Source organism: Dyella kyungheensis (genome assembly GCF_016905005.1).
Lineage (GTDB): Bacteria > Pseudomonadota > Gammaproteobacteria > Xanthomonadales > Rhodanobacteraceae > Dyella > Dyella kyungheensis.
In genome coordinates, this window is sequence record NZ_JADIKC010000003.1 from 342,846 (window position 1) to 801,873 (window position 459,028).

Consider the following 459,028-nt stretch of genomic DNA (forward strand, 5'->3'; position numbering starts at 1 on the left):
CATGCTTCAGTCCTCGTTTGGGGAGAGTTGGATCTGTCGGGTGAGTCGCTTCAGTTCATCGCGCAGCGATTGCATCTGCTCGAACGGCAGCTGCATGCACTGGGCGAGACATTCGGGAATGCCGCTGGCCTTGTCGCGAAGGGCGAGGCCGGCGTCGGTAAGGCGGATGTCCACTTCGCGTTCGTCCTGCTGGCGGCGCTGACGGGTGATCAGGCCAGCGCTCTGCAGGCGCTTGAGCAGCGGGGTGAGCGTTCCGGAATCGAGTTGCAGGCGTTGGCCCAGTTCCCGCACGGTGAGCCCGTCCTGTTCCCACAGCACCAGCATCACCAGGTATTGCGGATAGGTCAGGCCCAGCGGTTCCAGCAGCGGCCGGTACAGCCCGGTTACCGAGCGGGACGCGGCATACAGTGCGAAGCACAGTTGCTGGTCGAGCAGGAGCTGGTCGGGGGTGGGTTGCCGTTTCATGAGATATATCCTAATTGCAAAATTAAATTGTGTACAATTTAATTTTCTGATCGCAGCGATAGGCGGCGCCTAAGACGGGTATCCGTGCAGGCTCTGGAGCGCCGGGGATGCCCCCGCCAGTTAATCGAGCAGGCGCTTGCCGAACTCGAAATGATCGCGCCAGTACGGGCCGTCGATATCGTCCAGCCGCACCGTGCCGCCGCTGTTCGGGGCATGCACGAACCGACCTTTGCCCACGTACACGCCGACGTGGCTGATGCCGCCCGATCCGCCGAAGAAGACCAGGTCGCCGCTGATCAGGTCGGTCATGGCGCGCACGCGCGAGCCGCTCATCTGGGACATTTCACGCGAGCTGTGGGGCAGGGCCAGGCCGGCCGCGTTGCGATAGATGTAGTCGACCAGCCCGCTGCAATCGAAGCCGCCATCCGGCGTATTGCCACCCCAGCGGTAAGGCGTGCCGACCAGCGCAATGGCCCGGAACAGCACGTCGTTGGCCGTGCCGGTGGCTCCGGCGGGAGCACGCGCCGGCAAGTTGGCCAGCGACGAGCGGGAATCCTTGTAGGTGGGCTCGGGGCGCCGGCTGTTGCTGGCGCAGGCCGCCAGCAGAAGCACGCTACCCACCAGCAGCGTGCGGCACGCACAGATCGCTAGCCGGCGATCGGTAGCCTCGGCGAACGTCAGGCGCATCTCGTATCCCTTTTGCTTGAGACGAGCCTGAGGTTATCAAATCAATAAGTTGGAAGAAAGTTCTAAGTGAGTGCTGGAAGTAAGCTCTGCATCGCTCAGGAGTCCGGCTTGCCCACCGTGACGCGACGCTCGCTGAGCTTGCGCCCTTCCCGGTCGCGGCTGGTGAATTTGTATTCGCCGGGCCACAGGTACAGCGAATTCATGATGTTGTCGACCAGCAGCACGTAACGGTCCGCGGGCACGGCGTCATCGCTCTCATTGGCGAAACGCGCCTCCACCACGCAAGGGAACTGGCGTTGGCACAGGTCACTGGAAATCACCCGCGTCTGCCGGGCGCCGCCCAGTTCCAGCCAGTGCGGGCGGCGCTGGTGGCCGGACGGCGGGAGGATCACGTCGATATCGTGGCGATCCGGATCGGACGCCCACACGCTGCCGTTCTGGCGGCTGATCAGCACCGACGGCCGCTCAACCGGGAAGGCGGCAATCAACTGGTTGTACATATCGGTTTTCGGCATCGGCCCGATATCGCGCCAACGCGTCTGATCGATCGACAGCGGGTCGAAGCCGGTCAATTCTTTCAATTGCATCGCCATCGGCTTGATGGTCTTGCCCAGATTGCCCACGGCCTTGTCGATGTGCGCGTATCCCGCATGCACGAACAAGCGCGCCTTGGGATCGTTCTTGAACACTTGCCGGTAGAGCATCTGCGCCTGGCCCGCCTCGCGATCGGCCAGGGCGTCCGCATCCGATTCATAGGCCACCACCTTGAAACCCAGCCGGATCGCTTCGCGGATGATCTGCCCATACAGCGGTTCATGCAGGTACTCGCTGCCGCTGGTCACGATGGGGTAGCCGCGCGACATCAGCTCCGTGTCGTTGTTGACCAGCGCTTCCGCGGCGAAATAGGTGAAGCCTTCGGCGCGCAGTTTCGGCAACAGGCTCAGGGTCAGTTCGCGCGTATGGGCGTCGTGGTGCGCTTCGTTGATCATCACGATGCGCCGGCCCGAGGCCAGTTTGGCGATCTCGGTGGCGGCGTCGGCGGGTGTCCAGTCGATCGGCGCAGGCAAGGTCACCGGTGTCTGCACGCGGTTGTCGAAGGGAAAGTTGTTGATGGCCTCGTCGTACAGGCCCAGCTCGCATTCCACAGTCGCCAGCAACTGCTGGTCGATCAGGCGATCTTCCCGGGTGAGCTGCAACATCACTTCGTGAAGGTACATGTAGCGCGCGAGGTCGTTCTTGATATGCGCGGTTTCCGCGAACAGATCGCGATTGACCGCCGTCGCGGACGAGGCCGTGGCCGGGCGCTCCGGGGTGGGCACCGTTTTTGCCGGCGCGGGAGCGGGCGGTGTGCGAGGTGCCTGCTGGGCCGGCGTGCCTGGCGCGCAAACCGCCAGCAGGGCGGCGAACACCGTCGCCAAACGCCATGGGGCCAACATCCTGCTGGACTGCTCTGACGTTCCCATCGCACTCATCCCTCGAGGTTAGGAGCGGGTCATGGCAACGCTACAATAGCCGGATGGATGCTTCACGCAGTGATGTGCTGATTCTCGGCGGCGGCGTCATCGGCCTGGCCTGTGCCTACTATCTGCTGAAGTCCGGAGCTACCGTGCGCATTTTGGAGCAGGGTACCCCGGGCTGCGGCAGTTCGCACGGCAATTGTGGAACGATCACCCCAAGCCATGCGGCGCCCCTGGCGATGCCGGGCATGCTCGGGGTGGCGTTGCGCTCGATGCTGCGGGCGGACGCGCCGCTGTACCTCAATCCGCGCCTCGACGGCCCGCGCCTGCGCTGGCTGCTGGGCTTTGCCCGGCGCTGCAACTGGCGCGACTTCGAGCGCGCGGCGCAGGCGCGTTCGGCGATCCTGCAGCGTTCGCGCGGACTGCTGGCGAGCCTGGTGCGCGATGAGCGGTTCGACTGCGAATTCGGCGAAGAAGGCGAGCTTTACGTCTACCGCGATCCACGGACACTCCAGGCCGACGAGCGCCATCACGCGCAGGTGCTCGATCGTCTTGGCGTGGCGGTGGAACGCCTGCGCGGCGACGAGGTGGAAGCGCGCGAGCCCGCCCTGAAACCTGGCGTGGCCGGTGGGCTGTTCCATCCGGGCGATGCGCGCCTGCGGCCCGACCGCTTTGCCGCCGAACTCGCCCAGCGCGTGCTGGCTATGGGGGGAGCGATCGAATCGGGCGCCCGTATCGACCGTTTCGGCCTGCAGGGCGATCGCATCGACCATGTGCGGACCACGCGCGGCGTGTTCAGCGGCGAGCGCATCGTGATGGCATTGGGTGCGTGGTCGCCGCTGGTGGCACAGTCGCTGGGCCTGCGTTTGCCCATGCAGCCGGGCAAGGGCTACTCGATCACCTATTCGCGTCCCTCGCTGGCGCCGCGCCATGCGCTGGTGTTGCGCGAAGCGGCGGTATGCGTGACCACCTGGGAAAGCGGTTTCCGGCTGGGCAGCACGATGGAGTTCTCCGGTTATGCCGAAGGCCTCAATCGCACCCGTCTCGATGCGCTGCGTCGCGGCGCAGCGCAGGGGCTGCATGTGCCCGAGGGTCCGGAGCTCAGGGAAGAGTGGTGGGGCTGGCGGCCGATGAGCGTGGACGAGGTGCCGATCATCGGCCCGAGTTCACGCTGGTCCAATCTCACGCTGGCCACGGCGCACGGCATGCTGGGCGTGAGCATGTCGGCGGCCACGGGCGAACTGGTGGCGTCGATGCTGCGTGGCGATGCGCCGTCCATCGATCCCACTCCCTATGCGCCGACGCGTTTCGGTGTGTGATCTTGACGCGGCCTGCTCGCAGGCTCGCTTAAGTTGAATGCAGCAACCTGGAGAGCGGCATGGCGGAAACGTTCGATCTGATCGTGTTGGGCGGCGGTTCGGGGGGATTGGCAACCGCATTCCGCGCCGCACGTCATGGCGCCCGCGTGGCCCTGCTCGAACCGGGTGCGCTGGGCGGTACCTGCGTCAATGTGGGTTGCGTGCCCAAGAAGGCGCTGTGGTTCGCCGGCCAACTGGCGCAGGAGCAACAGCTCGCGGTCGACTATGGTTTTGCGTCCGCGCCCGGCGCGCTCGACTGGGAACATTTCCGCCAGCTGCGCCAGCATTACATCGACGGCATCCGGCACCGATATGCGATGGGCCTGGAGGAAAGCGGCATCCAGGTGTACCCCGAAACGGGACGGTTCGTGTCCGCCAACACGATAGCCACTTCCTGCGGCGAAGAATTGCGCGCTCCGCAGATCGTGATCGCCACCGGCGGTCGACCGCGCCGCCTGGACATACCCGGCTTCGATCTGGGCATGGTGTCCGATGACATCTTCGCGTTGCGCACCTTGCCCAAGCGCATCGCGGTGATCGGCGCCGGCTATATCGCGATCGAATTCGCCGGACTGCTCAACGCGCTGGGCAGCGAGGTGACGCTGCACGTGCGCCATCGCATGCTCACCAGCTTCGATGCGGAACTGGTCGATGCGCTGGAGCAGCACATGTGCGACGCCGGCATCCGCATCACCAACCAGGTGAAAGTGACGGGCCTGCACCGCGATGGCGAAAATCTCATGATCGACGACGACGTCAATGGTCCCTGCGGTCCGTATGACGCCGTGTTGTGGGCGATTGGCCGCGAGCCCAACAGCGACCGGCTGGATCTCGATGCCGCCGGCGTCAATGTGGACGAAGACGGCCATATCGTCACCGACGCCTGGCAGGCCACCAACGTCGAAGGCATCTTCGCGGTCGGCGACGTCACCGAACGCCCCGAACTCACGCCGGTCGCGGTGGCGGCGGGCAGGCGGCTGGCCGACCGGCTGTTCGGCGGCAAACCCGACAGCCGGCTCGACTACGACAATATTCCCAGCGTCGTCTTCGCCGAACCGCCGCTGGCGATCGTCGGCCTCACCGAAGCGCAGGCGCGCGAATTCCATGGCGACCGGGTGCACGTCCACCGCGCGAAATTCACGCCGATGAAATGGGCCGTGGCCGGACGAAAACATCCCACCCTGATGAAGGTCGTCACCGAAGGCGACGACGAACGCGTGGTGGGCATCCACGTGCTCGGCACGGGCGCGGACGAAATGCTGCAGGGCTTTGCGGTCGCGCTGAAAATGGGTCTGCGCAAGCGGGATCTGGAAGACACCATTGCGATCCATCCGAGTTCGGCCGAAGAGCTCGTGTTGATCAACTGAGCGGGCCAACGTCGGCCTTCCCCGCGCCACGGTAAACTTCACGCATGACTGCCACTTACACGCTTTATCGCGGCACTGCGCCGCTGCTCATCAGCCTGCCGCACGACGGCAGCGATATTCCCGATGACATCGCCGCGCGCATGCGGCCCGACGCGCAGCGTTCGGTCGATACCGACTGGCATGTGGGGCGGCTCTACGAACCGCTGGCCAAGGCGCTGGGTGCGAGCGTGCTTCGCCCCGTGGCCTCGCGTTACGTGGTCGACCTCAATCGTCCCGCCGACGGCCATGCGCTGTATCCGGGCAAGCGCGAAACCGGCCTCGTCTCCACCATCGGCTTCAATGGCGAGCCGCTTTACCTCGACGGAGCTGAACCGACGGCGGAAGAAATACAACGTCGGGTAAATGCGTACTGGCGTCCGTACCACGACGCCTTATCGCAAGAACTTGACCGGCTGCGCGCCGAACACGGTCGCGTGGTGCTGTGGGACGGGCATTCCATCCGCAGCCGCGTGCCGATGTTGTTCGAGGGTCAGCTGCCCGACTTCAACCTGGGCACGGCCGAGGGCGCCAGCTGCTCGGCGGCCCTGCAGCAAAAGCTCAAGGACGTGCTGGAAACCCAGTCGCGCTATAGCTTCGTGGTCAATGGCCGCTTCAAGGGCGGCTACATCACGCGGCATTACGGCCAGCCCGCTACGGGCGTCCAGGCCGTGCAACTGGAGCTGTCGCAGATCAATTACATGGACGAAGACAGTTTCGCGTATGCGGAGGAGAGCGCCGCGCAGGTCCAGGAAATCATCGCGCGACTGCTGGCGCAATGCGTGGCGTAAGCGCAAAAAAATGCGACCGTTGTTAGGGTCTTGCATTGTCAAGACGCGAAGCGCGGAAATCGCGGATTCCTGCAGGAAAATGCCAGTTCCGGGCAGCTGGCAAACGTGCGATGTTTTAGCGGTCGCGTTGCCGGCTAACGGCCAGGCAGGCGGCACGAATATAGGCATTTCACGTCGAGGCTCATCATCATGCGCAAGTTCGCGATCGCTTCCCTGCTCGTAGCGGGTATGGCTTTCACCGGTTCCCTCCTGGCTCAGGACGCAGCCCCGCAGCCTGCGCCTGCTGCACCCGCTGCCGCCAAACCTGCGTCGGCCACGCCGGCTCCGGCGGCCAGCTCGTCGCACAAGCACAAGAAGAACAAAGACAACAACGGCCAGCCCAAGCCCAAGGGCAGCAAGTCCGCCAAGCGTACGGCCAAGTCGACGCTGCCGCAGACTGAAGCCAGTCACTAAGCGTTTCTTGAGAAAAAGCCCCGGCAGTCGCTGCCGGGGCTTTTTTTTGTACGCGTTGCGATCTTGTCCGTTTGCCCATCGTCTCCTCACCGTCATTCCGGCGCAGGCCGGAATCCAGTGCCTTCGGTCTCCGGTTTTCGTGAGGTCTACAAGCGGAACATGGTCCGAGGTCGCGACAATCCAACGTGTTCGCTACTGGATTCCGGCCTGCGCCGGAATGACGGCAAATGAGACGGCCGGCGAAGCAAGATTTTCAGCAGGCTTCTAGGCCTTTGGTGCGGCGATGCACTTCAGTTCGATGGCGATCGGCGTGGGCAAAGCGGTAATGCCCAGCGTTGTGCGGCAGGCGTCGACGCCGGCGAAATATTCCGCGTAAAGCTTGTTGTACGCCGAGAAATCGCGCGCCATGTCGGTGAGAAATACCGTCACGTCCACCAGGTCTTCCCAACGTGCACCGCTCGCTTCGAGCACGGCGCGCACGTTGGCGAACACCTGCCGGCATTGTGCCTCGATGTCGTAGCTCAGCAGCGTGCCGTGATCGTCGTACATGTTGCCGGGAATCGCGTTGTTGCCCGGCATGCGTGGCCCGACACCGGACAGGAACAGCAGCTCGCCCACGCGCCGCGCATGCGGATACGCGCCCACCGGCGCCGGTGCCTGCTCGGTGCGGACGACGTCGCTCATCGATTGAACTCGGGAATCGTGCCCAGGCGCTGCATGGCGTGCTCGTAGGCGGGCTTCAGACCTTCGCGCGAACTCACGTGCATGCCCAGGTCGTTCACGTGTCCGTCGAACAGGCTGTAGCACCACGCGTGCACGGAGAGCTTCTGGCCGCGCTCCCAGGCGTCCATCACCATGGTGGTGTGGCAGACGTTGACCACCTGTTCCATTGCATTGAGTTCGCATAGGCGGGCATTGCGAAGATTCATCAGGTCGATCGAGGTGAGCAGCTGCTTGTGCTTTTGCGCGACGTCGCCGACATGGCGCAGCCAGTTGTCGACCAGGCCTAGGCGTCGATCATCGAGCACTGCCTGCACGCCGCCGCAACCGTAGTGTCCCACCACCAGGATGTGCTCGACCTTGAGCACGTCGACCGCGAACTGGATGGTGCTCAGGCAGTTGAGGTCGGTGTGCGACACCACGTTGGCGACATTGCGCTGCACGAAGATGTCGCCCGGCGGCAGATCCACGATCTGGGTGGCCGGCACGCGCGAATCGGAGCAGCCGATCCACAGATACTTCGGCGCCTGCTGCTGGGCAAGACGCTCAAAGAAGCGCGGGTCCTGTTCGACCATGGCAGCGGACCACTGGCGGTTGCTGTCGAGCAGATTCTGCAGGGGACTTTTCACGATGGCGTTCTCACTTCAATAGCGAATGCAGATGTTCTTGGCCTCGGTGAAGAAGCGCAGCGCTTCCGTACCGCCCTCGCGTCCGAGGCCTGATTGTTTGCTGCCGCCGAACGGCGTGCGCAGGTCGCGCAGCAGCCAGCAGTTGGTCCACACGATGCCGAAATCCAGTTGCGCGCCGAAACGGTGCGCGCGCGACAGGTCGCGCGTCCACACCGAGGCGGCGAGGCCGTAGCCGGTGCCGTTGGCGATGGCCAGCGCTTCGGCTTCGTCGTCGAACGGTATCAGCGTGACCACCGGTCCGAAAATTTCCTGCTGGTTGGTGGCGGCGTCGTTGCCCAGTCCTTCGATCACCGTGGGTGCGATGAACCAGCCGTCGGCGCAACGGCCTTCCACCTTCACCGACTCGCCGCCGCAGAGGATGCGGCCGCCTTCGTCGCGCGCGGTGGCGATGCAGCCCATCACCTTGTCGAAGTGTTCGCGCGAAACCAGGGCGCCGAGATCGCTGCCGCGTTCGTTCGGGTCGCCCACGCGCAACGCTTGCACGCGGGTGAGATAACGCTCGCGGAAGCTGTCGTAGATGGATCGCTGGACCAGCAGGCGCGAACCGCACAGGCAGATCTCGCCCTGGTTGGCGAAGCCCGAACGCACGATGGTGTCGAGATTGGCGTCGCTCAGGTCAGCGTCTTCGAACACTACGGCGGGGTTCTTGCCGCCCAGTTCCAGCGACACCTTCTTGAACTGCGGCGCGGCAACGGCGGCGATCTGTGCGCCGGTGCGCGTGCTGCCGGTGAAGGACACGGCCTTGACCACCGTGTGCTCCACGATGGCCTGTCCCACGCTGGGGCCACGCCCCTGCACGATGTTGAACACGCCCGGCGGGAAGCCTGCCTCGATGCTCAGTTCGCCGAGCAGCGCCGCCGTGCAGGGCGTGATCTCCGAAGGCTTGGCCACCACCGTATTGCCCGCGGCCAGCGCCGGCGCGATTTTCCAGGTGAACAGGTACAGCGGCAGGTTCCACGGACTGATGCAACCGACCACGCCGAGCGGCTGGCGCAGCGTGTAGTTGATGGCGCCGGTTTCCATCGCGTGCGACTCGCTGCTCCAGCCCATGATGGCGGACGCGAAGAAACGCAGGTTGGAGACGGCACGGGGAATATCGAGGCTGCGCGCCTGGCTCAGCGGTTTGCCGCTGTCACGCGATTCCAGCGCCACGAACTCGTCCATGCGCGCTTCGACCAGGTTGGCCAGGCGGTGCAACAGGTTGGCTCGCTGCTCGGCTGGCGTGGCGGCCCAGCTTGCGGCGGCGCGGTGCGCGGCGGCGACGGCATCGGCAACGTCATCGGCAGTGGAGTCGGGACAGTGTGCGAAGACCTGGCCCGTGGCCGGCTCGAACACGTCCAGCCAGCGATCAAGACGCGGCGCCTGAAGGCGGCCGTCGATCAGGTTGGCGAGGCGCAAGGTAGGCATCTGCGCAAGCTTAAGGCCTGGGGCCGCCAATTGCACCGGACGCGGGCGTATGCGTGAGTGTCTCGGGGGCGTGGTCTTTCTGTAGGAGCCAACCTTGGAATCAGCTCAACGAACGAGTGCGCCCGCCATCCACCGCGATGCTGACCCCGTTGACGTACGCGGCAGCCGGCGTGCAGAGGAAGGCAATCACGGCAGCGACCTCGGCCGCGTCGCCGAAACGGCGCGCGGGCACGGTGGCGAGCATGCCCTTGGCGATCTCGTCCGCGCTGCGGCCGCTGCTCTCCTGGGCGGCCAGCAGGCTGTCCAGCCGTGCGGTGCGCGTGTAGCCGGGCAACACGTTGTTGACGGTGATGCCGTCGGCCGCCAGTTCGCCGGAAAGCGTCTTGGCCCAGCTGGCCACTGCCCCGCGCACGGTGTTGGATACGCCCAGGCCGGCGATGGGTTCCTTCACCGAGGTGGAAATGACGTTGACGATGCGGCCATAACTGCTGGCGCGCATGCCCGGCAGCAGCGCCTGCACCATTACCTGTCCGGCCAGCAGGTGCTGGCGGAACGCCGTTTCGAACGCTTCCTCGGTCGCCGTGTGGGCGGGGCCGCCCGGCGGTCCGCCGGTGTTGTTGATCAGGATTTCCAGCGGATGGTCCGCCACGATATCCGCCAGCGCCTCGCGCAGGCGGTCGGTCTGCAGCATGTCCACCGCAAACCAGCGATGTTGCTGGCCATGCTTGCGCGGGAGCGCATCCGCCACGGTCTTCAGTACATCGGCCGAGCGGGAGAGCAGGGTGACGCTGGCGCCCAGTTCGGCCAGCTCGATGGCGCTGGCGCGCCCGATGCCCTGCGACGCGCCGCATACCAACGCGTGACGTCCGCTCAAATCCAGCTGCATGACACGCTCCTCGAATGGCGTTGGAACTAGCGGGCGGTGTACTGCACAGCGAGCGCGCCGAACCAGCACAACCAGGCCGCCCACAGACTGTAGCGCCAAGTCAGGCGCCAGCGCGTGACGGCTTTGTCTTCCAGCGCAGGGAGCACCGGCGAACGCAGGGCCAGCTGCAGGCGAATCCAGGTGCGGATCGCGTTGGTCGGCTTGCCGTCGGCCTCGGCGATGATCTTCCACTCGTTCGGATGCCGGCGGCGCAGCAGCGAAGCAATGCGGTACTGCGAGCCGAAATGCAGCAGGAAGCAGGCCACGCCGGCGAGAAGAAGCGAAAGGTAGATTTGCAGCATGCCGTGCCTGTAGTGGGTAACGACCCCGGCGCGAACTCAGCCCTTGGCTGAAGTGTTCGCCGCCGGCGTGGTGTCGTTGTTGCTGGAATTCGTGGGGGTGGGCGTGGGCGTGGCCTTGGTCGCGTCGGACTTGCCGGCATCGTTGCCCAGGCCCGGCAGCGGAATCGCTTCGCGCAGCGTGCTCAACACGCCATTGCCCTGTTCGGGCTTGGCGCAGATGGCGTTGTTCACGGCGTCCTGATAGGTCTTGTCCATCATGCCGATCCACACCGTGCCGTCCGGGCCGTGCGGCACCTTGAACGAACCGGCCGCCGCCATCTTCACCGGGGCCTCGGCCGAGAACGCGGCCGGCGACTGTTCCCAGTAGGTGCTGCTGGACTGCTGCTTGGCCGAGCTGTACAGCACCAGATAGCGCGCGCGCTTGTCGGTGATGTCCACGCTGCCGAACGCGCCGGTGGTGGCATCGGTCCAGCCCATGTGTTCGCACAGGCTCACGTCCTTGCTGGCGATCGGCTGGAAGGCGTCATCCAGCACCACCACCGTGGGCGCGAACAGGTAGCTGGCGCGCAACCAGCGCCCGTTCAATTCCGATTTCACCGCCACGCGATACGGCACCTGCGATTCGCGCGGCAGGCTGAAGCTGAGGAAGTAACTGCGGTCGCCGTTGAGATTGACCACCATGCTGCCGGGGCCCAGGGCGAATTTCTTCGGCTGCCAGGGCAGGGCATCCTGGTAGGAGAAGTCCGCAAAGGTGGTGCAGCAGGGCGTGGCCTGCTGCAAAGCGTCCTTCGCCTGCTTGAGGCCGGCATCGGAGGTCTCCGGCGCGCGAAAATTGGGCGGCACCAGATCTTTCACGCTGTGGCAGCCGCTCACCAGCACGGTGAGCGCGAGCAGGGCAGTGGCAGTGATCAGTCGAGAGCGCATGAGGGAACCGTCGATCAGAATTCGGCCGTCCCCGCCGCACGCGGGAAGGGGATGGCATCGCGGATGTTGGAAAGGCCGCACACGTACACCAGCAGGCGTTCGAAGCCCAGGCCGAAGCCCGCGTGCGGCACGGTGCCGTAACGGCGCAGGTCACGGTACCAGCCGTACGTGGCGGGATCGAGACCGAATTGCTGCATGCGGCGGTCGAGATAGTCCAGGCGCTCTTCGCGCTGCGCACCGCCGATGATCTCGCCGATGCCCGGGGCGAGCACGTCCATTGCGGCGACGGTCTTGCCGTCGTCGTTGAGGCGCATGTAGAACGCCTTGATCTGCTCGGGGTAGTTCATCACCACCACCGGGCGGCCGACGTGCTTCTCGGCGAGATAGCGCTCGTGCTCGGTCTGCAGGTCGATGCCCCAGGCGACCGGGAATTCGAACTTCTGCCCGGACTTCTTCAGGATCTCGACCGCCTCGGTGTAATCGATGCGCTCGAACGGTTCGGCAATAAAGGCTTCCAGACGGCTGATCGCATCGGGCTGCACGCGCTCGGCGAAGAACGCCATGTCGTCCTGACGCTCGTCCAGCACGGCCTTGAAGATCGCCTTGAGGAAACCTTCGGCGCAGTCGGCGTTGGCGTTGAGGTCGGCGAAGGCGATTTCCGGTTCCACCATCCAGAACTCGGCCAGGTGGCGCGGCGTGTTGGAGTTCTCGGCGCGGAAGGTCGGGCCGAAGGTGTAGACCTTGCTCATCGCCAGGCAGTAAGCCTCGACGTTGAGCTGGCCGGACACAGTCAGGAAGGCTTCGCGGCCGAAGAAATCCTTGCGGAAATCGATCTTGCCATCCGGCGTGCGCGGCAGGTTGGCCAGGTCCAGGGTGGACAGACGGAACATGTCGCCGGCGCCTTCCGCATCGGAGGTGGTGATGATCGGCGTATTGATCCAGAAGAAGCCCTGCTCGGTGAGCCAGCGGTGGATCGCCGTCATCATCGTGTGGCGCACGCGGGTCACGGCGCCGAACAGATTGGTGCGCGGGCGCAGGTGGGCCACTTCGCGCAGGAATTCCATCGAGTGCTGCTTGGGCTGGATCGGATAGGTTTCCGGATCGTCGACGAAACCGGTGACGATGACGTCCGTCGCCTGGATCTCGAAGCTCTGGCCCTTGCCCTGCGAAGCGACCAGGGTGCCAGTGACGATCACACCCGCGCCGGCGGTGAGGTGCTTCACCTCGCTCTCGTAGTTGGACACCTCGCTGGTGACCACGGCCTGGATGGGGTCGAAGCAGGAGCCATCGCTCACATTGACGAACGACAGGCCCGCCTTGGAATCGCGCCGGGTGCGGACCCAGCCGCGCACGGTCACGGTGCTGCCGGCAACGATGCTGCCGGAAAGAGCCTGCTTCACGCTCGATAGAATCGGGCTAACCGCCGTCATTGGATTGAAACTCCTGCTGAGTGCCGCATATCGGCACGTAAGACGAACCCTGTATCATAAACGACGGGTCGTTCAGGTTCGACCCTTAACGTCTGATTTCGGACAATCTCTCCTTCCGGTAGTTGCAGCGCCCATGACCATCACCATCACGCCCGCCGCCAGCGAACGCATGCGCTCCTTCCTTGCCGGCACGCCCAGTGCCGCCGGGGTGCGCTTTGGCGTGAAGAAGACCGGCTGCTCCGGTTTCGGCTACGTGGTCGACCTGGCCCAGGTGGTGGGCGAGGGCGATGAGACGGTGGAAGTGGACGGCGTGAAACTGATCGTCGACGGCAAGAGCATGCCGCTGATCGACGGCACCGTGATCGACTTCCAGCGCCAGGGCCTCAACGCCAGCTTCGTCTTCCACAACCCCAACGCCACCGGCGAATGCGGTTGTGGCGAGAGTTTCACCGTCGGCTGAGACGCCTCGCGCGCAGGCAAGTCGTCATCTGCTTGCCCCAAATCCCTGAAATCCCTTACACTTCCGCTTCTGTCCAAGCCGTCAAGGCATGGATGGAACCTTGCCTCACCGCATAGTGCGGGAGGCTGCCAGGCCTGAAAGGGCCGCATCCACAAGGAGTTACCACACGATGTCCCTGCGACATTACGAAGTCGTGTTTCTGGTCCACCCTGACCAGAGCGAGCAGGTTCCGGCGATGATCGAGCGCTACAAGGCGCTGATCGAGACCGACGGCGGCAAGATCCACCGCCTGGAAGACTGGGGCCGCCGCCAGCTGGCGTATCCCATCGTGAACCTGGCCAAGGCTCACTACGTCATGCTCAACATCGAAGTGAGCCAGAACGCGCTGAACGAGCTCGAGTCGGGCTTCCGCTTCAACGACGCCGTGCTGCGCCACCTGGTGGTTCGCCGTGACGAAGCCGATACCGAGCAGTCCTTCATCCTGAAGTCCAAGGAAAAGGATGATGCCAAGTCCTCGCGTCGCCGCGATGACGACAGCGACGGTGATGAGCGTCCGGCACGCCGTGACCGTGAAGACCGCGACAACGATCGCGACAGCGACGACTGATCAGGAGCCAAGACATGTCTAAGTTCTTCCGCCGCCGCAAGTTCTGCCGCTTCACGGCCGAAAAAGTCAAAGAGATCGATTACAAGGATCTCAACACCCTGCGCCAGTACGTGACCGAGAACGGCAAGATCGTTCCGTCGCGCATCACCGGCACCAAGGCTCGCTACCAGCGTCAGCTGGCGACCGCGATCAAGCGCGCTCGCTTCCTGGCTCTGCTGCCGTACACGGATAACCACGACGTCTAAGTCGTGCTCCAGCTTCCTCTCCCCTCCGGGGAGAGGGAGCAAAATGAACCCCTTCGGACAACCGTCCAGGCTGCGCCGGGCCACACCGGTGCTAACGAAAAGGAACCATCATGGAACTGATTCTTCTCGAAAAAGTCCGCAACCTCGGCAACCTTGGCGACAAGGTCAGCGTGAAGCCGGGTTATGGCCGTAACTACCTGCTGCCGCAGGGCAAGGCCGTGCCGGTCAACGCCGCCAACCTCGAAGCTTTCGAGAAGCGCCGCGCCGAGTACGAAGCCAAGGCTGCCTCGCAGCTGTCCGGCGCCGAAGGCCGCAAGGCCAAGCTGGAAGGCGTCACGGTGACCATCGCCGCCAACGCCAGTCCGGAAGGCAAGCTGTACGGCTCGGTCGGTCCGCGCGAAATCTCCGAGGCCCTCGCGGCCGCCGGTCATGAAGTGCACAAGGGCGAAGTGATCCAGGGCGAAGGCCCGATCCGTCACACCGGCGAATTCGACGTGGTGATCGCGCTGCACGCCGACGTGCAGACCCAGATCAAGGTGATCGTGGTCGGCGAAAAGTAAGCCGCTTCGATCCCTTTGGGATGAAACAAACGGGCGCCGCTGGCGCCCGTTTGTTTTGGTGAAGGGTTAATAGTGAAGAGTAAAAGGAGAGAGCCACGCGCCGACGCTCCCGCTCTCTCTTCACTTTTACCATTCACCCTTTGCCGCTCTGCCATCCATCCACAGAAAATCCCGACTTATCCACAGATTTCCACAGGTTAACGTCTCGTCGCCTGAGATGGCGCCGCGTATGCTCTGTAGCCAACGTCCGCCGCCGGCAATGCAGCCTTTCGCTGCGAGGAATCGCGATGTCCTTCGTTTCCGATCGTTCCGACCGCCCTGAGCGCCGCGGTCGTTCCGAGCGCAAACCCCTGTCCAACATCGACGCGCTGCGCGTACCGCCGAATTCGATCGACGCGGAACAAGCGGTGCTGGGCGGCCTCATGCTGTCGCCCGATTCGCTGGACAAGGTGGCCGACCGCCTCGCCGAGCAGGATTTCTACCGCAAGGACCACCGCCTGATCTGGCGCGCCATCACCGAGCTGGCGGGCAAGGGCATGCCGTGCGACGCGGTGACCTTGGGCGACTGGTTCGAGGCCAACGGCCTGGCCGACATGGTCGGTGGCGCTGCCTACCTGATCGAACTGGCCAATACCACGCCGAGCGCCGCGAACATTGCCGCCTATGCGGAGATCGTGCGCGAGAAGTCGGTACTGCGCCAGCTGATCGACGCCGGCACCGGCATCACCGAGGACGGCTACCAGCCCGATGGCATGGGCGTGCAGGAAGTGCTGGAGCGCGCCGAGCAGGCGGTCTTCAAGATCGCCGAGTCCGGTGCGCGCGGCAAGAAGGACACCGTGTCGATGCGCGAGGCGGTGAAGGACGCGTTCCGCATCCTCTCCGAGCGCTTCGAGAACAAGGGCCAGCTCACCGGTATCTCCACCGGCTTCTCCGACCTGGACGAACTCACCTCGGGCCTGCAACCGTCCGACCTGATCATCGTCGCGGCGCGCCCTTCGATGGGCAAGACGGCGTTCTCGGTGAATATCGCCGAAGCAGCGGCGATGCGCGGCAAGAAGGCGGTGGCCATTTTCTCGATGGAAATGTCCGCCTCGCAGTTGGCCTTCCGTATGATTTCCTCGGTCGGCCGCATCCACGCGCAGCATCTGCGCAACGGCGACCTCGCCGAGGAAGACTGGCCGCGCGTCACCAATGCCATCGCCTTGCTGTCCGAGGCGAAGATCTTCATCGATGACACGCCCGGTCTGTCGCCGGTCGAACTGCGTTCGCGTTCGCGCCGCCTGCATCGCGAGCATGGCGGCCTGGGCCTGATCGTGATCGACTACCTGCAGCTGATGCAGGTGCCCGGCATGAAGGAAAACCGCGCGACCGAAATCTCGGAAATCTCGCGCTCGCTCAAGGGTCTCGCCAAGGAACTCAACTGCCCGGTAATTGCCCTGTCGCAGTTGAACCGCTCGCTGGAACAGCGCGCCGACAAGCGTCCGATGATGTCCGACCTGCGCGAATCGGGCGCTATCGAACAGGACGCGGACGTGATCATGTTCATTTACCGCGACGAGTACTACAACAAGGAATCGCCGGACAAAGGCCTGGCCGAAATCATCATCGGCAAGCAGCGTAACGGTCCGACGGATACGGTGAAGCTCACCTTCCTCGGTCACTACACCAAGTTCGAGAACTACGCGCCCGATTCCTTCGTCGGCGCATTCGAGTAACCCTGCACCCAACGCGTACAGGTGCCGTTTCGTTACAGGAACGGCACCTGTACCGCCGTGTCCCTATGCGCGGAGTGCACACGAATCCCGTACGGGATTCACATCATCCAGCGCAACCTCGTTACCGGTTTTCCCGAACGAGGCACAACACATGTCGCTCATTCTTCTACTCATCGTCGTGTTGCTTCTGCTCGGCGCGCTGCCGTCCTGGCCGTATAGCCGCAGCTGGGGTTATGGCCCCAGCGGTGGACTGGGCCTGGTGCTGATCATCCTGATCGTCTTGCTGGTACTGGGTGTTATCTGAGGACGATGCCATGAAACGAACCATCATTCCCGCGTCGCTGATCGTCGTATGCCTGGCCCTGGCCGGTTGCGGCAGTACGACTCGCGTGGTGCAGAACACCGACACCTGCGGCAAGCAGATGACCGACCTGCAGGACGCGCTGGCTTCCGGTGCGATGAGTCAGCACGAATACGACAAGGCGCGTCGCGTGGCCATCGAACGTTGCAATTCGCGCGATACGCACTGAGTTGGGTAGGGCTATCGGTGAGGGTAGCCATTGCCCGGGGAATGCCACGGGAGCGCCCCGGGAGCGCCGGGCTGGAAGGTTAGGTTGGGCGCGTCGGGCCGGATGGCCGCGGCCAAGGCTGGTAAGCTTCCAGCCCTGTCCGAGGCCAACCGGCCCATCTTTTCCACCTTCCTCACCGCGCCTACGCCGGGCGCCAGGCCCGCATGAGCCGCACCACCGTTGCCACCATCCATCTGGGCGCCCTGCGCCACAACCTGGCCCGCATCAAGCAGCTGGCTGCGCCTGCCAAGGTCATGGCGGTGGTCAAGGCCGACGCCTACGGACATGGGCTGGAACGCGTGGCTCGTGCACTTGACGGCGAGGCGGATGCATTTGCGGTGGCCGCCCTGGGCGATGGATTGCGTTTGCGCGCGGCTGGCCATCGGCAGCGCATCGTGGTGTTGTCCGGTCCGGATCGCGCCAGCGACATCGCCGAGATGCAGCGGCTGAATCTCGATGCCGCCATCCATCATGAAGAACAACTGCACTGGTTGAAGGAAGCGTCGCCATCGCGCGGTTCGTTGCGCGTCTGGCTGAAGGTGGACAGCGGCATGCATCGCCTGGGCTTTGCGCCGGAAAGCGTCGCGTTCGTCCACGGACAACTGGCCGCGATGCCCGGTATCGATCCGGAGATCGGACTGCTCACCCACTTCGCCGAATCCGAAGTGTTCGACGGTAGCGAAACGCCCGCGCAGATCCTCCGTTTCAACGAGGCGACACACTCGTTGCAGGGGCCGCGCTCGTTGTCGAACTCGGCGGCGCTGCTGGGCTGGACCGAAGCCCGCGGCGACTGGGTGCGTACGGGCGGCTTGCTGTATGGCCTGTCCGTCGTCGACGGCAAGACCGGCGCCGATTTCGGCTTCCGTCCGGCGATGACGCTGAGCACGCGATTGATCGCCGTCAATCGCATCGGCAAGGGTGAGCGCATCGGTTACAACGGTACCTGGACCTGCCCCGAAGACATGCCTGTCGGTGTGGCTGCCGTGGGCTACGGCGATGGCTATCCGCGCAGCGCGGTGGCCGGCACCCCGGTGCGGGTGGGCGATCGTCAGGTGCCGCTGATTGGCCGCGTGTCGATGGATCTGATCACGCTCGATCTTCGCGACGCACCCCAGGCGAAAGTGGGCGACCGCGTCACGCTGTGGGGACCGGAGTTGCCGGTGGAACGCATCGCCGCCCAGGCGGGCACGATCTCCTACGACCTGACCTGCGGCATGACCAAGCGCGTGCTGTTCGTGGAAGACGAAGACTGAGCGAGCCGAACGCGCTCAACCCACCACGGCTGAATGTCTCGCGGTATGCGATGCCGGCCCGCTAAGCTGGGCCATTCGCTCGCGCACCCGATCAGGAACCCAAGCATGGCCAAAGCCAAGACCGCCTATGTCTGCACCGACTGCGGCGCGGAGCATTCCAAGTGGCAGGGCCAATGCGTGGACTGCGGTGTGTGGAACACGCTGAGCGAAATCGTGGTGCAGCCCGCCGTGAAATCCGCCGGTGCGGCACGCAGCACCACCGGCTACGCAGGCGCCGCGGCCGGTTCGCCCAAGGTGACGCCGCTGACCGCCGTGGCAACCGATGCGGAGACCCGCACGCTCACCGGCATCGGCGAACTGGACCGCGTGCTGGGCGGCGGTCTGGTGGACGGTTCGGTGGTGCTGATCGGCGGCGATCCGGGCATCGGCAAATCGACCCTGCTGCTGCAGATGCTGGGAACGCTGGGCGCGCGGATTCCCAGCGTGTATGTGACAGGCGAGGAATCGCTGGGCCAGGTGGCCTCGCGCGCGCAGCGACTGGATCTGCCGCTGGCGCCGCTGCATGCGCTGGCGGAAACCTGCATCGAACGCATCATCGAACAGGCGCTGAGCACCCGCCCGCGCGTGCTGGTGATCGACTCCATCCAGACCATCTGGACGGAATTGCTTACCGCGGCGCCGGGCTCGGTCAGCCAGGTGCGCGAATCGGCGGCCAAGCTCACGCGCTTCGCCAAGGAAACCGGCACCTCGGTGTTCCTGGTCGGTCATGTGACGAAAGAAGGCGGCATTGCCGGCCCGCGCGTGCTCGAACACATGGTGGATGCGGTGCTTTATTTCGAAGGCGAATCGGGCAGCCGCTTCCGTGTGCTGCGCGCCTTCAAGAATCGCTTCGGCGCGGTGAACGAGCTGGGCGTGTTCGCGATGTCGGAGAAGGGCCTGCGCGAAGTGCCCAATCCTTCGGCGATTTTCCTCTCGGCCCATAGCGGCCCGACCTCGGGCAGTGCAGTGATGGTGACGCGCGAAGGCACGCGGCCCTTGCTGGTGGAAGTGCAGGCGCTGGTGGATCAGTCCTCGCTGGGCAATCCGCGCCGCGTTGCCTTGGGCCTGGAGCAGAATCGCCTCGCCATGCTCCTGGCCGTGCTGCATCGACATGGCGGCGTGGCCGCGTACGACCAGGACGTGTTCGTCAACGTGGTCGGCGGCATTCGCGTGCAGGAGACCGCAGCCGATTTGCCGGTGCTGCTGGCCGTGCTCTCGTCGCTGCGTGATCGTCCGTTGCCGGAGAAGACTGTCGCGTTTGGCGAGGTGGGTTTGTCGGGCGAGATCCGGCCGGTGCCCAATGGTGATGAGCGCTTGAAAGAGGCGGCGCATCACGGGTTTCAGAAGGCGATTGTGCCGAAGGCGAATGCGCCGAAGAAGTCGAAAGTCGGCGACATGGAAATTGTCGCAGTGGAACGCTTGTCGGAAGCGATCGACGCCTGCCGCTGAACCCGCCAGCCGCAGCGCGTTTTTTTGTGGGAGCGCATCCTGTGCGCGACAGCCCCGCTTGGGTGCACGGCTTCGTAGGTTTGTCGCGCACAGGGTGCGCTCCCACAGTAGATCTGTCGCCTTATACGGGCGGCAGCGCCGCAAAATCCGGATGCAGTTCGGCGCGCGCTGAAAACGCCGCCAATTGCGGATAAGCCTTCGCATCGATCACATCGGCCGCCACCAATTGGGTAAAGCCCCAGGCGACGGCGATGGTTACATCGGCCTGGCTCGGCGAGCTTCCAAAAATCCAGCCATCGACTCCACGCAGTTCGCGTTCGAGCAAATCATGGGCCGCATGCAACTGGCCTTTGACGCGTTTCATCCAGCCTTCGTCGCGCTTGTCCGCATCGCGTTTGTCTTCGTAGACGATCTGCACGGCTTTTTCGCTGGCTGCGAGGGCGATGCCGGTGAGTCGAAGTGCGCGTTGTCGGTCCGCTGCATCCGTGGGCATCAGTGCCGCGCGATCACTTTGCGCCTGGGCCCACTCGATGATCAGTCCGGACTCGGTGAGCATGCCGCCATCGTCCAGCACCAGCGTGGGCGCCTTCACCAGCGGGTTGATGCGCTGGAACTCATCGAAATGCCGGAACACCGACATCGAGCGATGCGTGAAAGGGATGCCCAGCAGTCGCAGTGAAATCGCGGTTCGACGCACGTAGGGTGAATCGAGCATGCCGATCAGTTCCACGAGAACCTCCGTCAGGAATGGAAGACGACGGTCTTGCCGCCGTTGAGCAGCACGCGATCGTCGAGGTAGAGGCGCAGGGTGCGCGCAAGTACGCGGCGTTCGATGTCGCGGCCGATGCGGATCAGGTCTTCCGGCGTATCGGCATGGGTGACGCGCTCGATGTCCTGCTCGATGATCGGACCTTCGTCCAGCTCGGCCGTGACGAAATGCGCGGTGGCGCCAATCAGCTTGACGCCGCGGCGGTAGGCCTGGTGATAGGGGCGCGCGCCCTTGAAGCCCGGCAGAAACGAGTGGTGGATGTTGATGCAGCGACCGGCCAGTTTGCGCGTCAGCTCGCTGGAGAGGATCTGCATGTAGCGCGCGAGCACCACCAGGTCCGTGCCGGATTGTTCGATCAGTGCGTCCAGCACGCCTTCCTGCTCGGCCCGGCTGTTCTTGTCGACGGGCAGGTAGTGGAAGGGAACGCCATCCAGGTCGAGATGGCGATAGGTTTCGCGCGGATGGTTGGCGATGACGCCCGCGATATCCATCGGCAGCTCGCCAATGCGCCAGCGGTAGAGGATGTCCGCGAGGCAGTGATCGAACTTCGACACGAGCAGCATCACGCGCCGGCGCTGCGCCCGGTTGCGCAGAGTCCACTGCATGGCCAGCGACTTGGCGAAACCCTCCAGGCCCTGCTCGAGCGCCGCGAAGTCGCGCTCGGCATCTTCGAACACCAGGCGCATGAAGAAGCGGCCGGTTTCGGCATCGCCAAACTGCTGCGCCTCGATGATGTTGCCGCCCTGTGCGGCAAGGTGGTTCGATACCGCCGCCACGATGCCAGCACGGTCGGGACAGGAAAGTGTCAGGACGAACTGGCCGGGAATGATCATGGCATGCGCTTCATGGCGTGCGATGGAGGATGAGTTCGAGCACCGCCTTGGTGCCGAAGAAGGCAAGCAGCAATACGCCCATGCCCACCAGGGTGAGATTGACGGCGCTGCGGCCCCGCCAGCCATGCCGCCAGCGGCCGATGAGCAGGGTGCCGAACACCAGCCACGCGATGATCGACAGCACCGTCTTGTGGATCAGGTGCTGGCCGAACAGGTTGTCCACGAACAGGATACCGGTGAGCAGGGTGAGCGTGAGCAGCAGGAAACCGGCGCCGATCAGCCGGAACATCAGCGTTTCCGTCAGCGTCAGCGGCGGTAGCGCGCGCATCCAGGAGCCCACCTGGCGATGGCGTAGCGCGCGCTCCTGCACCGCGAGCAGGATGGCCAGGGCAGCGGCGATCGAGAGCACGCTGAAGGCCAGCAGCGCCACGGTGACGTGCAGCTTGATCTGCCACTCCAGCGGTAGCGGCGCCGTGGCGGGCGCCGCGAACGTGTCCAGCGCAAGCAGCAGCGCGGTCAGCGGAAACACGATGACGCCCAGTCCCGCCACCGGTCGCCAGATGTTCACCACCAGCGTCAGCGCGGAAACCACGCAGGCCATCAAGGACAGCGCGGAGAAGAAATGCAGGTCCAGCGAGCCGCGATGCGCACTCAGCAGGGTGCCCGCATGAATCAACACGGCAGCGCCCGCCAGCACCAGCGCGGAACGGTTCAGCGGCTGCCCGCCACCGAGCAGCGGGCGGGCCAGAGCCGTCGCGGCGACGAGGTAAAGCACGACGGCGAGCAGGGCAAAGAGGACGATGGCAGCCATAGCGGGCGAGTGTGGCATGGGCGGCTCAATGGGGGGAAGACGGGGTTTGTGGGGGCGTGAAGCCGGCCGCTGGGCGGCCTGTGAAGCCGCTCGCTGCGCTAGCTGTAAATGGTCAATGGAAAGAGCTGGGGAGATGACCGTCGGCTTCGGCGCTGTTCACTATTCACCACTAACAGCGAGCGCCGCGAGCGGCTTCACAGGCCGCCCAGCGGCCGGCGTTACGATCCAGCAGCGACCGCCTTCACCAGCTATAATCGCCGTCTTTCCGCCTACCGGCCTGATCCATGTTCGAGTCCCTCAGCCAACGCCTCTCCGCCACCGTCAACCGCCTGCGCGGCCGTGGTCGCCTGACGGAGGAAAACATCCGCGAATCGCTGCGTGAGGTGCGCATTGCCCTGCTGGAGGCCGACGTGGCCCTGCCGGTGGTGCAGGCGTTGATCGAGCGCGTGAAGGTGCGTGCGGTCGGCCAGGAAGTGATGAAGAGCCTGTCGCCGGGCCAGGCGCTGGTGAAGGTGGTCAGCGACGAGCTGACCGCGTTGATGGGCACCGCCAACACCGAGCTCAATCTTGCCCAGCAGCCGCCGGCCGTGGTGCTGATGGCAGGCCTGCAGGGTGCCGGTAAGACCACCACGGTGGCCAAGCTCGCGCGTTTCCTCACCGAGCGTAAAAAGAAGAAGGTGATGGTGGTGAGCTGTGACGTCTATCGTCCGGCCGCCATCGAGCAGTTGCGCACGCTGGCCGAGCAGGTCGGCGTGAAGTTCTTCCCGTCCGAGGCGGGCCAGAACCCGGTCGACATCGCCAAGGCCGCGATTGCCGCGGCGCGCCGCGAAGTGGTTGACGTGCTGCTGGTCGATACCGCCGGCCGCCTGCACGTGGACGAGGCGATGATGGCCGAGATCAAGGCGCTCCACGCCGCGATCACCCCCGTCGAAACGCTGTTCGTGGTCGACTCCATGACCGGCCAGGACGCAGCCACCACCGCCAAGGCCTTTGCCGAGGCGCTGCCGCTCACCGGCGTGGTGCTCACCAAGACCGACGGCGATGCCCGTGGCGGCGCCGCGCTGTCGGTACGCTATATCACCGGCCGCCCGATCAAGTTCCTCGGCGCCGGCGAGAAGACCGATGCGCTGGAACCGTTCCATCCGGACCGCGTCGCGCAGCGCATCCTCGGCATGGGCGACGTGCTGTCGCTGGTCGAGGAAGTGGAGCGCAAGGTCGACCAGGAGAAGGCGCAGAAGCTCGCCGAGAAGGTCATCAAGGGCAAGCGCTTCGATCTCAACGACATGCGCGACCAGCTCGAGCAGATGTCCAACATGGGCGGCCTGGCCGGCCTGATGGACAAGCTGCCGGGCGTGTCGGGCCTGCCCGATAGCGTCAAATCCAAGGTCAACGACGGTGAGATCAAGCGCATGGTCGCGATCATCCAGTCGATGACCAAGAAAGAACGCCGTCATCCGGATCTGTTGAACGGTTCGCGCCGTGCCCGCGTGGCGCGCGGCTCGGGCACGCAGCCGGCTGACGTGAACCGTCTGCTCAAGCAGTACATGCAGATGGAAAAAATGATGTCCAAGCTATCCAAGGGCGGCAGCAAGGGTCTGCTGCGCCAGATGCGCGGCGCCATGAAGGGGATGGGCGGCATGGGTGGCGGTTTGCCCCCGATGCGCTGAGACTAGGCGGTCCGGTCGATCCATCTGGCCGGATTTGCCTGTCAGCTCTTCCTTTTTCCCCAAATTTCATTAAAATGTCGCGTTCACCGCGCACCGCTGAGTGCGTGCTGCCGGCATCCCGGCAACTCTGGAGCTTTTACTTATGGTCAAGATTCGTCTTTCGCGCGGCGGCGCCAAGGGCCGTCCGTTCTACCACATCGTTGTCACCGATCAGCGCAACAAGCGCGACGGTCGCAGCATTGAGAACGTCGGTTTCTACAACCCCGTTGCTTCGGGCAAGGACAAGCGCCTTGAGCTGAACGTTGCCCGCGTGCAGGAGTGGGTGGGCAAGGGTGCGCAGCTGACCGACAAGGTCGCCGCCCTGGTCAAGGAAGCCGGCAAGCAGCAGGCTGCCTGAGTATGACGGCAGCCGGTCGGCGCGTCCTGGTGGGACGCATCGTCGGGCTGTACGGCGTGCAGGGCTGGCTCAAGATCGAATCCTGGACTGAGCCCCGCACGAAGATCTTCACGTACCAACCTTGGCTGCTGAGTTCGGCGCCGGGTGCGGAAAAGGAGATCGCAGGAATCAAAGGTCGTCCGCAGGGCAAAGGGCTGGTCGCCCAATTCCCTGGAGTCGACGACCGGGATACGGCAGCAGCGTTGGTGGGGCAGGACATTTACGTCTCCCGCGAGCTGTTGCCGCCTCCTGGCAAGGATGAGTACTACTGGGTCGATCTCGAAGGTCTCGAGGTCGTCACCACGGAAGGCGTGGCACTGGGGCGAGTGAGTCATCTCTTCGCAACCGGCGCCAACGACGTCGTGGTGGTGAAGGACGGTACGCGCGAGCGGCTGGTGCCTTTCATCCAGGGATCTTATGTGCGTTCGGTGGACTTGTCCGACGGGCGCATGGTGGTGGACTGGGATCCTGAATTCTGAGCGCGCCACGCGCTGCATCAAGGGTTGAGGATCATGCGCATCGATGTCGTCACGTTGTTTCCCGACTTCATGCGTCAGTGTGCTGCCGTTGGCGTGGTGGGGCGGGCCCAGCAGCGTGAGCTGCTGCAGGTGGAAACCTGGAACCCGCGCGACTTCGCCACCGACAATTACCGCACCGTGGACGGCCGCACCTGTGGCGGCGGACCCGGCATGGTGATGCTGATTCAGCCTTTGCGCGATGCCTTGAAGGCCGTGCGCGAGGCCGCACCGGAACCGGTGCATGTGATCTACCTCAGCCCGCAAGGCGCGAGGTTGACGCAGGGTCGGGTGGAAGCGCTGGCCAAGATGCCGCGCATCGCCTTGCTCTGCGGGCGTTACGAAGGTGTGGACGAGCGTCTGCTGGCGCACGAGGTCGACGAAGAGCTTTCTATCGGCGATTATGTGCTGTCCGGCGGTGAGCTTGGCGCCGCGGTGATCATCGATGCCGTGGGCCGCTTGCAGGACGGTGCGTTGAATGACGCGCAGTCGGCGCAGCAGGATTCGTTTTCGGACGGACTGCTGGATTGCCCGCACTATGCAAAGCCGGTGCATGACGCACTGGGAGACGTGCCGGACGTATTGCTCTCCGGCGACCACGCGGCCATACGTCGCTGGCGCCTGAAGCAATCGCTGGGACGGACCTGGTTGCGGCGTCCCGATCTTTTGGCGCAGCGCGCGCTGGATGCACAATCCCGAGCGCTGTTGGACGAATTCCGCCGCGAGCATGCTCAGCAGACGCGGCACGACGATACGGCCCATTAAGGGCGCAGAAATTAGACAGGTGTTGCCATGAACAAGATCATCGAACAGTTCGAAGCCGAGCAGATCACCCGCCAGCTGCCGGAATTCGGCCCTGGTGACACCGTGGTGGTCAACGTGAAGGTGAAGGAAGGCAACCGCGAGCGCGTTCAGGCGTTCGAGGGTGTGGTCATCGCCAAGCGCAGCCGCGGCCTGCATTCGGCCTTCACCGTGCGCAAGATCTCGCACGGCACCGGCGTGGAGCGCGTGTTCCAGGCGCACAGCCCGGCCATCGACTCGCTGGAAGTGAAGCGCAAGGGCAAGGTGCGTGGCGCCAAGCTTTACTACCTGCGCAACCTGGAAGGCAAGGCTGCCCGCATCAAGGAAGACGTGGCTGCTGTCTCCGCCGCCAAGGCCGCAAAGAAGAAGGCTGCCGCCGAGTAATTCCGGCGCCTCTTTCGAATCGACGAAACCCCGCGGAGCGATCCGCGGGGTTTTTGTTTGTGTGACCGGCTAGCGCCGCGGCCGCCGGCCTCTCACGATGTGCGTCGCAATGACCGCGGGCAGTGTCAATCCGATCATCCAGTGCATCAGCGCCACCTTGTCGTGCCAGGCGTCGTCGACCAGGTAATAGATCAGATAGCCGCTGAGTATCTGCACCAGCAGCATGCCGACACCGGCGCCACCGGACCAGCGCTGACGCAGGGTCTGCCAGCCGCCCACGATATGTGCGCTCCAGGTCATGCCGAACGCCCATAAGGTAGCGAAGGCGAAGGCGCCATGCACGCGCAGCCACCAGATCTCCAGCGGGTGCGGTTGGGGACCAAACGAGCCTTGTTGCTGCAGGCCGTAGTGGAAAAGCAGCCAGCCCGCGCCGCTCAACCATAGACCGAGCCCGACTCCGTAGCAGAAGCGTCGGCGGCGTGCGGACAATCGCAGCGGGCTGCGCGATGGGACGGCGTTCATGCGCTGGCCTGCAGCGGATGCCAGCCGCCAAGCTCGTCGTGGCGATAGGCGACCGCACCGTAGTGGGCCAACAGCGGCAGTGCAGCCGAACCCGAGGCCAGCACGACCTTGGTCAAGGCATCGGCATGCAGGCCTTCCGTTGCAAGCACGCTGACGCTGCAGGAGGAGGACAAGGGCATGCGCTGTTGCCCGTGCCAATGGGCGATGGCGGCGAGTCCGTTGCGGCGGCGCACATCGCCCCGATGACTGCTGGTCGCCACCGCGCCTTCACCGATTTCCACCACGGCTGCCGTGTCCGGCGACCCGGCGCCCGCCCGTAGCACGATGCGGTGTGGCCCGGGCCCTATCGTCACCAGATCGCCGCCGGCATCCACGCGGCCTTCCCATACGCCGTGTAGACGCAGCACTCTCGCGGCGCTATCGGCGGCGAAGCCTTTGGCGATGCCGCCAAGGTCGATCCATAGCGGCTTCAGGAAACGAACCCCATCGTCTTCCACCTGCACGTCGCGATAGCTTGCCGTCGGGTCGGCCGGCGGCGAGCCCGCCGGCGGTGGCAACAGGCCCGCCGCCACCCAGCGTCCAGCCAGCGTCACATCGAAGACACCGTCGCATGCATGCGACAGCATCTGGGCGGCTTGAATCACCGCCATTGTGCGCCGGTCGATGGGCACTGCTCGACGATGAGCCGAGCGGTTCAGACGCGCCACGTCGCTATCGGCGGCCCGAAAGCTCATCAGGTGGTGGATCGTGGCCACCTCGTTGAATGCCTCGGAGACGGCTGCCTGCACGTCGCAACCGGGCCACCAGCGATCCACGCGAATCGCCACGCGGGTACCCAGCCAGGGCTGGGCGCGCTCAAGCGGACCGGGGGCGAAGGACGATGGCATCGGTGGCGAGCAGGCGCTTCACGCCTTCGGTGATGTGTTTGCACGACAGCGTGGCGGCCGAGATGTTCTGGATGTCCTGATCGAGCTTCAGCGGGGCGCCGTCGTGTTTGCCGGTGAACTGCGCCCGCCACGCGGCCAGACGGATTTCGCTGCCATAGCTTTCGTTGTACTGCAGGATTTCGACATCCGTGACGGCGCCGGCGGCATCCAGTCCCAACGCGAAGGTGATGAACTCATGCCGCCCGAGCACTTCGTCGACGATGAAGCGCTCGCCATCGGCGCCACGCCATAGCTGCAGGCGGGTCGACAGGGGTTTGATCCCGGATGCCTGCGTGATCGCACGCACCTGCTCGGGTGTGAGCAGCACTTCCTCGTGGGTGAATTTCCGTCCCGGAAACATCAGTTCGCGCGCCTGGTCGGCAGTGAGATAAGTGGTGGCATGCAGGGACGGCGCCACCGAGATCAGTGCCGTGGCGGGCAACAAAAGGAAACGGTGATCCATGCGTGTATGCCTACTCGAAGGAATAGCCGACTTTGAGGCGCAGCCCATCCCACTGCGTGTGCTCGTCGCCGAACAGCATGCCGCTGTGCATCTGGTCGGCCTGCTGGCGGGTGTAGGTGGTCGCATGCACTTGGCGCAGGGCGCTCAGTGTGAAGAACCAGCGCTTGCCGCCGTAGTGCAGGTTGGGGCCGAGAAAGAACGCGCTGTGGTTCTGATGGCTGTGCGCCAGCGAATAACCGTCGAACTCGTTGTGGTTGCGCAGTTCCAGTCCGGCCGACCAATGGGATGCGAAACGGTAGCTGGCGCCAAGGTCGATCTCCGCATAAGTCGCCTTGTGCCTGCTGCTGTCGGGCATGTCGTCGGGCATGCCTGGATCGACCAGGTTGCTGCCGCGTTCCTTCTCCGCTTCGACCATCAGGTTTGCCGCCAGCACAAGGCGATCGTCCAGCAGGTTCTTCTGCACGATGGTGCGGAATTCCAGGCCTCGTTCGCGCGAGCCGAATGCCGGCTCGAGGTAGAACGCCAGTCCGATCGGATGCTTGAACGGGCTGAGCACGCGCCACACCAGTTCCGCCGAGACGCCATCGAATCGCGCGCCGCGATAGCTTTGGCCGGCGTCGTGGTTCCACGGCACGTCCAGGCCCTCGGTCACGTGGCGCACGCTGTTGCCGCGCGCCCACAGGTAGCTGTAGTTGAGATAGCCGCCCAATTGCAGGTTGTCGGTGATGCCGTATTCGTACTCGGTGCGCAGCTTGAAATCGTCGAAGCGGCTATAGGCCTGGCCGCGGCGATCGGTGATCCACTGCTCCCATTCGCTCTTGCCCTTGGGCAGCAGGTCGGTGGTGTAGATGTAGCCGAACACGGCTTCACCGGCGGTACCGGCTGGCGCGTGCGCCAGCGACACGGCCACGCAGACGGCGAGGACTCCCGTGCGAAGGGGAGTGCGGTACAGGCGCATGGGGACATCCTTGTCAACGAGAGTGATTCTTATTCGAATCATTTTCCCGCAGGCTTGGAGCGGTCAATGCGATGGAGTGGCTTTCAGATTTTGGCTACAACGAATGAGGTGGCCGCCTGGCGCAGGCAGCGTGGCGCGTGGCGATTCCGACAGCACGCGGTCAGTTAGGACGGATGGTTTCTCGGTGGGAGCGCACCCTGTGCGCGACAGCCACGCGTGAGCGTGCCGCTCCGTCAGGTTGTCGCGCACAGGGTGCGCTCCCACAGTGGGCTCGGCTCGGCTCGGCTCGGCTCGGCGGCCTGGCTCAGCCAAGTCGCTGCGGTTCCTGCAGGAAGTTGCCCTGCACGAAGTCCACGCCGCAGGCGAACAGCAGCGATGTGCTGGCGGCGTCTTCCACCCATTCGGCGATGGTGTGCTTCTTCAGTTCGCGCGCCTGGCGGCAGATGTCGGCCACCTTCTTCTGGCTCTCCTGCTGTTGCGGCAGGTCGGCCATGTAGCTGCGGTCGATCTTGAGGTAGTCCGCATTGATGTGGTTGAGCAACTGGAACGAGTTGAGGCCCGAGCCGAACTGTTCGAGCGCAAACTGGCCGCCGATCTTCTGCCACGCCTGGATGAATTCCTGCGCGGGACGCAGCGCAGTCACCACCTTGCTCTCGGTCATTTCCAGCACGAGCTGGCCGTGCTTGAGCGCGGCCTGCTTGAGGCGTTCGTCCAGCCAGGGCAGCAGCTCCTTGTCTTCCAGCGAGCCGGAGGTGAGCTTGACGAAGAAGGTGGTGGGCGAACCCATGCGGTCGCGGCCACGCAGGTGTTCGATCGCCTGGTTCAACACCCAGCGGTCGATCGCCGGGGTGAGGTTGTGCTTTTCGGCGATCGGCATGAAGAAGCCCGGCAGCACTTCGCCTTGCGGGCCGTTGAGGCGCAGCAGGATTTCGGAGAACTCGCCTTCGGCATCCTGCAGGCTGATGGTCTGCTGGTGATACAGCACGAATTCGTTCTGCAGCAGCGCCTGGTTGATCACGCCCAGCCAGTAGCGCTCGCGTTCCTCGTCGGCCTTTTCGCGGGCGGCGGGATCGTGCAGGTCGCTGCGGTTGCCGCCCTGGCTCTGCGCGTTGCGCAGGGCCTGGCTGGCCTGGTTGAGCAGCAGTTCGGTATTGGCGTTGCGCTCGCCCAGCATGCTGCCGCCGATGCTGGAGGTGATGGTGAGCGAGCGCGAGCCCAGGTCGAAGATGCCGCCGGCAATGGCCTGCTGCAGGCCGGCGATCCACTGTTTGATGCCTTCGTCGTTGCGCGTGTGCAGCAACACGCCCACGGTGTGCTCGGCCAGCAGGCCGGCAGTGTCCTGGGCGGTGAGCTGGCTCTCGACGCGGGCGGCGAAGGCCGCCAGCAATTCGTCGGCCTTGGCCAGGCCCACGCCGGCCACGATGGTCTGCCAGTTGTCCGGCTCGATCAGCAGCAGCGATTGGCCCTTGGTGCCCTGGGTGGCCGCGGCCACCGCTTCGTCGATGCATTCGAGCATGCGTGCACGGTTGAACAGTCCGGTCACCGGGTCGCGCTGCAGCTGCTCGATGACATTGGCGTCCACCATCTGGCGGCGGAACACCACCTGCAGGCAGGACTCGCCTTCGAAGGTGGCGTGGGCGAATTCCACGCTGGCCTTGAACGTGCTGGCATCGGCGCGGCGCGCCTGCAGCTCGATGGCGCCACTGGGCTTCTCGCCCTTGGAGAGGCCCTTGAGCGTGTTCTTGAATTCGTCGGCGTCGTTAGCGCCGATCATGTCCAGCACGGGCAGGCCGAGCAGGTCGTCGAATTCGGTATAGCCGAAGGTGTCCAGGTAGGCCTGGTTGGCGCGTACGTGCATGCCTTCGTGCACATAGGCGATGGCGTCGGTGGACGAATCGAGCAGCGCATCGCAGCGGCGCTCCGATTCGCGCAACGCGGCTTCCAGCCGGCGCAGCTGGCGGCGTGCGTTGAGCGCGTCGAACTCGCGCTGGATCACCGCCATCAATTGCTTGGGCTGCGGCCGCAACGCCACGCTGCGGGCGCCGTTGACGAACAACTCGGTGATGGCGGCGTTGTCCACCTGGCTCACCAGCGCGATCAGCGACAGGTCGCGACCGTGCGCATCGAGCATGCGCGCCACTTCGCGCAGTTCGAGCGTGCCCACGGAAGGGTCGAACAGGACGATGTCCGGTCCCAGTTCGTCGAGTGCGGCGGTGATTTGCTCGGTGCTGGTGGCGCGCGCCGGTCGAACGGCGATACCGCTGTTGCGCAGCAGGCTGATGATCTGTTCCGCGTCTTCGACAGACTTCTCGATGAAAAGGATCTTTATGACCTGGTCGGTTTTCATGGGCTCGTCGAGCTATCCGTTGTTCGCCGCTGCTGGTGGTACCTGCCGTGACAGCAGGGCGCATGCCATCCGAGGTTGTAACGGATTCTTCCGATCACTGCCAGCGGAATTGTTCCGATAGTGACGCGGCCCACAACTGTGCCGCCCATCTGTTACAGCGGACGCTTCGACGCTTCGCCACCCACTTCGCGGACCAGCTTGGGAACGAGGTAGCCCGGCAGGCGTTGACGGATGGCCTCGACCAGGGCGAGCGCCTCGGCATCGTCCACCTCGAAATGTGCCGCCCCCTGCACGCGGTCCAGCTGGTGCAGGTAATAGGGCAGTACGTCCGCCGCGAACAGCCGTTCGGAGAGCTGGGTCAGCGTATCGGCGTCGTCGTTGATCCCGCGCAGCAGCACCGACTGGTTGAGCACGGTGGCACCGGCCTCGCGCAGGCGGGCGCAGGCGGCATCCACGGATGCATCGAATTCGTTGGCATGGTTGGCGTGCAATACCACCACCTTCTGCAGCGGCAGCTCGCCCAGCCAGCGTCCGAAGGCTTCGTCGACGCGCTCGGGCAGCACCACCGGCAGGCGCGTGTGGATGCGCAGGCGGGTCACATGGGAAATCTCGGCCAGGCCGCGGCTGAGCTCTTCCAGCTTGGCCGTGGCCAGCGACAGCGGGTCGCCGCCGGAGAGGATCAACTCGCTGATCGAACTGTCCTGGCGCACGTGCTCCAGCGCCTTGCGCCACTGGCCCGCGGCGGCCATCTCGTCGCCGTAGGGGAAATGGCGGCGGAAACAGTAGCGGCAGTTGATGGCGCAGCTGCCGCTGGCAATCAGCAGGGCGCGGCCCTGGTATTTGTGCAGCACGCCCTGGGCGGAACGGGCGGCCATATCGCCCACCGCATCCACGCCATAGCCCGGCACCTGGTCCAGCTCGGCCAGCTGGGGCAGCACCTGCAGCAGCAGGGGGTCGAGCGGGTCGCCCTGGCGCATGCGGGCCACGAAACCGCGCGGCACCCGCACGCTGAAGCCGGCGTCGTCGGCCGGCAACCGGCTGGCCAGCTGTTCCAGCCCCAGCAGGGCTAGCAATTCATGCGGGTCGGTGACGGCCTCGCGCCACAGCGTGCGCCAGTCGGCTGCAGGCGGAGATAGGCGGGCGGCGTGGCTTGCGGTTATCATAATAGGTCTTGAATCGGGCTCAGCGCCCGGGAAACCACCTATTCTAGCTGCCTGTCGGCGGCGTCACATCTGGAGCGCAGCATGGCCACCGCCGGTCTCAACGACGTCAAGAAGGGAATGAAGATCCTTCACAACAATGACCCCTGGGTCATTACCGACGCCGATTTCATCAAGCCCGGCAAGGGTCAGGCGTTCACCCGCATCTTCATCCGCAACCTGAAGAACGGCCGCACCAGCGAATCGACCATGAAGTCCAGCGACAGCTTCGAAGTCGCCGACGTCGTCGATACCGACATGCAGTACCTGTATTCCGACGGCGAGTACTGGCACTTCATGCACCAGGAAAGCTTCGAGCAGCACCAGGCCAGCAAGGCGGGCATGGGCGATGCGGTGAAGTGGCTGAAGGGCGAGGAAGAGTGCGTGGTGACGCTGTTCAACGGCGAAATCATCTCCGTGCAGGCGCCGAACTTCGTTGAACTGAAGATCACCGAGACCGACCCGGGCCTGCGTGGCGATACCTCGGGCGGCGGCGGCAAGCCGGCGACCCTGGAAACCGGCGCCGTGGTTCGCGTGCCGCTGTTCGTCACCACCGACGAAGTGATCAAGGTCGACACCCGCACGGGCGAATACGTCAGCCGCGTCGGCAAGTGACGAACTGGCCCGCGCGCTTGCGCGCGGCTTTGCCAATGCGTCATCCCTGCGAAAGCAGGGATCCAGTGAAGTACGTCGTGCGAAGCACACTTTATTCGCTTTCGCACGAACCAACGCAAAGTCACTGGATTCCGGCTTTCGCCGGAATGACGATCAAAAGAACGTCATTCCCGCGTGTAACCATGGGGCGGCCACCGCAAGGTGATCCGCCCCATGTCGTATCCAACATTGAAGAAGTGAGCCAACGGATGAGCCAGACCGCCCCGCAAACCGTCGACCTGTTGATCGAAGCGCGCTGGGTCGTGCCGGTGGAACCGCATGCCGTCGTGCTCGAACACCACGCCGTGGCCGTCGACCAGGGCGCCATCGTGGCGCTGCTGCCTATCGCCGAGGCCCGCGCCGCCTATGCGCCGCGCGAGCGCGTGGAGCTGGGCGAGCACGTGCTCATTCCGGGGCTGGTCAACACGCACACGCACAACCCGATGACGCTGTTGCGCGGCCTCGCCGACGATCTGCCGCTGATGGTGTGGCTGCAGAAGCACATCTGGCCGGTCGAAGGCCAGGTGATCGGACCGGAGTTCGTGCGCGACGGCGTCGAACTGGCGGTGGCCGAGATGATCCGCGGCGGCACCACCTGCGCCAACGAGAACTATTTTTTCCCCGACGTGATCGGCGCCACCTATCGCCGCATGGGTTTCCGCGCGGTAGTCGGCTTGCCGGTGATCGACTTTCCCACGGCCTGGGCGAAGACGCAGGACGAATACTTCGAGCGCGCCATCGAAGTGCACGACAGTTTCCTCGGCGACGCGCTGGTAAGCACCTCGTTTGCACCGCATGCGCCGTACACCGTGTCCGACGAGAGCTTCGAGCGCATCCGCGTGCTGGCCGACCAGCTCGACATCCAGGTGCACCTGCACACGCACGAAACCGCACATGAAGTGGAAGAGGAGAAGGCCAAGAGCGGCCTGCGCCCGTTCCAGCGCCTGCAGAAGCTCGGCCTGGTCAACGACCGCCTGATCGCGGTGCACATGACCCAGCTCACCGATGCGGAAATCGAAGCCTGCGCCGAAGCGGGCGTGTCGGTGGTGCATTGTCCCGAATCCAACCTCAAGCTCGCCTCGGGCTTCTGCCCGGCGGAGAAGCTGCGCCAGGCCGGCGTGAATGTGGCCATTGGCACGGATGGCTGCGCGTCCAACAACGATCTGGACATGTTCGGCGAGATGCGCACGGCCGCGTTCCTGGCCAAGGCCGTGGCCAACGATGCAGCGGCCTTCGATGCGGCCTATACGTTGCGTGCGGCCACGCTCAACGGTGCTCGCGCGATGGGGCTGGAAGATCGCATCGGTTCCATCGAAGTGGGCAAGCAGGCCGATCTGGCCGCGGTTCGCTTGTCCGATCTGGAAACGCAGCCGCTGTTCCATATCGCCTCGCAGCTGGCCTATGCCGCCGGCCGCCACCAGGTCACCGATGTGTGGATCAACGGCGTGCGCAAGCTGGCCGCGCGCATCCTTACCGACATCGATACCGATGCCGTGCTGGCGAAAACGCATGCCTGGCGCGAACGCATCGCTGCCATCGATGCGGGTTGAGGGGATCGCCGTGAAACGCTATCTCGTGTTGGCCATGCGTCGCCCCGATTTCGATCCAGCCGTCGTGCAGCCGCATCTGGATTTCCTCGAAGGCTTGCGTGGCGGAGGCCGGCTGGAGCTGTCCGGCGGCTTCAGCGATCGCTCCGGCGGGGCGTACCTGATGCGCGCCGCCGACATGGACGAAGCGCTTTCCATCGTCCATCAGGACCCGGCCTACACCAGTGGCGGTTGGGACATCACCGTCCACGAATGGAACGCGCACTAAACTTCGCACCCAGTCTTCAAGGATCTGCCGATGCAAGCCGCAACCAATGTCAGTCCCGAGGAAATCGCCCGCTTCGGCAAGCTCGCCGCGCGCTGGTGGGATCCGGATGGCGAATCGCGCCCGCTGCACGATCTCAATCCCGTGCGTGCGGCCTATGTCGCTGATCGGCTGAACCTGCGAAGCGCTCGCGTCGCCGACGTCGGCTGCGGCGGCGGCCTGCTCAGCGAGGCGCTGGCGAAAGCGGGCGCGCGCGTCACCGGCATCGACCTGGGCGAGAAGGTGATCGAGATCGCGCGCCTGCACATGCACGAGTCGCGGCTGGAAACGCCGAACCTGGAGATCGACTACCGCGTGCAGTCGTCGGCGGATCTCGCTGCTGCCGAACCGGAGAGTTTCGACGCCGTGTGCTGCATGGAGCTGATTGAACACGTACCCGATCCGGCCGCGCTGGTGGGCGATCTGGTACGCATGCTCAAGCCGGGCGGCGTGCTGGTGATGTCCACGCTCAATCGCACGCCGGCCGCGTTCGGCGCCGCCATTCTCGGCGCCGAATACCTCATGCGCATGCTGCCGCGTGGCACCCATCACTACGCGCAATTCCTCAAGCCTTCGGAACTGGGGCGTTTGATGCGCCACGCCGGGCTGGAAGTCGATGATGTTTCCGGACTGGGCTACAACCCGATCAGCCGCAAGGCCTGGTTGAGCCGCTTCACCGCCGTCAATTACCTGATCAGCGCACGAAAGCCCGCATGAAGCCATTCCCCGAAAACATCCAGGGCGTGCTGTTCGATCTCGACGGCACCTTGCTCGACAGCGCCCCCGATCTGTACGCCGCACTGAAGGCGCAATGCGAAGAGATGCAGGTGGCTGCGCCGCCGTATGAGATGGTGCGAGAAGTCGTCTCGCGCGGTTCGCGGGCGATCCTGCGCTGTGCATTTGCCGATGCCGACGACGCGGCGTTGCTGGCCCTGATGCCGCGCTATCTGGAGCTCTACCAGGCGATGATGGCCGAGCACACGCGTCCGTTCGATGGCGTCGACGAGTTGCTGGCCTCGCTGGAATCGCAGGGCATTGTCTGGGGCGTGGTCACCAACAAGCCGGGCTTTCTCACCGACGACCTGCTGGTGCGTATCGGCTGGGCGCCGCGCGCGGCAGCGATCGTGTCCGGCGATACGTTGCCGGTGAAGAAACCCGATCCCGCGCCGGTATTGCTGGCCTGCGAGCGTGCCGGTCTCGATCCGTCGCGCTGCGTCTTCGTGGGCGACGATCGCCGCGATGTGCTGGCGGGCGCTGCGGCCGGCCTGTACACCGTGGCCGTGCGCTGGGGTTATCTCGACGGCGGCGATCCGAGCGAATGGAACGCCGACCTGGTGGTCGATCATCCGTCCGATCTCACCGTTCGCGTGAAGGTCACCGCATGAGCGGCACTGCGCTGCAGAGCTATATCGACAAGTGGCTGGCCGTGCAGCCGCAGCAGCGCATTGCCCTGGCCTTCGTGGATCCGAACCGGTACCCCGGTCATATCGCGCTGGCGGCGTTCGAGCAGGAACTGCTTGCCGCGGCCTATGGCATTCGCGAACCGCAAGTGGCGGCCACCAAGCTCAACTGGTGGGCCGAGGAACTGTCCGGTGCGGCGGCGAGCGGCGGCCGTCATCCGTTGACGCAGGTGCTGTTCGACAGCGACCGCGCGCATGAGATCGCCGCCGAGCGCTGGGTCGCTCCGGTGCTGGCTGCGATGGGCCAATTGGAAGAGGGCACGGCCGCGGATTTCCCCGCCCAGATTGCGGCCGGCTCGTTGTTGCACGGTGCCGTGGCCGATCTGGAAACGGCGTGGTGGTTCGGCGACAAGGCCGACAGCACGCGTGCCAGCCGGGTGGCCACGCTCTCGCATCTGCTGTATTCGCTGCTGCGTCTCGAAGAAGACGTCGATCGCGACCGCCTGGCCTTGCCGATGTCGCGGCTGGCCAAGTTCGGCCTCAGCCGCAGCGAATTGCGCCAAGCGACCGAGGTGCGCAACGACGCCATCCGCGCACAGTTGGACGATCTGCACCACGCCTGGCGCGAGGCCGAGCGCCTGCCGGGACCGTTGAGTGCCTTCCGCGGGCTGGAATCGCGCCAGGGACGTGCGCTGGTGGCCAAGGCGCGCAAGGCCGCCGATCCACTGGATGTATTGCGAAAAGGGCAGGGCAGGCAGGGCCTGGGCGTGACCTGGCAGGCCTGGCAGGCCGCGCGTGCCTGGCAGCGCCAGATCGGTTGAAAATAGCCGTCGGGACGCAGCGTTTCCCGCGCGCCACTATTGCGAGGCGCCGTTGGTGCCCCAAAATCGAGGTCTTCAAGGCGGCCAGACCGCCCGTCGGACCCTAGGATTGACCATGTACACCGAGGAAAACACCGCTCGCCTGCTGCCCGACGTGGCAGTCCACGCCCAGCCGCACCTCGTCGGCGAGCTGGATTGGGTGGGCATGGACGGTATCGAAGTGCCGGTACGTTTCGATGCCGGCGACGGCGACGTGCAGCGCGCCAGTGCGCGCGTCGGCGCCTTCGTCAACCTGCGCCGCCCGGACAAGCGCGGCATCCACATGTCGCGGCTCTACCTGCAGGTCGAAGAAGCGCTGAGCACGAAGACGCTGGGCACCGACACGCTGCGCGATCTGCTGCGCGGCTTCCTGGAGTCGCACAAGGACCTGTCCGACCGCGCCTGCCTCAGCATCCGCTTTGAGCATCTGGTGCGCCGTCCTGCCTTGCGCAGCGCGAACAGCGGCTGGCGCTCGTATCCGGTGACCATCGAAGCGAGCATGATCGGCGACGAATTCCTGCTCGAGTTCGGCACCGAGATCGTCTATTCGTCGACCTGTCCCGCGTCGGCGGCGCTGTCGCGCCAGCTGATCCAGGATCAGTTCGCCAAGGACTTCGATGCCGGCAAGCCGGTCGATCACGCCGCCGTGCTGTCCTGGCTGGGCAGCGAGAAGGGCATCGTCGCCACGCCGCATGCGCAGCGTAGCGTGGCGCGTTTGCGCGTACGTCCGGCGGAAGATGCGGCGTTCAATCTGATCGACCTGATCGACGTCACCGAGCACGCGCTGGGCACGCCGGTGCAGACCGCGGTGAAGCGCGAAGACGAGCAAGCTTTCGCGCTCGCCAATGGCGGCAACCTGATGTTCTGCGAGGATGCGGCGCGCAGGATTCAGAAGGCCTTGGATGTCGACAAGGCGATCAGCGATTTCCACATCCGCGTGGAGCACCAGGAAAGCCTGCATCCCCACGATGCCGTGGCGTATGCCAGCAAGGGTGTCGAAGGCGGCTACGCCGGCAAGGGTTGCGCCTGAGTGTTTTGACGGCGGCCTGATAGCATGGCGGGAGCCCGTCGCAGGGCTTCCCCCATGGAGATTCGCATGTCGTTCCGTCTTCCGTTGCTGGCCGCCGCCGTGTTCGCGCTGTCGGCCTGCTCGATGTTTTCGCACCACCGCCACAAGGAAGACGCGCCCGTCGCGACCGCTGCGCCGGTGCACCAGGCCCTGATGAAGACTCTGATCGGCGACGTGCGCTACGAGCTGCCGCAAGCGGTTCCGGCCGATGCGGTGTTGATCGTCACCCTGGCCGATGTGAGCCGCCAGGACGCGCCCGCCCGCACCGTGGCGGAAGAACGCATCCAGCCGGTGGGCGCATCGCCGGTCGATTTCATGCTGAGCTACGACCCCGCCGAACTGAAGGACGGCGTGGATTTCGCCATTGGCGTGCGCCTGCAACAGGGCGACAAGCTGCTCGCCATCAACGACACGCGTACCAGCGTGCTCGGTCGCTCCGGCGAGAACGGTCCCGTGAGCATCACGCTGAAGGCCGTGCCGTAACCCTAGCTCGTCATTCCGGCGCACGCCGGAATGACGATGAGGGAAAGGGACAGTCGAGCAGATTACCGACTGAAGCCCAATCGCTGCCCGCGCACGCTCTGATCCACGCTGCTGCCATCCCACACGCGCTGGCCGTTCACAAACGTGGCCACGATCGAGCTGTTGAAGGTGTAGCCCTCGAACGGCGTCCAGCCGCACTTGGACAACACTTCTTCGCGGGTCACCGTGTGCGGCTTGTTCGGATCGACCAGCACCAGGTCGGCGGCATAGCCTTCGCGCAGGTAGCCGCGCTCCTTCACGTCGAACAGCGTAGCCGGCGCGTGCGTCACCGCTTCGACCACGCGCTCCAGCGTCAGCTTGCCTTCGAACACGCGCTGCAAGACGGCCTGCAGCGCGTACTGCACCAACGGCAGGCCGCTCGGCGCCTTGTCGTACAGCTGGCCTTTTTCTTCCAGCAGATGCGGTGCGTGGTCGGTGGCCAGCACGTCCAGGCGGCCTTCGCCCAGCGCCTTGATGATGGCTTCGCGATCGGCCGAGGTCTTGATGGCCGGGTTGCACTTGATCAGGAAGCCGAGGCGTTCGTAGTCGCGATCGTCGAAGTGCAGGAAATGCACGCAGGTTTCCGCGGTGATGCGCTTGCCCTTGAGCGGGCCCGGTTCGAACAGCGCCAGCTCGTCGGCGGTGGAGATGTGCAGCACGTGCAGGCGGCTGTTGTGGCGGCGGGCCAGCTCGATGGCCAGGCGGGTGGACTTGATGCAGGCCTCGCGCGAGCGGATCAGCGGGTGTTCCCAGGCCGGGATGGCGTCGCCGTACTTCTCGTGCGCCTTGGCCAGGTTGGCGTCGATCATCGGCGTGTCTTCGCAATGCGTGATGATCGGCGTGGGCGCGTACTTGAAGATGCCGTCCAGCACCTCGGGGTTGTCCACCAGCATGTTGCCGGTGGAGGCGCCCATGAACACCTTGATGCCTGGCGCGGCGAGCGGGTCGAGGCGCTTGATCGCTTCCAGGTTGTCGTTGCTGGCGCCCATGTAGAAGGCGTAGTTCACCGCCGAGTTCTGGGCACCCAGCGCGTATTTGGCTTCCAGCGTCTCGCGGTCGAGCGCGGGCGGCTTGGTATTGGGCATTTCCATGAAGCTGGTGATGCCGCCGGCGGCGCAGGCACGCGATTCGTGGGCGATGTCGGCTTTCTGGGTCAGGCCGGGCTCACGGAAGTGCACCTGGTCGTCGATCATGCCGGGGAACAGCCACAGGCCGCTGGCGTCGATCACTTTTTCGCCGGGGCGCGCGTCAAGATCGCCGGCGATGGCTTCGATGCGGCCTTGTTTTACGCGTACGTCCGCGTGGAAACGGCGGCCTTCGTTGACCAGTTCGGCATGCTTGATCAGCCATTCAGTGGACATGGGGTTCTTCTCCTGGAGTACGGCAACGACGGAAAGTGAAATGCGCCGGAACGGGATCTTCACCGCCCTCGCACATTGGCTGACAGCGCAATAGACGCCAGCCGGTGAGTGCGCCACCCTTGATCGGACCGAAGCGCACAACCGCAATCCGTGCATAATCGGAACAGCTGGGATGGAAGCGGCAGCGCTGACCCAGCAGGGGGCTTAGCCAGCGCTTGTAGAAGCCAAGCATGAAAAGTATCAGTCGGGTCACGACGGTTTGACGCTGCCGAAACAGCTTGCGGCTTGTAGTGTCGCAAGTATTCCAGAAGCACGGTTGCCGGTGTAAGCCGCATGGGCTATAACACCCGGCCGCCAAGGCTAAAATGGTGAAGGGAAATGGCGAAAACGACGCGTAGTGCGACAGCCACCAAGCCGCAGAAAGGAAAGCCTGCTGGTAAGGTGAAAGACGCCAAGGCCGGCAAGAAGGTTGCCGCCGGGCGGACTGCGACACCGGCCAAGGCCGCTGCCGCCAAGAAACCGGCTGCAAAGAAGGCGCCCGCGAAGAAGGTCGTCGCCGCCAGCAAGCCTGCCGCCAAGAAGGTTGTCGCCAAGGCTCCGGCCAAGGCCGTCGCCAAGAAGCCAGCTCCCAAGCCACAAGCCAAGAAGACGACACCGGTGAAGAAGCCGGCGGTGGTCGCCAAGAAAACCGAAAAACCGGCCGCCAAGAAGGTCGCGGCGCCCGCCAAGACGCCGCCCAAGGCAGTCGCCAAGCCGGTGAAGCCGGCCCCCGCGCCCGCCAAGCCGGTGGCCAAGGCAGCACCCGCCAAGGCTGCGCCGCCGGCCAAACCGGCAGCGAGCGCCGCCGCCAAGCAGCCAGCGGTTGCCAAGCAGGCGCCGCCGGTGGCGGCACCCAGCAAGCCGGCCACGTCGCCCTTCACGGGCAAGGTGGCCAGCGCGACCGCTCGCCATACCCCTATCAAAACTCAGAAAGCCCAGCAGTCCTCGATGAATAAAACCGCAACTCTCGACAATGGCATCACCCGCGAAGACGGTCGCTATGCGCTGCCTTCCACGACTCTGATCGACCTGCCCAAGGGTTATCGCCCCTCGAACAACGACAACGAGGAGTACATGAGCCCCAAGCACCTCGCGTACTTCCGCAACAAGTTGCGTGAATGGCGCGAACAGCTGGTGGAAGAGTCGCGTCAGACGATGGAGAACCTGCGTGACGAAGTGCGCGACGTGGGCGACGAAGCCGAGCGCGCCACCCGCGAGACCGAGAACTCGCTGGAACTGCGTACGCGCGACCGCTACCGCAAGCTGATCTCCAAGATCGACAAGGCACTGCGTCGCATCGAAGAGGGTCGTTACGGCTACTGCGAGGAAACCGACGAGGAAATCGGCCTGGAGCGTCTCGACGCCCGCCCGATCGCGACCTTGTCGCTGGATGCGCAGGAACGCCGCGAGCATCTGCAGAAGCAGATGGGCGATTAAGCCCTGGCTTGTGCCGGATAAAGCAAAGCCCCGCCTTGTGCGGGGCTTTGTGCTTTACGGCGGCCTGGTCAGGCCTTCAGGGCCGCCGCGGCGTACGCCTTGATCTTTGCCAGCATTGCGGCGAGACCGTTGGAGCGCGTGGGCGAAAGGTGTTTGGCCAGTCCGATGGCCTCGATGTAGCGGGGTTCGGTGGCGACGATGTCGCGGGCCGAGCGGTCGGAATACACGCGCAGCACCAGCGCGATCAGGCCGGACACGATGGCCGAATCGCTGGTGGCCTGGAAATGCAGGTTGTCCGCATCGCCGCTGGGCACCAGCCAGACCATGGATTGGCAGCCGTGCACGCGGTATTCCTCGATCTTCAGCTCCTCCGGGAATGCCGGAAGCTGCTTGCCGAGGTCGATCAGGTATTGGTAGCGCTCGGTCCAGTCACTGAAGAAGGCAAATTCTTCGACGATCTCTTGTTGCGCCTGGGCGGCGCTGGAGGGGGCGGTGGCATTCATGGACGGGATTATCGCGCGTTTGCGCGGTCCATTGGCCCGTCGTCCCGGCGCAGGCCAGGGGCCGCTCTTTATTTGGTTGCTGCATTGACGTCGCAGTACACCCCACTTCTCCCTCTCCCTTGCGAGGAGAGGGCCGGGGCGAGGGGCGGGTGCTCGCGGGAAGGTGCTTCGAAGCGGATTTGGGCGCGAAGTCCAACCTCACCCCTTCACCACGCTCCAGCGCGTGCCCTGCGCGCCATCCTCAATCGCCACACCCATCGCCGTGAGCTCTTCGCGAATCGCGTCCGCGCGCTTGAAATCCTTCGCGGCGCGGGCGTTGCGGCGTTCTTCCAGCAGGGCTTCGACGCGTTCCGCATCGACCTCGGCAGCGCCGCCGGCCTGCTTGAACCAGGCTTCCGGATCTTGCTGCAGAAGGCCGAGCACGGCGCCTGCGCCCAGCAGTGCGGCTTTGGCTGCGCGGCGTTCCTCTTCGCTGCCGGCCTGCCGTGCGGCATCGGCGAGCTGCGACAGCTCGGCCAGCGCCTGCGGCGTATTGAGATCGTCGCTCAGGGCAGCTTCCACGGTGGGCGGAACGGGCAGCGAGGTGAGGTCCACGTCGACGTCGACCAGGTCGCGCAGCACGCGGTACCAGCCGTCCAGGGTGCTGATGGCCTGGGTGACGGCGCCGTCGGACCAGTCCAGCGGCTGGCGGTAATGGCCGCGCAGCAGCAGCAAGCGCAAGGCTTCGGGCGGATGTTCCTTCAGCAGCTCGTGCACCAGCATCACGTTGCCCAGCGACTTGGACATCTTGCGGCCGCTGAAGGTGAGCATGCCGTTGTGCATCCAGTAGCGCGCGAACGGCTTGCCGCCATGCGCGCAGGTGGATTGGGCGATCTCGTTCTCGTGATGCGGGAACTGCAGGTCCACGCCGCCTGCATGGATGTCGATGGTCTCGCCCAGATGGGCCTCGCTCATGGCCGAGCATTCGATGTGCCAGCCGGGGCGACCGCGGCCCCAGGGGCTGTCCCAGCCGGGCAGTTCGGGCGTGGACGGCTTCCACAGCACGAAGTCGCCCGGATGCTTCTTGTACGGCGCCACTTCGACCCGGGCACCCGCGATCAGTTCTTCCGGATCGCGGCCGGACAGCTCGCCATACGCGGCGAACGAATCCACTTCGAACAGCACGTGGCCTTCGGCGGCATAGGCATGGCCGTTGGCGATCAGTCGCTCGATCATCGCAATGATCTGCGGAATATGGGCCGTGGCGTAGGGCTCCACGTCGGGCGGGGCGATGCCCAGCGCGGCCATGTCCTCGCCGTACGCCTGGGCGTAGCGGGTGGTGATGCTTTCGATGCCCACGCCCAGCTGCTGGGCGGCGGTGTTGATCTTGTCGTCGACGTCGGTGATGTTGCGGGCGTAGACCACGTTCGGATAGTGACGGCGCAACAGCTTCACGAACACGTCGAAGACCACCGGCCCGCGCGCATTGCCGATATGCACGTAGTTGTAGACGGTCGGTCCGCACAGGTAGATGGTGACCCGCTGGGGATCGAGCGGGGTGAACGCTTCTACGCGGCGCGTCAGGCTGTTATGGAGCGAAATCGGCATCGGTCAGGGGGTCCGGACGGTGGGAGCAGGCGCCAGGCGGGCGCAAGCCGGTCGCGCATCTTAACAAGCCGCCATCCGCTCCGCAGGGCGTCCGGGACCGGTCTGGCCGGTTGGCGGCCAGAAGCCTGCCAGATGGATGAATAACGGCTGCCGTTCAAGCGACTTTAGGCAAAGTTCTAAGCGTCGATTCAGTGTGAATTTGTTGCAATGGATGCTATCTGGGGCAGAGATGCGCCGGACTTGTCCCTGCGGAGGTCGTAATGACCAAGTGGTTGTTCGCTGCGCTGGTGCTGTCTGTGATGACCACCGGCGTGTTTGCGCAGGATGCGCGCTACCAAAATCAGAACGACGACAACACCCATTATGGATGGGCGGATGTGCTGCGCGTCGATCCCGTGTATGGCGTGGCACGTACCGAAGTGCCGCGCCAGGAATGCTACGACCAACAGGTGGTGCGCCAGGCGCCCAGCCAGGGCTCGGCGGCCGGCACCATCCTGGGGGCCGTGGTGGGCGGCGTGCTGGGCAGCACCGTGGGTCACGGCAATGGCCGCACCGCGGCCACGGTGGCCGGCGCGGTCGCCGGCGGCGCGGTGGGCAACAGCGCCACCCAGTCGGGCAGCGGCGAATATGAAACCACCGAAACGCATTGCCGCCAGGTGGCGGCGGTGAGCGAGCAGCGCCGCATCATGGGTTACGACGTGGAATACCGTTATCGGGGCGAGGTGTACCTGTCGCGCCTCAACTACGATCCCGGCGAACGCTTGCGCGTGCGGGTGAGTGTTTCTCCCGCCGACTGAGATTGCAGCAGATCGCCGCCTTCGGGCGGCGATCTGCTATCCAGGCCATTGTTTGGATCGTTCCTTGTTGCATGGCAGCGAAAATCCCGTCATGATTGACTTTCAACCTCCCGGAACTTCCATGTCCGCAGCCGTCTATACCGCCAATGTCCTCACTAGCGCCCGCATGGCCGCTGGGATGACGTCGCGTGCTCGCCGACCGCTGTGCCGCTTTCTGGCCGGGTAGGCTGTCGCACGCGTTTCACGTGTATCGACGATAAAACCCGGCTAGCAGCCGGGTTTTTTTGTTTCTGGATTCCGACGATTCGACAAGGGCAACTTCCATCATGACGCTTCGCCACTTTCTGACCACCCAGGATTACAGCCGCGCCGAGATCGACGCGCTGCTCGAGCAGGCCGCCGCTTTCAAGCGCTCCCCGCGCGGACAGCAGCTGGCTGGCAAGTCGGTGGCGCTGATGTTCTTCAACCCCTCGATGCGCACGCGCACCAGCTTCGAGCTGGGCGCCTTCCATATGGGCGGCCACGCCATCGTGCTGGCGCCGGGCAAGGACGCGTGGCCGATCGAGTTCGAGGTGGGCACGGTGATGGACGGCGATACCGAAGAGCACATCGCCGAAGTGGCGCGCGTGCTGTCGCGCTACGTCGACCTGATCGCCGTGCGCGCCTTCCCGAAGTTCCAGGACTGGCAGGTGGATCGCCAGGACAACGTGATCAAGGCCTTCGCCAAGTACGCCACGGTGCCAGTGATCAATATGGAAACCATCACCCATCCCTGCCAGGAGCTGGCGCACGCGATGGCGCTGAAGGAACACCTGGGCAACCTGCAGAACAAGAAGTACGTACTGACCTGGACTTACCATCCCAAGCCGCTCAACACGGCCGTGGCGAACTCCGCGCTGCTGATCGCCACCAAGATGGGCATGGACGTGACCCTGTTGTGCCCGACGCCCGACTATGTGCTGGACGAGCGCTACATGGAGTTTGGCTACCAGAACGCGAAGGAGAACGGCGGTTCGCTCAAGGTGAGCCACGACATCGAGGACGCCTATCGCGGCGCCGACGTGGTCTACGCCAAGAGCTGGGGCGCGCTGCCGTTCTTCGGTCGCTGGGATCAGGAAAAGCCCACTCGCGAGGCTAACAGGCACTTCATCGTGGACGAAGCGAAGATGGCGCTGACCAACAACGGCCTGTTCAGCCATTGCCTGCCGCTTCGCCGCAACGTGAAGGCCACCGACGCGGTGATGGATTCGGCCGCCTGCATCGCCATCGACGAAGCCGAGAACCGCCTGCATGTGCAGAAGGCGGTGATGGCGTCGCTGATCGGCCAGCGCTGATCATGTACCAGCCTGCGCACTTCATGGAAACGGACAGCGAAAAGCTGCACGCGCTGATGCGTGCGTATCCGTTCGCCACCGTGGTGGTGCAGGGCGCGGGAGGGCTGGCTGCCAATCATCTCCCCATCGAACTGGTAGACGGAAAGCTTCACGGCCATGTTGCGCGCGGTAATGAACTGTCGCGCATGGACGGCGCCGAGGTGCTGGTGATCTTTCGCGGTCCGGATGGCTATATCAGTCCCAACTGGTATCCGAGCAAGCAGGAAACGCATCGCGAGGTGCCCACCTGGAACTACGCCGTGGTGCATGTGCACGGCCGCCTGCGTGTGATCGACGACGCTACTTGGCTGCGCCAGTTGCTGGAGCGTCTCACGGATCGCCATGAAGCCGGTCTTCCGGTGCCCTGGCATGTCTCCGATGCGCCGGAAGATCACATCGAGAAGATGCTGCGCGCCATCTCCGGGCTGGAAATTTCCATCGATCGCATCGAAGGCAAGTTCAAGTTGAACCAGAACCATCCTGCCGCGAATCGCGCGGGTGTCGTCGCCGGCCTGGGGAAGCGCGCCGGTCGTGGCGATGCGGAGCTGGCCGATCTCATGTCGAAACAGGAAGAGGGCAGCTCATGAGCCATACGCATCAGCATCACTACAAGGTCGACGTGACCTGGACGGGGAATCAGGGCACCGGCACCAAGACCTATCAGGGTTATGGACGGGGTCACGAGATCCGCATCGAGGGTAAGCCGACCATTGAAGGCTCTTCCGATCCGATGTTTCGCGGCGATGCCAGCAGGTACAACCCGGAAGACATGCTGGTCACGGCGCTGTCCACCTGCCACATGCTGTCGTACCTGCATCAGGCGGTGCTGGCCGGCGTGGTCGTCACCGCCTATACGGACAGCGCCGAAGGCAGCATGGAAACCGATACGCATGGCGGCCACTTCACCGAAGTGGTGCTGCATCCGGTGGTGACCATCACCGCAGACAGCGATCCGGCCAAGGCCGAGGCGGCGCACGACGCGGCGCACCATGGCTGTTTCATTGCCAATTCCGTGAACTTTCCGGTGCGTGTCGAACCGCGCATCGTGGTTGAATCCAAGTAACTATTTATCCGTTTAGCCTTCCATTCCAGGATCCGCAAGTCATGAGCAAAGACATCGTTCTCGCCTTCTCCGGTGGCCTCGACACCAGCTTCTGCGTGCCTTATCTGAAGGAGCGCGGCTGGGCTGTGCATACCGTGTTCGCCGATACCGGCGGCGTGGACGCCGAGGAGCGCGCCTATATCGAACAGCGCGCGAAGGAACTGGGCGTGGCGAGCCATGTCACCGTCGACGGCGGTCCGGCGATCTGGAACGGTTTCGTCAAGCCGTTCGTGCAGGCGGGCGAGGCCTACCAAGGCCAGTATCCGCTGCTGGTGTCCGACCGTTATCTGATCGTGGACGCGGCCATTGCGCGCGCAAAGGAACTGGGTACCAAGGCGATTGCGCACGGTTGCACCGGCATGGGCAATGACCAGGTCCGCTTTGATCTGGCTGTGAAGGCACTGGGCGATTACCAGATCGTGGCGCCGATCCGCGAGATCCAGAAGGAACACACGCAGACGCGTGCCTACGAGCAGGCTTACCTGGAAGAGCGTGGCTTCGACGTGCGCGCCAAGCAGAAGAGCTACACCATCAACGAGAACCTGCTGGGCGTGACGCTGTCCGGCGGCGAGATCGACCATTGGAAGACGCCGGGCGAAGGCGCCCGCGGCTGGTGCAAGCCGCGCGCCGAATGGCCGTCCGAAAAGCTGACCGTCACGCTTGGCTTCGAGAAGGGCGAGGCGGTATCGCTCAATGGCGCGAAGCTGCCAGGCGACAAGCTGCTGGCCAAGCTCAACGAACTGTTCGCGCCGTACGGTGTGGGCCGCGGCATGTATACCGGCGACACCACCATCGGCCTCAAGGGTCGCATCGTGTACGAAGCGCCGGGCCTGATTTCGCTGCTCGCCGCGCACCGCGCGCTGGAAGAGGCGGTGCTGACCAAGCAGCAGAACCGCTTCAAGCCCGAGGTGGCGCGCAAGTGGGTGGAAGTGGTGTACGAGGGGTTCTTCCACGATCCGATCAAGACCGATCTGGAAGCGTTCCTGGCGTCCAGCCAGAGCCAGGTCAATGGCGAGGTGGTGCTGGAAACCTCCGGCGCGCAGGTGACGGCGGTGGAAGTGCGCTCGCCGCACATCCTCAACGCCAAGGGCGCGACCTATGCGCAGTCGGCGGACTGGGGCGTGGAGGAAGCCGAGGGCTTCATCAAGCTGTTCGGCATGAGCAGCACGCTGTGGGCTGAAATCAACCGCAGCTGATCGTGCGACACGTTGCCCCGGCATGCGCCGGGGCGACGGTTTCGTCGTGACATTCCAGACACCACCAGACGGATCGCATGAGCGCACTACTGGACGACACCCTTCGACATCTTCGCGCGCTGATCGGCTACGACACGCGCAATCCGCCGCGCGAGATCGGTACGGGCGGCATTTTCGACTATCTGCGGGACAACCTGCCGGGCTTCGACGTTTCGGTGACCGACTACGGCGCGGGCGCTGTCACCCTGTACGCCGTGCGCGGCAAGCCGAAGGTGCTGTTCAACGTGCACCTCGATACCGTGCCCGATTCGCCACATTGGACGGCGAGCCCGCATGAGCTGCGTGTGACCGAAGACCGGGCGATCGGTCTGGGTGCTTGCGACATCAAGGGTGCTGCCGCTGCGCTCGTTGCCGTGGCGAACGTCACCAGCGGCGATATGGCCTTGCTGTTGTCCACCGACGAAGAAGCGAACGATCCGCGTTGCATCGCCGGCTTCCTCAAGGACAAGCCAGCCTACGACGCCATCATCGTGGCCGAGCCGACCAAGGGCGAAGCCGTGCTGGCGCATCGCGGCATCCATTCGGTGCAGATGCGCTTCAAGGGCAGTGCCGGCCATGCCTCGGGTGAGCAGAAGCCCAGCGACAGCGCGGTACACCAGGCGGTGCGCTGGGGCGCTGCGGCGCTCGATTACGTGGAAAAGCAGGTGCATGAGCGCTTCGGTGGCCTCACCGGATTGCGCTTCAACATCGGTCGGGTCGATGGCGGCATCAAGGCGAACATGATCGCGCCATCCGCCGATGTGCGTTTCGGCTTCCGTCCGTTGCCGACCATGGCGCCCGAGCAGCTGCTGCACACCTTCCGCACGCTGGTGGAACCGCAGCCGGTGGAATTCGAGGAACTGTTCCGTGGCGACTCACTGCCGGCGGGCGACACGGCCACGGCTGAAGCGCGTCGCCTGGCAGCGCGCGATCTGGCCGATGAGTTGAACATCCCGATCGGCAACGCCGTGGACTTCTGGACCGAGGCGGCGCTGTTCTCTGCCGCGGGCTACATCAGCTTTGTCTACGGTCCTGGCGATATCGCGCAGGCGCATACCGCCGACGAGTGGGTCGCGCTCGATCAATTGCAGCATTACGCCGAAACCATCTACCGCATCATCGATAAGAGCTAAGACCTAGTGGAAGCCCACAAGCACACCCGGAAAACCATCGTCCGCCTGCTTTCGAGCATGGGTAGCGCGAAGGAGATCCAGCAGTACCTCAAGCGTTTTTCGCAATTGGACGCCAAGCGCTTCGCCGTGGTGAAGGTCGGTGGCGCGGTGCTGCGCGACGATCTACCTGCGCTTACCTCGTCGCTCACCTTCCTGCAGCAGGTGGGCCTGACGCCGATCGTGCTGCATGGGGCCGGTCCGCAATTGGACGAAGAGCTGTCGGCCGCGGGCATCGAGAAGCACACCGTGAACGGCCTGCGCGTCACGACGCCCAGGGCGTTGTCGATCGTGCGCAAGGTGTTCCAGGAGCAGAACCTGCGCCTGGTGGAAGCGCTGCAGACCATGGATACGCGCGCCACCTCGGTGTCGTCGGGCGTGTTCACGGCCAGCTATATCGATCGCGATACCTACGGCCTGGTCGGCAAGGTCAGCCATATCAACCTGGCACCGATCGAGGCGAGCCTGCGTGCCGGCTCCATCCCGGTGATCGCGAGTCTCGGCGAAACGGAGGAGGGCCAGATCCTCAACGTCAACGCCGACTTCGCTGCCAATGAACTGGTGCGCGTGCTGCAGCCGTACAAGATCGTGTTTCTCACCGGCACGGGAGGGCTGCTGGACGATCAGGGCAACATCATCGACTCGATCAACCTCAGCACCGAGTTCGACCACCTGATGGCGCAGCCGTGGATCAACGGCGGGATGCGCCTGAAGATCGAGCAGATCGCTGATCTGCTGAACGATCTGCCGCTGACCTCGTCGGTGTCCATCACCAAGCCGTCCGAGCTGGCCAAGGAGCTGTTCACGCACAAGGGCTCGGGCACGCTGGTGCGTCGCGGCGAAAAGGTGAAGCGCTTCGATTCGTGGGAGGGCATCGATCTTGCGCGCATGCGCGAGCTGATCGAATCGAGCTTCGGCCGCACGCTGGTGCCCGACTATTTCGAGCGCACGCGGCCGTTCCGCGTCTACGTGAGCGAGAATTATCGCACCGCGATGATCCTCACCATGGAAGAAGGCCTGCCGTACCTGGACAAGTTCGCCGTGCTCGACGATGCACAGGGCGAAGGCCTGGGCCGCGCCGTGTGGCAGGTGATGCGCGATGAGAATCCGCAGCTGTTCTGGCGTTCGCGCCACGGCAACGCGGTGAATCATTTCTATTACGCCGAATCGGATGGTTGCCTCAAGCAGCCGCGCTGGAAAGTGTTCTGGTACGGCCTGGAAGATTTCGACACGATCGCCCGCTGCGTGGCGCATTGCGCGCAGCGCCTGCCGACCCTGGTGGACTGACCTATGAGCACGCCTCAACATCGCATTGGCATCGTGGGCGCACGCGGCCATACCGGCGCCGAACTGATCCGCCTGGTGGCGGCCCATCCGTCGCTCGAGCTGGCGTTCGTGTCCTCGCGCGAGCTGGACGGCCAGCGCGTGGCTGATCACGTCGAGGGCTTCAAGGGCGATCTGCGCTACGCCAATCTCGACCCCGAGGCCGTGGCGGCGCAGGGCGCCGACGTGGTGGTGCTGGCGCTGCCAAACGGCAAGGCCGAGCCTTATGTCGAGGCCATCGACAAGGCCAGGCCCGACACCTTGATTCTCGACCTCTCGGCCGACTATCGCCTCAACGAGAAGTGGTACTACGGCCTGCCGGAGCTGACCCGCCAACGGTGGCGCGGCGAGAAGCGCATCAGCAACCCGGGCTGCTATGCCACGGCCATCCAGCTGTCCGTCGCGCCGCTGAAGGATCTGCTGGCAGCACCGCCGGTGAGTTTCGGTGTATCCGGCTACTCCGGCGCGGGCACCACGCCGTCGGACAAGAACAATCCGGACAAGCTGCGCGACAACCTGATGCCGTATTCGCTCACCGGCCATATGCACGAGAAGGAGGCGAGCCGCCATCTCAACGTGCCGGTGGAATTCATGCCGCACGTGGCACCGCATTTCCGCGGCCTTACCGTCACAACCAATCTTTACCTGGCGCGCCCGATGAAGCGCGAGGAGATCGTCCAGCGTTTCAACGCCGCGTACGAAGGCGAGAAACTGGTGCATGTGGTGGACGAGGCCCCGTGGGTCAGCCAGATCGCCAACAAGCACCACGTGGATATCGGCGGTTTCGCGGTGTCCAACGACGGCAAGCGCGTGGTGGTGGTGGCGACGTTGGACAACCTGTTGAAGGGGGCCGCGACGCAGGCCATGCAGAACATCAACCGCGCGATCGGCGTGGACGAATACACGGCGATTCCGGTTTAAAGGCGAACCTCACATGACCCAGCCCCTCTGGCAGAAATCCAATATCAAGATAGACGCCCGCATCATGGCGTTCCTGGCCGGCGACGATGTGTTGCTGGATCGCGAGTTCTTCTTGCACGACATCACCGCCAGCAAGGCGCACGTGGAAGGACTGGCCAATATCGGCGTGGTCAGCGCCGACGAGGCCGATGCGCTCAAGCGCGAACTCGACGCGCTGGCCGACGATTTCCGCAGTGGCCGTTTCGTGCTGGACGACCGTTACGAAGACGGGCATTCGGCCATCGAGGCACGCCTGACGGAGCGGCTGGGCGACGCGGGCCGCCGCGTACACACGGGTCGCAGCCGCAACGACCAGATCCTGGTGGCCACACGCCTGTGGCTGAAGGAGCAGCTGGCCGCGCTGGAGCAGCACTGCCGCGCCATCGCCCAGGTATGCCTCGATCGTGCGTCGCAGCCCGCGGTGCCACTACCCGGCTATACGCATCTCCAGCGCGCCGTGGTGTCCTCGACCGGCATGTGGTTCGCCGGTTTTGCCGAAGGCTTCATCGACAACGCCCTGCGCGCGCAGCAAACCGCGTTGTTGATCGACGCCAACCCGCTGGGCACGGCAGCGGGCTACGGCGTGAATCTCAAGCTGGATCGTGAGCACACCACGCAGGCGCTGGGTTTTGCCCGCATGCAGGTGTCGCCGATCTATGCCCAGCTCTCGCGCGGCAAGTTCGAAATGGCCGTGCTGGAAGCGATTGCGGGTGCGCTGCTGGATGTCCGCCGCATGGCGTGGGATCTGTCGCTGTTCACCACGGCGGAATTCAACTTCGTGAAGCTGCCGTCGGAATACACCACCGGCAGCTCGATCATGCCGAACAAGCGCAACCCGGACGTGGTCGAGCTGCTGCGCGCCAGCTACGCCAGCGTGGCAGCCGCACGCACCGAGATCGAGCAGTTGCTGTCGCTGCCGTCGGGCTATCAGCGCGACCTGCAGTTCTCCAAGGGTTCGCTGTTCCATGGCTGCCGTCATGGCCTGGCCGCGCTGGAGCTGGTGCCCGACCTGCTGGCGCGGATGGAATGGAACGAGCCGGCCATGCGGGCGGCCATCGAGCCGGCGATGTACGCCACCGACGTGGCCATCGAGCAGGCGGCGGCCGGCGTGCCGTTCCGCGATGCGTACCGCGCGGCGGCAGACGCCGCGGCATCGGCGGGCGAGGGGCGCACTCCCGAGGGCAGTCTGGCAGCGCGCGTCTCGCCGGGTTCGGGCAACGATCTTCGCCTGGATGTATTGCGCGACCGACTCGGCCGTCTGGACGGCTGATCGAATGAGCCATCACTGCGGAGGCGACGCCCGTCCATGACCGAAGCGCAGCGCTCGTACGTGATTCCCGTGCAGGCGCTGCCTTCCTGGCGACGTGCGGTGCTGAAGGTCGGCAGCAATCTGCTGGCGGCCGACGGCGGCGGCCTGACACCGCGGTATGCGACGGCGTTGGCCGAGTTTATCCAGGCCAGTCACGCGGCCGGTCGGGAAGTCGTGCTGGTATCGTCCGGTGCGGTGGCCGCGGGGCGTGCGCAGTTGCGCGCCCATGCGCCCGCCAGTGGCGATCTTGCCGCGCGACAGGCACTGGCTGCGTTGGGTCAGGCGCCGATGATCGCGCTATGGCAGTCGCTGAGTCCTCGCCCCGTGGCGCAGGTGCTGCTGACTCACGACGACCTGCGCCATCGCCGCCGTTACCTCAACGCGCGCGCCACGTTGCGCGAGCTGCTGAGCCTGGGCGTGTTGCCGGTGGTGAACGAGAACGACACCGTGGCGGTCGACGAGTTGAAGCTTGGCGACAACGACAATCTTGCCGCCATCGTGGCCGCCCTGGTCGACGCGGATCTGCTGCTGATCGCTTCCGACATCGATGCCCTCTATACCGCCGATCCGCGCCGCGATCCGAACGCCATTCCGCTGGACCGGGTGGAATCGTTGACCGCCGAGGTGCTGGCCATGGCGGGCGGTAGCGGCAGCGAGGTGGGCACCGGCGGCATGCGCACCAAGCTGGAAGCGGCATCCAAGGCCGCTGCAGCGGGCATTCCCACCGCATTGTTCAGTGGCAGGGACAGCAGCACCGTCGTTGCCCTCGGGCAAGGCCAGCTGCGCGGCACCTTCTTCGCGGCCGGCCGTACGCGCATGCAGGCGCGCAAGTATTGGCTGCGTCACGCTCCGGCAGCAGCGGGACATATCCGGGTGGATGACGGGGCGGTGCGCGCGCTGGCTGGCGGCAAGGCCTCGTTGCTGCCCGGCGGCGTACTGGATGCGAGTGGCGAATTCCATCGGGGCGACCTGGTGGAGATCGTCGAGGCATCGGGCCGTCCCGTGGCGCGCGGACTCACCCAGTACGGCGCCGGCGAAGTGAAGCGGTTGGCCGGACGTCATAGCCGCGACATCGACGCGGTGCTGGGTTACAGCTACGGCGCAGAGATCGTGCATCGCGACGATCTCGCCAGCATGGCGGGCTTCGAGACCGCCGGAGATATCGAGACATGAGCGAGATCCGCACCTTGGCGCTGGCCTGCCGCGATGCGGGGCCGTTGCTGGCCGCGCTCGATACGCCGTCCAAGCGCGCGCTGCTCCATGGCATGGCCGACGCTTTGCACCATCGCGTTCGCGAGGTACTCGCCGCGAATGAACGGGATATGCAGGAAGCCAGGAACAAGGGCCTGCAGGGTGCCATGCTGGATCGCCTGCGGCTGGATGAGGCGCGCATCGCCGGCATTGCCCAGGCAGTGCGCGAGGTGGCGGCGCTGCCCGATCCCGTGGGCATGGTCACGCGGCGCGAGACGCTGGCCAATGGCATCGTGGTGGAGCGTGTGCGGATCCCGCTTGGCGTCGTGGCGATGATCTACGAGGCACGCCCCAACGTGACGGCCGACGCCGCGGCGCTATGCCTGATGGCGGGCAATGCGGTGATGTTGCGCGGCGGCTCGGAGGCCATTCATTCCAACCGGGCGATTGCGGCTGCGCTGCATGAGGCACTGCGCGCGCACGGGCTGCCCGAGGCGGCCGTCACCCTGGTCGAGGATCTGCGCCGCGAGACCATGCTGGCCTTGCTGCAATTGAGCGACATCATCGACCTGGCCATTCCGCGTGGTGGCGAAGGGTTGATCCGGTTCGTGACCGAACACGCGCGCGTGCCGGTGATCAAGCACTACAAGGGCGTGTGTCACCTGTACGTGGATCGTTCTGCCGATCTGGCCGTGGCGCTGAATCTGCTGGTCGATGGCAAGACGTCCCGCCCGGGCGTATGCAATGCGTTGGAAACGCTGCTGGTGCACCGCGATGTCGCATCGGTTTTCCTGCCGCGTGCCGCCGCAGCGTTGATCGAGCGTGGTGTGGTGCTGTGTGGCGACGAGGCAACACGGGCGCTGGTGCCTGAGGCTCGCCTCGCTACGGAAGACGATTACGCCGCCGAGTTCCTGGACCTGGTCATCGCCATCAGCGTGGTCGATAGCGTCGAACAAGCCATTGCGCATATCCGTCGCTATGGCTCGGATCACACCGAAGTGATTGCCACCAACGATCACTCGGCAGCGCAGCGATTCGTGCAGTCGTTGCGGTCGGCGGTGGTGATGGTCAATGCGTCCTCGCGATTTTCCGATGGTGGGCAGCTGGGATTGGGCGCGGAGATCGGTATTTCCACCACCCGCCTGCATGCGTACGGGCCGATGGGAGCGGAGTCGCTCACCATCGAGCGATTCGTGGTGCGGGGGGAAGGCCAGGTGCGCCACCCCGAGAGTCGCTTTACCTGATTACTCTGTGGGAGCACACCCTGTGCGCGACAGGGAGACCGAAAGCGTTTCGGTTCCCCAGTCGCGCACAGGGTGCGCTCCCACAGGGATGTCGGTTTACTTGGGGGGTGGGATGGGCTGATGGTCGTAGCTCATCACGCGCGTCATCTGCCAATGGCCGTTCTGGTAACGCCAGACATGGAAGAACTTGCCCGTGCCTTCGCACTTGCCAGTATCGATCTGGCAGAACTTGTGCGTGCCGATCTCGATGGCGCCGTAATCCTTGATCGGATACACCTCGATGCTGCCCACCAGTTCGCGGCGCACCTTGTGGCAGATGTTGCGGCGCGTGGCGTCCACCACGGCATCGCGTGAAGTCATCAGCCCGCCCTTGTCGTGATAGAACTCGACGTCGGTACTGAAGTATTCGCCAAAGGTCTTCAGGTCGCAGTGGTTGTAGGCGTCGAATACCTTGGTATCCAGCGATGCAATCGTGCGCGCCAGTTCATCGCCGGTGGGGATGGCGGCCGGTGTCTCGGCATGTGCCAGGCAGGTGGCGAACGGGAGGGCAATCAGAAAGCCCAGTCGGACGAGCGTTGCATTGCGCATGGCCATTCCTTGTCGTGGATGGATCCATGATGGGGCATTCGCGACGGCGACGCACTCGTTCGCGGACGAAGGGCCGCCGATGATGCTCAACGCGAGCGTGGCCGCTGCGACATCACCGCCTTGAGTTGCTCCAGGAACATGCCGACCGGTGCTTCCAGGCGCGGCGGCAGGGGGCGATGAACGAGCCAGGCGATCATGTCGAGCTGGAAGTCGGTCACCGTGACGAGCTTGAGCTGATTGCGAAAGCGGCTGGCGGCCAGCAAGTCGGGCGTGATGATGCCGACACCGGCTCCGCGGGCGACCAGAGACAGCTGGAGATCCGCCCCGAACGCTTCCACGCCCACGTTGCAGGGCAGCCCGCGTTCTTCCAGCGCACGCCGCAGCGTGGAGCGCATGCCGCAACCGTTCTGGCTGAGCACCCACGGAAACTCCGCCAGGTCCTTGAGCGTGGCGCGTGCACGCAGGCCCAGCGAAGGTGCGGCCACGATGCGCAACGGTTGGCGGTCGAACGCGTGTGCCGTCATGTGGGCCGGAGGCGGCGAGTGTTCGGACAGCACCACCGCCGCCGCATCCAGCAAGCCTGTTTCGACCTGTTCCAGCAGTCCTGGCGACCAGGTTGACTGGATGCGCAGCGCGAGACCCGGATAGCGCGAGCGCAGCTGGTCGATGGGCGTGGTCAGTCCGCGCTCGGCCAGGAACGGCGGCATGCCCAGGCGCAATTCACCGCTGGGCTCGGCGTCGTTGCGGGCCAGTGCCAGCAGGTCGGCTTCGGCGTGCAGCAGGTCGCGGCCCTTCTGGTAGATCTCGCGTCCCGTGGCGGTGGGGCGCAGCGGCTTCGATTGGCGGTCGAGCAATTCGACGCCCAGCAGCGCTTCCAGGCTTTGCACGCGACGCGTCACGCCGGGCTGGGTGAGGTGCAGCTGCGCGGCGGCCTGCACGATGGAACCCGTGTCCACCACGGCAATGAAAGCCCTGACATCCCGCGTATTCATGATACGGATCTTCCGGTCTGATATGCGAATTACGCATGAAAACTATGATGATTATTCACTTTCATCATGATGCCGGGATATTTAGCATCGCAGGCCTATCGATTGGCAAGGCCCCCTACCCATGCAATATCCCTCCCGTTCGCGCATCGAGGCCGTGGCCCATGAGGTGCAGGCGGAACTCACCACGCCGCTGACACTGCTGTTTGCCTTCGCGGTGGGCGTGATCATCATCAACCTCACCGCGGCGCAGCCGCTGGCCGGACCGGTGGCGCGCGCGATGCACTTGCCGTCGTCGTTGACCGGCCTGGTGGCGATGCTGCCCCAGCTGGGCTACGCCGTGGGCATGCTCTTCCTGGTGCCATTGGCCGACCTGTTCGAGAACCGGCGCCTCACCACCATCACCTTGCTCGCCTGTGCGCTGGCGCTATGCGCGGCGTCGGTGGCCCAGCAGGCGTGGTGGCTGTTGCTCGCCGTCTGCCTGGCCGGGGCGACCTCGTGCGCGATCCAGATCCTGGTGCCGCTGGCGGCGGCCATGGCGAAGCCGGAGCATCGCGGCAGCGCCGTGGGCAATGTGATGAGCGGCGTGATGCTCGGCATCCTGCTGTCGCGTCCGTTCGCCAGCCTGGTCGAAGGTGCCTGGGGATGGCGCGTCTGCTACGGGCTGCTCGGCGCACTCGATGCGCTGCTCGCCATCACCTTGTGGTTTGCGCTGCCGCGCCGGCAGCCGCCGGTGCACACGTCGTATCGCGGATTGATCGCTTCGTTGTGGACGCTATGGCGCGACGAACCCGTGTTGCGTCGCTACGCCATCTCTGCGGCCATTGTGATGTCCGCCTTCAGCGCCTTCTGGACCGGCATCGCCTTGCGCCTGGTGCAGGCGCCGTTTTCGCTGGATAGCCGCAGCCTGGCCTGGTTTGCGCTCGCGGGCGTGGCCGGTACCGTGGTGGCACCGCTGGCGGGCAGGGCAGGCGATCGCGGTTACAGCGCCGTGGGCATGCCCATCGCACACGTGGTGACGACTCTGGGCTTCGTGCTGGCAGGCGTGGCGGGTGCAGGCTGGCTCGGCATGGATATCGCGCGGCACTCGACGGCGGCGCTGGGTTTGCTGGTGGTGGCCGCCATCGTGATCGATGCCGGTGCCATCGGCGATCAGACGCTGGGTCGGCGCGCGATCAACATGCTCGATCCCGCTGCGCGCAGCCGGCTCAATGGCCTGTTCGTGGGCGTGTTCTTCATCGGCGGTGGTGCCGGCGCCGTGGCGGCCGGCAGTGCGTGGGCCGCAGCGGGATGGACGGGCGTATGCGCGGTTGGCCTGGCGCTTTGCGGGCTGGCTTTTGTGGTGGATGCGATGGCGCGGCGCGGGTTGAGCCGCGCCGGCTGATCACCCGCGTTGCGCCCAGCGTCGCGTGGCTTCCACGAAGGCCACGCAATCGGCGTAGCGGTTGTACAGCGGCGTGGGCGAGATGCGAATGACGTCGGGCTCGCGCCAGTCGCCGATGATGCCGCGTTCCACCAGGTCGTCGAACAGCGCGCGCCCGCGCTCGCGACCACCGAGCACGCGGATGGACAGCTGCGAACCGCGGCGCGCAGGATCGCCCGGCGTCACCACTTCCAGCACATCGCCCAGTTGCGATTGTACCAGCCATTCCAGATAGCCGGTCAGGCGCAGCGATTTCTCGCGCAGCTTCGCCATGCCGGCGCGACGGAAGATCTCCAGCGACACACGCAACGGTGCGAGCGCGAGGATCGGCGGATTGCTGAGCTGCCAGCCATCGGCGCCATAAGTGGGCACGAACTGCGGCCCCATCTGGAAGCGGCTGGTCTTGTCGTGGCCCCACCAGCCGGCAAAACGCGGCAGGGTGGTGCGTGCGTGCCGCTCATGCACGAAGGCGCCGCCGACCGCACCGGGACCGCTGTTGAGATATTTGTAGCTGCACCAGATGGCGAAGTCCGCGCCGATGTCGTGCAACTGCAGCGGAAGATTGCCCACCGCATGCGCCAGGTCGAAACCCACCATGCAGCCATGGCGGCTGGCCAGACGCGTTATGGCGGCCAGGTCGAACGCCTGGCCCGTGCGGTATTGCACGCCGGGCAGCATCACCAGCGCGATGCGCGAACCGTGCTCGGCCAGCACGCGTTCGATCGCTTCCATCGAGATCGCGCCGTTCGCTTCGTCGCCCTTCAGCTCGATCAGTGCCGTCGCCGGATCGTAACCATGGAAGCGCACCTGCGATTCCACCGCGTAGCGGTCGGTGGGAAACGAGCCTGCTTCGATCAGGATCGCGTGCCGTTCCGGCGTGGGGCGGTAGAAGCTCACCATCATCAGGTGCAGGTTCACGCCCAGCGTATTCATCGCCACCACTTCGGACGGCTGCGCGCCCACCACGGTGGCCAGATCGTCGCGCACGAACTCGTGGTAATCCATCCACGGCAGATCGCCGCGGAAATGGCCTTCCACTGCCTGGTCCGCCCACGAGTCGAGTTCCGCACTCAAGGCAGGCCGTACGGCCCGCGGCTGCAGGCCCAGCGAATTGCCGCAGAAGTAATGGACGTCGCGACCCTCGTGCCTGGGGATCAGGAATTCATCGCGAAAGCCGCGCAGCGGATCGGCGGCATCCTGGGACTGCGCCCAGGCGAGGGTGGCTTCGAACGGAGCGGACATCGGGGATCTCTTGCGGAAGCGCCGTGCCCGCAGCGGGGCACGACGTGGAGGGCGATTATTTCATGCGTGCGGCAATGGCGTCGCAACCCTTGTCGAACGAGGTGCGCCAGGCGGCGCCCGCCGAACTCTGCGTAGGACGCACGCAGCGCAACTGGATGGCGTGGCCGTCCTTGAACCAGTAGCGCTCGCTGTAGCTGTATGGCGTGCCGTTTTCCTGCGCCGTGTAGACGAAGTTGTCGGCTACGCCACCGCTGGCGGCCTGGTAAGCGGTGAGTGCCTTGGCCTTGCTCATGGCGCCGGTCACGTATTGCTGGAACTCGCCGGCATTGGCCACCTGCTTCACCGTGACGCTGATGCGGGCGAGGCTGCTGTTGCCGTTGGGCGAGGGGTCGGGAACCTGGAACACGCGTGCTTCCGGGTCGCCCTGCGTTTCCATGATGCCAATCCACTGGTCGGGCGTGCTGAAGGTGACGCTGCCACCGGCCATGCTGACGTCGGCGGCGTGTGCGGTACCGATCAGCGCGAGCGCGCCGGCGATCACCACGTTGCGGAAGAAGCTCATGCCTGCTCCTGTGAGAGGGCGTTGGGTTGGAATCGATGCAGCGGCAGCCCCAGCCATTCCAGGGCGGTGCCGTGGAAGAGCCGCGCGCGGGCCACGTCGTCGAGTCCGAGTGACTCGATGCCGCTGCCAGGATGCTGTTCCCCCAGCGGGAAAGGATAGTCGGTCCCCAGCATCACGCGCTCGACCCCGGTCACATCCAGGAGATAGCGCAGGGCCGCCGGGTCGTGCACGCAGGAGTCGAAATACAGGCGTTGCAGGTATTCGCGCGGGTTGCGCGGGTTGTCGGTGGCGACCAGGTCCGGGCGCATGCGGAAGCCGTGCTCGATGCGGCCGATGGTCCAGGGGAAACTGCCGCCGCCGTGGGCCAGCATCACGCGCAGCTTGGGCAGGCGCTCCAGCACGCCGCCGAACACCAGGCAGCAGGCGGCGCGCGATTGCTCGGCCGGCATGCCCACCAGCCAGGGCAGCCAATACTTGGGCATGCTGGGCGTGCCCATCATGTCCCAGGGATGCACCATCACCGCGGCGCCCAGGTCGGCGGCGGCCTCGAAGAACGGGAACAGCTCAGGCGCGTCGAGGTTCCAGTCGTTGCAGTGCGAGCCCACCTGCACGCCTTGCAGGCCCAGTTCGTCGATGCAGCGTTCGAGTTCGCGGATGGCCAGGTCGGGCGACTGCAGCGGCACCGTGCCGATGCCGGCGTAGTGGCGCGGGTAGTCGTTGCAGATGCGCGCCGTCTCGTCGTTCAGATGACGATGCAGTTCCAGCGCCTGGTAACCCGGTGCCCAGTACGAGAACAGCACCGGTACGGTGGATACCACCTGCACACTGACGTCGAAGCGCGCGTAGTCGTCGATGCGCTGTTGCGCATCGAACGCCGAATCCCACACCTCCCTGAAGAACTTGCCGTCCTTGTAGATGCGATGGCGCCCGTCGTTGTGGATCATCACGGGAAACCGCTCGTCGCCGAACTTGGCGGCGAGGTTCGGCCAGTCGCGCGGGAGGATATGGGCGTGCGTGTCGATTTTGAGCATGCGCCGAGTGTATGTCAGGGGCGGGGTGCCGTCTCGGCGCGGTGCAGCGTAAAGCCCCCAGGCTCAGCTGGAGCGAGATTCCGCTAGGCCCGGCGCATGGCCGGCGGGTGAACCGCAGCCGCGCTGGACGTGCATCCGGTAACGTTTTACCGGCATCATGGCGGGTGCAACGGCGTCCGATTGCCATGGGAGGCAACATGAAGTTCCTGGTCATGATCTACAACGACGACAGCCTGCTCGAGGCGCTGCCCGAGGGTGAGTTCGACACCATGATGCACGGCTGCTTCGTCCATGCCGACGAATTGCGCGCCGAAGGGCATCTGCTCGATTCCATGCAGCTCGAAGCGCCGGCGCAGGGCAAGTCGCTGCGCATGCGCGACAACCAGATGAGCGTAATGGATGGCCCCTTCGCTGAAGCCAAGGAATACCTCGGCGGCTTCAACCTGATCGAAGCGGCCGACATGGACGAGGCCGTGCGCATCGCCGCGGAATTCCCCTGGGCCCGCACCGGCCGCATCGAAGTGCGCCCCGTGCGCGACATCGACGCGGTGCGTCGCCGCGTCGGGGCATAGCATCACTGCGGGAACCTTGTGGGACCGCACTTGTGCGCGACTGCAGGGCCGCATCGTCCGCGCTCCGTTGGTTTGTCGCGCACAAGTGCGCTCCCACAAGGGGCGTGATCGTGTATTGGCTGCGGCCAGCGCGAGGTCTCTGTAGGAGCGCACCCTGTGCGCGACCGCGGAGCCGCGCCGCTACCTCTTCGTTGGATCGTCGCGCACAGGGTGCGCTCCCACGGAGGTGAGTGTTACGCCGTCGCCGTGGACTTTGTATGGCTGCGCCCCGTGATATGCGCCAGCGTGTTGACGTTGTCCACCAGGCGGTCGCTGATCCGCGTGAGCAGTTCGGCGGCTTGACGGTCCTCGGCCATGTTGAGCAGCGTCCCCAGGCTGCGTTGCAGGCCGCGCAAGTCCGGTAGCGGGTCGGGTGCGCGTTGCGCGCGCAACGCGGCGGCGATTTCGTGCAGGGCGGTGGCGCTGTGATCGACGAATGCGCACATTTCCGCCGTCTCCGGCAGGTTGTGATGGTCGTCGATGAGGGCTTCCAAAGTCATTGCCGTGCGCGCCAGGCGATTGCCGTTGGCGAACAGCGCATTGGCCAGTTCCAGCAGCACGGCCGGCGTGGCTGGTTCGGCGCGCATGCGATCGAGCGAGGCCTGTGCGTTGCTGCGCGCCGTGCGGGCAGCAGTGCGCGCTTCGCGCCGCCCGTCGCGGCGTTCCGGGTTGGCCAGCGCGCCGAGATAACCGGCATACGCATCGAGCATGTCCGACAACGCGGCGCGTGCCCGCGCGCGTTCCCAGCTTGGCCACAACACATAGGCGATCAGCGCCATGCCGCTGCCCAGCGCGGTGTTGATCACGCGATCGAGCACCGCGTCGCTGGAATTCACTCCTTCGAACGACAGCAGGATCACCACCGTGCCGGTCAGCGCCGCCACGGCGATGCCGTAGTGCGCGGTGGCAAGGTAACGGAAGCCCATGCACAGCACCGCCATCAGCGCGAGATGGGCCCACGCATCGTGCGGCGTGAAGTGCAGCAGGGCGGTGGTGAGCACCAGGCCGAGGATGGTGCCGACCACGCGCAGCAGGCCGAAGTTGAAGGTGGCGGCGAAATCCGGACGCAGCACGATGGCCGCGGTCATCGGCAGCCAGTAGCCGTGGGGCAAGCCGAGCTCGCGCGATACCCACAGGGTGGCGGTCAGCGTGACGGCCGAGCGCACGGCGTGGCGGAAGGTCACCGAATGCGGCGTGAGGTTGGCGCGCAAGGTGGCGCGCGCCGAATTGCTGCGCAGGGCGGTCGGCAGCGGGGTTTCAGCGGCCGCGGCGCGCAATTCGCCACGGCTGCCGGCCCAGTTCGCATTGCGTACCGCTGCTGCCAGCTGACCCGACAACGCATGGATATGCGTGGCCAGACCATCGGCATTGCCGCCATCGCTGAGCAGTGCGTTCTCGCTCGCCTGCAGCGTCTGCAAGGCATGTTCCGCCTGCTGCGGCGACTCGGCGGCTTCCAGTGCGTCGGCGATGGCGGCCAGCACGCGCGCCGCATCGCCGCGGAACATCGCGTGGATGGTGGGGTTGGCGCGCAACTCCGCCATCGCGGTGAGTTCGAGGCGGATGCGCTCGGCCAGTTCCAGCAGCACGCCGAACGCTTCCATCGCGCGGCCGCGCGCGTGGTGCCGTCCCAGCAGCGTGTGTTGCAGCGTGGTCATGGCATCGGTGAGCGCAGGCACGTCGGCGTCGTCGTGTTCCTGCTGGCGCGCCAGCGTCGACAGGCCGCGATACACCGCCGCCAGCGCATGCCGTTCGGGACGATAGCGTTGCAGCGGCCATGCGGCCACCGAGAACAGCGTCAGCAGCAGTCCGCCGGCGAAGATCAGCGCGGAGGCGCCCAGCGCTTCGTGCAGCGGGCGTGGCGTGGCCGCGGTCACCACCAGCAGGATCATGCTGGTCATGCCCACGCGGGCCATGTCGGGGCCGAACACCACCAACATGCCGCCGAAGAAGCCGAACGCCGCCGTGGCGAACAGGATGGGAATCAACTGGTCGCCGATCAGGAAGCCGATCAACGAGGCCAGGCCAGCAGCCAGCGAGGCCAGCAGCAGGCGCGCCATGCGCTGGCGATACGGCCCCGGCTGATCGGAAAACATGGTGTCCAGCGCACCCGCGCCGATACCCAGGCCGATGCCCGGATGACCGGTGGCGATGCCGATGCCCAGCGGCAGGATCACCGCGGCGGTGTTGCGCAAGACGACGCGCACGGGCACGTCGGGCCGCTTGGCGGTAAGCAGGCTGTCGACGACTGTGGCGCGCAGCGAATAACCCGTCGAGGACATGACGCGGCGAAGCTCCTTGGCAATACGGTGATTCTGCCTCAGCCAGCCTGAAGCGGACGCGACGGCATGACGGTCAGCCGGCAGGTGTGCCTGCGTTTCCTCCCGTGGCACCCAGCTGCCGCGACAACGCGAACAGGATACGCAGGTCCTGATCATCCAGCGTATCGCCGTCCATGCCGCGGAAGTGGTGATGGAACGAGCGCACGGTGGAGGCGCGGTCATCCAGCGGATAACCGATCAGGCCCAGCGCCGACCACGGATCGAAGCCCGGCGGCGGATCGACCAGTGCCACGCGCGGCCACAGCCCGAAGCCGGCCTGCGCCAGTTGTTGCCATGGGAAGCGCGGGCCGGGATCATCCTTGCGTCCCGGCGCAAGGTCTTCGTGCCCGATGATCTGCGTGCGGGGAATGCGCAGACGATCGGTAAGGTCGGCCAGCAGGCGCAGCAGGCTGTCGATCTGCACCTGGGTGAAGGGCGAGTCGCCATCGTTGTCCAGTTCGATGCCGATCGAGGCGGAGTTCACATCGGTAATCGTGCCCCAGTGCCCCGCACCTGCGTGCCACGCACGTTGGCTGTCGGCGACGAGCTGGTAGATGCGGCCGTCGTTGCCGACCAGGTAATGCGAACTCACCGGGCCGCCGCTGTTGGCCGTGCGCAACGTGTGCAGCGCCTGTTCGGCGGAATGCTCGTTGGTGAAATGAATCACGATCAGCACCGGGCGGCGCGCATCGAAGTTGGGCGACGGCTCCCACTGCGCGAGGGGGTTGCGCACCGGCGCCGGCGCACAGGCGCTGAGCGCAAGGGCCAGCAGCATCGGCATCAGCAGATGGCGGGTGCGGAAGAAACGAGCATGCGGGGCGTGGGGACGCAACACGGCATTCATTCCTGGGCGGGAAGATGCGAACGTGCCGCAGCGGCGCCACCGCGTCAAGCCGGACAAAAAAACGCCGGGTTTCCCCGGCGCTTTTCTTCGATCAGAGCTGCAGTGGCGATCAGGCGCGGCCGGCGAACTCGCCGGTCAGCGTGTTCACCCACACCTTTTCGTCGTTGGTGATGTATTCCGGCACCTGGATCTCGATGCCGGTGTTGAGCTTGGCCGGCTTGGTGCGCTTGGTGGCGCTGGCGCCCTTCATTTCCGGCGCGGTGTCGACCACGGTCAGCGTGACGCTGGTGGGAACCTGCAGGCCCACTGGCGCATCGTCGATCAGCTGCACGTAGTAGCCCTCGACGCCTTCCACGATGTAGCCGGCATTGTCGCCCACCAGGTCGGACGACAGCAGGTACTGGGTGAAGTCCTCGTTGTCCATGAACACGAAGGTCTCGCCGTCCATGTACGAGAAGTTCGCCTCGCGGCGCACCAGCTCCATTTCCTTGAGATCGTCATCGGCGCGCAGGCTCAGGTCGAACTTGCGGCCGCCGGGGATCGAATACATGGTGAAGCGGAAGGTGACGTTGCCGCCACGCGCGGTCGGCGAGCTGCGCTCAATGTCGCGCACCTGATAAACGGTGCCGTCGTGTTCGACTACGTTGCCTTTCTTGACGTCGGAAGCTTTCATGGGTGTATGACCGGATGGTTGGGTTCTAGACCGTCATTCCGGCGTAGGCCGGAATCCAGTAACGGTATCGCGTGATTATCGCGAAACTTTGATGGGCTCACAGGTGGTCGCCACGCGACAACCGGGTACCACGCAACTGGATTCCGGCCTGCGCCGGAATGACGAGTTGAGAGGTTACTTCGGCTGCAACCGCACCGCGCCATCGAGGCGGATCGTCTCGCCATTGATGTAACGGTTGCCGAGGATGAAGGCCACGGTGCTGGCGAATTCGTCCGGCTTGCCCAGGCGCGACGGGAACGGGATCGAGGCCGACAGCGATTCCTGCACCTGCGGCGGCATGCCGTCGACCATCGGCGTCCAGAAGATGCCCGGGGCAATGGTGGCCACGCGGATGCCGAAGCGCGACAGTTCGCGCGCCATCGGCAGCGTCATGCCGACCACGCCGCCCTTGGAGGCCGAGTACGCGGCCTGGCCGATCTGGCCTTCGAACGCAGCCACCGATGCGGTGTTGATGATCACGCCGCGTTCGCCGTCTTCGCCGGTGTCGTTGTTCTGCATCAGCGAGGCGCCGGCCTTGGCGACGTTGAAGCTGCCCACCAGGTTCACCATCACCGTGGTGGCGAAGGTGTTGAGCGGCATCGGGCCATCCTTGCCGAGCATGCGGCCCGCGCCCAGGATGCCGGCGCAATTCACCACCACGTTCAAGCCGCCCATCGCTTCGCGCGCGGCGGCAACGTTGGCGGACACGCCTTCCTCCGAGGTGACGTCGGTACGGAAGAAATGGCCCTTCAGCGCCTTGGCCGCTTCCTGGCCTTTTTCCTCGTTGACGTCGAACAGTGCCACCGTGCCGCCGTTGGCCACCAGATGCTGGGCCACCGCGTGGCCGAGACCGGAGGCGCCGCCGGTGATGATCGCCTTGACCTGATTGAGCTGCATGGAACGTCCTCGGTAATGCCAAAAAGGGAATGGTAGCCGAGGAGGGGGCCGTGCCGCCCGTGACCCTGTGGGAGCGCACTTGTGCGCGACAGTCCCGAAGCGAGGTACACCGGATCTCCGCGGTCGCGCACAAGTGCGCTCCCACAAGTGTCGGGCCTGCTCAGGAATTGGCGCGCTGCAGCAACGCTGCCCAGCCAGCAGTCTCGCGCAGTTCGGCGAACGGGATAACGCGCTGCGGCGGGTTTTCCGGCTGCTGCAACTCCAGCTGCCACACGCCCACATCCCACCAGGCATCGAGCTTGTAACCCGAGCTGCGCCACACGCCGGCCGGCGTGAAGCCCATCGTCTCGTGCATGGTCACGCTGCTCTGGCCGGGCAGGGTGATCACGCCCACGGCCTGGTTGATGCCCTGCAGACGCATCGCGTCGAGCAGCGTGCCGTAGAGCTTGCGGGCAATGCCGCGACGGCGGGCCTCGGCGTGCACGTAGATGGACGTCTCCGCGATCCAGTCGTAGGCGGCGCGTTCGCGGAAGCGGCTGGCGTAGGCATAGGCCAGCACGCGGCCCTGCTCTTCCCAGACGATCCACGGGTAATGGCGAAGGCGGGTGAGGATGCGCTCGCGCATGGCCTCCGCGCCGGGGAGTTCGGTCTCGAAGGTTTCCACCCCGCGGAGTACCGATGGCGTGTAGATGTCGTGGACGGCTGCCGCGTCATCGGCGTGGGCAATACGGATCATGCGGAGTCTTTCTCTTTGCGGGTGCGGCGTGGGTGGAATCGGTATTTACGGAACGGCGGTTAGCGTGGCGCTTTCAGCATGACTCGTACTTCCAGTTGCGCCGCTTGCCTTCGGCCAGCCACTCCAATGTGCTCGCGATGCGCTTCTGCCGCGTGGCGTCGGTCTTTGCTTCAACGATCCATTCGACGTAGTCGCGTTGCGCGCTGGGCGGAAAACCCTCGTACGTCTTGCGAGCGGCCGCGTGTTTCTTCATGGCCAGCAATGCAGCGAGATCGTCCGGCAGCGTTGGCGCGGGCTTGGGAGTTGCCTTGGCACGGGAAACGCGCACCTCGGATTCGTTCAACGCCTTGGCCTTGCGGATCAGCGCGATCAGCGTCTTCTTCGCCGGCAGGTCTTTCAGCGAAGTGAGCTTGCCGAACTGCCCCATGCCGTCCGCCCGATCGCTGCCCGTCACTTCCTTGTGCCGCCAGAAACCGAACGCGCAATGCTGCTTGAACGCGGCCATCTGGCACATCGGCGAACCGTTGTGGCTGAAGAACGGCATGCTCCATTTGATGCCTTCCTCCACCTCCGGGCAGGCCTCGTGCACCAGGTCGCGCAGGTGTTCGAGGATCGGTTGGGCGAACGGCGCCGCTTCGAGGATATAGGCGTCTACGCGATGATCATGGGCCATGACGTACTCCTACAGGTCGCGCAAATAGAACTGGTCGCAGCTGAAGTGTCCGGTGCCGCCCATTGGTGCGCAGATCGTGCGGAAGCCGTGGCGGCGATACAGCGCCTGGGCCGCATCCATGCCGGTGAGCGTTTCCAGGTAGCAGCGATGGAAGCCGTGTTCGCGGGCTGCATCGAGGCAGCGCAGCATCATCGCGCTGCCGGCACCGATGCCGCGCGCTTCGGGCAGGAAGTACATCTTGCGCAGCTCGCAGACGTCCGCTTCGCCGCCATCGAGCGGTGCGATGCCGCCGCCGCCGATCACCTTGCCGTCGCGTTCCACCACGAAGTACGCGCTGCGCGGGCGGGCATAGGCTTCGTGCATGGCGCCTACTTCGGTGTCGTGAATGGCGAAGCCCGGACCATCGGCGCCGAACTCCGGCATCACGGTGCGGATGATGTTGGCGACGGCGGCGTTGTCGCGCGCTTCGATGGGTCGGATCTGGAAGTCGGTCATGGCGTGGCTTGTGGTGTGCGGTAAACGGTGCCGTCCTTCATGACGAAGACGGGGTGCTGGAGATCGTCGATATGCGTGCTGGGATCGCCGGTGAAAGCGGCAAGATCGGCACGCAGGTTGGGAGCAATGCGTCCAAACTTGTCCTGCTGGCGCAGGATGCGCGCGGCGACATTGGTGGCGGCATGCAATGCCTGCGGCGGCGTCATGCCGTCGCGCACCATGTTGGCGGGTTCGCGCCAGTTGTCGCCATGGGTGAACACGCCCACGTCGCTGCCGTTGCCGATGGTGACGCCGAGTTTCAACGCGGTGCGAAACGCGCGCTCGGCTTCCTTCATGCGCGCCGTAGGTTCGCTTTGTCCTGGCACGTAATGCTCGAAATACTGCGCGGTGGCTTCCACCGCGGTGAGCGTGGGTTCGTACGCCGTGCCGTGTTGCTTGAGCAGGCGGAACGTCGCCTCGCTGGCGCCGTAGCCATGCTCGATGCTGTCCACGCCCGCTTCCACGGCCAGGCGTACGCCTTCGTCGCTGGAGGCGTGTGCAGCGACCGGACGACCCGAGAGATGCGCGGTATCCACGATGGCCTTCATCTCGGCCAGCGACAGCGTGGGCTGCGTGCTGCCATCGGCGCCCACGCGGTAGTCGGCGTAGAGCTTGATCCAGTCGGCGCCGTGGCCGGCCTGTTCGCGGGTGGCGCGGATGGCTTCGTCCACGCCGCTGATTTCCTGCGCGCCGCCGGGCAGGTCGAGGTCGGGGCGAAAGCCGCGCGGGCCAGGGCCGTAACTATCGGTTGCCACGATGGCACGCGTGGCCACGAACATGCGCGGACCTGGAATCATGCCTTCGTCGATGGCGCGCTTGATCGATACATCGGCAAAACCGGCACCTTCGGTACCCAGGTCGCGCAGCGTGGTGAAGCCCGCCATCAGCGTGGCGCGTGCATGGGCGGCGGCTTCGAGCGTGCGGTAGTCCTGCGGCTCCTTCAGCACCTGGTCGTTCCACAACGTCTCGTTGTACGGGTGCAGGAATAGGTGCGAGTGCAGGTCGATCAGTCCGGGCGTGAGCGTAGTGCCGGGCAGGGCGATGCGTTGGGCGTTGGCCGGCGCCTTCACGGTGTCCACCGGGCCTACGGCGGCGATGACGCCGTCATGCACCAGCACCGCCCAGCCCGTGTGCGCGGCATCGCCGTCGGCCGTCCATACGCGATCGGGTACCAGCAGCACATCGCCCTTGGGTGGCGCGGCGGTCGTTGCCATGGCACTGCCCATGGCCATGGCCGTCAGCAGGCCGATCCAACCGTAACGCTGTTTCCACCGCATTGCTCGCTCCCGCCATCGCTCCCGCCGATTCTAGCGAGGCTCGGCCCCGGGCCGCGAGACCGCGGTCAAGGGGCAGGGCGGGCCGTGCCGGCGAGTTGCTGGGCGCAGGCGCCTTCGGCGGTCGGCGCCGAGGTGACGCAGCTGGCGAAATCGTCGGGAAGGCGTGTCAACAACAACGTATCGCCCTGACGCATGGTGAACACCGTGATCGGCGGTTCGCAGCCGACGTGGCTGGTGCTGCACGAGCCCGGCAGCACGGTGAAGTGGCACAGGCCGCTCTGGCTGCGCAGGCAGCGGAACGTGGCCAACTCGCCGGAGATCTGGATCTTGCTGTAGATCAGGTCGATCCCGTGGGCCAGTTCGTGGGTGACGACGGTCCGCGTGGGTTCGAGGCCGGTGACGGATAACAGCAGGTGGAACAAAAGGATCAGCTTGTCCATGGTGACCTCTTGTGACGCTCGCAGGGGAGGGGTTCGACGCTTACATGTTCCGGAACAGCGTCATGAAGGGTTGGCTCACCACCAGCGTTTCGGGCCGTTGCTTGAGTCGCAGCGTGCCCTTGCCGGTATCGTCGCGAACGATCGAGGCCACCGCGCGCAGGTTGACGATAGTGGAACGGTGAATCTGCTTGAACACGTTCGGGTCGAGCATTGCCGCCAGTTCGCGGATCGGTTTGCGCAGCAGCGCTTCGCCGTCGGCCGTCATGGCGACGGTGTATTTGCTGTCGGCGCGGAAATAGGCGACGTCGTCCACCATGATCAGCCGCGTCTCGCGTCCGGTGCTGGCGGTGATCCAGGTCAGCGGTTCGCTGCGCGAGCCGGGCTGCAGCATCACTTCGCGCAGCAACTGGGACAATGCGGCGGCATCGGCGCCACGCGGCGTGGCACGCGTCAGCAGGCGCTGCATGGTGGCGGTGAGGCGCGCTTCGGTGATGGGCTTGAGCAGGTAATCGACCGCGCCCTTCTCGAACGCATCGATGGCGTACTGGTCGTAGGCGGTGGTGAACACCACCTGCGTCTCCGGGCTGGCCTCGGTGGCGGCCTCGGCGACTTCCAGGCCGCTGAGGCCCGGCATGCGGATATCGAGAAAGGCGATGTCGGGACGATGTTCGCCGATCGCTTCGAGTGCGCTCGCACCGTCGTCGCATTCGGCAACGACGTCCAGCTCCGGCCAGACCCGCGCCAGCAGATCGCGCAGCGCCGTGCGCAGCAGGGTTTCGTCTTCGGCGATGATGGCAGTGGTCACGACACGTTTTCCGTGGACTCGCTTCGTAGCGGAATGGTGATGGTGGCGGCGACGCCTTCCGGTGCATTGCTCACCACCGACAGCGAAGCCTCGGCGCCGTAGATCAGGCGCAGCCGTTCGCGCACGTTCTTCAGGCCGATGCCGGTGCCGCCGCTGGCGTCATTGAAGCCGCGGCCGTCGTCGGCCACCGTGATGGACACGGTGTCGCCGTCGCGGCGCGCGAGGATCCACACGGTGCCGCCGCCGGGCTTGGGTTCGAGGCCGTGCTTGATCGCATTCTCCACCAGCGTCTGCAGCATCATCGGCGGCATGGCGATGGCGCGCAATGCGTCGGGCACATCGATCTGCAGCGAGAGGCGCGGCCCCATGCGCAGGCGCATGATCTCCAGATAGGCGCGGGTACGTTCCAGCTCATCACCGAGCAGCGACAGCGCATCGTCGCGTTGCGGCAGCGAATGGCGCAGGTAATGGATCAGATGCCCGAGCATGTGATCGGCCTGCAGCGGATCGGTGCGCGTGAGGTACTGGGCGCTGGCCAGCGTGTTGTAGAGAAAGTGCGGCTCGACCTGCGCATGCAGCAGGTTCAGGCGTGCCACGGTGCGTTCCTTTTCGTTCTCCGTCTGGGCTGCGCGACGCTGTTCCTGCCGGCGCTTCTCGGCGATGCGGCGGGTCACGGCGCGCGTGATGGCCTCGGCGTTCTCCAGATTGGTACCGTCGTCGACGCGGAACCAGTCGGTCCAGGCGCCGGCTTCCGGCTCGCAGATCAAGGTGACGCTGCCCGAACCTTCGCGCGGCGTGACCGTGGCGAAGATCTGGTTGCGCACATGGCCGAACCACAGCGACGGATCGAGACGCTCGAACGGATTGGTTCCATAGGACTTGGGGCGCTGCACCTTGGCGCGGATCTGCAGGCTGTCGCGTGCGCTTTCCACGTCCTCGCTGCGCGGCAGTTCGCGGATGGCGGCATCGAGCAGGTCGAACGCTTCGCCGGCTTCCAGCGGAATCTCGATCTGCCGGCGCTGGCGGTTGCCCATGGTGCTGTCGTCGAGATGCCCGGCGATCAGGCGCACGCGGCGCAGATGGGTCACCGCACTGGTCACCACCATCATCAGGATGAGGAAGATGATCAGCGCGAAGGTCGGGCCGGTTTCCTTGTAGCGCAGCGGCGGGCTGTTGGCGATGAACAGGGCCATGAACAGCAGCATGAAGAACCAGAACACGATCAGGCGGACTACGAAGAACACGCTCTTCATCACGACGTCCTTGAATGGGATGCGTCGGAGAATACCTAGCCGCTTTGCCGCTGGCGCGCGGTTTTCGACGAAACCGGCCGTGGGGCGACGAAACGGCCCCGGCCGAGGACGAAAAGAGCGCGCGCCGGCCCCGTGCGGGCCCTTAGGCCGCGGTGAGCGCCCGGGTGACGCGGCTCGCCGTTTCCTTGTGCAACTGGCCGGCCAGCCAGGCGCCGGTGGCCACCAGCATGTCCAGCGCGATGCCGGTTTCCATGCCCAGGCCGTGCAGCATGTAGACCACGTCTTCGCTGGCCACGTTGCCGGTGGCGCCCTTGGCATACGGGCAGCCGCCGGTGCCGGACACCGCGCTGTCGACCACGCGCACGCCTTCTTCCAGGCAGGCGAGGATATTGGCCAGCGCCTGGCCGTAGGTATCGTGGAAGTGCACGGCGAGCGCCGCGATGGGCACTTCCTGCGCCACCGCCTTCAGCATGGCGCGCGCCTTGGCCGGCGTGCCGACGCCGATGGTGTCGCCCAGCGAGACCTCGTAGCAGCCCACCTCGTGCAGACGGCGCGCCACGCGCACCACGTCGCTGACCGGCACCTCACCCTGATACGGGCAGCCCAGCACGGTGGAGACATAGCCGCGCACCTTCACGCCGTCGGCCTTGGCGCGTTGCATCACCGGCAGGAAGCGTTCGATCGATTCGTCGATCGAGGCGTTGATGTTCTTGCGGTTGAACGCTTCGGATGCGGCCGTGAACACGGCGATCTCGCCGACGCCCACGGCGCGGGCGCGTTCGTAGCCTTGCTCGTTGGGCACCAGCACCGGATAGCTCACGCCGGGCACCTTGCGGATGCCCTGGAACACTTCGGCGGCATCGGCCAGTTGCGGTACCCATTTGGGGCTCACGAAGCTGGTCGCTTCGATGGTCTTCAGGCCGGTGCCGGAGAGGCGATCGATCAAGGCGATCTTCACGTCGGCGGGCAGCAGGGTTTTCTCGTTCTGCAGGCCGTCGCGTGCACCGACTTCGACAATGCGGACATGGTTCGTGCTCATGCCGATCAGCATAGCGCGTTGGCGCCCGGACGGCGCATCACTGCGGCAACCGCTCGGGATGGAACGACTGGATGAAGGGCAGGTACAGCGCCTGCGCCTGCGGCGTGGTCAGGCCGGTCACGGCACTGCCATGCTCGACGGCATGCAGCGTGACGACCTGGCGATCGTTGAACAGCGCCACCGCTTCGGCAGGCCCACGCTCGGTCTGCGCGCTGACGTAGATGACGAACGAAGCCGACGTGGAGGTGGGCACCAGCACGGGTGCATACGCTGGGCCGCCAAGGGTGCCCAGGGATTCGGCATTGGTCCGCATCGGATCGGCCATGCGGGTCAGCATCTCGATCGAAGAGCGCGTCACCGAGCGTTGCATGTCGCGCGTGCGGCGATTGAGGTCTTCCGCGCCTGCGGACGCACCGGTGTCGGCGGGACGGGTATCGGTGATGGAGATTTCGACCTGTTTGCCACCGTCCTGGCCGTAGACCGCGCGAAAGCTGGCAGGCGTGCAATCCCACAAGCGAAAGGGCAGGCCGGCCATGGTGTCCCTGGGAGGCATGGCCTGCGCGAGTGGATGGTCTGCGCACCTGGCCGTGGATGCGGCATCGTCACGGGCCTGTTGCGCGGCATCCGGCGGTGCATGTTCGACGCTCGCGGCCTCGTTGCCTTCGTGCTTGCCGCAGGCAGCCAGCAAGGGGAAGGCGACGAACGCGAGCAGGATCGCCGGTCGTCTTCCACGAAAATGCGTGAGCATGGATTCTCCCCGGACCCGGGCAGCGGCCCGGGTGACGGGGCAAGCGTCGGGATTGCGCTGTCGAGACGGCGTCAATCCAGGCTTTTCAGTCGGCGAAGCGCAACAGCACCGTGTCCGCTTCGACGAAATCGCCCTGGGCCGCATGGATGCTGGCGATGCTGCCGCCGCGTGGCGCCTTCAGGGCCAGCTCCATCTTCATCGCTTCCATCACCAGCAGTTCCTGGCCTTCCTCGACGGTGTCGCCAGCCTGCGCCTTCACCAGCACGATGCGGCCGGGCATGGGTGACACGATCTGGTTGCCGCCCGCGGCCTCTTTCGATGCCCAGGCAAATGCGGGCGCACGTTCGAAGGTATGGCGGAAGCCGTGTGCGTCGTGCACGGTCACTCGCGCCGCATCGATGCGCACCGGCATGCGCACCGCTTCGTCGTCGAATCGCGCGCTCAGTGCATCGTCACCGAGACGTGCACCGCTCACCTGGCACGATGCATCGCCATGGCGAAGCTGGTAGTTGCCGTCGTGGCCGTGCGCTTCCACTTCGTGGCGCTGGCCATGCAGCGACAGCGCCACGATGCGCTTGCCCGCATGGCCTACGCGCCACGCGTCGGCGCGCGCCCAGGGCGAATGCGGGTCGCTGGGGTTCGCGGTGACGTTGCTTTCGTCGTGCATCAGCGAGGCAACGGCAGCGGCAAACAGCACCTGCGTGTCGAGCGCGGCATCGCCCGCGAGAAATTCTTCGAGATGACGATCGAGGTAGCCGGTGTCGATACGGCCTTCGACCACCACCGGGTGGCGCGACAGGCGTTCAAGGAAGGCGATATTGGATTTCGGGCCGACGATCTCGCTGGCCAGCAGCGCATCGCGCAGTCGCTGCAGGGCCTGCGGGCGGTCCACGTCCCACACGATCAGCTTGGCGATCATCGGATCGTAGAAAATCGTCACCGTGTCGCCTTCGATCACGCCGCCATCGAGACGCACGTGGCGCGAAGGGGCGGGCAGGCGCAGCTTCACCAGCTTGCCGGAACCGGGCAGAAAATTCTGGTCCGGATCTTCCGCGTACAGGCGCACTTCGATGGCATGGCCATGTGCCTTGACCTGCTCCTGGGCGAGCGGCAGCGGTTGGCCGGCGGCGATGCGCAGCTGCCATTCGACCAGATCCAGTCCCAGCGTTTCCTCGGTGACCGGATGCTCCACCTGTAGTCGCGTGTTCATCTCCATGAAGAAGAACTCGCCGTCCTGGGCGACGATGAATTCCACCGTGCCCGCGCCGACATAGTTGACCGCCTTGGCGGCCGCGACCGCGGCGGCGCCCATGGCCGAACGGCGCGCGTCGTCGAGGAAGGGCGAGGGCGTTTCCTCCAGCACCTTCTGGTAGCGGCGTTGCGCGGAGCACTCGCGCTCGTTGAGGTGAATGATGTTGCCGTGTGTGTCGCCGAACACCTGGAATTCGATATGGCGCGGATGCTCGACATAGCGTTCGAGGATCACCCGCGTATCGCCGAACGAACTGGCCGCTTCGCGTTGCGCCGACGCCAATGCATCGGCGAACTCCGCTTCGCCGCGCACGATGCGCATGCCTTTGCCGCCACCGCCGGCGGCGGCCTTGATCATCAGCGGGAAACCGGTGCGGCGCGCCTGTTCGGCGAGCACTTCGGCGGCCTGGTCTTCGCCGTGATAGCCAGGCACCAGCGGCACCCGGTGTTGTTCCATCAGCGCCTTGGCGGCCGCCTTGGAACCCATCGCATCGATGCTTTCCGGACGCGGCCCAATGAAAACGATGCCCGCATCGGCGCAGGCGCGAGCGAACGCCGTGTTCTCGGAAAGAAAACCGTAGCCCGGATGAATCGCCTGCGCACCGCTCTTGCGCGCCACTTCGAGGATGGCGTCGCCACGCAGATATGACTCGGTGGGACGCGGGCCGCCGATCGGCCAGGCCTCGTCGGCCAGGCGCACGTGCTGGGCGTTGGCGTCGGCTTGCGAATACACCGCGATGGTGTGGATCCCCAGGCGCCGGCAGCTGCGAATGACACGGCAGGCGATCTCGCCACGGTTGGCAATGAGTACACGCTCGAACATGCGGCTTCCGGGGACGGTGCGAAGCTGCCAAAACTAGCAGATTGGCGCGTTGGAGCCGATGCGCGGCGCAGCATGGTCTCTCGGAAAGCCTGTAGGAGCGCACCCTGTGCGCGACGGCCCGGCGGAGAGGCGACCCTCAGCTCCGCGGTCGCGCACAGGGTGCGCTCCCACAGGTGGGCGAGGGCGCTATTCGCCGTCCCAGTAGCCCACCTGCATATCCGCGCGCGTCACCATCCGGAAGCCCCGCGGCGAACCATCGGCGGCTGGCGGGTAGTCGGCCAGGATGCCGATCTTGCCGGTATCGGGGTATTCGCAGATCTCGGGCGATTCCTTGGTGCTCACCGCGAGGTAACGCAGCTGGGTGGTGCCGGTATTGATGATCTGGTGCGCCTTCTCCGGGCCGCCAGGCGGGCAGGCGATCACGTCGCCTGCGCGGATCGGATAGCGTTCCTCGCCGATGCGCACTTCGCCGCTGCCTTCGATGATGAAGAACATCTCCTCGTTGACCCGATGGCAATGCAGCGGAAACGCACGCTTGCCCGGCGGCACGGCGGTGATGTTGTAGCCCAGCTTCTTCGCGCCGATCTGCGCGGAAAAGCGGCCCATGTGCGCCTCGAAACGATCGGCGGTTTCGCCGCTGGGACCCATGCCGGGCGGAAACGGTTGCAGTTCGACATCGGCAATATTGATGATCGGATGCGTCATGGCGTGATGTCCGTGGGTGGGCGGGTTATTCCGGCGAATGACAGACCGCTTCGATGTTGTGGCCATCCGGATCGAGCACGAAGGCGCCGTAGTAGTGCTCGTGGTAGTGCGGGCGAAGACCCGGTGCGCCGTTGTCGGTGGCACCGGCTTCGAGCGCGAGGCGATGAAACGCCCTCACGGCGTCGCGATCGGGCGCGGTGAACGCCACGTGCACACTGCCGGAGTGGGCGTTGTGCGAGGTGCCGATCCAGAACGTCGGGCGGCCATGCATGCCGAAGCCGCCGTGCGATCCGTCACCGGTCTGCTCCGCCGTCACTTCCATCACCAGTTCGCCGCCCAGCGGGGCAAGCACGCTGCGATAGAACTCGCGGCTGCGTTCGTAGCCGGACACCGCCAATCCAACGTGATCGATCATCGCCTTGCTCCCTCGTGAAGTCGTGCGCGGTCAGCTCGCCACCGACCAGGCTGCCGGACGCTTGGACAGGAACGCGCCCAAGCCTTCCTGGCCTTCTTCCGATACTCGCAGGCGGGCGATCAAGGCCGCGTTTTCGCGATCGATCGCCTCGGCGTGCGCCTCGTCGGCACCGGCCATGCGTAGTGCCAGCTGCTTGGCGTGTGCCTGCGCGATCGGGCCGGCCTTGGAAAGCAGGGCCAGCGCGGTCTCGACGGCATCGTCCAACTGTTCCGCCGGCACGCACTGGTGCAACAGGCCGATCTGCAGCGCGGTGGGCGCGTCGAACAACTCGCCGGTGACGAACAGGCGACGCGCCTGGCGCAGGCCGATCGCATGAATCACGTACGGCGATATCACCGCGGGCACCAGGCCGAGCTTGACCTCGGTGAGGCCGAAGCGGGCGGAGTCCACGCCGATGGCGATATCGCAGCACGCAACCAGTCCTACGCCGCCGCCATAAGCCGCGCCGTTGACGCGGGCGATGGTGGGCTTGGGCAGGTATTGCAGCGTGCGCATGAGCGTGGCGAGGCGCAGCGAATCGGCACGGTTCTCCGCTTCGCTGGCGCTGGCCATGCCACGCATCCAGTTCAGGTCGGCGCCCGCGGAAAAGCTGGCGCCTTCGCCGCTCAGCACCACGGCGCGCACGGCGTCGTCCTTGCCGGCGTCCTGCAGTGCCGCGGTCAGTTCCGCGATCAGGCCGTCATCGAAGGCGTTGTGCACCTGCGGACGATGAAGCGTGATGCGGCGAACGCTGCCGTGGTCGGCCATCTGGATGCTGCGGGTCATGGAAAGCTCCGGCTGGGGAGCGCCATCGTAAACCCAACCATCCCCGGCGGCTCGTGCGCCGGGGACAACCGCCTCAATCCTTGGCCGGCAGCACCAGGAATTCGGCCGCCTGGCGGGCGCATCCCTTCGATCGCTGGGCGCTTATCTCGCGCCACCAGGGTTCCACTGATTCGAACCTCGTGGGTTCGATCACTTCGCCCAGGCGCGGCATCACCAGGCCTTCGGGCACCCTTGCCAGCAGTACTTCCGCCGGCTCCGCCCAGGGATGCATGGCGAGATTGAAGGTGCCCCAGTGCACCGGCAAAAAGCGTCCGCTGCCCAGCTGCCGCCACGCGCTGATGGCGTTGTCCGGTCCCAGGTGCACGCTGCCCCAGGAAGGATGGAACGCGCCCACTTCGATCATCACCAGATCGAACGGCCCCAGCCGCTGGCCGATTTCGCTGAAGTGCGGCGACAGGCCGGTGTCGCCGCTGAAGAACACCGAGTGACGTTCGCCGCGCAACACGAACGACGACCACAAGGTGGCGTTGCGATCATGCAGGCTGCGCCCGGAAAAGTGATGCGACGGCGCGGCGGTGAGGGTGAGTCCGCGTGGCAGCGTGTGGCTTTCCCACCAGTCGAGTTCGACGATGCGCTCGGCGGGCACGCCCCATGCCTCCAGGTGCACGCCCACACCCAGCGAGGTGATGAAGGGCACCTGCAGCTTGGTGAGCTCGCGAATGCTCGGATAGTCCAGATGATCGTAGTGATCGTGCGAGATCAATACGGCATCCAGCGGCGGCAGCGCGGCGATATCCACCGGCACCGGCTGGAAGCGCTTCGGTCCCATGAACGAGAACGGCGAGGCGCGCTCGCCCCACACCGGATCGGTGAGCACGCGCACGCCGTCGATTTCCAGCAATACGGTGGAATGTCCCAGCCAGGTGGTGCGCAAGCCGGTATCGACCGGACGCGTCCAGGCGGCGCGCGGGTCGAGCGAGGGCAGCGGCCGCGAGGGCGTGCGTCCTTCGCCGCGGAAGATGAAATCGACCAGCGACGGTTTGTCGTCCACGGCCCGTCGCGTGCTCGCCGGATAGGTGTTGACGAAGCCTTCGCCCGCATATTGCGCGGACGCTTGCATGCGTTCGAGTCGTAACCCGTTCGCGTGGCGGGCGAATAAAGCCATGTGGACCTCGGTATCGATGGGGTTGGACATCGCAGGGTGTTGCGCGATGGCCTGCCTGATTGCTATCGGGGCAGTGATCGTCACTTCCAAGGCGGCCGTGGCGATGGCGGTTCAGCTCCATGTTCTTGCGGTAACCGGCAGGCAACGGCGGCGTTGAACCGCGCTGCAGTCCCCGGATGCCTCATGTACAATGCGAACCATTCTTATTTAAGTTGGTGACCAGTGCGCCTGTCCGACCTTCCGAAAGGGGCTACTGCCGTGGTGGACCGAGTGGATGATGCTCACGCTTCCGACCCGATCGCGCAGCGTTTGCGCGACCTGGGGTTCGTGGCAGGCGAGCCGGTTCGCGTGGTGGCGCAGGGCCCGCTGGGAGCGGATCCCTTGCTGATCCAGATCGGTTCCACGCGTTTCGCGTTGCGCCGCAAGGAGGCCGAGCGCGTGCGGGTCCAGTCGGAGAACGCTGGATGAGTGCAGGCACGCTGCGCATTGCCCTGGTCGGCAATCCCAACTGCGGCAAGACCGCATTGTTCAACCAGCTCACCGGCGGTCGCCAGAAAGTGGCGAACTATGCGGGCGTCACGGTGGAGCGCAAGGAAGGCCGCTTCACCGCCCCTTCCGGCCGCGTGCTGCAGTTGCTCGATCTGCCCGGCACGTACAGTTTCGACGCCACCAGTCCCGACGAGCAGATCACCCGCGACGTGCTGGAAGGCAACTATCCGGGCGAAGCCGTTCCCGATCTGATCGTGTGCGTGGCCGACGCCACCAACCTGCGCCTGCATCTGCGCTTCGTGCTGGAAGTGAAGCGGCTGGGTCGTCCCGTGGTGCTGGCGCTGAACATGATGGATGCCGCACGCCGTCGCGGCATCGTGATCGATGTGCCGGAACTCTCGCGCCGCCTCGGCCTTCCCGTGGTGGAAACCATCGCGGTGAAACGCGACGGCGTCACCGCGCTGATTGCACAGGTGGACGGCGAGATTCCCCAGGCTTCGCCCGCGCAGTCGGACGATGCCGAAAGCCGCGCCGATCTGCACGCCCAGGTACGCGAGCTGATGGCCGCTGCCGTGACGATGCCGCGTGCGACGGCGGAGATCGACGACGCACTCGATCGCTGGGCCCTGCATCCGGTGTTCGGGCTGGCGATTCTCGCGGTGGTGATGTTCCTGGTGTTCCAGGCGGTGTACGCGGCAGGCAAGCCGATGACCGACCTGATCGGCGACGGCTTCGGCTGGCTCGGCGAGCACGCCACCGCGTGGATGCCGGCCGGACCGCTGCAGAGCCTGCTGGTCGACGGCGTGTTCGGCGGCCTGGGCACGGTGATCGGCTTCCTGCCGGAAATCCTGGTGCTGTTCTTCTTCATCCTGGTCCTGGAAGAGTCGGGCTACCTGCCGCGCGCCGCCTTCCTACTCGATCGCCTGATGGTCTCGGTGGGGCTCACCGGGCGCTCGTTCATCCCGCTGCTTTCCAGTTTCGCCTGCGCCATCCCCGGCATCATGGGCACGCGCAGCATCACCGATCCGCGCGACCGGCTGTCGACCATCCTGGTGGCGCCGTTGATGACGTGCTCGGCGCGGCTGCCGGTGTATGCGTTGTTGATCGGCGCCTTCATTCCCACGCGTCGCGTCTTCGGCATCTTCAACATGCAGGGCCTGGTGCTGTTCGCGCTGTACGCGGCCGGCGTGCTGGGTGCGATGCTGGTCGGCTGGGTGATGAAGAAGATGCGCCGCGATCGCAGCGAGCACGCGCTGCTGATGGAGTTGCCGTCGTATCGCCTGCCCAAGCCGCGCGACGTGGCGCTGGGCCTGTGGGAACGCGGCACGATCTTCCTCAAGCGCCTGACCGGCATCATCCTCGGCCTGACGGTGCTGATGTGGTTTCTCTCCACCTTCCCGTCGCCGCCCGCAGGCGCCACCGGTCCGGCCATCGATTACAGCTTCGCCGGCTACATGGGGCGCGGCCTGCAATTCATCTTTGCGCCGCTGGGCTTCAACTGGCAGATCAGCGTGTCGCTGATTCCCGCCTTCGCCGCGCGCGAAACCGCCGTGGCGGCGCTCGCCACCGTCTATGCAGTGGGTGGTGAGGGTGCCGAGGGCGCTGGCCTGGCGCAGGCACTGGCGGCCAACTTCTCGCTGGCCAGCGCGCTGTCGCTGCTGGTGTGGTTCGCCTTTGCGCCGCAGTGCATGTCCACCCTGGCGGTGATCCGCCGCGAGACCAACTCGTGGCGCAACGTGGGCATCTCGTTCGGCTACATGTTCGTGGTGGCGTACATCGCTTCGTTTCTCACGTACCAGATCACGAGCTGGCTGACATGAGTACCGGCCTGCTGCTGCAGTACGTGATCATCGGCGTGATCGTGCTGGTCAGCGCCTGGATCACCCTGCGCAAGCTGGCGCCGAAACTGACCAGCCGTTGGCTGGCCTCGCTGGCCCTGCGGCTCGACCGCAAGCAAAGCGCCGCGTGGCAGCGTGCGCTGGCGCATCGCCTGCAGCCCAAGCAGGCCACCGGCAATTGCAGCGACGGTTGCGATACCTGCGGTGCCTGCGGCCCCAAACCGCCGGTTGCTGCGCGCGACGTGCAGCCGCTCGAATTCCGTCCGCGCAGCAAGTAGCGGCTTACTGCCGGTTCCCCGGCAGCTCCATCGGCGGATTGATCTTGTGCGTCGCCGGATCGTCCGGTTTGACCGGCGTGAGAATGCCGACCGTCACCGAGCCCGAGAGCAGATACGAGGCGAACTTCGGATCGTACGGATCATCGCTGGCGCGCAATTGTTCGTAGGCGATCACGCCATCCGTCTGATGCACGCCGGTGATTTCGCCTGCGGTAAAGGCTTCCATGCCACCCATGCCGACGTCGTAGCTGATCGGCGATTCGTGACTGTTCTTGCCGGTGGTGCCGCCCACGACGAGGTGCGTTGCCGCCGAACCCACGCGGGAACCAGTCGCCGAGATCAGCACTTCACGCCAGCGTGCTTTCGCACGCACCAGTGCGGTGGCGTCGCCGTAGGTCGGCAGCAATTCGCGCCAGATCACGTTCGCCTGCTCGAACTGTTCCGGGGTCATGTGTGCGTAGAGCAGTTGTTTGGCGTAGACGTACTGCGTTTCGTTGCGCTCGGCAGCCAGCGCGAACCAGGCCATGGCACGCGGCAGATCCACCGGTGAACCGTGGCCGTTGAGATACATCACGCCCAGGTTGTATTCCGCCGGTTTGTACGCCCACGATGCGGCCACTTTGTACATCGCGATGGCATGCTCGTAGTCGTGCTTCTGGTTGGCCAGCGCGCCCAGGTAGAAAAAGTATTCGCCCGGACGGCCATCGTCTTCCGGCCGGTTGAACGGATCGGTGCGGCTGGTGGGAACGTCGGGCGTGGCGTGGTAGCTCACCACCTTCGGCGGCGGCGCCTGCGTGTCGATGGGAATGGTGGGCAGCGTCGTGTCCGTGGCGTGCAGGGTGGGGCAAAGCCACAACCCGGCCAGCAATATCGCGGAGAACGGAGCCTGCATCAGGTGATTTCGCACAGTCATGGCGACACCTCGCGTGGTCTGCCGGGGTGGGCAGCAGCACGAAATTACTCCCAACCAGGGCGCCGTTCAATCGCAGGTTGCCGGCTGGCGCAGCGCAGGAATGCGTGCCGGCAACCTATGCAGGCGCTGGTCTTTTCAGCCTTGGGAGAGCTGTTCGTAGCGCGACAGGAGATGGCTGAAGACCGGCCAGAACGGCTGCGGCAAATGGCCGTCCAGACGATCCGCCAGGATGTTCAGATGGGTGTGCCAGCCGCCGCTGACGCCGGCGACGTCGGTGGGCTTGAGTTTGCAGTGGGTCACCGTGAGCCGCACCTGTTCGCCGGAGCGGGCCAGCTCGAAACTCACTTCCGAAGAATCCGGCTCGTCGCCCCAGCTGATCGCAAGCAGGGTCGGCGGCTGGCAGGCGAGGACGCGGTGATGGGTGGTCTTGCCGGCCGTGATCGAGGCGAATCGCGGCGGGGGCGCGACCGGCGTCTGCGACAGCTGGGCGTGATCGAAGCGCAGCTGGAATTCGCTGCCCACGCGTTGCTCCATCGCGCCGCTGCCCAGCCACTGCGCGCGCTTGTCCGAGTCGGTGAGATACGACCACACGCGCTCGATCGGGCCAGGCAGCAGGCGCTCGAAACGTGCGGTGTCCGCGGCGAGCAATTGGCGCGAGGGATCGCGCTGCAGACGTGTGTCGAGCTTCCCCAGGATGTCGCCCCAGCCTTCCTGCGTGGCGTCGGCCCATTCCGGCAATACGTCTTCGTGCAGCAGGCTCAGCTCGCACCCGTAACCCACGGGCACGATGTCGATGCTGACTTTGGTATAGGCCTCGGAATACTTGGGCACGGCAAAGGTGAAGACGAGCCGCCGCGGCCGGTCGATTTCCAGGTACTCGCCGACGTGCTCGACGTCCTCGCCATCGCGCCGGTCGGTGAAGCAGAAGCGACCGCCGACGCGGGCGTCGATGTCGACTTTCACCATCTCCCCGTTGGGCGCGGAATACAGCCAGCGGCCGGCGGTGGCGGGATCGAGCCAGGCGTCGAAGACGCGCTCGGGGCTGGCGTCGAAATGGCGGGAAATGCGCAGGGTACGTAGCGTGCTCATCGCGGCTTACCTTTGGGTGGGGCGCCGTCCTCGGCCTTGAGCAAGGCCTCCAGCGCATCGAGTTTGAGGTTCCAGAACTGCTCGTAGAAGCGCAGCCATTCGTCGGCGGCGGCGAGCGGTGCCGGTTCCAGGCGGCAGATATGGGTGCGGCCCTTGACCAGGCGGCGGACCAGGCCCGCGCGTTCGAGCACTTTCACATGCTTGGAGGCCGCGGCCAGCGACATCTCGAACGGTGCGGCCAGCTCGCCGATATTGCGGTCGCCGTCGGCCAGGCTGCGCAGCATGGCGCGGCGGGTGGCGTCGGTGAGGGCCTGGAAGACAGTGTCCAGCGAAGGTGTCAGATGATCAACCATAAGGTTGAATATCCTACTGCTTCGGGTGAATGTCAACCGTTTGGTTGAATGAGCGCTTAGTTGGGCTCAAAAGAGCCGAGGGGCGCTCGAGCGAGCGGGTGCAAGCGCAGTCGCCCGCGTTGGCACCACAGGTCTGCGCCCCAGGCGGCCAATGCCGGCAATGCCATCAAGGGCCCCCAGTGCAGCGATATCCAGAGGGCGATCAAGAACACGGCATCGGGCACCGACGACCAGCGCGACCGTTCCTGCTTGGGAGGCAACGGATTGCGCGCGCGAAACCGGCCATAGGCCAGCGACGCCGCCGACAAGAGCAGACATGTCGTCACGACATGGTTGCCACCGGCCCACCCTATGAAAAGCCCGAAGCCGCAAAACGCCGGCACGAACAGCAGGCGGAGCCACGGCCGCGGTCGCATCGGCTCCTCGGGTTGGCGTTGCCAGAACAACAGGGCCAGGAAGGCCAGGTAAGCGGCCCAAGTGGCGGTGATCGCCACTGCAGCGATGAGCAGGCTGGCGGAACCCGGCTCACCGTAGGGCTCTTGAAGAACGACGAACCACAGTGCGTCCAGTACGCCACCGAGCAGCAACAGGATCGCGCAGCGGATGGCCCCGATCAGCACGCGCGGACCGGATACCAGGTGGCGACTCGCTGCCGCAATGCAAAAGCGCACGAGCTTCGGATCGATCGTCAGCGGAAGTCGGGCCGGGTTGCCTTCGGACAGGCGCCACAGGAACAGGCCGAGCGCGGTGGGCAGGCCCGGCACCAGTGAGGCCAGCACGATCCACCAGCCGTGAAAGGGGCGCCGTACCCAGCGAAGGTAGCGCCCGGCTTTCTTCTCTTCGCCGAAGGGCTTCTTGGCGTCGCGTACGCGCACGGCGAGCCTGGGCGCATTCTCGGCGAGCATCAGCCAGCGAATTTCCAACTGGCCGGGCAGGTCTTGTAGGGAAACACCCTGGCTTGCAGCCAGTTCCGGCAGCCGGAAATAGTGAAACAGCGCCAAGGCAGAGCCCGCAGGCAACGGTGGGCGCTCGCGCACCACCAGTTCCAGCAGCTCCCGCGCGAGTGGTTCCCTTGCCCTCCAGGTCCGCAGCGACGGTTGCGCGTGGAGGGCCGCGGCGACGGGTTCAAAAGCATGGTTGCGCGCGAACGCGCAGAACCACCGAAAAACCGTTTCGGCATTCAGCGCCGCGGGGTCGGTGTTCCATGCAGCCACCGCAGGCTCGAAACGTGTTATCAGCGCATGGCACTCGTCGAGATTCTTGCGCAGCTGTTGAAGCTTGAAGGGATCCAGCCCGGACAAGGCGTGGTCGAGACCGAAGAATTGCAGCATCGCGTCGAAACCGTCGGCGTTGACCGGCGGTTGATCGCGGAACAGCATGCGAATCACCGCCTGTCCGGCCTCCTGCTGCACGCTCAGCGACCACAGCTCAGGCTGTTCGCGCAGCCAGCGGGACAGGTTGGCCGCATCAGCCTTCATGGCGAGATCGATACACGCGCTTGCAAAGCCCTCGGCGTCGAATGGTGCAGGCTTCTGCAAGGCCTCTGCTCGTGCATCGTCGAACTGCACGACATGCCATGCGGGGCCGGTGGCCGCGGCAGGCGGAAGCGATAGGTCTTCGTCGGCCAATGTGGGAGGCGACGTCTGCACGCCGTCAGTGGCAGTGGCGGTGCGTTGAACCTCCTGCCGGCAGCATGCCAGTGCCGCCTCGTATCGCTCCCGCAATTGCTGGAAGCCTTCGGGATCGATATCGGGGCGGGTGTCCTTGAGCCGCTTGGCATAGGCGCGTTTCAGCGCACGTTCGTCCGCCTCTTCAGGCAGGCCGAACCATGCCAGCGGCGTGGTCACGCCTGCGCTTCCAGCGTGTCGAGCGCCTCGCTCAATTGGCGGCGATGCTCGCGGATCAGGTGTTCATCCTGTGTGTCGAGCACATGGCGGAACCGGGCGATCCACTGCTGCAGCTGCGCGCGCGCGGCGATGTATTCCTCATAGAGCCGTTCGGCGCGCGCGAGCATGGCGATGTTTTCCTGCTTCTCGCGCGGATGGATCTTGATGCTTGCCAGCGCCTGCAAACGCGAACGGATTTCCGTCGGCGAGAGCAATCCCGGATTCTGTTCCAGGACCAGCTCGTGGCGCTCCTGGGTGGCAAGGATCGTCGCCTCGACCTGCAAGACGCCGTTGACGTCGTAGGTGAAGCGCAGGCTTACGGCATTCTCGTTCGCGCGTCGTTGCGGGGTGAGCGGCACCTGCAATTCACCCAGCTTGATGTTGTGGTCCGCCATGGGGTGTTCGCCCTGGTAGACCTCCAGCGTGAGCTTGGTCTGATTGTCGCGAAAGGGCTGGAACGTTTCCTCGCGGCTTACCGGCACCGTGCTGTTGCGGTGGATGATCGGCGCGAAGAAGCCGGCCTGCTCGCGTCCCTGTTCGTCGGGGTGCGACACTTTCGTGCCGAGCGTGTAGGGGCATACATCGGTGAGAATCACTTCTTCCAGTCGCTTGTCCCGCAACTTCAGGCCCGCCGATACGCATGCCCCCAGCGCGATCGCTTCGTCCGGGTTCACGTGCCGCAGCGGCAGACGCCCGAACATGCGCGAGACCAGTCGCGGTACCAGCGGCATGCGGCTCGCGCCGCCGACCAGCACGATTTCGTCCAGTTGGGCCGGCTGCAGGCGTGCGTCGCGCATGGCGCGTTCCAGCGGGGTGCGGATGCGATGCACCAGCGGTTCGGCCAGGCGCGCAAAGCGCTCCTCGTCGATCTGCCAGTTGAGCGTCCGTTCGCCGTGGCGCCACTCCACCGCCACGCTCGCATTGGCGCCGAGGTCGCGCTTGGCCTGTTCCAGGCGGCGGCGCAGTTGCCCGCGCTCCTGTGGCGTCAGCGCATCCATGGACAACTGGTGTTCGGCGCAGAAGGCGGTCTGCAGCACGTCGAGAAAATCCTCGCCGCCGAGGAAGTTGTCGCCGGCGCTCGCATGCACTTCCACCACGCCGTCGAACATTTCCAGCACCGACACGTCGAACGTGCCACCGCCGAGATCGAACACGAGGAAGCGCGAACCATCGCGGTTTTCCTGCAGGCCGTAGGCGAGGGCGGCGGCGGTGGGTTCGTTGATCAGGCGTTCGACGCGGATGCCGGCCAGTTCGCCGGCCGCGCGGGTGGCCTTGCGCTGCGCATCGGAGAAATAGGCCGGCACGCTGATCACGGCTTCGGTCACTTTCTCGCCGGTGGCCGCTTCGGCGTCGGCAATCAGCGAGCGCAGGATCAGCGCCGAGAGTTCCTCGGGCCGGAACGTGTGGGTGCCCAGACGCGTTTCGCGCGGCGTGCCCATCCAGCGCTTGAAAGTGGCGACGCTGCTGTCCGGATGGCTGACCATGCGATCGCGCGCGGCGCGGCCGACGATCACGTGGCCCTGGTCGTCCACGCTGACCACCGACGGGGTCAGGTAGTCGCCCAGCGCATTGGGAAACAGGTGCGGGCCTTGCTCTCCGTACGTGCCAATCAGCGAATGCGTGGTGCCCAAGTCGATGCCGACGATCATCCCTGCCAAACCCCCTGAAAATCTTGCCGGAGTGTACACGCGGAACCGGCGCGCCCGCCCTGTGCTTGCGCCAGCGCGGCTGAGACGATTCGCGGCTAGAATCCGCCCATTGCCCAGGAGCCACCCATGCAGCACACGCCCAATGCCGAGACGGCCGTGCCCGACGGCGACCTCTCCGACGTCACCATCTCGCCCACGCATGTCCACCATCCCGTTGGCCATAACGTGGCCGATACGCTGGATATCGCCGGACACGACGAAGTGGATCACGAGACCGCCTTGCGCGAGTCCTCGTTGCGCGTTCCGCGCTGAATCCTTCCAGGCTTGCCCTCGTTTCGCCTGTCCCGATGGCCAGGCGAACGGTGACGCTTACATGCGGAACACGCCGTAGCGCTGCGGTTCGATCGGCGCGTTGAGCGAGGCGGAGATCGCCAACCCCAGCACCCGGCGCGTATCGGCCGGATCGATGATGCCGTCGTCCCACAGGCGAGCGCTGGCGTAGTAGGGGTGACCCTGGCGTTCGTACTGGTCGCGGATGGGCGCCTTGAACGCCTCTTCCTCTTCCGCGCTCCACGTCTTGCCGCCGGCCTCGATGCCGTCGCGACGAACGGTGGCCAGCACCGAGGCGGCCTGCTCGCCGCCCATCACGCTGATGCGGGCATTCGGCCACATCCACAGGAAGCGTGCGCCGTACGCGCGGCCGCACATCGCATAGTTGCCGGCGCCGAAGCTGCCGCCGATCACCACGGTGAACTTGGGCACGTGCGAACAGGCCACGGCGGTGACCATCTTGGCGCCGTCCTTGGCGATGCCGGCGTTCTCGTACTTCTTGCCCACCATGAAGCCGGTGATGTTCTGCAGGAACACCAGCGGCACGTTGCGCTGGTTGCACAGCTCGATGAAGTGCGCGCCCTTGAGCGCGGACTCGGAAAACAGGATGCCGTTGTTGGCGATGATGCCCACCGGGTAGCCGTGGATATGCGCGAAGCCGCAGACCAGCGTCTTGCCGTAGCGCGCCTTGAATTCGTGGAACTCCGAGCCGTCGACGATGCGTGCGATCACTTCGCGGATGTCGAACGGGCGGCGATGGTCCTGCGGAATCACCCCGTAGAGTTCGTCGGCTGCATACAGCGGTTCGGACGGCGCGCGCAGCGCCAGCGGCATGTCCTTCTTGCGGTTGAGGCTGGCCACGATGTCGCGCGCGATGGACAGCGCGTGCGTGTCGTTCTCGGCATAGTGGTCCGCCACACCCGACACGGACGTATGGACGTCCGCACCGCCCAGCGCCTCGGCATCCACCACCTCGCCGGTCGCTGCCTTCACCAGCGGCGGGCCGCCCAGGAAGATGGTGCCCTGGTCGCGCACGATGATGGTCTCGTCGCTCATCGCCGGTACGTAGGCGCCGCCCGCGGTGCACGAGCCCATCACCACGGCGATCTGCGGAATGCCCAGGCCGGACATGCGCGCCTGGTTGTAGAAGATGCGGCCGAAGTGCTCCTTGTCGGGAAACACTTCATCCTGCAGCGGCAGGAAGGCGCCGCCGGAATCGACCAGGTAGACGCAGGGCAGGCGATTTTCCAGCGCCACTTCCTGCGCGCGCAGATGCTTCTTCACCGTCATCGGGAAATAGGTGCCGCCCTTGACGGTGGCATCGTTGGCGACCACCACCACCTCGATGCCGTTGACCCGGCCGATGCCGGTGATGATGCCGGCGGCGGGCGCCGCATCGTCGTACATGCCGTGCGCGGCCAGCGGCGACAGCTCGAGGAACGGCGAACCGGGGTCGAGCAGGGCGCGGATGCGTTCGCGCGGCAGCAGCTTGCCGCGGGCGGTGTGCTTCTCGCGGGCCTTCTCGCCACCGCCTTCGGCACCGCGGACCAGTTCGCGCTGCAGATCCTCCACCAGTCCCTTCAGTTGCGCGCTGCTGGCCTGGAAGTCCGGAGCGCGGGGATCGATCTGCGACGCGATGACACTCATGGGCTAAGGCTGCCGTTGGTGGGGAGTGTCGATGATAGCGGCCCAAGGCCAAGGGCTAAATCGGCGTCGCAGCATGGCCAGGCCTGCCAAATCGCAGGCACAAAAAAAACCGGCCGCCAGAGGTGGCCGCGGCTTTTCACAGGCACAAAAAAACCGGCCGCCAGAGGCGGCCGGTTTCCAGAAGTACACGAGTGTACTTAGTGACCAGCGGTCGAAGCAGCAGCCGGAGCAGCAGCGGTCGAAGCCGGGGTCGGCGCCGGCTGTTCGGCCGGAGCAGCAGCGGTCGAAGCCGGAGCAGCGGCCGGAGCCTGGTCTGCCGGAGCAGCAGCAGCCTTCTGAGCCTGGTCAGCAGCCTGCTGAGCCTGGTCAGCCGACTTCTGAGCGTCCTGCGCGGAATCCTGCGCGCCGTTGCTGCAAGCCGCCAGCAGCGCGACGAGCGCAGAGGCGAGAAGGGTACGCGTGAACTTCATGGTGAATCTCCTTTGCCGTGGAATGCCGTTTGGCGGGCGTATTAATAGCGCTTTCGTGGGAAATGCGCCACATCTTTGTCTTAAACAGCCAAAAATCGGTTAACCCCGCTTTCATCGGCGGTCTTGAGCTAGGGAATGTTCTGATCCATGCCGCCAGGGCGGCATGCGTCCAGAACGCCCCCGGCCGCCGCCGAAGGCGTCAGTCGATCAGCTCGACCGCCAAGGCCGTCGCTTCGCCACCGCCGATGCACAGCGAGGCCACGCCGCGCTTGAGGCCACGAGTCTTCAGCGCATTGATCAGCGTCACCACCACGCGCGCACCGCTGGCGCCGATCGGATGACCCAGCGCGCAGGCGCCGCCATTGACGTTGATCTTGTCGCGCGTGATGCCGAGTTCGTGCATGGCCGCCATGGGAACCACGGCGAAGGCTTCATTGACTTCGAACAGGTCGACGTCGCTCACCTTCCAACCGGCCTTCTCAAGCACCTTGTGCAACGCGCCCACCGGTGCCGTGGTGAACCACTCCGGCTCCTGCGAGTGGGTGGCATGCGCCACGATGCGGGCCAGCGGCTTGAGGCCGCGCGTCTTGGCATCGTCGGCCGACAGCAGCACTAGTGCAGCGGCGCCATCGGAAATGCTGGAGGAGCTGGCCGCCGTGATGGTGCCGTTTTCCTTGCGGAAGGCGGGCTTCAGCGACGCGATCTTGCTGGTATCGGAACGACCCGGCTGCTCGTCGGTGTCGACCGTGACATCACCCTTGCGGCTGGATACGGTGACCGGCACGATTTCGCCGGCAAACGCGCCGTTCGCCTGCGCAGCCTTGGCGCGATCGACCGATTCCTTCGAATAGGTGTCCTGCGCCTCGCGGGTGAAGTGGTACTTGTCCGCGCACAGTTCGCCGAACACGCCCATGGCCTTGCCATCGTACGGGTTGGTCAGGCCGTCCCACGCCATGTGGTCGACCAGCGTGCCGTCGCCATAGCGGATGCCCGAACGTGCATTGACCATGTGCGGGGCGTTGGTCATCGATTCCATGCCGCCGGCGACGATCACCGAGGCCGAGCCGGCCTTGATCAGGTCATGGCCCAGCATGATGGCCTTCATGCCCGAACCGCAGACCTTGTTGACCGTGGTGCAGCCCGCGGCCACCGGCAAGCCGGCGGCCAGCGATGCCTGGCGGGCGGGCGCCTGGCCGAGGTTGGCCGGCAGCACGCAGCCCATGATCACTTCGCTCACATCGGTGGCAGCCAGTCCGGACTGCTCCAGCGCGGCACGAATGGCGGTGGCACCCAGCGTGGGGGTGGGAACGCCGGTGAACTGGCCGAGGAAGGAGCCGATGGCAGTGCGCTTGGCACCGACGATGACAACGCTGACGTCCGACATGGAGATCTCCGCAAATACTTATGGGCGAGGCCCGGGTTAGCTTTTCAATTATCGCAGCCCCCCATCGGCCGGGGCAAACCGGGCGGAATTACGATGCTTACGGGGCTTTGGCGGCAATTAGTTGCGATTTCGTTGTGCAAAGATGGTGGCGCGCGGGAGAACTTCCAGGGGCGCGCATCACAACTTAGGGACGATCGTGAGCGAGGGCGGGGGCTTATGAGTATGGGGATGCAACCTTTGCAGCATCGGCGCGGTGCCGTGCTGGTATGGCTGGCTTTGGGTCTGAGCGCATGCGGTGGCGGCGGTGGCGGTGGCAACACCCGGCCGACGCAACCTCCGCCGCCATCGACGCCGCCACCGCCCTCGTCCTCCACGGTGCCGCAGCCGCCCATCGATGCCCAGCTCAATCTCACCAACACCTATGCCGCGCACACCGCCGGCTACACCGGTGCGGGCGTCACCATCGGCATCGTCGATACCGGCGTCACTTCCACTCATCCGGCGCTCACGGGCCGGGTGGTGAAGGAACTGACCTACGTCAATCCGTCCACCAACAATCTCAATGTCGACGACGTCAACGGCCACGGCACCTACGTGGCGGAAATCGCCGCAGGCAAGCCGTTCGGGAAGTTCGCGGGCGGCATCGCCACCGGCGCCAATATCGTGTCGGCGCGCATCATCAGCGACAGCGCGCCCGACGACAACGGCTCCGCGCCGCCGTCCCCGGTGACCGCGTCCGATGCGGTGCCGCTGGGACAGGTCAACGCGGATCTCATCGGCAACAACGTCAAGGTGATGAACAACTCCTGGGGCGGCATCAGCTGGAACAGCAGCGACACCGCCACCACCAAGGGTTTCCACGACGCCTATAGCCCCTTCATCAACGGCTGGGGCGGGCTGGTGGTGTTTGCCGCGGGCAACGATTCGCAGGCCAATCCCAGCACCATCGCCGCACTGCCCAGTCTTGCGCCCGATCTGCAGAAGGGCTGGCTGACCGTGGTGGCCACCAACAGCAACAACCCCAGCCAGTTGGAGAGTTATTCCAACCAGTGCGGCATCGCCATAAATTATTGCCTGGCGGCGCCCGGCGACGTGATCGTGAGCGGCAAGAGCGATACCAGCACCGCCAACGAAACGTACTGGATCGTCGAGGGCACCTCGCTCTCGGCGCCGCAGGTGTCCGGTGCAGCGGCGCTGGTGTGGCAGGCCTATCCGTATTTCAGCAACGATCTGGTGCGCCAGACGCTGCTGGGTACGGCCGACCCGCTGGGCGGTTCGCAGCCCAATCCCACCTTCGGCTATGGCGAACTGGATGTCGGCAAGGCGGTCAATGGACCGCAGCAATTCAACTGGGGCGACGTCACGGTCAGCTTCAGCGGCAGCTCCAACTGGAACAACCCCATTTCCGGCGCCGGCGGCCTGATCAAGCAGGGCACCGGCACGTTGACGCTGACCCAGCCGTCGAGCTTCACCGGCTTGACCCAGGTGCAGGGCGGCATGCTGGTGGCCAAGTCGCTGGCATCGAGCGTGAGCATCGGCGCGCAGGGCGTGTTGAGTGGTACGCCCGCGATCGGCGGCTCGGTGACCAACGCCGGCGTGCTGGCGGTGGGCAGTTCCGATGTCACCATCGGCGGCAATTACACGCAGCAAGGTGCGGGTCGACTCGCCGTGTCGCTGGGATCGGCATTGCGCGTCACCGGCACGGCGGCGCTCAACGGAGGCGACCTCTACGTCACCGGCATCAATCAGGGCTATACGGCCAATGCGCATACCGATGTGCTGACCGCCAATGCCGGACTCTCCGGCACGTTCTCCTCGCTCAACCCGGCCACCGGTGTGCTGCTGAGCGCGACGTTCGGTTACAGCAGTACCGAGGCCTGGTTGAACGTGAGCCAGGTGCAGGCCACGGCCGTGACCGGCATGACCTACACGCCGGCATCGTTCGGCGCGGCCCAGCGCATCGATGGTGCGTTCAACCAGATCAACACGCAGGTCGGTTCCGGCACGACGGTGACAGGCGGCCCGTTGCCTACCTCGTTCATCAACGGCGCGGCGAGCCTGCAGCAGACCGCCACGGTGAGCGCGTTGCAGCAGTCCCTGAGTTCGCTGTCGGGGCAGCTGCACGCCGCCAGCGCCGCCATGACGTTCGATGCGATGGACGCCGGCACGCGTGCGCTGTCCAAGCGCTTCGACCAACTGGGCGACGTCTACAGCACCGGCGGGTGGACGCAGACGCTCGGCAGCTACGGCAGCATGAACCGTAGCGGCTACGACAGCGTGGGCTACGACCTCAACGGCTGGATGGTGGGCCAGGATCGCCGCCTGGGCAGCAACGGCGTGCTTGGTTTCGCGGTCAGCCAGAGCCAGGACCTGGGACGCCTCGACGAATTCGCCGACCAAGGGCACAGCCGCTCGGTGGAAGGCATGCTCTACGGCGGCTTTGTGCAGAATCAGTGGTATGCGATGGGCCGCCTGGGCGTGGGCTCGTACCGCGAGGACATGCGCCGCCACCTGGAACTGGGCAGCGATATGGAAAGCGTGGCCAGCGATACCAACGGCAGCTACAACATCGCCTATGGCGAAAGCGGTTACCGCATGGAGTTCGGTGGCGTGAACGTCACGCCTTATCTGAACCTGCAGTACGCGAACATCCGTACCGATGGATTCGATGAACTGGGTGGCGCCGGTTTTGGATTGAAGGCCGACGGGCAGAACATCGAGCGCTGGCAGGGCGGCGCTGGCTTGCGTGCGGGACGCGACTGGTCGTTCTCGGGAGGCAGCCGCCTGAGCTTGCAGGCGCATCTGCTATGGCAACGCGCCTTCAGCATGCGCGGCGATGTGCTGGATGCCAGCTTCGCGGTACTCAACCAGTGGGCGCCGGTGGGCGGCATCGGCTTGTCGCGCTATGGCGGCGAGGCGGGCGTGAGCCTGGACTGGACGATTTCGCGCCGTTCGAGTCTGTCGTTTGGGATGGATCAGTACGTGGCTGAGCGGGAGCACGGGCAGATGGATACGTTGGCCTATCGGCTGTCGTTCTGAGTGTGCCTTTGCTAGCTCGTCATCCCGGCGTTTAAAGCCGAGGCTCGCTTCGCATGGGAGGTCCTGGCTCGTTACCCGGCGCGCGCTTTTCTGTGGGAGCGCACTTGTGCGCGACTGCGGAGCTGGGATGTATGGCTCGGTCGGCTTGTCGCGCACAAGTGCGTTCCCACAGGAGCCCGTCTGCTCCCATGCACGCCACTTCTCCCTCTCCCCGCCGGGGAGATGGTTGGGGTGAGGGGCCGATCTTGCGAACGGGTTAGAAGTGCGTGGTCGCTTCTTGGAAGGCGCGAGCCATCACGCCTTGCCGTGAAACAACTCACGCCCGATCAGCATGCGCCGGATTTCGTTCGTGCCGGCGCCGATCTCGTACAGCTTCGCATCGCGCAACAGACGGCCCGCGGGAAACTCATTGATATAGCCGTTGCCGCCCAGCGTCTGAATCGCTTCCAGCGCGACCTTCACCGCGTTCTGCGAAGCATTGAGCAGGCACGCGGCAGGGTCGATGCGGGACTTCACGTTGTTGTCGAACTGCTGCGCGACCATATAGGCGAAGCCGCGCGAGCTCTGCAGCGCGGTGTACATGTCGGCGATCTTCGCCTGCATCACGCCGAACGTGCCGATGGGGGCGTTGAACTGCTTGCGTTCGCGCACATAGGGCAGCGAGATGTCCAGCGCGGCCTGCATCAGGCCGATGGGGCCGCCCGACAGCACCAGGCGTTCGGTGTCGAGGCCGCTCATCAGCACGCGCACGCCTTCGTTGACCTCGCCGACGATGTTCTCCTCGGGGATCTCGCAATCCTCGAACACCAGTTCGCAGGTGTTGGAGCCGCGCATGCCGAGCTTGTCCAGCTTCTGCGCCGTGCTGAAACCCTTCATGCCTTTTTCGACGATGAAGGCGGTCATGCAGCGGCTGCCTGCAGGACGTGGCGCGGTGCGCATGTAGACCAGCAGTACGTCGGCATCCGGGCCGTTGGTGATCCACATCTTGGAGCCGTTGGCGACCCATACGTCGCCTTTCTTCTCCGCCTTGCAGGTCATCGAGCCGACCACGTCCGAACCGGCACCCGGCTCGCTCATCGCCAGCGCGCCGACGTATTCGCCCGAACACAGCTTGGGAATGTACTTGCGGCGCTGCGCTTCGTTGCCGTTGTGGAAGATGTTCTGCACGCACAGGTTGGAATGCGCGCCATAGGAAAGGCCGACCGAACCGGAGGCGCGCGAAATCTCCTCCATCGCCACCAGGTGCGCGAGGAAGCCCAGGCTGCTGCCGCCGTATTCCTCGGGGATGGTGATGCCGAGCAGGCCCATCTCGCCGAACTTGCGCCACAGGTCGGCCGGGAAAAGGTTTTCGCGGTCGATGTGGTCAGCGCGAGGAGCGATCTCTTTTTCGGCGAACGCGTGCACGCTGTCGCGCAACAGATCGATCTCTTCACCCAGTGGGAACGGACGCATGCCTTGAAACTCCACCATCACAGAAGGCCTCTATGGTACTGCGCGGGCCTTAACAAGCCGTTGCGCGACGCACAAGGCCTGCAGCAATCACGACGCGCTCAAGGAGTTCGCCAGCTCGGCCAGACGGTGGCGTTGGGCAAGGATCTGTGAAAGCTGGCCCAGTGCCAGTCGGGCGGTGTCGTCGTCGGCGCTGGCGGCGAAGGGTTCCAGCAGCGCGGTGTCCTCGGCGCTGGCCTGCGCGGCGAGGCCATGGGCAAGCGCATCGCCCAGTTGTGCCAGTGCCTCGATGGCCGTGGCGCCCGCACGCGTCACGGCGTCGCGTGCCTGCGGCGATTCGATGACCTTACGGTTGGCGCCGAGCGCAGAGAGTTGCCCCAACAACGCGTGGGCGGCCGAAAGAAAGCGCAACAGCGTTTCGCTGCCGCGCCGATGTTGCCCGGGCTCGCGCAGCATATTGGCGAGTACCGCACTCAGTGCCGCGTTGGCGTTGTGTGCGTTGCGACGAGCAATGCGATAGTCCAGGTCGTCGCGGCGGCCGCTGGCGTACTGGACGATGATGCGTTCCAGGTAACGCGCGTCGCTGCGCACGGTGTCGGCCAGCACGTCGTCGAAGCGACGCCCTTGCCAGTCGGGCAGCACGAAGCGCATGGCGAGCGCGGCAATGGCGGCACCGATCAAGGTGTCGAGCAGACGCGGCAACATCACGGCGTAACCGTTGCTCACCTGGTTGAAACACAGCACCACGAACAGCGTGATGGCCGCGGTGGCGATGCTGTAGCGCCGATGCCGTGCAGCGAAGAACACCACGCCCGCGCAGATCATCAGCGGCATCTGCCACGGACCGAACGGCAGCAGCTTGAGCGTGGCCCAGCCGAGCACGAGTCCGGCCACCGTGCCGGCCACGCGTTGCAGCAGGCGCAGGCGCGTGGCGCCATAACTCGGCTGGCAGACCAGCAGCGTGGTCAGCAGGATCCAGTAACCATGGCCCGGATGCATCGCGTGCACCACCGCATAGCCCACCAGCAGCGCACACGACAGGCGCAACGCATGGCGAAAGCGGAACGAACGCGGCGTCAGCTGGAGGCGGATGCGATCCCAGCCGTCGGCCAGCGACTGCGGGCCGGGGTCCTGCAGCTCGGCTTGGGCGCCACCGCGCCATTCGTGCGGTATCTGGCCCGCCAGTTGCTGCTGGATCGCCGCGATGTTCCGCACCAAGGCATCGACCGCACGCAGCAGCTCGACGGCTGGCGGATGGGGCTGCGCACGCAAGGCGTCGACGGCGTTAAGGAGGTCGGCCACGCTCGCCTCGCTGGCGGCATTCGGCGACGGCGTGCTGCGCATGCGCAGCGCATCGGCACGCTGGCGGCAGCTGCGCGCTTCCATGCGCAGGACATGTTCGCAGCGGAACAGCACGTCGCTGTGGAACAGCGCGTCGGCCAGTGCATCGTAGGGGTAGTGGGCCGAACTGATGCGTTCGTGGATATCCTGCGCGATGAGGTACAGCTGCAGTCGCGTGGCGGTGGCTCCGCGCGGGCGGCGGGCGCCGATCCGGTCGACCAGCACCAGCCGCGTGTCGTTGAGCGCTTCCACCACGCGTTCGTTCTGCATGGCCAGCGACCACTGCATGGCTTCGCGATCCATCCCGTGCACGGGCGTGAACATCGCCGCCTTGCCTTCCAGGTAATCGGCCAGCGCATCGAACAGCCGTGCCAGCGACAGGCGCACGGCTTGTTGCGGCGCCAGCACGCTCCATAGCAGCGAGAGCGCCCCATACCAGGCGGCGCCGGCCAGCAGCAGCGAGGGTTGATACCACCATGGGCCGGCGTGTGCCTGATCCGCGCCGATCATGCTGTAGACCGCGAGCAGCAGCGTGGCGCCGGCCACCGTCGCGTAGCGCTCGCTGGCCGCGCCGAGCATCACCAGCGCGAACGTGGACAGCGGCAGCCCGACGGCGAACAGCAGGGGATAGGGAAACAGCCATTGCACCGAGAACGCCGAGATGGCGAAACAGGCGAGCGTCAGCAGCAAGGTGGCGAGGCGGTTGCGCCAATGGTCTTCGGTCTCCGCCAGCGCGCAGGCAATCACGCCCAGCAGGGCCGAGACCACGGCATCGATATGGCCGGTGGCGAAGCACCATGCCACCACGCCCGTCAGCGCGAGAAAAACCCGTATGCATTCGGCATAACGGTCAGAGCCACGCAGGCGGCGCCATCGGTAGGCAAGGGAAGCAAGCATGGTCGAAGCATACGATGCTGCAGGCCTTTTCTGTGGGAGCGCACTTGTGCGCGACGGGTTTTCGCGAAGCCGTCGCGCACAAGTGCGCTCCCACAAGGGTGCGGTTGCCTGTGGGGCAACGAAAAACGCCGGCACAAGGCCGGCGTTTTCATCGAACGTGCTGCGAGTGCTTACTGACCGCGCATGCGACCGGCGAAGCGCGGGCCGTGGTGGCCCATGCTCGGCAGCTTGATCTTGCCGATCGCTTCGATGCGCTCTTCGGCCAGACGGTCGGCCGCCTTGTAGGTCGGCACGCCTTCGGTCTTGGAGATTTCGAAGATGCGGCCCAGGTTGTAGTAGATGGTGCGCATCATGCGCATCGCACGCTCGCGGTTGTAACCGTCGATTTCCAGCGACACGTTCATCACGCCGCCGGCGTTGACGGCATAGTCGGGCGCGTACAGCACGCCGCGACGCTGCAGTTCGTCGCCGATGGCGTCGGTGGCCAGCTGGTTGTTGGCCGCGCCGCAGATGATCTTGGCCTTGATGCGGTCGATCGTCTGCTCGTTGAGCGTGCCGCCCAGCGCGCAGGGCGAGTACACGTCGGCGTCGACGTCGTAGATCTCGTCCAGGCCCACGGCTTCGCAGCCCAGTTCATCGACGCAGCGCTGCACGGCATCCTTGTTGATGTCGGTGACGAACACCTTGGCGCCCTGTTCGCGCAGCAGCTTGATGAACTCGCTGCCCACGTGGCCGCAGCCCTGCACGGCGTAGCTGTACTTGCCCACGTCTTCGTTGCCGTGCCTGACCTGCAGCGCGGCCATCAGGCCCTGCAGCGTGCCGAACGCGGTGAACGGCGACGGGTCGCCCGAGCCGCCGTGCACCTGGTGCACGCCGGTCACGTATTCGGTTTCACGGAACACGTATTCCATGTCGTTGACGTCGATGCCGACGTCTTCGGCCGTGATGTAGCGGCCATGGAGCGAGTTGACGAACAGGCCGAACGCGCGGAACAGCGCCTCGGACTTGTCCTTGCTCGGATCGCCGATGATCACCGCCTTGCCACCGCCCAGGTTCAGGCCGGCCACGGCGTTCTTGTAGGTCATGCCGCGCGACAGGCGCAGCACGTCGTTCACCGCGTCCTGCTCGGTCTTGTACGGCCACATGCGCAGGCCGCCGAGCGCAGGGCCCAGCACCGTGTTGTGGATCGCGATGATGGCCTTCAGGCCAGCGTCCTTGTTGTGGCAGAAGACGACTTCTTCGTGACCCGTTTTGGCGATGGTTTCAAAAATCATTGGAACGGAAACTCCAAGTTGTGTGCCCGGGGACGGCACGCCGGAATGGAGGCGGGAACGGTCCAGCGCGGCCCCGCCAAGGCTGAAAACGCCTGAAACTCAAACGCCCCAGCAGGGCTGGGGCGATGAATCGAGTTCCCAATTCTAATACGCGGCGGGGGAACACTGGTGCCGCGGCGCATCAAAGCGTGGCCGTACGGCCTTGCGAGCCCACTGGCGACGCCGGCGAAACGGCGTCGCCACGGCGGTTGCGGCTTAGCCCTGCGCCCACACGCCGACACTCAGGTGCCAGCCGTCGCCGCGCTGCACGTAATGCGGGTGCACATAGTGGTAGCCCGGACGTGCCGGCTCCCAATGGCCGTGCATGGCGATGTACTTGCGGCCGTTCCAGTGCCAGTAGCCGCGGGCCCAGATGTAGCCGGGGCGGGGCGCGGGTTCTTCCTCCACCAGCACGGTCGGCGGCGCCTGCGGGGCAATCACTTCGACGTAGCCGGGCGCCGGCTGTTCCACCACCACGGGGCGGCGGCGGGGAGCGGGCTGCTCCACCACGCAGCCGGCGGCAAGCAAGGTGACGGCGGCGAGCGCGGCGAGACGAATCGAGCTGGACATCGACATGGATGAAGTGGCCTCTATGGAATGAAAGGAAGGTGCGGCGCGGGACAATGCCGCGCATCGCTGTGCGTTACCTTTCCTGCGGTTCGCAGTATTTTTCTTTGACAGCAAATACTTGCGAGCGGGAAAGGCGGGCGGCATGGCGCCGCCCGCTGAAAGCCCCCGGATCAGCGGCCCCAGTAACCGTCATGCATGCGCCAGCCGTCACGGGCGTGTTCCCAATGCGCCTGGTGATAGACGTAACCGGGACGGGAACGGACCCAGGTGCCACCGACCCACACGTGGCGGCCGCCATCCCAACGCCAGTAACCGGGCGCCCACACATAGCCGGCGCGCGGCGGCGGCACCACTTCGTAGCGCGGAGCCGGCGGGGCCACGCCGATGCCGACAGAGACCGCCACGCCCGCCGAAGCGGACGGTGCATAGCTCATGGCGCCTGCGCTGACGATGCCGAGGGCGGCGAGCAGGGCGAGTTTGCGGGTAACGCTCAGCATGGTGATCTCTCCTTGGTAAGGGCCGCACCCCGCGGCCTTGAAGCGGGGAACGGCGTATTTCCTTGCCCTGTTGACCGACCGGCGCCGGCTCGTTCAGGTTCGTGCGGGCTTGCGGCGACCATCCGTTCAGTTTTCTGGACGGGAAAAGAACGAACGGTCGTGCTATTTTCCATGCCATGAACGCAACGACCCTAGGCAAGCGCGCCGCCACGCGCGAACTCATCCTCGACCACGCCTACGAGATGGCGCGCCGCGACGGCCTGGAAGGCTTGTCGATCGGCTCGCTGGCGGCGGACGTGGGCATGTCCAAGAGCGGCTTGTTCGCGCACTTCGGTTCGCGCGAAGAGCTGCAGCTGGCCGTACTCGAAACCGGACAGCTGCGTTTCCTGCAGCACGTGAAATGGCCTGCGTTGAAACTGCCGCGTGGCCTTGCGCGTGTGCGCGCCATCGTGACGAACTGGGTCAAGTGGGCGCAGGAATACCAGAGCGGTTGCGTGCTGCTCACCGCGGCCGGCGAATACGACGGTCGCGAAGGCGTCCTGCGCAATGTGGTGATCAAGCAGCAGGCAGGCTGGCGGCAGGAGATGTGCCGCGCCATCGGTCACGCCATGGAGAACGGCGAACTGCGTGGCGACACCGACCCTGCGCAGCTCGCCTTTGAAATCTACGCCCTCATGCTGGGCCTGCATCACGATGCGGCCCTGTTCGGCTTCGACGAAGCGCGCCGGCATACGCTGGCGGGCTTCGCTCGCCTCATCGCCAGCTACAGCCCGCCATCCGAACGGAGTGCCGCGCCATGACCCGCCCGACCACAGCAGCAAAACATCATCGCGGGCCCGGCGCGTTCACGCTGGGCGTGGTGCGCGCCGGTTTCGCGCTGGGTAGCCGCATCGCACCCGCGCGCACGGTGAAGCGTGCCGTGCGCATCTTCGTCACACCCTTTGCGAGCAGCCGCGCGCGTGCGCAGGCCGCCCAGCCCGACCAGGAGATGCGGCGCGGCGAGCTTGAAGTGAGCGGCAAGCGCATCGCCACCTATGTATGGGGCGATCCCGCGCGCCAGCCTTATGTGTTGCTGGTGCACGGCTGGTCGAGCTTCGGCCTGCGTTATCTGCCCTGGATCAAGCCATTGCGCGAGATGGGCTACGCGCTGGTGACATTCGATCAGCCGGGCCATGGCCTCAGCGGCGGCCGTCATTGCACGCTGCCCGATTTCATCGAGACGGTGCGCGAAGTGGGCCGTTACTTCGGCAACGCCGCGCTCACCATTGCCCATTCGCTGGGCGGTACCGCGGCCACGTTGGCGCAGGGCGAAGCGTGGCGCTCGCAGAAGCTGATCCTGATCGCGCCCGCGGCCGATCCGGTGGCGGCCACGCAGCGCTTCTCGCAATTCGTGCGCCTGGGCCAGCATCTGAGCGGCCGCATGCACGACAAGCTGGAGGCCATGACGGGCATCAACATCCACGATCTGCAGGTCCATCGCCATCTGCCGTCGCTGGGCCAGCCCGGGCTGATCGTGCACGACATGGACGATCGCGACGTGCCATGGGCGGAGGGTGAACGCTATGCGCGTCACTGGCATGGCGCCCGGCTGTTCACCACCCAGGGCCTGGGGCATCACAAGGTGCTCGACGCGCCCGAGGTGATCGAGGCGTCGCTGGCGTTCCTGCGCGGCGAAGAAGTGGGCGAACGCGTGGTGTCGTCGCCGAACCTGCCGTTCGGGGTGGGTTGAGAGCGTCGCGGCCAAGGCCGCTCCCACATGGCCGCCAGCACGTTGTGGGAGCGGCCTTGGCCGCGACGGCCACCTCCACGATACCTGTGCGCACGGTCGTCGCCGCGGCCCCTCCCTCCGCGCCGCAACATGTTCCAAACGCAACCATCCATTAAAATGGTCGGTCCGACGCACCCGCAGTCCCGGAGTCCCCATGAGTTCCCCCGCCCAGCACGTTTCCGCCAGCGCCGCCCATGCGGAGACCCGCCCGTTGCGCTTCGTCACCGCCGCCAGCCTGTTCGATGGCCACGACGCCGCCATCAACATCATGCGACGCATCATCCAGGCGCAGGGCGCGGAGGTGATCCACCTGGGCCATAACCGCTCGGTGGAAGACGTGGTGCGCGCCGCGCTGCAGGAAGACGCCGATGCGATCGCGCTGTCGTCCTACCAGGGCGGGCACGTGGAGTACTTCAAGTACATGGTCGACATGCTGAAGGAACAGCATGCCTCGCACATCCGCGTGTTCGGTGGCGGTGGCGGCACCATTACGCCGGAAGAGATCCGCGAGCTGCAGGCATACGGCGTCGAGCGCATCTATCACCCGAACGACGGCATGAAGCTCGGCCTCACCGAGATGATCGAAGACGTGATGCTGCGCACGCGCGCCGCCGCGGTGAAGCGTGCAAAGGAAGAAGAAGCAAGCGTCGTCACGCCGATGGTCGACATCGGCAATGAGATCGCCGTGGGTCACGTGCTGTCGGCCATCGAAGAAGGCGAGCTGGCCGAGACCGAACTGGAACACCTGCGCAAGCAGTGGAAGATGGCCGGCAAGCAGACGCCGGTGCTCGGCGTCACCGGTACCGGCGGCGCGGGCAAGTCGTCGGTGGTGGACGAACTGCTGCTGCGCTTCCTGCATGCGTTCCCCGAGATGCGCATCGCCGTGCTCGCCGTCGATCCGACGCGCCGCCGCAGCGGTGGCGCCTTGCTGGGCGACCGCATCCGCATGAACTCCCTGCGCAGCCATCGCGTCTACATGCGCTCGATGGCCACGCGCCGCCAGCACGCCGCCACCAGCGCCGTGCTGCGCGACTGCATCGATTTCCTCAAGGCGCAGCCTTACGACCTCGTGATCGTCGAAACCGCAGGCATCGGCCAGAGCGATTCGGAGATCGTCGATCTGGTGGATTTCCCGACCTATGTGATGACCAGCGATTATGGCGCGGCGAGCCAGCTCGAGAAGATCGACATGCTCGATTTCGCCGAGCTCATCGTGCTCAACAAGTTCGACAAGCGCGGCGCGGAAGATGCGCTGCGCGACGTGCGCAAGCAGTGGAAGCGCAACCGCACCGCGTTCACGCTGACCGACGAACAGGTGCCGGTGTATCCGTCCATCGCCAGCCAGTTCAACGATCCGGGCGTGACCTGGATGTTCAGCAACCTGTGCCGCCTGATGCGCGAGAAGCTCAGCCTGCCGGCGGAGAAGTGGACGCCCAAGCTCGACACCACGCTGAAGGAGCCGCGCGCCACCGTGCTTATTCCGGGCAGCCGCGTGCGCTACCTCGCCGAGATTGCCGAGCAGGGCCGTGGGATCAACAAGGAAATCGAGCACGAGGCGGAATTCGCCAGCAAGGCGCAGCACTACTACGAATCGCTGAAGGAACTGGGCGATGCGCATCTGCCGCGCGAACTGGCCCGCTATGAATCCGAAGCGCTGCACGAAGAAGGCGCCGATCGTACGCTGCTGACCCTGCGCCAGCGCTACAACGCGGCGATCAAGGAACTCAGCCACGAAGCGATCCACCTGCTGCACGACTGGCCCAAGCGCTACAAGTCGGTGACCGACGAGGTCAACGAATACAAGGTGCGCGACAAGGTGATCCGCGTGGAGAACTACCGCGTGTCGCTGAGCCACCAGAAGATCCCCAAGGTATCGCCACCCAAGACCAAGGACTGGGGCGACCTGCTGCGCTTCCTGATGCGCGAGAACCTGCCTGGCCATTACCCGTATACCGGCGGTGTGTATCCGTATCGCCGCACGGGTGAGGATCCCACCCGCATGTTCGCGGGCGAGGGCACGCCCGAGCGCACCAATCGCCGTTTCCATTACCTGAGCCAGGGCGGTGCGGCCACGCGCCTGTCCACCGCGTTCGACTCGGTAACGCTGTACGGCGAAGATCCGGCGCCGCGTCCGGACATCTACGGCAAGATCGGCAACTCCGGCGTCAACATCGCCACGCTCGATGACATGAAGAAGCTGTATTCGGGCTTCGACCTCAGTGCGCCGAGCAGCTCCGTGTCGATGACCATCAACGGGCCGGCACCGATCATCCTCGCGATGTTCATGAACACCGCGATCGACCAGAACGTCGAGAAGTACCTGAAGGAAGATCCGGCGCGCTGGGCCGCGGCGGAGAAGAAGATCGCTTCGATGTTCCCGAACGGCCGCCCGCAGTATTCGGGCGAGCTGCCCAAGGGCAACGAAGGCCTGGGCCTCGGCCTGCTTGGCATTACCGGCGATCAGCTTGTGGATGCGGAGACGTACGCGCGCATCAAGGAAGACACCCTGCAGAACGTGCGCGGCACGGTGCAGGCGGACATCCTGAAAGAGGACCAGGCGCAGAACACCTGCATCTTCTCCACCGAATTCGCGCTGCGCATGATGGGCGACATCCAGCAGTATTTCGTCGACCACAAGGTGCGCAACTTCTATTCGGTGTCGATCTCCGGCTATCACATCGCCGAGGCTGGCGCGAACCCGATCAGCCAGCTGGCCTTCACGCTGAGCAACGGTTTCACCATCGTCGAGTACTACCTCGCGCGTGGCATGAGCATCGACGATTTCGCGCCGAACCTGTCGTTCTTCTTCTCCAACGGCATGGATCCGGAATACACCGTGATCGGCCGCGTAGCCCGCCGCATCTGGGCACGTGCGATGCGCGAGCGCTACGGCGCCAGCGCGCGCAGCCAGATGATGAAGTATCACATCCAGACCTCGGGCCGTTCGCTGCACGCGCAGGAAATCCAGTTCAACGACATCCGCACCACGCTGCAGGCGCTGTACGCGTTGTTCGACAACTGCAACAGTCTGCACACCAACGCGTACGACGAAGCCATCACTACGCCGACCGAGGAAAGCGTGCGTCGCGCGGTGGCGATCCAGATGATCATCAACAAGGAACTGGGCCTCAACTTCAACGAGAACCCGTGGCAGGGCAGCCACATCGTGGATGCGCTCACCGATATCGTCGAAGAGGCGGTGTACAAGGAGTTCGAGGCGATCAGCGAGCGCGGCGGCGTGCTCGGCGCGATGGACACCATGTACCAGCGCGGCAAGATCCAGGAAGAGTCGATGTACTACGAGCAGAAGAAGCACGACGGCAGCCTCCCGCTGATCGGCGTGAACACCTTCCTGCCGAAGGATCATGGCGGCGAGATCGCCACCGAGATCGAGCTGATCCGTTCCACCGAAGGCGAGAAGGGCCAGCAGATCGACAACGTGCTGGCCTTCGGCAAGGCGCGCAATGCGCTGGCGCCGGAGAGCCTGAAGGTGTTGCAGGAGACGGCGCGCGATCGCCGTAACGTGTTCGAGCAGTTGATCGAGGCGGTGAAGTACAACTCGCTCGGACAGATCAGTCACGCATTGTATGACGTGGGTGGCGAGTACCGGCGCAACATGTAAGCGGGGTCTGCCATGGCCGACGGTGATCTGTTTGGAAGTCCAGCCGGATCCAGCCTCGAGGGGCCGGAGCCGGGCTGCGCCTATTTCTTCGCTTTGCGGCCGAAGGGACGGGTGAGCGAACAGATCGGCCACCTGCGGGAAGCGGCCATCCAGACGCTCGGTGTGCCACAACCCGGCCGGGTCAGCGACGAGCGTCTGCACCTTTCGCTGTGCGCGCCGCGGCGCACGCCGCGCCTTCGCGCACCGTTCGAAACTTCCCTGATACGCGCGGGAGGCGAGGTGTTGGCTTCGGCCTTCCATCTCAGGCTCAAGGGCCTGTCCAGGTTCCATGGTTCCTTCGACAAGGCCTGTGTCGTGCTGCGGGTGGACGAAGAGGTGGCGCATCGGGCGCAGGCGCTCAACCGTGCACTGGCCAAGGCCCTCTTCAACCATGGGTTCAATTGGGATGGCAGTGCTTTTGCGCCCCATGTCACCTTGTTTTACACGGACGATGTCGAGCTGACGGCGGAAGACGGCGTAGCCATCGACTGGCATGTGGACGAGTTCGTGCTGATCCGGAGCTGGGTGGGGCTGCGTCGTCACGACACCTTGGCCAGTTGGCCCCTGCGAGTGTCGGACCGCCCATAATCGGGGCGCGGCCCATGCTAGCCTCCGCTATCCACTGCGCAGGCCTGGCCCCATGTTGACCGTCCACCACCTCAACAATTCCCGATCCCAGCGTGTGCTCTGGTTGCTGGAAGAGTTGGACGTGCCGTACGAGATCCGCAAATACGAGCGCGATCCCAAGACCATGCTGGCGCCGGCGGAATTGCGGGCCATCCATCCGTTGGGGAAGTCGCCGGTGATCGAGGACGACGGACAGATCCTGGCGGAGTCGGGCGCGATCATCGAATACCTGGTCGACCGCTACGACACCGGACGCCTGGCGCCGTTGCCGGACATGCCCGAGCGCCTGCGCTTCACCTACTGGCTGCACTATGCGGAGGGCTCGGCGATGCCGCCCTTGTTGCTCAAGCTGGTGGCGTCGCGCATTGCCACGGCACCCATGCCGTTCTTTGCCAAGCCCATCGCGCGGCAGATCGCCAATAAACTGCAATCGACCTTCGTCGACCCGCAGTTGGCGTTGCATCTGAATTACGTCAACAACGAACTGGCATTCACCGGCTGGTTCGTAGGCAGCGAATTCAGCGCGGCCGACATACAGATGAGTTTTCCGATGGAAGCGGCCATGGCTCGCAGCGGCTTGCAGGGCAAGCTTCCGCATATCGCTGCGTTCGTGAAGCGCGTGCAGCAGCGTCCCGCGTACAAGCGCGCGTTGGAGCGGGGCGGCCCCTATACGCTCGGTTGAGCGGCCACCGTGTGGGAGCGCACTTGTGCGCGACTGCAGCTTCCCGTTCGTGCTGCTTTGCTTGCCTGTCGCGCACAAGTGCGCTCCCACAGGGTTTGTCGCACGGCCATCGCCGGGAAATCAGGAAGGTTTGCAACCGGTGCCGCAGGTGCAAGGTCGCTGCCCGCTCACCCGACCTGCGGCTACCCGGCTGCAAGCCTTCCTGATCTCTTTCATGCGCACCGGCGCCATCGACGTGTCTCGCAAAGAGAACGTCGAACTCGCCGATTCGCTTACAACGTGAGTTCCTACCAGCGGCCGCGCCGGTTGTCGCGCGCTCTTGCGGGAACGAACAGGCGACGCTGGCCAAGGCATATCGTCAGGTAGAGCGACGAGAGCGCGAGGCCTCGCCACAGGGCTGCGTCGTCACCGGGTCGCCAGATCAACGTGGCGACGGAAAGTACGAACAGCAGCGCCGCCAGGATGATGCCAACCGTTCGCCATCCGATAACGAAAGAATGTTTCATGCCGGTCTCCATACCGCCATTTTCCGCAGTGGCCACGTAAAGAAGCGATATCGCGCGGCCGCATGCACCATATAAATCGCGTAAAAGATCACTGGAAGTATTTCGGCTCCGGGCATTCGTGCACGGCGCATCGCGGTGCTTCGACCTTGCCTGTCGGCTGCGATTTCTTGCGAATGGTGATGGCCCGATGGCGCTCAGAACCTGGCCTCCATGAGGTCATGGCGAACCTTCATAACGCCGGCTCGCCCGAGTTGTCATCGAATTGTCACAAACTGGCTAAGATGGCGCCTGGATCACGCCGACACGTGGGGAGAAACGTATGCGATGCAAGCTGGCCGTTGCCCTGGCCTTGGCGGTATGTGCTGCCGGCGCCCATGCCGATAGCGATAGTTTCAGCGACATTTTTACCAACGGCCATGTCGATGGCGAATTGCGCCTGTACGACTTCAACCGGATCTACGACACGCCTGCCACGCCGGATGCGCATGCGCTCTCGCTGGCTGCGTTGATCAACGCGCAGACGGGCGCTTTTCTTGGCGGGTTCAGCCTGGGCGGTTCGTTCGTGACGGCCAACGCGCTGGGCACCAAGGACGACAATCCGGCCAAGATCGACACCTCGCTGATGGGGCCCAACAGTTCGCTGGGTGCCTGGAGTCAGGCCTATCTGCAGTTCAAGCGCGACTGGTTTCTCTTTCGCGGCGGCTACCAGTACCTCAACACGCCATGGATGGGCGGCAACGATTCGCGCGTGATTCCTTCGTCGTACAACGCGGCGCTGGTGGACATCACGCCGGTGAAGGACTGGAACATCTATGCCATCCGCACCTTCAGCTGGAAGAGCCGCACTTCCAATGGCATGTACGACGACAACCTGTATTACCCGTCGAAGTACAACGGCGATTCGATGTACGGCAACAACGGTGCGCTGCCGCTCTCCGCGCCCGAAGCGAACGGAACCTGGGCAGCCGGCACGACCTACGTCAACGGCGGCCTTAAAGCCGAAGGCTGGTATTACGATTTCCTGCGCTTCGCGCGGATGGGTTACGTCAACGGCAGCTACACCTTCAACACGGATACGCCGTTCAATCCGTTCATCGCGGTGCAGGCATTGCGCGAGAACGACAGCGGCGGCGACAACATCCTGGTGCAGACGCAGGCGAAGCTGGTGGGTGTGGCCGGCAATCGCGTCAAGGCCGAAGCCTGGGGTGCGGATGTGGGCACGTCGATCTATGACGGGCGCATCGACTTTGCCTACAACAAGCTCGACGGCGAATCCGGTGCGGTGGGCGGTGGCAGTCTGATCTCGCCCTATACCGTGAACTACGCCACCGATCCGCTGTTCACTACCTCGATGATCCGCGGCCTGGTCGAGATCGGCCCGGGCCACGCGTGGAAGGCACGCGCGCAGTACAACTTCTTCGACAAGAAGCTGCAGCTGGTGGCGGCCTATGCGAAGTACACCTCGCTCGAGCGCGGCGACAGCCACGACGTGTACTTCGACATCATCTACAACCTGGACAGCGTGCTCAAAGGATTGCAATTGCGCGATCGCTGGGAGCGTTCGGTGGGCGGCGTCGCTAATCTCAATCCGGGCAACGAGCCGTTTACCTATAACCGCCTGATGATCTCGTACAAGTTCTAAACCAGCGGCGGTGGCGGCGCCTCGACGCCCGCCACCGCACCGTTCTCCCGCCGGACCGATCGTCGCGTCTTCACAAAGTCGCGATATCCAGGCACTTGACTATCGATTAACCAAGTGGTTAATTGACACTCATGGCACATACCCAAGACATGCTGTCGATCACCTTCGCGGCGCTGGCCGATCCCACGCGTCGCGCCATCCTGACTCGTCTGGCCCGGGGCGAAGCCACCGTCGGCGAGTTGGGCGAACCGTTCGACATTTCCGCGCCCGCGATTTCCAAGCACCTGCGCGTGCTGGAAGGCGCCGGCTTGATCGAACGGGAAGTGGATGCCCGCTGGCGTATTTGCCGTCTCCGCGCCGAACCCATGCATGATGCGCACGACTGGCTGGAAGCCTATCGCCGTCATTGGGAAGACAGCCTGGATCGACTGGTCGAGTTTGTCGAACAGACCCATCGCGCCGAAGCGAAGAAGCCTGGCAGCGGCGCCCCACGTGTACCGAGGAAAAAGCCATGACCACGCAAGCCGCCACATTCGAGTTGGAAATGACCCGCTTCATCCGCGCGCCGCGCGAGAAGGTGTTCGACGCCTTCACCAACGAGGCCGCACTTGCCGCCTGGCATTGTCCACGCGGCCTGCATGTCGGCGAGGTGGCGGTCGATGTGCGCGTGGGCGGCCACTACCGCGTCACCATGGTGACCAGGGACGGTACCGCGCATGGTTCAAGCGGCACTTATCAGGTGATCGAGCGGCCGTCGTTTCTCGCCTATACCTGGGCATGGGATGGCGAGGGCGATCTCGCTGCGCGCACCACGCTGATCGAGGTGACGCTGACCGAGAAGGACGGCGGCACGCAGATGCACATGCGTCATACGGGCTTCCCCGATGCCGCGATCCGCGACGATCACAACCAGGGCTGGACGTCCGTCTTCAATCGCCTGGTGGATTATCTCGATCCCGAAGGTTCGGCCGGCAACGTGGTGCTGGTGGGCAATCCGATCAGCCCCTATGTGCGCGCCGTGCGCATCGCCCTGGCCGAGAAGGGCGTTGCGTACGCGCTCAAGTCGGAGGCGCCGCATTCGCCCGCGGTGGATGCGATCCATCCGTTCGGCCGCATCCCGGCCATGTACGACGGCCCGCTGCAGTTCTATGAGACGCGCGCCATTCTTCGTTATATCGATGAGGCTTTCGACGGTCCCAGCCTGCTGCCGGCCAGCGGCGTCACTTCGCGTGCCAGGGCGGAGCAGTGGTACAGCGTGCTGGACGACTATGGCTACGACGCGATCGTCACGCGCTTCATCCTGCCGTACCTGTTTCCATCGGGCCCGGCGCCGGACCGCGCCGTCATCGATGCCGCCTTGCCCGATATCGATCGCATGCTGGCCACGCTGGATGCGGCCTATGGCAAGCACGACTTCCTCGTCGGCAATGCGCCCTGCTTGGCGGACTATCTCGCTGCGCCGTTGCTGTACTCGCTGGCGCAGATGCCCGAAGGTCCCGGATTGCTGGCGAAGTATCCCAACGTGCAGCGCGCGATGAAGGTGATGCAGGCGCGGCCCAGTTTCATTTCGGCGGAACCCGACCTGGAAGGCAAGGGCGATGCGTCCAACGTCACGCCACTGCGCAAGGCGAATGCCGCGTAAGCAGCGGGCGTCATGAAGAAGCCGGAGCAGGCAGCGCCGCTCCGGCTTCGCGCCACTCAATAAAGCGCCGTGCCCGCGTCATAGGCACTGACGAACGACTGCCAATCCAGCGTGACCTGCGCCGCATAGTTGAACGCAAACGTCGAGATTTCCGACTGCAGTCCACTGGTGCTGCTCACCGCGTCGGTGACCTGCTTGTCGATGCTATACGACACGATGGCGCTGTTGTAATCCTGGTCGGAGATGGCATGGGCGGAGGCCAGTGCTTGTCCCAGATAGGTGGCGGCGGTGTTGAGCTTGCCCGCGCTGCTCAACTGGGTGAAATCGAAGTCTTCCTCGAACGGCGACTTCTCGTGGAAGTAGAACGCCATGCCGTTGATGTTGGCGTAACCGATCAGCACGTCGGCATTGAGCGTTTGCGCTTTCGCCGTCAGCGCGACGCGTTGGGCCTCGTTGTTGCCGTAATCGGCGGCGGACAGCTGGCCGTTGTCGACCTCGGCCACCGCGCTGGCGAGTTCCTGCTTGAGCTCGAGGATCACGTCGTCGGAGGTGGACGAGGAGGCCCCTTCGATCAACACGTAATAGCGCAGCTTGCCCAGGCTGCCCACGCCGGAACCGAGCTTCTGGCGGATATCCTTCACCTGGTAGTAGCTGGCGGCGTAGCGCTTGGACGATGAAATGCTGCCGATGTAGCTGTTCATCGCGGCCGAGATGGCGCTGTACGTGCTGCTGTTCACCGGGACCAGCGTGTTCGCGATGGTCTGGAAGCTGCGCGTGCTGCCGCTCAGCTGGGTGTACTTGCTCAGCAGGCTGGAGCGCGAGTCGCCCTTCGAATCGCCGATGGTGTCTTGCACCACGCCCGACGTATTGCCGTTCTTCAGCTGGAAGCTCAGCTCGTCGCTGCTGCCCTTGAAGTCGCTCATCTCGCTCATGTACGCCGCCACCATGGTCTTGATGGCGGTGGTGATGTCGTTGTCGGCGATGCCGTTGGCGCGGCCGGCCAGCACCATGCTGGTGGCGAGGCGGCGCAGGTCCCACACGTACTGGCCGAGGTAGCCCTCGTCGAAGTCGTCAGCCGAGAACACGTTGTTGCCGCTGCTGTCCTGCCATGCGCCGAAATTGCCGATGTGCGCGTCGCCGCCGATCCAGGTGAAACCCGTCTGTGCGGTCGTATACGCCGAGGCGGGCAGGGTGGCCATGTCCTGGTAGAAGATGTGGTCGGTGCCGCGATAGAAGTCGAACGCGCTGGCCGCCATGGTCGACATCTTGGTGGCGAGATCCGCGCTGTCCGTGGCGGCCAGCGGATGGTTGTAGCCGTAGATCTGCGATACGACCCAGCTCGTGCGCGAGGTGGCGGCCTGGGCCGCGGACGCGAACAGCAGGCCGGCCGTGGCCAGCGCCATCAAAACTTTCTTCATGGGGTCACCCCTTCTGATGTGCGGACGCAGCGCGGACCACCCGCGCCGGACACATAGCCGGAGATTCAAACAATGCACGGTGACAGCGTCGTGACGAAGCTGGCCGGCAAAAGCTTGCGCGTGCGCGGTCTCAGGAGGCGACGCCGACCGCCTCGCTCGCCGCCACCGCCAACCCGGACACCACACCCAGCGACGGATCGCCGTGCACCAGCGGCACCTCGGGGAAACAGGCCTGCACGCGTGCCTTGACCTGCGGCGAACGCGAGGTGCCACCGGTGAGGAAGACGCTCTCCGGCAATGCTGCCAGATCGCCGCGTACGCCCGTGAGGGTGCGTTCCAGCAGCGCGAGGAAGGGTTCCATGGCCGTATCGAGATCCTCGCGCGTGGCGTTCACCGCCAGGCCCGGTTCGATGAAGTCCAGCGGCGCGCGATGGCTGGCTTCGCTGCTCAAGCTGATCTTGGTGCGTTCGGCCGTCTGATTGAGGCGAGTGGTAGCGCCCAACTCCTGCAGGGCGCGCAGGCGCGGACCGTAAGGCGCGGCAATCAGCCGATAGTTCTGTTTGCGGAACTCGCGTTGCTTGGGCAGGTTGTGCACGCTCGCTGCTTCCACGAACTGATGCTGCGGTATGCGCACGATGTCCTTGCCCATCAGCGGCATGAAATGGTGCAGGCTCACGCCCACGTCCAGATCCGTGCCGCCCTTGGGCAGGCCCCAGTTGCGCGCGATCAGCGGCGAGGCGATACCGCCGAGTTCCGCATGCGTGACGTCGGTGGTGCCGCCGCCGATATCCACGATCAGCGCGTGCTGCCGGTCGCTGAGACTCTTGTGATAGTGCATCGCGGCGGCAGCGGGTTCTTCCAGGAAGCTCACCTCGTCGAAGCCGGCCGCCGCGGCCGCTTCGCGCAGGATCTCGATGGCCTGTTCCGAGCCGGCCGCGCCCATCGAACTGCGAAATTCCACCGGACGGCCGATCACCGCGCCGCGCACGGGCTCGCCGAACTGGCGGCTGGCGGTCAAGCGGATGTGCTCGAGGATATGCGTGGCGATATGCACGATCACCTTGCGCACCTGCGGGTCCAGCCGGTAGCCGAACATCGACTTGGGCGACTCGATCAGATTGCCGCCGCCGCTTTCCAGATAGCCTTCCACCGCCTCTTCGCCGAACAACGCGTGCTGGAAGCTGGCGACCGATGCCGTGGCTGCGCGCGCCTGTTCTTCCATCCATTGCCGGCGTACCACGCGCAGGGCGTCGCGACGCAGTTCCTGGTCCGAACGCGACACCTCGCCACCGGCGGTCTGCCGGCGCAAGGCCAGGCGTGCGGAGCGCATGTGCGCTTCCATCTGCGCTTCCAGCTCGGGGGTGAGTTCGAAGTCGTTCGGGTCGGGCACCAGTTCGGGGAAATAGACGGCCGTGCGGAACTGCTCCGCCTCGCCGAAGCGGACGAGGGTGAGCTTGCCGCCGATGATGGCGGCGGCGGCCGAGTAGCTGGTGCCGAAGTCGATGCCGATGTGCATAACGAGCCGTGCGCGTATGGGCAATCGGCCATTATCTCAGGTCTTGCGTTGGCGCGCCTGGGGGCGTCTCAGGCGGGCCGAGCGGCGCAGGGCGCGCACGGTGCCGTTGCCCTCGAAAACGGCCGAAACGTCAGCGTCACGCAGGCGTAGCTAAGGTTGGTTAGGTTCTTCCTGGCACCGGCCCTTGGGAACCGCGTGAACGTTCCGTGGATACCGGCTTGTGTCGTCAGGTCGAAGCGTTTGCTTCGTTGCGCATGGCTACATCACAGGAGACGGCAGCTATGTCTCGTTCCGACGATGGAAAACCCCGCTCCGGCCAGCGGAATTGGTGGCTCGCCGCATGCGTCCTGGTGATACCGCTGGCCTGGGTCGGCACCCAGACCATGGATGACGAACCCTTGTATGCGGTCAATGCTTCGTCCCGGCCGTTGCATGCCGCGATGGCGGCGGCTCAGACGATCAAGCCGATCCCCATGGGTACGCAGGCATCGATGCGTTGGCACGGTGCAGGCGATGTGCGTGCGCTGTTTTCCGCCAAAGGCATCGACCCAGGCGCAGGTTACGGCGCACCGTTGCTGAGCGGTGTGCATCATGGAAAAGGCGCCCATGCGAAGGCGAGGGATGGCAGCCAGTTGTCGCTCGGCCATTTCAGCGCGCAGGAGTATCAACTCGCGGTGACTGACGCGCGTTGAGCGAAAACGGCGTGTGCGGCATGGGCGGTATCCCGGCAGCCCGGCGGCGATCGCACGCGCCCAACCCCCGGGTTATAAGCGTGTGCGATGCCGCTTGGGTTCTCTGCCTCTTGCGAGGCGCGGTGGAGCATGCGCTCCGCACGCCGGATGCGCCATTCCACAGGTGGCACAGGCCGCGTGTCGTAGGAGTGGGACTACGGCGGGCTCACGCTCGTTGAGCGCAGTCGATAGTGGAGCCGCTTGGCCGTCCAAGAAGTAACCTCACAAGCCCTTTGAGCGAAGACATCGGAAGGGTGCCCTGGGTGCGCCCGACGACTTGAGAACGCAGCCGCTCAGCACCACATGGAATGCAGCTGCGGTGGGGGCTTTGGCACGCAGGCGCTCCCGAAACGCGACACTCTTACCGATGGGAAGGACCAAGCGATGAGCACGAAAACCGAAACCGCGATCCTGGCTGGCGGCTGCTTCTGGGGCATGCAGGATCTGCTGCGGCGCTACCCGGGCGTGTTGTCCACGCGCGTGGGCTATTCGGGCGGCGACGTGCCCAATGCCACCTATCGCAACCACGGCACGCATGCCGAAGCGATCGAGATCGTGTTCGATCCCAGCGTGATCAGCTATCGACAAATCCTGGAGTTCTTCTTCCAGATCCACGATCCGTCGACCAGGAACCGCCAGGGCAACGACGTGGGCATGAGCTACCGTTCGGCCATCTTCTATCTCAGCGATGAGCAGAAGAAGGTGGCGGAAGACACCATCGCCGATGTCGATGCATCGCGCCTGTGGCCCGGCAAGGTGGTCACCGAAGTGACCCCCGCTGGCCCGTTCTGGGAGGCCGAGCCGGAGCACCAGGACTATCTGGAGCGCATTCCCAACGGCTACACCTGCCATTTCCCGCGTCCGGGCTGGACGCTGCCGAAGCGCGCGCCGTAAGTCGCCGGAACGCGTCCTAGGGATGGGAAAACTGGATCACCACATCGTTGAGCGGTAGCTGCGATTGGCGGTGTTCGATGGGCAGGGCTTTCCACGGATCGCCCTGTCCAAACAGTTGCCCCTCGGATTCGGGGCCGAGGTAGTCGAAGCGCTCGAACGCATAAGGCACACCTTCCGAGCCTTCGAACGCGACGGCATTGGACAGCTGAAAATGCAGATGCGGTGCGGCGGAATTGCCGGACTGCCCCAGCTGCGCCAGCAGCTGACCGCGACGCACCCGGTCGCCCGGCTTCACCTTGAGGCTGCCACGCTGCAGGTGCGCATAGCTGGCGAACGTGCCCGGTGCGATTTCCAGCACCACGTAGTTGCCGAACAGGCCGTCGCTGGTGAGTGCGCTGGGTTCCGGTTGCGCGCTGAGCGGCGGGTGCTCCGTCTCGCCGTCGCGCGCGCTGCGCACGACGCCGTCAGCCACTGCGAGCACGTCCGCACCGTAGCCGATCCAGTCGGCGTAGCTGGACTTCTGGATGTCCTTCACGCCGGGCCGCATCACGTGCCCCGCGTCGTCGATACCCACGAGGTCCAGGGCGTAGCGTTGCGGAATGGTGAGCTGTCCGTTCACCGCCACCAGGCTGCCCCAATGGTGCGACTGGGCGGCGCCCGGACCTTCGTGGGCCAGCCAGCGACCACCGCGCAATGGTGCGCCGATGATCATGGTCTTGGCTTCGCTGACCTGGACGGTGGCGCCATCGAGCACGCTGTTCGCATGCTTGTCGGCAATGAATTCGATGCGGTGATGCAAGCGGTGCGGCACGGGCGTGCCGGCGGGGAAGGTCAACCAGACGAAGAAGACGGCGCGTTTGCCCGGGAGTATCGCCACGGGTTTTTGGTCCGCCGGCGCGGGCTTCACCACTTGCGATAGCTGCTTCGCATCCAGCGTCAGCAGTGGGGTGGTCGCGTCGTCACCGAACACTTCCAGTCCCTGCGGCTTGAGCGCGCCGGAGTCGCCGTAGAAGTTGGTGACGTGCAGCTCGTACGCCAGATGGGTGAGGCCGTCGCTTCCCGTGAACGCGCTCGGTGCGAACGGTACGCGCGCCTCCACCGGTGCCCATGCTTCCTCGGCGTGGAGCGAGGAAATGCCCAGGATCCCTGCAAACAAAAGCACCCGCGCGGCGTGTCGAATCATGCGATGCACATTCCCCCTGGAAAACACATGGAGCGAAGCGATGACCATTTGCCCCCGGGCCATCGCTGCATGGAAACCGATGATCAAGCTTGCCGGTGACGGAGGCGGGCCGCAATGTGTCTTCGCAAACGGGAGAATGGACGCTTCAGGGCGAGTGTGGCCCCGCCTGCGCGCTGTCGTCAGCCGCAGCCGCCGATACCGTGATGATCGCAGGCGCAATCGGCGTGACCGTGGGGAGCAGGGCCGTCGATGGCTTCTCCTCGGTGCCGCCGCTTTCCTGCGAAAGCGTGCTCGCCTCGGCCTGCCGGTTCATCACGATGATGCTGATGCGGCGATTGACCGGGTCGCCCGGGTTGGCGCGGTCGAACGGCACCGAGGCGGCCAGCCCCACCACGCGTGCGATCTTGTCTTCGGTCAGACCGCCGGAGAGCAGCGCGCGCCGCGCCGCGTTGGCGCGGTCGGCGGACAGCTCCCAATTGCTGTAGTGATGGTCGCTGGTATAGGGCGCGTCGTCGGTGTGGCCGGAGAGGCTGATGCGATTGGGCACGCGGTTGATGAAGCCCGAGAGCTCCTGCAGGATGGTGGTGGTGTAGGGCCGCAGCTGCGCGCTGCCCAGATCGAACATCGGGCGGTTCTGCTTGTCCACGATCTGGATGCGCAGGCCTTCGGAGGTGATGTCCAGCAGCAGCTGATCCTTGAACGGGGCGAGTGCCTGGCTCTTCTCGATCGCGGCCTGCAACTGCTGCATCAGTTCTTCCAGGCGCGCGCGCTCCTGCTTGCGCGCCTCCTTCTCGATTTCCTTGGGATCGGTACTCGCCGCCGCGGCGCCCTGGCGGTCGTGGCCCGGGCCGTGCGGCATATCCATCGCGCCGCCCATCTTGATCATGCTGGTGCTGGCGCCGCCCGGACCCATGCGGCCTGGCGGTGCCATGGTGGCGGTGCCTTGCGTCATGCTCGGATTCTTGAAGTATTCCGAGATCGCCGCGCGTTGCTCGCGGGTCCCCGCGCCGATCAGCCACATGACCAGGAAGAAGGCCATCATGGCGGTGACGAAATCCGCATAGGCCACCTTCCACGCGCCGCCGTGGTGGCCGTGGCCATGCCGCTTGACGCGGCGTACGACGATGATCGGTGGCGTTTCGCCTTGTTCGCTCACGTCGCCGCCTTGGCGCGCGGCGCCTTGAGGTGCTCCTCCAGATCGAGGAAGCCCGGCCGCGCGTTGGCGGACAGCGACTTGCGCGCAAACTCCACGGCTACCTTCGGGTTATAGCCGCGCAGGTTGGCGAGCAGCGCGATCTTCACGCATTCGAATGCCTTGCCGTCTTCCTGCACCCGGTTCTCCATCGCCGCGCCCAGCGGTCCGATGAAGCCGTAGCAGAGCAGGATGCCGAGGAAGGTGCCGACCAGCGCGCCGGCGATGTGCATGCCGATGCGCGAGGTGTCGCCGTCGAGCTGGCCCATGGTGGTGACGATGCCCAGCACCGCCGCCACGATGCCGAAGCCCGGCAGTGCATCGGCCAGCTTGGTCACCGCCAGCGCCGGGGCGACGGCTTCGTGGTGGTGCGTTTCCAGCTCCACTTCCAGCAGCTGTTCCAGCTCCATCGGATTCATGCTGCCGCCCACCATCAGGCGCAGGCAGTCGGTGGTGAACTCGATCAGATGATGTTCGCGCAGCAGGCGCGGATAGGCGGAGAACAGCGAACTCGCCTGCGGGTCCTCGATATGTTCCTCCACGCCGAGCAAGCCCTCCTTGCGGATCAGGCTGAACAGTTCGTAGAGCATCGAGAGCAGATCGACGTAATCCTGCTTGTGGTACTTCGGGCCTTTCAGCAGCCCGAGCACGTCGCGCAGCGCCGCCTTCACCACCTTGACCGGATTGGCCGAAAGAAAGGCACCCAGCGCACCGCCGCCGATGATCAGCAACTCATAGGGCTGCCACAACGCAAGAATCTGTCCATGCGACAGCACGAAGCCGCCTAGCACGCACACCAACACCACCACCGCTCCAACGAGGACCAACATGTTCGCTCCGGGATACGGAGCCCATCACTCCGCGCACGGTTTTTATCGGCGCTGCGGCGGGGAAATTTAGAAAACGTTTTCGTTTGTCGTCGTTCGTCGAAGTGGCATGAATGAAGGACGCTTGCGCCTGGTTCGGCTATCAAGTCCTGATCGATATGGCCGATAGCGTGGCTGCGAGTGCTCGAATGCCGCTACGCCGCCGCACCCAATCGCTCCAGCAGGAAATCGATCACGCTGCGCAGCTTCGCGGTGGGGTGCCGGTCCTGTGCGTAGATGAGGTACATGGGCGAAGGCTTGAGCGACCAGCCGGGAAGTACCGCAACCAACCGGCCCGACGCGAGATCATCGGTAAGCACGACTTCCGGTTGCAGGACGATGCCCATGCCGTTGCGTGCGGCCACGCGCAGGGCATTGCCCTGGTTGGCGGTAAAGCGGCCTTGCACGTTGACGCTGCAAGTAGTGCCGTCGTCGGCCACAAAATGCCAATGGTTGTAACGCCGCCAGTACGAAAGGCCCAGGCACAGGTGCTCACTCAATTGTTCGGGATGCATGGGCTGGCCGTGGCGTTCCAGGTACGCCGGCGACGCCGCCAGCAGGCGTCGATACGGGCGCAGCGGTCGCGCAACGATGCCCGGCTCGTTGACTTCGCCAATGTAGACGCCCAGTTCAAAATCGCCATCGGCGAGATTGGGAAGGCGGTTGTCGAGCGTGAGATCCACGTCGACATCCGGATGGCGTTCCATGTATTCGCCCAGCAAGGGAACCATGCTGTAGCTGCCAAAACTGACGGGGGCGACAAGACGCAGTTTTCCGCGAGGACTTTCGTGCAGTTCCAGCGCGCTGGCTTCGGCCCGCTCCACTTCCGCCAGCGCGGTCTTGCAGCGTTCGTAGTAGAGGCGGCCCACTTCCGATAGCTGTTGCCGTCGCGTGGTGCGATGGAGCAGGCGCGCGCCCAGCCGCTGTTCGATATCGGCGACGTGCTTGGCGACCATGGTGGCGGAGACGCCGCAGATCTCGGCCGCTGCCGCGAAACTGCCGGCCTCCACGACGCGCACGAACATTTCCATGTTGGCCAGCTTGTTCATCACTAACAACCCATGGGTTTGGAATGTCCAAAATATTCCCATGTTTATTGGGCTTTACGCCAACGGCATCATGCCGACCGGGGAAATCGGTCCTTGCGTTCGGAGCCGTTGCGTGCCCAGCTTTCATCTCGACATACCCAGCGCCGCCTGGGCGGCCCGTGCCCGTGCGGCGGCGGCGCCGGACGTGCGCAGCAGCAAAGCAGATCAAGCGGACCCTCAGGGCAGTGCCATGACCACCCATCGCGACCCATCCGGAACGGCCCCGTATCACGCGCACGTCTACTACGACGCGAGCACGCGCCCCATCGCCGAAGTGCTGCGGCAAAACCTGATCGAGAGCATGCAGCGTGCACGCATTCCTCCGCTTCGCTTTGTCGGGCGACTGAGCGACCGCAGCGCCGGGCCCCACCCACTACCGCAGTTCGAAATTCATTTCACGGCCGACGGTTTGGCCGCGATCCGCGACATCATCGCCTCGTCGGGACTCACTGCGTTGGTGCATCCGCTAACCGATGACGACCTCGCCGATCACACCTCACTGGCGCAATGGATAGGCCGGCCGCTGGCGCTCGATCTCAGCACGTTGGATCCGCCGGGACACAATCAAGGTGTGGCGCGGTTCGGAAAATCGGACTTCTAAACAGCCCATCAATGCGTTGAACCGAGTCCGAGGCGTCCCGCCGCCGCGACGGCTTCGCCGCGCGAACGGGCATCGAGTTTTCGCAGTACGGCCGAGACGTGATGTTCCACCGTCTTCTCCGAACGCGCGAGGCGGTCGGCGATTTCGGTGTTGGACAGGCCTTGCGTGAGCAGGGAGAGAATCTGCAGTTCGCGCAGGGTCAATCCGGCGGGATTGGCCACGGTGCTCGCGCGTGGGCTGCGGGCCATGCCGCGCACGCCGTTGCGATGGAGCGATTCGCGGCAGCGCCTGATGGTGGCGGAAGCCTGCAGTGCCGATAGCGTGGCCAGTGCTTCGCCGATGGCGTGTTCGTCGCCTTCCATCAAGGCCAGCGCGCGTTCGTAGGGGCAGCCGATGCTTTGCCACGCCAGCGCGGCGTCCTGCCATTGGCCGTCGCGTTGCAAGGCGTAGGCGTGTTCGATCTCGGCGGTTTCGGACGCCTCCAGGCCCATCCAGCGGCGCCAGAACAACAGTTCTCCGAGAGCGCGTGGATCGTGCAGCTGTTCCGCCAACAGGCAAGTTCGGCTGACTACGGGATCGTCTTCGCCATCCTGACCACGCAGCCATGCCGCCTCGGCGCGCGCCGAGGCCACGGGTGCGAGTCGCTGCAATTCGCCGGTGGCGCAGGCCAGTTCGGTCACTTCATCGAGCAGTTCCGCGCCGCCGGGATCGCCGCGACGCAGGCGAATGCGCGCGAGCACGTTCAAGGCGGGGATGCGCGCGACCGGCGTCACGTCGCCTCGCGTCAGCAGATGGCTGGCGAGCTGGCCCGCGGCATCCCAGCGTCCTTGTTCGAAATCCAGCCGGGTCTGATAGGCCACCACGTATTGCGACCACGAATCCAGGTCGCGCTCGGCGAAATATGCCGCCGCCTGGCTGATGTACCACTGCGCTTCGGGATAGTCGCGCGTGGTCACGGCGCTGCTGGTGAGGTTGGCGTAGGCGCGCGCCACATGCTCGCCGTAGCCGTTGGCGATGGAGATTTCCAGGCTGCGCTTGAGCATGTCCTTGCCATCGGCGTGGTAGCGGACGCAACGCGCGGTGCCGACATTGTTCAATGCATGGGCCAGCACTTCAGTGTTGCCTTGCTTTTCGGCCATCTCGATGGCGCGCGTTCCCCAGGTCACCGCCTCGGTGGTGCGGCCGGCCAGCATGTGCATTTGCGCGCGGTTGCTCAGCGCCCAGGCCAGCTCGTCGTCGGCGTGGATGGATTCGAGCAATTGCACCGCGAGGTTGCCGTACACGTCGGCGTCGCTATTGCGGCCGACAAACCAGTGCAGGCGCGACAACCAGCGGAGCATGTGGCCTTCCTGGCGTTTGTCTCCCAGCTTGCGCCACAGGGCGAGGGCGGTCTGGCTGGAGGCGATTGCGCTGTCGATCTGGCTGGTGAGGTAGCACTGGTAGGCATGACGTTCGAGCAGCTCCGCACGCGCATCGTCGGGCAGCCCGCCGGCATGGGCCAGCGCCCGACCGTAAAGCCAGGCGGAGTCGCAGTGCGCGCCGTGGGCGGCGGCATCGGCGGCGGCCTTGGGCGCGTATTTCATGACGGACGCGCAATCGCCGGCACCTGCCGCGTGGTGTACCAGCCACGCCATCGGCACGTTCTCGCCAAGCGATTCGAGGTGGCACAGCAATCGCGCATGCAAGGCGGCAGCCACTGGCGAGGGCAGCGCCTGTTCCATGGAGATGCGCGCGAGTTCATGGCGATACGCATACGTGCCGCTCTGCGCAAACAGCAACCCCGAGGCGAGCGCCGCGGCGACCACCTCGTCGCTGGGAGCGAGCAGCGCGTGGACCAGCGACACGTCGATGCGTGCCGGCACGATCGCGGCCAGATCGAGCAGCTCGCGCACGGCCGGCGTCTGCCGTCCCGCGCGTGCCAGCACGGCATCGCGCACCGATGCCGGCAAGCCTTCGGCCGACAACGCCTCGGTGACGAAGAACGGATTGCCACCGGTGGCAGCAAACAGTCCTTCCGACGAACGGCCCGTGCGTTGGGCCAGGTCGGCCACGGCGGTTTCCGATAGCGGCAGCAACGGCACGCGCACGGCAGCGTCGCTGGGCAGGTCGCCGCAGAGCAGCCGCAGCGGATGCTTTGCGTCGAGCTCGTCGTCGCGATAGGTCAGCACCAGCAGTGCACGCACCCGTTCGATGCGCCGGGCCAGGTACTTCACCAGGTCCAGCGTGGCGGCATCGGCCCAGTGCAGATCTTCCAGCACCAGCAGGGTGGTGCCGTCGAGTTCCTGCAGGTCCGTGAGCAGGGCGGCGAACAGTTCGGCGCGGCGTCCTTCGCGGCCCAGCAGGCTTCTTGTGCGGCTGGTGAACGCATCGGCGATGTCGTAGAAGGGACCCAACGGGCGGGGCGAGAACAAAGCCTCGCACCCGCCGATCAGGACGCGGCCGCTGTCGTGTCCGGCGGCCAGGCATCGCACGAGCGACGTCTTGCCGATTCCCGCCTCGCCATAGACCAGCGCGGTGCGGCCGGTGCCTTGCTGCGCGAGGTCGCGCGCGTCGCGTAGACGCTGCAAGGCGTAGTCACGCTCAACCAGTTCCAACCTTCCACCCTCAACGCGTGTCCGACAGGTGCCTTGCCCAGGGCAGGGCGGCAAGCTGGCGTCTCAGCGCTCCGTTAGAGGAAGTAGCGGAACGGACGCCACGGTGCTCTATAAACCGTTCGGCTCGCCGATGCACGACTGGCTCCCGCCATACTCAAATAGAAATAGGGATTGAGTACGGAGATCTCGGTGATGTGGTCCACCGGCAACTCATTGCGGCGGGCCACCTGGCGGATCGCTTCGGGGCTCGGTGCATCGTAGACGCAGAACGTCTTGGTCTTGCCTTCACTCACGTACGAGTGCAGCCAGGTTACGCCTTCTTCGGCGTTGGTGTTGACGATGGCAACGCATTTGGCGGCGCCAGTGGCATTGGTGGGAAGGGAAAGCCCGTTGGGGAATTGGCGTTCGACGATGTAGCGCGGCATGACGGTGTCTCCTGATTGGGTGTTGCAACTCGTGTTGAAGCTGCAATCACAGGCTACGCAGGCACATGCGTCGCGACATCGGGAGTTTCCCTCAGTTTGCATCGCGCGTTCCCCTATTTTTTCCGGTCGTTCGTGGAGGGGTGTTTCAGCGATGTAACGGGTAATGTTGGTTGTCAAAGCAGCAATGCACGACGCACGCAAACGGCTTTTTTTAAGGGACCTAAGTAAGAACACGGTGTGCCACCCCGTAGTTCTTCGCATGACTTCTCGCCATCCGCGCAGGACAGTAAGCCTTGGCGTGCCTCGGAGCAGGACATGCATCTGCGCTATCCCGTCGTATTGTTTTTGCCGCTGTTGCTTTCCGTTACCGTTCACGCGCAATCGACATCCGGCGATGCCGCGGGTGGCGATACCGCCGATCTGGCGAAGAAACTATCCAATCCGGTCGCTTCGCTGATCAGCGCGCCGTTCCAGTTCAACTACGACAGCAAGATCGGCCCGGACGAACGTGGCCACCGGCTGACCATGAACGTGCAGCCGGTGGTGCCGATCTCCATCAGCGACGACTGGAACATGATCTCCCGCACCATCCTGCCGGTGACCACGCAGTCGGATATCTCGCCCGGCTCAGGCAGTCAGTCGGGACTGGGCGACATCACCCAAAGCCTGTTCTTTTCGCCCAAGGCACCGGGTGCCGGCGGAATCATCTGGGGCGTGGGTCCGGCATTTCTGCTGCCCACGGCCACCGGCGATCTGCTGGGTGCGAAGAAGTGGGGGCTGGGACCGACCATCGTGGTGCTGAAGCAATCGCATGGCTTCACCTATGGCTTTCTGACCAACCAGATCTGGTCGATTGCCAGCGTGAAGAACAATCGCGACCGTGCGCCGCTGAGCAGCCTGTTCCTGCAACCGTTTCTTTCCTACACCACACCCACGGCATGGACCTATGGCATCAACGCCGAGTCCACCTACGACTGGCATGCGCATCAAGCGGCGGTGCCAGTGAATTTAACCGTGGCCAAGTTGACCAAGGTGGGCAAATTGCCGGTGAGTTTCACCGGCGGCGTGCGCTATTGGGCGGCGACCAGCGCGACCAGTCCGCACGGATGGGGCTATCGCGCCGTGATCACTTTGCTTTTCCCGCAATAGACAGCGCTTCGCCCATCGCGATGTGGCGGCTGGCCGGGGTCAGCGAGCGTATCGCGTGAACACGTAGTCGTGGTTCTTGACGCGCGCCTGATGGCAGGCAAAGCAGGTGCGGTGCTGCGCTTCATCCACGGGTTGGCCATCGACGAAGCGGCCGAAGCCCCAGCCGCCGGTGGTGGCGTACTTCTTCGCGTCCTTCACCATCACTTGCACCGTGGTGGCGGCGCCCGGCACAGTGGCCGCTTCGAACTCGGTCGACGGCGTGCGCTTCCAGGCGAGCTTGACCAGGATGCTGCCATCCGGGAATGGCAGTGTGTTCGTGCGATAGGCCTGTATCGCGGTCGGGTTGCCGACCACGGCGCGCAGTTCGTTGAGCGGCTCGCCCTCCAGCGACGGCGCGATCAGTTCCCATTGGCGATAGCCGTCGGGCAGGGTGACGCCATAGATCGGTGAGGCAGGCTTGGACGTGTGTTCGCTGGCAGCGTGGCAGGCCACCGCGAAGAGGCCTGCCAGCAGCACGACACCGACGCTGGACAACGCGAGCAACGACTTCATGGACCTTCTCCCGGAGGGCATCAGAACTTGTCGACGTCGATGACGGCCTTGGCGAATGCCTCGGGTGCTTCCTGCGGCAGGTTGTGGCCGATGCCGCCGTTCACCTGGCGATGCTCGTACCTGCCGGTGAAGCGCTTGGCGTAGGCACCGGGTTCCGGATGCGGTGCGCCGTTGGCGTCGCCCTCCAGCGTGATGGTGGGCACGCCGATGCCCGGCAGCGCGGCGAGCTGCTTTTCCAGCGCGTCGTACTTCGCTTCGCCTTCGGCCAGGCCCAGCCGCCAACGGTAGTTGTGGATCGCCACGGCAACCTGGTCGGGGTTGTCCAGCGCGGCGGCGGAGCGGGCAAAGGTGGCGTCGTCGAACGCCCACTGCGGCGAGGCGAGTTGCCAGATCAGGCGGGCGAAATCGTGCGTGTACTTCGCATAGCCGGCTTCGCCGCGTTCGGTGGCGAAGTAGAACTGATACCACCACTGCAATTCGGCCTTGGGCGGCAGCGGTGCGCGATTCGCTTCCTGGCTGCCGATCAGGTAACCGCTCACCGAGACCAGCGCCTTGCAGCGCTGCGGCCACAGCGCCGCAAGAATGTCGGCGGTACGTGCGCCCCAGTCGAAACCGGCCACGATGGCCTGGTCGATCTTCAGTGCATCCAGCAGCGCGATGGCATCGGTGGCGAGCGCCGCCTGCTGGCCATTGCGCTTGGTGTCCGCCGAGAGAAAGCGCGTGTCGCCATAGCCGCGCAGGTAGGGAATGATCACACGATAGCCCGCGGCAGCCAGGATCGGCGCCACGTCCACGAAGCTGTAGATGTCGTACGGCCAGCCGTGCAGCAGCAGCACCGGCTTGCCGTTGGCGGGGCCGTCTTCGGCATAGGCCACGTCGAGCACGCCCGCCTTCACATGCTTGAGCGGCTTGAACGAGGTGTGGCTGTTCGCGGCCACGCGCTTCCCGGCCGACGGCGCAGGCGATGACGCCTGGGCGTGGGCAAGCGTGGCCAGACCGAACGGGGCCAGCGCAAGGCCCAGGGCGGTTGCGCCAAGAAGGGAACGGCGCTGCTGATTGATCTGATCGGACATGGAACGTCTCCCGGCTGGTTGCTTGACCCGTTTAGAAGACCATTTCCGTGTGTCTGCTCTGTGTGGAGACCTCGCGGATTTGCAAGCGCGTGTAACCGGAGCGGCGGCGGATACACAGCGATACAAAGCCTACGCCGCTCGCCGTGAGGGTGCCCCTTTTGTTGTCGACGGGACGCCTCCATGGTGGGGCGAGACAGGGGGTGAGCGCCGTCGGGCGACAAGGAGGGAGGGATGGCCTGGCTGGATCCGCAGTGGTTTACGCTCGAGGCGCTGACCGCCGAGTGGCGCCGCAAAGACGTGCGCAAGTGGATGATCGGCGTGATCACCGTGACGGTGGTGCTGATCCTGTTGAGCCAGCCCGAGACCGTGCCCACGGCGCTGACCATCGACTCGGTGGGGATCGACGTCTTCCTGGCCCTGCTGGAAATGCAGATCATGGTGGCCGTGCTGCTTTACCGCGAGCAGTTGATGGGATGGCTGCGCACGGCCTACGTGGCGGACAATGCCCTGGGTACGCTGATGCGCAAGCTGGTGTCGTTGGGCCGTAACATGCGTGAAGCGACGCGCGGGTCTTTCCGCGAATAAGACGAATCGAGGATGCCGATGAGCGCCATCGAAGCCCGCCTGACGGAGATGGGACTGAAGTTGCCGCCGCCGTTCACCGTGCCCCCCGGCGTGAGCCTGCCGTTTCAGTTCGTGCAGGTGCATGGCACGAGGGTCTTCATCGCGGGCCACGGGCCGCAGGGCGAGGACGGTGCGATGGCCGCGCCGTTGGGCAAGCTGGGCGCCGAGCTGTCGGTGAGCGAGGGCTATCAGGCGGCGCGCCTGGTCGCGCTTTCCGTGCTGGCCAGCCTCAAGCGCAGCATCGGCGATCTCGACCGCGTATGCGCCTGGCATCGCGTGTTCGGCATGGTGAATTCCGCGCCCGGTTTCACCCAGCAGCCGCAGGTGATCAACGGCTTCTCCGAGCTGATCCTGGCCTTGTATGGGCCGGAGCGGGGCGCGCATACGCGCAGCGCCGTCGGCATGGCCGAGCTGCCGTTCAACATCCCGGTGGAAATCGAAGGCGAACTTTCGCTGTATCCGTAAGCGTGTCTGTTGCAAGGCAGACACAGTATTTGGCCATCCAAAGCCGATGGCGCCGGATGCTAGTGACTTTGCCCGGACGCCGTAGCATGCTGTGCACCGCAGTCGCATCGCCTGGTTCGAAAATCGTGCCCCTCCGCAGCGCATCCGGCCTGCGGTGATCGGTGGGCAATGTCGTGCCCTGTAGGGCCGTAACGTCCCACGCTGTTCGGAGAGGCTTGCATGCCCGCCGCATCGCAGACGTCGCGCACCGCGCGTTTCCTGGTATTCGTGTTGTTGGCCGTCGCCGGCCTGTTCTACGTGAAGTGGCATCCGTATTACGGCCGCGCGTTCACGGCGGCGGCACAGCATTCCATCGGCCATTCGATCCTGATGGGCGACGCATCCAGCGCACCCGCGCCATCATGGAGCGCCGCGCTCGGCTACGCGCTGGCCTATGGCAAGGCGATCTGGCAGGCGATGGTGCTGGGCCTGCTGTTGGGCTCGGGTGTGCAGGCCTTGTTGCCGGTGCACTGGGTGGCGCGTGTGCTGGGCGGCCGCGGATTCAACAGCGTGCTCGCCGGCGGCCTGCTGGCCGTGCCGGGCATGATGTGCACCTGTTGCGCGGCGCCGGTGGTGGTGGGGCTGCGCCGTCACCAGGCGGCGCCGGGCGCCGCGGTGGCGTTCTGGCTGGGCAATACCATGCTCAATCCGGCCACGCTGATATTCACCGGCTTCGTGTTGGGCTGGCACTGGACCGTGCTGCGCCTGGCGCTTGCCGTGCCGATGGTGTTCGGGCTGGGGCAGCTGGCCAACCGGTTGGCCGAGCCGGGCCGTCCCATCGCGCTGGACCTGCCGCCGGCGGAGCCCGAGCCGCGCACGTTCGTCGAGGTGGTCATGCTGTGGGCGCGCATCTTCGTGCGCATGACCCTCCGCTTGATTCCCGAATACGTGATCATCGTGCTGCTGCTGGGCGCCACGCGCGCCTGGATGTTTCCGCCTATCGGCCCGGACATGGGCGAGGCATGGATCTGGATCGTGGCGCTGTCGGTGGCCGGCATGCTGTTCGTGATCCCCACCGCGGGCGAGGTGCCGATCGTGCAGGCCATGTTGGCCCTGGGGCTTGGCGTGGGACCGGCGGCCGCGCTGTTGATGACGCTGCCGCCGGTAAGCCTACCCTCGCTGACCATGCTCGGCCGTTCGTTTCCGCTGCGCTTGCTGGTGACGATTGCCCTGTCGGTGGTGGGCTTCGGCATACTGGCCGGCGCATTGGCGATGTGGCTCGGCATGCATTGACGCTCGCCGCGGCAGGCCGCAAGAACCCACGAGCGGCCTCACGCCAATCCCATGTTGTCCATGCCTGGATTTAACGCCCGGTAGGTCAGGGTGGAGGACCCGCCCGTGCGAGGCATCGCCAAGGGCCCATGGCAACAGGAGTGGATGCGCAATCATGAGTGGCTCACGATCGGACGCCTTCGTGTTCTTCGGCGCGACCGGCGATCTTGCCTACAAGATGATCTTTCCGGCGTTGCAGGCGCTCATCCAGGCAGGCGAATTGGACATGCCGATCATCGGCGTGGCATATGGCCAGTTCACGCTGGAGCAGTTGCGCGAGCGCGCCCGCAAGAGCCTGACGGAACATGACCTGTGCGACGCCAAGGCGTTCGAGCGGCTTGCCGCGCAGTTGCAGTACATCGATGGGGATTACCACGATCCGTCCACGTATACGCGCCTGAAGCAGGCGCTGGGCGAGGCGCGCAGCCCGATCCACTACATGGCGATACCGCCGACGATGTTCGACACGGTGGTGCAGGGACTGGCCAGCTCCGGCTGCGCCGACAACGCGCGCATCGTCATCGAGAAACCGTTCGGGCGCGACCTGGCGTCGGCCAAACGTTTGAACAAGACGCTGCACGAGGCCTTCCCGGAATCGAACATTTTTCGCATCGATCACTACCTCGGCAAGGAGGCGGTGCAGAACCTGCTGTACTTCCGCTTTGCCAACACCTTCCTCGAACCCGTGTGGAATCGCACTTACGTCGAAAACGTGCAGATCACCATGGCGGAAAGTTTCGGCGTGCAGGGTCGCGGCAGTTTCTACGACGAAGCGGGCGCCTTGCGCGACGTGGTGCAGAACCATCTGCTGCAAGTGACGGCCTTGCTCGCGATGGAGGCGCCAATGGGGCACGAGGCGGCCTCGATGCGTTCGGAAAAACAGCGTTTGTTCCAGGCCATGCGACCGCTGGAGCCGGGCCAGGTGGTGCGTGGCCAGTTCCGTGGCTATCGCGACGAAAAGGGCGTGGCGCCCGACTCGCAGGTGGAAACCTATGCGGCGTTGCGCCTGCATATCGACACCTGGCGTTGGTCGGGCGTGCCGTTCTACATCCGTACCGGCAAATGCCTTCCGGTGACGAGTTGCGAGGTGATGGTCACCTTGAAGCAGCCGCCGCTGGCGGTGTTCGATACCGCGCCCCGGCAGGACTCCAACTATTTTCGCTTCCGGCTCAGTCCCGAGGTGGTGATCTCCACCGGCGCGCGGGTGAAGCAGGCGGGCGAGCAGATGCGCGGCGAGCCGGTCGAGTTGGTGGCCAGGCATCACCCGGTGCACGAACAGCTCGCCTATGAGCGCTTGTTGGGAGACGCGATGCGTGGCGACGCCTCGCAGTTCACCAGCGATGCCTGCGTGGAAGCGGCGTGGGCGGTGGTCGATCCCGTCCTGGACAATGCGGAGCCGGTGCACGAGTACGCCCCAGGAAGCTGGGGCCCCGCCGCCGCCAAGGCGCTGACCGCCGGCGACGGCGGCTGGCATGATCCAAAAGTGGAATGATCCAAACGCTGAGGAAACTTCACTGTGTCGAACACCGCTTCACTTGTCTTCCTGCTCGACGTCGACAACACCTTGCTCGACAACGATGGTTTTGCGGCCGCCCTCACGGCGCGCCTCGACCGCGATTTCGGCGCCATGGAGCGCGAGCGTTACTGGTCCATCTACAACAAGCTGCGCGACACGCAGGGCTACGCCGATTATCTCGGCGCGTTGCAGCAGTTTCGCCTGGGTCACGAATACCACCCGGCGCTGATGCCGCTGGCGTCGTATCTGCTGGAGTATCCGTTCGCCGATCTGCTCTACCCCGGTGCGCTGGAAACGCTGGCCCATTTGCGAACGCTGGGTTCGACGGTGATTCTCTCCGACGGCGACATCGTGTTTCAGCCGAGAAAAATCCTTCGTTCGGGAATCTCGCAGGCGGTGGATGGCCGCGTGCTGGTGTACGTGCACAAGGAGCGCATGACGGAGGCCATCCAGCGCGCGTATCCCGCTGCGCACTACGTGATGGTCGATGACAAGCCGCACTTGCTGGCGGCGATGAAGCGCATTTTCGGCGCGCACCTGACCACGATCTTCGTGCGCCAGGGGCACTATGCGCGCGACGCGGAAAGTCTCGTCATCGATCCCGCGCCCGACCGGACGATCGCGCATATCTCCGAACTGGGCAGCCTGACGCTGTCCGATCTTCCGCTCGCACAGGGCACGGCTCCGATCGGTATCGAACCGGCCTCGGTGGCTGCACCCGATCCGTCATGAAACCCGTCTTCGCCGATCCGTCGGCGAACTGCGGCCAGCCACCATGCACTTCTTCAGGTGATCCGCATGTCCGATGAGCTCGATCTGAAATGCATCAACACCCTTCGCTTCCTCTCGGTCGACATGGTGGAGAAGGCCAACAGCGGGCACCCCGGCTTGCCGCTGGATGCGGCGCCGATGGCCTATGCGCTGTGGACGCGCTGGCTCAGGTACAACCCGCGCAACCCGGACTGGTTCGACCGCGACCGTTTCGTACTTTCCGCCGGCCACGGCTCCGCGCTGCTGTATAGCCTGCTCTATGTCACGGGCTACGACGTCTCGCTCGACGACCTCAAGCAGTTCCGCCAATGGGGCAGCAAGACGCCGGGGCATCCCGAGCGCGGCCACACGCCGGGCGTGGAGACCACCACCGGCCCATTGGGGCAGGGCATGGCCAATGCGGTCGGCATGGCGATGGCGGAAGCGCAACTGGCGGCGCGCTACAACCGTCCGCAGCACACGGTGATCGATCATTACACCTATGCCATCGTCAGCGACGGCGACCTGATGGAAGGCGTGGCATCCGAAGCCGCGTCGCTGGCCGGTCACCTGCGGCTGGGCAAGCTGATCTGCCTGTACGACCAGAACACGGTCACCTTGTCTGCTGGCACCGACATGACGTTCTCCGAGGATGTCCGGCGCCGTTTCGATGCCTATGGCTGGCACACCATCTCGGTGAGCGACGGCAACGATCTCGTCGCGATCGAGGCGGCGCTGGAAACCGCGCGGGCAAAGAGCACGCGGCCCACCCTGATCCTGATCCGCACCGAGCTGGGCTACGGTTCGCCCGAGCAGGGCAGCTTCAAGACGCACGGTTCGCCACTGGGCGCGGACAACGCGCGCAAGACCAAGCAGACACTGGGTTGGCCGACCGAGCCCGATTTTCTCGTGCCGGACGATGCGCTGGCGCATTTTCGCAAGGCACAGACGCGCGGCGCGGAGCTGGAATCGGCGTGGAACGAGCGGATGCAGGCTTACGCCTCGATGTTTCCGGATCTCCACGACGAGCTGCAACGCAGCCTGCGCGGCGAGCTGGCGGAGGGCTGGGATGCCGACATCCCGGTGTTCCCGGCGGACGCCAAAGGCATGGCGACACGCGATGCGTCCAGCAAGGTGATGAATGCGTTTGCCGCCAAGGTGCCCGCGTTTACAGGCGGTTCGGCGGATCTCAATCCTTCCACCAAGACGGCGCTGAACGGGCTGGGCGATTTCAATCCGCTGGCCGCGAAGGGCGAGGACCTGCAGGGTTCCGACTCGGCCGGTTGGGGCTATCAGGGGCGCAACCTGCATTTCGGCGTGCGCGAACACGCGATGGGCGCCATCGTCAACGGCATGGCGGCGCATGGCGGCACGATCCCGTTCGGCGCCACCTTCCTGATCTTCTCCGACTACATGCGTCCGCCCATGCGCTTGGCGGCGCTGATGAAACTGCACGTCATCCACGTCTTCACCCACGACAGCATCGCGCTGGGCGAGGACGGCCCCACCCATCAACCGGTGGAGCAACTGGCGAACCTGCGCGCCGTGCCGAATCTGGTGGTGATACGTCCGGCCGATGCCAACGAAACGGCGGTGGCCTGGCGCGTGGCGTTGCAAACCCGCGATCGCCCGGTACTGCTGGTGCTGACCCGGCAGAACCTGCCGACGCTGGATCGCGAACGCATGGCCCCGGCCGACGGGCTGCGCCGTGGCGCGTACGTGCTGTCCGATTCGTCGGCGCGAACGCCGGAACTGATCCTGATCGCCAGCGGTTCGGAAGTGAGCCTGATCGTGGAGGCCGCGAAACGCCTGCAGGACGAAGGCGTGGCTGTGCGCTGCGTGTCGATGCCGAGCTGGGAATTGTTCGAGGCCCTGTCGCCGGCGGAGCGGGACGAGGTACTGCCACCCTCGGTCAAGGCGCGGCTGGCGGTGGAGCTTGGCGTGTCGCAGGGCTGGGAGCGCTATGTGGGCCAGCACGGCGACATGCTGGGCATCGAAACCTTTGGCGCCTCCGCACCGGCCGAGGTGCTGCTGAAAGCCTACGGTTTCACCGCGGACGCCGTAGTCGCCCGCGCCAAGGCCTTGCTCGCCAGGTAACGATATCCTCTCGCCCGATTGCGTGCCTGTCATCGCTCATGGCATATCCTGCGCGCTGGCGACCGGACCCTTGAGAGTCCGCGACGGGGAGAGAGGCGATGCTTGGGCGGATCGGCGTTGCGGTAGGCATGTTGGCGTTCTCATGGGCGGCGCTGGCTGCGCCATCGACACCGGCTGTGCCGGTGGCCACGGCCGCGCAGGCCGCGCTGGAAAGCGCAGCGAACCCGCTGGGGCCTGGCGTGGCAGCGATCATTTTGCAAGGCGACACGATGTTGTTTCGTGGCGCGGTAGGTCGCGCCAACATCGAGCTGGGTGTACCGCTCTATGCGGAGCAGACCTTCCGCATCGCCTCGATCACCAAGATGTTCACCGCGGCGACCGTGATCAAGCTGGCGGAGCTGGGCAAGCTGTCGCTGGACGATCGATTGTCGACCTATGTTGCCGATGTGCCCAACGGCGGCAACATCACGCTGCGCCAGCTGTTGAACCATACGGCGGGCATTTCGGACAAGACGCCGAACCCCCAGCCGGGTTTCATGAAGCGCGACGTGGACACGGCCACGCTGGTCGACGAGATCCGCAAGCGGCCGCCCGCGTTTGCGCCGGGCACGCAGTGGGCCTATTCCAATGGCGGCTACATCCTGCTGGGCGCGGTGATCGAGAAAGTCACCGGCGAGCGCTGGTACGTAGCGATGACGAAACTGTTGCTCGAGCCGGCGCAGTTGCGGCAGATCCGCTACGGCGACAACGCCGCCGTGATTCCCGGACGCGTCGCCGGCTACAGCACGGATGACGCCACCCATCAGATCAAGAACGCCTCGTTCATCAGCATGAGCATTCCGGCCGCAGCCGGCGGTCTGGTCGCCACGGCGGACGATCTGGTGCGCTGGATGCACGCGTTGGCACGCGGGCAGATCGTCAGCGCCAAGGGCTTCCAGCAGATGATCACGCCGGTGCCGGCCATGCCGGGCGTCTCGCCTGCGCATCAGTACGGCATGGGCATGTATCTGTGGCACGTGCGCGGCAGTGAGATGATCGGGCATACCGGCCAGATCGACGGCTTCGCCTCGGCTCTGGTGTATCTCCCGAAACAGGATGTGATCGTGGCCGTGCTGGCCAACGACGACGGCTTCGATGCCCGCACGATGAGTCGGCGGCTCGCCGCCATCGCGCTGGGGCAGCCGTATGCGACGCCGGTACCGGCGCCCCTGGCCGATGAATTCCTGCAGGCGCTGCAGGGCAGCTATCGCATCGACGGCACGACCGTGCAGACGCTGACCGTCAAGGACCACCAGCTCTTCGCACAGCGCAGCGGCCACCATGCGGTGCCACTGCAGTTCACCGCGGACGGTCGCCTGGTGTTCGTGCCGGACGAACTCAGCTATTTCGTGCCGGTGCGCGATGCCTCGGGCAAGGTCACCCGGCTCGATTATTTCGAGGGTGGCGACGCACCGGCCCTGCCGTTGCCACGGGTGTCCGAAACCGGACATTAGCGGCGCCGGGCCGGGCTATGTGACATCAACGAAATCGTCACGAATCCGCTGCCGCCTTAGCCCAAAGTCGCAAGAACCTGGGCGGCCGCGCGGGCTTATCTGTGCTACCTTTTTCGGCAGGCAACGGGCTCGCTCCCGTTGTCGTCACGGAGAGTTTCGAGCCACGTTCACGCCCATCGATGGGCGCTAGGCCAGCCAGATTTCCCGGGAGCGACATGCGATGTCCATGACACGCCGCGAGTTCATCAAGTTCACCGGCTTGGGGCTAGCCGCATCCAGTATCGGTGCGCTCGGCTTCGGTGCCTCCGGCGAGGCACAAGCCGCCGCCGTACGGCCCTTCAAGCTCACCCACGCCACCGAAACGCGCAACACGTGCACGTACTGCTCGGTGGCCTGCGGCATTCTTATCTACAGCATGGGCGACCGTGCCAAGAATGCGCGCTCCAACATCATCCATATCGAAGGCGATCCGGATCATCCGGTCAATCGCGGCACGCTATGCCCGAAGGGCGCGGCGTTGCTCGACGTGGTGCACGCACCGACGCGATTGAAGACGCCGCGTTATCGGCCGCCGGGCGGCACGGAATTCAAGGAAGTCTCCTGGGATTTCGCGCTCGACCGCATCGCGCGTTTGATGAAGGACGACCGCGACAAGAACTTCATCGCCAGGAATGCCAACGGCGACACCGTCAATCGCTGGACCAGCGTGGGCATGCTGGCGGCGTCGGCATCATCGAGCGAAACGTCCTACCTCACCTGGAAGGCCGTGCGCTCGATGGGCATGGTGGTGTTCGACAACCAGGCGCGCGTCTGACACGGACCGACGGTGGCCAGTCTGGCCCCATCATTCGGTCGCGGTGCGATGACCAACACCTGGCAGGACATCAAGAACGCCAACGTCGTCATCGTGATGGGAGGCAACGCCGCCGAGGCGCACCCGTGCGGTTTCAAATGGGTGATCGAGGCGAAGATCGAGAACGGCGCCAAGCTCGTGGTGGTCGATCCGCGCTTCACGCGCACGGCTTCCGTAGCCGACTACTACGCGCCGATCCGTCCGGGCACCGACATCGCGTTCCTCAATGGCGTGATCCACTACCTGCTGGAGAAAGACGCGATCCAGCACGAGTACGTGCGCTCGTACACCAACGCCAGCCTGATCGTGAAGGACGGTTTCGATTTCCAGGACGGCCTGTTCACCGGCTACAACGAGGAAACCCGCACCTACGACAAGTCGACCTGGGACTATGAGCTCGACAAGGACGGCTTCGCCAAGTCCGACGACAGCTGGCAGGACCCGCGCTGCGTCATCAACCTGCTCAAGCATCACGTGTCCCGCTACACGCCGGAGATGGTCTCGCGCATCTGCGGCACGCCGCAGGACAAGTTCGAGCATGTGTGCGCACTGATCGCCAGCACATCGGCGCCGGACAAGGCCATGACCAGCCTGTTTGCGCTGGGCTGGACGCAGCATTCGGTGGGTGCGCAGAACATCCGCAACATGGCGATGATCCAGCTGCTGCTGGGCAATATCGGCGTGGCGGGCGGCGGCATGAATGCCCTGCGCGGGCATTCGAACATCCAGGGCCTGACCGACGTCGGCCTGTTGTCGAACCAGATGCCGGGCTACATGAACCTGCCCACCGACAAGGAAACCGATTTCGACATCTACATGTCGACGCGGCAGTTCAAGCCCTTGCGACCCGGCCAGATCAGCTACTACCAGAACACCCGCAAGTTGTTCGTGAGCCTGATGAAGGCGCTGTATGGCGATGCCGCCACGCAGGAGAGCAACTGGGCGTTCGACTGGCTGCCCAAGCTCGACATCCCGTTGTACGACATCATCAAGGCGTTCGAGATGATGAACGCCGGACAGATGACCGGCTACATCTGCCAGGGCTTCAATCCGCTGCAGGCGTTCCCGGATCGCGGCAAGATCCGTCGCGGTCTGAGCAAGCTGAAATTCCTGGTCACGATGGATCCGCTGGATACCGAGACATCGCGTTTCTGGCAGGATTTCGGTCCGCAGAATCCGGCCAACTCGGCCGATATCCAGACCGAAGTATTCCAGCTGCCCACGACCTGCTTTGCCGAGGAAAACGGCTCGCTGGTCAATTCGGCGCGCTGGCTGCAATGGCACTGGAAGGCGGCCGATGGGCCGGGCATCGCGATGTCCGACATCTGGATCATGAGCGGCATCTTCCATCGCATTCGCGAGCTCTATCGCAAGGAAGGGGGCGCGTTCCCCGATCCGATCCTCAACCTCACCTGGAAGTACACCGATCCGATCAGTCCCGATCCGGAAGAGCTGGCCAAGGAAATGAACGGCCGCGCGTTGGCCGATCTCACCGATCCGGCCACCAATACGGTGGTGACCAAGGCCGGCACGCTGCTCGACGGCTTTGCGCAATTGCGCGACGACGGCACTACCTCGTCCGGCTGCTGGATCTTCTCCGGGTCGTTCACCGAGAAGGGCAACCAGATGGCGCGTCGCGACGCCACCGATCCGCGCGAGCAGGGCATTGCGCCGAACTGGGCGTGGGCATGGCCAGCCAACCGGCGCATTCTGTACAACCGCGCCAGCGCCGATCCCGCGGGCAAGCCGTGGAATCCGGCCAAGCCGGTGATTTCGTGGAACGGTACGAAGTGGGTGGGCATCGATGTGCCCGATTACACGCCGACGCTGGCGCCTTCGGCCGGCGCCAGCCCCTTCATCATGAACGACGAAGGCCTGGGTCGCCTGTTCGCCCGCAAGCTGATGGCCGAAGGTCCGTTCCCCGAGCACTACGAGCCGATGGAATCGCCGGTGGAGAACGTGCTGCATCCGAAAGTGAAGAACAATCCCGCGGCGCGTGTGTTCGCGGACGACCGTGCGGCGTTTGGAAGTCCAGACAAGTTCCCCTATGTGGCCACCACCTATCGCCTCACCGAGCACTTCCACTTCTGGACCAAGCACGCGTTGATCAACGCGATCCTGCAGCCGGAAGAGTTCGTCGAGGTGGGCGAGGCGCTGGCCAAGGAGAAGGGCATCGAGCAGGGCGGCTGGGTGAAGGTGTCGTCCAAGCGCGGCGAAGTGATCTGCAAGGCGTATGTCACCAAGCGCATCAAGCCGCTCACTGTCGATGGCAAGCCGACCCATGTGATCGGCGTGCCGCTGCACTGGGGCTTCACCGGCCAGGCCAGGAAAGGCTACGGCGCCAACACGCTGACGCCTTCCGTGGGCGATGCCAACACGCAGACGCCGGAATTCAAGGCGTTCCTCGTCAACATCGAAAAGACCAGCGCACCGGTCACCGCCTGAGGAATTCGCCATGTCCGATCTGCAATCGCAAGATTACATCCGGCGCTCTGCCTCGACGATGACGCCGCCCTCGGCACGCAACGCCGAGCAGCAGGTGGCCAAGCTGATCGACGTGAGCCGCTGCATCGGCTGCAAGGCCTGCCAGTCGGCCTGCATGGAGTGGAACGACCTGCGTCAGGAAATCGGCCACTTCGAAGGCTCGTACCAGAACCCGAACGACCTCAGCCCCGATGTGTGGACGCTGATGAAGTTCGCCGAGTACGAGAACGAGCAGGGCAACCTGGAATGGCTGATCCGCAAGGACGGCTGCATGCACTGCGAAGATCCGGGTTGCCTGAAAGCCTGCCCGGCGCCCGGCGCCATCGTGCAATACGCCAACGGCATCGTCGATTTCATCAGCGACAAGTGCATCGGTTGCGGCTACTGCGTGAAGGGTTGTCCGTTCGATGTGCCGCGCATCAGCAAGAAAGACCACAAGTCGTACAAGTGCACGCTCTGTTCCGACCGCGTGTCGGTGGGCCTGGAGCCGGCCTGCGTCAAGGCCTGTCCCACCGGCGCGATCATGTTCGGGACAAAAACCGATATGACCGCATGGGCCGGCGAGCGCATCGTCGATCTGAAATCGCGCGGCTTCGAGAACGCGGGCCTCTACGACCCGCAGGCGGTGGGTGGCACGCATGTGATGTACGTGCTGCATCACGCCGACAAGCCCGAGCTGTATTCGGGGTTGCCTGCGCATCCGCGTATCAGCGCCGCAGTCGAGGCCTGGAAGGGCATCGCCAAGCCGCTGGCCATGGTGGGCATCGCGCTGGCTGCCGTAGTGGGCTTCTTCCATTACATCGTGAAGGGCCCCAACGAAGTCACCGAAGAGGACGAGGCGCAGGGCGAGCGCGTGCTGGAGGAAGAGACGGAGAACACGCCATGATCCGTTCCCGGACTGTCATCGTTCGCTACACCACGTCCCAGCGGGTCAACCACTGGATCAATGCGATCTGCTTCACGCTGATGGTGCTGTCGGGCCTTTCGATGTTCCATCCGATCATGTTCTGGCTGTCCAACCTGTTTGGCGGCGGACAATGGACCAGGGCGGTGCATCCATGGATCGGTTGCGTGCTGATGGTCAGCTATATCGGCATGATCGTGCAGTTCTGGCGCGCCAATCTCTGGCACAGCGAAGACAACACCTGGATGAAATCGGTGGCGGCGGTGGTCGAGGACGACGAGGAACGCATCCCGCCCGTCGGCCACAACAACGCGGGCCAGAAGCTGGTGTTCTGGGCGATGACCCTGCTGATTCCCACCCTGTTCCTGACCGGCCTGGTGATCTGGGAAGTGTATTTCGGCGAAGCCACCCCGATTCCCGTGCAGCGCGCCGCCGTGCTGATCCACAGCACCGCGGCCTTCCTCGCCATCATCATCTGGATCGTGCACGTCTACGCCGGCATCTGGGTACGTCATTCCATGCGCGCGATGACCCAGGGTTACGTGACACCGGGCTGGGCGTGGCGCCATCATCGCAAGTGGCTGCGGGAGCTGGCGGCCGACCCGAACGACAAGACGGCGATCAGGAAGCGTCCATGAGGCAAGGCGAAGCACCACCCGACGCGAAATGGAGCGGGCCGTCGCACGCGGGCGTCAAGGCGCCGGAACCCATCGTGATCGCCGATCCCACCGCGCGGTTTGCAGCCACCGCGCGACGCCTCACGCACCTGGCGGACGGACATCCGATGGAAGCGTGGCTCTGCTTCATGGCAACGCTGGCGCAGGCCCAGCACGCCGTGGCGACCACACTGGCGCCAGCGACGGCACTCAGCCAGGTGGAAGTGGAGCGGGCCGTCGAGGCGCGCCTGCCGCCGTTGGCCGCCGATGGGCACCGCCGCAGTGCTGCATGGCGCGATGGGCTTGCCTTGCTGCTCGACCAGATCGACGGCCGCGAGTGGCCGCTGGCCGTGCAGGAGGCGATGGAGCAGCTGCGCGACAGCGATGCCGCCGCACTGGACCGGCTGGCCGATGCATTCCTGCGCGGCGAGCTGGCCGCCTCCGAGGCAGGCACGGCAGTCTTTGTGGTGGCCGCGCTGCAGGTCTATTTCAGCGGTTCGGCAGCGCGGCTGCAGGCCAGCGATCTGCGCCTGCTGGAGCAGCGTTCGCTTTGCCCGTGCTGCGGTTCGCCTTCCGTATCGGGTCTGATCATCGCCACCGGCATCACGCCCGGCACGCGTTTTCTGTATTGCTCGCTGTGTTCCACCGCGTGGAATCACGTGCGCGCCGTCTGCATCACCTGCGGCGGCACGCGCAAACTCTCCGTGCAAGGCATCGAGGACGACCCCGGTGTGGTCAAGGCCGAGACCTGCGGCGAGTGCCACACCTACGCCAAGCTGCTCTACCAATTGAAGGACACGCAGGTCGACCCGTATGCGGATGACCTGGCCTCGCTGGGGCTGGATATGTTGGTGACCGAGGCAGGCTTCGCGCGCCATGCGCCCAATCCGTTGCTGCTGGTGGGCGATGGAGAGGCGATGGCTGAGTAGCCTTTCTCCAGAGCAAAAATCTCGCGTCCCCCATTTGTTCCCCTCACCGTCATTCCGGCGCAGGCCGGAATCCAGTGGCCCCAGTATTGGGTTTTCACGAGCCACTCCCCCAGAGCCGACAATCGCGACGACCCAACATGGTCGCTACTGGATGACCAGCTTCGCTGTTGCAAAGCGCTTCCGGCCTGCGCCGGAATGACGGTGAACATGCGGGCCTCACGCGCTCTGGCTTGACCGCCTTCTGTCGCCGCCGCAGCATAGGGCCAACCCGCCTCCTTATCGCCTGACACTCGGGTACGAGTGTCGAGCGATGCCACTGGAAAAGCGTCATGGCCAAGCCCGAGCTCGTCTCACTGCGCCAGCTCCCTGCCGTCGCCACCGTGCTGGCGGCGGCCGAAGCCGAACCATGGCTGGAACGCTACGGACGCGTCGCCACCACCGACGCCATTCGCCAGGTGATCGACGAAGCACGCGAAACGCTGCGCGCTGCGCCGGCCGCCGCTCCCAGCGCGGCTGAACTGGCGCAGCGCGCCGGACGCCTGCTCGATACACGCACGCCGGGTTTGCGCCCGCTGTTCAATCTCACTGGCACCGTGCTGCACACCAATCTTGGCCGGGCCGTGCTGGCCGATGCCGCGATCGAAGCGGCGGTGGCAGCGATGCGCCATGCGGTCGCGCTCGAATACGATCTCGACGACGGCGTGCGCGGCGAACGCGACGATCACCTGCGCTCACTGCTGCGCGAACTGACCGGCGCCGAAGACGCCACCGTGGTCAACAACAATGCCGCCGCCGTGCTGCTCTGCCTCAACACGTTTGCGCTCGGACGCGAAGCGGTCGTGTCTCGCGGCGAGCTGATCGAAATCGGCGGCGCCTTCCGCATGCCCGACATCATGGCGCGCGCCGGTGCGCACATGCGGGAAGTGGGCACCACCAACCGCACGCACGCCGCCGACTACCGCAACGCGTTCGGCGAACGCACCGGCATCGTGCTCAAGGTGCATACCTCCAACTACCGCATCCAGGGTTTCACCGCGGAAGTCGATGCACGCGAACTGGCCGCATTGGCCGATGCCGCGGGCGTGCCGCTGTTGAACGATCTGGGTTCGGGGAGCCTCGTCGATCTGTCGCGCTACGGACTGGCCAAGGAACCCACCGTGCGCGAAGCCGTAGCCGACGGCGCGCGGCTGGTCACGTTCTCCGGCGACAAGTTGCTGGGTGGTCCCCAGGCCGGCTTCATCGTGGGCGACCGCGCCCTGATCGAACAGATCAACCGCAATCCATTGAAGCGTGCGCTGCGCGTGGACAAGCTGCGTCTGGCCGCAATTGAGGCCACCTTGAACCTGTACCGCGATCCGGATCGTCTGGTCGAGCGCTTGCCCACCCTGCGTTTCCTCGCACGCCGCAAGGCCGACATCGAAGCGCAGGCGCATCGTCTGCAGGCGTCGGTGGCGACGCAGTTGGGCGACGCCTTCACGGTCGAGACGGGCGATTGCCTCAGTCAGGTCGGCTCGGGCGCCTTGCCGCTGGATACGCTGGCCAGCGCCGCGCTGGTAATACGGGCATGCGGCAGCCAGAGCGCCTTGGAACATCTGGCCACAGCACTGCGCGCCTTGCCTCGCCCGGTGATCGGTCGCGTTGCCGATGGCGCGCTGCGGCTGGACCTGCGTTGCCTGGCGGAAGCCGACGAAGCCCCGTTCCTGGACACGCTGGCGCAGCTCGACCATCACACGCTGGCCGCGCGTATTTCATGATCGTTGGCACCGCAGGGCACATCGACCACGGCAAAACGTCACTGGTAACGGCATTGACCGGCGTGGCCGGCGATCGCCTGAAGGAAGAAAAGCGCCGCGGCATCACCATCGATCTGGGCTTCGCCTTTTTGCCGTTGCCGGACGGCTCCACGCTCGGCTTCATCGACGTACCCGGCCACGAACGTTTCGTGCATACGATGGTGGCGGGTGCCAGCGGCATCGACATCGCGCTGCTGGCGGTGGCCGCCGACGACGGTGTGATGCCGCAGACGCGGGAACATCTGGCGATTCTCGATCTGCTGCAAATCGGGCGCGGCGTGATCGCGATCACCAAGGCCGATCTGGCCACGCCGGAACGTTTGAGCGAGGTCAGCGCGCAGATTCGCGAAGCAACCGCGGGCACCGTGCTCGACGGCGCGGAGATCCTGCCGGTCTCGTCGGTGAGCGGCCAGGGTGTCGACCGGTTGCGCGAATGGCTGGTGGCCGAAGCGAAGGCCTTGGGCGAACGTGCAACGGACGGGCGTTTTCGCCTCGCCGTGGATCGCTCGTTCACCTTGGCCGGCATCGGCGTGGTGGTGACCGGCACCGTCTTGTCCGGCGTGGTGCGGGTGAAGGATCAGGTCTTGGTCAGTCCCTCGGGATTGTCGGCGCGCGTGCGATCGCTGCATGCGCAAAACCGCGAAGTGGAAGCGGGCAGGGCAGGCGATCGCTGCGCGCTCAATCTTGCCGGTGAAGGCATCAGCAAGGAAGCGATCCGTCGTGGCGACATGGTGATCGATCCGTTCCTGCATGCACCGACCGAGCGTATCGACGCGCGGTTGCGGCTCTTGCCTGGCGAACCTAAGCCGGTCGGCCAATGGTTTCCCGCCCGGCTGCATCATGGCGCCACGGAAGTCGGTGCGCGCGTGGTGCTGCTCGATGGCGAGCAACTGCTGCCCGGCCATGCCGCCGACGTGCAACTGGTGCTGGATAAACCCATTGCCGCCGCATCCCTCGATCGCTTTGTGCTGCGCGACGTCTCCGCCCAGCGCACGATAGGCGGCGGGCAGTTCTTCGATCTGCGCGCGCCCACGCGACAACGTCGTACGGCGGCGCGCGAGACTCAGCGCGCGGCGCTGGCGCTCAGCGATCCTCGCGAAGCGTTTGCGGCTTTGCTCGACGCGCCGCCGTTCGCATGGGACCTGGCCGCCTTCGCCCGCGACCGCGCCTTGTCCGCGAGCAAGCGCAACGAGGTCGCCGACGCGCTCTCTCCCATCCTCTTTCACGCCGATGAACAAAGCATCGCAATCGGCCACTCGCACTGGCATTCCTTTGTCGAAGGGTTGGTCGAGCGCCTGGACGCCTTTCACGCGGCCAATCCCGATCTGCAGGGTATGGGCCGGGAGAAGCTGCGGGTGTCGCTGCAGCCCAAACTTCCTCCCGCTGCCTTCTCGTTGGCGCTGCAGCATGCGGATGTAACCGGCCGGGTGGTCCGCGATGGCGCCTTCGTGCGATTGACCAGCCATTCCCTGCACATGAGTCCGGAACGCGAGGCGCTATGGCAGCGTGTGGCGCCGCTGCTGGGCGGTGACGTGCGTTTCCGCCCGCCGCGCGTGCGCGACGTCGCCGGCCTGCTTGCGCGCCCGGAGCAGGACATCCGCCAGTTGATGAAATTCGCGGCGCGGCTGGGCCTGGTGGACGAGGTGGCGCACGATCATTTCTTCCTGCGCCCGACCATGCATGACATGGTGTTGATCGCGGCCGACCTTGCTGCCCATGCAGCCGACGGCAGCTTCACCGCCGCGCAATTTCGCGACCGCATCGACAGCGGCCGGAAAGTGGCCATCCAGATACTGGAATTCTTCGACCGGCAACGCGTGACGCTCAATCGCGGTACGCTGCGCAGGGTCCAGCTGCAGTACATTGACCTGTACGGGCCCGTCCCGTGAAAGCTTTCAGGAAGAGCATCGTCTCCGGTGGGGCGTCCGGACTTCAAATCCGGGTGAGGCAGATAAGACTGTCTCGGGTGGGTTCGACTCCCATGCTCTTCCGCCACCTTGGCGGCGTGAGCCGTGCCCGCCGAAGTCTCGCCTAACCCTTCAATACCCCTCACCGTCATTCCGGCGCAGGCCGGAATCCAGTAGACGGAAGAATAGGATTTCGCCCAAGCCTCCATAGAAGGGTTTGTCGCGACAGCCCGAACTCATCGCCACTGGATTCCGGCCTGCGCCGGAATGACGGTGAGGAAGAATCAGCGTCGATACGAGATTCGGAAAGCGCTCACATCACCTCGATACCCGGCGTACCAGCCACGACCTCGCCGATGATGCTCGCCCGCGCATAGCCGGCAGCCAGCATCATCGCCTTGATCGCTTCCGCCTTCTCCGGCGCACACGCCACCAGCAAGCCGCCCGATGTCTGCGGATCGGTCAGCAGTGCACGGCGCCACGACGGAAGATCGGCGGGCAGGCTTACCGCATCGCCGTAACTGTTCCAGTTTCGCTGCGACGCACCCGTGATGTAACCCGCTTCCGCCAGCGCCTCGGCCTGGCTGAAGAAAGGAATGCGCGATGCCTGCAAACGAATGCGCACGCCGCTGCCGCGTGCCATTTCCAGGCCATGCCCGAGCAGGCCGAAGCCGGTGACGTCGGTGATCGCGTGCACTTCCTCATGCTTGCCAAGCTCGCAGCCGACGCGGTTGAGCAGGGTGGTCGAGGCAAGCATTTCCGCGTACGCATCGACTGGCAACGCCTGCTTCTTGAACGCGGCCGAATAAATGCCCACGCCGATGCCCTTGGTCAGGATCAGCGCATCGCCCACTTTCGCGGTGGTGTTGCGGCGCACGTTCGCAGGCGCGCACAGTCCAATCGCGGCGAGGCCATAGATCGGCTCGGCCGAATCGATCGAATGGCCGCCGGCAATCGGAATGCCCGCTTGCGCGCAGATCGATTCGCCACCGGCCAGGATCGCGCGCACCGTGTCCACATCCAGCTTGCCCAGCGGCATGCCGAGGATGGCCAGTGCCATGATCGGTTTGCCGCCCATGGCGTAGACATCCGATAGCGCGTTGGCGGCGGCGATGCGTCCGAAATCGTAGGGGTCGTCGACCACCGGCATGAAGAAGTCGGTCGTCGCGATCACGCAGGTATGTTCGTCCACCTGCCATACGGCGGCATCGTCGCTGGTCTCGGTGCCCACCAGCAGATGGGCAAAGGGCATGGCCGCCGGCTTGTTGGCCAGCAGTTCCTGCAGCACGGAAGGTGCAAGCTTGCAGCCACAGCCGCCGCCGTGGGCAAGCTCGGTCAAACGGACGGAAGTCACCTGGTGTTCTCCCGATGGCGTAGCGATCCGGTTCGGCGAGGATAACGAAAAGTGCGTGAGGCGGTCGAACTGTCTAGGCCGCTTCGCTGAACCATCGCGAGGCGGCCCGAGCCGCTTCGTCCGCATCGGGCGAAGCGTCAGCGGCCCAGGCCACGATGCCGTCCGGTTGTACCAGCAACGCAGCGAGTCCCAGGTTGTCGTTCGGTGGCTTGGCGAGGTAAGTGACGCGCTCTCCCCAGCGGCTTGCCAGCGCCTGCAGAGGTGCGTCGGCGGCAAAATCCAGCAAGAGGCCGCGGCCTGTCCTGAGATGGTCGCCGAGCCGGGTGCCGTCGGCCCAGGCGAAGTCGGGAGCACTGCGTCCCACCAGCGGATGGCCTTCGCCGAGGTCGTGGCGAAGCGTTACACCCCAGACGCGTTCGGCGAAATACGTGGCGCCGTCGCGCGTGTCGATCAGGTCGCGGATGATCGCTTCCAGAGCGCGCGAACTCTTGCTTGGGCGCATCAGTGCCACTTGCGCGCGCGACCAGTCGAGGACTTTTGCGCCGATGGGATGCCGCTCGCTCGAATACGTGTCGAGCAAACCTTCCGGTGCGTCGCCGTGGACGGTGGCGGCGAGCTTCCAGCCCAGGTTCATCGCATCGCCAAGCCCGAGATTGAGCCCTTGGCCGCCCAGCGGCGAGTGGGTATGCGCGGCGTCGCCGGCGAGCAGCACCCGTCCCCGGCGATACGTGCTCGCCTGATAGGCGCGGTCCGTCCAGGTGGTGGCGAGTGGCAGCGCCGTCACGCTGACGTCGGTACCGGAGACGCGACGCAACACCGCCTGCACCTGTTCGAGCGTGATCGGTTGGCTGCGGTGAAATTTACCCCCGTCGAACTCGACCATGCCGATGGTTCCAGGCGGCGAGTACGTAATCATGCCGGTGGCTGTGTAGTGGCGGCCCGGCAAGAGTTTCTCCGGATCGGCCAGCGTCACTTGCACCGAATAACCGGTGAACTCCGGATCGGTGCCGACGAACTCGAAACCTGCCGCCTTGCGAACAGTGCTGCGTCCGCCATCGCAACCGACGAGCCAGCGCGCGCGAAAGATCTCGCCCGCAGCGCGAACGATGACTTCGTCACCGGAGGGATCGATGCTTTCGACCGCGCAGCCTCGGCGGATCTCCACACCCATCGCACTCGCGCGGGCGGCCAGCACGGATTCCAGCGATTGCATGTCGACTGCCATGCTGGTGCTGGCGGCATCGGGCAGTCGATACGGCCAGCTCGAAGCGTCGATGCGGTCGTGATGGAACTGGATGCCGGCAAAGTGGCCGCCCGGTCGACGGGGCTGATCCATCCAATGTGCGGCGCCCAACGTGCTGCGACCGGCAGGAGCATCCTTCGACAACTGCAACGCCGCCATTTCGTCCAGCAAGCCGCGGCGATGGAAGGCCTCGATGGTGGGCACCGACAGGCCGCGCATGCCGAACGGCAGACACTTCAAAGGAGAGTGCGGGTCATGGGCCTGCTCCAGTACCAACACGGAGACACCGGCGAGACGCAACTCACAGGCGAGAAACAGGCCGACCGGACCGGCGCCGGCAATCAGCACGTCATGCATCAACAACTCCTGAAACGATCGCCTATCCGCAAGGTGGATCATGGTGACTAAATCTTACACTTAGTGTAAGATTTTCCCGTATGACTATCCGCATGTCAAACCAGCCCGGACTCCGCGACCGCAAGAAGGCCGCTACGCGGCAGACGATTTCCGACGTGGCGACACGCTTGTTCGTGGAACGCGGCTTCGAGAACGTGTCGATCGACGAGATCGCGCGCGTGGCGGCCGTCGCCAGGAAAACCGTGTTCAACTACTTCCCGCGCAAGGAAGACCTGCTCTTCGATCGCGAGGAGGAAGGGCGAGAGCTGGTGCGCCAGGCCCTCGTCGCACGCGGCAGGCAGTCGCCCATCCACGCGTTCCAGGCCTTGATGCGCACGCTGCTGGAGACGCGGCATCCGCTTTTCAGGATCACCCAGCGCCCGATCCAGTTCTGGCGCACCGTGGCGGAAAGTCCGGCACTCACGACGCATGCACGCGCACTGCAGACAACGTTCGCCGAGGACCTGGCCGTCATGCTGTGCGATGCGGTAGGCAGGCCGCACGCCGATCCCGAGGCGCGTCTCGCCGCGGCGATGCTGATGGATACCCTGGTGATCGCCTACAGCGAGGCGCTGCGCAGCTTTCGCGAGAAGCGGAAGGGCAAGCCTGCCGCGGCGTTCGCGAGCGTGATGGAGCGTGGTTTCATCGGCGTCAACGCGGCGCTTGCCGGGACGCCGTATGTTTGATCGGAGCGGTGCGGGGCAGGCGGCCCTCAGCATCCATCGCAAGTATTCACGACACTTCTACCCGACTTCGTCTATCTCAGCGTGACCGTCAGGCTTCGCAAGCCCGACCCTGCTGAGTGATGCCGCCATGAAGAACGCCACCGCGTTGATCGCACTGCTCCTGGCCACGCAGGCTGGCATTGCTTTTGCCGAAGACGTCACCTGCGAATCCAAAGGCAGCAAGCGTGTGGAGTGCCCCATGGACACGGCGGGTGCCGTGCGGCTGGTGAAGCAACTAAGCAACTCGCCATGCACCGAGGGCGTGTCGTGGGGTTTGTCCAAACACGCCGTGTGGGTGGAGAACGGTTGTCGAGGCGTGTTCTCCAAAGACGCTCAAGCGAGCGACAGATCGGGCGACGCCGCCAGTGGCGGCATCCCTTTGCTCAATGCGAGCTGCCCGGGAAACATCGATGTCCACGCGGATCAAGGTGGTCCGGTCTACATCAATGGAAAAGAAGGGCAGTTGAAGCGTTTCAACAAGAACTACTTCGAGGCGAAAGACGCCACTTCAGGCGTCGTCATTTCCCTGAGCATCAATCCGGATGGAACGCCGTCGGTGTCGTATACGGGCAAGGGGCGCGCCAACGGCGTCTGCCAGGTACACCCGTGACGCGCGGCCTTGGCTTCGCTAGGCCGCCGTTGCGGGCAGCGTGGCCACGTCGCGTCGCGGTGGGGCGCCGAACATGCGCGAGTACTCGCGACTGAATTGAGTCGGGCTTTCATAGCCCACCTGATAGGCCGCCGACTCGGCGTTGGCCGCACCGCTCACCATCAGGTGACGGGCCTCCAGCAGGCGCAATTGCTTTTGGTACTGGAGCGGCGTCATCGACGTCAGTGCCTTGAACTGGCGATGGAACGCGGAAGGGCTGAGCTGCGCGATGGCGGCCAGATCCTCGATGCGCACCGGTTCGGAAAATTGCTCGCGCAGCGCATGGATCGCCCGGATCACGCGCTCGGCATGCCCGTTCGCCAACACCAGCCCGGCCACTTCGCTGCCGTGCGGCCCGGTGAGCAGCCAATAGCAGAGTTCGCGCATGATCATCGGCGCGATCATCGGGATGGCTTTGGGCGTGTCGATCAGGCGTACCAGGCGTAGTACGCAATCGGCCATGTTGCCCTGGAAGTGGGTGACGAACACGCCGTGCTGCACGCTGCTTACCGGTCGCGGCGGCGCCTCGATGCTTTCCATCACCTCGCGCATCACAGTGAGATCGAATTCCACGATGACGCCCAGATACGGTTCGGTGGGGCTGGCCTTCACCACGCGACTCAGCGCCGGTGTCTCCACGCTCACCACCAGCGCTTGCCCGGCCTTGTAGTCGAAGCGCTGGCCACCGAACGTGCTCCGCTTCGCCCCCTGCGCGACCACGCAGAGCGCAGGCTTGAAGATGAGATGCGACGGATGCTTTCGATGGTCCGAGCGCAGGAAGGTGAGGCCGGGGACAGGTGTTTCGACCGGACTCTGCGCCGGCTGCGCATCCGTATAGCGTGTGACGATATCGACCAGGGTGTTCGGCATGGGCTGCTCCCAACGTACGAGCCGATGCTAGCGCCATTTGAATCGCTGGGATGGGCCTCGAGCAGGATCAGGCAAGAATGCGCCCAGTTCCGGCATGGGGTGTCGAGCGTGGCGCGCCTAAGCTTGTGCCTGCATTCCCCACCCTGGAGACAAGCATGACCGCCGTCGTTACGCGTACACCGAAAAAGAACATCGCCATCGTCACTGGCGGCAGCCGCGGACTGGGACGAAACACCGTACTGAGCCTGGCTGCGCATGGCGTTGATGTCATTTTCACTTACCGCTCGAACGAAGCGGAGGCCAGGCAGGTTGAGAAACTCGTGGCACGGGCCGGACAGCAGGCCATCGCGTTGCCCCTGGATACCGGCAACACCGCCAGCTTCGATGCATTCGTCGATCAGCTGCCAGACGCACTCGCGACGCTCGGCGCCGAGCGATTCGATTACCTGGTCAACAACGCTGGTACCTCGCACCACGCATCGATCGAGGCCACCACCGAGCAGGACATGGACAGCCTCTACCAGGTTCATTTCAAAGGCGTGTTTTTCCTCACCCAGAAGCTGCTTCCGTTGATCAACGACGGCGGCCGCATCGTGAATGTTTCCAGCGGCCTCACCCGCGTGACCATTCCCGGCAGCGCACCGTACGCTTCCATGAAAGGCGCGATAGAAGTTCTCACCCGCTATCTGGCGAAGGAACTCGGGCCGCGCCGCATCGCCGTCAACACCGTGGCGCCGGGCGCCATCGAAACGGATTTCAGCGGCGGCATGGTGCGCGACAACCCGGAACTCAACCAACGCGTGGCCGACATGACAGCGCTTGGCCGAGCCGGCGTGCCCGACGACATCGGCCCGCTCATTGCATCGCTACTGGGTGAGAGCCACCGCTGGGTGAATGGGCAGCGCATCGAAGCGTCGGGTGGCATGGCGCTTTAGGAGGAAGGTCTAGGCCTGGGTATAGCCGCGGTCTTCGATGCGCGAACCTTCGTCGGATACCAGGCCGTGAACTTGAACGTACCCACCAATGAGCCACTATTGCGATGATGCCCAGGCGGTGCGGCATGTTCGGCAAGTAGAGCAGCGCCAGCTCGGCGAGCACGATCAGCGCGAAAGCCACCGCCTAGGCGCCGGCGATGACGTAGTTCGTGTGCAGGAAATCCGGCTTGTTCCAAAGTTCAGCCGGTACCTGCTCTCTCGCGTACTTCAACGTAAAAGGCGAGCGCATTGCCATCGACACCACCACGATCACCAGCAACCCGACATCCACGCATAGTCAGACGCCAATCACGGCGAGCCGTGTACCCATGAACCACGCTATCGCCGATGCTCTCGTCCCCATCCACGAGATAAGGCGACTGTCCACGCGGTGCCTGCTGGGTATCCAGAATATGCCTATGCTCGAACGACAGACCGCACAGCCACATGAAGGCGTAGACCTTCAACCCAAACGGGTTGTTGTCGGTCACGCCGAAAAGATCGGGATTGGCGTAGAACGGAAGCAAGGCCGCGGCGCGAATGCCTCATCGAATACTGAACGGCGGCGGCTTGAGCCTTGCGTGCACGGCTGCAAATGGCTTCATTTTAAGACGAAGATACTCAACGCGGCGTGTGCAAGAAATGCCGGACTGCATTGATACTGAGGGTCGGCTTCTTCCAATGTCTTCAGCCTGACACGTCATCCCATAGAGGCCCGTAAAGGGGGAGGGGAGGTGCGATCCGTGCATATCCTTATCGATGAATCCGGAACGTTCGGACCGGCGAGCCAGTCGGAAACCCTAGGCTGCAGCGCCGATCCAAGGTGTGGTGAGGGCGGCGATCAGGTGCATGAATACCATGGCAAGAGCCGTATTCAATCGGCGCCGGGGATAGCAGCCCCGTCGCGCGAGGCCTACCAAGCGTTCGCCATGTCGATACGCGCCAACTGATTGAATTGAATTAGGTTGTTTCTCCCCTGGCGAATGTCCGGCGTTTCTGGGCCTGGCTTGCTGTCCCCCTCTCCCCGTGGTCGAGTTGTTTCGCCGATTCCCTGCCTAAAAGGGGCGACCCCTAAACTTTTGCCGTGAACCCCGGATTAAGTCTTTAGATACCCGTTGCCCCCAAGGGCGACGAGGCGGACTTACATCACGTAGGGGACTTACGATGGTCGCAGTGGTCGCAGGGAACGGATTGGGCCTGGGCAACACCTCACTGACGCAGCTCGGTCAGTCGATGGGAGGGCAGGCGACCATTGGGCAAGGGCAGGTGGGGCAGTATGTCAACATCGCCACCGGCAACCTGATCCTGCAGAACAGCGACGAAGGGCTGATCTTCGACGGCCTGGCGCTGAACACGTTGCGTACCTACAACAGCCTGGGCCAGCTCAGTGGTAACCAGGGTTGGTTGCTTGGCTTCTCGCGGAACATCAGCGGATTGGTCGGCACGCTGAACACCGCGGGCAGTTCGATCACCCGCACGGACGATGACGGCTCCTCGGTCACCTACGTCTACGACAGCACGCGCGGCGTCTACGTCAGCAGCGGCCAGAGCGGCGCCGAAGACACGCTGTCATGGAATGCCACCTCATCGCAGTGGACCTGGACGGATGGCGCCTCGCGTCAGCAGGAAACCTATGACGCGGACGGCCAACTGCTCACCCTGGCCGACCCCACCACCGGTGCCAGCTTCAGTTTCAATTACGACGGTGGTCGCCTTAGTACGATCACAGCGGCCGATGGCGACACGCTGACGCTCGGCTACGATGGCGAGGGCCGCCTGAGCAGCCTCTCCATCAGCGAGATCCCGCCGGGCCAGAGCACGCCGGTGACGCGCCAGGAGATCGGCTACACCTACGACGCGCAGAACCGCCTCTCCTCGGTCACCACCACGCTGACCTCGGATACCGATGCCAGCGTCGGCAGCTACACCACTACTTATACGTACGACGGCAGCAGCGACCGTATTGCGTCGATGACGCAGAGCGACGGCACCACGGTCAGCTTCACCTACGCCGCAGGCGGCGATGGCGTGTATCGCGTGGCCACCGTCACCACCGGTAGCGGGGACGATGCACAAACCCTCACCTTCAACTACGCGCCCGGCAGCGACATCACCACGGTAACCAACAGCCTGGGTCAGGCGTGGCAGTACGAATACAACGCTGCGGGACAGATCACCCAGGTCATTTCGCCGAACGTCAACGGTACCGGCCTTGCCACGCAGTACGCGTACGACGCCAGCGGCAATGTCACCCAGGTCACCAATCCGGATGGCGGCGTCACGAGCTACACCTATGACGCCAACGGCAATCGCCTGTCCGTGCAGGATGCCGATGGCAACGTCGTTGCGTACACGTACAACGACGACGATCAGGTGTTGAGCAAGACGGTATTCATCGTGCCGGCGCAGGGCGTGCAGGGGCAGGCCGGCTATGTTCCTCCTTCAGGCGCACAGACCACGTACTACGTTTACGATGGCTCTGATCGCCTGAGCTATGAGATCGATGCGCTGGGCAATGTGACCCAGTACACCTACCAGCTCACGACCGGCGGCATCACGGTGCTGGCCAGCGTCCGCCACTACCTGGGCGCGCAATATTCGCTATCCGGCTTTGGCGTGCAGAACCCGCCGACCCTCGCCGATCTGCAGAACTGGGCGTCCAGCGGCGCCGTGCAGGCCACGCTGGGCCAGACCACACGCACCGACTACACCTACGATGTACGCGGGCAGCTCGCCACGCAGACCCAGTGGAATACGGTGGATGCCAACGGCAATGGCGTATCCAACGCCTCCACCAGCATCACCACCACGACCTACGATGCGCAGGGCCGCCTGCTGCAGACGGTGACGCAGCGCAACGGCGTCAACGAGACCACCAGCTATGCCTACGACGGCCTTGGCCGCCTGGTCAGCAGCACCGATCCGAACGGCAACGTCACCACGTACACCTATACCGATAGCAGCAACACGCTGGCCATCACGCAGGCCAACGGATTGGTAACCACCCAGCTGCGCAACAGCGCCGGTGAACTGGTAAGCACCACCCAAACCGCCTCCGGCGCAGCCAGCCGCACGAATACCACGCTGTACAACGCGGCAGGTCAGGCCGTAGCGGCCATCGATGCGTTGGGCAACGTCACCTACACCTTCTACGACGCGCTGGGTCGCATCGCCGGCACGGTGGACGCCAATGGCGCCATTACGTCGTATGTGTACAACGGCGAAGGGCAGCTCGTTTCCAGCACGCGCTCGGCCGCCATGATCAATACCAGCAGCTGGATCGTCGGCGGTGTGCTGTCGTCCAATATGCCAGCCGTGCTGCCGATGCCGGTGGCCACCAGCCAGGACGCCACCACCACCACGATCTATGACGCAGCTGGTCGCGCCGTGGCCAGCATCGATGGCCACAACGACGTGACCGTGATGATGTACGACGGCGCTGGCAACCTGCTTTCCACGACGAGCTACGCCACCGCTATTTCCGCCGGCGACCGCGCGTCGCTGGGTTTCCCGCCGTCGCTGACGGCGTTGGAAAACATCGTGGCGCCGAGCACGGATGATCGCACCACGCGTGCGATCTACGATGCCGACAACCGCACCGTAGCCACCATCGATGCCACTGGCGCGGTGAAGACCTTTGTGTACGACGCCGTGGGCAACATGGTGGCCAGCCGGTCGTATCCCACGACGCTGACCGCCGAGCAACTCAGCCAATTGGGTAGCACGCCCACCATCGACCAGCTGACGTCGATGTTCGAAACGGATGGCTATTCCATTTACGACGCGTCGGGAAATCTTCTCGCTGAAGTGGATGCGATCGGCAATGTCACTACCTTCGACAACGACGCCAACGGATTCACCACGCGCACGATCAGCTACACGCCGCCACTTTCCGCCGAACAGATGGCTGCATTGGGCATGACGCCGACAATGGCGACCTTGCAGGGCTTCCTGGCAAGTGCCACCGGTGAGCAAGTCAGCCTCCATGTCTACGATGCCTCGGAGAGCCTGGTTGCCTCCGTCGACAACAACGGCCATGTCACGGTGAGCACCTACGACGACGATGGCCATGTCACATCCGTAACCACGTATGCGAACGCGCTGAACGCAAGCGCCGTGCTCGCGCTCGGCGCATCGCCGACGCTAGTCCGGTTGCGGGCGGATATCGTGCAGTCGTCGGGCGATCTGACTACGTTGACGGCATACGATGCGTCCGGCCACGTGGTGGCAACCGTCGGCTCCGATGGAACGGCCGCAGTCATGACGTATGACGCGTCCGGCAACCAGATCACCAGCACGGTCTACGCCAACCACCTCTCGTCGACCCAGATGACCGCGCTGGGCACCGCGCCCACGCTTGCCGCGATCAAGGCGGACATCACCGCCTCGTCCAATGATCAGACGTCGCGAACGATCTACGACAACAACGGCAACGCACTGGCGACCATTGGCGCCAACGGTTTCGTCACCTCCTATTATTACGGCGCCAACGGACAAATCCTCACCACCACCACCTCGGCCGTGCCTTTGACGGCTAGCCAGATGGCTTCCCTGGGGAGCTCGCCCACCATTGCAGAGATCCAGGGATACATCGAGATCAACGAAGGCGAGCAGATCGCCCTGTCGATCTACGATAGCCAGAGCCGGCCGGTGGCGACGATCCTGAATGGGCGGGTGACAATCACCAGCTACGACGCCTCGGGAAATCCGAATGTCGTCACGCAGTACGCCACGCCGCTGACGGCCGATCAGGAATTCACACTGATGCAGACGCCGTCGCTGGCGCTGCTGACCAGCGAGCTCACTCCGAGCGCCAACGATGTCATTACGATGACCATTCGCGATGCGAATGGAAGGGTAGTTGCATCCGTAAGCTCGGGCGAGTACGCAACCATCACAGCGTACAACGATGCGGGGTATCCCACGTCGGTGGCGATGTATGCAACACGACTCAACGTTGGTGCATTGAGAAGCCTGGGTTCGTCGCCGACGCTGTCGGAGATCGACGGCATGGTCGTAAAGAACATCAATCCGTACGACCAGATCAGCCTGACGGCCTACGACGCGGAAAACCGGGTCGTCGCATCGATCAATCAATATGGCGGGGCCTACGTCTGTTCGTACGATGCCGCGGGCCATGTCGTCGCTTCAACGATCTACTTCAATGCCGTAGACGTATACACACGGGGTTCGCTGGGTACGGCACCCACGCTGGCGCAGCTGGTGCATGCCATGAGCCCCAGTCCCCAGGATCGGTCGTCTATAAGCATCTATGACGCTGCTGGGCACATCGTTGCCAATGTGCAGCCGGACGAGATGTGGAACTACGGCCAGCAAGAAGAGCAGTACTACGGTGACGTGACGCTTAGCACGTATGACGCCGCGGGAAATCTTGTGGCAACCTACGTGCCGCCCACCAAGTTGACGTGGTATCAGGTAAAGGCTCTTGCGGACGACCCTACGCAGGATAGCCTCACGGCGCTGCTCGCCATCGCCAATGCGCCCAACTATCAGAAGACAATCTACGACGCGCAGGGCCGGCCTGTCGCAGTCATCAATCTGCTGACAACCTACGACTCCAATCTGCCCGGAGGAGTCGCCGCCACCGGAGCCCAGGTCACTACGACGACGTACGACGATGCCGGCAACGTAGTCAGCACAAGGCAGTACTCCTTTGCGCTGCCGCTGTCCGGGCTAATAGAGCTGGGCGATGATCCGACCCTGGGCCAATTGCAGTCCATGCTCGGAACGAGTGTGTATGACGCCGTTACAGTCAATGTCTATGACGCAAGCGAGCGCCTCCTGGCCACCGTGTCCAACAGTGGTGCCGTGCAGCTTTATACCTACGATGCAGCGGGCAACGTCACAAGTACTACGTTCTACGCCAATGCTCTGACAGCTAGCCAGACCGCCTCGTTGGTGTCGTCACCGACGCTGGCTACGCTGCAACCGTTCCTGGTGCCGAGCACCAGTGACCGCACAAGCCTCAATGTCTACGATGCCAGCGAGCGTGTTGTTGCCAAGATCGACAACTATGGTCACGTGACGTACAACACCTACGACAGCACCGGTAACGGTGTATCCGTCGTCACCTGTGGCACGGCACTCACCGAAAGCCAGGTCGCGTCACTTGGAACGAATCCGTCGCTTGCCCAGGTGCAGGCCCTGGTCCAGCCCTCGTCGACGGATGCTCGAAACGTTACCATTACCGATGGCCTGGGCAACCAGGTCGCAACGGTCACCAGCTACGGTTACGTACACATCACAATCTATGATGCCTCTGGCAACGTAACGAGTGATACGTACTATTCCACGTATCTCACCGCTGCTCAATTGTCTTCACTCTGGGCGTCACCATCGCTCGCGCTACTGCAGTCAATGGTCACGCCGTCGGCCAGTGATACGTTGTTCTATACACTGTACAACCCGCAAGGACAGCAGGTCGCCACCGTCAGTCGCATCGGTGGCGTGGAAATCTACGCACGCGATGCCAGTGGTAACGTCATCGCGACTACGTCGTATGCCAATCGCCTGTCCGATGCCCAGCTTCTGGCGTTTCGATCCAATCCCACGGTGGCCGAGTTGGACTCACTGGTATCCCCCAGTTCGAGCGACAGCATCACCGTCAACATCTACGATGGAAGCGACCAAGCCGTCGCTTCCATCATTTACGGAAACACGTTCGATACAGTCAGTGAAAGCTGGGTGTATGCGGGCCAGGCGACGGTGACTGCGTACGACGCCGCAGGCGATGCAACCCAGGTGACGCAATACGCCACCTTGCTCTCGTACGCACAGGTCCAGCAGCTTGAGGCCCAGTCGACGCTCAGCACCCTTCAGGGCATGCTCAACCCCGATGACGGTTATCTGAACGGCGTTACCGTTTACGACGCCAATCATCATGTTGTGGCGACAGTGGATGATGGCGGTCACGTCAAAACGACCACTTATGACGCCGCCGGCAACGTCACCTCCACTCGCACGTACGCGGTACCGCTGACCACGGCGCAAATCGATTCGTTTGGCCTGTTTCCGTCGATGTCGGCCATCCAGGCCGTGCTGACGCCCAGCGACGATGATGTCTCCACGGTAACCATCTACGATGAGAACGAACACATCGTCGGTCAGGTGACAACGTCGTACCTGAGCCAGTGGAATGGGTACACCTATGTCTCGATCTACCAGCCGATCGTGGTCATGTTCACCTACGATGCCGCCGGTAACAATACGAGTGTCGTTCAATACGCAGGCGGGCTGTCGCAGAGTGAGGTGAATACACTGGCGGCATCGCCATCCATGTCGGTGCTCCAGGGTAGCTTGGTTGGCCTCGAGCCCGCTGAGGTGACCTTGACGGTTTATGACTCGTCAAGCCGCGTCATTGCCCAAGCCACCACTGGCTACAACGGCAACTATGGCAACTGCGTTTCGCTTGAAACGTATACCTATGACGCGTCCGGAAACCAGACCAGTTCACGCGAAAACATCGGCGCTGAGTATGGCTATCCGGTCGGCCTGACCAATGCAGCGTTGGCAGGCATGGCGGGCAGCGCGACATTGGAGCAGTTGTCGGCGTTGATCATCGATCCGGTCAGCAGCTTTACTGTCTATGACGCGAGTAATCGACCCATCATCGAGGTCTACGATTACCGCTACGTAACGGCGACGACGTACGATGCGGCTGGCAATGTTATCAGCGAATTCGACTACTCAAATTCGCTTGGTGCCGACGGGGTCGCGGCACTGATGGCCAACCCGACCATGGACGAGCTGCTCTCGCTGATTACCCCGAGCAATGACGACCTGGACACCCTGACGGTTTACGACAGCAATGGAAATGCTGTCGCGACGCTTAACTATGTAAATGGCGAATACAGCAATGGCAACTGGTACGAGGGCTACCAGCTCGTCACCTACACCTACGATGCGTCAGGACATCGCACGACGACGAGGACCTACAGTAATATTCTGAGCCCAGATCAAGTGCAGGGGCTGGGGACCGATCCAACCTTGGCAGATGTGCTTGCACAGGCTGCACCCACCGCCTCCGATGCGGTTACTCTTTCCGTCTACGACGCCAACGGCAACCAAGTTGGTAATGTGGATGCCAATGGGTTGGTGACGGTCACCGTCTACGACGACAACGGCAACCAGACCTCGAGCAAGCAGTTCGCCACGCCGCTCACTGCGGACCAAATAGCGGCGCTCGGAACGTCGCCTACGTTAGCCGAACTGGAAGCTGCATTGACGCCGACCGCGGCTGACACGACCAGTGTTCAGATCTACGACGAGAACGGCAACGTCGTGGCTGACATCGAGAACGGCGTCGTTACCACGACGAGCTACGATACCAACGGACAAGTGGTTTCCAAAATCACCTACGGAATAGCGCTGAATCCTGCGCAGATCATGGCGTTGGGCGATTCGCCGACGTTGGCGGAACTAAACGCCTTGGTGGTTCCGTCGGCATCGGACAGCGTGGCAGTCACCATCAATGATGACAACGGTAATACGGTGGCGCAGATCGCTCCGGATGGTGCGATCACCACGTGGACGTATGACGCCGACGGCTATCAGACGTCGAGTATCAGCTATGCCAATGGTCTGACCGCCGCGGAGGCGGAGGCGGTCGCTGCCGATCCCACGATGGATACATTGCAGGGATATCTGGACGCTTCCGCTATGGATACGCGAACGGTGTCCATCTACGACGCGGACGGGAACGGCATTGTCGTTGCTATCGATCAGACCGGTCAGGTCACCATCACGACTCGCGACGCCAGCGGTCGCATTACGGGCTCAACCATCTATGCCAACGAACTGACCGAGGCGCAAATAGCGGCGCTTGGGTCGGCCCCCACCCTCGCAGAAGTGGAGGCGGTGGTCACCCCGTCTGCTTCCGATGTCATGAGCCGCACGTTGTATGACTCGAATGGTCGGGTGATTGGCACGGTTTACGCCGGCGTCAACTCCGGCAGTTTTGTGACCACGATGGATTACGACGCCAGCGGGAACGTGACCAGCACCCAGACGTATGACGTCCGCTTGAGTCAGGCCCAGATACAGTCACTGGGTACTTCGCCGACGCTAGCGACGGTGCTGCAGGCCGTGGATACGGCTGAGTCGGGCTCCGTCGGAACCACGATCACGGACGCCTCCGGCAACACACTGGCCTACGTCGCGTCGGGCGGGCAGGTGACCGTATGGACCTACGACGCCAACGGAAACACTACGTCGATCACGACGTACGCCAATCTGATTGCCGACTGGCATGGTGGCGTTACCACCATGGCCCAGTTGATGTCGATGCTGCAACCTAGCGCAAACGATCAGACCCAGCGTTGGATCTATGGAGCGGATGGAAATCTGGCCGCAACGGTCCAAAGCGACGGTACGGTCACCTTCATCCATCCCAGCGCCAGCGGTCTGTCCGAGACAGATGGTACGAGCGACATCAAGCTGACGGCACTGCAGCTAGGGCAGCTCGGCAACAACCCCACCTTGGCCAACCTGGAGACGCTGGTCGCCCCGACGACGCGCGCGATCTACGACGCCGCAGGGCGCCAGATTGTGCTGATCGATGCGGACGGCAACGCCAGCTACAGCTATTACGATGCCGACAACCAGCTTGTCGAAACCATCGACCCGATGGGTTACGTCACCGCATACGACTACGACGCGGACGGAAATCTCATTCGCACGACGCAGTTCGCCAATCCGCTCGATACGTCGAGCTGGATGACTGGCGATGCGTTGACCGGCACGTATCCGTCTTCGGCTCCGGTGCCGAGTGCCAGCGCGGACGACCGGGTGACCCAATCGATCTATGACGCCATGGGCAATCCCGTGGCATCGATCGACGCCAGCGGCAATGTCGTCACCAGCACTTACGACGCAATCGGCAACGTGGTGACGTCGACTCGCTACGCGACGCCGCTCACCGCCGCGGCGCGTGGTGCGCTGGGCAATGATCCGGGCCTTAGCGATCTGCTTGGCGCTCTGGTCACCGATGCAGGCGATCGCACGGAAGTGGCGATCTACGACGCAGACAACCAGCTTGTGGGCAAGGTCAACGCCGATGGCGGCGCTACGATCTACGCTTACGACGGCGTCGGCGAGTTGGTATCGACGACTTCGTACGCCAATCCGCTCAGTGCGGCACAGCTTTCTGCGCTGGCCAGCGATCCCACGTTGGCCACGCTCCAGCAGAGCCTGTCATCGAGCTCGCAAGACCAGACCACCACCAGTGTCTATGACAGCCAGGGCCGGGTGATTGCCCAGGTCGACGCCGATGGCTATCTCACCGTCACCTCCTACGACGATGCTGGCAACAGCAGCACCAGCACGCGCTATGACCTGGTACTCACTGCGGCTCAGTTGGCCTCGATCAGCGATGCTGCGTCGATCGGTGCGCTGGTGGCCACATTCAGTGCGAATGTGCAAAGCGAGCAGTCGAGCACAACGTACAACGCCGAGGGCCAGCCGTCGCGCACCGTTGCGCCTGACGGCAGCATCACGCAGTACCAATACGATGGCGACGGTCGACTGACCAGCAAGACCGTCACGCCAACGGCCAATCAGGGCGATGCCCGCACGGTGTCGTATCAGTACGACACCAATGGCAATGTCATCTCGAGCACGGATGCCGACGGCAACGTCACCACCTATAGCTACGACGCTGTCGGAAACCTCGTCAATGTCGCCGACGGTCTGGGTGTCAATAAGTGGTACTACTACGACGGCGACGGACGGCTGGTCTACACGATCCAGGAGACGTCCGATCTGCTCTCCGGTGAGGTGACGTCGTATGCCTATGATGCCTTTGGCGATCTGACGGAAACCGTCGTCCACGCCAGCCTGCTTGCCATCGACGAGAACGGCAGCCAGCCCGGTGCCTTCGACGCAGCCGATGCCTCGACGTCGGCGGTGGCATCCGCCGTCGCACAGCTCGGTAACTTGGGTACGGATCCCGATCAGATCACGCGTGCAACCTATACGAACGACGGACAGGTGGTCAGCAGCACCGACGGCGACGGTTACCAGACCTCAAACGTTTACGACGCGTTCGGCGACCTGGTGTCGACCACCCAGCAGCTCGATGATGCAGGGGCAGCGCTGAGTCCGGCCAACTCGCGGACCACCACCTATTCCTACGACAAGCTCGGCGACCTCACCGGCGAGCAAGACGCTGTGGGAACCAGCGCGGCGGGTGCCACCTCAGCAACGTACGACGTCTTCGGTCGCCTGACCAGCAGTATCGACGCCAACGGCAACGTGGTCAATTTCGCCTATGACAACCTCGGCCGGCAGGTTTCCACCAGCCAGATGGTGCAGGGCGCTGCGCGGACGACGCAGACGAGTTACGACGCGTTTGACCGCGTGCTGACTGAAACGGATGCACTCGGCCGTGTGACGACGTACCAGTACGACCTGGCCACACACACTGTCACGGTCACCACGTCCGACGGCGTGGTGATGACAACCGCAAAGGATGCCTTTGGCGACGTCGTCAGCGTGACTGACGCCGACGGAAATTCCGTCAGCTATAAGTACGATGGCAATGGCAACCTGCTCAGTACCACGGATGCGCTCGGCAACGTCAGCAGCAACACCTACGATGCCGATAACAACCTGATCATGACCGTGGACGCCACGGGAATGGAGGTCGACTACACCTACGATAGCGACAAGCGTGTTCTTTCGCGCACGGTGGACCCGGCCGGCGTCAATGCCACGACTTACTATGCTTACGACGGAGCCGGTCGCCAGATCGAGGTGGACGACCCGATGGGTGGTAGCACCACGTACAGCTACGACGCTGACGGCAACGTGTTGAGCAAGACGCAATATCCGAATGATGACGAGTCGCCGGTGACGACCGTCTATACCTATGACGGTGATGGCAACACGTTGTCCGTGACCCAGGCATCGGGGACCAGCGTGTCGACCATGACTCGCTACGTCTACGACAAGCTGGATCGCCTCACGCAGACCATCGTCGATCCGGATGGTCTTGCCGAAACGACGAACTACGCTTACGACGCCAACGGCAACGTCGTCGAAGTGACCGATGCCAACGGCAACAGCAGCTACACCGTGTACAACCAGGCCAACGAGGCCGTTTACACGATTTCCTCGTCAGGGGCGCAGGGGGCGCATGAGGGCACGCTGCAGCAGAACACCTACGACGCGGATGGCCATGTGATCGCCACGCGTACGTATGCCAATGCGGTGGATACGTCGGATCTTGCATCCATCGCCGGTCAGACGCCGGCCGCCAATCTCGCCGCCGTCGCTGGCCTGGTGGCACCGTCGTCGTCCGATGCGGTGACGTACAAGGTCTACGATACCGATGGTCGCCTGCGCTATGCCATCGATGCGATGGGCAACGTCACGGAGACTCGTTACAACGCGCTCGGTGAAGTGTCGGCAACGCTCGCCTATGCGTCGCCTGTCGCCTTGACTGCACTGGGGCCGGCCATCGAGGCGGGCACCGCCAGTCTCGGCGATCTGCAGCAGGCGCTGATCGATGCCGGCGACACGGATGCCAGCGCCCGGGCTGTCTATAGTTACTACGACGCCAATGGGCGCGTGGCCTACACCGCGACGCTCAGCACGGTGGGCGGCGTGCTCGCTTACGTGATCGAAGAGACTCAGTATGACGAGGCTGGCCGTGTATCGGCGGATACCGTCTACGGCGCGCCGCTGGCGCTCGCCGACGCCGGCGACGGCGCCACGACCGATTCGATCGCTGCTGCTGTAGCGGCAGCGAATTCGACCGCCACGACTCGCACGACGCAGTACCTGTACAACTCGGCGGGCGAGCAAGCTGCCACCATCGATCCCAATGGTAACGCGAGCTACACGTTCTACGATGCGGATGGGAACGTGATTGCTACGGTGGACCCCACCGGGGCGTTGGTGCAGTACGTGCGCGATGGATTCGGTCGCGTGGTCTCGCAGATCGCGTACGCCAACACAGTAGACACCAGCAACTGGATCTCCTCTGGCGCAGTGACCGTCCAGTTTCAAGATGTCGACATTTGGTACGCTCAGGGCAGCGATCGCGAGACCGACACGACCTATGACGCTCTGGGTCGTGTGTCGACAGTGTCGATGTACACCCAGGTCATTCCGCCGGGTTGGAGTTACGATCAGAACGGGGATTGGGTCTACAACGATCAGATTACCTACCAGGGTCAGCAGACTACCTACGTTTACGACGCGGCCTCCAACCTGATCGAGACTCAGGATGCCGACCTTAGTGGCACGGAGCCAACCCGAACCACCTCCTATTTCTACGACGCCGACAACCAGCGGATCGGGCAGCTCGACGCCAATGGCTACCTGACCACGTACGCCTACGACGCCGCAGGCCAGGTCATCGCAAGTACGGCTTACGCCACGGCTACTGACGCGTTGCTCCGTTCAAGCGGCTCCTTGGCGCAGCTGCTGCCGGCGACGAGTAGCGAGGACCGGACGACCGATACGTATTACGACGCCATGGGCCATACCATCGGCGTACTCGATGCCGATGGCTATTTCACCAGCTATAGCTACGACAGCGATGGCGACAACGTCGGTTCGATGCGCTATGCGGTTGCGCTGAGCCATAGCGGCGCTCCGACCTACGACGACTTGATGGCACAGGTGGCCGGCCAGCCCAGCCACCAGACGTCATGCGTCTACGATGCCTTCGGCGACCGCATCAGCGAAACCAATGCCAGTGGCACGGTGACGCAATACACCTATGACGCCAATGGACGCGTCGCGCAAACGACGATGGCAGCGGGCACAGCCGATGCCCGGACGACGAGCCAGACCTATGATGCCTTCGGCAACATGGTAAGCGTGACCGATGGTACAGGTGACGCCACTACGTTTGCCTACGATCTGAACGGTAATCGTGTGTCGTCCACCGACGCGTTAGGCAACACGACGTGGTACGTCTACGACGCAGATAACCGCCTGGTCTACACCGTGGTCGGCATGGCCGATGCTTCCGGGCACCAGAACGCGCTCGGCAATGTCGCCGAAAATGATTACGACACGTTTGGGGACGTTGTCCAGACCTATGCCTATTCGACCCAGATCAGGGCCGGCTTCACGACGCCCCCCAGCATGGCTGACATCAAGCATCCGACGTGGATCGGTTCCTCTTACGACTGGGACGGTTCGAACAACTACGACTACGACTTGATGGGCAATGTCGTCGAAAAGATAGACGGCAATGGCAACCAGTTCGACTACCAGTACGACGGCTTCGGGGAGATGGTCGAATCGGATGCGGACAGCAGTTCGTTGCTGACGACGCTCTATACCTATGACTCCATGGGTCATAAGACGAGCCAGATCGACGAAGTCAACGCTAACGTGGGCAGCGGCAGTTCGTCCGGCGATGGCGAGTTCTTCGCCCGCATGGTGGTCAACAGTGGTTGCGGCGGTTGTGGCGGGTCCAATGAGCTGCAGATCCTCCGTGAGCAGGATTGGACATACGATGCGTTTGGAGATACCGCCAGCTACACCGATGGCGACCGTTCCACCACCACGTACAGCTACGACAACCTGGGGCAGGGCACGGGCCAGAGCCAGGTGGTGCAGGGAGCGACGCGGGAGACGTCGACGAGCTACGACGCCTATGGTCGCGTAGTCAACCAGACCGATGCCATGGGCCTGGTCACCGGTTATGCCTATGACGACGCTGCGCGCAGCATGACGGTGACCAGCCCGGGCGGCTTTGCCACCACGACGTCATTCAATCGCGAGGGACAGGCCATCCAGTTGGTCGATCCTGCCGGTGGCGTCACCAGCTATCAGTACGATTCGGATGGCCGCCTGTTGACGACGACTCAGGCTGATGGAAGCACCACCAGCCAGGTATACGATGCTGACGGTAACATCACCTCCCAGACGGACGCCGATGGTGTGGTAGTGGCCTACACCTATGATGCCGCCGGCAAGGTGTTGACCCAGACCGTCGATCCCGGCGGTCTTGCGCTGTTGACAACGTATACCTACAGCGGCCGAGAGCTGTTGCTCATCGTGACCGATCCGAGCAATGTCGTGACAAGCTACGTCCACGACTTCAACGGCAACGTGATGGAATTGACCGTCAACGGCTTCGGCACGGGTGAGGCCTCGAACTACACGTACAACGACAACAACCAGCTAACGGGGTCGAGTACTAACAATGGAGATGGTTTTAGCGAGACGGACTATGCCTACGATGCGCTGGGTCGTCTGACGGAGACCGATTCGTCCACGAGCAAGAGCTCGACGAATTACGTCTACGACGCTGACGGAAACGTTATCGCCAAGACCGTCGGTGTCGCCACGACGTTCTACTATTACGACGAAGCCGGTGAGCAGATCTATGCAGTCTCTCCCGTAGGCGGAGATGGCAATGACCCTTACGTGGGATCTGGTCTATGGCCATCCGGCGCGGTTACCCAGACCTGGTACAACGCGGACGGCCAAGTGGTTGGCACGTGCCAGTATCAGGATCTGATCGACCCTTCCGATATCCAGAACCTGTACTACGCGGCCGATCCGTCCTCGCCCCAGCCACTGATCCAGACGCCCGATCAGATCGCGGCGCTGGTGGCTCCGAGCGACGACGATCGACTCAGCTACAAGGTCTACAACTCCTCAGGACAACTCGAGTACAGCATCGATCCGTCAGGTGTGGTGACGGAGCTTCGCTACAACGGAGCCGGCCAGGTCGCCGAAACGTTGATCTACGCGAATCCGATCAGCGTGTCGTCGCCGCTGTCTTCGGGATTGCTGGCAGGCACGGCGGGAGCATCAAGTATTCAGGCGGCGCTGTCGACCGCCGGTGACAGCGATGCTACCGCGCGCATCAGCTACACGTACTACGACGCGATGGGACGCGTTTGTTTCCAGGTCGATACGGCAACCCTGGGTGGCGTATCAGGCGGCCTGGCCACTGAAACGACGTACGATGCCGATGGCAATGTGATCGCCAGCACCCGCTATGGGGACCTCATCCCATCCAGCCTGCTTGGCAGCAACGCGACTGCGCAATCGATTGCCAATGCGGTGGCGGGTATCACCCATTTCGAAGCAAGCCATTACGCCTACGACAATGCTGGCCGCATGGTCTACGAAGTGGATCCGGACGGGAACGTTACTACGTACCAATACGGGCCCTACGGCACCGAACCCGACACGCTGCAGTTCGCGAACCCAATCGGACAACTTGCCAGCTGGAGTGCTATATCCATCAACCAGGCCGTGGCGCAAGTCAATAATGACATCTCGGCAGATAGGAGCATTAACAGAAGCTTTGACGCTTTAGGAAATGTTCTTGCGATTTATGACAGCCCGGGCGGTTCGCCGATCGCGACGTATGTCTACGACGCGGCTGGACGCGTGCTCTCCTACACCAACGGAGACGGTCAGACCTGGAACTATGAGTACGACAATGACGGAAACCTCATTGAGGAGGACAGTCCGCCGGTGGCCGTCGCAAGTTATGTCAATGGCGTATACCAGGGCACGGTCACACGTTCGATAGTCAAGTACTATTCCTACGATCTCAACGGCAATTTGCAGACCGAGTACGACGACTCGTCCAGCCAATTGAGCACGGCCTACGTATACGACGACAACGGAAACCTCGTTTCCGTCACCTCGCCGGCTGGCAATACCAGCAGCACGGTCTACGACGCCTTCAACCAGGCTGTAGTCAACCAGGACGCCAACGGCAACTACAGCTACAACGTGTACGACAAGAATGGCCGCCTCGCTTACAGCGTGGATGCCGATGGTTACGTCACGGGCTACCAGTACGATGCCTATGGCGATCAGACGTCCGTCACGCGCTACGCGAACGCCATTGATACTTCCACGCTGGCGGACTGGACGCCGGGCGACGCACTTTCGATGGAACAGATGCAAGCCGTGCTGGTGACCTCGTCGGACGATCGCACCATCACGACCACGTACGACGCGCAAGGCAACAAGTTGTCGGTCACACAGCCGGCGGTGACCTATACCAGGAGCGACGGCACGACGGCAGTCGGATCGCCGATCACCACGTATACCTACGATGCCTACGGCAACGTCACCAGCCAGTCGGTGCTGGTGCAGGGCACGCCGGGTCAGGACGACGCAGTTTGGGCGACCACGCTCAATTACTACGACAGCACCGGCCACAAGACCATGTCGATCGACCCCCTGGGCTACGTCACCACCTGGACGTATGACGCCTTTGGCGAGGTGACCAATGAAACCGACTGGGCCACGGCGATCGGCACCAGCGGTCTGGTCGCCGGTGGGTCGCAGCCGGCCAACCCACCACAGGGCAATGCCGCGACGACAGGCAACGACCGGGTTACCAATACCACCTATAACCAGGACGGCAACAAGGCGTCCGTGTCCGTGTCGTGCACTTATGTCGACGGCACCGGTGCAACAGTGCAAGGCTTTACGACGACGACCTACGGTTACGACGCTGAAGGTAGGCCGACCACGGTTACCCAGAATGGCCAGACCGTCACCACCGCGTACGACGCCCTGGGTCGCGTCATCAGCGTCACCGGTCCCGGCCAGCAGGTGCTGGTCAGCAACTGGCAGCAGTTGCTGGCGGCTAATCCTGCTTTGGATCTCACCAGTGCGTCGCTGTACACGACGGCGCAACAAGTCGTCACCTACACGTACGATGCGTTCGGCAACAAGCTGACGCAGACACAGAGTTCGACTGCCGGCGGCACGCCCATCACTACGTACTACCGGTACGACAACGATGGGCGTCTCATCGCCAGCGTCACGCCGACGGATGGCCAAACGCTCGACTGGAGTTCGAGCCAGGCCGTCTACATGACGTACGACGCCAACGGCAACTTGCTGGAGACGGATTCGTCGCTCGATGGCGACGACGGCACCAGCACGACGGTCTCGGTGGTCAATACCTACGACGCCAGCAACCAGCTCCTGTCCACGGTCACCTGGCGCGCCGGTGTCGTGACGCCGGACAAGTCCACCTACACACAATACGACGCGTTTGGTGAGGTCGTGAGCTCTGGTGACGGAGTGGTGACGTCGCAAACGACCAGCTACGACAACGACGGCAATCGCCTCACTGCGACGGATCCCAAGACCGGCGAGGTGCACACCTACGGCTACAACCTGGCCGGCCAACTGGTCACCGATACGGTGCCGCTTGCGGCCTCCGTCGGTGGCACGGTATCGACCATCAACACGCTCGACCTGGATGGTCGTGTCATCGCCAAGCAGGGTCCGAGTGCCGACAGTGTGTCGGGGATGAATAGCGGAACATTGCACGCGTCCTATGATCGCTGGGGCAACGTTCTCAGTTCGACCGATGCCCTCGGTTACACCACCAGCTACGCCTACAACGAGCGAAACCAGATCACCACGACGACGGAAGCAGCCGTGACCGTGGTGGCGCTTGACGGCACCAGCATCGTGACGACGCCGGTAAAAACGTCCTCGTACGACGTGAACGGCAATCTGGTCGCCAGTACGGACGAGAACGGCAACACCACGCGCACCTACTACAACGGGCTTGGCCAGACCATCGAGACGGTGGATGGTGCGGGTGCAGTGTCCTACGTCGCCTATGACGCGCTCGGCCGCGAAGTGGCTGACGAGAACGGCAACGGCAACATCACCTTCAAGAACCTCGATGCGTTGGGGCGCATCGTGCAGGAAGGTGATTTTGTGCTCTCTAGCTCGGGTACGTCGCGCACCGCGACGTGGCGACAGGCTTATGTGCTCGACCAGAACGGCAACCAGCTAATCAGCTATGACGGCATCGGCGCGGCTTACCTGCAGAGTGGCGACACCACGGATGCCGCGTTGCATGCCAACTACTACGGCTACGACTCGCAGAGCCGTATCTTGTGGAGCCAGGATGCCGCCCAACGCGCCGCCAGTGTCAGTAACGCCCATGGTGGCCTCGGCGACGTGGGAAGCTGGACCCAACAGCCCACCAATGCCGATTTCAGCCAGGGTTCCAGCGGCTGGACCGCGGCTCCAGGCTGGGCCACTGGCGATTACGGCACAGGCAAGTACGGCGCATGGACGGCCGAATTCAGCGGCACCAACAATGCTGGTGGCAGCGGCTCCATGATCAATATGGATCAGGTGCCGGTGATTCCAGGTCAGACCATCACCGCCAGCGCTGGTTTCGAAGTGAACGGCGAGCATGGCGGCGGCGCGGTCATGATCATCTGGTACGACGCCAACGGCAACGCCATCAGCAGTCCGTACAACGACGACATCATCTCCGCCCACCACGGCGCGGGCATTTCCAGCCTCACGGCCACGGCGCCGCCGGGCGCGGCGTGGGCGGCGATCGGCATCAATGCCACCAACTACAACATCCCCGGTGCCGTGGTGCTGTGCTCGGGCGTGTCGTGGAACTATGTGCCACCGGCCGGTGCCGTCGGCACCAGCGCGGATGGTTCCATCGTGGTCTGGCTGCCGAGCGGAGGCTTCACGCAGCAGCCGAGCAACCCTGACTTCGAGGATGGCGACACCGGCTGGGACAAGGACCCGGGCTGGTCGGTGCACACGCAGAGCAATACGTCCAACGGCCAGTGGGTGGCCAGTTACAACGGCGTCGGCCCCGCCACGCTCACCAACCAGAATCGCGTGCCGGTAACGGCGGGGCAGACCATTTCGGCGTCCGCGCAGGTCGGCCTCTACCTGGCACCGCTCGGTGCGACGGCCTCGGCGGGCATCCAGATCCTCTGGTACGACGCCAGCGGAAACCTGCTGGGTTCCAGCGATGGCAATGTGGTCTCGACGGATCACTTCGGCGCATACCACGCCTCGTCGGTCACGGGTACGGCCCCTCCTGGAGCGGCGTTCGCTACCGTGGCCGTAACAGCGGATGCCAACGGCATCGGTGCGGCCGTGGTGGATGCGGTGGTTTGGAACTATCAGTACATCCCGTCGTCGCCGCAGGGTGTGGTGCAGGACAGCTACGTCTACGACATGGACGGCAACCTGATCAGCAAGACCACAGCCGATGGCGATACCGAAACCTGGGAGTACAACGCGTACGGCCAGATGACGCGCCATACTGATCTCAGTGGCGCCGTCTACAGCTACAGCTACGACGCCAATACAGGCGCGCAGACGGGCGAAAGCGACAACTGGTCAGCCGCTTCGCAAGGACAACAGACGCCAAGCTACGTCACAGGCCCGATCTCGACGCCCAACAGCTCGACCAACACCTACTACGCCGACGGGCAACTGGCGACGCAGACGTTCTCCGATGGGTCGACCTACAGCTACAGCTACGACGCCAACGGCAACATGACTCGTCAGGAGATTGTGACGGTCGACGGCAACGGCCAGGCGGTACACACCGTTACCACCACTACCTACGACAGTCACAACCGCATCAGTAACATAGTGCAGACCAATGTCCTCACCGGCGCAACGGTGCTCGACGAAACCTATACTTACGACGCTGCAGGAAATCGTCGGGAGGTGCATGCAACATCCAACGGTACAACGCAGGATGCCTGGTACACCTACGACGGCGACAATCGCGTAGCGGTCTCGGCAGGTACGCTGACCAACGGTCAGATTCTTGTCGCGAACAACAGCAACTCGTTCGAGAACGTCTACGATGCTGACGGCAATATCGTCTACAACATCACCGTCAACGCCTCGGGCCACACTCAGTCGCAGCGCAATTACTACGATGGCCGCGATGAGCTGGTGCGCGCGGACTACGCCATCGACCTGACCACGGGTGGTGCATCGAACGGCGTCGAGGAAACGCGTACTTACGACGCAGATGGTCATGTGTTGATTACCGAGACGTTCTATTCGTTGGGTACCGTGCTCGGTGCACAACCGACCCACCAGGTCGATCCCGATGATCCGGTGGAGGGCGGCAGTAGCGGAACCAATGTCGGCGGCTATCTGGATACGGCCGTCGTGGACTATTACGACAGCGTCGGCCGTCTCGCGGAGGAGCAGAACTTCAGCCGCCCGAGCAACTGGGACGGCACTGGAAGCAACACGCTGCCCACCGCGGCCCCCGGTGTCGACGCCACCACGTTTGGCTCGCTGGGCCTGCAGAACGAAGTGGTGTACCAAGGCCCGAACGGCACCGCAGGCTACGATGCCGACGGCGACGTGATTGCCTACCAGTACCGCGATGCCAGCGGTCGCGTGGATCAGTACGCCATCACGTACCTGCGCAGGGACGGCTACCTGCAGTCCACCACCAGCGGCGTCAACATCTCCGACACGCCGAACGTTCGACCCACCACGGACGAGAGCGTCTACGACACGCGCGGCAATCTCGTCGCACTGGCCGAGCACACGCAGTACGCCGGTGGCACCGTGCAGGACACGGTGCATGTATTCGCCTACGACGGCAACGGCGAGATCATCGAGCGTCGCGACGGCACGGCAGATGGGTCCACCCTCGACCAGGGCAGCACGCCAGGCTTGGAAAACCAGCACTATGTCTACGTCAACGGCCAGCAGGCCGCACACTTCGACGACAACGGCACGCTGGACGTACTGACCGAAGTCACGGCCTTCAGCAGCGGAAGCGGCGGCCCGAACGGCTACGTGGTGCAGGCCGGCGACACACTGGAGAGCATTGCCCAGGCCGAATACGGCGACAGCAGTCTCTGGTACGTCATCGCATCCGCCAATGCGCTCAGCGGCGACAGCCAGTTGTCACTCGGCGAGCGCCTGATCGTTCCGGAAGTCACCACCAACAGCAATACGGCGAAAACGTTCAAGCCGTACGACCCGAGCAGCATCGTTGGAAGCACCACGCCGAACCTGCCGGTGATCGCACCGCCTGCGCCTCCGCCGGCGCAGCACTGCAATGCGTTGGCAGAGATCGTGATTATCGCCGCGGTCGTCGTTGCCAGCATCTTCACCGCGGGTGCCGCCGCCATCGCGCTTGGCGCAGCGGATGCAAGCATAGGCGTATTCGCGGCGGGCACCGCTGCACTCACTGGCGGATTGGGCGTTGGTGTTGGCGCAGCCGCCGCTGCGTTTGCGGGCGGATTCGCTGGCAGCGTGGCAGGGCAAGTCACTGGGGATGCGCTTGGTGTAAGTCACGGGTTCGATCTGGGAGAAGCGCTAACCAGCGGCGTCACATCACTGGTTACGGCAGGTGCTGGTGCAGAACTCGCTGGTTCAAGTGCATTTGGCGAGGCGAGCGACACAGTGATGCAAGGTGGTCGTGCGCTCAACACCGTCGGCAATTATGCCTTTGGTGCAACGAGCTATCTAAGTCAGGTGGGGGTTGGCGACGCTTTGGGCAACCACCAGCCTTTCGCCTGGCAAAACCTCCTGGCCTCATCGCTGGCAGCCGGCGCTACTCCGCAGATTCTTGGGTCAGATGGTCAGCCTTCACTGCCTGGGCGACCCAGTACAGGGAGCTTCGAGGGTGATATAGAGAACGGCATTGTCGGCGGAGTTATTCGGCACGAAACGGAGTCAGTGCTTAGCTCAAGCAATGTGGAAAGTTGGAAGAGCATTGGCGAGGGCGTAGTCGGAAATGCGATTGGAAATTCGGCCGCACGTGGCTTGAGTGACCTGACCCAGCCGTATTTTGAGCATATGCAGAACGCCCGCATCGCTGCTGGTTTGGCTGCACTGCAGGCGAAGAGCGCTGGTATGTCTGCAGCATTGCAAGAGAAGCTGGATGCAAGTTTGACTGCGGATATTGACGCTTCGGGTAACGCGCAGCAGGCGCTTGATCAAGCCTACGGAAGAGTTCAGAACGCGGAAGACTACAAGCTCTTGCGAAATGATCCGCTCTACCAGCAGGCCACTATTGATCAGTTGAACGAGCAACTGAACAATGGACCTATTGTCGGCGTGGGCGCCGCTGGTGTAGCGCGTGATTTACTGAGTAACGCCAATCAACTGCTAAATAGCGGCGGCGATCCCAACGATGTTTATGACAACATCAATAACGCGGTTGGCGCCATTGGGATAGCCACCGGATCGACCGTTCGATTCACCGATGCCAATCCTGCGTCAAAATATTTTGGAACATTGTTGCCAGAAGGCGCTGAGGAGTCGCCCTTATTCGGAGGTCAGGACTATCTAAGGCTTACGGCGCCGGGTGATTCGCAAGGTGAAAGTTCGAATGCCGGCGAGTCGGCGCAGGGTGCGCGTCCCATTCTTGATCGTGTCGTGCCCGGAGAAGAGGCATATCTTGAAGCTTCCCCGCTTGGGGCTACAAGGCCGGCACCGGCAAATGGACAAAGTGCAAGTGATGTAGCGAGTCCAGCCAGCCCGGTCGATGATGGGCTTGCCAGGCCAGCGCTTCTTGATCAACTGCATCAAATCGAACCTGATACGACGGTCTTCGACACTCTTCAGGCCTATACGCCTAATGTTGTCCATCGCATAGGTGGTGGCGTCTACGGCTTAGGACATGTGGTTTATCAGAATGCAGACGGTCTAGTTCAAGCCGCAGTAGTGACAACAGGAGCAGCAGCTGACCGCGTTTTTGGACAGCGCGGCCTTGGTCTGACAAATGCCTTCCAAAATGACACGCGTCATTTCAGTAGTATTGCCAACGGGGTGGGTAGCCTCGTCAGTCACCCCATTGATCACTTGTCGGCTGCCATACACACTGGAATAGATGCATGGAATGTCGCCGCACAATTGAGTCTGAGCGACAACGCTGCAGACCAGGCAAGGGCCGGATCGATTCTTATGCATGTGTTCGAGAACACAGCTTTGACGGTTGATGGCGGGATTGGTGCCGCGAAGCTGGGCGTAGCTGGAGCGACCTGGGCGGCCAGAACCGCCGGCAACCTTGCGGAACGAGCTGGGGACCTTCTTGGAGAAATCGAGTTTGTGGGGTCCGGGGATGGCCCAGCAATGGCCCGGACCCAAATTGGCGCCCTTGGCGACCTGGGTGCAGGAAAAACCGTTCCTGAAGCTGAAGCAGGTGTTGACTCAGCCGTAGCGGCTAGAGTTTCTGATGCCCCTGCAGGTTCTCAAGTGATCGATGTGAGTGTAGGCTTGGAGGGCTCGGAATCCGCCGCGTCACCGGTACTACTGGACGCCGCGCAAGGGATTGTTCTCGTTAGTACCTCAGGCGCTGCGGCGGAGGAGTTAGGGACTGCTATCGACGCTCAGGCGACGCCGATTGTTACCGAGGGTGTCGACGGCGTGATCGATCCGGCGATGTCATCTGTTCCAAACAGCCCCATAACGCGTGAAAGCATCGTGGGTGGCCTTGGTGAGGTTGTCGAGCCCCATCTCGGAACAATATCGAAGCTGGACGCAGATGCGTTGGTTGGCTTCCGTGGGAGCCTTGCTCGCGGATTCAAGGGTGAGCACAAGGGCGGAGCGCCATTTGATCCGACTGACTTCGACGTTGACGCGTTCATCGTCAGCGACAAGTTGGCTGGACAAATTGGCAGTAGGGTTCGCTTCCGTAGCGGCGCGGAAATTGACGGAATTGCAAGCGCTCAAAGCTCAATTGATGCTTCGCTTAGGCAGAATCCCGTATTTGGTGGTTTGCGTCAGGACCCGTTTACGTTCCGCATATACACCCAGCAAGAAATTATGCGCCTTCAGGCCAGGCCTGACGCGCAGATTTTCTTCCTTAAGCCACAGCCTTGAGTAGGGAATTTATGAAGAGGTTTGCACATGTGGGCATCGAGCCTATCGGCGATTTGGGCGCGACGGCAGAAGTTCTCGGCAGTGTTCTAGGCGAGTTGGTTTTCGCCAAGGACACAAGGGGGCGGTATGGGGAATATCCCGCCTATGTTGCCGAGCATGATGGTCTTCGTTACGCATTGCTTGGAGTTCCTGCGCCCGAAGATGATTTACGTGACGAAAGAACGGATGACTTCGAGCTGATGGTTGAGCCCGCATCACCACAAGGCGATGGTGCGAAGATCGATATCTCAAAAGAGCTAATCTTGCGAATAAGCGGGAATGGGCGCTTGAAATGCTGGTCGTTAAAGTGACACGCATTCATTTCTTTAGTCCCTAGAGAAGCCAATCAGCCGCCCGATACCGTCGGGTGGTGGTGTTCCAAACACGACAAGCGGCTCTGGAGATACTCATCGACGAGTCCATTTTTCTTTCGGGATTGGCACTGTTCAGGATGGATATACCGCGTGCCCGTCTTTCTATAGATATCCTGGAACGTCGCAAGGCGGTTACACCTGAAATGTGGGATAGGTACTGCCCGTTGGATAGGAAACTTGACTTGCATGGCCGGGAAGAGGTGTGTGCAGCGGCCAAGCATGCGAATATGCACCCGGCTTAGCTCTCTTTTGAAGTCAAATTTAGTTCTGCGATCTTTCCGGACGTGTCGACGTCTTTGACCTTGCAGAGAGTATCTCCACTGCCCACTCCATCTTTGTGGCGGGTGCAGGCCAAGGGGTGTGCGCATCCGTCCCCTGGGAGTTGTCCGTCGTCGACGATCGGCAAAGATTTGCCGCATGGAACGGATGGCCGAAGTGTTTGGCATGATCGCGCAACAACTCGGGTTGCTTGCCCGCGCACAACGCATCAATCAGCAGAGGGCTCAGGCATGCCACCTGGGTCAGCAGGTACACCGGGTATAACCTGCTTAAATTGGTGAAAAACTCCGTGCCGATGGTCCACGGGTGCATACGCTCCGGCGCGATGTGCGAAAAGAGCTCAAGGGCAGCGTGGTGAAGGAAGTCGAGTAGCGGGTGTCCGCGCTCGAACACCATGACAGCGTTGTTCACACGTGTCTGATGTTGAACCACATCCTTGCTATCGATGTGGGTCCACACCTCATGGCAGAGCATCGCTCCCTTGCCCTCCGGGATGCGGAACTGCTCAGGCCGAAAGACAAGAACGTCGGCGTCGATCCATATCGCGCGGTCGTAGCCCTTTGCCAGTTGCTCCTTCAGAAGGCCCAGCCGCGCCAGATCGGTCAACGGCAGGATCGACGACGGTGGATTCGCCCTGATGTGCGAAGGTACATAGGCAAACAGCCGGTCGTCCACGAACAGATAGTCGTAGCCCTGGCTTTGCGTCCATTGCCGTACGCTTTGCATGCATCGCTGCAGCCACTCGGGCGCATCGTTTCGATAGGATTGGACGACGATATTGCGCACCGGTTAGCTCTCCCTGCTGACTCTGCGTGGTACCTCATCGACGCGCCGCGATCCCCATGATGTACTGAAAGTGCGACGGGGATTGCGACCTCATGAGCGGCTTTGCGACAGTGTATGGCAGGCGGCGTGGGATAGCCGCAATCAACCAGTCTTTCGGGGGAAAGGAAATGGAGCAGGTTGCAGGGATCGACCTCTATGCGGCGATTGCAGACAGGGAAGGCGCTACGCCGGCTTCGATGGCGCTGGACAAATTCATCGAGAGGCTCCGCGCAGTCACTGCCGGCAAGGATCGGTTGACCGGCGCACTCAATGATCTTGGCGCACGGTTATTTCGCGAAAAGGCGTATCCCCTCGCACACCATTGCTACGAACAGGCATCGCGTCATCCGCAGGCCATCGGAGCCAGGGCGAATCTTGGACGCTGCGAAATTCGTCTCGGCCGTCCGGAGAGGGCCAGGGCGATAGCCGCTTCGTTGACCGGGCAGCATCCCGATGAAGTGGCGGGATGGGTATTGCTCGGCGAGGCGAGCATTGTGCTGGAACGTTTTGCGGAAGCCGTGGCGGCGTATGAACGCGCTGCGCAGCTCAAGCCTGACCAGCCCGGCGTGCTCACGCAGCTCGGCCTCGCCCATACCCTGGACAACAACGCCGAAGCGGCCTGTACCACGTGCGAGCGTGGGTTGGCTTTGAATCCCGATGATGTCGACTGCCTGCACCTGTTGACCATCAACAAGCGACGCATCTGCGACTGGCGTGATCTCGACGAGTTGAGCACACGCCTGAAGGCCGCTGTTGCCAACGGGCTCGACACGGTGTGGCCGATCAACTTCATCTCCGAGGGCCCGACCGCCGCCGAGGAGCTGAACTGCTCGCGGCTCCAGGCGCGCCGTGCCCATGCGGCGACGGCAGGCAGGCAGGAGCCGTGGCAACCTTTCAAGGCGGCCGGAGACGGCAAGTTGCGCGTCGGCTTCGTCGGCTATGGGTTTGGCGCGCATCCCACGGCCATACTGACGTCTGCAGTGTTCGAAGCGTTGAAGGACTCACCCATCGAAGCGCATCTCTTCGCCTTGAGCGATGAAGCGTTGACTCAGCAACGGCAACGGCTCATGGAAGCGGCGCATCGCTTTCATCCGGTGGCTGGCATGTCGTCGCTGGAGGTGGCCAGGCGGGTGCGGGAGGAGGGTGTCGAGATCCTGGTCGACATGGATGGCTTCAGTCGTGGCGCCCGACCCGAGATCTTTGCTCATCGAGCGGCACCGGTGCAGATCCTTTGGCTGGGCTATCCGGGAACCAGCGGTGCGGACTTCATCGACTACGTGGTGGCCGATCCGTACGTACTGCCCGCGAGCATGCGGAAACATTTCTCGGAGCAGCCGCTCTATTTGCCGCGCTTCTACATGAGTACCGACCCTACGCGGGTGGTGCCGGCGCCGCCGTCGCGCAGTGCCTGTGGCCTGCCGGACGATCATGTGGTGTACGTGTGTTTCAACGCGACCTATAAGTTGAACCAGCGAAGCATGGAGCGGATGTTCCGTGTGCTGCATGGCGTACCCAAGAGCGTCTTGTGGCTTCAAGCTTCGGGGCGCGTCGCGGAACGGCTGCAGCACGCAGCGCTCGACGCGGGCATCGCGCCGGAGCGACTGGTGTTCATGGACAAACTGCCGCACGAAATCTATCTGGCGCGCTATCGCCTCGCCGATCTGTTCCTTGATACGGAGTATTACAACGCGCACACCACGGCCACGGACGCGCTATGGGCGGGTTGCCCCGTGCTGACACGGCCAGGTGACACGTTCGCCACGCGCGTGGCGGGCAGTCTCAATCACCACCTCGGCATGCCGGAGATGAACGTGGATAGCGACGAGGCCTTCGTGGCCGCGGCCATCCGTTATGGCCTGGATGCCGAATTGCGCAAGGCGACACGCGCCAAGCTGATGCACTTGCGCACGCGTTCCAGCGTGTTCGACAGCAACGGGTTCGCCAGGGATCTCATCAACCTGCTGCAGAAGGTTTCCGCACACCACCGGCGCGGCGGGCGGCCTGCACAATTCCGAACGGGATGAGGCGTCAGCGCGCCTGAAGTGTCGTCACCAGCGCGGCAAAGCGTTGATGGAACTGTGGATCGACATCCAGCAGCTTGCCGATGGCATCCACCATCGGCAGGAACTCGGCGTCTTGGCGAAAGTCGCTGCCAAATTCCCATAACAGGATTTCGCGCAAGACCGGTTCGCGGACCGATATCAGTGACTGCGGGTCATGGGTATCGACGCGCTCGAATATCTGGCGAAGACGGCCGCGAAGGTCTTCGAGCGAGCGTCGTTCAATAGGTGCCGCAGGGCGACCTTGTTCTGCTGTAGAGGTGCTGCTACTCGCACGCGCCGTTCGTTCGCGGGCAAGCGCGCGAATGGTTTCGATCGGTGAAGTGGGGCGTGTAATACGGTCGGTTGGCATCAGTATTCCAATACAGGTTCTCGTCAGCTTCGTTTAGCTTGGTGAACAAGTCTAGGTGGAGTTTTCACGGCATAAAAGAAGGGTCTATGTCGTTCGTTCGATGGCCAAAATGTGACTGCTTAGGCATTTCAGAAAGTGTAACGCGCACAATGACTTATTCGCAATTTATTGCGCCATTTTGATATTGACGCATGCCGATGTCATGCCTACGCTCAGGCCCGTCACAGCTTGAGCGTTTTTTGTTTTAGCTCACTCGTCGGCGTAGGGGCGTCGTACTGGAAAAGCTGTTGGAATGCGTCAGGGGGCATGGACCGGAAGTCCGTGCGCAAGGAGTAGCAGTGCTAGTCAATGCAGTCCATGCGGGTTTGATTCCACGAAGGAATCAAGGCGGCGATTTCGATAGGTCTGTAATGCGTCGAGGTGAGCCATGAGCGATGCCTCTGCACTAAGAAAGTTTCTGGCGCACGATCCGCGCAATATCTCATTGAATTGCGATTATCTCGATGCGGCTTTATCCGAAGGGCGCATTGACGAGGCGAAAGCGTGGCTTCGCGAAGCGCCTGTTGATGTGCGCGAGAACGCCAAAATTCTTATGCGTGAAGCGCGAATCGCGCTGATTACCGGTGATCTCGCTCGCAGTATTTCTATTTTGCGTGGTCTTCTAGAGGCTGGGCAGGCCGATGATGTAGCGGTGCGCCACGACCTCGCCTATGCGCAGTCGTGCCTGGGCGATGATGCCGCCGCGCTGGAGACGCTCGCGTCGATTGCGCCCGAGCATGCGTCTGACGTTGCCTTGGCCATATTGAAGGCACGCATTCTTTATCGCCAGAAGCAGTACGCATCGGCATTGGACGCCCTGGCATCCTTTGTCACGGGCGAGCGCATCGCCGAAGTGCACGGCCTGCGAGCGATGCTGATGCTCGATACCGGGCGTCCGGATGAAGCGGCATCGGAGGTACGCAAAGCTCTGGCGAACGTGCCCGAGCAACAGGATGCGTTGCTGGTCACGGGCACGCTCGCGCTGTGGGCTCGGCAGACTGAGGCCGCGATGGATGCCTTTCGTCGCATTCTTGCCGTTCGCCCCCAGTCCGCACGCGCGCTGTTGGGTCTGGGTGAAAGTCTGATGGTGACCGGCGACATCGCTGCTGCGCGCGAGCGGATCGAACGTGCGGCGGCGGAGATGCCGGACCATATCGGTACCTGGCACGCGCTGGCCTGGTGTCAGCTGATGGAAGGTGATGCAGCGGGCGCGAAACACAGCTTCGAGCGCGCCTTCGCCATTGATCGCACCTTTGGTGAAACTCACGGCGGCTTTGCGCTCATCCATGCATTGCGTGGCGAGCGGAGCGAGGCCGAGGAGTCGATCAAGCGCGCGAAGCGGCTTGCCCCGGAAGGGCAAACGGCACGCTATGCGCAGAGCGTCCTGTTGCTCGACGACGGTCATCCGGAGGAAGCGCGTCGCATGGTCGAAGGCATCGTGGCGCGTACCCCGGGAAACATGCCCGTGATGTCGGCGGATTTCATTTTCCGCCTGCGCGACCTGTTGCGGCCACGAGGGTAGAGCGCCGTGGACAGCGATACCGCCATGCATTTGCTTGCAGAGACGCTGCTGACCGCAGCCAAGGTTGCTGCGCCTATTTTGCTCGTGACCCTGGTGATCGGCGTCGCGGTTTCGATCCTTCAAGTGGTTACCCAGATCCAGGAAATGACGCTCACGTTCATCCCGAAACTGATCGCCGTGGTCGCGGTATTCCTGATGATGGGGGCGTGGATGATGGCGATCGTCGTGGAGTTCTCCAAGCACTTGTTTGGCTTGATCGCAGGGATGTGACGGCAGTGAATGTGACGGGCTCGCAGATCAGTGCATTTCTATTGGCGATGTCGAGGTTTGCGCCGGTGATGCTGGTACCCGCGTTCACCCCGTTCACCTGGGTGCCGGCCCTGGTGCGCGTCATCGTGCTGCTGGCGGTCACGCTGATTGCTGTTGGCGTGCAAGGTGTGCCGTTGCCTGGCGTGGGCCTGGATGAGCCATTGGCCATGATGGAGGCCATCCTCGGCGAAGGTGCCCTCGGGTTGTGTTTTGCCCTGGCTGTAATGCTTCCCACCGCCGCACTCGGCTTCTCGGCGCATGTGATCGACATGCAGTCGGGTGTGGCGGCAGCCAGTCTGTTCAATCCCTCGACCCATGTGACTCAGGCACTCAGCGGCACCGTCGTGCAGTGGGCGGCCACCATCGTGTTCTTTCTCTCCGGCTTGCACCTGTTGCTGCTGGGTGGCATGACGGCGTCGATCCATCTGGTGCCGCTGGGTGAGGGGCGCATGATGCTGATGCCGAGCACGTTCATGGCCATGCTCTCGTCGCAGTTCCTGCTTGGCATGATGATTTGTGCGCCGGTGATGCTGGGGTTGTTTGCCATCGACCTCGCCGTGGCTTACTCCAGCCGTTCCATGCCGCAGGCCAATATCTACTTCGTCTCGCTGCCGCTCAAGGTAGCGGCTACGTTTGCCTTGCTCGCCGCCAGCCTGCGATTCGCGCCGCCGTTGATCGAGCGCTTGTATCGCGGTGCGTTCGAGGCACTACCTGTCATGCGGGGGGCGTGAGCGTGGCCGGCGACGACCAGCAGGACAAGACCGAACTGCCGACCGCCTACCGGTTGCAGGAGGCGCGCGATCGCGGCCAGGTGCCACGCAGCGCCGACCTCGCCAGCGTGCTGGTGCTCGTCGCCTTCAGCGTAGGCATGGCGGCCACGGGTTACCGATTGTCGGCCGCATTCGCGCAGGCGGCGGGTCAGACACTTCGCATGGCCGGTAATGCGCCCGTCGCTTCCATGGGCTTGCTGCACTGGCTTGAGCGTCGGTTTGAACCGGCGTGGCAGGCCGTGCTTCCGTTGTTGCTGGCAATGATCGTGACCGCGGTCGTCGCCAATGTGGTGCAGACCGGTCCCACCTTCAGTGCCGATCCGTTGAAGCCGGACTTCACTCGCCTCAATCCCGCACAGGGTTTCAAGCGCGTGTTTTCACGCCGCATCCTGTGGGATCTGTTCAAGCTTTGTCTCAAGGTAGGGTTGCTCAGTGCGCTCGCATGGGCACTCGTGCATCGCATCGGGCATCGCGTGCAGATGGCCGCCGTGGCACCGCCATCCAGCATGGGCGAGCTGTTGCGCGGCACCTACGTGCAGGTCACCACCTGGGTACTCACGTTGTTGCTGGCGATTGCGTTGCTGGACATGTGGTTCAGTCGCCGCGAATACATCCGCAAGCTGCGCATGAGCCGTCGCGACCTCAAGGACGAGGGCAAGCGGCGCGAAGGCGATCCGGACATCCGCCAGAAGCGGAAACGGCTGATGGGCGAACTGCTGAAGCATTCGCGTTCGATTCGCCGCGTGCCCGAAGCCGACATCGTGCTTACCAATCCGACTCACTTGGCGATCGCGCTGCGCTATCGCCCGCGCACGATGTTGTCGCCCGTGGTGCTGTCAAAGGGCAGCGATGCGGTAGCCGCGCGTATACGTGAAGCCGCGGCACGAGCCGGCGTTCCATGCCTGCGTTCGCCGGAACTGGCTCGTGCGATCTTTCGCGATTGCCGGGTTGACCAGTCCGTACCTGCGAACCTCTATGGACAACTCGCGCCCATCTATCGCTGGCTGATGAAGCGGCCCGGCAACAGGATCCTCTCGTGAACGGTCTCTTCGGCCAGCTCTGGAGCGGCAAGCGCGACGTGATCCTGGTGCTCGGGATGATCATGATCCTGGTCATCCTGTTCACGCCCATTCCACCGGGGCTACTCGACTTCCTGCTCGTGCTGAACTTCACGGGCGCGCTGCTCGTGCTGCTCATTACATTCTTCACCGACAGCCCGTTGAGCTTCTCGACCCTTCCGTCGTTGCTGCTCATCACCACGCTGTTTCGCCTGGCGCTCAATATTTCCGCGACCCGCCTGATCCTGGACAAGGGCAATGCCGGCCACGTGATCAATGCCATCGGCTCGTACGTGGTGGGTGGCAACTACGTCATCGGCCTGGTGGTATTCCTGATCCTGGTGATCGTCCAGTACGTCGTGGTTACCAGCGGTGCGCAGCGCGTGGCAGAGGTGGCCGCACGATTCACGCTCGACAGCATGCCGGGCAAGCAGATGAGCATCGACGCCGACATGAACATGGGGCTGATCGATGAGCGCGAGGCCAAGCGGCGTCGCGCGCTGGTGGAAAAGGAAGCGAACTTCTACGGTGCCATGGATGGCGCCACCAAGTTCGTCAAGGGCGATGCCATCGCCGGCATCATGATCATCCTCATCGACATCATCGGCGGCCTCACCGTCGGCATGGTGCAACGCGGCCTCCCATGGACCGAAGCCGCGCACCGCTACACGCTGCTGACCGTGGGCGACGGCATCGTCACGCAGATTCCATCGCTGGTGATCGCGGTGGCCACGGGCATCATCATCACGCGTGCCGCTTCGGACGATAAGCTGGGTACCGAGATCGCGCGCCAGGTGCTCTCCAACCCGCGCACGCTGTTGATCGTGTCGGTGTCTCTTGCGGCCTTGCTTATGCTGCCCGGCTTGCCGGCGTGGCCGGTGTTGATGGTGTTGGCGGGCATCGCCACGCTGACCTATTACGCCAATCGCACTCGCACGGAAGAGCCGGCGCCGGCGGAAGACGCGGCCGAGCCGGCTGGCAAGGAAGGCGAACAGGATCTCGGCAAGTTGTTGTCGATCGAGGCCATCGAGATCCGCATGGGCGGTGCCATCGCCCAGTCGTACAAGGATCGCGGCCTCGATCTTGGCGATCGCATCGCCACCTTCCGCAAACAGTTCGCGCTGGATGGCGGCTTCATCCTGCCTCGGGTCAAGACCATTCAGGAATCGGCCCTGCCTGCACATGCCTACGAATTGCACGTGCAAGGCAGCAAGGTGGGACGTGGCGAGTTGCACTTCGATTCCTTGCTGGCCATCAACCCGGGCGGGAAACGGCCGGTGCTGGAGGGCAAGGAGACGCGCGATCCCGCTTACGGCCTGCCGGCGCAGTGGATCAGCGCGGAGCAGCGCCAGTACGCGCGGGGTGCCGGCTACACGCTCGTCGACCCTGAAACGGTGCTCATCACCCACCTCGGCGAAGCAGTGAAGCGGCACGCCCCCGAGCTGCTGACGCGAGCGGAGACCGAGCGCCTGGTGGCACGCGTGCGCGAGCAGCAGCCATCGCTGGTGGACGAACTGGTGCCGGCGGTGATGTCGTATACGGACATCCAGCGCGTGCTTCAGCAACTGCTGCGCGAGCAAGTGAGCATTCGCCACGCGGAGGCCATTCTCGAGGTGCTCGTGGATGCCGGTCGAACCGTCAAGCAGACCGACGATCTGGTCGAACGCGTGCGCGAACGGCTAGGGCCGATGATCTGCCAGCGCGTGAGCAACGCGCAGGGCGAGTTGCACGTGCTGACGCTGGCACCCGAGCTGGAACGAGCGATGGTCTCGGCGATGCGCCAGCGCGAAGGTGCCGGCATGCTGGTTACCGAACTCGGTCAGCTCGACGCCTTCCTTGGCAGCCTTGCCCGCCAGGCGGAGTCGATGATGACGCAGAGCCATCTCCCCGTTCTGCTGTGTCCGAGCGTGATCCGTCGGCATGTGCGTGCGCTGATCCAGCGCAGCCTGCCACACGTGACCGTGCTGGGCATCAACGAAGTGCCTTCGACCGTCATGGTGAAGGCGTTCGGCGCCGTCACTACCAACAACGCCGTTGCCACGGCTGCCTGAGGACGACATGGGTCAGATCATTTCAGGGATAGCGCGCTATTTGAGTGACGACGTCGCAGCGCTCGATGTCATCAGCCAGAATGTTGCCAACATGCGCACGGCAGGTTATCGCGCCGAGCGGCTGAAGCCCGATTTTCGTTCCGGCGTGCTCTCGGGAACGCCCACGCTCGATCTCGCGGACGGCACCATGGATCACACGGGTGCATCGTTGGATCTCGCCATCCAGGGCACGGGCTTCTTCGTGGTGAGCGTCGATGGGAAGGAAATGCTCACGCGTAACGGCATGTTCCATATCGACGCGAACCAGCAGCTCGTCGATGCGGCAGGCCATCCCGTGCTGGGCCAGTCCGGCCCCATCACGCTTGCGCACAGCGACGTTCATATCGATGCCACGGGCCAGATCAGAGACGGCAACGATGCCATCGACACGCTGCGTGTGGTGGGGGTCGATGCACCCGACCAGCTTCGCGAAGCCGGCGGCGGCCTTTATACCTACGGCGGCTCACCCGCGGATTGGAACGGCAGCGTCCACCAGGGTGCGCTGGAGCAGTCCAACGTCGATCCAGGCAATGAAATGGTGCGTCTGATGGAACTTACGCGCCATGCGCAATCCGTGCAGCGCGCGATTCTCGCGTACGACCAGGCCATGCAGTCCGGCATCAACCATCTTGGCGACAACAGCTGAGGAACGACATGATCGACGCTCTCTATACCGCTACGGCTGGCCTCAAGAGCCAGCAAACCCAGATCGATACGCTGTCCAACAACGTGTCGAACATGCAGACACCGGGCTTCAAAGCTCAGCGTGTGGCCTTTGGCGACGTGGCCGTGATTTCGCCGGGCCAGGTGCAGGCAGGCTTGTTGCCCGAACGCAGCGGCGCGGGCAGCGAGATCATCGCTACCAACTCGCTGTTCTCCCAGGGTCAGATGGTGCAGACCAACAACACCTGGGACATCGGCATCCAGGGCGATGGCTTCCTTGAAGTCGTCGATGGAGGTGGCAACCACCTCTATACCCGCAGCGGCCAGTTGCATGTGGACAGCGAGGGCTACCTTGTCACTTCGGGCGGCAACCGCCTGGCGCAGGACATCCAGGTCCCGCCGGATGCCACCAACATCCAGATCAACCAGAACGGCCAGATCTACGCCAACGTTGGCGGCGCAAAGGATGCGACGTTGCTCGGCTCGTTCGAACTGGCGACGTTCCCATCGCCCACGGGTCTACAATCGGTGGGCGGCAACAATTACGCCGCGACGCAGGCTTCGGGTGACGCGAGCATCGGCCGGCCCAGTGAGAACGGCGTGGGCTCGATCATGCAGGGATCGCTGGAAGGGTCCAACGTCGACATGGTGTCGGAGATGGCCACGCTGGTGGTCGCGCAGCGCGCCTATCAGTTGAATGCGCGCGTGTTGCAGGCCTCGGATCAGATCCTCGACACCATCAACAACTTGCGCCAATAAGCATGCGGCGATTTCTCCCATTCCTGCTTTTGGCGGTGGCGGCGTTTGGCGCGGATGCGTCGACGCTCGCCATGCAGCGCGTGCCCGCAGACACCGTCACGTCCGCGGCGCAGCACGCGTTGGAGGCAAGGCTGGGGGCCGACGCGCAGGGCGCGGTATTGAACGTGATTGGCGTGCCCGAAGCCATCGAAGCCCCCGAGGGCAAGGTCACTCTCAAGGTGCATCCGGTGAACGGTCGTTGGCCGCGCCCTCGTGTGGGTGTGGCCGTGGATGTCTGCGTAAACGAACGCGTGGTGCGCACGGCCACCGTCTGGTTTGCGCTCTCGTTAAGCCGGCCGGCTCTTGTGTATGCCGCCGACATGGCTGCTGGCACGCCGGCGAAGAACGTGAGGCTTGTATCGCATGACACGGATGTCGCCGCACTCCAGGGTGATGCCATTGCGCAGCCAGAAGACATGGATGGCTATCGTCTGCGCCGTGCCGTAGTCGCCGAGGCCGTGGCGGTGCGCGGCGATTTTGAACGCGTTCCGGAAGTGGACCGACAGGAGCACGTTGACGTGGTGGCGACCGTCGGTTCGGTCAGCCTGCGAACGCGCGGCGTGGCGGGCAAGCAGGGGGCTTCCGGTGAAGTCATCCCTGTGCTGGTCGACGGCGCCGATTCACCGGTACTTGCACGTGTCATCGACAAGGGAGCGGTCGAAGTTGTCCACTAAATCCCATCTTCTTGCCGCATTGGTTTGCGGAAGCCTGTTTGCATCGCCGACGATGGCGCAAACCGCCAGCGGTTCGATGATCGATCCGGACAGCTATCGCGGACTGGCAGCCGATCACCGTGCCCATCAGATCGGCGACACGCTGACCGTCGTGGTGACCGAGACGGCGCGCGCCACCGCCAGCGCCAACACCGACGCGCAAAGCGGCGTGCAACTCAGCGCCAACACACAAAGCCACAGCGCCGCCCACAACTATGGGCTCGGCCTTGCTGGCGAAGATGCAGGGCAGGGGAAGACTTCGCGCGCAGGCAGCCTGCAGGCGCAACTCGCCGTTCGCGTCATCGCCGTCGAAGGTGACGGCATGTTGCGCATCCGTGGCGGACAGACCGTGGTGATCAATGGCGAGAAACAACAGTTCGCATTGACCGGTTTGGTGCGCTCCGAGGACATCTCCACGGGCAACACCATTCTTTCCAATCGAATCAGTGAAGCCAACATCCAGTACACCGGCGATGGCGATGTGTCCGAATCACAGCGCCGCAGCATCCTCTACCGCATCACAAGGTGGTTGCATCTGATATGAAAGCCCGCTGGCTCATCGCCGTACTGTTTGCCGTGTCCAGCAGCCATGCGCTGGCTGCGGGAGATGCTGTCCGGCTCAAGGAAATTGCCCGCGTACAGGGCGTGCGCGACAACGCGCTGGCTGGCTATGGCCTGGTCATTGGCCTGGCAGGGACGGGCGATACGAGCAAGAACCGCCTCACCGTGCAATCGGTGGCCAACACGCTCAGCCATTTCGGCGTGAACATCAGCGCCGACGATCTCAACAGCCGCAACGTGGCTGCCGTGATGGTGACCGCCGTACTGCCGCCCTTCGCCGAATCCGGACAGAAGCTCGACGTGTCGGTGTCCTCGTTGGGCGATGCGCGAAGCCTGACGGGCGGCACGTTGCTGCTGACACCGCTCAATGGTCCCGACGGCAAGTTGTACGCGTTGGCGCAGGGCCCGCTCTCGGTGGGCGGCTATGAGGTGCGTGCCTTCGGAAGTTCGGAGCAGAAGAATCATCCCACCGTGGGCCGAGTGCCCGATGGCGCATCGGTGGAGCGCGCTGCACCCGTTGGATTGGGCGAGGACGGACGCACGCTGGACGTCTTGCTGTATCAGCCGGATTTCACCACGGCGGAACGTGTTGCCGAATCCTTGCGTCGCAATGCAGGAGTGGACGCTGTGGCCGAGCATGCGGGCAAGGTACGCGTGACGTTTTCATCGCCTCCGGGCGACGTCGTCAACGCGATCTCGCGCATCGAGAACGTGCCGGTGATTCCGGACCAGGTCGCGCGCGTGGTGGTAAACGAGCGCACGGGAACCGTGGTGTCCGGCGGCGATGTACGCCTGGGCAGCGTGACGGTCTCCCAGGGCGACCTGCGTATCGTGGTGAAGACCGACTACCTGGTTTCGCAGCCGGAAGGCGCCTATATCGATCCGTCGCGCAACATCTCAACGGTTGTCGTGCCGCAGGCAAACATCAAGGTCGACGATCCGGAAGCCAAGCTGGTGACCATTCCCAATGGAGCCACCGTGGCGGATCTGATCGCTGCACTGCGCGCCATCCACCTGACGACGCGTGACGTCATCACCGTACTGCAATCCATCAAGACCGCCGGCGCATTGCGTGGCGAACTGATCATCCAGTGAGGCAGACATGGACCTGACCACAGAAGCTATCCGCTTGGGTATCCACATGGCGCGAACGCGTGCCGAGGTGGCCAGCACAAACATCGCGAACGTGAATGTCGACGGCTATCGCGCACGCCGGGCGGATTTCGGCGACGCAGTCGGCTTGCTGCACCAGGCGGCCACGGACTCGACCACGTCTCCTGATCGGCTTGCGATTGCGAAGCACGAAACGTTCCGCACGGAGACGTCCAAGGCCGATGCGATCAATGGCTCTTACGTGAACCTCGATGGCGAGGTGGCCGAACTGGAAACGGCGGGCACCGACTTCCAGTCGCTGGCGACCGTGATGTCGCGTCGCTTCGCTTTGATGCAGCTGGCACTGGCGGGGAAGAACTGACATGGTCGTTGACGCTGTTTTTCAGGCAACCCGTTTCGGCCTGCAGTTCGAGCGACTGCGGCTGGAAGCGGCCAGCCACAACATCGCCGTGTCCGATCGCGCCAGTACGCCGGGGAGCGTTCCGCCGCTATTACGCGCTGTTGCCGGCCACGGCGTGTCCCTTCACGGCGCCGGTACAGGAACGCCCAGTCTGGTTCCGATGGGGTCGTCCGAGCGTGACGTGCACGACCCGTCCGATCCCATGGCGAACCAGCAGGGCATGGTCGGCTATCCACGGGTCGACCTCGTCGAGGAGATGAGCACCCTGATGGAGGCGAGCCGTGCCTACGAGGCGAACGTGAGGGCATTCAACACGCTGCGCAGCATGGAGCTGCGTGCACTCGACATGGGAGGTGGCGCATGAGCGTGTCGCCGATCGACGCCATTTCGCTCGGTCGCATGGACGGACCGGAGCACGCGGCCGCCCTCAACCTCGACCAGGGGCCCTCCTTCATGCAGATGGTGGGCAGCGAAGTGCAAGGGCTCAATGCAAGCCTCAACACCGCCGACGCGTCTGCGCGGTCGCTTGCTGCGGGCGATGGCGTTCCCGTGCACGACGTGATGATCGCGATGGAGCAGGCGCATCTCAAGTTGCAATTCGCGGTGGAAGTTCGCAATCGAATGATCGATGCGTACCAGAGCCTGACCAACATGCAGCTGTAGTCGCGGGACGTCCACGGATCTGTGGACATCTCGTGGGTGCCTTGAAGTTCGATTGCAGTGACCGGAGTGGAAATGAAGCAGTTCTTTGCTGCCATGTCGCGACGAGCCCGATGGGCCTTCGCTGTGGGTGTTATCGCGATTGCCTGCATCGCGGGTGCGGCCACATGGTGGGTGACGCATCCGCCGTACGGATTGCTGTTTCGCGATCTCAGGGAGGCCGACGCCGCCGAGATCACCGCAGCGCTCACGCAAATGCAGACGCCTTATCGTCTCGCTGACGATGGCAAGGCCATTCTTGTGCCGTCCGAGCAGGTGTACGACACGCGTATGAAGCTGGTGTCGCAGGGCGTGCCCAAAGGCGGCAGCGTTGGCTTCGAGCTGTTCAAGGATTCGGATTACGGTGTCACCGAGTTCGCCCAGAAGGTGAACTTCCAGCGCGCGCTGCAGGGCGAACTGGAGCGAACCATCGAGTCACTGGACGAGGTATCGGCCGCGCGCGTCCATCTTACGATCCATCGCACCGATCTGTTCGAGCGTGACAAGGATGCTTCCAAGGCGTCGGTGACACTCAGCCTGCGGCCGCAGAAGCACCTCGACGCGCGCGCGGTGGCCGGTGTCCAGCGACTGGTGGCTTCGGCGGTGGACGGGCTCTCTGCCGAATCCGTCGTGGTGCTCGATGACCGCGGCGTCACCTTGTCGGGTTATGCCGCCGATGGAACGGCGGGTGAGGGCCTCGGCGGCCGCATGGATCAGCAGGCTCGGCTCGAGAGCGATCTGCGCGGCAAGATCGGCGCTCTGCTGCATCGTGTGCTGCTTACCGACGATTTCACCGTGTCCGTCGACGTGCGCATGAATTACGACCACGTCAAGCAAGTCAGCGAACGCCTGTTGGGACAGGGCAAGGATGGCAACGGATTGTTGGTCCACGAGCGCGTCAACTCCTCGACACGGACCGAGGACGATCCGGATTCGGATCGGGTGAAGTCCTCGCCAGCCAGCAATGACCGCGATGTGGAATACGCGCATGGCCGCGAGCAGGAAGAAGTGGAGCGGGCGGTAGGCCGCATCGAGCGGATATCGGTGGGTGTGGTCATCCCGTCCACGCTCTCGGCCACCGAGATTGCGCGGCTATCGGAAGTGGTATCGGCAGGCCTTGGCTTGGACGTATCGCGTGGCGATCATGTCGATATCGCTGCTATCGCGCCTTCCAAGCCGGTGGCACGTGACGCTGCGACGGTCCCAGCTGCCAGCCCGCACGCAAGCGTCGTGGATGCAGCTGAGGCGCCCGCGGCGGTGCCGGTGAACCATGGCTTGTCGACTCCGGTGCTGTGGATGCTGGGTGCGTTGCTGGTCGTCGTAGTCGCCCTGGTGGCGCTCATGCTTTACGTCGCGCGGACACGGGTGGTGCCACGGTTGAGCGCGCCCGAACGCGAAGAGGCGTTGTCGCGGCTTCGCCAGTGGATCGACCCGAGCGAGGTGCGTTCGTGAATGCCGTGGGTATGCGCAAGGCGGCGCTTGCGTTGGCCGCGATGCATCCCATGGACCGCCGCTGGATGCTCGAGCGGCTGCCTTCTTCCCAGCGGAATCTGTTGTCCACGCTGATCGGTGAGGCGCGCAGACTGGGCCACGTGGATGCTTCGCTGGTCAAGGATCTGCTTCAGGATCAGTCCCAGCCCGAAGTCGTCGACGTTCCTCCGCCGGATCAACTGATTCAGGCATTGGATAACCTGCCGGTTGCGTGGGCTGCGCGGATGCTGGCCGCGGCAGCGCCGGATCACGTGGAGATCTACCTGGCGTCCTGTGCGCACCCGAGGGCGCGAATGCTCCGGGACGAGCTGAAGCAGTTGCCCTCAGCGATGCCAGTGGCACTGGCCAAGGCGCTTTCGCATCGACTGGCCGATCCGACATGGCCCGCGCAACGAGGACATGCCCTGTGATACGCCGAGTCGAAGCCGAGGGCGTGACGGAGTCGTCCCCGCGACGACTGTACGCTGGCGGTTCATCCACGGTGGTAGCGGATGTCGATACGTCCGTCGTTCCCATGGGTGATGACGAGGCCTATCGAGACGGATACGAAGAAGGCTTCGCTGCCGGCGATGCGGATGCGAGGCGCATGGCGGAACAGCGCATGGTTGAGCTGGAGACGGCTGCTGCGCAACGGTTGGAGGAGGCGCAACAGGCCGTCGAGCGCGAGCAGCAACGGCTTGCAGCGCTGGCGGACACGCTGGAGCAGGGCTTGCGCCAGCATGCATCGGAGATTGAAGCAACGGCCTGCGAGCTTGCCATTGCCGGTTGGCAACATGCCTTCGGAAGCGCGGCGGAGGATCGTGGTCTGCTGCAGAGGATGATCCGGGCGCTTCTCGAGGAGCATCGCGCGAAGGCAATGTCCGTCCATGTGTCGACGGAAGATCGACCGTTGTTGCCTGAGCGCATCGATGGCATGGAGCTGGTCGAGGACAACGCCTTGAAAACGGGCGAATGCCGCGTGCAGACCGCTCACGGCAATGTGGAGAGTTCCCTGCGCATGCGTTTGCGTGGGATATGCGAGGCCATGTTCGCCGCGATGGGAGTGCCGTCCGAATGAGCCCTTCCGCCGTCCTTGAACGCTACGCAGGTGAACTCGCGCGTCGACCCATGTCGGCGGGCGTTGGGCGGCTGCTCAGCTTCAATGGTCTGGTGATCGAGGCCAGTGGACCTGACGTCAGGATCGGCGAGTTGTGCGAAGTGGAAAACGGTGACCCTGCACAGGCCATTCGCGCCGAAGTAGTGGGATTCCGCGAAGGCAACGTGCTGCTGATGCCGTTCGGCCATCCTCGTGGCGTGGCGGCAGGCGCCAGGATCCGCGCGCTGCGACGCGTGCTGCAGGTGCCGGTGGGTCGAGGGTTCATGGGGCGCGTGATTGACGCATTCGGTCAGCCCATCGACGGTGGCGGTCCCATCGCAGCCGAAGCGATGGCAGATATCGCCCGGCCTCCCATCAATCCGTTATTGCGCGCACCGCTCGATACTGCGCTCGAGACCGGGGTGCGCTCGATCGATGTGGCGCTTCCCATGGCGCGCGGTCAACGCATGGGCGTCTTTGCGGGAAGCGGCGTGGGCAAGAGCACCTTGCTCGGCATGATGACCAGGCACGTCAACGCGGATGTCGTGGTGGTGGTCCTGGTGGGCGAGCGTGGGCGCGAGGTAGGTGAGTTCATCGACGAGACGCTGGGCACGGTAGGGCGTTCTCGTGCCGTGATGGTGGTGGCGACGGCCGACGAGCCGGCACTGGTGCGCACCAATGCCGTGCATACCGGACATGCCATCGCCGAGTATTTCCGCGACCTGCGGATGAACGTATTGCTGATCGTCGACTCCATCACGCGCTTCGCCATGGCGCAGCGCGAGGTCGGGCTGGCGGTGGGTGAGCCACCCACGTCACGCGGCTATCCGCCATCGGTGTTCAATCTGCTGCCGCAGATCCTGGAGCGCGGTGGGCGTATGCGTGCCGGCGGTTCCATTTCTGCGATCTACAGCGTGCTGGTGGAGGGCGACGATATGAACGAGCCTATTGCCGATCACATGCGCGCGATCCTCGATGGTCACGTGGTGCTTTCGCGCGATCTCGCGGCGCGCGGGCAACTTCCGGCCATCGACCTGATGTCGAGCGTGAGTCGACTCGCTTCCAAGGTGACCCGTCCCGACGAGCTGGATCTCGCCCGTCGCGTGAAGTCGATTATCACCACCTACGAGTCGTCGCGCGACCTGATCGACATGGGCGCGTACCAGGCGGGTGCCAACAGTGCGATCGACGAGGCCATTGTGTTGTATCCCGCCATCGTCCGGGCGCTTTGCCAAACGCCCGAGCAGCGATCGTCGCGCCAGGAGAGCATCCAACTTCTCGGCCGGATCGTTTCCGGCGAGCGTGCCGCATGAACTCGCGCGACCTGAAGGTTCGCGAGACGATGGCACGTGTCGCGCGCGTTCGTGACCAGCGAGCGGCCTCCCGTTTGTCGGCAGCGATCACAGCCGAGCAGCAAAAGAAAGACGCATGCGACGGGTTGACCCGGTCGCGCGACGATGTACGCGAGGCCAGTGAGCGTTGCCTGGAACAGAGCTCGCGTCTTGACCTTGCGCGCTACGCCTTGCTAGCCGACCTGCAGGGCATTCTTGATACGCAGGTTGCCCATGCCGAGCATTCGCTCGCGTCGGCCGTTGCCGAGCGTGAACTGCGTACCTCGGAGCGCCTCATGACCCGATCGCGACATGAACGGGCCGACGAAGAAGCCGTTCGCTACCGCAGCGCGATGCATCAGGACATAGAGAAGAAGCAGTCGGAACAGTCGGTGGAGTTGTGGTTGCAGCATGGGGACGCCGCATGACAGACATCTCGCAGATCGATGGCGGCCGGATCGGCCAGGCCGCTGTACCGCAACGGCAAGCATCACGCGACTTCAGTGAGGAACTCGCGCGGGATCACCGCTTGCACGAGTTCGACAACAGGTCCGATCATGCGGCGGAGGCGCCGTCCCTGTCTGCGGACACGGTGCAACCCGCGGCCAACACCCAAGGCGAGTCGCCCGCGGCGTTGCAGCTGACATGGATGGGTGGCAGCGAAACGTCGGCAACGATCCGTCTTTTGCAGCAAATGGCCGTTCAACCCATCGGTCAGCTGGGTGCTGTGCGGAATGCGCGCGTGTTCGGCGTGCATTTGCTGGCCGGGGCGTATCTGTCCGAAGTGGACGCGTCCGAACCGAGCGGCACCGCAGGAGACGTCAACGGCGGCGCGCCCAAGACCGTCGACCCGTCAGGGCAGATGGCGTTGACCAGCGCCGAAGCGAAAGCGAGCGCTGCTGCGCTATCGGCTGTACCGAGTATGGATGTCCAGGCACAGGCTTCGCCCGCGATATCGGACACCGTGGCTGTTGCTTTGTCTTCCCATGGCAACGCTGCCTTGGACAACGTCGCTCATGGCGTTGCCGGTGCCGGCACGCTGGCCCATTGGGTAGATCGCCTGTTGCGCTACTCGCGCCAACCCGACGGAAGCTCGGTGGCCTGGTTGCGGGACTTCCGCGTTAGCGAAGACCAGGTGCCAGCGCTGATCTCCGCAGTACTCCAGCATGCAAGCCAGCTCGGGATGACGCCCGGGCGAATCATGTTGAACGGCCGGGAAGTGTGGCCATCGACCCAAAACACGCAGGGAGAACAGGAATGAGCGTCGAGGCTATCGGTAGCCAGTTGGACACGTCCACGCCTTCGACGATGCCGAACTCCGGCATCAACGAGCAGGACTTCATCAAGCTGTTCGTGAGCGAGCTCCAGTTTCAGGATCCTATGCAGCCGCTCGACAACAGTCAGTTCCTCACCCAGCTTGCGCAGTTCGTGAGCATTGAACAGCAGAGCGAGCAGGTCACGGGCATCAACAACCTGCTTTCGGTGGATTCGTCGTACCAGTCGCTGAGTCTGCTGAACCACAGTGTGCAAGTGACCAACCAGGATGGCTCGACGACCACCGGCAAGGTGACGGGCATCCAGTACAGCTCCAGTGGTGTCGAACTGACGGTGACCACTTCCACCAGCCAAGTGCTCACCAGCATCGCCCTTTCCCAGATCCAGCTGGTCACCCCTTAAGGAGAGACCGTCATGCCTTCGATCATGCAGTCGCTGTACAACAGCGTGTCGGGAATGTTCACGTTCTCGCAGACGCTCAATACGATCAGCAACAACATCAGCAACATGAACACGCCCGGCTTTCGCGGGAGTGAATCGTTCCTTGAGAACGTGATGGGCGATGACGGCACCAAGGTGGCCGGTACGGGCGAGAACCTTTCCGAAGGTCAGATCGAGCAGACCAATACCAGCACCGACGTGGCGATCAACGGCGAAGGCCTGTTCATCCTCAAGGATTCGCAGGGCAACACGTACTACACGCGATCAGGGCAGTTTGAGTTCAACAGCGATGGCGTGCTCGTCGACTCGGTCAATAGTTACCAGGTGCAGGGATATGACGCCTCCGGTAACTATGGGTCGATCAACATCTCCGCTCTGAAAACGCTTCCTGCACAGGCGACGTCCAGCGTCAACATCACCGGCAACATCGCACCGGGCGATCCCTCGGAGAAGGTGAGCAACATCACTGTCTACGACGCGCAGGGAACGTCCCACGTACTCACTCTCACGCTGACCAACAACACGTCGAAGACGGCCGGAGACTGGCTTGCTTCGGTCACCGACAGCACGGGTGCAACGATCGGTACGGGCGATGTGCGCTTCAGCACGGCGTTCACCCCGGTGGCAGGTTTCAACACATTCACCATCAATCCCTCGCTGGGTGGCGCGTCTCAGGCGATCACCTTCAACTTCGGCACGCCCGGTGGACAAAGCGGTGCAACAGACATCCAGGGATCACCGACAAGTCTCGCCGCGCAGGTGGCGGACGGCCATGGCGTCATCGGCATTACCTCCTATGCCTTCGACCAGAACGGCGTGGTGCAGCTGACCTATGCCGACAGCGAGGTGAAGGCGGGTCCCCAACTGGCCCTGGCGTCCTTCGAGGACGAGCGATCGCTGCAGGCCATTCAGGGGAACCTGTACACGCCTCCGTCCGACCAGACGGCCCAGATCGGTCGTGCGAATACGGGCATCCTCGGTGGTATCGAGGGAAGCAGCCTCGAGATGTCCAACGTGGACCTCACGCAGGAGCTTGCCGAGATGATCGTCATCCAGCGTGGCTACCAGGCCAGCTCGCGTGTGATGACCGTATCGGGCGACATGCTGCAGCAGCTCTACGACTCCACGCGCGGAAGCTAAGGCATGACAGAGCTCAGGTTTGGATGGTTGAGCGAGTCGCGGCGCGCCGCGTTGCGATCGCTCATTGCGAGCGAAGTGCTGCAATGGTCGCGTGACTGGTGCATTGGGCATTCCGTAGCGCAGGTCGACGTTCGCGCTGCCGACCCGTGGGACGGCGACGTCGCCAAAGAACGTTTGCGCGGCGTCGATGGTGCCGCCGGCACGTTGGCATTTCTGCTCGAAGAGAGCACCGAAAGATCGTGGGGAACCCATTTGTCAGCGTTGCCGCCTGCCGACGAATCAGCGTTGGCGGCGAGTCTTGGCGCGGAATCCCTGCAGGACCTCGCGGCACGATTGCTTCGACGGGCCGGCGTGCGCGATCCACTCGAGCTGAGTGATCTGACACCCGCTCGCGCCTTGTCCGCTGAGTGCTTCGGCGCTTACGCGGCAACCATCGAAGTGGCGGACGTTGCCTGGAACGTGGCGCTGGATCGTCGTCTAGCCGACAGGCTTGCCCCGCCGGAGCCCTCCAAACCGGTGTTGCTCGCTTCGCGCGATGCGGCGGTGGGGAACACGGCTGTTTCGGTAAGCGCGGTCATGACGTTTGGAAGCGTGAGCCTGGCCGCTATCACGGGCCTGCGCGTGGGGGAAATTCTGGTCGGAGACCGCGAACTGCACCAGCCCGTCGAGGTTCGTGTAGGCACTCGCGGGGCGATAGCCATCGGATCACTCAAACAGCAGGCGAAGAAACGCGCCATCACCCTGACCGGACCTCATGCCAAGGAATCACATCCATGAATGATCTAGTTGTAGCACCCATCGAACTCGAGGAAGCGACGGATAGCGTTGCCGGCAGCGGAGCACTCTTTCATCGCGACCTATCCATGCTCGGCCATGTGAACGTGAAGCTGGACGTCCATCTCGGCAACGCCGAGGTGAGCGTTGATCGTCTGTTCTCCATGGCCAAGGGCGAAACCCTGGTGCTGGATGCCTCGCTCGATGCGCCGGTCATCCTGCAACTGGATGGCAAGCCGATCGCACGAGGGCAGCTCCTGGCCGTAGGCGATCATTTCGGCCTGAAGATCACCGAAATCCTGTGACGTCCGGAGCCTGACGCATGCTGTTGTTTTTCGCCGCCACCGCGCTGACGGATCCGGCCATTCCCTATCGAACGACGCCTGCCGTGCCGGCAGGCAGTCTCGCCTCATCCCTGGTCATCGTCGGTGTGGTTCTGGTTGCACTTGTCGTCGCTGCCGCTTACGCGCGGCGTCGAGGCTGGATGGCGAAGCTTGGGGTGAGCGCGAAGACGTCGCCGACCGACGGTATACAAGTGAATGCCTCTTGCCGGTTGAGCATGAGTTCCACCGCCTATGTGCTCCGCTACAAGGGCAAGGAGTTCCTCGTGGTGGAAAGCGCACGTGGGACGAACGCCACCGTCGCCAACATGGATGGCAGTGCATCCCCGGAAGGAGTGATCCAGTGAAGGGAATCCACAAAGGCATGCTTCTGGGCGCCGCCGCCGTCGCCTGCCTCGCTTCCGGCGTCGCGTGGTGCGACCCCGTGCAGGACGCCATGCAACACGCCATGGGCGATGACTATTCGCCCATCCTGCGCTCGTTCCTTGTCTTGTCGGCGCTGTCATTCATCCCGTTGCTGGTGATCTCGCTAACGTCATTCACGCGCATCGTCGTGGTGCTTTCGTTGCTGCGCAGCGCACTCGGCTTGCAGCAGACGCCACCGAACAGCGTCCTTGTCACGCTCGCGATCTTCCTCACGTTGTTCGCGATGAATCCCGTTTTCCAGGCGGCCAAAGAGAAGGGCGTGGACCCGTACGTCAGGCATGAGATCCCCGCGGACGCCGCCATGATGCGCACATTCGAGCCGTTCAAGGTGTTCATGATCAGGCAGACGAGGGAGGAAGATCTCGCCGCGGTCGTGCGCATGACGCGAAAGCCACTTCCGAAGACCATGGATGACGTACAGCCGCTTCAGCTTGTACCCGCATTCATGCTCAGCGAGCTTCGCACTGCATTCCAAATTGGCTTCGTCATCTTCCTTCCATTTCTTCTCATCGACCTGGTTGTTGCGGCCATCCTGATGGCGCTTGGCATGATCATGCTCCCGCCGTCGACGATCAGTCTGCCCCTGAAGATATTGCTGTTCCTGCTCATCAATGGGTGGACCTTGACGGCACAAGCGTTACTCAGCGGATACAACGTCTAAGCAATGGAAGCCATCGCTCTGGAGGCCACGGAACTTTCGTTGTGGCTGAAATTGCGCGAAGCGGGCGACCCCATGGCGCGCGACGCCTTGATCGTTAAGTACGCACCCTGGGCTCGAAATGTCGCGCGCGGCATCTACGTACGTGTGTATCTCCTCAGAGATGCATGGGAAGATTGCGCCCAGAACGCTCTGATCGGCTTGATGGAGTCGATAGACCGCTTTCAACCCGACCGTGGTGTGAGCTTCCAACTCTATGCCCGGCATCGTGTACGGGGAGCCGTGTTCAACGGTCTTCGCCTTATCAAGGAAGATCTGGCGAAGGCCGCGCGACGCACGGATGACGATGTCCGCGACAGGACCGATTCGCTACTGGATTCCGGCAACGACTCGATCGACCCACTGGAGAGCTTCGTGTCGATGACCGTTGGCCTGGGGCTTGGCTATTTGCTGGAGTCCAACTCCGTTCCAGACTCGGCAGAGGCTTCGGACGCTTATTCCTTCCTGGAGCGTGAACAGCTCTCGCGGGCAGTAGTTACGGCACTCGATCAATTGCCGGAGCGCGAGCATCTCATTCTGGTGATGCATTATTTCCACCATGCGCCATTCGTGCAAATTGCCGACGAGCTCAAGGTGACGAAGGGCCGTGTCTCTCAATTGCACAGGCAGGGCTTAAATAGGCTTCGGGAAAGCCTTGGAAAGCAAATGAACGAAAATTTATAAAGTGTGAATGTTTTGGGCTCGGCAGCTGCTGTAGCCGCACGCCCGACTCGTTGAGCTCCGCCAAGGCAGTGATGACTGCTGAGGCAACACCAGAGGGCTATCGTGACGCAGATATGCTGCTCGATGGAAAGCCTCCTACGACAAAGGTTCGCCGCTGAGTTCCGCTAATGCCCCAATGCGGACATCCGATTTGACCAGGAAGGTCTATCTCAGCCTCGAGCGCCTCACAAACCGATAGGACCTTCGCGTCCTCGTGTACGGCAATTAGCCGTCCGTTCTCACTGATCGGATACGCGGTCGACGATCCACTCGATGATCGCGTCGAATCTTTCTTGATCGAGTGCGTGTTCGCGGTCGACGCGGAGCTCGGTGATGAAGTCGTTGGCGATCTTGGCCACGACTTTGTCTGCATCCCGCGAATACTTGTCCTTCGTGCCCGACACAACCATGGTTGGCCGAGGTCCGATGGCTGAAAGAACATCGTGTGTGTCGAGCAGGCGTGTGAGTCCGGGCACAGTCTCGAAGAGGGTGATGCCGGTGCCTTCCCGGCGGCGCGTCTCGAAGCTGCACACGGCACCGCTGATGCACGCCCACCGGCATCGCGGATCCAATGCCGCGTGGTAGAGGGCCGTATAACCGCCGTACGAATGTCCTGCCACGCCCACGAGCCGCTCGTCTACTCCGGCCACTTCGAGCAAAACGCTCAGGGCCCGTTGAGCGTCATCCAGGCACTTCCTCATCAGCAGGTCGCCATCAAGCAATCGGTAGCTCATGGAGTTGTAGTGCTGAAGCCAATCGTAAAGATCCGGTTCTACGCCCCGAACCGCTGCTCGTCGATCCTCGAACGAGATAGAGTCCGGTGCCAACACAACGAGGCCTCTACGGGCGAGTGCCGGCCCGAAGGCTTGAAAAGCGTGGCCCACATCGCCCGCCACCTCGCTCTTGCCAAAGTGGAACTCCCCATTGTGTTGATGAAAGACAACCACTCCGCCGAGAGTGTCTCGGCCCCTCGGCGTGAATAAGAAGGCCGGGATGAGGTCACCTTCGAGTCCCCGGTACTCGATGCGTTCCCTAGCGAATCCGTCAGCCTCAACGACGGGGCCTCGTTCGAACGCCACCGGTACAGGGTCCGCAAGCGCCAGGCGCTCTCGAAGCTTCGTAATGAGATCGGTCATGGTGGGCAATAGTAGCTTGCGATGGGGATGGCACCTAAGCCGGCCCTCGGAACGCTCAACAGTCCGTTCAAAACAAGCAAAACGACGGAACGGCTGCCTGTCCAGGTACCGACGTCTACGAGTCACTTGAAGAATGGGGCTCGAAAGTCATGGCTCCCGGGCAAGATGAGCGACAAACGGGACAGAGGTAGTTAAGTTCCACCACCCTTGGCGAAGTTAACTGCCTCCATCCCGTGTGCTTGTCGCCTCAGGCGAGCCAAGGGCGTTGGAGCATGGGCGTGTCTGCGTTGGACGGGTGTGGCGCGGTGGTCGCGCTCTACTGCGTACCGAACGTGCTGGCCACGCGCCCGAGCGCCTGGTCGAATCGGGCGCGGCTTTCAAACGCGGTCATGTCGGCATCGGACAGCGCGGCGGTTCGCTCCAGGAAGCGACGCATGCTTGCGGCCATGCCAGGTGGCAGGGAAACCGCGCGATCAGGCGTCAGCAGTTCCGAGAGGCGTACGACGTCCTTCAGATGCTTGCGGATATTGGTCGAGTCGATCTGCTCGCCAGCGTCGCGCCGATCGCTCAGCTCCATCCAGGCCTGCGCCTTGAGTGGAATCAGACGGTCCTGGTCGATCAACGGCACGCCACCAATCTCGGTGCGCCCCTCCAGCAAGAAGTGGTAAGCGTCGTCGTCGAGCAGGATGGCCGACAGGCTTTCGACCTCATCTTCGATCGGGATCGGCGTCAGGCCATTCGCCTCGCGCAGTGGATGAAAGAGGTCGGGCTGGCGGGCGAACAGCTCGAGCAGTTTGGGAAAACCTTCCTGCGTCGGCTTGCCGAAGCGATAGAAGCAACGCTTGCCGTCACCCTGGTGGCGCACGGCGTATCCGCCCGCCTCGACGAAACGCCAGAACTCGTGGACGAACTCCGCATCGATCGCCTCGACGACGAGAACGATGTCCAGATCTTTGGTGGCGCGGAACGCGAGACCGGCTTCCTCCATCACGGTGCTGGCCGCGCAGCCGCCGATGAGCACGTACTTATCGCGGTGTGGGGTGAACCACTCGGCGAACCGATCCAATCCGGGAATCACGGCCATAACTTCTCCTCCAGTTCCTTGAGGGCCAGCTCAATGCGTTCGTCCTTGCTGCCCTCCAAGGTGAGGATGAGCGACAAAGGGTCCACCATTTGAGCGTCGGTCCCCAGGGGAGGCGGGTACGCCCAGATCTCGACCGCATCGCGTGCGTCCATCGCATCGTCGGACGCCATGACGTCGCGCGGAAGCGACGTCCATTCCGCCTGGCTAATGGCCCAGTCACGCCGGTGTGGGTGGCCCAACATGGTGGCCTCGGAAAGCGCGCTCAGGCCGGCGACGGTGAGACGATGCTCCACGTCCTGAATCGCTCCGGCGCGCGGATACTCCACGCGCACGATAGGGTTGCGCATGAGCGGTTTCGCTTGTTCCCAGGCCGCCTGTCGATCATGGGCCAGTGCGATGAGATTCGCGCGGTCCTGTTTCTTGGTTTGGATCAGCCCGGTCGCCTCCAACTCGCGAACCGCACGCGTTGCCGTGATGGGCGCATAGCCGAGTTCGCGGGCCACCTGCGACGCCTGTACGAAGTCCTTTCCCGAATGGAGAATCATGGTGATGAGCAGCGCCTGGGCGGACGGCGACAGACCTGCCGTCGGCGCTGGCGCCGATGCAAACTTTTCGCGCAGGATCAGCCCGAGCGACGGAGCGTAGAACTGGCTGTCGGGAACGACGAACTCGATACCGGCATCCATCAGGCGTTGGCGCTGAGGCCCGCTGACGCGATCAATGGCGTAGAGGACACGGGGCCCCAGCGCCAGCAGCCGAAGGATCATCTTCTGGGTATCGACGACGCTGCGGACGGCGGTTGCCGCCGCGACGATGATGTCTTGGTCGGCCACCGGCAGAACGAACAGGTCAAACAGGTCGGTCAGGTAATGCGGCAACCCGCGCTGCCATTCGTCGGGGAGCGGGCGCGGGTACCCGACCAGCCCGGGAAGAACGGTCCGGAGATAGGTTTGGGTACGCCAGGCGAGCTGGGTCGTGGTGGCTGTCTTTACCATATGTCGACGACTTTACCATGGCTAATGGTAGAGTGTGCAATTAGATGGTAAATAGCTGATTTTTGAGTATAAAATTGAGATGTTGCGCGTCGCGTCGACCTCGCCAACGCCAGCCCCGCCAGATGGCCGGCAACATGCGACACGACAAAATGGGGAGGTAGTTGAGTCCCTCCGCCATTATTGGAATTAACTACCTTCGTCCCGTTTGCTATGAGGCACCAGGGGGTGCTCAATGAAGAACGCCATCGGTGTTGCAGTAGTGGCCTGCGTACTGGCCGGTCTGGCACAGGCAAGTCCAGGCGTGTCTGCTCGATCGCCTGTCTCATATCAGGCGCCTGCTTCATGGAAGCGGATAAGCGACGATGGCACGAGCACGCAAAGTGAGAGTGCCATGTTCGAAGTCACGGATGGTGTCAGTTCGAAAGACCCTCCCGTGGTGATGATCCGAACCTACAAGCAGCCCGCAGGGCTCCGAATGGACAACATCGATCTCGTTCAGGCGGCCAAGAAAATCACTCCTGGCGGCGTGCCCATCAGTTGTGCGGACGATGGGTCGAGTTGGCGAACGTGCATCTTTCTTGGCCACGTCGACGGCAGCAAAGTGATCGTGCTCTATCGCATTGGAGTGCAGGACGGCTACGTTGCGGAAGAGGCGTTCCTCTTTCCCTTGGCTGCTGCCGAGTCCGATGAGTTGGCACTGCTGACCGTCAACGGGCAGGAGCAGCAGCAGGGGCGGACAACGGGGGTCTATGCGCCACTCCACAGCACTTACAAGACGATCTCACTCTTCAACGAATTCACGAAGACGCTGAGCATCAACGGGCCGGCTCCGTTCAATGCCAAGGCCGTCATGGGCAGACCGCCAGAAGGAGCGCGCCCGACCGTTTATCGGTGGACGGGTAACCCAGCCAGCTCCAACTCCCCTGGCGGCTGACAATTACGACGACGCGGGCCAATGCATAGCAGTCCGCTTTCGGCCCGGAGCGGACAGAAGCTCCCGCCGCAAACATTCGAGTTTCTCTTCGCGATGCAGACGATCCGACCAATATCACTCGATGAAGTAGCCGTCTTGGAGCGAGCACTCCAAGTCGGCTGTAGCCCTGGACCATCGGAAGCGGTTTTAGCGTCGATCACTGATCTTCGGGTAACGGCTTCTTGCGAGTGCGGTTGCGCAACCGTTTGGTTCGGCCCTAAGGGTGACGCGGCAAAGGGCGTCAGGGCCGCTGACGTATGCGGCACTTGGAGAGACCAAACCATTGAAGTGATCGTTTGGGTGGATGACGATCAAATCGTCGGACTTGAGTTGGTTGGGGCAGGTGCGGTTGGTTTGCCCGATCCTGCCTCCGTGCGCCCGTATGAAGAGTATTTCCGGGCACCTTTGGGCTAGGTGGGAGCGTCCACCTCCGACCCGGCGCGGACATTTGTCAGCCCCAAGCCCTCACGCTCGCCTGCGGTCGCGCGGACATCCATCTCGCCCAACCCTGACAGACGATGACAACCCTGCTTGTTAGGGTCAGTCGGTCACTCGCGCTGTCTGCTTCAAGGCTTGGCGGGTGACCATGACTACCAAGTCATGAGGCGCGGGCCGTGAGTGCTAGAACACCCACGACCCGCTAACCATCACCAACTCTAAGGAAGTTGATCATGGCTACCCACGATCATACGGGACGCATTCGCTCGTCCGTTCCCCCTGACGACACCCTCACTCCTCCGCCTGATGACTCGCCATCCACGGCGGCGGCATGGCCCGAAACCCTGCGTCATAGCACTCGCGGTGACATCGCCCTGGCGGTGCTCACCCTCACGCGTCTGCGTGTCGACAGCGAGCAGTGCCGCGTTGCTCAGGCGCGTGGATTCCCCGGCAGACCGCTGCCATGGCCGCTTCCCGTGGCCGTCACGGCCAGCCTGGGCACGGCGATCCACTGCCTCCAGCAGTACGCCCGCCTGCTCGGTAACGAGCCCAGGGTGAACACCACACGCCTCCGATGATCGCCGTTACGGCGCATCGGCCGGCATGGCGATGCGCCTCTTTCGGGCAATCACCGACGAAGCTGCCAAGCATTCACTGACACGGAGCGCTGTAAGCGCTGAGCCGCTGCGCGGCCGTGTCCGACAGGGAGAACAGTTATGGAACTGATCCAGCTCACCCCGCACTCGGAAGTAGACCCCTCGCAGCCCCTGCGAGCCCCCGGCGACATCTTGCTGCACGCCTACCTCATCCCCAACGCCCTCAACCCCGCCTAACTTGCCCGTCGCTCCGGCATCCCCTCCGATCACATCAAAGCCTTCATCGCCGACACCCACCCCATCACCCCCAAGACCGCGCTACGCTTTTCCCTCATCTTCGACACCACTGCCTTTTATTGGCTGGCACTTCAGGCCCGGTACGATCTGGAAAGGGCGAAGCCTGTGATCCGCGCCTATCGTCCGCTCGTGGAATAAGCGAGTTTGAAAGCAAAACGGGGTTGGTTCATTTCTCGTCGTCCGGAAAGTGAGCCTGACCCCGTTATTGAGTGGGGGGAGTGAAAATGTTCGCTCTCTTCGCGCCTAAATAACGCGCGTGAAGTTTTTTGACGTGTCCGCGCGTTAGAAAAGAAAACTGCATCTAACGTGGGTGGCACTGCTGAGCGAACCAACCACCTGCGCCGAGTGAATATCGATGACGCCCTACACACCGGTTGTGAGGGCGCAACAGCCGACTACGCCGAAGGCTGTTGAGGCTCTACCACTGGTGCCGACGGTGCATCTAGTTCGGGCTGAGGCAAATCCAGCTCGCCTTGCGGAGGCTCTGGCGGCAGGGGAAGGTCCTGCATTCGCACCGTCTTCAAACCATTCGCCGTTGCCCTGCCGATCAACTGCTTGTCGTCGGTATAAAGCGTGTGTGCTCCGATAACCTTGGCGATGGCAAGAATCTGGCGGTCGAATTTCACCTTGGCCTTGGTCTCCTTTGGCCCCTGCTTCTTTTGCAGCGCAGGGTCATTTAGGCAAGCACATTCAATAGCTGCAATCTGGTCGAACGCGACCACAGCGAAGGCAGCAGACTGATTGATCTCACCGAGCAGTTGGACCTTTCCAGATCCCACGCTCACCATGAGCTCTGCGAGCACAGGGGTAGGCACAACAACACGGATGCCCGCGCCACTTAGGTTCTTGAGCAATAGCTCCACACGCTCCCGGCATTTCGGGATTGGCTGACCATCATCTCCAAGCGGGCCCCGCGCGTCGGGCTGGAGGATGAAGAGAAGGGTTGCGGTGTCAACGACGACCATCAGTCTTCATCCCTCTCTTGCTCGATCCGTTGCCATGCGTCAGGCAGCCAGGTCTCAGAAGCTGGGAGGGCCCGAATCCGGCCCAACGCCTCCAATAGCGTCTCCGCGCGAAGTTCTTCAAACTGGTGGGCCTTCAACGCATCGAAGGACCATTCACCATCATCGTTCCGGGTCGCGCGTACGGTACCGGTCAGACGGATTACCCCCTCAAAGAGATGGGGCGCAAGCTCGCGCGCCAGTCCTCGGGACACCTCGAAGTTCCAGGTTTGTCCATCGGCATCTTGGATAGAAGCGTGTGCGGTTTTATCTTTTCCGCCGACACGGACCAACTGTCCGTCACGGGAGAACGCTTGAGTGAACGGTCCCAGTTTCGGGGGGCGCGCCTCCTTGCGTCCAGGAAACGCAAGGACGTTGCTGTTGTTGAGCTTGAGCGTACCTTCAGCGTTATCGCTACGTAGCATCTCATTGAGCTTCCGGTAGCGATCACCTCTCGTGCCTCGGACTCCCATGCGCGCTTCATTAACGTTATCGCGAACTTTGGTAACGGCTGGCCGCTCCACTTTCACAGCCAGCTTGGCGCTACCCTTCGTGATTTTCTCGAAGTGGACGTTGCCCTCTTCGCCCAGCATAGCGGCCAACTCGGCCATATATGCCGCCAACCGAGCCATTGGGATGGTCTCGGGGGTGAATGCATCTATGCGAAAAACGTAGCGATCATCGTCCAGCATAGGCGTCTCTTATGAGGCGGGGCGGGTCCACACGAAAGCACGAAGTCATCGCACCGACCGAGACCTTCGTCTTCATGTTGCCCCCGTGCCCAAAAGTGCTGTTGCGCGATGCTAGGTTAGATCGCAGACGGCGATGGCGCTAGTGGAAAGAAATGGTGTCAGGGACAATTTGACCGGACGCTCCCGGCGAGATGCGACCGGAAATGGCGGAAATGGTGTCAGGGACAATTGTGGCCGGGCATGCTCCCCAGCGAAGTCCAGCCGGCACCCGAAGCGGCTTCATATCCCCGATCGCAGACAACAAAAAAAGGCCCCATCTCTGGAGCCTTTCAAGTCCCGTCTCAACAACGGGTTATTCGATGGTGGGCGATGCAAGGATCGAACTTGCGACACCTGCCGTGTGAAGGCAGTGCTCTACCGCTGAGCTAATCGCCCGCCGAGCGCGCAAATATACGAGGAGCGGCGGGGGAGGTCAAGCGTCGGACCTGAAAAAAGTCCCCCGGATGGCAGGCGATTGAAAGGTGGGCGAGTACAATATCCGGCTTTTCAGCTATCGGCCTGCCGTCCATGGACTTCCTGACCCACGAACTCAGCCACGTCCTCGAAGCCCTGCGCCGCTTCGAACTCACGCCCTGGAAGATGGTGGGTCTGGCGGGCTCGATCATGTTCACCAGCCGCTGGTTCGTGCAGCTGTATTACACCCGCAAGCTGAAGCGGGTGGTGATGCCGCTGTCGTTCTGGTGGTTGTCGGTGGTCGGGAGTGCGCTGCTGCTGTCGTACTTCATTTTTGGCAAGAATGACTCGGTGGGCATTCTGTCCAACTTTTTCCCGGCGTTTGTGTCGATTTACAACCTCGTTGTGCATATGCGCGAGGTGAGGCGGCGGGATTTGGTGGAGAGTGAGGTTTGAGGGGCTGAGGGGATGCCTGGGGGAGCGCTTTTGTGCGCGACGGCCGGGCGGAGCGGGTAGTGCGGTGCGGTGCTGTCGCGCACAAGTGCGCTCCCACAAGGGTGGGGGGAGTTGGTGGGTTGGGTTTTAGCGGATCGTCTGTGGGAGCGCACCTTGTGCGCGACAATCCTGCGGAGCGGTACATCGTGGCGTGGCAGTCGCGCACAGGGTGCGCTCCCACAGGTTGCTTTGCGCGGTGATTAGTCTGGGTCGTAGTCCAGGTTTGGCGCGAGCCAGCGTTCCGCTTCCTCGCGGGTCCAGCCTTTGCGCTTGGCGTAATCGTCGACCTGTTCGCGGGTGAGGCGGCCCACTACGAAGTATTGGCTGTCCGGGTGCGAGAAGTACCAGCCGGAGACGGCGGCGGTGGGGAACATGGCGTAGCTGTCGGTGAGTTCGATGCCGGTGTTGTGGGTGGCGTCGAGCAGTTTGAACAGCATGCCTTTCTCGGTGTGGTCCGGGCACGCCGGATAGCCGGGGGCGGGGCGGATGCCGCTGTATTTCTCGTCGATGAGTGCGCTGTTGTCGAGTGACTCTTCGGGCATGTAGCCCCAGAATTCGCGGCGCACGCGTTCGTGCAGGCGTTCGGCGAATGCTTCGGCCAGGCGGTCGGCCAGGGCCTTCAGCAGGATGGCGGAATAGTCGTCGTGAGCGGCTTCGAAGCGGGCGACGTGCGCGTCGATGCCGATGCCAGAGGTGACGGCGAAGCCACCGAGCCAGTCCTGCTTCTTCGCGGATTTGGGGGCGATGAAGTCGGAGAGGCAGAAGTCGGGGCGTTCGGCGGGTTTTTCGGCTTGTTGGCGGAGGTGGTGGAGGGTGCGGTTGTCGCCATCCTCGCGTCGCAGCACGATGTCGTCACCGTTTGAGTAAGCCGGCCAGAAGCCAATCACGCCGCGCGCGGTCAGCCACTTTTCGGCGATCAATTTATCCAGCATTGCCTGCGCGTCGTTGAACAGTTCCGTCGCCTGCTTGCCCACGATCTCGTCGCTGAGAATGGCGGGATAACGTCCGGCCAGTTCCCAGGCGTTGAAGAACGGCGACCAGTCGATGTACCGGCGCAGTTCGGCCAGGTCGTAGTCGTTGAACACGGTGATGCCGGGCTGTTTGGGCTGCGGCGGTTCGTAGTTGGCCCAATCGGTGGTGTAGCGTTGTCCGCGCGCCTTTTCCAGCGAGACCAGCGACTTTGCGCTGCCGCGATTCTTGTGGCGCTCGCGCACTTCGGCGTATTCGGCCTGCACCTTGGCGATGAAGTTGTCGACCAGTTCCTTGCTCAACAGCGACTGCGCCACGCCCACGGCGCGCGAGGCGTCCTTCACCCACACGGTGGGCGATTTGTAGTGCGGGTCGATCTTCAACGCGGTGTGTGCGCGTGACGTGGTAGCGCCGCCGATCATCAGCGGGATGGTGAAATTCTGGCGCTGCATTTCACGCGCGACCTGGCTCATTTCCTCCAGCGACGGCGTGATCAAGCCGGAGAGGCCGATGATGTCGGCGTTCTCGGCAATGGCGGTTTCCAGGATCTTCTGCGTGGGCACCATCACGCCCAGGTCGATCACGTCGAAGTTGTTGCAGCGGAGCACCACGCCGACGATGTTCTTGCCGATGTCGTGCACGTCGCCTTTGACGGTGGCCATGACGATCTTGCCGTTGGACTTGCCGGCGTCGCCGGTGCGCGCCTTCTCTTCCTCGATGTAGGGAATGAGGTGGGCCACGGCTTTCTTCATCACGCGGGCGGATTTCACCACCTGCGGCAGGAACATCTTGCCGGCGCCGAACAGGTCGCCGACCACGTTCATGCCGTCCATCAGCGGGCCTTCGATGACGTCGAGCGGGCGCGAGGTTTCCAGGCGCGCGGTTTCGGTGTCTTCGACCACGTATTGATCGATGCCGTGCACCAGCGCGTGGCTGAGGCGTTCGCGCACCGGCTTGTCGCGCCAGGCGAGGTTCTCGACGACGACTTCGCCTTTCTTCGCCTTGAACCTGTCGGCGATTTCCAGCAGGCGCTCGGTGGCGTCAGCGCGGCGATTGAGCACCACGTCTTCGACGCGCTCGCGCAGATCCTCGGGCAGGTCGTCGTAGATCATCAACGCGCCGGCGTTGACGATGCCCATGTCCATGCCCGCCTTGATGGCGTGGTAGAGGAACACGGAGTGAATCGCTTCGCGCACCATGTTGTTGCCACGGAACGAGAACGACACGTTCGATACGCCGCCCGACACGTGCGAATGCGGGAAGCGGCGCTTCAACTCGCGCGTGGCTTCGATGAAGTCCACCGCGTAGTTGTTGTGTTCCTCGATGCCGGTGGCGATGGCGAAGATGTTCGGGTCGAAGATGATGTCTTCGGGTGGAAAATCGAGCCTGGTGGTGAGCAGTTCGTACGCGCGCGAGCTGATTTCCACCTTGCGTTCGCAGGTGTCGGCCTGGCCTTGTTCGTCGAACGCCATCACCACCACGGCGGCGCCGTACTGCTGCACCTTGCGCGCGTGTTCGAGGAAGACTTCTTCGCCTTCCTTCATCGAGATGGAGTTGACGATGCCCTTGCCCTGCAGGCAGCGCAGGCCGGCTTCGATCACCGTCCACTTGGAGGAGTCGACCATCACCGGCACGCGGGCGATGTCGGGCTCGGCGGCGATCAGGTTCAGATAGCGCGTCATCGCGGCTTCCGAATCGATCAGGCCTTCGTCCATGTTGACGTCGATGATCTGCGCGCCGTTGGCCACCTGCTGGCGCGCGACGTCCACGGCTTCTTCGTAGCGTTCTTCCTTGATCAGCTTGCGGAACTGCGCCGAGCCGGTGACGTTGGTGCGTTCGCCCACATTGACGAACAGCAGGTCGGGCGTGATGACCAGCGGTTCAAGGCCGGAGAGTCGGGTGTAGCGAGGCATCATGCGTTGTCCTCCTCTCCCTGGCGGGGAGAGGATTGAGGTGAGGGGGTGGGGCTTGAAGCGAGGTGCGAAAGTGCGAGGGTGAGGCTAGGTTGCCCCCTCTCCCCAGCCCTCTCCCGCAAGGGGAGAGGGCGCATTTATGCGGCCTCCTGCGTGGCGGCAGGCAAGGCGCGTGGCGCGATGTTGCTTACCGCTTCCGCAATCGCCTTGATATGCGCAGGCGTGGTGCCGCAGCAGCCACCCACCATGTTGAGCAGGCCATCGCGGGCGAAACCGCCAATCACCGAGGCCATTTGTTCGGGCGTTTCGTCGTATTCGCCAAACGCGTTCGGCAGGCCGGCATTCGGATGGGTGCTGACGAAACAGCTGGCGGTGTTGCTGAGCACTTGCACGTGCGGACGCAAGTCGGCCGCGCCCAGTGCGCAGTTCAAGCCGACGGAGATCGGGCGCGCGTGCTGCACCGAGTAGTAGAACGCTTCAGCGGTCTGGCCCGAGAGCGTGCGGCCGGAGCGGTCGGTGATGGTGCCGGAGATCATCACCGGCAGGCGCGCACCGCGCTGGCGGAACAGCTCGCTGAGTGCGAACAGCGCCGCCTTCGCGTTGAGCGTGTCGAAGATGGTTTCGACCATGATCACGTCGGCGCCACCATCGACCAGGCCACTGGCCGACTCCACGTAGTTGGCCACCAGTTCTTCGAAGGTGACGTTGCGGAAGCCCGGATCATTCACGTCCGGCGACAGCGATGCCGTGCGGCTGGTGGGGCCGAGCACGCCGATCACGAAGCGCGGCTTGTCCGGCGTCTTCGCTTCCACGGTGTCGCAGGCGGCGCGCGCGAGGGCGGCGCCTTCGCGGTTCAACTCGTAGGCAAGATGTTCCAGGTGGTAATCCGCCTGGCTGATGCGGGTGGAGTTGAAGGTGTTGGTTTCGACCAGGTCGGCGCCGGCTTCGAGATAGGCCTCGTGCACGCCGCGGATGATCTCCGGCTTGGTCAACGTGAGCAGGTCGTTGTTGCCTTTCAGGTCGCAGCTGCCGGGATGATCGTGCGTGTGCGTGCTGTCGTGTCCTTCCACGAAGCGCTCGCCGCGGAACGCGGTCTCGTCCAGCGAGTGACCTTGCAGCATGGTGCCCATGCCGCCGTCGATGATCAGGATGCGTTCGCGCAGCAGCCGTTCCAACAGGGCGACGCGCTCGGGGTGTAACCAGGGCAGGGTGCTCATGACGGACTCCTCACTTCAAGGCTTGCGCGCGAGCAGGCTGATCACTTCGAAGTGAGGTGCCTTGCGTTCGCGGCTCAGCCGGGTACAGCTCATGGATTCGAGGCCGGCCTGCTTGGCGAAGCCGGTCAGTTCGTCGGAAGAAAAACCGAGATTGCGGTGATCGAACGGTTCCACCACGGTGCGGTGGTCGTGCTTGCCCAGCGTCACGGCCAGCAATCGCCCGCCGCTGCGCAGCACGCGCGCGGCTTCGGCGACGGCCTTTGCGGGGTGTTCCGCATAAGTGAGGGCGTGCAGCATCAGCACAAGGTCGAAACGGCGATCGCCGAGTTCCAGCGCATGCATGTCGCCCTTGAGCACTTCCACGTTGCCGAAGGACTTGAGGCGTTGCGCGGCGGCTTCGGTCACGCGCTCGCTGCTGTCCACGCAGACGATGGAGTGTGCGTGCGGTGCCAGCAATTCGGCGGTGATGCCGTCGCCCGAGGCGATGTCCAGCACGTCGCCGGTTTCCAGCAGCTGCAGCAGCGAGCGCGCCAGGGTTTCCCAGGTACGGCCGGGGGAGTAGTGGCGTTCCATGTCGCCGGCGACGGTGTCGGCCCAGCCTTCTTCGCGGGCGCGCTCGGCCAGCACGCCCGGAAGGCGGGCGGCGTCTTCGCGCAGCAGGGCATCGTCGATGTTGTCGCGCAGGGACCTCAGCAAGACCTGCAGGTGCTCGTCGGTTTCGGCGTTGGCGCGGTAGTAGGCGGAGACGCCGGCGCGGCGGTCGCGCACCAGCTCGGCTTCCTTGAGCTTGGCCAGATGGGTGGACACGCGGGGCTGCGCCAGATGCAGGACCGCCGCCAGTTCCGCCACGGTCAGCTCCTCGCGTTCGAGCAGGGCGAGCAGGCGTACCCGGGTGGGGTCCGCCAGCAGGCGCAGCACGCTGGAGGCGGTAGCCAAGTCCATGGTTATCCTTATATCGCGATGCAAAGATACATAAGGCTAGAACTGGGGGGCCGGGGCGTCAAGTCGCGCTGTGGGCGACGGCCGCGGGGCGCGCTTTTTGTGGGAGCGCACTTGTGCGCGACGGCCGGGCGCGGAGGCAAGCCTCAGGCTCCGCGGTCGCGCGCAAGCGCAGCTCCCACAGGGGCAGCGCGGAAACTGGGCTTGCTGCACCTGCACAGGAGTCGCACGGCCGGCCGGGTTAAAATGGTGGGCTTCCCTCTCCCCTTGGAGCCTTCCATGGATTTCCGCTTTACCGACGATCAGCTGTCCATCCAGGCCATCGCCCGCGACTTTGCGCAGAAGCGCATCGTGCCGGTCGCCGCCGAACTGGATGCCAAGGGTGAATTCCCGCTCGAGAACATCCGTGAGATGGGCCAGCTGGGCCTGATGGGCATCGAAGTGCCGACCGAGTACGGCGGTGCGGGCATGGACCCGGTGGCCTACGTGCTGGCGATGATCGAAATCGCCGCGGCCGATGCCGCCACTTCGACCATCATGTCGGTGAACAATTCGCTGTTCTGCAACGGCATCCTCAAGCACGGCACCGAGGAGCAGAAGCAGAAGTACGTGCGCGCCATCGCCCAGGGCGAGGCCATCGGCGCTTACGCGCTGACCGAGCCGCAGTCGGGTTCGGATGCTTCGGCCATGCACACCCGCGCCACCAAGAATGCCGACGGCAACTGGGTGATCAACGGCAAGAAGAGCTGGATCACCTCCGGCCCGGTGGCCCGCTACATCATCCTGTTCGCGATCACCACGCCGGGCATCGGCGCCAAGGGCGTTTCAGCTTTCATCGTCGACACACAGCTGCCGGGCTTCCACGCCGGCAAGAGCGAACCGAAGCTCGGCATCCGCGCCTCGGCCACCTGCGAAATCGAATTCACCGATTACGTGCTGCCCAAGGAAAACCTGCTGGGCGACGAAGGCAAGGGCTTCGCCATCGCGATGGGTGTGCTCGACGCCGGCCGCATCGGCATCGCTTCGCAGGCTGTGGGTATCGCCCGCGCTGCTTATGAAGCCACGCTGCAGTGGGTGCGCGATCGCAAGGCGTTTGGCACGCCGATCGGAACGTTCCAGATGACCCAGGCCAAGATCGCCGACATGAAGTGCAAGCTGGACGCGGCCACGCTGCTCACCTTGCGCGCCGCCTGGACCAAGGGCGAGACCGACAAGAACGGCGGCCGCTTCGGCACCGAGGCGTCCGTCGCCAAGCTCACCGCGTCGGAAGCGGCGATGTGGATTTCCCATCAGGCCGTGCAGATCCACGGTGGCATGGGCTACTCCAAGGAAATGCCGCTGGAGCGTTATTTCCGCGATGCCAAGATCACGGAGATCTATGAGGGCACCAGTGAGATTCAGCGCATTGTGATTGCGCGTGCGGAGACGGGGTTGCGTTAAGTCCGGCAGGTAGTCCGCTTGGAAAAGCCCTCGGCCACCGCTGGGGGCTTTTTCTTTTCTGGGGGAGCTTTTCTGGGGGAGCTTTTGTGGGAGAGCTTTTGCGTGGGAGCTTTTGTGTGGGAGCGCACCCCGCGCGCGACGGCGTGGCGTCCGAGGAAACCTCGGGCCGTCGCGCACAGGGTGCGCTCCCCCAGGGTTGGCCTCCACAGGGTTGGCTTGGTTGACGGCGAGCGGGGGGTTTTCTTTTGTGGGAGCTGCACTTGTGCGCGACTGGGCCGTACCGGGGCACCTCAGTCGCGCACAAGTGCGGCTCCCACAAGGGTGAGTCGACCTTGTTGACGGGTGTGGGGGCAATCGCAAATACTTGCGATCTCCAGGAGGTCCCCTCCCGCCAGGGATGGCGACTACTCCTCGCGTCGGTAACTGACTAGGCAGGGCTACCCCGGCCTCAGACGGGCCACCCCATTCGAGGGCGGCAGGCCCGGGAAATGGCGCCAGTGCGCCCATTCCCGAAGTGTCATCGAACCGCGGCACGATGGTTGCTTCACCGCAAGGTCCTAAGCCACCTGCCGCGAGCGCCCCATGTCCGACGTCGTTGAGAAGCTGGAAGAAGAGAGCATGGTCTACAAGACCTTGCTCGAGTCCACCAAGGCCATTCCCTGGCGCATCCAGTGGGACAGCCTCTCGTTCTCCTATATCGGCCCGCAGATCGAGCACCTGCTCGGCTGGGCGCCCGACAGCTGGGTCAGCGTGCAGGACTGGGCCGAACGCATCCATCCGGATGACCGCGACTGGGCGGTGAATTTCTGCGTGGCGCAGTCCAAGGCCGGCGTCGACCATGAAGCCGACTATCGCGCGCTGTGCAAGGACGGCAGCTACGTGTGGATCCGCGACGTGGTGCACGTGGTGCGCAAGGACGACGGCAGCGTGGATGCGCTGGTCGGTTTCATGTTCGACATCAGCGAGCGCAAGCGCACCGAGCAACGCCTGATCGAGTTGCAGCGCGAACTGGAAGCGCTGTCGTTCAAGGACGGCCTCACCGGCATCGCCAACCGCCGACGTTTCGACAGCGTGTTCGAGGAAGACTGGGAGCAGGCGCGCCGCAGCGGCAAGCCGCTGTCGCTGCTGATGCTCGATATCGATTACTTCAAACAGTACAACGACCACTACGGCCACGTGCAGGGCGACTACACGCTCAAGCTGGTGGCCAAGGTGTTGGAGAAGGCGGTGCGCCGCTCGCACGATTTCCTCGCGCGATTCGGCGGCGAGGAGTTCGTACTGGTGCTGCCCGATACCGATGCGGCGGCCGCGCGCGAATTGGCCGAGCGCTGCCATGCCTTGATCGAGCAGGAGTGGATTCCGCACGAGCGCTCGATGGCGCGCAAGGCGCTGACCATGAGCATCGGCGTGGGCACGGTGGTGCCGATGCATGGCGACGAGCGCCTGTCGTTCCTCGAACTGGTGGATCGTCGGCTGTACCAATCCAAGCAGCGCGGTCGCAACATGACGGTGACCAGCGACGATTGATGCTTTACGTGCGCACCGCGGACGACTCCGCGGTGCGCAGCGGCAGGATCAGATGCGCGGCCAGCAGGCCGAGAAAGCCGCCGAGCAGCGTCTGCCAGATGCGCGCGCTCAGGAACATGATCGAGTGTTCGCCCGACGCGGCAAGCGTCACGATCAAGGTGAAGGCGAACGCGGCGCAGGCGATGTCGTAGCGCTCCGGCAACGCCATCGCGTAAACCACCATCGCCACCGCGGCCAGCGCCCAGATCAGCAGCGGCGCGTGTTCGGCCAGCGGAAGGCAGGCGAGGCCCAGCGGCACGCCGATCAGCGTGCCCACGATGCGCCGGCGCACGCGTTGCGCCGTACCCATGGCACTCCCGGCCACCACATAGGTACACGCCGTCACCGCCCATGCCGACTCGGGCAGGTGCAGCTGCGCGTTGAGCGCCACCACGATCAGCGCGGCCACCGCTGCCTGCACGCCCATGATGAAGGGCGCGGACAGATGCCAGCGGCCGGGAATGTCCGCCGGTGAAAGCACCGCCAGTTCGGCAGGCCGCTCGGCGGGACCGGAGAGCAGTCGCGGCACCACCGAGGCCAGCGCCGCGATGCATCCCGCGATCAGGATTGCCGGCCACGCCGAGGCGTCGAGCCGCATGGTGTAGGCGAGCAATTGTCCGATGTAGATCTGCGAACCGACGCCTGCACCGGTGACGCCATAGCGCTTGAGGTAGCTGGCGAGGAACGCGCCGCTGACCAGCGTGAACTCCGCTCCGTTCCCCGGCAGCGGAGAAAACACAGGCACCAGCAGTGCCTGCATCAACGCGCCTAGCGTGGCGGCCAGGCAGAGCAGGGCGAGATCGCGGCTGGATTCGAAACGCGTATGCCGTGCCTCGGAAACGCTTGCCCACAAGGCGATATTGGCCGCCAGCGAACCGACGGCGATGGCGCTGCCGAATGGGTGCGCGACGTCGTGCAAGGTACCGATCGCCGCCGCCAGGCCATAGGCGGTGACCAGCCGCAGCCCCTTGATGCGGCGATGCGTGCCGGGATCGAGTCGTTCAAGCCAGTCGAGGAGAGAGCGCATGCGGTCGGAGCGAAGGAGTGCGGATCGCCGGCATTATGGACGGCCCACGCGGTTGGCTTTTTCGGAAACGCAGGGTGGGGCGATTGGCCCATCGCGGACGATTGAGTGTGCGGCGCCCCGCTTTTTTGCTCGTCATTCCGGCGCAGGCCGGAATCCAGTTGCGATGCATTTGGTTGTCGCCGTAACAGCTAGTCGGCTGACCGTCGCGCTACTGCGAGGCTCACGAAAGAGTGAGTCATCGGTGTCTCGACAATCCCATGCATCGCAACTGGATTCCGGCCTGCGCCGGAATGACGAGGGAAAGAGCGGGGCCGCTTCTTCGGCGTTGCCGACGAACACAAAAAAAGCCCCGGTCTCGCGACCGGGGCTTCTTGTTTGACTGCCGGACGTTCCGGATTACGCGCCGCGGCGCGGATCCGAATCGAACGGCTGCATGGCGCTGCTCGGCGTGCCGCCGGTGCCGCCACCGCCTTGCGGCGGATGGTCATCCGAACCGCCGGTTGCGGAGCCACCATGGCCCGGGCGGATCGTGCGGGACGGCTCGTCCAGCTTGTCGCCCAGTGCACGGCGCACCGTCACGTAGAACACCGGGATCAACAGCAGACCCAGGAACGTGGCGAAGATCATGCCGCCGATCACGCCGGTACCGATGGCGTGACGCGAGTTCGCGCCGGCACCGGTGGAGATGAACAGCGGGAACACGCCGAGGATGAAGGCCATCGAGGTCATCAGGATCGGGCGCAGTCGCTGGCGGGATGCCGTGACGATGGCGTCGAACAGCGAGCGACCGTGCTGCTGTTCTTCCACCGCGAATTCCACGATCAGGATCGCGTTCTTCGCCGCCAGGCCGATCACCGTGATCATGCCGATCTTGAAGTACATGTCGTTCGGCAAGCCGCGCAACATCGAGAACACGACCGTACCCAGCAGGCCCAGCGGCACCACCAGCAGCACGGCGACCGGGATCGACCAGCTCTCGTACAGTGCGGCAAGGCACAGGAACACGATCAGGATCGACAGCGCCAGCAGCAGCGTGGCCGAGTTGCCGGCCAGGATTTCCTGGTACGACTGACCCGTCCAGTCCGCGCCGAAGCCCTTCGGCAGATCCTTGTCGACGATCTCCTGCAGCGCGTTCATCGCCTGGCCGGTGGAATAACCCGGACCTTCGTTACCCACGATTTCCACCGCGGCGTAGCCGTTGTAGCGGGTCAGCGCGGGCGAACCCATGTCCCACTTCGTCTTCACCACCGACGCAATCGGAATCATGTTGTACGGGTTGACCGTGGACGCATACGTCGAGTTCGACGCGTTGCTCGTGCCATTGGTACCAGGCGTGGCCAGCGTGCTGGGCGAGTAGATGTGCTGCAGCGCATCCGGGCCCATGCGGTAGGCCTGGTCGGCCTGCAGGTACACGCGCTTCACGCGGCCGCCGTAGACGAAGTCGTTGACGTAGATCGGCGCCAGCGTCAGCTGGATGGCCGTGTACACATCGGTCACCGACAAGCCCATCGACTGCGCCTGCACGCGGTCCACCGTCATGTCCCACTGCGGGGCGTCGGGCAGCGAGTTCGGGCGTACGCCCGTCAGCGCCTTGTTGCCCTGGGCCTTGCCGACCGTGGTCATCATGGCCTGCATCAGTTCGCCATGCGTCTGGCCGGCGCGAGCCTGCAGGTACATGTCGATGCCGCCGAACTGGCTGAGGCCGCGGATGGTGGGCAGGTTGACCACGAAGATCTGCGCATCGCGAATGCTGTGGAACACGCCATTGAGCTTCATGATCAGCTCGTCGGCGGTGATCGCTCGCTTGTCCCAGTCGGTGAGCTTGATGAAGGCCATGCCGGTGCTTTCGCTCTGGCCGATGAAGCTGAAGCCGCTGATCTGGTACATGCCAATGACGTCGTCATTGAACGGACTCTTCTTCAGCGTGTCGCGCATTTCGGCCATCACCGCCTGCGTGCGTTGCAGGGTGGCACCCGGCGGCAGGTTGACGATGGCCAGCGCGAAGCCCTGGTCTTCGCTCGGCACGAAGCTGGTGGGCAGGCGCGTGTAGAGGAAGCCGGCAAGCACCGCCACCAGCGCGAACACGATCATCCAGCGCGGCGCATGACGCGTGGCGCTGCCGATGTGGCCGCTGTAGGTGTGGGTGACCTTGTCGAACAGCTGGTTGAACTTGCGGTAGATGATGTTCTTCTTGTGCTCGTGCTCCGGCTTGAGCAGCGTTGCGCACAGCGCCGGCGTGAACGAAAGCGCGAGGAACGCGGAGAAGCCCATCGACACCGCGATGGTCAGCGCGAACTGCTTGTAGATCACGCCCGAGGCACCCGGCTGCAGCGCGGACGGCACGAACACCGCCGCCAGCACCACCGTGATCGCTACCACGGCACCGGTGATCTGGCCCATCGCCTTGCGCGTCGCTTCCTTCGGCGACAGATGCTCCTCGGACATGATGCGTTCGACGTTCTCGATCACCACGATCGCGTCGTCCACCACGATGCCGATGGCCAGCACCATGCCGAACAAGGTCAGCTGGTTGATGGTGAAGCCAAGCGCCACCAGGCCGATGAAGGTACCCAGCAGAGCCACCGGGATCACCAGGGTGGGGATCACCGTGGCGCGGAAGTTCTGCAGGAAGATCAGCATCACCAGGAACACCAGGATGATGGCTTCGATCAGCGTGTGCACCACTTCCTTGATCGAGATCTTGACGAAGGGGGTGGTGTCGTACGGGGCAAACCAGGTGACGCCTTCGGGGAAGTCCTTCGAAAGCTCATTCATCTTCGCCTTGACGGCGTCGGCCACGTCCAGCGCGTTGGCGCCGGGCAGCAGCTGCACACCCAAGCCGCCCACTTGCTGGCCGTTCCAGGTGGCACCCAGGCCGTAGGTCTGCGGACCGAAGTCGATGCGGGCCACGTCGCTGAGCTTCACCACCGTGCCGTCGCTGTTGGCGCGCAGGATGATGTTGCCGAACTCCTGTGGCGAGGAGAAACGACCTTCCGCCGAGACCGTGGCGGTGAACGCCTGGTCCTTCGGCGACGGATCGGCACCGAGCGAACCGGCGGCGAACTGCACGTTCTGCGCGGAGATGGCCGAATACACCGAGCTGGCCGACAAGCCATAGCCCTGCAGCTTGTCCGGGTTCAACCAGATGCGCACGCCGTATTCCGAACCGATCAGGCGCGTGTTGCCCACGCCCGGAATACGGCCGACCTGGTCCGCCACCTGCGACGCGATCACGTCGGCCAGGCGGTTGCCGTCGATGTCCGGATTGGTGGACACCAGCGACACGAACATCAGGAAGTCCGGGTTGCTCTTGGCCACCACCACGCCCTGCTGGGTTACGGCGGAAGGCAGGCGCGGCTGGGCCAGCTGCACCTTGTTCTGCACCTGCACCTGGGCGATGTCCGGATCGGTGCCGGTTTCAAAGCTCAGCGTGATCGAGCTGGTGCCGTTGGAGTTGGAGGAGGAGCTGAAGTACAGCAGGTGGTCGATACCGGTGAGCTGCTGCTCGATCACCTGGGTGACGTTCTTCTCCATGGTGTCGGCGTTGGCGCCCGGATACGTCGCGGACACCACCACCTGGGGAGGTGCGATGTTGGGATACGACTCGATACCCATGTTCAACACGGAGATGGTGCCAACCAGGGTAATCAGGATGGCCACCACCCACGCGAAGATGGGACGGTCAATAAAGAAACTCGGCATGTCGGTCGACTCCCTTTATTGCTTGCCGCCAGCAGCGTGACCCGCCGCTGCCGGTGGCCCCTGCTCGCCGGGCTTCTTGTTCGGATCGTACGGCGCTGCCTTGGCCGGCTTGCCGGGCTGCACGGTTTGCAGGCCGGAGACGATCACTTGGTCGCCGTTGGCCAGACCCTGAGTGACGATCCAGTTCGGACCGGCCAGGTTGTCGGCCGAGACGTTCTTGCGGGCGACGTTGCCGTCCTGGCCCACCACCAGTGCGTAGGCACCGACCACGTCGCGCTGGATGGCTGCCTGCGGCACCAGGAACACGTTGTGCAGCTCGCCGAGGTTGGCGGTAATGGTGATGTAGGTGCCCGGCAGCAGGCGGCGCTGCGGGTTGGGCAGCAGGGCGCGCAGGTTGATCGAGCCGGTGGTCGGATCGACGGTGGCGCCGGAGAAGTCCAGCGTGCCGTCCTGGTCGTACTTACTGCCGTCGGGCAGGGTGACCTTCACCGTGGTCTTGCCCTGGTCGCTCAGCGAGACGTTGCCGGCGGCCTGGGCGGCGCGCAGGCGATCGAGGTCGGCCGCGCTGACGGTGAAGTTCACGTACAGCGGATCGAGCTGGTCGACCGTGGTGAGCAGGGTCGAGCTGGAGCCGGTGTCCGCCGTGCTGGCACCGACGATGGCGCCTTCGGTGACCTGCTGCTGGCCGGCGCGACCGTCGATGGGCGACACCACCCGGGTGAAGCCGAGATTGATCTTGGCGTTCTCCACGGCGGCCTGGGCCTGCTTCACCGCGGCGGCGCCGGAGCGCTCGTTGGCTTCGGCGGTGTCCAGGTCGGACTGCGAGATGTAGTTGTCGGGACGCAGCTTGCGGAAGCGCTCGGCGGCGGCGTGATAGTTGAAGTAGGTGGCCTGGGCCGAGGCCAGGTTGGCCTGGCTGGAGTTCAACGAGGCCTGGTACACGGCCGGGTCGATCTCGAACAGCACCTGGCCTTGCTTGACGTCGGTGCCTTCCTGGTAGACGCGCTTGAGCAGCACGCCCGAGACGCGGGCGCGGACATCGGCGCTGCGGAAGGCCGATACGCGGCCCACAAGGTCCTTGGCGAGCGGGGTGCTCTGGGTCTGCGCCTTGACCACGCCGACTTCCGGCGGTGGCATCTGGGGCGGACCTTGTTCCTTGCCTTTGCCACAGGCGGCCAGTGAGAGCAGGCCAAGGCACAGCAGAGGTGTGCGCAGTGACGTGGACTTCATGTGGGCTCCATTCTTCTTAATGTGGTCGGGGGATGCAGCGCGCCGACGCCTCTCCGGGCGCCGACAAATAGGTTCTTGCGACGAATACACGGCGACCCCGCGTATCCGACGGCTCCCGATGAGGGGAACCAGGACAGGCGGGGCCGGAAAGCCGCGGCTCGTTCAGGCAAGCGAGCTTGGACTATACCGTACAGTTTACAATTTGTAGAGTCACCCCTGACACGCCGGTTGAGCCCCCAGAGCCGTTCCCGCGCATTCGTAAGCTCTATCGAGCAGGGTTGCTGTACCCCTCAAGCAGATCGTGGGTACTAATTTTGGCTGAATTCCGTGAAGGTAGGGTGTCGGCCTCTGTAACGCAGGGAAAAGGCCATGAGGGAATGGTGCCAGCGGGCGTTGGGGAGCGCCCGTGCCGATGGTCCGGTTGCACCTCCAGTGCACTTACTTACAACAACCTGGCCGATAACCCTGCAAGCCTCCTATGGTGTGCCTACGCTCCAGCGATCCGTTGCGGCAGCGATTTTATCTGCTGCGCTGCAACGTTTTGAATGCGCCGTTGCGGCCATGTACGGTCAGGTATCGCTGAGCGGGCGCATCCTCGGCGCAGTGCTTGCAACGCAGGCAACACACGAGCCCGACAAGTTTTTCCTCCGCGCATGCACGTGCGCGGATGCTGCCGACGGTCACGCAACCGTCGCGAAAACCACCGAAGCTCCGTTTGCTGCACGGGCGTCATGACCTGCCGCAAGCTGAAGTGCGCCTTTCGCAAAGGTGGATTAGGCATCGTGCGAGGCGTATTCTTTTGAGGCTTTTTTAGCCTCATTCCGTCTCCCCAACACAGTAGATGCCATGAACGCGATTCGTGCGGCTAGCAACAGCTCGTTCCCCACTGTTGTTCTCGAAGAACTGAAGCAAAGCGGATTTCCTACCGGGCGCCTTGAAGAGGCGCAATTTTTTATCGGCGCTTTCTTCGCGCGCATCGCCGATGGCGATCTCGAACTCCATACCGCCCGCGAGTGGGCCGTGCTGATCGCCGACCTGCTCGAGTTCATGCAGCAGCGCCAGCCGGGCCGCGCCTCGGTGCGCGTGGCCAACCCGGCCACCGGCCATGCCGGCCGCAGTTACATCCAGGTCGTCACCGACGACATGCCGTTCCTGGTCGACACCGTCACCATGGTCGCGGCCGAACAGTTGCAGATCCACGCCGTGATCCACCCGGTGGTGGAGGTGGCACGCGATACCTCCGGCAAGCTGCTGAAGATCGGCGCCGCCGACGGCCAGAGCGAATCGGTGATGCACTTCGAAGTGGACCGCGTGGCCGACGACGAAGAGCTGGCCAAGCTCAAGGCGAAACTGGAAGGCGCGCTGGAAGACGTGCGCGTGGTGGTTGCCGACTGGAAGAAGATGCGCGACCAGGCGCTGGCCACGGCCGACGACCTGCCGTCGCGCCAGCTGCCGCTGGACCCCGCCGCCGTGAAGGAGGCATCCGAATTCCTGCGCTGGCTGGCCGACGACAACTTCACCTTCCTCGGTTACCGCGAATACGAAGTGACCGAAGCCGACGGCGAGGAAGTGCTGCGCGCCAACGAAAGCTCGGGCATGGGCATCCTGCACAAGAGCGAGCGCTCGTTGGCGCCGCGCTCGCTGCGTTCGCTGGTGGCGAGCGACCTGCCGCAGTCCGGTTCCACCGACGCCATCATCCTGACCAAGACCAATGCGCGCTCGCACGCGCACCGTCCGGGTTACATGGATTACGTGGGCGTGCTCAAGTTCGACGCCAACGGCAAGCCGGTGGCCGAGCAGCGCTTCCTCGGCCTGTTCTCGTCCAACGCCTATATGGCGCGTCCGCAGGACGTGCCGCTGGTGCGCCAGAAGTTCGAATACGCGATGGAGCATTCGGGCCTCAAGCGCGATTCGCACTCGGGCAAGGCGCTGCGCCACATCCTGGAAACGCTGCCGCGCGACGAGCTGTTCCAGAGCAGCGACGAAGAGCTCTACAACACCGCCATGGGCACGCTGGAGCTGCGCCAGCGCGCACGCACGCGCCTGTTCGTGCGCCGCGACCGCTACGGCCGCTTCGTCACCTGCATCGTCTACGTGCCGCGCGACCGCTTCAACACCACCGTGCGCGAACGCATCGAAGCGCTGCTGAAGGATTCGATGCGCGGCGAAAGCCTCGACTCCTCCGTGCTGATGGGCGAAGCCGCGCTGGTGCGCCTGCACGTGGTGGTGCGTCCGAAGATCGGCGACCAGGTGCATTACGACGTGGCCGAGCTGGAGAAGGGCGTGGCCACCATCGTGCGCAACTGGCACGACGACGTGCGCGACGAACTCGTGCGCACGCTGGGCGACCACGATGGCGTGGTCCTTGCCAACCGCTACGCCAAGGCGCTGCCCGCCGGCTACGTGGAAGACGTTTCGCCGGCCACCGCCGCCGAGGACGTGCACCAGCTGTCGCTGCTCAAGGGCGACGACGCGGTGCGCATGTCGTTCTATCACCCGGCCTCGCGCCCGGAAGAACTGCGCTTCAAGATCTACCGCAGCGGCGGCGACATCGCGCTGTCCGAAGTGCTGCCGCAGCTGGAGAACCTGGGCCTGCGCGTGCTCACCGAGCACCTGTACGACATCCATGTCGGCGACAGCATGCTGTACATCCAGGACTTCGAAGTGCAGACCGCTGGCAGCCTCGCTTTCAGCGTGGAGCAGGTGGACCAGTTGTTCGAAGACGCCTTCGAGCAGATCTGGCGCGGCAACGCCGAGAACGACGGCTTCAACCGCCTCGTGCTGGGCGCCAAGCTGAGCTGGCGTCAGATCGCCATGCTGCGCGGCTACTGCAAGTACCTGTTGCAGACCGGTGTGGCGTTCTCGCAGAGCTACATGGAAGACGCCTTCAACCGCTATCCGGCGATTGCCGGCCTGCTGGTGGAACTGTTCCTGGCCAAGTTCGATCCGCGTCGCGAGTCGCTGTCGACGGATGAACTCAAGCGCGCCGGCGACCTGTTGCGCGGCGAGATGCAGGTGCTGATCCCCGAGGCGCTGCGCCATGCGCATCCGGCGCTCATCGACGGCCTGGTGGCTTCGCTGTCCAAGCCGCGCGGCGAGCAGCTGGCGGTGATCGAAGAGACCATCGGCACGCTGCTGGAAACCGTCTCGAGCCTCGACGACGACCGCATCCTGCGCAGCTTCATGGCGCTGATCCGCGGCACCCTGCGCACCAGTTTCTTCCAGCGCTGGAACGATCAGTACCGCAGCTACATCAGCTTCAAGTTCGACTCGCATCGCGTGCCGGACCTGCCCAAGCCGGTGCCGTACCGCGAAATCTTCGTCAGCGCGCCGCGCGTGGAAGGCATCCACCTGCGCTTCGGCTCGGTGGCGCGCGGTGGCCTGCGCTGGTCGGATCGCCGCGAAGACTTCCGCACCGAAGTGCTGGGCCTGGTGAAGGCGCAGATGGTGAAGAACACCGTGATCGTGCCGGTCGGCTCGAAGGGCGGCTTCTTCGTCAAGCGTCCGCCGGTCAACGGCGACCGCGACGCGCAGCTGGCCGAGGGCATCGCGTGCTACCGCATGTTCATCAGCGGCCTGCTGGACATCACCGACAACCTGATCGAAGGCAAGGTGGTGCCGCCGCACGACGTGGTGCGCCACGACAACGACGATCCCTACCTGGTGGTGGCGGCCGACAAGGGCACGGCGACGTTCTCCGATATCGCCAACGCCATTTCGGTGGAACACGGCTTCTGGCTGGGCGATGCGTTCGCCTCGGGCGGCTCGAACGGTTACGACCACAAGGGCATGGGCATCACCGCCAAGGGCGCGTGGGAGTCGGTCAAGCGCCACTTCCGTGCGCTGGGTCGTGACAGCCAGTCGCAGGACTTCACCTGCGCGGGCGTCGGCGACATGTCGGGCGACGTGTTCGGCAACGGCATGTTGTTGTCGCGCCATATCAAGCTGGTGGCGGCGTTCGATCATCGCCATGTCTTCCTCGATCCGAGCCCGGATGTCGAGCGTTCGTTCGCCGAGCGCGAGCGCATGTTCAAGCTGCCGCGTTCGAGCTGGGACGATTACAACAAGTCGCTGATCTCGGAGGGTGGCGGCGTGTATCCGCGTACGCTCAAGTCGATCCCGATTTCGCCGGAAGTGCGTGCGGTGCTCGGCCTCAAGCCGGACGTGACGCAGCTGGCGCCGAACGATCTGCTCAGCGCCATCCTCAAGGCACCGGTGGACCTGCTGTGGAACGGCGGCATCGGCACCTATGTGAAGTCCAGCGCCGAAACGCATGCCGACGTGGGCGACCGCGCCAACAACGCGCTGCGCGTGAACGGCGTGGAGCTGCGCTGCAAGGTGGTGGGCGAGGGCGGCAACCTGGGCTTCACCCAGAAGGGCCGCATCGAAGCCGCCCAGCACGGCGTGCTGCTCAACACCGACTTCATCGACAACTCGGCCGGCGTGGACACCTCCGACCATGAGGTGAACATCAAGATCCTGCTGGGCGATGCCGTGCAGCGCGGTGAGATGACCACGGAGCAGCGCAATACGCTGTTGGCCAGCATGACCGACGAAGTGGGCCAGCTGGTGCTGTGGGACAACTACCGCCAGAACCAGGCCATCACCTTGATGGAGCATCAGTCGGCGCATCGCATCGGCTCGATGGCGCACTTCATCCGCCAGCTGGAGTCCGAAGGCCTGCTCGATCGCCAGGTGGAGAACCTGCCGAGCGAAGCGGAGCTGGCTGAGCGCAAGACGCGCGGCATGGGCATGACGCGTCCGGAACTGTCGGTGCTGCTGTCGTACGACAAGATCAAGCTGTACCAGCAGCTGCTCGATTCGGACGTGCCGGAAGACGCCTACCTGTCCAAGGAACTGGTGCGCTACTTCCCCGAGCCGCTGCACGCCAAGTACGCCGAGCACATGCAGCGCCATCGCCTGAAGCGCGACATCATCGCCACGGCCGTGACCAACTCGACCATCAACCGCATGGGCGCCACCTTCATGATGCGCATGCAGGAGGACACCGGTCAGGGTCCGGCAGCCATCGCCAAGGCGTATACGGCGGCACGCGAGATTCTCGATGCGCGCGAGCTGTGGGCGCAGATCGAGGCGCTGGACGGCAAGGTGGCGGAGAACACCCAGATCGATGCGATCCTGCAGATCTGGTCGCTGCTGCGTCACACCACGCGCTGGTTGCTGAATCGTCCGGGCGGCACGCTGGACATCAATGCCAACGTGGAGCGCTACCAGACCGGCGTGACCGAACTGCGCGCCGCGCTGCCGATGGCCCTCACCGAAACCGGCAAGCAGGACTTCGCTACCAGCCAGGAGAAGTGGGAAGGCCTCGGCATGCCGGGCGAACTCGCCCTGCGCATGGCGCGACTGCCGGAGATGCGCGCGATGCTCGACATCGTCGAGGTGGCCACGCAGGGCGGTCAGCCGATCGCCAAGGTGGCGGGTGTGTTCTACGAACTGGGCCAGGCGCTGGACCTGGAATGGCTGCGCAGCCAGATCGAGGCGCTGCCGGTGGAAGGTGCATGGCACGCCCAGGCACGCGGTTCGCTGCTGGACGAGCTCAACCACCAGCATCGCGCGCTGGCCCTGCAGGTGCTGTCGATGAACGGCGGCTCCAAGGACGTCTCGCCGGTGCAGGCATGGCTGCAGCGTGACGACGCGACGCTCAAGTACACCCGCAACATGCTGGCGGAAATCCTCACCCAGAACGCGGACTACCCGATCGCCTCGGTCGCGGTGCGCCGCCTGGCACAGCTGGCGCAGGTGCCGGTGAACCAGTAAGGGCTCCAGGGCTGCCCGGTTGGGCCGGGTAGCCTTGAGTGTTCAACGCCTTCTAATCGTTAGTAATCCCTCACCGTCATTCCGGCGCAGGCCGGAATCCAGTAGCCGCTGTTGGCGGTTTTCGCGAAGCGAACAAGAGCGTGTCGGCTGTCGCGACAATCCCATGCTTCGCTACTGGATTCCGGCCTGCGCCGGAATGACGGTGAGGGGCGAGAGGCTGCGAAAGCTGAAAGAGCAGGGCGCAAACCGGCAACGGTCTTGCGCCCTTCGTCCATCTACGCTCAACTGGCAGCCTCGCCAGCCATTGTTGCCCGACCCTATGCGCTTTGCCTTCGTCGCCAGCGAAACCAATGTCGCCCAGCAGGCCCGGCGCAAACTCATCGACCGTTACGGCGATGCGGAGCCGGAGGCGTCGGATGTGATCGTGGCGCTGGGCGGCGACGGCTTCATGCTGCGCACGCTGCATGCCTATCGCGCGCTGCCGGCGCCGGTCTACGGCATGAAGCTGGGCCGCGTCGGCTTCCTGATGAACAAGCATCGCATCGACGAGCTGGAAGAGCGCATTTCACGCGCGCATGCCGCGGTGCTCTATCCGCTGGACATGCGCACCGTCGATATCAACGGCGACGTGCATCACGCGCTGGCGTTCAACGAAGTGTCCCTGTTGCGCCAGAGCAACCAGGCGGCGCATCTCGAAGTGAAGCTCAACGACATCGTGAAGCTGCAGAACCTGGTCTGCGACGGCATCCTGGTGTCGACGCCGGCGGGTTCGACGGCCTACAACCTCTCCGCGCATGGACCGATCCTGCCGCTGGACGCCAATGTGCTGGCGCTCACCCCGATCAGCCCGTTCCGGCCGCGTCGCTGGCGCGGCGCGATCCTGCCGCATCGCACGCTGGTGACGATGCGCGTGCTCGATCCCGGCAAGCGCCCGGTCAGCGCCACCGCCGATTACCACGAGGTACGCGATATCCGCGAGGTGGAAATCCGCCAGTCGGAGGGGCAGGGCGTGCGCCTGTTGTTCGATCCGGAGCACAACCTGGAGCAGCGCATCCTGGATGAGCAGTTCGCGCCGGATTGAAGGCATTCCCGCCACGCGTCTTTTGCTAGATTGAGCACCATGACCCGCCCCACGCCCGATGCTCACGATCCCACCGCCGCAGGCGACAACCGCCTGGTGGTGGCCATTTCCTCGCGCGCCCTGTTCGACCTCGGCGACAGCCACGAGTTGTTCGAGCATCAGGGTCTGGATGCCTATCGCGCGTTCCAGATCGAGCACGAGAACGAGCTGCTCAAGCCCGGCGTGGCGTTTCCGCTGGTGCAGAAGCTGCTGGGCTTGAACAAGCTGGCGGGCGATGTGCCGCCGGTCGAGGTGATCCTGCTGTCGCGCAACTCGGGCGACACGGGTTTGCGCATCTTCAATGCGATCCAGCACTACGGGCTGGAGATCAGCCGCGCCGCCTTTACCAGCGGTGCGCCTACCTCCGACTACATCGCGCCGTTCAAGGCCGACCTGTTCCTCTCCGCCAACGCCGAAGACGTAGGCCGCGCATTGGCTGCAGGCGTCGCGGCGGCGACCATCCTGCCGTCCGTCGCGCCGCCACGCGCCACCGAACAACTGCGCATCGCTTTCGACGGCGACGCGGTGATCTTCGGCGACGAAGGCGAACGGGTGTCGCGCGAAGAAGGGCTGGAAGCGTTCCACCGCAGCGAGCACAAGCTTGCGAACGAACCGCTGTCGGTAGGGCCGTTCCGCGGCTTCCTCACCGCCGTGCACCGCCTGCAGGCTGCGTTCCCGGCGGAAGATTCACCCATTCGCACCGCGTTGGTCACCGCGCGCTCCGCGCCGGCGCACAAGCGGGTGATCCTCACGCTGCGCCGCTGGGGCGTGCGTATCGACGAAGCCTTGTTCCTCGGCGGTCGCGACAAGGGGCCGTTCCTGGATGCGTTCGGCGCGGACATCTTCTTCGACGATTCACCGGCGAACGTGGAATCGGCGCGCAAGCATGTGGCGACAGGGCATGTGCCGCATGGAGTGAGCAACCGCTAGTTGCCGTACCCGCTGGGAATGCTCCCGCAGAGTTCGGTGGCTATCGGTGGCTCGGGTTTACGGAACCGAATGCCCCTTGCTCGCCGTCCATATCGCATACCAGTCTTCGGCATCGAGCTGCACATCCAGTGCCGCAACCGCTTCGCGCAGTCCGTCGATACGGCCGGTGCCGGTGATGACGTGCGGACGTGAGGGATGGCGCAGTGCCCACGCAAACGCCAGCGTGGTGAGGCTGATGCCGTAACGCTCCGCGATGGCCGTCATCTCGGTACGCACGCGTGCGGCCTGTTCGTCGTCGCCGGTAAACAGCCGGCCGCCACCCAGAGGTGACCAGATCATCGGGCGCAGGCCCAGTTGCTGCGCCTGGTCCAGCGTGCCGTCGTCCAGCGCATCCATCTGCAACGGCGACAGTTCGATCTGGTTGGTGATAAGCGGGTGATGCTGGTGCAGCAGGGCGAACTGGCTGGTGGTGTGATTGGAGACGCCCCAGTGCCCCACCTTGCCTTCGCGCGTGAGCGTGGCGAAGGTGTCGGCCAGCGCGGCGGCATCCATCAAATAGTCGGGACGGTGGATCAGCACCAGATCCAGCTGCTCGGTGTGCAGATTGCGCAGGGATTGCTCGACTTGCGTGCGCACGTAAGCGGCCGAGGTGTCGTAGAAGTTGATGCGGTAGGGACGCTGCGCCGAGCGCAGGCGGATGCTGCACTTGGTCACCAACTGCATGCGTTGCCGCAACGCAGGCGCCGCCTTCAGCGCTTCGCCGAATTGCGCTTCCGCCTGGTAATCGCCGTAGATATCGGCGTGGTCGAACGAGGTGATGCCCAGCTCCAGCGCCTGCTCGATCCAGCGCACACGTTCCTGCACGCTGAGCTGCCAGCCGATGATGCGCCAGAGGCCGGCGACGATGGGGGAGAGAGTCGGGTGCGTTGATGTCGGCATGGGCGTGATCATGGGGGGATTCAAAGACAGGCAGTTTGCCAAGCGGCGCACACAATCGCCAGCGAGTTGCCGGGGACCATGACCTGCCGCCGGTTGGGCGGCTCATGGAGGATAGCTATGAAGCTCAGCAATCGCTTCTTCGTGCGGGTGTTTGCACTCGCGGCTATGACGGGCGTGGGTGCCAGCGCATTGGCGGCATCCGCGTCCATCGGTGGATTGTGCACGCCCTGCATCCAGCTCTATCAGTACTGCGTCAGCCACGGCGGTGGCATGGGCGAATGCGAAGACCAGCTCGATCAGTGCCGCGCGACGCAATGCCCGGGCACGGCGGCAGTCACGCCATTCGATCGCAAGACGATAAAAGTCAGCGAGCCTCAGCTGCTGGCGCGCACCACGGTGACGTCGAACCGCTGATGGTCTGACCGGGACACCGCGGTGTCCCGGTCTCTTGCCGGTCCGTCTGCCGACTCACCATGTGGCCTCAGGCGCCAAGAGTTGCAGTAGCACGGTGGGAGCGCACCCTGTGCGCGACAACCCGACGGAGTGGTCGACCCAAACGGGACGGTCGCGCACAGGGTGCGCTCCTACAGGAATGTCGACCGGATTAGTGGGCAGTGGTCGAGGCGCGCTCAGCCGGCGCATGCGCCAACCCATCCGCCGACCAGCCACCGCCCAAATCCCCAAACAACGACACCGCATCCAGCAAGCGCTGCTGCTCTACACTCAACGCATCCTGCTTCGTACTCAATTCCGTGGTCTGCGCCACGGCCGCCGTGGTGTAGTCCACCGTGCCCGCCTGATACTCGTTGAACGCAATCGCCGAACCACGCGTCGCGTCCTTCACCGCGGCATCCAGCACCTGCGCCTGCTGCGCCAGGATGTTGATGCCGGAAAGGTCGTCTTCCACATTCTGGAAAGCACCAAGCACTGTGCCGCGATAATTCGCGACAGCCGCTTCGTAGTTCGCTCGCGCGGCAGCCACTTCGCCATGGCGTGCGCCGGCATCGAAGATCGTCTCGCTCGCATCCGCGCCCAGCGACCACACGTGATTGGCCACGTGCAGCAGTCCGGCTAGAGGCGATTGCGCAAAACCATCCGCCGCGGAAAGCGACAGCGAAGGATAGTAGGCGGCAATGGCGACGCCGATGGCAGCGTTCTGCGCGGCCATCTGACGCTCGGCCACGGCAATGTCGGGACGGCGCTGCAATAGCGTGGAAGGCACGCCAGTAGGCACCTGCGGCAGCGCGGGGAGCGTGGCGTTGTGGGGAATATCGAGCTCTTCGGGATTCTTGCCGACCAGCACCGCGATGGCGTGCACGTATTGCGCACGCGACACGCCGAGGGCAATCAGCTTGGATTGCGCGTTTTCCAGCTGTGTGCGCGCGGTGATCACGTCGGAGGGCGCAATGGTGCCGGCCTTGTCCTGGTTGTCCACCACGCGCAGGTATTCCTTGTACGCGTCCACGGTTTCCTGCAGCAGATCGATATTCGCGTCGGTGACGCGCAGGTCGATCACTGCGGTGGCGAGCGCGGTCTGTTCGGATAGCGTGGCGTTGGCGAGCGTGGCCTGGCTGGCCTGCGCATTCGCCTTGTTTTCTTCGACGGTGCGGCGCACCTTACCCCACAGGTCCGGCGCCCAGCTCACGTTGCCTTCCAGCGATCCGGAGCTGCTCACCGGGCGCAGGTGTTCGACGCCGCTGCCGGCGTTACCGGCGGCGGAGCGCTGCTTGCTGCCCGAACCGGCGATGCCGATGGTGGGGAACAGCGCACTGCGCGCCACCTGCACCTCGGCCATCGCTGCCTGGTAGTTGGCGTAGCTCTGCGCCACCGTCTGGTTGGATACCGCCACCTGCGGTTCCAGTTGGTTGAGCAGCGGGTCGTTGAAGGATGTCCACCAGTCGCCCTTGGGCACGTCGTCGGCCGGTGCGGCGGCGGTCCAGCCGGGCATCTCCTTGTACTGCGTGGGCACGTCGACCTGCGGGCGATGGTAGTCGGGACCCACCATGCAGCCGGTGAGCGCCAGCGCGATCGACAGGGTTAGCAGGTTGCGAAGTTTGATGCTGCTCATGCGCTTGCGTCCGATCGGTTCCACGGCAGGCTCTCCGACCAGCGCGCAAGCCGTGCGCGCAGTCGGTCGAGATAGAGATAGATCACCGGCGTGGTGTAGAGAGTGAAAACCTGGCTAAGGATCAGGCCGCCCATCACCGTGATGCCCAGCGGCTGCCGCAGCGAGGCGCCCTGGCCAATGCCGATGGCCAGCGGCACCGCGCCGAGTACGGCGGCGGCGGTGGTCATCATGATCGGGCGCAAGCGCACGACCGCGGCGTCATGGATGGCCTTGTGCGCTTCCATGCCTTCGTCGCGCTGCAGATGGATGGCCACGTCGATCATCATGATGGCGTTCTTCTTCACGATGCCGATCAGCAGGATGATGCCGATCATCGCGATCACCGAGAACGGCGTGCCGAAGATCAGCAACGCCAGGGTCGCGCCGATGCCGGCGGAGGGCAGGGTGGAGAGGATGGTGACCGGATGCACCGTGTTCTCGTAGAGGATGCCGAGCACGATGTAGACGGCGGCGAGTGCCGCGAGGATCAGCAGCGGCATGGTGGACATCGACTGCGCATACACCTGCGCGGCACCCGCCGTGGCGCCATGGATGGATGCCGGCATGCCCAGCTCCTGCGCCGCTTCGCTGATCGCGGCCAAGCCGTCGCTGAGCGAGCCGCCCGGCGGCAGGTTGAACGAAATGGTGCCGGCCACCAGACCGCCCTGGTGGTTCACCTGCGTGGCGGTGTGGTTGCTCACGTATGAGGCCAGCGCCGGGAACGGCACCATCGTTTCCGCGGCCGTGCTGTCCGCGCTGCCGCTGGAGCTGCCGCCCTTGGCGTTGGCAATGGCGTTGGTGAGCTGGTTGGCCTCGGCATCGCTGTTGCGCGAGTTGGTGTTGGAACTGGCGCTGTTGGTTGCGTTGGTGGACGTCACGCCCGACACCACGGACTTGGACATCTGCGTCTGCTGCGTCCCCGAGGCATTGCCGGCCGCGGTGCTGAAGCGGATGCGATCGATCATCTGCGGGTATTGCCAATACTTCGGCGCCACTTCCATCACCACGAAATACTGGTTCAGCTGGTTGTAGATGGTGGATACGGTGCGCTGGCCGAAGGCGTCGTAGAGCACGCTGTCGATCTGGTTGGGCGCAAAGCCGTAGCGTGCGGCGGCCGTGCGATTGATGTTCACGTACAGCTGCAGGCCGTTCTGCTGCAGGTCGGAGTTCACGTCGGTGATGCGGTCGCGGTACTTGCCCAGGGCAGCCACCAGCCGCGGCACCCAGGTGAACAGCGCTTCCGGATCGTCGCTGGTCAGCGTGTACTGATACTCCGCCGCCGATTGGCGGCCACCGATGTGCAGGTCCTGCGCCGCCTGCAGGAACAGCTTGGCGCCCGACACGGCGTTGAGCTTGGGCCGCAGGCGATCCACCACCTGGGCGGCGGAGATCTTGCGCTCGGCCAGCGGTTTCAGTTCGATGAATACGTTGGCGCTGTTGAGCGCGCGACCGCCGGTAAAGCCGGCCACCGAGGCCACGGCGGGGTCTTTCTGCACGATGTTCTGCAGCTGCGCGAGCTTCTTCTCCATCGCCTGGAAGGAGATGCTCTGGTCGGCGATGATCTGTCCCATCAGGATGCCGTTGTCCTGTTCCGGGAAGAACGTCGAGGGGACCAGGCGAATCAGCACCACGTTGAGCACGATCAGCCCGACCAGGGTCAGGATCACCGCGAACGCATGATCGAGCACGACGGTAAGCGAACGCGAATACGCCTGCTTGAAACGCTCGAACTGCCGCTCGTACCACACCGCCCAGCGTGCCTTGGAGTGCAGCGTCTTGCGCGAGATGACATAGGCCGCCATGGTCGGCGTGACGGTGAGCGAGATCACCAGCGACAGCAGGATGGCGATGGAAAGCGTCACCGCGAACTCGTGGAACAGCAGGCCGACGATGCCCGGCATCAGCAGGATCGGCAGGAACACGGCGATCAGCGAGAGGCTCATCGAGATCACCGTGAAACTGACTTCCGCGCTGCCCTGCATGGCGGCCTCGCGCACGTCCATGCCCGCTTCCACATGGCGAACGATGTTTTCCAGCACCACCACCGCATCGTCCACCACGAAGCCGGTGCCAATGGTCAGCGCCATCAACGACAGGTTGTCGATGCTGTAGCCGAGCAGGTACATCGGGCCGAACGTGCCGACGATGGACAGCGGCAGCGCCACTGCCGGCACGAGAACGGCGCGTGGCGACTGCAGGAACACGAAGACCACGCCGATCACCAGCAGCACGGCGATGAACAGCGTTCGCTCGGTGTCGCCCACGGCCGCGTTGACCGATTGCGAGCGATCCACGGCGACGCCCACATGCACGTTGTGCGGCAGCGTGGCCTCGATCGACGGCAGCGCCTTGCGGATCTGCGCCACCGTCTTGACGATGTTGCTACCCGGCAGCGGATAGACGATCACCAGCACCGCATCATGGCCGTTGTACAGGCCGGCGTTGCGCAGGTTTTCCGCCGAGTCGAGCACTTGCGCCACGTCCCGCAGCTGCACGGCCGAACCGTTGCGATAGGCGACGACCAGGTCGCGATACGGGGCGGCCTTGTTGATCTGGTCGTTGGATTCCACCTCGTAGCGCTGGCCGTTCTCGTCGATATGGCCTTTCACGCTATCGGCATTGGCCGCGCTGATGGCAGCGCGCACGTCTTCCAGGCCGATGCCGTAGCTGTTGAGCTGGTCCGGCTGCAGTTCCACGCGCACCGACGGCAGCGCGCTGCCACCCAGCGTGATCTGGCCCACGCCATCCACTTGCGAGAGCTGCTGCTGGATCACCGAGTCGGCCGAGTCATACAGCTGGGCGCGCGTCAGCGTATCGGAGGTGAGGGCGAGCACCATGATCGGCGAATCAGCCGGATTGAATTCGCGATAGGTCGGGTTGTTGCGCAGCGTGGTCGGCAGATCGGCGCGCGCCGCCTGGATCGCGGCCTGCACATCGCGCGCGGCGCCGTTGATGTCGCGGTTGAGGCCGAACTGGATCACGATGCGCGCGGAGCCCACCGTGCTTTCCGAAGTCAGCTCGGTGACGTCGGCGATGGAACCCAGGCGGCGTTCCAGCGGTTCGGCCACGGTCGAGGCCATGATGCTCGGGCTGGCGCCCGCCATGCTGGCCTGCACCACCACCACCGGGAAAGTGATGTTCGGCAACGGCGCGACCGGCAGGTGGAAATAGGCCAGCACGCCCGACAGCAGGATGGCGACGGCCAGCAGCGTGGTCGCCACCGGCCGTCGGATGAAAGCGCCCGGGATGTTCACGCGCTTTCCCCGGCCGCCTCTTCAGGCTGCCGCTTGCGACCGAAGCGCTGGGCGAGGCGATCGAAATACAGATAGATCACCGGCGTGGTGAACAGCGTGAGCAACTGGCTCAGCAGCAGGCCGCCAATGATCGCCAGGCCCAGCGGACGGCGCAGCTCCGAACCTGTGCCCGTACCCAGCAGCATCGGCATCGCGCCCAGCATCGCCGCCAGCGTGGTCATCAGGATCGGGCGGAAGCGCAGCAGCGAGGCTTCGAAGATCGCCTCTTCCGGCGGCTTGCCGTGTTCGCGTTCGGCTTCGAGGGCGAAGTCCACGATCATGATCGCGTTCTTCTTCACGATGCCGATCAGCAACACGATGCCGATGATGCCGATCACGTCCAGGTCGCTGCCGGCGATCATCAGCGCCACCAGCGCGCCAATACCGGCCGAGGGCAGGGTGGAGAGGATCGTCACCGGATGGATGAAGCTCTCGTACAACACGCCCAGCACGATGTAGACGGCGATCAACGCGGCGATCAGCAGGTAGACCTCGCTGGAGAGCGAATCCTGGAACGCCTGCGCCGCGCCCTGGAAGGTGGACGTGATGGAGGAGGGCAGATGCACCGCCGCTTCCGCATCGTTCACTTCCTTTACCGCCTTGCTGAGCGAGGCATCCTTGGCCAGGTTGAACGACACGGTGACGGCCGGGAACTGCGCCAGATGGCTGATCACCAAGGGCGACTTGGTGATCTTGATGGTGGCGATGCCCTTGAGCGGCACCTGGCCGCTGCTGGCGGTCTGGCTCGGCAGGTAGAGATCGCCCAGCGACTCGACCGTGGGAATGCTTTCCGGCTTGGCCACCAGGATCACGCGATACTGGCTGGCCTGCTCGAAGATGGTGGAGACGATGCGCTGGCCTAGCGCGTCGTACAGCGCGTTGTCGATGGTGGCGGAGGTGATGCCGTAACGCGCCGCGAGCTGGCGGTTCACTTCCACGTTGATCGCCAGGCCGTCGTTGTTGAGGTCGCTGGTGACATCGGTGATCGACTTGATGCCCTTCAGGCGGGTGATCAACTCAGGCACGTATTGCTGGAACGCCTGCTGGTTGGGCCCGCGCAGCACGAACTGGTACTGGTTCGGCGAAATGGTGGTGTCCAGCGTCAAATCCTGCTCGGGCTGCATGTACAGCTTGATGCCCGGGATGCTGGTCACTTCATGCTGGATGCGTCGCGCGACTTCCTCGGCGCTGGACGAGCGGTCGTCGCGTGGCTTGAGGTTGATCAGGAAGCGGCCGTTGTTCAACGTGGTGTTGGTGCCGTCGATGCCCACGTAGGAAGTGAGGCTGGCGACGTCCTGGTCCTTGAGGATGGCATCGGCCAGTTGCTTCTGGCGATCCACCATGACCCCGTTCGAGACCGAGTTGTCGGAGACGCTGATGCCCTGCAGCACACCCACGTCCTGCACCGGGAACAGGCCCTTGGGAATAATGATGTACAGCACCACGGTGAGCGCCAGCGTGGCCAGGAAGGTCAGCAGCGTCGCGGTCTGGTGCGCCATCACGAAATGCAGGCCGCGCTTGTACGCCGCCAGCGTCTTGTCGAACAGACCTTCGCTGATGCGTTCGAAGCGGCTGGGGTGACGATCCGCCTGCGCCTTGAGGATGCGCGCGCACAGCATCGGCACCAGCGTCAGCGAGACCACCGCGGACAGCACGATGGTCACGGCCAACGTGACCGCGAACTCGCTGAACAGGCGGCCGATCACGCCACCCATGAACAGCAGCGGGATCAGCACGGCGATCAGCGATACGGTCAGCGAGAGAATGGTGAAGCCGATCTGCCCGGAGCCTTCGAGCGCGGCCTCCAGCGGCGTCTTGCCTTCCTCCAGGTAGCGCACGATGTTCTCGATCATCACGATCGAGTCGTCCACCACGAAGCCGGTGGCGATGATCAGCGCCATCAGCGACAGGTTGTCGATGGAATAGTTGAGCTCGTACATCAGCGCCAGCGTGCCGATCAGCGAGACCGGCACGGAGATGCTGGGAATCAGGGTGGCCGGCAGGTTGCGCAGGAACACGAAGATCACCAGCACCACCAGGATCACCGCCAGGATCAGCTCGAACGCGGCATCGTTCACCGACGAGCGGATCACGCCGGTGCTGTCCGTCACCACGTCCACCTTCATGCCTGCCGGCAACGTGGATTCCAGCTGCGGCAGCTCCTTCATGATCTGGTTGACGGTGGCGATGACGTTGGCGCCCGGCTGGCGCTGCACGTTCAGCACGATCGACTGGGTCTTGTTGAACCAGGCGCCTTGCTCGGTGTTCTGCGCGGCCTGGGTGACGCGGGCCACGTCGCGCAGGTAGACCGGTGCGCCGTTCTGGTACGAGATGATGGTGTCGAGATAGTCCTGTGGGTTCTGGATCTGGTCGTTGCCGTTGATCGTGTAGTCGAGATCGGGGCCGTCGAAGTTGCCCTTGGGTTGGCTCACGTTGACGTTGGCGATCAGCGAACGCAGGTCGTCGATGTTGAGCCCGTAACCGGCGAGCTTCTTCGGATCGGCTTCAACGCGGATGGCCGGCACGTTGCCACCGGCCGGCGTCACCAGGCCCACGCCCGGCACCTGCGAAATCTTGGCGCCGAGGCGGTTGTTCGCCACGTCCTGCAACTGCGGCAGCGACATCGAGTTGGAGCTGACCGCCAATGTGAGGATCGGGCGATCGGCCGGATTCACCTTGGCGTAGGTCGGCGGCGCGGGCAGGCCGGTGGGCAGCAGGCTGTTGGCTGCATTGATCGCCTCCTGCACGTTCTGCTCGGCCACGTCGAGGTTGAGCGACAGGTCGAATTGCAGCGTGATGATCGATGCGCCCGCCGAGCTGTTCGACGTCATCTGCTGCAGGCCGGGAATCTCACCCAGCTGCACTTCCAGCGGCGCCGTCACCGTGGTGGCCATCACCGAGGGACTGGCGCCGGGATAGAACGTCTGCACCTGGATCGTCGGGTAGTCGACGTTGGGCAAGGACGACACCGGCAGGAACTTCATCGCCACGAGGCCCACCATCACGAGGGCGATCATCAGCAGCGAGGTTGCTACCGGCCTGAGTACGAACAGGCGGGAAATATTCATCGGATCACGCGCCTGCGATTCACGAAGACGTGCTGGCGGCGTGCGCGTGCTTGCCGTGCGGCGCTGCCGGTGCGGCCGCGCTGCTCGCGCCGGCCGGGCGCGGTTGCGAGATGCGGATCTTGGCGCCGTCGCTGAGGCGGTCCATGCCGTCCGTCACCACCTGCTGGCCGGCGGAAAGTCCGGCGAGGATGGCGGTGACCTTGCCGTCGCTGGGGCCGGGCGTCACCTTGTGCACGGACACCGTCTGGTCGGCATTGACGAGGTACACGTAGTCGCCGGGCGCGCCACTCTGCACGGCCGAAGTGGGCACCAGCACGGTCTTCTGCAGCGTGTCGACCAGCATCTGCACGTTGACGAACTCGTTGGGGAACAGCGATTCGTCGTCGTTGGGGAAGGTGGCACGCAAGGTGACGGTGCCGGTGCTCGTGGCCATCTGGTTGCTCAGCGCGTACAGCGTGCCGCTGGCGATCTTCTTGCTGTTGTCGCTGCTGTAGGCGGTGACCGGAAGTTTGGCGCCGCCATTCACGCGCTGTAGCACCTTGCCCAGCGAATTCTGCGGCACGGTGAACTGCACCGTGGTCGGCTTCATCTGCGTGATGGTGACGATGCCCGGCGAGGTGGACTGCGTCACGTAGTTGCCCGGATCGACCAGTCGCAGGCCCACCCGGCCGGCCACCGGCGCGGTGATGTGGCAGTAGGCGAGATCGAGGTCGTCCTGCGCGATGGCAGCCTTGTCGGCCTTCACGGCGGCGTCGCTCTGCGCCACGGTGAACTTCTGGTCGGCGTAGGTCTGCTCGGCAATCGACTTCTGTTCGTGCAACTGGGTGTAGCGGGCCAGGTCGGCGCGGGCCTGATCGAGCGTGGCCTGGTCCTTGGCCAACTGGGCCTGCGCCTGTTGCTTGTTGATCTCGTACTGGCGCTGGTCGATCTGCGCGAGGAACTGGCCTTTCTCCACGTCCTGGCCTTCCTGGTAGCCCACCGCGGTGAGATAGCCGCTCAGTTGCGGCAATACGTTGACGGTGGCGACCGGCGTGACGGTGCCGAGCGCGGTGAGCACTTCGGGCATGTCGCCTATCGTGGCGGTCGCCGCGCTCACCGACTGCGCCGGCTGGCCGGTCTTTTCCTTCTTGCCGGTGAGCAGGTGAACCACGATCAACACCAGCAGCAGGGCGATCACCGCCGCCGCGATCCACGCACCGCGTTTCTTACGAGGACGCCCGGATGTTTGGGCAGTGTCGGCACTCATCCAGCATCTCCCAGCAACTCAATTGCAAAATTCACAAGGCCAGCCATGTCGTTTCGTTTGCAGCAGCGTTTCGCGACGATGCGTCGCCGCGTAAACGGGTTGACTGACTTCTAACGATCCGCTGGCCATGTGGTTGACCCGGGCACAAGCACGCGCACGGCGCGCACCCCGGGAAGCGCGCAGGGACGCTGGGTTGGCAAAACAGCGGAAAAGTGATGGCACAAGCGTCGTCACGGACAAGTGATGCCTCACGGCATGACGTGCATCCGCGTCCGCTTGATTAAGAAATATTCATCTGGCGCGATGGCGAGCCGCGCTCAGACCATGCGCATGCGTTTCCACCAGTTCGTGACCTTTTCCTCGCGCACCAGCGTGAAGAGTCCCGAACCGAGAATGAGCGCGATGCCGATCAGCATCGGCCAATCCAGTTTGTCGCCGAACAGCCAGTAGCCGAAGAAGATCGCCCACAGCATCTGGCTGTATTGCGTGGGTGCGATGCGATTGGCCGGCGCGTGATGGGTGGCCAGCATCAACAGCACGCCGGCAAGACCGGCCAGCAGTCCGTAGCCGGCGAGCAGGAACCATTGATGCAGATCCGGCCACACAAAACTTGGCAGCATCAACAGGCCGCCACTCACCAACGGCCCGATCACACCGGCGCCGTACAGGCTGATGCGTTTTTCGTGCGGACCGGCCATGCGCAACGCCACCACCGACACCGCGCCGGAAAGGCCGCAGGTCATCGCCGCGAGATGGCCCACGCCCAGCGCGCGAAAGCCAGGTCGCAACACCACCAGCACGCCGAGGAAACCCACGATCACCGCGGACCAGCGTCGCCAGCCCACATGTTCCTTGAGGAACACCACCGACAGCAGGGTCACGAAGATCGGCAGCAGGAAGATCAGCGCGAACGCCTCGGCCATCGGCAACGCGGTGAAGGCAATCACCGCGGAGATGTTGCAGATCGCGCCGGTGATCGCGCGTATCCACCACAGGTGCGGCTTGCGCGCGGTGAATACGTCCAGATAGCGATCGCCGGGATTACGGATGAAGGGCAGGGCGCTGAGCATCAGCACCGCGCCGAAGAACACGGCCTCGTAGGCCGGCAAGGTGCCGTGCAGCGATTTCACGAAGGCATCGCTGATCGCGTAGGCCGCGTAGCAGGCAAAGCCGAGGAGGACACCTTTGAACATGGACGATCCGGCGGGGAGCGGAGTGCCCGGCCGCCGTGCCGGCACGGGCCGAACCCGGTGGACCGCGCGCTGCCTGGGCGGCGCGGCGATGGTTCCGGGGCTGGCGGAGGCGGACGACGCCGTCCCAGCCGGGGCTGGGACGGAGGACAGCGCATGGTCCCACAGCCCGTCCCGCGCGCCTACCCTGAGAGTCCCTTGGCGCTCTTCGCATGGCTTGAAACAAGCGCTTAGGCCCTGCTGCACCCCGCCGTGACCCGCCCCCGATGCCCGGTTAGAATGGCGGTTTGCCCCCAACGTCACGGAACTTCAAGCATGTCCGCTCGCCTGAATCCCCTCGATCTTTATGACGTCCGTTCGATGCTCTCCGACGAGGAGCGCATGGTGCAGGACACCGTCGGTCGTTTCGTCGACGAGCGTGTGTTGCCGATCATCGGGGACTGCTTCGACCAGGGCCGTTTTCCCAAGGAACTGGTGCCGGAAATCGCCAGCCTGGGCCTGCTGGGCGCCACGCTTCCCGAGAAATACGGTTGCGCCGGCATGAACGGTGTCAGCTACGGCCTGATCTGCCAGGAACTCGAGCGCGGCGATTCGGGCCTGCGCAGCTTCGCGTCCGTGCAGAGCTCGCTGTGCATGTATCCGATCTACGCCTACGGCACCGAAGAGCAGAAGACGCATTACCTGCCCAAGATGGCGGCGGGCGAGATCATCGGCTGCTTCGGCCTGACCGAACCGCACGGCGGTTCGGACCCGGCCAACATGAAGACCAACGCCAGGAAGGATGGCGGCGACTGGGTCATCAATGGCGCCAAGATGTGGATCACCAACGGCAACGTGGCGCAGATCGCGATCGTGTGGGCGCAGACCGAGGACGGCATCCAGGGCTTCATCGTGCCCACCGACAGCAAGGGTTTCACCGCGCAGGAAGTGCACAAGAAGATGAGCCTGCGCGCGTCGGTGACGTCCGGGCTGTTCTTCGACAACGTGCGCGTGCCGGAGGCGAACCGCCTGCCGAACGTGAAGGGCCTGAAGGGTCCGCTGGGCTGCCTCACGCAGGCCCGCTACGGCATCACCTGGGGTCCCATCGGCGCCGCGCAGGCGTGCCTGCAGGAAGTGCTCAACTACACCCAGGAGCGCATCCTGTTCGGCCGTCCGCTCGCTTCCAACCAGGCCGTGCAGATCAAGATGGCCGAGATGGCCCGCCGCATCACCATGGCGCAGCTGCTCTCGCTGCAGCTCGGTCGCCTGAAGGATGCCGGCAAGATGCAGCCGACGCAGGTATCGCTGGCCAAGTGGAACAACTGCCGCATGGCCATCGACATCGCCCGTGAATGCCGCGACATCCTGGGCGGCGCCGGCATCACCACCGAGCACGTGGCCATCCGTCACGCGCTGAACCTGGAATCGGTGATCACCTATGAAGGCACCGAGACGGTGCATCAGCTGGTGGTGGGCCGCGAGTTGACGGGGATCAATGCGTTTTGAGGCCGCCCGGGCGTCGAGGTGAGAACGTTTCGTGAGTTGGCAAACGATCCGCATCGAAACCGAACGCCTCCTCCTGCGCCCGCCGCAGGCTGAGGATTTCGACGGCTGGGCCGCCAACCTGGCCGATGCCGAGTCCGCGCGTTTCATCGGCGGCCTGCAACCGCGGGCCGTCGCGTGGCGCGGCTTTCTCACCATGGTCGGCGCGTGGGCCATCCAGGGCTTCGGCATGTTCTCGGTGATCGAGAAGAGCACCGGTCGCTGGATCGGCCGCATGGGCCCCTGGTTTCCCGAAGGCTGGCCCGGTCGCGAAGTCGGCTGGGGGCTGGCGCGCCATGCCTGGGGCAACGGTTATGCGCTGGAAGGCGCCACCGCCTGCATGGATTTCGCGTTCGATCAGCTGGGCTGGAACGAGGTGATCCACAGCATCGATCCGGCGAACGAATCGTCGAAAGCATTGGCGGCGAAACTGGGCTCCGCGCTGCGCGGCCCCGGCCGCCTGCCCGAACCGTTCGAGCACGTCGCCATCGAAATCTGGGCACAGACCCGCGAACAATGGCGGCAACGCGCATGAGCCACGTCACGCCCGCGCTGTATGCCACCCTGGCCGAGATCGTGCCGGAGCTGCACGTGCACTGCGTGGAACCGTGGTGCGTGATCGGCAGCGCGGCCGCCTTGCTTGCTGGCGCCGATGTCAGCGTGGCCGATGTGGATCTGCTGGTGTCGCGCGCTGATGCGGATACTTTGATGACGCTGTGGGCTGAGCGACGCGAATCGGTTTACGAACCGGCAGGTGCCGAACGTTTCCGTTCGCATTTCGCACGCTTCCGCTTTCCGGGGCTGCCCGTCGAGGTGATGGGTGGGCTGGAGCTCGATCAAGGCGATGGCTGGAAGCCGGTGAAAGCACGACGGCTGACGCTGGCGGGCCTCAATGGCCTCGCCGTGCCGGTGCCTTCGCTCGACGATCAGATTCGTATTCTTGAAAGCTTCGGACGTGAGAAGGACGTGCAGCGTGCGAAAGCGCTGCGCGCTCTGGCTTCCTCTCCCCTCCGGGGAGAGGACTGAGGTGAGGGGCGGGTGCTCGCGATGATGTTGCTACGAAGCTTGCTCCGAATAAGCCATGTCGCGACCGTGGCCCCTCACCCCAACCCTCTCTCCGGAGGGGAGAGGGAGCAAATCCGCGCGCTTTTCGCGCTGCTTCGCTTCGAATTGACACATCATTTTCCAGCCGTCCAAACGGCCACTCGTTGACGAGACCTCCAGCCATCATGACCGCCATCCCGTACTCCCTCACGGCACGCCACAAGGGCTTCAACCGCGCCGAGATCGTCGACCAGAACTTCATCGAGTTCGTGCAGCTCTGGCAGGGCGACGTGCAGGCACCGCTCGGCGGTCACTCGCCGGTGTTGCCGGGCAGCGCGCTGAACGGCCAGGGCTTCCGCGAGCTGCTGGAATCGCAGCTGATCAGCCGTCACCTCGACCTGATGGCACGCGTGCTGCGCGTGCAGAACAAGGTGTTCTACACCATCGGTTCAAGCGGCCACGAGGGCAACGCGATGGTGGCGCGCCTTACGCGCCATACCGATCCGGCCTTCCTGCATTACCGCTCCGGCGGCTTCATGGCCGAGCGGTTCCGCAAACTGCCGGGCATGGACCCGGTGATGGATTCGGCGTTGTCCTTTGCCGCCAGCATGGAAGACCCAGCCTCCGGCGGCCGTCACAAGGTATGGGGCAGCAAGCCGTTGTGGGTGTTGCCGCAGACGTCCACCATCGCCTCGCACTTGCCCAAGGCCCTGGGTACGGCAGTGGCGATCGAGCAGGCGCGCCGCATCGGCCACAAGCTGCCGATTCCGGAAGACAGCATCGCCATCTGCTCGTTCGGCGACGCCTCGTCCAACCATGCTACGGCGCAGACGGCCTTCAACGCCGCCGCGTGGACGGCTTACCAGAAGCTGCCCGCGCCCGTGCTCTACGTGTGCGAAGACAACGGCATCGGCATTTCGGTGAAGACGCCGAACGGCTGGGTGGCGAACAACTTCCGCCATCGTGCCGACCTCGATTATTTCTACGCCGACGGCCTGGACCTGGCGGAAGGCTATGCGCAGGTGCAGGAGGCGGTGGAACATTGCCGCACCACGCGTCGTCCCACCTTCCTGCATCTGCGCACCACGCGCGTGATGGGCCATGCCGGCACCGATTTCGAGATCGAGTGGCGCAGCGTGGAAGAACTGTTCACCGTCGAGGCGAGCGATCCGCTGCTGCGTTCGGCGGAGATTGCGTTGTCCTCGGGTTTGTATACGAAGGAATCGCTGCTGGCGCTGTACGAAGCCACGCGCAAGCGTTGCTTCGAAGCGGCGGAGGATGCCGATCGCCGTCCGCGCCTGAGTTCGCTGGAGCAGGTGATGAAGCCGCTCGCGCCGTATACGCCGGCAGCGGTGAAAGCCGAGGCCGAGCGCACGGATTACCAGGATCGCCGTCTCGCCACTTTCGGCGGCGAAACGAAGCTGCCGGAAAACCAGCCGCCGCGTCATCTGGCCATCCAGATCGGCCAGGCGTTACACGACATCATGGCCAAGTACCCCGAATCGCTGCTGTTCGGCGAAGACGTGGCCATGAAGGGCGGCGTGTACACCGTCACCAAGGGGCTGCACAAAGCCTTCAAGGGCAGCCGCGTGTTCAACACGCTGCTGGATGAAACCATCATCCTCGGCCTCGCCCAGGGCTATGCCAACATGGGCATGCTGCCGCTGCCGGAAATCCAGTACCTGGCGTATTTCCACAATGCATGCGACCAGATTCGCGGCGAAGCGGCCTCGTTGCAGTTCTTCTCCAACGACCAGTACCGCAATCCGATGGTGATGCGCGTGGCCAGCCTGGGTTACCAGAAGGGTTTCGGCGGCCACTTCCACAACGACAACTCGATTGCCGCGCTGCGCGACATTCCCGGCCTGGTGGTGGGCTGCCCCAGCCGTGGCGACGATGCCGCCACCATGTTGCGCACCATGACGGCGCTGGCCAAGGTCGACGGCCGTGTCTGCGCTTATCTGGAACCGATCGCGCTGTACATGACCAAGGATCTGTACGAAGCCGGCGACGGCCAGTGGCAGTTCGACTATCCGGCGCCGGGCGAGGCCATGACGCTGGGCGAGGGCCGCGTCTACCGCGACGAGGCCAACGACCTGGTGGTGTTCACCTTCGGCAACGGCGTGCCGATGGCCTTGCGCGCGGCCCGTGCCATCGAATCGGAGCTGGGCTGGAAGGTTCGCGTGGTGGACCTGCGCTGGCTGGCGCCTCTCAACAACGCCTTCATCGCGGCGCAGGCAAAGTCCGCCAAACGCATCATCGTGCTGGACGAAGGCCGGCGCAGTGCGGGCGTGGGCGAGGGCATCATCACGGCCATCGTGGAAGGCGGCTCGGGAGCGACACCGCTGGAGCGCGTGGTGGGTGCCGATACCTATACGCCACTCGCCGGTGCCGCCTTGCTGGTGTTGCCGGGCGATGCGGAGGTGGTGGCGGCGGCCCGCAAGTTCGCCTGAGGGCAGCGCGGCGCTTCGGCGCCGCCTTGTCCATCGCGGTCCGGCATCGGCTGTTTCGCCAGGAGACCCGTCATGGACTACCGTTCGATCGTCACGCTGGGTTTGCTGGCCGCTTGCGTGGCTTGCTCGGATCAGCATGAGCCGCAGGCGGCTGCAACGGCCGCGCCGTCTGCCGCGACGTCGGCGCCGACGCTGGCCGTCAGCAGCGGTGCCAGTTCGCCCGGTGGGCTGACCTATCTCTACGACTTGATGCAACGCCCGGATTTCTCCACGGCGTTTGCGGCCTTGTCGGGTGCCGAGCAGTTGCCGGCATGGGCCAGCCAGGGCGGGGTGGCGACGCCGGCGCAGCAAGTGGTGATCGACGGCCATACCCAGATGCTGGCCGAAGCGTGCAAGCCGCACGATTGCCCGTCCGAACGCATCCTCATCCTCTACGACGAAAACACCCACGCCATGTCCGGCCTGTTCGCGCGCCGCAAACCCGCGGCCTTGAACAATGCCGACAGCAACGATCCGGCCAACGATGATTTCATCTGGCTGGGCGCGCCCGACGATGCCTCGAGGCAGCTGCTGCAGCGCAAGCTCTATTCCCCGAATTGACGGTGACCTGTCCCTGTGGGAGCGCACCCTGTGCGTGACGGGCCTCGCGATAACCGATCAAAGAGGCGAGATCAGACGTGGCAGTCGCGCACAGGGTGCGCTCCCACAAGGGTGAGGTGTTATCGCAGCGCCACCCGATGGCTGATGCCTCTCTGTGGGAGCGCACTTGTGCGCGACAGGTCTTGCGATAACCGATCAAAGAGGCGGGATTTGACGTGGCAGTCGCGCACAAGTGCGCTCCCACAAGGGTGAGGTGTCAGGGGGCGTTACGGCGAACGCCGCATCCGCCACCACTCCGCACCGGCAATACACACCACCAGCCATGCCGATCCGCTGATATAACCAGCCACCACATCGCTGAAATAATGCACTTGCAGCACGATGCGGCTCAGGCCGATCACGCCGATCATGGCCACCGCGCCGGCAATCACCCAGCGATGCCAGCGGTGCGGCAGCACGCGCAGCAGCACATAGGCGAGCATGCCGTAGAACACGATGGCGCCGAACGCGTGGCCGCTGGGAAAGCTCCAGCCGTGCTCGACGATGAAGCCATGGTTGTGCAACGGGCGCGGCCGTTCGAACACGGCCTTCAGGCCGCTGTTGATGGGCACCACGCCCGCCATCGCGACGGTCCAGCAGGTGGCGAGCTGCAGGCGGCGCTGGAACAGCAGCACGGCCAGCACCACCACCGTGACAACGGCGACCGAACCGAGGTCGCCCAGGTGCGACACCGCCGCCACCAGCCGCAGCACGCCCGGCTGCAGGCTCGCGCGCAGATCCTCGGCCAGCGTTTCATCGAACGAGGGCAGCCAGCGCAGCGCTTCTTCCTTCAAGGCCAGCGCGATCGCCGCAAACAGCAGGCATAGGCAGACCAGCATGAGCAGCGCCGTGATGCCGCGCAGGGCGGTCGGCTGGCGGCCGGCGGCGAGGGTGGCCTGGCCGTGCTGGCGGTTCCATTGCCATGCCCGGTCGCCCACCAGCAGGGCGGCCACCAACAGCAGCGCCCAGATCGGCAAGGCGTGGGTGGCGATCCATTCGACCAGTTCGTTCATGCAGACTCCTCGATACAGCCGTGCATGATCCGGGTCGCGGCCCGTCGCGTCGAGATAGCGGCCAACATGACTTTCAGTGCTGGATCAGGAAGCCCTTTGCCGCGATAGTGATGCGCTTTGCCGTGGCGGAGTTGCCGAATGTTCCTGCGAACCCTTTCCCCGCGCCTGGTGGGCTGTGTTGCGCTGCTGGCGCTGACGGCACCGGCCTGGGCCCAGACCGCGCCCGCGACGGCCGCAACGCCTGCCGTCGCCACCAGCGCGCCGGCCTTGCCGGCCCAGCTGCAGGACTTCACCGCCTACGTCGATGCCGTGCGCAAGCAGTTCGATGTGCCGGGCATTGCCGTGGCCATCGTGAAGGATGGACAGGTGGTGCTGGAACAGGGCTACGGCGTGCGCGAACTGGGCAAGCCCGAAGCGGTGGATGCGCGCACGCGCTTCGCCATCGCCTCCAACACCAAGGCGTTCACCGCGGCGGCACTGCAGATGCTGGCGGAGGAAGGCAAGCTCAACATGGATGATCGCGTGATCGATCATCTGCCGTGGTTCCAGATGTCCGACCCGTATGTGACGCGCGAAATGCGCGTCCGCGACCTGCTGGCGCATCGCAGTGGCCTGGGCCTGGGCGCGGGCGACCTGTTGTACTGGCCGCCCACCTCGTATTCCACCAAGGAAGTGGTGCAGCACCTGCGCAACGTGCCGCTGGCCACCAGCTTCCGCAGCGCCTATGCCTACGACAACATCCTGTTCGCCGTGGCCACGCTGGTGATCGAGCAGGTGTCCGGCCAGAGCTACGCCGACTTCATCACCCAGCGCATCTTCAAGCCGGTGGGCATGGACGAATCGCTGATCGACATGAGCCAGCTCAAGCCGGGCATGGACGTGGCGATGGGCCACGCCAAGTTCAACTTCACCGAGTTGAAGCCGGTGCCGCCGATGGCCTGGTCGAACAATTCGGGTGCCGGCGGCATCTACGCCAGCGTGCACGATCTGGCCAAGTGGATGAACGTGCAACTCGCCGGCGGCAAACTGCCGGACGGCAAGGCCCTGTTCTCCGAAGACAGCCAGAAGCAGATGTGGTCGATGCTCACGCCGATGAAGATCTCCGAGCCGCCGGTGCCGGAGCTGCAGGCCGCGCGTCCGAATTTCGCCGGCTACGGCGAAGGCTGGTTCCTCTCCGATTACCAGGGCGCGCGCCTGGTATGGCACACCGGCGGTTGGCCCGGCATGGTCTCGCGCATCACGCTGGTGCCGGAACTCAAGCTCGGCGTGGTGGTGTTGACCAGCCAGGAATCGGGCGCTGCATTCAACGCGGTGACCTATCGCGTGCTCGATGCCTATCTGGGCAAGGACAAGAAGGATTGGCTGGCCGCTTACGCCGCCGCGGTGAAGAAGTCCGAAGGCAACGCCGACGACAGCTGGAAGACGCACGAGAAGGCGCGCGACAAGAACGGCAAGCCGTCGCTGCCGCTGTCGGGTTACGCGGGCACCTTCAAGGACCCGTGGTACGGCGACATCGTGGTGAGCCAGCAGAACGGCAAGCTGCGCATGCGCTTCTCCAAGACCGCGCAGCTGGTGGGCACGATGACGCCGTGGCAGCACGACACCTTCATCGTGCGCTGGGACGATCGCGCGCTCAACGCCGATGCGTTCGTGAACTACGCGCTGGATGCCGACGGCAAGGTTCGCGAGGTGCGCATGCAGCCCGTCTCGCCGCTCACCGATTTCAGCTTCGACTTCCAGGATCTGCGCCTGTCGCCGGCCAAGACCACGACCTCCGGCACGCCCTGACCAATAGCAGGGGTGGTGCGTGCGGGACGCCGCCTATAGTGGTGGCGTCCCCGCGATGGAGTTCCTGTTGCATGAAACGTTTCGTTGCAAGCCTGCTGTGCTTTTCGTTTGCAGGCGTCGCGTTCGCCGCGCCGCCTTCGTGCGCATACGGTATGTACGGCGAGCCCGGCAAGCCGCCGGTGGTGATTTCCAATCCCACCTCCAGCGGTGCCGATGCACCGGAACGCTATACGTTTCTTGATGGTCGTCGCGACGACGTCAATGGCAGCGACGGGCTCGTGCACTGCGACAAGGGCGTAGTGAGCGTGCGCCAAGCCGACGGCGGTTATGCGGCGCAGCCCAAAGTGCCCCTGCGCGAAACGCCGACGCGGTTCAAGAGTCATGGAACCGAGCTGGCGGGTGTGCTGATCGAACCGGCGCAGTCCAACGGCAAACCTCCGCTGGTGGTGTTCGTGCACGGTTCGGAGAAGACGCCGGGCATCGGCGGCTACTACCCCTATGTGTTCGCCGCCGAAGGCTTGGCCGTGTTCGCTTACGACAAACGCGGCACCGGTGCTTCCGAAGGCGATTACACGCAGAACTTCGAACTGCTGGCCGACGACGCCGCTGCCGCGCTGGATGAAGCGCGCAGGCTCGACGCAGGCCGGTATTCTCGCGCCGGTTTCTTCGGCGGCAGCCAGGGTGGCTGGGTGGCGCCGCGCGCGGCGGCGCTGGCGCATGCCGACTACGTGGCCGTGGGTTTTGGCCTGGTGATGACACCGCTGGAGGAAGACCAGCAGCAGGTCGTGCTGGAGATGCAGGAGAAGGGCTATGACGCCGCGGCCATCGCCAAGGCACGCGAAGTCACCGATGCCACCGGGGCGGTGATGGCGTCGCACTTCACCGCCGGCTACGACCAGCTGGAGGCGGTGAAGCGCAAGTTTGCCAAGGAACCGTGGCTGCATACCATCGAAGGCGAGTACACCGGCGAACTGTTGGCCGAGGACGAAGCCGACCTGCGCCGCACCGGCGCTCCCCGCCACGACAGCCTCAACATAATCTGGCATTACGATGCGATCAGCGCCATTCGCACACTGGGCGTGCCCCAGCTGTGGGTGTTGGCCGGTGACGATCGCGATGCGCCTGGCAGCGTGACGCGCGAGCGTCTGGTTGCGTTGAAACACGAAGGCAAGCCGATCGATCTCTACGTCTTCCCGCATACCGATCACGGCATGTACGAATTCGTGCAGAAGCCGGATGGCAGTCGCCAGGTCACGCGTATCACCAATGATTATTTCCGCCTGCTGGCGGACTGGATCAGGCAGCAGGACAAGCCGCCGTATGGCACCGGTGAGCGCATCCGCTGATCGAAGCAGGCGGGGACGGGGTGATGGACTTTGTCGGCCGTTCCCCCGAAGGTTCGTTCAAAGGGGAAAACCCCATCGTGGAGTGGATCATGCGGTCACATCGATTGAAGCTTGCCGTCCTGTTGTGCCTGGGACTGGCTGCCACCACTTGCGCCAGCGCCGAACAGGCCGGTGTGGCGCAGCGTTTCCATGTGGACCTGGCGGTTCCCGGCACGGAGGTGGCGTCCGGCCGCCTGCTGGTCTTCGCCGAACCGGCCAAGGACGCCGAGGCTGGCTCGAAGAACGGCAAGGTGGAGCAGGTGGATCTCGATCCGCTCGCGCCCGACAAGGTGAACGTGGCGGCGCGCGAAGTGAACCGCCTGGTGGCGGGGCAGGGCATCGACATCGATGCCGACCAGCAGGCTTATCCCGCCGCATTCAGCCAGCTGCCCGCGGGCGACTACTACGTGCAGGCCGTGCTCGACACCAACCACAGCTACAACTACAGCGCTCGCGGCGAGGGCGATCTGGTCAGCGAGGTGGTCAAGCTGCACCTGCCGGCCACCGGTCTGCCGCCGCTGAAGCTGGCCACGCAGCTGCCTGCGATCGACGCGTGGAGCATGATCAACCCGGCCTTGCGCGATCTGGTGCCCGAGGCACGCAAGCACACCCAGGACATCGATTTCGTCAGTCCCGCACTCACCGCGTTCTGGGGGCGGCCGATCCATATGCGCGCCAGGGTGGTGCTGCCGCCGGGTTACGACGCCAAGGGCAGCGCCACCTATCCGGTGGTGTACTACACGCACGGCTTCGGCGGCGGCATGAATCGCTTTGCGGGTGTCGCCACCAATCTCTGGCAGGCGATGTCCAAGGGGCAGATGCCGCCGATGATCTGGGTGTTGCTGGACGAATCGCTGCCTACCGGCACGCACGAGTTCGTCGATTCGGTCAACAACGGACCCTGGGGCAAGGCGCTGACCGAGGAACTGATCCCGCAGCTGGAATCGAGCTTCCGCATGGACGCCAAGGCCAGCGGCCGTTTCCTCAACGGCCATTCCTCCGGTGGCTGGGCCACGCTGTGGCTGCAGACGCGCTACCCGAAGATGTTCGGCGGCACCTGGTCCACCTCGCCCGACCCGAGCGACTTCCACGACTTCACCGGCGTGGATCTGTATGCGCCGCACGCCAACGTCTATCGCAAGCCCGACGGCACCGCGTACCCGCTGATTCGCGACAACGGCAAGGTGATCGCCACCTATGAGCAGTACGCGAAGCTGGAACGCGTGTTCGGCAGCTACGGCGGGCAGATGGCGTCGTTCGAGTGGGTGTTCTCGCCACGCGGCGTCGATGGCCGTCCGCTGCCGCTGTTCGACCGCGATACCGGCGACGTGGATGCCAGCGTGGTGGCCTACTGGGGCGAGCACTACGACATCGCCCGTCGCCTGCAGGCCCAGTGGCCGCAGCTGAAGCCGGACCTGGACGGCAAGATCCACGTCTACGTCGGCGGTGCGGACACGTTCTATCTCGACGGTCCCGCGCATCGCCTGAAAGCCGTGCTGGACGGCCTGCACGCGCGTTCCGACATCCGCTTCCTGCCCGGCAAGACGCATTTCGATCTGTACGTCGTCGGCACCGATCGCAATGGCCTGCTCAAGCAGATCGCCTGGGACATGTATGCGGTGGCGCGGCCGCAGTCGACGCTCAAACAGGCTGCGGCGCCCTGATCACCGGCAAGCAGCCCATCGGCCATAGGTGATAGGCCGTTGGCGATGGACGAGGCAATGGGCGTGACTTTTTGAGACGTCCGTCACATTGCCTCGATCTATTTTCCAAGGAATCGGCCAGTCTCACGAAGTGCGCGAAAATCACGGAAATTCCACGGCTTTTTAGGCCTAAAGACGATTCTCCCAGCGCCGATACCTCATACGCGGGGGAGTACTGACGAAGGCAGTCCACGATAGCCAGCCAAGGCGCGCTGGACGGTCGACGCATGCCTTCGGATCGTGCGGCAACGGAGTCCGCGGCGCCGCAAGGGGCGCCGCGAACTCGCCACATCCTCTCCCGTCCGTAACCGATGCGTTCTCATTAACGAGGGAGAGGGGCGATGGGAAAAGAGACACCGGAATTGCAGCTCGTGCCGCACGAGCTCAGGGCCGTCAACGAGGCACTCAACCGCGTCCAGGCGGTGATCGAGTTCGACCTCAAGGGCAAGATCCTCCACGCGAACGACAACTTCCTCAACGCGATGGGATACACGCTGGAGGAGATTCGCGGCCAGCACCATCGCATCTTCTGCGAGCCCGCGTATGCGGCCAGCGCGCAGTACAAGAAGTTCTGGGAAAACCTGGCCAAGGGCGTGCTCGACCGCGGCGAATACAAGCGCATCGGCGGCGATGGGCGCGAGGTGTGGATCAACGCGTCCTACAACCCCGTGTTCGACGAGAACGGCAAGCCGTACAAAGTGGTGAAGTTCGCCACCGACGTCACCGCCAGCCGCCAGCAGAAGGCGGAGTTCGAGGGCAAGGTCAACGCCATCGACAAGGCGCAGGCGATGATCGAATTCGACCTCGCCGGCCACGTGCTGCATGCGAACGACAATTTCCTCAAGGCGATGGGCTACCAGCTGGAGGAAATCCAGGGTCGCCACCACCGCTTGTTCTGCGAAGAAAGCTACACGGCCAGCCAGGCGTATGCCGATTTCTGGGCCAAGCTCAATCGCGGCGAATTCGACGCCGGTCGCTACATGCGGCTGGGCAAGGGCGGCCGGCCGATCTGGATCCAGGCCACCTACAACCCGATCTACGACGGCAACGGCCGTTTGCACAAAGTGGTCAAGTTCGCCACCGACGTCACCGCCCAGGTCGAACTGGAAGAAAGCGTGAAGCGTCGCGCCGCCGAAGACCAGCGCAAGGTCGAAGCCCTGCTCAAGACCGTGCGTCTGGCCGCGGAAGGCGACCTCACCGGCGAAGTGCGCGTCGAAGGCAGCGATCCCATCGACCAGCTGGCCGACGGTATCCAGCAGATGATGAGCGACCTGCGCAGCGTCATCGGCAAGGTGGTCGATTCGGCCAGCGGCTTCTCCGGCAGTTCGCAGGAGATCGCCGGTCGCGCCAGCGGCGTGGCCAGCGGCGCGCAACTGCTGGGCGCCACGGTGGAAGAGATGAATGCCTCGATCGAGGAACTCACCGCCTCGATCAACTCCATCGCGAACAACTCGCGCAGCGCCGACCAGCTCGCCAAGGACACGCACCAGGAAGCCGAACGCGGCGCCAAGGCCATCGCGCGTTCGATCGAGGCGATGGACCTGATCAACAAGTCGTCCGAAGACATCAGCGAGATCATCAAGGTGATCGGCGAGATCGCCAGCCAGACCAACCTGCTGGCCTTCAACGCGGCCATCGAGGCGGCGCGTGCGGGCGAGCACGGCCTGGGCTTTTCGGTGGTGGCGGACGAAGTGCGCAAGCTGGCGGAGCGTTCCTCGCAGGCCACCAAGGAGATCTCCAAGCTCATCAACGAATCGACCAAGCGCGTGGCGCAGGGCAGCGACATCTCCAAGCAGGCGGGCGAAGCGTTCGAGAAGATCGTGGCCGGCGTGGGCCGCACCACCCAGGCGATCTCCGAGATCTCCTGCGGTGCGGACGAGCAACTGGTGGCGGCGCGCGAAGTGAGCGCGGCGATCCAGCAGGTGGCCGAAGAGACCGAGAAATCGGCCGCGGCCTGCGACACCATCGCCCGCTCCACCACGGCATTGACGCATGGTGCCGACGAGTTGAACCGGACCGTCCAGCGCTTCGTGGTCTGAGGGCCGTCGACGATGGATATCGAGAACGAGATCGACCTGGCCACCCAGCGTGCCTTGCTGGACAAGGTGCACCGCCATACCGGCATCCATATGGCGGAGCGCAAGTGGACCTTGCTGCAGGGGCGGCTGCGCCGTCGCCTGCAGACGCTGGCACTCAGCCGCTATCGCGATTATCTCGCGGTATTGGAGGCGCAGCCGGACGAAGTGGGCGCCTTCATCAACCTGGTGACCACCAACGAGACCTCGTTCTTCCGCACGCCGCGCATCTGGGACCATCTCTGGCAGCAACTGCTGCCAGAGTGGTTCCGGCAGCACCGGGGCGCCACCTTGCAGCTGTGGTCGGCGGCGGCTTCCACCGGCGAGGAAGCGTATTCCATGGCGATGATGTGCGAGGAATTCCGCGAGCATCATCCGGCGTTCAAGTACCAGATCCTCGCCACCGACATCGCCAGCCAGGTGCTGGCGGTGGGCAAGGCGGGACACTACCAAGGCAAGAGCATCGACGGCCTGAAGCGTTCCAAGCCGGCGTGGCTGGCCAAGTATTTCCAGGCCGGCGAGGACGGCTACACGGTGTCGCCCGCGCTGCGCTCGCACGTGGTGTTCCGCGAACATCACCTGCACAAGCGGCTCGATGGCGCCCTGCGTTTCGACATCACCTTGCTGCGCAACGTGCTGATCTATTTCGATGAGCCAGGGCAGTGCGGCGTGCTGGAGAACGTGCGGCGCGCAATGTCGCCGAACAGCGTGCTGATCATCGGCGAATCGGAATCGCTGACCCGGCTCAACGTGGGTTTCGATTTCGAGCAGCCGCTGATCTACCGCCGCCAGGAACGCATGCATGCCTGACGGCAACGATATCCAGGTGCGCATGTGCGAAGTGAAGCTCGGCAGCGGCAACGACGTGCTGCGCGCGATTCTCGGCTCCTGCGTCGGCATCGGTCTGCTTTGGCGAAAGCGCGGGCTCTATGCGATGGCGCACTGTCTCCTGCCCGAGCCGCCGCAGGCGCCGGCGGGCGAGGGAGCGAAGTACGTGACCGATGCGGTGCCCACGCTGTTCTCGATGATGGGCCTTGAGCGCGCACGACAGGATGAAGTGGAAGCCGTGATCGCTGGCGGCGCCTGCATGGTGCAGCACGCCACGCCACCTCGGCATGGGCTGATCGGCGAGCAGAACGCGCGCATGGCGCAGCAGTTGCTCGCGCAGACCCGGATCAAGCTCGTGCATGTCGACGTAGGCGGCGAGAGCGGCCGCCAGCTGGTGATCGACTGCGCGCAACATCAATTCGTGGTCAAGACGATTGGCCGCAGCACGTGAACCGGAGCAACCTCATGGCATCTCCCATCGCTACGCCGGCCCGCCAGGATGGCGCCGAATTGTTCGGCTCGTTCCACCTGGGCGACACCGAACTCGTGCTGCCGGTGACGGCTGTGCAGGAGGTGGTGAACTATCCCGCCGCGATCACCCAGGTGCCGTTGGCGCCGAGCTATCTGCTGGGCCTGTTCAATCTGCGCGGCCGCCTGATTCCCATCGTGCACCTGGGGCAATTGCTGCAGCTGCCCGACGGCGGCGCGCGCGAGGCGTCCAAGATCGCCATCGTAGAATTCCGCCAGGGGCGTATCGGATTGCTGTTCGACGCCACCGGCGAAATCCTGCGCGTGCAGCCTGAGCAGAAAGTGAGCTTCAGCGAAGGCGACGGCAGCGCGATGATCGGTGGTGCGCTCAAGCTCGACGGCGGCAACCGCATCCTGCAGATACTGAGCGTGGACGCGTTGCAGCACCTGCACGACATGCCGATCCCCAAGGTCGACGCGAACGAATCGGGCCGGCAGCGTGCCGCGCAGGGACAGCGCCGCCAGGGCGTGTCGTTCCGCGTCAGCGACACGCGCCTGGCGCTGCCGATGGGCGCCATCCACGAGATCATCCGCGTGCCCGAGCTGCTCAAGTCGGTGCTCGCCAGTGAGCTTTGCCTGGGCATGCTCAACCTGCGCGGCAACACCGTGCCGGTGCTGGACTTCGCCCGTTTCCTGGGTTTGCCCTGTGAGGCTTCCGCCACCACGGCCGCCGCCGATTTCGAGGATCCACGGCGCATCGTGGTCATCCGCCAGCAGGAGATGGACTTCGGCCTGCTGGTGGACGACGTGGAAAGCATCGTCAGCTATCGGGACGAGGAACTGCTGGCGATCCCATCGTTCCATCCGGACCGGCCACCACTGTTCACCGGCTGCATCAGCCGCGCCGGCATGCCCGACATCATCCTCGTCAACGAAGCGGCCTTGCTCAGCGATGCCATCGTGAGCGAACTCACCCAGGGACATCGCGCGCTGTACACGCTGGAGTCCGAGGCGGATCGCGGACAGCGCCGTCGTGGCGTGCGTGAGACCTATGTCACCTTCAAGCTCGACCAGCTGATGGGCATGCGCATCGACCAGCTGCGCGAAGTGATCGATTTTCCGCACGAGGTGATGCAGCCGCCCGGTGCCCCGGCGCATGTGCGCGGCATCCTCAACCTGCGGCGCAAGCTGATCACCATCATCGACCTGCGCGCGCTCTACGGCATGAAAGGCTATGCCGACCTTCCCGGCGCGAAGGTACTGGTGGTGGAAAACGACGAGGAACAGTTCGGCTTGATCGTCGACGCCATCGAGAACATCGTGACCATCGATGCGGGCGACAAGATCGGCGTGCCCGCGATATTGCGCCATCAGATCGAGCTGCCGCTGCGCAACGACATGCGCGAGGTGGTGGAACTGTCCGATCAGCGCACGCTGCTGCTGCTCGATGCCTCGCCGCTCAAGCAACGCCTGAGTAGCCGGGCGCTGCATTGAGCCAACGCGTTTGGATGAACCCTTGCAACGCAGGAAGTGGAACAGGGGCTGGCCATGGATGGCTTTTACCGGCAGCTGTTGCGTCGCATCAGCCAAACCAAACGCCAATTCAACGCATGAACTTGCGCAGCACAAGCGCATCGTTTTGCGAGCGAATTCACTCATCGTGCATCGTTGCGAATCACATCATGGCGCCGTCGTGGAAACGTGCGCCAGGGGGCGCGCCAGACCACGGCATGACCCCTTGGAGAGTTCGCATGAAGAAGACCTTGTTCGCACTGATGCTCGGCGCCGTGATGGCTTCATCCACCGTTGCCGCCGCACCGTTTCAGTACGACGACCACCACGATCAGGACCGCCACGACCACGACCAGGGCCATCGCGACGATCATCACGATCAGGGCCATGATCGCGACCATCACGACTATGTGATCGTGCATGACCGCGGCAATCACGAGGGCTGGTACCACCGTGGCGGGCGTGTGCCCGAGGAGTACTACCACGATCGTCGCTACTACGTGGACTACCACGCCTATCACCTCGCGCCGCCGCCGCCGGAACACGTTTGGGTGCGCAGCGATACCGGCGATTTCCTGCTGGTAGCCGTGGCCACCGGCGTCATCGCCGATCTGGTGATCAACCACTGACGATCGGGGACCGCATCGCCGGCATGCGCGCGATGCGGTCCTTCGTCGTACGAAATTGCGAAGTCGCATCACGCCAGATAAACGGCTGTTGCGGGAGCGTGATGCGCCGTCATCAGGCAGGCGCATAGTGTGGGCGCATGCGTCGGCGCGTTGCGATCGGCGCAAAGGGAAACGTTCCGCCGCAGCGGACGGTTCCCACGGGGAAGACACACAGCACGGGAGATCGACATGAAATCGTATGGCTTGATCGCAGTCCTGCTTGCAGGCCTGCTGGCCGGACCGGCCGTCTATGCACAGCAGTCCGCCGCACCGGCCGGCTCGACCGGTCAGTGCAAGGACGGCAGCTACACCAATCACGCCACCAAGAAGGGTGCGTGCTCCGGCCATCAAGGCGTCAAGGAGTGGTACACCGCGGCGCCTGCCGCCACACCGGCCGCCGCAGCCGCTCCCGCCGCCGCCGCTGCGCCTGCCGGTAACGCGATGGCCGCGCCCAAGAGCGCCGCCGCCGCACCGGCTGCCAGTGCCAAGGCCGCCGGTCCGCAACCGCCGGCCAATGCCGCACCGGGCGGTGGCCCGGGCATGGTGTGGGTCAACGACACCAGCAAGGTCTATCACTGCCAGGGCGACAAGTGGTACGGCAAGACCAAGGCAGGTGCGTACATGAGCGAGGCCGATGCAAAGGCCAAGGGTTACCACGGCGATCACGGCAAGGCTTGTACGCAGTAAGCGTGTTCTCTTCGCTTGGAAAGGCCCGCACTTTGCGGGCCTTTTTTGCTTATCGCTTATTGCAGGGAAAGAGGCGACGCGGCACCTGGCTCGTCATTCCGGCGCAGGCCGGAATCCAGTCGCGGTGCGCCTGGCTGTCGCGCCACCGCAATTTCGTTCTTCGTGTTGATCGGACAGGCGGCAACCAAACGAATGGGGCGTTATCGCGCCAACCAGGCGCGTCGCAACTGGATTCCGGCCTGCGCCGGAATGACGAGCCAAGAAAGACCGCCGCCGTCCTCAAAAATCCGCCATGGATTTTTTCCGTTCAATCCAACCGCTTGTGGAACAGCCGAATGGCCAGCGTGAGCATGATCGCGATGAACGCCACCAGGGCGAGCGCGTCGTGCCATAGATCGCCCAGGTCGGCGCCGCGCAGCATGATGCCGCGGATCAGGCGCATGAAGTGGGTCAGCGGCAGCGCCTCGGAGATCCACTGCGCCGGCTCGGGCATGCCCGCATACGGAAACATGAAACCCGAGAGCAGGATCGATGGCAGGAACACGAAGAAGGTCATCTGCATCGCCTGGAACTGCGAGCGCGCCCGTGTCGAGATGAGCAGGCCGAGCGAGAGATTGGCCAGGATCAGCAGGCTGGACGCGAGATAGACGTCCCACAGGCTGCCCCGAATGGGCACGCGGAACAGCCACACGCCCAGCAACAACACCACGGTCGTCTGCACCAGGCCGATCGCCGCATACGGCAGCACCTTGCCGACCATCAGTTCGGTACGGCTGAGCGGCGTGGTGATCAGCAATTCCATGTTGCCGCGCTCGGTCTCGCGCACGATGGCCACGGCGGTGAACAGCACCATGGTCATGGTCAGGATGACGCCGATCAGTCCCGGCACGATGTTGACGGGCGAACGCCGTTCGGGATTGTAGAAACTCACCACGCTGATCGGCGTCTGCGCGCGCGCATGGAAATTGTCCGGCTGGTTGAGCGGGTATTGGGCCAGCTGCGCGGCGGCCGACTGCACCACGTTGTCGCTGCCGTCCACCATCACCTGGATCGCTTCGCGCCCATCCAGCTTGCGGCGCTCGAAATCCGGCGGAACGGCGATGCCCACGCTGATACGGCCCTCGCGCAGCAGGTCGACCAGTTGCTGGGGCGATTGGGCGCTGGCCGCGACCTGGATGACGCCGCTGGCCAGCAGGTCCTGTACAGCGGCGCGCGATCCGGCGGTCTGCGCCTGGTCGACCACGGCGGCAGGAAGGTCGCGCAGATTGAGGTTGATGGCGTAGCCGAACAGCACCAGCTGCATGATCGGCATGCCCATGATCATGGCCAGCGTGATGCGGTCGCGACGCAGCTGGCGCAACTCCTTCAGCATGATGGCCCACAGTCGCCGGAAGTTCATGCCGGTTGCTCCTCGCGCTGCGCATGTTTGCGCGTGGCGACCACGAACACGTCTTCGAGGTTCGGGCTGACGCTTTCGATCTCCATGGCATCGTCGGCGTGGCCTGCCGCGTTGCGCAGATCGTCCACGGTGACCTTGTCCTTGCGCATCAGCACGCGCAGTTCGTTGCCGATCTGCGCCACGCTCAACACATCGGGGTGGCCGTCCAGGGCCTGCTTGGCCTGCCGCGGCGACTGCGCGCGGATCACGAAGGTGCGTCCGCGCAGCTTGTCGGTCAGTTCCTTGGGCGTACCGTCGGCGACCAGGTTGCCGCTGTCGAGAAAGGCCAGTCGATGGCAGCGCTCGGCTTCGTCCATGTAGTGGGTGGAGACGAGGATGGTGGTGCCGGCGTCGGCGAGCTCGAACAATTTCTCCCAGAAATCGCGGCGCGATTCGGGATCGACCGCACTGGTCGGCTCGTCCAGGAACAGCAGCTCGGGTTTGTGCACGATGGCGCCAGCCAGCGCCAGGCGCTGCTTCTGGCCGCCGCTCATGGTGCCGGCCAGTTGTTCCTGCCGGTCATCAAGGTGGTAGCGCTTCAGCAGTTCGTCGACGCGCGTGCGTGTGTCCTGGCGCGAGAGGCCCTGCACGGTGGCGAGGAATTCCAGGTTCTGGCGCACCGACAGATCGTCGAACAGCGAGAACTTCTGCGTCATGTAGCCAATGCGCCGCTTCAACGCTTCGGCCTGTTCGGGAACGCGCAAGCCCAGCACTTCGATATCGCCTTCGCTGGGCGTCAGCAAGCCGCACAGCATGCGTATGGTGGTCGATTTGCCCGAGCCATTAGGACCGAGGAAACCGTATACGCAGGCGCGCGGCACCTCCAGATTGACGCCGTTGACGGCGACCAGCGCGCCGAAGCGCTTGGTCAGTCCCCGCACGTGGATGGCCAGCTCAGTCATGGCTGCTCTTGCCCGGGAATGCCACCGCGACGGGGAATCCCTGTGGCAGATCGCGGGCATCGGTGTCGAGCGCGATCTCCGCCAGATAGCTCAGGCGCGTTGCGTCCTCGCCGTTCAACGCGTAGTACGGCGTAAAGGTGGGTTCGCTGCGGACCATCCGCACGGTGCCGTTGAATTGCCGCTTGCCCTCGTGCAGGCGGACCACCGCCTTGTCGCCGACCTTGATCGACGGACGCAGCGCGGCAGGGACGTAGACGCGTGCATACGGCGTGTCGCTGGCGAGCAGGATCACCAGCGGCGTGCCGGGTTGGGCCTGGTCGCCCAACTTGTAGGGAAGGCTGTCGACGCGCACATCGCGCGGTGCCGTCAGATCGAGTTTGTCCAGATCGACGGAGCGCGACGCCGCATTGGCCGTCGCCGCCGCCACGGCGGCGCGTGCTTGCGCGATGTCTTCCACGCGCGATCCGTTCACCAACTGGTCGAGCGCGGCGCGATCGGCGGCTACTGCCGCGTCCGCGTTGCCGGCCGAGGCTTTGGCGCGATCGAGATCGGCGGCGGAGACGAACTGCTGTTTGCCCAGGGCCGAGAGCCGCTGGTAGTAGGCGTTCGCATCGCGCGACTGCGCCTGTGCGCCGACGAGGTTGGCACGCGCCTGGCGGATCTGTTCCTCGCGCGGACCGCGCTGCAGTTCCAGCAAGGCCTGTTGCTGCTGTTGCAGGTCGGCGCGCGCGTTGTCGAGCGCTGCCTGCGTGCGCGTGGTTTCCAGCTGCATGATGCGCATGCCGGCAGGGACGTACTGGCCTTCGCGCACATCGATCTTCACGATGTGCTCCGCGGCCGGGGCGGGCAGGGTGATGCGGTCGAATTCCACCGTGCCGAGCACTTCGGGCGACGAGCGATGGCAGCCGGCCAGCAGCGCGGCGGCGACCACCAGGACAACGAGAAGACGCAGGTCAGTTTTCATGCGCGGGCTCCAAACCATGGCCGAGCAGGGCGAGCGCGTGGCGCACCAGCACGTCCGTGCCCAGCTCGGCCTGGAAAATCTGCCGCCAGATCGGTGCGCTGGCCGCCGGGAACAAGGTCAAACCAATCAACGACACCACCAGCAGGCGCGGATCGAGCGCGGCATTGAGCTGTCCTCGCTGCTGCGCCTGCGCAAAGCGGCCGGCCAGCATCTGCGGCAGTTCGGGCCCGATGCGCGACAGCAGCAGTTCCCGCAGGGCGCCGCCTTCGCACAGCACTTCGCGCACCCACAGCGAGGGAAACCACGGGAACGCATCGACCAGTCCCAACACGCCCTGCACGAACTGCCGCGTCATGGCGATGACGTCGTCGCCCGTGCTGCCCACGCGTTCGCGCAGGCTCATCACGGCAGGCAGCAGGCGTTCCTCGAACACGGCGTCCTGCAAGGCCTGCTTACTGCCGAAGTAGTAGTTGAGCATCGCCGGCGTCACGCCGGCCTCCTTGGCGATGTTGCGCGACGAAGTGGCCGCGATGCCGTCCCGCACGAAGCAGGCGAGCGCCGCCTCGATCAGGGTGGCGCGAAGGTCGGGGCTGTCCGTGGCGGGGCGGCCGGGGGCGCGGCGTTTGACGGTCCGAGGGGGAGTGGCTTGGGTAGTCATGTCTCTTAATTAATCATAGCTTTAATTAATTTGCAAGTGACTGGTATAAAAGGCATTCATGAAAGGTTTGAGCCTGCTTGCTGATAGGGCGCTGCGGAATCTGGCTCGTCATTCCGGCGTAGGCCGGAATCCAGGCGCGGTGCGTTTGGCTGACGCGATAGCGCTGCCGTCGCTCTACGCTGTGCTCCTGGCGGAATCGTCCAAAAAAGCGAATCAACGGCATCGCGACAATCGCGAGGCACCGCACCTGGATTCCGGCCTGCGCCGGAATGACGGGCAAAGAAAAGGCCGGCACAAGGCCGGCCTTTGGAACGAAGCGATGTGCTGCCGCTCAGCCGCCGGGCACCACCGGCAAGCTGATCGAGCTGGCGGTTCCCGGCGTGTGCCAGACGCGCTGGGTGGCCTTCTGGTAATCGCCCGGCTTGGCATCGAAGATGTTCGGCACGTACTTCTGCGGGTTGCGGTCGTACAGCGGGAACAGGCTCGACTGCACCTGCACCATGATCCGGTGACCCGGCTGGAACACGTGGTTGGTGGTGGGCAGGCCGAAGTTGTAGAGCAGGGGCTGGTCCGGCGTGAGCGCCTGCGGATGTTCGAAACTGGTGCGGTAGCGGCCGCGGAAGATGTCCAGCGACACGGCCAGTTCGTAACCGCCCATTTCCGGATTGGAAGGCACGGTGTCCGGGTATACGTCGATCAGCTTCACCACCCAGTCGCTGTCGGTGCCGCTGGTGGAGGCATACAGGTTCACCTGCGGGGCGCCGCCGATGTGCAGCGGCGCGGTCAGCGGTTCGCTGACGTAGGTGAGGACGTCCGGACGTCCATCCACGAAACGCTGATCGTTGACCAGCCAGCGCGTCCAGGCATCGTGATCGGCAAAATGCACCGGTCGCGGCTGGTACGGCACGGGCTTGGACGGATCGGAGACATACTCGTCGTACTTCGCCGCGTCCGCTGCCGGCGCAGTGAACGAGAGCGAGCCGTTGCCGCCGAGGTACAAGGCCTTGGGCTTGTTCGCGCAGCCCTTGTCGCAGCTGAGCGGCCAGGACTTGTAGCGGTCCCAGTGGTTCTCGCCGGTGTTGTAGATCAGCACCGGCGGCGTGTTGGCCTTGGGTGCGCCCGCGACCAGGTATTGATCGAAGAACGGCTTGAGCACGTCGCGGCGGAACTGCAGCGAGGTGTCGCCATCCCATTGCAGCGGACCCAGCGAACGGCCGTCGTAGTTGACCTGGCTATGCCGCCACGGGCCCATCACCAGGTAGTTCTTGTCGTTGCCCTTGTCCTTGCCTTCGGTGGCGGCATAGGTGTGGATGGCGCCCCACATATCTTCCTGGTCCCACAGGCCCTGCAGCCACATGGTGGGCACGGTGAGCGGCTGCTCAGCCATCACCTTGTCCAGTGCCTGTTGCTGCCAGAAGGCGTCGTAGGAGGGATGCTCGTCGAGCTTGCGCCAGAACGGCAACTGCTCGAAGCCGTGGCTGCGCGCGTAATCGCCGGCCGAGCCGGCGTTGAGGAAGTTGGAGTAATCGTCGTAACCCGCGCGGCCCATGCTGCCGCCTTTGCCCTTCTGCGCGGTCTGGCTGTAGATGTAGTCGAAGTTGGTCTGGCGATAGGCGCCGTAGTGGAACCAGTCGTCGCCCATCCAGCCGTCGATCATCGGGCTTTCCGGTGCGGCCACCTTCAGCGCCGGATGCGGATGGACCAACGCCATCACCACCGTGAAGCCTTCATAGGAGGAACCGAGCATGCCCACGCGGCCGTTCGATTCGGGCAGGTTCTTCACCAGCCAGTCGATGGTGTCGTAGGCATCGGTGGAATGATCCACTTCGCTGGAATTGAGCGGTCCGCGCAGCGGACGCGTCATCACGTAGTCGCCCTCGGAACCGTACTTGCCGCGCACGTCCTGGAACACGCGGATGTAGCCGCTGTGCACGAACACCTCGTCGCCCTGCGGCAGCGTGGCGTCCATGTGCGGCGAGACGAAGCGCTCGGCGCGGCCGCTGGCGTCGTACGGCGTGCGCGTCAGCAGGATCGGCGCATTGCGTGCGTTCTTCGGGATCACGATGACCGTGTGCAGTTTCACGCCGTCGCGCATCGGGATCATCACGTCGCGCTTGACGTAGTCGTAGCTCGAGGCGTCGGCAACGAACGCCTTGGATGGCACGTCCGGCGTGAGCGGCGCGGTCTGCGCATGGGCGACGGCGGCGGTGAGGGCGCCGAGGGTGGCGATGGCGAGCAGGGTGCGGCGGATGGGCATGAATCCTCCAGGCGAACGGCCGCGGGGGCCATTCCGGTGAACGAAGCGGGCGGGTGGGTCACCGGCGACTGTAAGCGAGTGGGCCCTGGCCTCCCACCATGACTTCCTGCCTATACGATGCCCAATGGCGCAAGAATGGGAACGCTGCCGCCGATGGCGCCCACCACACTGGGGCCACTTACCAAGGAAGCCCCCACCATGAAAACCCATACGCGTCAGGACTATCTGCAACGCATCGACCGCGTGGTCGCCCTGCTTCAATCGGCGGTGGCCGAGGGAGACGAGCTGCCGGAACTGGCGCAGTTGGCGGCTGCGGCACATCTTTCGCCGTTCCATTTTCATCGTATCTACCGTGCGCTTTCCGGCGAGACGATCGGCCAGACGGTGGCGCGTCTGCGCTGGCTGCGCGCCTTGCAATTGCTGGCCGAACCCGCCGAGCGCGTCACCGAGACGGCGCTGGCCGTGGGCTATGAAACGCCGCAGGCGTTTGCACGTGCTTTCCGGCAAACCTTCGATGCGACGCCGAGCGAATTGCGCGGGCAGCAGGGGCGGCTGCACGAAGCGATGCAGCGTCTTCGCCGTCCCGCCAAGCAAGATGCCGCCGAGCAGGCCTTCGAAGTCGAAGTCGTCTCGGTCGAACCCTTTCGCGTCGTGGCTACCCGCTACGAGGGCGAGTACCGGGAGCTGGATCAGGCCTATGGACGTCTATTTGCCTGGGCCGCCGAGCGTGCGTTGCTGGAACGCCTGGCCGGCATCTACGGGATTGCCCATGATGGCGGTCCGGAGGCGTTGTCCGGCCGCGGGGCCTTCGATTGTGCACTTGCCTTCGAAGGGGACGAGGTACAGGGCGACGCCCAGGCCCAGCCGCTGCAACTGGGCGGTGGCCTGTGGGCGCGCTGGCGCCACGTGGGCTCCTACGATGCGCTGGGCGCACTGAGCGATCGCCTGATCGCCCAATGGCTGCCGGACAGCGGCTACGTGCTGCGCGATGAACATCTGTTCCGGCATTTCCTCGACGATCCCGAGGAAGTGCCGGAAGCGGCCTTGCGTGCGGACGTCTATTTGCCCGTCGCGCGCTGCTGAATCACTTCGCCGGTTCCGCCCACGGGTCGTAGCTGCCGAACCACCACAGGTGACCTTCGGGGTCACGGCAGCTGTAACCCGCGCCGCCGTATTCCTTCTCGGCGTAGTCGTCGATGATGGTGGCACCGGCCGCCTTCGCCTGCTCGTAGTGCGCCTTGCAGTCTTTCACGATCACGCAGGCGCACTGCGTCTCGCGGCCATCGACCTGGTCGGGCTGCACCATGCGCCGGCCGAAGTCGTTGTCGTTGACCGAGCCCAGCATCAGCATGCCGCTGCCATAGGTGAGCTGGGCGTGCGCCACGCCGCCGTTGTCGTCGTCGTACACGGCTTGCTTGTGGAAACCGAAGGCCTTGCACAGCCATTCGATGGCCGCGTGCGCGTCGCGATAGCGCAGGCAGGGAATGATGGTGCTGCCGGAAACCTGGGGTGTGCTCATGGACGTGCTCCGTGACAGGGACGGGTCAAGGCTAGCCGTTCCAGCGGCGTTGTCTTGTGGATTTTCTGAGTGGACCTCCAAACCCCCGCACAACCCCTCACCGTCATTCCGGCGCAGGCCGGAATCCAGTGGCGGCAGCGACAGGTTTTCGCGAGAGCCTTCATCGATCTTTTCGCGATAGCCGTCCGCATCGCCACTGGATTCCGGCCTGCGCCGGAATGACGGTGAGGAAGACCGAGCGTCCGGCCATCATCCCTTGCGATCGTTCTCCACCGCCCTGGGCCAGCTGCGGCGTGGCGGCGTTTCCAGCTTCTCATCGAGCCGGGCACGGTTGCGGCCGGCCAGCTTGGCCCGGTACATGGCCAGGTCCGAGCGCTCGACCAGGGAGTCGACCGTGTCCTCGGGTTCCCGCATGGCGATGCCGATGCTCACGCTGAGCACCAGGCCGGTCTGGTTCACCGGGATATCCAGCCGGTGCACGCGGCGGCACAGCCGCGTGGCCACCTGCATGGCCTGGTTCTGCTGCACGCCGAACAGCATGGCCACGAATTCCTCGCCGCCGTAACGGCCCAGCAGATCGTGCGGGCGCAGCTCGTTGCGCAGGGCTTCGGCCACCGCGACCAGGGCGCGATCGCCGGCGGCGTGGCCTTGCCGGTCGTTGAGCATCTTGAAGTGATCGAGGTCGAGAAACAGCAGCGCGATCGGCTGCGAACCCGCGTTGCCCAGCAGCTTGCGCATGCTTTCGGTCCAGGCGCGACGGTTGAGCACGTTGGTGAGGGCATCGGTATCGGCCAGCTCCTGCACCATGTGGCGGTCGCGCCGCATCATCAGGGCACGATCGGCCAGGCCCAGCGACAGCACGATCGCTTCGAATGCACCGGCGGCCAGGCAGGCATCGCCCAGCCAGGTGACATCCGGCAGGACCCCGGTCATCTGCGAGCTGTACAGCGCGGTGAGGGCGAGCAGGGGCGTCCAGCCGACCAGGAAGAACCCGGCGGGTCGCGAGCCTTGCACTGCGGCGACGATGGCGGCGCCAAGCAGCAACAGCGTGCCGATGACCAGCAGCGGCGTCAGCAGCGCCTGCACCGTCTGCTGCAAAACCGCGACCTGGCTGTTGTCGAGCAGCACCACCAGCGGCATGCCCACGGCCAGCGCCATGATCGGCGTCTGCAGCACGGGCACATAACGCGGCAATTCGCAGAAGCGCGAGACGAACATGGCGGCGAAGGCGAGCGACAACGCCACGGCCGACGAGCCGATCATGCCGGCGTTGCCGGCCAGCCAGGTCAGTTCCAGCGGATGAAACAGATAGCCGGTCTGGACGCCCTGGATCAGGGCGTAGCAGAGCACATAGCCGGCGTACCAGGCGAAGGTGCTGTCGCGCAGCATCATCGCCAGGCACAGCGCCATCAGCGCCATGGCGACCATCACCGCGAAACACGCGCTGGCGAAAGCGAGCCACTGCGAGTCGGTCTGCAGATATTCGTTCCACGGCTGCAGGTGGAAACTGGCCACCGCGTGGTTGACCGTTCCCGGCTCGATCTTCAACAGGATCGGCGCGGACGCGGGCGTATCGGCCGAAATCCGATAGGCGAGCCGGCCGTTGCCGTGGGTGCTGGCAAGCGAATCGTCGAGCGACAGGGTGAGCGAGCTGCCACCCGCATCGAACAGCGTGACCGGGACCAGCGGCGGCGGATAGATCGAGAGCACCCGCTCCTCATTCACCAGCGGCGGCTGTGGCTGCAGCACCACCCAGGTGCCGAGTCCCGGACGGGAGAAGCGCTGCAGCAGATGGGGATCGAAGCTGGCGAACTCGCCACGCCGGTAGGCGTCCAGCACCGACTGCGGGGTGTCGCCGGGCATGACTTTGCGGGCGGCACCGGTCAGCGCCGTGCCGGCGTGCGCCGCGAAGGCAAGCAAAGCCAGGGCGAGGATGCCCAGCATCCGCCCGTAGCCACACCTCGCGATGGTCGCGATAGGCCAAACCATATACCGGTCCCCCTTCTTCGTACGGCTCCAGTCCTGGAGGCGCACGCAGCTTCATGGCCGATCCGGTGGTCCCTGTGAGCGAAAACCCGCGTTACCGGTGGCGCGGGCCGGACGTCGTCCTTGGGTCCAGCGAGGCTGATCTAGGCGGCGAGCCTTGCTGGATTTGTGACGCAGGATATTGACAAGCCGTATGGAAGGCTAGGCGCCTAGCATGCCACAAGGCCAGAGCGGCCGTGTGATAGCCCTGTCACGAGGGGTTCACCGGTCGCGATGCCATCCTGCGGGCCTTCTTCTCGCTTCAGGAGAAAGGGCATGAGCAAGACCCGAGTGGCGCTGCTGGTGGGCAGCCTGCGCAAGGATTCGTTCAATCGCCAGCTGGCGCGCGCGGTGGAAAAGCTGGCGCCGGAGGACTTCGGCTTCGAGCACATCCGCATCGACAACCTGCCGCTGTACAACCAGGATTTCGACGGCGACTACCCGCCGGAATGCCGGCGCCTGAAGGACGAGATCGGCGCCGCCGATGCGCTGCTGTTCGTGACCGCCGAATACAACCGCTCGATCCCGGGCGTGCTCAAGAACGCCATCGATATCGCCTCGCGTCCCTGGGGTACCAATTCGTTCGCCGGCAAGCCGGCCGCCGTGCTGGGCGTTTCGGTAGGGGCGCAAGGCACCGCCATGGCTCAGCAGCACCTGCGCAACGTGCTGGCCTATCTCGATGTTTCCACGCTGGCCCAGCCGGAAGTATTCATCCAGCACAAGGAAGGCCTGTTCGGCCCCGATGGCGCCATCGGCAGCGAGGGCACGCGGAAATTCCTGCAGGATTTCGTCGACCGCTATGTCGCCTGGGTCAGGCGGCACGGCTGATTTCAGCGGCTCAGCCAAAACGTCATGCGCCGCCCCTGCCGGGACAGGGGCGGCGCATACGGCTCAGGTGCACCTCAGGGTAGGGTCGGTCAGGGGCATCCCATTCCGACCGAGGGACCTTGTGCCCGGGTGATTATTTCGTCCCGGTGGTGCCGCTGGTGCCGCCACCGCCGCCGGTGGGGTCATGACGGCCGTCGCCGCCACCATTGATCGCGCTGGCAATCACCGCCGCACCGACCACGCCTGCACCCACGTACAGCGGGGTAAGGTTGCCCACCGAGGCCTCGGTCGCATGTGCGGCGTCCGGCGCGACATACGCCTTGTTGTTATGGCTCTGCTCGACTGCCGGCTGGGTCTGGGCGAACGCGTGCCCGACCAGGCCGGTCAGGACGATGGCTGCGATGAACTTGCGCATGGAAAACTCCAAAGAAGCGGGCCGGAATGGCCGACGAATATCGGAGCTACCATACGAATCTGCGGACTATCGCGAAGTAGGCGAAGCTTAGGCAATGAGGTCGGGAACTGCCGTCATCCTTGCGGGCCTTTTCCTGGACGCGTGACGATTAGGCCTACATGCGCGCACGACGTGGAACAGGTTGACTATCAAACGTCCGCACTGGCCCCGGAGCCGCATATCTTTTCCAGCAACTGCGTCTGCACGTTGCGTGGGGTCTGGTTCGGACCCGACCGGCTACGCGAATAACGTCCGTCGGCATGCAACAGCCAGGTGCTGGCGTTGTCCGAAAGATAAAGCTCCAGCTCCTTCTTCAGGCGGCTTTGCAGCTTCTTGCCCTGCACCGGAAAGCCCGTTTCCACGCGACGATCCAGGTTGCGCTCCATCAGGTCCGCGCTGGCCAGGTAGAACTGTTCGTCGCCGCTGTTGAGGAACCAGTACACGCGGCTGTGTTCTAGGAAACGCCCCACGATGGAACGCACGCGGATATTGCTCGACACGCCCGGCACGCCCGGTCGCAGGCAGCACATGCCGCGCACGATCAGGTCGATCTTCACGCCCGCGATGCTGGCCTTGTAGAGCGCCTTGATCATCTTCGGATCGGTGACCGCGTTGACCTTGATGATGATCTGCGCAGGCTTGCCGGCCGCGGCATGCGCGGTTTCGCGCGCGATCATTTCCAGCAGCGTCTTCTTCAGCGTGAACGGCGCATGCAGCAGCTTCTTCATCTGCAGCAGCTTGCCCATGCCGGTGAGCTGGCTGAAGAGCTTGTGCACGTCCTCGCACAGCGCCTGGTCGGAGGTGAGCAGGCTGTAGTCGGTGTAAAGGCGCGCGTTGCCGGTGTGGTAGTTGCCGGTGCCCAGATGGGCGTAACGCACCAGTTCCTCGCCTTCGCGGCGCTGGATGAGCATCAGCTTGGCATGCGTTTTCACGCCCACCACGCCGTAGATCACCATCGCGCCCGCTTGCTGCAGGCGGGAGGCGAGCGTGAGATTGGATTCCTCGTCGAAGCGCGCGCGCAACTCGATCACCACGGTCACTTCCTTGCCCGAGCGCGCCGCGTCGACCAAGGCATCGACGATTTCGGAATTCGCGCCGCTGCGATACAGGGTCTGCTTGATCGCCAACACGCTCGGATCCTTCGCCGCCTGGTGCAGCAGATCCACCACCGGCGCAAACGACTCGTACGGATGCAGCAGCAGCACATCCTGGCGACCGATCACCTGGAACAGATCCTCGGCCTTCTTCAGCGCCTTGGGGATCGACGGGGTGAACGGCGGGTATTGCAGCTCCGGCCGCTGGATCTTGCTGGCCAGGCCGAACAGGCGCGCGAGATTCACCGGCCCGTTCACTTCGTACATTTCGGCAGCGGTGAGGCCGAATTGCTTCAGCAGGTAATCGGTCAGCTCGGCAGGGCAGTTATCCGCCACTTCCAGGCGCACCGCATCGCCGAATCGGCGCGAATACAATTCGCCGCGCAAGGCGCGTGCGAGATCCTCGACGTCTTCCGGGTCGATGGTGAGGTCGGCGTTGCGGGTCAGGCGGAACTGGTAGCAGCCACGCACCGACATGCCCGGGAACAGTTCCTCGGCATGCGCGTGGATGATCGAGGAGAGCAGCACGAAATTGTCGCCGCCTTCGCACACCTCGTCGGGCAGGCGGATCAAACGCGGCAGCACGCGCGGCGCCGGCACGATGGCCAGGCCCGAATCGCGGCCGAACGCATCGGTGCCTTCCAACTGCACGATGAAGTTGAGGCTCTTGTTGACCAGCAGCGGAAACGGATGGGTGGGATCGAGCCCGATCGGCGTCACCAGCGGCGCCACTTCATGGCGGAAGTAGCGGCGCACCCATAGTTTCTGTTTGTGCGACCACTCGTTGCGACGCACGATGCGGATGCCGTTCTGGGCCAGCACCGGCAGGATCTTGTCGTTGAGGATGGTGTACTGCCGCTCGATCTGCTGGTGCGTGATCTCGCTGATCTCGGCCAGCGCCTTGCGTGGCGACACCCCATCGGAACCGACGATCTCGTGATCGAAGGCGATCTGGCTCTTCAGGCCCGCCACGCGAATCTCGAAGAACTCGTCCATGTTGCTGGAGAAGATCAGCAGGAACTTCAGCCGTTCGAGGATCGGCTTGCTTTCGTCCAGCGCCTGCTCGAGAACGCGGATGTTGAACTGCAATTGCGACAGCTCGCGATTGATATACAGCGATGGATCATTCAAGTCGGGCGCTGCGCTGGCGGCGGGCGCCTCGACCGGCGCGGCAGGCGCCTTGTCGGTGATGGGGGCGTCGCGCTCTGCGCTGGATCTGACCACATCGTTACTCATCGTTTCACCGTTCGATGGGCGGGCGCGAGGGAAGCCGCGCTATCCGCGAATGGAAAGCATGGTAAGCCGCCGATTGCGACCGGGCCATGGCAGGAAAGCGCAGACATGCGCTGTCATATGACCGACATATTGCCCATCGCATCTGACGGCTCTGTGACAGTGCAGACACGAATGTTATGGGGCCGTGATCTTGCGGATGCCTCTGTGGGAGCGCACTTGTGCGCGACTGCGGCGCAATGTCGGTGCCGCTCCGTCGGCTTGTCGCGCACCAGTGCGCTCCCACAGTAGGGGGGGCTGTTACCCAACCGGCGTCGCCAGATAACGACTCGGCGCCATCCCCAACACACGCCGGAACGCCGCCGTAAACGCACTGGGATTGCCATAACCCAGATCCACCGCCACCTGCGTGATAGCCTCGCCATTGCTCAACCGCGTCAGCGCCGAGAGCAGGCAGGCCTGCTGCCGCCAGGCGGTGAAGCTCATGCCGGTTTCCTCGCGGAAGGTACGCGTGAAGTGGCGACGGCTCATGCCGGCACGGCGCGCCATGTCGTCGATCTTCACTTCCTGCGACGGTTGTTCCAGCAAGCTGCGGCAGAGTGCGGCGAGACGCTTCTCGCGCGGCAAGGGTGTGCTGAGCGGCAACACCGGCATGCGTCGGATTTCCTCCAGCAGCAGCGCCATCACGCGTCCATCGCGGCCATCGAGATCGTATTCGGCCGGCAGGTCCACCGCTTCCATCAGCAATTCGTGGAGCAGGGGAGAGACGCTGAGCACCTGGCAGCGCGACGAGAGGCCGGCCTGCTGCACGGCTTCCGGCGTGACGTAGGCACTGCGCGTGGAGACGGGGCCGCCCATGTGCACCTCGTGCAACACGCCCGGGGGAATCCACAGCGCGCGCCGGGGCGGCACCACCCAGCTGCCTTCGCTGGTGATGGTGGTGATCACGCCGGTGGACGCATACAGCAGCTGCCCGCGCCGATGGGAATGCGCGGGGAGCACCTGGTGCGGCGCGTAGTCGTTGCCGGTGGCGATGACGTCGCGGGGCGTGCGGTCGTAGGTTTCGGCACGGGCATTGCGCATGGCTTTGGCCCATTTTCGACAGAAATTGACCCAATGCTGTTTGCGGGCCGGTACGGGGCACTTTAAGGTGTGCTTCCCGGCGGCGCAACCGCGTCGTCTTGCCACACTCTCCCCACGAGTCCCCATGCAAACCCGCGTCGAAGACATGCCGTTGATCGCGCCGTCACCCACCCGCGCCGATAGCAACGCCGAACACAGCACCGATTTCCGTATCCTGGGTGCGATCAGTTTCTCGCACCTGCTCAACGACATGATCCAGTCGTTGATCCTGGCGATCTATCCGATCCTCAAGAGCGGCTTCAACCTCAGCTTTGCGCAGATCGGCCTGATCACGCTGACCTATCAGATCACCGCCTCACTGCTGCAGCCGGCCGTGGGCCTGGTCACCGACAAGAAGCCGATGCCGTATTCGCTGCCGGTGGGCATGGGTTTCACCCTGTGCGGCCTGTTGCTGCTGGCCACCGCGCCCAACTTCGGCATCCTGCTGGTGGCCGCTGCGCTGGTAGGCACCGGTTCGTCGGTGTTCCATCCCGAATCCTCGCGCGTGGCGCGCATGGCCTCTGGCGGGCGCCACGGGTTGGCGCAGTCGCTGTTCCAGGTGGGCGGCAATGCGGGCGCGTCGCTGGGTCCGTTGCTGGCCGCATGGATCATCGTGCCGCACGGGCGCGGCAGCGTGGCGTGGTTCTCGCTGGCGGCGCTGCTGGCCATCGTGGTGTTGCTGCAGGTGAGTCGCTGGTATCGCGATCACCACGCCGAGCGCGGCAAGGCCAAGGCCCGGCGCGCGTCGCACATGGTGCTCAGCAAGGCGCAGGTGTCGTGGTCGCTGCTGATCCTGGGCCTGCTGATCTTCTCCAAGTATTTCTATCTGGCGAGCCTCAGCAGCTATTACACGTTCTACCTGATCCACAAGTTCGGCGTGTCCGTGCAGAACGCGCAGACGCATCTGTTCGTCTTCCTGTTCGCGGTGGCGGCTGGTTCGCTGATCGGCGGACCGGTGGGCGACCGCATCGGCCGCAAGTGGGTGATCTGGGCGTCGATTCTCGGCGTCGCGCCGTTCACGCTGATCCTGCCGCACGCCAGCCTGTTCTGGACCGGCGTGCTCACCGTGATCATCGGCCTGATCCTGGCCTCGGCGTTTTCGGCCATCCTCGTTTACGCGCAGGAGCTGATCCCAGGCCGCGTGGGCATGGTGTCCGGGCTGTTCTTCGGCTTCGCGTTCGGCATGGGCGGCATCGGCGCCGCCGTGCTGGGGCACATCGCCGACGTGCGCGGCATCGAATACGTGTACGGCCTGTGCGCCTACCTGCCGCTGATCGGCATCATCACCGCGTTCCTGCCCAACCTGGAGCGCAAGACCGCCTGAGCGTGATCCTCAGAGGGCGTGCGCTGGCACGCCCTCGCGGGTGATCTGCACCGGCACGATGTGGCCTTGGGCATCGAACGTCATGCGGTCGATGCACACTTCGCGATGGTTCCCGTCGGTATCGCCCAGCGGATGGCGGTGGTAGACGATGAACCAGCTGTCATCGCGCGCGACATGAAAGACGGAGTGGTGCCCCGCACCGGTGCCGATCTTCGGATCCTGCTGGAGGATCTTGCCGATGCGCTTGAACGGCCCCATCGGCGAATCGCCGATGGCGTAGGCCACCGAGTAATCGGGGCCGGTCCAGCCGCCTTCCGACCACATGAAGTAGTACTTGCCGTTGCGCTTGAACATCAGCGGGCCTTCCACGTACTGCGGCGACGGCGTGATCTCGTGATAGGTCTTGCCGTCCGGCGTGGCAACCACTCCGCTGAAATCGGGCTTGAGCTTCACCACGTTGGCGTGCTTCCAGCCGCCGTAGATCAGATACCAGCTGCCGTCGTCGTCGTGGAACACGAACGGATCGATCGGCTGCGCGCCGTTGTGGAACGCGTCGATCAGCGGCCGGCCGAGCAAGTCCTTGAAGGGGCCCTCCGGACGATCGGCCACCGCCACGCCGATGCCGCCCAGCGCTTTGTCGTTCTGGATGTCGTTGGCCGCGAAGAAGAAGTAGTACTTGCCGTCCTTCTCGGCCATGGCCGGCGCCCACATCGCCTTCTTCGCCCACGGCACGTCGGCCATGCGCAGCACGCTTTCGTGCTTCGTCCAATGCACCAGGTCGGTGGAGGAGAACGCATCGAAATACGTCTGCTCGCCGTAACGCGCCGACGTGGTGGGGTAGATCCAGTACTGGTTCTGAAAGATCGCCGCTTCGGGGTCCGCGTACCAGCCGGGGAAGACGGGGTTTTCCGCGTGGGCGGTGGCGGCCAGGGCAAGCGCCGTGGCGAGGATGGTCTGGACTAGTACGTTGCGGATACGCATGCGGACATTCCGGTGCAGGGCAGACCCTATGAGGCTACCGCATCGGAACAGCATTTTTTTTGTGGGAGCGCACTTGTGCGCGACAAGCCAACGGAGCGGAAGCCGGTTACGCTGCTGTCGCGCACAAGTGCGCTCCCACAGGGACAGCAGCCAAGCCATCGGTGGTCAGACGACCACCGGCTCCGGCTCCAGCGTCACGCCGAATCTTGCGCGCACGCCCTCGATCACCTTCTGCGCGAAGGCCCACAGCTCGCCACCCGTAGCCCGCCCATGGTTCACCAACACCAGCGCATGGCGATTGGAGATGCCGGCGTCGCCTTCGCGCTCGCCCTTGAACCCGCTCGTCTCGATCAGCCACGCTGCGGAAAGTTTCCAGCGGCCGTCATTGCCCACCCACGACACCAGCTCCGGGTGTTCGCGCTTGAGCGATTCGCCGACCGACGCATCGACGATGGGATTCTTGAAGAAGCTCCCCGCATTGCCGATCACCGCAGGGTCCGGAAGCTTCTTCGTGCGCAGGTGCACCACCGCCTCGGCGACATGGAACGGCGCCGGCTTCTCGACGCCCATGCGTGCCAGTTCTTCGCGGATGCCGGCGTAGTCGATGCGCAGCTCGCGCGAACGGGGCAACGCGAAGCGCACGGCGGTGACGATGTAACGCCCCGGTTCGTGCTTGAACACCGAGTCGCGATAGGCGAACGCGCAGGCGGCGCGATCGAGCACGGCCACGCGGTGCTCTTTGGTATCCCAGGCCTCCACGCTATCGATGAACTCCGCGACCTCGGTGCCGTACGCCCCGATGTTCTGGATCGGCGCGGCGCCCACGGTGCCGGGAATCAGGATGAGGTTTTCCAGGCCGGCGAAACCCTGGCCCAGCGTCCAGCGCACGAAGTCGTCCCAGCGCTCGCCGGCAGCCACCGCGATGTGGGCGACGTCGCCATCGTGTTCCACCTGCACGCCGCGCGTGGCCATCGCTAGCACGGTGCCGTCGACGTCGCCGGTGAACAGCAGGTTGCTGCCTTCGCCCAGCACCAGCAGCTTGCCCTGGCGCACGGCGGGGAAGTCGAGCAACTCGGCCAGCTTGGAGGCGTCGTGGATTTCCGCCAGCAGCCGCGCACGCGCATTCACGCGCAGCGTGTTGCGCGTGGCCAGCGATGCGTTTTCAATCAGCGTATAGCCGCCCATGTCGATACGTTCAGCCGGCATGGACGGTTTCCTGCCGGCGGCGGATTTCGTTGACGCATTCGGCGATCAGCGCGGGCCCGCGGTAGACCATGCCGGAGTAGAGCTGCACCAGCGACGCGCCGGCCTCGATCTTCTCCGCCGCATCGCTGCCGTCGAGAATGCCGCCCACGCCGATGATGCCGAGCTGCTTGCCCACGCGTTGGTGCATGCCGCGCAGCACCGCCGTCGAGCGGGCGAACAACGGTTTGCCGGAAAGGCCGCCGGTTTCGTTGCCGTGCGGATCGCTCGCCACGGCCGAGTGGTCGATGGTGGTGTTGGTGCAGATCACGCCGTCCACTTTGGCGGCCAGCAGCACGTCGGCGATGGCATCGAGTTCGGTCTCGCTCAGGTCCGGCGCGATCTTCAGCAGCATCGGCTTGCGCGCGCCGCTCTGCGAGCCCAACCGTTCCTGTGCCTCGCGCAGGGTTTCGATGAAGCGGCGCAGCGTGGCTTCTTCCTGCAGGTCGCGCAGGCCTTGCGTGTTGGGCGAGGAGATATTGACCGTGATGTAGCTGGCCAGCGCGTAGACGCGTTCCAGGCAGAACAGGTAGTCGTCCACCGCCTTCTCGTTGGGCGTGTCCTTGTTCTTGCCGATATTGATGCCGAGCACGCCGCGATAGCTGGACTGGCGCACGTTGCGCACCAGCGCGTCGACGCCATCGTTGTTGAAGCCCAGGCGGTTGATCACCGCCTCGTGCTTGGGCAGGCGAAACATGCGCGGCTTGTCGTTGCCGGGCTGCGGGCGCGGCGTGGTGGTGCCCACTTCCACGAAACCGAAGCCCAGCGCGCCGAGCGCATCCAGATGATCGGCGTTCTTGTCCAGGCCGGCCGCGAGACCCACCGGATTGGGAAAGCGGATGCCGAACGCGCTGGTGGGCAGCTCTTCCGGCGGCTTGGCCACGAGATGCAGGAAGTTGCTGCGGTGGGCCACGTCGAGGCCGTAAAGCGTCGCGCGGTGCGCCGTTTCCGCATCGAGCGCGAACAACAGAGGGCGAATGAGGTCGTACATAGTCAGGACAATTGGCCCACGTAGATAACAGTGTCGTAGTCGAAGCCGATGCGTCCACCGACCGCGCAGCGATCGAACAGCTCGCGCAGGGCCTGCATCATCGGTGCATGGTTGGGGTGGCCTTCGCGCGGAGCATACGACGATGAAAGCAGTCGTCCGCTGAGGCTTTCGTAATCGAGGCGTTGGCCGTGGTCGAAGCGACCCATGCCGAGATAGCCCTCGCCGAACCAGGCGCGCAGGGTGGGCTCGTCGCCATAGCGTTCGGCGACGCTGGTGTAATCGGTGCCGTACTGCTTCAGCAGCGCTTCGTAGCCTTCCAGGAACGGCGTGCCGACCAGCCGGCGCGAATTCCAGATGATCGCCGCCAGTCCGCCGGGGCGCAGGATGCGCTGGAATTCCGCACGCGTCGCCTCCTGGTCGAACCAGTGAAAGGCCTGGGCGACCACGATCAGATCGACGCTGGCATCGTCGAGTCCCGTGGCGGTGGCTCGTCCATCGACGGCCTTGAAACGCTCATCGTCGCCCAGCCAGCTCTCAGCCGCCGCGCGCATCGGTGCATTGGGTTCCACCGCGATCACGTGGTAGCCACCATCCAGGAACAGCTTGCTGGAAATGCCGGTGCCGGCGCCGATATCGGCCACCAGCCAGTGCGGCGTGACGCCGAACTCGCTTTGCAGCCACTGCAGCATGGCCTGCGGATAGTCGGGTCGAAAACGGACGTAGTCGGCCACGCGGTCGCTGAAACGTTCGGTGGACTTCAAGTCGGTCATGACATTACCCCGTGAGCAATTGGCCGCCATCGACGCACAGCGTCTGGCCGGTGATCCAACTGGCGAACGGCGAGGCGAGGAAGAGCGCGGTGTGGGCGATTTCTTCGGGCTTGCCGAAACGGCCAAAGGGAATCTTCGCCAGCGTGCGTTGATAAAGCTCGGGCGCTTCGCTCTTGCGGCGATCCCACAATCCATGGGGAAATTCGATCGAGCCGGGCGCAATGGCGTTGACGCGGATGCGATGCTCGGCGAGCTGCAGTGCCTGCGAGGTCGTGTATTGGTTCAGCGCCGCCTTCACCGCCGCATAAGCCGGCCCCCGCACGCCCGGATGAAACGCGGCGATCGACGAGGTGTGCAGGATCGACCCGTGCGACGACTTCCTGAGATGGGGCAGGGCATGACGCGAGGCGCGCACGGCCGCCATCAGGTCGACGTTGAAGCCGGCCAGCCAGCCGTCGTCGTCATCGCTGAAACCGTAGCCGCTGGCGTTGTTCACCAGCACGTCGATGCCACCGAGCGCATCGGCGGCATCGTGGATGTAACTGTCGATGGAAGCCGCGTCGGCGAGGTCGCAGCTCTGGGTGTGCGCGGTCACGCCATGAGCGGCGATCTCGTGGCGAACTTCATCGAGCGCCGCTTGGCCACGGGCACATAGCGATACGGCCGCGCCCGCTTCGGCAAACGCCAGCGCGATGCTGCGACCGATGCCCTTGCTGCCCCCCGCCACGACGACGCGGTAATCGCGAAAATCGAAGGGAGGCTTGAGGGCGTCTGTCGCGTTCGTCATGACGCGTGCCACGGCAAGAAATGCAGGAAGAGCCCGACGCCGAGGGCCGTCAGTACGAAGGCAGCCAGCACGGCCAGTACAAGGAAAGCAAACTGTAGATACCCCAGTACCATCCCGATTACAGCCATTGAATCGCCTTCCACCGAATTCAACGGCGCACTACGGATTTCCTTGCGCGCCAGGTGTCCGCAGACGATAGCGAGGACGGCGCCCACGAGCGGCAAGACGGTCCACGAGGCGATGCCGAAGACTAGGCTGATCACGGCGAGAGTATTGGTCGTGCGACTGGCGGCGGGCTGGTAGCTCATGTCGTGCACTTCCTGCGAGTGGTAGAGGTTGCCTGCGAGCAATGGCCGATCAGGGTCAGTGGATATAGATCTTGTTCGGCCCCATGAACGGCATTTCCAGCGCGACGATGACCAGCCAAAGCGCCAACAGCGCATATTGCCCATAGGCCATGATTCTTGCGGCCTTGGTGAGGCCTTCGCCACGCAACATGCCATCCGAGCGGCGAATTCTCCGCTCGGCAATCCATGCGCAGATCGAGCCGATCACGGAGCCGCTGAGCGGCATGGCAATCATGTTGTAGATGTTGAAACTGGCCGAGGCCAAACCCATCACGGGCAGCACCGTCCAGGCAAAAACCGCGAACATCAAGCTGAAAATCGCCAGCGAACTAAACGTCGGTACAACCTGTGCGGGTCGTGCGTCTTCCATCGTTGCAACTCCTGTTGTCGATGACCGTGCGCCTGCAGGTACTTCCTTCGTCGTGCATCCCGGCGTTCACCGGGATGCACGGTTGCCACATCCTTACAGATCGAACTTGATGCCCTGCGCCAGCGGCAGCGAGTTGGAGTAGTTGATGGTGTTGGTCTGGCGGCGCATGTAGACCTTCCATGCATCCGAACCGGACTCGCGACCGCCGCCCGTTTCCTTCTCGCCACCGAACGCGCCGCCGATTTCCGCACCGGACGTACCGATGTTGACGTTGGCGATGCCGCAGTCGGAACCGGCCGCCGACAGGTACTGCTCAGCCGACTTCAGGTTCTGCGTGAAGATGGCCGAGGACAGGCCCTGCGGCACGGCGTTCTGCAGCTCGATGGCTTCATCCAGCGTCTTGAACGGCATCACGTAGAGGATCGGCGCGAAGGTTTCCGTCTGCACCACGTCGTCGCTGTTCTTCACGCCGCTGACGATGGTCGGCAGCACGAAGTTGCCCTTGCGGTCGGTGAGCGCAGCGCCACCGGCGAGCACCTTGCCGCCCGTGGCCTTGGCCTTTTCGACCGCGGCGAGATAGGCCTTGACGGCCTCCGGGCTGTTGAGCGGACCCATCAGCGTGGTAGCGAGCGTGGGATCGCCGATCTTGCCTTCCACCTGCTTGTAGGCCGCGACCAGCTTGTCGGTGACGTCGCCGATGATCGACTCGTGCACGAACAGGCGGCGCGTGGTGGTGCAGCGCTGGCCGGCCGTGCCGACGGCGCCGAACACGATGGCCGGAATCGCCAGCTTAAGATCGGCCGTCTCGTCCACGATGATGGCGTTGTTGCCGCCCAGTTCGAGCAGCGAACGACCCATGCGCTTGGCCACGCGCTCGCCCACCTGGCGACCCACCTTGGTGGAACCGGTGAAGCTGATCAGCGGGATGCGGTGATCGTCGACGAAGGCCTGCGAAAGCTCGGTGCCCGCATCGTTGAACAGGAAGAAGATGTCCGGGAAGCCGGCTTCCTTCAACGCCTCGTTGCAGATCTTCACGGTCGCGATGGCCGAGAGCGGGGTCTTCGGCGAGGGCTTCCAGATGCAGATGTCGCCGCAGATGGCCGCGAGGAATGCGTTCCACGCCCACACCGCGACCGGGAAGTTGAATGCGCTGATGATGCCGACCAGGCCCAGCGGCTGGTACTGCTCGTACATGCGATGGCCCGGACGCTCCGAGTGCATGGTGTAGCCGTAGAGCATGCGGCTCTGGCCCACCGCGAAGTCGGCGATGTCGATCATCTCCTGCACTTCGCCATCGCCCTCGGGCTTGATCTTGCCCATTTCGAACGCGACCAGCGAACCGAGCGCATCCTTGTGCTTGCGCAGCGCTTCGCCGCACAGGCGAACGGCTTCACCGCGACGCGGCGCTGGCGTGGTACGCCACACCTTGAAGACTTCCTGCGCGCGCTTGACGATGAGGTCGTAATCCGCCGCGCTGGATGCGTGAACCGCGCCAATCACCTCGCCCGTGGCGGGATTGACCGGATTCAGCGTGCCGGCGTCGGTCGTCTTCGACCACTCGCCCTGGCCCAGGTAGGTGCCCGAGTGCGACTGGCCGAGACCGAGGGCGGTGAGGATTTCGTGGGACATGCTTGACTCCAGACCGTGGCGCGGGAAAGGCGCCGGGAAGAAAACGCCTATTCTAGCAGGGGGCCGTTAACGGGTTCGCGCCGCCCCCCGTTCCATGCCAAAATCCGGCCCGCTGCCCCCGTAGCTCAGTTGGATAGAGCGTCCCCCTCCTAAGGGGAAGGTCGTACGTTCGAATCGTATCGGGGGCACCATTGCGCAGATGCACAAAAGCCGGCAGCGATGCCGGCTTTTGCGTTGGTTGGGGATGAGACGGCAGGGCCCGCTGTGTTTTTTTTGTGGGAGGCCATCTTATGGGCGACCGCGGCGCTGGGGTGCGATCGCTCCGTTCGGCCGTCGCGCACAAGTGCGCTCCCACAGGTAGAGCAAGGGCGTGCTGTTGTGGGAGGCCATTTATGGGCGACGGCGGCGCTGGGGTGTGATCGCTCCGTTCGGCCGTCGCGCACAGGGTGCGCTCCCACAGGTAGAGCATGGGGTGTGCTGTTGTGGGAGGCCATTTATGGGCGACCGCGACGCAGGGGTGCGATCGCTCCGTTCGGCCGTCGCGCACAAGTGCGCTCCCACAGGTAGAGCAGGGGTGTGCTGTTGTGGGAGGCCATTTATGGGCGACCGCGACGCAGGGTGCGATCGCTCCGTTCGGCCGTCGCGCACAAGTGCGCTCCCACAGGCAGAGCAGGGGTGTGCTGTTGTGGGAGGCCATTTATGGGCGACCGCAGCGCTGCGGTGCGATCGCTCCGTTCGGCCGTCGCGCACAAGTGCGCTCCCACAGGTAGAGCAAGGGTGTGCTGTTGTGGGAGGCCATTTATGGGCGACCGCAGCGCTGCGGTGTGATCGCTCCGTTTGGCTGTCGCGCACAAGTGCGCTCCCACAGGTAGAGCGCTCAAGACACTTCAATCGCTCGATTCGCCCACGTCACCGCCGTGGCCCGCTCTGAAAACTTGGCGGAGGCGCGTGCACAGCTGGCGGATGTCTTCCATCGACTGGATGGTGCCGGTCTCGTTGCCGAGCAACGCAACGTCGGCACCGGAAAGCTTGCGCAGTTCGGCCTGGGACAATGCCAGCAGACCGTGCGCCGATTGCAGCAGATCCTTCAGCAGTTCGTCCTGGTGAGGTTGCCGGTGGCTTCGCGAGAGCTCTTCGAGCCCTTGCTCCAGGTCCTCCACCCAGGCCAGCACTATGCGTTCTGTCGAAAAAGCCATTACCACACTCATGCAGCAGCCCAAGTCGGTACGCATGCTCCTTATGCGGATGGAACTACCTGATGTCGCTCCTCGTCAGCGCCATGACGCTGTAGGTCAGCTTTTGGCGAAAATGCCCCGATCGAGCACCTCGGCCTGGACGTGTCCGGCCACCGCATCGTGGTCCACCGCTTCGCCGCTGAGTTCCTCCTGGGACGATACAGTGCCATAGATATGGGCGCGCCAGGCAACCCGTCCTGGCAACTGGTCAACTTCACAAAGTACTTGAAGTTCGTGCTCTGTCTCGTCCACGACGCAGAAATTCATGTTCATGCATGAGCGCCCCTGACGCTCGCCAAATGGTCATACGCTGGGTGATCGGGAATGCCGCCAGCAGGGCCTCATCGAGTGATTCTTCTTCTTCGGGGCGTCAGGCTTCAGGGGCTAAGACAATCAAGGAACGTGCCATCAGCAAGGCGCCTGGTGCCGGCGCCGTTGCGGCTGCGCTTACCGCCAGGCGCGCATATCAGGCGAGGATGCCGTGCTCGCGGGCGTAAGCGTATACGTCCAGATCGTTCTTCAGGCCCAGCTTGTTCATCGCATCCATTTTCTGGCGGCTGATGGTCTTGACGCTGCGATTGAGCTGGCCCGCGATCTCGGTGACGGTGAAGCCCGAGGCGAACAGCCGCAGCACTTCCGTCTCGCGCTTGGAGAGGGCGGGTTGATCCTCGGCGTGGCCACCGGTGCCGCTCTCATCCATCAGGTGCGTGATGCCGGAGCTAAGGAACACGCGCCCATGCGACACCGCCTGCACGGCGAGCGTCAGTTCGGACAGCGCATCCGTCTTGCTCATCAAGCCACGCGCTCCGGTTTGCAGGATGGCCTTGAGCACGCCACCGTTGTTGACCATGGTGAGCACCACCACAGGAAGCTCCGGCCGGCGGCGGCGGACCATGCCAAGCATCTGCAGACCGTCGGCCATCTGGCCTCCCGGCATGCTGAAGTCGGTAATCAACAGCTCGCACGGATGCTTGTCGACGGCGTCGAGCAACTCGGCGGGCGAGCCCACTTCGGCAACGACCTTGGCCTGGGTGTTGTTTTCCAGCAGGGCGCGCACGCCGCTGCGGAAAATAGGGTGGTCGTCAGCGAGGATGATACGAAGGGTCACTGTGCCCGTCCCCAATATCGTGTCTGTGTAACCGACCAAGGTTAGCTGCTCGACCAAGCATGCCTTGTAGGTTTGGCCCTACGTGGTGCTTGTAGTCTTCAGAGAGCGCTCATGAAACCTGCTGCGACTGCTATCCGGTCGATGCCACTCCGTGCGCGAAGGTAATTTCTGCTTGCCGCGTGCGCGCCTGTGCTTGGGTGAGCTGCAACAGCGCAGCCATTCTAAGTCGGCTCGCGGTCCTTTCATTGCGAAAATTTACTGAGTCCGCGCGCGTGTCGGTTCAGGCCAGGGCACGCGGGATTACATCTTTGCGGGCTCTCATTTCTTTGGATGGACAGTGGCTTGCAGTATTCGCGGCGCGCCGATGTCGCGTTCGATCGCCAGCTGACTACGGTCGCTGCCAGAGGAACCGTGCCGGACAGGGCGTGACGGGGATGGCTCCGCCTGTCAGCGGCGCGCCGCATCGGCATGACGGCGGCTTTCCGTGCTGTCTTGCAGCATCGTGAGGGCACACGAATGGCGGTCTGCTTTCACGAATTCGCCCTAGCTGTCCTAATCGCTGCGATAAGCCGCCAGCCGAATTGCCGGGAGGGTCGCTGACGCAGCGCAAAAACGACGTAAATTCATACGCTTGGCTACATGACCTTTGCCACGCTCACTGCATGTCAGCTATTCGTAAGCTATTTCCTGCAGAGGGTTCAGCGTTCCATGTAGCCGGTCGGCTTCCCCACCGACGGTTTCCCCCCACATGGCGCAGAGCGAAAGGGAGTTCTTCATGGCGGTACTCGTTGGCATTTACCTGGTGCAGGGCGACGCGTTCGAAGTCGTGCGCGACGGCAAGACCTGCTGGACGGGAACATGGACGCTGTTCCGTTCCCCGTTGATGAACCGCGCCGATTGGGAACCCCTGACCGATGCCGAAGTACCGGCGCTGTTCGCCTCGTCCTCCCTGGCAATACAGGCGGGCGAAGATGCCGGCGTGATCTTCGCTCGCGACTTGCAGGGCGACGATGGCCTGGAGCCCATGATCTGGGCTGCCGTGCCGATGGCATGGCGCATACCGCTCAAGCGCGCTGGCTGAGCGGACCTGGCGCGCGGCCCGGCTTTCGCAAGCGGTGACCGCCACCGCGTCCCTAGCTGCCATGTTGGTGTCGCCACCGTCGTCCGCCGCGCCATAATGCAAGTGCACGGCCATCGGCCGAACCTGAGGAAGGCGACGAGCCAGCCATGGCGCGTACCCTGCTAGCGCTGTTGGTGCCCGAGGCCGAAGCCGTGGTCGGCAGCTTCCGCGATCAATACGACCCCTCGGCGCGTCGCGGGCTGGGCGCGCATATCACGCTCATCTATCCCTTCATCGATAGCGACTTGATAACGCCAGGCATGATGGCGCGCTTGCGCGACGTGGCGGCCGATATTCCCGCGCCGATGTTCCGCCTCGCCCACGTCGGCACGTTTCCTTCCGTCGTGTGGCTGGCGCCCGAACCGGCCAAGCCGATCATCCAGATCGCCTCGGCGCTCGAACGCGCGTTTCCCGATCACCCCAAGGGCGGGGGCGCGTTTCCCGATTTTGTGCCGCATCTGTCAGTGGCGCGCCAGGTGCAACACGAGAAGGCTGCCCTCATCAACGAACTGGAAGCACGACTGGCCGACCACGGTCCGGTCTACGGCTGGTGCGAATCGATGTCGTTACTGGTGAGCGACAATCGCCGCTGGCATGAGCAAGGGCAGTTCCCCTTCCTGCAATGATCGCGGCCGACCCTCCGAAGATCACGCATTCGGAAAGCACGCATGCGCGGTGGTCTATTCCGGTTCGTCCACTTGTTCGAGCGCAAGCGTAGCGTCGTCTCGCCGACTGCCGAGTTGATGCAGACCGTTTCGCCGGCCGCACACCGGACACATGAAATAACCGCCGAAGCTGTCGATGGACGGCAGCGCGTCCTTCGAGGTCAACTCGGATTGACAGCGAATGCACGTCCACATACGGGCAAGGGTGCGCCTGGGTGCAAAAGGGAAGGGTGTCAGCGTATGCCTGAACCGGACCGCAGCGCGGCCGCGATGCAAGCGCCGGCCGTCAATGCTCGTTGACCCAGGTATCCTCGATATCGTCCTGCACCGCCAGTTCAAGTTCCGTCGTCGATAGCGACGACACAGCAAAAACCCGGCCGTGGCGCATGCCACGATAGATACCGTTCAAGCGGAAGGTCGCAGCCCAACAGACACTGTCGTGCACGGCGAGCAGATATTCGGCCGTGTAGTTGAAACCATTGCTGGTCATCCCGGCGACGTCGGCCATGATGGTGCCCTCCGCAGATCGTGCCACTCGACACTACTCCCTTGCGAGCCGCGCCGCGTGAATTTCCCCGGTGGGTCGGCGCATGACGCTTGTCGATCGTGGGCGCGATTTCAAGAACGGTCTCATTTCTTGGCAGTTCCTTGCCCCGTTACCATGGCAACGCCGAACCGGTTGGCCATGCCTTTCGCCGGCCCGGACGTTGATCGGTCGGTTCCTGAGCTTCGTCGTCGCACACAGAGAAGGTCATGAGTGAAACGTCATCGATGAGAGAGTTTTCCTTGGTCTTTCGCGGTGACGACGAAAGCGTGGTCGTTGCCGACGCGGACATCGAGGCCAATGTCCACGGCGATCTGGCCGCCCCGGAAGCCAGCCCCGTCGCCTGGTCGCGACACTACGATCCCAACGACGCCGTCGAAGTGGCCGATATCGAAGAAGTTGAAGCGCTCGCGCAGGACGGCGCATTCACCGAGCTGCGCGAACTGCACAGCTTTGGACACTCGGCGCGTCTTCTTTTCCACGGTGCCGAACTGAAGTTCTACGCGGCCCTCTTCATGGACGACCTGCTGTGGCGCGCCATGAAATCATCCGACGCCGAGGCCGCCGAAAGGGCATTCGACGAATTCGCGCTCCAGGTAAACCAACGGGCGCGCAGCGAAGTGCGCCGCGTCCAACTCGACGCAACCAACATGCAATTGCAGCACGTGATCGCCGAGTCCCAGGCGAAAGCAGAGCGCCTGCGCGCCAACATCCAACGCAACGCCGCGCAAAAGCAGCGCGCCATCGAGCGCGAAGGCGACCTGCGCAATCACATCAAACAACTCGAAGCCACGCGCGTGCAGGCACAACTGAATGCCAATCGCATCGTTCGTCAGATTGGCCAGCTGCACTCCACATGTGCGGCGCAGTTGCCGCGGTATCGTGGTGTGTTGATAGGGCTTCGGAAGAAGTAGGGCGTAGGGAAGGGTGAGTAGAGCACAAAAGAAGCCCCAATCTTGCCCTGCGCGTCGTACTCATAATCGATGACGCAACGCGGGTCCTGGATGCGAATCAGCCGATTGAGCTGATCGTAGGTTGCTACCGATTGCTGGAAAGGCCAGGCACCGTTCTTGCTGGTGTAGCCCTCAAAGGTGCGGTTGCCGTTGGCGTCGTACTCGAAGTAACCCATGTTGCCGTTGCTGGCGTCGGTGGTGCGCTTGAGTGACCGTTGTTGTAGTACTCATCGGCTTAACTACCTCGTCCCGTTTTCCGGTCCCGTGGCCCCAAAGCCGAGAGGCTCGGCCTTGATACCTTGGATGGGACACTAACCAGCCTTGACTATTCGAACGCCTAGGTCCTTCAATCGCCGTATAGCGGCATCTGCTAGTTCGTCATCACTGATTGGCAAGTAAAACTCCTTTCCTCCCGAGTCAACGTAGCAGAGTACTTCCGATACTGGAGTTGCTCGAATGAAGTAATTCTCCAATCGAAATCCTCCATCAAACAAAAATTTATCAATTGTCGTTGTCATAGGTACCTCGGCCCTTGGGCGACTTACCGAAGCCCGGATAGAAGATAGTGTTGTCTGCGTTGCCTGGGCTCCAGAATACGGAAAGGTGCCATACGGAAAGGTGCCCATACGGAAAGGTGCCAGGGAGAAATTCATGAATCTGCGAGCACATTTTTGAGAGCGTGCACCGCCTTCAAGTTCTCTAAGGGAATGCAGCCGACATTCGATAGGTCTGGCGCCGTCACGCACTGCCTTGTCCAGGTGGACACCCATCTCGCCGTTCCCTGACAGACCATGCCAACCCTGCTTGTTAGGGTCAGTCGGTCACTCGCGCTGTCGTGTTGTACGGTCTCGCGAGTCACCATGACCACCAGGTCATGAGGCGCGGGCCGTGAGTGCTGGAAACACCCACGACCCGCTAACCATCTCCAACTCTTAGGAAGTTGATCATGGCTACCTGCGATCATACGGTACGCATTCGCTCGTCCGTTCCCCCTGACGACACCCTCACTTCTCCGCCTGATGACCCGTCATCCAGGGCAGTGGCATGGCCCGAAACCCCGCGTTATGGCACTCGCGGCGACATCGCCCTGGCGGTGCTCGCCCTCACGCGCCTGCGTGTGGACAGCGAGCAGTGCCGCCACGCGCTGGCGCGGGGATTCCCCGGCAGACCACTGCTATGGCCGCTTCCCGTGGCCGTCACGGCCAGCCTGGGCACGGCGATCCACTGTCTGCAGCAGTACGCCCGCCTGCTCGGTGACGAGCCTCGAGTGAACACCACACGCCTCCGATGACCGCCGCTACGGCGCATTGGCCAGCATGGCGATGCGCCGCATTCGGGCGATCACCGACGAAGCTGCCAAGCATTCACTGACACGGAGCGCTGTAAGCGCTTATCCGCTGCGCGGCCGTGTCCGACAGGGAGGAACCACCATGGAACTGATCCAGCTCACCCCGCATTCGGAAGTAGACCCCTCGCAACCCCTGCGAGCCCCCGGCGACATCCTGCTGCACGCCTACCTCATCCCCAACGCCCTCAACCCCGCCCAACTCGCCCGTCGCACTGGCATACCCGCCGACCACATCAAAGCCTTCATCGCTGACACCCACCCGATCACCCCCAAGATCGCCATCCGCCTTTCCCTCGCCCTCGACACCACCGCCTTTTACTGGCTGGCACTTCAGGCGCGGTACGATCTGGAAAGGGCAAAGCCTGTGGTTCGGGCCTATCGCCCTCTTGTTGATTAAGCGAGTTAGAGAAAGGGGAAAAACAGGAGCGAGAAAACAGAGGGCAGAGCGGCTCAGAAATCAGGGGTGATCCACTCTGACCTGGGTTTCATTCTGACCCGGGTTTCTGTTTCTAATGGCGAGGGAAATTGCTGGATAGGTGTGCAATGAATCCTCAAGCAGCGATAACTCAGCCAGCCAGCGGGTGATCGGAGACCGCTCCTGGCAGTATTCGAAACGATAGAGATATTGGAGAGAAAGAATGGAGTTGTTGTCGTCCAGGCTGGAACGAGCGGATCGCTTAGCAGAGATCACGAGTCGTGTGGGCTATGCCCTGTGGCAGCTTCAGATCCTTGAGGGCGCCCTGGCGCAATACTTCGTACTAGTAGCGCAAGCTACCAGAGGAATGGGCGAAGAAGCTGGGAACGCGCTGTTCGAGAAGGCCAGCTCGGCGACGTTCGGCTCTACTATCACAAAGCTGCGTAAGGCCGACAAACTATCGAGTGCGCTGGAGGGCCGTTTTCAGATGTTGCTGGCCGAACGGAATTGGCTTGTCCACAGATCCAGGGCGACTAGTGGGCATGCGGTCATCAACGATGGCGCATTCCACGAACTGCTTGAGCGCCTTGATCGTATCGCCGATGAGGCTTTGCTGCTTCTACGAGAGGTCGGCCAGCTAGCGGAGACCTTCGTCATGTCCAGCGGTGTCTCAAAAGCAACGATAGATCGACTCACGGACGAGCTCTTGGAGAAATGGATCGGAGGGAATTGAATGGCGATAGCTATTCCTGGTTCGGCCTACAGCGACTACATCGTGTTCATCGATGAGAGCGGGGATCACGGACTTAAGAGCATCGATGCCAACTACCCGGTGTTCGTCCTCTGCGCAGCACTTTTTAATCGACGAGAATATATCGAAGCGATCTGTCCTGCCTTAAACACTCTGAAGATGGATTTCTGGGGGCACGACGAGGTCATATTGCACGAGCACGACATTCGGAAGCCGAAGAATCAATTTGCTTTCCTTCAGGATGTCGCGAATCGTGAAGAGTTCCAGGAGAAGCTTTCAGGCTTTTTGGCATGGGCAAGGTTCAAGCTTGTTTTCAGCGTTATCCATAAGGACCGTTATGTGGAGCGTTACCAGGTGCCACGCAATCCCTACGACGTTGCCATGAGCTTCGTACTAGAACGTGTTTTCCTGGATCTGCACTCGAAAGGGCAGACCAACAAGCGCACCAAGGTCATTGTTGAGTGCCGCGGTGCGAATGAAGATGCCCAGCTAGGGGAGGCGTTTGCAAGAATCGGCGGCGGTGAGAATGCTTGCGGGCGTCCTCTGCCGTTCGACCTGCTCATGATTCCAAAGCTGTCGAACTCCATCGGTCTGCAGATTGCCGACCTCTGCGCCCGCCCTATGGGCATTAGATCGCTTCGCCCCAACCAAGCTAATCGAGCATACGAGATCATTGCTGAAAAGATTCGGCGAGATCAGCAGGGTAGGGCAGAGGGATGGGGTGTAAAGGTGTCCCCATAAAAGCGAAAGGCCCCAAACCGAAGTTTGAGGCCTAGCGCCGACCGGAAATTTCCAGTCCGACTTGATGCCAGTGTATACCTGCGTTCTTGCTTTTTCCACTACCGTGGAATGTCCCGTTCAGTCAGCGGGCCTAGACGTCTATTTCGGCCCGTCGATCTTCTCCAGGCACAGTTCCCTTCCTAGTCTTCGCCGAGGCTTCAGATGCGATTCCGGCGGCCACAGGCGGGGCACAAGAACTGTGGGCGAAGCTGTCGATGTTCGCCTCGAGATCGGCTTACTAGCCGACAGGTGCAGCCAAGCACTTTCGCAAGGCATATTGGACATTGCGCGCCTTGCGTATACGGCGGGCACACGGTTGTCAGCTTTTCTTTGGGCTGTTCTCCGCGCGGCGATTCGCTGTCAAGTAACCGGCGATTCGGGCAAGACTTGGCCAGTGGTGAGCTTCGGCATTATCCAGTGACTTCATGAAACTGCGTGTCGGAACGTCTAAGTGCGTGGCTGCAACGATGCAGCCAGGTTCTAGTGAAATCTCATTCATAGGCTCTCTGAGAAGCCGAAACTGAAAACTGGGGTCAGAGTGGAGTTAAATCGCGGTCCTGTTTCTCCCGATGCGAGGCAATCAGCCGCATCGTGGGGACCCGCACACGGCGTAGGAAGCGTACCGATGCGAAGCGAAGGCGGCGGACCTCAGTGGTCCGCCGCACGCTAAGTTAGCGCCCCAGATCGCTCAAGAACCGCTTCGTGTACTGCAACGGCGTGGTGGAGGGCACGGAGTTGCAGGTAGGCGATGCCGTCGTCTGGTTGCACGGCGTGTCGCGGTCGAGTGACCAGAAGTGGATACCGGCGAGGCCGTTGGCGACGGCGTAGGTGGTGATGGCGTCGGCGTTGGCGATGGTGAAGTTTTCGCTGGATGCGTCGTTGATGCCGATCATCGGGGTGATCTCGATCTTGTTCGGCGAGATGCCGTAGGTGTGTTCGAGATTCTTCACTGCCTGGATGGCCGACTGGCCCATGTCGCAGCTGCCGTTCGCTACGACGCACAGGTACGAGGCGGCCGATGAGCCATAGTCCATCGCCATCAGGTTGATGGTGTAGTTGGTCAGCGAGGAGGCCTTGATTGCCTTCACCACCATGTCGCCGAGGCTGTTGACGCCACCGTAGCTGCCGTCCGACGCGCCCAGCGTGGCGAGGGTGAAGGAGAAGCGCAGGTTCGGATACAGCGACTGGCCGTACACCGCGGCAGCGACAAGGTTGTTGATGGTCGTCTGCGATTGGCCGCCTTCGATGTCGAAGTCCACGCCGACCATCTTCGGCGACATGTAGCGCGACAGGAACGTGGCGAAGTTGGCGGTGCTGCCGCAGGTAAAGGTGCCTGCCTGGCCGCCGGTGGAGACGATGTAGGACACGCCGGCATTGGAAAGCGCGGAGATGTTGGCGCTGGCAAAACTGGCGCCGGGGACGCCGCCCCAGTTTTCGCTGCCGCATTCGCCGGTGGCGAAGGCGAGGGTGATGGCGCCGAGGTTGGTCACATAGTTGGACTTCAGGCTGCCGCTGCCGACCACCGGAATCGACGAGCCCGTGGCCGCCGCGGTCTGCATGACGTTGGTGTTCCAGTTGAGGTTGATGGTGATGTCCTTGTAGGGACTGAACACCAGGTTCGCGCCGGTGCCGGGCGGGTTGGTGGGACCCGTGCCGCCACCGCCGGTTCCGCCACCACCCGTTCCACCGCCTCCGGTACCGCCGCCGCCCGTGCCGCCGCCACCGGACGATCCGCCCGTACACGCGCCTTGCGACGTCCACGGTTGGCCGGAGCCAGGACCGCCACTGTTGGTGGCTGGATCATTGCCCTGCGTCCACCAGTTGGCGAGGTAGTTGGTGCCGTTCTCGCTGGCGGTCTGACCGCCGGTGTAAACCGTGCTTGCGCTCCAGGCCGCGGCGCAGGTGGCCTGCGCGTGTACGGCTTGAACGGGAGCGAGCGTCATCAGGCTCATGGCCATGGCGCCGCCTGCAGTGGTGCCGAGCGCGTGGAGTGCCGTGCGTAACCGAACGGCCGATTGCTTCATCTGCATGAAATCGTCTCCTGGTTTGTGCTGCATCGAAAGGCGGATGTGTCCGTGGCGACCAGCCTTAGCCCTTGGGCGGCGAGCGTGAATATCCCCTTGTGTGTCTCTGCGCACCGCGACTTGTCCGGCGTGCGGCAATGTCTGTTCGCGTCCACGGATGACAACGTTGTCCTCAAACTGCAATGCAAACTGTGACGCTAGTTGTGAAACAGTGGACGAGATTGCCCCGCATGGTTGTAGGGGAAATGTGGCTGGAAACAGGGCGATTTTCGTGCATTGCAGCGACGAGTTCTGTTCGATCCCCATTATTGGGGGAACACGTCATATTGCTTTGCAATAAATCTGGCCTGGACGTCTGGACGTCCACACTTCCTTCACGAAAGACTTTTCTGACAACGTTGTCTCTAGGTGGGGTTGGCTACCTTACCTGGCCGAGTGCCGAAACCGCAGATACCGCTTAACATCCCCAAGTCGGCACGGGGGTGTCGTCGCAAGAAATCACAGGGGGAGTTATGGGATCGCGTTACAAGCAGGACCGCTGGTACTGGCCGACCTTCGGAAACATCGCCGATGCCGAGCAGGCATCCAATCAGGGCGTCTGGGCCGCAGCGTTCTGTGCGGTCGTGACGGCCGTCGTCGCCACCATCAGCTTGCTGTCCAGTCACAGCGTGATGGGGATCAATTCGCTCGCCTACGTCGACGCCGTGTTGCTGGTCATCATCGCCTGGCGCATCCGGCGTCGCTCGCGGGTGTTCGCGGTGATCGGTCTGGCGTTGTTTGTCGCGGAGAAGATTTTCCAGTTTGCCACGCAGCCGCAGGCTTACTTTGGAATCTTGATGGCCGTGGCGCTGCTGTTCTGCTTCATCAATGGCGTGCGCGGCACGTTTGCCTACCATCGCATGCTCGCGGCCAAGGCACAGGAGCCTGCTGTCGCAAACGCCTGACGTGCTGCATGGCCTTCAACAAAAAAGGGCTCCGCATGCGGAGCCCTTTTTCCATTCACGCTGCAGGAAAGATCACGCCACGTTCGGCTCGCTGAACGCTTCGATCTCGCCCTTGAACGCTTCCACCGGCACGCAGCTACAGAACACGTTCTTGTCGCCGTAGACGTTGTCCACGCGGGCCACCGGCGACCAGTACTTCTGGAACTTCAGGCTGGGCAGCGGGAAGGCCGCCAGTTCGCGGGTGTAGGCGTGGGTCCACTCGGAAGCGGACACCATCACGGCGGTGTGCGGGGCGTGCTTGAGCGGGTTGTCTTCGCGATCGAGCTTGCCTTCGTCCACGGCGCGGATTTCGTCGCGGATCTGGATCATGGCGTCGATGAAGCGGTCCAGCTCGTACTGCGATTCGCTTTCGGTCGGCTCGACCATCAGCGTGCCAGCGACCGGGAAGCTCAGCGTCGGTGCGTGGAAGCCGAAGTCGATCAGGCGCTTGGCCACGTCTTCCGCACCGATGCCGGTGGCGTCCTTGAGCGGGCGCAGGTCGAGGATGCACTCGTGCGCCACCAGCCCGTTGCGGCCGGTGTAGAGCGTCTCGTAATGCGGCGCAAGACGCTTGGCGACGTAGTTGGCGTTGAGCAGCGCCACCTGGGTCGCACGGCGCAGGCCGGCGTTGCCCATCATGGTGATGTACATCCAGCTGATCGGCAGGATCGAGGCGGAGCCGTAGCTGGCCGCGCTCACCATGCCCACGGTGCTTTCAGCGCCATAGGTTCCCGGCAGGAACGGAGCAAGGTGCGACTTCACCGCGCAGGGGCCCACGCCCGGGCCGCCGCCGCCGTGCGGAATGCAGAAGGTCTTGTGCAGGTTGAGGTGCGAGACGTCCGAACCCCACTTGCCGGGCTTGGCCACGCCGACCAGCGCATTCATGTTGGCGCCGTCGGTGTACACCTGGCCGCCGTGCTCGTGCACGATCTCGCAGATCTTGACGATGTCTTCCTCGAACACGCCGTGCGTGGACGGGTAGGTGATCATCAGCGCGGCGAGGCGGTCGCTGAACTTTTCAGCAGCGCGCTGGATGTCGGCGACGTCGACGTTGCCGTTCGCATCGCACTTGGTCACCACCACCTGCATGCCGCACATCTGGGCGGAGGCCGGGTTGGTGCCGTGCGCGGATTCGGGGATCAGGCAGATGTCGCGATGGCCTTCGCCGCGCGAGCGGTGATAGGCGCGAATGGCGAGCAGGCCGGCGTATTCGCCTTGCGCGCCGGAGTTCGGCTGCAGGCTCACGGCGTCGTAGCCGGTGCATTCCACCAGCATCGCTTCCAGCTCGTCGATCAGCTGCTTGTAGCCCGTGGCCTGGTTGGCCGGGGCCAGCGGATGGATGTTGCCGAACTCCGGCCACGTCACCGGGATCATCTCGGCGGTGGCGTTGAGCTTCATGGTGCAGCTGCCCAGCGGGATCATGGTGCGATCCATCGCCAGGTCCTTGTCGGCCAGCGAACGCATGTAGCGCAGCAGTTCGTGCTCGCTGTGGTGCGTGTTGAAGGCCGGGTGCGTCATGAACTTGCTGGTGCGGGCCAGGCCGGCGGGCAGGGCGTCGTTGGTCTTGGCGTCGAGCGCGTCGATATCGGCGATGGTGGTGCCGAACAGCGCAGCGACGGCGGCGACGTCCGCGCGCGTGGTGGTTTCATCGAGGCTGATGCCAAGGCTCTTGCCATCGATCTGGCGCAGGTTGATGCCGGCGGCCTGTGCCTTCGCGTGGATGGCGGCGGCATCGACATTGACCACGTGCAGCGTGTCGAAGAAATCCGGACCGACGGTGACGCCCTTATCGCGCAATGCACCGGCAAGGATCGCGGCGAGGCGGTGCACGCGACGGGCGATGCGCACCAGGCCTTCCGGACCGTGATAGACGGCGTACATGCTCGCCATCACGGCCAGCAGCACCTGCGCGGTGCAGATGTTGGAGGTGGCCTTCTCGCGGCGGATGTGCTGTTCGCGCGTCTGCAGGGTGAGGCGGTAGGCCGGCTTGCCTTCGGCGTCGATGGAGACGCCGATCAGGCGGCCCGGCATCGAGCGCTTGTAGCTGTCGCGGCAGGCCATGAACGCGGCATGCGGACCGCCGAAGCCGAACGGCACGCCGAAACGCTGGGTGTTGCCGACCACGATGTCGGCGCCCCATTCGCCCGGCGCGGCGATCAGCGTGAGGGCGAGCAGGTCGGTGGCCACGCAGACCACGCCATGGCGCTTGTGCACGGCATCGGCCAGCGCCTTGTAGTCGTTGATCTGGCCGAAGGTGTTGGGGTACTGCAGCAGCACGCCGTAGCTGTCGACGCTGGTGGCTTCGCTGTCGTCGCCGATGTGCAGGTCGATGCCCATCGCTTCGGCGCGGGTCTTGATCACTTCCAGCGTCTGCGGGTGCACGGCGTTGGAGACGAAGAACAGGTTGGACTTGGACTTGGTCGAGCGCTTGGCCAGCGTCATCGCTTCGGCGGCGGCGGTGCCTTCATCGAGCAGGGACGCGTTGGCGATCTCCATGCCGGTGAGGTCGGCGCACATGGTCTGGAAGTTGATCAGCGCTTCCATGCGGCCCTGCGAGATCTCGGCCTGGTACGGCGTATAGGCCGTGTACCACGCCGGGTTTTCCAGGATGTTGCGCAGGATGACGTTCGGGGTCAGCGTGCCGTAGTAGCCCTGGCCGATGAAGCTGCGGAACACCTGGTTCTTGTCGGCGATGGCGCGGATCTTGGCCAGCGCTTCCACTTCGGTGATCGGCGAGGGCAGGGCCAGCGGCGCCGGCGACTTGATCTTGCCCGGCACGATGGCGTCGGTCATCGCTTCCAGCGAGTCGTAGCCGACCACGCCGAGCATGGTGGCGATTTCGGCGTCGTTGGGGCCGATGTGGCGCTCGATGAAGGCGTCGTGGTGCTCGAGGTCGCGCAGGGAAGGATTGGCTTTCTGACTCATGACAGGGGCGTCCGGAAATGGCCCATACAGGCCGGACGTGCAAGCCGCACGTGGAGCGCCCCTCTGTCCTTTTGCCTGAGAGTTTGGAAGCGACGGCTCAGCGAGCTTGGCTTCGTGCCCCTTCGGCGCCGGATTCAACCGGTCTCTCCAGAGTGTTCGTGCGGGTGATGGTCTGGGGCCTGAGCGATTACGGGCGTTACGCCGTCGGCAGCAGCTTGCGCTGCTTCTCCCACCACACGCTAAACGGCGATTATAAGATGCCTTGGCCGGGAATGCCTCCCCAGCCGCCGGCTCATGTGGCGGGAGTCTCAAACGGCATAAGATGGCGGCCTCGCCTTACTGGACCCCACCATGTCCAAGCCCCCGTTCCAACTGGCCCGGATCGATCACGTGGTGCTGCGCGTGCGCGACACCGAGGCCATGCAGCGTTTCTATTGCGAGGTGCTCGGTTGTCGCGAGGAACGTCGCCAGGACGAGATCGGCCTGGTCCAGCTGCGCGCCGGCGATTCGCTGATCGACCTGGTGGCGCTGGACAGCAAGCTCGGCCGGCTGGGCGGCGCGGGGCCGGGCGAACAGGGGCACAACATGGATCACCTGTGCCTGCAGGTGGAAAATTACGACGAGGCGGCCATCGTGGCGCACCTCAAGGCGCATGGCGTGCGCGTGGGGGACATCGGTTCGCGCTATGGGGCGAAGGGCGAGGGGCCGTCGATCTACCTGTATGACCCGCAGGGGAACATGGTGGAGTTGAAGGGGCCCGCCGGGGGCTGAAAGGCGTGAGGGTTTGTTGCTGCTTCGGACGCGTCGCTACTGGATTCCGGCCTGCGCCGGAATGACGAGCAGGAAAGGTGACGCAATGAGCGGCCTTCCTATCCCTCTCGTCATTCCGGCGCAGGCCGGAATCCAGTAGCGATATCCTGCATCCGGGCGATCAGTTCACCGGAAGCAGCCTATCCCTGCGGAACTCCCGTCATATCCGGCAAGTGATGCGCAATGCCCTTGTGGCAATCGATGCAGGTCTTCTCGCCAGAGCCAAGCCAGCGCTTGTGGATCTCCGCCGCACGCGTCGATTGCCGCGTCAAATCCATCGACGTGTAGTTATGGCAATTTCGACACTCCAGCGAATCGTTGGCTTTCAATCGCGCCCATTCGTGCTGGGCCAGTTCCAGCCGGTGATCGAGGAATTTCTCGCGCGTGTCCACGGTGCCGAAAATCTTGCCGTAGACCTCCTTGGAGGCCTGCATCTTGCGCGCGATCTTGTCCGTCCACTGATGCGGCACATGGCAGTCGGGACAGGTCGCCCGCACGCCCGAGCGGTTGGTGTAGTGGATGGTCGTCTTCAATTCCTGGAAGACGTTGTCGCGCATTTCATGGCAGCCGGTGCAGAACGCCTCGGTGTTGGTCAGCTCCAATCCCGTGTTGAATGCGCCCCAGAACAGCACGCCCGCGATGAACCCGCCCAGCGTGAGAAAGCCCAGGCTGTAATGGATGCTGGGGCGGCGGATGGTCCGCCACAACGCGGCGAGCCATCGCTTGATTCGTGGCCACATGGTCAGTTCGCCTTCTTGTCGTGTTCTTCGGACAGGATGCTGTCGATATCCTTGAAGTTGTTGGCGACGAGTGGCTTGGCGTCGGTCTGCACCACGTGGCACTGGTTGCAGAAATATCGGCGCGGCGAAATGGTGGCGAGGAACTGGTCGTTGCGATCCATGTAATGGGTGACGCTGACCGGCGGCGCCTGGAACTTGTCCGCGTTGGCGCGTGCGTGGCACAGCAGGCAGCGGTTGGAATTCTTGTCGATCTGGTAGTTGTCGATGGAATGCGGGATCGTCGGCGGCTGCATCGGATAGGCGCGGACGCGCTTGATGTCCGCGTTCTCCACGCGGGCCATCAACGGTGCGGCGATCTCCTGGTTCACCGGCGCGCCGCGGCGGATGGCGTCGATCTGATCGCCTGCGTGCACGGGTTCGGCGGTGCTGGCGATGGCCGGTGAGGCGGTGGGCGGGGAGGAGACCACGCGTGGCTCCGGCGAGGATTTCCGGCCCACGGCAAATCCAATGGCGGCCGCGACCAGCACGACCAGTGCAAGGATGACGATCAAAGGCTTCTGTCGCATCGTAATCTCCCTAGACCGCCACGACTTTGACCGCGCACTTCTTGTAATCGGTCTGCTTGGAGATCGGGTCGGTGGCATCCAGCGTCACCTTGTTGATCAGCTGGCCGGCATCGAACCACGGTACGAACACCAAGCCCTGCGGTGGCTTGTTGCGGCCGCGCGTCTCAACGCGTGAACGCATTTCGCCACGGCGCGAGATCACCTTCACCTCGTCGCCGCGCTTGAGTCCGCGCGAGCGGGCGTCGTCCGGGTTCATGAACACCACGGCTTCGGGGAACGCGCGATACAACTCGGGCACGCGCATGGTCATCGAACCCGAGTGCCAGTGCTCCAGCACGCGGCCGGTCGCCAGCCACAGGTCGTATTCCTTGTCCGGTATTTCGGGCGGCGCCTCGTACGGCAGGGCCCAGATCACGGCGCGCCCGTCCGGGTTGCCGTAGAACTGGAACTCCGTGCCGGCTTTCACATAAGGGTCGGAGCCTTCGCGATAACGCCAGCGCGTTTCCTTGCCATCGACCACCGGCCAGCGCAGGCCGTGCGCCTTGTGATAATCGTCGAACGGCGCGAGGTCATGGCCGTGACCGCGACCGAAGGTGGCGTATTCCTCGAACAAGCCCTTCTGCACGTAGAAGCCGAACGCGGCGGCCTCGTCGTTGTCGTATCCCGCTTCCATTTCCGTGGTGGGGAACTTGTCGACGTTGCCGTTCTTGAACAGCACGTCGAACAAGGTCTTGCCCTTGAACTGCGGATTGGCGGCGAGGATCTCGGCCGGCCAGCATTCGTCGGTGGTGAAGCGTTTGGAGAATTCCATCAGCTGCCACAGATCCGAACGGGCCTGCCCCGGCGCTTTGACCAACTGGTGCCAGAACTGCGTGCGCCGCTCGGCGTTGCCGTAGGCGCCTTCTTTCTCCACCCACATGGCAGCAGGAAGAATCAGGTCGGCCGACTGCGCGGTGACCGTGGGATAGGCATCGGACACCACCACGAAGTTGCGTGGATCGCGATAGCCCGCGTACGTCTCCTGCATCAGGTTCGCGCCGGCCTGCACGTTGTTGTTGCACAACACCCAATAGGCGTTGAGCTTGCCGTCGCGCAGCATGCGGTTCTGCTGCACGGCGTGGTAGCCCGGTTTCGGCTGGATGATGCCGTGCGGGATCTTCCAGATCTCCTCGGCATGCTTGCGATGCTCCGGATTGGTCACCACCATGTCGGCCGGCAGGCGGTGGCTGAACACGCCCACTTCGCGCGCCGTTCCACAGGCGGACGGCTGGCCGGTCAGCGAGAACGGGCTGTTGCCCGGCGTGGAGATCTTTCCCGTCAGCAGGTGGATGTTGTAGACCATGTTGTTGGCCCACGTGCCGCGCGTGTGCTGGTTGAAGCCCATGGTCCAGAACGACACCACCTTGATGTTCGGATTGGCGTACAGCTCGGCCAGCTGTTCCAGCCAGCCTTTGTCCACGCCGGTCATTTCCACGGTTTTTTCGAGCGTGTAGGGCGCGACGAACGCGGCAAACTGCGCGAAGTCGATCGGCTCGCTGCCAGTCGGGTCCTTCGAATTCTTGGCGTTCTCCTCCAGCGGGTTATCCGGACGCAGTCCGTAGCCGATGTCGGTGACGCCGCGCTTGAAGGTGGTGTGCTTGTCGACGAAATCCTTGTTGACGCGGTTGGTCTTGATGATGTGGTTGGCGATGTAGTTGAGGATCACCAGGTCCGTCTGCGGCGTGAACACGATCGGAATATCGGCCAGCTCGAAGCTGCGATGCTCGAACGTCGACAACACGGCTACCTTGACGTTGGGGTTGGACAATCGCCGGTCGGTCACGCGCGTCCACAGGATCGGGTGCATCTCCGCCATGTTCGAGCCCCACAGCACGAACGCATCGGTGGCTTCGATGTCGTCGTAGCAGCCCATCGGCTCGTCCATGCCGAACGTGCGCATGAAGCCCATCACGGCGGAGGCCATGCAGTGGCGTGCATTGGGGTCGAGCGTGTTGCTGCGGAAGCCGCCCTTGAGCAACTTGTTGGCGGCGTAGCCTTCCCATACCGTCCATTGGCCGGAGCCGAACATGCCCACGGCTTCCGGGCCCTTTTCCTTCAGCACGCGCTTGAATTGCTGCGCCATGACATCAAAGGCTTCGTCCCAGCTGACTTCGGTAAACGTGCCGTCCTTCGCGTAGACGCCGTTCTTCTTGCGCAGCATGGGCGCGGTGAGGCGGTCGGCGCCGTACATGATCTTGGAGAGGAAATAGCCCTTCACGCAATTGATGCCGCGATTGACCTCGGACAGCTGGTCGCCGTGGGTCGCTACCACGCGGCCATCCTTCACCGCCACGTTGACGCCGCAGCCGGTGCCGCAGAATCGACACGGTGCCTTGCTCCATTTGAGCTGGACCATGTCGCCTTCGAGCAGGACGTTGGTCGCGCTCGCCGGCAGGGCCAGCCCGGCCACGTTTGCCGCCACCGCCACGGCGGTGTTGCGGATGAATTCGCGTCGCGTCATGGACAAAGTCATACGCCGGCTCCCTGAAGTGATGCGTCCGAAGACACGAGTTCGTCCATGACGTCGTGAGACTCCACATGGTGGTAGATCAACGACACGTTGATGATGCCGGGCAGCGCTTCCATCGCTTCGATGTGATCCATCACGGCACGCTGGTTGTCGGTTTCGCACACCATCACGCAGCGACATTCGCCCTGGATGGCAATCTCCAGGGTGTCGCGAAGCTCGACAAAGGCGGTGAGAACATCGACCGCATCGGGCCGGTGCAGCACGACCAGGCTGGAGATGTGATGTTCGTCCTTCATGGCATTCCCCTGCAGGATGGCGCGACCTCAGACGTGAGGCGGTCCGCTGACGAACATTTGCCAGAACCACACGGCGAAACCGAACGCTGCGATGAACATCACCGACAGCACGGGAAACAACAGGAGCAGCAACAGGAAGGTCATCCGTTCCTGTTTGCGGGTGTCGACGACCGTGCTGGGTTCCACGCGCACCTCCATCAAGCAGGACGGCGATACTCAAGATCTGCGCGGTAAACTAAAACATTCGTTCCCCTGGGCGGCTGATCTGGATCAGCCAGGTAGTGCCAAGCCATGCCCGGCAAGGCATGCTTTCGCGCGCTTCCCGAGTGTACGCTTCCTGTTTTTCCGCAGCGGTGAAAGCCGTGTGAATTCACAAGAGGATCTGGCATGGCAAGGCAGACGTGGAATCGATTTGCCCTGGGCTTCGTGTTGCTTGGCGCATGCGGGATCCTTGCGGTGCACGCGGCGGAAGCTCCTGTCACGACAGGCACGGCAACGGTGCAGCTGGTCGCGCCGGGCAAGCCCGCTTTGTCGCTGGATGCGAAAACGCTGGCCGGCATGCCACATGAGCAGGTGACCGCCGCGGCGCATGACGAGCCGGCCAGCCAATGGGGCGGCGTTCGTCTCGAAGACATCTTGTCGCGGGCCGGCGTGTCGCTCGACAAGCCCCTGCGAGGCAAGGCGCTGGCCTCGTTCGTGCGCGTCACGGCCGCCGATCAGTACCAAGTGGTGTTTGGATTGGCCGACCTGGATGCCACGCTGGGTCACACGCAGGTGCTGCTGGTGGATACGCGTGACGGCAAGCCGCTGGACAAGGATGGTCCGCTGCGCCTGCTGGTGCCGGGCGACAAGCGGCCGGCGCGATGGGTGCGCAACGTGACGATGATCGAGGTGGTGGACGGCGGGACGACGCAGCGTCCTTGAGGTTTGGGCTGCCGAAACCCCTGTGGGAGCGCACTTGTGCGCGACAACCTGGCGGAGCGGAACCGCCGTGGCGGAATGGTCGCGCACAAGTGCGCTCCCACAAAGGATGCGCTAAGTCGCGTCTACGGGCGGCAGCTGCAGCGCGCTCACTGCTTCCTGCGCGAGCGGGATCAAGCCTTCGCCACCGTCAGCAAGGTAGCTCTTCAGCTGCCGCCGCATGACCGGATCCCAGAATCGCGTCAGGTGATCGCGCACACTCGCCACCGCCGCCGCGTGATCGGGCTCGACGGTGAAATAGGTGGCGATGTCGTTCGCCATGGTGATCAGTCGTTCGATTCTCATGAGTGCTCGCGTGACTCGGCGGCCAGCAGGCGGCCGGGGTGCGTGTAGACGTTGTGGCTGCCGGGTCGGGCAAAGCCGACCAGGGTGATGCCTGCGCTGCGCGCCAGTTCGATGGCCAGTGCGGTGGGCGCGGAAATGGCGGCCAGCAGGGCGATGCCGGCGCTGGCGGCCTTGGTGACCATTTCGTAGCTGGCGCGGCTGGTGACCAGGGCGAAGCCGGTGTTGACGTCGATGCCGGCGCGATGGATCGCGCCGATGAGTTTATCCAGCGCGTTATGGCGGCCCACGTCTTCGCGGACGAGGAGAATGCGTCCCGCCGTATCGGCCCATGCGGCCGCGTGCACGGCACCGGTGGCCAGGTTCATCGGCTGGCGTTCCTTCAGCTCCCGCAGCGCGGCCTCGAGTGCGTCGCGCGAAATCGCCACGCCTTCGCCCACCGCACCGTCGTGGCGCACGGCGTTTTCCAGTTCCCGCGTGCCGCAGATGCCGCAGCCGCTGCGGCCGGGCAGCAGGCGCTGGCGTTCCTGGTCCAGATGGGCGCCGGGTGCGTTGTCGGTGACGCGCATCGACAGTTCGATGCCTTCGATCAGCGCATGCGTTTCCAGCTGCAGCAACTGTGACGGGTCGCCGATCAGCCGCTCGGTCAGCGAGAAACCCAGCGCGAAATCGTCCAGGTCGTGCGGCGAGGCCATCATCACCGCGAAGGTGGCGCCGTTGTAGACCATCGCCACCGGCACTTCCTCGGCAATGCAATCGTCCTCGTGCGAGGAGGCGCCGTTTCGCCAGCGGTCCACCGCACGCACGGCGTAGCCGCGGGAGGTTTCTTCCTGTTCGACGCTGCTCAAGCAGGCTTCGCCGACTGTTCCAGCAGCGCCTCCTGCGCTTCGCTGAACGCGCGATAGCGCTTCTGCCATTCGGATGGCTGGCTTACGCGCGTCACCTGCACGGCGGTCACCTTGTACTCGGGGCAGTTGGTGGCCCAGTCCGAATTCTCGGTGGTGATGACGTTGGCGCCCGAACCGGGAAAGTGGAACGTGGTGTAGACCACGCCCGGTTGCATGCGTTCGGAGACGACGGCGCGCAGCACGGTTTCGCCGGCGCGACTGACGATGCCGACCCAGTCGTCATCGGTGATGCCGCGTTCTTCGGCATCGTGCGGATGGATTTCCAGCCGGTCTTCGTCGTGCCACATCACGTTGGCCGTGCGGCGCGTCTGCGCACCCACGTTGTACTGGCTGAGGATGCGGCCGGTGGTGAGGATCAGCGGGTGCTCGGCGCTCACCTTCTCGGTGGTCGCCACGTACTCGGTCAGCATGAAGCGGCCCTTGCCGCGCACGAACTCGTCGACATGCATCACCGGCGTGCCATCGGGATGCTCGTCGTTGCACGGCCATTGCACGGAACCGAGCGCTTCGATCTTCTCGAAGCTCACGCCGTGGAAGGTGGGCGTCAACCGTGCAATTTCATCGAGGATCTGCGAGGCGTGCGTGTAGTGCATGGGATAGCCCATGGCATTGGCCAGCAGTTGGGTGATCTCCCAGTCGGCGTAGCCACCCTGGGGTTCCATCACCTTGCGCACCAGCGACATGCGCCGCTCGGCGTTGGTGAAGGTGCCGTCCTTTTCCAGGAACGAACTGCCCGGCAGGAAGACGTGGGCGAACTTCGCCGTCTCGTTGAGGAACAGGTCCTGCACCACGATGCATTCCATCGAAGTCAGCGCGGCGGTCACGTGCTGGGTATCGGGATCGGACTGCGCAATGTCCTCGCCCTCGATGTACAGGCCCTTGAAGCTGCCATCGAGCGCAGCCTCGAACATATTGGGAATGCGCAGGCCGGGCTCGCTCAACAGCGGTACGCCCCAGGCCTGCTCGAAGGACTGGCGCACGGCGGCATCGCCGACATGGCGATAGCCGGGGAACTCGTGCGGGAACGAGCCCATGTCGCAGGAGCCCTGCACGTTGTTCTGGCCGCGCAGCGGATTCACGCCGACGCCTTCGCGGCCGATATTGCCGGTGGCCATGGCGAGATTGGCAATCGCCATCACCGAGGTGGAGCCTTGCGCGTGTTCGGTGACGCCCAGGCCGTAATAGATGGCGCCGTTGCCGCCGGTGGCATAGAGGCGGGCAGCGCCGCGCACCAGTTCGGCCGGCACGCCGGTGACGCTTTCCATCGCTTCGGGGCTGTATTTTTCCTGCGCTACGAAAGTGCGCCACTTGGCGAATGCTTCGGGTTCGCAGCGACGCGCCACGAAGTCCTCGTCGACCAGGCCTTCGGTGACGATCACATGGGCCAGCGTGTCGAGCACCGCCACGTTCGTGCCAGGACGCAGGCGCAGGTGGTAGTCGGCCTTGATGTGCGGCGTGCGCACCAGGTCGATGCGGCGCGGGTCGATCACGATGAGCTTGGCACCCGCGCGCAGGCGCTGCTTCATCTGCGAGCCGAAGACCGGGTGCGCGTCGGTGGGGTTGGCACCGATCACCAGCACCACGTCGGTGGCGCGGATGGAATCGAAGTCCTGGGTGCCGGCCGATTCACCCAGGGTGGCCTTGAGGCCGTAGCCGGTGGGCGAATGGCAGACGCGGGCGCAGGTATCCACGTTGTTGTTGCCGAAGCCGGCGCGTACGAGCTTCTGCACGAGGTAGGTTTCCTCGTTCGTGCAACGCGACGAGGTGATGCCGCCGATGGCGTGCTTGCCGTACGTCCCCTGCAGGCGCTTGAACTCGCTGGCGACGTGGCCGATCGCTTCTTCCCAGCTCACCACGCGCCATGGATCGGAGATCTTGGCGCGGATCATGGGCGTGGTAATGCGATCCGGGTGCGTGGCGTAGCCGATCGCGAAGCGGCCCTTCACGCAGGAGTGGCCATGGTTCGCATGGCCGTCCTTGTTCGGCACCATGCGCACGATTTCCTGGCCTTTCATCTCGGCGCGGAAGCTGCAGCCCACGCCGCAATAGGCGCAGGTGGTGACCACGCTGTGCTCGGCCTGGCCTTTGTCGATCAGCGACTTCTCGGAGAGCGTGGCGGTGGGGCAGGCCTGTACGCAGGCGCCGCACGATACGCATTCGGAATCGAGGAAGCGGTTGTCCTGGCTGGCCGCCACTTTGGATTCGAAACCACGGCCTTGGATGGTCAGCGCAAACGTACCCTGCACCTCGTCGCAGGCGCGCACGCAGCGTGAGCAGGCGATGCACTTGGAAGGATCGAAGGTGAAGTAGGGATTGGATTCGTCCTTCGGTGAGAACAGCGGATTGGGCACTGTTTGACGAGTGCGGCCATGGATGGCCGCTTCTTGATCGTCGCGCGCAGGGATGCGCGCATAAACATGATTGGCGCCGTCGTAGCCGTAGCGCACATCGCGCAGGCCCACCACGCCGGCCATGTCCTGCAACTCGCAGTGCCCGTTGGCGGGGCACGTGAGGCAGTCCAGCGGGTGATCGGAGATATACAGCTCCATCACGCCGCGGCGGATCTCGGCGAGCTTGGGCGTCTGCGTGGCCACCTTCATGCCTTCGCTGACCGGGGTGGTGCACGAGGCGGGGTAGCCTTTGCGTCCGTCGATCTCGACCAGGCACAGGCGGCATGAACCGAACGCGTCGAGCATCTCGGTGGCGCACAGTTTGGGAATGCTGATGCCAGCCTGCGCGGCAGCGCGCATGACCGAGGTGCCTTCGGGCACTTCGATGCGCCGGCCGTCGATGTCCAGCGACACCATCGTTTGCGATAGCGATTTAGGAGTGCCGAGATCGATTTCGACGATGGACAGCATAAGGTAACTCCCAGGAACCTAATTCAACGTTTGCCCGAGCATTCATTTCCCTCACCGTCATTCCGGCGCAGGCGGGAATCCAGGAGCGGCACGGATCGATGGTCGCGACAGAGCAGGTCGTGCTCTTTCGCGATAACCGCACACTCCCGCCACTGGATTCCGGCCTGCGCCGGAATGACGGTGAGGAATGCGGCGGCGTTTACGCGAGGCATGGCACGGGCTCTCAGTTCACCGGCTCAGCCGAGCCCGCGAAATCTTCGTGGAAATGATCCAACGCGCTGAGCACGGGGAAGGGCGCCATGCCGCCGAGGGCGCACAGCGAGCCGGCCACCATGGTCTGGCAGAGGTCGCGCAGCAGCACTTCGTCGCGTTGGCGTCCGGCGTTGTCGCTGGCCAGCAGGCGGTCGATCACTTCCACGCCGCGGGTGGAACCGATGCGGCACGGCGTGCATTTGCCGCACGATTCGATCGCGCAGAACTCCATCGCGTAGCGCGCCTGCGCCGCCATGTTCACGGTGTCGTCGAACACCACCACGCCGCCGTGGCCAAGCATGCCGCCAATGGCGGCGAAGCCTTCGTAGTCGATCGGTGCGTCGAGTTGCGAGGCCGGAATATAGGCACCCAACGGACCGCCCACCTGCACGGCGCGTACCGGGCGCCCGCTGGCCGTGCCGCCGCCATAGCCTTCGATCAGTTCGCGCAGGCTCAGCCCGAAGGCACGTTCAATCAGTCCAGGCCGCTTGAGGTTGCCGGCGAGCTGGATCGGCAAGGTGCCCCGCGAGCGGCCGCTGCCGTAGTCGCGATAGAACGCCGCGCCCTGGTCCAGAATGATCGGAACCGATGCAAAGGTGACCACGTTGTTGATCACCGTGGGCTTGCCGAACAGGCCGTGGATGGCCGGCAGCGGCGGCTTCACGCGAACCTGTCCGCGCTTGCCCTCCAGCGATTCCAGCATCGAGGTTTCTTCGCCGCAGATGTACGCGCCGCCGCCAAGCCGCACTTCCAGGTGGAAGGCCTTGCCGCTGCCGCGCACATCGTCGCCGAGGTAGCCGTTCGCTTCGGCGATGGCGATGGCGGCGTTCAGGGCACGATGTGCATGCGGGTATTCGACGCGGAGGTAGATATAGCCGCGCGTCGCGCCCACGGCGATGCCGGCGATGGTCATGCCTTCGATCAGCACGAACGGATCGCCTTCCATGATCATGCGGTCGGCGTAGGTGCCCGAATCGCCTTCGTCAGCGTTGCAGGCCACGTACTTCTGCACGGCCTTGGCGTCGAGGCAGGTCTTCCACTTGATGCCGGTGGGGAAGGCGGCGCCGCCGCGGCCGCGCAGGCCCGAATCGGTCACGGTCTGCACGATTTCCGCATCGCTCATGCGCAAGGCCGCATCGAGTCCGCGATAGCCGCCATGCGCGAGGTAGTCGTCAAGGCTGCGCGGATCGACGATGCCGACGCGCGCGAAGGTGAGGCGTTGCTGGTTCTTCAGATACGCGATGTCTTCGGTGGGGCCGAGCGAGAGTGCGTGGGCACCGCCGTGCAGGAAATCCGCGTCGAAGAGTGCGGTTACGTCGTCGGGTTGTACCGGGCCGTAGGCGACTCGCCCTGCCGGCGTAACCACTTCGACCAGTGGCTCCAGCCAGAACATGCCGCGAGAACCGTTGCGGACAATGGCGATGTCAAGGCCGCGCCGCTCCGCCTGCTCGGCGATGGCCACGGCCACAGCTTCGGCACCCAACGAGAGGGCACTCGCATCGCGCGGCACATACACAGTGAAACTCATGAAGCCTCCGCAGCGAGCCATGCGTCGAACCGCTCAGGCGTGACCCGGCCCTTCAACTCGCCATCCACCATCATGGCCGGCGAACACGCGCAGTTGCCCAGGCAGTAGACCGGCTCCAGCGTGTATTCGCCGTCCTTGGTCGTCTCGTGAAAGTCTACGCCCAGCCGCTGTTTGACGTGTTTTTCCAGCGTGACGGCGCCCATCGCCTGGCACGACTCGGCGCGGCACAGATGAATCACGTGCCTGCCCGCCGGCTGCTGCCGGAAGTAGTGATAGAAGCTGATCACGCCATGCACATCGGCCCGCGAGAGATTCATCTCGCGGGCGATGAGGGGCACGGCGGCCTCAGGGACATATCCCAGCGCATCCTGAATGCCGTGAAGCACCGGGAGCAGGGCGCCCGGAAGATCCTTCAGGCGCCCGGTGACGTCCAGTACCACGAGCCGCACGGACTCGGGAATATCGGGTAGCGATGAGCCAGTAGCCGCGCGTTTCATGTTTCCACCATCGTCAGAACAAGGCCGCGGCCTTGGTGATCGCTATCCATACGCCGATCAGGAAGGGTATGCCAACCAGTGCCCAGGCCACGAGGCCCAGCCCACCGAAACCGCCACGCGCTGCGTCCTGTGCGCTCGCCGAGGTGAACGCGGATTCGCGCTGCAGCGACTTTTCGTGCGCCAGCTCGGCGTCGGTCATCAAGGCGCTTTCCTTCACCGGCTTGATCAGCAGGTTGCAGATCATGCCCACCAGCAGCAGGACCGCAAGGATATACAGCGTGCGATCGTAGACGAGGTTCTTGGCCACGCCCGCATCCAACTGCGCCTGCCGCACTGCGGCGATCAGGAACGGTCCAGCGATGCCCGCCACCGACCACGCCGTGAGCAGGCGGCCATGAATCGCGCCCACCATCTGCGTGCCGAAGATATCCGACAGATACGCCGGCACCGTGGCGAAGCCGCCGCCGTACATCGACAGGATCACGCACACGGCGATCACGAACGCACCGGCCATGCCCATGTGTCCCAGCGTGGGCAGCGTGCAATACAGCACGATGCCCAGGGCGAAGAAGATGAAGTAGGTGGTCTTGCGGCCGATGAAGTCCGAGGTCGAGGCCCAGGCAATGCGTCCCAGGCTGTTGAACAGGCTGATCAGGCCGACCAGTCCCGCCGCCGACGCTGCAATGGCGGCCTTCTGCGCGGTGCTCAATACCGTGCTCGCATCCAGGCCGAGCAGCTTGCCGCCGAACACATCCTGGAACATCGGGCTGGCCATCGACAGCACGCCGATGCCGGCCGTGACGTTCATGCACAAGACCATCCAGATCAGCCAGAACTGGGGCGTCTTCCAGGCGCGGTTGAGGTGCACATGGCGATGGGTGATCAATTTGTTGGTCGAGCCTTCGGGCGGAGTCCAGCCCAGCGGGCGCCAGCCCGACGGCGGCACGCGGAAGCCGAACGCGCCGGCCATCATGGCGGCCAGGTAGATCACGCCCATGCAGATCAACGCGGACGACACGCCCGGCACGTCGCCATGCGAGAACTTCTTCATCAGCGCCACGGCCAGGGGCGCACCGATCATCGCGCCGCCGCCGTAGCCCATGATGGCGAAGCCGGTGGCGAGGCCGCGCCGGTCGGGGAACCATTTGATCAAGGTCGATACGGGTGTGATGTAACCCAGGCCTTGCCCTATGCCGCCGAGCACGCCTGCGCCCAGGTACACCAGCCATAGTTGATGCATCGATACGCCGATGCCGCCCACGACCAGGCCGCCGCCCCAGCACAGCGCCGCGATGAAGCCGGCCTTGCGCGGGCCGGCATGTTCCAGCCACGCCCCCCAGATCGCCGCCGAAATGCCGAGCATGGCGATGAAGGTTTCAAAGATGTGGTTGACCGAGGGCACCGTCCAGTTGCAGGCGGTGGTGAACAGCTGGGCCAGGAAACCCAGCTTGGCGCAGGTCGCCGGATCGGCTTCCGTGACCAGCTTGGTCATTGGCAGCCAGAACACCGAAAAGCCATAGGCCATGCCGATGCTGAGATGGATGGCCAATGCGGCCGGCGGTACCAGCCAGCGATTGAATCGCGGCCCGGCGATGGTGCTTTCTCTGGACAGCACGGAGGCGTTCCCTCCGTCCCCCGTCAGTACATCGGTTTCAGATACACCCACCATGAGCATCTCCCCCGGTTATGGCCCGGCCCCCCGGCCGAGCATCTGCGCGATGTGTAGAGCCCCTCGGTCGGACGCGCCACCCGACGATGGTCGAACACGGTTCTTTAAACCTGCACTATGCCAAGGTGGAACCCACCTTGTTGCTGCGGCGCAACGGATTGTGACAATCAGCGCGCAAGCAACGCTTGCAATGTCACCGTGCTCACACCGAGCATGTGATGACATGACTCCTACGCGCGATAGGCCAGGCCGAGCTTCAGCATGATTGGTTACGATGACGCCCTGTTTGCGCTACTCCAACAGGCCCGACGGCTGGACGCGGTTTCCTGCGCCACCGCCGATGCCCTGGGCAAGGTGCTCGCCGCCGATGTGGTGAGTCCAATGGACCTGCCGTCGTTCGATCACTCCGCGATGGACGGCTACGCGTTGCACGCCGGACAGACGCTGGCGGAGGGTACGGAGCACGCCGTGCACGGATCGCAGGCGGCGGGCGATGCTTCGTGCAACTCCCAAGGCATGGCTTGGGAAATCATGACGGGGGCGCGGTTGCCCGAGGGACTCGACAGCGTCGTCCCGGTCGAGCGCACCGAGCTGCTAGCGCGGCAGGACGATGGTTCACCGGCGCGCATCCGGCTGCTCGACACGCTGAACCCGAAGGCGAACGTACGCTATGCCGGCAGCGATGTGGCCAAGGCTGCGGTGGCGATCCAGGCCGGCACAAGCGTCGAAGCCAACCACGTGATGCTGCTGGCTGCGCTTGGCGTGGCGCAGGTGCAGGTGGTTCGCCCGCCGCGCGTCGCCGTCATCTGCACCGGCAAGGAGTTGCAGGCCGATCTGGCGCAGCCGCTGGCGGACGGCCAGATCTACGGTTCCAACGGCCCGTACCTTGCCGCTGCATTCGCCGCGATGGGCGCACAGGTGTGTTGCTGCGAGACGGTCGACGACACCAGCGCTACCTTCGTGGCTGCCGTGCAGCGTGCACGCGAGGCCGCCGCCGATCTCATCGTCAGCACCGGTGCGGTGTCGATGGGACGCTACGATTTCGTGCCTGATGCGCTGTTGGAACTTGGCGCACAGGTGTTGTTCCACAAGGTCGCCATCCGTCCGGGCAAGCCGCAGCTGGCGGCCATGCTGGGCGATGCGATGGTGTTTGCCTTGCCGGGCACGCCGATGGCGGTCGCCGTGGGGCTGCGCTTCTTCGTTGCCCCGGTGTTGCGAGCCATGCGCGGGCAGGTGCCCGAGCGGACATGGCAGGCGGTGCTCGATGCGCCGCAGCAGGCGAAAGGCGGCTTGCTGCATTTTCTGTGCGCAACGGTGATGCCGGGCAGCGACGGCCGTCTGCACGCCCACGTGCTGGCTCAGCAGCAACCGTTTCGCATCCAGCCGTTTGCGCAGGCGAACGCATGGGTGCTGCTGTCGGGCGACGTGCCGGGCGACGCCCGGGTAGAGGTCGTCGGCCTGCAGCCGGAGACCCTGGTGTTCGGGCAAAACCATCCAGCGGGAGCGCGATAGATGAAACTGCAGATCGAAAACCAGAGCCTTCGCGTGCGAGTCAACGAAGACGAATTGGCCCAGCTGCTGACCGAGCGGCCCTTGCAGGCGAGCACGCGCTTCACCCGCGACATGACGCTTTCCTGCACGCTCAGGGCAGTGCCGGGTGCGGCCGCGCGTTTTGGCGGACAGCCCGATGCATGGACGATCGATCTGCCGCTGGACGACGTGCGCGCGCACGCTGCCCGGCTGCCCACGCGCGAAGGCCTGCTGTTCGAACTGGAAAGCGGCGAGGGCGAGCCGCTGGAATTGCGCTTCGATGTGGACGTGCGTGACAGCGTGCGCCATCGTCGCGCTTGAGACACAAAGGTTGGGCTACGCTCGGCCGCCCCATGAACGGCACGACAGGAGTGACACGATGATGCGTCGGCTATGGCAGGGCTTGCTGCTGGTGAGTTCGGTGTTCGCCTCCGTCGCGCCGGCGGCGCCGGTCGATGCGCACATCACGGTGGCGGCGGCGGCGGATCTGCATCAGGCGCTGGACGAAGTGGTGGCGGCGTATCGCCACGACCATCCCGCCAGCCGCATCGACGTCACCTATGGCTCCTCCGGCAACCTGCTGACGCAGATCGAACAGGGCGCGCCGTTCGAGATCTTTTTCTCGGCCGACAGCAGTTATCCGCAGCAACTGGTGGAGCATGGCAAGGCCAGTGGAACACCCGTGCCTTATGCGCTGGGCCACCTGGTGATGTGGAGCGCGAGCATCGACATGAAGGGCGTGCAGGTGGCCGATCTGGCGCAGGCGAAGTTCGGTCGCATCGCCATCGCCAACCCGCAGCATGCCCCCTACGGCAAGCGCGCCGAACAGGCGCTGCGCGCGGCCGGCATCTGGGACCAGGTGCAATCGCGGCTGGTGTTTGGCGACAACATCGCGCAGACCGCGCAGTTCGCGCAGAGCGGCAACGCGCAGGTCGGCCTGGTGGCCGAATCGCTGGTGTTGGGTTCGCCCGCGAAGGGGAGTTTTGCGTCGGTGCCGCCGTCGCTGTACGAGCCGCTCAAGCAGAGCTTCGTGATCACCCAGCGCGGCGCCGGCAATGCGCTGGCGCAAGACTTTGCGCGTTACGTGCAGAGCGCGCCGGCCAAGGCGATCCTCTCGCGCTACGGCTTCGAGCTGCCGGCGGACGCCGCGCACTGAGCGCCACCATGGCCCTGCTGACGGAAGCGGACATCGAAGCGCTGGGCCTGACGCTGCGATTGGCGGCCACGGTGACGCTGCTGTTGCTGCTGCTGGGCCTGCCGTTGGCCTGGTGGCTGGCGCATACACGTTCGCCCTGGCGGCGCCCCATCGCTGCCGTGGTGGCGTTACCTTTGGTGCTGCCGCCCACCGTGCTGGGTTTCTATCTGCTGATGTTGCTCGGTCCTGACGGCGTGGTGGGGCGCGCGTTGGCCGCGCTGGGGCTGGCGGCGCTGCCATTTACCTTCAAGGGCTTGGTGGTGGCGTCGATGCTCTATTCGCTGCCGTTCGTGGTGCAGCCGCTGCACAACGCGTTCGATGCGGTGGGAAACCGCCCGCTGGAAGTGGCGGCCACCTTGCGTGCCGGCCCGCTGGATCGATTCTTCAGCGTGGCCTTGCCGCTGGCCTGGCCGGGCGTGGTCACGGCCGCGGTGCTCGGTTTTGCGCACACCGTGGGCGAGTTCGGCGTGGTGCTGATGATCGGCGGCAATATTCCCGGACAGACACGCGTGCTTTCGATGCGCATCTACGATCATGTGCAGGCCGGCGAATACCACCAGGCGAATGTGCTTTCGCTGTGCCTGCTGGCGGTCTCCTTCGCGGCATTGCTCGCCATGTCGCTGCTGCGTACCCGCAGGTCGGCGCGTGACTGAGCCGCACGCCGGCACCTCGCACGGCCTGGCTGCCAAGCTCGCCTGGCGCCGTGGCGCGCTCGCCTTCGATATCGATCTGACGCTGCCGCCCAAGGGCGTCACCGCCTTGTTCGGACCGTCCGGCGCCGGCAAGAGCAGTTGCCTGCGCGCACTCGCCGGCATCGAGCGCGACGCCATCGGGCGGGTGAGCTTTGGGCAGACCGCATGGCAGGACAGTGCGCATCGCCTGTTCGTGCCGCCGCATCGGCGCCGCATCGGTTACGTGTTCCAGGAGCCCAGCCTGTTCACCCATCGCAGCGTGGCCGGCAATCTCGATTTCGGCTATCGCCGCGCGGGGCGACCGTCCCATCTGGATCGCGACGGCCTGATCGACCGCTTCGGCGTGCGGCCGCTGCTGCAGCGTCGCGTCGACGCGCTGTCCGGCGGCGAACGGCAGCGGGTGGCGATGGTGCGGGCGTTGCTGTCCGATCCCGCCTTGCTGATGTTAGACGAACCGCTGTCCGCGCTCGACGGTGCCGCGCGCGCCGACCTGCTCGAATGCCTGGAATCCCTGCACGGCACGCTGCAGGTACCGATGATCTATGTGAGCCACAACGTGGACGAGGTGGCCCGGCTGGCCGACCATCTGGTCTTGCTGGAAGCGGGCCATGTGGTGGCCCAGGGCGCGCTGCAGGACACGCTGGCGCGACTGGACCTGCCGCCTGCCTTGGGCGAAGCCCTGGGCGCGGTGATCGAGGGCCGGGTGGTGAGTTACGACGCCCACGACCAGCTGATCGAACTCGATTTCCCGGGCGGTCGCCTGTGGCTGCCTTATCGCCACGAAAGCGTGGGGCAGGGACTGCGATGCCGTATCGGCGCCCGCGACGTGGTGCTGACCAGGCTGCCCCAGACAGGCACCAGCGCGCTCAATCAACTGCCTTGCCGGATCATCGCCGTGGCCGATGCGGACCATCCTGCGCAGGTCCTGGTGCAGCTCGATGCGGGCGGCTGCGTGCTGCTGGCACGGATTACCCGCCGCTCATGGCACGCGCTGGGGCTGGCTCCCGGCAGCGAGGCGTGGGCGCAGGTAAAAGCCGTTGCACTGGGGGTTTGAATGAGGCGCTATGCTCGACCCATGCGGTCGCCACTCTTTGCATGATCAGACCATGAGCGAATTGACCAGCGTCAGCCAGGCCGAAGCCCTGATCGCCGAACATATGCCTCCGTTTGGCAGCGAGCTTGTGCCCCTGGATGAGGCCGTCGGAAGAATATTGCGCCAAGCGGTGCGCGCCGAACACGATCATCCGCCGTTCGACCGGGTGATGATGGACGGCATCGCCACACGCTGGTCCCAGGGCATGCCGCGCCGCCTGGCCGTAGCGGGCGCGCAGATGGCCGGCATGCCCAGACAGTCGCTTCCCTCCGGCGACGCCTGCCTGGAAGTCACCACCGGCGCGATGCTGCCCGCCGGCTGCGATTGCGTGATTCCGATCGAGCAACTGCGGCGCGACGGCGGCGACTACCTGCTGTCCGACGAATGCCAACCTCAGGCCGGCCAGTTCATCCATCGGCAGGCCACCGATTGCGCGCAGGGAAGCCTGCTGCTGTCGCCCGGCATGCGCCTGGGGCCGGCGGAAATGGCCTTGCTGGCGGCCAATGGCGTGGCGAAGGTGGAGGTTGCGGTGATGCCGTCGATCGCCATCGTCTCCACCGGCGACGAACTGGTGAACGTGGACGCGCCGTTGGGCGAAGGACAGATTCGCCGCTCCAACGACACCGCCGTGCGAGCGATGCTGCGCCTGGAAGGTTTTGCGCGAGTGGCGATGGAACATATCGTCGACGATGAAGCGGCCACGCGCGAACGCATCGCCGAGCTGCTGGATCGCCACGACGTGTTGTTGCTCTCCGGCGGCGTGTCGATGGGACAGCGCGACTATGTACCCGCGGCGCTGGCGGCGCAGGGCGTGCGCAAGGTGTTCCATCGCATTGCGCAGAAGCCCGGCAAGCCGATGTGGTTCGGCATCGGGCCACGCGGGCAGGCGGTGTTTGCGTTGCCCGGCAATCCGGTCTCGGCGCTGGTCTGCGCCACCCGCTATGCGCGGCCCGCATTGCTGGCGGCGCAGGGCATACCCGTATCTGCACCGGAACACGTGGTGCTGGACAGTGAGGTCGATATCAATCCGACGCTGGTGAGTTTCGTGCCGGCCCGCGTGCAGACGGATGCGTCAGGGCGGTCGATGGCCTATCCGGTGCCTTCCAGGACCTCGGGGGACTTCTCGTCGCTGCCGCGCACGCATGGTTTCATCGAGTTGCCGTCGGGCCAGGGCAAGGCGCCTGCCGGCACCGTCGCAACGTTTTATCGGTGGTGAGATGAGCGCGATCGACAGTCTCAACGAACGCACCGCACTGCCGGTCGACCAGCTCGGCCGGCCGTTGCACGACCTGCGCATCTCGGTCATGGATCGCTGCAATTTCCGCTGCCCGTATTGCATGCCCGAATCGACCTATGGCGAGCACTTCACCTTCCTGCGCAACGACGAGCGCCTGAGCTTCGACGAGATGGAGCGTTTATGCCGGCTGGCCGCCACCCTGGGCGTCAGCAAGTTGCGCCTCACCGGCGGCGAGCCCTTGCTGCGTCCGCACCTGACCGATCTGGTGGCACGCCTGCGGCGGCTGGAGGGCATCAACGATCTGGCGCTGACCACCAACGGCGTGCTGCTGGCGCGACATGCGAGCGAGTTGCGCGATGCCGGCCTCGATCGCGTCACCGTCAGTCTCGATACGCTCGATCCCGCGCTGTTCCATCGCATGAGCGGCAACCGCGGTGCGCTGGACGATGTGCTGGCCGGCATCGAAGCCGCACAGGCAGCCGGTTTCCCGCATGGCGTGAAACTCAATACGGTGGTGCAGCGGGGCGTGAACGAACACACGGTGATCGATCTGGTCGAGCGGTTCCGCGGCAGCGGGGTCGTGGTGCGCTTCATCGAGTACATGGACGTGGGCAACCGCAACGACTGGCGCCCGGCCGCGGTGGTGCCATCCGCCGAACTGGTGGAGCGGATCCACGCGCAGTGGCCGATGCGGGCGCTGCCGCCGAAATATGCCGGCGAAGTGGCGACGCGTTACCGCTTCGAGGACGGTGCCGGGGAAATCGGCATGATCTCGTCCATCAGCCAGCCGTTCTGCGGGGGCTGCTCGCGGGCGCGGCTTTCCTCCGAAGGCATGCTGTACACCTGCCTGTTCGCCACGCGCGGCACCGACCTGCGCCATTCGCTGCGCGACGGCACCAGTGACCAGGCCTTGACCGAGCTGCTGCGCGACGTGTGGCTGCGCCGCCGCGACCGCTACAGCGAAGAGCGGGCCGAACACCATGGCAAGGCGCCTCGCAAGATCGAGATGCATTACATCGGTGGCTGAGGGCAGGGAACAACACGATTTCTTCATCCTTGCCGTCGCGACTCGACCGATAATCCAGCCACGTCCCCGGAGTTTGCCGTGACCGCGATACCCACCCAGCTTTCCCACGTCGGCGACGACCAGCAGCCGCGCATGGTCGACGTCGGCGCCAAGGCGATCACCCATCGCACCGCGCAGGCGCGGGCACGCGTGACGTTTCCGGCCGAGGTCGCGCAGCGCCTGCATGAGGCCGGCTACGTGACGCCCAAGGGCGCCGTGCTCACGGTGGCGCAGATCGCCGGCGTGATGGGCGCCAAGGCGACGCCGCAACTGATCCCGTTGTGCCATCCGCTGAGCATCGACAAGTGCGACGTGCGCATCCGCATCGAAGGCGTGGACGCGTTGATCGACTGCACCGTGTCGTGCAGCGGCCGTACCGGCGTGGAAATGGAAGCGCTCACCGGTGCCAGCATCGCCGCGCTGACCATTTACGACATGTGCAAGGCGATGTCGCACGACATCGTCATTGCCGACCTGAGACTTATTTCCAAGACCGGCGGCAAGCACGACGTCGGCAGTACGGAGACAGCATGAGCAATACACCGGCTCCGCTTTACGGCCTGTTGTTGAGCGGCGGCGCGAGTCAGCGCATGCGCCAGGATAAGGCCGCGCTCGCCTATCGCGGCGAACCGCAGTTGCTGCGCGCATGGCGCCTGCTCGAAGCGCTGACCGAGCGCGCCTTCGTCTCGGTGCGCGACAGCCAGCGCGAGGATGCCCTGCGCGCCGGCCTGCCGCAGATCGTGGACAGCTACGACGCCATCGGACCCGCCGCGGGCATCCTGTCCGCACAGGATCGCCATCCCGATGCCGCCTGGCTGGTGCTGGCCTGCGACCTGCCGCTGTTGGACCACGACACGCTGCGTCGCCTGATCGATGCACGCGATCCCCTGGTCGATGCCACCGTCTTCGCCAGCAGCCACGACGGCCTGCCCGAACCGCTGTGCGCGATCTGGGAGCCGCGCAGCCACGCGCTGCTGCGGCAGCGCTACGAGGACGGCAGCTACTGCCCGCGCAAGGCGCTGATTCAATCGAGCATCGTCTTGCTGCCCGCGCCGGGCGATGCGCTGGACAACGTCAACACGCCCGAGGAACGGCAAGCCATGCAACAACGTCTGGAGTCCCTGGCATGACGGTGGTGAATCTCCAGTACTACGCGCAACTGCGCGAGCAGGCCGGCACCAGCAGCGAGCAGTTCACCACGGGGGCCAGCTCGCTGCGCGATCTGTACGAGGAACTGCGTGTGGCGCGAGGTTTTTCGCTGGCGGCCGATGCGTTGAAGGTGGCGGTGAACGCCCAGTTCAGCGCGTGGGATCGCCCGCTGCGCGACGGCGACACCATTGTTTTCATTCCACCGGTGGCAGGCGGATGAGCCGGTTCGAACTTTCCGGCGCGGCCGTCGATACCACCGGCCAGCGCGACCGGCTTCGCCATCCGGCGAGCGGCGGTTACTGCGCGTTCGAAGGCTGGGTACGCAACAGCAACGAAGGGCGCGAGGTCGACGGGCTGTCGTATGAAGCCTATGCCGAACTTGCCATCGCCGAAGGCGAGCGCATCGTCGCCGAGGCGATCGAACGCTACGGCGTCACCGACGCACGCTGCGTGCATCGCACCTGCGACCTGAAGATCGGCGACATGGCGGTATGGGTCGGTGCTTCGGCGCCGCACCGCGACGAAGCGTTCCGCGCCTGCCGCTACATCATCGACGAGATCAAGCACCGGCTGCCGATCTGGAAGAAGGAGCACTACGTCACCGGCGAATCGGACTGGGTGGCGTGCACCCATGTGTATCGCGAACACGAGCACGAGGATCATCACGCCCATCACCAGCATGCGCAGACCCAGCCTTTCGTGCCCGACTACTCGCGCCAGACGCGTCTGCGCGACGTGGGCGAAGCAGGACAGGCGAAGCTGGCGGCGTCGCGCGTGCTGGTGATCGGTGCGGGCGGACTCGGTTGCCCGGTGATCAGCTATCTCGCCGGCGCCGGCATCGGCACGCTGGGCATCGTCGATGGCGACCGCCTGGATGCCAGCAACCTGCATAGGCAGACCATGTACAACGCGAGCGACATCGGCCAGTACAAGGCCGAGCTGGCCTCGCGTCGCGTGGCCGCACTCAACCCCACGGTGAACGTGCGGATCTGGAAGGAGCTACTGACTGCTGCCAACGCGGTCGAGGTGTTCGGCCAGTTCGATCTGGTGGTGGAATGCACGGACGACATGCGCAGCCGCTATCTGAGCAGCGACGCCGCCGTCGTCAGCGGGACGCCGCTGATCCTCGCCAGCATCTATCAGTACGAAGGGCAGCTGCAGTTTGTAGCGGCGCAGCCGGGTACGCCGTGCATGCGTTGCCTGTGGCCGCAGGAGCCGGCACCGGAAGCGGTGGGCAGCTGCACGCTGTCGGGCGTGCTGGGTCCGGTGCCCGGCGTGCTCGGTGCCATGCAGGCCACCGAGGCGCTGAAATATCTGCTGGGTTTGCCGCAGCCGAATGCGGGCGCGCTGTCGCTGGTGAACCTGATCGATCTCAGCATCCAGCATTTGCCGATCGATGCGGCGAACGGCTGCGTCGCGCACGGCGGCTGCGTCGCGGTGGCGCGTCGAGCGCTGGCCCGGGCGGTCGACGAGGAAGCCATCGACCTGGCGTTCGATCGACTGGACGATGCCGTCGCCGCGGGCTTCCGCCTGGTCGATGTGCGCAATGCCGAGGAGTGGGCGAGCGATCCCATGCCGGTGGTTGCCGCACTGCAGGTGCCTTCCGCGCAAGTGATGGAGCGAGCCGGCGAATTCGCCGACGGTCGCTATCTGCTGGTCTGTGCCAGCGGCCGGCGCAGCGGTCATGCCGCGCGTCTGTTGCGCGACGAAAGCATGCAGAACGTGTATTCGCTGGCCGGCGGACTCAACGCGCTGCGCGTGGCCGGATGAGCGCGCGCGGCGCACAAGCGTAAACGCCGGAAACGAAAAAGCCCGCATCGCTGCGGGCTTCGTCTACAATTGGTGCCCAGGAGAGGACTCGAACCTCCACGGTTTTACCCGCTAGTACCTGAAACTAGTGCGTCTACCAATTCCGCCACCTGGGCAGGTGTCACGTGAGCTTTTTGGGCTGCGTGAGCCGCGTAGATTAGGCATGTGTCGGTGGGTTGTCAACTATCCTTTCACGGATATTTTTATCGGACCGCGTCTCCTCCGGTTCGCAAGCCCCATAAAACAACTAAAAAGGCATAGGAAGTGACCAGAAAAAAAGAACCGCGCGACAGCAAGCAGGACGGCAAACGGGGCTCCAAGGCGCCGGGTAGCGGCAGTGGCCGCGTTCGCCGTTCGGCCGTCGATCCGGCCAGGCCGCGCGAAGGCGTCGTGGGCGATCCGCACGCGGAGCGGGAGGCGCAGCGCTACGAGCGACCCATCCCCAGCCGCGAGGCGATCCTCGCGCTGCTCGAACAACGCGGCGAACTGCTGACCGAGGCGCGCATCGCCGAAGCGCTGTCGCTGTTCGACGAACAGGAACTCAACGCCCTGCGCAAACGCCTGGGTGCGATGGTGCGCGATGGCCAGCTGCTGCTGGGACGTCGCGGCGGCTATGCGCCGGCCAACAAGCTGGACCTGATTCAAGGCGTGGTGCTCGCCAACGCGGAAGGCTACGGCTTCCTGCGTCCCGATGGCGGCGGCGACGATCTCTATCTCTCGCCCCAGCAGATGCGCACCGTGCTGCATGGCGACCGGGTACTGGCCAGCGTGGTCGGCATCGACCGCCGCGGTCGCAAGCAGGGCGCCATCGTCGAAGTATTGCAGCGCCGTTCGCCGCGACTGGTGGGCCGCGTGGTGATCGAAAACGGCGTCACCCTGGTGGCGCCCGACGACCGCCGCGTGCACCAGGACGTGATGATCGTGCCCGGCCAGGACATGGGCGCCCGTTCCGGGCAAATCGTGGTGGCCGAGATCACCGACCCGCCGACGCCGCATCGCGGCCCGATGGGCGCCATCCGCGCCGTGCTGGGCGAGCGCCTGCAGCCGTCGCTGCTGGTCGAGATGGCGATCGCCAGCCACGACCTGCCACACGACTGGCCCGACGCGGTGATTCGCGATGCCGCCCAGGTCGAGCCGCAGGTGACGGCGGCCGAACGCGAGGGCAGGGTGGATCTGCGCTCGACGCCGCTGGTTACCATCGACGGCGCCGACGCGCGCGACTTCGACGATGCCGTATTCGCCGAGCCCAAGCGTGGCGGCGGCTATCGCCTGGTGGTCGCCATTGCCGACGTGTCGCATTACGTGAAGGTGGGCTCGGCGCTCGACAAGGAAGCCTACGAGCGCAGCACCTCGACCTATTTCCCCGGCTTCGTGGTGCCGATGCTGCCGGAGACGTTGTCCAACGGCATCTGTTCGTTGAACCCCAAGGTCGAACGCCTGTGCATGGTGTGCGACATGGTCATCAACGAGGAAGGCGAGGTCGTCCGCTCGAAGTTCTACAACGCGGTGATGCGTTCGCATGCGCGCCTCACCTATGACCGCGTGTGGCAGGCGATCGGCCTCAACGATGCCGATGCTCGCCACGAATTGGCCGACGTGATGCCGCAGATCGAACATCTGCACGGCCTCTACAAACTGATGGCGGCGCAGCGCAAACGCCGTGGTGCGATCGACTTCGAAACGCCGGAGGTGAAGTTCCGCCTCGACCAGCGCGGCGAAGTGGAAACCATGGGCGCCACCGAGCGCAACGACGCGCACAAGCTGATCGAGGAATGCATGATCGCCGCCAACGTGCAGGCGGCCCTGTTCCTCGAAAAGAAGAAGATCCCCGCGTTATTCCGTGCGCACGAGCCACCGCCGGCCGAGAAGTACGAAGACCTGCAGCAGTTCCTGCGCGAGTTCAAGCTGCGCATGCCGCCGGTCGAAGACGTAACGCCGGGCGACTACGCCGACATCCTGCGCCTGGTGCATGACCGTCCCGAGCGCGAGCTGATCCAGTCCGTGCTGCTGCGGTCGCAGAGCATGGCGGCCTATCAGCCGGACAACCGCGGCCACTTTGGTCTAGCGCTGGAAGCGTACGCACACTTCACTTCGCCGATCCGCCGTTATCCCGATTTGCTGGTGCACCGTGCGATCCGCTACGCGATCTCGGGCGGCAAGCCCACCGCGTACAACTACAGCCCCAGCGAAATGGCCGCCATGGCCGTGCATTGCTCGCAGCGCGAGCGTCGCGCGGAAGAAGCCGAGCGCGACGTGGACGAGCGTTTCAAGTGCGCCTGGATGTCCAAGCACGTGGGCAGCGAATTCGCGGGCACGGTCACCGGCGTGACCTCGTTCGGCTTGTTCGTCGAACTGGACGAGTCGAAGGTGTCGGGTCTGGTGCATATCAGCCAGCTCTCCAACGACTACTACCACTTCGATCCGGTGCGCCACCTGTTGAAGGGCGAGCGCAGCGGTGCGCAGTTCCGCCTCGGCGATCACGTGCGGGTGCAGGTGCTGCGCGCGAGCTTGGAAGACCGCAAGATCGACTTCCGCCTGGTGGCGCCGCGCAAGGAAGGCGCTGCACCGCCGACCGGCGAGCGCCGCTACAACTATGCCGCCGCCGGGGACCGCTACTCGTTGCCCAAGGGCGGCAAGGGGACAGCACGGCCTGCCACACGCGATAATGACGGACCCAAGCCATCGCGCGCGCCCGTTCCGGTCGAAGCGCCCGTGGCCGGGAAGAAACCGGCCGGCGGCAAGAGCATGCTGGCCAAGGCCAAATCGGCCGCCAAGGGCAAGTTCAATGCGGCCAAGGCTGCAGCATCCAAGGCGGTCTCCAAGGCCCGAGGGGCCGGCAAGAGCAAAGGCAAAAAATGAGTGATAGCTGGATCGTCGGGATCAACCCGGTCGAAGGTGCGCTGAGCAACGACGCCACGCGCGTGCGCGAAGTGCTGGTGGAGCAGGGCCAGCGCAATGCGCGCGTGCAGGAGCTGGCGACGCGCGCCAAGGCCCTGAACATTCCCGTGCACCACCGGTCGCGCGAGGAACTCGATCGCGTCTCGGGCGAAGCGCGCCACCAGGGCGTGGTGGCGCGTTACGAAGCGCCGCCGATGGGTTCCGAGAACGATATCGAACGATTGCTGGCGGAGGCCGGGCAGAACGCGCTGGTGCTGGTGCTCGATGGCGTCACCGATCCGCACAACCTCGGTGCCTGCCTGCGTAGCGCGGCGGCGGCGGGCGCGACTATGGTGATCGTGCCGAAGGATCGCGCGGTGGGTCTCACCCCGGTGGTGCGGCGTGCGTCGGCTGGCGGTGCCGATCGCGTGCCGCTGATTGCCGCGACCAATCTGGCCCGTGCACTGCGCACCCTGAAGGATGCCGGCGTGTGGATCACCGGCCTGGCCGGCGATACGCAGACCTCGGTCTACACCATCGACATGCGCGGCCCGGTTGCGCTGGTGCTGGGCAGCGAAGGCGAGGGCATGCGCCGCCTGACCCGCGAGACCTGCGATTTCGTGGCGCAGATCCCGATGCCGGGCGTGATGGAAAGCTTGAACGTGTCCGTGGCGACGGGCGTGGTGTTGTTCGAGGCCTTGCGGCAAAGGAGTGAAAAGCGATGACCTTCCTGTGGCACGACTGGGCCGGTTATATCGGCGTGGTGCTGGTGCTGTTGGCTTTCCTGCTGTTGCAGGCCCGCAAGCTGCACGGCAACGGGCTGCTGTATCAGCTGATGAATGTGCTGGGCGCGCTGGGCGTGGCGTTGTCGCTGGTGTTCGGCGTGGCGATGAACTGGCCGGCGTTCCTGATGCAGGTGGCGTGGATCGTCATCGGCCTGTTCGGCATCGTGCACTCGGCGCGTGCGCGTCGCGAAGCACGCGAACTGGGCGACAAGTTCACCTCGTGACGTGAGGTTCATGCGCGGCCCGTAGAATGCATGGACCGGTCCTGCAATGGGGCCGGTCTGCGGGGACGGCCCCGCACGCAAGTGTCTTCGGCAGGGACGGCCCTGCTCTCATCCAGAGGAGCGCGTCATGCCCTGGATTTATCTGATGCTCGCCGGATTGCTCGAAGTGGTCTGGGCGATTGGATTGAAATACACCGAAGGTTTTACGCGCCCGTTGCCCAGCGTGATCACGGCATCGGCCATGGTTGCCAGCATCGTATTGCTGGGCATGGCGGTGAAGACGCTGCCGATCGGCACGGCTTACGCCATCTGGACCGGCATCGGTGCGGTCGGCGCGGTGATCCTCGGCATCGTGCTGTTCGGCGATTCGGCCTCGCCGTTGCGGCTGGCCTGCGTGGGGCTCGTGGTGCTGGGCATGGTGGGGCTGAAGCTCACCGGCGGCGCGCACTGAGTAATCAAAATGTTGTAGGAGCGCACCCTGTGCGCGACCGGCACGGAGCGGAACACCGCAACGGGACGGTCGCGCACAGGGTGCGCTCCTACAGATGTCGCTTTACTCGGGCTTGTTGCCCAGCTTGGTCAGTTCCGGATTCGAGGTGAAGTCGCGCTTGGCACGCTGCGCCGTCAGCGGCTCGCCATTGACCTGATACCAGATGCTTTCAGCGATGTTGGTGGCGTGGTCGCCGATGCGCTCGATGTTCTTCGCCATGAACAGCAGGTGCGTGCAGGGCGTGATGTTGCGCGGGTCTTCCATCATGTAGGTGAGCAGCTGGCGGAAGTAGCCGGTATAGGCTTCGTCCAGCTCCGCATCGTCCTTCCACACCTGATAGGCGCGTTCGGCATCGCGGTCACGATAGGCCATTAGCACGTCGCGCACTTCCTGCGCGGCCAGTTCGGCCAGGTAGCCCAGGCCGCTGGTCGGTGCGATGGGAGCGACCATCGACAGCGGGATGGAGCGCTTGGCCACGTTGGCGGCGTAGTCGCCGATGCGCTCGATGTCGGCCGCGATGCGCAGCGCCGCGAACACATTGCGCAGGTCGCCGGCAATGGGCGCGCGCAGCGCGAGCAGGCGTACCACGTCGTGGCTGATTTCCTGTTCGAGCAGGTCGATGGCGTCGTCGTTGTTGACCACGTGCTGCGCAGCGCGCTCGTCACGGCGGTCGATCACGTCGATGGCTGCTTCCAGCTGGCTCACCGCAAGCTCGCCCATGCGGACGATTTCGCCGGTGAGGCGGGTCAGCTCGTCGTCGTAGCTCTTGATGATGTGTTCTTTGCTGCTGCCGCTCATGGGGAGTCCCTATCAATGGAGGGTGAGGTTCCGTGACCCCTCACCCCAGCCCTCTCCCCGGAGGGAGAGGGAGTGGCGTATCGGTTAACCGAAGCGACCCGTAATGTAATCCTCGGTCTGCTTCTTGCCCGGCTTGGTGAAGATCTGTTCGGTGCGGTCGAATTCGATCAGCTCGCCCAGGTACATGAACGCGGTGAGGTCCGAACAGCGGGCCGCCTGCTGCATGTTGTGGGTGACGATGACGATGGTGTACTCGCTCTTGAGCTCTTCCACCAGCTGCTCGATGCGGCCGGTGGCGATCGGGTCGAGCGCGGAGGTGGGTTCGTCCAGCAGCAGCACTTCGGGCTTCAACGCGATACCGCGAGCGATGCACAGGCGCTGCTGCTGGCCGCCGGAAAGACCCAGCGCGCTCTGCTTGAGCTTGTCCTTCACCTCGTCCCACAGCGCGGCGCTGCGCAGCGCCTGTTCGACGCGGATGTCCATGTCGGCGCGCGACAGCTTCTCGTGGTGACGGATGCCGTAGGCCACGTTCTCGAAGATGGTCATCGGGAACGGCACCGGCTTCTGGAACACCATGCCGACCTTGCTGCGCAGGCGGTTCATCGAGTAGCGCGAGTCGAGGATGTTCTCCTCGTCCAGGATGATCTCGCCCTTCGCCTCGAGCTTGGGGTAGATCGCATAGATGCGGTTGAAGATGCGCAGCAGCGTGGACTTGCCGCAACCGGACGGGCCGATGATGGCCGTGACCTTCTTCTCCGGGATGTCCATGCTGATGCCTTTCAGCGCATGGAAGCCGTTGTAGTAGAAGTGCAGGTCGCGCACCTTGATCTTGGTCGGCGCAAGCGGCGCGTGCGTGGCCGCGGACTGCGGGTGGATGCCGGCGGCGGCGGACTCAGTCATGGGACACCTTGTTGCGAGAAAGGACCAGACGGGAAGCAAGACTCAGCAAAAGCACGAACATGGTGAGCACGAAGGCACCGGCCCAGGCGATGGCGTGCAGGCCTTCGCCCGGATCGTTGGCGTACTGGTAGATCACCTGCGGCAGGCTGGACATCTTGTCCGACGGGTTGAAGGTCAGGTAGTTGTTGCCGAACGCGGTGAACAGCAGCGGCGCGGTTTCGCCGCTGATGCGGGCCAGCGCCAGCAGCACGCCGGTGATGATGCCCGAGCGCGCGGCGCGGATCAGGATCTGCGTGGTCAGCTTCCACTGCGGGATGCCCAACGACAGTGAAGCCTCGCGCAGCGTGGACGGCACCAGCCGCAGCATTTCATCCGACGTTCGCACGATCACGGGCAGGGCGATCAAGGCCAGGGCCACGCCGCCGGCCCAACCGGAGAACGTGGTGGAACCGTTGGTCAGCGAGGTGCTCGGCAACACCACGATGGTGTAGACGAACAGGCCCAGCACGATCGACGGCGCCGACAGCAGGATGTCGTTGAGGAAGCGGATCGATTCGCCCAGCTTGGTGCCGCTGGCGTATTCGGCCAGCCACGCGCCGGCGAGCACGCCGATCGGCGTGGCGATGACGATGCCGATCATGTTCACCATCAGGCTGCCGACCATGGCGTTGAGCAGGCCGCCGTCCTCGCCGTAGGCGGTGATCTTGGTGAACAGCTGCGGACGCAGCGCACCGATGCCCTGGCGCAGCGTTTCCCACAGGATCCAGGCCAGGAAGATCAGGCCGATCAGCGTGGCCACCACGCTGAGCGACAGCGCGATGATGTTCTTGATGCGGCGCTGGGTATAGAGACTCGAACCGGTAGCCATCAGCGACCCTCCTTATGAGCGAGCTGGCGCAGCATCCAGCGCGCGATCAGCAGCACGATGAAGGTCACCACGAACAGCAGGAAGGCCAGCGCCATCAGGGTGGACTTCTGCAGGCCGGCGGCCTCGCTGAACTGGTTGGCGATGGTGGAAGCGATCGATGCGCCCGGATCGAGGATCGACGGCGACAGCTTCATCGCGTTGCCGAGCACGAAGGTCACCGCCATCGTTTCGCCGAGCGCGCGGCCCAGGCCGAGGAAGATGCCGCCGATCACCGCCGAACGCGTGTACGGCAGCACGATGTCCCACGACACTTCCCAGGTGCTGGAACCCAGCGCATAGGCCGATTCCTTCAGGCGCGTCGGCACGGTCTGGAACACTTCGCGCATCACCGAGGAGATGAACGGGATGATCATCACCGCCAGCACGATGCCTGCGGTGAGGATGCTGGCGCCAAACGGGTAATCGCTGCCGAACAGCTTGCCAACGAAGGGCACGTGCTGCGCCACCCACGACAGCTTGCCGTCGTCCGGCTTGTCGCCGAGGTAGTTGGTCATCCACGGCTTGACGTGATCGGAGAAGAACGGGGCAAAGATGAAAAGGCCCCACATGCCGTAGATGATCGACGGGATGCCGGCCAGCAGTTCGATGGCGGAGGCTACCGGCGTACGCAGCCACGGCGGCGCCACTTCGGAAAGATAGAGCGCGATGCCGAAACTTACCGGCACGGCGAGCAGCAGCGCAATGAACGAGGTGGCGATGGTGCCGTAGACCGGCACGAGGGCGCCGTAGGTATCGGTACTCGGATCCCAGGCATCGCTGACCAGGAAGTGCCAGCCGAACGTACCGAACGCGTGACGGCCGCCCCACAGGGTGGCTCCGGCGGCGCCCAGCAGGCAGGCCAGCACCAGCAGGGCGCAGCCCTTGAGCAGCCAGCCGAATAGGCGGTCGTGCCGGGCGTCGCGACGTGCGCGCTCTTCCTGGGGCACGGAGGAGGCGATGGCGCCTACGGTCGCTTGCATGTGCGGAGGATTCCTCGGCATTCGGGTCAGCACGGCCGTGGCCGTCTGGGGGATGGACGGCGCTTCCAGGCGCCTTTCAGCAACAGGCCGCCCGAGGTTAGTCGGGCGGCCGTTGTCGTGCAGTCAAGCCATCAGGATAGGACTTGCCGGTTGCCGTAGCGTGACCGGCGAGACGCCCGCCTTAGTGCTTGTACTCGGTGCTCCAGTAAGCCTCGATCTTCTTGACCAGGGTGTCCGGCAGCGCGACGTAGTCGAGCGAAGCGGCGTCCTTCTGACCATTCTCGAGCGCCCACTTGAAGAACTCGAACGCCACCTTGGTGTGCTCGGCGTTCTTGGGCTTCTTGTACATCACCACCCAGGTCGTCGCGGTGATCGGCCATGCCTGCGCACCGGAGGCGTTGGTCATGATCACGTTGAAGTCCTTGGCGCTGCCCCAGTCGGCCGTGGCAGCAGCGGCGGCGAACGCATCGGCGCTCGGCGCAACGACCTGGCCGGCGGCGTTCTTCAGGTTCACCCAGCTGATCTTGTTCTTCACCGCATAGGCGTATTCGACGTAGCCGATCGAACCGACGATCTGCTTGACGTACTGCGACACGCCTTCATTGCCCTTGCCGCCCACGCCGGTCGGCCATTCGACGGCGGTGCCGAACTTCACCTTGGCAGCCCAGTCGGTGCTGACCTTGGACAGGTAGTTGGTGAAGTTGAACGAGGTGCCCGAACCATCCGAGCGATGCACCACGGTGATCTTCTTGGTGGGCAGGTTGACGCCGGCGTTCATCGCAGCGATGCGCGGGTCGTTCCACATGGTGATCTTGCCGAGGAAGATGTCGGCGAGGGTGTTGCCGTCCAGCTTCACCTGGCCGGCTTCCACGCCCGGGATGTTGACCACCGGCACGATGCCGCCGACCACGACCGGGAACTGGCCCAGGCCGAACTGGGCGAGGTCTTCAGCCTTCACCGGAGCATCGGTGGCGCCGAAGTCGATGGTGCCTTCCTTGATCTGGGCCACGCCGGCGCCCGAGCCGACGGACTGGTAGTTGAGCTTGTTGCCGGTTTTCTCGGCATACGCCGCCGACCACTTCGAAAGCACCGGATACACGAAGCTCGAGCCTGCGCCGGTGATGTCGGTCGCCTGAGCGCCCATGGCAAACAGCGACGCCGCGGCGAACACAGCGGTCGTGCCGATGCGAGACAGAGATTTGGTTGAGATCAACACGGTTGCTCCAGTAAGGGTCACGGGGGATTCCGCCCGCCGTTATTTCATGCGCGCCGTGTTGCAATGAAATGAGTTCAATGTTTCAGTGATATGACAGCGACGGGGGATTTGTCATAAAGCGTTGATGGGTAGGGGAATCTGGATATGGCCTATGGCGGGATTTTTGGAAGCCCCCGGCCGGAAGGCGCCTCCCGAAGAGCATCCGAAGTCCTGCTTAGCCACCACACCCCTCACGTCATTCCGGCGCAGGCCGGAATCCAGTAGCAGTGCGGACGGTTGTCGCGACAACCGATCACTTGTGGGGCCTGGCGAAAACCTAACGTTGCCGCTACTGGATTCCGGCCTGCGCCGGAATGACGGGTAGGAGAGGTGTCGCCCCCAGCGTTGAATAGGCTGCCAGTGTGATTACAGCGACTCGATGCCGATCTGGTCGCGCTCGAACTCTTCCAGCCGGCGCCAGCGATTGACGATGGTGCAAAACAGTTCGGCGGTGCGCTCGGCATCGTAAATGGCCGAATGCGCCTCGCGCGTATCGAACGGAATGCCCGCCGCCTGCACGGCCTTGCTCAACACGGTCTGGCCAAAGGCCAGGCCGCTCAGCGTGGCGGTGTCGAAGCAGCTGAAGGGGTGGAACGGATTGCGCTTGTGGCCCACCCGGCGCACCGCGGCATTGAGAAAGCCCAGGTCGAACGCGGCGTTGTGGCCCACCAGCACGGCGCGCTGGCAATCCATGTCGCGCATGGCGTCGCGGATCGGCTTGAACACGTGGTCCAGCGCGATGCGCTCGTCCAGCGCGCCGCGCAACGGGTTGTCCGGGTCGATGCCGGTGATCTCCAGCGCGCGCGGGTCGATATTGGCGCCGGGGAAGGGGTGGACATGCGCCGATACGGCCGGCATCGGTTGCAGATAGCCCTCCGGCGTCATCCGCAATATGACAGCGGCGATCTCCAGCAGGGCATCGCGCTCGGCGTCGAAACCGCCGGTTTCCACGTCCACGATGACCGGCAGAAAGCCTCGGAATCGCTCGACCATGCGGCCAGCCATGCTGTTGTTGAGGTTATCCATCCGCCAAGCATATCAGCCGGCGCCGCCGGCCCGGATCGAGGCAGGCCGGGCAGGCCGCGACCGTACGTGCGCGAACGCATGTCTCCGTTCTGTCACATAACGTCCATGTAACGGTAAAGCCCGAAGCCCATTCTCCGCTCCGATCGCGCTTGGACGACCGGAGAGATCGAAGGGGGTCGGTCCAGGTGATTCTTTACCTACATGCGGAGATATTCCATGCGTTCCAAGTTGCTCGCGGTGGCCATTGCTGCCGGTTTGGGCGTTACCAGCTTCCACGTCATGGCCGATCCGGCCGGGGCGAGCTCCAAGACCAGCAGCACGCAGTCGACGCAGAACGCCGAGATCGAGGCGCTGAAGGCCCAGTTGCAGGCCCTGCAGGCCAAGGTCGTCGAACTGGAACAGCGCACCGACGCGCAGTCCGATATCAACGTGTCCACCGGCCAGGCCGTGGAGCAGGTGCAGAAGCAGGTCGCTTCGACCGACGCGACGGTGAAGAAGTCGCAGGACAAGCTGGCCTATAAGGGCGTGAGCATCACGCTGGGTGGCTTCCTCGCCGCCGAAACGATCTACCGTTCCGCCAACGAAGGCGCGGACATCGCCTCGAACTACAGCGCGATTCCGTACAAGAACGTGCAGACCGCGCACATGAACGAGTTCCGCATGACCGCCCGCCAGAGCCGCCTCTCGGCGCTCGTGCAGGGTGACGTGGATCCGAACACGCATCTGGCCGGCTACGTCGAAATGGACTTCCTGGGCGGCGCCCAGACCGCGAACTCGAACGAGTCCAACTCGTTCAACCCGCGCATGCGCAACGTCTACGCCACCGCCGACTGGGACAACTCGGGCCTGCACCTGCTGGCCGGCCAGAACTGGTCGCTGCTGACGCTCAACAGCAAGGGCATCACGCCGCGCGGCGAGCAGATGCCGCCGCAGATCGACGCGCAGTACATCCCGGGCTTCACCTGGGCACGTCAGGCGCAGATCCGCCTGGTCAAGGATTGGGGCAAGGAATACTGGCTGGGTATCTCGCTGGAGAACCCGCAGACCACCTTCTACGCCAGCCCGAACCAGGCCAAGGCGCCGGTGCAGCAGACGGCTTACAACATGACCGCGGGTTCGGGTTTCGACTCGGCCAACACGCTGTCGCTCAACCACATCCCGGACGTGATCGTGAAGTTCGCGGCTGACCCGGGTTACGGTCACTACGAACTGTTCGGTCTCGGCCGCGCCTTCTACAACCGTTATGCCGTCAACGGCAGCTACCAGAACCACAACACCTACGGCGGTGGCTGGGGTCTGGGCGTGATCCTGCCGCTGATCGACAAGACCCTCGACTGGCAGTTCTCCGGCATGTCGGGCAAGGGCATCGGCCGTTACGGCAGCGCCCAGCTCTCCGACGTGACCTTCAGCCCGAACGGCAACATCGCTCCGATCAAGGAGAACATGATGCTGACCGGCCTGACCTGGCACACCAACCCGGATCTGGACATCTATCTGTTCGGTGGCCGCGAAGCTGCCAGCAAGAAGGATTTCAACGCCTACAACGCGGGCAACGTGGCCCTCGGCTACGGCAACCCGGCTTACAACAACAGCGGCTGCGACATCGCCGGCAACAGCAACTGCGTCGGCAACGCTCGCGAAATCTGGCAGGGCACGGCCGGCTTCTGGTGGAAGTTCTACCAGGGCAAGTTCGGCAAGATGCAGTTCGGTGCGCAGTACTCCTACACCCAGAAGGAAGCGTTCCCGGGCCAGGGCTTCATCAACGGCATCAGCGGTCCGGTCGCCAACGGCCTGGCTTCGCCGAAGGCCACCGAGAACATGTTCTTCACCTCGTTCCGCTACTACCCGTTCTAAGCGGATCGACGGCACGTCTATCGCAACGGAGTTCTACCCAGGGATGGAAAAACGGCGGGCGCAGGCCCGCCGTTTTCTTTTTTCCGATGCATGCTTTTGCGCGGCGACAACGCATCGGCATGATGAATGTTTACCGGCGCATGTCAGAAAATGTGACACGGAATTCTCGCAAGGTCTTGCGATGGTCATGTGCTTTCCGATAACTTCACGGCATGACTTCGCGTCTCCACCGCTCCCGTTTCGCCGCGTTCCTGGCGTGTTTGTTCGGCCTGCTTCTGCTGGTCGGCACGCCCATGCGTCCGGTGCAACTGTCGCCCGCATCGCCGGGCGGCAAAGCGATGGCGATGCAGATGGCGGCGGATGATCTCGCTGCCGATGACAGCAGCAACGGTTCGCTGGAAGACAACACCGGCAGCGGCATGGACGACATCCTCCATCCGTTCGACCTGGCGCACCGCTGGGAGCCCATGCCCCATCAGGCGCCGCGCTCGCTCCACGGCGAGCTGAGCCTGCACGACCCCGCGCGGCTGCTACGGCCGCCCGAACTCGCCTGATCCGCGGCCGCTGAAGCGGCGCGCGTTTTCCTTGCGTGCATGCCTTCGGGCCGGCCGCCTCCGATGGTCCCGTCAGTAAATTGATCCGCCGGTGTGGCGCGCTTTGCGTGCCTGCGCGGTGCTGGCCATCCGTTCCTTTTCCCTCGTCACGTCCCTTGCCCGGCGCGCGTTGCGTCGTGGGCGTGATTGCCCCATTTTGTCTGGAGTATTCGCATGAAGCGTTTGATCGAAGGTTTCGAACAGTTCCGCAATGACGTTTTCCCCGCGCAGCGCGAAGTGTTTCGCAAGCTGGCGGCGGGGCAGAACCCCAGCACCATGTTCATCACCTGCGCCGACTCGCGCGTGATGCCCGAGCTGATGTTCTGTGCACAACCGGGCGAGCTGTTCGTGTATCGCAATATCGGCAACATCGTGCCGCCGTATGCGCAACACGTGAGCGGCGTGGTGGCCGCCATCGAATATGCGGTGAAGGTGCTCAAGGTCCGTCACATCGTGATCTGCGGCCATTCCGACTGCGGCGCGATGAAGGCGCTGCAGCATCCCGAGCTGGTGCAGGACATGCCGTCGGTGGCGGCGTGGATGAAGCACGCGGACGTCGCGCGTTGTGTGGTCGATCAGAACGGCCCGGGCCTGTCGGGTCTGGAAGGCTTGCGTCGCCTCACCGAAGAGAACGTGGTGGGCCAGCTGGAGCATCTGCGCACGCTGCCCACCGTCGCCGCTGCATTAGCAAGCGGCCAGCTGCGCATCCACGGTTGGGTCTACGACATCGAGCACGCCGATTTGAAGGCGTTCGATGCACAACACGGTCGCTTCGTGCAGATCGAACCGGGCAATGCGGATTTTCCGGAAGCGACGCCGCATGCGCGCTTCTCGTTGCCTACCCAGTCGGCTGCTTGAGGACACGTCGTGATCAGTCAATATTTCAAACAAGGACTGTTCGGCCGCGACCTGCTCGGTTCGATCGTGGTGTTCCTGGTGGCGCTGCCGTTGTGCATGGGTATCGCCATCGCGTCGGGCATGCCGCCGGCCGCGGGACTCATCACCGGCATCGTCGGCGGCATCATCGTCGGCGCCGTCGCCGGTTCGCCGCTGCAGGTGAGCGGTCCGGCCGCGGGCTTGGCCGTGCTGGTGTTCGAACTGGTGCGCGAGCATGGCGTGATGGCGCTGGGTCCGGTCGTACTGCTGGCGGGACTGATCCAGATCGCGGCGGGCCTTTGCCGTGTCGGCGTGTGGTTCCGCATGTGTTCGCCGGCGGTGGTGGCGGGCATGTTGTCCGGTATCGGCGTGCTGATTGTTGCCTCGCAGTTGCATGTGCTGATGGATGCGTTGCCGAAGGCGCGCGGCCTGGAAAACTTCGCGGCGCTGCCGGGTGCATTGATCGATGCGGTGCAGGGCAATGCGGGCAGCATGACGGCGCTGGGCATCGGCGTGGCCACCATCGCCATCATGCTGGGCTGGGAAAAGCTGCGTCCGGCCACGCTGCGTTTCGTGCCCGGTGCGTTGCTGGCGGTGGTTTCGTTGACGGCGATCGTGCAGTTCGGCGGGCTCCCGGTAAAGACCGTGGACGTGCCATCGAACCTGCTGGCGACGATCTCGATGCCGACCCTGAGCAGTCTTTCGAGCCTGCTGGAGCCTTCGCTGCTGATCGCCGCGCTCACCTTCGCCTTCATTGCGAGTGCCGAGACACTGTTGTCCGCCGCTGCGGTGGATCGCATGCATGACGGCGTGCGTACCAGATACGATCGCGAGCTCACCGCGCAAGGCATCGGCAACACCATCTGCGGCCTGTTCGGAGCGCTGCCGATGACCGGTGTGATCGTGCGCAGCGCCGCCAATGTGCAGGCCGGTTCGGCCACGCGCATGGCCACCATCATGCACGGCAGCTGGCTGCTGGTGTTTGCCTTGCTGCTGCCATGGTTGATGCGCATGACGCCGGTAGCCTGCCTGGCGGGCATCCTGGTCTACACCGGCATCAAGATGGTGAACTTCAAGCAGGTGACGTCGCTGGCGCAGTACGGCAAGGGCACCGCCTGGATCTACGTGGGCACCACCGTGGCCATCGTCGCCACCGACCTGCTGGCTGGCGTGTTGATCGGTTTCGCCTTGTCGCTGTTCCGTCTGGCCTTGCATTCGTCGCGATTGAAGGTGGGCCTGCATCACCACGACGAACCGGGCACGGTGTCGTTGCGCATGGAAGGTTCGGCGACGTTCCTGCGGGTGCCTTCGGTGGCGCGCACGCTGGAAAGCGTGCCGCCGAACACGCGCCTGCAGCTTCAGGTTGACCGCTTGCATCACGTCGACCAGGCCTGTCTGGAATTGCTGCGCGAATGGAGCAGGAACGCTTCGGCACGCGGCTGTGAGCTGATTGTGGACTGGCAGCAGCTCAACTTGCGTGTCGAGGGTGTGCGACGAGCGGCATAGGCTCGCTCGTCATCATAGGAGCCCTCTTGCCTCCCCCTCTCTGTGGGAGGGCTCCTTGGGTCCCCGGGCGGTCGCGGCGGAGTAGGTACCGTTTGCGTCAGCGGGCCTGGGTCGTGCTGTCGGCCATCGCGTTGGCGGTGGTCGACAGCTGGGCGGATTGCCAACCGCCGCCGAGTGCACGGATCAGGTTCACGCTCGCCTCCAGACGTCGCGTGCGCACTTGTTCGGCGCTGCGTTCGGCCTGCAGTTCGGCCGTCTGTGCGCTGACCACATCGAGATAGTTCACCGCGCCTTCGCGATAGCGATTGGTCGCGATGGTCTGCGAATCGCGAGCGGCGCTGGCAGCGTCGTCTTGCTGGTGTGCTTCCTTGCCGAGCTGCTGCAGCAGGGTAAGGTTGTCTTCCACTTGTTGAAACGCATCGAGCACCACGCCGCGATAGAGGCCGGCCGATGCATCCAGGTTCGCCTGCGCCGCCTGCACCTTGGAGCGCCGCAGCCCTCCATCGAACAGCGTCATCGCCAGATCCGGCCCCAGCGCCCAGTAACGGTTGCCGGCGCTGAGCAGATTGCCCATGCCGGTGTCCTGCCAACCCAGCGCCGCGGAAAGGCTGAGCCGCGGAAAGAACGCTGCGCGCGCCACGCCGATCTCGGCATTGGCGGCAAACACGCGTCGCTCGGCAGCTGCGATGTCGGGGCGACGTTCCAGCAGCTGCGAAGGCACACCCAGCGGAATGGCGGGCACGTTCATCGCGGCGTTGTCCACCGGCAACGTGAAGCGCGATGCCGATTCGCCCACCAGCGTGGCGATGGCATGTTCGGTCAGCGCGCGCTGCGCCTCCACTTCGGACACTTGCGCCTGCGCATCGGACAGCTGTGTCTTCGCACGGCTTACGTCCAGGCCGGACGCTACGCCACCCTGGAAGCGACGCTGGGTGAGATCGAGTCCTTGCTGGTACGCATCCAGCGTGTCCTTGAGGATGCGCTCCTGCACGTCGTAGCCGCGCAGGGTGATGTAGAGATCGGCCAGTTGCGCTTCGAGGCTGAGCTTCACCGAGGCGAGATCGGCCTGCGCCGCCGTCGCATTCGCCTGGCCCGCGGCGACTTCATTGCGTACGCGGCCCCAGAGATCCAGTTCGTAGCCGAGGCCGAAGCTGAAGTTCTCCGCGCTGTATTCGTTTGGCTGGCCGCTGCCGCGCAACGGACGGTTGTTCGACTGGCGGTTGCGCGAGTCGCTGGCATCCACACCCAGCGAGGGGTAGAGATTCGAACGTGTTTCACCGAGCAAGGCGCGCGCGGCGTCGTAACGCGCCAGGGACACGGCGAGGCTGGGATTGGAGGCGTCGAGTTGCTGCTCCAGGCGATCAAGCGTGGGGTTGGCGTACACCGACCACCACGGGCCGCGCGTGGCCATGTCGGCCGGATGCGCCGGCGACCATAGGCCGTTGGCCGTTTGCCCGGCGTAGTGTTCCGGCAGCGCACCCACCGCTGGCGTCTTGTAGGCAGGCGCGAGCGAGCATGCCGGCAGCACGCTCACCAGGGCCAGTGGCAGCAATGAACGGAGAACGGCGCGCTTGCGTATCATGGCTTCACTCCGCCCGGCTCGCACCGTCGCCATCCGCGCGTGCGATCTGCACGGTGTCGCCCTGGGCCAGCGAGTCCGATGGATGGTTGACCACGCGGTCGCCGGGTTTCAAGCCCTGGTCGATGCGCAGGCGATCGCCCAGATCCATCGCGATATGCACGTCGCGCAACACGATCCTGCGATCGGCGCCGACCACGGCGACCTGCGGACCTTGCGCGCGAAAGATCAGCGTGGTCGCCGGTACGGTCAGCGTATGCTGGTCGGCGGCCATCGGCAGATGTACCTCGGCATAGGCACCGGGCAGCAGCTCGCCCTTGGGATTGTCCACTTCGAATTGCGCCAGCAGCGAGCCGGATGCCGGGTTCACTGCACCCGAGTTGCCAATGAGATGGCCGGTGAATCGCACGCCCGGGTGATCGGGTACATCCAACTGCACGCTCATGTCCGGACGGATCGCATCGGCGTAGCCTTGCGGCACTTCCACGTACAGGCGCATGCGGGTGGTGTCCGAGACGGTAAAGAGCGCGGCGGAGCCTTCGCCATTCGCGCTGATCAGATCGCCGATATCGGTGTTGCGCGCCGTCAGCGTGCCTGCGAACGGCGCGGCGATGTGCTTGAACGCTTCGAGCGCGGCGATGCGGTCCACTTCCGCCTGTGCGCCAAGCACGTTGGCCTGCGCCACCTCCGCTTCGCCGGCTTTCTCATCGGCCTCCTGCTTGGAGACGGAATTGGAGGCGAGCAGGTTCTTCCAGCGTTTGTCGGTGAGTGCGGCCAGCCGCGCATTCGCCTGGGCGCGCGCCAGGCTGGCCTTGGCCTGTTCGAACTGCTGGTCGAGTTCCGGCGTATCGATTTCCGCCAGCGACTGGCCTGCCGCGACCTGGCTGCCGATATCGCGGCTCCAGCTCTTCAGATAGCCGCTGACGCGGGCATGGATGGGTGCGCTGATCCAGGCGTCCAGATGGCCGGGCAGCGTCATGCTCTGCTGGCCATGAGCTGCCTCGGGCACGATCAACTGCACGCTGGGTGTGACCTGGGCGTCGGTCCATTGGACCACGCGCCGGTAATCGTAAGCGCGCACCGAGATGCCCGCGATGGTGGCGAGCAGCGCCAGCCCCAGGCCGATGCGCACCGCACGGCCGAGGCTCGGCGTTCGCGTGGTGGTGATGGCGTCATGCGACATGGACAGGTTCTCCGGAAGCGGAATCGGATGCGGTGTGTGCGTGCTCGCGACCGTGCACGATGCTGAAGATCACCGGCACGAACAGCAGGGTGGCGAAGGTGGCAAACAGCAGGCCGCCGATCACGGCACGGCCCAGCGGCGAGTTCTGTTCGTGCGCCAGCGCCATCGGCAGCATGCCGATGATCATCGCCAGCGCGGTCATGCAGACCGGGCGGAAACGCGTGAAGCCCGCTTCGAGCGCGGCCTTCACCGCATCGCCATGTTCGGCCAGCCGCTCGCGGCAGAAGCTCACCACCAGGATCGAATTCGCGGTGGCCACGCCCATGCACATGATGGCGCCGGTGAGCGCGGGCACGGACAGCGTGGTGTGCGAGAGGAACAACATCCACACGATGCCGGCGAGCGCGGCGGGCAGGGCGGTGATGATCACGAACGGATCGAGCCACGACTGGAAATTCACCACGATCAACAGATAGATCAATACGATCGCGCCGACCAGGCCGAAGATCAGTCCGCCGAAGGCCTCGTTCATCGTGCCCGCCTGGCCGTGCAGGCTCACCAGCGTGCCCTTGGGGCGCGAGGCGGCGAATTGATCGAGCACCTTCTGCACATCGCTGGAGACCGCGCCAAGGTCGCGATCCTGCACGGCTGCATAGATGTCGAACGACGGTAGGATGTTGTAGTGCGATACCACGGCTGCGCTCGGCACGCGGGTGAACGATGCAATGCCCCCCAGCACCTGGCTGGCGCCCTTGCTGGCCGGCGTCACCGGCAAGCTGGCGATGTCGGCCATGCTGTCCAGCTTGTATTGCGGGGTGGCGGCCACGATGGGGTAGGACACGCCGTTCTTGGGGTTGAGCCAGAACGTGGGCGCCACCTGCGAGCTGCCGGCCAGCGAGGCGACCATGCTGTTGGTGACGTCGCGCTCGGTCACGCCCATGCGGTCGGCGCGCGTGCGATCCACCGTCACGTTGAGCTGCGGATAGCTGGTGCTCTGCTGCAGGCGCACGTCGGCGATGCCGGGTACCTCGCGCAGGCGCTTCATGATCGCGGTGGCGTACGCCTCGTTGGCCTTCAGGTCGCGGCCCGCGATGGAGACGTCCAGGGGCGCCGGCGCGCCGAAATTGAGGATCTGCGAGCTCATGTCCGCGGGCAGGAAAGCGAACTGCGTGCCGGGAAACTCGCGCGGCAGGCGTGCGCGCAACTCTCGCACGAAATCGGCGGTGGGCGCATGGTCTTCCTTCAGCTCGACCTGGATGTCGCCATCCTGCGGGCCGATGGTGCCGCTGGCGCTGTAGACCATGTTCACGCCGGACAAGGGCAGGCCGATGTTGTCGATCACCGTGTCCAGTTGCGAGGGCGGAATGACCCGGCGGATGGCCTGCTCGATGCGATCGAACTCGGCCGCGGTTTCCTCCACGCGGGTGCCCATCGGCGCACGCACATGCAGGGCGATGGCGCCCGCATCCACCTCGGGGAAAAAGTCACGGCCCAGCAGCGGCACCAGCGCGAACGAGGCAAGCACGAAGGCAAGAAAACCGGTGACGAAGCGGCGACGATGCGTGAGTGCTACGACAAGCATGGCGTGGTAGGCATCGCGCACCTGCGCAAAGCGATGCTCGAAGCGCTGCTGGAAGGTCACTGCCGCCGCCACGAGCGCGCTGCGCTTGCGGCGGGCCGGCTGGTCGCCCTCGTGATGGTTGAGGTAGGCGTCCTCCGGATGATCGCCAGGGCCCTTCTCCGTGTGATGCGGCTTGAGCAGGAGCATCGCCATGGTCGGCACCAGCGTGCGCGACAGCAGGAACGAGGACGCCATGGCGAAGATCACCGCCAGGGCCATCGGGCGGAACAGGAAGCCCGCGATACCGTCGAGCAGGAACATCGGCACGAACACGATGCAGATGCACAGCAGGGACACGAAGGCGGGCGTCACGATTTGCCTGGCGCCGTCCATGATCGCCGTGTGCACGTCCTTGCCCTGTTCGAGATGCCAGTTGATGTTCTCGATGGTCACCGTGGCGTCATCGACCAGGATGCCCACGGCCAGGGCCAGGCCGCCCAGCGTCATCACGTTGAGGGTTTGCCCGGTGGCCGAGAGCAGGGCGATGGCCGAGAGGATGGCGAGCGGAATCGATATCGCGATGATCACCGTGGAGCGCCAACTGCCCAGGAAGATCAGGATCATCACCGAGGTCAGCAAGGCCGCGATGATGCCCTCGCGCGCCACCGACGAGATGGCCGACTTCACGAAGGTCGACTGATCGCTGAGCAGCGAGACCTTGAGGCTGGACGGCAGCGATTCCAGCACCCGCGGCATCAGTTGCTTGATGCCGGACACCACGGCCAGCGTCGATGCCTCGCCGACCTTCAGCGCCGGCATCAGCACCGCGCGCTTGCCGTCCACACGCACCACGTTGGTTTGCGGCGCGGCACCGTCACGCACATGCGCCACGTCGCCGATGGTGATGGTGGCACCGCGCACGGTCTTCACCGGCAACTGGTTGAGTTCGTCCACGGCCTCGGGGCTGTTGTTGAGTTGCACGTGATATTCGTAGGTGCCGATCTTCGCCGTGCCCACCGGGATGATCTGGTTCTGCGCCGCCAGTGCATTGCTCACGTCCTGCGCCGACAAACCATTTGCCGCGAGCGCGCGCGGATCGAGATCCAGCGTGACCTGGCGCGCGGCGCCACCGTAGGGCGTGGGCACCGCGACGCCGGGCACCGAGGTGAGCATGGGGCGCATCACATTGAGGCCCTGATCGAGGATCTTCGCCTCGGACATGCTGGTGCTCGACAACGCCATCTGCAGGATCGGCACGGTCGAGGCGTTGTAGTTGAGGATCAGCGGCGGCGTGATGCCGGGTGGCATCTGCTTGAGCACCGTCTGCGAGATCGAGGTGACCTGCGCCGTGGCGGTGCGGATATCCACGCCGGGCTGGAAGAAGATCTTGACGATGCCCATGCCGGGCAGCGACTGCGATTCGATGTGCTCGATATTGTTGACCGAGGTGCTGAGCTGGCGTTCGTAGTAATAGACCACGCGGCCGGACATCTGGTCGGGCGGCAGGCCGTTGTAGCTCCACACCACGCTGATCACCGGAATGCCGATGTTCGGGAAGATGTCGGTGGGCGTGCGAAAGGCCGCCAGGGGACCGGCGATAAGGATAAGCACGGCCAACACGATGAAGGTCAGCGGTCGTGACAGAGCGATTCGGACAAGACCAAGCATTGGCGTCGCAGCATGAGGGCTCGGGACCCGATGCTTGCCATGATGGCAAGGGAGTCTTGTGGGAACCTTTTGGGGCGCCGTATTGGTTTTTGCCCGTCATTCCGGCGCAGGCCGGAATGACGGGCAGAAGCGCGAGCCGCTAGCCGTTTGCCGCCAGCCGGATGCGCACCAGCAGCCCCCGCCCCGACGGCGATTCCAGCAGCTCGATCGACGCCTCATGCAACTCGATCGCCCGCTGCACGATGCTCAAGCCCAGGCCGTACCCTCGCGTCGCGCTCTCCACCTCGCGATGGAAGCGCTGAAACACCGCCTGCCTGCGATCCTCGGGAATGCCCGGGCCGTTGTCGCAGATGTCGACGATGGCGTGCCCACCTTCCCGGCGAACGGAAACATCCACCTGGCCTTCGCTTTCCGTATAGCGCAAGGCGTTCTCGATCAGGTTGCGGAACATCGCCGTGAGCGCCACCTCATGGCCAAGCACGACCATGCTGTCTTCGTCGTGCGACAGGCCGACCGCGATATCCTTTTCCACGATCAGCGGCGCCAGCTCCTCGATCACTTCGGTGGCGATGCGGATCAGGTCCATCGGCGTGCGCTGCTGCGAGGCGGCTCCCGCCTCCAGTCGCGCCATCGCCAGGATTTGTTCGATGCGCCGCCCCAGTCGCGCCATGCTCTGCTGCGCGTGGCGCACGGTGAATTCCACTTCGCCGGGATCGTCCGCGATCATGGCGCTCTCGAGATGGATCATGGTCGCGGCCAGCGGCGTTCGCAGTTCGTGCGCGACATCGGTGGCGAAGCGATGCTCGCGGTCGAGCGCATCTTCCAGGCGCTCCAGTTGCTGGTTCAACGCCACGATCAGCGGCTTGATCTCGCCGGGCGCCACATCGGCAGGCATCGGTTTGCGGCTTCCCGGCGTGCGGCGGTCGAGCATCTCGGTGAGCACGGCCACCGGGCGCAGGCCGCGTTTCACGGCAAGACTCACCAGCAGCGCAAGCAGCGGCAGGCCGATCAGCAGCGGCAGCGTGTGCTCAATGACCAAGCCGCGGGCGATGTCGACGCGATTGTCGGATTGCTCGCCGATGCGGATCACCAGGTTGGCGCGATTCTGCAGCGTGAACGTGCGCCATCGCTTGCCCTCGCGTTCGATGTCGCGAAAGCCGCGCTCTTCGCTGGTCGGCGGAGGCAAGTCGGCAAAATTGGAGGTGGCAGCGATCACCTCGCCCTGGGGATCGTAGGCCTGGAAACCGACCTCGGGCTCATAGTTGTGCGGGTGCACGGAAACCACCACGCCATGATGATGGCGATCCGCGCTTTGCGTGATCGACGGCAGGTCCGCGTCGTGCAGAGGCAGCTGGCCATGCGCGATCAGGGTGCCGAGCGTGCGCCCCGCCTGGGCGAGACGACCGTCGAGCAGCTCGTTCATCTCGCGCAATTCGCGCCGATAGCTGATCCATCCCAACGGAATCAGCACGGCCACCATCACGGCGATGATCAGCCAGGTCAGGCGCGTGCGGAGACTGGCGGGGCGCAGGCCGATGCTCATGCGGGACAGGTCATTGCGGTTCACGGGGAATCATGTAGCCGATGCCGCGTACGGTGTGGATCACCTCGGGACTCAGCTTGCGGCGCAGCCAGTGCACCTGCACTTCGATGGCGTTGCGTTCCACTATCGTGTCCAGGCCGTACACCGAATTTTCCAGCGCCTCGCGGCGCACGATGCGGCCGGCGCGCTCCATCAACACGCGCAGCAGGGCGAATTCGCGGCGCGTGAGGGTGACCCGTTCGCCGCGAAACTCGACCTCGGCCGTGGCCAGGTTGAGACGCAGGCCGCCCACTTCCACGAGATTGTCGGCAAGGCCTTGGGTACGGCGGGTCAGCGAGCGAATACGCGCCGCCAGCTCGCCGAGATGGAACGGCTTCACCAGATAATCGTCGGCGCCCAGGTCCAGTCCACGGATGCGCATCTCGAGCGCATCGCGGGCCGTCATTACCAGGACGGGCGTCTTCACGCCGGAGCGGCGGGCCTCGGCGAGCACTTCGAGGCCGTCCTTGCCGGGCAGGCCCAGGTCGAGCAGCACCAGGTCCACCGGATCGCCGCGCAACGCCTCCATCGCCTCGCGCCCGTCGCGCAGCCAGGTCACGGCATAGGATTGATGCTCGAGCGCGTGCTTGATCGCACCGCCCAGTTCGGCATCGTCTTCGACCAGCAGAATATGCATGCCATGGCACCCGTGTCGGACTCGGCGAAGGCACGGTTCAGGCCGGTGCCCCGGTCCATGATCCGTCATCTACCTTTTGCGGATCTTTTGCCGACCCCTGCGGGCCGGCCGGGTATCACGTTGGCAAGCGAGGCGTGCGACGTCAATCGCCTACGCAAAAAAGAAAGCGGCGGACCTGCTCGCCCGCCGTCTTCCTTCCTGTTTCGGCGCCAGTGGCGTCGTCAAAAACGTGAATGGCGCGTGTTTAAGGCGTCTTGGCAAGCGCAGCCTGCACGATGGCATTGCGCAACTGGGTCTGGTCGAGGGCGACGCCCTGCGACTGGTCGATGGCTACGGCCTTGATCGATTGGGGCTTGAGCATCAGGTGACGCTGCGTTTCCCAACTGTCCGCCTTTTGCTGGGCGCGTGCGAAGTCGGCGGGAGTGTTTCCAACGAAACCAATCACGGCATAACCGTTCATGTCGACGATGTAGCTTTCGACGGCAGCGTGGGCGGAGCCGATGCATGCGAATCCAAATGCAGCCACGGCAGCGGTGAGAATCATGCGCTTCATGGTGAGGTCTCCTAACGGGGAGTGGTCCGGGGGAGGTTCAACGTTAGGTCCGCGGCGTTCGCCAAGCTTGAGGAACTTGCACGAAACGCTGAGGAATTCGTTAGGTTTTGCGAGATTCGCCAGACGGTATAGGCCACTAGTAACAGCTGTTTCGTGCGCAACTCGAGGGGGACTGCAAGAAGCGCCGCTTGTCCGTGACAAGTGGTCGACCGTGATCGAAGTGCTGCATGTCCACGCGATGACACGAATGCATCGTCGCCAGCGCGACCTGATGCAGTGGTTGCGCGAGAAACGAATGGTCGATGCATCGGATGCGTCGATGCGATGGAGAGAACGCAAAGCCGCGACGTGATGATTGCGTCATCGTTGCCGAGCTGCGCTTGCATGGGACTGACGCAAAGTCGTTGCCGCTGTAACCGACGAAACCCGCGCGTGTGGGAGCGCACTTGTGCGCGACGTGCCTCAGGCAATCGATCCGTCGCGCACAACGGTGCTCACACAAGATTGACGTGTTGTCGCACGCGGCATGCGAGCCGCGTTCAGGCCGCCGTCTTGTCCTTGTAGCGACACAGGTCGCGGATCACGCATTGTGGACAATCGGGTTTGCGCGCCTTGCACACATAGCGGCCATGCAGGATCAGCCAGTGGTGAGCGTCCTGCTTGAATTCGGCGGGCACCACTTTTTCCAGCTTGTCTTCCACCGCGCGGACGTCTTTGCCGGGAGCGAGCCCGGTACGGTTGGAGACGCGGAAGATGTGCGTATCCACCGCGATGGTGGGCTGCCCGAAGGCCGTATTGAGCACCACGTTGGCGGTCTTGCGGCCTACCCCGGGCAGCGCCTCCAACGCCTCGCGGGTGCGCGGCACCTCGCCGTCGTACTGCTCCACCAGGATGCGCGACAGTGCGATCACATTCTTCGCCTTGCCGTTGAACAGGCCGATGGTGCTGATGTACTTCTTGAGCTTCTCTTCGCCCAGCTTGAGGATCGCCTGCGGCGTGTTGGCGACGGGATAGAGTTTCTTGGTTGCCTTGTTCACGCCCACGTCGGTGGCCTGCGCCGATAGCACCACGGCGACCAGCAGCTCGAACGGCGTGGTGTAGGTGAGTTCGGTGGTGGGATGCGGATCGAGTTCGCGCAGGCGGGTGAACAGCTCGACGACGTCGGCTTTCTTCACTGGGGCTTTCCTTGCTGTTTGGCCTTGGCCCGGGCGAGTGCCGCCAGCACCGGGTTGGTCGGCGTCGTTGTCGCTGCCACTTCCGCCTTGCGCGCGGCCAGCTCGGCTTCGCGTCGCGCGTGCTCGCGCATCAGCCGCGCCTCGCGACGTTGAAAATGCGTGCGCGCTTCATCGGCATGCATCGGGTCGTCCACCTGCGTCAGCGGCATCGGTTCGAGCGCGATGCAATCGACCGGGCAGGCGGGCACGCACAGTTCGCAACCGGTGCAGTCGTCGCTCATCACCGTATGCATGAGCTTGGATGCGCCCACGATCGCATCCACCGGGCACGCCTGGATGCACTTGGTGCAGCCGATGCAATCGGCCTCGACGATGCGTGCGAGCGTGCGCGGCTTCTCGATGCCGTGTTCCGGATCGAGTGGCAGCAGGGGAACATCCAGCAGTGCAGCGAGCCGGGCGATGCCCGCGGCTCCGCCCGGCGGGCATTGATTGATCTTCGCCTCGCCGCTGGCGATCGCTGCCGCATACGGACGGCAGCCGTGGTAACCGCATTGCTCGCATTGCGTTTGCGGCAACAGTGCGTCGATGCGGTCGACCAGCGACATGGCGGGAAAGATCAGCGAACGGTGGCGCCGGGCTGGGCGCCCTGGTCGGCGTCAAGCAGGAACAGGTCGCTGCCGCCGTCGCCGGCCGAAAGAATCATGCCCTCGGAAAGGCCGAAGCGCATCTTGCGCGGTGCCAGGTTGGCGATGAACACCACGTTGCGGCCGATCAGCTTGTCCGGTTCGCCATAGGCGGCGCGGATGCCGGAGAAGATCTGGCGCTTGCCGAGCGGGCCGCCGTCCAGTTCGAAGCGCAGCAGCTTGTCCGAGCCGTCCACGAATTCGCAGGCGAGGACCTTGCCGACGCGCAGGTCGAGCTTGGCGAAATCGTCGATGCCGATCACGGCGGTTTCGGTGGCGGCGGCGGGCGTGCTGGCTTCAGTCATGGGCTTGGCTTGTTCTTTGGCTTTCTTCGGGGCGGGCTTGGTTTCGGTGGGCGCCAGCGAATCCTTGGACGCTTCCACCATCGCCTCCACCTGCTTGGGATCGATGCGGCCGAGCAGGGGCTCGAACGCGTTGATGGTGTGGTTGTGCAGCTCGGCGCGGGCATCGTCGAAGCCGTTGATGGGCGCGGCGAGGAAGCGCTCGGCCGCTTCCACCGTGGCGGGCACCACCGGCTTCAACAGGCCAGCCAGCAGACGGAACGCGGCCAGTGCGAACGAGCACACCTGGTGCAGTTCCGCGCGATGCGCTTCGTCCTTGGCCATCGCCCAGGGCGCCTTGGCAGCGATGTAACCGTTGACCATATCGGCCATGCTGACGAAACGGCGCGCGACTTCGGCGAATTCGCCGCTGTTGTACAGCGCGGGCACGTCGCCGTAGAGCGACAGCAGCTCGCGCCACAGTTCCTGTTCTTCCGCACTGAAGGCGGGAGCGAGGCGACCGTCGAAATACTTCTGCACGAAGCCTGCCGTGCGGCTGGCGATGTTCACCCACTTGCCGACCAAGTGCGAGTTGACGCGTTCCTCGAACGTCTTCAGATCGAGATCCACGTCCACCGGCGCATCGCTGAGCATGCTGGCGAAGTAGTAGCGCAGGAATTCCGGATGCAGGCCCGAGTCGAGATACGTGCGCGCCTTGATGAAGGTGCCGCGCGACTTGGACATCTTGGCGCCGTTGACGGTGAGGTAACCGTTGACGTGCAGCGCCGTCGGCGTGCGGAAGTCCGCGCCGTGCAGCATCGCCGGCCAGAACAGGCCGTGGAAGTTGATGATGTCCTTGCCGATGAAATGGTGCATTTCGGCGCGGCTGTCGGGTGCGAGGAAATCCTCGAACTTCAGGTCGGTGCGATCGCACAGCGCCTTGAAGCTGGCCAGGTAGCCCACCGGCGCGTCCAGCCACACATAGAAGAACTTGCCCGGCTCGTCGGGAATCGGGAAGCCGAAGTAGGGCGCATCGCGCGAGATGTCCCAATCCTTCAGGCCGCCGTCCAGCCACTCGCGCAGCTTGGCCGTGACGCCGCTGTTCGCTACCGGCTGGCCGCCGGTGAACTTGCCGGCGAACCAGTCGCGCAGCAGCGTTTCGAACTTGCCCAGTTCGAAGAAGAAATGTTCCGAATCGCGCAGCACGGGCGTGGCGCCGGACATCACCGAGTACGGGTTGATCAGATCGGTCGGCGCGTAGGTGGCGCCGCAGTTCTCGCAGTTGTCGCCGTACTGGTCGGGCGTCTTGCAGTTGGGGCAGATGCCCTTGATGTAGCGATCCGGCAGGAACATTTCCTTTTCCGGATCGAACAGCTGCTGGATGCTGCGTCGGGCGATCGTGCCGCTGTCGCGCAGTCGCGTATAGATCAGCGAGGCGAGCGCGCGGTTTTCTTCCGAATGGGTGGAGTGGTAATGGTCGAACGCCACGCCGAACGCGGCGAAGTCGGCTTCATGGCCGACGCGCACGCCTTCGATATAGTTTTCCGGCGACAGTCCGGCCTTTTCGGCCGCCAGCATGATCGGTGTGCCGTGGGCATCGTCCGCACACACATAGATCGCCTCGTTGCCTTGCATCCGCTGCGCACGCACCCACACGTCGGCCTGGATGTAGCCCAGCAGGTGGCCGAGATGGAGCGGGCCATTGGCATAGGGCAGCGCGTTGGTGACGAGGAGGCGTCGGCTCATGGGCGGCGAACTTGGGAAGTGGGTCAGGCATTATGACACGCGGCTCCCCGCGCACCGCATCACGGCCGTTTGGACGCCCGTCGCGATAGCGCAATGCCCGTGGCCAGCACGGCGGTGGGCAGCCATACCCAATAGAACTCCGAGATCAGCACATGCACGCCGCGCTCGCTGAAAAAGCGGGCGCCGATGGGTGAGACCGCAATGGGGTGGAATGGCGCGAACTGGCGGGTGTCGCTGAATGGCCAGGCGAGCGCCACGCCGAGTCCGCCATCGGTGCAGGCATCGAGCAGGGCATGCGACAGCGTCGCCAATCCTACGAACAGAGCCGCCACGCGGGGTGTGCTGGCTAGCCATCGATGGCCCAAGCCCGCCAAAGCCGCGAGCAGGACGGCGAAGCAGATCGAATGCGTAGCGCCGCGGTGGCCGAACGGATCGGCATAGGGGATATGCAGCCGGAAGGCGAGCACGTCCGCATCGGGCAGCATGGCGGCGATGGCGCCGGCAGCGAGCAGGCGCCCGCTGATGGTGCCGCGTCCGAGCGCCGCGCCGAGCATCAGCGGGACGGCGGCGTGGGTGAAGAGGGTGGTCATGGGGCTTTCCTTGCTCCGGGGGGGCTTGGACCCGCCCAAAATCCTGCATCAACGCCAGTCATCCCCTCATCGTCATTCCGGCGCAGGCCGGAATCCAGTAACGCCCGTTTCGGGGTTCAGCCAAGAAGCAGGGGTGTGGCCGGCATTCGCGACAACTCGACCTACTCGCTGCTGGATTCCGGCCTGCGCTGGAATGATGGTGAGGAAACGTTGGGAAGGACCCAAGTGTTCCCTACCGAAAGGGCGGGCAAATGGTCGAACCGTGACATGCTGTGGCTACCTGGCGGGTATTGCACGTTTTTGCACATTCAAATACATTTGTGCCTGTTTTCTCGCCGAGTATGCCCGTGGATGCCGTCACCCATCGCTTGAACGGATCGTCCACGATGGCGTTGCCAGCGGCGCGGCGGGCGACTCGCCTGATCTTCCTCGTCTCCGGCATGGGCATGTCGACCTGGGCGCCGATGGTGCCTTATGCCAAGGCGCGGCTGGGCCTGGACGACGCCCAGCTTGGGCTTGCCTTGCTGGCGTTCGGCGGCGGTTCGATGCTGTCGATGCCGTTCGTCGGTTGGCTGGCGCATCGGCTGGGCAATCGCACGGTCATCGTGGTCTCCGGCTTGCTGATGTGCGCGGCGCTGCCGGCGCTGGCGCTGGTCTCCAGCGTGTCGGCCCTGGTCGCGGCGCTGCTGTATTTCGGCGTGATGCTGGGCGCCGTCGACGTGGCCATGAACGCGCACGCGGTGGACGTGGAGCGGCTCGACGGCGGCCGCCTGATGTCGGGCTTCCACGGACTCTTCAGCGTCGGCGGCCTCACAGGTGCGGCGCTGATCAGCGGGCTGCTGGCCGCGGGTGTATCGCTGCCGCTCGCCGCGTCGCTGATCGCGGTCTGCCTCGCCATGCTGGTGCTATGGCTGCGTACCGACCTGCTCGACGATGCGCCCGTACCCGATGCATCGCCCAAGGCGCCGCTGGGCATGCCGCACGCACTGGCGTGGCTGCTCGGCCTGCTGTGCTTCGCGAGTTTCCTGGCCGAGGGCGCGATGCTCGATTGGAGCGCGGTCTTCCTGCGCGATTTCCGCGGTGTTCCCGCGGTGTCCGCAGGCTTCGGTTACGCGTGCTTCTCGGTGGCGATGGCGCTGGGGCGTTTGTTCGGCGATCGATTCGTCGGCCGTTATGGGCCCGAATGGGCGGTGCGCATCGGGGCGGCCTTCGCGGCGGGCGGTTTCCTGCTGGTGTCGTGCGTCTCCAGCGCGGCGATCTCGCTGCTGGGCTTCGTGCTGATTGGTCTTGGCGCTTCCAACATCGTGCCGGTGATGTTCAGTGCCGCGGGCCGTCTGCCGGGCACGCCACCAGCCATCGCCATTGCGACGGCCACCACGCTGGGCTACGCAGGCCTGCTCAGCGGGCCTGCGTTGATCGGGTTCGTGGCGCACGTCAGCAGCCTGCCGATGGCCTTCGTTGGCGTGGCGGCGCTGTTGGTGCTGGTGGGACTGTCGGCAAGGATCGTGAAGCGATGAGCAAGCCAATCGATACGGTGATCTTCGACCTGGGCAACGTGCTGATCGGGTGGGACCCGCGCCGGCTGTATCGGCAACTGATCGAGGACGAAGCGCAGATGGAATGGTTCCTGCGCGAAGTCTGCAACAGCGAATGGAACGAGCAGCAGGACGCGGGCCGTCCGTGGACGGAGGCGACGGCGTTGCTGCGCGGCCGCTTTCCCGAACACGCCGAGCTGATCGATGCCTACCACCTGCGCTGGGAAGAAACGCTGGTCGGCGCGATGGAGGACAGTGTCGCGCTGCTGGCGGAGCTGCGCGCACGAGGCGTGCGGCTGCTGGCGCTGACCAACTGGTCGCAACAAACCTTTCCCATTGCGCGGCAGCGCTTCGCATTCCTGCAGTGGTTCGAAGGCATCGTGGTGTCCGGCGAGGAGCGCCTGATCAAACCCGATCCGCGGATCTACCAGCGATTGCTGGAGCGCTACGCGGTCGATCCGTCGACAGCGCTCTATATCGACGATTCGGCGCGCAACGTGGCAGCGGCGGAATCGCTGGGCATGCACGGCTGGTGGTTTCGCGGCGCGGATGGCTTGCGCGAGCAACTGATCGAACTGGAACTGCTGCAGCCGCCCACCCGAGAGGCATCGCATGGTTAAGTCACCTGTTTCCAGCCTGGACAGCAACGCGCTCCCGGAAGAACGCCAGCAACGTATCCTCGAGCGCCTGCGCGCCGAAGGCCGGGTAGTTGCAGCGGAACTGGCGCTCGCTTTCGAGGTATCGGAAGACTCGATCCGGCGCGATCTGCGCGAACTGGCGGCGCTGGGCCTGTGCAAGCGCGTCTATGGCGGCGCGCTATTGCCCGCGGTCACCCTGACGCCACTCAAGCAGCGGCGCAACGAACACTCCGTGCGCAAGCAGGTGCTGGCGCGCAAGGCCGCCAGCCTGGTGCAGGCAGGGCAAACGCTGTTGATCGATGCGGGCAGCACCAACGCGGCGATTGCCGCAGCGTTGCCGCGCGACGCGCGACTCACCGTGATCACCAACGCACCGCACATCGCCCAGGTACTGCTCGATCGCGAGGGCTTCGACGTGCTGCTTATCGGCGGGCGTATCGACGTGGCCATCGGCGGTGCGACCGGCGCGCAGGCGGTGGACCAGGTGCGCCGCGTGCGTGCCGACCTGTGCTTTCCCGGTGCCTGCGCCATCGACGCAGCCCATGGCCTGTGGGGATTCGACAGCGAGGAGTCGCTATTCAAGCGGGCGATGATCGAGGCCAGCGACGAAACCGTGGTGGTGGCAACCGACGACAAGCTCGGCGCCGTGGCCGCCCATCAGGTGGCCGAACTAGCCCGCGTGCAGCATCTGGTGGTGGAGCATTCGGCCGACAAGGCGACCCGGGCGGCGTTCACGGCGCGCGGCATGGCGGTGCATCGGGCTGAAGCCACGGCGGATTGACCGAAGGCGCTCTAACTGTGGGAGCGCACTTGTGCGCGACTGCGGCTACCTCACGTGGTGTCGCCAGTCGCGCACAAGTGCGCGCCCACAAAGAGACGCTGGCCGTTTACTCCTGGCGTTCCCACACCTGGGTCTTGCCCAGCAGCGAGAAGCCGATATAGCCGCGCACCGTCATCTTGGTGCCGTCGGCGCTGGGCTGCAGCTTCACCTTGTAGATCTTGCCGTCATGGGGATTGAGGATCTTGCCGCCATCCCAGGTGTCGCCGTCCTTGTGCACGCCCCACATGATGTTCATGCCTTCGACGGGCTTGTCCTTGCGTTCGCCATCGCAGGCCTTGCAGATGGGGTGCGGGCCGTCTTCCGATTGCAGCACCTGGATGACCGTGGCCTTCAGCTCGCCACCCTCGTCGGTGATCTTCACGATCGACTTGGGCTTGCCGGTCTCGTCGTCGATGGTCTTCCAGGTACCCACCGGGGTAACCTCGGCGGCAAAGGCGGCGCTTGAGCCCAGCAGCAGACCGGCGACGACGGCGATGCGAAGCAATGACTTCATGGGTGATCCTCCCGTACGAAAGCGTATGTTCGGAGCCTGACCGACCGGGCGCGAGGGCGTCAAGTTGCACTGCGAAAGCGCCGCAAGTGGCTTATGACCCCGGGCTGGCATAATGGGCCAATCCCCATCACATCCCGTAGATCCCGATATGACGCAGGCGAGTGAAGCGCTGGTCCGCCGCATTCTTGGCGACCTTGTTGATACCCATACCGGCGCGCCCCTCGCCGATGCCGTGCGCGCCGTTGGCGTGGACGGCGATCGCGTGTCGGTGGACATCCAACTGGGTTATCCCGCCAAAAGCGTGACCGATGCGCTAGCGGTCCGCGTGAAACAGGCACTGGAGGCCGATCCGGCCATTGCCACCGCCACCGTGTCGATCGGCACCCGCGTCCACTCCCACAAGGTGCAGGGCACGCTGGCGCCCCAGCCGGGCGTGAAGAACGTCATCGTGGTGGCCTCCGGCAAGGGCGGCGTGGGCAAGTCCACGGTGTCGGCCAACCTGGCGCTGGCGCTGGCCGCAGAGGGTGCCAAGGTCGGCGTGCTCGACGCGGACATCTACGGCCCCAGCCAGCCGCGCATGCTTGGTGCCAGCGGCAAGCCGCAGTCGCCCGATGGCAAGACCATTCTTCCGCTGGAAGCGCACGGCCTGCAGGTGATGTCGATCGGTTTCCTGATCGAAGAGGAAACGCCGATGATCTGGCGCGGCCCGATGGTCACCCAGGCCATGATGCAGATGCTCAACGACAGCCGCTGGGAACAGCTCGATTACCTGATCGTGGATCTGCCGCCCGGCACCGGCGACATCCAGCTCACGCTGTCGCAGAAGGTCCCGGTGTCCGGCGCCGTGATCGTCACCACGCCGCAGGACATCGCGCTGCTCGACGCGCGCAAGGCGCTGAAGATGTTCGAGAAGGTCGAAGTGCCGGTGCTCGGCGTGGTGGAGAACATGGCCACCCACGTTTGCTCGAACTGCGGCCACGAGGAACACATCTTCGGCGAAGGTGGCGGTGCGCGCATGGCCGAGCAGTACAACGTGGCGTATCTGGGTTCGTTGCCGCTGGATATCCGCATTCGCGAACAGGCGGACGGGGGCACCCCCACGGTGGCCGCCATCCCCGATTCGGATCTGGCCGCACGCTATCGCGAGATTGCGCGCAATGCGGCGGGCCGCCTGTCGCGCATGCCGCGCAACAAGTCGCTGGGCCTGGGCAAGATCATGGTGCAAGGCACGCCGTGAGCGGCGATGCGGGGCGCGTGAAACCGCTCAGGGTGCTGTGTCTGTCCGGCAGTTTGCGCAAGCGCTCCGGCAACACGGCGCTGTTGCTCGCGGCTTCGGCTTTGGCGCCCGCGTCGATGGAACTTCGCGTCTATGGTGGGCTGGGCACATTGCCGCTGTTCAATCCCGACGACGAAGCAGTGTCGCTGCCCAGCGTAGTGGCGGCACTGCGCGACGAGGTGGGCGCCAGCGACGCCCTGTTGATCGCCTGTCCCGAATACGCACATGGCGTACCCGGGCCGTTCAAGAACCTGCTCGACTGGCTGGTGGGCAGCCTGGAATTTCCGGACAAGCCCGTGGTGCTGTGGAACGCCTCGGCGCGCGAATCGCACCATGCGCAGGACGCGTTGCGCGAAATCCTCGCCACGATGTCGGCGCGCTTCGTCGAGTCGGCTTGCACCACGGTGCCGTTGCCCGGGGCAGGGTGCGAGGTGGGGGACATCCTGGGCGACGCCGCCCAATGCAGGCGGATCGCCGACTCGCTGTCGGCGTTGGCGGGGGCGCTTGCTGGCCTCCGGGCAGACCAGTGCTCGCGACATCTTTAGCTCGTCATTCCGGCGCAGGCCGGAATCCAGTTTCCATGCGATCGGCGATGCGAAACTCGGCACGCTCCGCTACTGGATTCCGGCCTGCGCCGGAATGACGGTCAAAGGCCAGGCCTTGGCTTGCCGAGGCTTTTGGCGAAATCCGACCCCTTGCAAAGCCGGGCGGGGCCTCGTAAACCCCGCTGTCCAGCCTCTCGACTGGCGCCCATCCCTCACTTTCCGCTATTTTTCCATCCTTTACGCCAACCGGCGCGACACACCACCCCTTCGGGAGCCCGAGTGAGCATCAAATCCGACAAGTGGATCCGCCGCATGGCCGAGTCTCACGGCATGATCGAGCCGTTCGAGCCTGGCCAGGTCAAGACGCGCGACAACACCAGGCTGGTGTCGTACGGCACCTCCAGCTACGGCTACGACGTGCGCTGCGCGCGCGAGTTCAAGATCTTCACCAACATCAACTCCACCATTGTCGACCCGAAGGCGTTCGATCCCACCAGCTTCGTCGACATCGAGGCGGACGTGTGCATCATTCCGCCCAATTCGTTCGCGCTGGCGCGCACGGTCGAATACTTCCGCATTCCGCGCAAGGTGCTCACCATCTGCCTGGGCAAGAGCACGTACGCGCGCTGCGGCATCATCGTCAACGTGACCCCGCTGGAACCTGAGTGGGAGGGTCACGTGACGCTGGAGTTCTCCAATACCACGCCGCTGCCCGCCAAGATCTACGCCAACGAGGGTGTGGCGCAGATGCTGTTTCTCGAATCCGATGAGGAATGTGAGACCAGCTACAAGGATCGCGGCGGCAAATACCAGGGGCAGCAGGGCGTTACGCTACCGCGCACCTGAAAGCGGCGTTCGCAGTCCCTTGCGACCGTCGTCACGTTCACCTGAATGGTTGCCGTCCGGACTCGGTGCATGAGACCGGGGCGGCGCTACACTTCTTTCGTTCACTCGATGCATTGCAGGAGATTCCGCATGACCCGTTTTTCCACGCTGCTGACCCGTGCCGGCGCAGCCATCCTGCTGGGTAGCATGCTGGTGCTGGCCGGTTGTCACCGCGGCAGCGCCAAGGATGAAGTGCGCACCTCGGACATGAAGAGCCAGTTCGACGCGGTGATCCAGGCCTATAAGAGCGGCCAGTTCGTCGTCGACGGCGCCGTGCTCTCGGCGCTCGACACCGGCAGCCACTTTGCCTACCTCAAGGACCAGGGCAAGCTGCCCAAGACGGTGCTGCTCGAACCCAGCGACGATTCGAAGATCCGCAAGCAGCACCTGCAGTACATGGCCCGCCTGCAGATCGACTACGGCTTCACCGTGTACTACGACGACGGTGGCACGCTGAAGAAGATCAGCGTGGTCGATACCAAGGCACGCGACCTGGAAGACTACAAGGCGCCGCCGAAGGCCGCCGACGCACCGCCGCCGACGCAGCAGCACTACTGATCGATCGCCTGCCGAAAAAGCCCGCGCATGTCGCGGGCTTTTTTTATGGGGGAGAACGCAGCCTCAGCATCCCGCGCAGCAAACCCCTCCGCCGCGATCTTGTGGGAGCGCCCTTGGGCGCGACGTGAGCGCATGGGCGCCTCGCTCCGTCAGGTTGTCGCGCCCAAGGGCGCTCCCACAGAAGAGTCCATCGCAAAGCCCGATTTTTTTATGGTCCGGACGCATCGAGCGCCGCGCGCAGGCGCTCGAGCAGGGCGGCGCGCGCCTGCTCGTCGTAGCGCGAGGCCGAACCGCTGCCCCACACGGGACCGGGCCATGCGGCGTCGCCTTCGCGACGTCCCACCACGTGCACATGCAGCTGACGCACGATATTGCCCAGCGCGCCCAGGTTGAGCTTGTCGAATGAGGCCAGCGCGCGCAGTGCCTGCGAGGCCAGCGTCACTTCGCGCCACAGCGCGGCTTGCTCATCCGGCGACAAATCGCAGATCTCGCTCATGCCGGCGCGTCGCGGCACCAGCACCAGCCACGGAAAACGCGTGTCGTCCATCAGCAGCACCTCGCACAGCGCCAGCGAGGCGACGTGCCGGGTGTCGTTCTGCAGCCGTGGGTCGAGTGCGAAGTCGCGGTCTGTCATGCGCCCTGCGCCAGATGCTGTTCGAAGAAGGCCAGCGTGCGCTGATAGGCGAGTTTCGCGCTGGCTTCGTCGTATTGCGGGCCCACGTCGCGGTTGAACGCGTGGCCGGCGGGGTAGGTGAAGACGTCCATTTGCGGCAGCATGTCGCGGTGTTTTTGTACTGCTTCCGGCGGAATGGACTTGTCCTGCTCGCCGAAGTGGAACATCACGGGGGCCCTGGGCTTTTCGCCCAGGAACTGCACGTTGCGCGCGCCGTAGTAGCTGACCGACGGCATGCCCAGGCGCAGCGCCGCCAGCAGCGCCACCGTGCCGCCCCAGCAATAACCCACGGTGCCGATCCGTCCGGCCGAGTTGATCGCCTCCGCCGCGCTGGCCACGTCTTCCACGGCACGATCCAGGCCCAGTTCGGTGATCAGTGCCCGGCCGCGCTGCATGCCTTCGTCGTCGTACTGCAGCTCCAGGCCCGTTTCCAGGTGGTCGAAGAACGCCGGGGCAATGGCCGTGTAGCCGGCCTGGGCAAAGCCGTCGACCACGTGGCGGATATGCTCGGTGACGCCGAAGATCTCCTGGATCACCACGATGCCGCCCTTGGGCTTGCCCTCGGGCTGGGCAAGATAGGCACCGATGCACTGCATCCGCGTGGTGTTGAGATTGATGTGCTGGCCCATGACGCTGCTCCTGAGGCGGCAAAAGCCAATTCTAGCCATTCAGCAAGTCAAGCCGGTGTGGCGGCCGGGTGTGCGATACAATCGCCCGTTTTCCGCATAGTTACGGTTCCCACGCCATGTCGCAGGTCTCGCCCAAAGTCGGTTTCGTCAGTCTTGGTTGCCCCAAGGCGCTGGTGGATTCCGAACGCATCCTCACCCAGCTCAAGGTCGAGGGCTACGAGATCGTGCCCAGTTATGGCGCGGCCGATGCCGTGGTGGTGAATACCTGCGGCTTCATCGATGCGGCTGTGCAGGAGTCGCTGGACGCGATTGGCGAAGCGCTGCACGAGAACGGCAAGGTGATCGTCACCGGTTGCCTGGGCAAGCGCTCGGAACTGATCCGCGAGGCGTATCCCGATGTGCTGGCCATTACCGGTCCGCAGGACTATGCGAGCGTGATGCAGGCCGTGCATGCGGCGCTGCCGCCCAAGCGCAATCCGCTGCTGGACATCATTCCGGACACGGGTGTGAAGCTCACGCCCAAGCACTATGCCTACCTGAAGATTTCCGAAGGCTGCAATCACCGCTGCAGCTTCTGCATCATCCCGTCGATGCGCGGCGACCTGGTGTCGCGTCCGGTCGATGAAGTGCTGCTGGAAGCCGAGCGCCTGGTGAAGGGCGGCGTGAAGGAGCTGCTGGTGATCTCGCAGGACACCAGCGCCTACGGCGTGGACGTGAAGTACGCCGAGCGCCAGTGGCGCGACAAGAGCTACCGCACGCGCATGACCGAGCTGTGCGAAGGCCTGTCGGAACTGGGCGTGTGGACGCGGCTGCACTACGTCTATCCGTATCCGCACGTGGACGAAGTGATGCCGTTGATGGCGGAAGGAAAAATCCTGCCGTACCTCGACATCCCGTTCCAGCACGCCAGCCCGCGCATCCTCAAGCTGATGAAGCGCCCGGGCAATATCGACAAGACGCTGGAGCGCATCCGCAACTGGCGCAAGGTCGTACCCGACCTCACCATCCGCAGCACCTTCATCGTCGGCTTCCCCGGCGAGACCGATGCGGAGTTCGAAGAGCTGCTCGACTTCCTGCGCGAAGCCGAACTCGACCGCGTCGGTGCGTTCGCCTATTCGCCGGTGGACGGCGCCAAGGCCAACGAGCTGCCGGGTGCGGTGTCCGAGGAACTGAAGGAAGATCGCCTGGAGCAGTTCATGGCGGTGCAGGCGGAAATTTCCGCGGCCAAGCTGCAGCGCAAGATCGGCCGCACGATGAAGGTGCTGGTCGACGAGGCGGGCGCGAATGGCGCCGTCGCGCGCTCGGCCGCCGATGCGCCGGAAATCGATGGCGTGGTGCACATCGCCAACGGCCAGCTGCTCAAGGCGGGCCAGTTCGTCGATGTGGTGATCGAAGACGCCGACGAGCACGACCTGCACGCCCGTCTGGCCGGTTGATCGCTGTGGCGTGATGCGTTACGTCGCGCCGCTTCGCGAAGACGTCGATCCAGTGGTTTTCACGCGCTGGCCGCTGCGCGGCTGGCTCGGGCACGCCGCGTGGATACAAGGTGCGAATTGGCCTGGTATCGACGAACTCAACACCGCACGGCCCACCGGTCAGCACGAGCGCTTTGTCGCGCAAACGCCGGCGCTGCTGGACGACGGCCTGCACTACGAACAACGCATTGCCACGCGTGGCGAAATCGCCACGCGTGAAGCGAACTGGCACGACCTGTTCAATGCCATGGCCTGGCTGCGTTATCCAACGCTCAAGCGGGCGCTCAATACGCAGCAGATGACCGAGATCGCGAGCATGGGCACGCGGGAGCGCTCGCGCGCCCAGTACGCCATGACGCATTTCGACGAGGCGGGCGTGGTGGTGACGCTGCGCCATCGTGGCTTGCTCGAGCTGTGGGACGCACACGACTGGTACGGCCTGTTCTGGCGCGAACGAAACGCGTGGCGGGAGGGGCGGGCAACCGTCCAGGTCTTTGGCCATGCCTTGCTCGAGCATGCCCTGACGCCGGCCAAGCTGCTGGTCGGCAAGGCGCTGGTGGTGATGGGCGACCATACGCAGGACGAAGCGATCGCTGCCTGCGCCGATGGCATCGCCTCGGGGCGCTTGCTGCGCGATCCGCTGGATCTGCGCCCGCTGCCGTTGTCCGGCCTGCCGGGATGGCATGCCGAGAGCGACACCGAGCCGTTCCACCGGCATGCCGAGTGCTACCAGCCGCGCCGCGAAGGGCGAGCGTATCCGCCACCGATCGGACTCTGATCTTCACGTCCGGCCCCCGGCAACAAATTGCGACGGCGCGACAATCGCGCTACAAGGAGATGCAGCGGGGCTGGGGAGTTGGCATGGTTATGGCGGGTGGGATGCGCCGTGGATGGGGAGCGGGATGGTGGTGGCGAGCCGTGTGGACGGCCGGGCTGCTGCTGCCCGCCGTTCCGGTGCGCGCCGACGAAGTGGTGAAGGCGGGAGCCGATCCGGCCATCCATTTCGGCATCCTTCCGATCGGCAGCGCGTCCGAATCGCGCGAGCAGTGGCGTCCGCTGCTGGAGGATCTGGAGCGCAAGCTCGGTCATTCGGTCACCACCGTGTCCGTGAGCAGCTATGCGGGTCTTTCCGGCGCCATTGGCGACCAGCGTGTCGACATCGCGTTCCTGTCGGGCCGGCTCGCCATCGAAGCGGTGGAGCATCAGCACATGAGCGTGGTTGCGCAATTCGTGCGCGCGGACGGCGTGAAGGGCAATACGGCGATGCTCATCGTGCGTGCCGACAGTCCGATCCATTCGCTCAAGGACCTGCTGGCCAAACCCGGACGCTGGCGTTATGCGCGGGGCGAACCCCTGTCGGTCACCGGCTATGTGGCACCGGAGGCCGAGGTGTTCGCGCCGAAGGGACTCAATTCCGATACCTTCTTCGCCCACGTGCGCGTGGGCAACCACCAGAACAACGCGCTTGCCGTCGCCAATGGCGAAGTGGACGTGGCGACCTGCAACAACCCGGACTTCGATCTGTTCCGGCGCAATTTCCCCTCCGAAGCCGCGCAACTGCGCGTGATCTGGCGCTCCACGCTGATTCCCTCCGGCGTGCTGGTCGTACGCAATGGCATGAGCGAGCCGTTGCGCAGCCAGCTGATCGCCTTCATGCGCGGCTACGGGCAGGCGCCTGGCGCGGCCGGCGAGCGCGAGCGCGCCAACCTGGCGCGCATTCCCGACCTGGCCGGTTTCGCCAAGGCCGACAACGCCGTGCTGCGTCCCTTCATCGACATGGAATTTCGACTGAAACGCGAGCAGGTCGTGCACGGCCGCTGGGTCAACGAGCAGGCGAAGAGCGCGCGGCTCAAGCAGATCGACGTGGACTATCAGCTCGCCTTGAAGCAACTTCTGCGCGACTGAGCTGTCCTTCAAACACCCCTGGAAGAACACGCTTGCCGGCCCGTCCCGGCAGCTTTGGAGAGAGCACCATGTCCGTTTTTGATCGTGTCCTGTCTGCCTGCCGCCTTGCGGTGATTGCCATGGTGCTGGGCGCCGTGCCGCTGGTGCACGCACAATTGAGCCCTGCTTCATTGCCGGACGCGGACAAGCAGCAGATCAAGAAATACACGCTGACCGACGATGTCTTCGGCCGCCTGGCTGCCGCCACCCGCGAAGCTCGGACCACCGGCATTCCGCCGCAGGCCGCACCCGATCCGAGCAAGGTGCATAGCCTGGACGATCTGGCCAACCAGGCGATGGCGGCCGACCCGCGCATTCCGGCCCTGGTGAAGAAGTACGGCTTTACGCCGCGCGAATTCATGCTGGCCAATATCGCGCTGATGAATGCGGTGATGGCCGTACAGGCACGCAACGATCCTGCCTTGTCCGGCAACCTCAACCAGGTGTGGATCAACGCGGACAACATCCGCTTTGTCGAATCGCATCAGTCCGACGTGCAGGCCCTGCTGCGCGGACAGTGAGATCACTGGCGGTCAGTACTCGACCGCCACGATCGCGAAGCGCGTTCGGCCACTGGGCAACTCCGCTTCGAATTCGTCGTCGAGCCGTTTTTTCAGCACGGCGCGGGCGAGCGGCGAATCGATGCTGATCCAGCCCCGGCGCGCATCCGTCTCGTCCGGACCGACGATGCGATATTGCACGCTCTCGCCGCTGTCGACGTTTTCCAGTTCGATGCTCGCGCCGAAGAACACCATCGTCCGGTCCGCCGGCGCGCCTTCGGCCACCTTCAGCGATGGAATGCGCTTGCTCAGATAGCGGGCACGACGATCGATCTCGCCGAGCTGCTTCTTGCGGTAGGTGTATTCGGCGTTCTCCGAGCGGTCGCCTTCGGCTGCGGCGGCTGCCAACGCCTTGACCACTTCCGGGCGCAGCGTGTGCCACAGGTGATCCAGCTCCGCCTTGAGCCTCTCGAAGCCCTCGCGGGTGATGATGGCAGTGGAAGAAGGCGAGGGTGGGCGCCAGCGGCTCATGCGTGGGTGGTTCCGTTGCGTTGCTTGTAGCGCGGATTTTAGCCGGCTCGCACGCGCACGGGGGGGCGGGAGCGACATCCGTGCGCTCCCGCCGGGCGTGTCACGGCGTGTTGACGGCGCCGGCCAGCTCGCTGGCGCTCATCGGCCCGAACGCAACGGTGTCGGTATGCGAGGCGATGAACTGGCGAAATTCAACCGATGCCTTCGCACCGAAGGTCAGGCCCTTGGCTTTCGCCGCATCGTCTTCCTTCTTCTGCTGCGCGTCAGTGAGCTCGGGCGCGATGGCGACGTAATCCCACGAATCGCCCTGGTAATGCGCGTACCACTGCGCGCGGGGCAGGCCCAACTGCTTGTCGATCGCATCGCGGTCGGCCATCCATTTGAGGAAGGCTTCGTGTTTGCCGGGGGCAACGCGATAAAGCGAAACAATCGCACGCGGCTCCTTGGCGGCCGACGTGCTTTGGGCGAAAGCGACGGGTGTCGCCAGCATCAGGCCAAGCCATACCACCTTGCCGATAACGTGACGCATGGGATTCTCCTTGTGCACCAGGGTGAGCCGGTCGGATCGACGGCCGCAGGGCGCCGGAATCGCTTGCGGACGGGGCGATGCACCAAAAGGAGATGGTTTGCGCACGCTACACCCCGCTACGGGCAAGCCGCAACACGAAAAATGGCTAGTCGACGGCGGGTGTCGGCCTGATTGCGGCGGCCGTTTGCAGTTGCGTCGCCTGCGCCACCAGCATGGGTTGCAGGGGGTGCTCCTGCCACGCAGCGGCGAGCTTGCCCAACAACACGCTGGCTTCGGCGTGTTGCCCCAGCCGTTCGGCCATCTGCCGTGCCGCGAGCAGGCCAAGCCGGGGGCATTCCGGCGAACGGGGCCAGCGCGCGAGAAAGCCGCGGCAGAGTCGCAGCGACAGGCGCGTCATGCCCGAACTGGCGGCCAGTTCGGCCAGCGTGGCGACGTGATCGGGCGAGTCGGGCAGGAACGCGCCATCGAGTTCCATGCACTCCTGGGTCACGCCGAGGGCGCGACGAGCCTCGTCGCCGGCCATCAAGGCGGCGATCCATAGCTGGCCGTGTTCCAGCAGACCGTCGCTCAATCCTTCCCTCTTCAACAGGTCGCGGTAGGCCTGGTGCAGCGATGCCGGCGCACTGCGGCCCTGCATGCGTTCCACCAGCATGCCGATGGCGGCGCGGCGATCCACCAGCGCCATCTCGCGGACGGCGATGAGCAGGCGTTCGTCATCGTCTTCGCCGCTCTCGCGGATCAGGACCTCGGCTTCGGGCTCCAGATCGAAGCGTTCGTGATGCCGATGGATCATCACGCCCATCAGGTGCAGGTTGAAGATGATCAGGTACGTATAGGCGAACGCGAGCGGCGGCTGCCACCAGCCGAACCCCGATCCGGGTGCCAGCAGCCACGGCGACATGATCAGCACGCCGGTGACGAGGTTGATGACGACCGGAATGAAATAGCCCGCGCCGAGCCGGCCGATCACTTTCTGCCATTGCAGCGGATTGAATGCGCTCGCTTCGTCGCCGAACGCCAGCGACATGTCGATGGCGGGAAGCGTGAGCGAGCAGAACAGGATCAGCGGCCAGAACATCGGCGCGTAAAACAGTTTGCATGCCACGCACGCGATGACCACCAGCATGTGCAGCAAGGTGAGCATCCGGCCGGCCGCGGCGTTTTCGTCGTTGCCGACATCGGGCGGGTCCGCGAAGCCGTTGGCCGTATGCACCAGGCAGGCCGCCGCGTAGCGCCAGCGCGCCAGCCAGAGGAAGAAACCAAAACCCATGCCGATGACACCGGGCATGATGGTCAGGCACTGGCCCAGCGCGAGCAGGACGCAGGTGGCCAATGCCGCGCCGCGCAGCGGATAGGTCAGACCCGCGACCAGGCGTTCGGACAACGGCGTATCGGGCGATACCGGTTTATGACGCGACAGGCGCAAGCGTTCGAACCTTGTTTGCGGGGACGGGGTTGCGCGCTACGGCACGCGCTGGCACATGATGTAGCCCTGCTGTTCCAGCCATCCGCCTTTGAAATGCCGGCAGAGAAACCGCCCCGCGGAGCCATTGGCGAACAGCACCAGGAAAACGATCAGGAGGGTCGCCAGGGTCACGGCAATGATGCGTACGTTCGACATGGTTTCAGCGCTTGCCGCCGAAAATGCCGCCCAGCACGCCGCGCACGATCTGCTGGCCCAGGCGCGAACCCGCCGCGCGCACGGCCGACTTGGCCATCGCCTCGACCATGCCCTGACGGCGGTTGGTGCCGAGCAAAATCTCGCGCGCCGCGTCCGTCCAGCCGCCGCTTTGCTGGGGCGCTGCACCGGCCGGCGTCTGCTTGGCCACCACCTGCGGATCGGCGGCTTTGTCGGCGGCGCGTTTGGCGAGCATTTCCGCCGCCGACTCGCGATTGATCGCCGTGTCGTATTTGCCGCCGACTGGCGAGCGTTGGCGCACCGTGGCGCGCTCCGCGTCGGTGATAGCACCAATGCGTGCCGTGGGCGCGGTCACCATCACGCGCTGCACCGGCGAGGGAACGCCGCCGTCGCCCAGGGTCGAGGCCAGCGCTTCGCCCACGGCGAGTTGGGTGATCGCTTCGGTCACGTTGATCTTCGGGTTCGCCACGAAGGTTTCGGCGGCGGCCTTCACGGCCTTCTGGTCGCGCGGCGTGAAGGCCCGGAGCGCATGCTGCACGCGATTGCCCATCTGGCCGAGGATATTGCCCGGCACATCGTCCGGATTCTGCGAGCAGAAATACACGCCTACACCCTTGGAGCGGATCAGCCGCACCACCTGTTCCACGCGCTGCAACAGCGCCGGCGGCGCGTCGTCGAACAACAGGTGTGCCTCGTCGAAGAAGAACACCAGCTTGGGCTGATCGAGGTCGCCCACTTCGGGCAATTGTTCGAACAATTCCGACAACAGCCACAACAGGAAGGTGGAATACAGCCGCGGCTTGAGGATCAGCTGGTCGGCGGCGAGCACGTTGATCACGCCACGGCCGCTCATGTCCTGGCGCATCAGGTCGGCCAGTTCCAGCGCGGGCTCGCCGAAGAACTGGTCGGCGCCATCCTGTTCCAGCTTGAGTACGGCACGCTGGATCGCGGCGATGCTCTGCGTGCTGATCAGGCCGTAGTGGGTGGAGATGTCCTTGGCGTTTTCGCTGGCGAAGCCGAGCAGGGCGCGCAGGTCGGACAGGTCGAGCAGCAGCCAGCCCTGGTCGTCGGCCACCTTGAAGATCACTTCGAGCACGCCTTCCTGGGTGTCGTTGAGTTCCAGGATGCGGCCCAGCAGGGTGGGACCCATCTCGCTGATGGTGGCGCGCACCGGGTGGCCGAGCTTGCCGTAGATGTCCCAGAAGATCACCGGATTCGCCTGCGGCTTCCAGTCGTTCAGATGCAGCTTGGCAAGGCGCGCCTTGAGCTTGTCGCCCGGCTCGCCTGCAGCCAGCGAGAGGCCGGCGAGGTCGCCCTTGGCATCGGCGAGGAAGCAGGGCACGCCGAGCTTCGAGAAGCCCTCGGCCAACACCATCAGCGAGACCGATTTGCCGGTGCCGGTGGCGCCCGCGATCATGCCGTGGCGGTTGCCGTAGCGCGGATCGAGGCTGACGCTCGTCTCCTCGTTGCTGCCGATCAAGATCTCAGTCATGGCGTTCCGTCCGTTGGGAGCAAGGCAATTGTAGCCACGCCGCGGCATCTTGCGGTTTGCGACGCGCGGGGCAAGAGTTTTCCGGTTGAGTGATGGCCCTTCCGCGCAGTAAGGTCGGTCTTTCGGTCTGGCAGTGACGTCTTCATGGTTTTTCCCGCCTTTTTCCGTTCGTTGCGCATGGCGCCCCTGGCCAGCGCGATGGCGCTGCTTGCCGCCTGTTCCAGTGGTGGCGGCAGCAAGCCCGTAGCTCCCTCGCCCCAGGCCAATCAGCTCTACGCGCAGCTCGATCAAGCCAGCAAGGGCTACGAGACGGCGCTGGCCCAGGCGCGCGCCGGCAACACGCAGGCCTCGCAGCAAACGCTCACCGCGGCGCTGGATCAGCTGAAGACCGCTTCCGCGCAGTGCCCGTCGACGCCGGGCTGCGATTCGCAGCGCTTCTTCTCGGTGTTCGATCGCCTGTTGCGCCTGAAGGACGGCAATTTCGATCTCGGTGACGACATGGGCAGCATGGGCGCCGATCTGCCCGAAGGCAGCGACGCCGGCAAGACCGGCGCGGCGAGCCTGCCCGAGGCGCAGCGCAGCGTGACCTTGCTGCGCGGCCAGCAGTTGTCGCAACTGATCGCTATGAACGGTCCGGTCAAGGCGGCGCTGGAGATGTGGCTGACCCAGTGGCGCGGCAACCTGATGGATACCTACGTCAACTATCAGTTCCTGCGTTACCAGATGTGGCCGGCCTACCAGAAGGAAGATCTGCCCGAGGCGCTGCTGTTCGGCATCATGGCGAAGGAATCGGGCGGCAAGGTCCACGCGGTGTCGCGCTCGGGCGCGGCCGGCCCGCTGCAATTCATGTATGCCACCGGCGTGCGCTTCGGCCTCAATACAGAAGACGGTTTCGACTCGCGCTTCGATCCCGCCGAATCGGCGCGTGCCAACGCCGAGTACATGGACGAGCAGCTCAAGGCGTTCAACAACAACCTCGAACTCACCCTGGCCGCGTACAACGGCGGCGAAGGCCGCATGCGCCGCCTGGTGGGTGACAACACCTCGGTGAGCCTGTACGACCCGGTCATCTACAACCAGCTCTCGCAGGAAACGCGCGACTACGTACCCGCCGTGCTGGCAGCGGCCTGGTTGTTCCTGCATCCGGAGAGCTACAACCTGCGCTTCCCTCACGTGGATGGCGCGCAGGGCAGCGTGGTGTTGAAGCGTCCGGCCTCGCTCACTGAGCTGACCGTATGCCTGGGCTCGGCCGCCGGCATGCAGGACGGCTGGTTCCGCACGCTGCGCAACCTTAATCCGCGCCTCGACCCGCAAGTGAGCCAGCCGACCGGCGCACGCATCATGCTGCCGAAGGTGCTGGAGAAGTCGTACGAGGCGCGGTGCACCACGGGTCCATGGCCGATTCTGGCGAACGACCTGCATACCGCAGTGATCCCGGTGGTGCCTTCGTCGCCGTCACCGCCGGCGACCACTTCGTCGCGCAACGGCAGCACGTCGCGCACGCGCAACTACACGGTGAAGCGGGGCGACACGCTCACCGGCATCCTCAACAAGGTGGGTTGCTCCTCGGTGCAGGAGGTGTCGGAGATGAACGACCTCAAGCACCATCAGATCAAGCCGGGACAGGTGCTCAAGCTGCCGACCTGCCGCTGACGATTGATGGAACGAAAACGCCGCCTCGAAAGGCGGCGTTTTTTTGCCCGTCATTCCGGCGCAGGCCGGAATGACGGTGAGGGATAGAGGCGCCTGTGCGAGATATTAAGACTCAGGCGGCAGCCGGCGCCTGCATCCACGACTGCATGGGATCTTCGCGGTGGTCTTCCTTGAGGCCGCGCAACAGGCGCATCAGGTCGCGGTGATGCGGCTGCATGCTCGGGTGCGGGGTGTTCTTGGTCTCGTGGTAGGCCACCGCCAGCCACAGCGCGATGCCGCGCATGGCGATCTCGGCGTTGTCCGAACGGGCGCGGGCGAGGCCGATGTCGGTGCCCTGGCCCCAGGGCAGGTAACGCTCTTCCGGAGGCGTGCCATACAGATGCGGAAAATCGCTGCGCGAGGCCTGGCCGATCTCACGCAAGGCCATGGTGCCGAGACGCGCGCGGCTGCGCTTGGGCAAGGCGTGGATCTGGCGCTCGATCTCGCGAAGCTGCTTGGCGAGCTGGCGGCTGCGGTTCATGGCGATGAGTCGGGTGACGATGCGCATGGGCTGTCCTCGGTCTGGCCTGGGGATGGCGCGCAGGGCGTCGCCGGACGAGGAGCTTAGCTACGCCCGGCGGGACAATGCGCCAAAAAGGTCACAAAACGACGAAACGCGTCACTCGCGACGTCAATAGTTTGACGCCTGGCTTGCTCAGCCCCCGACTTTCACACCCAGGCGCTGACCCACCTGCACGTGCTGTTGCGACGCCAACTGGTCGAGCTCGGCCGCGCCCTCGGGGAACAGCATGATCACCGTGGAACCCATGTTGAAACGGGCCATCTCGGCAAAGCGATCGAGCGTGATGTTCTGGCCCACGAACGACTTGCGGCGGATCGACGAGGCATACGGCGGAATCACCAGCCCATCCCACACGGTGGCCACGCTCGAAACCAGGATGGCGCCGACCATCACCACCACGAACGGGCCGTGCTCGCCCTCGAAGTGGCAGACCAGCCGCTCGTTGCGTGCGAACAGGCGCGGAATGGCCTCCACCGCAAACGGCGCCACGCTGAAGATGCGGCCGGGCACGTGCACGGTTTCCTTCAGCGTTCCCTTCAGCGGCATGTGCACGCGGTGATAGTCGCGCGGCGATAGATAGATGGTGGCGAAGCGGCCGTTGCGGTACGGCACGGCGCTGGCTTCGTCGCCCAGCAGTTCGGCAGCGGTGTATTCCTGGCCCTTGGCCTGGAAGATGCGCCCGTCGACGATCTTGCCCAACTGGCTGATCTTGCCGTCGGCCGGCGAGAGCAGGGCCTTGGCGTCGGCATCCGCGCGGCGGGCGTCCTGCCGCAGCTTGCGCGTGAAGAACGCATTGAAGTGCTGATAGGCCAGCGGATCGGGCTGCGCCGCCTCGGCCATGTTCACCTGATAGTTGCGCACGATGGTGCTGATCAGGAAGTTCTTCCACGGCTTGAAGGTCCAGCGCGTGGCCCAGTACACCACCCGCGACAGCGCGCGGTGGGGCAGGATGTATTGCAGGAGTACGTTGAAGGTCATCCCGCAAGTATGAACGAAGCGCGGGCCGAATACGCCTTGCGTTGCACCGGAAGTCCCGGGTTCCGGCCGGCGAGCGCGGCGGCAGCGGCTATACTGTGCGACCCCTTTTCATGCCCATGAGCCCGCCGTGACTCACGAACTCGCCTCCATCATCGACTTCATCCGCTACGGCGCCAGCCGGTTTTCGGCGGCCGGGCTGACCTTTGGGCACAGTCACGACAACCCCATCGACGAGGCCACCCATCTGGTGCTGGCCAGCCTGCATCTGCCGCCGGATATTCCGCCGGCCTACGGCGCGGGCCGCCTGACCGCCGATGAGCGCGAGCGTGTGCTGGCGCTGATCGAGCGGCGCGTCAGCGAGCGCCTGCCGGTGGCCTACCTGGTCGGCGAAACCTGGTTCGCCGGCCTGAAGTTCAAGAGCGACCGCCGCGCCCTGGTGCCGCGTTCGCCCATCGCCGAGCTGATCGAGTCCGGTTTCCAGCCGTGGCTCGAGCATCGCCAGGTGGAGCGCGCGCTGGACCTGTGCACGGGTTCGGGCTGCATCGGTATCGCCATGGCCGAGTTCAACCCGGACTGGCAGGTCGATATCGTCGACATCAGCGACGACGCGCTGTCGCTGGCGCGCGAGAACATCGTGTTCCAGCACGTGGAAGGCCGCGTCGAGGCGGTGAAGTCGGACCTGTTCGATGGCCTGAAGGGACGCCGCTACGACCTGATCGTGTCGAACCCGCCGTACGTCACCGAAGACGAGTACGCCGCACTGCCGGGCGAATACAGCCATGAGCCGAAGCTCGGCCTGACCTCGGGCGAAGACGGCTTGGACATCTGCGTGCGCATGCTCAACGAAGCGGCCGATTACCTCACCGAGGATGGCCTGCTGATCGTGGAAGTGGGTGAGAGCGAGCGCCAACTCGGCGAGCTGCTGCCGGAAGTGCCGTTCGTGTGGATCGAGTTCAAGGTCGGTCCCATGGGCGTGTTCGCGCTGGAGCGCCGCGACTTGATCGAGCACGCCGATGCGATTCGCGCGGCGGCCGAGGCTCGCAAGCACCGCTGATCATGGAACTGAGCACGGCGCGGCTACGCATCGATGCCCTGCACGAGGGCGACGCTGCCGCGCTGTTCCAGTACCGCGCCGATCCCGAGGTGTCCCGCTACCAGGGCTGGTGTCCGCAGACGCTGGCCGATGCGGATAGTTTCATCCGAACCCAAATGGCACTGGATAAGCCGCCGCAGTGCCGCTGGATGCAGCGCGCCATTCGCGGGCGCGACGACGGTGCGTTGATCGGCGATGTCGGCTTCTGTCTTGCCGACGGCCAGGCCGAGATCGGCATCACCCTCGCACCCTTTGCGCAGGGGCAGGGCTACGCCCGCGAGGCGCTGAAGGCCCTGTTTCACGAGCTGTTCGGCAATCTGGACGTCCATCGCATCCATGCGTCGGTCGACCCGCGCAACGCCCCGAGCGTGGCCTTGCTGAAGGCGCTCGGCATGCGCCAGGAGGCTCATTTCCGCGAGAGCCTGCGCTTTCGCGGCGAATGGGTGGACGACCTGGTGTTTGCCGTGCTGGCCCGCGAATGGCGGGATTTTGCGGGAAACGGCGCAGGATTTGCTGCATCGCGCTAAGCTGTGGCGGTTCTCCCGCAGACGATCGAGCCTCGTGTCCAGCAACTCCTTCGGCAAACTGTTCACTGTCACCACGTTCGGCGAAAGCCATGGTCCGGCCATCGGCTGCGTCATCGACGGATGCCCGCCGGGCCTGTCGATTGCCGAGGAGGAATTCCGCACCGATCTCGACCGTCGCGCGACCGGCAAGAGTCGCCACACTTCGCAGCGCCGTGAGGCGGACGAAGTGGAAATCCTCTCGGGCGTGTACGAGGGCAAGACCACCGGCACGCCGATCGCGTTGCTGATCCGCAACACGGACCAGCGCAGCAAGGACTACGGCGACATCGCCCAGACCTTCCGCCCCGGCCACGCCGATTACACCTATTGGCAGAAGTACGGCATCCGCGACCCGCGTGGCGGCGGCCGTTCTTCCGCGCGCGAAACCACCATGCGCGTGGCAGCGGCGGTGATTGCGAAAAAATGGCTGGCCGAACGCTACGGCGTGCGCGTGCGCGGCTATCTCGCGCAGATCGGCGAGATCACGCCCGGCTCGTTCGACTGGAACGTGGTCGAGCAGAATCCGTTCTTCTGGCCGGATGCGCACGAAGTGTCCACGCTGGAGTCGTACATGGATGCGCTGCGCAAATCCGGCGATTCGGTGGGCGCGCGCGTGAACGTGGTGGCCGACGGCGTGCCGCCAGGCTGGGGCGAGCCGATCTACGGCAAGCTCGATGGCGATCTCGCTGCCGCGCTGATGTCGATCAACGCGGTGAAAGGCGTGGAGATCGGCGATGGCTTCGGCGTGGTGGCGCAACACGGCAGCCAGCATCGCGACGAAATGGCGATCGACGGTTTTGCGTCCAATCATGCCGGCGGCATTCTCGGCGGCATCAGCACGGGGCAGGCGATTCTCGCCTCGATGGCGCTCAAGCCGACCTCGAGCATCCTCATTCCCGGCCACAGCGTGAACCTGGCAGGCGAACCGGTGGACGTGGTGACCAAGGGCCGCCATGACCCCTGCGTCGGCATCCGTGCCACGCCCATCGCCGAGGCGATGATGGCGCTGGTGTTGATGGATCACGCGCTGCGCCACCGCGCGCAGTGCGGCGACGTGGGCGAGATGCTGCCCCGTATCCCCTGAGTCCGGCCGGCCCGTTGACGGGCCAGGCCTTGAACGAACAAGTAGACGTTGATGACCGCCAAACCGAAAGTCTGGGTATCGCGCCCGTTGTTTCCCGATGTGCTGGCCCGCCTGGCCGAGTACTTCGACGTGGACGCGGAAGCAGTGGAGCATCGCCACTCGGCGGAACGGCTCAAGCGCAAGCTGGCCGGCGTCGACGGTGCGGTGGTGGGGCTGGCCGACCGCATCGATGCCGCCGTGCTCGAAGGCAATACGCGCCTGAAGGTCGTCGCCAACCTCGGCGTGGGCTACAACAATCTCGATCTCGAGGCGCTCACCCGCGCCGGCATCGTGGCCAGCAATACGCCGGACGTGCTCAACGAGAGCGTGGCCGATTACGCCTGGGCGTTGATGCTCGCCGCCGCCCGTCGCGTCAGCGCCGCCGAGCGCTGGTTGCGGGCAGGGCAGTGGCCGGGCAGCAACATGCGCTTCGACGACTGGCTGGGCTTGCCCGTGCACGGCCGCACGCTGGGTATCCTCGGCATGGGCCGCATCGGGCAGGGCATTGCGCGGCGCGCGGCCGGTTTCGACATGCGTGTGCTCTATCACAACCGCTCGCGCCTGCCCGAGATGGTCGAGCGCGAATGCCAGGCCACCCTGGTCAGCAAGGACGAGTTGTTGCGCCAGGTCGATTACCTGGTGCTGGTGCTGCCGTTCACGCCGGAGAACCGGCATGCCATCGGCGCGCCGGAGCTGGCCCGGATGAAGCCTTCCGCCGTGCTGGTGAACATCGCCCGTGGCGGCATCGTCGACGACGCGGCGCTGGCCGTAGCCCTTCGCGAAGGTAAGCTGGCCGCGGCCGGACTGGATGTGTTCGAGGGCGAGCCGGCCGTGCATGCGGAGCTGCTGGCGCTCGACAACGCCGTGCTCAGCCCGCATATCGCCAGCGCCAGCGAAGAAACCCGCCGTGCGATGGCCAACCTGGCGGCGGACAATGTGATCGCAGCGCTTGGCTTCGGCGAGGGGGCGGGAAAACCGCCGACCGCGCTCAATCCGGCGGTTTTGGCACGCGGGTCTGCCCATAAAGCGTGATGACATTCACGCCCGCGCGTGTCGCAGGTTGTTTTGCGCGCCGCCCCGGCTAGATTTCCGCTAACGCGGAGATCGGGACGGTTTTCCGATTCCTCCTACCTGATTACGGAACATGAGCAAGAAGAGCAGCTACAAGGTGGCAATGGTCGGCGCCACCGGCGCCGTGGGCGAGACCCTGCTGGCGATCCTGGCCGAGCGCGAATTTCCGATCAGCGAGCTGGTGCCGCTGGCCAGCGAGCGTTCCGCGGGCGAGAAAATCAGCTTCGACGGCAAACAGATCACCGTGCGCAACCTTGCCGACTACGATTTCGACGGCGTCGACATCGCCTTCTTCTCGGCCGGCGGCTCGGTCAGCCGCGAGCATGCGCCGCGTGCTGCCGCCGCTGGCGCCGTGGTGATCGACAACACCTCCGAGTACCGCTACCAGGACGACATCCCGCTGGTGGTGAGCGAGGTGAACCCGCACGCCATCGCTGACTACACCACGCGCGGCATCATCGCCAATCCCAATTGCTCGACCATGCAGATGCTGGTTGCGCTGGCGCCGATCCATCGCGCGGTGGGCATCGAGCGCATCAACGTGGCGACCTACCAGTCGGTCTCCGGCGCCGGTCGCAGCGGCATGGAAGAACTGGGCAAGCAGACCTCGGCGCTGCTCAGCTTCCAGGAAGTGGAAACCAAGAAATTCCCCAAGCAGATCGCCTTCAACGTGATTCCGCACATCGACGACTTCCAGCCCAACGGCTACACCAAGGAAGAAATGAAGATGGTGTGGGAGACGCGCAAGATCCTCGAAGACCGCACCATCCAGGTGAACCCCACCGCGGTGCGCGTGCCGGTGTTCTACGGCCATGCCGAGGCGGTGCACATCGAGACGCGCGAGAAGATCAGCGCCGAGCAGGCGCGTGAGCTGCTGGAACGCGCCGACGGCGTGGTGGTGATGGACGAGCGCAAGGCGGGCGGCTATCCCACGCCGGTGGGCGACGCCGCCGGGCAGGACCCGGTATTCGTGGGCCGCATCCGCGAGGACATCTCGCACGAGCGCGGCCTGGACATGTGGATCGTGGCGGACAACATCCGCAAGGGTGCGGCGCTCAACGCCGTTCAAATCGCAGAACTTCTGATCGAGGACTACCTGTAATGAAGCATGTGCTGACCGGGTTGGTGATGTGTGCTTTGGTGTTCGCTGCTCCTGCCCGGGCGGCACAGCCGTCGACGTCGCCTGCCGCGCAGGCCAACGACCAGAAACAGGTCGACCAGGCCATCGAGAAGCAGCAGGCCACGCTCAAGCAGCTGCAGAGCGAGGTAGCGCGGGAGGAAACCAAGTCCCACGACAACGACGCCAAGCTCAAGCAGCAGGACCAGGCCATCGCCGAGCTGCAGGCCCAGCTGAAGGCCGCCAACGCGGCGCCCAAGGCGACCGGGCATTGAGACAGGCGGCGTCCCCCTGGGGCGCCGTCCAATGAGAACAAACGCCAGCAACATGCTGTAAATACAGATCAACGCTATTGTTGATTGGCTTGTATCTAACTAAAGTGACGCCTCGTTGCAGGCGCTGCCGTTTTTCGGCATGCCCATAAGAAAACGTCACGGGGTCGTTCGGGGGAAACACGATGAATCGTTCGTTGAAGCTGTCGATGCTGCTGGCGCTCGCCCTCGGCAGTAGCCAGGCAGCCGCGCTGGAACTGGGTCAGATCCAGGTGAAATCGGCCCTCGGGCAGCCGCTGCTGGCCGAAATTCCGCTCAATCCCGCCAACGCGGCCGAGCTGGAGAATCTGACCGCCCGGCTCGCTTCCTCCGAGGATGCGGCCCAGGCGGGCGTCGCCGCCGGTCCCACGGTCCCCCTTTCGTTCGCGGTGGTGGATGGCGCCAACGGCAAGAAGGTGATCCGCATCACCAGTGCCGCCCCGGTCAACGACCCCTATCTCGACCTGCTGGTCGAGGTGAACAACGCCTCGGGCAAGAGCCTGCGCGAGTTCACCATCCTGCTCGATCCGCCGGGCAGCGCCGTCAGCAGCGTGCCGGCGACGCGTGCGCCCACGCAGTCCAGCAAGCCGTCCCGTCGTGCCGCGGCCACCCCGCCGGCTGCGACGACTAGCACCGAATCCACGGCCGCCGCGCCTGCTCCCGCTGCCGAAGCCAAGCCGGCCAGGCCCGCGCCGGCACCGCGCGCGGCTGCCGGTGGCACCCTCACGGTGGAGAGCGGCCAGACCCTGTCCGCCATCGCGCATGAGACCGCGCCGGCCGGTGTGGACATGAACCAGATGCTGGTGGCGCTGAAGACCGCCAATCCGGATGCGTTCTACCGCGACAACATCAACGCCCTGAAGAGCGGCGCCGTGTTGCGCGTGCCCTCCAAGGACGACGCGCTGGCGATGACCTCGGCCGCCGCGGTGGCCGAAGTCCGTCGCCAGAACAGCGACTGGCGCTCGGGCGCCGCCCGCACGCCGACCACGGTCGCCGACGCCGGCACGCGCGCCAACGCCAGCTCCGCCCCGAGCACTGGTGGCGCCGCCGGCGATCACCTGGCCCTGGTCCCCGCGAAGGAAGGCTCCGACAACGCAGCCGGCCGCGGTGGCAAGGGCGACAAGGCCGCTGCCGAGAAGGGCATGGCGGCATTGCACCAGGACCTCCTGCGCAGCCAGGAAGCCCTCACTTCGCTGACCAAGCAGGGTGACGAGCTCAAGTCGCGCCTGAAAGACCTGGAAGACATCAACAGCAAGAACGAGCGCCTGTTGTCTCTCAAGGACAACGAGATTGCCGAGCTGCAGCACAAGCTCGCCGATGCCCGCAAGGCCAGCGGCCAGCCGGCTGCAGCGACCTCCGCGCCCGCCAAGGCGGCCTCGGTGAAGTCCGCCGAAGCCGAGACGGTGGTCAAGGCGAACGAGCCGGCCACGCTCGCGGCGCCTGCGACCGCCGCTGCCATGCCGGCAGCAAGCGCCAGTGCGCCGGCCCACGCCAGTTCCACACCGGCCGTCGCAGCCAAGCCCACGCCTGCCAAGCCGGCGGTCAAGGCGGCAGCGAAGCCTGCTCCGGCGACGGAAGACGAGCCGTGGTTCATGCAGACATGGGCCTGGGGTGCCGGCGCAGGCGTGATCGTGCTCGGCCTGCTGGCCGCCCTGCGTGGTCGCAGCCGCAAGACGGCGGAGCCGGCCGCAGCGAGCGCTTCGTCGCTGGCCGACCGCTTCGGCACGATTCCCCATGGCGGCACCGGCAGTCCCGATCCCGACCAGGACGAACTGCTCGACCAGCTGGCCGAACATCCGGACGACATTGGCCTGCATCTGGAGCTGGTGAGCCTGTACTACAGCCGTCGCGACGTCGATCACTTCGAGGCCGCCGCGGAAGCCATGCACGCCCATATCACCGACGAGCAGCAGCCGGAGTGGGTGGACGTACTGCACATGGGCGAAGACCTGGTGCCGGAACACCCGCTGTTTTCCCACGGCTTCGTGGCCACCCGCGACCATGGCGACGAGGGCCATGAGGCGCTGGACCAGTTCGACCTGGGCAGCTACGCCAAGGATCACGACGAGATCCCGCCGATTCCCGCACCCGCGGCGCAGCAAGCGCCGAAGGTCAGCGGCTATCACTTCGACTTCGACCTGACCCCGCGTCCGGTGCCGGCTCCGGCCAGCGCACCGGCGGCGACCGCGAAGGAAGAAGAGATCGATACGCTTGCCTCGAGCTGGCATTTCGACGAGCCGGAAGCCGAGGAAGCAGTGCAAGGGCAGCCCGTGCACAGCTTCGATCACGGCCTCAACCACGACGCCGAACCCGACCTGAGCCACGACCTGGGCGGCCACTTCACCGACGATCCGGTGGACACCAAGCTCGACCTGGCCCGCGCCTACCTCGACATGGGCGATCCGGATGGCGCACAGGCCATGCTGGAAGAAGTGATGCACGAAGGCACGCAGATGCAGAAGGATGTGGCCAAGCGCTTGCTTGAAAGCATTCGGTGATGCACGGTGAAGCTGCTCGCCGTTGGCGGGCGGTGAAGCCGGCGGCTGTGCCGCCTGTAAAGGGTAAATAGAGTAGAGCGGCGCCTTTGGGGCGCCGTTTTGCTTTTTCCATTTACTATTCACTCTTTACCCCTTACTGCTCTCTAATGCGCATCGCTCTAGGCATCGAATACGACGGCACCGAGTTTTCCGGGTGGCAGCGGCTGACCCACGGCGAGACCGTGCAGGGCGCACTGGAACGGGCACTGTCGTTCGTGGCGGCGCACCCGGTGGAAGTGACCTGCGCCGGCCGCACCGATGCCGGCGTGCACGGCCGTTGCCAGGTGGTCCATTTCGACACCGAGGTGGAGCGCGACATGCGTGGCTGGACGCTGGGTGCATCGTCCAACCTGCCGAGCACGGTGGCGGTGTTGTGGGCGCAGCGGGTCGATCCGACCTTCCATGCACGCTTCTCCGCGCGCAGCCGCCGCTATCGCTACCGCATCCTCAATCGCCAGGTACGCGCGGCGCTGGACGCGCGCTACGTCACCTGGGAACGGCTGCCGCTGGATGCCGGGCGCATGCATGAGGCCGCACAGGCGTTGGTCGGCGAGCACGACTTCACCGCATTTCGTGCCATCTCCTGCCAGGCCGCGCACGCGCGCCGCCAGATGCTTGCGCTGAGCGTGCGACGCGAAGACGAGCAGGTCATCGTCGAGATCGAGGCCAATGCGTTCCTGCATCACATGGTGCGCAACATCGTCGGTTCGCTGCTGCCGATCGGGCGCGGCGAACAGCCGGTGCGCTGGATGCGCGAACTGCTCGAGGGATGCAACCGCGAAGTCGCCGGTCCCACCGCGCCCGCATCGGGACTCACCTTTCTCGGTCCGCGCTACGAAGCCCAGTGGGGCTTGCCGGCGGAGGTGACGCAATGACGCGGATTAAATGCTGCGGCATGACCCGCATCGACGATGCCTTGCTCGCGGCGCAGCTTGGCGCCGACGCCATCGGCGTGGTGCTGACGGCGCGCAGCAAGCGGCGCGTCACCATCGAACAGGCCCAGGCCATCGTGCGCGCCTTGCCGCCCTTCGTGACCTCGGTGACGCTGTTCATGGACGACGACGCCGCGTTCGTTCGCGAAGCGATCGAGGCGATCCAGCCAGACCTCGTGCAATTCCACGGCGCCGAGTCCGACGACTGGTGCGCGCAATTCGGTCGTCGTTATCTCAAGGCCATCGCCATGGGCGAGGGCGCTGCGGCGCTGCCCAGCCTGCATCGTTATCCCGGTGCCGCGGGACTGCTGCTGGATGGTCACGGTCTGGGCGAAGCGGGCGGCAGCGGCAAGGCGTTCGACTGGTCGCTGATGCCGCGCGAGCTGAGCCAGCCCCTGATCCTTGCCGGCGGTCTCACGCCTGCCAATGTCGCCGAGGCCATTCGCATCGCCCATCCGTGGGGTGTCGACGTGGCCAGCGGCATCGAGTCGGCGCCCGGCATCAAGGATGCGCACAAGCTGGTGGATTTCATCGCGACCGTTCGTCGGATGGACAATCAGAGCCGGTAACCGCTGCTAGCATGGCTGTTGGACTATCCGCCCAGGTTTCGCATGCCCGCCCCGATGGAAGCATTCCGCTATGAAGGCCAGGCCGATGCGCTGGACAGCATCGTCGGCGGCGATCGACCGGTCGTCATTCGTGGGCTGGTAAAGCACTGGCCGCTGGTCAAGGCAGCCGGCGAATCGGACCAGGCTTTCGCCGCGCAACTGATCGCGGCGGACAACGGAACGCCGGTGGACGCGCTGCTGATGCCGCCGGAAGCGGAAGGGATCGTGGGCTATCGCGGCGATGCGGAGGCCTTCAATTTCACCCATCACCGCGCATCGGTCACGCAAGCACTGCAGCGCCTGCTGCAATTTGCCGATGCCGCGGACGCGCCGGGTATCGCGCTGCAGAGCGCGCCCATCGCCAGTTGTCTGCCGCGCCTGCTCGACCATCACCGCTTGCCGCTGCTCGATCCGGCGGTGACGCCGCGCCTGTGGATCGGCAACCGCGTCACCACGCCTGCGCATTTCGACGAGTACCGCAACATCGCCTGCGTGGTCTGCGGCGTGCGCCGTTTCACGCTGTTTCCGCCGGAGCAGGTGCGCAACCTCTACATCGGTCCACTGGACTTCGCGCCCACCGGTGCGGCCATCAGCATGGCGCGGCTGGATCGACTGGACGATCCGCGGTATCCACGCCTGCGCGAAGCCATGCGGCACGCGCTGGTGGCGGAGCTGGAACCGGGCGATGCCATCTACATCCCGCCGATGTGGTGGCATCACGTCGCCTCGCTCGGCAAGCTCAACGCACTGGTGAATTACTGGTGGATGCCGGCGCATGGCAGCGGACTGGCACCCAACACGCGCCTGGGCGGCCTGTTGCATTGCATCCTGTTGTTCAAGTCGCTGCCGCCTGCGGAACGCGCGGCGTGGCGCGAACTGCTCGACCATTACGTATTCGGCGACGAAGATCCTGCCGCGCACATTCCCGCACATCGTCGCGGCTGGCTGGGGGAACTCGACGAGGAACAGTCGCGCAAGTTGCTGGAGCGCATTCGCCAGTATCTGTGAGCTTGCGGAACGCGGATTTTTGCTCGTCATTCCGGCGCAGGCCGGAATCCAGTAGCGAGCGCTTACGGTTCTCGCGAAGAGCCCTGGAAGATCGCGACAAACGCGCCTCATCGCTACTGGATTCCGGCCTGCGCCGGAATGACGGGTAGGAGAGGTTTGCGCCGAAAGCCCGCCACACTTTTCCACAACCCATGTGGATGCATGTCGGCAAAGCTTGTGGACAAGTGTGCTATCTCGTTGACGACAAAGACGTGGTGACGCGTTGATGCGAGTTTGCGCATCGCTTCCCTCGTCGGCGCGCAGGTTTTCCACAGCGCATGTGGATGCCTGCGGGAAAAGCTTGTGGATAGGTGGGCTATCTCACTGACGCGAAAGAACTCGGCACGCATTGATGCGCAAATGCGCAGCGTGCATCAGTTGCCTTGTTCGGCGAAGGCGGCCTTCAGCCATTCGGCGAGCGGTGCGACCCGCGCATCGGAGACGCGGGCGGAGGTGACCAGCACCCACTGCGCGCGCACTTCGTGGAATCCCCACGGCGCGACCAGACGTCCCGAGGCCAGATCGCCCGCGACCAATTGTGCGGGCGCGATGGCCAGCCCGCGTCCCGCTACGGCGGCTTCGATCATGTGATAGAGGTGCGGATAGCCTTGTCCCAGCGTCAGTTGCCCGGCCGGCAGGCCCACGCTTTGTGCCCAATGGTCCCAGGCCTCCGGACGCGATTGCGTATGCAGCAGCATCTGCTCCTGCACGGCCTGTGGGCGATTGCGTGCGAATCGATGGGCCTTGGCGAAACTCGGGCTCGCCACCGGGCCGATGCGCTCGCTCGCCAGCGGCGTCACCTGCCAGCCGGCCGGCCACGGCGGCTCGCCCGCCATGATCGCCGCATCGAGCCCGCCTAGCGTTTCGTCGAAGCTGGTTTCCTGCGGGCGCAGATGTAGGTCCAGGTCGGGCAGCTCGTCCATCAGGCGTTCGAGGCGGGGAATCATCCAGCGCGCCAGCAGGCTCACCGGACAGCCCAGCACAAAAGGCGCATGGGCCGTGGTGACGCGCAGCTCGTCGCAGGTGTCGCGCAACTGGGCGAATGCCGCGGTGCTGGTGTCGCGCAGGCGCTGTCCCGCGGGCGTCAGCACCAGGCCGCGTCCCTGGCGCTGGAACAGCGAGGTGTGCAGGTCCTCTTCCAGGGCGCGAATGTGCCGGCTCACCGCGCCGTGGGTGACGTGCAGCTCGACTGCCGCACGGCTCACGCTGCCCAGGCGGGCGGCCGCCTCGAAGGCGAGCAGGGCATTCAGCGAGGGCAGGCTGCGGCTCATGGAACCTGTGACTTTTTCTGACAGATGCAGGCCATCATATCGCTTTTTGCCGCTGGCGCTTTCGGGTAGTTTGTGCGGTGTCTTTTGTGACTTTCCCGAGTGCCATCCATGAGCAAGATCGACTTCAGCGCTTACCCCGACGAGCACGGGCGCTTCGGCAATTACGGCGGCAGCTACGTCGCCGAAACCCTGATGGCGCCACTGGCCGAACTCACCGAGGCCTATCTGCGCCTGCGCAAGGATCCGGAGTTCATCGCCGAGCTGGATCGCGACCTGAAGTACTACGTGGGCCGCCCCAGTCCGGTGTATTACGCCGAGCGGCTGAGCCAGCACGTGGGCGGCGCGCGCATCCTGCTCAAGCGCGAGGACCTCAATCACACCGGCGCGCACAAGATCAACAACACCATCGGCCAGGCGCTGGTGGCCAAGCGCATGGGCAAGCCGCGCATCATCGCCGAGACCGGCGCGGGTCAGCACGGTGTGGCCAGCGCCACGGTCGCGGCGCGCTTCGGCCTCAAGTGCGTGGTGTACATGGGCGCGGTGGACATCGAGCGGCAGAAGATCAACGTCTACCGCATGAAGCTGCTCGGCGCTGAAGTCGTGCCGGTGACGTCCGGTTCGAAGACGCTCAAGGACGCGCTCAACGAAGCGATGCGCGACTGGGTCACCAACGTGGCCGACACCTTCTACATCATCGGCACGGTGGCTGGACCGCATCCGTATCCGCTGATGGTGCGCGACTTCAACGCGATCGTGGGTCGCGAGGCGCGCGAGCAGGTGCTGGAGCAGTTCGGCCGATTGCCGGATGTGCTCACGGCCTGCGTCGGCGGCGGTTCGAACGCGATCGGCTTGTTCCACGCGTTTCTCAACGACGAAGGCGTGCGCATCGTCGGCGCGGAAGCGGCGGGCGAGGGCATTGCGACCGGACATCACGCCGCCTCGCTGGCTGCCGGTCGCCCCGGTGTACTGCACGGCAATCGCACCTATGTGCTGTGCGACGACAACGGGCAGATCACCGAGACGCATTCGGTGTCCGCAGGACTCGACTATCCCGGCGTGGGTCCCGAACACGCGTTCCTGAAAGATGCCGGCCGCGCGGAATACGTCGGCGTCACCGACGACGAAGCATTGGAGGCATTCCATCTGCTGGCGCGCACCGAAGGCATTCTCGCGGCGCTGGAATCGAGCCATGCGGTGGCGCAGGCGATCAAGTTGGCGCGTGAATATCCGAAGGATGGCCTGGTGCTGTGCAACCTGTCCGGCCGCGGCGACAAGGACGTACATACGATTGCCGCCCGCGAAGGAGTGCAGGTATGAGCCGCATCGACCGCCGTTTCGCCCAGCTCAAAGCGGATAACCGAACCGGCTTGATTCCGTTCGTCACCGCGGGCGATCCCTCTCCGCCACACGCCGTGGCCTTGATGCACGCGCTGGTGGACGCCGGCGCCGACGTGATCGAACTCGGCGTGCCGTTTTCCGATCCCATGGCCGATGGCCCGGTGATCCAGCACGCCAGCGAGCGCGCCATCGAAAAGGGCGTGGGACTGGCCGATGTGCTGGGCTGGGTCGCCGCGTTCCGCCAGCGAGACGCCGACACGCCGATCGTCCTGATGGGTTATCTCAACCCCATCGAAATCCACGGCTACGAGCGCTTCGCCAGCGAGGCCGTGCAGGCCGGCGTGGATGGCGTGCTGGTGGTGGATTGCCCGCTGGAGGAATCGGCGGTGCTCGAGCCGTTGCGCAAGGCCGGCCTGCAGCAGATCCTGCTGGCGGCGCCGACCACCGCACCCGTGCGTATGGTGCAGTTGTGCGGGTCCGCCCAGGGTTTCCTGTACTATGTCTCGTTCGCCGGCATCACGGGCGCGGCACGATTGAGCACTGGCGACATCGCCGCCCGCGTGGCCGAGATCCGGTCGAAATCCAAAGCGCCGGTGGCCGTGGGCTTCGGCGTACGCGATGCGCAATCGGCCAAGGCCATTGCGGGCTTCGCGGATGCGGTGGTGATCGGCAGCGCGCTGGTGGAACGGCTGGCCGGTGCGGAAAGTGTCGACGACATCACCGCGCGGGCGAAGGAGTTCCTGGCGCCCATCCGCGCCGCGCTGGATGCGCATTGAGGACACGCTGCGTTCGTGACGCGGCGTCGCGTCATGAACGTTTGAGGTGTTGCGATGAACTGGCTCCAGAAAATCATGACTCCGCGTGCTCGCACCGAAGCCACCGGCAACGCCGGCAAGGGCAAGGTGCCGGAAGGCGTGTGGGAGAAGTGCGGTGGCTGCGGCACGGTGCTCTACCGTCCGGAGCTCGAGCGCAACCTGATGGTCTGCCCCAAGTGTGGTCACCACCACACCATCGAGGCGCGCCTGCGCCTTGACGCGTTGCTCGATCCGGGCTCGGCGCAGGAGCACTGGGCCAGCATGGAGCCGAGCGATCCGCTGAAGTTCCGCGACACCAAGAAGTACCGCGACCGCATCATCGCGTCGCAGAAGGCCACCGGCGAGAAAGACGCGCTGATCGCCATGAGTGGTCGCCTCAAGGGCCGTCCGCTGATGGCCGTGGCGTTCGAGTTCAGCTTCATGGGCGGTTCGATGGGCTCGGTGGTGGGCGAGAAGTTCACCCGCGCCGCCGAACGCGCGCTGGCCGAACGCAGTGCCCTCGTGTGCTTCTCCGCCACCGGCGGCGCGCGCATGCAGGAATCGTTGTTCTCGCTGATGCAGATGGCCAAGACCTCGGCCGCGTTGGCACGCATGCGCGATGCCGGCGTGCCGTACATCAGCGTGCTCACGCATCCGACCACGGGCGGCGTGTCGGCGAGCCTGGGCATGCTGGGCGACATCAACGTGGCCGAGCCCAAGGCCCTGATCGGTTTTGCCGGCCCGCGCGTGATCGAGCAGACCGTGCGCGAGACGCTGCCCGAAGGCTTCCAGCGATCGGAATTCCTGCTGGAGCACGGCGCCATCGATCTGATCGTCGACCGCCGCGAAATGCGCGACAAGCTGGCCGACCTGCTCGGCATCCTGATGAAGGCGCCGCGCGTCGCGTAAGCGCTTCACTGCATCGTCGAAAAAAACAGCGCCCTGAGAGGCGCTGTTTTTTTATGTGCGACGCAGCCCCCTGTAGGAGCGCACCCTGTGCGCGACCGTCCAGCGCGCAGAGTCAGCGTTTGCCGCATCGTTCATGCCTGAGGCTGCTTGTGTCGCGCACAGGGTGCGCTCCTACAGGTGCTGATTGCGAAGGTTTTCCACAGCGCACGTGGATAGCTACTGCATAAGCCTGTGGACAACCCTCTTATCCCTCTTTGCCGACAACGGTTTGCGACACCGTGCTGATCTTTTGCTCATCACCACCGATGTTTTCCACAGCAATTGTGGATGTCGCTCGGGCAAACCTGTGGACAAGCACTGCAACTGATTGCTGTGCAAGGCGATCACTACGCGCTGATGAAGAAATGACCAGTGTGTTCGAAGCGTCGCGCGATGGTTTTCCACAGCAAATGTGGATGCAGGCGGGGGAAGCCTGTGGATAGGTTGCCTATCTCACTGATGCCAAAGCGATGGCGACGCACTGATGCGCAAATGCGCAGCGTCACGCCACCAGCATATGCAACGGCAGCAACCACAACGACAAGGCACCGATCGCGCTGCCGATCACCGTGGCCGCAATCACGTCGCTCGGATAGTGCAATCCAAGGATCACGCGCGATGCACCCACCAGGGCGGTGAAGGTCAGCAGCAGCGGTGCGAGCAACGGATACCAGGCCAGCGCGACGATGGTGAAGCTCACTGCCTGCAGCGTGTGGCCGGACGGGAAACTGAACTCGTCCAGCGGCGGCACGTGGGCGATCACTCCCGGGCACGCGCGGAACGGGCGAGGACGACGGGTCCAGCGTTTCAGCAGGCGGTAGAGCAGGAGCGCGGTGAGGCCGGTGATGGCCATCTGTGCAGCGGCGAGCAGGCCGCGGCGTCCGTCGAGCAACGCGAGCACGGCCATCAGCGAATACCAGAACACGCCATCGCCGAGCCGGCTGATGATGCCGAAGAACACGCCGACGGCGCGGCGGGTGCCCCAGCGGTTTGCCGCCACGCACATGCGGCGGTCGATGGCGAATCGCGGGCCTGCAGGCAGCTCAGGCGTGTGCAGCGGTGGCATGGTGCTCATGCGCGTTCTCCTTAGCCAGCTCAGCCAAAAGGTGCTCGAACTCGTTGATGACGGCAGCGGGTGAGAGATTGGCGATGCTCGCGTGCGCGGCGCGTCCCATGTGCCGGATCAGGCTGGCGTTGGAGGCGAGCATCACCGTCGATTCGATGAAGCTGCGCTCGTTGCCGGCATCGATGCGGTAACCGTTCTGGCCGGTGTGCAGGTGCTCGCGTGCAGCGCCTTCCTCATAGGCCACCACCGGCAGTCCGGAAGCGAGGGCTTCGAGAATCACGTTGCCGAAGGTTTCGCTGAGGCTGGGAAACGGGAACAGGTCGGCGCTGGCGTAGTGCCGGGACAAGGCATCGCCGCGTTGCATGCCGGCAAAGATGAAGTCCGGATGGGCTTCCTGCAGCGCGGCACGCGCCGGACCATCGCCCACCCATACGTACTTCGCTTTCGGCACCTGCTGCTGCACGGCGCGGAATGCGCGCACGGCCAGGTCGAGGTTTTTCTCAGGTGCGATGCGCCCCACGTACAGCACCACCGGCGTGTTGCCGTCGACGTTCCAGCTGTCGCGCAACTCGGCGCTGCGATGGCGCGGGTGGAACAGCTGCGTATCCACCGCGCGTCGCAGCAGGCGAGCCGTGTCCACACCCAGCGCGCTCAATTCGTTCGACAGCGCTTCCGTCGGCACCAGGGTGGCGGCGGCGCGGCGATGAAAGTTGCGCAGATAGTTGCGCACGATCGGGGTCAGGAAACCCACGCCGTAGTGGTCGGCATAGGTATCGAAACGCGTGTGGAAGCCGGTGGCGATGGGAATGCCAAGGCGCCTGGCGGCGCGTACCGCGGACCAGCCCAGCGGGCCCTCGGTGGCCACGTAGATCGCGTCGGGGCGCAGGCGCGTCCAGCGCTGGCGCAGCGTGTTGCCGGCCGGCAGGCCGAAGCGCAGGCCGGGATAGCGGGGCAGGGAGGCGCCGCGGACTTCCAGCGCGACGATGCCGGGTTCGTCCTTGAAGGACTGCTGCTGGCGGGGACGAATCAGGTCGACCGTGTGTCCTTGCGACGCCAGTCCGGCGGCGAGGCTGTGCACGGTCAATGCCACGCCGTTGATCTCGGGTGGATAGGTCTCGCTGACAATGCCGATGCGCACTGGGAAATACCGTTGGCTGGCCCGGTGCAGGTTCCTCTTTGGGCGTTGCGGGGGCGTGGCGCGTGGATGACGCCCGCATGACGGCAGCAACGGCGCGCCCGGCGCCGCTGACGCAATCACTACGTTCTTCGCGGGTACACTCGCCGGACTTGTGATTGTGGAGTCATCTCGATGAAACGCTTTTTGCTCGCTGTGATGCTTGCCGGCCTGACCGGTGTCGCCGCTGCCGCCGATGCGCCCGGGTTACCCGTGACGAAGGCGCCGGCCGGTGCCGAGGTCTACATCATTTCGCCCAAGGATGGCGCCATCGTCGGTACCGAAGTGACCGTGCAGTTCGGTCTCAAGGGCATGGGTGTGGCCCCGGCCGGGGTAAAGAAGGAAGGCACCGGCCACCATCACCTGCTGGTGGACGTGAAGAACCTGCCCGCCGCCGGCCAGCCGATTCCCAAGGACGATCAGCACATCCACTTCGGCAACGGCCAGACCGAAACCACCTTGAAGCTGGCACCGGGCAAGCACACGCTGCAGCTGGAACTGGCCGACGAGAACCATGTTCCGTTCGATCCGGCGATCGTGTCCAAGCCGATCACCATCACGGTGAAGTAAGACTCCCCAGGAACACCGACACGCCCAGGCTGGCCATCCACAGCTGGGCGTGTCCGGCCACGCGGGCGCGCACGCCGCCGTCGAGCTGCACGCGCTGGGTCACCATCCACGCCACGCCGGTACCCGCTTCGGTGCCGGCCCGTTCGCCGGCTTCGTGGACCTGGGCCAGCTCCACGTATCCGGTGACCGTCTTGTTGAAGACATGGCTTTCGTTGATCGCGAGGGTGGACTGCTTGTCCTGGCCCTTGGTCTGTTCCGCGTAGCCGCCGACGCCGTCCTGGTCGGAGAGCTGCCAGTTCACGTCCGCGCCCAGCAGATATTGCCGATGGTCGTTGCGCACCGCGCGCGCGCCGTCGGTGAACTCCACGCTGCCCAGCAGGCCCCAGGTCACCGGTGCATCGGACTTGTTCGGCGCGTACTTGAGCGCCAGCACCGTGTCGCCCCAGCCATGCCCCCCATCGCTGGCACCGTTGCCGCTGGTATGGATGGCATTGAACGGCGAAGTGCCCAGCTGCGCTTCGAACGGACCGCCCAGGCCCAGCCTGACCAGGCTGTCGGTGGTGTATTGCGACTGGATCTGGCCGCCGCCGAGGTTGTCCCGTGTCCAGGTGGGCAGGCCTTGCTCGATGGTGACGTCGCCCGCGTTGAGCACCACGGGCGTGAAGCCCAGGCCGGGGCGGTCATAGCCCGGGTTCGTCCCGTCCGCCAGGGCAGGGCGCGCGACAGCGACGGCCGCGAGCGCAAAAAACAGCGTGGTTGGCCAAATATGCATTCGCCACCGGTTCTTGTTTCCGTATCGGTTAAAATTCCGCACTTCTCTCTTGTCCCCGTCCAAGCAGCCCATGACCGTCCGCACCCGTTTTGCCCCCAGTCCCACCGGTTTCCTGCATATCGGCGGGGCCCGCACAGCCCTTTACTGCTGGCTGGAGGCTCGCCGCCGCGGTGGACAGTTCGTGCTGCGCATCGAGGATACCGACCGCGAGCGCTCCACCGAGGAAGCCGTGCAGGCCATTCTCGATGGCATGAACTGGCTCGGGCTGACGCACGATGAAGGTCCGGTTTACCAGACGGCACGCCTCGAGCGCTACAAGCAGGTGGCCGACGAGCTGCTGAAGGCCGGCCTGGCGTACTACGCGTACGAGTCCAAGGACGAGATCGAAGCGATGCGCGAAGCCGCCTATGCCAAGGGCGAGAAGCCCCGCTACAACGGCTATTACCGCGACCGCAACGAGCCCTATCGCGACGATCCGAACCGCGTGATGCGCTTCAAGAATCCGCTGGAAGGCACGGTGGTGTTCGAGGACAAGGTGAAGGGCCGCATCGAGTGGGCGAACGCCGAACTCGACGACCTGGTGATCTTCCGTTCCGACGGTTGGCCGACCTACAACTTCGCCGTGGTGGTCGACGATATCGACATGGGCATCACCGAGGTGATCCGCGGCGACGACCATGTCAACAACACGCCGCGCCAGATCAATATCTACAAGGCGCTCGGCAAGCCGGTGCCGGAGTTCGCGCACCTGCCGATGATCCTCGGCCCGGATGGCCAGAAACTGAGCAAGCGCCACGGCGCCGTGAGCGTGATGCAGTACCGCGACGACGGCTTCCTGCCGCACGCGCTGCTCAACTACCTAGTGCGCCTGGGCTGGTCGCATGGCGACCAGGAAATCTTCTCGGCGGAAGAAATGATCCAGCTGTTCGACGTGTCCGATGTCAACAAGGCCGCCTCGCGTTTCGACGTGACCAAGCTGTCGTGGCTCAACCAGCATTACCTGAAGACGGAAGAGCCTTCGCTGATTGCGCCGGAGTTCGAGTGGCACCTCACCCAGGCCGGCATCGACTTCAGCAAGGGCCCGAACCCGGCCGACGTGATCGTGGCGTTGCGCGATCGCGTGCAGACGCTGAAGGAAATGGCCGAGCGCGCGAAGATCTGGTACGGCCCGATCGTCGAATGGGACGACAAGGCGGTCGCCAAGCATCTGCAGAACGACAGCGCCGTTGCCGTGCTCAGCGAAGCGAAGCAGCTGATCGCGGACGTCGAGTGGAAGCCCGAGCCGATCCACGGCGTGATCGAACAGATTGCCGCGAAGCTGGAGCTGGGCATGGGCAAGATCGCGCAGCCGCTGCGCGTGGCGATGACCGGCACGCAGGTATCGCCGTCGATCGATCACACCATCTACCTGGCCGGCCGCGAGATGGCGCTGCAGCGTATCGACGACGCCATCGCCAAGGCCAAGGGGTGATCGCTCCAGCCATGCGCGGACTGCGCTGAACCGGCATGGACGAACTGCTCGCCAAAGCCACCCAAGGCGTCGACGTGGATTCGCCCGACGCCTTCCTGCAGATCTTCCTGAACCTGATGGGTCTGGTCCCCTGGGCGGCGTTGTTCTGGTGGAGCGTGGTGTTCGTGGTGGTGGGCGCGTTGCTCGGGTGGTGGCGTGGCCGCACGCTGGAGGGCGTGGTGCTGGCTCTGGTGCTGGGGCCGATCGGCTGGATCGTGGTGTGGCTCAGGCCCCGCCCCAAAGCCGTGCCGCCGCCGTTGCCGCCACGGCGCTGAACCGCCACTTGCGGATGCACGCTGCAGGCCTCACGTAAGTGTCGGTGTATGATGGCTTCCGAGGTGAATTCATTGAGTCAGGCTGCCGACAAAGCGCGCACGCATCACCACCATCACCACGACGACGCGCAAAGCTTCGTTCGTGCGGTGGAGCATGCCAGTGAGGAACGTGGCCTGAGGCTCACGCCGCTGCGCAAGGAAGTGCTGGAGCTGGTGGCGGCTGCCGGCAAACCGGCGAAGGCCTACGATTTGCTCGACCAGCTGCGCGAACGCCACGGCAACGCGGCGCCGCCCACGGTGTATCGGGCGCTCGATTTCCTGCTCGAGCACGGCTTCATCCACAAGCTGGAATCGATCAACGCGTTCGTCTCCTGCCATCACCCGGCCGAGGCGCACCAGGTGCCGTTCCTGATCTGCGACAACTGCTCCAGCGCACAAGAAGTGTGCGACGAGCGGGTGGCCGAGTTGATCGAGGCCCAGGCCAAGGCCTTCGGCTTCCGTCCCCAGGCGCAGACGCTGGAAGTGCACGGTCTCTGCAAGAACTGCCGCAAGAGCTGATATCCCGCTCGGGTCTTCCTGAACGGCCCGGCGGAAGGGCTTTGCGTTCGAGACGTTACAATGTAACATACGTGAATCGGGTCACTCGCGACCCCTCTGTGCTCCGCTCCGGTCCCCCCATCCGATGGAAGCTCCCCAGCAGAACAAGAGTCGCTTGTGGTCCCTGGCTGACAGGGTCGGTGCGATTGCATCGTTCCTGTGTGCCATCCATTGCGCGGCTCTCCCGTTCGTCCTCGCCTTGCTCCCGTTCGTCGGCCTCGAATTCCTGGCCGACCATGCGTTCGAGCGCGGCTTCGTGCTGTTCGCCAGCGCGCTGGCGATAGTCAGCCTGGTCATCGGCTATCGACGTCATCACCGCCCGTTGGCGCTGTTGTTGGCATTGCCGGGTCTGGCCCTGCTGATCATGGGCGTCACCTTCGCCGAGCACTACGGCATCGCGCTGCACAGCGTGATGGTGACCTGCGGTGGTTTGCTGGTGGCCGGCGCGCACTTCGTGAACCTGCGCACGCACCGCTCGCTGCACGTGCACAGTGCCCAATGCGCGCACTGAGCATCGCGGCAGATCACGTCGTGATTGTGTAACGGGGCCGCTGATTCCTAGCATTTGCCCATGAGTTCAGCCCACGCGCATACCCACGATGATCACGATCATGACCACGCCCACGGTCATGCGCACGATCACGCGCATGCGCACGGCGGCGTCACCGGTCGTGAAAAGAAACTGATCTTCGCCTTCGTGCTCACCACCCTGATGATGGTGGTGGAGATGGTGGGCGGTGTTTTTTCCGGCTCGCTGGCACTGGTGGCAGATGGCGGCCACATGCTGATCGATGCGCTGGCATTGTTGCTCGCCATTGCAGGTGCGTGGTTTGCCCGCCGACCGGCGGACGCGCGCCGCACTTACGGTTACGGACGCCTGGAAGTCCTGGCCGGCTTCGTCAACGCACTCACCCAGTTCGTGCTGGTCGCGTTCATTGCGTACGAAGCGGTCACGCGACTGTTCGAACCCACGCACATTCTCTCCGGCCTGATGCTGGTGGTGGCCTTGATCGGCCTGGTGGTCAACGTGCTGGTGCTGAGCACGCTGCATGGGCATGCGCATGACGACGTGAATCTTGCCGGCGCCACGCTGCATGTGATCGGCGATCTGCTCGGTTCCCTGGCCGCCGTGGTGGCCGCGCTGCTGGTGCGCTGGTTGGCCTGGAACTGGGCCGATCCGGTGCTTTCCCTGCTGGTGTCGCTGCTGATCCTCAACAGCGCGTGGCGACTGTTGCGTCGTTCCTCGCACATCCTGCTGGAAGGCGTGCCGGAAGGCATGAACACCGAGGAAGTGGAAGCGGCGCTGCGTGGTGCGGATGCGTCCATCCGTGACGTGCACCATCTGCATGTCTGGCAGCTGGCCTCGGGCTCGCGCATGGCCACCCTGCATGCCGAACTGCATGAAGGCACCGGCAGCGCGCAGGCCATCCTGGCGATCAATCGCGTCCTGGCTGAACGTTTCAGCATTCAGCATGTGACCGTGCAGGTCGATTCCGGGGATTGTCCCGACGAAAAGCGCGGCTGCGCCGGCCCGGGTTGCCGCTGACTATTGCGCTTTGGGCTGTCGCTGATACGATGGTCGGCCGTATACATCCCAACGAATCAAGGAGTTCCCCATGGGCAAGGGCGATCGTCGAACCCGTCGTGGCAAGACCTACCGTGGCAGCTACGGCAACAGCCGCGCTCATTCGCTGCAGCCTGCTGTGGCCGGTGCCAAGGCAACCGTGACCAAGCCGGCAGCCGCCAAGAAGGCCGCGCCGAAGAAGAAGTCGGCTTAAACGCCAGGCTTCACGAGAAAAAGCCCCCATGCGGGGGCTTTTTTTATGGGCGCACTTCAGCTTGGGAATGACCGCCGATGAACACGTTCCGCAGCACCTGGCCGCCGATCCAGTAGCAGAGCTCGGCGGGCTGCTTGACGTTCCAGACGTCGAGATCCGCCCGTTGACCGGCCTGGAGCGTGCCACGGTCGCTGAGACCGAGCGCCCGCGCGGCATGCACGGTCACCCCGCGCAGTGCTTCTTCCGGCGTGAGACGGAACAGCGTGCAGGCCATGCCGGCGGCGAGGCGCAGCGAGAGCAGGGGCGAGGTACCGGGGTTGCAGTCGGTGGCGATGGCCATGGCGACGCCGTGCTCGCGTAAACCAGCGATCGGGGGCAGCTCGGTCTCGCGCAGCGCATAGAAGGCGCCAGGCAAGAGCACGGCGACCGTGCCTGCAGCGGCCATGGCGCGGATGCCGCTGTCGCTGAGGTATTCAAGATGATCCGCCGACAAGCCGCGATAGCGTGCCACCAGTGCGGCGCCGTCGAGATCCGACAACTGCTCCGCATGCAGTTTCACCGGCAAGCCCAGTTCCGTGGCGCGGTCGAATACGCGCCGCGTTTCCTCGGGCGTGAACCCAATGTTCTCGCAAAACGCGTCGACGGCATCGACCAGGCCTTCGGCGGCGAGGGCGGGAAGCATCTCGTCGCACACCAGCGATACGTAGGCTGTGCGGTTCTCGCGGTATTCGGGCGGCAACGCATGCAGGCCGAGGAAGCTCGTGCGCACGGTGATGCCCAGCGCATTGCCGATGCGCCGTGCGACGCGCAGCATGCGGCGTTCGGTTTCTTTATCCAGCCCGTAGCCGGATTTGATTTCCAGCGCGGTGACGCCATCGGCCAGCAAGGCGTGGGCGCGCGGCAACGCTTGCACGAACAGTTCGTCTTCGCTCGCTTCGCGGGTGGCTTTCACAGTCGACACGATGCCGCCGCCCGCGCGGGCGATGTCTTCGTAGCTGGCGCCGTTGAGGCGCAGGTCGAATTCGTGCGCACGGTTGCCGCCGAATACCAGATGCGTGTGGCAGTCGATCAGGCCGGGCGTGACCACCGCGCCGCCGAGATCCTCCACGTGCGAAGCGAGTGCCAGCGCATCGCCGGGCAGATCGTCCTGCGCACCCACCCATGCGATATGCCCTTCGTGCATGGCGATGGCGCCGCGTTCAATCAAGCCATACGGCGCGTCGCCCGCGAAAGTCGCCAGCGTGGCGTTGATCAGCAAGTGGTCCCAGCGTTGCGTCATGACGGTCGATGATCGGTGGAAGGGGGATCGGTGGGAAGCGGCGGCGTTGCCGGGTCTTCCATCAGGGCCTGCTCGTCGTCTTGGTGCGCCTCTTCGGCAGCGCGGCGGGCCAGTTCCAATTCGTAGCCATGGATCAGCTTGTCGGCCAGCTCGCGGTAGACCGGCTTGCGCGAGAACAGCGACGAAGCGGCGCGCGCGATCAGGCAGGTGGCCATGATCGGCAGCACCATCTGCTGGTTGTCGGTGAGCTCCATCGAAATCACCGTGGCGGTCAGCGGTGCCTGCGTGACGCCGGCCAGATAGGCGGCCATGGCGAGCAGTGCGACCGCCGAAGGATCGACGCCGGGAAGAATGGTGGAAAGGTTGTTGCCCAGGCCCGCGCCCACCGCGAGTGCAGGCGAGAAGATGCCGCCCGGAATGCCCGCCCAGTACGAGGCGACATTGCCCAGGAACTTCAGCACGCCGAAGCTGGTTACCGTATTGGAATGGCCCTGCAGGATGTCCTTGGCCTGGGCGTAACCGGTGCCGTAGAGGCCGGTGTTGGTCAGCTGGCTGAGCAGCACGAGCGCAAGACCGCAGGCAGCGGCGAACAGCACCGGTTGCCGCGCACGCAGCCGGCCGATGAAGCCGCGAAATCCGGTGTCGCTGGGCAGGATCAGCCGCGCGAACAGGCCGCCCGCAAGACCGCACACGAGGCCGGTGGCAAGCACCGCCCACCACGCGTTGCCCAGTGGCAGGCCGATGTTGAAGTGGCCGAAATAAGCGTAGTTGCCGAGGATGCCCAGTGACACCAGGCCGGCGATGAAAACCGCCGTGAGCAGGATGCCGCTCATGCGATGCTCGAACGAACCGCTCATTTCCTCGATGGCGAACACGATGCCGGCGAGCGGAGTATTGAACGCTGCCGCCAGGCCCGCCGCCGAACCCGCGAGAATGAAGCGCCCCGCGGCGGCCGGCTCGTCGAAGCCGAAGCGTCGGCCCAGGGTGTAGAGCAGGCCGGCTCCCACGTGCACGGTCGGGCCTTCGCGGCCCACCGAGGCGCCACCGAGCAACGCGGCCAGCGTCAACGCCATCTTGCCGATGGCCACGCGCAACGACAGCAGGCTTTGGCGAAAACCTTCGTCCTCGACTTTCAGCGCGGCAATCGCCTGCGGAATGCCCGAGCCGCGCGTGGGCCTGAGTGCGCCTTCGGTCAGCCAGGCGAGCAGGGCGAACGTGACCGGTGTGATCAGGAACGCCCAGAAGCGGTTGTGCGTCACCACGCCGTGGAACACATTGAACGCCCAGTCGGCCGCCTGCGCGAAACCGATGGCAGCCAGGCCGACCAGCACGGCACCGCCCCAGAACAGCACGCGTCGCCGCCATTGCACGGGCGAAAACAGTTCCGATCTGGCGAGGCGATGGAAGCGGCCCGTTACCGACGACGGGGGCTGTGCGTCTTCGTCGAATTCGCTCACGATGAGGGCTCGGACTTGCGGGTCCAGCGCGTTTCGTAAAGATCGAAACGGCGATCCTTGAGGTTCTGCACCGCACCGGCATTGCGCGCGCGGGCCAGGCTCTCCAGGTGGAGGTCGGCGAACAGCACGGTCTCGATGTTCGGCGTGGAATCGGCGGCGATGCCGTCGCGCGCGAACGGGAAATCGCTGGGCGTGAGGATGCAGCTCTGGCCGTACTGGATGTCGAAGTTGTTGACGCCCGGCAGATTGCCCACGTTGCCCGACAACACCACGTAGCACTGGTTCTCGATGGCGCGGGCCTGCGAGCAATAGCGCACGCGCAGATAGCCCTCGCGCACATCGGTGCAGAACGGCACGAACAGGATCAACGCGCCCTGGTCGGTGAGATGGCGCGCGACCTCGGGGAACTCCGAGTCGTAGCAGATCATCACGCCGATCGGACCGCAGTCGGTCTGGATGGTGGCGGCCGTGTCGCCGCCGGTGATGTTCCACACGGTGCGTTCGCTCGGCGTGGGATGGATCTTTTCCTGCTCGTGGATCGAGCCGTCGCGCAGGCACACGTAGCAGACGTTGTGGATGTCGCCGTTGGCCTGCTCGGTGGGATGGGAGCCCGCGATGATGTTGATGTTGTAGTGCACGGCCAGCCGGCTGAAGAGTTCCTTCACCTGCGGGGTGTACTGGCTGAGCATGCGGATCGAATTGACCGGCGACAATTCCTCGTTCTCGATCGACAGCAACTGCAGCGTGATCAGCTCGGGGAAGGTGACGAAATCCGCGTTGTAGTCGGCCGCGATATCGGTGAAGTATTCCACCTGCGTGGCGAATTCCTCGAACGAACGGATGCGCCGCTGCTGGTACTGCACCGAGGCCACGCGCACCATGTCGGGCAGGCGCTGGGTGGAGGGAATGGAAGGGATGTCGGGGTGATCCAGCAGCGCCGGATTGCGCCATACCAGATGGGCGGCGTAGCCCAGCGACTCATAGTCCGACGGCACGTAACCGCGCAGCAGGCCGACCACTTCGAATTCGTTGCTGAGCTGGAAGCTGAGCGTCTGATCGCGCCGCTTGCCTTCGACCACGGCCTGCACGTACGCCTCGGCGCTGCCATAGCGCTGCAGGTTGCGGGCGAGCCCGGGGATGCGTCCGCCGAACACGATGCCGCGCAATTTCAGGTCGGTGCACAGGCGCTTGCGTGCCTGGTACAGGCGCTGGCCGATGCGCATGTTGCGATAGTCTGGATGCACCACCACTTCCATGCCGTACAACCAGTTGCCGTCGCGACGATGACGCGAGGCCATGCCGCCGCCGGTGATCTGCATCCAGGTGTGCGGGGCGAGTGCGGCGGCTTCGTCGATGCGGAAGGTGGCGCAATATCCAACGATCCTGCCTTCGTACTCGACCACGAACTGGCCTTCGGGGAAATGGGTCTGCTGTGAGCGCAGCATTTCCGCCGAGTGCCCCCATTCGGGCGTGTAGACGCGGGCGGTGAGGTCGACCAGTGCGGACACATCGGCGGCCTTGGCCTGCCGCACCAGCAGCTTGGGAGTGTGTTCCTGGGATTTCTTAGCCATTGCCGCATTATGCCGCAGCGATGTGAACGGGGCGGGGTGAGTAACGGGTACACTCGAACTCTGTTCCCGAGGAGCCTGCGCATGGCAGCCACCATCTCGACCCGCTACGCCGCCGACCGACTGTGGACACCGCAGGGCTGGAGGTCGGATGCGCTGCTGGCCGTCGACAGTGGCGGCATGCTCACCGAGATCGGCACGGGCGCGGGCGAGCGGTTGGGTCGTTGGGTATTGCCGGGCATGCCCAACCTGCATTCGCACGCTTTCCAGCGGGCGATGGCGGGCCTGGCCGAGCGTAAGGGTAAGAGCGACGACAGTTTCTGGACCTGGCGCGAAACGATGTATGCGTTCGCGGCCACCATCGGACCGGACGAACTGCAGGCCATCGCTGCGCAGCTGTACATGGAGATGGTGAAGAGCGGTTACACGCAGGTATGCGAGTTCCATTATCTGCATCACCAGCCCGACGGCACGCCGTACGCGCAGCCCGAGGCGATGTCGCTGGCGTTGATCGAAGCCGCGCGCGAAGCGGGCATCGCGCTGACCTTGTTGCCGGTGTTGTACATGAGCGGCGGTTTCGATGGCCGTCCGCTGGCGCCGCGTCAGCGCCGCTTCGGCCACGACGTGCCGTCCTATCTGCGTTTGCTCGACAGCCTGCGCAAGCACGAGAGCGACGGCTTGCGCGTTGGCATCGCGTTGCATTCGCTGCGCGCCGTGCCCGAACAAGCCTTGCGCGAGGTGCTCGCCGATGACGCGGCGAAAGCCTGTCCGATCCATATCCATATCGCCGAACAGATCGGCGAAGTGCAGGATTGCCTGGCCACGCGCGGGGCGCGACCGGTCGAATGGCTGTTCGAGCATGCGCCGGTGGATGCGCGCTGGACGCTGATCCATGCCACGCATCTGAGCGAGCGGGAGAGGGAGCAGATCGCGCGTAGCGGCGCAGTCGCCGGCTTGTGTCCCACCACCGAGGCGAATCTCGGCGATGGCTTGTTTCCGCTGGCCGATTACCTCGATGCGAACGGCACGCTCGGCATCGGTTCGGATTCGCATATCTCGGTGTCGCCGGTGGAAGAACTGCGCTGGCTGGAGTACGGCCAGCGCCTGGCCACGCGCCACCGCAACATTGCCGCGCGTCGCCAGGGCGACAGCGTGGGCGAGACGCTGTGGCGGGCGGCCTTGCGCGGCGGTGCGCTGGCTTCGGGCCTGCCCATCGGCGAGTTGCGCGACAAGCTGCGCGCCGACTTGTTGGTGCTGGAAGACCGTGCTCCCCTGCTTGCGGCGCGCGACGAACATTCCATCATCGACAGCTTCCTGTTCGCCGGCAACACGCCGCTGGTGCGCCATGTCATGGTGGGCGGCGAATGGGTGGTGCGTGGCTTCACCCATCGCGACGAGGACCGCATCGCCGCGCGCTATCGCTCGGTGATGGAACGGCTGGTGCGGCGCTAGTCCGCTGCCAACAATCCATGCACGCGGCGAAGTCGTTTTCGTCGCGTCGACATTGCTATCGATCGGTCATGGCACGGCCATCTCCGACCCCTATCCCCTTTGAGGTCCCCGTTATGCTCGTCATCAAGTTTGCCCATATCGAAGTGCCACTGATCACGGGGCAGTGGGTCACCGTCAACGTATTCGACGCCACGGCCACCGACGGCGAACAAGCCAAGCTGCTGGCCCATCTGGTGGAGGCGGCCAAGCTGCAGACGGGCTTGCAGAGCGAGCTCAGCGCGTTGGGCTACCTGAAGGACGGTGAGCCGGAGTTCTTCGGTGAGGAGAACCTGGTGAAATACCTGCAGAAGCACGGCGTGCCCGAGTGGACGCATCGGATCGAGGTCTAAGGCCGTTCCACGCATGCGCGCAGGTGCTCGATGAAGGCGCGCAGTTTCGGTGGCACCTGCAGTCGGCTGGGGTAGTAGAGATAGAACCCGTCGAAAGGCGGCAACCAGTCGTCGAGCACGCTTTCCAGCCGCCCATCGGCGAGCGCCGCGCGCACCGAGGGTTCGACCATGTGGGTCAACGCGAGGCCGTCGATGGCGGCGCGTATCGCCATGGTGGGGTCGTTGGTGGTGATTGGTCCGTCCACGTCGAGTTCGAACCACTGGCCTTTCGACGCGCCGGATGGATGGGCAAATTCCCAGCGATAGATCGCGTTGCTGCTGAAGCGGAAACGCACGCAGTCATGGCTGGCCAGGTCGCGTGGATGAGCGGGTCGTCCGTGCGCGGCGAAATAGGCCGGCGAACCCACCACCACCGCGCGTTGCCGGCCGCCCAGCGGCAGCGCCACCATGTCGCGTTGCAGGCGTTCGCCCAGGCGGATACCGGCGTCGAAGCCTTCGGCGATCAGATCGGTAAGGCGGTTTTCGACCTGGATATCCAGCTTCACTTGCGGCCATGCGCGCATGAAGCTGGCGACGTTGGGCGCAATGAAATGGTCCAGCACCATTTGGGGCACGGCGATACGCAAGGTGCCTGCCGGACGGTCGCCGTGCTGGCGCAGCGCGTCGATGGCGTCGTCGATTTCGCTCAGGGCGGGGGAGATGCGTTCGAGGAAGGCGTGGCCGGCTTCGGTCAGCCCGACGCGTCGGGTGGTCCGGTGCAGCAGGCGCACGCCAAGGTGATCCTCGAGCTGGCGCAGGGTCTGGCTCAGCGCGGAGGCGGTGACCTCCAACTCGGCGGCGGCGCGGGTGAAGCTCCCGTGCCGGGCGATCAGGCGGAAGGCGCGCAGGGCGGTCGCGTGGTCCAGGGCCATTAATTAGCCTCACTTAATAAAGCATCCACAAGATGCGGATTTTTCCCCGTAATGGCAAGGCGCATGCTGCGCCCATCCGCTCCACCCACCATCACGGGAGTTCGCCATGTCGCTCGATGCCTACTACACCCTCGGCCGTTCCGGCCTGCGTGTCAGCCGCCTTGCCCTGGGCACCATGACCTTCGGAGACAACTGGGGCTGGGGCGCCGCGGAAGACACCGCCCGCGCCATGTTCGACCGTTACCTGGCCGCCGGCGGCAACTTCATCGACACGGCCGATCTGTACACCGATGGCGCCAGCGAGGAGCTGCTGGGCAAGTTCGTCGCCGACAGCGGCACCCGCGACCGCGTGGTGCTGTCGACCAAGTTCAGCTACAACGCCCAGCCCGGCAACCCGATTGCCGGCGGCAATGGCCGGAAGAACATCCTGCGTGCGGTGGAAGGTTCGCTGCGCCGCCTGCGCACCGACTACATCGACCTGTACATCCTGCACACCTGGGATCGCCTGACGCCGGCCGAAGAAGTGGTGCGCACGCTCGACGATCTCGTGCGCGCCGGCAAGATCCGCTACGCCGGCCTGTCGGACGTGCCCGCCTGGTACGCCTCGCGTGCGCAGACCTATGCGGAAGCGCATGCGCTGACGCCGCTGGTGAACCTGCAGCTGGAGTATTCGTTGATCGAGCGTCATATCGAGCACGAGTTCGTGCCGATGGCGGCGGAACTCGGCATGGGCATCACCGCATGGAGTCCGTTGGGCATGGGCCTGCTGTCGGGCAAGTACCCGCCGAGCCAGGCCGGATCGGCGGGCGATGGCCGTCTGTCGAAGATCTCCGGCGCGCCGGGCTTCGATCGTTTCACCGAACGCAACTGGGCCATCGTGGCCGCACTGGAAGAAGTGGCCGGCGAGATCGGCAAGCCGATGGCACAAGTAGCGCTCAACTGGGTGGCGACGCAGCCGGGGATTGCCTCGGTGATCATCGGCGCGACCAAGCTGCAGCAACTGGACGACAACCTCGCTGCACTGTCGTTCGATCTTCCCGCCGCTCTGCGCGCACGCTTGAACGACGCCAGTGCGCTGGAGCCTGCGTTTCCGTATTGGTTCTTTGGCGACGTGCAGCAGTCGCGCATCCATGGTGGCGTGTCGGTGGGCAACAAGCCGGAAAGCTATGCGCACCGGGTTTACGTGCCGGCATTGCAGCAGGCGGGTTTCAAGGCGGACTGATCGTCACCGCACCGTTTTTTTGTGGGAGCGCCCTTGGGCGCGACAACCTGACGGAGCAAGGCGTCGATGCGCACACGTCGCGCCCAAGGGCGCTCCCACAGGTGGGGAACCAAAAAAAACGGCGCCAGCATGCAGGCTGGCGCCGTTGGTGTTGCCGGCGTCGAGGGGACGCCGATGGTTCTTGGGGGCTTACTGGGCCGAGGACGAACCCGTGGTCGGGTGCTGGGACTTGAACTGCTCCCACTGCTGGTGACGGGCTTCACGCTGGGCCTTGAAGGTGGCCAGCTGGGCCTGCTGGGCCGGACTCAGGACGGCGTAGACCTGGGCGCGGATGGCGGCGCGCTGCTGCACGCGAGCCGTGGTGGCGGCGCCTTCGGCCTGGGCCAGGGCGGTAGCGGCGGCCTGGTAACCGGACGCGTTCGGAGCCAGCTGTTCGAACGCTTCACGCTGCTGGCGCAGGGCCTGGCGCTGGGCCTTACCCTGCGAGAAGGAGCTCTGCATGATCTGCTTGATGCTGGCCTTCTGGGCGTCCGTGAGGTTCAGCTTGCTGTACGCCTCGAACCCGCCGTGACCGCGGCCATGGAAGCCGCCATGCGGGCCACCGTCCTGCGCCGAGGCGATGGCGAACGGAGCGAGGGCAACAGCCGAAGCGAGCACCAGAGCGAGCGAGATGTTCTTGCGCATGGGGATTACCTGTGTCGTTGTGGAAGGGTCTTGCGTGGTAGCTATTTGACGACAGCGCTATGTGTATGTTCTTTGCGGGAAGGTAAAGAACGGTAAAGCCGGTGGAGCAAGTTCCTTCGCCCCGCTTGAATGGCGCCAGCCCTGAAGAAGCCATCCCCGATATGCCCAGAATCCTCATAGTCGACGACGACCGCGCACTGGCCGAGCTGCTGGCCGAGTACCTGCGGCGCGAGGGATTCAGCGTGGACGTCGCCCACGACGGCGATACGGGGCTGGCCCAGCTGCACAATCCGTCGCTGCGCCCCGACCTGTTGATCCTCGACGTGATGATGCCGGGCCGCGACGGCCTGGATACCTTGCGCGAGCTGCGCCTGAAACATCGCCTGCCGGTGATCATGCTGTCGGCCAAGGGCGAGCCGGTGGATCGCGTGATCGGATTGGAACTGGGCGCAGACGACTACCTCACCAAGCCCTGCCTGCCGCGCGAACTGCTGGCGCGCGTGCGCGCCCAACTGCGCCGCAACACGCCGGCCACGGCCGGCACCTTGCAGGTCGGTCTGCTGCGACTGGAACCGGGCGAGCGCCGCGCCTATGTCGGTGAGCAGGAACTGTCGCTCACCGGGGCGGAATTCCAGTTGCTGCTGGCGCTGGCGCAACGCACCGGCGAACTGATCGACAAGGCCACGCTCACGCGCATGGCGCTGGGGCGAGAACTGGAACGTTTCGATCGCAGCATCGACGTGCACGTGAGCCGGCTGCGCCACAAGCTGGCCGAGGCGTCGCCGCAGGCGCCGCGGATCGACTCCGTGCGTGGTGCGGGCTACAGCCTCGTGGCGGGTGCGGCGTGAGTCCGTTCAAGAGTTCGCTGTACTGGCGCGTGCTGATCAGCTTCTGCGCGGCGAACCTGCTGGCGCTGGCGCTCGGCATCTTCCTCACGCAGAGCTTCATCGAATACAGCACGGCGGTGGAGATCAACTGGTCCAACCTCGCGCAGGGTGCCGACCAGGCCTACGAGCGCGGCGGTTCGACGGCGTTGACGGAGTGGTCGCTGCAACAGCGGCGCGAAGGCATCGAAGCGACGCTGTTCGAGAACGGCCAGTCGCTGTCACCGATCCGCATGCCGTCGTCGATGCAGGCGTCGCTGCCGAGCTGGCTGGAGGAGAAACGCGACATGGTGCTGCAGCCATGGCCGAATCTCTATCTCGCCATACAGCAGGTGCAGGGCAGCGATGGACACGTGCGCCAACTGGTGGCCTTGAGCCGCACGCATTCGCGCCTGCGCCAGCAGACCCGCCAGACCATTTTCCTTGCCATCCAGGGCGGCCTTTCGCTGCTCTTCATCGGTTTCGTGGGCTGGTGGGTGGCGCGCAGCGTGGCCAAGCCGGTGGAGGCGATCAGCAAGGCCACGCGACGCATGGCCGCGGGTGAATTGTCGGCGCGCGTGGAAGGGCAGGGGCGTCGCGCGCCCGAGGAACTCACCCAGCTCGCCAGCGATTTCGATGCCATGGCCGAACGCATCGAAGCGTTGGTGGCGCACGACCGCAGCGTGCTGCAGGACCTCTCGCACGAATTGCGTTCGCCCCTGGCGCGCCTGCATCTGATCCTCGACCTCGCACAACGAAGCGGCACGCCGGAGGAAGCGTCGCGTTACTTCCTGCAAGCGGAGCAGGAGATCAGTCGTCTCGATGACATGACCGGCGAGATGCTCGCGCTATCGCGGCTGGAGGGCGGCATTCCCGGCGTCAATCGCGAACCGGTGGATGTGACGGCATTGCTGGGTGAAAGCGTGCGGCGTGCCGGCCTGGAAGCAAAGGAACGCAACATCACGCTGGAGTTGATCGAGAGTGCACCAGCGGTGGTGTCCGGCAACGAACTGCTGCTGGAGCGCGCGTTCGACAACCTGATCGCGAACGCGATCAAGTTCAGCCCGCGCGGCGGACGCGTGGAGTTGAAGGCGCAGGCTGTTGGCAGCCGCGTGGATGTATCGGTGCGCGACAACGGACCCGGCGTGCCCGAAACGGAACTCGGCTCGCTGTTCCGCCCGCTGTTTCGCGGCAGCAATGCCGCGCGCGCAGATGGCCACGGCCTCGGCCTGGCCATCGTGCAGCGCGTGGTGAAGGCGCATGGCGGCGATATCCAGGCGGCGAATGTCGAAGGCGGCGGACTGCGGGTGAGCCTACAGCTGCCGTTGGCGCCCGACGAGGGTTGAGTCGCCGGTCTTCGAAAACACCCGCGTGTCTGCGACACTCGGTGTTTTCGACCACGGCCTGCCGATGCGCTCCAACGCTATCGCCGCGGTGGGACTGGCGCTGTGCGCGGCGCTGTTCTTCACCATGACCTATGTACTCAACCGCAGCCTGGTGGCGGGCGGCGGTCATTGGGCGTGGGCGGTGATCCTGCGTTACCTGATCACCTTGCCGTTGCTGGCCATCGCCTTGCCGTGGCAGGGCGGCCTGGGCGAATTGCCAAACGAGTTGAAGCGTTATCCGCGCCAATGGCTGCTATGGAGCACGGTGGGCTTCGTCTTGTTCGGCCTGCCGCTGACGTGGGCGGCCAACAGCGGTCCTTCCTGGCTGGTGGCGGGCAGTTTCCAGACCACCGTGCTGGCGGGTCCGCTGCTGGCGCCGCTGATCTATCGCGACGCCCGCAGGCATCTGGCATGGCGCAGCGTGGCGATCGGTGCATTGATCGTGGTCGGCGTGTTCGCGCTGCAATGGGGACATGCACAAGGCCGCCTGCGCGCCAGCGACTGGCTGGCGATGGCGGCCGTGGTGTTCTCGGCCTTCATGTATCCGTTGGGCAACCGCATGGTGCTGCTGCATCTGGAACGCAGCGGCTCGCACATCGGCGCCACCCAGCGCGTGCTCGGCATGACGCTGTGCAGCTGGCCGCTGTGGTTGGTCCTGGCGGCGGTGACGTGGTTCGCGGTGGGGCCGCCGAGCTGGCGCGAGATAGGGCTGGCGGGTGGCGTGGCGTTGTCGTCGGGCGTGATCGCCACGGTGTTGTTCTTCCGCGCCACCGCGATGGTGCGCAGCGAACCGACCGCGCTTGCGGCCGTGGAGGCGATGCAGGCGGCCGAGTTGCTGTTTGCCACGGTGATCGGCGCCGTCTTCCTGGGCGAAGCCTGGCCGCATGGCTATTCGGCGTTTGGGGCGATCCTGATCGTGGTCGGCATTGCCTTGTTCGGCTGGGTTAGCGGCCGCTCGGCGGCGGGCCACGAGGAAGAGCTGCGCGCGCTGCGCACCGATCGCGGCGCCTGAGGTCGGTCTTCTGGAACTTGCCCGCTCCATCCGCTCGGGTTAAACACTCTGTTTCGGCGATGCATTTGCGTCGCCGCCTTTCTGGGCAAGGGGTGAGCATGGGGCATCGGCGTAGTGCTTGGATCATCGCGGGCGTGTTGCTGGGCGCGTCTGGCCTCGGTCATGCGCAGCGTCCCATCACGCAGCAAGCGCTCCGCTGGAACGCCGACGCGCTCGGCAACCACCGTTATCTGGTGCAGGTGGATAAGCCGGCAAACGCGGTGCGCGTGCTGATTCCCTGGCGCCGCCGCGATGCGCATCCCGAACAAGTCGCGGTGATCGTGACCGCACCGGATGGTTCGGTCGTGCCCAACGTCTTGCGCGGCCGCATCGATCCGGCCAGCGGCGAACTCGTGTTCCAGGCCACGCAGGCGGGCACCTACGCCATCTACTACCAGCCCTATGTCAGCAAGGGGCGCAGCAATTACCCCACGGTGACCTATGCGACGCCGTCGGACACGGCGGACGCCGCGTGGAAAAGCCGGGTGGGCGATGCCTCGCGCTGGTCACGATTGCCGCAGGCCACGGTGCTGCGCTACGAAGCGGTCGACGACTTCGATGCCTATACCTCGATGGAACGCACGGCGACGGCCGATGAGTTGCAGGCCTTGCTGGCGGCGCATCCCACGGAGGGATTGCTGCTGTTTCCCGAGACGCGCGCGAATCCCATCCGCATGTTCGATGCGTTGCCCGAGAGTTGGGCGAAGCGCGGGCCCGGTGGCGCGCTGAGCGACACGGCACAGCGCGGCGAATACCTGAGTTTCCAGTTGGGCGCCTGGGCGCCGCGCGCCGCCGTGAATGATGTGCGGGTCAGTTTCAGCGATCTGCATGCCGACGATGGCGCCAGCCTTCCCGCCAGCGCGTTCACCTGTTTCAACCTCGGCGGCGTCGGCTACGACGGCCATCCATTCACCGCGCGCGTGGACGTGGCGCAAGGGCGCGTGCAGCCGTTGTGGATGGGGCTCGATGTTCCGCTCGGCGCGAAGGCCGGCCTGTACCGCGGTCGGATGACCGTGACTGCCGAAGGTTTGCCTCCGCAATCGATTCCCTTGGCGATCAAGGTGGGCAGCGGTAGCGCGGTCGCGCATGGCGATGACGATCCGTTCAAGTTGACCCGCCTGCGCTGGCTCAATTCGACGCTGGCGCAGGACGACGCCGTAGTGAAGCCGCTGACGCCCATCACCGTGCATGGCGACACGCTGGGCATCCTGGGACGCGAGATCACGCTTGGCGTCAGCGGCCTGCCGGCCAGGATCAGCAGCCGCTTCGACGAGCGCATGACCGGCTTCAGCAAGACGTCCAAGGCGCTGCTGGCGGCGCCGATACAGTTGACCGTCGAGGACGATGCGGGCCGGCACGTCCTCACCAGCGCGCAGCGGGCGCAAGTCCAGATCGACGGGCCGGGCAAGGTGCATTGGCAGGTCGCGGCGAACGCAGGCGCGCTGCAGGGCGAGGTGAAGGGCAGCCTGGAAGCGGACGGCAGCATGGTCTTTGCGATTGCGCTGTCCGCGCGACAGGACGTGTCGCTGCGCGATATCCGCCTGTCGATCCCGATGGAGCATGCAGCGGCGGCTTACCAATTGGGCCTGGGGCGCCAGGGTGACCGCGCTCCCGACGATTTCAGCTGGAAGTGGAACGTCGAAAACAACCAGGACGGTGCCTGGATCGGTTCGGTGAACGCGGGCCTGGAATTCCACCTGCGCGACGAAAACTACCGGCGCCCGCTCAACACCAATTTCTACCATCAACAGCCGTTGCGCATGCCCGTCTCCTGGGACAACAGCGGGCAGGGCGGCATCCACCTGCGCAGCGAAGCCAACGACTATCGCGTCGACGCCTTCAGCGGCCCTCGCCGCATGAAAGCCGGCGAGACTCTGCACTACGACCTGGTCATGCGCGTGACGCCGTTCAAGACCATCGACCCGCCGAAGCACTTCGCCGAGCGTTTCTTCCACAAGTACGGCGACCTCGACGCGATCAAGGCCGATGGCGCGGACGTGGTGAACATCCATCACGCCACGCCGATCAATCCGTGGATCAACTATCCGTTCCTCGAACCGGCGGCGATGCGTGAGTACATCGACGCCGCCCATCAGCGCGGCATGCGCGTGAAGATCTACGACACCGTGCGCGAGCTGTCCGACCGTGCGCCGGAACTGCCGATGCTGGAAAGCCTGGGTCACGAGGTGATCAGCGCGGGCAAGGGCGGCGGATTCTCGTGGCTGCAGGAACATCTGGACGGCGACTACATCGCGGCGTGGCACGTGCCCGAGAATCGCGATGCGGCCGTGATCAACGCAGGGCAGAGCCGCTGGCACAACTTCTACATCGAAGGGCTGGACTGGCTGGCGCGCAACGTGGGCATCGATGGCCTGTACCTGGACGACGTGGCCTACGACCGCACCACCATGAAGCGCGTGCGCAAGGTGCTGCAGGCCCATCGGGCCGACCCGCTGATCGACCTGCATTCGGCCAGCCAGTTCAACCCGCGCGACGGTTACATCAACAGCGCATTGCTATACATGGAACTGTTCCCGTACATCGACCGCTTGTGGTTTGGCGAGGAGTTCGATTACCAGAAGACCTCGCCCACGTACTGGCTCACCGAGATCTCGGGCATTCCGTATGGCCTGATGGGCGAGATGCTGCAGAACGACGGCAATCCATGGCGCGGCATGCTGTTCGGCATGACCAACCGGCTGGGCTGGTCACCGGGCAGCGATCCCCGCGCCTTGTGGAAGCTGTGGGATTCGGTCGGCATCGAGCAGGCCGAGATGATCGGCTGGTGGGTGCACGACACGCCGGTGAAGACCGGCCGCGACGACGTGCTCGCCACCAGCTACGTGCGCAGGGGCAACAAGACGCTGATCGCGATCGCGTCGTGGGCGCCGCAAACGGTGGACGTGCGGCTCGCCGTCGACTGGAAGGCGCTGGGCTTGTCGCCTGGCCGCGTGTCGTTGACCGCACCTGAAATAGCGGGCTTTCAGCCCAGGGCGTCGTTCAAGCCGGGCGACGTGGTTTCCGTGGAGCCCGGCAAGGGCTGGTTGATCGTGGTGGAGTGATGGTGATGCATAAAGGTTGGAAACCGTTCGCTGCATGCCTGTTCGTCGGCGTGCTTGGCCTGTCGTCGCTGGCGTATGCAGCGGATCAAGCGGCTGTGCCACCGGTCAAGCTTGCGCTCGATGCGAAAGCTTTCGCACCTGAGCAGATCAAGGTCAGTGTGTATCTGCCCCCGGATTACGCGACATCCGGTCGACGTTATCCGGTGTTATACGCGAACGACGGACAGGACATGGAGGCCGTGGGCCTGCAGAAGACGTTGGCGACGCTGTATGCGCAGCACGCCATCGAGCCGGTGATCGTGGTCGCGGTCGACATGCTGAAGGATCGCGCATCGGGTTACGGGCTGTTCGATCGCGCGCGCCGGCAAAGCATCGTCGGCGGATCGCGTATCGGACCGATCGGTGCGCGTGCCTACGACTACTCGGCATGGCTGGCGAACGAGCTGGTGCCGTATGTCGATGCGCACTACCGCACGCAGGCCACGGCGCAAGGCCGCAGCATGCTGGGCTGGTCACTCGGCGCGCTCAATGCGTTCTGTCTCGGCTGGGAATATCCGGATGTGTTCGGGCAGGTCGGGGCGTTCTCTCCCTCGTTCTGGCTGGCCGCCGACCGCAGCGATGCGAATGCGGTTCAGAGCACGCGATTGGCGCAGGCGATGGTCGACCGCGCCGGGTCGCGCAAGCCGGTGCGTTTCTGGTTTGCCATCGGCGGACGCGAGGAAACCAACGACCGCAACCACAACGGCACGATCGACGCCGTGGAGGACCTGCAGGACCTGATCAACGGTTTCCGGGCACCCGATGGCACGCACCGTCGCGGACTGCGCGATCTTGGTTACCGCGTCGACATGGACTATGCCAACCACCCATCGCGCGCGGACGAGGTTGCCTACGATCTGTTCGCCGACGGCGAGCACAACCAGGCCACCTGGAAGCGGATGTTGCCGGTGTTCCTGCAGTGGGCGTACGGCAAGGACACCGCCTCGCCGTCCCCCTGATGATTCAGCCCGCCACCGCCGTGAGCGGTGTGTGGGCCACCACGCAATTGCGGCCCTGGGTCTTGGCCCGGTAGAGCGCCGCATCGGCGCGGGCGATCAGGTCGTCGGCGGTGTCGTTGACGCCCATCAGGCTCGCCACGCCCATGCTGATGGTGGTCTGGAACGTATGGCCGCGCGCATGCACCTGCATCGCTTCGATGCGGCGGCGAATGCGTTCGCCCACCGCCATGGCCTGCTCGTGTGCGGTTGCCGGCAGCAAGGCCACGAATTCCTCGCCGCCATAACGGCCGAGGCTGTCGGACGGACGCAGCTCGTCGGCGATCGCGGCAGCCACCGCACGCAGGCAGGCATCGCCGCTCTGGTGGCCAAAGCGGTCGTTCACCGACTTGAAGTGATCCATGTCGAGGAAGATCAGCGCCAGCGGCTGATGCTGCGGCCGCGCCTGTGCCACGGCATCGTGCAGGCGTCCCACCAGGGCGCCCCGATTGAGCAGGCCGGTGAGTGCGTCGTGGTCGGCGAGATGGTGGGCCATGTCGCGTTCGCGCCGCGCCCGCAGCGAGATATCCGCCAGGCCGATGGTGACCACCACGCTGCAGAACGCGGTGGCGAACGGCAGGCTGTATTCCAGCCAGCGGGGCAGGTCCAGCGCCAGCAGGATCTGGCTCAGCCGCACCAGGGTCAGCAGCACCTGCGGCAACCACGCCACCAGGAAGAAGCGCGCCTGCCGCCCGTGCCGCGAGGCGGCAAGGATCACCGCGCTCAGCGCCCACAGCGAGGTGACGATGAACCACAGGTTGTACGCACTGGCCAGCAGATGCATGCGTTCCGCGAACGGGAAACACAGCAGCGTGGTGATCACCAGATACGGCCAGCGCATGTGCCCCAGCACGCGGGCGGGTCCCGGCGTGATCTCGCGCAGCTCGCAGAATTCCAGGATGAAGGAAAGCAGCAGGGGTGCGCTGAGCGCTATGAAAAGCCATGGCGCGTGCGTGCCCAGCGGCACCAGCAACGCGCCGCCGGGAAGCTCGTACATCTCGCCGCTGGTCAGCAGCTGGTTCATCAGCTGGCAACAGGTGTAGCCGATGAAATACAGCAGCACGCGGTCGCGCAGCACCAGCCAGAGGCACAGCGCAGCGAGCACCATGGTGAACTGCACGCTGGAGAACAGCGTGGTGAGGCGCACGTGGGTGAGGTCTTGCGCCTGGTATGTCGCCATGTCCGTGATGTCGGCGCGGATCTGCCGGGTGAAATTGTCCGCGGCGATCCTCACGTAGATCGCTTGTCCGGCGCGCAGGTCGTGCGGCAGTTCCAGCGCCAGATGATGGCGCGAGAAACGCGCCATCTCCTCGGTCTGGGCAAACCACAGTTCATGCGGGCGATAGTCCGGCGGCGCATACACGGTGATGCGTATATAGGTAGCGCCGGTGAAGTTGAGCACGGGCGAACTCGTCTCGTGCCAGTCGCGGTCGATGCTGAGGCGATACCAGCGTTGCGTCTCCACCGCATTGGGCGTGTGCGTCGTGCGGCTGGGCTTGAAGCGGTCATCCATGCCGCCATGGATGACCTGCTCGGCGGAGGGCGCCGGTTTCAGCGGCGCGAGCGCGGCCACCTGCAGGGCCGGGACGTTCGCGTGCGCAGGCACCGCCTCCGCGGCCAGCGCGAAGAACAAGGCGCACATCCACGCCACAACCATCACGATGGATTCGCGAAAACGCATATCGCCCCTGTATCGGCCAGCCCCCGCTAACCGTCCTGCGGGGGCCATCCTTCGGACCTCTCCCCGGCGCCTTTATGTATCACGTTACCCTCGTGACATGGATGGTTGCCAGTTCCGGGCGTGGCAGCCCTGCGGATCTGTGCCTGAGCGGCGGGTCGAACACGATCTCGGCAAGGCTTATGCTTGGAGCCTTCGCAGGTGGCAAGGCAGTGACAGCATGGCAAGGCGGGAAGGCGAGGAACCGGTGTCTCGGCCAGAACATCGGCCAGAAGCGGACGAACTTGAGCCCCAGAGCTTCATCCGCCACGGCACGCCTGCGTTTCGACGAACCAATATGGCGCTGTTTGCGGCCGGCCTGGCCACCTTCGGCCTGTTGTATTGCACCCAGCCCCTGATGCCCGAGTTCAGCAAGGACTACGGGGTGAGCGCGGCCACGGCGGCGCTGTCGCTGTCGCTGACCACCGGCGTGCTCGCGTTCGCGATGCTGTTTGCCGGTGGTCTCTCGGACGCCTGGGGACGCAAGACCGTGATGACCGCCTCGCTGCTGTCGTCGGCGCTGCTGGTTCTGCTCACCGCCCTCGTGCCCGACTGGCACACGCTGCTGTTGTTGCGCGCGCTGCTCGGGCTCACCCTGAGCGGCCTGCCTGCGGTCGCGATGACGTATCTGAGCGAGGAAATGCACAGCGACTCGATCGGCCTGGGCATGGGGCTGTACATCAGCGGCAATGCGATCGGCGGCATGGGCGGCCGGCTGGTGGCCGGCGTGCTCGCCGAGTTCGTGGGCTGGCGCATCGGCGTCGCCACCGTCGGTGCGATCGGCCTGATCTCCGGCATCGTGTTCTGGTACAGCCTGCCGCCATCGCGTCACCACGTGCGCCAGCCGTTCCATCTCGGCGCGCTGATGGGCCGTTTCGCTGCCGCGTTCCGCGATGCGGGCCTGCCCTGGCTGTTCGCTGAAGGTTTTCTGCTGCTCGGCGCGTTCGTCACGCTCTACAACTACATCGGCTACCGTCTGCTGGCGCCACCGTACGGACTGAACCAGGCCGTGGTCGGCGCGATCTTCAGCGTCTACCTGATCGGCACCTTCAGCTCGGCCTGGATGGGACATCTCGCCGGCAAGCTGGGCCGGCGCAAGGTGCTCTGGACGGCATTCGCATTGATGCTGGCGGGATTGGCATTGACGGTCACCCGGCCGCTGGCCCTGATCGTGCTCGGCATCGTGGCGATCACGTTCGGCTTCTTCGGCGGGCATTCCATCGCCAGCAGCTGGGTAGGGCGCCGTGCCGGCAACAACAAGGCGCAGGCGTCTTCGCTGTATCTGTTTGCGTATTACATGGGCTCGAGCCTGGCGGGCGCCAGCGGCGGCCTGTTCTATGCGTCGCACGGTTGGAACGGCGTGGCGGTGTTCGTCGGCGCGCTGATCGTGGCGGGCTTGCTGATCGCGCTGCGTCTGTACCGCCTGCCGCCACTGGTCAGCCCGTCCAAGCCGGAGACGGAGCCGCCGATTCCCCAATGAGGCATGCCATGAAGATCGACGCACTCGACCATCTCGTATTGACCGTTGCCGATGTGGCGGCCAGCGTCGCGTTCTTCACGCGCGTGCTGGGCATGCAGGAAGTGACTTTCGGGGCAGGCCGCAAGGCGCTGTCCTTTGGCGTGCAGAAGATCAACCTGCACGAGCACGGCAAGGAGTTCGAACCCAAGGCGGAGCGGCCCACGCCCGGTTCGGCCGATCTATGTCTGCTTACGTCGTCGAGTACGGCGCAGGTGATCGAACACCTTAGGAAGCAGCAGGTCGAGATCGAAGAAGGACCGGTGCAGCGCACGGGCGCGCGCGGGCCGATCGAGTCGGTCTATTTCCGCGACCCGGACGGCAACCTGATCGAGGTAAGCCACTATCTCGATTGAAGCGCAGGAGCGCATGGCGCGCTCCCGCGAAGGACTGCCGGCCTTACTGCGCGTCCGGCTTCAGCATGCCCTTCACCGCGTCGTAGTTGCCGTCGTTCGCCGCGGGCGGCAGGCCGAGCAGGTGCGTCATCAACGGATACACGTCGACGTTCGGGAACGAAGGTACCAGCGCCGCTTCGCGGAACGCCGGGCCGTGCGCCACGAACAGCGCCTGCATCTGCGGTGCAGCGTTGTCGTAGCCGTGGTCGCCCTGGGTCGGCTTCTTCTTTTTCTTCGCCAGATAGTCGCTGGTCGAGATGCGCCAGCCGACATCGGCAAGGCACAGCAGCTGCGGCACGCGCGGATTGCTGCCATAGGCAAAGCGTGCCGGCACGCGCGACTTGTTCCAGCAGGTCATGTGTTGCTGCGGCTTCTCCAGCTGCGCTTCGATCGGCGCGAAGTCGAAACCCGGCTTCGGGTTGAGGCCGGCGAGCACGCCGACGCTCACCAGGTCCACATGCGTGATCGGGATCAGCTTGTCCAGCACGACGGCGTTGTGCATCGGTGCGGAGGCCATGCCGTGATCGGCGAGCACGATCATGTTGATGCGATCGAGCAGGCCGCGCTGCTGAAGTCCCTGGACCAGGCGGGCGAGTGCGGCGTCGGTCTCCACGAGCGCCTGGTTGACCTGCGGCGAGTCGGGACCGAAGTCGTGGCCGGCGTGGTCCACCGCATCGAAATACAGCGTCATGAACGTGGGGCGCTCGGCAGCCGGTTGATCGAGCCATGCCAGCAGCTGGTCCACGCGCTGATCCGGCGTCACCTTGCCATCGTACGGCTTCCAGAAATCCGGGTGTTCGCCGTGGATATCGGCTTCGGATCCGGGCCAGAACATGGTGGCGGTCTTCATGCCATGCGCCTGTGCGGTTTCCCACAACGGCGTCGCTTCCGCCCACCACTGGCCGTTGCTCACCGCGTCACGATTGCTCAGCGAGAACTTGCCGAGCATCGGGTCGCTCATCGTGTTGTTGATGATGCCGTGGTGATCCGGACGCAGGCCGGTGACGATGGTGTAGTGGTTCGGGAACGTCAGCGACGGAAACGACGGCTGCATGCCGTCGGCGGCGCGGACGCCTTGTTTCGCGAGCGACGCCAGCGTCGGGCTGAGTCCGCGTTCGATGTAGTCGGTGCGATAGCCGTCGATCGAGATCAGCAGCAGCGGCGCGGGTGCCGGTTTCGCGCTCGCTGCGGCCGGCGGTGCGCTGACGGCGGCGGGAGGGGCAGGCTGTGGTTGAGGCGTGGCGCAACCGGCTCCGAATGCCATCAGCGAACAGAGCAGCGGGCGAAACAGGATCTTCATACGCGGTGACTTAATATCGATACAAAGGCCGTATGATCGCCCAGGCGTATGACCATTACACGTGTTTTATTTTACGCAACACTTGCCACTTGCCCGCTATGGGCGGGTGTGGTGACGGCGCATCCCACGCCGGACGGGACGCCTGCTGTCGCGGCGAGCACTGCCGCAGTAGCTGGGTCGACGAAGCCCGCGCCGCACGTTTCGACGAAACCGTCGCAGGTTGATGCGAAAAGCCCGCGCAAGCGCGCGTCGTCGCCCGAGGCATCGGCAGGCGCGCCGTATCATCTTTCGCATACGCCGCATCGACTCGATTCGTACCAGAACGCGGTGACGCCACCGCCGTCGACGAACGAGCGGTGACTGGCTAGCGCCCGGCGCCCTGCAGCACGGCGCCAAACAGGTCGCCGTCGGCCACACGGCTTTCCATCGACAACAGAAACCGCTTCGTCGGCAAGCCGCCACCGAAGCCGGTGAGGCTGCCGTTCGCACCGATCACGCGATGGCACGGCAATATGATCGGCAGCGGATTGCGGCCGTTCGCAGCCCCTACGGCGCGTACCGCCTGCGGATGGTCGATGCGTCGCGCGAGTTCGCCGTAGCTGATCGTGCAGCCGTACGGAATGCGCGCGAGTTCCCACCACACTTCCTGCTGGAACGGCGTACCGAGCGGGTGCAAGGGCAGGTCGAACTGCGTGCGCAAGCCGGCGAAGTATTCCTCGAGCTGCTGCCTGGCCTGCCGTAAAGGTTCGCGCGCATGCACCCAGCCGGGCTGCGGCGACCGCTGGTGACGTCCGGTGGAAAACCACACTTCGCGCAAACCGATCGTGTCGGCCACCAGGCGCAACGTGCCGATCGGAGTTTCCATGCTGTCGAACCAGATCGTCTCGTCGGACATCACGCCACCTTTTTCTTCGGCGGCGGTGCCGCATCGCTCGCGCTGCGCCACAGGTGCATGACCGAATACGCGCGCCATGGGCGCCAGCCTTCGGCAAGCGACGTCAACGCCTTCGTCGACAATTCTGGGCCATCGCCTGCCGCGGCGCGGCGAAGAATGAGATCGGCGGCGGGAAACGCATCCGGATGGCTGAGCGCGCGCATCGCCATGTAATGCGCAGTCCACTCGCCGATACCCGGCAACGCCACCCAGCGCTCGACGAATTCGTCCAGCGGCTGCTCGCTGCGGAAATCGATGCGCCCATCCAGCAGCGCCTGCGCCACCCCACGCACCGTGGCCGCGCGCGCCGTGGTCAGGCCGAGGGCTTTCAGATCCGCCTCCACGAGCAGTTCGGGACCGGGAAACAAACGTTCCAGCCCGGCAACAGGCGATGTCACCGGCGTGCCGAAGCGCTGCACGATGCGCGTGGCGAGCGTGCGCGCTGCCGCCACGCTCACTTGTTGACCGAGGATCGCGCGCACCGCGATCTCGAAGCCGTCCCAGCCACCGGGCAGGCGCAGGCCCGGGCGTTTGCGCAGCAGCGGGCGCAGGACCGGACTTTCCTTCAAGGCATCGCCGATCGATTGCGGGCTCGCATCCAGATCGAACATGCGCCGCAACTTGTTCACCACGCCGAGCATCTGTCCGGGCTGGGGGCAGTGCAGTTCCAGACGCAGCGCGTGATCGCCGCCTGGCCACGCGCTCAGGTGCAGCCAGCCCGGCGCGTCCGGCGTGCCGAACACACGCGCATAGCTGTGTTCGTCCACTTGTTCGACGCCGGGCAACGCGCGCCCGCGCAGGAACGCGAGGATCGCTTCGAAGTCGTACGGTGGCCGATAGCTGAGCCGCAACGTGATCGCGTCGCCCGTCGTCGCGCTTGGATGGCGACGCAAGTCGCGCGGCGCCATCCGGTTCGCCTGCAGGAACGCCGCATTGAAACGGCGCAGGCTGCCAAAGCCGGACGCGAGCGCCACCTCCGTTACCGGCATCGTCGTTTCCGTCAGCAATTGTTTTGCAAACAACAGTCGACGCGTCGTGTGCACGCTGATCGGCGGCGCACCGAGGCGTTCCACGAATACGCGGCGCAATTGTCGCGCACCGACGCCGACGCGCTCCGCCATCGCATCGACCGACAATTCGTCGAACGCGCCGCTGTCCATCAGTTTCAACGTGCGGGCGATCACGTGGTCGCCGCGTTGCCACGCGTCGTTGCCAGGCGCGAGTTCCGGCCGGCAACGCAGGCACGGCCGGAAGCCCGCCGCTTCCGCCGCGGCCGCGCTGCCGTAATAGCGCACGTTCTGCGGTTTCGGCGATGGCGCCGGGCATACCGGTCGGCAGTAGATGCGCGTGCTGGTGACCGCCGTGAAGAACAGGCCGTCGAAGCGGGCGTCGCGGCTGAGGCGTGCCTGTTCGCACGTCTTGCCGTCGGGAATCGGGTGGTCGTGGGAGGGTGCCATGTGCTTAGGCTAGCACCGCTGCCCGGGCGTCACTCGCCGTTTTCGGACATCAATGCTGGGCGGCAGGTTCGCGGTCAAGGGTCGCGAGCGAGACGAGATCGGGGGAGCATTGCGCACGGCGTCCCGTCTCGAAATTCGCGACGTCCTGCGCCGTGGCGGCGCGGCCTTCGTCGCCGCCATCGAACATCACGCGCCACACGCCGTCGCTGCCGCGATGCCACACCGTACTGAACGCGATCAGCGTGTAACGCGGATTCGCATTCGGCGCGAGGTTTTCCAGCAGGGCCGGTCCGCTCGACAATACGACCGAAGGATCGCCCGCCTGCACGACCCAGGCCGGGTACCAGCGTACGCGCACGCTCTTGCCTTCCAGCAGCGACTTCCATTGCTTGACGATCGCAGCGCGACCCCGCTGTGGGCGGGCCGTGTTTGCCGCGAATACCGCGTCGCTTTCGATGTGTTCGGCAAACGCCTTTTCGTCGTGTCGTTCCACTGACGCCGCGAACGACAGTTCTCTTTGCCACACCGCGCAGCGCGACGTTTCCGCCGTCTGCGCATGAGCGACGGTTGCGGTCGTGCCAAGTACGGCCAGGAACAGGAAACGCAGCATGGGCGCAGCCTCCAGGGGACTGCCGCAAGCATGCTTTCTCGCCTCGCGGCGCGACAGTGCCGGATGGCAGAGTTCGCCGGCCTTTTGCCGCAGTGCGGTTTGCGGGCACCGCGACGGCTCGCCACAATGGCACTTTCCCCTGGCTGCGACGCTTCCCATGAACGCTCCCACCCGCATCGACACCACCCGCACCATCCGCGCGCCGCGCGGCAGCGAGCTGAGCTGCAAGAGCTGGCTCACCGAAGCGCCGTACCGCATGCTGCAGAACAACCTGGACCCGGACGTGGCCGAAAACCCGGCCGAACTGGTCGTTTACGGCGGCATCGGCCGGGCAGCGCGCAACTGGGAATGCTTCGACGCGATCCTGCGCGCGTTGCGCGAACTCAACGACAACGAGACGCTGCTGATCCAGTCCGGCAAGCCGGTCGGCGTGTTTCCGACCCATCCGGACGCACCGCGCGTGCTGCTCGCCAATTCGAACCTGGTGCCGGCGTGGGCGAACTGGGAGCACTTCAACGAGCTCGATAAGAAGGGCTTGATGATGTACGGCCAGATGACGGCCGGTTCGTGGATCTACATCGGCTCGCAAGGCATCGTGCAGGGCACCTACGAAACGTTCGTGGAGATGGGGCGCCAGCATTATGGCGGCAGCCTCAAGGGCAAGTGGATACTCACCGCCGGCCTCGGCGGCATGGGCGGCGCGCAGCCGCTCGCCGCGTCGCTGGCCGGTGCGAGCTCGTTGAACATCGAGTGCCAGCAGAGCCGCATCGATTTCCGCCTGAAGACGCGTTACGTCGACGAGCAGGTGACCGATCTGGACGATGCACTCGCCCGCATCGCGAAGTACACCGCCGCCGGCGAAGCAAAATCGATCGCGCTGCTCGGCAACGCCGCAGACGTGCTGCCGGAACTCGTGCGCCGTGGCGTGCGCCCGGACGCCGTGACAGACCAGACCAGCGCGCACGATCCCGTCAACGGCTACCTGCCGCAGGGCTGGACGGTCGACCAATGGTTCGAGCGTCGCAAGAGCGATCCGGCAGGCACCTCCAAGGCCGCCAAGCAGTCGATGAAGCAGCACGTGGAAGCGATGCTCGCGTTCCACGCCCAGGGCATTCCCACGTTCGACTACGGCAACAACATCCGGCAGATGGCGAAGGACGAAGGCTGCTCGGACGCGTTTGCGTTCCCGGGCTTCGTGCCGGCGTTCGTGCGGCCGCTGTTCTGCCGCGGCGTGGGTCCGTTCCGCTGGGTGGCGCTGTCCGGCGATCCGGAGGACATCTACAAGACCGACCAGAAAGTGAAGGAACTGATCCCCGACGATCCGCACCTGCACCGCTGGCTGGACATGGCGAAGGAGCGCATCAACTTCCAGGGCCTGCCGGCGCGCATCTGCTGGGTGGGCCTGGGCGTCCGTCACAAGCTCGGGCTCGCGTTCAACGAGATGGTGCGCAACGGCGAGCTGAAGGCGCCGGTGGTGATCGGTCGCGACCATCTCGATTCCGGTTCGGTCGCCAGCCCCAATCGCGAGACCGAAGCGATGCGCGACGGTTCCGACGCGGTAAGCGACTGGCCGTTGTTGAACGCGATGCTCAACGTGGCCGGCGGCGCGACCTGGGTGTCGTTGCACCACGGCGGTGGCGTGGGCATGGGTTATTCGCAGCACTCCGGCGTGGTGGTCGTGTGCGACGGCAGCGAGGCGGCGGACCAGCGCATTGCGCGCGTGCTGTGGAACGATCCGGGCACCGGCGTGATGCGTCATGCCGATGCCGGTTACGAGATCGCCATCGAATGCGCCAGGGAGCAGGGCCTCAAGCTGCCGATGATCTGATCGCCTGAAGCACGCCAAGCGCTGCGCCCGTCCAAGGACAGAGCAGCGCCACAGGTTTGCCATGACCGGCTGCGAACGTGGCCGGCGACAACTACAACGACATCGGCAAGGATCTTCGATGATGACTTCGACCATGCGGCGGGCTTGCATTGCTGCAGCGCTCGCTTTTGCCTGCGTACCGACTGCCACCCTGGCCAGCGAGCCGGCCTCGCCCACCTCATCCAATCCGGCACTTCAGCAGTCGCTGGATGCGCTGGTGCAGCGCGCGCGTCCGGGCACGCTGGGCATCGCGGTGCTTGATCTGACGTCGGGCCAGTCGACGCGGATCAACGCTGGGCGCGCGTTCCCCATGATGAGCGTGTTCAAGGCGCCCGTGGCGGCAGCGGTGCTTGCACGTGTCGACGACGGTTTGCTGTCGCTGCAGCAGACGGTGACGATCACCCGTGGGCAGGTGCAGGGCGGTTCGGCGATTCCGTCCATTGGCGCGCACTTCCACGGCGAGCAGATGACGTTCACCGTCGAGCAATTGTTGAAGGCCGCGGTCAGCGAGAGCGACAACACGGCCGTGAACGCGTTGATCCGCACGGTCGGTGGACCGGGCGTGGTGATGGCGTACCTGCATTCGCATGGCATTGAAGGCATGCGGGTGGATACCGATGAAGCGGGGATCGCCCAGGTGTTCTACGGCCTGCGGCCGGGGGAAACAGAGTCGGCGCAGGATTCGGACGAAGCCGTGGAGCATCGGCGAAAGCTGGGCTATCAAGCCTTTCTTGCCGACCCGCGCAACGGCACCACGCCTGACGCGGCGATTGTGTTTCTTCGCAAGCTCGCAGGGCGTGAGCTGCTGTCGCCGGCCTCGACGCAGCGACTTCTTGCGCTGATGGACGCGCAGACCATCCCCAACCGGCTGCGTGCCGGTATCCCGAACGACCTGCAGTTTGCCGACAAGACCGGCACGTCGGGCGCGTTCGACGGACGCACCGGGGCCTACAACGACATCGGCATCATCCGCTGGCCGGATGGACGGCAGGTGTTGATCGCGGCGTTTCTGCTCGACTCGCGTGCATCCGATGAGCAGGCGGCTTTGTTCGCCGACATCGCACGCGCCGTGGTGCGGTCAGCGGGACGCTGAGAGCCAGTCCAAGCACGCTTGGTGACCACCTGTCCCCCTCACCGTCATTCCGGCGCAGGCCGGAATCCAGAAGACTCTGTTCCAAGTTTTCGCGAAACCTTTTGCAACCTGGACGACCGTCGCGACAACCGAACCTGCTCGCTACTGGATTCCGGCCTGCGCCGGAATGACGGTGAGGGAAACCTGGGCGCCCAGGCGAGATTCTGAAAAGGCCATTGGTCTCGCAGTGGTGTCCAACGGGTCCCGGGCGCATCATGTGGGCACATCCCAACGAGGAGGTGCGACATGTCGGTCGAACTGCAGATGTTGGCGTGGTCGATCCTGCTGGGCGTGGTGTACGTGCTGTTGGCGGTGACGCTCGCCACCCGGCAGCGCGGCCTGTCCTGGAATGCCGGCAACCGCACCGGTGAGGTTGCGTTGACCGGTGCCGCCGACCGCGCGGGTCGTGCCAGCCGAAATTTCCTCGAGACGTTCCCGTTCTTTGCAGCGGCTGTGCTGGCCGTGCTGGTCGGGCAATGCGCCAACACCACGACCGCGCTGGGTGCGCAACTGTACTTCTGGGCGCGCGTGGTCTATCTGCCGGTGTACGTGGTCGGCATTCCATACCTGCGCACATTGGTGTGGGTGGTGTCGCTCGCGGGACTGCTGATGGTCTTGTCCGGCGTATTCTGTTCGCACTAACGCAATGCGCGCCCTGAGGGGCGCTGCACGTTTCCGGCAATAAATCCTCGGCGCTTCCCAGGGCGGAAGCGTCGCTGTCCGCGTGCCCGTCATAGCGTCGACGGCAGCTTCCCATGCGTGGGTGTAGCGTCAAAAAGTTGGCGTTCGTCGGTAATTCGACGCCATTTTCTGGTCGCGAGATCGCCGGGAATGCGTTTGCGGATTTCCGATTTTTCAATGTTTGTCAAATATTTGCGTGCATTTCGCCGGACGGTGACGAGACCGGCGTTCGCAAGCCATCCATGGCGTGACCACACTGCAGGTCTGGCACGGGGTACGTGCCGGGCCGCCGGCAGGGTCCGGCGGTATTCCCTAGATAGACTGGAGAAACTGCATGAACACCAACACTGTACGCACTGGCACGCTGACCGAACTGTCCAGCTACCCGAAATGGGCGCGCGAGATGATCGAGGCCTGCGAACCCGCCCGCCGGAGCGTCCGCGATCATGTGATGTGGGACATGATGAGCGACGGCAGTATCGACCTGGCCACCGTGCGCAACTTCATGGTCGGTACCTGGTCGCTGATCGAGCGTTTCCCGGGGTTCATGGCGCTGAGCCTGCTCAAGACGCGTTATGGACGAAGCGCCGGCGACAACATGGCACGACGTTGGCTGGTCCGTAACATCCGCGTGGAACAGAACCACGCGGAGTATTGGCTGGATTGGGCCGAGGGATCGGGCGTGTCGCGTGAAGAAGTCCTTGACGGTCTGCCGCCGCGCGGGACCCAGACGGCGGCCGAGTGGTGCCACGACGTTTGCGCCCGCGACACGCTCGCTGCCGGCATCGCCGCCACCAACTACGCCATCGAAGGCGTGACCGGCGAGTGGTCCCAGAAGGTGTTCGACAGCGTGGCGTACGCCAACAGCCTGCCGGCGGCCGGACGAAAGTCCACCCTGCGTTGGCTTCAGCTACACGCGGCTTATGACGATACTCATCCATGGGAAGCGTTGGAGATCGTCTGTACTCTTATGGGTAGCCAGCCTGCCGCCGAAGAAGTGGAGCATCTGCGCGAGTGCATCGAGCGCAGCTACGTGAGTTTGCATTACGGGCTCGAACGTTGCCTGGTGCAGCACACGGTGGGTGAAGTGGAAGAGCAAGCCGCGTAACGGGGGTCTTGTCGTCGACAGCGTGACGGGGCGAGATGTAGCTTTATGAAGTGGTCGTGTAAAAGGACGCCATGGATTTGATCCGTAGCACCTCTCCAAGACCGCTGTCCCGGCGCCTGAGGCCATTGGCCTATGGGCTGGTGGCCGTGATCGGCCTGATTCTCATGCTTACCTGGGGAGCCCTCCAGGTCCAGGTCACTCTCGCCGGTTTCCTCAACGGCGAGAGTGTCTGGAGCAAGGCGCAGAAGCAGGCGGTAGTCGATCTGGCGGCCTATGCGCAGTCGGGCGACCCCGCCCGCCTTGCCGCGTTCCAACAGAACTACGAGCTGCTGTCGTCGGACGGCTGGGCACGCGACGCCATCGCGTCGGGCCACTACGACCGCACCCTGGTTCACCAGGCCTTCCAGCGCGGCAAGATCTTGCCGCAGGCCGAGCCCGGCATGATCTTCATGCTGAGATGCTGCACGGGTGCCCCGCACATGCGCGAGGCAGTCTCGTTGTGGCGCGCCGCGGATGGTCCGCTTGGCCAATTGAATGCCGTATCGAAGGAACTGAGCGAGGGTTATGCGAGCGGCCAGCCGCAGCCCGACTGGCTGCGCTGGCAACTGGACCGCATCAACGGGCTGAACAACCAGCTCGAACCGCTGACCAACGGCTTCTCGCTCGAAGTGGCGCAGGGCGCCATCTGGCTGGGCGGGGTGCTGTTCATCGCGGTGTTCCTCACCGCCTGTATCGCGTCGTTGCTGTGGCTGGTGATGGCGAAGCGCATCCTGACGCGCATCCGCGGCACCGAAGAGCGTTACAGCCTGCTGTTCAACAGCGCGGCCGACGCCATCCTGATGGTCGACGACGACAGCGGCCGCATCCTGGAGGCGAACCGCACGGCGCTGCAATGGACCGGCCGCGACGTGGACAACCTCACCGGCGAGGAACTCTCCACGTTCTTTACCCCGTTGCTGCATCGCGCCGATGGCGCGGTAACGGGCGAGTTGCGCGGCCCGGACGACGAACTGCGCCCGGTCGAGATGCGCAGCAGCGTGACCCACTGGGGCACGCAGAATGTGCGCCAGTCCATTCTTCGCGACATCACCGAGCGGGTGAACCTCGAGCAGCAACGGCGCATCGCCTCCGAAGCACTGGCCAGCATTGCCGAAGGCGTGATCATCGCCGAGGCGGACCGCCGCGTGGCGCGCGTGAATGCCGCGCACATCCGCATGACCGGCTTCACCGTGCAGGCCCTGCAGGGGCTGCGCTTCGACGACCTGCGCTGCCTGCCTGACGGATCGCCGCTGCCGAACTCCGTGTGGGATGTGATCGAAGCCGAAGGCAACTGGGTGGGCGAGGTGCGCAGCCGCCGCATGGACGGCACCAGCTATCCCGAACTGCTCAGCATCAGCGCCATCCGCAACCCGGAAGGCGAGGTGCAGCACTACGTGGCGGTGATCAACAACATCAGCGCGGCAAAGGCGAACGAACAGCGCCTGCAGTACATGGCCGCGCACGACACGCTGACCGGCCTGCCGAACCGCGCCGAGTTCGAACGCCGCTGCGTGCAGGCCGTGGCGGCCGCCGATCGCGAGCGTGGCATGGCTGCCGTGGTCTTCATCGACCTGGACGCGTTCAAGACGGTGAACGACAGCTACACCCACGCCATCGGCGATCACCTGCTGGTCAAGGTGGCCGAGCGCATCGTCTACGAGTTAGGCGACCACGGCGTGGCCGGTCGCATCGGTGGCGACGAGTTCACCGTGCTGCTGTCGGACCTGCATTCGCGTGAGCAGGCCAGCGCGCTGGCGGGGCGATTGCTGAGCGTGCTGTCGACGCCGTTCGCGGTGGGCGACTACGAACTTGCGCTCAGCGCCAGCATCGGCATCGCCTGCTTTCCGCTGGACGGCACCGACGTTCCGACGCTGATCACCAACGCCGATGCCGCGATGTATGCCGCCAAGACGGAGGAGCGCAACGCGTTCCGCTTCTATTCGCCGCGCATGCAGGCCGATGCGCGCCGCCGCATCGCGCTGGCCTCGGAATTGCGCAAGGCGCTTTCGGAAGCCGAGTTCCGCCTGATGTACCAGCCCACGGTGGAAATGCGCACGGGTCGCATCGTGGCGGTCGAAGCCCTGCTGCGCTGGTATCACCCGCAGCGCGGCCTGATCGCGCCGGGCGAGTTCATTCCGATGGCGGAGAAGCTGGGCCTGATTCGCCGCATCGACCAATGGGTGCTGCAGGCAGCCTGCGAGCAGATGTCGGTGTGGGACAAGGCCGGCCTGCCTCCGTTGCGCATGGCGGTGAACGTGTCCGCCAACTGGTTCGGCCAGGCCAATTTCGTCGACGAGATCCGCATGCTGCTGGAGTCGCGCCGGCTGGCGCCCGAGCGCCTGATGCTGGAGATCACCGAAGGCGCCATCCTGCGCCTGGGCGAAGAAATGGAGCGCACGCTGCACGCCTTGCATTCGCTGGGCGTGGGCGTGGCGATCGACGATTTCGGCACCGGTTATTCGTCGATGAGCTATCTGAAGCTGCGCGCCATCGACTATCTGAAGATCGACCAGAGCTTTGTCGCCGGCCTGCCGGACGACGCCAGCGACGGCGCCATCGTCGAATCCATGCTCACGCTATGCCGCCGCCTGGACATCAGCCCGATTGCCGAAGGCATCGAGACCGAAGAGCAACACCGCTTCCTGTTGCGCGCCGGTTGCGTGGAAGGGCAGGGCTTCCTCTATTCGCGCCCGGTCGAACCCGAAGTCATCGTCCAACTGCTGAGCCCCGGGCGACGCCAGGGCAACTCGCATCTGCGCCTGGTGCCGCCTGAGGCGAGCTGAGTGTGTTGACTTGAGGGTCTGCGCTAAATACCGCTCAACGTCACGTATCCCTCTCCGTCATTCCGGCGCACGCCGGAATCCAGTGGCGAATACGCTTAGTTGTCGCGATGGCCGGCCATGCACTGGTGTGCGTTCGCGAAGAGCTGACACCGAGGCCACTGGATTCCGGCGTGCGCCGGAATGACGGTGAGGGGAATGGTGACTGTGAGGGGTAGGCAGGGTTAGAACAGATTCCTGCCCTCGCTGGTCTCAGTGCAGCGTCACGCTCACCACTTCGCGATCGGGCACGTACAGGTCCGGGAACTGTTGTTGCAGATGCACGACTTTCGGTGCGTCGTTGAACACGATGTACCGGTCGTTCGGATGCCGCTTCGCATAGTCCTGGTGATAGGCCTCTGCGTCGTAGAAGCCCTTCAGCGGTGTCACCTGGGTCACGATCGGATCGCCGAACGCGTGTGCCGCCGTCAACTGCGCGATGTACGCCGAGGCGATGCGCTTCTGTTCGTCATTGCCGTAGAAGATCGCCGAGCGGTATTGCGTGCCGACGTCCGGGCCCTGGCGATTGAGCTGGGTTGGATCGGTGGCGACCGAGAAGTACACCTTCAGCAACTGGCCGTAGCTGACCTTGCTGGGGTCGTAGACGATCTTCACGGATTCGGCATGGCCGGTGTCGCCATCGCTGACGCGATCGTAATCGGCGGTATTCGCCTGCCCGCCGGAGTAACCCGCCACCACTTTCTTAACGCCTTTGACGTGTTGGAACACGGCCTGCAGACCCCAGAAGCAACCGCCTGCGAGGACGGCTGTCTGGTCGCCCTGGGCAGTGCTGGCATCGACGGCGGGATCGGGTAACGGGGCATTGTCGCTGCCTGCGGTAGCCAGTGTGCAGGCGCCCAAGCCGCCCATCAGCAACACGCTGGCGAGCACGGGAAACAGCTTGAATCGGCGGATGCTCATGAAGGAACGCTCCATCGAAGAGAGAGGCAGCCCGCAGCGGGAGTGGCGGGCCTTGCTTGCTTATTCGCCGACCGGCTGCCTCCGGTTACCTCCATCCTGCCAGCTCCCCGCGGTGGAGATGCGAAGGCGCCGCCAAGGCGGTGTTATCGTGCGGCTTCCGCCTCCGTGGACTTCGCCCATGCCGCACCTGCTCGATCTGGAGGGTTACCTGCAACGCATCGGCTTCGTCGGTGAGCCGCGCGTCGACGTGACGACCCTGCGCGCGCTCGCCACGGCGCACATCGCGGCCATCCCGTTCGAGAACCTCGATCCTTTGCTGGGCACGCCGGTATCGCTGGAGCTGGCGGCCATCGAAGCGAAGCTGGTGAAGAACCAGCGCGGCGGCTATTGCTTCGAGCAGAACGGCTTGTTCCTGGCGGCGCTGAAGGCGATCGGTTTCGACGCGAGCGGACTGATCGCCCGCGTGCTGTGGAACCAGCCCGAAGATGCCGAGGTTCCGCAGACGCACATGCTGGTGCGGGTGGAAGTGGAAGGCGAGAGCTGGCTGGCCGACGTGGGCTTCGGCAGTATGGCGCTGGGCGGCGCGTTACGACTGGTGGTCGATGAGGCGCAACCCACCTCGCTGGAGCCGTTCCGGTTGATTACGGACGGTACGCAATGGCGCACGCAGGCGTTGGTTCGCGATCAATGGCGCACGCTGTACCGCTTCCGTCTGCAAACGGCGGAAGCGATCGACTATGTGGTGGGCAACCATTTCACGTCGACCTATCCCTCATCGCATTTTCGGCACAGTCTGATCGTGGCGCGCACGCTGGCCGACCGCCGGCTGGGCTTGCGCAACCGCGAGTTCGTGGTGCACAGCCTGGGACACGAATCGGAGCGCCGCACCTTGCAGAGCACGGACGAGATCAAGCGGGTGATCGAGGAACAATTCGGCATCCGCCTGCCGGCATCGCCGCTGCTAGATGCGAAACTCGGCGCGTTGCCGATGCCTGATGCCTAATCGATCGCGTTCACGCGGATGACGAAGTCTTCCAGCTGCACCACCTGGCCCGCGTGGATCTTGCAGGTCTTGCGCAGTTCCTGCGCACCGTCCACGTACACCACGCCGCTCGCCACGATGGCCTTGCCTGCGCCGCCGCTGTCGCACAGGCCGACCAGCTTCAGCAGCTGGTTGAGTTCCACGTAGTCGCGGTCCAGGTCGAATTCGAGTTCTTGCATGGGGATAAGGTGCTCAGGCGTCAGTGTCGTCGAACGCGCTTTCGGGCAGCGCGAAGAACACGAAAAAGGGCGTGTCGGCATCCTGCCAGTAGTCGACCGCTTCCTCGAGGATGTCGAGCAGGGTATCGAAGTCGTCTTCGTTGCGGTTGCGCATCTGTTCGGCGTGATCGAACAGCAGGATGTAGCCGGTGGCTTTCAGCCATGAGAGATCGCGCATGCTGTCGGCCAGCGCATCCCAGTTGCGGCCGAAATCGGCCGGCAAACGCAGCGCCAGGGTCAGGCGATCGAACAGGGCGTCGTGGTCGGTGTAGTCGGCCAGGCTGATACGGCACACGCGCAGGCCCTGCATGCCGGCCGCTTCAGCCAGCGGCTCCAGGTCTTCGCTGGTGACGAAGAAGATGCCGCCATGGTCGGCATCGCCGAAATCGAGATCGAATTGCGCGCTCATCGTGAACCCTCGAACTGGCGGAACGTACGGTAGTGGTCGTCGGTGTAGTAGTAGATCTGCGGCGGCGTGCCGCCGGTGATGATGCGCCGGGCGCCGCGGTAGTCGAGCCCGGGCGTATCCACTGTGTACTCGTGATAGTAGCCCTGGGGCTTGGCAGGCAGTCGTCCTTCGCGGTTCTGGAACACCACGCCGTCCTGCCGATGTTCGAATGGACCGCCGCTGGCGATGCGGCGCAGGGTGTCGCCCGCTTCCGGCGGAAGGAACGAGGGCAGCGAGTCGCTGCGTGCCGGTGTCGTGCGCGGTGCGGCTGCATCTTGCGGCACCACACTGCCGTGCGGCGTCGCCGTGCCTTGCGGAGCAGGCTCCGGGCTATGCCGGCCCCACAGCAGCGCCGCCACGGCCAGCGCGACCAGCAGAAGCAAGGGTTTGAGTGAGCGCATAAGGGGGGCCTGGCGAGGTGGCGCGAGTGTAGAACGTCCGGCGCGCAGAGGCACGCCGGCGTCAGCCCGCCGTGTCCACCCGCTGCTGCAGTGCCATGGCAGCGGCGGGATTGCGTTCCTTTGCGCTGCTGATGAAGTAGATGAACACGTCGCGCGGTGCCTGCTTCTTCAGCGGTGCCGACACGTGCGGCAGTTCCGGCAGATCGTTGCCCTCGGCCCAGGCCTGCGCGCGCGTGGTCCAGTCGTCCAGGTCGCCTGGCGCGTAGCCGGTATCGAGATGCGATTCGCTGAGCATCAGCCGCGCATAGGCGAAATCGCCGGTCAGGTCGGCCAGCGACGGGTACTTCGACGAATCGGTGAACACGGTGGGGATGCGGTACGAGCGCGCCAGTTCCACGTAGCGTTCGTCAAGAAAACTCGGGTGACGCACTTCCAGCACGTGGCGCATCGGCTGGCCATTGAGCTCGCGCGGCAGCAGGTCGAGAAAGGCGGCGAGGTCGTTGCCGTCGAACGGACGCGTGGGCGTGAGCTGCCACAGCACTGGGCCCAGCCGGTTGCCGAATTCGGCAAGGCCGCCGAAGACGAAGCCGTCGATGCCGCGACCGGCATCGGCAAGGCGCTTGCCCTCGGTGACATACCGCGGCGCCTTCAGCGAGAACACGAACCCCTCAGGGGTTTCGGCCGCCCATTTCGCATAGGTGGTGGGTTTCTGCGCGCCGTAGTAGGTGCCGTTGATTTCGATCGCGCGCAGGTGGCGGCTGGCGTACTCCAGCTCGCGGCGCTGCACCAGTCCGCTAGGGTAGAAGTTGTTGCGCCACGGTGCGAAGTTCCAGCCGCCGATGCCGACGCGGATGCGCGATGCAGGACCCTGCGTGGGTGCGGGCGAAAACAGATCGGCAGGCATGGCAGTGGACTCGAAGGGGACGACGAATCATGCCACGGGGAAAGTGAAGAAACGCAGCGTTACGCGTTTGCTACAGCTTAGTGCTCAGTCCAGCGGCAAGTGATTTGGATACGGCCCACGCGCTGCCATGAACGCGGTGGGCGTCATGCCGGCGAATGCGCGGAACTCGTGCACGAGATGTGCCTGGTCGCCGTAGCCGCCGTCGACGGCCACGCCGCTCCAGTCGACCGCTTCCGATCGATACACCGCATCCACCACGCGGCGAAAGCGCATCAGCCGCGCGTAACGCTTCGGTCCCATGCCGACCTGTCGGCGGAACAGACGGCCAAAACGATATTCCGACAAGCCGGTATCCCGCACCAGCGGACCAATGCGCGCCAACTGCGGCCGCGCGCCGATGTCGTTCAGCGCGTGCAGCACTTCGGGTGCCAGCCGCGGCATGCGCATGCGGGCCAGCAGCCATTGCTCGAGAACGACCAGGCGGGCGTGCGGGCAGGGCGTCTCCAGCAGTCGTTCGCGCAGCGCGTGCGCGCTGTGGCCGAAGATGTCTTCCAGGCCGATGTCCCGGTTCGCCAGGGCTTCGTGATCTTCGCCGGTGAAGGCATGTGCACCGCCGGGATGGAACACCACCCCGATCACCCGCACTTGTTCGGCGGTATCGATGATCTGGCTGCTTAGGCAGGGGCCGCCGATCACCGAGGCAGCCGCGCGCGAGCAACGCCGCTCGGTGTCGTCGCTGTAGACGCGCGTTTCGTTCTCGTGAAGATTGATGATCAGCGCGGCGCCAGGCACCGGCAATACGCGTTCGAAATGATGGGCGGCCGGCGGCATGTCCCAGTCCCACAGGCGCGAGACCAGGGCATCGAGCGGCGGTGCAGGTACGACGACGTGGTGTGCCATCGGCTGACTCCGGGCAACGCCTGGAGTCTAGGCCGATACGTTCAAGCTATCAGGTCGACTTGCCCGGGAACACAGTCGCATCCGGATTCGGCGCCGTCCCAGGATCGTGCGGCATGGTGCGCACCACCATGTCCTGCGGCGTGGTCAGCGGCAGATCGGCCTTGCCCAGGCGGTCGAGTATCTCGAACAGCAGGTCGCTCTTCACCGTGCCTGCATCGCGCGGATTGTTCACGTAGGCCGTGCACACGAACATCATCGAGCCCGCATCGATGCTGTCCAATTGCACGCTCGGCGCCGGCGTGTTGAGCGTCACCGAGTGGTTGCGCAGGATGTCGAAGATGATCTGGCGAACCTTGCCCGGGTCGCTGCTCAGCGGCATCGGCAGGCGGATCTGCACGCGCCCCAGCGCATTGGCGAGCGTCACGTTGCGCACGTTCTGGGTGATCAGCTGCGAATTGGGCACGATCACGATGGAACGGTCGCCCTGCTGGATCTCGGTGGCGCGCACGTTGATGCGCTTGATGTCGCCCTCCACGCCGCTGAGGCTGACCCAGTCGCCGACCTTCACCGGCCGTTCGGCCAGCAGGATCAGTCCGGAAATGAAGTTCTGCACGATCGCCTGCAAGCCGAAGCCGATGCCGACCGACAACGCGCTCGCCACCCAGGCGATGCTCTGCACATTCACATTGAGGGCGGCAAGCACCAGCACGAACACCAGGATGCCGCCCACGTAGCCAAGCAGGGTCACGATGGACATCTGCATGCCGATGTCGAGCGAGGTCTTGGGCAGCAGTTGTTTGCTCAGCCAGCGCTTGATCAGGCGCACGATGCCGTAGCCCACCACCAGCACCACGAGCGCATTGAAGATGTCGACGGGTCGGATGGTGAGCGTGCCCAGCGGCAAACCGTCGAGCACGCGGGTGCCGCGGGTGACCAGTTCGTTCGGGCCTGCGGTATAGGGTGCAAGAATCAGCGGGATGGCGAACAGCAGCAGGAACACGCGGCCCACGGCGGAAAGAATCGTCGCCGACTGCTCCAGGCGCGCCGGCGTCACGCCGAAGTTTTGCTGCAGGCGCGTGCCGGTACGCGAATCGGGCGAAAACAGCGATTCGCACAGGTCGTTGATCAGGTGCATCAGCATGTACAGCGCAGCGATCAGGAAACCCGCCCGCAGCGTCTGCCGCGCCACATAGAAGGCCAGCGCGATGTAGCCGGTAAGCACCGCCAGCAGCGTGATGAACATGCCCAGCGTGGCGCACAGAATCAGCACGCCGACCCATAGCGGTCGCGGGGCCGGTGTGCCGCCGCTGGCCAGCAGGGCACGGCGGGCGCGACCCATGATCACCAGCGCATAAGCCATCAAGCCGCCAATCAGCGTGGCCGCCAGCGCATTCGCCGCCATCGCCGTGGCGAGGCTGGCGCTGATGTCGTTGGTGACGCGCTCGATCACGCCCAGCAGCAGCGCGCTGTAGGCCATCAAGGTGGGGAACGGCCACAGGCGCGTGGCCAGGTTGTCGGAGACCGGCGGCAGGCGCCAGGACGGATGTTTCACCATCAGCAGGGCGCGTCCCAGGCCGGCCATGGTGGCGACGTAGAACATCAGTCGAACCAGCGGACGCACCAGCTCGTCCAGCTCCTGATCGAACACGCCGTTCCAGTTCACCGCCAGGTAGATCAGCCATGCGGCGATGCCGTAGGTCAGCGTGGTGCCCACCGTCACCAGCAAGGCCATGGCGCTGCGGCGCAGATGACCGGACGGCAGATAGCGAGCCGCCATGTCCAGCATCTTCGATTCGAGCAGGCGCCGACCGACCGCAACCAGGGCAATGGCCGAAAGCAGGCAGCTGATGAACGGCACGCGGTTGGCCGGCTGCCATGCCTGCGCGATCGCCCCCTTCAGCGACTGCCACAGCTGGACGAAGTTGGCGCTGTCGTCGGGCAGGCTCTGGGCGAAGCGGCTCCAGAACGCCGTGCTCAGCGGCGAGGCGCTGCGCTGGCTTATCTGCGCCTGGAACAGATTGCGGCGCAGTGCGGCGATTTCCGCGAGCAGTTGCTGGCTTTCGCGGCTGAGCAGTTTCGATTGCGTAATCTGGCCGCTGAGGTCCGTCTGGTCCTTGGTCAACTGCTTGCGCTGGCTGGCCACTTCCGGCGTTTCCGCCGGTGCGCCCTTGGCGGGCGCGGGGCCCAGCACGTCGAGCTTGGCCTTCAGTGCATCGGCCTGGGGCGCGAGGCTGGCCGTCAACTGGTCGGCCTGCTGCTGCAAGGCCTGCGCCTTGCTGCGTGCGTCGAACAGGATCTCGTCGGTGAGCGTGGTCTTGTTGGTCAGCGTTTTCTTGATCTGATCGAGCTGCGCACTCAGCTGATCGGGCGTCGCCAGTTGCGGCTGCTGGATTTGCCCGTTGTTCGGGGTGTCCTGGGCCAGCGCAGGAGTGGCGCCGGCGAGGGCGAGCAGGAGGATCAGCAGCAAGCGAGACAGGATAGGCATGCGGGCATGATCCCGACCGGTCCTGAACCGGTCAATGAATAAATCGTCTTGACGGTGCGTTCAGCCCCAGGCATTCACCCTCTGATGATGATTGCCATCGAGATGACGAACGCCATGCCGCCCTGGGATGGCAACGTGGCCAAGGCACGCCGGCTGCAGACGGAACTGGCCGCGCAGGTGCGACTGGTGGACGACTATCCGCCGTTGAAGCATGTGGCCGGCGTGGATGTGGGCTTCGAAGAGAGCGGTGCGGTGACGCGCGCGGCAGCCGTGCTGATCGATGCGCAGACGATGGCACCCGTCGCGGAAGTCGTCGCGCGACAAGCCACGCGCATGCCCTACATTCCCGGTCTGCTCTCGTTCCGTGAATTGCCCGCGCTGCTGCAGGCCTTGTCGGAGCTGCCGCAAGTGCCGGACCTTGTGTTCGTCGACGGCCACGGCGTGGCGCATCCGCGACGTCTCGGCATTGCCGCGCACCTGGGCGTGATCAGTGGCTTGCCGACTATCGGCGTGGGCAAATCCATCCTGGTGGGCGTGCACGAGGAAGTCGGACCGCATCGCGGCGATCGTCAGCCGCTGGAATACAAAGGCGAAGTGATCGGTTGCGTGCTGCGCAGCAAGGATCGCATTCGCCCGTTGATCGTGTCGCCGGGTCACCGCGTGAGCATGGCCACCGCACCGGAACTGGTGCTGGCGTTCGGGCGCAAATACCGCCTGCCCGAGCCGACGCGGCTGGCCGACCGACTGGCATCGCAACGGGGAACCGTGCGGCGCTGACTTTCAGCCCGTGCGAACCAGCCGGTAGCCGAGCGCCGCTGCGAGGCGAGCCATCACGGCAAGGGCCGGGGGCTGTGGCGACATCGATGCGTCGGGCGGCCCCAATCGCCAGCGCGAGCGTTCGTGTGCCACCGGGCGCGGACTGGCCAGCCCGTGCTGTTCCAGTTCGCGCAGGAAGCGATACACCGTGCCCAGGCTGGTGCGTGGCTCGATCAACTGGGCCCGACGCAGCAAAGCGACTGCGTCGAGCTCGTCGTTCGCCTCATGCAGCACCTGCCAGATCGCCAGGCGCGGCGGCGTGGCGCGCAGTCCCACCTGCGCCAGCAGTTGGTGGATGTCCGCTGGCGGCGTGGCGGGCTTCGCCTCAACCATCCTTGCGGCCCTTGGCGATCTCTTCCGCCGCCTTGCGGATGATTTCGCCGATGCGCTTCACTTCTTCCGCATTCCACGGACCGCCATGCATGAACAACGCACGCTTGAGGCTGTGCATGGCCTCGCGCAAGGCCATCGGGGCGGCGGCGCGGGCGAACATCTTGGCGGTCTCCTGCATGCGCGACATCACCGCATCGACGGCTTCCTTGTTTTCCGCCAGGAATGCCTTGCCTTCGGCGGTGATGGTGTAGAGCTTCTTGCCTTCCTCGCTCAGCACGCTGGCGTGACCCAGTTCTTCCAGCAGGGTGAGGGTGGGGTAGACCGCGCCGGGACTGGGCGCGTAGGCGCCGTCGAACATCTCCTCGATGGTGCGGATCAGTTCGTAGCCGTGACGCGGCTGTTCGGCGATCAGGGCCAGCAGGATCAGCTTGAGGTCGCCGTGGCCGAACACCCGGCCCCCGCGGAAACGCCCACCCATGCCGCCCCAGCCGCCTTCACCCTCATCGTCGCCGAAACCCCGGCCGCGCCCGCGTCCGCGGCCCATGCCGATGGCTTCGCGGGCCCAGGCGTCGCGGCCTTCGTGGCAGTGGTGATGGTGGTGACCGTGGTGGCGATCGAACAAATGACGAAATCCCATGACTAACTCCGATATATCGTAAGTAACAGTCTTAAGATATATCTTGAGTTTTCGGGAATGCAAGTGCCTGCACAGAATCGCGTGCCACGCCGTGCGACAAACCCCTCCTGTGGGAGCGCACCCTGTGCGCGACAGGCGCCCGGGCGCTTCGCGACAGCCGGTTGTCGAGGTAGCGCTCGGGCGCCTGTCGCGCACAGGGTGCGCTCCCACCGAGGGACCTCTAACGCAGGCAGGCTGAGGGCTCAGCCGATCACCGACTTGAAACTCCTCCCCTTTGCCTTCACCCACAAGCTATTCGCGCGCGCTTCCAGCGCCGCCGCCCTCCAAGGACGACTCCCCGATGCTCTTGCGCTGGTTCGAATCGCTGATCGACGCGTTCAAGGAGCCCGTCGATGGCATGCCGCCATCGTCGGTGTGGCGCTTCTACGTGTTCTACCTGCGCCAGGTCTGGCCGGTGTTCGCCGCCGCGCTGGTGGTGGGCTTCGGCGTGGCGCTGGTCGAGGTGTCGCTGTTCGGTTTCATCGGCAGCATCGTGGACATGGCCAAGGGCGCGCCGGTTGCCGACTTCTTTACCTTGCACGGCAACGAGCTGCTGTGGATGGGCTTCGTGGCGCTGATCGCGCGCCCGGTGCTGATCGGCCTGCACGATCTGCTGGTGAACCAGGCCATCGTGCCCAACCTCACCAATCGCATCCGTTGGCAGAATCATCGCTACGTGATCCGCCAGAGCCTGGGCTTCTTCCAGAACGACTACGCCGGCCGCATCGCCAACCGCATCATGCAGACCTCCGGCGCGCTGCGCGAATCGGCGGTGCAGATCGTCGATGCGATCTGGTACGTGGCGATCTACACCGGCAGCGCGATCTTCATGTTCGCCAAGGCCGACGTGTGGCTCGCGCTGCCGCTGGTGGTGTGGCTGGTGGCCTATGTGGCCACGCTGCGCTACTTCGTGCCGCGCACCAAGGAGCGTTCGTGGAAGCAGTCCGAGGCGCGTTCGCGCCTGATGGGCCGCATCGTGGACGGCTACAGCAACATCCTCACGCTCAAGCTGTTCGCGCATACGCAGCGCGAGGAAGCCTACGTCGCCGACGCGATGGGCGAGCAGATCAAGCGCATGCGCGCGATGACCCGCCTGACCACCGCGATGGACGCCACCATCACCACCTTGAACGGCTTCCTGATCGTGGGCACCTCGGCGCTGGCGTTGTGGCTGTGGAGCCAGGGCAAGGTCACGGTGGGCGCGATCGCGTTGAGCACCGGCCTGGTGATCCGCATCAACAACATGTCCGGCTGGATCATGTGGGTGATCAACGGCATCTTCGAGAACGTGGGCACCGTGCAGGACGGCATCGAGACCATTTCCAAACCGCGCGCCGTGCAGGATCGGGAGGGCGCGATGCCGCTGGAAGTGACCGAGGGCGGCGTGCACTTCGAGGACATCCATTTCCATTACGGCAAGCAGGGCGGCGTGATCTCCGGCCTCGATCTCAACGTGCGCGGCGGCGAGAAGATCGGCGTGGTCGGCCCGTCCGGCGCCGGCAAATCCACCCTGGTGAACGTGTTGCTGCGCCTGTACGACCTCGAGGGCGGGCGCATTCTCATCGACGGCCAGGACATCGCCCAGGTGGCGCAGGAGAGCCTGCGCGCACAGATCGGTGTGGTCACCCAGGACACCTCGCTGCTGCATCGCTCGATCCGCGACAACCTGCTGTACGGCCGCCCGGACGCCACCGAGGCGCAGGTGATCGAAGCCGTGCGCAAGGCGCGCGCGGAGGAATTCATTCCCCAGCTGGTCGATGGCGAAGGCCGCGTGGGCTACGACGCCCACGTCGGCGAGCGCGGCGTGAAACTCAGCGGCGGCCAGCGCCAGCGCATCGCCATTGCGCGCGTGCTGCTGAAGGATGCGCCGATCCTGATCCTGGACGAAGCCACTTCGGCGCTCGATTCGGAAGCCGAGGCGGCCATCCAGGACAGCCTGGAAGTGCTGATGCGCGGCAAGACGGTGATCGCCATCGCGCACCGCCTGTCCACCATCGCACGGATGGACCGGCTGGTGGTGATGGACAAGGGTGAGATCGTGGAAACCGGCACGCACGCGGAACTGATCGCGCGCAGCGGCCTCTATGCGCGTCTCTGGCAACGTCAGACCGGCGGTTTCGTGGCCGCCGAAGATCCCGCGGAAGACAGCGCGCTGGCCTGATCGCGAGCGTGCGCTGCGCGGCTGTCGCAACAGCTGCTGCTGCGTGCAATCGAATCCGCATCGACGCTTGTCGATCGCTTGAGCTTTATTTGCTGCGCATTTCACGGCGAAAGCGGCAGCATGTTTTCCTACCTGCAGCGGAGTCGCCACATGCCTACCGAACGAGCCCTGGCACGCGCGCGCAAGGACCAGCGCGAAGGCAAGTCGGCCAGCACCCAGGCCGGCGAATTCGTGCGCGAGGAAATCGAGCGCATCCGCGAGGGCGTGCACGGCGCGCGTTCGCCGGAACAGGCCATTGCCATCGGACTCTCGCAGGCGCGGCGTGCCGGTATCGAGGTACCGGAGCAGAAGGGCGGCAAGTCTATACGCAAGAAGCCGGCGGCGAAGAAACGTCCGGCGGGCAAGACGGTATCTGCAAAACGGAGCCGAGCTTCGTTGAATGCGCTCAAGCGCGAGAACACCGCGTCCGCATCGAAGCAGGCTTTGTCGCGGCACGCGCGTAAGGCAGCGGCGGAACGGTCGCCGGCCGAGCGTTCGGCGGCGGCGCAGAAGGCCGTACGCACGAAAGGACCGGCTGTGCGCAAGGCAGCCGCCAAGAAGGCCGCCGCTACGCGCGCGGGTGGCCGTGCCGCGGGTGCAGTGCGTGCGGCACGAACGCGGGCCATGCGCTCACGTTCACGCTAAGCAATCCGATCCCCTTGTAGGAGCGCACCCTGTGCGCGACAGCCACGCCTGGATGTATCGCTGCGCGAGGTTTGTCGCGCACGGGGTGCGCTCCCACACACAGGGCAGCGGCTTTCCAAAGGGGCTTTCTAACGATCGAACACCAGCAACGTTGAAGTGGCGGTTCCATACAGCCGCCCCTCGCCATCGATCAGGCTCGCCTCGGCAAACGCCACGCGCCGGCCGATGCTGCGCACGCGACCCTCGGCGCGAACGCGGCCGGTGTCGCGCGTCATCGCCTTGTGGAAGGCGATCTTCAGTTCCAGCGAGGTATAGGCCTGCTCGGCCGTGAGACGCGAATGCACCGCGCAACCGCAGGCGGAATCGAGCAGGGTGGCGAAGTAGCCGCCATGCACGATGCCCATCGGGTTATAGGCGTGCGCGCCCGGCACGCCTTCGAAGGCGGCGAAACCTTCGCGCACGTCCACCAGGTCGAAGTCCAGGGAGTCGCCGATACCGGGACGCTGGCCCGAAGCGATGAACGCGCGCAACTGCTCCAGTCCGCTCAGGCCCTGGCCGATCTCGGTGATCATGCTCACGAAGCGGACTCCAGGCCCAGGCGCTGCTTCAGCAGCTGGCGCGAATCGGCCAGGATGGCGTCGGAACGCTTCGCATCGGTTTCCGCGCGCGCCAGCGACAGCGCGCCCACCAGTTCCGAGACGGTGGAGCGGGCCAGCATCTGCGGGTTGGCGAAACCGAGCGCGGCGAGTTTCTCTGTCATCGACTCGACCAGATGCTGCGCGCCTTCGGCAAACAGCGCCCGGGTCTGCTCGGGCAGACGCGGCAGATCGGAGGACAGCGCCGCCATCGGGCAACCGGCACCGCGTGCGTCGCGATGCTTCTTCGACAGGTAGAAGTCGATGTAATTGGCCAAACCCTCCGCCGGTGGGTGGCCTTCCATCTCATGGGCCACGCGGGCCCGCGATTCCTCGAACATCTGCTCGATCGCGGCGGCGACCAGTTCGTCCTTCGATTTGAAGTGCGCGTAAAAGCCGCCGTGGGTGAGGCCAGCCTCGGCCATCACACCGGCCACGCCGATACGGTCGGGGCCGTCGCTACGAATGGCCTTGGCGGCCACTTCCAGCACCTTGCTACGGGTTTTCTGCTTGTGTTCGGCGTCGTAACGCATGGCCGCTCCACGTAGTTTGTATGACATAAATCATACTATTGACAGCCTGCGCCGCAAGTGGCGGTGCAGCACGCGATGGGAGCGGTTCATCGGGTGCCGGCACCGCCGCGTCTCACAGCAAGGGAGCCGATGGCGGTTCGGATGTCGGCACTACGACCACCGGTTCCACCGTGACGATTTCGTTCTTGGATGGGAACGTCATGCTCGGCAGCACACCGTCGCGCCGGATCAGGCCGTGGTAAAGCGCGGCGCCCATATGCCCCAGCACCGTGAAGAACAACAGGTAGGCAAGATACCGGTGCGCCTCGCGCAGCCACGCGAAGACTTCGCCGTTGAACGGCAGCAGCGGCGGCAGATGCAGCGAACCGCCGAGCGAAATCGGATAGCCGCCGGCCGACAGCATCGCCCATCCCACCAGCGGCAGCGAGAGCATCAACGCGTAGAGCAACCAGTGCGAGGCATGCGCCGCGAACTTCATGATCGCCGGCATATCGGCCGGCAGCGGCGGCGGCGGATAACGCAGGCGCACGCCAAGACGGATCAGCGCCAAGAGGAAGATCGCCGCGCCCAGCGGCTTGTGCAGGGCGAGCAACCACTCGTGCTTCTCCGACACGGTGGACACCATGCCCACGCCGACGAACAGCATCGTCAGGATCAGCACGGCCATCAGCCAGTGCAGCAGGCGCGCCAGTGGATGGAAAGCACCGGCATAGGAAGCATGGCGAGTATTCATTGCGGATGCTCCGAAGACGGATTCGCGCGCGGGGCGCCGGGGAAATGCGCTTCCTCACGGGTACGGCGCAGATAGGAAACCGCATACGCGGAAGAACGCGCCGGCAGCAGCGGATCGTCGGAAATCTCGATGCCCGCGGGCAGCACGGTCGGGTCGTAGTTGATGTCGCGGCACGGGCCGCTGTCCTGCGCCTGTTCGCTTTCGATCACCAGCGTACCGGCGTCGATGGTGGGACGATCGGCGGGCCATGCCTTGGTCGCGTCGGCGGTCGGGTCGCCCGGTTCGGCCAGCGTGACGCGCAGATGCCAGCGCTGCGGCCCCTGGGCAAGGCGCTGTTGCAGATCCTTGGCGAGATAGTCGGGGTCACCAGCTTGCGGACCGGTACCGGCGTCGTCGTTCGCTTCCGGCGTCACCTCCCAGCGCACGGCGTGGCGTTTGCCTTCGGCGTCGACGAAGTAGAACGCGTTGAGTGCCTCGTAGGTTTCGGTCACATAACTGGCCGACGGTTTGGCCGTCTTTACCCAGGCAAGGAAGGGGCCGGTTTCCGGATGCGCGGCGAAGAAAGCGCCAACGCGTTTCGGATCGGGCTTGCCGGTGGCCGGGTCGGGCTGCGTGGCCACCAACTGATCGTAGAACGCCTGCGGCGTCGCCACCGGAAACACCGGCATGCTGTTCATGCCAGTACGCCACTGCTCACCATGGGGCAGCGTGAAGCGCAGCGCAAAGCTGCGGATCGGCACGCTGCTGTCGGGCGCATACGGGTTGCCACCGGGCAGGGCGAAGCGTCCTATCACCGGCGTGCGACCCGGCGCGAACACGCTGGCCTTGGAATAGGCGGAGGCCGCACCGCTGCTCTCGAAATAGCCGGCCACGCACGCGCCCTTGGCATGGTTTCGCCGGAAACCGGGATGCACGCCACCTTGCTGCAGTTGATTGACGATCTGGCGCGAAGAAAGCCGCTGCGGAGTCAGCCAGCCGCCGACATAGGCAAAGGCCGCCGCAAGTACGCCCACGGCGAGTGCGATCACCGCCCACCTCCAGGGTTGGCGTGACGGCTGGAGAGAGGGGTCGGTCATGCGGGCACTCCTGGTGAGCGGTTGAATGTCCTGATGACTTCGGCGGGCGTCGGCGGAAGGTTACCTCGCGCCGCGCAGGCGTCTCCATGCCGGAGGAAGCATAGGCCCGGCGACAGTGAAAGTGTCGTAGTGACGTGAGTCCTGTTACTGCACGCACATGGATGTTCTGCTGGGGCCGCCACCCCACCGTCAACCACAGTGTTGCAGACTGGTAACGGGGTTGAACCCCTTCGGCTTTCTTAGGCCAGCGATCGGGATCGCGCCGGGATCAGCGATTCCAGGATGCCGGGCAGATCCTCAAACGAGCTGGCGACAGCCGATGGTCGGAACGCAGGCTCGGTATGGCCGTAGCCCCAGCCAGCGAAGACACTCGCCATGCCGGATGCTGATGCCGCTGCGACGTCGACCGCATGATCGCCAATCATCACTGCAGGCAGGTGCCGGAACCCACCGCGCTGCAGTGTTTCGGACAGGTGTCCAGGATGGGGCTTTTGTTGTTCTACGGTGTCGCCGCAGCAGATGACATCGAAATAATCGAAGATCGCCAGGCCATTGAGAATGGCGATCGCGGGTGCTTCGGACTTGTTGGTACAGACGGCCAAACGCCATCCTTTCTGCGCCAGCAGGCTGAGAGTTGCGGGCACGCGGGGATATAGCTTCGTTCCAATCAGCGGGTTGGATAGATAGTCGTGGTGGAAGCGCCAGAGTTCGTCGTCGGTCAACGTGACGCCTCTCGATTCACAGGCCGCTTTGGCGAATGCATCGAGACCGTGACCGAGCAAAGCTGAAGCTTCTTCGCGCTGAAGAGGGAGGGCCTTCTTTGCGCGCAGTAGTCGATTGATCGCCACTGCGATGCCGTCGACCGAATCGACAAGCGTGCCATCGAGGTCAAAGACCGCCACACGATCGGTATCCAGGGTAAAAGCCTTGTTCGCATCGGTTGAACGCCCGGTCATTGCATTGCCTTGGTTTGAGTGCCGCCCCATTGGACTCGCTTCATTGTTTCGTTTCATTCCCTGTGGCGCTGATCTAAATTAGGTTAAAACTAATAAAGAGCGTGCCATGGAACTTCGCCATCTCCGCTATTTCATAGCCGTCGCCGAAGAGCTGCATTTCGCCAAGGCGGCGGAACGGCTGGCCATTTCCGCGCCGACGCTGACGGTGCAGATCCAGGAATTGGAACGCGCCCTGCATGCGCACCTGTTTACCCGCTCCAGACGATCGGTCGCCTTGACCCCGGCGGGCGAGGCTTTTCTCGGGGAGGCACGGCTTGCCGTGGCCCAATTCGAGCGCGCGCAAAGCGTGGGGCAACGCGCCGGACGCGGGGAGATGGGGCATATCGAGGTTGGTTACGTCGGCTCGGCCGCCTATGCGGGCGTCCTGCAGGCGCAGTTGCAGCGCTACCGCCAAGCCTGGCCGGACGTGGTGATCGTCGCCAAAGAACGCCCCATGCATGTCCTTCCGCCATTGCTGGAGGAAGGGCGCATCGACGTTGGCCTGGTTCGCCTTCCGATGCAGCTCCCCGCTGCATTGACGTCACACACGCTCTTGCATGATGTGTTCTGTGCAGCGTTGCCTTCAGCGCACGTGTTGGCTGGCGCGCCCGGCTCTCTGCGGGCAAAAGCATTGGCTGGAGAAACCTTCATTGTTCCGGAGCAATCGCAGGGCACCTATGAGGTGGGAAAACGCGGACGCTTTACGCCACGGATCGGCATGGTGCCCGGTAGCTTGTTCGCGGTGCTTACCCAGGTGTCCGTGGGCGCCGGCGTGGCCATCGTGCCCAGCGTGCTCAAGGATGTGGTGAACATGCCCGGCATCCGGTTCAAACCGCTGGCCGGGGCGCCCATCGATTCCGCCGTCGCGGCGATCTACCGCCGCCAGGAACCGTCCGCTGCGGTCAGCAGATTCATCAAGCAGATCGTTAGCACGCCTGCATTGTCGCTGGTCTACCCGCAACGTCCCTGACAAGCGTGCGGTGGACGTGGCGACTCGGATCGGCATCGCAACGCATTCGGCAATGCCGGGCACTAACAGGGTGGATCGATGAGGCGGACTCGTCGTCGCAAGCAGCGCCGATGGATGGTGTCGTCCAGTAGGCATGCCCACTTGGGAGGACGTTGAATATGCCGGCTCATCCGGGTTCAAAGCTCGCCGTTCGGATCGCGACATGTTGAACGCGACAGGCCAACGGCGACCCGCATGAAAGTCAGGTTTGCCCATCAGCTGCGGGCGATTGCGGCGCTATCGGTGGTCATCAACCACTTCTGGGGGATCTTCTTCTCGCCCGGCGTGCGCGGGTTGATCGGGACGCCTGCCAGTTTTGTGCCGGTTAGGCCGGCCTATACGCAGCACGTATTGTCACCGGCATGGGGCGGATTCCTCTACGGCGCTTTCGGTGTCGCCGTATTTTTTCTGATAAGCGGCTTTGTCATCCCGATCAGCCTGAGAAATATTTCGACCGGTCAGTTCCTGGCGAGGCGGTTCTTTCGCATCTATCCCGTCTACTGGTTCTGTCTGCTGATAAGCATCGCCATGTACTTCATCTGCTCGTGGTACTGGTCGACGCCGTTGTCGGACAGGATTAGCACCTCGTTCCTGGCAAGGAATATCCCGCTCATCCACAGCGCGTCTGGTTTGCCTTCGCTGGATTTCGTGAGCTGGTCACTGGCGGTGGAGCTCAAGTTCTATGTGATCTTTGCGCTGGTAAGCGTGGCCGGAAAAAGTGCTCATCAAGTCATGCGGCTGTCGATTGGATTCATGGCCTTGTGTTGCGTCGTCGCTTTCTTCTCGACCCATGGGATGAATTCAGCATCGCTGGTTTCATATGCGGTATCGGACATGAAGTTCATCTCGTTCATGTTTCTTGGCTGCCTGTTTTATTACGTCCTCTATCGCGAGCTCAGCGCCAAGGTCGCGCTTGGTTATGGGGCCATCGTCTATGCCCTGTTTGTGACGATCAACTCGTTCTATGAAACAGGACTGTTTGGCGCGCTGACGAAGAACTACACCTATGCCTTGATGCTGTTTTCGCTGTGTTACCTGTTCCGAGGCAGGTTCAAACAAAACAGGATGCTCGACTTCCTGGCCGACATCAGCTTTCCGCTCTATCTGGTTCACTCCATGATCGGCTACGTCGCCATGCCCATCCTGATCAGCAAGGGCCTGTCCTTCACGTTCGCATGGATGATCAGCTTGGGCGTGGCCGTCCTAGTCGCATTCCTCGTCCATAGGTATGTCGAAATTCCGGCAAACAACTTCGGCAAGAAGCTGTCCGGTCCCAAGGAAAGCAGAGCAGCCGAGTACGGCCGGGTGGCTTGATTGCCAGGCGCGACAGGGCCGCGAGCGGTGTGGCAGTGCCTGCCGCGAGCAGGGCAGGCGAACGGAAGCGTTTTTATTTGCGGCAGCGCTGTTCCGAGGCGTAAGAAATAGAAACTTGCTTGATCGGTACGTTATAACATAACGTTCACGCGTCGCCACGCCGATCATTGCCATGCCGTCACCTTTCACGCCTTCGCCTTTTCTCGCCGATAAGTCGCCCTCATGGTCGTACCTCGCCGGTGTTGACGCGTGATGAGCCAGAGCACGCGAACCGGACGCGTCGTCGCGCCGTGGGTCTATGCCGGTGCCGCGGCCGGCACCTTTGTTCTTGCGATGATCGCGCTCGCGCTGACTCCGCTCGCATTGCGGATGACCGGGTTGGCTCTGCTCTTCTCGGCAACCGGATTGGCCGGAGAGGCATGGGTGAGTCGCGTGCGTCGACGCACGGAGACATGGACCAGGCCTGTGCGGGCGACGGTCCATCCCAAGCTTCCAGGATTCCCGCCATTGGCCAAAGTGGTGCTGCTGGAACGCCGCCTGCGTGCGCGCTTCGAAAGGATCGACTGGGCGGGTGATTGGGTGCCCGGCGCCGTCACTGTGCTGGGTAACGGATTGGTGCTCGATGCGACGGTGAGCTTCCTGCGAACGCCGGGCTGGGCTGTCGCTCAGCCACCGCTGTGGGGCGCGATCGTGCTTTTGGCGGCTACCATTCCGCTGGTTTTTCTCCAGCGCGTCGCGAACGCACACCCTGTCTCGTCAGGACCCGGCATTGACGTGCTCGTTCGGGTGCCGCTGGTCGCCGCATTGCTGGGCGGTGGCGCCACGCTCTTTGCGGCTCAAGGTTATCTGTGGGCCAACACGCTCATCTATGTCGTTGCAGCCGTGCTGGCGTTGGCGACCATCGAGACGCTGCTGCGCTCCATTGCTCAAGTGTTCCTGCCCTTGGGGCCGTTTGCCACACGCCAGAATCCCGCGTTGCCGTGGTCGCCTTCTCTTCTGCGATGGGGCTGGCCGCGGGCCGGAAGAGCCGCGCTGTGGCTGCGCAACGCCTATGGCATCGACCTCGCGCGAAGCTGGGTGTTGGCCTTCATGGTGCGCGCGGCGCCGCCGGTGGCGCTGTTCGTGCTGCTCCTGGCCTGGTTGTCGACGGCCGTGACGGTGCTGGGCGTGACTGAGCGGGCCGTCATCGAGCGATTGGGTGTGCCTGTTGCGGTCGAGGGGCCAGGCATTCATGTCCACTGGCCGTGGCCGGTCGGGCGCGCTCGACCGGTCGAACTGGGTGTCGTGCATCAACTGCCCATCGTGTTTTCGGCTAAACCGGGCGGCCGGCTGCTGGCGGAGCTTGCCAGCGCGGGCGCCTCGGATGCCGAGGGGGCGATGGGTGCCGAAGCCATTCCAGGTCCCACGGCCGATCGCCTGTGGGATGGCTCCCATCCCGGCGAAGCGAGCTACCTCATCGCCAGCCGTTCGGGCGATCGAGAGGGCTTCCAGATCGTCAACGTCGATCTTCGCGTGGTGTTTCGCGCCTCGGACGATTCGGACGGAGCGATGGCGGCAGTGTACGGGGCGATGGAGCCGGCATCGCTTATCCGCGCCACGGCAGGGCGGTTGCTCGTGTCCCATTTTTCGTCGTCCACGTTGGACGAACTGCTCGGCGAGAATCGTGCGCAATTCGTCGAGCGCTTCCGGCAGGACTTGCAGGCGCGCATTGCGGCGCTGCATGCAGGCATATCGGTCATCAATGTCGTGGTCGAAGCCATCCATCCGCCCAGCGGTGCCGCCGCGGCTTATCACTATGTGCAGGCTGCCGGCGTGATCAGCGACGCCACGCGCTTCAAAAGCCTGGCGCGCGCGTATGCGCTGCGAGGTACGGCAGCTGAAGACGCAACGCACGCGCTGACCCTGGCCCGCGCCGACGCGAGCGAGCAGCTCGCTGCAGCGCAAGCGACGCTGACGACCTTCCAGGCCAGCACGAAGAGCGAGCGTGCCGGGCCGGATGTCTTTGTATTCGAGTCGTGGCTGACCCACGTCGGCAGCGCGCTCGGTCGCGCCCATTTGACCATCATCGACCATCGCCTAGACAGCGAAAAGGCCACACTGGACCTTCGCCCCGTCGCGGCCGGAACCGGGGGAACCCCTTGAGCATCATCGAATCATCCGCGGCTTCCAGGCGATCCCGTGGCGTACGTTGGACGGTCGCCATCGTCATTCTGATCCTTGCTCTGACGTCGGGTTGTCTGGTCATCGTCAGTCCCGGCGAGGGTGTCGTGGTCACTCGGTTCGGACGTCCTGTTCGCGTGCTTCTGGCGCCGGGCGCGTCGCTCAAGTGGCCCATTCCGATCGAATCGACCACGCCCATCGACCTGCGCTTGCGAACCACCTCCAGTGGCTTGCAGGACGTAGGGACGCGCGATGGCCTGCGCGTGCTGGTGCAGGCGTATGTGGTCTGGTCGGTGCCGGCACGCGCCGATGCGGCAGAGCTGTTCTTGCGCTCCGTGCAAAACGACCCCGACGTGGCGGCGTCGCAATTGCGCAGCCTGATGGCTTCTTCGCTTGAAATCACCACGAGCAGTTTTGATCTGGCGCAGCTGGTAAACACGGATCCGTCCAAGGTCCGCATCGATGACCTCGAGTCCCGGCTGCGCCGCCTCATCGGTGATCAGGCCCGGCGCGTGTATGGCACAGAGATCCGTCAAGTGGGCATAGAGCGCCTGACGCTCTCCACCGAGGCCTTGCAGGCCACCATTCAGCGCATGAAGGCCGAGCGAGATACCGTGGCAGCACAGCGCTCGGCGGAAGGCCAGCGCCAGGCATCGCAGATCGTTTCCGAAGCCGAACGCGATGCACGCATCACCTTGGCCAGTGCCAAGGCGGAGGCGGCGTCCATTGAAGCCGACGCACAAACCAAATCGACGGCGATCTACCAGCAAGCCTATGCCACCGACCCCAGGCTCTACACGATCCTTCGATCCTTCGACACGATGGATGCGGCAGTTGGCCCTGGCACGCGAATCGTATTGCGCACCGACGCGGCACCCTTTCGCATGCTGGTCGATGGTCCCACGCCGGGGGCGGGGAAGAAAAATCCATGACGGCGGCGCGCCCTACGATTCTTGCCGAGACCTTGACCTGGTCCTTTCGGCTGCTGTTTGCGCTGGTGGCGGCGTTGGCGGGGATGTGGCTGGTGCGCGGCATCCAGCGCGTACCCCCGGAAAATCGAGCCGTTGTCATGCGGTTTGGGCAAGTCGTTCGGACGGCGGGTCCCGGCCTGCTGCTCACCTGGCCATCGCCCATCGATTCAGTTGTCTTGTTGCCTTCGCAGGGGCGGCAGGTGCAGTTCGCACCTGAAGCGCTGGAAAGCCGATCTCCGTTGGACGAGCGCATTGCCGGCGCTCCAGGGCAGGGATTCATCGCTTCGGATAACGCGCGCGACAACACCTGGTTCTTCCTGACGGGCGATGGCGCCGTGGTGCATCTGCGCACCATGTTGTTCTACCAGATCGATGATCCGGTGGCGTACATCATTGCGGGCGATCACATCGAACCCATGCTTCGGCGCGCGCTGATTGCGGCGGCGGTCCAACTGTGCGCCCGTCGGTCGCTCGACGGCATCCTCGTCGCGCGTCCCGAAGCCGCCGGCGCTCCCCGTCTGGTCGCCCAACGGGAGCGTTTTGCAGCGGAGCTCGTGCAAGCGGTGAACCAGCGGCTCAGTCAAGCGTCGGGCCAAGGCTCAGGCATCGGCATCCAGGTCGCGCGGATCGATGTCGTCCCTTCCATCCCTGGCGGCGCCAAAGAATCCTTCGACACCGTATTGACCGTTGAGCAGCAGGCCGAGCGATCGCTGGCCGACGCGCGCACCACGGCGGAAGCCCGGCGTCAGATCGCCGAGCAAGGACGCCAGACGCTCATCGACGAAGCGCGTGCACGTGCTGAAGAGTCGGTCCGCACCGCTCAGGCGCGCACCGCACTCGTCCTGTCGTTGGGGCGCGATCCGTCGCTCGATCGGCGCACGATCGTTGAACGAACCTATCGCGATCGCATCAAGTCGTTGTTCGACATCGCGGGAAAGATCGAAACCGTGCCGGTCACTTCGCAAGCGCATACCTTCATTTTCGGAGCAAGCCCATGAGCGTCACCTCCGCCGATGCGGGCACGCTGCTGTTGACTGGCACCGAGCGTCACCGTTGGCGACTGCGCATCGTCGCCGTGCTCCTTGCCGCAGGCATCCTGATGTTTTCGTTTGCGCTATCCGCGCTGGCCCCTGCGCGGACGGTGGAGGTCGCGTTGCTTCAAGCCATCGCGGCCTTGCTGGTGGCGGGGCCAGCGTTCGCGGCCGCCATTCGCAGCCTCAACCAGCCCGACCTGCACGGAGTGGTCGACCAACTGGTTGCACTGGCGATCCTGGCATGCCTTGTCTCGGCGAATTTTGTCACTGCAACACTGTTGCCGGTCATCATGCTGGTCGGGCAGATGCTCGAAGACCGCTCCTTGCTGGGCACACGCGAAGCCGTGGAAGCGCTCTCGGCCCTGACAGCGACCACGGCACGGCAGGTCGTTGGCGACGACGTGCGCATCGTATCTGTTGAATCGTTGGTCGCCGGCGACGTCATCGAGGTGCGCCCGGGCGATCGGGTGGCCGCCGACGGTGTGGTGCTGTCGGGCACGGCCAGCATCGATACAGCGTCGCTTACGGGCGAATCCTTGCCGGTCGAAGTGGCGCGCGGCGATACGGTGCTCGGTAGCTCACTGAGCCTCAACGGCTTGCTTCATGTGCAGGTGTCGCGCGTGGGATCGCAGTCGGCGCTGGGGCGTGTGGTGGCGCTCATGCAGGACGCCGAGCGCAGCAAGCCGCCGATTACCCGTCTTCTGGAACGCTATGCCGGACGCTATCTGGTGCTGGTGCTCCTGATCGCGCTGATGCTTTGGTTCACCACGCAGAACACAGGTGCCGTATTGGCGTTGCTCGTCGCCGCGTGTCCCTCGGCGATGGTCTTGGCGGCCCCTTCGACCGCGCTCGCCGCGGTGAGTGTGGCGGCCCGGCACGGCGTACTCGTGAAGAGCAGCGTGGTGTTCGAGCGGTTGGCTGAAGCCGATGCGTTGGTCGTCGACAAGACCGGCACCGTCACCACCGGGCGCCTGCGCGTGGTGCGCTTGCAACCCGCGGAAGGCGTCGATGTCACACGACTGGAAGCGGTAGCGACTGCGCTGGGCGGCGCCAGCAGCCATCCGGTGGGCCGCGCGATTGCCCATCTGGCTGCCGAGCCAGCCATGCTTGATGACGTACAAGAGGAAGCCGGGTTCGGAATGCGCGCCCGGAGCGCCCTCGGAGAGGTACTGATGGGGCGCGAGTCGCTGTTGGCGCGACATGACGTGCCGGTTCACGAGCCCCCGCGTCACGACGGTCCCGTGGCCGCCGTCGCGGAAGCGGGACAATTGTTGGGCTGGGTCTGCCTGGCCGACGAAGTGCGTGATCGCGTCGCCGAGACGCTGACGTCGCTTCACGCACTGGGTTTAGGCCGGCAAGCCTTGTTGACCGGCGACCGTCAGGCGGAAGCAGACCGCGTGGCGGCACTGGTGGGGTTGGACGAAGTCGTAGCGGGTGCGTTGCCTCCCGACAAACTGGCTTTCGTGCAATCGGTCGTGGCCGATGGTGGAAAGCCGCTGGTAGTGGGCGACGGCATCAACGACGCACTGGCTTTGCGAGCGGGGTTGGTCGGTATGGCGATGGGCGGGCAGGGCAGTGATATCGCCCTGGCCTCGGCAGACATCGTGCTGACCGGTGACGATTTTTCGCGCGTCGCCACAGCGCTCAGGCTTGCGCGGCGCACGCGGCGCACGCTTCGGGTGAATCTTGGATTGAGCGCGGCCTGGACCTTGGCCTTGATCATCGTCGCCATCACCGGCGGGTGGTCGGCCAACGGCGCCTTGGCTGCCGCGGTGCTTCAGAACGTGGGGGCCTTCGTGGTGATCGCCAACTCAGGACGCTTGATGAAGTTCACTGAAGCCTGAGGCGCTAACCCCGCGACGTTTGGTTTTCGCCGCGGCTGCGCGCCGGATGCCGGCGAGGTTTCGAGCAGCAGTGTGTGGCTTCTGTCACGACCATGCCTGATGGCACATACCGTTGAAAAAGGCTGGCCGCAACGGACGGGTGTCATGTAAGGTATGTTATAACATAACATATTGAGGCATGATCCATGAAAGCGTCCATGTCGGTTCTCTCCTCGCTCCTGTTGCTGACTTCGATGGCTGCCACGGCAGAAGAGCGGCATCTCGGTCCTCATGTCCACGGCCAAGCCAGCGTCAATGTGTCGATCGACGCCCGCGAGATGGATGTGGCCGCCAGCCTGCCGGGCCACGATGCCGTTGGCTTTGAGCACCCGCCGGGCTCGCCCGCCGAACAGGCTGCCGTGGATAAGGCGATTGCCACGCTCAATCAGCCGACATGGTTCGTCGTGCCTGCGGCGGCGCACTGCACGCTCGCTTCGGCAAAGGTGTCTCCGCACGGATTTGGCGGCGCCGCTGAACCGGGCGGTCATGCGGATTTCGATGCGACCTATCACTACACGTGCAATACGCCAGGCCAGCTTGACCATCTTGATGTCCGCTTGGCATCCGCGTTCCCTTCCGTTCAAAAAGTCGTCGTCAATCTGATCACGGCAGCCGGAAGCAATCAGCAGGCCCTGGACGGCACGACCACGCGGGTCGACATCCAGCAATGAGCACCGCGCAGCCCTTATTGCGAACGCGTGCGCTTCGTCATTTCTGGCCGGACGGGGGCCATGCGCTGGCCTTGGAAGATCTGGCGGCAGCACGTGGCGAATCGCTATTCCTCCACGGGCCCAGCGGCAGCGGCAAGAGCACGCTTTTGGGATTGCTCGCTGGCGTGCTTGCGCCGTCCTCGGGTGATGTCCTGATACTCGATACGTCGTTCAGTTCGATGTCGGCAGCGGCCCGCGATCGCTTCCGCGCGAACCACCTGGGCTACATTTTTCAGCAGTTCAACCTTCTGCCGTTCCTCACGCCGATCGAGAATGTGCTGCTTGGTTGTGCCTGGTCGGCCGAGCGCAGAAAGCGCGCCGGTGGCACCCATGTGCGCATGGCCGCGGAAGCCCAGCGGCTTCTCTCTTCGCTCGGTCTGGGCGCACACGTCTGGTCGCGGACAAAGACCGGCGAACTCAGTGTGGGGCAACAACAGCGCGTGGCCGCGGCGCGGGCGCTTATAGGTGGCCCCGCGCTATTGCTGGCCGACGAGCCGACCTCCGCGCTCGACGCATCGAGCCGCGATGCCTTCCTGAAACTGCTGCTGGAAGAGTGCGCGATCTACGGTACTGGCGTGGTGTTCGTCAGTCATGACCTCGCGTTGGCCCGCCATTTTGACCGCACCGTTGCATTGGCCAGCGCGCCCGTGGAGTCCTGAATCATGAGGTTGCTTTCCTTGACGCTCAAGAGCATGCGCCAGCGAAAAGCCGGCGTGGCGCTCACCGTCTTCACCGTGGCATTGAGCGTGTTTCTGCTGCTCGGCGTCGAACGCGTGCGGACCGACGCCCGGCTTGGATTCGCCAGCACCGTGTCGGGAACTGACCTCCTGGTGGGTGCGCGCAGCGGCCCGGTCACCTTGCTGCTTTACTCGATCTTCCATGTGGGTGAGGCCACCAACAACATCACCTGGAAGAGCTATCAGGACATTCGGGCGATGCCCGAAGTCGCCTGGACCGTGCCGCTCTCTCTCGGCGATTCGCATCGGGGATTTCGCGTTACGGGAACGAACAGCGATTTTTTCGTCCACTACCATTATGGGCGTGGCAACGCATTGGCCTTCGCCAGCGGCCAGCCCTTTTCGGATCTGTACGACGCGGTCATCGGTTCAGAAGTGGCGAGCCAGTTGCGCTACAAGGTGGGTGACCGGATCGTCCTTTCGCACGGCTTGGGCGGAGCCAACCTGGCCACGCATGCGGATAAGCCATTTCGTGTCAGCGGCGTGTTGGCGCCCACCGGTACACCCGTGGACGCATCGATTGCCGTGAGTCTGGAAGCTATCGAAGCCATCCATGTCGATTGGCACTCGGGCATTCGGTTGCCGGGCATGGAGGCATCGGCGGAGCAAGCGCGCCACATGGACCTGACTCCCAAGGCCATCACCGCGACGCTCGTCGGCCTGCATTCGCGGCTCTCCGCCTTCGCGGTTCAAAGCGCCATCAATGACTACCCCGAAGAGCCCTTGTTGGCGGTGCTGCCCGGGGTGGCCTTGGGCGAGTTGTGGCATCTGGTCGGCACGGCCGAAAGTGCTTTGCGCGTGGTCAGTGCGATGGTCCTGCTCGTGGGCATGTCCGGGATGCTTACCGCACTGCTCGGCATGCTTGGTGAGCGGCGCCGGGAAATGGCCGTGTTGCGCGCGGTCGGCGCCTCCACCCGCACCGTGTTTGCCCTGCTGGTGATGGAAAGCACGCTCCTGACGGTCGCCGGCATGATCGCAGGCGTCGTCTTGCTCGATGCCACCACGGCCGTTGCCCACAACTATCTCCTGGCTACTGCGGGCCTGGTCATCGACCAGAACCCGGCGCCGGGTGAATGGCTGCTGCTCGTGGTCGTGCTTGCCTTGGGATCGCTGGCCGGATGCATTCCGGGTTGGATTGCTTATCGCCGTTCGCTCGCCGACGGTCTTCAGGTACGCCTCTGATGAAAGCTCAAGTTCTCTTGATTGCCATAGTGGCCGCTGCGCTCTCAGCGTGTGGCGGAGCCAATGATGCGGGCTCGCCTGCACCAGCCAGTGCTACGACATCGGCGGTCGCCTCGGCGCAAGCCGTAGCCGACGCCGATCGTGCCGCGCGCACCGAAGCGCAAGCCAACGGGATCGAAGCAGCCCGAGCGTTCGATGCCGCGCACGGCTCACCTAAAGCCGTGTCCACGTCGGACTCCCCGCTGCTCGGCCTGCGTGACGAAAACGGCTACGCAGACCTTGACTGGAGCCACATGGTCCCGCCCGAAGACATCAAGACGTTGGAGAACGCACCGCCGGTGTTGCATGTCGGCAACCAGCGCATGAAACAGGTTGGCACCCTGCACACGGTGGAGGCGCTCAACAACCAAAAGGTCAAGCTGTCGGGCTATGTCGTGCCGCTTGAGTCCGACAACGACGGCAAGATGGTGGAGTTTTTCTTCGTGCCGTTCTATGGCGCGTGCATCCATGTGCCGCCACCGCCGCCGAACATGCTCATCCATGTAAAGCTCGCCAAAGGCATCGACACGCCTAGCCTGTATGACCCGCTCACGCTTCGGGGCGTGTTGCACACCGAGGTTACGCAAAACGCGATGGCCGCCTCCGCCTATGGCATGGCCGACGCGTCGCTCGGCGCTTATCACGAAAACGATTCGGACGCTGACCGGCTTCGCCAGGCCTTCGAGTGAACAAGTATCCCGTTCCTCTTCTCTCTGGGTCGACTGGACCGTCCAAGACCACAGGAACCTGACTGTGCTTCCCCTTGAATCGCGGCGCGAGCCGCTACCCGTGACCGTCCTTTCCGGATTCCTCGGCGCCGGAAAGACCACCTTGCTCAACCATGTATTGACGAATCGCGACGGACGGCGTGTGGCCGTCATTGTCAACGACATGAGCGAAGTGAACATCGACGCCTCGCTCATACGCGATGGCGGCGCCAATCTCAGTCGAACGGACGAAAAGCTCGTCGAGTTTTCAAATGGGTGCATCTGCTGCACGCTTCGCGACGACCTGATGAACGAAGTGAAGCGTCTTGCTGGCGAAGGCCGTTTCGATTACTTGTTGATCGAGTCGACCGGTATTGGTGAGCCACTTCCCGTTGCAGCCACGTTCCACGTGCGCGACGAAGCGGGTTTTTCGTTGTCGGATGTGGCTCGTCTTGACACCATGGTCACGGTGGTCGACGGGCGCAACTTCCTTGCAGACTTTTGCTCCGCCGATTCGCTCGCGGCGCGTGGCGAATCCAACGGCGGCGAGGATGGCCGCTCGCTGGTCAACTTGCTCACCGAACAGGTCGAGTTCGCCGACGTTATCGTCATCAACAAGTGCGATCGACTCGATGAACTGGAACATCGCAACGTGCGGAAAGTTCTTCGCGCTCTCAATCGCGACGCAAGGTTGGTGGACGCAACGTACGGCGAAATCGATCTGGCCCAGATACTGAACACGGGTTTGTTCGATTACGACAAGGCCAAGACGGCACCTGGCTGGGTAAAAGAGCTGATGGGCGTGCATACGCCCGAAACGGAAGAATACGGAATCACCAGTTTCGTCTACCGCTCAACGCGACCGTTTCACCCGAAGCGCTTGCATGCACTCCTCAATCGCGGGATCCCGGGAGTGCTTCGCGCGAAGGGCTACTTCTGGCTGGCGTCGCGCATGGATGGCGTCGGCAACCTGGCCGTGGCTGGCGGAGCCACGGAGGTGACCCTGGCGGGGCAGTGGTGGGCGAGCCGCGAGCGCGTGCAGCAGGGCCAGCATCGCCCGTTCGATAACAATGACCTGGCGGTCGATCCGCCAGACGCGAACGAACTGCCGAATGCGGCTCAGCGCCAGGCCCTGCTCAAAATATGGGACCCCCTTTATGGTGATCGCCGCCAGGAGCTGGTCTTGATTGGCGTCGATTTGCCTGAGGCGGAGGTGCGCGCTGAGCTCGATGCTTGCCTGCTCACCGACCAGGAACTCGTTCGCGGCGCCGTGGCCTGGCAAAGCTTGCCTGATCCGTTTCCGAGCTGGTCGCCTGCTACGCGATGAAGCGCTGGGTGCTCGCCGCGGGACTTGTCACTGCAGCGGTTGTTCTCGGGGTATGCATCATCGAGTCGAACGTTCGGAAGGTCGCATCCACCTCGTCGCTTCCCGAGGTGCCGGCAGCGGCTTCCTTGGGACGTTCTGCAGTGCCGGTCGTAACCACCGGTGCTGAGGCTGCTCGGGTGGGCGCACGCATGCAGGAGAACGAGAGCATAGCCAACGATGTGATCTTCCTCATCATGGCTACCCTGCGTGGACGCTGCCAACCTTCCCGTGCCCATGATTTGCCGCGAATGGCGGTTATTGCGCATCTGCCTGTGCTGTCCGCAGGCGGCGGAGCGGATCCGTACCCTGAAAGCCTTCGGCGCGACATCGGTCACATCGTGAATGCGATCGTGGAACGCGCCAACTGTACGCAGCCTTTGGCACTGCGCATTGGCGCTTATAGCAGCGTGCTGGACCCGGAAGCTTACGTGCGCGCGTTCCCGGAAAGTTACTTTACGCCTGCTTTGGTCGGGGGGCCTGAGGAGCGTGGCCCGGACTTGGAGCAGCGAGTGGCCGACAGCTGCATCACCGTTGTCTACGCAAAGCTGCCGTTAGATGACGTACGCGCATGGCAATGCACTGGCCTTCGCCGCAACGCACGGGCAGCGATCCTCCATGTGTGCCATAGCGAAGACGCGATGCCCGAGCAGGCTGCCACCGATATTCAGCATGTGGTCGATGGGCTGCCTCTTACATGCCAGTAACCGGGATGGCTTCACGACACCACGCCTGCTAACCGCAGTTGCGCTGATAAGTGCTGTCGTCAAAGCCAGTGCCAGGATTGAGGGCCCTGGACAAGAAGCCACGCCAACCAAGGCTTGACTCTGGACCTTGATCAAAGGTCTAGACTTGGCGTCATGAACACGTCCAGCACCCCCATGACCATTGGAGCCGTCGCCCGGCGCGTCGGCGTGGCGATCGATACCATTCGTTATTACGAACGCGAGGGCTTGTTGCCCGAGCCGTTGCGGCGGGCGTCGGGCTATCGAAGTTACGACGAAGGGGCGGTGCGGCAGCTTCGCTTTATCCGGCGCGCGAAGGATCTTGGTTTTACGCTGGAGGAGATCCGCGATCTGCTAGCGCTTTCGGCGGATCGCCAGCGGGGCGTGAAAGCGGTGAAGAAGCGTGCGGAGGCGCGGCTGGCTGCCATCGACGAACGCATCGCGGAACTCAGCCGCGTGCGCGACGGTTTGGAGCAGTTGATCGAGGCGTGTCCGGGGCATGGTTCGCCGGATCAGTGTCCCATCCTCAAGGCGCTCACCGGACAGGAGGGCGACGCATGAGCGCGGATGAGCACGCCTGCTGCAGCGCCAAAGTCGAGCCTGTTTCGCCAACGGCATCGTCGTGCTGCGCGGGGCAAGCGGAAACGTCGGCGCATCACCAACATGCCGTCCTTGCCCAGGATCCGGTATGTGGCATGACCGTGGATCCCGCCCACGCCAAGCATCAGGCCGAACACCACGGCGATACATTTTACTTCTGCGCGCAACGTTGCAAGGAGAAATTTCTCGCTGAACCTGCACGTTACCTCCAGCCGTCAGCCGAACCGGCGCCCGTGATCGAAGGCGCCGTCTACACCTGTCCCATGCATCCGGAAGTGCAGCAGATCGGTCCCGGCCATTGCCCGAAGTGCGGCATGGCATTGGAACCGATGATGCCCAGCCTCGACGAGGACGATGGCCACGAATTGCGCGCCATGTCGCGCCGGTTCTGGGCGCTTGCCGCGATGACGCTGCCGGTGTTCCTGCTCGCGATGGGGCCGCATCTGTTCGGCTGGCATCTGCCGTCGCCATGGGATCGCGTGGCGGTGTGGGGCGAAGCCGTGTTGGCCACAGCGGTAGTGCTGTGGGGCGGCGCTCCGTTCTTTGCGCGCGGTTGGCATTCGCTCAGGCCATGGTCGCCGAACATGTACACGCTGATCGCGCTGGGTACGGGTGTGGCGTGGCTTTACAGCGCTGTCGCCTTCATCGCGCCGTCGTTGTTTCCTGCCGGTTTCCGCGATATGCACGGCCGGGTGGGCGTGTACTTCGAGTCAGCGGCGGTGATCGTTACGCTGGTGACGCTGGGCGATTTCCTCGAACTGCGTGCACGCCGTCGTACCGGGGCGGCGCTCAAGGCCTTGCTGGGTCTGGCGCCGAAGACAGCGCATCGCGTCGAAACCGATGGCAGCGAACATGATGTGCCGCTCGATGCCGTGCATGCCGGCCATACGTTGCGCGTGCGTCCCGGCGAAAAGGTACCGGTCGATGGCGTGGTGCTCGACGGCAGCAGCCATGTGGACGAATCCATGCTCACCGGCGAGCCGTTGCCCGTGGGCAAATCCAGTGGCGAGCGCGTGACGGGTGGCACCGTGAACCAGGATGGCGCCTTGCTGATGCGCGCGGATAGGGTGGGCGCGCATACCATGTTGGCGCAGATCGTTGCCCTGGTGGTACAGGCCCAACGCAGCAAGGCGCCGTTGCAACGCCTCGCCGATCGCATGGCCGCGTGGTTCGTTCCGGCCGTGGTCGCTGTGGCGGTGCTGGCCTTCGTGCTGTGGAGCTGGCTCGGACCCGAGCCGCGCTTTTCCTATGCACTGGTCGCGGCGGTGTCGGTGCTGATCATCGCCTGTCCGTGCGCGCTCGGACTGGCCACGCCCATTTCCATCATGGTGGCCAGTGGCCGAGGTGCGCAGGGCGGCGTGCTGTTCCGCGATGCAGCGGCGATCGAGTCGCTGCGTGCGATCGACACCGTGGTGGTCGACAAGACCGGCACACTCACCGAAGGCAAACCGGCGCTGAAAGCCGTGGTGAGTCTTGGCGACGTACCGCGCGCCGAGTTGCTCGCGATGGCAGCGGCATTGGAGCGCCTCAGCGAGCATCCACTGGCACGCGCCATTGTCGGAGGTGCGGAAGCGGAGGGCATCGCGCTGCCACAGGCCTCGCAATTTCGCAGCGTGACCGGCGCCGGCGTGGAAGGCGAGGTCGACGGGCATGCGGTGACGCTGGGCAACCACCGGCTGCTGTCCAATGCCTGCGTACCGCTTGACGACGAAGCGGCGGCACGCGCGGACGCGCTGCGCGGCGAGGGCGCTACCGTGATGTTTCTAACCATCGATGGCGCGCTCGAAGGCCTGATCGCCGTGGCAGACAAGATCAAGCCCAGCACGCCGCAGGCGCTGTTCGACCTGCGAGCGCAGGGATTGCGCATCGTCATGCTCACCGGCGACAACCTGGCCACCGCGGGCGCCGTGGCCAGTGCGCTGGATCTCGACGAAGTGCATGCCGACATGTCACCGGCCGAAAAGGCGGAAGTGATCCAGCGGCTGCAGCGGCAAGGCCATCGGGTGGCCATGGCCGGCGACGGCATCAACGACGCCCCGGCGCTGGCGGCAGCCGATGTCGGCATCGCGATGGGCAACGGCACCGATGTCGCCATGGAGAGCGCGCAGGTGACCCTGGTGAAGGGCGAGTTGAGCGCCATCGTGCGGGCGCTCGCGCTTTCGCGGGCCACGGTTCGCAATATCCGCCAGAACCTGTTCTTTGCCTTTGTCTACAACGCGGTGGGCGTGCCATTGGCGGCGGGCCTGCTGTATCCCTGGCTGGGCCTGATGCTGTCGCCGATGGTGGCGGCCCTGGCCATGAGCCTGTCGTCGGTCTCGGTGGTGGGCAATGCGTTGAGGTTGCGCCGGGTGTGATGCTTGTCACCTGCGATGGCTGACGCCGCTCCCTGCCTTGGCCGCGTGGCAGGACGGATGATTCTCCCCGCACCGATGGGGTGCGGGGAGAACTTCATCATGAGCGTCATCAACGACACGCGCGGCACCCTGGAAAAGCACTTGCCCCTGCTGATGGGCCTGCTGGTCGCCTGGCTCGCCGGCAAGGCGCTGAAGAAAATGTTCTGGACCGCGTTCGGCATGTACTGGGCGCTGCGCGCCACCGGTGTCCACTTCTGAGGAGAGGTAGGGCAACGGGCAGGGAACGATCAAGCGGGCGGCACATGCTTTAAGCTGTGCGCCCCTTGCCCCGCCGGATGCCGCCATGTCCCCCAGCATCGAGTTGATCGCCCGCTACTACGACGCGTTCAATCGCGGCGATTGGGAGGCCATGCTCGACTGCCTGACCGATGACGTGGCGCACGACATCAACCAGGGGCATCGCGAGAGCGGTCGCGACACCTTTCGCAGTTTCCTGCAACGGATGAAGCGCTGCTATCGCGAGCAGCTGCACGACATCGTGCCGATGGTGAGCGCGGACGGAAACCGTGCTGCCGCCGAGTATGTCGTGCACGGACAATACCTTGCCGACGACGAAGGACTGCCGCCTGCCCGTGGCCAGCGCTACGTGCTGCCGGGCGGCGCGTTCTTCGAGATCCGCGACGGCCGCATGGCGCGCATCAGCAACTACTACAACCTCCAGGACTGGATCGCGCAGGTGTCCGGCGACTAAGCGATGAGCGTGCGCATCCTCACCAGCGTCGGCGAAGCGGTCAGGCCGCACCTGGACGCCTTGGCGCGCCTGCGCATCGCGGTGTTCCGCGACTATCCGTATCTGTACGACGGCGACATGGCCTACGAGCAGCGCTATCTCGAGGCCTATGCGCGTTCGCGCCGCAGCGTGTTCGTGCTGGCGCTCGATGGCGACGAGGTGGTTGGCTGCTCGACCGGCATGGCGCTGGCCGACGAGGTGCCCGCCATCCAGCAGCCGTTCGTCGAGCGTGGCATGGTGCTGGACGAGGTCTATTACTTTGGCGAGTCGGTGTTGTTGCCTGCGTATCGCGGGCAGGGCCTCGGCCATCGGTTCTTCGATGCTCGCGAGCATTACGCGCGGTCCCTCGGCGGTTATCGCTGGACAGCGTTCTGTGCGGTCGAGCGCGCGGGCAACGATGCGCGCCAGCCCGCCGGTTATCGCCCCAACGACGTGTTCTGGAACAAGCGCGGCTACCACCGCCAGGACAACATGTTCTGCGAGCTGGACTGGACCGAGATCGATGCCCCGGCGCCTTCCTCCCATCGCCTGCGTTTCTGGCTACGCCCCCTGGATGCATGAAACTCTGCCCATGACCCGCACTCTCGACGAATGGCTGTCGTACCAGGAACGCGTGAACGTGCGCAGCATCGAGCTGGGTCTCGAGCGCGTGCGCGCCGTGTGGGAACGCATGGGCGCACCCGCGCCGGCACGTCGCGTGATCACCGTGGGCGGCACCAACGGCAAGGGGTCGACCGTGGCGATGTTGGAAGCCATGCTCGGCGCGGCCGGCCAGCGCGTGGGCTGCTACACCTCGCCGCATCTGCTGCGCTACAACGAACGCATTCGTATCGATGGTCGTGATGCGGACGACGATGCACTGGTCGCCAGCTTCGAACGCATCGAGGCGGCGCGCGGCGAGATCCCGCTGACCTATTTCGAGTTCGGCACGCTGGCCGCGCTGGATCTGTTCGCGCGCGCCGGCTTGGACGTGGCCGTGCTCGAAGTGGGCCTGGGCGGTCGGCTGGACGCGGTGAACATCATCGATGCCGACATCGCCGTGATCACCACCATCGATCTCGACCATATGGATTGGCTGGGCCCGGACCGCGACAGCATCGGCGTGGAAAAGGCCGGCATTGCGCGGGCAGGGCGCCTGGCGGTGATCGGCGAGTCGCAGCCACCGCCTGGTCTTTTGCAGGCACTGGAAGGCATCGGCGCGGTAGTCGAGCGAGCCGGCATGGATTTCTCGACCGAACGCGGTACGACCGGCTGGCAGTGGCGTCATCGCGACGGCACCGTGTTGTCGCTGCCCGATCCAACGCTGGCCGCGCCCGTGCAATACGCCAATGCCGCAGCATCCATCGCGGCATTCCACGGGCTGCAGCAGGTGGACGCCGCGTTGGCGACGAAAGATCTTGCCGCCGCAGCGGCCCTCGGCGTGCGCTCGGCGCGGGTGGCGGCCCGGTTGCAGGTGTTGGGCGGCGATCCCGCGCTGGTGGTCGACGTGGGCCACAACCCCCAGGCCGCGCGTGCGCTGGCCGAATGGCTGGACGCGCGCCCCGGCGTTCGCGTGCATGCCGTGTACGGCGCCCTGTCCGACAAGGACGTGGCGGGCGTGATGCAGGCGTTGGGAGTGCGCATCGCCCACTGGCATCTGGCTGGGCTGGACAAGGACACGCCGCGCGGACTCTCCGCCGACGCACTCGCCGGGCAACTCGCTGCGGTGCTGCCCGAGGCCCCATACGATGCCCACGTCGATGTCGGCAGTGCCCTGAGAGCGGCGCGTGCTTCAGCCGGGCCCGGCGAATGCGTGCTCGCTTTTGGCTCGTTTTTTGTCGCCGCGGCGGTGCTTGCTGAATCGGCTGGCGGGGATTCGGCCTGAGCGGCGGCTGGGCCGGCTATAATCGCCCCGTTCTCGCATCCCCGCCCGCTTGGAGTCCGTCTTGAAAACACGTCTGCTGGGAGCTGCTGTTCTCATCGCGCTGGCTGTGCTGTTCGTGCCGATGTTCATCTCCAGCAACCCGCCGGCCACCAGTGGCGACGAAACGGTGAGCCTGGCGATCCCGCCGGCTCCCGACCGCGATCTGCAGACCAAGACCATGAGCCTGACGCCCGGTGCGGCGCCGGCCACCTCGGCAGCGCCCGCGCCCAAGCCGGCCGTGCCCACGCCGGCGGCGACGGCCGCGCCGGTGGGTTCGAGCGACCAGCTGGCCACGGTGAACATCGGTTCCAACCGTCCCAAGGACGTGGAAATCGACCCGACCGCGGGGCAGAAGCCCGAGCCGACCACGGTGACACGCCCGGGTTCCAGCGCCACCCAGCCGGTGATTCCGGTGCAGGGCAAGGCTGCCGCGGGCACCACGGCCACCACCAACACCAAGCCGGCCACGACGCCGGCGATTCCGAGCCAGGCGCCGCCGGCTTTGCCGCCGGCCACCGCGGCCCATGGTTCGTATTCGCTCAATCTCAGCGCCTATGCGTCGAGCGCCAGCGCCCAGAGCCTGATCCAGCGCGTGCGTGGCCTGGGTTATCCGGCCGCGGGTCGCACCATCAACCAGGGCGGCAAGCAGCTGACCATGGTGACGGCCGGCCCGTTCGAATCCCGCGCCGCCGCCGAGGCGGCACGCCTGAAGATCACCCAGACCATTCC

At 64.5% G+C, this 459,028-nt stretch carries 415 protein-coding genes, 4 tRNA genes, 1 pseudogene and 1 riboswitch (2 of these 421 only partly in view); of the genes and pseudogenes, 233 read left to right on the top strand and 187 right to left on the bottom strand.

The window, feature by feature from the left end:
* The 4 genes from ISP20_RS06240 to ISP20_RS06255 all read right to left on the bottom strand — a co-directional run.
* Positions 1-3 carry the beginning of an organic hydroperoxide resistance protein gene (locus ISP20_RS06240; RefSeq protein ID WP_204635203.1) on the bottom strand. It extends 426 nt beyond the left edge of the window, so 3 of the gene's 429 nt are visible here — the first part of the coding sequence; it begins with the start codon at positions 1-3; its stop codon lies off the left edge, out of view.
* 3 nt (positions 4-6) lie between these two features.
* Positions 7-465, bottom strand: coding sequence for a MarR family winged helix-turn-helix transcriptional regulator (locus ISP20_RS06245; protein WP_204635204.1), 459 nt, complete (start codon positions 463-465; stop codon positions 7-9).
* A gap of 120 nt (positions 466-585) precedes the next feature.
* Positions 586-1,152, bottom strand: coding sequence for a C40 family peptidase (locus ISP20_RS06250; RefSeq protein WP_204635205.1), 567 nt, complete (start codon positions 1,150-1,152; stop codon positions 586-588).
* A gap of 95 nt (positions 1,153-1,247) precedes the next feature.
* On the bottom strand, positions 1,248-2,588 hold the full coding sequence (locus tag ISP20_RS06255) for a hypothetical protein (RefSeq protein WP_204635206.1): 1,341 nt from the start codon (positions 2,586-2,588) through the stop codon (positions 1,248-1,250).
* Between the two features lie 80 nt (positions 2,589-2,668).
* Between ISP20_RS06255 and ISP20_RS06260 the strand changes: the two genes are divergently transcribed.
* The 4 genes from ISP20_RS06260 to ISP20_RS06275 all read left to right on the top strand — a co-directional run bounded on the left by ISP20_RS06260 (position 2,669) and on the right by ISP20_RS06275 (position 6,614).
* Positions 2,669-3,928 (top strand): NAD(P)/FAD-dependent oxidoreductase, encoded by a 1,260-nt coding sequence (locus ISP20_RS06260; RefSeq protein ID WP_204635207.1) that lies wholly within the window; start codon positions 2,669-2,671, stop codon positions 3,926-3,928.
* A gap of 59 nt (positions 3,929-3,987) precedes the next feature.
* Positions 3,988-5,334: a glutathione-disulfide reductase gene (gorA, locus tag ISP20_RS06265; protein WP_204635208.1), complete on the top strand. Its 1,347-nt coding sequence runs from the start codon at positions 3,988-3,990 to the stop codon at positions 5,332-5,334.
* A 44-nt stretch (positions 5,335-5,378) separates the two neighbouring features.
* The gene (gene hutG, locus ISP20_RS06270) at positions 5,379-6,161 is read left to right on the top strand and encodes an N-formylglutamate deformylase (RefSeq protein WP_204635209.1); all 783 of its coding nucleotides are present in this window, start codon (positions 5,379-5,381) and stop codon (positions 6,159-6,161) included.
* 189 nt (positions 6,162-6,350) lie between these two features.
* Complete coding sequence (locus tag ISP20_RS06275) at positions 6,351-6,614, top strand: hypothetical protein (RefSeq protein ID WP_204635210.1); 264 nt, start codon at positions 6,351-6,353, stop codon at positions 6,612-6,614.
* A 264-nt stretch (positions 6,615-6,878) separates the two neighbouring features.
* Here ISP20_RS06275 and ISP20_RS06280 read toward each other — a convergent pair whose 3' ends face one another.
* From ISP20_RS06280 to asnS, 7 genes are all read right to left on the bottom strand, one after another.
* Positions 6,879-7,298 (bottom strand): RidA family protein, encoded by a 420-nt coding sequence (locus tag ISP20_RS06280; protein WP_204635211.1) that lies wholly within the window; start codon positions 7,296-7,298, stop codon positions 6,879-6,881.
* Entirely contained in the window at positions 7,295-7,963 is a 669-nt protein-coding gene (can, locus tag ISP20_RS06285) for a carbonate dehydratase (RefSeq protein WP_204635212.1), read from the bottom strand. Before can ends, ISP20_RS06280 begins: the two co-directional genes overlap by 4 nt.
* Positions 7,964-7,978: 15 nt before the next feature.
* The gene (locus ISP20_RS06290; RefSeq protein WP_204635213.1) at positions 7,979-9,430 is read right to left on the bottom strand and encodes an aldehyde dehydrogenase; all 1,452 of its coding nucleotides are present in this window, start codon (positions 9,428-9,430) and stop codon (positions 7,979-7,981) included.
* A 100-nt stretch (positions 9,431-9,530) separates the two neighbouring features.
* A complete protein-coding gene (locus ISP20_RS06295) occupies positions 9,531-10,316 on the bottom strand; it encodes an SDR family oxidoreductase (RefSeq protein WP_204635214.1) in 786 nt (261 codons plus the stop codon).
* 26 nt (positions 10,317-10,342) lie between these two features.
* Positions 10,343-10,657 carry a hypothetical protein gene (locus tag ISP20_RS06300; RefSeq protein ID WP_204635215.1) on the bottom strand — a complete coding sequence of 105 codons (315 nt, stop codon included), beginning with the start codon at positions 10,655-10,657 and terminating at the stop codon, positions 10,343-10,345.
* A 36-nt stretch (positions 10,658-10,693) separates the two neighbouring features.
* The gene (locus tag ISP20_RS06305) at positions 10,694-11,581 is read right to left on the bottom strand and encodes a MalM family protein (RefSeq protein WP_204635216.1); all 888 of its coding nucleotides are present in this window, start codon (positions 11,579-11,581) and stop codon (positions 10,694-10,696) included.
* A 14-nt stretch (positions 11,582-11,595) separates the two neighbouring features.
* Positions 11,596-13,011 carry an asparagine--tRNA ligase gene (gene asnS, locus ISP20_RS06310; protein WP_204635217.1) on the bottom strand — a complete coding sequence of 472 codons (1,416 nt, stop codon included), beginning with the start codon at positions 13,009-13,011 and terminating at the stop codon, positions 11,596-11,598.
* Between the two features lie 133 nt (positions 13,012-13,144).
* On the opposite strand from asnS, the gene ISP20_RS06315 reads away from it, so the two are divergent.
* From ISP20_RS06315 to radA, 9 genes are all read left to right on the top strand, one after another.
* Complete coding sequence (locus ISP20_RS06315; RefSeq protein WP_121878538.1) at positions 13,145-13,471, top strand: HesB/IscA family protein; 327 nt, start codon at positions 13,145-13,147, stop codon at positions 13,469-13,471.
* A gap of 169 nt (positions 13,472-13,640) precedes the next feature.
* Positions 13,641-14,078 (top strand): 30S ribosomal protein S6, encoded by a 438-nt coding sequence (gene rpsF / locus ISP20_RS06320; protein WP_046972958.1) that lies wholly within the window; start codon positions 13,641-13,643, stop codon positions 14,076-14,078.
* A gap of 14 nt (positions 14,079-14,092) precedes the next feature.
* Positions 14,093-14,323, top strand: a complete 231-nt coding sequence (rpsR, locus tag ISP20_RS06325; protein WP_017462785.1) for a 30S ribosomal protein S18 — start codon at positions 14,093-14,095, stop codon at positions 14,321-14,323.
* Between the two features lie 110 nt (positions 14,324-14,433).
* Complete coding sequence (gene rplI / locus ISP20_RS06330) at positions 14,434-14,883, top strand: 50S ribosomal protein L9 (RefSeq protein WP_204635218.1); 450 nt, start codon at positions 14,434-14,436, stop codon at positions 14,881-14,883.
* Between the two features lie 287 nt (positions 14,884-15,170).
* The gene (locus ISP20_RS06335; RefSeq protein ID WP_204635219.1) at positions 15,171-16,598 is read left to right on the top strand and encodes a replicative DNA helicase; all 1,428 of its coding nucleotides are present in this window, start codon (positions 15,171-15,173) and stop codon (positions 16,596-16,598) included.
* Positions 16,599-16,749: 151 nt separating this feature from the next.
* The gene (locus ISP20_RS06340) at positions 16,750-16,902 is read left to right on the top strand and encodes a DUF3309 family protein (protein ID WP_204635220.1); all 153 of its coding nucleotides are present in this window, start codon (positions 16,750-16,752) and stop codon (positions 16,900-16,902) included.
* 10 nt (positions 16,903-16,912) lie between these two features.
* Complete coding sequence (locus ISP20_RS06345; protein ID WP_204635221.1) at positions 16,913-17,128, top strand: outer membrane protein assembly factor BamD; 216 nt, start codon at positions 16,913-16,915, stop codon at positions 17,126-17,128.
* Positions 17,129-17,331: 203 nt separating this feature from the next.
* Entirely contained in the window at positions 17,332-18,420 is a 1,089-nt protein-coding gene (gene alr / locus ISP20_RS06350; protein WP_204635222.1) for an alanine racemase, read from the top strand.
* A 105-nt stretch (positions 18,421-18,525) separates the two neighbouring features.
* Positions 18,526-19,908 (top strand): DNA repair protein RadA, encoded by a 1,383-nt coding sequence (radA, locus tag ISP20_RS06355; RefSeq protein WP_204635223.1) that lies wholly within the window; start codon positions 18,526-18,528, stop codon positions 19,906-19,908.
* 121 nt (positions 19,909-20,029) lie between these two features.
* Here radA and ISP20_RS06360 read toward each other — a convergent pair whose 3' ends face one another.
* From ISP20_RS06360 to ISP20_RS06370, 3 genes are read right to left on the bottom strand one after another with little or no spacing between them, the layout of a single operon-like run.
* Positions 20,030-20,638, bottom strand: coding sequence for a glutathione S-transferase N-terminal domain-containing protein (locus ISP20_RS06360; RefSeq protein ID WP_204635224.1), 609 nt, complete (start codon positions 20,636-20,638; stop codon positions 20,030-20,032).
* Positions 20,639-20,649: 11 nt separating this feature from the next.
* A complete protein-coding gene (purU, locus tag ISP20_RS06365) occupies positions 20,650-21,510 on the bottom strand; it encodes a formyltetrahydrofolate deformylase (protein WP_204635225.1) in 861 nt (286 codons plus the stop codon).
* A 10-nt stretch (positions 21,511-21,520) separates the two neighbouring features.
* Positions 21,521-22,339 (bottom strand): cytochrome C assembly family protein, encoded by an 819-nt coding sequence (locus ISP20_RS06370; RefSeq protein ID WP_239535395.1) that lies wholly within the window; start codon positions 22,337-22,339, stop codon positions 21,521-21,523.
* A 266-nt stretch (positions 22,340-22,605) separates the two neighbouring features.
* Between ISP20_RS06370 and ffh the strand changes: the two genes are divergently transcribed.
* The 5 genes from ffh (at position 22,606) to rplS (ending at position 26,124) form a co-directional block, all read left to right on the top strand.
* A complete protein-coding gene (ffh, locus tag ISP20_RS06375) occupies positions 22,606-23,988 on the top strand; it encodes a signal recognition particle protein (RefSeq protein WP_204635226.1) in 1,383 nt (460 codons plus the stop codon).
* A gap of 142 nt (positions 23,989-24,130) precedes the next feature.
* Positions 24,131-24,385 carry a 30S ribosomal protein S16 gene (gene rpsP, locus ISP20_RS06380; protein ID WP_109125566.1) on the top strand — a complete coding sequence of 85 codons (255 nt, stop codon included), beginning with the start codon at positions 24,131-24,133 and terminating at the stop codon, positions 24,383-24,385.
* 2 nt (positions 24,386-24,387) lie between these two features.
* Positions 24,388-24,903 carry a ribosome maturation factor RimM gene (rimM, locus tag ISP20_RS06385; protein WP_204635227.1) on the top strand — a complete coding sequence of 172 codons (516 nt, stop codon included), beginning with the start codon at positions 24,388-24,390 and terminating at the stop codon, positions 24,901-24,903.
* Positions 24,904-24,936: 33 nt separating this feature from the next.
* Positions 24,937-25,704 carry a tRNA (guanosine(37)-N1)-methyltransferase TrmD gene (gene trmD / locus ISP20_RS06390; protein ID WP_204635228.1) on the top strand — a complete coding sequence of 256 codons (768 nt, stop codon included), beginning with the start codon at positions 24,937-24,939 and terminating at the stop codon, positions 25,702-25,704.
* A gap of 27 nt (positions 25,705-25,731) precedes the next feature.
* Positions 25,732-26,124 carry a 50S ribosomal protein L19 gene (gene rplS, locus ISP20_RS06395; protein ID WP_204635229.1) on the top strand — a complete coding sequence of 131 codons (393 nt, stop codon included), beginning with the start codon at positions 25,732-25,734 and terminating at the stop codon, positions 26,122-26,124.
* Positions 26,125-26,193: 69 nt separating this feature from the next.
* On the opposite strand, the gene ISP20_RS06400 is transcribed toward rplS, so the two are convergent.
* From ISP20_RS06400 to epmB, 6 genes are all read right to left on the bottom strand, one after another.
* Positions 26,194-26,646, bottom strand: coding sequence for a hypothetical protein (locus ISP20_RS06400; protein WP_204635230.1), 453 nt, complete (start codon positions 26,644-26,646; stop codon positions 26,194-26,196).
* A complete protein-coding gene (locus ISP20_RS06405) occupies positions 26,643-27,533 on the bottom strand; it encodes an FAD:protein FMN transferase (protein ID WP_204635231.1) in 891 nt (296 codons plus the stop codon). The genes ISP20_RS06400 and ISP20_RS06405 overlap by 4 nt, the downstream gene beginning before the upstream one ends.
* Complete coding sequence (locus tag ISP20_RS06410) at positions 27,502-28,035, bottom strand: FMN-binding protein (RefSeq protein WP_204635232.1); 534 nt, start codon at positions 28,033-28,035, stop codon at positions 27,502-27,504. The genes ISP20_RS06405 and ISP20_RS06410 overlap by 32 nt, the downstream gene beginning before the upstream one ends.
* A gap of 10 nt (positions 28,036-28,045) precedes the next feature.
* Positions 28,046-28,993: a DUF6662 family protein gene (locus ISP20_RS06415; RefSeq protein ID WP_204635233.1), complete on the bottom strand. Its 948-nt coding sequence runs from the start codon at positions 28,991-28,993 to the stop codon at positions 28,046-28,048.
* Between the two features lie 304 nt (positions 28,994-29,297).
* Complete coding sequence (locus ISP20_RS06420) at positions 29,298-31,340, bottom strand: EAL domain-containing response regulator (protein ID WP_204635234.1); 2,043 nt, start codon at positions 31,338-31,340, stop codon at positions 29,298-29,300.
* A 152-nt stretch (positions 31,341-31,492) separates the two neighbouring features.
* Entirely contained in the window at positions 31,493-32,503 is a 1,011-nt protein-coding gene (gene epmB / locus ISP20_RS06425; RefSeq protein ID WP_204635235.1) for an EF-P beta-lysylation protein EpmB, read from the bottom strand.
* An 81-nt stretch (positions 32,504-32,584) separates the two neighbouring features.
* Here epmB and efp point away from each other — a divergent pair, with 81 nt between their 5' ends.
* From efp to ISP20_RS06465, 8 genes are all read left to right on the top strand, one after another.
* Complete coding sequence (gene efp, locus ISP20_RS06430) at positions 32,585-33,154, top strand: elongation factor P (protein WP_204635236.1); 570 nt, start codon at positions 32,585-32,587, stop codon at positions 33,152-33,154.
* Between the two features lie 248 nt (positions 33,155-33,402).
* Positions 33,403-34,743, top strand: a complete 1,341-nt coding sequence (locus ISP20_RS06435; RefSeq protein WP_204635237.1) for a TRZ/ATZ family hydrolase — start codon at positions 33,403-33,405, stop codon at positions 34,741-34,743.
* Positions 34,733-35,008, top strand: a complete 276-nt coding sequence (locus ISP20_RS06440; protein WP_204635892.1) for a YciI family protein — start codon at positions 34,733-34,735, stop codon at positions 35,006-35,008. The genes ISP20_RS06435 and ISP20_RS06440 overlap by 11 nt, the downstream gene beginning before the upstream one ends.
* Positions 35,009-35,038: 30 nt before the next feature.
* Positions 35,039-35,761, top strand: a complete 723-nt coding sequence (gene ubiG / locus ISP20_RS06445) for a bifunctional 2-polyprenyl-6-hydroxyphenol methylase/3-demethylubiquinol 3-O-methyltransferase UbiG (RefSeq protein ID WP_204635238.1) — start codon at positions 35,039-35,041, stop codon at positions 35,759-35,761.
* Positions 35,758-36,429: a phosphoglycolate phosphatase gene (gene gph / locus ISP20_RS06450; RefSeq protein ID WP_204635239.1), complete on the top strand. Its 672-nt coding sequence runs from the start codon at positions 35,758-35,760 to the stop codon at positions 36,427-36,429. Before ubiG ends, gph begins: the two co-directional genes overlap by 4 nt.
* Positions 36,426-37,265 carry a squalene/phytoene synthase family protein gene (locus ISP20_RS06455; RefSeq protein ID WP_204635240.1) on the top strand — a complete coding sequence of 280 codons (840 nt, stop codon included), beginning with the start codon at positions 36,426-36,428 and terminating at the stop codon, positions 37,263-37,265. Before gph ends, ISP20_RS06455 begins: the two co-directional genes overlap by 4 nt.
* 115 nt (positions 37,266-37,380) lie before the next feature.
* Positions 37,381-38,334 carry a GTP cyclohydrolase FolE2 gene (gene folE2 / locus ISP20_RS06460; RefSeq protein WP_204635241.1) on the top strand — a complete coding sequence of 318 codons (954 nt, stop codon included), beginning with the start codon at positions 37,381-37,383 and terminating at the stop codon, positions 38,332-38,334.
* A 66-nt stretch (positions 38,335-38,400) separates the two neighbouring features.
* On the top strand, positions 38,401-38,856 hold the full coding sequence (locus tag ISP20_RS06465; RefSeq protein ID WP_204635242.1) for a YbaY family lipoprotein: 456 nt from the start codon (positions 38,401-38,403) through the stop codon (positions 38,854-38,856).
* Between the two features lie 62 nt (positions 38,857-38,918).
* On the opposite strand, the gene ISP20_RS06470 is transcribed toward ISP20_RS06465, so the two are convergent.
* Both ISP20_RS06470 and yidD read right to left on the bottom strand, forming a co-directional pair.
* Entirely contained in the window at positions 38,919-40,256 is a 1,338-nt protein-coding gene (locus tag ISP20_RS06470) for a dihydroorotase (RefSeq protein WP_204635243.1), read from the bottom strand.
* Positions 40,246-40,488 (bottom strand): membrane protein insertion efficiency factor YidD, encoded by a 243-nt coding sequence (yidD, locus tag ISP20_RS06475; RefSeq protein ID WP_204635244.1) that lies wholly within the window; start codon positions 40,486-40,488, stop codon positions 40,246-40,248. Before yidD ends, ISP20_RS06470 begins: the two co-directional genes overlap by 11 nt.
* Positions 40,489-40,634: 146 nt before the next feature.
* On the opposite strand from yidD, the gene dksA reads away from it, so the two are divergent.
* A complete protein-coding gene (gene dksA, locus ISP20_RS21565) occupies positions 40,635-41,732 on the top strand; it encodes an RNA polymerase-binding protein DksA (protein WP_239535397.1) in 1,098 nt (365 codons plus the stop codon).
* Positions 41,733-41,800: 68 nt separating this feature from the next.
* On the opposite strand, the gene ISP20_RS06485 is transcribed toward dksA, so the two are convergent.
* Together ISP20_RS06485 and cysS are read right to left on the bottom strand one after the other, a co-directional pair.
* Positions 41,801-42,235, bottom strand: coding sequence for a SufE family protein (locus ISP20_RS06485; RefSeq protein WP_204635245.1), 435 nt, complete (start codon positions 42,233-42,235; stop codon positions 41,801-41,803).
* A 198-nt stretch (positions 42,236-42,433) separates the two neighbouring features.
* Positions 42,434-43,822: a cysteine--tRNA ligase gene (cysS, locus tag ISP20_RS06490; RefSeq protein WP_204635246.1), complete on the bottom strand. Its 1,389-nt coding sequence runs from the start codon at positions 43,820-43,822 to the stop codon at positions 42,434-42,436.
* 260 nt (positions 43,823-44,082) lie between these two features.
* On the opposite strand from cysS, the gene ISP20_RS06495 reads away from it, so the two are divergent.
* From ISP20_RS06495 to ISP20_RS06545, 11 genes are all read left to right on the top strand, one after another.
* Positions 44,083-44,619 (top strand): glycine zipper 2TM domain-containing protein, encoded by a 537-nt coding sequence (locus ISP20_RS06495; protein WP_204635247.1) that lies wholly within the window; start codon positions 44,083-44,085, stop codon positions 44,617-44,619.
* 326 nt (positions 44,620-44,945) lie between these two features.
* Positions 44,946-45,953 (top strand): N-acetylornithine carbamoyltransferase, encoded by a 1,008-nt coding sequence (locus tag ISP20_RS06500; RefSeq protein ID WP_204635248.1) that lies wholly within the window; start codon positions 44,946-44,948, stop codon positions 45,951-45,953.
* A 2-nt stretch (positions 45,954-45,955) separates the two neighbouring features.
* Entirely contained in the window at positions 45,956-46,579 is a 624-nt protein-coding gene (locus tag ISP20_RS06505) for an FMN-binding negative transcriptional regulator (protein ID WP_204635249.1), read from the top strand.
* A complete protein-coding gene (locus tag ISP20_RS06510) occupies positions 46,576-47,055 on the top strand; it encodes an OsmC family protein (protein WP_204635250.1) in 480 nt (159 codons plus the stop codon). Before ISP20_RS06505 ends, ISP20_RS06510 begins: the two co-directional genes overlap by 4 nt.
* A gap of 41 nt (positions 47,056-47,096) precedes the next feature.
* Entirely contained in the window at positions 47,097-48,290 is a 1,194-nt protein-coding gene (locus ISP20_RS06515) for an argininosuccinate synthase (protein ID WP_204635251.1), read from the top strand.
* Positions 48,291-48,367: 77 nt separating this feature from the next.
* A complete protein-coding gene (locus ISP20_RS06520; protein WP_204635252.1) occupies positions 48,368-49,462 on the top strand; it encodes an acetylornithine deacetylase in 1,095 nt (364 codons plus the stop codon).
* A gap of 6 nt (positions 49,463-49,468) precedes the next feature.
* Entirely contained in the window at positions 49,469-50,785 is a 1,317-nt protein-coding gene (locus ISP20_RS06525; protein WP_204635253.1) for an acetylglutamate kinase, read from the top strand.
* A 3-nt stretch (positions 50,786-50,788) separates the two neighbouring features.
* The gene (gene argC / locus ISP20_RS06530; protein ID WP_204635254.1) at positions 50,789-51,742 is read left to right on the top strand and encodes an N-acetyl-gamma-glutamyl-phosphate reductase; all 954 of its coding nucleotides are present in this window, start codon (positions 50,789-50,791) and stop codon (positions 51,740-51,742) included.
* Between the two features lie 13 nt (positions 51,743-51,755).
* Entirely contained in the window at positions 51,756-53,051 is a 1,296-nt protein-coding gene (argH, locus tag ISP20_RS06535; RefSeq protein ID WP_204635255.1) for an argininosuccinate lyase, read from the top strand.
* Between the two features lie 36 nt (positions 53,052-53,087).
* Entirely contained in the window at positions 53,088-54,263 is a 1,176-nt protein-coding gene (proB, locus tag ISP20_RS06540) for a glutamate 5-kinase (RefSeq protein ID WP_204635256.1), read from the top strand.
* Complete coding sequence (locus tag ISP20_RS06545; protein ID WP_204635257.1) at positions 54,260-55,525, top strand: glutamate-5-semialdehyde dehydrogenase; 1,266 nt, start codon at positions 54,260-54,262, stop codon at positions 55,523-55,525. Before proB ends, ISP20_RS06545 begins: the two co-directional genes overlap by 4 nt.
* Positions 55,526-55,621: 96 nt before the next feature.
* On the opposite strand, the gene ISP20_RS06550 is transcribed toward ISP20_RS06545, so the two are convergent.
* Both ISP20_RS06550 and ISP20_RS06555 read right to left on the bottom strand, forming a co-directional pair.
* The gene (locus ISP20_RS06550) at positions 55,622-56,113 is read right to left on the bottom strand and encodes a nuclear transport factor 2 family protein (protein ID WP_204635258.1); all 492 of its coding nucleotides are present in this window, start codon (positions 56,111-56,113) and stop codon (positions 55,622-55,624) included.
* Positions 56,114-56,199: 86 nt separating this feature from the next.
* A complete protein-coding gene (locus ISP20_RS06555; protein ID WP_204635259.1) occupies positions 56,200-57,105 on the bottom strand; it encodes a LysR family transcriptional regulator in 906 nt (301 codons plus the stop codon).
* 121 nt (positions 57,106-57,226) lie between these two features.
* On the opposite strand from ISP20_RS06555, the gene ISP20_RS06560 reads away from it, so the two are divergent.
* A complete protein-coding gene (locus tag ISP20_RS06560; protein WP_204635260.1) occupies positions 57,227-58,486 on the top strand; it encodes an MFS transporter in 1,260 nt (419 codons plus the stop codon).
* On the opposite strand, the gene kynU is transcribed toward ISP20_RS06560, so the two are convergent.
* From kynU to ISP20_RS06575, 3 genes are read right to left on the bottom strand one after another with little or no spacing between them, the layout of a single operon-like run.
* Positions 58,487-59,767 (bottom strand): kynureninase, encoded by a 1,281-nt coding sequence (gene kynU, locus ISP20_RS06565; RefSeq protein WP_204635261.1) that lies wholly within the window; start codon positions 59,765-59,767, stop codon positions 58,487-58,489. It abuts the gene before it with no gap.
* Between the two features lie 55 nt (positions 59,768-59,822).
* On the bottom strand, positions 59,823-60,329 hold the full coding sequence (locus ISP20_RS06570) for a hypothetical protein (RefSeq protein ID WP_204635262.1): 507 nt from the start codon (positions 60,327-60,329) through the stop codon (positions 59,823-59,825).
* Complete coding sequence (locus ISP20_RS06575) at positions 60,326-61,360, bottom strand: amidohydrolase family protein (RefSeq protein WP_204635263.1); 1,035 nt, start codon at positions 61,358-61,360, stop codon at positions 60,326-60,328. The genes ISP20_RS06570 and ISP20_RS06575 overlap by 4 nt, the downstream gene beginning before the upstream one ends.
* A 197-nt stretch (positions 61,361-61,557) precedes the next feature.
* Here ISP20_RS06575 and ISP20_RS06580 point away from each other — a divergent pair, with 197 nt between their 5' ends.
* On the top strand, positions 61,558-61,932 hold the full coding sequence (locus ISP20_RS06580) for a YciI family protein (RefSeq protein WP_204635264.1): 375 nt from the start codon (positions 61,558-61,560) through the stop codon (positions 61,930-61,932).
* A gap of 233 nt (positions 61,933-62,165) precedes the next feature.
* Here ISP20_RS06580 and ISP20_RS06585 read toward each other — a convergent pair whose 3' ends face one another.
* From ISP20_RS06585 to ISP20_RS06670, 18 genes are all read right to left on the bottom strand, one after another.
* Positions 62,166-64,250, bottom strand: coding sequence for an FUSC family protein (locus tag ISP20_RS06585; protein ID WP_204635265.1), 2,085 nt, complete (start codon positions 64,248-64,250; stop codon positions 62,166-62,168).
* 73 nt (positions 64,251-64,323) lie between these two features.
* Positions 64,324-65,070 carry an N-acetylmuramoyl-L-alanine amidase gene (locus ISP20_RS06590; RefSeq protein ID WP_239535545.1) on the bottom strand — a complete coding sequence of 249 codons (747 nt, stop codon included), beginning with the start codon at positions 65,068-65,070 and terminating at the stop codon, positions 64,324-64,326.
* Between the two features lie 172 nt (positions 65,071-65,242).
* Entirely contained in the window at positions 65,243-65,806 is a 564-nt protein-coding gene (gene efpL, locus ISP20_RS06595; protein WP_204635267.1) for an elongation factor P-like protein EfpL, read from the bottom strand.
* A 174-nt stretch (positions 65,807-65,980) separates the two neighbouring features.
* Positions 65,981-66,742: an SDR family NAD(P)-dependent oxidoreductase gene (locus ISP20_RS06600; protein WP_204635268.1), complete on the bottom strand. Its 762-nt coding sequence runs from the start codon at positions 66,740-66,742 to the stop codon at positions 65,981-65,983.
* Positions 66,743-66,902: 160 nt separating this feature from the next.
* A complete protein-coding gene (locus ISP20_RS06605) occupies positions 66,903-67,478 on the bottom strand; it encodes a GNAT family N-acetyltransferase (protein ID WP_204635269.1) in 576 nt (191 codons plus the stop codon).
* A 73-nt stretch (positions 67,479-67,551) separates the two neighbouring features.
* Positions 67,552-68,151: a YdeI/OmpD-associated family protein gene (locus ISP20_RS06610; RefSeq protein WP_204635270.1), complete on the bottom strand. Its 600-nt coding sequence runs from the start codon at positions 68,149-68,151 to the stop codon at positions 67,552-67,554.
* 9 nt (positions 68,152-68,160) lie between these two features.
* Positions 68,161-68,646, bottom strand: coding sequence for a GNAT family N-acetyltransferase (locus ISP20_RS06615; RefSeq protein WP_204635271.1), 486 nt, complete (start codon positions 68,644-68,646; stop codon positions 68,161-68,163).
* The gene (locus ISP20_RS06620) at positions 68,643-69,917 is read right to left on the bottom strand and encodes a metal-dependent hydrolase family protein (RefSeq protein WP_425490804.1); all 1,275 of its coding nucleotides are present in this window, start codon (positions 69,915-69,917) and stop codon (positions 68,643-68,645) included. Before ISP20_RS06620 ends, ISP20_RS06615 begins: the two co-directional genes overlap by 4 nt.
* Before the next feature lie 110 nt (positions 69,918-70,027).
* Positions 70,028-70,402, bottom strand: a complete 375-nt coding sequence (locus ISP20_RS06625; protein ID WP_204635273.1) for a hypothetical protein — start codon at positions 70,400-70,402, stop codon at positions 70,028-70,030.
* A 40-nt stretch (positions 70,403-70,442) separates the two neighbouring features.
* A complete protein-coding gene (locus ISP20_RS06630; protein ID WP_204635274.1) occupies positions 70,443-71,207 on the bottom strand; it encodes a response regulator in 765 nt (254 codons plus the stop codon).
* Positions 71,204-72,460 carry a sensor histidine kinase gene (locus ISP20_RS06635; protein WP_204635275.1) on the bottom strand — a complete coding sequence of 419 codons (1,257 nt, stop codon included), beginning with the start codon at positions 72,458-72,460 and terminating at the stop codon, positions 71,204-71,206. The genes ISP20_RS06630 and ISP20_RS06635 overlap by 4 nt, the downstream gene beginning before the upstream one ends.
* 142 nt (positions 72,461-72,602) lie before the next feature.
* The gene (locus ISP20_RS06640; RefSeq protein WP_204635276.1) at positions 72,603-73,499 is read right to left on the bottom strand and encodes a hydroxymethylglutaryl-CoA lyase; all 897 of its coding nucleotides are present in this window, start codon (positions 73,497-73,499) and stop codon (positions 72,603-72,605) included.
* A 37-nt stretch (positions 73,500-73,536) separates the two neighbouring features.
* A complete protein-coding gene (locus ISP20_RS06645; protein ID WP_204635277.1) occupies positions 73,537-74,247 on the bottom strand; it encodes a hypothetical protein in 711 nt (236 codons plus the stop codon).
* Positions 74,248-74,332: 85 nt separating this feature from the next.
* Positions 74,333-76,321, bottom strand: a complete 1,989-nt coding sequence (locus tag ISP20_RS06650) for an ATP-binding protein (RefSeq protein WP_204635278.1) — start codon at positions 76,319-76,321, stop codon at positions 74,333-74,335.
* Between the two features lie 186 nt (positions 76,322-76,507).
* Positions 76,508-77,026, bottom strand: a complete 519-nt coding sequence (locus ISP20_RS06655; protein ID WP_204635279.1) for a cupin domain-containing protein — start codon at positions 77,024-77,026, stop codon at positions 76,508-76,510.
* Positions 77,027-77,051: 25 nt separating this feature from the next.
* Positions 77,052-77,441: a VOC family protein gene (locus ISP20_RS06660; protein WP_204635280.1), complete on the bottom strand. Its 390-nt coding sequence runs from the start codon at positions 77,439-77,441 to the stop codon at positions 77,052-77,054.
* 30 nt (positions 77,442-77,471) lie between these two features.
* Entirely contained in the window at positions 77,472-78,266 is a 795-nt protein-coding gene (locus ISP20_RS06665) for an enoyl-CoA hydratase-related protein (protein ID WP_204635281.1), read from the bottom strand.
* Between the two features lie 73 nt (positions 78,267-78,339).
* A complete protein-coding gene (locus ISP20_RS06670; protein ID WP_239535399.1) occupies positions 78,340-79,431 on the bottom strand; it encodes an MBL fold metallo-hydrolase in 1,092 nt (363 codons plus the stop codon).
* A 222-nt stretch (positions 79,432-79,653) separates the two neighbouring features.
* Here ISP20_RS06670 and ISP20_RS06675 point away from each other — a divergent pair, with 222 nt between their 5' ends.
* The 3 genes from ISP20_RS06675 to ISP20_RS06685 are packed head-to-tail and all read left to right on the top strand — an operon-like array spanning position 79,654 to position 82,036.
* Positions 79,654-79,899: a FeoA domain-containing protein gene (locus tag ISP20_RS06675; RefSeq protein ID WP_204635282.1), complete on the top strand. Its 246-nt coding sequence runs from the start codon at positions 79,654-79,656 to the stop codon at positions 79,897-79,899.
* Positions 79,896-81,740 carry a ferrous iron transporter B gene (gene feoB, locus ISP20_RS06680; protein WP_204635283.1) on the top strand — a complete coding sequence of 615 codons (1,845 nt, stop codon included), beginning with the start codon at positions 79,896-79,898 and terminating at the stop codon, positions 81,738-81,740. The genes ISP20_RS06675 and feoB overlap by 4 nt, the downstream gene beginning before the upstream one ends.
* The gene (locus tag ISP20_RS06685) at positions 81,737-82,036 is read left to right on the top strand and encodes a DUF6587 family protein (RefSeq protein WP_204635284.1); all 300 of its coding nucleotides are present in this window, start codon (positions 81,737-81,739) and stop codon (positions 82,034-82,036) included. Before feoB ends, ISP20_RS06685 begins: the two co-directional genes overlap by 4 nt.
* Before the next feature lie 4 nt (positions 82,037-82,040).
* Here ISP20_RS06685 and ISP20_RS06690 read toward each other — a convergent pair whose 3' ends face one another.
* The 5 genes from ISP20_RS06690 to ISP20_RS06710 form a co-directional block, all read right to left on the bottom strand.
* Positions 82,041-82,949, bottom strand: coding sequence for a tetratricopeptide repeat protein (locus ISP20_RS06690; RefSeq protein ID WP_239535401.1), 909 nt, complete (start codon positions 82,947-82,949; stop codon positions 82,041-82,043).
* Between the two features lie 135 nt (positions 82,950-83,084).
* The gene (locus tag ISP20_RS06695; RefSeq protein WP_204635285.1) at positions 83,085-84,038 is read right to left on the bottom strand and encodes an SRPBCC domain-containing protein; all 954 of its coding nucleotides are present in this window, start codon (positions 84,036-84,038) and stop codon (positions 83,085-83,087) included.
* The gene (locus ISP20_RS06700) at positions 84,035-84,391 is read right to left on the bottom strand and encodes an ArsR/SmtB family transcription factor (RefSeq protein ID WP_204635286.1); all 357 of its coding nucleotides are present in this window, start codon (positions 84,389-84,391) and stop codon (positions 84,035-84,037) included. Before ISP20_RS06700 ends, ISP20_RS06695 begins: the two co-directional genes overlap by 4 nt.
* A 56-nt stretch (positions 84,392-84,447) precedes the next feature.
* Complete coding sequence (locus tag ISP20_RS06705; protein ID WP_204635287.1) at positions 84,448-86,238, bottom strand: hypothetical protein; 1,791 nt, start codon at positions 86,236-86,238, stop codon at positions 84,448-84,450.
* Entirely contained in the window at positions 86,235-87,926 is a 1,692-nt protein-coding gene (locus tag ISP20_RS06710; RefSeq protein WP_204635288.1) for a molecular chaperone HscC, read from the bottom strand. The genes ISP20_RS06705 and ISP20_RS06710 overlap by 4 nt, the downstream gene beginning before the upstream one ends.
* A 126-nt stretch (positions 87,927-88,052) precedes the next feature.
* Here ISP20_RS06710 and ISP20_RS06715 point away from each other — a divergent pair, with 126 nt between their 5' ends.
* On the top strand, positions 88,053-88,238 hold the full coding sequence (locus ISP20_RS06715; RefSeq protein WP_204635289.1) for a hypothetical protein: 186 nt from the start codon (positions 88,053-88,055) through the stop codon (positions 88,236-88,238).
* A gap of 57 nt (positions 88,239-88,295) precedes the next feature.
* Here ISP20_RS06715 and ISP20_RS06720 read toward each other — a convergent pair whose 3' ends face one another.
* From ISP20_RS06720 to ISP20_RS06730, 3 genes and pseudogenes are all read right to left on the bottom strand, one after another.
* Positions 88,296-89,903: a carboxyl transferase domain-containing protein gene (locus ISP20_RS06720; RefSeq protein WP_204635290.1), complete on the bottom strand. Its 1,608-nt coding sequence runs from the start codon at positions 89,901-89,903 to the stop codon at positions 88,296-88,298.
* 206 nt (positions 89,904-90,109) lie between these two features.
* A pseudogene (locus ISP20_RS06725) lies at positions 90,110-90,373 on the bottom strand (hypothetical protein); the annotation flags it as partial.
* Between the two features lie 199 nt (positions 90,374-90,572).
* Entirely contained in the window at positions 90,573-91,757 is a 1,185-nt protein-coding gene (locus tag ISP20_RS06730; RefSeq protein WP_204635291.1) for an acetyl-CoA C-acyltransferase, read from the bottom strand.
* 228 nt (positions 91,758-91,985) lie between these two features.
* On the opposite strand from ISP20_RS06730, the gene ISP20_RS06735 reads away from it, so the two are divergent.
* Positions 91,986-94,796 (top strand): autotransporter domain-containing protein, encoded by a 2,811-nt coding sequence (locus ISP20_RS06735; RefSeq protein ID WP_239535405.1) that lies wholly within the window; start codon positions 91,986-91,988, stop codon positions 94,794-94,796.
* Between the two features lie 294 nt (positions 94,797-95,090).
* Here the strand turns inward: ISP20_RS06735 and ISP20_RS06740 are convergent, their stop codons facing one another.
* From ISP20_RS06740 to ISP20_RS06760, 5 genes are all read right to left on the bottom strand, one after another.
* Complete coding sequence (locus tag ISP20_RS06740) at positions 95,091-96,248, bottom strand: isovaleryl-CoA dehydrogenase (protein ID WP_204635293.1); 1,158 nt, start codon at positions 96,246-96,248, stop codon at positions 95,091-95,093.
* Positions 96,249-96,335: 87 nt separating this feature from the next.
* The gene (yccS, locus tag ISP20_RS06745) at positions 96,336-98,483 is read right to left on the bottom strand and encodes a YccS family putative transporter (protein WP_204635294.1); all 2,148 of its coding nucleotides are present in this window, start codon (positions 98,481-98,483) and stop codon (positions 96,336-96,338) included.
* Between the two features lie 170 nt (positions 98,484-98,653).
* Positions 98,654-99,757: a Glu/Leu/Phe/Val dehydrogenase dimerization domain-containing protein gene (locus ISP20_RS06750; RefSeq protein ID WP_204635295.1), complete on the bottom strand. Its 1,104-nt coding sequence runs from the start codon at positions 99,755-99,757 to the stop codon at positions 98,654-98,656.
* A gap of 255 nt (positions 99,758-100,012) precedes the next feature.
* Complete coding sequence (locus tag ISP20_RS06755; RefSeq protein WP_239535407.1) at positions 100,013-100,372, bottom strand: hypothetical protein; 360 nt, start codon at positions 100,370-100,372, stop codon at positions 100,013-100,015.
* 164 nt (positions 100,373-100,536) lie between these two features.
* The gene (locus ISP20_RS06760) at positions 100,537-100,863 is read right to left on the bottom strand and encodes a YXWGXW repeat-containing protein (protein WP_204635296.1); all 327 of its coding nucleotides are present in this window, start codon (positions 100,861-100,863) and stop codon (positions 100,537-100,539) included.
* Positions 100,864-101,039: 176 nt separating this feature from the next.
* Between ISP20_RS06760 and ISP20_RS06765 the strand changes: the two genes are divergently transcribed.
* The 6 genes from ISP20_RS06765 to ISP20_RS06790 all read left to right on the top strand — a co-directional run bounded on the left by ISP20_RS06765 (position 101,040) and on the right by ISP20_RS06790 (position 107,884).
* Positions 101,040-101,663 carry a TetR/AcrR family transcriptional regulator gene (locus ISP20_RS06765; RefSeq protein ID WP_204635297.1) on the top strand — a complete coding sequence of 208 codons (624 nt, stop codon included), beginning with the start codon at positions 101,040-101,042 and terminating at the stop codon, positions 101,661-101,663.
* Positions 101,660-102,592, top strand: coding sequence for an alpha/beta hydrolase (locus ISP20_RS06770; protein WP_204635298.1), 933 nt, complete (start codon positions 101,660-101,662; stop codon positions 102,590-102,592). Before ISP20_RS06765 ends, ISP20_RS06770 begins: the two co-directional genes overlap by 4 nt.
* A 193-nt stretch (positions 102,593-102,785) precedes the next feature.
* Positions 102,786-106,253, top strand: coding sequence for a methylmalonyl-CoA mutase family protein (locus ISP20_RS06775; RefSeq protein ID WP_204635299.1), 3,468 nt, complete (start codon positions 102,786-102,788; stop codon positions 106,251-106,253).
* A gap of 12 nt (positions 106,254-106,265) precedes the next feature.
* Complete coding sequence (locus tag ISP20_RS06780; protein WP_204635300.1) at positions 106,266-106,880, top strand: 2'-5' RNA ligase family protein; 615 nt, start codon at positions 106,266-106,268, stop codon at positions 106,878-106,880.
* A gap of 52 nt (positions 106,881-106,932) precedes the next feature.
* Positions 106,933-107,601: a glutathione S-transferase family protein gene (locus tag ISP20_RS06785; RefSeq protein ID WP_204635301.1), complete on the top strand. Its 669-nt coding sequence runs from the start codon at positions 106,933-106,935 to the stop codon at positions 107,599-107,601.
* A 25-nt stretch (positions 107,602-107,626) separates the two neighbouring features.
* Positions 107,627-107,884, top strand: coding sequence for a hypothetical protein (locus ISP20_RS06790; protein WP_204635302.1), 258 nt, complete (start codon positions 107,627-107,629; stop codon positions 107,882-107,884).
* A 4-nt stretch (positions 107,885-107,888) separates the two neighbouring features.
* Here the strand turns inward: ISP20_RS06790 and ISP20_RS06795 are convergent, their stop codons facing one another.
* A complete protein-coding gene (locus ISP20_RS06795; protein WP_204635303.1) occupies positions 107,889-108,107 on the bottom strand; it encodes a hypothetical protein in 219 nt (72 codons plus the stop codon).
* Positions 108,108-108,426: 319 nt separating this feature from the next.
* Here ISP20_RS06795 and ISP20_RS06800 point away from each other — a divergent pair, with 319 nt between their 5' ends.
* The 3 genes from ISP20_RS06800 to ISP20_RS06810 all read left to right on the top strand — a co-directional run bounded on the left by ISP20_RS06800 (position 108,427) and on the right by ISP20_RS06810 (position 111,391).
* Positions 108,427-109,749, top strand: a complete 1,323-nt coding sequence (locus tag ISP20_RS06800) for a hypothetical protein (RefSeq protein ID WP_204635304.1) — start codon at positions 108,427-108,429, stop codon at positions 109,747-109,749.
* A 131-nt stretch (positions 109,750-109,880) separates the two neighbouring features.
* A complete protein-coding gene (locus tag ISP20_RS06805) occupies positions 109,881-110,264 on the top strand; it encodes an ArsR/SmtB family transcription factor (protein WP_204635305.1) in 384 nt (127 codons plus the stop codon).
* A complete protein-coding gene (locus tag ISP20_RS06810; protein ID WP_204635306.1) occupies positions 110,261-111,391 on the top strand; it encodes an SRPBCC domain-containing protein in 1,131 nt (376 codons plus the stop codon). The genes ISP20_RS06805 and ISP20_RS06810 overlap by 4 nt, the downstream gene beginning before the upstream one ends.
* 56 nt (positions 111,392-111,447) lie before the next feature.
* Here ISP20_RS06810 and ISP20_RS06815 read toward each other — a convergent pair whose 3' ends face one another.
* Together ISP20_RS06815 and ISP20_RS06820 are read right to left on the bottom strand one after the other, a co-directional pair.
* Positions 111,448-112,809 carry a DUF2252 domain-containing protein gene (locus ISP20_RS06815; RefSeq protein ID WP_204635307.1) on the bottom strand — a complete coding sequence of 454 codons (1,362 nt, stop codon included), beginning with the start codon at positions 112,807-112,809 and terminating at the stop codon, positions 111,448-111,450.
* Positions 112,810-112,939: 130 nt separating this feature from the next.
* Complete coding sequence (locus ISP20_RS06820) at positions 112,940-114,325, bottom strand: Hsp70 family protein (RefSeq protein WP_204635308.1); 1,386 nt, start codon at positions 114,323-114,325, stop codon at positions 112,940-112,942.
* A gap of 206 nt (positions 114,326-114,531) precedes the next feature.
* Here ISP20_RS06820 and ISP20_RS06825 point away from each other — a divergent pair, with 206 nt between their 5' ends.
* Together ISP20_RS06825 and msrA (ISP20_RS06830) are read left to right on the top strand one after the other, a co-directional pair.
* The gene (locus ISP20_RS06825) at positions 114,532-115,017 is read left to right on the top strand and encodes a hypothetical protein (protein ID WP_204635309.1); all 486 of its coding nucleotides are present in this window, start codon (positions 114,532-114,534) and stop codon (positions 115,015-115,017) included.
* A gap of 423 nt (positions 115,018-115,440) precedes the next feature.
* Complete coding sequence (gene msrA, locus ISP20_RS06830) at positions 115,441-115,950, top strand: peptide-methionine (S)-S-oxide reductase MsrA (protein WP_204635310.1); 510 nt, start codon at positions 115,441-115,443, stop codon at positions 115,948-115,950.
* 16 nt (positions 115,951-115,966) lie between these two features.
* On the opposite strand, the gene ISP20_RS06835 is transcribed toward msrA (ISP20_RS06830), so the two are convergent.
* The 4 genes from ISP20_RS06835 to ISP20_RS06850 all read right to left on the bottom strand — a co-directional run bounded on the left by ISP20_RS06835 (position 115,967) and on the right by ISP20_RS06850 (position 120,240).
* The gene (locus tag ISP20_RS06835) at positions 115,967-117,133 is read right to left on the bottom strand and encodes a M23 family metallopeptidase (RefSeq protein ID WP_204635311.1); all 1,167 of its coding nucleotides are present in this window, start codon (positions 117,131-117,133) and stop codon (positions 115,967-115,969) included.
* Between the two features lie 145 nt (positions 117,134-117,278).
* Positions 117,279-118,289, bottom strand: a complete 1,011-nt coding sequence (motB, locus tag ISP20_RS06840) for a flagellar motor protein MotB (RefSeq protein WP_204635312.1) — start codon at positions 118,287-118,289, stop codon at positions 117,279-117,281.
* Complete coding sequence (gene motA / locus ISP20_RS06845; protein ID WP_204635313.1) at positions 118,286-119,155, bottom strand: flagellar motor stator protein MotA; 870 nt, start codon at positions 119,153-119,155, stop codon at positions 118,286-118,288. Before motA ends, motB begins: the two co-directional genes overlap by 4 nt.
* Positions 119,156-119,346: 191 nt before the next feature.
* Positions 119,347-120,240, bottom strand: a complete 894-nt coding sequence (locus ISP20_RS06850) for a LysR family transcriptional regulator (RefSeq protein WP_204635314.1) — start codon at positions 120,238-120,240, stop codon at positions 119,347-119,349.
* Between ISP20_RS06850 and ISP20_RS21570 the strand changes: the two genes are divergently transcribed.
* Entirely contained in the window at positions 120,221-120,880 is a 660-nt protein-coding gene (locus ISP20_RS21570) for a DOPA 4,5-dioxygenase family protein (RefSeq protein WP_239535409.1), read from the top strand. The genes ISP20_RS06850 and ISP20_RS21570 overlap by 20 nt on opposite strands.
* Positions 120,881-120,888: 8 nt before the next feature.
* Here the strand turns inward: ISP20_RS21570 and ISP20_RS06860 are convergent, their stop codons facing one another.
* Together ISP20_RS06860 and ISP20_RS06865 are read right to left on the bottom strand one after the other, a co-directional pair.
* On the bottom strand, positions 120,889-123,474 hold the full coding sequence (locus ISP20_RS06860; protein WP_204635315.1) for an ATP-binding protein: 2,586 nt from the start codon (positions 123,472-123,474) through the stop codon (positions 120,889-120,891).
* A gap of 74 nt (positions 123,475-123,548) precedes the next feature.
* Positions 123,549-123,899 carry a DUF4242 domain-containing protein gene (locus tag ISP20_RS06865; protein ID WP_204635316.1) on the bottom strand — a complete coding sequence of 117 codons (351 nt, stop codon included), beginning with the start codon at positions 123,897-123,899 and terminating at the stop codon, positions 123,549-123,551.
* A gap of 315 nt (positions 123,900-124,214) precedes the next feature.
* On the opposite strand from ISP20_RS06865, the gene ISP20_RS06870 reads away from it, so the two are divergent.
* On the top strand, positions 124,215-125,048 hold the full coding sequence (locus tag ISP20_RS06870; protein ID WP_239535411.1) for a transporter: 834 nt from the start codon (positions 124,215-124,217) through the stop codon (positions 125,046-125,048).
* A gap of 39 nt (positions 125,049-125,087) precedes the next feature.
* On the opposite strand, the gene ISP20_RS06875 is transcribed toward ISP20_RS06870, so the two are convergent.
* Both ISP20_RS06875 and ISP20_RS06880 read right to left on the bottom strand, forming a co-directional pair.
* Positions 125,088-125,600, bottom strand: a complete 513-nt coding sequence (locus ISP20_RS06875) for a cytochrome P460 family protein (protein ID WP_204635317.1) — start codon at positions 125,598-125,600, stop codon at positions 125,088-125,090.
* Between the two features lie 20 nt (positions 125,601-125,620).
* The gene (locus tag ISP20_RS06880; RefSeq protein ID WP_204635318.1) at positions 125,621-126,673 is read right to left on the bottom strand and encodes an alpha/beta fold hydrolase; all 1,053 of its coding nucleotides are present in this window, start codon (positions 126,671-126,673) and stop codon (positions 125,621-125,623) included.
* Between the two features lie 231 nt (positions 126,674-126,904).
* Between ISP20_RS06880 and ISP20_RS06885 the strand changes: the two genes are divergently transcribed.
* The 15 genes from ISP20_RS06885 (at position 126,905) to ISP20_RS06950 (ending at position 144,543) form a co-directional block, all read left to right on the top strand.
* Positions 126,905-127,258 carry a hypothetical protein gene (locus ISP20_RS06885; protein ID WP_204635319.1) on the top strand — a complete coding sequence of 118 codons (354 nt, stop codon included), beginning with the start codon at positions 126,905-126,907 and terminating at the stop codon, positions 127,256-127,258.
* An 18-nt stretch (positions 127,259-127,276) separates the two neighbouring features.
* On the top strand, positions 127,277-127,762 hold the full coding sequence (locus tag ISP20_RS06890; protein WP_204635320.1) for a RidA family protein: 486 nt from the start codon (positions 127,277-127,279) through the stop codon (positions 127,760-127,762).
* Between the two features lie 219 nt (positions 127,763-127,981).
* Positions 127,982-129,034 carry a permease gene (locus ISP20_RS06895; protein ID WP_204635321.1) on the top strand — a complete coding sequence of 351 codons (1,053 nt, stop codon included), beginning with the start codon at positions 127,982-127,984 and terminating at the stop codon, positions 129,032-129,034.
* Between the two features lie 154 nt (positions 129,035-129,188).
* Positions 129,189-130,565, top strand: a complete 1,377-nt coding sequence (gene zwf / locus ISP20_RS06900; RefSeq protein ID WP_204635322.1) for a glucose-6-phosphate dehydrogenase — start codon at positions 129,189-129,191, stop codon at positions 130,563-130,565.
* Positions 130,566-130,589: 24 nt separating this feature from the next.
* Positions 130,590-131,321 (top strand): HAD family hydrolase, encoded by a 732-nt coding sequence (locus ISP20_RS06905; RefSeq protein WP_338030972.1) that lies wholly within the window; start codon positions 130,590-130,592, stop codon positions 131,319-131,321.
* A 66-nt stretch (positions 131,322-131,387) separates the two neighbouring features.
* Positions 131,388-133,436, top strand: coding sequence for a transketolase (gene tkt, locus ISP20_RS06910; protein WP_204635323.1), 2,049 nt, complete (start codon positions 131,388-131,390; stop codon positions 133,434-133,436).
* A 98-nt stretch (positions 133,437-133,534) separates the two neighbouring features.
* Complete coding sequence (locus ISP20_RS06915) at positions 133,535-134,929, top strand: serine hydrolase domain-containing protein (RefSeq protein WP_204635324.1); 1,395 nt, start codon at positions 133,535-133,537, stop codon at positions 134,927-134,929.
* A 220-nt stretch (positions 134,930-135,149) separates the two neighbouring features.
* Positions 135,150-135,743: a molybdopterin-binding domain-containing protein gene (locus tag ISP20_RS21890; RefSeq protein ID WP_239535413.1), complete on the top strand. Its 594-nt coding sequence runs from the start codon at positions 135,150-135,152 to the stop codon at positions 135,741-135,743.
* Between the two features lie 12 nt (positions 135,744-135,755).
* A complete protein-coding gene (fdnG, locus tag ISP20_RS06920; RefSeq protein ID WP_484489045.1) occupies positions 135,756-138,227 on the top strand; it encodes a formate dehydrogenase-N subunit alpha in 2,472 nt (823 codons plus the stop codon).
* A gap of 10 nt (positions 138,228-138,237) precedes the next feature.
* Positions 138,238-139,152, top strand: coding sequence for a formate dehydrogenase subunit beta (fdxH, locus tag ISP20_RS06925; protein ID WP_204635326.1), 915 nt, complete (start codon positions 138,238-138,240; stop codon positions 139,150-139,152).
* Positions 139,149-139,808, top strand: coding sequence for a formate dehydrogenase subunit gamma (locus tag ISP20_RS06930; protein ID WP_204635327.1), 660 nt, complete (start codon positions 139,149-139,151; stop codon positions 139,806-139,808). The genes fdxH and ISP20_RS06930 overlap by 4 nt, the downstream gene beginning before the upstream one ends.
* On the top strand, positions 139,805-140,755 hold the full coding sequence (fdhE, locus tag ISP20_RS06935; RefSeq protein ID WP_204635328.1) for a formate dehydrogenase accessory protein FdhE: 951 nt from the start codon (positions 139,805-139,807) through the stop codon (positions 140,753-140,755). The genes ISP20_RS06930 and fdhE overlap by 4 nt, the downstream gene beginning before the upstream one ends.
* Before the next feature lie 329 nt (positions 140,756-141,084).
* Positions 141,085-142,509 (top strand): L-seryl-tRNA(Sec) selenium transferase, encoded by a 1,425-nt coding sequence (selA, locus tag ISP20_RS06940; RefSeq protein WP_204635329.1) that lies wholly within the window; start codon positions 141,085-141,087, stop codon positions 142,507-142,509.
* Positions 142,506-144,437 carry a selenocysteine-specific translation elongation factor gene (selB, locus tag ISP20_RS06945; protein ID WP_204635330.1) on the top strand — a complete coding sequence of 644 codons (1,932 nt, stop codon included), beginning with the start codon at positions 142,506-142,508 and terminating at the stop codon, positions 144,435-144,437. Before selA ends, selB begins: the two co-directional genes overlap by 4 nt.
* 9 nt (positions 144,438-144,446) lie before the next feature.
* A tRNA-Sec gene (locus tag ISP20_RS06950) sits at positions 144,447-144,543 on the top strand.
* Between the two features lie 225 nt (positions 144,544-144,768).
* Here the strand turns inward: ISP20_RS06950 and selD are convergent.
* Together selD and ISP20_RS06960 are read right to left on the bottom strand one after the other, a co-directional pair.
* The gene (selD, locus tag ISP20_RS06955; RefSeq protein ID WP_338030973.1) at positions 144,769-145,809 is read right to left on the bottom strand and encodes a selenide, water dikinase SelD; all 1,041 of its coding nucleotides are present in this window, start codon (positions 145,807-145,809) and stop codon (positions 144,769-144,771) included.
* A gap of 73 nt (positions 145,810-145,882) precedes the next feature.
* The gene (locus ISP20_RS06960) at positions 145,883-147,412 is read right to left on the bottom strand and encodes an FAD-dependent monooxygenase (RefSeq protein WP_204635899.1); all 1,530 of its coding nucleotides are present in this window, start codon (positions 147,410-147,412) and stop codon (positions 145,883-145,885) included.
* Between the two features lie 89 nt (positions 147,413-147,501).
* On the opposite strand from ISP20_RS06960, the gene ISP20_RS06965 reads away from it, so the two are divergent.
* Both ISP20_RS06965 and ISP20_RS06970 read left to right on the top strand, forming a co-directional pair.
* Complete coding sequence (locus ISP20_RS06965) at positions 147,502-148,134, top strand: TetR/AcrR family transcriptional regulator (protein ID WP_204635332.1); 633 nt, start codon at positions 147,502-147,504, stop codon at positions 148,132-148,134.
* Positions 148,135-148,261: 127 nt separating this feature from the next.
* Positions 148,262-148,783 (top strand): DUF3011 domain-containing protein, encoded by a 522-nt coding sequence (locus ISP20_RS06970; RefSeq protein ID WP_204635333.1) that lies wholly within the window; start codon positions 148,262-148,264, stop codon positions 148,781-148,783.
* 18 nt (positions 148,784-148,801) lie between these two features.
* Here the strand turns inward: ISP20_RS06970 and ISP20_RS06975 are convergent, their stop codons facing one another.
* Positions 148,802-149,692: an AraC family transcriptional regulator gene (locus ISP20_RS06975; RefSeq protein ID WP_204635334.1), complete on the bottom strand. Its 891-nt coding sequence runs from the start codon at positions 149,690-149,692 to the stop codon at positions 148,802-148,804.
* A gap of 155 nt (positions 149,693-149,847) precedes the next feature.
* Between ISP20_RS06975 and ISP20_RS06980 the strand changes: the two genes are divergently transcribed.
* Positions 149,848-150,627 carry an SDR family NAD(P)-dependent oxidoreductase gene (locus ISP20_RS06980; protein WP_204635335.1) on the top strand — a complete coding sequence of 260 codons (780 nt, stop codon included), beginning with the start codon at positions 149,848-149,850 and terminating at the stop codon, positions 150,625-150,627.
* Positions 150,628-150,866: 239 nt separating this feature from the next.
* Here the strand turns inward: ISP20_RS06980 and ISP20_RS06985 are convergent, their stop codons facing one another.
* A complete protein-coding gene (locus tag ISP20_RS06985; RefSeq protein WP_204635336.1) occupies positions 150,867-151,193 on the bottom strand; it encodes a thioredoxin domain-containing protein in 327 nt (108 codons plus the stop codon).
* Between the two features lie 216 nt (positions 151,194-151,409).
* Between ISP20_RS06985 and ISP20_RS06990 the strand changes: the two genes are divergently transcribed.
* The 3 genes from ISP20_RS06990 (at position 151,410) to ISP20_RS07000 (ending at position 175,637) form a co-directional block, all read left to right on the top strand.
* Positions 151,410-151,616, top strand: coding sequence for a hypothetical protein (locus ISP20_RS06990; RefSeq protein WP_204635337.1), 207 nt, complete (start codon positions 151,410-151,412; stop codon positions 151,614-151,616).
* 214 nt (positions 151,617-151,830) lie between these two features.
* Positions 151,831-175,287, top strand: a complete 23,457-nt coding sequence (locus ISP20_RS06995) for a LysM peptidoglycan-binding domain-containing protein (protein WP_204635338.1) — start codon at positions 151,831-151,833, stop codon at positions 175,285-175,287.
* Positions 175,288-175,316: 29 nt separating this feature from the next.
* Positions 175,317-175,637: a hypothetical protein gene (locus ISP20_RS07000; protein WP_204635339.1), complete on the top strand. Its 321-nt coding sequence runs from the start codon at positions 175,317-175,319 to the stop codon at positions 175,635-175,637.
* 324 nt (positions 175,638-175,961) lie between these two features.
* Here the strand turns inward: ISP20_RS07000 and ISP20_RS07005 are convergent, their stop codons facing one another.
* A complete protein-coding gene (locus ISP20_RS07005) occupies positions 175,962-176,765 on the bottom strand; it encodes a hypothetical protein (protein ID WP_204635340.1) in 804 nt (267 codons plus the stop codon).
* A gap of 92 nt (positions 176,766-176,857) precedes the next feature.
* Between ISP20_RS07005 and ISP20_RS07010 the strand changes: the two genes are divergently transcribed.
* Positions 176,858-178,828, top strand: coding sequence for an O-linked N-acetylglucosamine transferase, SPINDLY family protein (locus ISP20_RS07010; RefSeq protein WP_204635341.1), 1,971 nt, complete (start codon positions 176,858-176,860; stop codon positions 178,826-178,828).
* A gap of 4 nt (positions 178,829-178,832) precedes the next feature.
* Here ISP20_RS07010 and ISP20_RS07015 read toward each other — a convergent pair whose 3' ends face one another.
* Positions 178,833-179,216 (bottom strand): hypothetical protein, encoded by a 384-nt coding sequence (locus ISP20_RS07015; protein ID WP_204635342.1) that lies wholly within the window; start codon positions 179,214-179,216, stop codon positions 178,833-178,835.
* Positions 179,217-179,643: 427 nt separating this feature from the next.
* Between ISP20_RS07015 and ISP20_RS07020 the strand changes: the two genes are divergently transcribed.
* The 26 genes from ISP20_RS07020 (at position 179,644) to ISP20_RS07145 (ending at position 199,626) form a co-directional block, all read left to right on the top strand.
* A complete protein-coding gene (locus ISP20_RS07020) occupies positions 179,644-180,777 on the top strand; it encodes a tetratricopeptide repeat protein (protein WP_204635343.1) in 1,134 nt (377 codons plus the stop codon).
* A gap of 6 nt (positions 180,778-180,783) precedes the next feature.
* Positions 180,784-181,047: a flagellar biosynthetic protein FliQ gene (locus ISP20_RS07025; RefSeq protein WP_204635344.1), complete on the top strand. Its 264-nt coding sequence runs from the start codon at positions 180,784-180,786 to the stop codon at positions 181,045-181,047.
* A 5-nt stretch (positions 181,048-181,052) separates the two neighbouring features.
* Positions 181,053-181,817, top strand: coding sequence for a flagellar biosynthetic protein FliR (locus ISP20_RS07030; RefSeq protein WP_204635345.1), 765 nt, complete (start codon positions 181,053-181,055; stop codon positions 181,815-181,817).
* A complete protein-coding gene (locus ISP20_RS07035) occupies positions 181,814-182,896 on the top strand; it encodes an EscU/YscU/HrcU family type III secretion system export apparatus switch protein (RefSeq protein ID WP_204635346.1) in 1,083 nt (360 codons plus the stop codon). The genes ISP20_RS07030 and ISP20_RS07035 overlap by 4 nt, the downstream gene beginning before the upstream one ends.
* On the top strand, positions 182,893-184,965 hold the full coding sequence (locus ISP20_RS07040) for an FHIPEP family type III secretion protein (RefSeq protein ID WP_204635347.1): 2,073 nt from the start codon (positions 182,893-182,895) through the stop codon (positions 184,963-184,965). The genes ISP20_RS07035 and ISP20_RS07040 overlap by 4 nt, the downstream gene beginning before the upstream one ends.
* A 40-nt stretch (positions 184,966-185,005) precedes the next feature.
* Complete coding sequence (locus tag ISP20_RS07045; protein ID WP_204635348.1) at positions 185,006-185,650, top strand: flagellar hook-basal body protein; 645 nt, start codon at positions 185,006-185,008, stop codon at positions 185,648-185,650.
* A gap of 8 nt (positions 185,651-185,658) precedes the next feature.
* Positions 185,659-186,426, top strand: a complete 768-nt coding sequence (locus ISP20_RS07050) for a flagellar hook-basal body protein (protein WP_204635349.1) — start codon at positions 185,659-185,661, stop codon at positions 186,424-186,426.
* 2 nt (positions 186,427-186,428) lie between these two features.
* A complete protein-coding gene (flgA, locus tag ISP20_RS07055; protein WP_204635350.1) occupies positions 186,429-187,139 on the top strand; it encodes a flagellar basal body P-ring formation chaperone FlgA in 711 nt (236 codons plus the stop codon).
* Positions 187,140-187,191: 52 nt separating this feature from the next.
* Positions 187,192-187,722 carry a flagellar basal body L-ring protein FlgH gene (locus tag ISP20_RS07060; protein WP_204635351.1) on the top strand — a complete coding sequence of 177 codons (531 nt, stop codon included), beginning with the start codon at positions 187,192-187,194 and terminating at the stop codon, positions 187,720-187,722.
* The gene (locus tag ISP20_RS07065) at positions 187,719-188,834 is read left to right on the top strand and encodes a flagellar basal body P-ring protein FlgI (protein WP_204635352.1); all 1,116 of its coding nucleotides are present in this window, start codon (positions 187,719-187,721) and stop codon (positions 188,832-188,834) included. The genes ISP20_RS07060 and ISP20_RS07065 overlap by 4 nt, the downstream gene beginning before the upstream one ends.
* A gap of 7 nt (positions 188,835-188,841) precedes the next feature.
* On the top strand, positions 188,842-189,213 hold the full coding sequence (locus ISP20_RS07070; protein WP_204635353.1) for a flagellar basal body rod protein FlgB: 372 nt from the start codon (positions 188,842-188,844) through the stop codon (positions 189,211-189,213).
* Between the two features lies 1 nt (position 189,214).
* Positions 189,215-189,616, top strand: a complete 402-nt coding sequence (locus ISP20_RS07075; RefSeq protein WP_204635354.1) for a flagellar basal body rod protein FlgC — start codon at positions 189,215-189,217, stop codon at positions 189,614-189,616.
* Positions 189,613-189,915: a flagellar hook-basal body complex protein FliE gene (gene fliE, locus ISP20_RS07080; RefSeq protein ID WP_204635355.1), complete on the top strand. Its 303-nt coding sequence runs from the start codon at positions 189,613-189,615 to the stop codon at positions 189,913-189,915. Before ISP20_RS07075 ends, fliE begins: the two co-directional genes overlap by 4 nt.
* Positions 189,916-189,987: 72 nt before the next feature.
* Positions 189,988-191,403, top strand: a complete 1,416-nt coding sequence (fliF, locus tag ISP20_RS07085; RefSeq protein WP_204635356.1) for a flagellar basal-body MS-ring/collar protein FliF — start codon at positions 189,988-189,990, stop codon at positions 191,401-191,403.
* A complete protein-coding gene (locus tag ISP20_RS07090) occupies positions 191,400-191,852 on the top strand; it encodes a hypothetical protein (RefSeq protein WP_204635357.1) in 453 nt (150 codons plus the stop codon). The genes fliF and ISP20_RS07090 overlap by 4 nt, the downstream gene beginning before the upstream one ends.
* Before the next feature lie 104 nt (positions 191,853-191,956).
* Positions 191,957-192,499 carry a FliH/SctL family protein gene (locus ISP20_RS07095; RefSeq protein ID WP_204635358.1) on the top strand — a complete coding sequence of 181 codons (543 nt, stop codon included), beginning with the start codon at positions 191,957-191,959 and terminating at the stop codon, positions 192,497-192,499.
* Positions 192,496-193,830, top strand: coding sequence for a FliI/YscN family ATPase (locus tag ISP20_RS07100; protein ID WP_204635359.1), 1,335 nt, complete (start codon positions 192,496-192,498; stop codon positions 193,828-193,830). The genes ISP20_RS07095 and ISP20_RS07100 overlap by 4 nt, the downstream gene beginning before the upstream one ends.
* A complete protein-coding gene (locus tag ISP20_RS07105; RefSeq protein ID WP_204635360.1) occupies positions 193,827-194,276 on the top strand; it encodes a hypothetical protein in 450 nt (149 codons plus the stop codon). Before ISP20_RS07100 ends, ISP20_RS07105 begins: the two co-directional genes overlap by 4 nt.
* Complete coding sequence (locus ISP20_RS07110; protein WP_204635361.1) at positions 194,273-195,109, top strand: hypothetical protein; 837 nt, start codon at positions 194,273-194,275, stop codon at positions 195,107-195,109. The genes ISP20_RS07105 and ISP20_RS07110 overlap by 4 nt, the downstream gene beginning before the upstream one ends.
* Complete coding sequence (locus ISP20_RS07115; RefSeq protein WP_204635362.1) at positions 195,106-195,525, top strand: flagellar hook assembly protein FlgD; 420 nt, start codon at positions 195,106-195,108, stop codon at positions 195,523-195,525. Before ISP20_RS07110 ends, ISP20_RS07115 begins: the two co-directional genes overlap by 4 nt.
* Before the next feature lie 12 nt (positions 195,526-195,537).
* Positions 195,538-196,704, top strand: coding sequence for a flagellar hook-basal body complex protein (locus ISP20_RS07120; RefSeq protein WP_239535415.1), 1,167 nt, complete (start codon positions 195,538-195,540; stop codon positions 196,702-196,704).
* 3 nt (positions 196,705-196,707) lie between these two features.
* A complete protein-coding gene (locus tag ISP20_RS07125) occupies positions 196,708-197,481 on the top strand; it encodes a flagellar motor switch protein FliM (protein ID WP_204635363.1) in 774 nt (257 codons plus the stop codon).
* Complete coding sequence (locus ISP20_RS07130; protein WP_204635364.1) at positions 197,478-197,783, top strand: FliM/FliN family flagellar motor switch protein; 306 nt, start codon at positions 197,478-197,480, stop codon at positions 197,781-197,783. The genes ISP20_RS07125 and ISP20_RS07130 overlap by 4 nt, the downstream gene beginning before the upstream one ends.
* A 17-nt stretch (positions 197,784-197,800) precedes the next feature.
* Positions 197,801-198,166, top strand: a complete 366-nt coding sequence (locus ISP20_RS07135) for a hypothetical protein (protein WP_204635365.1) — start codon at positions 197,801-197,803, stop codon at positions 198,164-198,166.
* Complete coding sequence (gene fliP / locus ISP20_RS07140) at positions 198,163-198,906, top strand: flagellar type III secretion system pore protein FliP (RefSeq protein WP_338030974.1); 744 nt, start codon at positions 198,163-198,165, stop codon at positions 198,904-198,906. The genes ISP20_RS07135 and fliP overlap by 4 nt, the downstream gene beginning before the upstream one ends.
* A 3-nt stretch (positions 198,907-198,909) precedes the next feature.
* Entirely contained in the window at positions 198,910-199,626 is a 717-nt protein-coding gene (locus ISP20_RS07145; RefSeq protein ID WP_204635366.1) for a sigma-70 family RNA polymerase sigma factor, read from the top strand.
* A gap of 278 nt (positions 199,627-199,904) precedes the next feature.
* On the opposite strand, the gene ISP20_RS07150 is transcribed toward ISP20_RS07145, so the two are convergent.
* The 3 genes from ISP20_RS07150 to ISP20_RS07160 form a co-directional block, all read right to left on the bottom strand.
* Positions 199,905-200,801, bottom strand: coding sequence for an alpha/beta hydrolase (locus tag ISP20_RS07150; protein ID WP_204635367.1), 897 nt, complete (start codon positions 200,799-200,801; stop codon positions 199,905-199,907).
* A 316-nt stretch (positions 200,802-201,117) separates the two neighbouring features.
* A complete protein-coding gene (locus tag ISP20_RS07155; RefSeq protein WP_204635368.1) occupies positions 201,118-201,885 on the bottom strand; it encodes a hypothetical protein in 768 nt (255 codons plus the stop codon).
* Positions 201,876-202,880, bottom strand: a complete 1,005-nt coding sequence (locus tag ISP20_RS07160; protein WP_204635369.1) for a helix-turn-helix domain-containing protein — start codon at positions 202,878-202,880, stop codon at positions 201,876-201,878. Before ISP20_RS07160 ends, ISP20_RS07155 begins: the two co-directional genes overlap by 10 nt.
* A 232-nt stretch (positions 202,881-203,112) precedes the next feature.
* On the opposite strand from ISP20_RS07160, the gene ISP20_RS07165 reads away from it, so the two are divergent.
* Both ISP20_RS07165 and ISP20_RS07170 read left to right on the top strand, forming a co-directional pair.
* Entirely contained in the window at positions 203,113-203,814 is a 702-nt protein-coding gene (locus ISP20_RS07165) for a hypothetical protein (RefSeq protein WP_204635370.1), read from the top strand.
* A gap of 710 nt (positions 203,815-204,524) precedes the next feature.
* Complete coding sequence (locus ISP20_RS07170) at positions 204,525-204,869, top strand: hypothetical protein (RefSeq protein WP_204635371.1); 345 nt, start codon at positions 204,525-204,527, stop codon at positions 204,867-204,869.
* A 710-nt stretch (positions 204,870-205,579) separates the two neighbouring features.
* Here the strand turns inward: ISP20_RS07170 and ISP20_RS07175 are convergent.
* From ISP20_RS07175 to ISP20_RS07185, 3 genes are all read right to left on the bottom strand, one after another.
* Positions 205,580-206,149 (bottom strand): PIN domain-containing protein, encoded by a 570-nt coding sequence (locus ISP20_RS07175; RefSeq protein WP_204635372.1) that lies wholly within the window; start codon positions 206,147-206,149, stop codon positions 205,580-205,582.
* The gene (locus ISP20_RS07180; RefSeq protein WP_204635373.1) at positions 206,149-206,877 is read right to left on the bottom strand and encodes a hypothetical protein; all 729 of its coding nucleotides are present in this window, start codon (positions 206,875-206,877) and stop codon (positions 206,149-206,151) included. Before ISP20_RS07180 ends, ISP20_RS07175 begins: the two co-directional genes overlap by 1 nt.
* A 360-nt stretch (positions 206,878-207,237) precedes the next feature.
* Positions 207,238-207,312: transfer RNA gene (locus ISP20_RS07185), tRNA-Val, on the bottom strand.
* 132 nt (positions 207,313-207,444) lie between these two features.
* Here ISP20_RS07185 and ISP20_RS07190 point away from each other — a divergent pair.
* Positions 207,445-207,786: a lipid-A-disaccharide synthase N-terminal domain-containing protein gene (locus tag ISP20_RS07190; RefSeq protein ID WP_204635374.1), complete on the top strand. Its 342-nt coding sequence runs from the start codon at positions 207,445-207,447 to the stop codon at positions 207,784-207,786.
* A 239-nt stretch (positions 207,787-208,025) separates the two neighbouring features.
* Here ISP20_RS07190 and metH read toward each other — a convergent pair whose 3' ends face one another.
* From metH to ISP20_RS07205, 3 genes are all read right to left on the bottom strand, one after another.
* Complete coding sequence (metH, locus tag ISP20_RS07195) at positions 208,026-210,710, bottom strand: methionine synthase (RefSeq protein ID WP_204635375.1); 2,685 nt, start codon at positions 210,708-210,710, stop codon at positions 208,026-208,028.
* A gap of 134 nt (positions 210,711-210,844) precedes the next feature.
* Positions 210,845-211,924: a homocysteine S-methyltransferase family protein gene (locus tag ISP20_RS07200; protein WP_204635376.1), complete on the bottom strand. Its 1,080-nt coding sequence runs from the start codon at positions 211,922-211,924 to the stop codon at positions 210,845-210,847.
* A 15-nt stretch (positions 211,925-211,939) separates the two neighbouring features.
* Positions 211,940-212,866: an ArsR/SmtB family transcription factor gene (locus ISP20_RS07205; protein WP_204635377.1), complete on the bottom strand. Its 927-nt coding sequence runs from the start codon at positions 212,864-212,866 to the stop codon at positions 211,940-211,942.
* Between the two features lie 276 nt (positions 212,867-213,142).
* Here ISP20_RS07205 and ISP20_RS07210 point away from each other — a divergent pair, with 276 nt between their 5' ends.
* The gene (locus tag ISP20_RS07210; protein WP_204635378.1) at positions 213,143-214,303 is read left to right on the top strand and encodes an acyl-CoA dehydrogenase family protein; all 1,161 of its coding nucleotides are present in this window, start codon (positions 213,143-213,145) and stop codon (positions 214,301-214,303) included.
* 582 nt (positions 214,304-214,885) lie between these two features.
* Positions 214,886-215,830, top strand: coding sequence for a GGDEF domain-containing protein (locus tag ISP20_RS07215; protein ID WP_239535417.1), 945 nt, complete (start codon positions 214,886-214,888; stop codon positions 215,828-215,830).
* A gap of 4 nt (positions 215,831-215,834) precedes the next feature.
* Here the strand turns inward: ISP20_RS07215 and ISP20_RS07220 are convergent, their stop codons facing one another.
* The 3 genes from ISP20_RS07220 to ISP20_RS07230 all read right to left on the bottom strand — a co-directional run bounded on the left by ISP20_RS07220 (position 215,835) and on the right by ISP20_RS07230 (position 221,828).
* Positions 215,835-216,896 (bottom strand): FUSC family protein, encoded by a 1,062-nt coding sequence (locus ISP20_RS07220; protein WP_204635379.1) that lies wholly within the window; start codon positions 216,894-216,896, stop codon positions 215,835-215,837.
* A gap of 396 nt (positions 216,897-217,292) precedes the next feature.
* On the bottom strand, positions 217,293-220,598 hold the full coding sequence (locus tag ISP20_RS07225) for a multidrug efflux RND transporter permease subunit (protein WP_204635380.1): 3,306 nt from the start codon (positions 220,596-220,598) through the stop codon (positions 217,293-217,295).
* Between the two features lie 15 nt (positions 220,599-220,613).
* Positions 220,614-221,828 carry an efflux RND transporter periplasmic adaptor subunit gene (locus ISP20_RS07230; RefSeq protein WP_204635381.1) on the bottom strand — a complete coding sequence of 405 codons (1,215 nt, stop codon included), beginning with the start codon at positions 221,826-221,828 and terminating at the stop codon, positions 220,614-220,616.
* Positions 221,829-222,674: 846 nt separating this feature from the next.
* Between ISP20_RS07230 and ISP20_RS07235 the strand changes: the two genes are divergently transcribed.
* The 3 genes from ISP20_RS07235 (at position 222,675) to ISP20_RS07245 (ending at position 229,659) form a co-directional block, all read left to right on the top strand.
* Positions 222,675-227,609, top strand: a complete 4,935-nt coding sequence (locus tag ISP20_RS07235) for an NAD-glutamate dehydrogenase (RefSeq protein ID WP_204635382.1) — start codon at positions 222,675-222,677, stop codon at positions 227,607-227,609.
* A 319-nt stretch (positions 227,610-227,928) separates the two neighbouring features.
* Entirely contained in the window at positions 227,929-228,690 is a 762-nt protein-coding gene (locus ISP20_RS07240) for an NAD kinase (RefSeq protein ID WP_204635383.1), read from the top strand.
* A 39-nt stretch (positions 228,691-228,729) separates the two neighbouring features.
* Positions 228,730-229,659 (top strand): 5'-nucleotidase, encoded by a 930-nt coding sequence (locus ISP20_RS07245; protein ID WP_204635384.1) that lies wholly within the window; start codon positions 228,730-228,732, stop codon positions 229,657-229,659.
* A gap of 57 nt (positions 229,660-229,716) precedes the next feature.
* Here the strand turns inward: ISP20_RS07245 and ISP20_RS07250 are convergent, their stop codons facing one another.
* Positions 229,717-230,598 (bottom strand): aldo/keto reductase, encoded by an 882-nt coding sequence (locus ISP20_RS07250; RefSeq protein ID WP_204635385.1) that lies wholly within the window; start codon positions 230,596-230,598, stop codon positions 229,717-229,719.
* 117 nt (positions 230,599-230,715) lie between these two features.
* On the opposite strand from ISP20_RS07250, the gene ISP20_RS07255 reads away from it, so the two are divergent.
* Positions 230,716-231,012 carry a hypothetical protein gene (locus ISP20_RS07255; RefSeq protein WP_204635386.1) on the top strand — a complete coding sequence of 99 codons (297 nt, stop codon included), beginning with the start codon at positions 230,716-230,718 and terminating at the stop codon, positions 231,010-231,012.
* A gap of 190 nt (positions 231,013-231,202) precedes the next feature.
* Here the strand turns inward: ISP20_RS07255 and ISP20_RS07260 are convergent, their stop codons facing one another.
* The 5 genes from ISP20_RS07260 to ISP20_RS07280 all read right to left on the bottom strand — a co-directional run bounded on the left by ISP20_RS07260 (position 231,203) and on the right by ISP20_RS07280 (position 241,505).
* Positions 231,203-232,666: an efflux transporter outer membrane subunit gene (locus ISP20_RS07260; protein ID WP_239535419.1), complete on the bottom strand. Its 1,464-nt coding sequence runs from the start codon at positions 232,664-232,666 to the stop codon at positions 231,203-231,205.
* The gene (locus ISP20_RS07265) at positions 232,663-235,959 is read right to left on the bottom strand and encodes an efflux RND transporter permease subunit (protein WP_204635387.1); all 3,297 of its coding nucleotides are present in this window, start codon (positions 235,957-235,959) and stop codon (positions 232,663-232,665) included. Before ISP20_RS07265 ends, ISP20_RS07260 begins: the two co-directional genes overlap by 4 nt.
* Positions 235,956-239,066 (bottom strand): efflux RND transporter permease subunit, encoded by a 3,111-nt coding sequence (locus ISP20_RS07270; RefSeq protein ID WP_204635388.1) that lies wholly within the window; start codon positions 239,064-239,066, stop codon positions 235,956-235,958. The genes ISP20_RS07265 and ISP20_RS07270 overlap by 4 nt, the downstream gene beginning before the upstream one ends.
* 19 nt (positions 239,067-239,085) lie before the next feature.
* Positions 239,086-240,312, bottom strand: a complete 1,227-nt coding sequence (locus ISP20_RS07275; protein ID WP_204635389.1) for an efflux RND transporter periplasmic adaptor subunit — start codon at positions 240,310-240,312, stop codon at positions 239,086-239,088.
* A 317-nt stretch (positions 240,313-240,629) separates the two neighbouring features.
* Positions 240,630-241,505 (bottom strand): DMT family transporter, encoded by an 876-nt coding sequence (locus ISP20_RS07280; protein ID WP_204635390.1) that lies wholly within the window; start codon positions 241,503-241,505, stop codon positions 240,630-240,632.
* Positions 241,506-241,817: 312 nt separating this feature from the next.
* On the opposite strand from ISP20_RS07280, the gene ISP20_RS07285 reads away from it, so the two are divergent.
* The 5 genes from ISP20_RS07285 (at position 241,818) to ISP20_RS07305 (ending at position 247,120) form a co-directional block, all read left to right on the top strand.
* Positions 241,818-242,987, top strand: a complete 1,170-nt coding sequence (locus ISP20_RS07285; protein WP_204635391.1) for an acyl-CoA dehydrogenase family protein — start codon at positions 241,818-241,820, stop codon at positions 242,985-242,987.
* Between the two features lie 31 nt (positions 242,988-243,018).
* The gene (locus ISP20_RS07290; RefSeq protein ID WP_204635392.1) at positions 243,019-243,558 is read left to right on the top strand and encodes a GNAT family N-acetyltransferase; all 540 of its coding nucleotides are present in this window, start codon (positions 243,019-243,021) and stop codon (positions 243,556-243,558) included.
* The gene (locus ISP20_RS07295) at positions 243,555-244,049 is read left to right on the top strand and encodes a nucleotidyltransferase family protein (RefSeq protein ID WP_204635393.1); all 495 of its coding nucleotides are present in this window, start codon (positions 243,555-243,557) and stop codon (positions 244,047-244,049) included. Before ISP20_RS07290 ends, ISP20_RS07295 begins: the two co-directional genes overlap by 4 nt.
* Positions 244,050-244,252: 203 nt before the next feature.
* Positions 244,253-246,520, top strand: a complete 2,268-nt coding sequence (locus ISP20_RS07300) for a thiamine pyrophosphate-dependent enzyme (protein ID WP_204635394.1) — start codon at positions 244,253-244,255, stop codon at positions 246,518-246,520.
* A gap of 72 nt (positions 246,521-246,592) precedes the next feature.
* The gene (locus ISP20_RS07305; RefSeq protein WP_204635395.1) at positions 246,593-247,120 is read left to right on the top strand and encodes an Ivy family c-type lysozyme inhibitor; all 528 of its coding nucleotides are present in this window, start codon (positions 246,593-246,595) and stop codon (positions 247,118-247,120) included.
* Between the two features lie 266 nt (positions 247,121-247,386).
* Here ISP20_RS07305 and ISP20_RS07310 read toward each other — a convergent pair whose 3' ends face one another.
* Positions 247,387-248,172 (bottom strand): phosphatase PAP2 family protein, encoded by a 786-nt coding sequence (locus ISP20_RS07310; RefSeq protein ID WP_204635396.1) that lies wholly within the window; start codon positions 248,170-248,172, stop codon positions 247,387-247,389.
* Positions 248,173-248,310: 138 nt separating this feature from the next.
* Between ISP20_RS07310 and ISP20_RS07315 the strand changes: the two genes are divergently transcribed.
* From ISP20_RS07315 to ISP20_RS07355, 9 genes are all read left to right on the top strand, one after another.
* Positions 248,311-249,960, top strand: coding sequence for a serine hydrolase (locus ISP20_RS07315; RefSeq protein WP_204635397.1), 1,650 nt, complete (start codon positions 248,311-248,313; stop codon positions 249,958-249,960).
* 71 nt (positions 249,961-250,031) lie between these two features.
* Positions 250,032-251,306, top strand: a complete 1,275-nt coding sequence (locus ISP20_RS07320) for an alpha/beta hydrolase family protein (RefSeq protein WP_204635398.1) — start codon at positions 250,032-250,034, stop codon at positions 251,304-251,306.
* 89 nt (positions 251,307-251,395) lie between these two features.
* Positions 251,396-253,009, top strand: coding sequence for an alpha/beta hydrolase (locus ISP20_RS07325; protein WP_204635399.1), 1,614 nt, complete (start codon positions 251,396-251,398; stop codon positions 253,007-253,009).
* Positions 253,010-253,389: 380 nt separating this feature from the next.
* The gene (locus ISP20_RS07330; RefSeq protein ID WP_204635400.1) at positions 253,390-255,087 is read left to right on the top strand and encodes a methyl-accepting chemotaxis protein; all 1,698 of its coding nucleotides are present in this window, start codon (positions 253,390-253,392) and stop codon (positions 255,085-255,087) included.
* Positions 255,088-255,099: 12 nt separating this feature from the next.
* Positions 255,100-255,933 (top strand): CheR family methyltransferase, encoded by an 834-nt coding sequence (locus tag ISP20_RS07335; protein ID WP_204635401.1) that lies wholly within the window; start codon positions 255,100-255,102, stop codon positions 255,931-255,933.
* Complete coding sequence (locus tag ISP20_RS07340; protein ID WP_204635402.1) at positions 255,926-256,402, top strand: chemotaxis protein CheD; 477 nt, start codon at positions 255,926-255,928, stop codon at positions 256,400-256,402. The genes ISP20_RS07335 and ISP20_RS07340 overlap by 8 nt, the downstream gene beginning before the upstream one ends.
* 14 nt (positions 256,403-256,416) lie before the next feature.
* Complete coding sequence (locus ISP20_RS07345; RefSeq protein ID WP_204635403.1) at positions 256,417-257,913, top strand: chemotaxis protein CheW; 1,497 nt, start codon at positions 256,417-256,419, stop codon at positions 257,911-257,913.
* A gap of 257 nt (positions 257,914-258,170) precedes the next feature.
* Positions 258,171-258,560: an RcnB family protein gene (locus ISP20_RS07350; protein ID WP_204635404.1), complete on the top strand. Its 390-nt coding sequence runs from the start codon at positions 258,171-258,173 to the stop codon at positions 258,558-258,560.
* A gap of 228 nt (positions 258,561-258,788) precedes the next feature.
* Entirely contained in the window at positions 258,789-259,286 is a 498-nt protein-coding gene (locus tag ISP20_RS07355; RefSeq protein WP_204635405.1) for a DUF3761 domain-containing protein, read from the top strand.
* A 307-nt stretch (positions 259,287-259,593) separates the two neighbouring features.
* Here the strand turns inward: ISP20_RS07355 and ISP20_RS07360 are convergent, their stop codons facing one another.
* From ISP20_RS07360 to ISP20_RS07385, 6 genes are read right to left on the bottom strand one after another with little or no spacing between them, the layout of a single operon-like run.
* Positions 259,594-260,685: an ABC transporter permease gene (locus ISP20_RS07360; RefSeq protein ID WP_204635406.1), complete on the bottom strand. Its 1,092-nt coding sequence runs from the start codon at positions 260,683-260,685 to the stop codon at positions 259,594-259,596.
* Positions 260,682-261,611, bottom strand: coding sequence for an ATP-binding cassette domain-containing protein (locus tag ISP20_RS07365; protein ID WP_204635904.1), 930 nt, complete (start codon positions 261,609-261,611; stop codon positions 260,682-260,684). Before ISP20_RS07365 ends, ISP20_RS07360 begins: the two co-directional genes overlap by 4 nt.
* 7 nt (positions 261,612-261,618) lie before the next feature.
* Positions 261,619-262,590 carry an HlyD family secretion protein gene (locus tag ISP20_RS07370; protein ID WP_204635407.1) on the bottom strand — a complete coding sequence of 324 codons (972 nt, stop codon included), beginning with the start codon at positions 262,588-262,590 and terminating at the stop codon, positions 261,619-261,621.
* Complete coding sequence (locus tag ISP20_RS07375) at positions 262,580-263,248, bottom strand: TetR/AcrR family transcriptional regulator (protein WP_204635408.1); 669 nt, start codon at positions 263,246-263,248, stop codon at positions 262,580-262,582. Before ISP20_RS07375 ends, ISP20_RS07370 begins: the two co-directional genes overlap by 11 nt.
* Before the next feature lie 25 nt (positions 263,249-263,273).
* Positions 263,274-263,543, bottom strand: coding sequence for a hypothetical protein (locus tag ISP20_RS07380; RefSeq protein WP_204635409.1), 270 nt, complete (start codon positions 263,541-263,543; stop codon positions 263,274-263,276).
* A gap of 36 nt (positions 263,544-263,579) precedes the next feature.
* On the bottom strand, positions 263,580-265,505 hold the full coding sequence (locus tag ISP20_RS07385; RefSeq protein WP_204635410.1) for a CocE/NonD family hydrolase: 1,926 nt from the start codon (positions 265,503-265,505) through the stop codon (positions 263,580-263,582).
* Between the two features lie 198 nt (positions 265,506-265,703).
* Between ISP20_RS07385 and ISP20_RS07390 the strand changes: the two genes are divergently transcribed.
* Positions 265,704-266,588, top strand: a complete 885-nt coding sequence (locus ISP20_RS07390) for an AraC family transcriptional regulator (RefSeq protein ID WP_204635411.1) — start codon at positions 265,704-265,706, stop codon at positions 266,586-266,588.
* A gap of 1 nt (position 266,589) precedes the next feature.
* Here the strand turns inward: ISP20_RS07390 and ISP20_RS07395 are convergent, their stop codons facing one another.
* Together ISP20_RS07395 and ISP20_RS07400 are read right to left on the bottom strand one after the other, a co-directional pair.
* Complete coding sequence (locus ISP20_RS07395; protein ID WP_204635412.1) at positions 266,590-267,024, bottom strand: VOC family protein; 435 nt, start codon at positions 267,022-267,024, stop codon at positions 266,590-266,592.
* A gap of 249 nt (positions 267,025-267,273) precedes the next feature.
* Positions 267,274-269,013: a sensor domain-containing diguanylate cyclase gene (locus tag ISP20_RS07400; RefSeq protein WP_239535423.1), complete on the bottom strand. Its 1,740-nt coding sequence runs from the start codon at positions 269,011-269,013 to the stop codon at positions 267,274-267,276.
* A 312-nt stretch (positions 269,014-269,325) separates the two neighbouring features.
* Here ISP20_RS07400 and ISP20_RS07405 point away from each other — a divergent pair, with 312 nt between their 5' ends.
* Positions 269,326-269,877, top strand: a complete 552-nt coding sequence (locus ISP20_RS07405; RefSeq protein ID WP_204635413.1) for an NADPH-dependent FMN reductase — start codon at positions 269,326-269,328, stop codon at positions 269,875-269,877.
* Positions 269,878-270,010: 133 nt separating this feature from the next.
* On the opposite strand, the gene ISP20_RS07410 is transcribed toward ISP20_RS07405, so the two are convergent.
* The 3 genes from ISP20_RS07410 to ISP20_RS07420 form a co-directional block, all read right to left on the bottom strand.
* Positions 270,011-270,292, bottom strand: coding sequence for a hypothetical protein (locus ISP20_RS07410; RefSeq protein WP_204635414.1), 282 nt, complete (start codon positions 270,290-270,292; stop codon positions 270,011-270,013).
* Positions 270,293-270,480: 188 nt separating this feature from the next.
* Entirely contained in the window at positions 270,481-272,661 is a 2,181-nt protein-coding gene (ppk1, locus tag ISP20_RS07415) for a polyphosphate kinase 1 (protein WP_204635415.1), read from the bottom strand.
* Between the two features lie 297 nt (positions 272,662-272,958).
* Positions 272,959-273,741 (bottom strand): AraC family transcriptional regulator, encoded by a 783-nt coding sequence (locus ISP20_RS07420; RefSeq protein WP_204635416.1) that lies wholly within the window; start codon positions 273,739-273,741, stop codon positions 272,959-272,961.
* Between the two features lie 124 nt (positions 273,742-273,865).
* Between ISP20_RS07420 and ISP20_RS07425 the strand changes: the two genes are divergently transcribed.
* Entirely contained in the window at positions 273,866-275,104 is a 1,239-nt protein-coding gene (locus ISP20_RS07425) for an MFS transporter (RefSeq protein ID WP_204635417.1), read from the top strand.
* A 9-nt stretch (positions 275,105-275,113) separates the two neighbouring features.
* On the opposite strand, the gene ISP20_RS07430 is transcribed toward ISP20_RS07425, so the two are convergent.
* The 8 genes from ISP20_RS07430 to amaB all read right to left on the bottom strand — a co-directional run bounded on the left by ISP20_RS07430 (position 275,114) and on the right by amaB (position 282,221).
* On the bottom strand, positions 275,114-276,085 hold the full coding sequence (locus ISP20_RS07430; protein WP_204635418.1) for a glycoside hydrolase family 43 protein: 972 nt from the start codon (positions 276,083-276,085) through the stop codon (positions 275,114-275,116).
* Between the two features lie 165 nt (positions 276,086-276,250).
* Entirely contained in the window at positions 276,251-277,270 is a 1,020-nt protein-coding gene (gene murB / locus ISP20_RS07435; protein ID WP_204635906.1) for a UDP-N-acetylmuramate dehydrogenase, read from the bottom strand.
* 10 nt (positions 277,271-277,280) lie between these two features.
* Entirely contained in the window at positions 277,281-278,318 is a 1,038-nt protein-coding gene (locus ISP20_RS07440) for a quinone-dependent dihydroorotate dehydrogenase (RefSeq protein WP_204635419.1), read from the bottom strand.
* Positions 278,319-278,320: 2 nt separating this feature from the next.
* The gene (locus tag ISP20_RS07445) at positions 278,321-279,088 is read right to left on the bottom strand and encodes a class I SAM-dependent methyltransferase (RefSeq protein ID WP_204635420.1); all 768 of its coding nucleotides are present in this window, start codon (positions 279,086-279,088) and stop codon (positions 278,321-278,323) included.
* 4 nt (positions 279,089-279,092) lie between these two features.
* Positions 279,093-279,875, bottom strand: coding sequence for an SDR family NAD(P)-dependent oxidoreductase (locus ISP20_RS07450; protein WP_204635421.1), 783 nt, complete (start codon positions 279,873-279,875; stop codon positions 279,093-279,095).
* Positions 279,872-280,183 carry a DUF4190 domain-containing protein gene (locus ISP20_RS07455; RefSeq protein ID WP_204635422.1) on the bottom strand — a complete coding sequence of 104 codons (312 nt, stop codon included), beginning with the start codon at positions 280,181-280,183 and terminating at the stop codon, positions 279,872-279,874. The genes ISP20_RS07450 and ISP20_RS07455 overlap by 4 nt, the downstream gene beginning before the upstream one ends.
* Before the next feature lie 55 nt (positions 280,184-280,238).
* Positions 280,239-280,592 carry a hypothetical protein gene (locus ISP20_RS07460; RefSeq protein WP_204635423.1) on the bottom strand — a complete coding sequence of 118 codons (354 nt, stop codon included), beginning with the start codon at positions 280,590-280,592 and terminating at the stop codon, positions 280,239-280,241.
* A 93-nt stretch (positions 280,593-280,685) separates the two neighbouring features.
* Entirely contained in the window at positions 280,686-282,221 is a 1,536-nt protein-coding gene (gene amaB / locus ISP20_RS07465; RefSeq protein WP_204635424.1) for an L-piperidine-6-carboxylate dehydrogenase, read from the bottom strand.
* A 114-nt stretch (positions 282,222-282,335) separates the two neighbouring features.
* On the opposite strand from amaB, the gene ISP20_RS07470 reads away from it, so the two are divergent.
* Positions 282,336-282,412: transfer RNA gene (locus ISP20_RS07470), tRNA-Arg, on the top strand.
* A 696-nt stretch (positions 282,413-283,108) separates the two neighbouring features.
* Here ISP20_RS07470 and ISP20_RS07475 read toward each other — a convergent pair.
* From ISP20_RS07475 to ISP20_RS07485, 3 genes are all read right to left on the bottom strand, one after another.
* On the bottom strand, positions 283,109-283,417 hold the full coding sequence (locus tag ISP20_RS07475; RefSeq protein ID WP_204635425.1) for a hypothetical protein: 309 nt from the start codon (positions 283,415-283,417) through the stop codon (positions 283,109-283,111).
* Between the two features lie 96 nt (positions 283,418-283,513).
* Positions 283,514-283,729 (bottom strand): hypothetical protein, encoded by a 216-nt coding sequence (locus ISP20_RS07480; protein WP_204635426.1) that lies wholly within the window; start codon positions 283,727-283,729, stop codon positions 283,514-283,516.
* A gap of 193 nt (positions 283,730-283,922) precedes the next feature.
* Entirely contained in the window at positions 283,923-284,564 is a 642-nt protein-coding gene (locus ISP20_RS07485; RefSeq protein WP_204635427.1) for a response regulator, read from the bottom strand.
* 775 nt (positions 284,565-285,339) lie between these two features.
* Here ISP20_RS07485 and ISP20_RS07490 point away from each other — a divergent pair.
* Together ISP20_RS07490 and ISP20_RS07495 are read left to right on the top strand one after the other, a co-directional pair.
* Entirely contained in the window at positions 285,340-285,645 is a 306-nt protein-coding gene (locus tag ISP20_RS07490; protein WP_204635428.1) for a hypothetical protein, read from the top strand.
* Between the two features lie 146 nt (positions 285,646-285,791).
* On the top strand, positions 285,792-286,310 hold the full coding sequence (locus tag ISP20_RS07495) for a 2'-5' RNA ligase family protein (RefSeq protein ID WP_204635429.1): 519 nt from the start codon (positions 285,792-285,794) through the stop codon (positions 286,308-286,310).
* A 325-nt stretch (positions 286,311-286,635) separates the two neighbouring features.
* On the opposite strand, the gene ISP20_RS07500 is transcribed toward ISP20_RS07495, so the two are convergent.
* Entirely contained in the window at positions 286,636-286,857 is a 222-nt protein-coding gene (locus ISP20_RS07500) for a TonB-dependent receptor (RefSeq protein ID WP_204635430.1), read from the bottom strand.
* A 245-nt stretch (positions 286,858-287,102) separates the two neighbouring features.
* Here ISP20_RS07500 and ISP20_RS07505 point away from each other — a divergent pair, with 245 nt between their 5' ends.
* The 5 genes from ISP20_RS07505 to ISP20_RS07525 all read left to right on the top strand — a co-directional run bounded on the left by ISP20_RS07505 (position 287,103) and on the right by ISP20_RS07525 (position 291,101).
* Positions 287,103-287,807, top strand: coding sequence for a DUF2968 domain-containing protein (locus ISP20_RS07505; protein WP_204635431.1), 705 nt, complete (start codon positions 287,103-287,105; stop codon positions 287,805-287,807).
* Positions 287,808-288,792: 985 nt separating this feature from the next.
* Entirely contained in the window at positions 288,793-289,137 is a 345-nt protein-coding gene (locus ISP20_RS07510) for a hypothetical protein (RefSeq protein WP_204635432.1), read from the top strand.
* A 139-nt stretch (positions 289,138-289,276) separates the two neighbouring features.
* Entirely contained in the window at positions 289,277-289,591 is a 315-nt protein-coding gene (locus ISP20_RS07515; protein ID WP_204635433.1) for a HigA family addiction module antitoxin, read from the top strand.
* A 241-nt stretch (positions 289,592-289,832) separates the two neighbouring features.
* Positions 289,833-290,342 carry a hypothetical protein gene (locus ISP20_RS07520; protein ID WP_204635434.1) on the top strand — a complete coding sequence of 170 codons (510 nt, stop codon included), beginning with the start codon at positions 289,833-289,835 and terminating at the stop codon, positions 290,340-290,342.
* Positions 290,343-291,101 carry a DUF3800 domain-containing protein gene (locus ISP20_RS07525; protein WP_204635435.1) on the top strand — a complete coding sequence of 253 codons (759 nt, stop codon included), beginning with the start codon at positions 290,343-290,345 and terminating at the stop codon, positions 291,099-291,101. It begins immediately after the preceding gene.
* Between the two features lie 710 nt (positions 291,102-291,811).
* Here the strand turns inward: ISP20_RS07525 and ISP20_RS07530 are convergent.
* The gene (locus ISP20_RS07530; RefSeq protein ID WP_204635436.1) at positions 291,812-293,170 is read right to left on the bottom strand and encodes a carbohydrate-binding protein; all 1,359 of its coding nucleotides are present in this window, start codon (positions 293,168-293,170) and stop codon (positions 291,812-291,814) included.
* Positions 293,171-293,646: 476 nt separating this feature from the next.
* On the opposite strand from ISP20_RS07530, the gene ISP20_RS07535 reads away from it, so the two are divergent.
* The gene (locus ISP20_RS07535) at positions 293,647-294,108 is read left to right on the top strand and encodes a hypothetical protein (protein ID WP_204635437.1); all 462 of its coding nucleotides are present in this window, start codon (positions 293,647-293,649) and stop codon (positions 294,106-294,108) included.
* Positions 294,109-294,180: 72 nt separating this feature from the next.
* Here the strand turns inward: ISP20_RS07535 and gcvP are convergent, their stop codons facing one another.
* Positions 294,181-297,072: an aminomethyl-transferring glycine dehydrogenase gene (gene gcvP, locus ISP20_RS07540; RefSeq protein WP_204635438.1), complete on the bottom strand. Its 2,892-nt coding sequence runs from the start codon at positions 297,070-297,072 to the stop codon at positions 294,181-294,183.
* A 53-nt stretch (positions 297,073-297,125) separates the two neighbouring features.
* A riboswitch (glycine riboswitch) is annotated at positions 297,126-297,233 on the bottom strand.
* A 190-nt stretch (positions 297,234-297,423) separates the two neighbouring features.
* On the opposite strand from gcvP, the gene ISP20_RS07545 reads away from it, so the two are divergent.
* A complete protein-coding gene (locus ISP20_RS07545; RefSeq protein ID WP_204635439.1) occupies positions 297,424-297,843 on the top strand; it encodes a VOC family protein in 420 nt (139 codons plus the stop codon).
* A 179-nt stretch (positions 297,844-298,022) separates the two neighbouring features.
* Here ISP20_RS07545 and ISP20_RS07550 read toward each other — a convergent pair whose 3' ends face one another.
* Genes ISP20_RS07550 through ISP20_RS07570 form a run of 5 tightly spaced genes read right to left on the bottom strand, consistent with a single transcriptional unit; the run spans position 298,023 to position 302,179 of the window.
* Positions 298,023-298,622: a cytochrome c3 family protein gene (locus tag ISP20_RS07550; protein ID WP_204635440.1), complete on the bottom strand. Its 600-nt coding sequence runs from the start codon at positions 298,620-298,622 to the stop codon at positions 298,023-298,025.
* A gap of 2 nt (positions 298,623-298,624) precedes the next feature.
* Positions 298,625-299,188 carry a nitrate reductase cytochrome c-type subunit gene (locus ISP20_RS07555; RefSeq protein ID WP_204635441.1) on the bottom strand — a complete coding sequence of 188 codons (564 nt, stop codon included), beginning with the start codon at positions 299,186-299,188 and terminating at the stop codon, positions 298,625-298,627.
* 10 nt (positions 299,189-299,198) lie between these two features.
* Positions 299,199-301,700 (bottom strand): periplasmic nitrate reductase subunit alpha, encoded by a 2,502-nt coding sequence (gene napA, locus ISP20_RS07560; RefSeq protein WP_239535424.1) that lies wholly within the window; start codon positions 301,698-301,700, stop codon positions 299,199-299,201.
* Positions 301,697-301,993 carry a chaperone NapD gene (locus ISP20_RS07565; RefSeq protein WP_204635442.1) on the bottom strand — a complete coding sequence of 99 codons (297 nt, stop codon included), beginning with the start codon at positions 301,991-301,993 and terminating at the stop codon, positions 301,697-301,699. The genes napA and ISP20_RS07565 overlap by 4 nt, the downstream gene beginning before the upstream one ends.
* A 27-nt stretch (positions 301,994-302,020) precedes the next feature.
* Positions 302,021-302,179 (bottom strand): periplasmic nitrate reductase, NapE protein, encoded by a 159-nt coding sequence (locus ISP20_RS07570; RefSeq protein WP_338030975.1) that lies wholly within the window; start codon positions 302,177-302,179, stop codon positions 302,021-302,023.
* 201 nt (positions 302,180-302,380) lie between these two features.
* On the opposite strand from ISP20_RS07570, the gene ISP20_RS07575 reads away from it, so the two are divergent.
* Positions 302,381-302,917, top strand: coding sequence for a molybdopterin-dependent oxidoreductase (locus ISP20_RS07575; RefSeq protein ID WP_204635443.1), 537 nt, complete (start codon positions 302,381-302,383; stop codon positions 302,915-302,917).
* A gap of 111 nt (positions 302,918-303,028) precedes the next feature.
* Here ISP20_RS07575 and ISP20_RS07580 read toward each other — a convergent pair whose 3' ends face one another.
* The 6 genes from ISP20_RS07580 to ISP20_RS07605 all read right to left on the bottom strand — a co-directional run bounded on the left by ISP20_RS07580 (position 303,029) and on the right by ISP20_RS07605 (position 310,971).
* Positions 303,029-303,259 carry a formate dehydrogenase subunit delta gene (locus ISP20_RS07580; protein WP_204635444.1) on the bottom strand — a complete coding sequence of 77 codons (231 nt, stop codon included), beginning with the start codon at positions 303,257-303,259 and terminating at the stop codon, positions 303,029-303,031.
* Positions 303,256-304,104 (bottom strand): formate dehydrogenase accessory sulfurtransferase FdhD, encoded by an 849-nt coding sequence (gene fdhD / locus ISP20_RS07585; RefSeq protein WP_239535425.1) that lies wholly within the window; start codon positions 304,102-304,104, stop codon positions 303,256-303,258. Before fdhD ends, ISP20_RS07580 begins: the two co-directional genes overlap by 4 nt.
* Positions 304,101-307,025, bottom strand: a complete 2,925-nt coding sequence (fdhF, locus tag ISP20_RS07590) for a formate dehydrogenase subunit alpha (protein WP_204635446.1) — start codon at positions 307,023-307,025, stop codon at positions 304,101-304,103. The genes fdhD and fdhF overlap by 4 nt, the downstream gene beginning before the upstream one ends.
* 223 nt (positions 307,026-307,248) lie before the next feature.
* Positions 307,249-308,805: a formate dehydrogenase beta subunit gene (locus tag ISP20_RS07595; RefSeq protein WP_204635447.1), complete on the bottom strand. Its 1,557-nt coding sequence runs from the start codon at positions 308,803-308,805 to the stop codon at positions 307,249-307,251.
* The gene (locus tag ISP20_RS07600; protein ID WP_204635448.1) at positions 308,802-309,302 is read right to left on the bottom strand and encodes a formate dehydrogenase subunit gamma; all 501 of its coding nucleotides are present in this window, start codon (positions 309,300-309,302) and stop codon (positions 308,802-308,804) included. Before ISP20_RS07600 ends, ISP20_RS07595 begins: the two co-directional genes overlap by 4 nt.
* Before the next feature lie 13 nt (positions 309,303-309,315).
* Entirely contained in the window at positions 309,316-310,971 is a 1,656-nt protein-coding gene (locus ISP20_RS07605; RefSeq protein WP_204635449.1) for an OFA family MFS transporter, read from the bottom strand.
* Positions 310,972-311,232: 261 nt separating this feature from the next.
* On the opposite strand from ISP20_RS07605, the gene ISP20_RS07610 reads away from it, so the two are divergent.
* The 11 genes from ISP20_RS07610 to ISP20_RS07660 all read left to right on the top strand — a co-directional run bounded on the left by ISP20_RS07610 (position 311,233) and on the right by ISP20_RS07660 (position 320,703).
* Complete coding sequence (locus ISP20_RS07610) at positions 311,233-312,483, top strand: molybdopterin molybdotransferase MoeA (RefSeq protein ID WP_204635450.1); 1,251 nt, start codon at positions 311,233-311,235, stop codon at positions 312,481-312,483.
* Positions 312,484-312,822 carry a DUF7009 family protein gene (locus ISP20_RS07615; RefSeq protein WP_204635451.1) on the top strand — a complete coding sequence of 113 codons (339 nt, stop codon included), beginning with the start codon at positions 312,484-312,486 and terminating at the stop codon, positions 312,820-312,822.
* A gap of 58 nt (positions 312,823-312,880) precedes the next feature.
* Entirely contained in the window at positions 312,881-313,657 is a 777-nt protein-coding gene (modA, locus tag ISP20_RS07620; protein WP_204635452.1) for a molybdate ABC transporter substrate-binding protein, read from the top strand.
* Between the two features lie 8 nt (positions 313,658-313,665).
* Complete coding sequence (gene modB / locus ISP20_RS07625) at positions 313,666-314,349, top strand: molybdate ABC transporter permease subunit (protein WP_204635453.1); 684 nt, start codon at positions 313,666-313,668, stop codon at positions 314,347-314,349.
* Positions 314,342-315,442: a molybdenum ABC transporter ATP-binding protein gene (gene modC, locus ISP20_RS07630; RefSeq protein ID WP_204635454.1), complete on the top strand. Its 1,101-nt coding sequence runs from the start codon at positions 314,342-314,344 to the stop codon at positions 315,440-315,442. The genes modB and modC overlap by 8 nt, the downstream gene beginning before the upstream one ends.
* 52 nt (positions 315,443-315,494) lie before the next feature.
* Positions 315,495-316,697 carry a molybdopterin molybdotransferase MoeA gene (locus tag ISP20_RS07635; protein ID WP_204635455.1) on the top strand — a complete coding sequence of 401 codons (1,203 nt, stop codon included), beginning with the start codon at positions 315,495-315,497 and terminating at the stop codon, positions 316,695-316,697.
* 1 nt (position 316,698) lies between these two features.
* Complete coding sequence (gene moaA, locus ISP20_RS07640; protein WP_204635456.1) at positions 316,699-317,745, top strand: GTP 3',8-cyclase MoaA; 1,047 nt, start codon at positions 316,699-316,701, stop codon at positions 317,743-317,745.
* 87 nt (positions 317,746-317,832) lie between these two features.
* Positions 317,833-318,318, top strand: a complete 486-nt coding sequence (gene moaC / locus ISP20_RS07645) for a cyclic pyranopterin monophosphate synthase MoaC (RefSeq protein ID WP_204635909.1) — start codon at positions 317,833-317,835, stop codon at positions 318,316-318,318.
* Entirely contained in the window at positions 318,315-318,914 is a 600-nt protein-coding gene (locus ISP20_RS07650) for an NTP transferase domain-containing protein (RefSeq protein ID WP_204635457.1), read from the top strand. The genes moaC and ISP20_RS07650 overlap by 4 nt, the downstream gene beginning before the upstream one ends.
* Complete coding sequence (locus tag ISP20_RS07655; RefSeq protein WP_204635458.1) at positions 318,911-319,153, top strand: MoaD/ThiS family protein; 243 nt, start codon at positions 318,911-318,913, stop codon at positions 319,151-319,153. Before ISP20_RS07650 ends, ISP20_RS07655 begins: the two co-directional genes overlap by 4 nt.
* Positions 319,150-320,703, top strand: coding sequence for a ThiF family adenylyltransferase (locus tag ISP20_RS07660; RefSeq protein ID WP_204635459.1), 1,554 nt, complete (start codon positions 319,150-319,152; stop codon positions 320,701-320,703). Before ISP20_RS07655 ends, ISP20_RS07660 begins: the two co-directional genes overlap by 4 nt.
* A gap of 70 nt (positions 320,704-320,773) precedes the next feature.
* Here the strand turns inward: ISP20_RS07660 and ISP20_RS07665 are convergent.
* Positions 320,774-320,858, bottom strand: a tRNA-Leu gene (locus ISP20_RS07665).
* A 148-nt stretch (positions 320,859-321,006) separates the two neighbouring features.
* Between ISP20_RS07665 and rnr the strand changes: the two genes are divergently transcribed.
* The 4 genes from rnr to sugE all read left to right on the top strand — a co-directional run bounded on the left by rnr (position 321,007) and on the right by sugE (position 325,079).
* Positions 321,007-323,601, top strand: a complete 2,595-nt coding sequence (rnr, locus tag ISP20_RS07670) for a ribonuclease R (RefSeq protein ID WP_425490791.1) — start codon at positions 321,007-321,009, stop codon at positions 323,599-323,601.
* Positions 323,598-324,344: a 23S rRNA (guanosine(2251)-2'-O)-methyltransferase RlmB gene (gene rlmB / locus ISP20_RS07675; protein ID WP_204635460.1), complete on the top strand. Its 747-nt coding sequence runs from the start codon at positions 323,598-323,600 to the stop codon at positions 324,342-324,344. The genes rnr and rlmB overlap by 4 nt, the downstream gene beginning before the upstream one ends.
* Positions 324,341-324,628, top strand: coding sequence for a CBU_0592 family membrane protein (locus ISP20_RS07680; protein WP_204635461.1), 288 nt, complete (start codon positions 324,341-324,343; stop codon positions 324,626-324,628). Before rlmB ends, ISP20_RS07680 begins: the two co-directional genes overlap by 4 nt.
* 127 nt (positions 324,629-324,755) lie before the next feature.
* Positions 324,756-325,079 (top strand): quaternary ammonium compound efflux SMR transporter SugE, encoded by a 324-nt coding sequence (gene sugE / locus ISP20_RS07685; protein ID WP_204635462.1) that lies wholly within the window; start codon positions 324,756-324,758, stop codon positions 325,077-325,079.
* 102 nt (positions 325,080-325,181) lie between these two features.
* Here sugE and phoU read toward each other — a convergent pair whose 3' ends face one another.
* From phoU to rnt, 6 genes are all read right to left on the bottom strand, one after another.
* Positions 325,182-325,916, bottom strand: a complete 735-nt coding sequence (gene phoU / locus ISP20_RS07690; RefSeq protein ID WP_204635463.1) for a phosphate signaling complex protein PhoU — start codon at positions 325,914-325,916, stop codon at positions 325,182-325,184.
* Between the two features lie 84 nt (positions 325,917-326,000).
* Complete coding sequence (gene pstB, locus ISP20_RS07695; protein ID WP_204635464.1) at positions 326,001-326,816, bottom strand: phosphate ABC transporter ATP-binding protein PstB; 816 nt, start codon at positions 326,814-326,816, stop codon at positions 326,001-326,003.
* Positions 326,809-327,684: a phosphate ABC transporter permease PstA gene (gene pstA, locus ISP20_RS07700; protein WP_204635465.1), complete on the bottom strand. Its 876-nt coding sequence runs from the start codon at positions 327,682-327,684 to the stop codon at positions 326,809-326,811. Before pstA ends, pstB begins: the two co-directional genes overlap by 8 nt.
* The gene (gene pstC / locus ISP20_RS07705; protein WP_204635466.1) at positions 327,684-328,703 is read right to left on the bottom strand and encodes a phosphate ABC transporter permease subunit PstC; all 1,020 of its coding nucleotides are present in this window, start codon (positions 328,701-328,703) and stop codon (positions 327,684-327,686) included. The genes pstA and pstC overlap by 1 nt, the downstream gene beginning before the upstream one ends.
* A gap of 181 nt (positions 328,704-328,884) precedes the next feature.
* Positions 328,885-329,916 carry a phosphate ABC transporter substrate-binding protein PstS gene (gene pstS / locus ISP20_RS07710; RefSeq protein WP_425490805.1) on the bottom strand — a complete coding sequence of 344 codons (1,032 nt, stop codon included), beginning with the start codon at positions 329,914-329,916 and terminating at the stop codon, positions 328,885-328,887.
* A gap of 408 nt (positions 329,917-330,324) precedes the next feature.
* Entirely contained in the window at positions 330,325-330,984 is a 660-nt protein-coding gene (gene rnt, locus ISP20_RS07715; protein WP_204635467.1) for a ribonuclease T, read from the bottom strand.
* 216 nt (positions 330,985-331,200) lie between these two features.
* Between rnt and ISP20_RS21580 the strand changes: the two genes are divergently transcribed.
* The 4 genes from ISP20_RS21580 to ISP20_RS07735 all read left to right on the top strand — a co-directional run bounded on the left by ISP20_RS21580 (position 331,201) and on the right by ISP20_RS07735 (position 335,813).
* Positions 331,201-332,838, top strand: coding sequence for an efflux RND transporter periplasmic adaptor subunit (locus ISP20_RS21580; RefSeq protein WP_239535427.1), 1,638 nt, complete (start codon positions 331,201-331,203; stop codon positions 332,836-332,838).
* Positions 332,839-333,050: 212 nt separating this feature from the next.
* Positions 333,051-333,392, top strand: a complete 342-nt coding sequence (locus ISP20_RS07725) for a hypothetical protein (RefSeq protein ID WP_204635468.1) — start codon at positions 333,051-333,053, stop codon at positions 333,390-333,392.
* A gap of 213 nt (positions 333,393-333,605) precedes the next feature.
* Positions 333,606-334,289 carry a carbonic anhydrase gene (locus tag ISP20_RS07730; protein WP_204635469.1) on the top strand — a complete coding sequence of 228 codons (684 nt, stop codon included), beginning with the start codon at positions 333,606-333,608 and terminating at the stop codon, positions 334,287-334,289.
* A 12-nt stretch (positions 334,290-334,301) separates the two neighbouring features.
* The gene (locus tag ISP20_RS07735) at positions 334,302-335,813 is read left to right on the top strand and encodes a SulP family inorganic anion transporter (RefSeq protein ID WP_204635912.1); all 1,512 of its coding nucleotides are present in this window, start codon (positions 334,302-334,304) and stop codon (positions 335,811-335,813) included.
* 97 nt (positions 335,814-335,910) lie between these two features.
* Here the strand turns inward: ISP20_RS07735 and ISP20_RS07740 are convergent, their stop codons facing one another.
* The 6 genes from ISP20_RS07740 to ISP20_RS07765 form a co-directional block, all read right to left on the bottom strand.
* Positions 335,911-337,395, bottom strand: coding sequence for an efflux transporter outer membrane subunit (locus tag ISP20_RS07740; protein ID WP_204635470.1), 1,485 nt, complete (start codon positions 337,393-337,395; stop codon positions 335,911-335,913).
* Positions 337,396-337,399: 4 nt separating this feature from the next.
* Positions 337,400-338,575 carry an efflux RND transporter periplasmic adaptor subunit gene (locus ISP20_RS07745; RefSeq protein WP_204635471.1) on the bottom strand — a complete coding sequence of 392 codons (1,176 nt, stop codon included), beginning with the start codon at positions 338,573-338,575 and terminating at the stop codon, positions 337,400-337,402.
* Complete coding sequence (locus ISP20_RS07750; RefSeq protein ID WP_204635472.1) at positions 338,565-341,804, bottom strand: efflux RND transporter permease subunit; 3,240 nt, start codon at positions 341,802-341,804, stop codon at positions 338,565-338,567. Before ISP20_RS07750 ends, ISP20_RS07745 begins: the two co-directional genes overlap by 11 nt.
* A 139-nt stretch (positions 341,805-341,943) precedes the next feature.
* Positions 341,944-343,371 (bottom strand): sensor histidine kinase, encoded by a 1,428-nt coding sequence (locus tag ISP20_RS07755; RefSeq protein WP_338030976.1) that lies wholly within the window; start codon positions 343,369-343,371, stop codon positions 341,944-341,946.
* Entirely contained in the window at positions 343,358-344,023 is a 666-nt protein-coding gene (locus ISP20_RS07760; RefSeq protein ID WP_109124949.1) for a response regulator, read from the bottom strand. The genes ISP20_RS07755 and ISP20_RS07760 overlap by 14 nt, the downstream gene beginning before the upstream one ends.
* 244 nt (positions 344,024-344,267) lie before the next feature.
* The gene (locus ISP20_RS07765; protein ID WP_204635473.1) at positions 344,268-344,576 is read right to left on the bottom strand and encodes a hypothetical protein; all 309 of its coding nucleotides are present in this window, start codon (positions 344,574-344,576) and stop codon (positions 344,268-344,270) included.
* 211 nt (positions 344,577-344,787) lie between these two features.
* On the opposite strand from ISP20_RS07765, the gene ISP20_RS07770 reads away from it, so the two are divergent.
* The gene (locus tag ISP20_RS07770) at positions 344,788-344,928 is read left to right on the top strand and encodes a hypothetical protein (RefSeq protein ID WP_204635474.1); all 141 of its coding nucleotides are present in this window, start codon (positions 344,788-344,790) and stop codon (positions 344,926-344,928) included.
* Between the two features lie 187 nt (positions 344,929-345,115).
* Here the strand turns inward: ISP20_RS07770 and nth are convergent, their stop codons facing one another.
* From nth to ISP20_RS07790, 4 genes are read right to left on the bottom strand one after another with little or no spacing between them, the layout of a single operon-like run.
* The gene (gene nth, locus ISP20_RS07775; RefSeq protein WP_204635475.1) at positions 345,116-345,751 is read right to left on the bottom strand and encodes an endonuclease III; all 636 of its coding nucleotides are present in this window, start codon (positions 345,749-345,751) and stop codon (positions 345,116-345,118) included.
* A complete protein-coding gene (locus ISP20_RS07780; protein ID WP_204635476.1) occupies positions 345,748-346,356 on the bottom strand; it encodes an RnfABCDGE type electron transport complex subunit B in 609 nt (202 codons plus the stop codon). The genes nth and ISP20_RS07780 overlap by 4 nt, the downstream gene beginning before the upstream one ends.
* An 11-nt stretch (positions 346,357-346,367) precedes the next feature.
* On the bottom strand, positions 346,368-348,461 hold the full coding sequence (gene metG / locus ISP20_RS07785; protein WP_204635477.1) for a methionine--tRNA ligase: 2,094 nt from the start codon (positions 348,459-348,461) through the stop codon (positions 346,368-346,370).
* 59 nt (positions 348,462-348,520) lie between these two features.
* Complete coding sequence (locus ISP20_RS07790; RefSeq protein WP_204635478.1) at positions 348,521-349,051, bottom strand: metal-dependent hydrolase; 531 nt, start codon at positions 349,049-349,051, stop codon at positions 348,521-348,523.
* Between the two features lie 386 nt (positions 349,052-349,437).
* Between ISP20_RS07790 and ISP20_RS07795 the strand changes: the two genes are divergently transcribed.
* The 3 genes from ISP20_RS07795 to ISP20_RS07805 are packed head-to-tail and all read left to right on the top strand — an operon-like array spanning position 349,438 to position 352,005.
* Positions 349,438-350,568: an MFS transporter gene (locus ISP20_RS07795; protein WP_204635479.1), complete on the top strand. Its 1,131-nt coding sequence runs from the start codon at positions 349,438-349,440 to the stop codon at positions 350,566-350,568.
* Positions 350,565-351,206, top strand: coding sequence for an HAD family hydrolase (locus ISP20_RS07800; protein ID WP_204635480.1), 642 nt, complete (start codon positions 350,565-350,567; stop codon positions 351,204-351,206). The genes ISP20_RS07795 and ISP20_RS07800 overlap by 4 nt, the downstream gene beginning before the upstream one ends.
* A complete protein-coding gene (locus tag ISP20_RS07805; protein ID WP_204635481.1) occupies positions 351,199-352,005 on the top strand; it encodes a DeoR/GlpR family DNA-binding transcription regulator in 807 nt (268 codons plus the stop codon). The genes ISP20_RS07800 and ISP20_RS07805 overlap by 8 nt, the downstream gene beginning before the upstream one ends.
* Positions 352,006-352,111: 106 nt before the next feature.
* Here the strand turns inward: ISP20_RS07805 and ISP20_RS07810 are convergent, their stop codons facing one another.
* Complete coding sequence (locus tag ISP20_RS07810) at positions 352,112-352,558, bottom strand: DUF2147 domain-containing protein (protein ID WP_204635482.1); 447 nt, start codon at positions 352,556-352,558, stop codon at positions 352,112-352,114.
* A gap of 148 nt (positions 352,559-352,706) precedes the next feature.
* Here ISP20_RS07810 and apbC point away from each other — a divergent pair, with 148 nt between their 5' ends.
* The 4 genes from apbC to ISP20_RS07830 all read left to right on the top strand — a co-directional run bounded on the left by apbC (position 352,707) and on the right by ISP20_RS07830 (position 355,822).
* The gene (gene apbC / locus ISP20_RS07815; RefSeq protein ID WP_204635483.1) at positions 352,707-353,795 is read left to right on the top strand and encodes an iron-sulfur cluster carrier protein ApbC; all 1,089 of its coding nucleotides are present in this window, start codon (positions 352,707-352,709) and stop codon (positions 353,793-353,795) included.
* A complete protein-coding gene (locus ISP20_RS07820; protein WP_338030977.1) occupies positions 353,792-354,379 on the top strand; it encodes an NADPH-dependent FMN reductase in 588 nt (195 codons plus the stop codon). Before apbC ends, ISP20_RS07820 begins: the two co-directional genes overlap by 4 nt.
* 279 nt (positions 354,380-354,658) lie before the next feature.
* On the top strand, positions 354,659-355,225 hold the full coding sequence (dcd, locus tag ISP20_RS07825) for a dCTP deaminase (protein ID WP_204635484.1): 567 nt from the start codon (positions 354,659-354,661) through the stop codon (positions 355,223-355,225).
* Positions 355,226-355,354: 129 nt separating this feature from the next.
* A complete protein-coding gene (locus ISP20_RS07830) occupies positions 355,355-355,822 on the top strand; it encodes a hypothetical protein (protein WP_204635485.1) in 468 nt (155 codons plus the stop codon).
* Between the two features lie 208 nt (positions 355,823-356,030).
* On the opposite strand, the gene ISP20_RS07835 is transcribed toward ISP20_RS07830, so the two are convergent.
* Complete coding sequence (locus tag ISP20_RS07835) at positions 356,031-356,456, bottom strand: HIT domain-containing protein (protein WP_204635486.1); 426 nt, start codon at positions 356,454-356,456, stop codon at positions 356,031-356,033.
* Entirely contained in the window at positions 356,453-357,124 is a 672-nt protein-coding gene (locus tag ISP20_RS07840) for a dienelactone hydrolase family protein (RefSeq protein ID WP_204635487.1), read from the bottom strand. Before ISP20_RS07840 ends, ISP20_RS07835 begins: the two co-directional genes overlap by 4 nt.
* A 116-nt stretch (positions 357,125-357,240) precedes the next feature.
* On the opposite strand from ISP20_RS07840, the gene rimO reads away from it, so the two are divergent.
* From rimO to ISP20_RS07860, 4 genes are all read left to right on the top strand, one after another.
* Entirely contained in the window at positions 357,241-358,560 is a 1,320-nt protein-coding gene (gene rimO, locus ISP20_RS07845) for a 30S ribosomal protein S12 methylthiotransferase RimO (RefSeq protein ID WP_204635488.1), read from the top strand.
* A 13-nt stretch (positions 358,561-358,573) separates the two neighbouring features.
* Entirely contained in the window at positions 358,574-359,377 is an 804-nt protein-coding gene (locus ISP20_RS07850) for a DUF3025 domain-containing protein (RefSeq protein ID WP_204635915.1), read from the top strand.
* 101 nt (positions 359,378-359,478) lie between these two features.
* A complete protein-coding gene (phnD, locus tag ISP20_RS07855; RefSeq protein ID WP_204635489.1) occupies positions 359,479-360,504 on the top strand; it encodes a phosphate/phosphite/phosphonate ABC transporter substrate-binding protein in 1,026 nt (341 codons plus the stop codon).
* 68 nt (positions 360,505-360,572) lie between these two features.
* Positions 360,573-361,064 carry a hypothetical protein gene (locus ISP20_RS07860; RefSeq protein ID WP_204635490.1) on the top strand — a complete coding sequence of 164 codons (492 nt, stop codon included), beginning with the start codon at positions 360,573-360,575 and terminating at the stop codon, positions 361,062-361,064.
* A gap of 12 nt (positions 361,065-361,076) precedes the next feature.
* Here the strand turns inward: ISP20_RS07860 and greB are convergent, their stop codons facing one another.
* The 5 genes from greB to ISP20_RS07885 form a co-directional block, all read right to left on the bottom strand.
* Positions 361,077-361,574: a transcription elongation factor GreB gene (gene greB, locus ISP20_RS07865; RefSeq protein ID WP_204635491.1), complete on the bottom strand. Its 498-nt coding sequence runs from the start codon at positions 361,572-361,574 to the stop codon at positions 361,077-361,079.
* A gap of 100 nt (positions 361,575-361,674) precedes the next feature.
* A complete protein-coding gene (locus tag ISP20_RS07870) occupies positions 361,675-362,103 on the bottom strand; it encodes a hypothetical protein (protein WP_204635492.1) in 429 nt (142 codons plus the stop codon).
* 145 nt (positions 362,104-362,248) lie between these two features.
* On the bottom strand, positions 362,249-363,529 hold the full coding sequence (locus tag ISP20_RS07875) for a hypothetical protein (protein ID WP_239535429.1): 1,281 nt from the start codon (positions 363,527-363,529) through the stop codon (positions 362,249-362,251).
* Positions 363,530-363,565: 36 nt separating this feature from the next.
* Complete coding sequence (locus ISP20_RS07880) at positions 363,566-363,724, bottom strand: hypothetical protein (RefSeq protein WP_204635493.1); 159 nt, start codon at positions 363,722-363,724, stop codon at positions 363,566-363,568.
* Positions 363,725-363,728: 4 nt separating this feature from the next.
* Positions 363,729-365,234 (bottom strand): helicase HerA-like domain-containing protein, encoded by a 1,506-nt coding sequence (locus tag ISP20_RS07885; RefSeq protein ID WP_204635494.1) that lies wholly within the window; start codon positions 365,232-365,234, stop codon positions 363,729-363,731.
* A 144-nt stretch (positions 365,235-365,378) separates the two neighbouring features.
* Here ISP20_RS07885 and ISP20_RS07890 point away from each other — a divergent pair, with 144 nt between their 5' ends.
* A complete protein-coding gene (locus tag ISP20_RS07890) occupies positions 365,379-366,887 on the top strand; it encodes a transglycosylase SLT domain-containing protein (protein WP_204635495.1) in 1,509 nt (502 codons plus the stop codon).
* Positions 366,888-366,999: 112 nt separating this feature from the next.
* On the opposite strand, the gene ISP20_RS07895 is transcribed toward ISP20_RS07890, so the two are convergent.
* Positions 367,000-367,434 carry a hypothetical protein gene (locus ISP20_RS07895; protein WP_204635496.1) on the bottom strand — a complete coding sequence of 145 codons (435 nt, stop codon included), beginning with the start codon at positions 367,432-367,434 and terminating at the stop codon, positions 367,000-367,002.
* Positions 367,435-367,581: 147 nt separating this feature from the next.
* Positions 367,582-368,427 carry an archaetidylserine decarboxylase gene (asd, locus tag ISP20_RS07900; protein WP_204635497.1) on the bottom strand — a complete coding sequence of 282 codons (846 nt, stop codon included), beginning with the start codon at positions 368,425-368,427 and terminating at the stop codon, positions 367,582-367,584.
* A gap of 127 nt (positions 368,428-368,554) precedes the next feature.
* Between asd and prmB the strand changes: the two genes are divergently transcribed.
* From prmB to ISP20_RS07950, 10 genes are all read left to right on the top strand, one after another.
* The gene (gene prmB / locus ISP20_RS07905; protein ID WP_204635498.1) at positions 368,555-369,481 is read left to right on the top strand and encodes a 50S ribosomal protein L3 N(5)-glutamine methyltransferase; all 927 of its coding nucleotides are present in this window, start codon (positions 368,555-368,557) and stop codon (positions 369,479-369,481) included.
* 2 nt (positions 369,482-369,483) lie between these two features.
* Positions 369,484-370,047, top strand: a complete 564-nt coding sequence (locus ISP20_RS07910; protein ID WP_204635499.1) for a GNAT family N-acetyltransferase — start codon at positions 369,484-369,486, stop codon at positions 370,045-370,047.
* 34 nt (positions 370,048-370,081) lie between these two features.
* Positions 370,082-371,170: a chorismate synthase gene (gene aroC / locus ISP20_RS07915; RefSeq protein ID WP_204635500.1), complete on the top strand. Its 1,089-nt coding sequence runs from the start codon at positions 370,082-370,084 to the stop codon at positions 371,168-371,170.
* 51 nt (positions 371,171-371,221) lie between these two features.
* The gene (locus ISP20_RS07920) at positions 371,222-372,241 is read left to right on the top strand and encodes a 2-hydroxyacid dehydrogenase (RefSeq protein WP_204635501.1); all 1,020 of its coding nucleotides are present in this window, start codon (positions 371,222-371,224) and stop codon (positions 372,239-372,241) included.
* 112 nt (positions 372,242-372,353) lie between these two features.
* Positions 372,354-373,382, top strand: coding sequence for an aspartate-semialdehyde dehydrogenase (locus tag ISP20_RS07925; RefSeq protein ID WP_204635502.1), 1,029 nt, complete (start codon positions 372,354-372,356; stop codon positions 373,380-373,382).
* The gene (locus tag ISP20_RS07930; RefSeq protein WP_204635503.1) at positions 373,382-373,672 is read left to right on the top strand and encodes a hypothetical protein; all 291 of its coding nucleotides are present in this window, start codon (positions 373,382-373,384) and stop codon (positions 373,670-373,672) included. Before ISP20_RS07925 ends, ISP20_RS07930 begins: the two co-directional genes overlap by 1 nt.
* Before the next feature lie 182 nt (positions 373,673-373,854).
* Complete coding sequence (locus ISP20_RS07935; RefSeq protein ID WP_204635504.1) at positions 373,855-376,206, top strand: motility hub landmark protein FimV; 2,352 nt, start codon at positions 373,855-373,857, stop codon at positions 376,204-376,206.
* A gap of 146 nt (positions 376,207-376,352) precedes the next feature.
* Positions 376,353-377,120, top strand: a complete 768-nt coding sequence (truA, locus tag ISP20_RS07940) for a tRNA pseudouridine(38-40) synthase TruA (RefSeq protein ID WP_204635505.1) — start codon at positions 376,353-376,355, stop codon at positions 377,118-377,120.
* On the top strand, positions 377,117-377,746 hold the full coding sequence (locus tag ISP20_RS07945) for a phosphoribosylanthranilate isomerase (protein WP_204635506.1): 630 nt from the start codon (positions 377,117-377,119) through the stop codon (positions 377,744-377,746). Before truA ends, ISP20_RS07945 begins: the two co-directional genes overlap by 4 nt.
* 42 nt (positions 377,747-377,788) lie before the next feature.
* The gene (locus ISP20_RS07950) at positions 377,789-378,793 is read left to right on the top strand and encodes a cupin-like domain-containing protein (RefSeq protein ID WP_204635507.1); all 1,005 of its coding nucleotides are present in this window, start codon (positions 377,789-377,791) and stop codon (positions 378,791-378,793) included.
* A 413-nt stretch (positions 378,794-379,206) separates the two neighbouring features.
* On the opposite strand, the gene ISP20_RS07955 is transcribed toward ISP20_RS07950, so the two are convergent.
* Positions 379,207-380,103 carry a LysR family transcriptional regulator gene (locus ISP20_RS07955; RefSeq protein ID WP_204635508.1) on the bottom strand — a complete coding sequence of 299 codons (897 nt, stop codon included), beginning with the start codon at positions 380,101-380,103 and terminating at the stop codon, positions 379,207-379,209.
* A 108-nt stretch (positions 380,104-380,211) separates the two neighbouring features.
* On the opposite strand from ISP20_RS07955, the gene trpB reads away from it, so the two are divergent.
* The 3 genes from trpB to accD are packed head-to-tail and all read left to right on the top strand — an operon-like array spanning position 380,212 to position 383,144.
* Positions 380,212-381,420: a tryptophan synthase subunit beta gene (gene trpB / locus ISP20_RS07960; RefSeq protein WP_204635509.1), complete on the top strand. Its 1,209-nt coding sequence runs from the start codon at positions 380,212-380,214 to the stop codon at positions 381,418-381,420.
* Positions 381,417-382,217, top strand: a complete 801-nt coding sequence (gene trpA, locus ISP20_RS07965; RefSeq protein ID WP_204635510.1) for a tryptophan synthase subunit alpha — start codon at positions 381,417-381,419, stop codon at positions 382,215-382,217. Before trpB ends, trpA begins: the two co-directional genes overlap by 4 nt.
* Positions 382,218-382,271: 54 nt before the next feature.
* On the top strand, positions 382,272-383,144 hold the full coding sequence (accD, locus tag ISP20_RS07970; RefSeq protein ID WP_204635511.1) for an acetyl-CoA carboxylase, carboxyltransferase subunit beta: 873 nt from the start codon (positions 382,272-382,274) through the stop codon (positions 383,142-383,144).
* A 541-nt stretch (positions 383,145-383,685) separates the two neighbouring features.
* Here accD and ISP20_RS07975 read toward each other — a convergent pair.
* Positions 383,686-384,258: a phosphatase PAP2 family protein gene (locus ISP20_RS07975; RefSeq protein WP_204635512.1), complete on the bottom strand. Its 573-nt coding sequence runs from the start codon at positions 384,256-384,258 to the stop codon at positions 383,686-383,688.
* Complete coding sequence (locus ISP20_RS07980) at positions 384,227-385,387, bottom strand: glycosyltransferase (protein ID WP_204635513.1); 1,161 nt, start codon at positions 385,385-385,387, stop codon at positions 384,227-384,229. Before ISP20_RS07980 ends, ISP20_RS07975 begins: the two co-directional genes overlap by 32 nt.
* Positions 385,388-385,558: 171 nt before the next feature.
* Between ISP20_RS07980 and ISP20_RS07985 the strand changes: the two genes are divergently transcribed.
* Positions 385,559-385,993, top strand: a complete 435-nt coding sequence (locus tag ISP20_RS07985; RefSeq protein WP_204635514.1) for a DUF4399 domain-containing protein — start codon at positions 385,559-385,561, stop codon at positions 385,991-385,993.
* Here ISP20_RS07985 and ISP20_RS07990 read toward each other — a convergent pair.
* Complete coding sequence (locus ISP20_RS07990) at positions 385,980-386,765, bottom strand: transporter (protein WP_204635515.1); 786 nt, start codon at positions 386,763-386,765, stop codon at positions 385,980-385,982. The two genes, ISP20_RS07985 and ISP20_RS07990, sit on opposite strands and share 14 nt — an antisense overlap.
* Before the next feature lie 70 nt (positions 386,766-386,835).
* Here ISP20_RS07990 and gltX point away from each other — a divergent pair, with 70 nt between their 5' ends.
* From gltX to ISP20_RS08020, 6 genes are all read left to right on the top strand, one after another.
* Positions 386,836-388,236, top strand: a complete 1,401-nt coding sequence (gene gltX, locus ISP20_RS07995; RefSeq protein WP_204635516.1) for a glutamate--tRNA ligase — start codon at positions 386,836-386,838, stop codon at positions 388,234-388,236.
* 35 nt (positions 388,237-388,271) lie between these two features.
* A complete protein-coding gene (locus ISP20_RS08000) occupies positions 388,272-388,550 on the top strand; it encodes a hypothetical protein (protein ID WP_204635517.1) in 279 nt (92 codons plus the stop codon).
* A gap of 63 nt (positions 388,551-388,613) precedes the next feature.
* The gene (locus ISP20_RS08005) at positions 388,614-389,108 is read left to right on the top strand and encodes a transcriptional repressor (protein ID WP_425490792.1); all 495 of its coding nucleotides are present in this window, start codon (positions 388,614-388,616) and stop codon (positions 389,106-389,108) included.
* 124 nt (positions 389,109-389,232) lie between these two features.
* Positions 389,233-389,658 carry a MerC domain-containing protein gene (locus ISP20_RS08010; protein WP_204635519.1) on the top strand — a complete coding sequence of 142 codons (426 nt, stop codon included), beginning with the start codon at positions 389,233-389,235 and terminating at the stop codon, positions 389,656-389,658.
* 60 nt (positions 389,659-389,718) lie between these two features.
* Complete coding sequence (locus ISP20_RS08015; RefSeq protein ID WP_204635520.1) at positions 389,719-390,693, top strand: cation diffusion facilitator family transporter; 975 nt, start codon at positions 389,719-389,721, stop codon at positions 390,691-390,693.
* 70 nt (positions 390,694-390,763) lie between these two features.
* Complete coding sequence (locus ISP20_RS08020; protein WP_204635521.1) at positions 390,764-390,925, top strand: 30S ribosomal protein THX; 162 nt, start codon at positions 390,764-390,766, stop codon at positions 390,923-390,925.
* Between the two features lie 43 nt (positions 390,926-390,968).
* On the opposite strand, the gene hutI is transcribed toward ISP20_RS08020, so the two are convergent.
* Genes hutI through ISP20_RS08035 form a run of 3 tightly spaced genes read right to left on the bottom strand, consistent with a single transcriptional unit; the run spans position 390,969 to position 395,232 of the window.
* A complete protein-coding gene (hutI, locus tag ISP20_RS08025) occupies positions 390,969-392,204 on the bottom strand; it encodes an imidazolonepropionase (RefSeq protein WP_204635522.1) in 1,236 nt (411 codons plus the stop codon).
* Entirely contained in the window at positions 392,201-393,664 is a 1,464-nt protein-coding gene (locus ISP20_RS08030) for a chloride channel protein (protein ID WP_204635917.1), read from the bottom strand. Before ISP20_RS08030 ends, hutI begins: the two co-directional genes overlap by 4 nt.
* Positions 393,658-395,232, bottom strand: coding sequence for a bifunctional GNAT family N-acetyltransferase/carbon-nitrogen hydrolase family protein (locus ISP20_RS08035; protein ID WP_204635523.1), 1,575 nt, complete (start codon positions 395,230-395,232; stop codon positions 393,658-393,660). The genes ISP20_RS08030 and ISP20_RS08035 overlap by 7 nt, the downstream gene beginning before the upstream one ends.
* An 81-nt stretch (positions 395,233-395,313) precedes the next feature.
* On the opposite strand from ISP20_RS08035, the gene ISP20_RS08040 reads away from it, so the two are divergent.
* Both ISP20_RS08040 and ISP20_RS08045 read left to right on the top strand, forming a co-directional pair.
* Positions 395,314-396,681 (top strand): formimidoylglutamate deiminase, encoded by a 1,368-nt coding sequence (locus ISP20_RS08040; RefSeq protein WP_204635524.1) that lies wholly within the window; start codon positions 395,314-395,316, stop codon positions 396,679-396,681.
* Between the two features lie 113 nt (positions 396,682-396,794).
* Positions 396,795-397,070: a hypothetical protein gene (locus ISP20_RS08045; RefSeq protein ID WP_204635525.1), complete on the top strand. Its 276-nt coding sequence runs from the start codon at positions 396,795-396,797 to the stop codon at positions 397,068-397,070.
* On the opposite strand, the gene ISP20_RS08050 is transcribed toward ISP20_RS08045, so the two are convergent.
* Positions 397,067-397,981, bottom strand: a complete 915-nt coding sequence (locus tag ISP20_RS08050; RefSeq protein ID WP_204635526.1) for a LysR family transcriptional regulator — start codon at positions 397,979-397,981, stop codon at positions 397,067-397,069. The two genes, ISP20_RS08045 and ISP20_RS08050, sit on opposite strands and share 4 nt — an antisense overlap.
* 106 nt (positions 397,982-398,087) lie before the next feature.
* Here ISP20_RS08050 and ISP20_RS08055 point away from each other — a divergent pair, with 106 nt between their 5' ends.
* Positions 398,088-399,203 (top strand): aldo/keto reductase, encoded by a 1,116-nt coding sequence (locus ISP20_RS08055; RefSeq protein ID WP_204635527.1) that lies wholly within the window; start codon positions 398,088-398,090, stop codon positions 399,201-399,203.
* A 189-nt stretch (positions 399,204-399,392) separates the two neighbouring features.
* On the opposite strand, the gene ISP20_RS08060 is transcribed toward ISP20_RS08055, so the two are convergent.
* Positions 399,393-399,887, bottom strand: a complete 495-nt coding sequence (locus ISP20_RS08060) for a Spy/CpxP family protein refolding chaperone (protein WP_204635528.1) — start codon at positions 399,885-399,887, stop codon at positions 399,393-399,395.
* Positions 399,888-400,048: 161 nt separating this feature from the next.
* Between ISP20_RS08060 and ISP20_RS08065 the strand changes: the two genes are divergently transcribed.
* The 5 genes from ISP20_RS08065 to ISP20_RS08085 all read left to right on the top strand — a co-directional run bounded on the left by ISP20_RS08065 (position 400,049) and on the right by ISP20_RS08085 (position 407,246).
* Positions 400,049-400,735 (top strand): response regulator transcription factor, encoded by a 687-nt coding sequence (locus ISP20_RS08065; protein WP_204635529.1) that lies wholly within the window; start codon positions 400,049-400,051, stop codon positions 400,733-400,735.
* Positions 400,732-402,096 (top strand): ATP-binding protein, encoded by a 1,365-nt coding sequence (locus ISP20_RS08070; RefSeq protein ID WP_204635530.1) that lies wholly within the window; start codon positions 400,732-400,734, stop codon positions 402,094-402,096. The genes ISP20_RS08065 and ISP20_RS08070 overlap by 4 nt, the downstream gene beginning before the upstream one ends.
* Positions 402,097-402,121: 25 nt before the next feature.
* Positions 402,122-403,147, top strand: coding sequence for a multidrug resistance efflux transporter family protein (locus ISP20_RS08075; protein WP_338030978.1), 1,026 nt, complete (start codon positions 402,122-402,124; stop codon positions 403,145-403,147).
* A gap of 98 nt (positions 403,148-403,245) precedes the next feature.
* Positions 403,246-406,248: a glycoside hydrolase domain-containing protein gene (locus ISP20_RS08080; protein WP_204635531.1), complete on the top strand. Its 3,003-nt coding sequence runs from the start codon at positions 403,246-403,248 to the stop codon at positions 406,246-406,248.
* A gap of 5 nt (positions 406,249-406,253) precedes the next feature.
* Positions 406,254-407,246, top strand: coding sequence for an alpha/beta hydrolase (locus tag ISP20_RS08085; RefSeq protein WP_204635532.1), 993 nt, complete (start codon positions 406,254-406,256; stop codon positions 407,244-407,246).
* A gap of 4 nt (positions 407,247-407,250) precedes the next feature.
* Here ISP20_RS08085 and ISP20_RS08090 read toward each other — a convergent pair whose 3' ends face one another.
* Positions 407,251-408,963, bottom strand: coding sequence for a sensor domain-containing diguanylate cyclase (locus ISP20_RS08090; protein WP_204635533.1), 1,713 nt, complete (start codon positions 408,961-408,963; stop codon positions 407,251-407,253).
* Between the two features lie 334 nt (positions 408,964-409,297).
* Here ISP20_RS08090 and ISP20_RS08095 point away from each other — a divergent pair, with 334 nt between their 5' ends.
* Together ISP20_RS08095 and ISP20_RS08100 are read left to right on the top strand one after the other, a co-directional pair.
* Positions 409,298-410,479 (top strand): MFS transporter, encoded by a 1,182-nt coding sequence (locus tag ISP20_RS08095; protein WP_204635534.1) that lies wholly within the window; start codon positions 409,298-409,300, stop codon positions 410,477-410,479.
* A gap of 8 nt (positions 410,480-410,487) precedes the next feature.
* Positions 410,488-410,871, top strand: coding sequence for a VOC family protein (locus ISP20_RS08100; protein WP_204635535.1), 384 nt, complete (start codon positions 410,488-410,490; stop codon positions 410,869-410,871).
* Positions 410,872-410,914: 43 nt separating this feature from the next.
* Here the strand turns inward: ISP20_RS08100 and ISP20_RS08105 are convergent, their stop codons facing one another.
* The 4 genes from ISP20_RS08105 to ISP20_RS08120 all read right to left on the bottom strand — a co-directional run bounded on the left by ISP20_RS08105 (position 410,915) and on the right by ISP20_RS08120 (position 415,394).
* Entirely contained in the window at positions 410,915-412,210 is a 1,296-nt protein-coding gene (locus tag ISP20_RS08105) for an alkaline phosphatase family protein (RefSeq protein WP_204635536.1), read from the bottom strand.
* A gap of 364 nt (positions 412,211-412,574) precedes the next feature.
* The gene (locus tag ISP20_RS08110; RefSeq protein ID WP_204635537.1) at positions 412,575-413,105 is read right to left on the bottom strand and encodes a methylated-DNA--[protein]-cysteine S-methyltransferase; all 531 of its coding nucleotides are present in this window, start codon (positions 413,103-413,105) and stop codon (positions 412,575-412,577) included.
* Positions 413,105-414,601, bottom strand: a complete 1,497-nt coding sequence (locus tag ISP20_RS08115) for a DNA-3-methyladenine glycosylase 2 family protein (protein ID WP_204635538.1) — start codon at positions 414,599-414,601, stop codon at positions 413,105-413,107. Before ISP20_RS08115 ends, ISP20_RS08110 begins: the two co-directional genes overlap by 1 nt.
* 49 nt (positions 414,602-414,650) lie before the next feature.
* Complete coding sequence (locus ISP20_RS08120) at positions 414,651-415,394, bottom strand: YybH family protein (protein ID WP_204635539.1); 744 nt, start codon at positions 415,392-415,394, stop codon at positions 414,651-414,653.
* Here ISP20_RS08120 and hutU point away from each other — a divergent pair.
* The 5 genes from hutU to ISP20_RS08145 all read left to right on the top strand — a co-directional run bounded on the left by hutU (position 415,369) and on the right by ISP20_RS08145 (position 422,821).
* Positions 415,369-417,039 (top strand): urocanate hydratase, encoded by a 1,671-nt coding sequence (hutU, locus tag ISP20_RS08125; RefSeq protein WP_204635540.1) that lies wholly within the window; start codon positions 415,369-415,371, stop codon positions 417,037-417,039. The two genes, ISP20_RS08120 and hutU, sit on opposite strands and share 26 nt — an antisense overlap.
* A 118-nt stretch (positions 417,040-417,157) precedes the next feature.
* On the top strand, positions 417,158-418,171 hold the full coding sequence (gene bla / locus ISP20_RS08130; RefSeq protein WP_204635541.1) for a class A beta-lactamase: 1,014 nt from the start codon (positions 417,158-417,160) through the stop codon (positions 418,169-418,171).
* A gap of 285 nt (positions 418,172-418,456) precedes the next feature.
* Positions 418,457-418,852 (top strand): MAPEG family protein, encoded by a 396-nt coding sequence (locus ISP20_RS08135; RefSeq protein ID WP_204635542.1) that lies wholly within the window; start codon positions 418,457-418,459, stop codon positions 418,850-418,852.
* A gap of 373 nt (positions 418,853-419,225) precedes the next feature.
* Positions 419,226-419,999 carry an iron-containing redox enzyme family protein gene (locus ISP20_RS08140; RefSeq protein ID WP_204635543.1) on the top strand — a complete coding sequence of 258 codons (774 nt, stop codon included), beginning with the start codon at positions 419,226-419,228 and terminating at the stop codon, positions 419,997-419,999.
* Positions 420,000-420,070: 71 nt separating this feature from the next.
* Positions 420,071-422,821 carry a putative bifunctional diguanylate cyclase/phosphodiesterase gene (locus ISP20_RS08145; RefSeq protein WP_239535431.1) on the top strand — a complete coding sequence of 917 codons (2,751 nt, stop codon included), beginning with the start codon at positions 420,071-420,073 and terminating at the stop codon, positions 422,819-422,821.
* Positions 422,822-423,070: 249 nt separating this feature from the next.
* Here the strand turns inward: ISP20_RS08145 and msrA (ISP20_RS08150) are convergent, their stop codons facing one another.
* A complete protein-coding gene (msrA, locus tag ISP20_RS08150) occupies positions 423,071-423,778 on the bottom strand; it encodes a peptide-methionine (S)-S-oxide reductase MsrA (protein WP_239535433.1) in 708 nt (235 codons plus the stop codon).
* Positions 423,779-423,956: 178 nt separating this feature from the next.
* On the opposite strand from msrA (ISP20_RS08150), the gene ISP20_RS08155 reads away from it, so the two are divergent.
* Positions 423,957-424,781, top strand: a complete 825-nt coding sequence (locus tag ISP20_RS08155; RefSeq protein ID WP_204635545.1) for an arylamine N-acetyltransferase family protein — start codon at positions 423,957-423,959, stop codon at positions 424,779-424,781.
* On the opposite strand, the gene ISP20_RS08160 is transcribed toward ISP20_RS08155, so the two are convergent.
* From ISP20_RS08160 to ISP20_RS08185, 6 genes are all read right to left on the bottom strand, one after another.
* Positions 424,778-424,999 (bottom strand): RNA-binding S4 domain-containing protein, encoded by a 222-nt coding sequence (locus tag ISP20_RS08160; protein WP_204635546.1) that lies wholly within the window; start codon positions 424,997-424,999, stop codon positions 424,778-424,780. The genes ISP20_RS08155 and ISP20_RS08160 overlap by 4 nt on opposite strands.
* A 13-nt stretch (positions 425,000-425,012) precedes the next feature.
* Positions 425,013-425,447, bottom strand: a complete 435-nt coding sequence (locus ISP20_RS08165) for a barstar family protein (protein WP_204635547.1) — start codon at positions 425,445-425,447, stop codon at positions 425,013-425,015.
* Positions 425,444-425,887, bottom strand: coding sequence for a guanyl-specific ribonuclease (locus ISP20_RS08170; protein ID WP_204635548.1), 444 nt, complete (start codon positions 425,885-425,887; stop codon positions 425,444-425,446). The genes ISP20_RS08165 and ISP20_RS08170 overlap by 4 nt, the downstream gene beginning before the upstream one ends.
* 61 nt (positions 425,888-425,948) lie before the next feature.
* Positions 425,949-426,791 carry a DUF72 domain-containing protein gene (locus ISP20_RS08175; protein ID WP_204635549.1) on the bottom strand — a complete coding sequence of 281 codons (843 nt, stop codon included), beginning with the start codon at positions 426,789-426,791 and terminating at the stop codon, positions 425,949-425,951.
* An 84-nt stretch (positions 426,792-426,875) separates the two neighbouring features.
* Entirely contained in the window at positions 426,876-427,691 is an 816-nt protein-coding gene (locus ISP20_RS08180) for a helix-turn-helix domain-containing protein (RefSeq protein ID WP_204635550.1), read from the bottom strand.
* Positions 427,692-427,740: 49 nt separating this feature from the next.
* Positions 427,741-430,176, bottom strand: a complete 2,436-nt coding sequence (locus ISP20_RS08185) for a DUF3772 domain-containing protein (protein ID WP_204635551.1) — start codon at positions 430,174-430,176, stop codon at positions 427,741-427,743.
* Between the two features lie 84 nt (positions 430,177-430,260).
* On the opposite strand from ISP20_RS08185, the gene nfi reads away from it, so the two are divergent.
* A complete protein-coding gene (gene nfi, locus ISP20_RS08190; RefSeq protein ID WP_239535435.1) occupies positions 430,261-430,953 on the top strand; it encodes a deoxyribonuclease V in 693 nt (230 codons plus the stop codon).
* 3 nt (positions 430,954-430,956) lie between these two features.
* Here the strand turns inward: nfi and ISP20_RS08195 are convergent, their stop codons facing one another.
* Entirely contained in the window at positions 430,957-431,325 is a 369-nt protein-coding gene (locus ISP20_RS08195) for a Fur family transcriptional regulator (protein WP_204635552.1), read from the bottom strand.
* Complete coding sequence (locus ISP20_RS08200; RefSeq protein WP_204635553.1) at positions 431,318-431,962, bottom strand: PadR family transcriptional regulator; 645 nt, start codon at positions 431,960-431,962, stop codon at positions 431,318-431,320. Before ISP20_RS08200 ends, ISP20_RS08195 begins: the two co-directional genes overlap by 8 nt.
* A gap of 340 nt (positions 431,963-432,302) precedes the next feature.
* Between ISP20_RS08200 and ISP20_RS08205 the strand changes: the two genes are divergently transcribed.
* Positions 432,303-434,162 carry an ABC transporter ATP-binding protein gene (locus ISP20_RS08205; RefSeq protein WP_204635554.1) on the top strand — a complete coding sequence of 620 codons (1,860 nt, stop codon included), beginning with the start codon at positions 432,303-432,305 and terminating at the stop codon, positions 434,160-434,162.
* A gap of 150 nt (positions 434,163-434,312) precedes the next feature.
* Positions 434,313-434,846, top strand: a complete 534-nt coding sequence (locus ISP20_RS08210) for a DUF6496 domain-containing protein (protein WP_204635555.1) — start codon at positions 434,313-434,315, stop codon at positions 434,844-434,846.
* Between the two features lie 128 nt (positions 434,847-434,974).
* Here the strand turns inward: ISP20_RS08210 and ISP20_RS08215 are convergent, their stop codons facing one another.
* The 5 genes from ISP20_RS08215 to ISP20_RS08235 all read right to left on the bottom strand — a co-directional run bounded on the left by ISP20_RS08215 (position 434,975) and on the right by ISP20_RS08235 (position 438,779).
* Positions 434,975-435,418 (bottom strand): PaaI family thioesterase, encoded by a 444-nt coding sequence (locus ISP20_RS08215; protein ID WP_239535604.1) that lies wholly within the window; start codon positions 435,416-435,418, stop codon positions 434,975-434,977.
* Positions 435,419-435,420: 2 nt separating this feature from the next.
* The gene (locus tag ISP20_RS08220; protein ID WP_204635557.1) at positions 435,421-436,014 is read right to left on the bottom strand and encodes a TetR/AcrR family transcriptional regulator; all 594 of its coding nucleotides are present in this window, start codon (positions 436,012-436,014) and stop codon (positions 435,421-435,423) included.
* Positions 436,015-436,126: 112 nt separating this feature from the next.
* Positions 436,127-436,747, bottom strand: coding sequence for a cytochrome b (locus ISP20_RS08225; protein WP_204635558.1), 621 nt, complete (start codon positions 436,745-436,747; stop codon positions 436,127-436,129).
* On the bottom strand, positions 436,744-437,823 hold the full coding sequence (locus ISP20_RS08230) for a catalase family peroxidase (protein ID WP_204635559.1): 1,080 nt from the start codon (positions 437,821-437,823) through the stop codon (positions 436,744-436,746). Before ISP20_RS08230 ends, ISP20_RS08225 begins: the two co-directional genes overlap by 4 nt.
* 239 nt (positions 437,824-438,062) lie before the next feature.
* Positions 438,063-438,779 (bottom strand): HAD hydrolase-like protein, encoded by a 717-nt coding sequence (locus ISP20_RS08235; protein WP_204635560.1) that lies wholly within the window; start codon positions 438,777-438,779, stop codon positions 438,063-438,065.
* A gap of 106 nt (positions 438,780-438,885) precedes the next feature.
* On the opposite strand from ISP20_RS08235, the gene ISP20_RS08240 reads away from it, so the two are divergent.
* From ISP20_RS08240 to ISP20_RS08330, 19 genes are all read left to right on the top strand, one after another.
* Positions 438,886-439,788 carry a LysR substrate-binding domain-containing protein gene (locus tag ISP20_RS08240; RefSeq protein ID WP_204635561.1) on the top strand — a complete coding sequence of 301 codons (903 nt, stop codon included), beginning with the start codon at positions 438,886-438,888 and terminating at the stop codon, positions 439,786-439,788.
* A 234-nt stretch (positions 439,789-440,022) separates the two neighbouring features.
* Positions 440,023-441,141, top strand: coding sequence for an acyltransferase family protein (locus tag ISP20_RS08245; RefSeq protein WP_204635562.1), 1,119 nt, complete (start codon positions 440,023-440,025; stop codon positions 441,139-441,141).
* 252 nt (positions 441,142-441,393) lie between these two features.
* Positions 441,394-443,283: an SPFH domain-containing protein gene (locus ISP20_RS08250; RefSeq protein ID WP_204635563.1), complete on the top strand. Its 1,890-nt coding sequence runs from the start codon at positions 441,394-441,396 to the stop codon at positions 443,281-443,283.
* Positions 443,280-444,233 (top strand): protease modulator HflC, encoded by a 954-nt coding sequence (hflC, locus tag ISP20_RS08255; protein ID WP_204635564.1) that lies wholly within the window; start codon positions 443,280-443,282, stop codon positions 444,231-444,233. Before ISP20_RS08250 ends, hflC begins: the two co-directional genes overlap by 4 nt.
* The gene (locus tag ISP20_RS08260) at positions 444,230-445,270 is read left to right on the top strand and encodes an SPFH domain-containing protein (RefSeq protein WP_204635565.1); all 1,041 of its coding nucleotides are present in this window, start codon (positions 444,230-444,232) and stop codon (positions 445,268-445,270) included. The genes hflC and ISP20_RS08260 overlap by 4 nt, the downstream gene beginning before the upstream one ends.
* Positions 445,267-447,150: a heavy metal translocating P-type ATPase gene (locus ISP20_RS08265; RefSeq protein WP_204635566.1), complete on the top strand. Its 1,884-nt coding sequence runs from the start codon at positions 445,267-445,269 to the stop codon at positions 447,148-447,150. The genes ISP20_RS08260 and ISP20_RS08265 overlap by 4 nt, the downstream gene beginning before the upstream one ends.
* A 197-nt stretch (positions 447,151-447,347) precedes the next feature.
* Positions 447,348-447,860, top strand: a complete 513-nt coding sequence (locus ISP20_RS08270; protein ID WP_204635567.1) for a ZrgA family zinc uptake protein — start codon at positions 447,348-447,350, stop codon at positions 447,858-447,860.
* The gene (locus tag ISP20_RS08275) at positions 447,857-448,558 is read left to right on the top strand and encodes an ATP-binding cassette domain-containing protein (protein ID WP_204635568.1); all 702 of its coding nucleotides are present in this window, start codon (positions 447,857-447,859) and stop codon (positions 448,556-448,558) included. Before ISP20_RS08270 ends, ISP20_RS08275 begins: the two co-directional genes overlap by 4 nt.
* 3 nt (positions 448,559-448,561) lie before the next feature.
* Positions 448,562-449,818 carry an ABC transporter permease gene (locus tag ISP20_RS08280; RefSeq protein ID WP_204635569.1) on the top strand — a complete coding sequence of 419 codons (1,257 nt, stop codon included), beginning with the start codon at positions 448,562-448,564 and terminating at the stop codon, positions 449,816-449,818.
* Entirely contained in the window at positions 449,818-450,546 is a 729-nt protein-coding gene (locus ISP20_RS08285) for a DUF3299 domain-containing protein (RefSeq protein ID WP_204635570.1), read from the top strand. Before ISP20_RS08280 ends, ISP20_RS08285 begins: the two co-directional genes overlap by 1 nt.
* Before the next feature lie 64 nt (positions 450,547-450,610).
* On the top strand, positions 450,611-451,891 hold the full coding sequence (locus ISP20_RS08290) for a GTP-binding protein (protein ID WP_338030979.1): 1,281 nt from the start codon (positions 450,611-450,613) through the stop codon (positions 451,889-451,891).
* Complete coding sequence (locus ISP20_RS08295; protein ID WP_204635572.1) at positions 451,888-452,634, top strand: hypothetical protein; 747 nt, start codon at positions 451,888-451,890, stop codon at positions 452,632-452,634. The genes ISP20_RS08290 and ISP20_RS08295 overlap by 4 nt, the downstream gene beginning before the upstream one ends.
* A 153-nt stretch (positions 452,635-452,787) precedes the next feature.
* Positions 452,788-453,213 (top strand): MerR family transcriptional regulator, encoded by a 426-nt coding sequence (locus tag ISP20_RS08300; protein ID WP_204635573.1) that lies wholly within the window; start codon positions 452,788-452,790, stop codon positions 453,211-453,213.
* Complete coding sequence (locus tag ISP20_RS08305; protein WP_204635574.1) at positions 453,210-455,606, top strand: heavy metal translocating P-type ATPase; 2,397 nt, start codon at positions 453,210-453,212, stop codon at positions 455,604-455,606. The genes ISP20_RS08300 and ISP20_RS08305 overlap by 4 nt, the downstream gene beginning before the upstream one ends.
* A gap of 99 nt (positions 455,607-455,705) precedes the next feature.
* Complete coding sequence (locus ISP20_RS08310) at positions 455,706-455,864, top strand: hypothetical protein (protein WP_204635575.1); 159 nt, start codon at positions 455,706-455,708, stop codon at positions 455,862-455,864.
* A gap of 85 nt (positions 455,865-455,949) precedes the next feature.
* Positions 455,950-456,357, top strand: a complete 408-nt coding sequence (locus ISP20_RS08315) for a ketosteroid isomerase-related protein (RefSeq protein ID WP_204635576.1) — start codon at positions 455,950-455,952, stop codon at positions 456,355-456,357.
* Positions 456,358-456,360: 3 nt separating this feature from the next.
* The gene (locus ISP20_RS08320) at positions 456,361-456,957 is read left to right on the top strand and encodes a GNAT family N-acetyltransferase (RefSeq protein WP_204635577.1); all 597 of its coding nucleotides are present in this window, start codon (positions 456,361-456,363) and stop codon (positions 456,955-456,957) included.
* Positions 456,958-456,967: 10 nt separating this feature from the next.
* On the top strand, positions 456,968-458,260 hold the full coding sequence (gene folC, locus ISP20_RS08325; protein WP_204635578.1) for a bifunctional tetrahydrofolate synthase/dihydrofolate synthase: 1,293 nt from the start codon (positions 456,968-456,970) through the stop codon (positions 458,258-458,260).
* Between the two features lie 61 nt (positions 458,261-458,321).
* Positions 458,322-459,028, top strand: the 5' portion of a protein-coding gene (locus tag ISP20_RS08330; protein ID WP_204635579.1) for an SPOR domain-containing protein. Its footprint extends 349 nt past the window's final position; 707 of the gene's 1,056 nt are visible here — the first part of the coding sequence; it begins with the start codon at positions 458,322-458,324; its stop codon lies off the right edge, out of view.

Bases quoted from the DNA above. Each gene is read 5' to 3' on its own strand.
- ISP20_RS06245 (WP_204635204.1), bottom strand. From the start codon at position 465: ATGAAACGGCAACCCACCCCCGACCAGCTCCTGCTCGACCAGCAACTG.
- ISP20_RS06250 (WP_204635205.1), bottom strand. From the start codon at position 1,152: ATGCGCCTGACGTTCGCCGAGGCTACCGATCGCCGGCTAGCGATCTGT.
- ISP20_RS06255 (WP_204635206.1), bottom strand. From the start codon at position 2,588: ATGTTGGCCCCATGGCGTTTGGCGACGGTGTTCGCCGCCCTGCTGGCG.
- ISP20_RS06260 (WP_204635207.1), top strand. From the start codon at position 2,669: ATGGATGCTTCACGCAGTGATGTGCTGATTCTCGGCGGCGGCGTCATC.
- gorA (WP_204635208.1), top strand. From the start codon at position 3,988: ATGGCGGAAACGTTCGATCTGATCGTGTTGGGCGGCGGTTCGGGGGGA.
- hutG (WP_204635209.1), top strand. From the start codon at position 5,379: ATGACTGCCACTTACACGCTTTATCGCGGCACTGCGCCGCTGCTCATC.
- ISP20_RS06275 (WP_204635210.1), top strand. From the start codon at position 6,351: ATGCGCAAGTTCGCGATCGCTTCCCTGCTCGTAGCGGGTATGGCTTTC.
- ISP20_RS06280 (WP_204635211.1), bottom strand. From the start codon at position 7,298: ATGAGCGACGTCGTCCGCACCGAGCAGGCACCGGCGCCGGTGGGCGCG.
- ISP20_RS06290 (WP_204635213.1), bottom strand. From the start codon at position 9,430: ATGCCTACCTTGCGCCTCGCCAACCTGATCGACGGCCGCCTTCAGGCG.
- ISP20_RS06295 (WP_204635214.1), bottom strand. From the start codon at position 10,316: ATGCAGCTGGATTTGAGCGGACGTCACGCGTTGGTATGCGGCGCGTCG.
- ISP20_RS06300 (WP_204635215.1), bottom strand. From the start codon at position 10,657: ATGCTGCAAATCTACCTTTCGCTTCTTCTCGCCGGCGTGGCCTGCTTC.
- ISP20_RS06305 (WP_204635216.1), bottom strand. From the start codon at position 11,581: ATGCGCTCTCGACTGATCACTGCCACTGCCCTGCTCGCGCTCACCGTG.
- asnS (WP_204635217.1), bottom strand. From the start codon at position 13,011: ATGACGGCGGTTAGCCCGATTCTATCGAGCGTGAAGCAGGCTCTTTCC.
- ISP20_RS06315 (WP_121878538.1), top strand. From the start codon at position 13,145: ATGACCATCACCATCACGCCCGCCGCCAGCGAACGCATGCGCTCCTTC.
- rpsF (WP_046972958.1), top strand. From the start codon at position 13,641: ATGTCCCTGCGACATTACGAAGTCGTGTTTCTGGTCCACCCTGACCAG.
- rpsR (WP_017462785.1), top strand. From the start codon at position 14,093: ATGTCTAAGTTCTTCCGCCGCCGCAAGTTCTGCCGCTTCACGGCCGAA.
- rplI (WP_204635218.1), top strand. From the start codon at position 14,434: ATGGAACTGATTCTTCTCGAAAAAGTCCGCAACCTCGGCAACCTTGGC.
- ISP20_RS06335 (WP_204635219.1), top strand. From the start codon at position 15,171: ATGTCCTTCGTTTCCGATCGTTCCGACCGCCCTGAGCGCCGCGGTCGT.
- ISP20_RS06340 (WP_204635220.1), top strand. From the start codon at position 16,750: ATGTCGCTCATTCTTCTACTCATCGTCGTGTTGCTTCTGCTCGGCGCG.
- ISP20_RS06345 (WP_204635221.1), top strand. From the start codon at position 16,913: ATGAAACGAACCATCATTCCCGCGTCGCTGATCGTCGTATGCCTGGCC.
- alr (WP_204635222.1), top strand. From the start codon at position 17,332: ATGAGCCGCACCACCGTTGCCACCATCCATCTGGGCGCCCTGCGCCAC.
- radA (WP_204635223.1), top strand. From the start codon at position 18,526: ATGGCCAAAGCCAAGACCGCCTATGTCTGCACCGACTGCGGCGCGGAG.
- purU (WP_204635225.1), bottom strand. From the start codon at position 21,510: ATGATCATTCCCGGCCAGTTCGTCCTGACACTTTCCTGTCCCGACCGT.
- ISP20_RS06370 (WP_239535395.1), bottom strand. From the start codon at position 22,339: ATGCCACACTCGCCCGCTATGGCTGCCATCGTCCTCTTTGCCCTGCTC.
- ffh (WP_204635226.1), top strand. From the start codon at position 22,606: ATGTTCGAGTCCCTCAGCCAACGCCTCTCCGCCACCGTCAACCGCCTG.
- rpsP (WP_109125566.1), top strand. From the start codon at position 24,131: ATGGTCAAGATTCGTCTTTCGCGCGGCGGCGCCAAGGGCCGTCCGTTC.
- rimM (WP_204635227.1), top strand. From the start codon at position 24,388: ATGACGGCAGCCGGTCGGCGCGTCCTGGTGGGACGCATCGTCGGGCTG.
- trmD (WP_204635228.1), top strand. From the start codon at position 24,937: ATGCGCATCGATGTCGTCACGTTGTTTCCCGACTTCATGCGTCAGTGT.
- rplS (WP_204635229.1), top strand. From the start codon at position 25,732: ATGAACAAGATCATCGAACAGTTCGAAGCCGAGCAGATCACCCGCCAG.
- ISP20_RS06400 (WP_204635230.1), bottom strand. From the start codon at position 26,646: ATGAACGCCGTCCCATCGCGCAGCCCGCTGCGATTGTCCGCACGCCGC.
- ISP20_RS06405 (WP_204635231.1), bottom strand. From the start codon at position 27,533: ATGCCATCGTCCTTCGCCCCCGGTCCGCTTGAGCGCGCCCAGCCCTGG.
- ISP20_RS06410 (WP_204635232.1), bottom strand. From the start codon at position 28,035: ATGGATCACCGTTTCCTTTTGTTGCCCGCCACGGCACTGATCTCGGTG.
- ISP20_RS06415 (WP_204635233.1), bottom strand. From the start codon at position 28,993: ATGCGCCTGTACCGCACTCCCCTTCGCACGGGAGTCCTCGCCGTCTGC.
- ISP20_RS06420 (WP_204635234.1), bottom strand. From the start codon at position 31,340: ATGAAAACCGACCAGGTCATAAAGATCCTTTTCATCGAGAAGTCTGTC.
- epmB (WP_204635235.1), bottom strand. From the start codon at position 32,503: ATGATAACCGCAAGCCACGCCGCCCGCCTATCTCCGCCTGCAGCCGAC.
- efp (WP_204635236.1), top strand. From the start codon at position 32,585: ATGGCCACCGCCGGTCTCAACGACGTCAAGAAGGGAATGAAGATCCTT.
- ISP20_RS06435 (WP_204635237.1), top strand. From the start codon at position 33,403: ATGAGCCAGACCGCCCCGCAAACCGTCGACCTGTTGATCGAAGCGCGC.
- ISP20_RS06440 (WP_204635892.1), top strand. From the start codon at position 34,733: ATGCGGGTTGAGGGGATCGCCGTGAAACGCTATCTCGTGTTGGCCATG.
- ubiG (WP_204635238.1), top strand. From the start codon at position 35,039: ATGCAAGCCGCAACCAATGTCAGTCCCGAGGAAATCGCCCGCTTCGGC.
- gph (WP_204635239.1), top strand. From the start codon at position 35,758: ATGAAGCCATTCCCCGAAAACATCCAGGGCGTGCTGTTCGATCTCGAC.
- ISP20_RS06455 (WP_204635240.1), top strand. From the start codon at position 36,426: ATGAGCGGCACTGCGCTGCAGAGCTATATCGACAAGTGGCTGGCCGTG.
- folE2 (WP_204635241.1), top strand. From the start codon at position 37,381: ATGTACACCGAGGAAAACACCGCTCGCCTGCTGCCCGACGTGGCAGTC.
- ISP20_RS06465 (WP_204635242.1), top strand. From the start codon at position 38,401: ATGTCGTTCCGTCTTCCGTTGCTGGCCGCCGCCGTGTTCGCGCTGTCG.
- ISP20_RS06470 (WP_204635243.1), bottom strand. From the start codon at position 40,256: ATGTCCACTGAATGGCTGATCAAGCATGCCGAACTGGTCAACGAAGGC.
- yidD (WP_204635244.1), bottom strand. From the start codon at position 40,488: ATGCTTGGCTTCTACAAGCGCTGGCTAAGCCCCCTGCTGGGTCAGCGC.
- dksA (WP_239535397.1), top strand. From the start codon at position 40,635: ATGGCGAAAACGACGCGTAGTGCGACAGCCACCAAGCCGCAGAAAGGA.
- ISP20_RS06485 (WP_204635245.1), bottom strand. From the start codon at position 42,235: ATGAATGCCACCGCCCCCTCCAGCGCCGCCCAGGCGCAACAAGAGATC.
- cysS (WP_204635246.1), bottom strand. From the start codon at position 43,822: ATGCCGATTTCGCTCCATAACAGCCTGACGCGCCGCGTAGAAGCGTTC.
- ISP20_RS06495 (WP_204635247.1), top strand. From the start codon at position 44,083: ATGACCAAGTGGTTGTTCGCTGCGCTGGTGCTGTCTGTGATGACCACC.
- ISP20_RS06500 (WP_204635248.1), top strand. From the start codon at position 44,946: ATGACGCTTCGCCACTTTCTGACCACCCAGGATTACAGCCGCGCCGAG.
- ISP20_RS06505 (WP_204635249.1), top strand. From the start codon at position 45,956: ATGTACCAGCCTGCGCACTTCATGGAAACGGACAGCGAAAAGCTGCAC.
- ISP20_RS06510 (WP_204635250.1), top strand. From the start codon at position 46,576: ATGAGCCATACGCATCAGCATCACTACAAGGTCGACGTGACCTGGACG.
- ISP20_RS06515 (WP_204635251.1), top strand. From the start codon at position 47,097: ATGAGCAAAGACATCGTTCTCGCCTTCTCCGGTGGCCTCGACACCAGC.
- ISP20_RS06520 (WP_204635252.1), top strand. From the start codon at position 48,368: ATGAGCGCACTACTGGACGACACCCTTCGACATCTTCGCGCGCTGATC.
- argC (WP_204635254.1), top strand. From the start codon at position 50,789: ATGAGCACGCCTCAACATCGCATTGGCATCGTGGGCGCACGCGGCCAT.
- argH (WP_204635255.1), top strand. From the start codon at position 51,756: ATGACCCAGCCCCTCTGGCAGAAATCCAATATCAAGATAGACGCCCGC.
- proB (WP_204635256.1), top strand. From the start codon at position 53,088: ATGACCGAAGCGCAGCGCTCGTACGTGATTCCCGTGCAGGCGCTGCCT.
- ISP20_RS06545 (WP_204635257.1), top strand. From the start codon at position 54,260: ATGAGCGAGATCCGCACCTTGGCGCTGGCCTGCCGCGATGCGGGGCCG.
- ISP20_RS06550 (WP_204635258.1), bottom strand. From the start codon at position 56,113: ATGCGCAATGCAACGCTCGTCCGACTGGGCTTTCTGATTGCCCTCCCG.
- ISP20_RS06555 (WP_204635259.1), bottom strand. From the start codon at position 57,105: ATGAATACGCGGGATGTCAGGGCTTTCATTGCCGTGGTGGACACGGGT.
- ISP20_RS06560 (WP_204635260.1), top strand. From the start codon at position 57,227: ATGCAATATCCCTCCCGTTCGCGCATCGAGGCCGTGGCCCATGAGGTG.
- kynU (WP_204635261.1), bottom strand. From the start codon at position 59,767: ATGTCCGCTCCGTTCGAAGCCACCCTCGCCTGGGCGCAGTCCCAGGAT.
- ISP20_RS06570 (WP_204635262.1), bottom strand. From the start codon at position 60,329: ATGAGCTTCTTCCGCAACGTGGTGATCGCCGGCGCGCTCGCGCTGATC.
- ISP20_RS06575 (WP_204635263.1), bottom strand. From the start codon at position 61,360: ATGCTCAAAATCGACACGCACGCCCATATCCTCCCGCGCGACTGGCCG.
- ISP20_RS06580 (WP_204635264.1), top strand. From the start codon at position 61,558: ATGAAGTTCCTGGTCATGATCTACAACGACGACAGCCTGCTCGAGGCG.
- ISP20_RS06585 (WP_204635265.1), bottom strand. From the start codon at position 64,250: ATGTCCTCGACGGGTTATTCGCTGCGCGCCACAGTCGTCGACAGCCTG.
- ISP20_RS06590 (WP_239535545.1), bottom strand. From the start codon at position 65,070: ATGCCGATGCTGCTGGCCCTTGCGCTCAGCGCCTGTGCGCCGGCGCCG.
- efpL (WP_204635267.1), bottom strand. From the start codon at position 65,806: ATGAAAGCTTCCGACGTCAAGAAAGGCAACGTAGTCGAACACGACGGC.
- ISP20_RS06600 (WP_204635268.1), bottom strand. From the start codon at position 66,742: ATGCAGCTCAATCAGGTCAAGGCGATCATCACCGGCGGCGCCTCCGGT.
- ISP20_RS06605 (WP_204635269.1), bottom strand. From the start codon at position 67,478: ATGATCCGTATTGCCCACGCCGATGACGCGGCAGCCGTCCACGACATC.
- ISP20_RS06610 (WP_204635270.1), bottom strand. From the start codon at position 68,151: ATGGCCCATGATCATCGCGTAGACGCCTATATCCTCGAAGCGGCGCCG.
- ISP20_RS06615 (WP_204635271.1), bottom strand. From the start codon at position 68,646: ATGACCGACTTCCAGATCCGACCCATCGAAGCGCGCGACAACGCCGCC.
- ISP20_RS06620 (WP_425490804.1), bottom strand. From the start codon at position 69,917: ATGGCCATGGGCAGTGCCATGGCAACGACCGCCGCGCCACCCAAGGGC.
- ISP20_RS06625 (WP_204635273.1), bottom strand. From the start codon at position 70,402: ATGGACAAGCTGATCCTTTTGTTCCACCTGCTGTTATCCGTCACCGGC.
- ISP20_RS06635 (WP_204635275.1), bottom strand. From the start codon at position 72,460: ATGAAGAGCGTGTTCTTCGTAGTCCGCCTGATCGTGTTCTGGTTCTTC.
- ISP20_RS06640 (WP_204635276.1), bottom strand. From the start codon at position 73,499: ATGAGCACGAACCATGTCCGCATTGTCGAAGTCGGTGCACGCGACGGC.
- ISP20_RS06645 (WP_204635277.1), bottom strand. From the start codon at position 74,247: ATGCTCACGCATTTTCGTGGAAGACGACCGGCGATCCTGCTCGCGTTC.
- ISP20_RS06650 (WP_204635278.1), bottom strand. From the start codon at position 76,321: ATGTTCGAGCGTGTACTCATTGCCAACCGTGGCGAGATCGCCTGCCGT.
- ISP20_RS06655 (WP_204635279.1), bottom strand. From the start codon at position 77,026: ATGACGCATCCGATCATCAATATTGCCGATGTCGAACTGCAACCGTTT.
- ISP20_RS06660 (WP_204635280.1), bottom strand. From the start codon at position 77,441: ATGATCGATCACGTTGGATTGGCGGTGTCCGGCTACGAACGCAGCCGC.
- ISP20_RS06665 (WP_204635281.1), bottom strand. From the start codon at position 78,266: ATGACCCGCAGCATCCAGATGGCCGACCACGGCAGCGTTCGCCGCATC.
- ISP20_RS06670 (WP_239535399.1), bottom strand. From the start codon at position 79,431: ATGGCTTTATTCGCCCGCCACGCGAACGGGTTACGACTCGAACGCATG.
- feoB (WP_204635283.1), top strand. From the start codon at position 79,896: ATGAGTGCAGGCACGCTGCGCATTGCCCTGGTCGGCAATCCCAACTGC.
- ISP20_RS06685 (WP_204635284.1), top strand. From the start codon at position 81,737: ATGAGTACCGGCCTGCTGCTGCAGTACGTGATCATCGGCGTGATCGTG.
- ISP20_RS06690 (WP_239535401.1), bottom strand. From the start codon at position 82,949: ATGACTGTGCGAAATCACCTGATGCAGGCTCCGTTCTCCGCGATATTG.
- ISP20_RS06695 (WP_204635285.1), bottom strand. From the start codon at position 84,038: ATGAGCACGCTACGTACCCTGCGCATTTCCCGCCATTTCGACGCCAGC.
- ISP20_RS06700 (WP_204635286.1), bottom strand. From the start codon at position 84,391: ATGGTTGATCATCTGACACCTTCGCTGGACACTGTCTTCCAGGCCCTC.
- ISP20_RS06710 (WP_204635288.1), bottom strand. From the start codon at position 87,926: ATGATCGTCGGCATCGACTTGGGCACCACGCATTCGCTGATTGGCACG.
- ISP20_RS06715 (WP_204635289.1), top strand. From the start codon at position 88,053: ATGCAGCACACGCCCAATGCCGAGACGGCCGTGCCCGACGGCGACCTC.
- ISP20_RS06720 (WP_204635290.1), bottom strand. From the start codon at position 89,903: ATGAGTGTCATCGCGTCGCAGATCGATCCCCGCGCTCCGGACTTCCAG.
- ISP20_RS06730 (WP_204635291.1), bottom strand. From the start codon at position 91,757: ATGTCGGACGTCAGCGTTGTCATCGTCGGTGCCAAGCGCACTGCCATC.
- ISP20_RS06735 (WP_239535405.1), top strand. From the start codon at position 91,986: ATGCAACCTTTGCAGCATCGGCGCGGTGCCGTGCTGGTATGGCTGGCT.
- ISP20_RS06740 (WP_204635293.1), bottom strand. From the start codon at position 96,248: ATGCGTCCGTTCCCACTGGGTGAAGAGATCGATCTGTTGCGCGACAGC.
- yccS (WP_204635294.1), bottom strand. From the start codon at position 98,483: ATGCTTGCTTCCCTTGCCTACCGATGGCGCCGCCTGCGTGGCTCTGAC.
- ISP20_RS06750 (WP_204635295.1), bottom strand. From the start codon at position 99,757: ATGATTTTTGAAACCATCGCCAAAACGGGTCACGAAGAAGTCGTCTTC.
- ISP20_RS06755 (WP_239535407.1), bottom strand. From the start codon at position 100,372: ATGTCGATGTCCAGCTCGATTCGTCTCGCCGCGCTCGCCGCCGTCACC.
- ISP20_RS06760 (WP_204635296.1), bottom strand. From the start codon at position 100,863: ATGCTGAGCGTTACCCGCAAACTCGCCCTGCTCGCCGCCCTCGGCATC.
- ISP20_RS06765 (WP_204635297.1), top strand. From the start codon at position 101,040: ATGAACGCAACGACCCTAGGCAAGCGCGCCGCCACGCGCGAACTCATC.
- ISP20_RS06770 (WP_204635298.1), top strand. From the start codon at position 101,660: ATGACCCGCCCGACCACAGCAGCAAAACATCATCGCGGGCCCGGCGCG.
- ISP20_RS06775 (WP_204635299.1), top strand. From the start codon at position 102,786: ATGAGTTCCCCCGCCCAGCACGTTTCCGCCAGCGCCGCCCATGCGGAG.
- ISP20_RS06780 (WP_204635300.1), top strand. From the start codon at position 106,266: ATGGCCGACGGTGATCTGTTTGGAAGTCCAGCCGGATCCAGCCTCGAG.
- ISP20_RS06785 (WP_204635301.1), top strand. From the start codon at position 106,933: ATGTTGACCGTCCACCACCTCAACAATTCCCGATCCCAGCGTGTGCTC.
- ISP20_RS06795 (WP_204635303.1), bottom strand. From the start codon at position 108,107: ATGAAACATTCTTTCGTTATCGGATGGCGAACGGTTGGCATCATCCTG.
- ISP20_RS06800 (WP_204635304.1), top strand. From the start codon at position 108,427: ATGCGATGCAAGCTGGCCGTTGCCCTGGCCTTGGCGGTATGTGCTGCC.
- ISP20_RS06805 (WP_204635305.1), top strand. From the start codon at position 109,881: ATGGCACATACCCAAGACATGCTGTCGATCACCTTCGCGGCGCTGGCC.
- ISP20_RS06810 (WP_204635306.1), top strand. From the start codon at position 110,261: ATGACCACGCAAGCCGCCACATTCGAGTTGGAAATGACCCGCTTCATC.
- ISP20_RS06815 (WP_204635307.1), bottom strand. From the start codon at position 112,809: ATGAAGAAAGTTTTGATGGCGCTGGCCACGGCCGGCCTGCTGTTCGCG.
- ISP20_RS06820 (WP_204635308.1), bottom strand. From the start codon at position 114,325: ATGCACATCGGCATCGACTTCGGCACCAGCTACTCGGCCGCCGCCGCC.
- msrA (WP_204635310.1), top strand. From the start codon at position 115,441: ATGAGCACGAAAACCGAAACCGCGATCCTGGCTGGCGGCTGCTTCTGG.
- ISP20_RS06835 (WP_204635311.1), bottom strand. From the start codon at position 117,133: ATGATTCGACACGCCGCGCGGGTGCTTTTGTTTGCAGGGATCCTGGGC.
- motA (WP_204635313.1), bottom strand. From the start codon at position 119,155: ATGTTGGTCCTCGTTGGAGCGGTGGTGGTGTTGGTGTGCGTGCTAGGC.
- ISP20_RS21570 (WP_239535409.1), top strand. From the start codon at position 120,221: ATGTTGGCCAGCTTGTTCATCACTAACAACCCATGGGTTTGGAATGTC.
- ISP20_RS06850 (WP_204635314.1), bottom strand. From the start codon at position 120,240: ATGAACAAGCTGGCCAACATGGAAATGTTCGTGCGCGTCGTGGAGGCC.
- ISP20_RS06865 (WP_204635316.1), bottom strand. From the start codon at position 123,899: ATGCCGCGCTACATCGTCGAACGCCAATTCCCCAACGGGCTTTCCCTT.
- ISP20_RS06870 (WP_239535411.1), top strand. From the start codon at position 124,215: ATGCATCTGCGCTATCCCGTCGTATTGTTTTTGCCGCTGTTGCTTTCC.
- ISP20_RS06875 (WP_204635317.1), bottom strand. From the start codon at position 125,600: ATGAAGTCGTTGCTCGCGTTGTCCAGCGTCGGTGTCGTGCTGCTGGCA.
- ISP20_RS06880 (WP_204635318.1), bottom strand. From the start codon at position 126,673: ATGTCCGATCAGATCAATCAGCAGCGCCGTTCCCTTCTTGGCGCAACC.
- ISP20_RS06885 (WP_204635319.1), top strand. From the start codon at position 126,905: ATGGCCTGGCTGGATCCGCAGTGGTTTACGCTCGAGGCGCTGACCGCC.
- ISP20_RS06890 (WP_204635320.1), top strand. From the start codon at position 127,277: ATGAGCGCCATCGAAGCCCGCCTGACGGAGATGGGACTGAAGTTGCCG.
- ISP20_RS06895 (WP_204635321.1), top strand. From the start codon at position 127,982: ATGCCCGCCGCATCGCAGACGTCGCGCACCGCGCGTTTCCTGGTATTC.
- zwf (WP_204635322.1), top strand. From the start codon at position 129,189: ATGAGTGGCTCACGATCGGACGCCTTCGTGTTCTTCGGCGCGACCGGC.
- tkt (WP_204635323.1), top strand. From the start codon at position 131,388: ATGTCCGATGAGCTCGATCTGAAATGCATCAACACCCTTCGCTTCCTC.
- ISP20_RS06915 (WP_204635324.1), top strand. From the start codon at position 133,535: ATGCTTGGGCGGATCGGCGTTGCGGTAGGCATGTTGGCGTTCTCATGG.
- ISP20_RS21890 (WP_239535413.1), top strand. From the start codon at position 135,150: ATGTCCATGACACGCCGCGAGTTCATCAAGTTCACCGGCTTGGGGCTA.
- fdxH (WP_204635326.1), top strand. From the start codon at position 138,238: ATGTCCGATCTGCAATCGCAAGATTACATCCGGCGCTCTGCCTCGACG.
- ISP20_RS06930 (WP_204635327.1), top strand. From the start codon at position 139,149: ATGATCCGTTCCCGGACTGTCATCGTTCGCTACACCACGTCCCAGCGG.
- fdhE (WP_204635328.1), top strand. From the start codon at position 139,805: ATGAGGCAAGGCGAAGCACCACCCGACGCGAAATGGAGCGGGCCGTCG.
- selA (WP_204635329.1), top strand. From the start codon at position 141,085: ATGGCCAAGCCCGAGCTCGTCTCACTGCGCCAGCTCCCTGCCGTCGCC.
- selB (WP_204635330.1), top strand. From the start codon at position 142,506: ATGATCGTTGGCACCGCAGGGCACATCGACCACGGCAAAACGTCACTG.
- ISP20_RS06965 (WP_204635332.1), top strand. From the start codon at position 147,502: ATGTCAAACCAGCCCGGACTCCGCGACCGCAAGAAGGCCGCTACGCGG.
- ISP20_RS06970 (WP_204635333.1), top strand. From the start codon at position 148,262: ATGAAGAACGCCACCGCGTTGATCGCACTGCTCCTGGCCACGCAGGCT.
- ISP20_RS06975 (WP_204635334.1), bottom strand. From the start codon at position 149,692: ATGCCGAACACCCTGGTCGATATCGTCACACGCTATACGGATGCGCAG.
- ISP20_RS06980 (WP_204635335.1), top strand. From the start codon at position 149,848: ATGACCGCCGTCGTTACGCGTACACCGAAAAAGAACATCGCCATCGTC.
- ISP20_RS06995 (WP_204635338.1), top strand. From the start codon at position 151,831: ATGGTCGCAGTGGTCGCAGGGAACGGATTGGGCCTGGGCAACACCTCA.
- ISP20_RS07010 (WP_204635341.1), top strand. From the start codon at position 176,858: ATGAGCGGCTTTGCGACAGTGTATGGCAGGCGGCGTGGGATAGCCGCA.
- ISP20_RS07015 (WP_204635342.1), bottom strand. From the start codon at position 179,216: ATGCCAACCGACCGTATTACACGCCCCACTTCACCGATCGAAACCATT.
- ISP20_RS07020 (WP_204635343.1), top strand. From the start codon at position 179,644: ATGAGCGATGCCTCTGCACTAAGAAAGTTTCTGGCGCACGATCCGCGC.
- ISP20_RS07050 (WP_204635349.1), top strand. From the start codon at position 185,659: ATGATCGACGCTCTCTATACCGCTACGGCTGGCCTCAAGAGCCAGCAA.
- flgA (WP_204635350.1), top strand. From the start codon at position 186,429: ATGCGGCGATTTCTCCCATTCCTGCTTTTGGCGGTGGCGGCGTTTGGC.
- ISP20_RS07060 (WP_204635351.1), top strand. From the start codon at position 187,192: ATGGCGCAAACCGCCAGCGGTTCGATGATCGATCCGGACAGCTATCGC.
- ISP20_RS07065 (WP_204635352.1), top strand. From the start codon at position 187,719: ATGAAAGCCCGCTGGCTCATCGCCGTACTGTTTGCCGTGTCCAGCAGC.
- ISP20_RS07070 (WP_204635353.1), top strand. From the start codon at position 188,842: ATGGACCTGACCACAGAAGCTATCCGCTTGGGTATCCACATGGCGCGA.
- ISP20_RS07075 (WP_204635354.1), top strand. From the start codon at position 189,215: ATGGTCGTTGACGCTGTTTTTCAGGCAACCCGTTTCGGCCTGCAGTTC.
- fliE (WP_204635355.1), top strand. From the start codon at position 189,613: ATGAGCGTGTCGCCGATCGACGCCATTTCGCTCGGTCGCATGGACGGA.
- fliF (WP_204635356.1), top strand. From the start codon at position 189,988: ATGAAGCAGTTCTTTGCTGCCATGTCGCGACGAGCCCGATGGGCCTTC.
- ISP20_RS07095 (WP_204635358.1), top strand. From the start codon at position 191,957: ATGGGTGATGACGAGGCCTATCGAGACGGATACGAAGAAGGCTTCGCT.
- ISP20_RS07100 (WP_204635359.1), top strand. From the start codon at position 192,496: ATGAGCCCTTCCGCCGTCCTTGAACGCTACGCAGGTGAACTCGCGCGT.
- ISP20_RS07105 (WP_204635360.1), top strand. From the start codon at position 193,827: ATGAACTCGCGCGACCTGAAGGTTCGCGAGACGATGGCACGTGTCGCG.
- ISP20_RS07110 (WP_204635361.1), top strand. From the start codon at position 194,273: ATGACAGACATCTCGCAGATCGATGGCGGCCGGATCGGCCAGGCCGCT.
- ISP20_RS07115 (WP_204635362.1), top strand. From the start codon at position 195,106: ATGAGCGTCGAGGCTATCGGTAGCCAGTTGGACACGTCCACGCCTTCG.
- ISP20_RS07120 (WP_239535415.1), top strand. From the start codon at position 195,538: ATGCCTTCGATCATGCAGTCGCTGTACAACAGCGTGTCGGGAATGTTC.
- ISP20_RS07125 (WP_204635363.1), top strand. From the start codon at position 196,708: ATGACAGAGCTCAGGTTTGGATGGTTGAGCGAGTCGCGGCGCGCCGCG.
- ISP20_RS07130 (WP_204635364.1), top strand. From the start codon at position 197,478: ATGAATGATCTAGTTGTAGCACCCATCGAACTCGAGGAAGCGACGGAT.
- ISP20_RS07135 (WP_204635365.1), top strand. From the start codon at position 197,801: ATGCTGTTGTTTTTCGCCGCCACCGCGCTGACGGATCCGGCCATTCCC.
- ISP20_RS07145 (WP_204635366.1), top strand. From the start codon at position 198,910: ATGGAAGCCATCGCTCTGGAGGCCACGGAACTTTCGTTGTGGCTGAAA.
- ISP20_RS07150 (WP_204635367.1), bottom strand. From the start codon at position 200,801: ATGACCGATCTCATTACGAAGCTTCGAGAGCGCCTGGCGCTTGCGGAC.
- ISP20_RS07155 (WP_204635368.1), bottom strand. From the start codon at position 201,885: ATGGCCGTGATTCCCGGATTGGATCGGTTCGCCGAGTGGTTCACCCCA.
- ISP20_RS07160 (WP_204635369.1), bottom strand. From the start codon at position 202,880: ATGGTAAAGACAGCCACCACGACCCAGCTCGCCTGGCGTACCCAAACC.
- ISP20_RS07165 (WP_204635370.1), top strand. From the start codon at position 203,113: ATGAAGAACGCCATCGGTGTTGCAGTAGTGGCCTGCGTACTGGCCGGT.
- ISP20_RS07170 (WP_204635371.1), top strand. From the start codon at position 204,525: ATGGCTACCCACGATCATACGGGACGCATTCGCTCGTCCGTTCCCCCT.
- ISP20_RS07175 (WP_204635372.1), bottom strand. From the start codon at position 206,149: ATGGTCGTCGTTGACACCGCAACCCTTCTCTTCATCCTCCAGCCCGAC.
- ISP20_RS07180 (WP_204635373.1), bottom strand. From the start codon at position 206,877: ATGCTGGACGATGATCGCTACGTTTTTCGCATAGATGCATTCACCCCC.
- ISP20_RS07190 (WP_204635374.1), top strand. From the start codon at position 207,445: ATGGACTTCCTGACCCACGAACTCAGCCACGTCCTCGAAGCCCTGCGC.
- metH (WP_204635375.1), bottom strand. From the start codon at position 210,710: ATGATGCCTCGCTACACCCGACTCTCCGGCCTTGAACCGCTGGTCATC.
- ISP20_RS07200 (WP_204635376.1), bottom strand. From the start codon at position 211,924: ATGAGCACCCTGCCCTGGTTACACCCCGAGCGCGTCGCCCTGTTGGAA.
- ISP20_RS07205 (WP_204635377.1), bottom strand. From the start codon at position 212,866: ATGGACTTGGCTACCGCCTCCAGCGTGCTGCGCCTGCTGGCGGACCCC.
- ISP20_RS07210 (WP_204635378.1), top strand. From the start codon at position 213,143: ATGGATTTCCGCTTTACCGACGATCAGCTGTCCATCCAGGCCATCGCC.
- ISP20_RS07215 (WP_239535417.1), top strand. From the start codon at position 214,886: ATGTCCGACGTCGTTGAGAAGCTGGAAGAAGAGAGCATGGTCTACAAG.
- ISP20_RS07220 (WP_204635379.1), bottom strand. From the start codon at position 216,896: ATGCGCTCTCTCCTCGACTGGCTTGAACGACTCGATCCCGGCACGCAT.
- ISP20_RS07225 (WP_204635380.1), bottom strand. From the start codon at position 220,598: ATGCCGAGTTTCTTTATTGACCGTCCCATCTTCGCGTGGGTGGTGGCC.
- ISP20_RS07230 (WP_204635381.1), bottom strand. From the start codon at position 221,828: ATGAAGTCCACGTCACTGCGCACACCTCTGCTGTGCCTTGGCCTGCTC.
- ISP20_RS07235 (WP_204635382.1), top strand. From the start codon at position 222,675: ATGAACGCGATTCGTGCGGCTAGCAACAGCTCGTTCCCCACTGTTGTT.
- ISP20_RS07240 (WP_204635383.1), top strand. From the start codon at position 227,929: ATGCGCTTTGCCTTCGTCGCCAGCGAAACCAATGTCGCCCAGCAGGCC.
- ISP20_RS07245 (WP_204635384.1), top strand. From the start codon at position 228,730: ATGACCCGCCCCACGCCCGATGCTCACGATCCCACCGCCGCAGGCGAC.
- ISP20_RS07250 (WP_204635385.1), bottom strand. From the start codon at position 230,598: ATGCCGACATCAACGCACCCGACTCTCTCCCCCATCGTCGCCGGCCTC.
- ISP20_RS07255 (WP_204635386.1), top strand. From the start codon at position 230,716: ATGAAGCTCAGCAATCGCTTCTTCGTGCGGGTGTTTGCACTCGCGGCT.
- ISP20_RS07260 (WP_239535419.1), bottom strand. From the start codon at position 232,666: ATGAGCAGCATCAAACTTCGCAACCTGCTAACCCTGTCGATCGCGCTG.
- ISP20_RS07270 (WP_204635388.1), bottom strand. From the start codon at position 239,066: ATGAATATTTCCCGCCTGTTCGTACTCAGGCCGGTAGCAACCTCGCTG.
- ISP20_RS07275 (WP_204635389.1), bottom strand. From the start codon at position 240,312: ATGAGTGCCGACACTGCCCAAACATCCGGGCGTCCTCGTAAGAAACGC.
- ISP20_RS07280 (WP_204635390.1), bottom strand. From the start codon at position 241,505: ATGTTCAAAGGTGTCCTCCTCGGCTTTGCCTGCTACGCGGCCTACGCG.
- ISP20_RS07285 (WP_204635391.1), top strand. From the start codon at position 241,818: ATGTCCGCTCGCCTGAATCCCCTCGATCTTTATGACGTCCGTTCGATG.
- ISP20_RS07295 (WP_204635393.1), top strand. From the start codon at position 243,555: ATGAGCCACGTCACGCCCGCGCTGTATGCCACCCTGGCCGAGATCGTG.
- ISP20_RS07300 (WP_204635394.1), top strand. From the start codon at position 244,253: ATGACCGCCATCCCGTACTCCCTCACGGCACGCCACAAGGGCTTCAAC.
- ISP20_RS07305 (WP_204635395.1), top strand. From the start codon at position 246,593: ATGGACTACCGTTCGATCGTCACGCTGGGTTTGCTGGCCGCTTGCGTG.
- ISP20_RS07310 (WP_204635396.1), bottom strand. From the start codon at position 248,172: ATGAACGAACTGGTCGAATGGATCGCCACCCACGCCTTGCCGATCTGG.
- ISP20_RS07315 (WP_204635397.1), top strand. From the start codon at position 248,311: ATGTTCCTGCGAACCCTTTCCCCGCGCCTGGTGGGCTGTGTTGCGCTG.
- ISP20_RS07320 (WP_204635398.1), top strand. From the start codon at position 250,032: ATGAAACGTTTCGTTGCAAGCCTGCTGTGCTTTTCGTTTGCAGGCGTC.
- ISP20_RS07325 (WP_204635399.1), top strand. From the start codon at position 251,396: ATGCGGTCACATCGATTGAAGCTTGCCGTCCTGTTGTGCCTGGGACTG.
- ISP20_RS07330 (WP_204635400.1), top strand. From the start codon at position 253,390: ATGGGAAAAGAGACACCGGAATTGCAGCTCGTGCCGCACGAGCTCAGG.
- ISP20_RS07335 (WP_204635401.1), top strand. From the start codon at position 255,100: ATGGATATCGAGAACGAGATCGACCTGGCCACCCAGCGTGCCTTGCTG.
- ISP20_RS07340 (WP_204635402.1), top strand. From the start codon at position 255,926: ATGCCTGACGGCAACGATATCCAGGTGCGCATGTGCGAAGTGAAGCTC.
- ISP20_RS07345 (WP_204635403.1), top strand. From the start codon at position 256,417: ATGGCATCTCCCATCGCTACGCCGGCCCGCCAGGATGGCGCCGAATTG.
- ISP20_RS07350 (WP_204635404.1), top strand. From the start codon at position 258,171: ATGAAGAAGACCTTGTTCGCACTGATGCTCGGCGCCGTGATGGCTTCA.
- ISP20_RS07355 (WP_204635405.1), top strand. From the start codon at position 258,789: ATGAAATCGTATGGCTTGATCGCAGTCCTGCTTGCAGGCCTGCTGGCC.
- ISP20_RS07360 (WP_204635406.1), bottom strand. From the start codon at position 260,685: ATGAACTTCCGGCGACTGTGGGCCATCATGCTGAAGGAGTTGCGCCAG.
- ISP20_RS07370 (WP_204635407.1), bottom strand. From the start codon at position 262,590: ATGAAAACTGACCTGCGTCTTCTCGTTGTCCTGGTGGTCGCCGCCGCG.
- ISP20_RS07375 (WP_204635408.1), bottom strand. From the start codon at position 263,248: ATGACTACCCAAGCCACTCCCCCTCGGACCGTCAAACGCCGCGCCCCC.
- ISP20_RS07385 (WP_204635410.1), bottom strand. From the start codon at position 265,505: ATGCCCATCCGCCGCACCCTGCTCGCCATCGCCACCCTCGGCGCCCTC.
- ISP20_RS07390 (WP_204635411.1), top strand. From the start codon at position 265,704: ATGAAAACCCATACGCGTCAGGACTATCTGCAACGCATCGACCGCGTG.
- ISP20_RS07395 (WP_204635412.1), bottom strand. From the start codon at position 267,024: ATGAGCACACCCCAGGTTTCCGGCAGCACCATCATTCCCTGCCTGCGC.
- ISP20_RS07400 (WP_239535423.1), bottom strand. From the start codon at position 269,013: ATGGTTTGGCCTATCGCGACCATCGCGAGGTGTGGCTACGGGCGGATG.
- ISP20_RS07405 (WP_204635413.1), top strand. From the start codon at position 269,326: ATGAGCAAGACCCGAGTGGCGCTGCTGGTGGGCAGCCTGCGCAAGGAT.
- ISP20_RS07410 (WP_204635414.1), bottom strand. From the start codon at position 270,292: ATGCGCAAGTTCATCGCAGCCATCGTCCTGACCGGCCTGGTCGGGCAC.
- ppk1 (WP_204635415.1), bottom strand. From the start codon at position 272,661: ATGAGTAACGATGTGGTCAGATCCAGCGCAGAGCGCGACGCCCCCATC.
- ISP20_RS07420 (WP_204635416.1), bottom strand. From the start codon at position 273,741: ATGCGCAATGCCCGTGCCGAAACCTACGACCGCACGCCCCGCGACGTC.
- ISP20_RS07425 (WP_204635417.1), top strand. From the start codon at position 273,866: ATGCAAACCCGCGTCGAAGACATGCCGTTGATCGCGCCGTCACCCACC.
- ISP20_RS07430 (WP_204635418.1), bottom strand. From the start codon at position 276,085: ATGCGTATCCGCAACGTACTAGTCCAGACCATCCTCGCCACGGCGCTT.
- murB (WP_204635906.1), bottom strand. From the start codon at position 277,270: ATGGGCGGCTATACGCTGATTGAAAACGCATCGCTGGCCACGCGCAAC.
- ISP20_RS07440 (WP_204635419.1), bottom strand. From the start codon at position 278,318: ATGTACGACCTCATTCGCCCTCTGTTGTTCGCGCTCGATGCGGAAACG.
- ISP20_RS07445 (WP_204635420.1), bottom strand. From the start codon at position 279,088: ATGACCGACTTGAAGTCCACCGAACGTTTCAGCGACCGCGTGGCCGAC.
- ISP20_RS07450 (WP_204635421.1), bottom strand. From the start codon at position 279,875: ATGACGAACGCGACAGACGCCCTCAAGCCTCCCTTCGATTTTCGCGAT.
- ISP20_RS07455 (WP_204635422.1), bottom strand. From the start codon at position 280,183: ATGAGCTACCAGCCCGCCGCCAGTCGCACGACCAATACTCTCGCCGTG.
- ISP20_RS07460 (WP_204635423.1), bottom strand. From the start codon at position 280,592: ATGGAAGACGCACGACCCGCACAGGTTGTACCGACGTTTAGTTCGCTG.
- amaB (WP_204635424.1), bottom strand. From the start codon at position 282,221: ATGTCCCACGAAATCCTCACCGCCCTCGGTCTCGGCCAGTCGCACTCG.
- ISP20_RS07475 (WP_204635425.1), bottom strand. From the start codon at position 283,417: ATGGCTTTTTCGACAGAACGCATAGTGCTGGCCTGGGTGGAGGACCTG.
- ISP20_RS07480 (WP_204635426.1), bottom strand. From the start codon at position 283,729: ATGAACATGAATTTCTGCGTCGTGGACGAGACAGAGCACGAACTTCAA.
- ISP20_RS07490 (WP_204635428.1), top strand. From the start codon at position 285,340: ATGGCGGTACTCGTTGGCATTTACCTGGTGCAGGGCGACGCGTTCGAA.
- ISP20_RS07495 (WP_204635429.1), top strand. From the start codon at position 285,792: ATGGCGCGTACCCTGCTAGCGCTGTTGGTGCCCGAGGCCGAAGCCGTG.
- ISP20_RS07500 (WP_204635430.1), bottom strand. From the start codon at position 286,857: ATGGCCGACGTCGCCGGGATGACCAGCAATGGTTTCAACTACACGGCC.
- ISP20_RS07505 (WP_204635431.1), top strand. From the start codon at position 287,103: ATGAGTGAAACGTCATCGATGAGAGAGTTTTCCTTGGTCTTTCGCGGT.
- ISP20_RS07510 (WP_204635432.1), top strand. From the start codon at position 288,793: ATGGCTACCTGCGATCATACGGTACGCATTCGCTCGTCCGTTCCCCCT.
- ISP20_RS07515 (WP_204635433.1), top strand. From the start codon at position 289,277: ATGGAACTGATCCAGCTCACCCCGCATTCGGAAGTAGACCCCTCGCAA.
- ISP20_RS07520 (WP_204635434.1), top strand. From the start codon at position 289,833: ATGGAGTTGTTGTCGTCCAGGCTGGAACGAGCGGATCGCTTAGCAGAG.
- ISP20_RS07525 (WP_204635435.1), top strand. From the start codon at position 290,343: ATGGCGATAGCTATTCCTGGTTCGGCCTACAGCGACTACATCGTGTTC.
- ISP20_RS07530 (WP_204635436.1), bottom strand. From the start codon at position 293,170: ATGCAGATGAAGCAATCGGCCGTTCGGTTACGCACGGCACTCCACGCG.
- gcvP (WP_204635438.1), bottom strand. From the start codon at position 297,072: ATGAGTCAGAAAGCCAATCCTTCCCTGCGCGACCTCGAGCACCACGAC.
- ISP20_RS07545 (WP_204635439.1), top strand. From the start codon at position 297,424: ATGTCCAAGCCCCCGTTCCAACTGGCCCGGATCGATCACGTGGTGCTG.
- ISP20_RS07550 (WP_204635440.1), bottom strand. From the start codon at position 298,622: ATGTGGCCACGAATCAAGCGATGGCTCGCCGCGTTGTGGCGGACCATC.
- ISP20_RS07555 (WP_204635441.1), bottom strand. From the start codon at position 299,188: ATGCGACAGAAGCCTTTGATCGTCATCCTTGCACTGGTCGTGCTGGTC.
- napA (WP_239535424.1), bottom strand. From the start codon at position 301,700: ATGACTTTGTCCATGACGCGACGCGAATTCATCCGCAACACCGCCGTG.
- ISP20_RS07565 (WP_204635442.1), bottom strand. From the start codon at position 301,993: ATGAAGGACGAACATCACATCTCCAGCCTGGTCGTGCTGCACCGGCCC.
- ISP20_RS07575 (WP_204635443.1), top strand. From the start codon at position 302,381: ATGGCAAGGCAGACGTGGAATCGATTTGCCCTGGGCTTCGTGTTGCTT.
- ISP20_RS07580 (WP_204635444.1), bottom strand. From the start codon at position 303,259: ATGAGAATCGAACGACTGATCACCATGGCGAACGACATCGCCACCTAT.
- fdhF (WP_204635446.1), bottom strand. From the start codon at position 307,025: ATGCTGTCCATCGTCGAAATCGATCTCGGCACTCCTAAATCGCTATCG.
- ISP20_RS07595 (WP_204635447.1), bottom strand. From the start codon at position 308,805: ATGAGTTTCACTGTGTATGTGCCGCGCGATGCGAGTGCCCTCTCGTTG.
- ISP20_RS07600 (WP_204635448.1), bottom strand. From the start codon at position 309,302: ATGAAACGCGCGGCTACTGGCTCATCGCTACCCGATATTCCCGAGTCC.
- ISP20_RS07605 (WP_204635449.1), bottom strand. From the start codon at position 310,971: ATGGTGGGTGTATCTGAAACCGATGTACTGACGGGGGACGGAGGGAAC.
- ISP20_RS07610 (WP_204635450.1), top strand. From the start codon at position 311,233: ATGATTGGTTACGATGACGCCCTGTTTGCGCTACTCCAACAGGCCCGA.
- ISP20_RS07615 (WP_204635451.1), top strand. From the start codon at position 312,484: ATGAAACTGCAGATCGAAAACCAGAGCCTTCGCGTGCGAGTCAACGAA.
- modA (WP_204635452.1), top strand. From the start codon at position 312,881: ATGATGCGTCGGCTATGGCAGGGCTTGCTGCTGGTGAGTTCGGTGTTC.
- modB (WP_204635453.1), top strand. From the start codon at position 313,666: ATGGCCCTGCTGACGGAAGCGGACATCGAAGCGCTGGGCCTGACGCTG.
- ISP20_RS07635 (WP_204635455.1), top strand. From the start codon at position 315,495: ATGAGCGAATTGACCAGCGTCAGCCAGGCCGAAGCCCTGATCGCCGAA.
- moaA (WP_204635456.1), top strand. From the start codon at position 316,699: ATGAGCGCGATCGACAGTCTCAACGAACGCACCGCACTGCCGGTCGAC.
- ISP20_RS07650 (WP_204635457.1), top strand. From the start codon at position 318,315: ATGAGCAATACACCGGCTCCGCTTTACGGCCTGTTGTTGAGCGGCGGC.
- ISP20_RS07655 (WP_204635458.1), top strand. From the start codon at position 318,911: ATGACGGTGGTGAATCTCCAGTACTACGCGCAACTGCGCGAGCAGGCC.
- ISP20_RS07660 (WP_204635459.1), top strand. From the start codon at position 319,150: ATGAGCCGGTTCGAACTTTCCGGCGCGGCCGTCGATACCACCGGCCAG.
- rlmB (WP_204635460.1), top strand. From the start codon at position 323,598: ATGAGTGATAGCTGGATCGTCGGGATCAACCCGGTCGAAGGTGCGCTG.
- ISP20_RS07680 (WP_204635461.1), top strand. From the start codon at position 324,341: ATGACCTTCCTGTGGCACGACTGGGCCGGTTATATCGGCGTGGTGCTG.
- sugE (WP_204635462.1), top strand. From the start codon at position 324,756: ATGCCCTGGATTTATCTGATGCTCGCCGGATTGCTCGAAGTGGTCTGG.
- phoU (WP_204635463.1), bottom strand. From the start codon at position 325,916: ATGAGCGGCAGCAGCAAAGAACACATCATCAAGAGCTACGACGACGAG.
- pstB (WP_204635464.1), bottom strand. From the start codon at position 326,816: ATGACTGAGTCCGCCGCCGCCGGCATCCACCCGCAGTCCGCGGCCACG.
- pstA (WP_204635465.1), bottom strand. From the start codon at position 327,684: ATGGCTACCGGTTCGAGTCTCTATACCCAGCGCCGCATCAAGAACATC.
- pstC (WP_204635466.1), bottom strand. From the start codon at position 328,703: ATGCAAGCGACCGTAGGCGCCATCGCCTCCTCCGTGCCCCAGGAAGAG.
- rnt (WP_204635467.1), bottom strand. From the start codon at position 330,984: ATGGATAACCTCAACAACAGCATGGCTGGCCGCATGGTCGAGCGATTC.
- ISP20_RS21580 (WP_239535427.1), top strand. From the start codon at position 331,201: ATGCGTTCCAAGTTGCTCGCGGTGGCCATTGCTGCCGGTTTGGGCGTT.
- ISP20_RS07725 (WP_204635468.1), top strand. From the start codon at position 333,051: ATGACTTCGCGTCTCCACCGCTCCCGTTTCGCCGCGTTCCTGGCGTGT.
- ISP20_RS07730 (WP_204635469.1), top strand. From the start codon at position 333,606: ATGAAGCGTTTGATCGAAGGTTTCGAACAGTTCCGCAATGACGTTTTC.
- ISP20_RS07740 (WP_204635470.1), bottom strand. From the start codon at position 337,395: ATGATACGCAAGCGCGCCGTTCTCCGTTCATTGCTGCCACTGGCCCTG.
- ISP20_RS07745 (WP_204635471.1), bottom strand. From the start codon at position 338,575: ATGTCGCATGACGCCATCACCACCACGCGAACGCCGAGCCTCGGCCGT.
- ISP20_RS07750 (WP_204635472.1), bottom strand. From the start codon at position 341,804: ATGCTTGGTCTTGTCCGAATCGCTCTGTCACGACCGCTGACCTTCATC.
- ISP20_RS07760 (WP_109124949.1), bottom strand. From the start codon at position 344,023: ATGCATATTCTGCTGGTCGAAGACGATGCCGAACTGGGCGGTGCGATC.
- ISP20_RS07765 (WP_204635473.1), bottom strand. From the start codon at position 344,576: ATGAAGCGCATGATTCTCACCGCTGCCGTGGCTGCATTTGGATTCGCA.
- ISP20_RS07780 (WP_204635476.1), bottom strand. From the start codon at position 346,356: ATGTCGCTGGTCGACCGCATCGACGCACTGTTGCCGCAAACGCAATGC.
- metG (WP_204635477.1), bottom strand. From the start codon at position 348,461: ATGAGCCGACGCCTCCTCGTCACCAACGCGCTGCCCTATGCCAATGGC.
- ISP20_RS07790 (WP_204635478.1), bottom strand. From the start codon at position 349,051: ATGACCACCCTCTTCACCCACGCCGCCGTCCCGCTGATGCTCGGCGCG.
- ISP20_RS07795 (WP_204635479.1), top strand. From the start codon at position 349,438: ATGGCGTTGCCAGCGGCGCGGCGGGCGACTCGCCTGATCTTCCTCGTC.
- ISP20_RS07800 (WP_204635480.1), top strand. From the start codon at position 350,565: ATGAGCAAGCCAATCGATACGGTGATCTTCGACCTGGGCAACGTGCTG.
- ISP20_RS07805 (WP_204635481.1), top strand. From the start codon at position 351,199: ATGGTTAAGTCACCTGTTTCCAGCCTGGACAGCAACGCGCTCCCGGAA.
- ISP20_RS07810 (WP_204635482.1), bottom strand. From the start codon at position 352,558: ATGAAGTCATTGCTTCGCATCGCCGTCGTCGCCGGTCTGCTGCTGGGC.
- apbC (WP_204635483.1), top strand. From the start codon at position 352,707: ATGACGCAGGCGAGTGAAGCGCTGGTCCGCCGCATTCTTGGCGACCTT.
- ISP20_RS07830 (WP_204635485.1), top strand. From the start codon at position 355,355: ATGACCCGTTTTTCCACGCTGCTGACCCGTGCCGGCGCAGCCATCCTG.
- ISP20_RS07835 (WP_204635486.1), bottom strand. From the start codon at position 356,456: ATGACAGACCGCGACTTCGCACTCGACCCACGGCTGCAGAACGACACC.
- ISP20_RS07840 (WP_204635487.1), bottom strand. From the start codon at position 357,124: ATGGGCCAGCACATCAATCTCAACACCACGCGGATGCAGTGCATCGGT.
- rimO (WP_204635488.1), top strand. From the start codon at position 357,241: ATGTCGCAGGTCTCGCCCAAAGTCGGTTTCGTCAGTCTTGGTTGCCCC.
- ISP20_RS07850 (WP_204635915.1), top strand. From the start codon at position 358,574: ATGCGTTACGTCGCGCCGCTTCGCGAAGACGTCGATCCAGTGGTTTTC.
- phnD (WP_204635489.1), top strand. From the start codon at position 359,479: ATGCGCCGTGGATGGGGAGCGGGATGGTGGTGGCGAGCCGTGTGGACG.
- ISP20_RS07860 (WP_204635490.1), top strand. From the start codon at position 360,573: ATGTCCGTTTTTGATCGTGTCCTGTCTGCCTGCCGCCTTGCGGTGATT.
- greB (WP_204635491.1), bottom strand. From the start codon at position 361,574: ATGAGCCGCTGGCGCCCACCCTCGCCTTCTTCCACTGCCATCATCACC.
- ISP20_RS07870 (WP_204635492.1), bottom strand. From the start codon at position 362,103: ATGCGTCACGTTATCGGCAAGGTGGTATGGCTTGGCCTGATGCTGGCG.
- ISP20_RS07880 (WP_204635493.1), bottom strand. From the start codon at position 363,724: ATGTCGAACGTACGCATCATTGCCGTGACCCTGGCGACCCTCCTGATC.
- ISP20_RS07885 (WP_204635494.1), bottom strand. From the start codon at position 365,234: ATGACTGAGATCTTGATCGGCAGCAACGAGGAGACGAGCGTCAGCCTC.
- ISP20_RS07890 (WP_204635495.1), top strand. From the start codon at position 365,379: ATGGTTTTTCCCGCCTTTTTCCGTTCGTTGCGCATGGCGCCCCTGGCC.
- ISP20_RS07895 (WP_204635496.1), bottom strand. From the start codon at position 367,434: ATGCGCATCGTCACCCGACTCATCGCCATGAACCGCAGCCGCCAGCTC.
- asd (WP_204635497.1), bottom strand. From the start codon at position 368,427: ATGACCTTCAACGTACTCCTGCAATACATCCTGCCCCACCGCGCGCTG.
- ISP20_RS07910 (WP_204635499.1), top strand. From the start codon at position 369,484: ATGGAACTGAGCACGGCGCGGCTACGCATCGATGCCCTGCACGAGGGC.
- ISP20_RS07920 (WP_204635501.1), top strand. From the start codon at position 371,222: ATGACCGCCAAACCGAAAGTCTGGGTATCGCGCCCGTTGTTTCCCGAT.
- ISP20_RS07925 (WP_204635502.1), top strand. From the start codon at position 372,354: ATGAGCAAGAAGAGCAGCTACAAGGTGGCAATGGTCGGCGCCACCGGC.
- ISP20_RS07930 (WP_204635503.1), top strand. From the start codon at position 373,382: ATGAAGCATGTGCTGACCGGGTTGGTGATGTGTGCTTTGGTGTTCGCT.
- ISP20_RS07935 (WP_204635504.1), top strand. From the start codon at position 373,855: ATGAATCGTTCGTTGAAGCTGTCGATGCTGCTGGCGCTCGCCCTCGGC.
- truA (WP_204635505.1), top strand. From the start codon at position 376,353: ATGCGCATCGCTCTAGGCATCGAATACGACGGCACCGAGTTTTCCGGG.
- ISP20_RS07945 (WP_204635506.1), top strand. From the start codon at position 377,117: ATGACGCGGATTAAATGCTGCGGCATGACCCGCATCGACGATGCCTTG.
- ISP20_RS07950 (WP_204635507.1), top strand. From the start codon at position 377,789: ATGCCCGCCCCGATGGAAGCATTCCGCTATGAAGGCCAGGCCGATGCG.
- ISP20_RS07955 (WP_204635508.1), bottom strand. From the start codon at position 380,103: ATGAGCCGCAGCCTGCCCTCGCTGAATGCCCTGCTCGCCTTCGAGGCG.
- trpB (WP_204635509.1), top strand. From the start codon at position 380,212: ATGAGCAAGATCGACTTCAGCGCTTACCCCGACGAGCACGGGCGCTTC.
- trpA (WP_204635510.1), top strand. From the start codon at position 381,417: ATGAGCCGCATCGACCGCCGTTTCGCCCAGCTCAAAGCGGATAACCGA.
- accD (WP_204635511.1), top strand. From the start codon at position 382,272: ATGAACTGGCTCCAGAAAATCATGACTCCGCGTGCTCGCACCGAAGCC.
- ISP20_RS07975 (WP_204635512.1), bottom strand. From the start codon at position 384,258: ATGAGCACCATGCCACCGCTGCACACGCCTGAGCTGCCTGCAGGCCCG.
- ISP20_RS07985 (WP_204635514.1), top strand. From the start codon at position 385,559: ATGAAACGCTTTTTGCTCGCTGTGATGCTTGCCGGCCTGACCGGTGTC.
- ISP20_RS07990 (WP_204635515.1), bottom strand. From the start codon at position 386,765: ATGCATATTTGGCCAACCACGCTGTTTTTTGCGCTCGCGGCCGTCGCT.
- gltX (WP_204635516.1), top strand. From the start codon at position 386,836: ATGACCGTCCGCACCCGTTTTGCCCCCAGTCCCACCGGTTTCCTGCAT.
- ISP20_RS08000 (WP_204635517.1), top strand. From the start codon at position 388,272: ATGGACGAACTGCTCGCCAAAGCCACCCAAGGCGTCGACGTGGATTCG.
- ISP20_RS08010 (WP_204635519.1), top strand. From the start codon at position 389,233: ATGGAAGCTCCCCAGCAGAACAAGAGTCGCTTGTGGTCCCTGGCTGAC.
- ISP20_RS08015 (WP_204635520.1), top strand. From the start codon at position 389,719: ATGAGTTCAGCCCACGCGCATACCCACGATGATCACGATCATGACCAC.
- ISP20_RS08020 (WP_204635521.1), top strand. From the start codon at position 390,764: ATGGGCAAGGGCGATCGTCGAACCCGTCGTGGCAAGACCTACCGTGGC.
- hutI (WP_204635522.1), bottom strand. From the start codon at position 392,204: ATGACGCAACGCTGGGACCACTTGCTGATCAACGCCACGCTGGCGACT.
- ISP20_RS08035 (WP_204635523.1), bottom strand. From the start codon at position 395,232: ATGGCTAAGAAATCCCAGGAACACACTCCCAAGCTGCTGGTGCGGCAG.
- ISP20_RS08040 (WP_204635524.1), top strand. From the start codon at position 395,314: ATGGCAGCCACCATCTCGACCCGCTACGCCGCCGACCGACTGTGGACA.
- ISP20_RS08045 (WP_204635525.1), top strand. From the start codon at position 396,795: ATGCTCGTCATCAAGTTTGCCCATATCGAAGTGCCACTGATCACGGGG.
- ISP20_RS08050 (WP_204635526.1), bottom strand. From the start codon at position 397,981: ATGGCCCTGGACCACGCGACCGCCCTGCGCGCCTTCCGCCTGATCGCC.
- ISP20_RS08055 (WP_204635527.1), top strand. From the start codon at position 398,088: ATGTCGCTCGATGCCTACTACACCCTCGGCCGTTCCGGCCTGCGTGTC.
- ISP20_RS08060 (WP_204635528.1), bottom strand. From the start codon at position 399,887: ATGCGCAAGAACATCTCGCTCGCTCTGGTGCTCGCTTCGGCTGTTGCC.
- ISP20_RS08065 (WP_204635529.1), top strand. From the start codon at position 400,049: ATGCCCAGAATCCTCATAGTCGACGACGACCGCGCACTGGCCGAGCTG.
- ISP20_RS08080 (WP_204635531.1), top strand. From the start codon at position 403,246: ATGGGGCATCGGCGTAGTGCTTGGATCATCGCGGGCGTGTTGCTGGGC.
- ISP20_RS08085 (WP_204635532.1), top strand. From the start codon at position 406,254: ATGCATAAAGGTTGGAAACCGTTCGCTGCATGCCTGTTCGTCGGCGTG.
- ISP20_RS08090 (WP_204635533.1), bottom strand. From the start codon at position 408,963: ATGCGTTTTCGCGAATCCATCGTGATGGTTGTGGCGTGGATGTGCGCC.
- ISP20_RS08095 (WP_204635534.1), top strand. From the start codon at position 409,298: ATGGCGCTGTTTGCGGCCGGCCTGGCCACCTTCGGCCTGTTGTATTGC.
- ISP20_RS08100 (WP_204635535.1), top strand. From the start codon at position 410,488: ATGAAGATCGACGCACTCGACCATCTCGTATTGACCGTTGCCGATGTG.
- ISP20_RS08105 (WP_204635536.1), bottom strand. From the start codon at position 412,210: ATGAAGATCCTGTTTCGCCCGCTGCTCTGTTCGCTGATGGCATTCGGA.
- ISP20_RS08110 (WP_204635537.1), bottom strand. From the start codon at position 413,105: ATGTCCGACGAGACGATCTGGTTCGACAGCATGGAAACTCCGATCGGC.
- ISP20_RS08115 (WP_204635538.1), bottom strand. From the start codon at position 414,601: ATGGCACCCTCCCACGACCACCCGATTCCCGACGGCAAGACGTGCGAA.
- hutU (WP_204635540.1), top strand. From the start codon at position 415,369: ATGAACGCTCCCACCCGCATCGACACCACCCGCACCATCCGCGCGCCG.
- bla (WP_204635541.1), top strand. From the start codon at position 417,158: ATGATGACTTCGACCATGCGGCGGGCTTGCATTGCTGCAGCGCTCGCT.
- ISP20_RS08135 (WP_204635542.1), top strand. From the start codon at position 418,457: ATGTCGGTCGAACTGCAGATGTTGGCGTGGTCGATCCTGCTGGGCGTG.
- ISP20_RS08140 (WP_204635543.1), top strand. From the start codon at position 419,226: ATGAACACCAACACTGTACGCACTGGCACGCTGACCGAACTGTCCAGC.
- ISP20_RS08145 (WP_239535431.1), top strand. From the start codon at position 420,071: ATGGATTTGATCCGTAGCACCTCTCCAAGACCGCTGTCCCGGCGCCTG.
- msrA (WP_239535433.1), bottom strand. From the start codon at position 423,778: ATGAGCATCCGCCGATTCAAGCTGTTTCCCGTGCTCGCCAGCGTGTTG.
- ISP20_RS08155 (WP_204635545.1), top strand. From the start codon at position 423,957: ATGCCGCACCTGCTCGATCTGGAGGGTTACCTGCAACGCATCGGCTTC.
- ISP20_RS08160 (WP_204635546.1), bottom strand. From the start codon at position 424,999: ATGCAAGAACTCGAATTCGACCTGGACCGCGACTACGTGGAACTCAAC.
- ISP20_RS08165 (WP_204635547.1), bottom strand. From the start codon at position 425,447: ATGAGCGCGCAATTCGATCTCGATTTCGGCGATGCCGACCATGGCGGC.
- ISP20_RS08170 (WP_204635548.1), bottom strand. From the start codon at position 425,887: ATGCGCTCACTCAAACCCTTGCTTCTGCTGGTCGCGCTGGCCGTGGCG.
- ISP20_RS08175 (WP_204635549.1), bottom strand. From the start codon at position 426,791: ATGCCTGCCGATCTGTTTTCGCCCGCACCCACGCAGGGTCCTGCATCG.
- ISP20_RS08180 (WP_204635550.1), bottom strand. From the start codon at position 427,691: ATGGCACACCACGTCGTCGTACCTGCACCGCCGCTCGATGCCCTGGTC.
- ISP20_RS08185 (WP_204635551.1), bottom strand. From the start codon at position 430,176: ATGCCTATCCTGTCTCGCTTGCTGCTGATCCTCCTGCTCGCCCTCGCC.
- nfi (WP_239535435.1), top strand. From the start codon at position 430,261: ATGATGATTGCCATCGAGATGACGAACGCCATGCCGCCCTGGGATGGC.
- ISP20_RS08195 (WP_204635552.1), bottom strand. From the start codon at position 431,325: ATGGTTGAGGCGAAGCCCGCCACGCCGCCAGCGGACATCCACCAACTG.
- ISP20_RS08200 (WP_204635553.1), bottom strand. From the start codon at position 431,962: ATGGGATTTCGTCATTTGTTCGATCGCCACCACGGTCACCACCATCAC.
- ISP20_RS08205 (WP_204635554.1), top strand. From the start codon at position 432,303: ATGCTCTTGCGCTGGTTCGAATCGCTGATCGACGCGTTCAAGGAGCCC.
- ISP20_RS08210 (WP_204635555.1), top strand. From the start codon at position 434,313: ATGCCTACCGAACGAGCCCTGGCACGCGCGCGCAAGGACCAGCGCGAA.
- ISP20_RS08215 (WP_239535604.1), bottom strand. From the start codon at position 435,418: ATGATCACCGAGATCGGCCAGGGCCTGAGCGGACTGGAGCAGTTGCGC.
- ISP20_RS08220 (WP_204635557.1), bottom strand. From the start codon at position 436,014: ATGCGTTACGACGCCGAACACAAGCAGAAAACCCGTAGCAAGGTGCTG.
- ISP20_RS08225 (WP_204635558.1), bottom strand. From the start codon at position 436,747: ATGAATACTCGCCATGCTTCCTATGCCGGTGCTTTCCATCCACTGGCG.
- ISP20_RS08230 (WP_204635559.1), bottom strand. From the start codon at position 437,823: ATGACCGACCCCTCTCTCCAGCCGTCACGCCAACCCTGGAGGTGGGCG.
- ISP20_RS08235 (WP_204635560.1), bottom strand. From the start codon at position 438,779: ATGACCGGGCGTTCAACCGATGCGAACAAGGCTTTTACCCTGGATACC.
- ISP20_RS08240 (WP_204635561.1), top strand. From the start codon at position 438,886: ATGGAACTTCGCCATCTCCGCTATTTCATAGCCGTCGCCGAAGAGCTG.
- ISP20_RS08245 (WP_204635562.1), top strand. From the start codon at position 440,023: ATGAAAGTCAGGTTTGCCCATCAGCTGCGGGCGATTGCGGCGCTATCG.
- ISP20_RS08250 (WP_204635563.1), top strand. From the start codon at position 441,394: ATGAGCCAGAGCACGCGAACCGGACGCGTCGTCGCGCCGTGGGTCTAT.
- ISP20_RS08260 (WP_204635565.1), top strand. From the start codon at position 444,230: ATGACGGCGGCGCGCCCTACGATTCTTGCCGAGACCTTGACCTGGTCC.
- ISP20_RS08265 (WP_204635566.1), top strand. From the start codon at position 445,267: ATGAGCGTCACCTCCGCCGATGCGGGCACGCTGCTGTTGACTGGCACC.
- ISP20_RS08270 (WP_204635567.1), top strand. From the start codon at position 447,348: ATGTCGGTTCTCTCCTCGCTCCTGTTGCTGACTTCGATGGCTGCCACG.
- ISP20_RS08275 (WP_204635568.1), top strand. From the start codon at position 447,857: ATGAGCACCGCGCAGCCCTTATTGCGAACGCGTGCGCTTCGTCATTTC.
- ISP20_RS08280 (WP_204635569.1), top strand. From the start codon at position 448,562: ATGAGGTTGCTTTCCTTGACGCTCAAGAGCATGCGCCAGCGAAAAGCC.
- ISP20_RS08285 (WP_204635570.1), top strand. From the start codon at position 449,818: ATGAAAGCTCAAGTTCTCTTGATTGCCATAGTGGCCGCTGCGCTCTCA.
- ISP20_RS08295 (WP_204635572.1), top strand. From the start codon at position 451,888: ATGAAGCGCTGGGTGCTCGCCGCGGGACTTGTCACTGCAGCGGTTGTT.
- ISP20_RS08300 (WP_204635573.1), top strand. From the start codon at position 452,788: ATGAACACGTCCAGCACCCCCATGACCATTGGAGCCGTCGCCCGGCGC.
- ISP20_RS08305 (WP_204635574.1), top strand. From the start codon at position 453,210: ATGAGCGCGGATGAGCACGCCTGCTGCAGCGCCAAAGTCGAGCCTGTT.
- ISP20_RS08310 (WP_204635575.1), top strand. From the start codon at position 455,706: ATGAGCGTCATCAACGACACGCGCGGCACCCTGGAAAAGCACTTGCCC.
- ISP20_RS08315 (WP_204635576.1), top strand. From the start codon at position 455,950: ATGTCCCCCAGCATCGAGTTGATCGCCCGCTACTACGACGCGTTCAAT.
- ISP20_RS08320 (WP_204635577.1), top strand. From the start codon at position 456,361: ATGAGCGTGCGCATCCTCACCAGCGTCGGCGAAGCGGTCAGGCCGCAC.
- folC (WP_204635578.1), top strand. From the start codon at position 456,968: ATGACCCGCACTCTCGACGAATGGCTGTCGTACCAGGAACGCGTGAAC.